Source organism: Albimonas marina (assembly GCF_029223255.1).
GTDB lineage: Bacteria > Pseudomonadota > Alphaproteobacteria > Rhodobacterales > Rhodobacteraceae > Albimonas.
The window spans coordinates 1-442,049 of record NZ_JARHUC010000004.1 but is presented as its reverse complement, the minus strand read 5'-3'; the positions used below and the strand labels follow the sequence as shown (position 1 = coordinate 442,049).

The window sequence follows — 442,049 nt, the reverse complement described above, 5'->3', positions numbered from 1 at the left end:
GAGGAGACCCAGATCGTCGGCGCCGGCGCGGTCGAGGGCACGCTCGCCCTGCCCGGCACCCACTCCAAGTGGGTCGAGCTGCGCGCGGGCCGCATCGCCGGCTTCCGCACCTCGATGACCGGAGAGCTCTACGCCGCCCTCTCGCGCCACACGATCCTCGCCGACACGCTCGCGCCCCCCGCCGACGCGGCCGAGGACGCCGCCGGCTTCGCCGAAGGCCTCGCCGCCGCCCGCGCGCTGGAGACCCCAGGCGACCTGCTGGGCGCCTTCTTCTCGATCCGCGCCCGCGCCCTGTTCTCGGAACTGCCCCCCGGCCGCACCGGCCCGTTCCTCTCCGGCCTGCTGATCGGCGCCGAGATCGCCGCCAACGCCCCCAGGGACGCCTCGCCCGAGGCCCCCGTCGGCCTGATCGCCAATGAGGCGCTCGCCGCACGCTACGCGGCCGCGCTGACGGCCTTCGGCCTGCCCTCGCGCATCCTCCCCCCCGACATCGCCGCCGCCGGCCTCCACGCCGTCGCCCGCGCGGCCCGCCTGACCGGAGACGCCTGATGATCCCCCTCGACGCCGCCCTCGACCGCCTGCCGCTGATCGCCATCCTGCGCGGCATCGCCCCGCCCGAGGCGCTGCCCGTCGGCAAGGCGCTGGTCGACGCCGGCTTCTCGATCCTCGAGGCGCCGCTGAACTCGCCCGAGCCCTACGACACCATCCGCCAGCTCGCCGACGCCCATGGCGAGACCTGCCTGATCGGCGCCGGCACCGTCCTGACGCCCGAGCAGGTGCAGCGCACGGCGGATGCGGGCGGGCGCATCATCGTCTCCCCCAACTTCAACGCCGAGGTCGTGCGCGCCACCAAGCGCCTCGGCCTCGTCTCCTGCCCCGGCGTATTCACGCCCTCGGAGGCCTTCGCGGCGCTGGACGCCGGCGCCGACTGCCTCAAGATCTTCCCGGGCGACGCCATCGCGCCGAAGTTCATCAAGGCGATCCGCGCCGTCCTGCCCGCCTCGGCCCGCATCGTGGTGACCGGGGGCGTGGGCGTCGCCAACCTCGCCGAGTTCATGGAGGCCGGCGCCGACGGCGCGGGCATCGGCTCGGCCCTCTACAAGCCCGGCCGCCCGGCTTCCGAGGTCGGAATCGTCGCCGCCCAGCTCGTCGCCGCCGTGCGCGCGGCCCGCGAGGCCGCCTGATGGGACTGGACCTGCTCTGCCTCGGCGAACCCCTCGTCGAGTTCAACGAGACCGAGCCCGGCCGCTGGCTGGAGGGTTTCGGGGGCGACGTCTCCAACGTCGCGATCGCGGCGGCGCGGCTGGGCGCCCGCTCCGGCGTCGCCACCCGGCTGGGCGCCGACAGTTTCGGCGACGCCCTCACGGCGCTGTGGGCCCGCGAGGGCGTCGACGCCTCCGCCGTCGCCCGGGACGACAAGGCCCCCACCGGCCTCTACTTCGTCCGCCACGGCCCCGAGGGGCATGAATTCGAATACCGCCGCGCCGGCTCCGCCGCCGCCCGGATGACGCCCGCGGACCTGCCGCTCGACGCCATCCGCTCCGCCCGCTGCCTGCACCTGTCGGGCATCACCCAGGCGATCTCCGACACCGCGGCCGAGGCCGGCTTCGCCGCCATCGAGGCCGCCCGCGCCGCCGGCGTCCCCGTCTCCTACGACCCCAACCTGCGCCTTCGCCTGTGGCCGCTGGAGCGCGCCCGCGAGGTCATCCACGCCGCCATGGCGAAGGTCGACATCGCCCTGCCCGGCTTCGACGACGCGAAGCAGCTCACCGGCAAGGACACGCCCGAGGCGGTCTGCGAGTTCTACCTCGCCCTCGGCGCCAAGGTCGTCGCCCTGACGCTCGGCGCCGAGGGCGTGATGGTCGCCACCCCCGACGCCCGCGTCTCGATCCCCGCCCGCAAGGCGCAGGCCGTCGACGCCACCGGCGCCGGCGACTGCTTCGACGGCGCCTTCCTCGCCCGCTGGCTCGAGACCGGCGACGCCGAGGCCTCGGCCCGCTTCGCCTCCGCCGCCGCCTCCCTCTCGGTCGAGGGCTGGGGCGCCGTCGCCCCCCTCCCCCGCCGCGAGGCGGTGGAGGCGCGACTGGCCGGCTGAGAAGCGCCCCCCGGGGGGCGCCCTCGCGGCCCCTTCCCTCCCGCGCCGGTTCCGGTTCATATGTCCGGACTTGGCTGGCAGCGAAGAGGGAACGGGATGACCTACCAGGGCCGACGCGAGGATCCGCGGCTGACCACCGGCCGCGGGCGGTACACCGACGACGTCTCCTTCCCCGGCCAGCTGCGCGCGGTCTTCCTGCGCTCGGACCACGCCCACGGGCGCATCGCCTCGCTGAACCTCGACGCGGTGCGCGAGGCCGACGGCGTGCGCCTGGTGCTCACCCAGGACGACGTCCTCGCCGCCGGCTGGCGGCGCACCGCCGCCGCGATGCCCTTCCCCGGCTACGACGGCCCGATGCTCGCCCCCGAATCCGCCGTCTTCGCCTACGAGCGCGTGCGCCACGTCGGCGAGCCGCTGGCCGTGGTGATCGCCGACACCGAGACCCAGGCCCGCGACGCGCTGGAGCTCGCCGAGGTGGAGATCGAGCCCCTCGACGCCGTCGTCGACCCCGCCGCGGCGCTGGCCGAGGGCGCCCCGCAGCTCCACGACGCGATCCCCGGCAATCGTCCCTTCGAATACCGGTTCGGCGACCCTGACGCGGTGACAGAGGCCTTCGCCACCGCCCCCCACCGCGTGCGCATCGCGCTGACCTCCGAGCGGGTCGTCGCCAACCCGATGGAGCCCAAGGCCGCCGTCGCCACCTGGACCGAGGACGGCGTGCTGGAGCTCCACGCCCCCAGCCAGGGCATGCAGGGCCAGCGCGACGGGCTGGTCTTCGCCACCGGTCTGCCGCCCGAGAAGGTGCGCGTCTTCGCCGAGGACGTGGGCGGCGCCTTCGGCGTGCGCGGCGACGCCTACCCCGAATACATCGCCATCGCGCTCGCCTCCCGCACCCTGGGGCGGCCGGTCAAATGGCTCTCGACCCGCTCCGAGACGATGGTCAGCGACTACATGGGCCGCGGCATCGTGATGGAAGCCGAACTCGCGCTCGACGCCGAGGGCCGCTTCCTCGCGCTCAGCCACGACTGGATCGCGGACCTCGGCTCGCATCCCTGCTCGGCCGGGCCCCTGACCTCGGTGATGAACGCGGCGATGATGGCGACCGGCGCCTACCGCATCCCCGCCATCGACGGGCGCGTGCGCCTCTGCGTCACCAACAAGACCCCGATGGCCGCCTACCGCGGCGCCGCCCGGCCCGAGATGGCCTACATCGTCGAGCGGCTGGTGGACGAGGCCGCCCGCAGGACCGGCCTCGACCGCATCGCGCTGCGCCGCCTGAACGCGATCCCGGCCGACGCCTACCCCTACCCGATTCCCACCGCCCCGATGCCCAGCGCCTACGACAGCGGCGACCTGCCCCAGATGCTCGACCGCGGCCTCGGCCTCGCGGACTGGGACGGCTTCGCCGCCCGCCGCGCCGCCTCCGAGGCGCAGGGCCGCCTGCGCGGCATCGGCTGCGCGCTCTTCGTCGAGCCCTCGGGCGGGGTGCTCCCCTCCGACGAGGCCGCGATCACCTTCGAGGCCGACGGCGCGATCCTGCTCCATGAGCTCGCCGTCGCCTCCGGCCAGGGGCATGAGACGGTGTTCCCGGAACTCGTCGCCTCGCGGCTCGAGATCGATCCCGAGCGGATCAGCCTCAGCCTCCAGCGCAACGGCGGGCCCGCGAAGAAGGGCGCCGGCGCCTTCGGCTCGCGCACGCTGATGTCCCAGGGCTCGGTGCTGGTGGAATGCGCCCGCCAGGTCGTCGCCAAGGCGAAGGACCTCGCGGCGCAGGAGATGGACGTGGCGCCCGACGACCTCGACTACGCCGACGGCGAGTTCCGCTCCCGCGCCTCCAACCGCACGCTGGGGCTGATGGAGATCGCGGCCGCCCACCCCGGCGCGCTTGACACCACGGTGGAGCTTCCCAGCCCCCGCAACTTCCCCTCCGGCCTGCACGTGGCCGAGGTGGAGATCGACCCCGAGACCGGGGTCGTAACGCTCGAGCGCTACGCCGCCCTCGACGACTGCGGGGTGGTGGTGAACGGCACGCTGGTGGCGGGGCAGGTCTGGGGCGGGCTGATGCAGGGCCTGGGCCAGGTCTTCGGCGAGCGCTGCGTCTACGACGCCGAGGGCCAGTTCCTGACCGCGACCTTCATGGACTACTACATGCCGCGGGCCGACCTGCTGCCCGCCGCCGCCGCGCTCGACAATCTCGAGATCCCGTCCCCCACCAACGAGCTGGGCGCGAAGGGCGTGGGCGAGGCCGGCACCATCGGCGCCCTGCCCACGGTGATGAACGCGGTGATGGACGCCCTCGCCCCCCGCGGGGTCGAGGCGCTGGACATGCCCGTCACCCCCGACCGGGTCTGGCAGGCCCTGCGGACCGCCGCCGCCTGAACCGGGGCGGCGGCGGCCCCGGCCGGGCGCTGGTTCCGGCTGGAGCCCTCGGCGACCTGCGCCCATCCCGGCGCGCCTCCGCCCGGCCCCAACTCCGCACGCGGGTCCCGGGAGGGCGCCGCGTCGCCGCCCCGCGAGGCTCCGCTCCCCCGCAGGGCCGCGCGCCCCTTGCGGCCGCGCCCCGCCGCCCTGCCGCGCCGGGGTCGGCGGGCGGGCGTCCCGTCCGCGCAGCGGCCGGCAGAGCGCCCGGCGACCCCGCAGGCGGGCGAAGCGCTCGGCCGGTCCCCTCCCCCCCTGTCCCCCTCCCCCCTGTCCCCCTGCTCCCGTCCGCTCTACAACCGGAGCCGACCCCCGGCCCCGACCGGCCGGTCGACAGGGAACACGAACCGCCGGCGCGCACGACCGGCCAGGAGGAACGCCATGGATCTCGCCACGCTCTTCTCGCTCGAAGGCCGCGTCGCCCTCGTCACCGGCGGCTCGCGCGGGCTCGGCCGGATCATCGCCGCGACCTACGTCGCGGCCGGGGCGAAGGTCTACGTCACCTCCCGCAAGGCGCCCGCCTGCCTCGAGACGGCCGAGGCGCTGGGCCCGACCTGCCACGCGCTGCCCGGCGACGTCTCCACGATCGAGGGGATCGACCGCCTGGTGGCAGAGCTCAAGGAGCGCGAGCCCGCCCTCGACATCCTCGTCAACAACGCCGGCGTAGCCTGGGGGGAGCCGTTCGAGGACTACTCCGAGAAGGGCTGGGACAAGTCGATGGACGTGAACCTCAAGGCGCCCTTCTTCCTGATGCAGAAGCTGCACGGGATGCTGAAGGTCAACGCGGGGCCCTCGCGCCCCTCGAAGGTCATCAACATCGCCTCCATCGACGGCCAGCGCCTGAACCCGTGGGACACCTACGCCTACCACGCCTCGAAGGCGGGGCTGATCTACCTCACCCGCCGGGTCGCGGCGAAGCTGATCGAGGACCAGATCAACGTCACCGCCATCGCCCCCGGCGCCTTCGCGTCCGACATGAACACCGCCGCCCGCGACCATGCCGACGTCGTCTCCCGCCGCATCCCCTCGAAGCGGATCGGGAACGAGGAGGACATCGGCGCGGCCGCGCTCTACCTCGCCGCCCGCTCGGGCGACTACATCGTGGGGAACACCCTGACCGTGGACGGCGGCATCGTGAACGCCCAGCTCGCCCCCTCGATCGACACCTGAGACGGCCGCGCCCCGGCGGGAGGGGTCCCGCCGGGGCGCTTGTCTCAATTCGGGACGGACGTCTGCACATCCGTCTGCACGAATGGTGCACGCGCTCCGGGGGCCCGGAGCGCGGCCTCAGACCGTCTCGGGCGCGCCCAGGACGGCGGTCACCTGGCTCGACAGGAAGCCGCCGTTGGCGTGGCTCAGGGCCAGCTTCGCGCCCTCCACCTGCCGCTCGCCGGCCGCGCCCATCAGCTGCTCCACCGCCTCGACCACGGTGAACAGGCCGTACATGCCGGGATGCACGCAGCTCAGCCCGCCGCCGTTGGTGTTCACCGGCAGCTCGCCCCCCGGCGCGATCCGGCCGCCCGAGACGAAGTCCCCGCCCTCGCCCTTCTTGCAGAAGCCGAGATCCTCGAGGAACAGCAAGGTGTTGATCGAGAAGGCGTCGTAGAGCTCCACCACGTCGAAGTCGGCGGGCTTCACGCCGGCCTGCGCCATCGCCCGCGGCCCGGACTCGGCGGCGGCCGAGACCGTCAGGTCCGCCATCGAGCTCACCTGCATGTGCGTGGTCGCCGCCGCGATCCCCAGCACGTGGGCCGGGGTCTTGGTCAGGTCCTTCGCCCGGTCGGCGCGGGTCATCACGATCGCCGCCGCCCCGTCGGTCACCAGGCAGCAGTCGCGCACACCCAGCGGATCGGCCACCCGCCGCGCCGACAGCACGTCGTCCACCGTCAGGTCGCCCCGCATGAACGCATCCGGGTTCAGCTTCGCCCACCCCCGCGCCGCTACCGCGACCTCGGCCAGCTGCTCGGGCGTGGTGCCGTACTGGTGCATGTGCCGGGCGGCGGCGAAGGCGTAGGCCGCGACCGGCAGCACCGGCTTGTAGGGCCCGTCCCAGGGATCGGGCCGCGCGGTCGAGACCAGCTTGCCGGTCGAGCTGCGCTGGTTCGACCCGTAGGCGATCAGCGCCACGTCGATCAGCCCCGCGTCCAGCGCCAGCGCCGCCTCGTGCATGTGGGTGAGGAACGAGGACCCGCCGACCCGGTTGTTTCCCGTGATTTTCGGATGGATTCCAAGGTATTGCGCGAAGCTCAGCCCCGCCAGCATGTCGGTCGGCTGGGCGATCCACAGCCCGTCGACCTCGGCCGGCGTCAGCCCGACCTTCTTCAGCGCCTTCACCGCCGCCGCGGCGGCGAGGTCGGTCTCGTGGAAGCCCGGGCATTCGCCCATGCCATGGGTGACGGCCGAGACGATGGCGGTGCGTCCGCGGGGAAATCCGGTCATGTCGCCCTCCTTCACGCGGGATCGAAGACGACCAGCGGGCCGTCCTCGCCTTGCGCGATCCGCGCCTTCACCTTCATGCCGATGGCGACGTCCTCGGGCGCCGGCCCCTCGACCCGCGACATCATCCGCGCGCCTTCGGCGAGGTCGATCAGCGCCACGTTGTAGGCCGCCGCCGGCGGGCGCGGGCGCATCACGGTGGTCGAGTAGACCACGCCGTCGCCGCTCGCCTCGACCCACTCCAGATCGGTGTCGCCGGTGCGCGGCTCGGCCACCCGGGGCGGCCAGAAGCAGCGGCCGGAGCCCTTCGCGCGCAGGATCATGAAGCGCCCCTCGGCGAGGTGCGCCTGGAAGTCGGCCTCGGGCCGGATCTCCTGGGACATGCGTTCCCTCCTTGTCGTTCTTGGTTTTTCGGGCCGCGCGCAGGGGACCTCGCCCCCGCGCGCGGACCCGCTCAGCCGATCACGGCGTAGCCGTTGTCGAGCGCCACCTTCTCCCGCGCCGGCACGCGCACGCGGAAGAACGCCTCGGCGCCCTCCAGCCAGATGTCGGTCTCCAGCGTCTCGCCCGGGAAAACGGGCGAGGTGAAGCGCGCGTCCAGCCGCTTCAGCTTCGCCGGGTCGAGCCCGCAGGCGCCCTTCAGCACCGCGTAGCCGCCGATCCCGAAGGTGCACAGCCCGTGCAGGATCGGCCGCGGGAAGCCCGCCTTCTCGGCCACCCGCGGGTCGGCGTGCAGCGGGTTGTAGTCGCCCGACAGGCGGTAGATCAGCGCCTGCTCGGGGCGGGTGTCGCGCACGATGGTCAGGTCCGGCGCCCGCTCGGGCATCTTCGCGGGCTTGCGCGAGGCCTCGCTCGGCCCGCCGAAGCCGCCGTCGGCGCGCGCGAAGATGGTCTGGCGCACGGTGGCCAGCAGCGTGCCGGTGGCCTTGTCGGTGATCTCGCGCTCGCCCACCAGCAGGGCGCCGCGGCCCTCGCCCTTGTCGACGATCTCGGCCACGCGCGTCTTGCCCACCACGGTCGCGGCGACCGGCAGCGGCGCATGCAGGCTCAGCGACTGCTCCCCGTGCACGACCTTGAGGTAGTCGACGCCCGTATCCTCGTCCCGCACCCAGGACCCTTTCGAGCCCAGCACGTTCGCCATCGTCGGCAGCGCCGCCAGCCCGTCCTCGTAGACGAAGCCCAGCTCCTCGAGGTCCATCGGGTCCGACCCCAGGCCGAGCCCCAGCGCGTAGAGCATCGAGTCGCGCTCGGTATAGGTCTGCTCGACCGCGGGAATGTCGAGCTGCATCAGCTTGTCGTAGTCGATGGCCATGGCGGCGGGGGTCCTCCTGATGGGCGACGCGGGCCGGCGCGGCGCGGGTCGCGGCGCCGGCGGTGGGCGGGCGCACTATAGGGCGGCGGAGCGGGCCCGTCTCGGGCTTTCAACCGGTCGGCCGGGAAGTTGACTGGCCGGGAAAGACCCCTCTCGGGGCCGCTCCGGGCGCGCGGGGCGGCCCGATCAGGCCGGCTCGGGCGCGAAGCCCTTCAGCACCCCGCGCGAGAACATCGAGGCGATCTCCTCGGCCGAGACGCCGGCCTCGCGCAGGATCTCCTCGGTGTGTTCGCCCAGCTCGGGCGGGTGGCGGTCGGGGGCCTCCTCGACGTCGCGGCTCTCCACCGGGGCGCGGGTCTCGCGGCACAGGCCCTGGGAGGGGTGCTCGTAGTCCCGGAACAGGCCGACCTGCGCGAGGTGGGGGTCGGTCTCCAGCGCCTCCAGCTCGGTGCAGGGGGCGGCGGGGATGTCGAGCTCCCCGAACAGGGCCAGCCACTCGGCGGTGGTGCGGGTGGGCAGGATCTCCTCGGCGAGCAGGCGGTAGAGCTCGCCGACGTTGGCCGCGGCGGCGTAGCGGTCGACCATCATCGGGCCGTTCAGCACATCCTCGCGCCCCACGGCCTTCAGGAACTTCGTCCAGTGCATGAAGTTGTAGACCGCATGGATCACCCAGCCGTCCTTGGTCGCCACCGGCCGGCGATGGGGAGAGCCGGTGCGCGCGTAGATCAGCCCCGCGTTCGGCGGGTGGAACGTGTGGCCGTTGAGGTGCTGGTTCAGCCCGACGGTCGCCATCGCCTCGAACATCGCGGTCTCGAGGAAGCAGCCCTTTCCGGTCTCGGCGGCCTTGAGCATCCCCGCCAGCACCGTCTGTCCCAGGATCAGCGCGGTGATCACGTCGCACACGGCGACCGGCGCCATCTCCGGCCCCTCGCCATGCAGGCCCATCAGGTCGGCGAAGCCCGACCAGCCCTGGATCACGTCGTCCACCGCCGGCCGGCCCGCGTAGGGCCCGGACGAGCCGAAGCCCACCGCCTGCGCATAGACCAGCTTCGGGTTCAGCTTCGACAGCGCCTCGTAGCCGAAGCCCAGCCGCTCGACCGCCGCGGGGCGCATGTTGTGCACGAAGGCGTCGGCGCACCCGACCAGCTTCATCAGCGCGTCGCGCGCCTCCGGATCCTTGAGGTTCAGCGCGATCGAGCGCTTGTTGCGGTTGTTGGCCATCCACTGTGCGGTCATCCCGCCCGGGCTGCGCGGCTGGCCCAGCCCGCGGTAGGTGTCGCCGTCGAGCGATTCCACCTTCACCACGTCCGCGCCGAAGTCGCCCAGCATCTGCGTCGCGTATGGGGCCAGCAGGATGTGGCCCATCTCGACCACGCGCTTTCCGTCCAGAAGCCTCAGCATGCCGGCGTTCCTCCGATGTATCCCTGCCGGCTTCCGACGTCCGGCCGCGGCGCGCATTCCGCCTGCGCCGCGCCCGAAAGGCAAGGGGCCCTGACGATCCGCATCGCCCCGAGGCGTCCGGCCGGTGTTGCCGTCGCGGGCGGCTCGGGCTAACTGAACCGGCCGGCGCGGCCGGGGAGGCGGTCGACCCGCCGTCCGTCACGCCCCCCCAGCGGAGACCCCGATGATCGACGAAATCTTCAAGCGCAACAAAGCCTGGTCCGACCGGATCCGCACGGCCTCCCCCGACTACTTCCCGCGCCTCGCGGCCCAGCAGACGCCGGAGTATTTCTGGATCGGCTGCTCGGACAGCCGGGTGCCGGCGAACCAGGTCGCGGGTCTCGATCCGGGGGAGGTCTTCGTTCACCGCAACGTGGCCAACGTGATCCACTCCGCCGACATGAACATGCTCTCGGTGCTGGAGTTCGCGATCTTCGGCCTCGGCGTGAAGGAGATCATGATAACCGGCCACTACGGCTGCGGCGGCGTGCGCGCCTCGCTCGAGGAGCCGACGGGCGCGCTGGTCGACCACTGGCTGGAGCCGGTGCGCCGCCTCGCCCAGATCAACGTCGACGAGCTGGGCCGGATCGAGAGCCACGAGGCCAAGATCGACCGCCTGTGCGAGCTGAACGTGCTGGAGGGGGTGCGCAAGCTCGCCGACACGCCGATCCTGCGCGAGGCCTGGAAGCGCGGGCTGAACATCAACCTCCACGGCCTGTGCTACGGGCTGAAGGACGGCCTGCTGCGCGACATGCGCTGCACGATCACCCCCGAGGACGCCAAGAAGCGCTGACCGGCGCCGCCCTCTACGGATCCTCGCGACGCCCCGGCCCCGGCCGGGGCGTTCGCGTTTGCGCCCCCTGCACAGGATCCGGGCGCAGGAACCGGGTCGAGTGGGGGCGCCTCCGCCGGCACGGTCCGGGCATCCCCCTCGCGCAGGAGCCCGCGACATGCCCCTCGTCTCTCTCCCCCCGTTCTCGCTCGAAGGCCGCGTCGCGGTCGTGACCGGCGCCTCCGCCGGCATCGGCGCCGCCGCCGCCCGCCTGTTCGCCGCGCAGGGCGCCGCCGTCGTCCTCTCCGCCCGCGGGCCCGAGCGCCTGCACGCCGTCGCCGAGGCGATCCGCGCCGAGGGCGGCCGGGCCGAAGCCCTGCCCGGCGACGTCGCCGATCCCGCCCACGCCCGCGACCTGACCGCGCTGGCCGTCGACCGCTTCGGCGGCCTCGACGTCGCCCTGAACAACGCCGGCACGCTGGGAGAGTTGGGCTCGATCGAGGCGATGCCCCTCGCCGCCTGGCAGGACGTCGTCGCCGCCAACCTGACCTCGGCCTTCCTGCTGGCGCAGGCGCAGATCCCCGCGATGCGGGCGCGGGGCGGCGGCTCGATCGTGTTCACCTCGTCCTTCGTCGGCCATGCCTCCGGCCTCGCCGGCATGGGCGCCTACGCGGCGGCGAAGGCGGGACTGGTGGGGCTGGCGCGGGCGCTGGCGGTCGAGCTCGGCCCCGAGCGCATCCGCGTCAACGCCCTGATGCCCGGCGGCACGCGCACCGCCATGGCCGGCGACGATCCCGCGTGGCACGCGACGGTGGCCGCCATGCACGCCCTCAAGCGCCTCGCCGAGCCCGAGGAGATCGCCCGCGCCGCCCTGTTCCTGGTCTCGGAGGCGGGATCCTTCGTCACCGGATCGGCGCTGATGGCGGATGGAGGAGTGTCTGTGGCGCGGCCCTGAGGCGTCGGCGCGGACCACGGCGCTCCGGGGCGTCCAGGCGCCCCGGACGTCGCCTCAGAACGGCACGTCGTCCGCGGCAGGGCCCGGGTCGGCCGCGGCCGGCGCCTCGGTCACGAACTTGGCGACCACGCGCTTGAAGCCGGCCTTCTCGAATTCGATGCCCAGCTTGTCGCCCTCGATCTCGGTCACCGCGCCGTAGCCGAACTTCTGGTGGAAGACGCGGGTGCCCACGTCGAAGGCCGGAACCGCCTCGGCGTCGATCACCAGGTTGGCGGCCTCCCGCGGCTGGCTCATCGGGCGCGAGGCGTTGCGCGCCTGCATCCGCCGCCAGCCCGGCGAGTTGTAGGCGTCCGCCCGGACCGCCCGCTCTTCCAGCTGCGAGCCCTTCATCACGCCCGGGATGTCCGTCGGCGCGCCGGCCCGCCCGCCGCCGTGACCGTAGAGGCCCGGCGGGGTCAGCACCTCGACATGCGCCTCCGGCAGCTCGTCGATGAAACGCGAGGGCAGCGCGTTCTGCCACCGCCCGTAGGTCTGGCGGTTGGCGGCGAAGGAGATCGTCAGGTGCTCGCGCGCCCGGGTCAGGCCGACGTAGGCCAGGCGCCGCTCCTCCTCCAGGCCCTTCAGCCCGCTCTCGTCCATGCTCCGCTGGGAGGGGAACAGACCGTCCTCCCACCCCGGCAGGAACACCGCCGGGAACTCCAGCCCCTTGGCGGCGTGGAGCGTCATGATCGAGACCTTCTCGCCGCCGTCCTCGCTCTCGTTGTCCATGACCAGCGAGACATGCTCGAGGAACCCCTGCAGGTTCTCGAACTCGCCCACGGCCTTGACCAGCTCCTTGAGGTTCTCCAGCCGCCCCGGCGCGTCGGGCGAGGTGTCGGCCTTCCACATCGCGGTGTAGCCGCTCTCGTCCAGCATCTGCTCGGCGAGCTCGGTGTGCGAGGCGCCGGCCAGCACCTGCGCATGCCAGCGCCCGATGCTCTCGACCAGCTCGCGCAGCGCGTTGCGGGCGCGGGCGGCGAGGGCGCCGGATTCCAGCACCAGCCGCGCTCCCTCGATCAGCGTCACGCCGGCGTCGCGCGCGGCCAGCTGGATCGCCTGCTGCGCCTTGTCGCCCAAGCCCCGCTTGGGGACGTTCACGATCCGCTCGAACGCCAGCCCGTCGTCGGGGGAGACGGCGAGGCGCATGTAGGCCATCGCGTCCCGGATCTCGCGGCGCTCGTAGAAGCGGGGGCCGCCGATCACGCGGTAGGGCATGCCGATGGTCAGGAAGCGGTCCTCGAAGGCGCGCATCTGGAACGAGGCGCGCACCAGGATCGCGATGTCGTCGAGGCTCAGCCGGTCATGGCCGCGGGTGCCGCTGTGGTAGGCCTCGATCTCCTCGCCGACCCAGCGGGCTTCCTCGTCGCCATCCCAGTGGCCGATCAGGCGCACCTTCTCTCCGCCGTTCGCCTCGGTCCAGAGCGTCTTGCCCAGCCGGCTCTCGTTGGTGTGGATCACCCCCGAGGCGGCGGCGAGGATATGGGGCGTCGAGCGGTAGTTCTGCTCCAGCCGGATCACCTTGGCGCCGGGAAAGTCCTTCTCGAAGCGCAGAATGTTGCCGACCTCGGCGCCGCGCCAGCCGTAGATCGACTGGTCGTCGTCGCCCACGCAGCAGATGTTCTTGGCGCCGCCCGCCAGCAGCCGCAGCCACAGGTACTGGGCGACGTTGGTGTCCTGGTACTCGTCCACCAGGATGTAGCGGAACCGGCGCCGCCAGCCTTCCAGCACGTCCGGATGCGCCTGGAAGATCGTGATCATGTGCAGCAGCAGATCGCCGAAATCGCAGGCGTTCAGGGTGCGCAGGCGGGACTGGTAGATGTCGTAGATCTCGCCGCCGCGCCGGTTGAAGCTGGCGTGCTCCGCCGCCGGCAGCTGCTCGGGCCGCCAGCCGCGGTTCTTCCAGTTGTCGATCAGGCTCGCCATCAGGCGTGGGGGCCAGCGCTTCTCGTCGATGCCCTCGGCCACGATGATCTGCTTGAGCAGCCGCAGCTGGTCGTCGGTGTCGAGGATCGTGAAGTTCGACTTCAGCTCCACCAGCTCCGCGTGCCGGCGCAGCATCTTGGCGCACAGCGCGTGGAAGGTGCCCAGCCAGGGCATGCCGTCGGCGGGCTGGTTCAGCAGGTCGGCGACGCGGTGCTTCATCTCCCGCGCGGCCTTGTTGGTGAAGGTGACCGCCAGGATCTCCCACGGCTTGGCGCGGCCCTGGGCGAGGATATGCGCGATCCGCGCGGTCAGCGCGCGGGTCTTGCCGGTGCCCGCGCCGGCCAGCACCAGCACCGGGCCGTCCAGCGTCTCCACCGCCTCGCGCTGCGGGGGGTTCAGACCGTCGAGATAGGGTTTCGGGCGCGCCGCCATGGCCCGGGCCGACAGGCTCTGCGTCGCCGCCGCCTCGAACGAGCCGAGATCGTCGCCGAAGCCCTCGGGCCCCCAGTCGCCGTCGAAGTCGCCGAAATTTCCACTGCCGCTCATGCGGCGCAGACTAGCGCGACGGGGCCTCGGGCGAAAGGGGGTGTTCGCGTTGCGTTCCACCCCGTGGCGGCCCGTCGCGGGGGCCGGCGGGCCTGCGCCCTGCGTGCGGCCGCGCCGCCGGGCCCCCGGCTCTCGGCCGGATCAACGTTTCGTTAACCAGGACCGGGCGTTTCTGGATCCGCCCGGGGGGACAAGGGCCTCGTCCCGCGCCGCCTGCCTGCCGCCCGGCCCGGAAGCGACTAGGCGCGGGGCCGCCGGGCGCCTATTTTAGGACGCGACACAGGAGGAGACCGCCCGATGTTCTTCACGCGCAGAACGCCCGAGCTTCCGACGGCCGCCACCGCCCTGCCCGGCCGGCCAGACCCGATCCCCACCGCCGAGCTTCACCACGTCACCGGCCGCCCGCTGAAGCCGCCCTTCCCCGAGGGGCTGCGCACCGCGATCTTCGCCGCCGGCTGCTTCTGGGGGGTGGAGCGCAAGTTCTGGTCCCTGCCCGGCGTCTGGACCACCGCGGTGGGCTACGTCGCGGGCGTGACCCCGAACCCCACCTACCGCGAGGTCTGCACCGGCCGCACCGGCCACACCGAGGCGGTGCTGGTGGTCTACGACCCCGCGAAGATCTCCTACGACGAGCTGCTGCGCACCTTCTGGGAGGGGCACGATCCCACCCAGGGCATGCGCCAGGGCAACGACGTGGGCACCCAGTACCGCTCGGGCGTCTACACCGCCTCGAGCCAGGAGCGCGCCGCCGCCGAGGCCAGCCGCGACGCCTACCAGGCGCGCCTCGACGCCGCCGGCTACGGCCGGATCACGACCGAGATCCAGCCCGCGCCGGAGTTCTACTACGCCGAGGACTACCACCAGCAATACCTGTCGAAGAATCCCGGCGGCTACTGCGGCGTCGGCGGCACCGGCGTCACCTGCCCCATCGGCGTCGGCGCCTGACGCCCGCCCCCAGGCGCCCCCGGCCCAGCCCCCGGGCCCGCCGGGAGCGCCTGTTCTTCGGAGCCGTCCGTCGCTGATGCCGTAAAGAGCGACTCGCCCGCCGGGGTCAGGGATCGCGAAGCGACCCCGCCCTTGGCGGGGCTTGTCCTTGACCCCGGCGGGCGAGTCGCTCAGGCATCTTCAGCGACGGACGGCTGCGAAGGACAAGCGCGGGCCTGTTCTTTGGTGAGCTCCCGAAGCGGCCTTCCGCGGCCCCCCGGGCCGCGCGCGCGACAGCGCGCACGCCAAGCCCGCCCGCAGGGCGCCCCCGCTCCCCCCTCTTGACCTCGCGCCCCCCACCGGCCAAAGCGCCCGCATCCCCCTTGCGCCCAAGGCATCCGGAGCCCCGCCATGACCACCTGGACCGCGCTGACCACCCTGCCCGGCGAAGCCGAGGCCTACACGCTCGGCGCCGCGGTCGAGAGCCTGCCCCTCTCCCCCCTCGCGCTCGCGGTGCTGGAGGTCGAGGACGGCTCGGGCCTGTGGGAGGTCGGCGCCTATTACGACGAGAAGCCCGACCCGGTCGCGCTCGACCTGCTGGCCGCCGCCCATGGCGCCCGGCCCTTCGCGGTCTCCAAGCTCGAGGATCGCGACTGGGTCGCCCAGGTGCGGCGGGAGCTGACGCCCGTGCACGCCGGCCGCTTCATCGTCTTCGGCTCCCATGACGCCGAGAAGATCCCGCTCAACCGCGTGGGGCTCGAGATCGAGGCCGCCATGGCCTTCGGCACCGGCCACCACGGCACCACCCGCGGCTGCCTGCTGGCGCTGGAGGGGCTGGTGCGCGAGGGCTGGAGCTTCGATCGCACCCTCGACGTGGGCTGCGGCACCGGCGTGCTGGCGATGGCCGCCGCCGCGATGTTCCGCAAGCTGGCGGTCGCCACCGACATCGACCCGGTCGCGGTGCGCACCGCCCAGGCCAACGCACGGGCCAACGGGCTGAGCCCCTGGATGCGCATCGGCCAGGCCGACGGGCTGCAGGCCCCCCTGATCCGCGAGGCCGGGCCCTACGGGCTGGTCTTCGCCAACATCCTCGCCCGGCCGCTGAAGCGCCTCGCCCCCTCGATCGCGCGCGCCGCCGCGCCGGGGGGCTTCGCGGTGCTCTCGGGCCTGCTGCACCGCCAGGCGCCGGGGGTCGAGCAGACCTTCCTCGCCAACGGTTTCGTGCGCCACCGGGTGATCAAGCTCGAGGGCTGGACGACGCTGGTGCTGCGGCGGCGCTGAGGGGCCGGACTCGCCGTCGGCGCTGCCGCCGCGCGAAATCGCCCCCTGAAATGGAAAACGCCGTCCCCGCTTTCGCGAGGACGGCGCTTCGCCGGTCCCGAAGGTGGTTCGGGATCAGCGGCGCAGGCGCGCCGCGACTTCTTCGAGGTCGGCGCCCAGCAGGCCGATGTCCTGCAGCTGGCGGTCGGACAGGCGGGACAGCGCGCGCGCGGTGTTGCGGCGGGCGTTCCACAGGGCGAACTCGGCGATCAGGGCCTCGACGGCGCTGACGACGGCATGGATGGCGAGCGCGCCGCGGGGCAGCACGGGGGCGTTGACGTTGATCTGGGTCATGGCGGTCTCCTTCGGGCCGGCGATGTTCCGGGTGACGGGACGCGGCGACGTCCCGGATGACGGCGCATCTAGAGGGCGCCGATTTCTTGTGCAACCTTGCAAAACGCATGGGCGCCTTGCGCGGCACGCATAGCAAAAACCTCTAGGTTTTCAGTCCCTTGCCATTACCCGACGCCACGTCGGATTCAGACCATCCAATGTCGGTTGCAGATCGCAAACGTGGCGGAATCCGGGCGGAACCGCGCTCGCCCTCTGGCCGGATGTTCGCGCTTCGTGCTAGCCTCGCGAAAATCGAGCGGAAGAAGGCGGGACGCATGCGGGTGATCGGGGTCGATCCCGGCCTGAGACGGACCGGCTGGGGGGTCATCGAGACCTCCGGAAGCCGGATCCGGCACGTGGCGAACGGGGTCTGCGAATCGCGGGGGACGGACCTCGCCTCCCGCCTGCTGTCGCTGTTCGAGCAGCTGACCGAGGTCGTCGCCCTCCAGGCCCCCGAGATGGCCGCGGTCGAGCACACCTTCGTCAACAAGGACGCCGCCGGCACGCTGAAGCTGGGCCAGGCCCGCGCGATCGCCCTGCTGGTGCCCGCGCGCGCCGGGCTGGAGGTCGCCGAATACGCGCCCAACGCGGTGAAGAAGGCGGTGGTGGGCGTCGGCCACGCCGCCAAGGCGCAGGTCGAGCACATGGTGCGCCTGCAGCTCCCCGGCGCGAAGCTGGCGGGGCCGGACGCGACCGACGCGCTGGCCATCGCGCTCTGCCACGCCTTCCATTCCCGCGCGGGCGGCAAGCTCGAGGCCGCGCTGGCCGCCGCCGCCGCGGGGGGCCGCAGATGATCGGCGCGCAGGAGGGCCCGCGATGATCGGAAAGGTCTCCGGCCGTCTCGACTACATCGCCGAGGATCACGCGCTGATCGAGGCCGCGGGCGTGGGCTACGTCATCTACGCCTCCCCCCGCACGCTCGCCTCCCTCCCCCAGCCGGGAGAGCCCTGCGCCCTCTACACCGAGCTGGTGGTGCGCGAGGACCTGCTGCAGCTCTTCGGCTTCCCCACGCTGGCCGAGAAGGAGTGGCACCGCCTGCTGACCTCGGTGCAGGGGGTGGGGCCGCGCAGCGCGCTCGCCATCGTGGGGCTTCTCGGCCCCGAGGGTACCGGGCGCGCCATCGTCACCGGCGACACCGCCGCCGTGCGCAAGGCGCCGGGCGTCGGCCCCAAGCTCGCCCAGCGCATCGTGCTGGAGCTGCGCGACAAGGCCCCCACGGTCATGGCGCTCGGCGGCCGCGGCGCCCGCGCCGCCGCCCCGACGCTGACCCCGGCGGTCGTCGACGACGAGGCCCCCGCCCCCGCGCGCAGGCGCCCCGCGGCGAAGCCGAAGGCCGACGACGGCGCGGCCGCGGCGGCCGCCGCCCAGGCCGACGCCCTTTCGGCGCTGGTCAACCTGGGCTACCCCGAGTCCCAGGCCGCGGTCGCCGTGGCCGAGGCCGCGGCGGCCGCCGAGACGCCGCCCGCCTCCGCCGACCTGATCCGCGCCGCCCTGCGCGCCCTGGCCCCGAAGTGAGCCCCTGAATGGCCGACGCCGCCCATACCGGCCGCCTCACCGACCGCGAGCCCCTGCCCGGCGACGAGGCCGACCGCGCCCTGCGCCCGCAGGCGCTCGACGATTTCGTCGGCCAGCCCGAGGCCCGCGCCAACCTGCGCGTCTTCGTCGAATCCGCCCGCCGCCGGGGCGAGGCGATGGACCACACGCTGTTCCACGGCCCTCCCGGCCTCGGCAAAACCACCCTCGCCCAGATCGTCGCCCGCGAGCTGGGCGTGAACTTCCGCATGACCTCCGGCCCGGTGCTGGCCAAGGCCGGCGACCTGGCCGCGATCCTGACCAACCTCGACGCCCGCGACGTCCTCTTCATCGACGAGATCCACCGAATGTCCCCGGTGGTGGAGGAGATCCTCTACCCCGCGATGGAGGACTACGCCCTCGACCTCGTCATCGGCGAGGGCCCGGCCGCGCGCACCGTGCGCATCGACCTCCCCCCCTTCACCCTGGTGGGCGCCACCACCCGCCTGGGCCTGCTGACCACGCCGCTGCGCGACCGCTTCGGCATCCCCGTGCGGCTGGAGTTCTACTCCGTCGAGGACCTGGTGAAGATCGTCGAGCGCGCCGCCCGCCTGCTCAACGCCCCCGCCACCCCCGACGGCGCGACCGAGATCGCGCGGCGCGCCCGCGGCACGCCCCGCATCGCCGGGCGCCTGCTGCGCCGGGTGGTGGACTTCGCGGTGGTCGAGGGCGACGGCACCGTCACCCAGGCCATCGCCGACCGGGCCCTCACGCGGCTGGGCGTCGACGACCTCGGTCTCGACGGCGGCGACCGCCGCTACCTGCGCCTGCTCGCCGACCACTACGGCGGCGGCCCCGTGGGGATCGAGACCATCTCCGCCGCCCTCTCCGAGGCCCGCGACGCGCTGGAAGAGGTGATCGAGCCGTTCCTCCTGCAATCCGGCCTGATCCAGCGCACCCCGCGCGGCCGGATGCTGGCCGCGAAGGCCTGGCGTCACCTGGGCATGGAGGCGCCGCGCCCGCCCGAGGCGCCGCGCCCCGCCCCGGACCTCTTCGACGAGCCATGACCGAACACCGCCTGACCGTCCGCGTCTACTACGAGGACACCGACCTCGCCGGCGTGGTCTTCTACGCCAACTACCTGCGCTACTACGAACGCGGGCGCTCGGACGCGCTGCGGGATCTCGGGGTCGACCAGACGGCGCTGAAGGCCGCGGGCGTGGTCTTCGTGGTGCGCCGGATCGAGGTGGACTACGTCGCCCCCGCCCGTTTCGAGGACCTGCTGGAGGTCGCGACGAGGGTCGAGACGCTGAAGGGCGCCTCGGCCGAGATGGTGCAGGAGATCCGGCGCGACGGGCAGGTGCTGAACCGCGCCCGCGTCTTCGTGGCCTGCATGACGCTGGAAGGCCGCCCCGTGCGCCTGCCGGCCGAGGCGCGCGCGGCGATGCTGGCGCTGCAGCCGCCCGCCGACGCCGCCTCCTGACCCGCCGGGCGCCCTAGGCCGCCCGCCGCCGCGCCGCGCCCCCCGCCGCCAGCAGCCCCACGCCCACGGCCAGCAGCCCGGCCGCCGCCGGCAGCGGCGTCGCCACCACCGTGCCGACCAGCGTGCCGTAGTGGTGATAGCCGGCTTCGATGTTGTAATAATTCTCGGCGTAATAGGCCTGGCAGGGCCCCTGGCCGATGTAGTCGCCGCTGTCGGGGTCGTAGATCTCTTCGTAGTAGCTGCAGTAGACGTAGCTCTCGTCGTAGTTGAAGGTCTCGTCGATCACCACGTCGAACGTCCCGCCCAGCGGGCTCAGCGGCGCCGACAGGGTGCCGATGCGGACCGCCGCCTCGTTCACCCGCTGCTCGTAGTACTCGCCCCCGCCGTAGTCCTCGTGGAAGAGCGAGCCGCTGACCGGGGAGAAGAACAGCAGGAAATCGTGCACCGTCTCGCCGGCGATATGGTCCGAGGTGTCGAGGAAGATGAAGGTCGAGACGATCGAGTAGCGCTCGACCTCGCCATGGATGTAGAGGTTGGTGACCGTGGGCCCCGAGAACTCCAGCCGGAAGCCGCCCAGGTTGGTGCCGACGGCGTCGTGCAGCTCCCAGTCGACGAAGGCGGCCGCCGCCGGAGAGGCGACCGCGGCCGCGCCGGCCATCGCCAGAGACGAAATCATCGATCTAATTAGCATGATACGTTTCCTCCGCCGGTCCAATAGGCGGCGCATGTGCCGAATCGATGAGCAGACTACACCCGCCCCGGAGCTTCCGACAGCGAATTGACGTGGCGTTCGCGCACCGCCGCCGGCGGACGCGGGCGGCCCTGGCGCGCCGGGCGCGGCGTTCGCGCCGTCACGACCGCGCGAGCCCCCCCGAAATCGCCCGCGCTCCGCCGCCGCAGGGCGCCGATCCGCCTTAATCCCGCCGCGCTGCTGTTTCACCGCTCGCGCTTGCTTTATAGTGCGCCCGTGACGACCGCCCGGGGTGGGCGGCGAGGCGGGCGCGCGCGGACCAAGGCCCCGACAGACGGGTCGGCCGCGATGGGCAGAGGCGGAGACGAGGCATGAATCCCGAGCAGGCGGCCGACGCGATCGCCGCGGCGCACGAGCTTGATTTTTCCCTGGCGGCGCTGTTCCTGCGCGCCACGCTGACCGTTCAGATCGTCATGGTGATGCTGGTCATGGCCTCGATCTGGTCCTGGGCGGTCGCGATCTCGAAGTACCTGCGCTTCCAGCGCGCGCGTCGCGAGGCGACGCTGTTCGAGAACGCGTTCTGGTCCGGCCAGCCGCTGGACGAGCTGCATGAGCGGCTGGGCGACCGTCCCCGCTCGGCGCTGGAGCGGATCTTCACCGCCGGCATGAACGAATGGCGCAAGTCGCACGCCACCGGCGGCAAGCTGATCGCGGGCGCCGAGGCGCGCATCAACCGCGTCATGAACGTCGCCATCTCCCGCGAGGCCGAGAGCCTCGAGTCGCGGCTCTCCAGCCTCGCGACCGTCGGCTCGGTGACGCCCTTCGTGGGTCTGTTCGGCACCGTCTGGGGCATCAAGAACAGCTTCGAGGCGATCGCGATGAGCCAGAACACCAACCTGGCCGTCGTCGCCCCCGGCATCGCCGAGGCGCTGGTCGCGACCGCGCTCGGCCTCGTGACCGCGATTCCCGCGGTGATCTTCTACAACAAGCTGTCGGGAGACGCCGACCGTCTGGTGGGCCGCATGGAGGCCTTCTCGGACGAGTTCGGCGCCATTCTCGACCGGCAGATGCAGAAGCGGGAGAGCTGAGCCATGGTCGCCACCGTCCAGCGCCGCAGCGGCGCGCGCGGGACCCGCAGGGGCCGCCACCGCCCGATGGGCGACATCAACGTCACGCCGATGGTCGACGTGATGCTGGTGCTGCTGATCATCTTCATGGTCGCAGCCCCCCTGCTGACCACCGGGGTTCCGCTGGAGCTGCCCCAGACCGCCGCCGACCCCCTGCCCCACCAGCAGGAGGAGCCGCTGACCGTGCAGCTCGCGCCTGACGGCAAGGTCTACCTGATGAACGCCGAGGTCCCCGCCGACGAGCTTCTGACCCGCCTGACCGCCATCGCGCGCGAGCGCAAGGACGACCAGGTCTACCTTCGCGCCGACCAGTCGCTGAGCTACGGCGCGATCATGTCGGTGATGGGCGCGCTGAACCGCGGCGGCTTCTCCTCGATCGCGCTGGTGACGGATTCCGCGCCCCGCGCCCAGCCCGCGGGGGAGGCGCCGAAGGAATGAGCGGCCGTCCCCTTCGCCGCCCCCCGGCCGTGCCGGATACGGAGCCGGAGGAGAAGCGCGGCCTGATGGTCTCGGCCGCGGCGCATGTCGCCGTGGTGCTGGTGGCCATCTTCGGCGGCCCCCTGTTCAAGGGGGACGAGGCGCAGGCCGTGCGCATCGCGGACGTCGACCTGATCTCGTCCTCGGAATTCGACGCCATGGTCTCGCAGGCCCCGGAAGGCCCGCGGGGCGAGGTCGCCTCGCTGGTGCCGCCGAAGCCCGGCGAGGATAAGCCCGCGCCCGAGGCGCCGAAGTCCGACGCGCCGCCCCAGCGCTCGGAGACGGCCTCGACCGACGCGGCGCCCGCGCCCACGCAGCCCCCCAAGCGGCAGGAGACCGTCGCCCCGCAGGAGACGGCGCGCCCCGCCGCCCGGCCGGAGGCGCCCAAGGCCGCCGACGCGCCGGTGGCGCCGCCCAAGGGCGTGACCGCCTCGTCGCCGCCGCTGCCCGCGGGTCCGCAGAACCTCGACGCGCCCCAGCGCGACGCGCCGGTCTCCCCGGACGCGGCGCCCCCGCGCGACCTCGACCGCGTGGCGCCCACGCCGGCGCCGCCCAAGCAGACCATCGCCGAGGCGGACAAGCCCACGCCGGCCACCCAGCCCACGGAGCAGGCGACGCAGACGCCCCCGCCCCCGCAGCAGCCCGCCGCGGCCCCGCAGGAGGCGACCACCCAGATCGTGACCGAGGCCGACGAGACCTCGGAGCAGGACACGCTCGCCCCCGTCGCCTCGGCCCCGCCCCGCGGCCGGCCCGAGGCGCCCGAGCGTCCCCGCGCGCCGGAGCCCGAGACCCAGACCGCCGCCGCCGATCCCGCTCCGGCCGAGACGCCGAAGCCCGATCCCAAGCCGGCGGAGGCGAAGCCCGACCCCAAGCCTGCGGAGAAACCCGCGCAGAAGCCGGATCCGAAGCCGGCCGAGAAGCCCTCGCAGACGGCCTCGGCCAACTCCGGCTCCTCGGGCGCCACGACCAACGCGCCGCAGGGGCCGCGGCTGACCTCGGGCCAGGTCAACGGCGTGAAGCTGGGCGTGCAGAAGTACTGGCGCATGGACCGCGTCACCAACCTGCCCAACTACGAGGAGCTGGTGGTGGTGGTGCAGGTGCGCCTCGACCAGTCCGGCAAGATGGTCGGCAAGCCCAAGATCGTGCAGCCCAACGGCGTGCCCGATGCGCGCTGGCGGGTGGCGATCCAGGTGGCCGAGATCGCGGCCACCCGCGCGGCCTCGGCCGGCTTCGACCTGCCCCGCGAATCCTACGGGCGCTGGCAGGTGATCGAGTTCAAGTTCAACCCCGGCAGGGGGGTCGAGATGTGATGCGGACCGCGCCCCATCCCTCCCGCCGCACCGACGACAAGATCCGCAGAAGGGGTATCGCTCCGATGACCGCCCGACGCCGCCCGTTCCGGTCCCTGCTGGCCGTCTCCCTCCTCGCGCTGGCGGCCGCCGGCGCGGGCCTGGCCGCCGCGCCCGCCGCCGCGCAGGAGCCCCTGCGCATCGAGATCACCGAAGGCGTGATCGAGCCGATGCCCATCGCCCTTCCCGCCTTCGCGGCGGACGGCGGCTCGGCCTCCTACGCGCAGGAGATCCGCCAGGTGGTCAGCGACGACCTCGCGGGTTCGGGCCTGTTCCGCATCGTCGATCCCTCCGCCTACCTGGTCCCCGGCGGCCCGGTCGACGCGCGCCCGGATTTCGAGAACTGGCGCGTGATCAACGCCGAGGCGCTGGGCGTGGCCGAATCCTCGCTGGCCGAGGACGGCCGCCTGCAGGTGCGCTTCCAGCTCTGGGACGTGTTCGGCGGCAAGCCGCTGGGCGACGGGCTGGGCCTGCGCGCAGCGCCCGGCGACGCCCGCCGCATCGGCCACAAGATCGCCGACGCCATCCACCTCGCCCTGACCGGGGAGCCCGGCTACTTCGACAGCCGCGTGGCCTTCATCTCCGAGACCGGCCCCAAGAACGCCCGCCAGAAGCGCGTGGCGATCATGGACCAGGACGGCGCCAACGTGCGCTACATCACCGACGGCTCCTCGCTGGCGCTGTCGCCGCAGTTCTCGCCCTCGGGCGACAGCCTGGTCTACATCTCCTGGGGCACGGGCGCGCCGAAGGTGGTCTACCAGGACCTGCGCGGCGGCGGCTCCGAGGTGCTGGGCTCGTTCCCCTCGATGTCCTTCTCGCCGAAGTTCTCCCCGGACGGGAGCCGGGTGCTGATGTCGCTGACCGACGGGGCGAACACCGACATCTACTCGATGTCGCTGGCCTCGCGGCAGCTCAGCAAGCTGACCTCCGGCCCGGGCATCGAGACCTCGCCCGACTATTCGCCCGACGGCTCGGAGATCGTGTTCGAATCCGACGCCGGCGGCACCCAGCAGCTCTACGTGATGCCCGCGAACGGCGGCGCGCCGCGCCGCATCTCCTTCGGGGAGGGGCGCTACGGCACGCCGGTGTGGTCGCCGCGCGGCGACCTGATCGCCTTCACCAAGCAGCTGGGCGGGCGCTTCCACGTCGGCGTCATGCGCACCGACGGGTCCAACGAGCGCCTTCTGACCGCCTCTTTCCTCGACGAGGGTCCCACCTGGTCGCCCAACGGCCGGGTGCTGATGTTCTTCCGCGAAAGCCCGGGCGCCCAGGGCGCGCCGCAGATCTGGCGCGTCGACGCCAACGGGCGCAACCTGCGCCGGGCCCCCACGCCGGGCGCGGCCTCCGATCCGTCCTGGTCGCCGCTGCTCCCCTGAGCCGCGGCGCCGGTCGGCAACAAGACGGCGGGCGAACCGCCGGACACCACCCCCCATCGTCTGGCGGACCGTCCGCCAGGCCTGAGCCAAGGACCTGAGATGACCCTGCTCAAACCCCTCGCCGCCCTGATGCTCGTCGCAGGCCTCGCGGCCTGTTCGACGGACGTCGACGAAACCGCCGGCGCCGACGTCGGCGGCTCCACGCCGGGCTACGGCGCCGGCACGCTCGACCCGACCTCGGTCGAGTACTTCAACCAGTCGATCGGCGACCGCGTGTTCTTCGCCACCGACAGCTCGCTGCTGGACGCGGCCGCCCAGGCGACCCTGCGCGCCCAGGCCGACTGGCTGCGCCAGAACCCGGCCCGCACCGCCACCATCGAGGGCCATGCGGACGAGCGCGGGACCCGCGAGTACAACCTCGCGCTGGGCGCCCGCCGCGCCGCCGCCGCGCGGTCGTTCCTGATCGGCGAGGGCATCGACAGCTCGCGCCTGCGCATGGTCACCTACGGCAAGGAGCGTCCCGACGCCCTGTGCTCGAACGAGAGCTGCTGGTCGCAGAACCGCCGCTCCGTGACCGTCGTCGCCGGCGGGCCGATCAGCTGATGACGGGGCGCGGTCGCGACGGCGCCCGGGGGGCGCGCCGGCGGCGCGCCCTCACGGGCGGGACGCGCGGGGCCACGGCCCTCGCGCGCCTGCTGCGCCCGGCTCTGGCCGGGCCGATCCTCGCGGGGGCGGTTCTCGCCGCCCCCGCCGCTCTGCTTCCCGTCTCCGTCCAGGCCCAGCAGGGCGGCGCCGTCGCCGCCCAGGTGCAGGCGCTGGAGGACGAGGTGCGCCGCCTCAACGGCCGCATCCAGGAGCTGGAGCACAAGCTCAACCAGCTCGCCGCCGACGGCGGACAGCGGATCAACGACCTCGACTGGCGGGTGACCACGATCGAGGGGGGCGACCCCTCGCTGGTCGGCGATCCCACGCCGCTGGGCCAGGCCGGTCCGCGTCCCTCCTCCTCGGGCGGCGGCGCGGTGGCGGTGTCCGAGCAGGTGGCCCTCGACGACGCCGAGCAGGCGCTCGCCTCGGGCGACTACGCGGGCGCCCGGGCGCGGCTGCTGCAGTTCCTGGCGCAGTATCCCGACGGGCCGCTGACCCCGGAGGCGGAGCACAAGCTGGGCCGCGCCCAGCTCGAGCTCGGCCAGACGCGGGAGGCCGCGCAGACCTTCCTGACCAACGTCACCGCCTATCCGCAGGCCCGCTCGGCGCCCGACAGCCTCGCCTACCTGGGCGTCGCGCTGGGCCGGCTGAACCAGGTCAACGAGGCCTGCATGACGCTGGCCGAGGTCGGCGCGCGCTATCCCGGCTCGGGCGCCGTCTCGACGGCCGAGGCCGAGCGCGGCCGCCTCGGCTGCAAGTGAGCCGGTGAGCGGACGCGCCGACCCCGGCGCGGGCCCGGACCCCGGGCCCGCCCCCCTCTCATCCGACGAGACGGCCGCCCCCGCCGGGTCCCCCGGCCTGCGGGCAGACGCCGATGCGACGGCGCTCGCCGCGTCGGGACTGACCGTCGGCGCCGAGGCGACCGCTTCTCGGCCCGGCGGTTCCCAACCGTCGCCCGAGGCGCTCTCCACCCTCGCCGAGCCCGCCGCCGCGGCCCCGCCGCCGCGCCTGCCCATCGACCTCGTCTCCCCCCCGCCGGAGCCCGGCGACGCCGAGATCGCCGCGCAGGTCCGCGCGGCCCTGATCTCGCGCCTCGACGCGCTCGCCCCGCCGACGCTGGGCCTCGCCGTCTCCGGCGGCGGCGACAGCCTGGCGTTGCTGCTCGCGGCGGTGGAGCTCTCCGCCCGCCGCCCTCTGCGGATCGAGGCGGTCACCGTCGACCATGGCCTGCGCGCCGAAGCCGGCGTCGAGGCCGCCTGGACCGCCCATCTCTGCGCCCGCCTGGGCGTGCCCCACGCCACCCTGCGCTGGACCGACAGGCCCGAGAGCGGCAACCTCGCCGAGGCCGCCCGCGACGCCCGCGCCGGGCTGATCGCCGGCTGGGCGGCGGAGCGGGGGCTGGAGGCGGTGGCGCTCGCCCACACGCTCGACGACCAGGCGGAGACGCTGCTGATGCGCCTCGCCCGCGGCTCCGGCCTCGACGGGCTCAGCGCGATGCGCGAGGTCTCGCACCGCGCCGGCGCCCGCTGGCTGCGCCCCGCGCTCGACCTGCGCCGGGAGGACCTCCGCGCCCTGCTGCGCCATGCCGGCCAGGGCTGGATCGAGGACCCCTCCAACGAGGACCCCGCCCGCGACCGGGTGAAGGCCCGCCGCGCGCTCGCCGCCCTGCGCCCCGTGGGGGTGACCGCCGAGGGCATCGCCGCCACCGCCGGGCGCCTGGCCGAGGACAGCGACGCGTTGCGCGATCTCGCCGCCGATTTCCTGCGCGGCCGGCTGGAGATCGGCGGCGCCGGCGAACTCCGCCTGCCCCGCGCCGCCCTGGCCGAGGCCCCCCGCGCCCTGCGCCGCCGGGTGCTGGCCGAGCTGTTCCGCGCGCTGGCCGGCGCCGCCCACGCCCCCCGCGCCCGGGCGCTGGCCGAGATCGAGGGCGCCCTCCTCTCCCCCGACCCGCTCGCCCCCCGCACCCTGGGCGGCTGCGTGATCCTCGCCGATGCGCCGGGCGAGGGGGCGGAGATCGTGCTCCACCGCGAACCTGCCGCCCTGCCCGCGCCCACGGCGCCGCTCGGCGAGGCCTGGGACGGGCGCTGGCGGCTGGAAGGGAGCGACCCCGACGTCGCCCGCGCCGCCGAACGCGCGGTGCTGGGACCGCTGGGGGCCACCGGCCTCGCCCTGCTCGCGGCGGAGGAGCGCTCGGGCGCCTGGACCCCCTCCCCCGCCTGGGCCCGCGCCCCGCGTCACGCCCGCGCCGCGGCCCCCGCGCTGCGCGTCGGCGGCCGGCTGGCGGCGGCGCCGCTGGCGGGCTGGGGCGTCGATCCCGGCCAGGGCCCCGGTCAAGGCGTCGCGCCCCTTGCACGCGCGACCCTGCGTGACCTTCTTTCTGAAAGGATTCTGCGGTAAACGCCGAGGTTCATGCGACCCGGTCGAGCCGCCCCGTCCCAGTGGACGCCGACCGCGCGGGCCGCCGCGCGTTGACCGTCGCCGTGTGATACCTATGTGAGGGGTCAGTCCCCGCGCACCGAATCGGAGATCAACCTTGGGCAACGCCAAGAACCTGGCCTTCTGGGCCGTCGTGATCCTGCTTCTGGTCGCGCTGTTCAGCGTGTTCCAGGAGGGCGGCAGCGGCGCTCAAGGGGCGCGCATCACCTTCTCGGATTTCCTCCAGAGGGTGGAAAGCGACCAGGTCTCCTCCGTCGTCATCGATGGAGAGCGCATTTCGGGCCGCCTCGGCACGGGCGCGGAATTCCAGACCATCCAGCCCGGCGGAGCGGACGTGATTTCCGACCTGCGCCAGCACGGCGTCGAGATCCGGGTCGAGCCGCAGCAGTCCTCGGGCCTGCTGTCGACGCTGGGCTTCTGGCTTCCGATGCTGATCCTGATCGGCGTCTGGATCTTCTTCCTCAACCGCATGCAGGGCGGCGCCCGCGGCGGCGCCATGGGCTTCGGCAAGTCGAAGGCCAAGCTCCTGACCGAGCGGTCGGGCAAGGTCACCTTCGACGACGTCGCCGGCATCGACGAGGCGAAGGAGGAGCTCGAGGAGATCGTCGAGTTCCTCAAGGACCCGCAGAAATATTCCCGCCTCGGCGGCAAGATCCCCAAGGGCGCCCTGCTGGTGGGCCCTCCGGGCACCGGTAAGACCCTGCTGGCGCGCGCCATCGCGGGCGAGGCCGGCGTGCCGTTCTTCACCATCTCGGGCTCCGACTTCGTCGAGATGTTCGTGGGCGTCGGCGCCAGCCGCGTGCGCGACATGTTCGAGCAGGCGAAGAAGAACGCCCCCTGCATCGTGTTCATCGACGAGATCGACGCGGTCGGCCGCCACCGCGGCGCCGGCTACGGCGGCGGCAACGACGAGCGCGAGCAGACCCTCAACCAGCTGCTGGTCGAGATGGACGGGTTCGAGGCGAACGAGGGCGTGATCCTGGTCGCCGCCACCAACCGCCCCGACGTGCTCGACCCCGCGCTGCTGCGTCCCGGCCGCTTCGACCGCCAGGTCGTGGTGCCCAACCCCGACGTGGCCGGCCGCGAGAAGATCCTGCACGTCCACGCCCGCAAGACCCCGCTGGCGCCGAACGTGGACCTCAAGGTCATCGCCCGCGGCACCCCCGGCTTCTCGGGCGCCGACCTCGCCAACCTGGTGAACGAGGCCGCGCTGACCGCCGCGCGTCTCGGCAAGCGCCTGGTGACGATGGACGATTTCGAGAACGCCAAGGACAAGGTCATGATGGGCGCCGAGCGGCGGTCCATGGTGATGACCGAGGACGAGAAGAAGCTGACCGCCTATCACGAGGCCGGTCACGCCATCGTCGGCCTCAACGTCCCCGAGCATGACCCGATCCACAAGGCGACGATCATCCCTCGCGGCCGCGCGCTGGGCCTGGTGCTGTCGCTGCCGGAGCGCGACCACCTCTCGGTCAGCTACACCAAGTACCGCTCGAAGATCGCCATGGCGATGGGCGGCAAGGTGGCCGAGGAGCTGATCTTCGGCCCGGACAAGGTGACCTCGGGCGCGTCCTCGGACATCCAGCAGGTGACCAAGATCGCCCGCGCGATGGTCACCCAGTTCGGCATGTCCGAGAAGCTGGGCAACATCGACTACGCCAACGAGCAGCAGAGCTTCCTGGGCGCCGGCCAGGGCCCGTCCAGCGCCTCGCCCGAGACGCAGCGCGTGATCGACGCCGAGGTCCGCCGCCTGGTGGACGAGGGTTACGAGACCGCCAAGCGGATCCTGACCGAGCGGGCCGAGGACCTCGAGCGCCTGGCCCAGGGCCTGCTGGAATACGAGACGCTGACCGGCGAGGAGATCGGCAAGGTGATCCGCGGGGAGGCGCTGGACCGCTCCTCCGACGAACCGCCGGCGCCGACGCCGGGCGAGGGCTCCGGCATCGCCTCGATCCCCAAGGCCGGCAAGCGCCGCCCCGGCGACGACGGCGGCATGGCGCCCCAGCCCCAGGGCTGAGCGAGACCCTCCCGAGACGAGCGAACGGCGGCCCTAGGGGCCGCCGTTCTGCGTTTCGGGGGATGCAGTCTACGCAGCTGATGGGGTCTGCGCTTCGCAGGGGGGAGGTTTTCGCGGCGACGAATTGCGGGACGGCTCGGCCCGGGGGCGCCGTTCGGGGCGGCTCCGCCTCGGCGACCCGCCGTCGCCCCTCTCCTTGCCCGGACCCGGACGACCCGGAGACGGCTCCCGCCCTCCCGGTCGGAGGCGCCGCGGCGACCCGCGCGCCGGGCCCGGCCGTCCGCCCGCGGCGCAGGGCGGGCGTGGGCGCCCGGGCCGACCGCCGACCGGGACGAAGCGCGCTCGGCGCCAGCGGGCGGGGAAGGCGGCCTCAGCCGTCGGCGCCGCGGGCCGCGTCCTGGCGGCGCACGGTCCGGCGGAAGGTCGCCACCCGGTAGAGGTAGATCGCCGCGATCGCGACCAGCACCGCCGTCGCCACCGGGTCCAGCCAGGCCGAGACCGCGTCGTATTCCGCGCCCAGCGCCCAGCCCGCCCCGGCCAGCGCCGAGACCCAGACCGTCGTCCCCGCCACGGTCAGCGCCAGGAACGGTCGCAGCCGCATCCCCGACACGCCGGCGGGCACCGAGACGAAGGTGCGCACCGTGGGAACCATCCGCCCCAGCAGCACCGCCCAGCCGCCCCAGCGGTCGAACCAGGCGTCGGCCTTGCGCACGTCGCCCGGGGTCAGCGTCAGCCAGCGCCCGTGCCGGCGCGCGAAGCGCTGCAGGCTCTCGGTGCCGATCCGCAGGCCGATCCAGTACCACAGCAGCGCCCCGGCGGTGGAGCCGAGCACCCCCCCGAGGATCATCCACAGCAGCGAGACGACGCCCCCCTCGTGGAGATGCGCGACGTAGCCCGACAGCGGCATCACCAGCTCGGACGGGATCGGCGGGAACAGGTTCTCGAGAAACATCAGCGCCGCGACCCCCGCGGCGCCCGCCGCCTCGATCACCGCCTGCATCCAATCGACCATGCCGCCTCTCCCAATCGCCGGGGTCCCGCCCCCGCTCCTTGTCCGCGACGGGTGGGGAGGCGCGGCGCCGCCTTCATGGCGAAGACGGGGCGGAACGCATGGGACGCGGCGCATAGGGCGCGGGGCGGAGGGCGCCGCCCGGAGGGCTCCTGGTCGAGGACCGACGGCCCCAGGCGCGCAGCCCTCAGAACCCGACGCAGGCGGTTCCGTCGACCTGCATCACGCTCTCCTGGTCGTAGCGGTCCTTCCACAGGGCCCGGATCTCGGCCAGCGCGGCCTCGGCGGCGGGCGAGGGGGCGTGGAAGATCAGCAGCACATGCGCCCGCTCGCGCACCACCGCGCCGTCCGCGCCCCGCCACTGGCCGGCGGCGGGGAAATGCGTCAGCCCGTCGGGGAAGCGGGGGGTGACCTCGGCGTCCACGAAGGCCTGCCACTGCGCCTCGTCGACCGGGGGCGCGTCCGGGCGGGCGGTTCCGAAGAACAGCTCGCGCCGCATCATCGGATCCGTCCCCTCCGGGCAGGGGCGCGGGGGCGAAGCCGCCCAGGCCCCGCTCCCCACCCCGACGCTTCCCAGAACCACGGCGATCCCGGCGGCGAGCGCCAGGCGATGCATCAAGATCATCGACCTCTCCCTCTCTCCAGCGGCCGCGCCGCTCCCCGTCGCCGGTCCGCGCCCGCCCCCCGGGCGCGCCGGGGAGGGCGGGCGGGAGGCGCGGCCGGGGGGCGGCGCCGTCAGGCGCCCACGGCTCCCCCCTCTTCGCCTCGCGGACCGCCCATCAGGCGCCCGCGTCGGTCAGCAGCGCCATCTGCTCGTCGCTCAGCCGCATCGAAGCGGCCCGCGCGAAGCTCTCCACCTGGGCGACGGAGGTGGCCGAGGCGATGGGCGCGCACACGCCCTCGGCCGCGATCAGCCAGGCCAGCGCCACCTCGGCGGGCTTGGCGCCCTGCGCGCCCGCGACCTCGTCCAGCGCCGCCAGCACCTTCATGCCCTTCGCGTCGAAATACTTCTCCAGCCGCGCCCCGCGCGGCCGGCCCTTGGCGTCCTCGGCCGAGCGGTACTTGCCCGACAGGAACCCCGAGGCCAGCGAGAAATAGGTGACCAGCCCCACGTCCGCCTCGGCGCACAGCGCCTTCAGCTCCGCGTCGAACGCCCCGCGGTCGTAGAGGTTGTACTCGTTCTGCAGGGCCGCATAGGCCGGCAGCCCCTGCGCCTTCGCGGCCGCCAGCGCCGCCCCCAGCAATTCGGCGTCGTAGTTCGAGGCCCCGATGGAGGCGATCTTGCCCGCCTCGAGCAGCTTGGCGTAGGCGCCCAGCGTCTCCTCGTGGCTCACGGTCGGGTCGGGCCAGTGCGAGAAATAGAGGTCGATCCGCTCGATCCCCAGCCGGCGCAGCGAATCCTCGACCGCCTTGAGGATGTAGGCCTCCGACAGGTCCCGCTTGCCCTGCCCCATGTCCGAGCCGACCTTGGTGAAGATCGTCACCTTCTCCCGCATCCCCGGGCGGGCGGCCAGCCAGCGGCCGATCACCGTCTCCGACTCGCCGCCCTCGTTGCCGGGGAACCAGCGCGAGTAGACGTCGGCGGTGTCGATCGCATCGAAGCCGTGGTCGACGAAGGCGTCCAGCACCCGGAAGCTCTCGGCCTCGTCGATGGTCCAGCCGAAGACGTTGCCGCCGAACACGATGGGGGCGATGGAAAGGCCGGTGGCGCCGAGCCTGCGTTTCTCCATGGGAGTTCTCCTGGGCCGGCCCGCGGACCGCCCGCGGCCCCGGCGCGCCGCCGCGACCGGCGGGCGCGCCCGGGCGACGGGCGCTCGGGGGGCGAGATGGGGACCGCGCGCCGGGGGCGGCGGCCGGGGGGCTTGCGCCGCGATCATGGTCCGGGCGCGGAGCGGAATCCAGTCTCCCGCGAAACCGATCGACCGCGGCTTGCCCCCGGCCCGCCCGCGGCATACCTCGAAGGTCCAACAACCCCAGGGGAGGCCGCGCCATGGAGCATCACCACAAGACCGACCGGGTGGAGCGCTGGCTCGACCTTCCCGTCCCCGCCGCCGAGGTCTGGGCGGTGATCGGCGACTTCTTCCGCCTCGACCTCTGGCACCCCGGCGTCGAGAGCTCGGAGAAGGTCGAGCTCGAAGGCGAGGCCTACCGCCACGTGCGCGCCAAGGGCGGCGCCGCCTTCCTCGAGAAGCTGGAGGAGCAGGGCGACCGCCTGCAGCGCTACTCGATCGCCGAAAGCCCCCTGCCGGTGGAGAACTACCTCGCCACCCTGACCTGCTTCGACCGCGAGGAGCCGGGCGCGACCGGTTGCCGGGTCTACTGGTCGGCGAGCTTCGACAGCGACAATCCCAAGGCCGACGAGATCATCGCCGGCGTCTTCGAATCCGGCCTGCGCGGCCTGCGCGACCGCTTCGGCGGCTGATCGCCCGACCGGACCCGGCGGGGGCGCCGCCCCCCGCCGGTTCCCCTCCGGATCCGCGGCTGCGGCCCGATCCCGGCCGATGCGCGCCTCCGTCGCAAGACGAACCGCAGGCGAATCCGCGCCCTGTCCCAGCCCCGGCGGGCACGCGCCGCGTCCCGCCTGCCGCGTTCTCCTCCCGCACCGCGACAGAATGGAGCGCTGCAAAACGGGGCGCCCTCCGTTCATCTGCTTGCGGCTGCGCCGGGCTGCGTGCCTAATGCCTGCGCTGTCGGCAGAACCACCGCGAAAGGGGCCCCCGATGATCCGATTCCGCACGCTCGCCTTCGCCGCCGCCGCCCTCGTGGCCGCCGGCGCGGCGCAGGCCCAGACCAAGATCGCCTTCGCCAACGACTGGAAATGGGAAGGCCCCGCCGCCCCGTTCCTGCTGGCGCTGGACAAGGGCTATTTCGAGGAGGCCGGCCTCGACGTCACCATGGACACCGGCAAGGGCTCGCTCGACGCGATCCCGCGCGTGGCGGCGGGCACCTACCAGATGGGCGCCGCCGACATCAACACGCTGATCAAGTTCCGCGACCAGAACCCCGACCTGGCCGTGAAGGCGATCTTCATGATCTACAACCAGCCGCCCTTCGCGGTGGTCGGCCGCAAGAGCCTGGGGATCGAGACGCCCAAGGACCTCGAGGGCAAGATCCTCGGCGCGCCCGCCCCCGACGGCGCCTACGCCCAGTGGAAGGCCTTCACCAAGGCCAACGACATCGACGCCTCGAAGGTCACCATCGAGAACGTGGGCTTCCCGGTGCGCGAGCCGATGCTGGCCCAGGGCAAGGTCGACGCGATCACCGGCTTCAGCTTCTCGTCCTACATCAACCTCAAGGCCAACGGGGTGCCGGCCGACGACATCACCGTCCTGCTGATGACCGAGAACGGCCTCGACCTCTACGGCAACGTGGTCCTCGTGAACCCCGCCTTCGCCGAGGAGAACCCCGAGGCGGTGAAGGCCTTCCTCGCGGCGCTCGTGAAGGGCTTCAAGGAGACCGTCGCCGACCCCGCCGCGGCCGTGAAGTTCGTCACCGCCCACAACGACGTGGCCCGCGAGGAGGTCGAGCTCGAGCGGCTGGAGATGGCGCTGAAGGACAACATCGTCACCGACGAGGTGCGCGCCAATGGCTTCGGCGCCGTGGACATGGAGCGTCTGACCAAGTCGATGGACCAGATCGCCGACACCTACGACTTCCAGAAGCGCCCCGCGGCCGAGGACATCTTCGACCCGTCCTTCCTGCCCCCCGCCGAGGAGCGGATGCTGGACTGACCCGGCGCGCAGGGCTCCGACGATGAGCTTCGTCGAGATCGCCGACGTCGCCCTTCGCTACGCCCCCCAGGGCGGGGCGGAGGGGACGCTCGCCGTGGACGGCCTCTCCCTCTCGGTCGAGAAGGGGGAGTTCGTCGCCGTCGTCGGGCCCTCGGGCTGCGGCAAGTCCACCCTGATGAAGCTCGCCACCGGGCTGAATTTCCCCACGCGGGGAACCGTCTCGGTGGCGGGGAAGCCGGTGAACGGGCCCGTCTCCATCGCCGGCATGGCCTTCCAGAACCCGGTGATGCTGCCCTGGCGGCTGACCCGCGACAACGTCCTGCTGCCGCTTGAGGTGGTGCAGCCGCACCGCCGCCAGATGCGCGCGAAAAAGGCCGAGTACCAGGCCAAGGCCGACGCGCTGCTCGCCTCCGTCGGCCTCGAGGGCGCCGGCGACAAGTACCCCTGGCAGCTCTCGGGCGGCATGCAGCAGCGCGCCAGCCTCTGCCGGGCGCTCATTCACGAGCCCGAGCTGGTGATGCTGGACGAGCCCTTCGGCGCGCTCGACGCCTTCACCCGCGAGGAGCTGTGGTGCGTGATGCGCGACCTCCACGCCCAGAAGAACTTCACCACCATCCTGGTGACCCACGACCTGCGCGAGGCGGTGTTCCTCGCCGACCGGATCTTCGTGCTCTCCGCCCGCCCGGGCCGGGTCATCAAGGTCCGTGACGTGCCCCTGCCCCGCCCCCGCCCGCTGGACGTGACCTATGAGCGGGAGTTCACCGACATCGTGCACGAGCTGCGCGGCCTGATCGCGGAGGCGCGCCAGTGAGCGAGGCGAGCGAAGAGGCGGTCGTCGCCGCCTACAAGTCCGACCCCTGGGTGCGCCTCGCCCCCTGGGTCTGCACCATCGGCCTGTTCGTGGTCTGGGAGATCGCGGTCCGGGTGCTGGGCGTGCCCTACTACATCCTCCCCGCCCCCAGCTCGGTCGCCTACGCGGCTTACGAATTCGCGGGCGGGCTGGCCGAGAACTCGCTGCAGACGCTGTGGACCACCGTGGCGGGGTTCCTGCTCGCCATTGTCTTCGGCCTGGCGCTGGGGCTGTTCATCGGCTGGGACCGGCGGATCTACGCGGGCCTCTATCCGCTGATGATCGGCTTCAACTCGATCCCCAAGGTCGCCGTCGTCCCGATCCTGGTGCTGTGGTTCGGCACCGGCTGGCTGCCCGCCGTGCTGACGGCCTTCCTGATCTCGTTCTTCCCCATCGTGGTGAACGTCGCCACCGGCCTCGCCACCATCGAGCCGGAGATGGAGGACGTGCTGCGCGCGCTGGGCGCCAAGAAGCTCGACATCATGACCAAGGTCGGGATCCCGCGCTCGCTGCCCTATTTCTTCGGCTCGCTGAAGGTGGCGATCACGCTGGCCTTCATCGGCTCGGTGATGTCCGAGACGGTGGCGGCCAACGCCGGCGTGGGCCACATGATGCTGACCGCGCAGGCGAATTTCGAGGTGCCGCTGGTCTTCGCCTGCCTCATCGCGCTGGCCATCGAGGGCATCGTGATGTACGCGGTCATGGCCTGGCTCGAGAAGCGCATGACCGGCTGGGCCCACCGCTCCGGCTTCAACCGCTGAGGCCCCCGCCACGCCGGCGCGGGGCGCCTTGCCCCGCCGCCCGGGCGCGGATAGCTTCCGCGCTCCCTGCGCGGCCCGACTCGGGAGTACGAGATGCTCGACGACGACGATAACGACTTCTCCACCACCACGGTCTCCGCCGGCCAGCTCCGCGCCATCGTGGAGCGGATCGAGCGGCTGGAGGAGGAGAAGAAGGAGGTCTCCGAGCAGATCAAGGAGGTCTACGCCGAGGCCAAGGGCAACGGCTTCGACGCCAAGACGCTCCGGAAAATAGTGGCCCTGCGCAAGAAGAAGCCCGAGGAGCGCTCCGAGGAGGAGGCGATGCTCGAGCTCTACATGAACGCGCTGGGGATGCTGCCGGGCTGAGGCCCGGACCAGACCTCGCGACCGGCGCCCCCGGGCGCCTCCCCTGAGCGGGCGCGCGGCATGCGCGCCCTTTCTCTTTCCCGCCCCATGCTCCCTTCCCGCGCAGCCTCCCGCGAAATCTGAGGACATCTCCCATGACCCGCTCCCGCGGCCTGATCATCGGCGCCATCGCCATGACGGCGACCGTCGTCGCCTCCAACATCCTCGTGCAGCACCTGCTGGGCGACTGGCTGACCTGGGGGGCGCTGACCTATCCCATCGCCTTCCTGGTGACAGACCTGACCAACCGCGCGATGGGTCCGCAGGCGGCGCGCAAGGTGGTGCTGGCGGGCTTCGCGGCGGGGGTCGCGTGCAGCCTGGTCGCGGCGGGCTTCGGCGCCACCACGCTGCGCATCGCCGCCGCCTCGGGCCTCGCCTTCCTGGTCGCGCAGATGCTGGACGTGGGCGTCTTCGACCGGCTGCGGGGCGAATCCTGGTGGCGCGCGCCGCTGGTCTCCTCCCTGATCGGCTCTGCGACGGACACGGCGATCTTCTTCACGCTGGCCTTCTCGGCCTGGCTGACTCCGCTCGCGCCCTGGGAGGACGTCGCCTGGGCGAACGAGCTGGTTCCGGTGCTGGGCGTCGGCCGGCCGGTCCCGCTGTGGATCAGCCTGGCGCTGGCGGACTTCGGGGTGAAGATGGCGCTCGCCCTGCTGGCGCTGGCGCCCTTCCGCGCGGCGCTGTCGCTGATGGGCCCGCGCGGCCAGCGGGCCTGACGGGCGCCGCCTGACGTCCCCGTCGCCTCACGATCCGCGTGATCTTCGGGATTTTTTGCTGGACCGTCGGAGGATGCGCGCGCATGCTCTCAGTCAGGTTCAACTGAAGGAAAGGAGGTGATCCAATGTCGAGTGATACGTTGGAGCTGAAGGTCGGGTTCACGTTCGAGGTGATCGCCTAAGGGGCAGCCTCCTTTTCCGACGCTTCGGGCGCGAGGGGTTCAGTCCCTGCCCGCCTGAGGCTCCACGGCTCACGGGACCGCGGCGAAAGCCGCGGTCCTTCCGTTTTCGGGGCGAGGTTCGCCTGCCGCGCGCAGGTCTCGGGGCGCCGGTCGCCCTTGCCGCCCACCGCCGATCGAACCGCCGGCTCTCCTTCCGCGAGGCCCCGTTCCTGGCGCCGCCAGCCCCCGAGCGTCTCCGGACGGCCCTTTCAGACCCTCCGCCCCGCGGCGCCCCTTGTCAGGCCCGGCCCGCGGTGCATCCTTGACCCATGCAGCCGTTCCCCCCGTCCTCCCTCCCCCCGACCTCCCGCAGTCAGCAGCGACCGACATGCTCCGCATCACCGACGCCGTAACCCTCGCCGACTGGGAGCTGACCGAGCACTTCACCCGCGCCTCCGGGCCCGGCGGGCAGAACGTGAACAAGGTCTCCAGCGCGGTCGAGCTGCGGTTCGAGGCCGCCCGCTCCCCCAACCTGCCGCCCGACGCCAAGGCCCGCCTGCGCCGGCTGGCAGGGCGGCGCTGGACGGCGGACGGCGCGCTGATCATCCGGGCGGAGACCCACCGCTCCCAGGCCCGCAACCGGGAGGAGGCGCGCGCGCGCCTCGCCGAGCTGGTGGCCAAGTCGCTGGAGCGGCCCAAGAAGCGCATCGCCACCCGGCCCACGCTGGGCTCGCAAAAAAGACGCCTCGCCGCGAAGACGCGGCGAGGCGAGGTCAAGGCGTTGCGCCAGTCGCCGGGGAGCGATGAGTAGCCCCCCGGCCGAGGTGCGGTCCGCGCGCTCAGGCGGCGCGGCTCATATGCTTGCCCTCCAGCACCTCCTCGGCGATCTTGGCCACGAAGGCGTCGAGGTCGTCGGGATTGCGCGAGGTGACGATGCCCTCGTCGCAGACCACCTTCGAATCCTCCCATCGCGCGCCGGCGTTGATCATGTCGGTCTTGACCGAGCCGTAGGACGTGGCGCGGCGGCCCCGCACGATGTCGGCCTCGATCAGCAGCCAGGGCCCGTGGCAGACGGCGGCGATCGGCTTCTTGGCGTCGTGGAACGCCTTCACCAGCGCCACCGCGTCGGGATTGGCGCGCAGGAGATCGGGGTTGATCTGCCCGCCCGGGATCACCAGCGCGTGGTAGTCGTCATGGGTCGCGCCGGTCAGCGGGCGGTCGACCTCGGCGCTCTCGCCCCAGTCGGCGCCCTTCCAGCCGCGGATCGGACCCTCTTCGGGAGAGATCACGTGAACCTCGGCGCCCATCTCGCGCAGCTTGTCGCGCGGGACCATCAGCTCGGACTGCTCGAAGCCGTGGGTGGAGAGGATGGCGATGCGTTTGCCGTTCAGGTCGGCCATGGAAGCCTCCTTTCAAATGGGTCGCTGCGTTGCGTTCCCGCCTCGATCTGCGTGGTTTCGCCCGCGCTTCAAGCGATGGCGCCGGATCGCCCGGAAAGCGCCGCGATGACTTCGCCCAGCGGAAAGGGCGCCCGGTGAGCGGGCCAGGCGAGGGGACGCCCCTTGCGCGCCGCCGCGGTCCCGACTGGGACGCGCGCTACGCCGCCGCGCAGGGCGGCCTGTTCGGCGAGGCGCCCAACGCCTGGCTGGTGATGTGCCTCGCCCGCCCGGAGCTCGCGCCGCGCCACGCGCTCAGCCTCGCCGAGGGGGACGGGCGCAACGGGACCTGGCTGGCGCGGCAGGGGCTGGAGACGACCGGCGTCGACCTCTCGGCCGAGGCCACGCGCCGCGCCCTCGCCCGCGACGCCGCCGCCGGCGTGACGGCCGAGCGCATCGCCGCCGACCTCTTCGACTGGGATCCCGGCGCCCGGCGCTGGGACCTGGTCGCGCTGATCTGCCTGCAGGGCCCGCCCCCGCTGCGCCGCCGCGGCCTCTCGGTCGCCGCCCGCGCCCTCGCCCCCGGCGGCTGGCTGGTGCTGGAGGGCTTCGGCGCCCCGCCCCCGGGCGCCCCCGTCGAGGGCCCCGGCCCCTCCGCCCCCGAGCTGCGCTGGAGCGTCGCCGAAAGCCTCGGCTGGCTGGCGAACGAGGGGCTGGAACTGCACGAGGCGATCGAGGGCCGCGTGCGCCTCGACGAGGGCCGCCTGCACCAGGGCGTGGCCTGGATGACCCGCCTGCTGCTGCGCCGCCCCCCGGCCTGACCGGGCGCCTGCCGCTGGACGGGAGCGACGCGAGGGCGTAAAGGTCTGGACATCTGCTGCACTGCAGCGTAACTCCGCGCCCCGTCGGCGCGCGCCCCTCGCGCCGCCTTCCCCCTTCGCCGGCCCGCCGCGGGCCGCGACCGTCGATTTCCGCCGTCCCCCGTTCCCGCCGTCCTGCCCAAGGCGTCCATGCCCGTCTTCAAACCCGATCCCGTCCAGGAGGGCGCCGTCGCCCCCGCGCCCTCGGCCGCCGTGCTCGCCGGGCGCTGGCTGGCGATCCTCGCGCTGTCCGCCTTGCTGGGCGGGGGGATGGAGGCGGCGGGCCTGCCGGCGGCGCTGCTGCTGGGGCCGATGATCGCGGCGGGGGCGATGGCGGTCTCGGGACGCGGGGTCCCGCTGCCGCGGGCGGCGCATTTCTCGGCGCTCGGCGTGGTGGGCTGCATGGTGGGCGCGGCGACGCCGCCGACGGTGTTGGGCGACATCCTCGCCCACTGGCCGGTGTTCCTGGCGGGCGTCGGCTCGGTGGTGGCGCTGGCGGGGGGGCTCGGCTGGCTGCTGGCGCGCGCGCAGGTGCTGCCGGGGACCACGGCGGTCTGGGGCGCCTGGCCGGGCGCGGCCTCGGCCATGGTGATCCTGTCGGATGCGCATGGCGCCGACATGCGGCTGGTGGCGGTGATGCAGTACCTGCGGGTGGGGCTGGTCGCCGCCTCGGCCGCGCTGATCGCCCGCTTCTGGGTCGGCGTGCCCGAGGGGGCGGAGGCGCCCGCCGTCGACTGGGTTCCGCCGCTCGACCCCGGCGGCCTTGCGGTCACCGCGGCGGTGGTGGGGGCGAGCCTGCTGATCGGGCGCATCGTGCGGATGCCCTCGGCGCTGTTCCTCGCGCCCATGGCCATCGCCATCGCCCTGCACGGGGCCGACCTGCCCACGCCCGCCCTGCCGCCCTGGCTGCTGGCGGCGGCCTACGCGGTGGCGGGCTGGGGGATCGGGCTGCGCTTCACCCGGCCGATCCTCGCCCATGCCGCGCGGGCCCTGCCGCGGCTGCTGCTGGGGATCGTGGCGCTGATCGCGCTGTGCTTCGGCCTGGGCGCCGCGCTGGCCTGGGCGACGGGCGAGGATCTGCTGACCGCGGTGCTGGCGACCAGCCCCGGCGGCATGGACTCGGTCGCCATCGTCGCCGCCTCGTCGGACGTGGACATGCCCTTCGTGATGGCCATGCAGACCGCGCGGTTCCTCGCGGTCCTGTTCCTCGGCCCCTGGCTCGCGCGCCGCATCGCGGCGCTGGTGGCCCCGGCCTGAGCGGGACCGGGGGCGCCCCCCTCAGCCCGCCTTCATCACCCCCGCCAGCGCCGAGCGCGGCAGCACCACGTGGCAGCCCTGCTCCTGGTTGACCATCTGGGTGACGCGCACGTCGGCGGCGAGGCTGCACAGCATGTAGGCCTCGGTCCGGGTCAGGGTGGTCAGCCGCTCGATCCAGTCCAGCATCCGGCGGAGCGCGGCGCGCGCGGCCTCGTCCAGCGCGTAGTGCGTGCCGAAGGAGATCAGCGCCGCGTCGGTCTCGGCATGGGGGAAGTCGAAGGGCAGGTCGCGGCGCAGGATGATCTCGAACTCGCCCTGCAGCGCGGTCTCGATCGCGGTCACGCAGACCTCGCCGTCGCCCTGGCGCGCATGGCCGTCGCCGACCGAGAACAGCCCCCCCTCCGCCAGCACCGGCAGGAACAGGGTGGCGCCCGCGCGCAGCTCCTTGCAGTCGATGTTGCCGCCATGGGCGCGGGGCTGGATGGTCGAGATCGGCCCCCAGCCCGGCGGCGGGGCCACGCCCATCACCCCGAAGAACGGGTCCAGCGGCAGCTCGGTCCCCCAGGGGGGCGTGGCGGTCCCCGCCTCGGCGTCGAGGCGCGAGAACACGAAGCCCGCCTCGATCTCCCCGGCCAGCGCCCCCGCCAGCGGGCGCACCAGCGTGTAGCCCCAGTCCTGGCGCAGCGAGACGCGGCGGATGCGGATCTCGAGCACGTCGCCCGGCATCGCGCCGCGCACGGCGACGGGGCCGGTCAGGATGTGGGGGCCGATGGCGTTGCGAGGCGCGCGCTCATGGATCTCGTGCAGCTCGGGCGGGATGTGGAACCCCTCCCCCGGCAGCGAGCCCTTCACGCCCGAGACGCTGTCGATGGTGACGATGTCGCCGCTGTCGATGGTCAGGGCGGGGGCCATGCCCGCCTCGAACCAGCCCCAGTGGGCCGTCCCGGCGCTCGCCTTGAGATGATGCTCCGCCATGTCCGCCTCCGCCCTGTTGCCTGAGCCGGCATTGGGCGGCGCAAGGGTCCGGCGCGCAAGAGGGGAGCCGCGCTTGCGACGATCCGCGGGGGCGGGGTCAAGGAGAGGAGCCGGCCCCATGCGGAGAGGCGGAGACGCCGCCCCACGACCGGACCGGCGCGCATCCCGGCCGGCGCGCGAGGCCCGGGTCAAGCCCGGGGCACGCGAACGGGCGTAGGGGCGCGCGACCGGCGACTGGACGCGCGAACGGGCGACGGGGCGACGGGGCGCGACGTCTCCCCGCCCCGAAGGGGCGAGGCCGCCCTCAGGGCGGCCCGGCGGCCCGCCGAAGGCCTCAGACGGCCAGGGAGTGGCGGGCTTCCGACCGCGCCAGGCGGGCGTCGAAGGCGGAGGCGGCGACGCGGACGAGGGGGCGGCCGCGCGGGGTCATGCGCACGCGCGATCCCGCGATCTCGACCATGCCGTCGGCGCGCAACTCCACCAGCCGCTCCAGCGCCTCCTCCGCCCAGTCGGCCGGCGCCTCGGGGAAGCGGGCGGGGACCGCGGCGAGGTCCACCTCGAAGTCGCACATCAGCCGCTCGATCACCCAGGCGCGCAGGCGGTCGTCGGCGTCGACGCCCAGGCCCCGCGCCACCGGCAGGCGGCCCTGCGCGACGGTGCGCGCCCAGGCGCCCGTCTCGGTCAGGTTCTGCGCGAAGCCGTCCGGCGTCTTCGTGATCGCGGTCGCGCCCAGGCCCAGCAGGGTCTCGGCCGTGTCGGTGGTGTAGCCCTGGAAGTTCCGGCGCAGCGTGCCCGCCCGCGCCGCGACCGCCATCGGATCGTCGGGCAGCGCGAAATGGTCGAGGCCGACGCGCTCGTAGCCCAGCGCCTCCAGCGTCTCGGCGGCGGCCTCGGCCTGGGCGGCGCGCTCGCCCGGTCCGGGCAGCGCCTCCTCGGGCATCATGCGCTGGTTCTTGGCCATCCACGGCACGTGGGCGTAGCCGAACAGCGCGATGCGCTGCGGTCCCATCCCGGTCGCCTGGATCACCGTGCGGCGCAGGCTCTCGACCGTCTGAAAGGGCAGGCCGTAGATCAGGTCGTAGCTGATCTCCCCCACGCCCGCCTTGCGCATCGCCTGGGTCGCGGCCTCCACCATCTCGGGCGGCTGCACGCGGTTGATGACCTGCTGAACCTGGGGATCGAACTCCTGCACCCCGAAGGAGGCGCGGGTGAAGCCCAGCGCGCCCAGCCGCGTCGCCATCTCGGGGCTCAGGGTGCGGGGATCGACCTCGATGGCGAGCTCCGAGCCCTCGCGGATGTCGAAGCGCTCCCGCACCGCCTCCATCACCCGCGTCAGGTCCCCGGGCGTCAGCGAGGTGGGCGTGCCGCCGCCCCAGGCGAGATGCGACACCGCCATGCGCCCCGGCAGCGCGTCGGCGGTCAGCGCGAGATGCGCGAGCAGGCTCTCGACATAGTCCGCCACCGGCTCGTACCGCCGGGCGAGCTTCATGTTGCAGCCGCAGTACCAGCACATCTTCCGGCAGAACGGGACGTGGAGGTAGAGCGAGACCGGATCGTCGACCGCGAGCCCCCCCAGCCATCGACGCAGCTCCGCCTCCTCGAAGTCCGGCCGGAAGTGCGGCGCGGTCGGGTAGGAGGTGTAACGCGGCGCGGCGCGGCGGGCGTAGCGGGCGATGACCGGGTCCATCGAGATCTCCTCGGGGCTGGGGCTCGGAGGGTCGATTAGCGCCGCAACCGTTTCGAGGGGATGACCTGGATCAACCGGAACGGTTGGTCGCAGGTGTTTTTCATCCCCCCGGCGCACGATCCCGCGAGCGGCGCGCCCCTTCCGGCGCGCGAAGGCCGCGTCGCGTGGACCGATCCCGGCGCGGGCCGGCGCGTCACGGGACGCGCCCTCGACCGCCAAGTCGGTTTCGCCCAGTCTTCTCGGAAAATCTTAAAGAAACCTTGCGCCGTCCGCCGGGACGCGACGGCGGCGGGGCGAGGGCGCGCGGCCCCCGACTTCGGACCGGGCGCCGCGGGGACGGCGCCCGGCAGAGGGCTCAGGGCTCGGGCCTCAGCCGTGCTTGACCACCAGGGTGCGCAGGGTGGTGAACTCGCGCAGGCCCTCGAAGCCCTTCTCGCGGCCGTGGCCGGACTTGCCCATGCCGCCGAAGGGCAGCTCGATGCCGCCGCCGGCGCCGTAGGCGTTGACGAAGACCTGGCCGGCGCGGATCCGGCGGGCGACGCGCAGCGCGCGGGAGCCGTCGGTCGACCACACCCCCGCCACCAGCCCGTAGTCGGTGCCGTTGGCCATCGCCACCGCCTCGGCCTCGTCGCGGAAGGTCAGCATCGCCAGCACCGGGCCGAAGACCTCCTCGCGCGCCAGGGTGTGGTCCTTCGGCGTGGGGGCGAACAGGCGCGGGCGCACGTAGAAGCCGCCCTCGGGCGCCTCGGGCGCGATCTCGCCCGCCGCCGCCAGGGTCACGCCGTCGGCCTCGGCGCGCTCGCAGAAGCCCTCGACGCGGGCGCGCTGGCGCAGGTTGATGACCGGGCCCAGGTCCATGTCCGCCTCGGGCGGGCCGGCGCGCAGGGCGCGGAAGCCGGCGGCGAGGCGCTCGGCCATCTCGTCGGCCAGGCTCTCGTGCACCAGCGCGCGGGAGCCCGCCGAGCAGGTCTGGCCGCAGTTCTGGATGATCGCGTTCAGGATCACCGGGGTCACGGCGTCGAGGTCGGCGTCCTCGAACACGATCTGGGGGGACTTGCCGCCCAGCTCCAGCGTGCAGCCGGCGTGGTGGGCGGCGGCGGCGATCTGCACCTGCGCGCCGGTCTCGGGGGAGCCGGTGAAGGAGACGAAGTCGACGCCCGGATGGCCGGCCAGCGCCGCCCCCGCGACGCGGCCCAGCCCCGGAACCACGTTCAGCACGCCCTCGGGCAGGCCGGCCTCGGCCAGCATCTCGGCCATGCGCAGCAGCGACAGGCAGGCGTCCTCGGCGGGCTTCAGCACGCAGGCGTTGCCCGCCGCCAGCGACCCGCCGACCGAGCGGCCGAACATCTGCGCGGGATAGTTCCACGGGATGATGTGGCCGGTGACGCCGAAGGGCACCCGCTCGGCCACCGCCAGCACGCCCTGGATGGTGGGGATCGCCTCGCCGTGCAGCTTGTCGGCGGCGCCGGCGTAGAACTCGAAATAGCGCGCGCAGGCGGCGATGTCGGCGCGGGCCTGGCGGATCGGCTTGCCGGTGTCCTGGCTCTCCAGCAGGGCCAGCGCCTCGTGCTGGTCCTCGACCATGCGCGAGAAGCGCATCAGGATCCGGCCGCGGTCATAGGCGGTCATCCGCCCCCAGGGGCCCTCGTCGAAGGCCTTGCGGGCCGAGCGCACCGCCCGGTCCACGTCCTCGGCCCCGCCGGCCGCGATCCGGCCCAGCACGCGGCCGTCGCCGGGGGCGAAGGTCTCCAGCGTCTCGCCGGCCCGCGAGGGCACCCAGGCGTTGTCGAGGAACACCCCGTCCGAAGCGGGCCGGACGGCGGAAAGCGGGGACTGGACGTTCATGGGGGACCCTCCCGTGGTCGCGTTCTGGCGCGACCCTACTCCCCCTCCCGCGCCGGCTCCAGAGGGGCCGCCGCGCGCTCCCGCCCGGTCGGGGGCGAGGGCGGGCGGGCGGGGAGCCCCCGTCCGGGCGGGGGCGCGCGGCGGCGGCGCGACGCCCGCGCCCCCGGCCGAAACGAAAACGGCGCGCCCCGCGAGGGCGCGCCGTTTCCCGTTTCCTCCCGAAGGGCCGTCCCCGGCCCCGCCGGCCTCAGTGCGAGACCAGCACCGGCACGTTCGGCGCCTCGAGCACCGAGCGGCTGACGCCGGAGAAGATCGCCTCCCGCAGGCGCGAGTGGCCGTAGCCGCCCATCACCATCAGGTCCGCGCCCAGCTCGCCGGCCGTGGCCATCAGGCGCTCGGCGGTCGAGGCGCCGGCGCGCGCGATGGTCTTCACCTCCACCTTCACGCCATGGCGGGCGATGACGGTGGCGATGTCGGCGCCCGGCTCCTCGCCGGTGCCGTCGACGCCGGGCTCCGGGTCGACGATGGCGATGGTCACGCTGCCTGCGGCCTTGATGAGGGGCATCGCGTCCTGCAAGGCGCGGGCGGCGACATGGCTGCCGTCCCAGGCCAGCATGACGTTCGTGCCCACCGGCTTCGACCAGCCCTCGGGCAGCATCAGCACCGGGCGGCCCGAGCCGAACAGCGCGCCCTCGAAGGCGGCCTCGGCGGCTTCGCCGGCCGGGCCCTCGCCGCCGGCGGGGCCGACGATCGAGATGTCGGAGTGGCGCGCGGCGCGCGCGGCCGTCTCCTCGAGGCCCGCGGCGATGGACGAGGCCCAGCGCGCGTCGGCCGAGACGCCGGCCGCCTGCATCTTCGCCTCGGCCTTCTTGGCCAGCTCCTTGGCCTCGGCGCGGGCGGTGTCGATGGCGCTCAGGTCCATGGCCATTTCGGCGCCGGGCATCGCGTAGACGCCCATGTCGAACTGGCGCGCGAAGGCGACGGCGACGAGGTGGGCGCCGTACTTGCCGGCCATGTCGCAGGCCGCGGAGAGCCGCGCGTCGGAGGCCGGGCCGCCGTCGACGAAAACGGTGATGGTCTTGATGGACATGTGATCCTTCTCCCCGGATCGTTGTTTCAGGGAATTGTTAATCCGTGCGCCCGACCCGCGCCTTGCGCTGGATCAAGCGGACGTCGGGTCGCGAAAGGGGGCGTCGCGAAACGGGCCTTCGTGAAATGGGTCGTCGCAGACAGGGGCGCCCCGCAGCGGACCGCCCCCGCGCCGTCAAACCTCCACCCGGCCGGTCGCCGCGGCGCCGGTCCCGAAGCCGCCGAGGAAGCTGGTCAGGTTCTGGCCGAGCTCCTCCGACAGGTAGCCGCCCTCCTGCACCAGGACGGTCGGCAGGCCGAGCTTGCCGATGGCCTCGCCGATGCGCGCGAAGCCCGGCGTGGTCACGCCCAGGCCCGCCAGCGGGTCGCCCTCGTAGGCGTCGAGGCCCAGCGCCACCACCAGCGCGTCGGTCCCGAAGGCGCGGATGCGCCGGAAGGCGGCCTCCAGCGCCTCGAGGAAGCCGTCGTCGCTCGTGCCGCGCGCCAGCGGCAGGTTCAGGTTGCAGCCCTCGCCCTGGCCGATCCCGCGCTCGGAGGCGTGGCCCCAGAAGAACGGGTAGAACACCGAGGGGTCGCAGTGGATCGAGACGGTCAGCACGTCGCCGCGGTCGTAGAAGATCGACTGGGTGCCGTTGCCGTGGTGCACGTCGACGTCGAGGATCGTCACCCGCCGCCCCGCGTCCCGCAGCCGCTGCGCCGCGATGGCGGAGTTGGCGAGGAAGCAGAACCCGCCCGCCGCGTCGGCCAGCGCATGGTGCCCCGGCGGGCGGCACAGCGCGTAGACCGACCGCTCGCCCTCCATCACCAGCTCGGTCGCGGTCAGCGCGGTCTGGGCCGACCAGTAGGCCGACTCCCAGGTCGCGGCGCCGACGGGGCAGGCGGTGTCCTGCAGGTGCCAGCCCGCGAGCCCCACGGGCGAGGACGGGTAGGAGGCCGCGCGCCGGTCGGGATGCACGTTGGGCACCACCTCGGCGTTGGCGTCGGGCAGCGCCGACCAGCGGGCGTGGATGGTCTCGAGGAACTCCAGGTATTCCGCCGTATGCACCGCCGCGATCGGGCCGCGGCCGTAGTCGGCGGGCGCGATCACCTCGAGCCCCGCGGCGGTCGCGCCGTTCAGAAGCACCTCGGCCCGGCGGGGCTGCTCGGGGCTGGGGCGCAGGCGGCCTGCGACGAGGAAGGTCTGCGGATCGTGGGCGATCTGGCGGGCGTCGAACACGCACTCCATGGGGACTCGGTCCTCCTTGTTCTGGCGCGGCGACCCTAGACCCGCGGAGGGCGCAACGGAAAGCGGAACCTCGCGTCCGCCGCCCGGCGCGTCGGGGCCGGCGCGGGGGCGGGAGCGCGCCCCACCCTGCAAACATGTTGTCTTGCCGGCCGGTCGGCGCAAGGATCGCGCAGGACCGGCCCGCGACCCAAGAGGCCGGCGACGGGAGGATTTCGCCATGGACGGAGACGCCGGCCGCACGCGCGCGACGGGGACCGGAACGGGCCCCGACTACGACTGGATCCTGGAGGCAGACACCCGCGCCTTCGTCGAGACCAGCCGGCGCAACTCGGCGGTGACGGGCGAGCAGACGGCCGCCAGCCGCCGCGCCGCCTACGACGCCAACTGCCGCTACTGGCACAACGGCCGGCCCGAGGGGATCGCGGTCGAGGACTTCTCGGTCGACGGCCCCCGCGGCCCGATCCCGATGCGGCGCTACACGCCCGCCTCGGGGCCCGGCGCGGCCTTCATCCTCTACCTCCACGGCGGGGGCTTCGTGGTGGGCGGGCTCGACAGCCACGACGACATCTGCGCCGAGATGGCGGACCGGACGGGCTACGAGCTGGTCTCGGTCGACTACCGCATGGCGCCGGAGTTCCAGCACCCGGCCTTCTTCGAGGACGCCTTCGCCGCCTGGGAATGGGCGGCGGGCGAGGGCGCGGGCGGACGGCCCATCGTGATCTCGGGCGACAGCGCCGGGGGCACGCTGGCGGCGGCGGTGGTCCATGCCTCCCGCGGGCGGCCGGGCACGCCGGTCGGCCAGGTGCTGATCTATCCCTCGCTGGGCGGGGACCCCACGCGGGGCAGCTTCGCCCTGCACGCGGACGCGCCGCTGCTGTCGAAGGCGGACCGGGCGTTCTACGCGACCCAGCGGGACATGAGCCTGGTGCCCGACGACGATCCCCGCGCCTACCCGCTGCGCGACCCCGACTTCTCGGACCTGCCGATGACGGTGTGCATCAACGCGCAATGCGATCCGCTGGCCGACGACGGCAAGGACTACCGCGACCGCATCCTCGCGGTCGGGGGGCGGGCGATGTCGGTGGAGGAGCCGGGCCTGACCCACGGCTTCCTGCGCGCCCGCCACGCCTCGGCGCAGGCCGGCCTCGCCTTCGACCGCATCGTCGAGAGCCTGCGGGCGCTCGGGAAGGGCGAGCGGCCGGACCTGCGCGAGCCGGGCTGAGGGCGGCGCCCGGCCCGGGAGGCCCCGGGTAGCGCTCGGGCGGCGTCTGGAGCGTTCAAATGGAAAACGGCGCGCCGGGGGGACCGGCGCGCCGTTTCATCTGGAGGGGGGCGGATGGTCCCCGGGGTCTCAGCCCTCGGCGACGCGGCCGGCGGCGAGGTCGTCGAGGAAGCGGTCGACGTCGCCGTTGCGCTTGTCGATCATCGCCGCGAACTCCTGCCGCTGGGTCTGCAGCAGCGACACGCCCTCGGCGACCACGTCGACCACCTGCACCTTGCCGCCGCGGTCGGAGACCTGCCACTCGACCGTCGAGTCGTCGACCTTCGCGCCCTTGGCCCTGCTGGTCACCAGCACGCCCTTGCCGCCGAAGTCCTTGGCCGCCACCACCTCGAGCGTCTGGCCCTGGTAGTCCGACAGCAGGCCCGCGTAGACGCGGCCGACGTAGCTGACCAGCGCGTCCTCGGCCTTGGCCTTCTGGGCGTCGCTCATGTCGCGCCAGGTCTGGCCCATCACGAAGCGGGTGATCTGGGGCACCGCGGCGTTGCGGCGGAAGATCTCCGAGAACTCGGCGCGCTGGGCGTCGGCGCTCTTGCCGGACTGGATCAGGGTGGTGATCTCGGCCACCACCTTCTCGATGAAGCTGCGGGCCTGGTCGACCTCGAGCGCGCGCGCGGCGCCGGGCAGCAGGGTCGAGACCGCCAGCGCGGCCACGCCGCCGGCCAGGGTCGTCTTCAGAAAGTCGCGTCGGTTCGGTGTCATCGCATCACCCCGTTTGCGGTTGCGCGCGCCCTGCCCCTCCCCCAAGGAGCGTTGGGCGCGCGGAGAGATCTCACTCGGCGAACACGTCCGTCAGGGCTTCTTCCGTCGCCCCGCCCGCCACTTTCCGGCGGCGATACTGGACGTAGCCCGCCCGAGTGGTGACGTAGCTGTCTTCGCTCTCGTACAAGGCCTGGTCGATCACCTGCGTGTTTTCGGCGCGGATGCGGGCGATGTTGCCCACGGCCAGGCCGCGCCGCGCGGTCACCAGGGCGTCGTAGCCGGTGAAGAAGCCGAACGGGTCCAGCACGATCTCGGCCACGCGGCCGAAGCCGTCGCGCGCGGTCGCCGGGCCCAGCAGCGGAAGCTCGACATAGGGCCCCTCGGCGACGCCCCAGACGGCGAGCGTCTCGCCGATGTCGGTCTCCTCCTGCGGCAGGCCGAACTCGGTCGCGGGGTCCAGCACGCCCAGGCCCATCACCAGGTTGATGCCGGTGCGCAGCACGTCGGCGCCGGCCTGCTCGAAATCGCCCTGCGCGGTGTGGTTGATGAAGTTCATCGGCATGCGCAGGAAATTGACCGCGTTGGTCAGCAGCAGGTCGCCCAGGCCCGGCATGGCCAGGTCGTAGACGCGGCTGGCCGGTCGCAGCAGCACCGTGTCCCAGCCCTTGTTGAATTCGTGGATCTGGCGGTTCGTCGACTCGTAGGGGTCGGCGATGCCGCCCGGCTCGACCGGTTCGCTCGACGCGCAGCCGGCGACGAGAACGGCGGCGGCGATCGCGAGCAGCGCGCGCCGGCGGCCGCGGGAACGGACGGGGGCGGACTCGAAGGCCCTGGCGGAGGTTTCGGTCAAGACGGATCTCGATTCTGACAGGGTGCGGCGCAATGCGGGCGAGTCCGGCATTAGAGCAGCCGGAAGCGCTTCGCAATCGCAGCGGAAGATTCGCCGGGGCCCATCGTCAGGGCGCCTTTCATTGTGTCCTGTGCGCGACAAGGGGTATCGCCGGGCCGGGAATCGGTTCAAATCCCCGGCAGACGGTCCATCTGTCCGCTGGCGCGGCCGGATCGCGGGGCGTAAGACACGGGTCCTGCGTGGATGAACCCGCAGGGAACGGCCTGCGGTTAAACCCGCGGGGCGCCGGCTGCGGGGGAGGCCCGCGGCCAACCCTCCGCGGGCCTCCCCGCGGGGGACGAGACTTGAGACGTATCATCCGCAGCGCGGGGGACGCCTGCGGTATCCTGATGTCCGGGGGCCAGGGTGCGAGGAAAGACGGAGAGCGGTCGGGACGAGTTGCGCTCGGTCCTGCGCGAGGGACGGATGCTGTTCCTCTCGGTGGCGATCTTCAGCTTCTTCGTGAACCTGCTGATGCTGACCGGGCCGATCTTCATGCTCCAGGTCTACGACCGGGTGCTCAGCTCGCGCTCCGAGGCGACGCTGCTGGCGCTGATCGTCATCATGGGCTTCTTGTTCCTGATGATGGGCGTGCTCGACTACGCCCGCGGCCGGGTGCTGGCGCGGGCCGGCGCGCGCTTCCAGGCCCGGCTCGACAACCGGGTGTTCGAGGCGATCCTGCGCCGCTCGGTCAGCCCGGTGGAGCGGGCGCGCCCCGCCACGGGGCTGCGCGACCTCGAGTCCATCCAGCGTCTGCTGTCGGGCCCCGCGCCCTTCGCGGTCTTCGACATGCCGTGGACGCCGGTGTTCCTGGCCGCGATCTTCACCTTCCACTGGATCCTGGGCTGCATCGCCATCGGCGGCGGCCTGATCCTGGTCTGCCTGACCTGGTTGAACCAGATCTTCTCCAAGAAGCTGCAGATCGACGCCAACGTCGCCTCCGCCCAGTCCGAGGGCTTCACCGAGGCCGTCCGCTCCCAGGGGGAGACGGTGCAGGGCCTGGGGATGCGCCGCTCGGTGCTCGAGCGCTGGCAGAAGCTGCGCGGGCGCAGCCTGGAGACGACGATCCAGGCCTCCGACCGCACCGGCGGCTTCTCGACCGCCTCCAAGACCCTGCGCTTCTTCCTGCAGTCGCTGATGCTGGGCGCGGGCGCGTGGCTGGCGATCCAGGGGGAGCTGTCGCCCGGCTCGATGATCGCGGGCTCGATCCTGATGGGCCGCGCGCTCGCGCCCATCGAGCAGGCCATCGGCCAGTGGGCGCTGGTGCAGCGCGCCGTGCAGGGGTGGAAGTCCCTCTCGGAGCTGCTCGAGAAGACCCCCGCCCCCGAGGTGCGCACCAAGCTGCCCGAGCCGCGCTCGATCCTCGAGGCGCAGCAGGTCACGGTGGTGGCGCCGGGCGAGCAGACCGCGGCGATCCGCATGGTCTCCTTCCGCATGGAGCCGGGGCAGGCGATGGGCGTGATCGGCCCGTCGGCCTCGGGCAAGTCGACGCTGGCCAAGGCGATCGTGGGGATCTGGAAGCCGGCTGCGGGCAACGTCCGCCTCGACGGCGCCGCGCTTGAGCAGTACGGCGACGAGGACCTGGGCCGCCACGTGGGCTATCTTCCGCAGGAGATCGCGCTCTTCGACGGCACCGTGGCCGAGAACATCGCCCGCCTGACCGGGGAGCCCGACGCCGAGGCCGTGGTGCTGGCCGCCAAGCGCGCCGGCGCGCACGAGATGATCCTCGGCCTGCCCGGCGGCTACGACTTCCAGGTGGCGGCGGGGGGCGGCAAGCTCTCGGGCGGGCAGCGCCAGCGCATCGGGCTCGCCCGCGCGCTCTACGGCGACCCGGCCGTGGTGGTGCTGGACGAGCCGAACTCGAACCTCGACGCCGCCGGCTCCGACGCGCTGAACCGCGCGATCGTGGACATCAAGGCGCGCGGCCGGTCCGTCATCATCATGGCCCACCGCCCCGCCGCCATCCAGCACTGCGACCTGATCCTGATGATGGAGGACGGGGTGCGGAAGGCCTTCGGGCCGAAGGACGAGGTGCTGCGCCAGCACGTGCGCAACTACCCCCAGGTCGTGACCCCGGCCGGAGAGTGACGCGAGCATGACCGAGATGCAGGGCGACGACCGCCGGCGAGAGACCGGCGACCCGAAGCGGGCGCAGGAGCCCGCGCCGTTCAACGTGTTCGCCGAGACGATCGACCCGCCCGCCGCGTCGCACCCGCCGCTGCATCGCCACGACGACGCCGTGGACGCCGAGACGGTGGACGACCCCGCCGCCCCGCCCGCCGCGGAAGGCGCGCCCGCCGAGCCGCCGCAGGCCGCGGCCGCGACGCCCGGGCAGCCGGCCCCGTCGCCGTCCAGCTCGTCCCAGCCGGCGCCCGCCGGCTCCCGCGCCGCGCCGCCGCCGGACCCCGCGGCGCTCGCCGCCGCCCGCGCCCGGCTGGACGCCGCCCGCGCCGCGCGCGCCGGGGCCGAGCAGCGCCCCGGCGCGACGACCTCCGCGCCGACTTCCGCCGCGCCCGCCGCTCCGACGACCGCGTCCGCCCCGAAGACGGAGACGCCCCCGACCGCGCGGCCCGGTCCCGAGCCTCGGCCCCAATCCCGGCCCCAGCCCCAGGCCGAAGCGGCGCCCGACGCGGCCTCCGCCGCGGCCGCCGCGGCGGGCCAGGCGGTGCTGACCCGACGCAAAGGGACCCTGCCCTCGATGTCCCTGCCCTCCCGCCCCCCCGTCGCCTCGCCCGAGGCGAAGTCCGAGGACGCGGCCGACCTGCCCGCGACGCCGAAGACCCCCGCCCCCACGCCCGCCCCCGGCGGCGGCGGCGCGGGCGGCGGCGTGCCCGCGAAGCCGCGCACCGGCGGCCCCTCCGCGCCCCTGGGCCCGGCCGAGGCGGCCGACCGCTTCTCGGCCCGCAAGGCGCTGATCATCGGCTTCGTGGGCCTGCTTCTGCTGGTCGGCGGCTTCGGCGCCTGGGCGGCCTTCGCCAACATCTCCGGCGCGATCATCGCCTCGGGCGAGGTCGACGTGGAGACGCGCGAGCAGGTCGTCCAGCATCCCGACGGCGGCGTGGTCGGCGAGATCATGGTCCGCGACGGCGACCGCGTGCAGGCCGGCGACGTGCTGCTGCGCTTCGACGACACGCTGGCCCGCTCCGAGGCCGTGATCCTCGAGGACCAGTACTGGGAGCTCGTCGCCCGCCGCAACCGGCTGGAGGCCGAGCAGTACGACTGGGACGCCATCCGGTTCGACGAGCGGCTTCTGGAGAAGGCCAAGACCGACGACGACGTGCAGCGCATGGTCGAGGGCCAGACCTCGCTGTTCGACGCGCGCCTGCGCACCCTGAACGAGCAGGTCAAGCAGCTGGGCGAGCGCCAGGGCCAGATCGAACGCCAGGTCGAGGGCGCCGAGGCCCAGATCTCCGCCCTGCGCCGCCAGGACGAGCTGATCCAGCAGGAGCTCGCAGGCCAGCAGAAGCTGTTCGACCAGGGCCTGGCCCAGCTGAACCGCGTCCTCGCCCTGCAGCGCGAGCAGGCCCGCCTGGAAGGCCAGATCGGCGAGCTGACCGCCGCCGTCGCCGAATACCAGGGCCGCGCCACCGAGATCGAGATCCAGATCATCCAGGCCAAGACCCAGCGCCAGGAAGAGGCGATCACCCAGATGCGCGACATCCAGTACCAGGAGAACCAGGTGCGCGAGCAGCTGGCCTCCCTGAAGGAGCGTCTGTCGCGGATGGAGGTGCGCGCCCCGATCTCGGGCACGGTCTTCAACTCCAAGGTCTTCGCCCAGCAGGCGGTGCTCACCCCGGCCGAACCGATCATGTACCTGGTGCCCACCGACGCCAAGTTCGTGTTCAACGCCCGCATCGACCCCCAGCACGTGGACGAGGTGTTCCCCGGCCAGGAGGCGACGGTGCGCTTCCCCGCCTTCGCCGCGCGCACCACGCCCGAGATCGACGGGCACGTGGTGAAGGTCTCGGCCGACGCGATCGTGGACGAGCGGACCGGCATCCATTACTTCCCGATCGAGCTCGCGTTGAACGAGGGCGAGGAGAAGAAGCTCGAGGGCAAGACCCTGGTCCCCGGCATGCCGGTCGAGGCGTTCATCCGCACCTACGACCGCTCGCCGCTGAACTACCTGGTCAAGCCCTTCATGGACTACTTCGCCCACTCGATGCGCGAGGAATGACCGCCCGGGGGTCCTCCCCGGGCCGAACCCCGGAAAGGACCTCCATGACCGGCAAGATCGACGCCCGCCTCGCCGAGCTCGGCATCACCCTGCCCAACCCGCCCGTGCCCGCCGCGGCCTACACGCCCTTCGTGAAGACCGGGAACCTGGTGTTCGTCTCGGGCCAGGTCAGCCAGGGCCCCGACGGGCTGGTGAAGGGCAAGCTGGGCCAGGACATGGACGTGGCCGCGGGCTACGAGGCCGCCAAGACCTGCGCCCTGTCGCTGATCGCCCAGGCCAAGGCCGCCTGCGACGGCGACCTGGACCGCGTGGTGCGGGTGGTGAAGCTGATGGGCCTGGTGAACTCCACCCCCGACTTCCCCGACCACCCCAAGGTGATCAACGGCTGCTCGGAGCTGCTGGGCGAGGTGTTCGGCGAGGCCGGCGTGCACGCGCGCTCGGCCTTCGGCGTGGCCAACCTGCCCTTCGGCGTGGCCTGCGAGATCGAGGCGATCTTCGAGATCGCCTGACGCGTGCGGGGCCCCGGCCGGGCGCGCCCGGCCGGGGACTCTGCGCGTCTCCGCCGGGCGACGCCCGAAGACGGGCGTCGCGCCGCCCCCCGGGCCCGCCTCCCGCCCGCCCGCCCCGGCGGTCCCGGGGGGCGGCGGGCGCGGGCTGCAGGCCCTGCGCCCGGGCCCGCGCCAGAGCCCGGCGCCGGTTCGAGGGCCGGCGCCCGCCGCCGTCTCTTCCGCTCTCCCTTCCGATCCCGACGGAGCTTCCGGATGCCCGCCCTGCCCCCCGGCTTCCTCGACCGTCCCATCGCCCACCGCGGCCTGCACGATCGCGCCGCGGGGGTGATCGAGAACTCCCTGCCCGCGATCCGCGCCGCGGCTGCCGCGGGCTACGGCTGCGAGATCGACCTGCAGATCTCCGCCGACGGCGAGGCGATGTGCTTCCACGACGACGACCTCGACCGGCTGACCGCCGCCTCGGGCCCCGTGCGCGAGCGCGAGGCGGCGGAGCTCGGCGCCCTGCCCTTGGTCGGCGCCGCGCCCGAGGCGCGCATCCCCACCTTCGCGCAGGCGCTGGAGGCCGCCCACGACGCCCCCCTGCTGGTGGAGATCAAGCGCCAGCACGAGAGCGTCGGCGTCGGCCCGCTGGAGGCCCGCGCCGCCGAGCTGATCGCGGCCCACCTCGCCGCCGGCGGCGGCCCCGTTGCGGTGATGAGCTTCGATCCCCGCGCCGTCGCCTGGTTTCATGTGCACGCCCCCGCGATCCCGCGCGGCCTCGTCTCGATGGACTGGGACCGGGACGCGGACGGGCGGGGCCTGTCGGCGCAGGCGCGCGCCGACCTCTCCGCCCTCTCGACCTTCGAGGCGTCGGGCTGCGGCTTCTGCTCCTACCACTGGAAGGACCTGCCGACCGCGCGAACGACGGCCCTGCGCGCCGCGGGCCTGCCGGTCCTGTGCTGGACCACCCGCAGCCCGGAAGACGACGCCGCCGCCCGCCGCCATGTCGACAACGTCACCTTCGAGGGCTACCGGCCCTGAGCGGGCGCGCCCGGACGCGCTCCTCCCCCGGATGGCCGCCGGCGCCGGACCGCGTCCCCGCGACCCTGCATCGCGCCGCGCCGGGCATTGACCGGCCCGCGCCGCTCCCCATCCTGTTACGCACGCAACCGCGGGAGGCTTCCCCATGGACGGATCCGAGGTCGTCGAGATCACGGCCCTGACCTCGATCGACGAGATCGACGCCCAGGACTGGGACCGCTGCGCCGACCCCGAGGGCGCCCCCGGCCAGCCGCCCGAGAACCCGTTCCTGACCCATCGCTTCCTCAAGGCGCTGGAGGACAGCCGCTCGGTCGGGCGAGGCTCGGGCTGGGCGCCGCGGCACCTCGTGGCGCGCCTGGGGGAGCGGGTGATCGGGGTCATGCCCCTCTACGCCAAGGGGCACAGCCAGGGGGAATACGTCTTCGACCATTCCTGGGCCCATGCCTACGAGCGGGCGGGCGGCGACTACTACCCCAAGCTCCAGGGCGCGGTGCCCTTCACGCCGGCCACCGGGCGCCGCTTCCTGGTGGCGCCGGGGGAGACCCCGGCCGCCGTCGTCTCGGCGCTGGTGCAGGGGGCGGTGCAGCTGACCGCCTCGAACGGCCTCTCCTCCCTGCACGTCACCTTCTGCACCGAGGCGGAGTGGGAGATGGGCGCGGAGATCGGCCTCCTGCAACGCACCGGCGAGCAGTTCCACTGGCGCAACCGCGGCTACGCCGACTTCGAGGCATTCCTCGCGGACCTCAGCTCCCGCAAGCGCAAGAACATCCGGCGCGAGCGGCGGGAGGCCACCGCCTCCGGCCTGACCATCCGCGCCCTGACCGGCGACGACCTGCGCCCGGAGCATTGGGACGCCTTCTGGCGCTTCTACCAGGACACCGGCAGCCGCAAATGGGGCTCGCCCTACCTCACGCGCGACTTCTTCAACCGGGTGCAGGAGAGCCTGCGCGACGAGACCCTGCTGGTGCTGGCCGAGCGCGACGGGCGCCCGGTGGCGGGGGCGCTGAACTTCATCGGCAGGCGGTCGCTCTTCGGGCGCTACTGGGGCTGCACCGAGCATCACCCCTGCCTGCATTTCGAGCTCTGTTACTATCAGGCCATCGACTTCGCCATCGCGCAAGGCCTTGAAACCGTTGAGGCGGGCGCCCAGGGTGAGCACAAGCTCGCCCGCGGCTACCTGCCGGTGAAGACGCACTCGCTGCACTGGATCGCGGACCCGAACTTCCGCCGCGCCGTGGCCGAGTACCTGGACGCCGAGCGCGAGGCGGTGGGCGACGAGATCGCCTGGCTGTCCGAGCGCTCGCCGTTCCGCAAGTCCGACCTGACCCGAGAGATCGAGGAGCACGACTGATGCCCGAGAAGCTGGATCCGGACACCCGCGAAACCACCCTCGCCACCCTCCAGGACGGCGGCTGGGCCGTGGTCGAGGGCCGCGACGCCCTGACCAAGACCTTCAAGTTCCAGGATTTCTCCGAGGCCTTCGGCTGGATGACCCGCGTGGCGCTTCTCGCCGAGAAGATGGACCATCACCCCGAGTGGTCGAACGTCTACAACAAAGTCGAGGTCACCCTGACCAGCCACGACGTCGGCGGCCTGAGCGAGCGCGACGTGAAGATGGCCCAGGCGCTGGATGAGATGGAGGGGTGACGCCCCTCCTCGGCCCGGCGCCGATGCGTCGGAGCGCAAAGTTTGCACCAGATTGGAACATGCGCCGCTTGTGCGCGCCGCGGATTAAATCACTTCGGTTGATTTAATCCGCGGCGTTGTGGGCGAGCGGGCGCCTGATCGGGGCGTCGAAAAGCTTGCCAAGTGGTGAACTATCGAATATGGTTCACCACATGGAACACTATTCGCTTTCCCTCGACCAGGCGTTCCACGCCCTGTCCGACCCCACGCGTCGGGCAGTGGTGGCGCGGCTGTGCGACCGGCGGGAGGCCAGCGTGACGGAGCTGGCCGCGCCCTTCGAGATGGGCCTGCCCGCCTTCCTCAAGCACCTCCGGGTGCTCGAGGAGAGCGGGCTGGTCGCCACCGAGAAGGTGGGCCGCGTGCGCAGCTGCCGGCTGCAGGCGGAGGCGCTGGGGGAGGTCGAGGACTGGCTCGCCGCCCGCAGGCGGCAGGTAAAGGCGCAGCTGGACCGCTTCGCGGCCTATGCCGAGGCGCTGGACGCCAAGCGAGGAGACCCGGAATGACCCTGACCGAGACGACCGCCGCCATCGAGCACGCGACGATGGTCGAGACCCGCATCATCAAGGCCCGGCGGGCGACCTGCTGGGCCGCCTGGACGCAGGCGGAGCATCGCCGCAACTGGTTCGGCGGCCCGGGCATGGAGGAACTGGAGCGCAGCGTCGACTTCCGCGTCGGCGGAACCGAGATCCTGCACGGCGCCTTCCCGGGCGGCGGAAACTCCCGCTACGAGGCGCGCTTTCACCTGATCGAGCCGGAGATGCGCCTGGTCTACGCCTTCGAAATGGTGGTGAAGGGGGCGCCCTACTCGATCTCGCTGACCGGCGTCTCGTTCCGGGACGTGCCGGAGGGCTGCGAGGTCACCTACGTGGAGCAGATCCAGATGGTGAGCCCCGAGGCCGACATGGCCGACCGGCGGCGGGGCACGGCGATGATCGTGGACCAGTATGCGGCGTATCTGGCGCAGAAGCATTGAGGGCGCCTGGAGCGGGGGGCGCATTGAAATGCCCCCTACGGGGAACGCAAAGCGCCCGGCGGGGGACCCGCCGGGCGTTTTTTCGTTTCGCTCGCGCCTGCGCCTTACTCGGCGGTCAGGAGCGGGGGCTTCTTGTCGCCGGAGAGAGCCTTGGTGGGCTGGGAGATCTGGAGGTCGAGCTGACCGTCCTTGATCGCCACCTTCACCAGGCCGCCCTTGGTGAGCTTGCCGAACAGCAGCTCCTCGGCCAGCGGCTTCTTGATGTGCTCCTGGATCACGCGGCCCAGGGGACGCGCGCCCATGCGGTCGTCGTAGCCCTTCTCGGCCAGCCACTCGGCCGCCGGCTTGGTGAGCTCGATCGAGACGCCGCGGTCCATGAGCTGGGCCTCGAGCTGGAGGACGAACTTCTCGACCACCTGGAGGATGACCTCCTTGGGCAGCGCGCCGAAGGAGATGATCGCGTCGAGACGGTTGCGGAACTCCGGCGTGAAGGTCCGCTCGATCGCTGCCGTGTCCTCGCCCTCGCGCCGGTCGCGGCCGAAGCCGATGGCGGCCTTGGCGAGCTCGGAGGCGCCCGCGTTCGAGGTCATGATCAGGACCACGTTGCGGAAATCCACCGTCTTGCCGTTGTGGTCGGTCAGACGCCCGTGGTCCATCACCTGCAGGAGGATGTTGAAGACGTCGGGATGCGCCTTCTCGATCTCGTCCAGCAGCAGGACGCAGTGGGGGTGCTGGTCGACGCCGTCGGTCAGCAGGCCGCCCTGGTCGAAGCCGACGTAGCCCGGAGGCGCGCCGATCAGGCGGGAGACCGAGTGCTTCTCCATGTACTCGGACATATCGAAGCGCAGCAGCTCCACCCCAAGCTGCTCGGAGAGCTGCTTGGCGACCTCGGTCTTGCCGACGCCGGTCGGGCCCGCGAACAGGTAGTTGCCGATGGGCTTCTCCGGCTCGCGCAGGCCCGCGCGGCTCAGCTTGATGGCCGAGGCGAGGGACTCGATCGCCGCGTCCTGGCCGAAGACCACGCGCTTGAGGCTCGCCTCCAGGTCGCGCAGCGTCTCGGCGTCGTCCTTGGAGACGGACTTCGGGGGGATGCGGGCGATCTTGGCGACGACGTCCTCGATCTCCTTGGGGGTGATCGTCTTGCGGCGCTTGGAGTCGGGCAGCAGGTGCTGGTAGGCGCCGGCCTCGTCGATGACGTCGATGGCCTTGTCCGGCAGCTTGCGGTCGTTGATGTAGCGCGCGGAAAGCTCCACGGCCGTCTTGATCGCCTCCTGCGTGTAGCGGATGTCGTGATGCTCCTCGAAATAGGGCTTGAGGCCCTTGAGGATCTTGATCGTGTCCTCGACCGTCGGCTCGTACACGTCGATCTTCTGGAAGCGACGGGACAGGGCGCGGTCCTTCTCGAAGTGCTGGCGGAACTCCTTGTAGGTGGTGGATCCCATGCAGCGCAGCGAGCCCGACTGAAGCGCGGGCTTCAGCAGGTTGGAGGCGTCCATCGCGCCGCCCGACGTCGCGCCGGCGCCGATGACGGTGTGGATCTCGTCGATGAACAGGATCGCGTCGGGATGCTCCTCGAGCTCCTTCACGACGGCTTTCAGACGCTCCTCGAAGTCGCCGCGATAGCGGGTGCCGGCGAGCAGCGCGCCCATGTCGAGCGAGAAGATGGTGGAGCCGCCGAGCACGTCGGGGGTCTGGCCGTCGACGATCTTCTTGGCGAGGCCCTCGGCGATGGCGGTCTTGCCCACGCCGGGGTCGCCCACCAGCAGCGGGTTGTTCTTGCGCCGGCGGCAGAGGACCTGGATGGCGCGCTCGACCTCGTGCTCGCGCCCGATCAGCGGGTCGACGTCGCCCTTGCGGGCCTTGACGTTGAGGTTGACGCAGTACTTGCCGAGCGCCGTCTCCTCCTTCTCCTTCTCCGGCTCGTTGCGGGAGGCGGAGGGCTGCTCGCTCTCGTCCTCGGCGCCGCGCACGGGGCGCGCCTCGCCGTAGGCGGGGTTCTTGGCGACGCCGTGGGAGATGTAGTTGACCGCGTCGTAACGGGTCATGTCCTGCTCCTGCAGGAAGAAGGCGGCGTGGCTCTCGCGCTCGGCGAAGATGGCGACGAGCACGTTGGCGCCGGTCACCTCGGTGCGCCCCGAGGACTGCACGTGGATGGCGGCGCGCTGGATGACGCGCTGGAAGCCGGTGGTGGGGGCGGCCTCGGACCCGTCGACGTCGGAGACGAGCGCCTCGAGCTCGTTGTCCACGAAGCGGGTCAGGGATTCGCGCAGGGTGTCGAGGTTCACGCCGCAGGCCTTCATCACGCGGGCCGCGTCGGGTTCGTCGATGAGGGCGAGCAGCAGGTGTTCGAGGGTGGCCAGCTCGTGCTTGCGCTCGTTCGCGAGGCTCAGCGCGAAGTGGATGGCTTCCTCAAGGGTCTTCGAGAACGAGGGCATGCGCGTCACCTTTCCGCCTGGACCCGCGCCCGCATGGGCGCGGCTGCGATCCGGCCCGCCCGAGGGTTCGATCCCGGGCTAGAGCCTGAGTGCACCATTAAACTTCGGCTTTGTCAGCATCGGATCAAGGGCGGGTTAGCGCGCGATCATTTTTTTGCGTTCGACGCAACGTAAGGCGCCCATGCGGCAGGCATGTCACGCCCAAGTCGAAGGCGCCGCGTTGCAGCATGACGGGGCGGGAGCGGTTCCGCGTCGGGAACATCCGGCCCCGGAACCGATCCGAGGGACGGCCGGGAGGGAAGCGCGCATGTGGGGGGCCGGGGGCGCGGGCGCAAGAGGGGCGCGCAGGCTCAGGCTGGAAGGCGGATCAAGGGGTTCCGGGCGCGGGGCGCCGTCACTCCTTCTCCATCGTGCACTGCAGGGGATGCTGGTGCTGCTGGGCGTAGTCCATCACCTGGGTGACCTTGGTCTCGGCCACCTCGAAGGAGAACACGCCCACCACGGCGAGGCCGCGGCGGTGAACGGTCAGCATGATTTCCACCGCGCTCTCGTGCCGCAGGCCGAAGAAGCGCTCGAGCACGTGAACCACGAACTCCATGGGGGTGTAGTCGTCGTTCAGCAGCAGGACCTTGTACATCGAGGGCCGCTGCGGGCGGGTCGAGGGCTTGACCGCCAGCGCGCCGTCGGGGTCGCCGGTCGGGCGCGAGGGGCCCGCGGCGCGGGTGCGTCCCGCGCGCACGGGCGGCAGGGCGCGCGCCGGCACGGCGCGCAGGGGCGGTCGGCCCGAGGCGAGGGTCGCTCCGTCGCCGTCGGTCATCTCGTCCCGGATCGCTTCGCGGTGTTGATCCACGGCCAGGCCCATCATCGTCGCTGTGCGCATGGCCTGATATTATATGACTCGCGCCGAAATGAAAAAGGGGGCCGAGGCCCCCTTTTCGCATCGATCCGCCGGATCGCGCCTTCAGGCGCGCGGCGGGGCCGCTTCGGACCCCGGTTCCGGCCGCCGTCCCGGGCCCCGCGCCGCCGCGCCCGACGGGCCGGCGGCGGGCGCCCGCGGGATCAGGCGGGGGTCTTCACCAGCTCGGCGGCGGCGGTGACGCGGGCGGCGATCGGCTCCATCGCGTCCTTCGAGGCGGCCATGGCCATCTCGTTCATCTTGGTCGCCTGCTTCATGTAGCCGTCGAAGAAGGTCTTGGCGAAGTCGGACTGCTTCTCCATCAGCTCCATGACGGACTTGGAGGCGGCGAAGTCCTTCGTCGCGGCGACGCCCTCTTCCATCGACTTCTTGGAGAAGGCCATCGACTCGGCGCCCATCTCCTCGGCCGACTTCATGGCGATGTTCGCCGACTTCATGAAGGCGTCGAGCGAGGCCTGGCCGAAGGAGGCCATGTCCTCGAAGGACTTCGCCATCTTCTCCATCGATTCGGTCATCTTCGCCTGGGCTTCGGCGGCGAAGGTTTCGAACTGGGCGGTGGTGTCGGACATCGCGTTCATGGGGCGGCTCCTCGCGGGCTCGGTTTAGGGTCCGTCCGGGCCGACTCGTTGGCGTCGGGGGGCGGTCTCCGCGCAGCCGTATAATGCTGCGGGGATGGGAATAACGCCTCATGCTGCGTCGCGTCAAGGGAATTGACGCGGCGCAGCACACGCCTGCGGCGACAAGGCCCTCCGGCCTTCGCCTCATGGAGATGAATCGAATCTCGCCTCGGGCATTTAAAATTGCGCCGCAGCGTGTTACGGTCTTTTGTGAAGAGATCGCGCGAATGCGACGATCCAAACGTCGACAGGACGTGACACGGACAGGCGCCGGAACAGGCGCGACGGACGAACGAGGGCGGCTATGAGACGGACGAAACCAGGGGCGCCGGCGCGCCTGGCGTTGGCCATCGGGCTCGCTTTGCTGGCGTTGCTGAGCTGGGCTCCGGCCCCGGCGCAGGCGGCGCCCTATGCGGCGCTGGTGATGGACGCGCGGACCGGGGAGGTCGTGTACGCCGAGAACGCGGACACGCGCCTGCACCCCGCATCCCTGACCAAGATGATGACCCTTTATCTCGCCATCGAGGCGGTGAAGGAGGGTCGGCTGAAGCTGGACCAGACCGTGAAGGTCTCGGCCCTGGCCGCACGGCAGCCGCCGTCGCGGATCGGGCTGCGCGCAGGGGAGCGGGTGTCGATCCGCAACCTGATGCGGGCGGCGGCGGTGAAGTCGGCCAACGACGCGGCCACCGCGCTGGCCGAGGCGACCGCGGGTTCGGTCGACGCCTGGGCGAAGATGGCCACGGCCAAGGCCCGGATCCTCGGGATGCCGAACACCACCTTCAAGAACCCCCACGGGCTGACCCAGGCCGGGCACCTGTCCACGGCGCGGGACATGGCCACGCTGGGCCGGCGGCTGTTCTTCGATCACCCCGAGTACTACAACCTGTTCTCGCGCAAGAAGACGACGGCGATGGGCAAGACGGTCTACGCGACCAACCGCCGGCTGCTGTCGGAGTATCCGGGCGCGGACGGGATCAAGACCGGCTACACCCGGGCGGCGGGCTTCAACCTGGTGTCCTCGGCGCATCGCGGCGACCAGCGGGTGATCGCGGCGGTGTTCGGGGCGCGCAGCTCGGCCGACCGCACGGCGAAGATCTCCCGGCTGATGGACATGGGCTTCCAGAAGACCCCGCGCTACGCCAAGGCGATTCCGCCGGCCTCGGCCACCGCCGGCACGGTGGTCGCCGCGGCGCCGATTCCCGAGGAGCGGCCCGACGCGCCGGCCTCCCTGCTGGCCCGCGTGGGCCAGGCGATCGCGCCCGCGGCCGCCCATGCGGGGGAGCGGGACAACGGCACGCGCTATGCGCCGCGCCGGGCGGCCCTGCCCTCGATGCGGCCGGCGACCGAGTTCGGCCTGGCGATCAACCTGCCGCCGCGACGCCCCTGAGCCTTCCCCAGGACGGGGCGTCGCGCGACGAGAAAGGGCCCGGACGGAAACGTCCGGGCCCTTTTTTTCGTCCGCCGGGCGCTTGGGACGGGCCGGATGAGGCGCCGCGTCGCCCGGGCGTCGAGCCGGACCGCCCCGCCCGCGGCGCAGGGCGAGGCCTGCGTCCGTCCCCGACCGGCGACGGCGGGGAGCGCACGCGAAAGCGGACGGCGGGGGCGGAGGCGGCTTGGGGGCGCGGAGGGCGCCGGACTCGCCGGATGCTCGGCGAGCCCTCGCGTCGCGGCGTCGGTGGGCGCTTGGTCGGGACAGATCAGCGAGGACGAGGCCTGGAGTTGCACACCAGAGCTGACGTCCGCGACGCGGGAACCTGGCGGCGGACGGACTGGAGACCCCAACGCCGGCCTTCCCGAGATTCGGGGGGGTGCAGACCGGCGACCCAGAATCCAGACCGGAGACCCGGAGACCCGGAGACCCGGAGACCCGGAGACCCGGAGACCCGGAGACCCGGACCATCGTCCGGGCGCCTTTGCGGCGCAAGCCGCGGGCGGCGGAGCGGGGGGTCGACGCCCCCCGACGCCGCCCCCCTGCCCCGGGCGCGCGGTCAGCCGGTCTCGCCGGCCGGGGGACGGCCGATGGAGACGTAGTGGAAGCCGGCCTCGGCGGCGTCGGCGGGGTCGTAGACGTTGCGCAGGTCGGCGAAGCCGCGGCCCCGCATCCCCTGGCGCAGGCGGGCGAGGTCGAGGGCGCGGAACTCGTTCCACTCGGTCAGCAGCACCACGGCGTCGGCCCCGGCGGCGGCCTCGTAGGGATCCTCGCACCAGGTCACGCCGGGGAGCAGCGCGTCGCCCTCCTTGCGGCCCTGGGGGTCGCAGACGCGCACCTCGGCGCCGCCGCCCACCAGCGAGGGCACAACCACCAGCGAGGGGCTGTCGCGCATGTCGTCGGTGTTGGGCTTGAAGGTCACCCCCAGCACCGCGATGCGCTTGCGGTTCGCCGTGCCCCCGCAGACGTCGAGCACCTTGTCCACCATCGCCCGCTTGCGACGCTCGTTGACGTCGATGACCGTCTCGACGATGCGCAGCGGGACCGAGTGGTCCTGGCCGGTGCGCGCCAGCGCCATGGTGTCCTTGGGAAAGCAGGAGCCGCCGTAGCCGGGCCCGGCATGCAGGAACTTCGAGCCGATGCGCCCGTCCATGCCGATGCCCTTGGCCACCGCCTTCACGTCGCCGCCGACCTTCTCGCACAAGTCCGCGATCTCGTTGATGAAGGTGATCTTGGCGGCGAGGAAGGCGTTGGCGGCGTACTTGATGATCTCGGCGGATTCCAGCGAGGTGACCATCACCGGCGCCTCGCGCAGCGAGAGGGGGCGGTAGATCTCGCGCATCACCCGCTCGGCGGCCTCGGTCTCGGCGCCCACGACCACGCGGTCGGGGCGCATGAAGTCCTCGATGGCGGCGCCCTCGCGCAGGAACTCGGGGTTGGAGGCGATCTCGAAGCGGATCTCGCGGCCGGTCTCGGCGAGGCGCTCGGAGATCACGCGGCCGACCTCGCGGTTGGCGCCGACGGGGACGGTGGACTTGGTGACGACGACCGTGCCGTCCTCGATCACGTCGGCGAGCTCGCGCGCGGCGGCGTAGACGTAGCTCAGGTCCGCGTGGCCGTCTCCGCGCCGGGTGGGGGTGCCGACCGCGATGAACACCGCGCCCGCGCCCTTCACCGCCTCTGCGAGGTCGGTGGTGAAGCTCAGGCGGCCGGCGGCCACGTTGCGGGCCAGCAGCTCGTCCAGGCCCGGCTCGTAGATCGGCACGCCGCCGGCGCGCAGCGTCTCGACCTTGCTCTCGAGCTTGTCGACGCACACGACCTCATGGCCGAAGTCCGAGAAGCAGACGCCGGAGACGAGGCCCACGTAGCCGGTCCCGATCATGGTCACGCGCATGAGGCGCTTCTCCCTGGCGGTGGAGCCCCCTCGGCCCCGGTGCGGAATGGGTGGGGGGGGTTCTAGGCCGCCTCGGCCATGCCCGGCAAGTTCAGGGCGCGCAGGAGGTCGCGGATCTCCTGCCGGGCGGCGACATGGGACATCGAGAAGGCGAAGCCCTGGTCGCGCAGGTCGAGCAGCGTCAGGCCGTTGAGGAACATCTCGCGGAAGATCACCCGCTCGGAGAAGCCGGGAACCAGGCGGTAGCCGATGCGCTTGGCCAGATGCTCCAGCGCGTCGCCGACCTTGCGCTTGTTGCGGGCGTCGATGTGGGACATGCGGTTGCGCAGCACCACCCAGTCGACGGGCTTGAGGCCGGCGCCGGCGCGCAGGCGGCGCGCCTGCCAGACCATCTCGGAATAGATCGAGGGGCCCAGCACCTTGCCGGTCTCGGGGTCCATGCGGGCGAGGAGGTCGAAGTCCACCAGGCTGTCGTTGATCGGCGTGATCAGCGTGTCGGCGGAGGCATGGGCCATCTGGCTGTAGAAGCTGTCGGCGCCGGGGCAGTCGATCAGGATGAAGTCGCAGGAGGCGTCGAGGGCCGCGATGGCCTCGGTGAACCAGCGCTCCTCCTCCGCCTCCGCCTCGACGCGGTCGCGCAGGGTGGAGGGCTGGAGGCGGAAGCGCTCGGGCAGGGACAGGTCCTGGCCGGTGCGGCGGGCGAAGGCCTCGCGGTTCTCGAGATAGCGGAAGAAGGTGGTCTGGCGCAGGTCGAGGTCCATGGCGCCGACGCGGAAGCCCTGGCGGGCGATGGCGGCGAAGAGATGCATGGCGGTCGTGGACTTGCCCGATCCGCCCTTCTCGTTTCCGGTCACGATCACATGGGCCACGGCGCCCGCGCTCCTGCCTGTTGCCGGCCCCCACGGCCGCGGCGGCCGCTTGGCGGGCCGCTTCGCGGGCGCATGATCGCGCGGGACGCGGACGGTGGCAACGCGCGGCGGGCGAGAAAACGCAGCGGGAGGGGAGGTTTCGCGATGGTCGCGGCGGTCGGGAGGAGGCGCCGCGCGACGGGAGGCGCCCCGGGGCCGGCGTCGGGCCCGCGGCGCTCGGCTCGGGGCGGGGCCCGGGGCGGGCGGGCGAGGCAGGCGGGTGGAGGCAATGGGCGGGAACGCGGAGCCTCCGGCGGGCTCCTGACTCACCAAAGAACAGGGCCGCGCCTGTCCTCCGGAGCCGTCTCTCGCTGATGGATGCCTGAGCGACTCGGCCCCCGGGGTCAAGGACAAGCCCTCCTTCGGAGGGTCGCTGCGCGATCCTTGACCCCGGGGGCCGAGTCGCTCTTTCCGGCATCCGCGAGAGACGGCTCCGGAGAACAGGCGCTTCGCGACCCGTGCGGGCGGTGCGCCGGGGCGCCCGGCAGGGAGAGGAGGGGAGACGGGCGGAAACGCGAACGGCGCGCTCCGGGGTGGGAGCGCGCCGTGGGCAGGGTCGGATCGACCGCGGAGCGGGCGAGGCGCCCGCTGCGGGATCAGAAGTCGAGGCCGGCGAACTTCTTCTTGAAGCGCGTGACGCGGCCGCCGGTGTCCATCAGGCGCGCGCCGCCGCCGGTCCAGGCGGGGTGGACCGAGGGGTCGACGTCGAGGGTCAGGGTGTCGCCCTCGGCGCCCCAGGTCGAGCGCATCTGCACCGTGGAGCCGTCCACGAGCTTGACCTCGATGGTGTGGTATTCGGGATGGATGTCGTTCTTCATGGCGCGTCTTTCCCCCGGTCGCGCCGGGGCTGAATGAATCCGGGTCCTGGGGCGGCCCGGTCTCCCGTCGACGCGCCCGTTCGGTGAGCGCGTGCATCTACCCCGAATCGCAGGCGGCGGCAAGCCGGACGGGGAGATCGCCGCGAGGCGGCGCGGAAGGCCGGGATCGGGGGCGCCGGGCCGCGCGGCGCGGCGGGCTCGCGCCCTCCGCGGCCGCCCGGACGTGGCGCCGTTTTCCATGCAGGGGAAAGAGCCGCGCGCGCCGGCGGGCCGCGCCGGGGCCCGGCGTGAGGGCCCGGCCGCGGAGCCGCCCCAATCGCGGCCGATCGCGGCGGATTGAGGCGGCGCCCTGCGCGGGGGGGGCGGCGCGCGCAGGCGTGCCCCGAACCGCCTTCGCCCGCGGCGTCGCGCGCCCGCGAGACCGACGGCGACGGCCGCCCCGGACGGCCGCGGGACGGTGCAGGTGGCGACGACCCTGCCCCGCTTTCGCCCCAAACGCGGCGCGATCGTGGCCGCCATGTTACTGTTCTGAAATGAAAATCACCCGCAGCCGCCCTCTGGCGCCCGCCCTCCTCCCCGCCTAGCTCTGGCTCGACGCGGCGCCGATCCCGCCTCCACCGGAGGCCTGAGACCCGGACGCCGAGACCAACGACGGAAGGAGAGCGACATGGCCATTCGCGGCGACGACGGCGACGACCGGATCAAGGGCACGAGCGGCGACGACGACATCTTCGGCCTGGAGGGCGACGACTTCATCACCGCCCGCAAGGGCGCCGACGAGATCTACGGCGCCGACGGCGACGACCTGATCAAGGGCCAGATGGGCTCCGACCTGGTCTACGGCGGCGGCGGCGAGGACTTCATCGTCGGCTCGCGCGGGGCCGACATCCTCTACGGCGGCGGCGAGGACGACCGGCTGTTCGGCGGCTACCACGCCGACGAGCTCTACGGCGGCGGCGGCGGCGACATCATGAACGCCGGCAAGGGCCGCGACTTCATGCGCGGCCAGGCCGGCGAGGACCTGATGCGCGGCGGCCTCGGGAAAGACAAGATCAAGGGCGGCGCCGACGACGACAAGCTGGTCGGCCAGAAGGGCGACGACAAGCTGGTCGGCGGCGCGGGCGACGACTGGCTGCGCAGCGGCGGCGGCGACGACGTGATGAAGGGCGGCAATGGCTCGGACCTGTTCGAGTTCAAGTCCGGCAACGACGTCGCCAAGGACTTCGACGGGCTCGAGGGCGACGTGGTCGACCTGACCAAGTTCGATCTCGGCAGCCTGCGCGAGGTGAAGGAGCACGCCCAGAACGTCGGCGACGACCTGGTGCTGACCTTCGGCGACGACACGCTGACGCTGCTCGACACGCAGAAGAGCGACCTGCACACGGACGACTTCATGCTGTGACGCCTTCGCCGGACGGCCTGCGGGCCGTCCGGCCGCGATCGTCGCGCGGCCGCCGAAGCCCCCCTCCGGCGGATGGGCGACGAGGGCCCCGCCCGGGTTTCCGGGCGGGGTCTTTTCATGCGCGGCGCGCCTCCGGCGGCGATCGCCCTGCGACGGCGCGGCCCGCCCGCCACGGGCGCGGCCGCCGGGATGCGCCGCGGGCGAGCGGTCCGCCGCGGGCGCGCGCGTGGCGCGGCGCCTGCGCGCGGGGACGGAAGGCGGGCGTTGCGCATTTCCCACCCCGGCGGGCCGCGGCGCCGCGGGCGGGCGGGCGCGATTGCCGGGACGCGGGGGGCGGCTAGGCTGCGCGCTCCGCCGAATCCCCCGGCGCGCGCATCCGCGTTTCCAAGGGCGCCGAGGCCGTCGGCCGGCGCGCCCGGCCCTTTTCCGTCTGCCTCCGGACGTCCGTCATGAGCTCCGCCCCCTCCCCCTCCCTCGCCCCCGCCGGGGCGCCCCGCCGCGGCATCGCCTTCGCGGTGGGCGTGGTGGCGGTGGACGCGATGGGCATCGGCCTGGTGATGCCCGCGATCCCGGAGCTGCTGGCGGGGATCGCCGGGCTCTCGGCGGCGGAGGCGGCGCCCTGGGGCGGCTGGATGACCTTCGCCTACGCGGCGGCGATGTTCCTGTGCGGACCCCTGCTGGGGGACCTGTCGGACCGCTTCGGCCGCCGGCCGGTGCTGCTGGCGGCGCTGGGGATGCTGGCGCTCGACTACCTGATCGCCGCGGCGGCGCAGAGCCTGTGGCTGCTGGTCTTCGCCCGGGCGCTGGCGGGCATGGCCGGCGCGACGCACGCCACCGCCGCCGCCTACGTGGCCGACGTCACGACGCCCGAGCGGCGGGCGGCCGCCTTCGGCTGGATCGGGGGCGGCTTCGGCGTGGGCTTCGTGGCCGGGCCCGCGTTGGGCGGGCTGCTGGCGACGCTGGGGCCGCGGGCGCCGTTCCTCGCCGCCGCGCTGCTGTGCCTCGCGGCCTGCATCGCCGGCCTGATCTGGCTGCCCGAGTCGCTGCCGCCCGAGCGGCGGCGCGCCTTCTCCTGGCGGTCCGCCAACCCGTTCGGGGCGCTGGCCGAGGCCGCCCGCCTGCCCGGCATCGGCGCCCTGCTGGCGGCGAGCGCGATCTTCCTCTTCGCCTTCAACGTCTATCCCGCGGTCTGGGCCTTCTACCTGATCGAGCTGCACGGCTGGACCGCGGCGGGCGTGGGCCTGTCGCTGGCGGCCTTCGGGGTGTGCATGGGCCTCGCCCAGGCCTTCGGGCTGGGCTGGACCACGGCGCGGATCGGGACCCGGCGCACGGTGCTGCTGGGGCTCGCCTTCAGCGTGCTGACGCTGGGGGTCTACGCGATCGGGCCGGCGGCCTGGGTGATCTTCGCGATCCTGCCGCTGGTGGCGATCGGCGATTTCGCGCCCATGGCCATGTCCGCGATGATGAGCGCGCGCGTGGCCGAGGATCGCCAGGGCCGCCTGCAGGGCGTGATCGCGAGCCTGCATGGCCTGACCGCGGCCCTCGCCCCGCCGGTCTTCGCGGGGATCTTCGAGGCCTGGGCCGCGGCCGACGCCTCCCCCCGCGCGCCGGGCGCGCCCTTCGCGCTCGCGGCGGTCCTGGCGCTCGTGGCGCTGGCGGTGGTGGCGCGCACCCCGCGCGAGCGCCGGGACGGCGGGCCGCCCGCCGCCGCGCTGAAGCCTGAGCCGCTGGGCTGAGGCGCGGCCCGCCGGAAACGCCCGCGGCCGGCCGAGGGGATCGGCCGGCCGCGAGGTCGTTTCGCGCAGGGGCGGCGGGGCCTCCCGCCGCGCGCCTCAGTCGAAGCGGTAGAAGGCCTCGTAGATCGGGCGCAGCGTCTGCTCGGAGAACAGCGAGCTGACCGAGGTGTCGTTGGCCACGTTCAGGATCGCCTGCGCCATCATCGGGGCGACCGAGACGGTGCGGATGTTGTGCGCGCTCTTGGCCTCGTCCGAGAGCGGGATCGAGTCGGTGATCACCAGGCTCTCCATCACCGAGGCCTTCACCCGCTCGACCGCGGGGCCCGAGAGGACGCCGTGGGTGATGTAGGCGTGGACCGCCTCCGCCCCGTTGTCCTTCAGCAGGCCCGCGGCCTTGCACAGCGTTCCCGCGGTGTCGCAGATGTCGTCGACGATGATGCAGGTGCGGCCCTCGACCTCGCCGATGATGGTCATCTCGTCGACCTCGCCGGGGCGCGAGCGGCGCTTGTCGACGATGGCCAGGCCGAGGTTGAGGCGCTTGGCGAGCTCGCGCGCGCGGGCCACGCCGCCGACGTCGGGCGAGATGATCGTCACCTTCGAGAGGTCCTCGAAGTGGTGGCGGATGTCCATCGCGAAGACCGGCGAGGCGTAGAGGTTGTCGACGGGGATGTCGAAGAAGCCCTGGATCTGGCCGGCGTGCAGGTCGAGGGTCAGGACCCGGTCGATCCCCGCCTCGGTCATCAGGTTGGCGACCAGCTTGGCCGAGATCGGCGTGCGGGCCGCGGTGCGGCGATCCTGGCGGGCGTAGCCGAAGTAGGGCACCACCGCGGTGATCCGCGAGGCGGAGCTGCGCTTGAGCGCATCGGCGATGATCAGGAGCTCCATCAGGTTGTCGTTGGCGGGGTTGCAGGTGGACTGCAGGATGAACACGTCCTCGCCGCGGACGTTGTCGAAGATCTCGACGAAGATCTCCTTGTCGTTGAAGCGCTCGACGCGGGCGTTGGCCAGCTCCACCGGCATGCCGCGATAGACGGACATGCGGCGCGCGATGGCCTGCGCCAGCTCCATGTTCGCGTTGCCCGCGATGAGCTTGAGGTTGATGTCGGCCTTCATGGGTCCCCTCCGCCGGCGTCTGCCCCGGCGGCGCCTCGGCCCCGTCGCGGGGCGGCGGCCGCCTGCGGTCCCCGTAGCACCGGGGACCCGGATTGCAAAGGGCGCCCGGACGCGCCCGACGCCGCAGCGCACCATGACGCGACGAGAGCCAGGCGCGCGGAGGGCCGGGGGCCGGGGCCCGGAACGGGGACGGCAGGGCGGGGCGACGCGGCCGCGCAGCGGACGCGAGGGCCGCCCGGCCGCCCCCTGCGCGCCGGACCGCGGGCGGCGCCCCCGCCCTTCTCCCCTTGCCTTCGCGACCCGGCTCGGCATCTTGGCGGGAGCGAAAAGAATTAAGGGGAGCGAAGCATGCCGGAGATGGAGCTGCGCGGCCGGCGCCTCACGTGGCGGGCCGAGGGCATGGACAGGCCCGGCGCGCCGGTGCTGCTGGCGCATTGCTCGCTGGCGCACAGCGGGCTGTGGAAGCCGATCCAGGCGGCGCTGGCCGAGACCCGGCCCGTCGTCGCCGCGGACCTGCCCGCGCACGGCCGCTCGGACCCGCCGCCGGAGGGCGAGTCGCTCCAGCTCTTCGCCGCCGAGTTCTGCACCAGGCTGGCCGAGGATTTCGGCCGCCCCGTGCACCTGTGCGGCCTGTCGCTGGGCGGCGCCACGCTGGCGCGGGTGGCGTGGAAGCGCCCCGAGCTCGCCGCTTCGCTGACCATGATCGAGCCGGTGCTGTTCCACCTGCTGCACCCGCCCCACGTGCAGCCCGAGATCCAGGCCCCGCCCGCCGACGACGCCGAGCTCGAGGCCGACATGCGCGCCTTCGTGGGCCAGTGGGGCGCGCCCGGCCGAGATCCCTTCGGCGGCGAGGAGCGCTTCCAGCTCGCCAAGCGCTGCTTCCGCCTGCTGCGCGAGGACAACGCCTGGGTGATGGGCCGCCCGCCGGGCCAGATCGAGCTGAGCGACTTCGAGCGCTTCCGCCTGCCCGCCCTGCTGATCGACGGCGAGACCACCGAGGCCCGCGCCTCGGCCGTGGTGAGCGCGATCGCGGGCGCGATCCCCTGCGCGCGGCGGCGCACCATCCCCGGCGCCGGCCACCTGAGCCCGGTCAGCCATTGGCGCGAGGTGCTGGCGGAGCTCTCGGCCTTCTTCGACGCGGTGGACGCGGGCGCGGAGCGGGCGACGGCCTGAGCCCGCCCGCCGGGGCGGCGACTTCTTCTTCCCCAAGGGAAAAGAGGCGCGTTCGTCTACCGCTCTTTGGAACAGCGCTTCACCCGTCGGAGACGAGGACGTAGAATGAATGCGCCTTTTTGGGGCGATCGTGGGGTCCGCCGCGGCGCATTGCGGCATCGCGTCTTCATCTATTTGATTGCGATGCTGGCGCTGCAAATGCTCATGCGCTACGGATTCGTCGCAGACCGCCCCCCACCACAGGAACGCTGATGTTCGGTTTCTCCCGCCCCGATTCTCCTTCGGACGAAGACGATGTCTTCGACATGGAGTTCGTGCGGTCTCAGTTCCCCGCCTTCATGGAACCAAAGCTGGCCGGCTGGGCGTTCTTCGAGAACGCCGGCGGGTCCTATCCGTGTCTTCAGGTCGTCGACCGGCTGACCGAGTTCTACCGGCGCAACAAGGTGCAGCCCTACGCGCCATATCCCGCCGGCCGCGCCGCCGGCGAGCAGATGGACGAGAGCGCGACGGCCCTCGCGCCGTGGCTGGGCGTGCCGGAGGACTGGATCCACTTCGGCCCCTCGACCACGATGAACGTCTACGTCCTGTCCCGCGCCTTCCGCGAGACCTGGGACGAGGGCGCCGCCATCGTCGTCACCCAGCAGGACCACGAGGCGAACTCGGGCGCCTGGCGGCGGCTCGCCGACGCGGGCGTCGAGGTGCGCGAGTGGACGGTGGACGAGGCCGGGAGCCTGCAGGTCGAGACGCTGGCGGGGCTGTTGGCCGACGGGCGGGTGAAGCTGGTGGCCTTCCCGCACTGCTCGAACATCGTGGGCGAGATCAACCCGGCGGCCGAGATCTGCGCCATGGCGCGCGACGCGGGCGCGGTCTCGGTGGTGGACGGGGTGGCGATGGCGCCCCACGGGCTGCCGGACGTGGGCGAGCTGGGGGCGGACGTCTACCTGTTCTCGACCTACAAGACCTTCGGGCCGCACCTGGGCGTGATGGTCGCCTCGCCGGAGCTGGCGATGCGCCTGGCCAACCAGGGGCATTTCTTCAACGCCGCCCATCCCGGCAAGCGGCTGACGCCGGCCGGCCCGGACCATGCGCAGGTGGCCGCGGCGGCGGGGGTGGCGCACTACCTCGACGCCTTCGACCTGCACCATTTCCCCGAGGCCGATCCCGATCCGCGCGCCCGGCGCACCCGGGTGCGCACCCTGATCCGGGCGCGGGAGCGCAAGCTGACCGCGCCGCTGCTGGAGCATGTGGTCGACTCCGGCTTCCGGCTGCTGGGCCCGTCCGATCCGCAGACCCGCGCGCCGACGCTGGCCATCGACGTCGGGATGCCCGGCGAGACCGCGGCCGAACGGCTGGCGGGCAAGGGCGTGATGTGCGGGGGCGGGCATTTCTACGCCTGGCGGCTGATCGAGGCGCTGGGGCTGGCGCCCGAGCGCGGGGCGCTGCGCCTGTCGCTGCTGCACTACACCTCGCCCGAGGAGGTCGACCAGGCGATCGACGCGCTCGAGGCCCTCGCCTCGCGCGAGGTCTGAGGGGGTGCGGATCGTCGGCGGCCGGTTCCGCGGCGCGAAGCTGGCGGCGCCGGCCTCGGTGGGCGTGGCCGAGGACGGGGGCGAGGCGCGGCTGCGTCCGACCTCGGACCGGATGCGGGAATCGCTGTTCAACCTGCTCGCCCACGGCGGCTTCGCCCAGCCCGCGGCGCCGCAGGGGATGCGGGTGCTGGACCTCTTCGCCGGCACCGGGGCGCTGGGGCTGGAGGCGCTGAGCCGCGGCGCGGCGCGCTGCCAGTTCGTGGACGACCTGCCGGCGGCGCGGGCGCTGATCCGAACCAACGTCGAGGCGATGGGCCTGACCGGCGCCACCAAGATCTATCGCCGTGACGCCACGCGCCTGGGCCCCTGCCGGGGCGAGGCCTACGACCTGGTCTTCCTGGACCCGCCCTACGGCAAGGGCCTGGGCGAGGCCGCGCTGGCCGCGGCGCGCGACGGCGGCTGGCTCGCCCCCGGCGCCCTGGTCTGCTGGGAGGAGGCCGCCGAGGCGGTCGTCACCCCGCCCGAGGGCTTCGAGATCCTCGACGAGCGCCGCTACGGCGCCGGCGTCCTGCGCCTCCTGCGCGCCGCCTGACGGGCGCGCGCCGTCTTCCTTCATCGCCGACCGGCCGGGGAGCCGCCCTGCGGGCGGGACCGCGCCTACGGCGCGAGGGAAGGCAAGCCGCCCTGCGGGCGGACATCCGCCTTCGGCGGTTCCGCGTGCGCCGCGGGCCGCCCGCCGCCGCGTCTCGCGAAGACGCCGCCCCGTGCGCGCCGGGGTGGGCGGGCGGGAGGCGCGGACGGGGCGGCGGCGGGGTCCGGCCGGGCGGGACGCGGACGGGAGGGGCGGTCGGCGAGCGCTTCGCGCCGGGGCCGGAGCGCCGCCCTGCGGGCGGCGGGCGCGCCTTCGGCGCGGGCAAGGCGGAAAGCGGAGGGAAGGCGGAAAGGGGAGTTGGTCGGCGGCGCGAAGCGCGCTACCCCTTGGCGCGCACCCGCCCCCCGGGCGCCCCCGTTCCGCCGGACGGGGCCGACGCCAAGCTGAGGACCCAGCCATGACCATCGCCGTGGGCGACACCCTGCCGGACGCCACCTTCATCGCCATCGGGCCCAACGGCCCCGAGCCGAAGTCCACCTCGGACATCTTCGCCGGCCGCAAGGTGGCGCTGTTCGCCGTGCCCGGCGCCTTCACCCCGACCTGCTCGCTCAACCACCTGCCCAGCTTCGTCAACAATGCCGAGGCGCTGGCCGCCAAGGGGATCGAGGCGATCGTCTGCGTCTCGGTCAACGACCCGTTCGTGATGAAGGCCTGGGGCGAGTCCTCGGGCGCCTCGGCCGCCGGCCTGCACATGCTCGCCGATCCGCAGGCGGAGTTCACCAAGGCCATCGGCATGGACTTCACCGCCCCCCCGGCGGGGCTGATCAATCGCTCGAAGCGCTATTCGATGGTGGTCGAGGACAAGGTGGTGACGGCCTTCAACCTCGAGGAGACGCCGGGCAAGGCCGAGATCTCCTCGGGCGACGCGATGCTCGCCGCCCTCTGAGGGCGCGGCCGATCCAGGCCTGACGACGGGGGGAGCCGTGGCGCCGGCTCCCCCTTTTCCGTGCCGGGCGCCGAGCGGACGGTTCCAGGATCGCGAACCGGGCGCCGTCGGCTTCGGACGCGGCGAGGCGCGCGGCGAGGCGCTGCGGCGAAGCCCGGGCGGCCGATCCCGGCGCCGTCCGAGACGGCGGCGGCGGAAGACGGGCGTCGCGATCAAGGCGCGCAGCCCCTGTCCTTGCGCGCGCGTCCGGAGACGCGGGCGGGCGATCCGGCCTTGCCGGCGGTCCGCGCCGCGTCCGGCGGCGTCTCGGCGGCGGGCGGGGCTTCGGGCGCCCCGGGCGGCGGCGCGTCCGCGGCTGCGGCGCCCCCCTCCTCCCCTGCCGCGGGCTTCTGGCCGGCCGCCGGCGCGGCGCTTCGGGCGTAGCCGGCGCGGGCGGCGGCGCGGGGATCCTCGACCGTCGGCGGGGCGGCCGCCGGCGCCGGCGGCGCCTCTTCCAGCGCCTCGGCGAGGCGGCGGAAGCTCCCGACGACGCCCTCCGGCGCGGGTGAGGCGCAGAAGGCGTCGAGCGCGTCGTGGAGGTGCACGGCGCGGTCGGCCTCCGGGTCCGCCCCCTCGCGCCAGAGGCCGGCCTGGAGCATCGGCTCGGCCTTCTCGTAGAGGCCGAAGACCCGCCGGGCGCCGGCGATCAGGCGGTTCTCCTCGGCCGAGGCGCAGCCGGGCAGCGATCTTGAGACCGAGCGGCCCACGTCCACGGCCGGGAACCGCCCCCGCTCGGCGATGGCGCGTTCCAGGACCACGTGGCCGTCGAGCAGGCCGCGGGTCATGTCGGCCACCGGCTCCTCCATGTCCGAGCCCGCCACCAGCACCGAGAAGATGCCGGTGACGTCGCCGCGCTTCCCGTCCTCGCGCTCGGGGCCGGGACCGGCGCGTTCCACCAGTTCGGCCAGCATGGCGGCGGTGGAGGGCGGGTAGGCTCGGAGCGACGGGGGTTCGCCGGCGGTCAGGGCGACCTCGCGGTGGGCCTCGGCGAAGCGGGTCAGCGAATCGACCAGCAGCAGGACGTGGCGGCCGGCGTCGCGCAGGGTCTCGGCCGCGGCCATGGCGGTCCAGGCGGCGCGGCGCTTGACCAGGGGGGACTGGTCGGAGGTGGCGCAGACGACGATCGAGCGGGCCATGCCCTCGGGTCCGAGCACGCCCTCGGTGAACTCGCGCAGCTCGCGCCCGCGCTCGCCGATCAGGGCGAAGACCACGGCGTCGGCCTGCACCGCGCGCGCGAGCGAGGCGAGCAGGCTCGACTTGCCCACGCCCGAGCCGGCGAACAGCCCCACCCGCTGCCCCTGCACCAGCGGCAGCAGCGTGTCGAAGACCGAGAGGCCGGTGTCGAGCCGCGGCCCCAGGCGCGCGCGGCGCATCGGGTCGGGGGCGGGCGGGCGCAGGGGGACGGCGACCGCGCCCTGGCGCAGGGGGCGGCCGTCGAGGGGCGCGCCGAAGGCGTCGACCACCCGGCCGATCCAGGCCTCGCACGGGCGCAGGCCGGGGTCGGGGGTCAGGGCCACGGCGTCGCCCAGGCCCACGCCCTCGGCCGGGCCGTAGGTCATCACGCGCGCGACGCCGTCGCCCAGCGAGACGATCTCCCCCTCCAGCGGCGGGGCGTCGCGCAGGGCGACCTCGACCCGATCGCCGAGGCGCGCGCGGGGGGCGAGGCCGGCGGCGGTCAGCACGCCGCCGTCGGCGCGCACCACCCGGCCGATGCGCCGGATCGCGGCCACGCGGCGCAAGTCGGCGCCCAGATGCTCGATATCCAACGGTCGCTCCCCTCGCGGCTTCGGCGGGCGCGCGGGGCGGCGATCGGCCGATCCGGGCCCGCGCTTACTTCTTGTCAACGAACAGGGGTTAATCCCCGGTTTCGAGAACGCCGCCGGAGGAGAATCCCCGTCATGAGCGAAGGCCTCACGATCCTGTCCCTGTCCGAGGCGCTGGCCGACCACGCCGCGCGCCGGCAGGCGTTGATCGCCCGCAACGTGGCCCATGCGGACACGCCGGGATACCGGGCGGCCGACCTGACCGCCTTCTCCGACAGCTACGCCGCCCGCGCCGCCGTGGCCGAGAACCCGCCCTTCCGCCCCGCCGCCACGCGCGCCGGCCACGTGGAGGGCGCGGCGGACGCGCTGTCGGGGGCCGAGGTCCGCGCGGCCTTCCTGCCGGGCGCGGCCTCGCCCAACGGCAACACCGTGGCGCTGGAGGATCAGATGGTCCGCGGCGCGGAGGCGAAGCTCCAGCACGAGATGGCGCTGGGCGTCTGGCGCAAGACGCTCGACATCCTGCGCGCGTCGATGGAGCGGCCGCGGTGATCCCTCTTTTCCCTTCCCAGGACCGGAGATTCTCGTGACCGATCTCATCCAGTCCATGGCCGCCTCGGCCTCGGGCATGACCGCGCAATCCGCGCGGCTGCGCCTGTCGGCCGAGAACCTGGCCAACGCCGACACCCCCGGCTACCGGCGCAAGTTCGTCGAGTTCCACGCCCGCACGCCGGACGCCGAGAGCTCGGCCGCCGTCGCCGCGGGCCGGGTGCAGCTCAGCCGCAAGGAGCTGCCGAAGATCCACGACCCCGACCATCCGCTGGCCGACGCGCAGGGGAACTACGAGGGGTCGAACGTCGACCTGATGATCGAGATCGCCGACTCGCGCGAGGCGCAGCGCAGCTACGAGGCGAACCTGCGCCTTCTGGACCAGGCCCGGCAGATGACCCGCGGCCTGCTGGACCTTCTGCGCCGCTGACCGCCGAGCCGCCCCCCTGGTCCGCGCCCCCGCGCGGATCGCCCCGCCGCGCGCGACGCGCGCCCCCGAGACCTGCGCGCCCGATGCGCGCCCCTGACGCCGGAGACCGCCCATGCCCGCCGCCGACAGCCTCGCCGCCCGGATGTACCAGGGCCTCGCGCCCGCCATCGGCGCGCCGAGCCCCCAGACCCGCAGCCCCGGAGAGGCGCTCGCCGCCGCCGCCGGCGGCTTCGCCCAGGCCTTGAGGGAGGGCGAGACGACCGCGGTCAGGGGCCTCGCCGGCCAGGCCGACATGCAGTCGGTGGTCACCGCGCTGAGCTCGGCCGAGATCGCGGTGCAGACCGCGGTGACGGTGCGCGACAAGGTCGTCGAAGCCTATCAGGAGATCCTGCGGATGCCCGTCTGAGCCCTCCGGCCCGGGCCCTGGAACCGCCCGCGGGACCGCGCCGGACAGGCGCGGCGGACGGGCGGAGAACGAGGGACCGGGGGCCGTCGTCCCGCGCCGACGCGCGGCGTCGACGGCCCCCGAGCCTCGGCGGAACAGGACGCGGGCGGCGCGACGGATCGCGGTCCGGGCGCACGGCGCGGCCGAGAGAGGAGAGGCGACGCGGGACGCGCTTTCTCCCTCGCCGGCTGGCTCGGAGAAGGCCGAGGGACGTGCCGGCGCTCCCGGCGGCGACGGGGCGGCAGGCCGATCCGCGGCGCCCGCTCCGAGGCGGAGCGACCGAGCCGGGCCCGGCGACGAGCGGTCCGCGGGGCGCGCGGTCCTCCTGGACCTTCACACTTGAGGCGTGAAGCGATCTGGGCCGGCGACGACCTCTTCCGCTCAACGGCGCCTGATTGCGCCAGCCAGAGCCGGACATCTCGACGGAGCAGGCGGCGGCTCGTCTCCCGTCCGGGCAGGTCGGGGCGCACCGGACTCCCCCCCACCGCCTGGCCGCCGCCCGCAGGCCATCGGGGGGACCGCCCCTCATGCCGGCCGCCGCCCGACCCAACCGGGCGGCCCCACCCCCCGGTCGGGATCGCCCGACCGAAGCGCAGACCGCGCGGAGAGCGCCATGGACGACGTCACCCTCTACGACATGATGCGCCAGGGCCTGTGGGCGGCGATCATCGCCTCGCTGCCGATCCTGACGGTGGCGCTGGCCACGGGGCTCGCCATCGGCCTGGTGCAGGCGCTGACCTCGATCCAGGAGCTGACGCTCACCTTCGTGCCCAAGCTCGCCGCCATCGCCGCCACCTTCTGGCTGTCGATGGAGTTCATGGGCGCCGCCTTCCTCGACCTGTGGCGCGACCTGATCGTGCCGCTGATCGCCCAGGGCGGGTGACGCGCCATGCTCCGCAAGCTCTCCCGCCCCCGGCGCCCAGCCCCCCCCGCCTTGCAGACCCGGCGGACCGACGCCGCGGATCGCCCGGCCGAGACCCGCGCGAGGCCGGGTCCCGTCACCCGTTCAGTCCGGTCCGTCCTGCGCCGGCTCGCGCAGACGCTCGCCTTGGCGCAGCCGCTGGTCCCCGTCGCGGCGGAGCGGCAGGCCCTCGGCCCCACGGAGCGGCAGGTCCGCTCCCCGGCGGAGCGAACGCCGCCCCTCCGCCGCCTCCGGCGGCGAAGCGCGCGCGAAGCGCCCGCCTGCGCCGACCTCGGGCCTAACCCCGAAGGTCTCCGCATCGCCTCGCGCGATGAGGCGCGCGCTTGTCGCCGGCCCGCGGGGATGCCTCCGGCCGCTTCCCCGGGCCCCGCCGGATCGCACGACGTCCACGCGCTCCCCCGCCGCCTCCGGCGGCGAGGCGCGCGCGCAGCGCGCGCCTGCGCGGCGCTCGCCGGTCTTCTCCTGACCTGCCTCGCCGCGACGCCCGCCCTCGCCACGACCGCGCGCGAGGACCGGGCCTTCACCTTGGCGGGCCTTTGCGAGGCGGCGGCGGAGCGGGCGGCGCGGGCCGAAGGGGTGCCGCTGGAGCTGATGCGCGCCATCTCGCTGGCCGAGACGGGGCGCCCGCTCGACGGGCGCCTCGCGCCCTGGCCCTGGACCGTGAACATGGAGGGGGAGGGCCGCTGGTTCTCGACCCCCGAGGAGCTGCTGACCTGGGTCCGCCGCAGGCAGTCGCAGGGCGCGCGCTCCTTCGATCTGGGGTGCTTCCAGGTCAACCACCTCTGGCATGGCGCCGCCTTCGAGGGGCTGGAGGACATGCTGGATCCCGAATCCAACGCCCGCTACGCCGCCCGCTTCCTGCGCGCCCTGCGCGAGGAGACCGGGAGCTGGGAGGTCGCCGCCGGCCACTATCACTCGCGCACCCCCGACCTGGCGCAGCGCTACCGCGCGCGGGTGCTGGCGATGGCCGCCGACCTGCCCGACCCGTTCGCGCCGGAGGCCGGGCCGATTCCCGGCCTCGACGCGCCCGGCGGGCGGCCCGCCTGGTGGTTCGCCTCGCTCTCGCCGCTCGAGCGCACGCCGGGCCTGGCCGAGGCGCCCCCCGCCGCCGCGACGACCCTGCCCGGCGAGAACCCGGCCGAGGACGCGCGCGCCGACGCCCGCGCCGCCAGCCTCGCCCATGCCTGGCTGAGCGCGGGGCGCGCGCCCACGCCGCCGGATGCGCAGCGTCCGCTGCTCGCCGCGCCGGCCGGCGGCGGGCTGCTCCGGCGCGCCTCGCCCCTGATCGAGGCGCGCTGATGGGCGGCTGGTCGATCCGCAACCTCTATCACCCCACCGTCCTGATGGCGCTGGCGCTGATGGCGGTGATCGTGATGATGATCCTGCCGATGCCCGCCTGGGTGCTGGACGTGGGCCTGGCGGCGAGCTTCGGGCTCGCCATCCTGATCTTCACCAACACGCTGTTCATCGAGCGGCCGCTGGACTTCTCCTCCTTCCCCACGATCCTGCTCGCCTCGCTGATGCTGCGGCTGAGCCTGAACGTGAGCTCCACCAAGCTGATCATCGGCGAGGGGCACACCGGCACGGGCGCCGCGGGCGACGTGATCGAGGGCTTCGCGATGTTCGTGATGGGGGGGTCGCTCTATCTCGGCCTCGTCGTCTTCGGCGTACTGCTGATCGTGAACTTCATCGTCATCACCAAGGGCGCGGGCCGCATGGCCGAGGTGGGGGCGCGCTTCGCGCTCGACGGGATGCCGGGCAAGCAGCTGGCGATCGACTCCGACATGGCCGCCGGCGCGATCTCCCACGACGAGGCGAGGAAACGGCGCAAGATCGAGCAGGAGGAGACGACGTTCTTCGGCTCGCTCGACGGCGCCTCGAAATTCGTGAAGGGGGACGCGGTGGCGGGCCTCCTGATCACGCTCCTGAACCTGCTGGTGGGGCTGGCGGTGGGGGTGCTGGGGCATGACATGCCGCTGGGGCTGGCCTTCCAGACCTACGCGATCCTGACGGTGGGCGACGGGCTGGTGACCCAGATCCCGGCGGTGATCATCTCGATCGCCACGGCGCTGCTGCTGGCCAAGGGCGGCATGATGGGCTCGGTCGACCGGGCGCTGATCGGGCAGCTGGGCGGGTTCCCGGCGGCGCTGGGGACGGTGGCGGCGCTGATGGCGGGCTTCGCCCTGGCGCCGGGCCTGCCGTTCACGCCCTTCCTCGGCGGGGCCGTCCTGCTCGCCGCCGCCGCCTGGTTCGCCGCCCGCGCCGCCGCCGCCCAGAAGGCGGAGGAGGAGACCCCCGCCGCCCGGGCCGAGGCCGCGCCGGCCGAGCGTCCGCTGGGCGACGTGCTGGACCTCGACGAGATACACGTGGAGTTCGCGCCCGACCTGGTGCCCATCGTGATGGACGACGCCACGGGCCTCGGCGCGCGGATCGCCAACATGCGAAGTCACGTGGCGCAGGTCTACGGCGTGGTGATCCCGGAGATCCGCCTGACCGACGAGGACGCCCTGCCGCCCGGGACCTACGCGATCCGCATCCAGGGGGTGGAGATCGCCCGCGCCACGCTGGAGCCGCGCAAGGCCCTGGTGCTGCTGGGCGAGAACGCCGACGCCGCCCCCCCGGGCCGCGACGTGAAGGAGCCGGTGTACGGCGCCCCCGCCCGCTGGATCGAGCCCGACCAGCAGGAGGAGGCCGCGATCCTGGGCCTGCCGGTGGTGAGCGCCACCGAGGTCGTGGCGACCCACCTGCTGGAGACGGTGAAGGAGAATTTCGCCCGCCTGTTCTCGCGGCGCGGGCTGCGCAAGCTGCTGGACAGCTTCGTGAAGGTCTCGGACCCCCAGCGGGCGGAATCCAACCGGCGGATCCTGGACGAGTTCATCCCCGACAAGGTGCCCGTCGACCTGCTGCAGACCATCCTGCGCCTGCTGCTGGAGGAGCGTGTCTCGATCCGCAACCTGCCCCTGATCCTGGAGGCGATCGCCGAGGCGAAGCCGGTCCTCGTCGCCCCCGAGGCGATCGCCGAGCATGTGCGCCAGCGCCTGGGCTTCCAGATCGTGGCCGAGCTGCTGGAGGAGGACGGCGCCCTGCCCCTGATCCAGCTGAGCCCGGAGTGGGAGGAGACCTTCGCCGCCCACGAGCTGCGCGACGGAGAGGGGGCGGGCGACGTGGCCCTGCCGCCCTCGGAGTTCAACCGGCTCGCCGCGGCGGTCGCCGACCGGGTGGCGCGCGCGGGATCGGAGGGCCGGTATCCCGCCATCGTCACCTCGACCCGCCGAAGGCGTTTCCTGCGCACGGTCCTGTCGGCGAAGGGCGTGCGCAACCCGGTGCTGAGCTTCGAGGAGATCGGCGCCAACGGCCGCCCCACCCTGCTGGGGCAGGCATGACGATGGACGCGTTCGCCCCCGGTCGCCGGCGGACGGCGGCGGCGCGCGCGCCGGGCCGCGCCCGGGAACCGGGAGGGCGGCTCGCGGCCGATGGGTCGAGGCGGTCCGGGCGCATGGCTCGGTCCCCCCTTGTTCGCGAAGGGCTCCGCCAGGACCGGAGGCGCGGCGCGCCCGCCCGCGGAGGGTCTCCGCGGGGTGGGAGGGGCGCCGCGCCCGGCCGCTATGGATGAGACGATGACCACGCTCGCGCGCGTCTGGCCCGAGCTGACGCGGCTGATCCGGCTGGACGACGCGCCGATCCATGCGCTGACGGCGCTGTTCGTGCGGGTGGGGGCGATCGTCTCGCTGCTGCCCGGTTTCGGGGAGCGGACGCTGCCGATGCGGGTGAAGCTCGCGGTCGCGCTGGGCTTCGCGCTGTTGCTGTTCCCGGCGCTGGCGCCGCTGGCCCGGGCCGCGGCGGCGGCCGATCCGGGGCTGGCGGCGGGGGAGCCCTTCGCGCTCCTGCGCGTCTTCGCGGCCGAGGCGCTGACAGGCGTCGCGCTGGGGATCGCGGCGCGCCTGCTGGTGATGTCGCTGCAGCTCGCCGGCGCCATCGCGGGGCAGGCGACCTCGGTCAGCCAGATCGCGGGGGCGCAGGTGACCCCCGATCCGATGCCCGCGGTGGGCGCGCTGCTGACGGTCGGAGGCATCGCGCTCGCGATGGCGCTGGGGCTGCCGGTGAAGGCGGCCGTGCTGATCCTGCGCTCCTACGAGGTGGTGCCGCTGGGCGGCGTGGCGCCGCCCGGGGACCTGGCGCAATGGGGCGTGGCGCGGGCGGGGGCGGCCTTCGGGCTGGCCTTCTCGCTGGCGGCGCCCTTCGTGGTCGCCTCCTTCGCCTACAACCTGGCGCTGGGGGCGCTGAACCGGGCGATGCCGCAGCTGATGGTGGCCTTCGTCGGCGCCCCCGCGATCACCATGGGCGCGCTGGTGATCCTGTGGATCGGCGCGCCGGAGATGCTCGCCCACTGGTCCGAGAGCCTCGACGAGGCGCTCGCCTTCCCGTTCCGGAGCCCGTGAGATGGCCGGAGGCGAGGACGGCGGCGAAAAGACCCACGAGCCGACGCCGCGCAAGCTGGAGGACGCGCGGCGCAAGGGCGAAGTCGCGAAATCCGCCGACGTGGGCGTGGCCGCGATCTACATCGCGATGCTGGCGACGGTGGGGGCGTTCGGCGGCTCGGCGGCGGTGGGGGCGGGCTCGGTCCTGGCGGGGTTCGTCGAGAACGCCGACCAGCTCCAGGGCAAGGTGCTGGGTCCCGGCGGCGCGCTGCTGTCGGCGCGCGCTGTGGGGCAGGCCGTCGCCCCGGCGCTGCCCCTGCTGCTCGCGCCCTTCGTTGCGGCGGTGCTCGCCTACGCGGCGCAGATGGCGATCGTCTTCGCGCCCTCGAAGCTGGCGCCCAAGCTCTCGCGCATCGACCCGATCGCCAACGCGGGCAACAAGTTCGGGCCCACCGGCCTGGCGGAGTTCGCGAAATCCACCGTCAAGCTGGTGGCGATCTCAATCATCCTGGCGCTGTTCATGGCGGCGGAGGCGGACCGGATCGTGGCGCTGGTGCGCGCCGATCCGCTGGCGATCGGGCCCGAGATGGTGCGCGTGGGGGTGGCGCTGCTGGCGACCATCGCCGCGGTGGCGGTGATGATCGCGGCGGCCGACCTGCTGTGGCAGCGCTTCGACCACGCCCGCAAGCACCGGATGTCCTTCCAGGAGCTGAAGGAGGAGATGAAGGAGTCCGAGGGCGACCCCCACCTGAAGGGGGAGCGGCGCCGGCGGGCGGAGAAGATCGCCTCCAACCGCATGATGGCCGAGGTGCCGAAGGCCGACGTGGTGATCGTGAACCCGACCCACGTCGCGGTGGCGCTGAAATGGTCGCGCCGGCCGGGCTCGGCCCCCGAATGCGTGGCCAAGGGGGAGGACGCGGTGGCGCTCGCGATCCGGGAGAAGGCGCAGGAGGCGGGCGTGCCGATCCACCACGATCCCCCCACCGCCCGCGCCCTGCTGGCGACGGTGGAGATCGGCGAGGAGGTGGCGCCCGAGCACTACAAGGCCGTGGCCGCCGCGATCCGTTACGCCGAGAAGATGCGGGCGCTGGCCCGCGAGAAGGGATGGGGCTGAGCGATGGGCAGGCGGGTGAAGGCCTATGCGCGGCTGGCGGAGCTGGCGCGGATCGCGGAGCTGGCGCGGCTCGCGCGCTTGGGGGAGGAGGCGCGGGCGCGGGACACGGCCGCGGCGGCCGCGGCCAACCGCAAGGCCCGCGCGGCGGCGGAGGAGGCGAAGCTCGCCGCCGCCGCGGACGCCGCCCCGCCCGAGCTCGCCGCCGCCGCCCGCTGGCGCGAGGCCGAGCGCGCCCGCATCCGCGAGGCGGTGCGCGCGGCGGACGCGGCCGAGGCCTCGGCCGACCGCGCCCGCGACCACGCCGCCGAGGGCCTCGCCCGTCGCCGGGCGCTGGAGGACCTGGTCGAGCGCGCCCGCGCCGAGCGGGACCGCGCCGCGCAGAGGCGGCGGGAGCAGGACGGACAGCCGGGCTGACGGACGGGCGCGCGCGGCGCCGCGCCCCGGACCTGATCCGGGGCCTCTGCGCGCCCGCCACGCCCCGGACTTGATCCGGGGCCTCTGCGCGCGCGTCGCGCGGCGAGCGGGTTCAGGACGGCGCGGGGTCCCGGACGCGCCCGGAAGGACGGTCGCGGAGCCTGCGGCCCGGGCGATCCGGCAAGGGCGCGCTTGGGGAACGGGTCGGGAGGGGCCCCGCGTCGGGCCGGGGCGGCCTTGCGGCGCGGCCGGCGCCGGCTCAGGGCTGCGCCCAGCCGGCCCCGTCGTTGCGGTAGACGATCAGGCCCAGGGCGGTGGAGACGATCAGGTCGCGCCCGCCCCGCCCGCCGGTGGCGGCGGCCTGGAGGTCGAAGCCGACGAGGCGGCCCGCCACATAGGGCGGGTCCTGGCGGCCGAGGCCGCCGAGGATCCAGTGCTGGCAGCCCTCCGGCCCGCAGAAGTCGGGGGATAGGCCCTGCACCACCGCTTCCTCGGCGCCGTCCTCGTCGAGGTCGACCGCGCCCACGCGGAAGGCGTCGGGGAGCACCCCGACCCGGCCCTCGGCGCCGCGGATCTCGGCCCCGTAGAACCACAGGAAGGCGGCGTCGATCGCCTCGGGCATCGGGTCGTCGAAGGCGTACCAGGCGATGGCCGAGGGGCCGTCGCCGTAGCCGCCGAAATCCTCCAGCGAATAGGCCTGCGGGTCGGCGTCGCCAAGGTCCTCCTGGTAGGCGGCGCCGCCGTATTTCCACACGATCGGCGCGCCGCCCTGCTCGATCACCACGTCGCGCCAGCCGTTGGTGGTGGAGGGGCCGAGGCGCGCCACGCCCGCGGTCTCGAGCACCTGCACCCAGCCGTCGGGCGTCTCCGACAGGGCCCAGACGCCGCAGACCGGGGTCTGGCCGCGGTCGCCGAAGGCGGCGGCGCCGGCGCAATGGGCGGGGGAGCGGCCGACGGCCACCAGCTCGACCGGGTCGGCGCCGTTCAGCTCGCAGCGGGCGAAGCGGAACAGGGCGTCGGCGGCGATCCCGAGGCGCGCGGCCTCGGCGAAATCGGGGCCGAAGCGTTCCTCGACCAGGGCGCGCTCGTCGCGCGAGAGCTCGACGCGGGTCAGCTCGGCGAGGATCTCGCCGCCGCCGCGTCCGACCTCGACGCAATCGGCGAGCGCCGGCGAACCGAGGCCGGCGAGGAGGAGGGGGAGAATCAGGGGCGCGCGCATGGGCGGACGCTATGGGCAGGATTCGCGCCGGCGCAACGGGGTGCGAATCGCTCGCACCGAGGCGGCCGCGGGGCGTCGCATCCGCGCCTCACCCCGCGGGAGCGGACGGGACCCGGACGCCGCCCGCGCGGGCGGGCGGGGGTCAGAAGCTGCGCGACAGGATCATCCATACCGACGGTCCCGGCTCCTCGATCGCGTGGCGGCCCACGCCCAGCTCCGCCGCCGCGGCGGCGTCGGGGCCCAGGCCGCTGAGCCGCGCGCCGGCCCGCCACGCCGCGGCCTGAAGGTCGCCGTCGGCGGGCTCGGCCAGGGTGGCGGCGGCGAAAAGCTCGGCCTGGGCGGCCGGTCCGGCGGCGGGGGCGGCGCGCGCGAGCGTCAGCGCGGCGGTGGTCGACCGCTCCTGCACGGCGCCCCGGTTCCAGCCGGCGCGGGCGACGGCGTGGGCGGCCTCGGCCCGCATCCGGGCGCGGCGGGTGAGCTGGGCCTCGGCGGCGAGGCGCAGCTCGGCGCGGGCGGAGCGGTCGCCGGCCTCGGCCGCGCGGGCCTCGGCGCCGGCGCCGAACTCCACGGCCGCGGCGTCGCGGCCGGGGCCCAGCGCCACGCGCTGGGTGAGGGAGGCGCGCAACGCCTGCCAGTCGGCGCCGAGGTCGGCGGCGATCTCTCCGCTGGCGCGCATCGCGTCGGCGGCGGCCTCACCGCCCAGGGCGGCGACGGCGCGGGCGGGGGCGTCCTCCCAGTTCATCAGCTCGAACCGGGCGAAGCGGGCGTAGGCGGCCTCCTCGCCGCGCAGGCGCTCGGTCACCTCCAGGCGGGCGACGCTCCAGGCGCGGTCGGCAGGGGCGGCGGTCATCCGGGCGGCGACGCGGGGGCCGGCGAGGTCGAACAGCGCCGGCGGCGGGGCCGCGAGGGGGCGGTCCTCTCCGGGCAGGCCCATGTCGATGTCGAAGGCCATGGACCATTCGCGGCGCGGGCCGCAGCGGGCGGCGACGTCGGCCTCCGCGTCCTCGAAGGCGCCGGGCGCGAGACGGGAGCGCTGCGGCTCGACCCGGGTCAGCTCCGAGCGGGCGGCGGCGCAGTCCCCGGCCATGGCCGCGGCGCGGGCGAGCGCGAGGCGCGGGCGCGGCAGGTCGGGGCGCCGCTCGGCCAGCGCGCGGAAGGTGGCGGCGGCCTGGGCCCAGCGGCGGGCGAGCATGGCGGCGCGGCCGCTCTGGAAGCCCTGGTCCCAGGCGGCGTCCGAGGGGATCGGAGCGGCGGCGACCGAGAGCGCGGCGGGCGCGGCCGGAGCCGCGCGGGCGCGCATCGTCTCGGCCCGGGCGGGGACGCGGAGCGAGCCGTCGGGCGCCGCGCGCCAGCCGCGCAGGCCCGGCGCGGGGGCGCGGGTCAGCGCGCCCAGCCCGTCGAGCCAGGCGGCCTCCTCATCGAGGGGCAGCGCGGCGGAGGGGCGCGGATCGGGGAGGGCCATGACCGGCCGGGCGGGCGGTTCGGGCGCGCGCAGGGGCGCGGCCGCCGCGGCGGCCGAGGCCAGGAGGATCAGGAGCGCGCCCAGCGGCGCCGTGCCTGTCGTCAGAGCCGTCATCCGGCGTCCTCCGCGTCGTTCGGAATCCGCCCCCCGGGAGCTACCTTGCCGGAGGTCGGTTGGCGCCGCAATCCCGCCGCAATTGCGGCCGGCGCATTTCCGACGCGCCGCGTCGGTCTGCCGCAGCCGCGCAAAGCCTTGATTTCGGGATGCGATTCCGACGTTCGGAGATCATTCAGGAATGCGAAACGACGCGCGCGGAGCCCGAGCGAGGCGCCCGGAACGCAGAACGCCGCGGGCGGGGCCCGCGGCGTTCGGATGTCAGGTTCGGCGTCCGGGCGGACGGCCCGGGCTTCAGGCCTTCCTGAGGACCCGGCGGCCCAGCAGCTCGGCGATCTGGACGGCGTTCAGGGCGGCGCCCTTGCGCAGGTTGTCCGAGACGCACCAGAAGTTCAGGCCGTTCTCGATCGTGCCGTCCTGGCGGATGCGCGAGATGTAGGTCGCGTATTCGCCCACGCACTCGATCGGGGTGACGTAGCCGCCGGCCTCGCGCTTGTCGACGACCATGATCCCGGGCGCCTCGCGCAGCAGCTCGCGCGCCTCGTCCTCGTCCAGGAACTCCTCGGTCTCGATGTTGATCGACTCCGAGTGGCCGACGAAGACCGGGACGCGCACGCAGGTGGCGGTCACCTTGATCTTCGGATCGACGATCTTCTTGGTCTCGGCGACCATCTTCCACTCTTCCTTCGTCGAGCCGTCGTCCATGAAGACGTCGATGTGGGGAATGACGTTGAAGGCGATCTGCTTGGGATAGACCGAGGGCGCGACCTCCTGGCCGGGGACGTAGAGGCCCTTGGTCTGGTTCCACAGCTCGTCCATCGCCTCCTTCCCCGAGCCCGAGACGGACTGGTAGGTCGAGACGACGACGCGCTTGATCGTGGCGCGGTCATGAAGCGGCTTCAGCGCCACCACCATCTGCGCGGTCGAGCAGTTGGGGTTGGCGATGATGTTCTTCTTGGAATAGCCCTCGATCGCGTCGGGGTTAACCTCGGGCACGATCAGGGGGACGTCGGGGTCGTAACGGTAGAGCGACGAGTTGTCGATCACCACGCAGCCCGCCGCCGCCGCCTTGGGCGCGTAGACCTTGGTGGCGTCCGAGCCGATGGCGAACAGCGCCATGTCCCAGCCGGTGAAGTCGAAAGTGTCGAGGTCCTTGGTCTTGAGAGTCTTGTCGCCGAACGAGCACTCGGTCCCCAGCGATTTGCGGGAAGCCAGAGCGACGATCTCGTCGACGGGGAATTCCCGCTCGGCGAGGATGTTCAGCATTTCGCGGCCCACATTGCCCGTGGCGCCGACGACGGCGACTCGGTAGCCCATAAGATCCAGCCCTTCCGGCTTCCATTGACAGAGGCGGGCATTTAGCGCGGACCGGACGGAAAGGGAAGGTTTCGCGGCGGAATCGCGCAGCGCGATACGCGATGCGGGCGATCACGCGAGAGCGCGGAAGCCTGGCGAACCAAGGGGGAGGGACGATCGCGATCGACGAGAGGCGGCGACTCGCGCGGGGTCGGCGCAGGCCTTCAGGTCAGCCCCGCCGGCGGCTGGGGACCTGGGCCAGGCCGGCCCCGACGGGACCGGCCGCCTCGCCTCGCGCCGCCGGCGGCGCAGGGCGCATCAGTCGCAGATCTCGAACATCTTGGTGATCGAGACCCAGGAGTTCTTCAGCGAGAACTCGGACGCGACGCCCTTGTGGCCCTTGACGTTGATCTTCACGTCGTAGGCGCGCTTCATCCACTCGGTCAGCTCAGACTTGGGGCCGAACGGGTCGGTGTAGAAGCCGTCGGGATCCCAGCTGAGCGTGCGCGAGATCTTGTTGCGGCCCTTGTCGAAGTTGAACACGACGTCGATCGAGCCGCCCTGGATCGCGCCGCGGTCGGCTGCGGGCAGCACGTAGACCAGGTAGCCCTTGCGGTCGGTCTTGTTGCAGACCACGGCGAAGCGCCCCTCGCCCTTCGAGGTCACCTGGGCGATGGCGCCCCGGTTGATCTTGTGGGCCGTCCAGACGTCGCGGCGCGCGTCGGGAAGGTTCACCGCCCAGGCCGGCGCCACCGCCGAAACCGCCATAATCCCCGCGAGCACCGTCGCGGCCAGACGCTTCGTCATGCGAGCCGTCTCCTTCATGCATTCGACTTTGCGGACCATACATCGCTTGGACGCGAAACCAAGCGCATCCGGCGGTCCGCGGCGCCGGTCTTCGTTCGATTTGAACGGTCGGCGCGGGCGGCGCCGTCGGCCGCCGCGTGCACGAAATCGTGCGCGAAATGGCGCCAGGCGCCTGCCGCCGCATACGAAAGCCGCGCACGAAAAGGGCCGCGCACGACTGGCGTGCGCGGCCCGGATCTTGCGGCGTCGGATCAGGCGATCCGGGCGCCGAGGCGCTCTCGTCCGGGGCTCAGCAGCCCGCGAACATCGCCTCGATCGACCGCCAGGAGTCCTTGAGCGTGAAGTCGCTCTCGACGCCCGGGTGGTCCTTCACGTTGATGCGCACGTCGTAGTAGCGCTTCATCGCCTCGGCGAGCGAGGAGTTCGGGCCGAACGGATCGGTCCAGTACTGGCCGGCCTCGTTCCAGGTCATCGTGCGCTCGATCTTCTCGGTCCCGTCGAAGGTGAACACGACATCGAGCTTGTCGCCGTCGGCGCGGACCTCGTCACGGGCGGCGGCGGGCGTGCGGTAGAAGACGGCGCCCTTCTTGTCGCCGGGGGTGCAGTAGACCGCGAAGCGGCCCTCGCCCTTGGCGTTGATCTGCGCGAGGTGGCCCTCGGTGATCGTGTGGGCGGTCCAGTGCTCCTTGCTCGCGTCGGGCAGGCCCACGCCGGCCACGGCGGGAACGGCGACGGCGCCCGCGGCGAGCGCGGCGGCGATGCCCAGGGCGAAGCGGTTCGGGCGGGTCATGTGGTACCTCCTGTTCCTTTGGCGCGGCAGGCGCGATCGCTCGCGGCCCGCTGCGCCGGTATGCAGAGATTTGCAACCGATCGTGGCGCCTTCGCGTCAGCTTGCGGCGGTTTTCCGGGCCATTTCGCGCCGGTTTCTGGAGGCGCGCGCCGGCGCCGCTCCGGCCCGCGGGCCGGCGACGGGGCCGGTTTTCCAATCGGCGCCAACCGCTTCCAGCCGCGGGCCAGGGCTTCCAAAGATGCCGACCGGCCGCGGTTGAGGGGCGGCCCCCGCGCCCGCTAGCTGGGCGGCGGGAGGCGTCGCATGGGGCGGCGTCGCCGGGGGCCCGTCGTTGGGGCGACGGGCGGGGGGAAGAACCATGACCATGCTCGCCAGAACCGCCGCCGCAGCCGTCGCGGCCGGCGCCGCCGTCCTGCTGTTCGCCGGGAAGGCCGCCGCCTTCTCGGTGCTGGTCGTGGACGGGATGAGCACGAGCGCCTCGTCCTCGGTCACGCGCGACATCGTCTACCAGCTCAAGACCCTGCAGGCCGAGGCCGGGAACACGGTGACGGTGGCGGACGCGACGCCGATGGACCTGAGCGCCTACGACCAGGTCTGGGACGTGCGCTATTCCGCCGTCGGCTCCCTGACCGGGGCGGAGCGGGCGGCCTACCTGGACCTGCTCGACGCGGGCAAGGGCCTGTTCCTGGTCGGCGAGAACGCGAGCTTCGCCGACCGCAACGCGGCCGTGCTGTCGCTGGTGGCCGACGCCGGGGGCGGCGCGCTGGGCACGCGCTACGTCTCCGACGTCCAGAGCGTGGAGGCGCCCTTCGACGGGCCCGCCGCGGTCGGGACGATCGAGTATCTCAGCCCCAACGGCCTGACCTCGGCCGGGAGCGGCCGGTGGATCACCCGGGCGGGCGCGAGCGGCACGGGGGTCGCCTGGGGCTCGGGCGCGCTGAGCGGCGGGCGCGGGACGCTGGCGGTGATGATGGACGCGAACGTGCTGCAATGGGGCCGGGGCGCGGAGGCGGAGGCCCTGGTGCGCAACCTGATCGGGTTCATGGACGCCTCGGTGACCCGGGGAACCGCCCCCGTGCCCCTGCCCGCGCCGGCGCTGATGCTGGGGCTGGGCCTCGCGTCGCTGGCCGGCTTCCGGCTTCGCCCCCGCCTCCGTCGCAGGGGTTGAGGCGGGGCGCCGCCGCGTCGCCGGCCCGGCCCTGCGAGAGACCGTTTCGCGCCGCCGCGCGGCAGGCTAGAACGGGGGCATGAGCAGTCTCTTCGACGCCCCCGACCCGCCCTCCGATCCCGCCTCCGGCCCCGGAAACCTGCCCGAGCTGTCGGTCTCCGAGCTCTCGGGCGCGGTGCGCCGGGTGGTGGAGGGGGAGTTCGGGCGCGTGCGCGTGCGCGGCGAGGTGGGGCGCGTGTCGCGGCCCCGCTCGGGGCATGTCTATCTCGACCTGAAGGACGACCGGGCGGTGCTCGCCTCGGTGATCTGGAAGGGGCAGGTGGGCAAGCTCTCGGTGCAGCCGACCGAGGGGGACGAGGTGGTGGCCACGGGCCGGCTGACCACCTTCCCCGGCCAGTCGCGCTACCAGCTGGTGATCGAGGAGATGAGCCTCGCCGGCATGGGCGCCCTGCTGGCGCGGTTGGAGCGGCTGAAGGCGGCGCTGGCCGAGGAGGGCCTGTTCGCGGCCGAGCGCAAGAAGCCCCTGCCCTACCTGCCCGAGGTGATCGGGGTGGTGACCAGCCCCTCGGGCGCGGTGATCCGGGACATCCTGCACCGGCTGGCGGACCGGTTCCCGCGCAAGGTGCTGATCTGGCCGGTCGCGGTGCAGGGCCAGGCCTGCGCGGGCGAGGTGGCGCGCGCCATCCGCGGCTTCAACGCGCTGGCGCCGGGGGGCCGCGTGCCCCGGCCGGACGTGCTGATCGTGGCCCGCGGCGGCGGCTCTGTCGAGGATCTGTGGGGCTTCAACGAGGAGGCGGTGGTGCGCGCCGCCGCCGACAGCGCGATCCCGCTGATCTCGGCGGTGGGGCACGAGACGGACACCACGCTGATCGACTTCGCCTCCGACCGCCGGGCGCCCACGCCGACCGCGGCCGCGGAGCTGGCGGTGCCGGTGCGGGCCGAGCTGATGGCCGCCCTCGCGGGGCTGGAGGAGCGTCGCGTGCGCGCCGCCGCCCGCGGCCTCGCCGACCGGCGGGAGCGTCTGCGCGCGCTCGCCCGGGTGCTGCCCCGCCCCGAGGCGCTGCTGGCCGAGCGCGCCCAGCGGCTGGATCTCGCGGCCGAGCGTCTGCCGCGCGCGTTGGTGGCCGGGGTGCAGGGGCGGCGCGCGGCGCTCGGCTCGGGCCGCGGCGGGCGGTTCGGACCGGCGCTGCTGCGGATGCTGGTGGCGCGCAAGCGCGACCGGCTGGACGGCCTGCGCCTGCGCCCCGCGCCGCTGCGCGCCGAGATCGGCCGGCGGCGGGAGCGCCTGGGCGCGCTGGCCGCCCGGCTCGACCGCGCCGGCGGCCTCGCGATCTCGCGGGAGCGGGAGCGGTGGGACCGCACCCAGCGCCTGCTCGAGAGCCTGAGCTACAAGCAGACGCTCGCGCGCGGCTACGCGGTGGTGCGCCTCGACGGCGCGCCCGTCGGCCGCTCCGCCGCCCTGCCCGAGGGCGCCGCCGTGGAGATCGAGTTCGCCGACGCCCGCCGCGCCGCCGCGCTGGATCCCGCCGGCACGCCTGCAGGCGGAGCCTCCCCGCCCGAGGCCGAGCCCCCCGCGCCGAAAGCCGCGAAGCCCCCGGCGAAGCCGAAGACGCCCCCCACCTCTCCCTCGGAGGCGCCCGCCAAACGCCCGCCCAAGCAGGGCGACCTCTTCGGCTGAGGCGCCCACGGCGCGACGCCCGGGGTCCGCGCGAAGCGCCTGTTCTTCGGAGCCGTCTCTCGCTGATGCCGTGAAGAGCGACTCGCCCGCCGGGGTCCAGGATCGCGAAGCGACCCCCGAAGGGGGCTTGTCCTTGACCCCGGCGGGCGAGTCGCTCAGGCATCTTCAGCGAGAGACGGATCCGAAGGACAGGCGCCGCCCCTGTTCTTTGGTGAGTCAGGAGCCCGCCGGAGGCTCCCGGACCGAGCCTACAAAGCCCGCCCCATCGCCTCGGCGAGCAGCCGGTCCGACGCCGCCTCGATCTCCCCCTCCACCTGCGCCATCGCCTGGGAGCGGGTGAGCCCCGCCGGCACGCGATCCAGGAACTCCACGACCGCGAGGCCCGGCCGGCGGGCGATCTCCGCCCGTCCCCAGAACACGCCGGCGTTGGTGGCGGCGAGCGTGATCGGGGTCTCGAGCGTGTCGTAGAGCGCGGCGACGCCGACCTTGTAGGGGGCCTTCGCGCCGGGTTGGACGCGGGTGCCCTGGGGGTAGATGATCAGCTGGCCCGGCGTGCCGTCGGACGAGGTCTCGCGCAGCATGTGACGCACGGCTGCGCCCTTGGCCCCGCGGTCCACCGCCACGCAGCCCAGCTTGCGCGCATACCAGCCCAGCACCGGCGCCCAGAGCAGCGAGCGCTTCATCACGAAGCGCGGCGCCTCGAGCACCCGCACCAGGATGATGATGTCGAGGAAGCTCTGGTGCTTGCAGGCGATCAGCGCCTCGCCCCGGGGGATCTCTCCGCGGACCTCCCAGCGCAGGCCGCAGATCAGGCGGGCGGCGGGGAGCACGATGCGGCAGTAGGTCCGGCAGGACCAGATCGCGGCCTTGCGCGGCGCGATCAGCACCGCGGGGGCGCACAGCAGGCCCATCACCGCCATCAGCGCGTACATGAAGATCACGAAGACCAGCCCGCGCAGGCGGGGCGCCAGGCCGGTCTTCGGCGGCCTCGTCGGCTCTTCGCGCGTCACGTCGGCTCTCCCATCGTCCAGGGTTGCGGTCAGGCGGGCCCGGCGTCGCCGCGCAGCGCGGGGCGCAGGGCGAGGCGGGCGCCCGCCCAGGCGGCGAGCGCCAGGAGCGGCGCGGGCGCGGCGAGCGCCAGCCAGTCCCAGCCGGCGGGCGCGATCGGCAGGCGAGCGGCGGGCCCCCAGGCGAGCTCGGGCCCCGCGAGGGCGGCGGCGGCGAGGCCCGCGCCCAGCGCGCCGCCCAGGAAGGCGCGCCAGCCGGCGCGGCCGGCCCAGGCGCGGCGAAGCTGGGCGCGCTCGGCCCCCATGCGGCGCAGCAGGCGCTGGTCGTCGCGGGCCCGCGCGGTCCAGGCGCCGGCGATCAGCGCGCAGAGCAGGGCGCCGAGCCCCCCCGCCAGCCCCGCCGCGCCCCAGCCGATGCGGCGCGCGTCGTCGGCGGCCGACTGCAGCGGACCGCGCCAGCCGGAATGGTCGTCGAAGGCCGCGCCCGGCGCCTCCTCGGCCAGGCGCAGGGCGAGCATCCGCGGGTCCGGCCCCGCGCCCGAGAGGCGCACGGCGGCCATCGGCGGCGGCTCGACCGGGGCGGCCTGGCCGGGGCCGAGCCAGGGGGCGAGGAGGGCGCGGCGCTCCGGCGCCTCCAGCACCCGCACCGAGGCGATGCCTGGCGTGGTGTCGAGCACCTCGAGCGCGGCCTTGAAGTCGCGCTCGGCGGCCTCGGGCGGGCCGAAGGCGACGAGGGTGGCGGCCTGGCCGAACTCCGCCGTCCAGGCGCGCGACAGCCGCTCCCCCGCCACGCCGGCGGCGAGGGCGAGGGCGGCGACGAAGGCGCAGAGGAACGCCGCCGCCGGCGCCCCGCCGGAGCGGGGGGCGAGCGGCGGGGCCCCGCGCTCGACCCAGGCGCGGCGGGCGGCGTGGCGCAGGGCGGCCCAGGCGCGGGAGAGGCGGCCGGGGGCGGCGGGCGCGGCCTCGGCGCCGGCTTCGGGCGCGTCGGGATCGGGGGCCGTGCGCTCGGGCTCGGGCTCGGCCGGCTTGGCCTTGGCGGCCTTCCTGCGGCGGGGCGCGGGGGTGGGCGCCGCGTCCTCGGGCGCCGCGACGGGATCGTCGGCGGCGCGGCGACGGCGGCGACGCTTCGCGGGGGCCTGGCCTTCGGCGGGCGGGCTCATCGGCGCCGCTCCGTGAGGGAAGAGACGGGGCGCCTCATGCGGCGGCTCCGGGCGCGAGGCGGCCGTCCTCCAGGCGCCAAAGGCGGGCCTCGACGTGGTGGCGGGCGAGGCGGACGAGCTCCGCGTCGCGGGTGGCGATCACCACCGCCGCGCCATGTTCGGCGAGCGCGGCCAGCATCTCGAGCGCGCGGGCGACGCCGGGACGGTCCTGCGCCTCGGAGGGTTCGTCGGCCAGGATCAGCTCGGGGCCCGCGATGACGGCGCGGGCGAGGGCGGCGCGGCGCCGCTCGCCTTCCGACAGCGCGGCGGGCGGGTCGCCGGCGCGGTCGCCCAGGCCCAGCCAGTCCAGCAGCTCGCGCGCCTGGGCGGCGCGGTCGCGGGGATCGCGGCCCGTGAGGCGCAGGGGGAGGGAGACGTTCTCCCCCAGGGCCAGGTGCTCGAGGAAGCGGGGGCGCTGCTCGGCCGCGCCGATGCGCCGGCGCAGGGCCGGGGCCTCGGGCGCGTCGGGCGCGGGGGCGGGGGCGCCGAAGAGCGACAGGTCGCCGGCCTGGGGGGCGAGCGACAGGGCGGCGAGCGCGAGCAGCGTGGACTTGCCGGCGCCGGTGGCGCCGGTGACGACGTGCAGCTCGCCCGGCGCGACCGACCAGTCGGCGCCGTCCAGCACCGCCCGGCCGCCGCGCGCCACGCGAATTCCGCCGATCTCCAGCGCCGTCATGCCGTCTCCGCGTTCCGGGTCGCGCGCCCGCTCGGGGCAGGCCGCGAGACATTCGCAAATGCGCCCGTCCGGCGCAATGCGGCCCCCCGCCCGGGACGGGCGCCGCTGCGTCGCCCGGGACGGGCGCGAAGCAAGAGGTCGGGACGGGCGCGACGCAGGAGGTCGGGATGGGCGCCAAGCAGGAGATCTGGATGGGCGCAACGCAGGGGATAGGGATGGGCGCGGCCCGATGGCTCCGGATGGACGCCGCCCGGGGGCTCGGCACGGGCGCCGCTGCGTCGGGCGGCGCGCGCGACGCTTGGCCGGCCGCGGCGCCCGCGCTAAGACGTTCGGCAGGCCCTTTCGGCGGTCCGGCCCAGGGACCGCCTCCGTCACGGAGACGCCGACCCATGCGCGTGACCTGCCCGAACTGCTCCGCCGTCTACGAGGCGCCCGACTCCGCGCTCGGCGTGGGGGGGCGTCGGGTGGAGTGCAGCGCCTGCCATCACCAGTGGTTCCAGCCCGGACCGGAGCTGGAGGGGATGGAGAGCGGCGCCTCGACCTTGCCCGGCATGTCCGAGGCGGCGCGGAGCCTGTCGGACCTGTCGGCGCCCGAGCCCGATCCGGCGCCCGCCCCGCCGCCCGAACCCGCCTTCGCCCCCGAGCCGGCCGCCTCCGGCTCGCGCCTGCGCACGGGGGAGGCGCCGCGGCCCGCGCGGCCCGGCGCGCCCCGCCCGGGCGAGACGCGCGACCCCGACTCCCGCCCCCGCCGCCCCGCCGCCATCGACGCCGAGCGCCTGTCGGCGGAGCTGCGCGCGGCCGAGGCGGAGGAGGAGCGCGGCTCGGGCGGCGGCGCGGGCTACGCGGCGGGCTTCGTGCTGGCGCTGATCGTCTGCGGCCTGCTGGCCTTCGCCTACGTGGAGAAGGAGGCGGTCGCCGGCATGGCGCCCGAGGCCGCGCCCTATCTCGACGCCTGGTCCGACGCCGTGGACAAGGCGCGCCTGCGCATCGAGGGCGTCGCCGAGATCGCCAAGCAGAAGATCGCCGAGCTGACCGGCTGATCGCGCGGCGGGGCCCGCGCGGCCCCGCCTCCCGCGCCCCCGGTTCCGTCGCGAATTCGCGCGCGCCGCGTCCGGCGCCGCGCTAGACTGCGTGCCATGCCCGCCGCCGCTCCGACTTCGACGCCCGCGCTGTGCCGCGACTGCGGCGCGACCTTCGAGGTCGCGGCGGGCGCGCGGCCGCGCTGCCCGCTCTGCCGCAGCCCGCGGGCGCTGGCGCATCCGGAGCTGCACGCGCTGTCGATCGCGCACCTGGACTGCGACGCCTTCTACGCCAGCGTCGAGAAGCGCGACGACCCAGGCCTGCGCGACGTGCCGCTGATCATCGGGGGCGGGCGGCGGGGCGTGGTCTCGACTGCGTGCTACATCGCGCGCACCCGGGGCGTGCGCTCGGCCATGCCGATGTTCAAGGCGCTGAAGCTGTGCCCCGAGGCGGTGGTGCTGAAGCCGCGGATGGAGCACTACGCCGAGGTCAGCCGCCAGATCCGGGCGCTGATGGACGAGCTGACCCCCCTGATCGAGCCGCTGTCGCTGGACGAGGCCTTCCTCGACCTCGGCGGCACCCACCGCCTGCACGGGATGTCGCCGGCCGCGGCCATGGCCCGGCTGATCCGGCGCATCGAGACGGAAGTGGGCGTCTCGGCCTCGGTGGGGCTGAGCCACAACAAGTTCCTGGCCAAGATCGCCTCGGATCTCGACAAGCCGCGGGGCTTCTCGATCATCGGGCGGGCGGAGACGGAGGCCTTCCTGATCGACAAGCCGATCCGCATCATCTGGGGGATCGGCGAGGCCTCGGCCGCGAAGTTGGAGGCGGAGGGGCTGCGCACCCTGCGCGACATCCTGCGTGCGGACCCCGACCGGATCGCGGCGCGCCACGGGGCGATGGGGGCGCGGCTGCTGAAGCTGGCGCGCGGGCAGGACGACCGGCGGGTGGCCTCGGACGCGGGGCTGAAGTCGATCTCCAACGAGACGACGTTCGAGACGGACGTGTCGGACGTGGACCTGCTGGACGGGCACCTGTGGCGGATGGCCGAGAAGGCGGCGGGCCGCGCGAAGGCCAAGGGGCTGGCGGGGCGCACGGTGACGCTGAAGCTCAAGCGCGCCGACTTCCGCCTGATCACCCGGCGCACCACCCCGCCCGAACCGGTGCAGCTGGCCGACCGGCTCTACCGGATCGCCCGACCTATGCTGCAGCGCGAAATGGGATCGGCCCCGTTCCGGCTGCTGGGGGTGGGGATTTCGGACCTGGCGCCCGAATCCGAGGCGGAGCGGAGCGGCGACCTGCTCGATCCCGACGCAGGCCGGCGGAGCGCGGCTGAGAAAGCGGCGGATTCGATCCGGGCTCGCTTCGGGAAAGGGGCGATTCTGAAGGGGCGCTCGCTTCGGTGACGCAGCGTAACTAAACCAGAGGCTTAGCAGATGCGGCGACAGCGCTGTCATCGGCGGGCCGGGGCCGCGGAAATTAATCTTTCGTACAAGTAATTTAACCGCCTTATCAGGGGGTTGCGCGGCAGGATGACGCTTTCCCAAAGGTCATCGTTGAAATTGCTGCAGCGCACATATAGCTTGAAATCCGTGGCGTCTGACGTCACCGCCCTTCTGGGCGTTTCCTCCCTAGACTTGGGCCGAGTTCGTCTCGGCCCTTTTTTTTGCGCGATCAAGATGTTGACGCTTACGTAAGCGATCTTGATCGACCGATTTCCGCAACTGTTCCACCGCAGAACAATCGCCGCGACGCGAATCACCGGGCCGCCCGGCGACGCGATTCGGCGGCGGCTGCGGGGCTTATTCGGCGGCGAGCGCGGTCGAGGGCGGCTCGAGCGCGCAGAGCGCGGCCACCACCGGGCGCAGGGCGGTGCGCACCGCCTCGAATCCAGGGCCGGGGGCGACGCGGGCCTCGTCGAGGTAGAGGGCGCGGTCGATCTCGATCTGGATGGCGTGCACCCCGCGGCCGGGGCGGCCGTAGCGCTGGGTGATGTAGCCGCCCGCGAAGGGGGAGTTGCGCGCCACCGCGAAGCCGGCCTCGCGGAAGGCGGCCTCGACCTGCTCGGTCGCCCAGGGCGCGCAGGAGACGCCGAAGCGGTCGCCCAGGATCACCTCCGGCCGGCGGCCCTTCACCCGGGGGGCGGCGCGCAGCGCGTCGGAGGGCATCGAGTGGCAGTCGATCAGGATCGCGTGGCCGTGCCGGGCGCGCGCGTCCTCGCACAGGTCCTGGAGGGCGGCATGGTAGGGGCGCCAGCAGCGGCGAAGCCGGTCCTGCGCCTCGGCCTGCGAAAGCTTGCCGGTGTAGATCGCCACCCCCTCGGCCACCACCCGGGGGATCACCCCCAGCCCTGCGGCGAGGCGCGGGTTCAGCCCGGCGGGGCGCACGCCCTGGATCAGGGCGGGGTCCAGCTCCTCCGGTCCGCGGTTGAGGTCGACGTAGGCGCGCGGCGCCAGGGCGTGGATCAGGGGCGAGCCGTGATCGGGGACCGTGGCGAACAGCGCCTCGACATGGGCGTCCTCGGAGCGGCGCAGGTCATGGGCGCTGAGACGGGAGGCGCGCAGCAGATCCTCGGGGTAGGCCCGCCCGGAATGGGGCGAGGAAAACACCACCGCCGTGGTCGCTCCGCCCCGGGGACTCTCGACGCGGTAGCTGTCGGAGATGGAATGGATCTGCGCCGTCATGAATACGAGTATAGCGTAGGCCGCGAGCCTGAACAGCCGGCTTCGCCTCACGCTTCGGAGACGAATTCCGGTCGGCGGGACATGGGGGAACCGGCGCGGAGAGGCAAGGCCCGGCGATCAGATCGGCGCGGCGGTCGGGTCGTAGCGATAGACCCAGTCGTTCAGCCCCTGCGCGAGGTCGGGCGCCGCGCGGGCGAAGGTTCCCAGCGCCAGCGCCTTCACCCATTGCTCGGGCGCGATGCGGGCGTGGAAGCGCCGGCCGTTGCGCGCCGCGGCCTTCTGCAGGCGCGTGGCGCGGGGTTTTCGGGCGCGCTCCCAGGCCTCGAGCCCGGCCGTCGGCTCGAAGGTCGAGAGGGCGCGGGCGAGCACCACCGCATCCTCCAGCGCCATCGCCGCGCCCTGGGCGAGGAAGGGCAGCGTGGGGTGGGCCGCGTCGCCCACCAGCGCCACGCGCCCCTGCGACCAGCGGCGCAGGGGGCGATGGCCGAAGAGGCCCCAGCGGAAGGTCTCGGGCACGGCGGCGAGCATGGTGTCCACCTCCTCGCCCCAGTCCGCGAAGCTGGCGCGCAGGGCGGCGGGGTCGCCGGGGGTGGACCAGCCCTCGGCCGTCCAGCTCTCCTGCTCCTCGACGGCGACGAAGTTCAGCAGGCGCCCCTCGCGCAGCGGGTAGGTCACCAGGTGGCGGCGGGGGCCCATCCAGACCGTGGTGCGGGGGGAGAGGAGGCCGGCGGGCAGCCGCTCTGCCGGGACCAGGCCGCGCCAGGCGACGTGGCCGGCGAAGAGCGGCTTGCTCCCGCCCGGCAGGTTGCCGCGCAGGACCGAGCGGACGCCGTCGGCGCCCAGCACCAGGTCCCCCTCGATCACGCCGGCGTCGGTGTAGACCGCCGCGCCGCCGCGCACGTCGCCCGCCCGCTCGACCCGCTGGCCGAGGCGGATCTCGGCACCCGAGGCGCGGGCCGCCCCCTCCAGCGCGCGCAGCAGGTCGGCGCGGTGCATGTGCAGGTAGGGCGCGCCCCAGCGCGTCTCGGCCGTGCGGCCCAGCGCCATGCGGTAGACCACCCGGCCCGAGCGGTGCAGTCGCAGCTCGGTCGCCTCGGGGCGGGAGGCGGCGGCGCGCGCGGCCTCGCCCGCGCCCATCCAGTCGAGCGCGCGCACCGCGTTGGGCGAGAGCTGGAGGCCGGCGCCGACCTCGGCCAGCGCGGGGGCCTGCTCGACCACGACGGCGAAATGCCCGGCGCGCCCCAGCGCGGCCGCGCAGGCGAGGCCGGCGACCCCGGCGCCGACCACGACGATTTGAAGCCTGCGCGTCATGCGCCGCTCTCCCCCTGCCCGCGCGGCGGGCCCTGTCCGTCCCCTGGCCGGCCCGATGGGCGCGGCGCGTCCCCTGCCCGGCCCAGGCGGTTAGCGACCGGGGCCGGGGTCGTGCGTCGTCGCGCGGCCCTGCGCCCGCGCCGCGCCGGGGCGGAGGCTGCGACGGCTCCGACCCGGCGGGCGCGCGGGACCGCGTCCCCCGGTCCGCCGCGACGGGCGGGCCGGGGGACGCTTCATGCCCCGATCAGGCGCCGGTGAAAACCGGCTTCTGCTTGGCGAGGAAGGCTTTCACGGCGTTGGCGTTGTCCTCGCTGCCCGAGCAGATGCCCTGCAGCGCCGCCTCGTAGGCGTAGCTGTCGTCGAAGCTGTGGTCGTTGGCGGCCGCCAGCACCGACTTGGCGTAGCGCAGGGTGCGCGGCGCGCCCTGGGCGAGTTTCGCCGCCCACTCCATCGCCGTGGCGACGCCCTCGCCCTTGGGGGCCACCTTGTTGGCGAGCCCGGCCTCCAGCGCCTCGGGCGCGGTCAGGCGGCCGGCCTCGACGATCATCTGGTAGGCGCGCTTCTTGCCGATGGCGCGCAGCAGCATCCAGTGGGCGCCGCCGTCGGGGATCAGGCCGATCGCGGCGAAGGCGAGGTAGAGGTAGGCGTCCTCCTCCATCACCGCGAGGTCGGCGGCCATGACCAGCGAGGCGCCGATGCCCGCGCAGGCGCCCTGGGCGGCCACGACCACGGGCTTGGGCCCCTTGGTGATGGCGTCCATCACGGGCTTGTACTCGTTCATCAGGCTCGCCTGGGTGTCGCGGCCGGGCTTGGCGGCCTTCAGGTCGGCGCCGGCGCAGAAGGCGCGCCCCTCGGCCGAGAGCACGATCACCCGCGTCTCGGGGTCGGCATGGGCCGCGGTCAGCGCGGCGGCGAGGTCGCGGCGCAGGTTCGCGTCGAAGGCGTTCAGCGCGTCGGGCCGGTTCAGCGACACCACCGACACGGGGCCGGAGGTCGAGGCGAGCACGGTTTCATAGTCGGACATGGGCGTTTCCTTGTGGCGGCCCGGCTCGTCGGCCGGGCTTGGCGGGAGGCTGACGGGAAAGCGCCCCGGCCGCCCGCAGGCGCGGGCGCGGCGCGCGCGAGTCGGGGGGACGATACAGGCCGGCCGGCCGGCAGAACAATCCCGCGCCGCCGCCCGCGGACGCGACGTCGCGCGGCGGCGGCGCGCCGCGGACTAGCCTGCGGAGCGAGCAAGCGCCCCGGCCCAGCGCGCTTGCGCGTGCGGGAGGCCCGCGGTCATATCGGACCCGACGAGGACGGCCCCCGGGGCCGCGGGCGCGCGGACGGGCCGGGGGAGGCGAGCATGGCGAGGAGCGAGGGACCGGGCGACGGGCCGCGCGACGCGCAGGCGCCCCCCGTCTCCGCCCTGGCGACGACGCTCCCTGCGGCGGGGACGGCCGAGACGCGCATCGACCGCATCATGGCGCAGGAGGCCGCGGCGCGGGCCTTCGTCACCGCCCGCGTGGTGACCGTGGCGCTGGTCGTGCTGGCGCCGCTGGTGCTGCTGGTGGCGGGCTGGCCCGAGGGGCTCTACCACATCTCGCTGATGCCGCTCTTCGCGGGCTCGGTGTGGTCGCAGGCCTACGCCGCCCGGCGCTGGGGACCGGCGAGCTGGCGCAACGGCGCCATCGTCGCCTTCAACTTCGCGCTGATGGCCTTCACCCTCTATTTCCCCAACCCGTTCAACGACCCGCCCCTGCCCGCCTCGGCCATGCTGCACTTCGGGAACACGGGGTATTTCTTCGTGATGCTGGCGGCGCTGGCCTTCAGCTTCTCGCCCGGGCTGGTGCTGTGGGGCGGGGTCTGCGCGACGCTGTTCAGCGCGCTGGCGCGGCTGTGGATGCTGTCCCAGCCCGGCGTGAGCCTGGCGGGGACGGGCGTGGGCGCGGAGCCCGTGGACCAGGCGGCCTACGTCGCGGCGCTGGAGGAGTCGCTCTCGGTCTTCCACATCGATCCGGGCGTGTGGATCCAGGAGGCGGTGGTGTTCATGGTCGTCTCGGGGATGCTGGCGCAGGCGGCGCGGCTGTCGCGGCGCACCGCCCGGCGCGGCGCGGCGCTGGAGCGGCGGGGCGCGAACCTGGCGCGCTATCTCCCCGCCCAGATGGCCGAGCGCATGGCCGAGGCCGACGCCCCCTTCGGGTCCGACCGCCGGGCGGTGGCGGCGATCCTGTTCACTGACGTCGTGGGCTTCACCGGCTGGGCCGAGGATCGGGACCCGGCCGAGGTGGCGGGCCTGCTGCGCGAGGTCCACGGGGTGGTGGCGCAGGAGGTGTTCCGCGCGCGCGGCGTGCTCGACAAGTTCATCGGCGACGGGGCGATGGCGAGCTTCGGCCTCGCCCCCCACGATCCCGACCGGGCGGACCCGGCGGAGCTCGCCGCCCGGGCGCTGGGCTGCGCCGAGGCGATCCTCGCGGGGATCGCGGCGCTGAACGCCCGCCGGGGGGCGGCGGGGCTCGACCCCGTGCGGCTCTCGATCGGGGTGCACCTGGGGCCGGTGGTGGTGGGCGACGTGGGCGCGGAGGGACGCATGGAGCTCGCCACCGTCGGCGACGCGGTGAACGTGGCGAGCCGGATGGAGGCGCTGACCCGCCCGCTGGGCTGCGCCGCCTGCGCCTCGGGCGCGGTGATCGACGCGCTGGGCGCCCCGCCCGCCGGCTGGACCTATGCCGGCGAGCGCGCCCTGCCCGGCCGTCGGGGGGCGGAGCCGACCTGGACGCGCGGCTGAGGGCGGCAGGGCCCGCGGTTGACGCGGCGCTCACGGCATCGCGACTTCCGTATCCGGGCGCAACGGCTAGGCTTGCCCGGTCCCAGCCTCGCGCCAGCGGGAGGAGATCGCATGGCCCCGACCGTCCTCGCCTCTCTCGACGTCCTTCGCCGGCGCCTCGCGCCCGCGGCGCTCGCGCTGGCGGCGCTGGCGGCGCCCGCGGCCGCCTCGGTCTGCCAGTCGGTCGCCGGCATCCTGCCGGGCGCGAGCTACGTGAAGCTCGCCCAGGCGGGGGCGGAGACCGAGGGCGAGGTGACGATCCGCTTCATCGGCCACTCCACCTACCTGATCGAGACCGGCGGCGGCGTCAGCATCGCCACCGACTACAACGGCTGGGCGGGACGCGAGGCGGTGCCCGACGTGGTGACCATGAACCACGCCCACGAGACGCACTGGACCGCCCATCCCGACCCGCGCATCCCCCATGTCTTCCGCGGCTGGCCCGACCCGGGGCAGGAGCGCGCCGAGATCTGGGAGGAGATCGGCGACGTGCTGGTGCGCAACGTGTCCACCGACATCCGCGGCTGGGGCGGGGGGCGGGAGCCGAACGGCAACTCGATCTTCATCTTCGAGGTCGGGCAGCTGTGCATCGGCCACCTGGGTCACCTGCACCATGAGCTCGGCCCCGACCACTACGCCGCGATCGGGCGGCTCGACGTGGTGATGGCGCCGGTGGACGGCGGCGTGACGCTGGGCCTGCCGGAGATGATCGCGCTGCTCAAGCGGGTGCGCGCCTCGGTGGTGCTGCCGATGCATTACTGGGGCTACGCCTCGCTCGACCGCTTCACGGCGGGGATGTCGGACGACTTCCGCATCGTGAACGCGACGGAGATCGGGGAGCTGACGCTGACCCCGCGGACCCTGCCGGCCGAGCCGACGGTGTTCATCCTCGGCCAGGGCGGCGGCTGAGGGCGCCCTCGAACCCCTTTGAATTCGCGCGAGCGGCGGGAACGGGCGAAGTCCCGGGTCGAGCCTGGGGCGCCGCCGGTCCGGCCGGCCCCAATGGCGGGCCCTGCTCAGGCCACGTCCAGCGTCTTGCGGAAGGTGAGGCTGGTGGCGCGGTCGTAGCCGGGGTGGCGGGTCTCTCCGACCTTCACGAAGCCCATGCGGGCGAAGGCGGCGTGGTTGCCGGTCAGCTCGACCCGGGTCTGGAGTTCCAGCGCCGGCAGGCCGCGGGCGCGGGCCAGCGCCTCGGCCGCGCCCATCAGCGCCGCGCCCACGCCCGCGCCCTGCAGGTCCGGGCGCACCGCCAGCTTGCCGACGTAGAGCGCGCCCGGCCGCTCGGCCGCGAAGAGGCAGCCGACGAGGCGCGGGGCGCCGTCCGGGCCGTCGGCGGGGGCGTGGGCGAGCAGCAGCGTCTCCTCCCCCGCCTTCGCCTTCAGGGCGGCGGCGTCCATGCGGCCGAGGGAGGAGGGCGGGTCGATGCGCCCCTCCATGTAGGCGAAGGCCTGGCGGATCAGGTCCAGCAAGCCGTCCCAGTCGTCGAAGGTCGGCGCGACGGGGGCGATGCGTAGTCCGGCGGTCATGCGGGGGCTCGGGTCAGGCGAAGCGCGGCGGGGCGGAGGGCGCCCTGCGGCTCGGGGCTTGATCCGGCGGGCGACGCACGATCCTATGCGCCCCACGCCCGCGACCGGCAAGGGAGGACGCCATGGCCGTCGAACTGGATCACCTCGTCGTCGCCTGCCTGTCGCTGGCCGAGGCGCGCCCGAAGCTGGAGGCCGCGCTGGGCGCGACCGACCAGGGCGGCGTGCATGTCGGCCGGGGCACGCACAACGCGCTCTGGGCGCTGGACGGCGGGCCGCTGGGCGCCTGCTACCTCGAGCTGATCGCCCCCGACCCCGATCAGACCCCGCCCGAGCGCGGCCCGATGCCCTTCGGCCTGCACCGCGAGGACGTGCGCGCGCGCCTGGCGCAGGGCCCGCGGCTGCTGGCCTGGGTCGCGCGCTGCGACGACGCCGAGGCGCGCATGGCCGCCTGCCCCGAGGACATGGGCCGCCTGCTGCCGATGCGCCGCGGGGACCTGGAGTGGCGGCTGTCGGTGCCGCCGGACGGGGTCTCGGCCTGCGGGGGCGTGGTCCCCTCGCTGATCGAGTGGCCGGGCGGCGTCTCCCCCGCCACGGCCATGCCCGCGACCGGCCTGCGCCTGACCGCCTTCGCCCGCCGCCCCGACCCGCGGGCGACCGCGGCGCTCGAGGCGCTGGGCCTCGCGGCCGTGCTGCCGGAGGGCGAGACCGGGGGATCGCTTCTGCGCGCGGTGGTCGAGGGGCCGGGCGGCCAGGTCGTCTTCGACTGAGGGGGGGAGGGCCTCAGCCCTCCGCCGCCTCCATCTGGTCGTAGGCGTCCAGCGCCTTGGCGCCGTACATCAGCGACGGACCGCCGCCCATGTAGAGGCACATCGAGATCACCTCGGCGACCTCGTCGCGGGTGGCGCCGTGGCGGCGGGCGGCCTTGGTGTGGAAGCCGATGCAGCCGTCGCAATGCACCGCCACCCCGATGGCGAGCGCGATCAGCTCCTTGGTCTTGGGGTCCAGCGCCTTGTTCGCCGTCGCGGCCTTGGCGAGCGCGGCGAAGCCCGCGGCGGCCTCGGGCTGGGCGGCGCGGAACAGGGCCAGCTGGCGGTTGGTGTCGGAGAGGAAGTCGGTCCAGTCCATGGGGGGCGGCTCCTGAGGGGAAATTCGGTTTCGGGAATGCATGGATGCGCCCGAACCGCCCGCCCCGCCTTGAGCGAAATCAACCGGCGCGCCCGACGCCCGCCCCCTGCGCCCGGCGACGCCTGCCCAAAGGCGCCCCGGCCGGAGCAAGGCGCGAAGGCCGCGCGCCTCCGCCCCGGCGGAGGCCGCCGAGCTCCGCTCGGCGCTGCGGGCGCGCCCGCAGGCGCGGCCGGGGTCCGCCACGGGCGCGGCCCGGCGACGCCCGCCCCGGGAGACCTCCTCAGCGGTCGAGGAACGCCGCGGCGGCGGCCGAGAACTCCGCCGGCTGCTCGGCATGCAGCCAGTGGCCGGCGCCGGGCAGCGTCGCGACCTCCATCGCCGGGAACAGGGGCTTGGCCGCCGCGAGCCCCGCGTCGTCGGCGTAGTCGGAGGCGCCGCCGCGCAGGAACAGGGTCTCGCCCGGCCAGCTCCCCTCCAGCGGCTCGAACCCCACCATCGAGCCCATCCAGTCGCGCAGCGCGACCAGGTTGAGCTTCCAGCGCAGCCCATCCGGCCCCGAGGCCAGCGAGTGCAGCAGGAACGCGCGCAGCGAGCGGTCGGGCACCGCGTCGGCGATCAGCGGCTCGACCTCCGAGCGGCGGGAGAGCGAGCCCAGGTCCACCGCCAGCATCGCCTCGACATAGGCGAGGTGGGAATGCCGGTAGGCGACCGGCGCGATGTCGGCGACCACCAGCCGGCGCAGGGCCGCGGGCGCGCGCGTGACCGCGAGCGTCATCGCCGCCTTGCCGCCCATCGAGTGGCCCAGCAGGTCCGCCTCGCCGCCGCCGTGGGTCTCGAGCGCGTCCTCCAGGTCCTCGGCCATGCCGGCGTAGGAATGGTCGTCCGACCAGGGGCTGTCGCCGTGATTGCGCATGTCCACCGCGATCACGCGCCGCCCCTCGCTCAGCCGCTTCGCCACCGCGCCCCAGTTGCGGGCCGAGCCGAACAGGCCGTGGGCGATCACCAGGGGGGGCTTCGTCTCCGCTCCCTGGGGCTCGTGGACGATGGCGTTCAGCCGCATGGGGGGTCCTCCGCTTCGTGTCGTCCCTGACATGCCCGCTCGGCGCCCGGAGGAAAAGCCCCGCGGCCGCCTGCCCCCTTTGCGCGGCCCCGCGCCCCGGCCTAACGTCCGCCCCGGCGCAGACCGCCGGAGACGCAAGTGAAACCCTATTCCGCCCTCGACGTCCTGTGGAACGGGCTGACCGGCCAGCGCGGCTGGACCCGCGCCTGGCGCGACCGCGAGCCCCGCTCGGCCTACGACGTGGCGATCGTGGGGGGCGGCGGGCATGGGCTCGCCACCGCCTACTACCTCGCCAAGAACCACGGGATCCGCCGGGTGGCGGTGCTCGAGCGGGGGCTGATCGGCCAGGGCAACGCGGGGCGCAACACCACGATCGTGCGCTCGAACTACATGCTGCCGGGCAACCGGGAGTTCTACGAGCATACGCTGAAGCTCTGGGAAGGGCTGAGCCAGGAGCTCAACTACAACCTGATGTTCTCCCAGCGCGGGCACCTGGCGCTGAGCTTCGACCCCGGCTTCCGCGACGCCTTCGCGCGCCGCTACAACACGCTGCGGATGACCGGCTCGGACGGCCAGTGGCTGAGCCGGTCGGAGGTGCAGGCGCGGGCGCCTTTCCTCGATTGGTCCGATCGGGCCCGCTTCCCCATCGAGGGCGGGTTCCTGCAGCCCCGCGCCGGCACCGCGCGCCATGACGCGCTGGTCTGGGGGTTCGCGCGGGCTGCCGACGCGCGGGGCGTGCATATCGTCCAGAACTGCGAGGTCACGGGCTGCCTGCGCGAGGGTGGCCGGATCGTGGGCGTCGAGACCTCCCGCGGGGAGATCCGGGCGGAGAAGGTGGCGCTGGCCGTCGCTGGCTCCACCGGGCCGCTGGCGACCGCCGCGGGGCTGGGGAAACTGCCGCTCGAGACGCACAAGCTTCAGGCCTTCGTGACCGAGCCGTTGAAGCCCATCGTCCACCAGGTCATTTCCAGCGCCCAGCAGGGCCTGTTCTACATGAGCCAGTCCGACAAGGGCGGGATCGTCTTCGGGGGCGAGATCGACGGGCATCCCTCCTACGCCCAGCGGGGCGGGCTGGAGATGTATTCCGAGGTGATGTCCAAGGCCGTGGCGCTGGCCCCGTTCCTGGCCCGCGTGCGGGTGCTGCGGCAGTGGGCGGGGGTGATGGACATGTCCATGGACGGCTCGCCCTTCATCACGCCGACCACGATCCCGGGGCTCTACTTCAACGCGGGGTGGAACTACGGGGGGTTCAAGGCGACGCCGGCCTCGGGCTGGTGCTACGCCCACACCATCGCCCATGACGCGCCCCATGAGCTGAACGCCGCCTTCTCGCTCGACCGCTTCGCCCGAGGGCGGGAGCTGGACGAGGAGGCGACCGGCCCGACCCCGAGGCTCCATTGATGCGCCCAGAAGCATGAGACTGACCTGTCCCTTCTGCGGCCCGCGCGACGCGGCCGAGTTCGTCTACGACGGCCCCTTCGGCGGCGATCCCGCGGCCGAGCGCCCGGCGCTCTCAGCCCCGCCCGCCGCCTGGGTCGAGGCGGTGTTCCTGCGCGACCAGCCCAAGGGCGAGACGCGGGAGCTGTGGCGGCATGTTCACGGCTGCGGCTGCTTCCTCGACGTGCTGAGGAACACCGTCACGCACGAGGTGATCTCGGTCGCCTTCGCCGACGCGGCCGACGCCAGGGCGATGAGGGCGAAGCGATGAGCGGCTTCCGGCTTCGCGGCCATGACGCGGCCCCCGTGCCGTTCTCCTGGCAGGGGCGGGAGATGCTGGGCGCGCAGGGCGACACGCTCGCGGCCGCGCTGATGGCGAACGGGGTGCGCACCCTGGGGCGCAGCTTCAAGCACCACCGTCCGCGAGGGATCATGTCGGCGGGCGAGGAGGAGGCGGGCGCGCTGGTCACCGTCGGCGAGGGCGCGCGGCGCACGCCGAACCTCAAGCCCTCCGTGGTGGAGCTGGAGGCGGGGCTGAGCGCGCGGGCGCAGAACTGCTGGCCCTCGCCGCGCCTCGACCTGGGCGCGGTGAACGACCTGCTGTCGCCGCTGTTCGCGGCGGGCTTCTACTACAAGACCTTCATGGGCCCCTTCGCCGACACCCGCATCTGGATGGCCTGCGAGCGGGCGATCCGGCGGGCGGCGGGGATGGGGGCGGCCTCGGCGCTGCCGGACCCGGACCTCTACGACCAGGTGCACGGGCATTGCGACGTGCTGGTGGTCGGCTCGGGCCCCGCGGGCATGGCCGCGGCGCGCGAGGCGGCGGAGGCCGGCCTCGACGTGGCGCTGGCCGAGGCGGATTTCGCCCCGGGCGGCGACCGGCTGTCGGACGGGGAGCCGGAGGCCCTGGCGGCTGATCTGGCGGAGATCGCGGCCCTGCCGAACCTGCGCCTGATGACGCGCACGATGGTCTTCGGCCTCTACGACCACGGCGTCGCCGGGCTGGTGGAGCGGCTGCCCGCGGCTTCCGCGTATCGCGAGCGGCTGCATGTGCTGCGGACCCGCAAGGTGATCGCCGCGACCGGCGCGATCCAGCGGGGCTTCGTCTTCGGGGACAACGACCGGCCCGGCGTGATGTCCGCCGCGGCCGCGCGCACCTATGTGCGCCGCTTCGGCGTGGCGCCGGCGCGGGAGGTGGTGGTGGCGGGCGCCGAGGATTCGGCCTTCGCCGCCTCGATCGCCCTGGCCGAGGCGGGGCTGGACGTCATCCACCTCGACGCGCGGGAGGCGCTTGCGGGCGCGCTGGTCGAACAGGCGCGGGCCGCGGGCGTGGACCTGCGCGCGGGCTGGGTTCCGGTGCGCACGCAGGGCCATCCGCTGACCGGGGAGCTGACGGGCCTGAGCATCGGGCGCCACCTCGGCGGCGGGCGGACGCGGGCGGAGACGCGGATCTCGGCCGGGGCGCTCGCCGTCTCGGGCGGCTGGTCGCCGGCGATCCACCTGACCACGCAGGCCCGCCAGACGCCCGCCTGGGACGAGGCGCTGGGCTGCTTCCTGCCGGGGCCGGGGGAGGTCCTGTCCTGCGGCGCCGCGGCGGGCGTGTGGACGCGGGAGGGGGCCGAGGCCTCGGGCCGCGCCGCCGGGCGTCTCGCCGCCATCGCCCTGCGCGCCACCCGCCGCCGGCCGCTGAAGGACGTGGAGCCCGGCGGCCACGCGGCGCCGCCCGAGCCGTTGTGGGAGGTCCGCCCCGCCGGGCGCGCCTTCCACGGGCTCGGCAAGGGCTACGTCGATCCGCTGCACGACGTGACCGCCGCCGACGTGCGCCTGGCGCACCAGGAGGGGTTCGCGGCGCCCGAGCACATGAAGCGCTACACCACGCTGGGCATGGCCCCCGACCAGGGCAAGGCGGGCGGCGTGATCGGGCTCGCGGTGCTGGCGGCGGCGCGGGGAGAGGACGCCTCCGCCCTCTCGCCCACCACCTTCCGGCCGCCCTATGCGCCGGTGTCGATGGGCGTTTTCGCAGGGCTCGACCGGGGCGCCGGCTGGGCGCCCGTGCGCCGCACGCCCTTCCACGCGGCCGCGGCGGCCGAGGGCGCGGTCTTCGTCGACGCGGGCCTGTGGAAACGCGCCTGGTTCTTCCCCGAGCCCGGCGAGGACCTGACCGCCGCCTCGATGCGCGAGGCGGCGATGGTGCGCGCCTCGGTCGGGGTCGTGGACGTCTCCACCCTCGGAAAATTCGAGGTGCAGGGGCCTGGCGCGGCGGCGTTCCTGGACCGCGTCTTCTCCAACCGGATCGGGACCTTGCCCGTGGGCCGGGCCCGCTACGGCTTCCTGCTGCGCGAGGACGGGATCGTGCTGGACGACGGCACGGTCTGGCGGCTGGGCGAGGAGCGGTTCCTCGTGACCTGCACCACCGCCCACGCGGCGACGGTCGAGGAACACCTCTCCCGCTGGCGCTTCCGCTGGCCGGAGCTTGAGGTCTCGGTGGACGACGCGACCGAGGCCTGGTGCGGGCTCGCCGTCGCCGGGCCGCGGTCGCGCGCCGTGCTGGCGGCGATCGCGGAGGGGGACGTCTCGGACGCCGCCCTGCCCCACCTGGGCGTTCGCGAGATGACGGTGGCCGGCGCCCCGGTGCGGGTGGCGCGGCTGTCCTTCTCCGGCGAGCGGGCCTTCGAGATCCTGGTCCGGCCCGAGGCGGCGCCGGCCCTGTGGGACGCCGCGCTCGCCGCCGCGAAGGCCGAGGGCGGGGGGCTCTACGGGCTCGAGGCGCTGGACATCCTGCGGGTCGAGAAGGGCCATGTCACCGGGCGCGAGATCGACGGGCGGGTCACGCTGGGCGACCTCGGCATGCCCGGCATGGCCTCGCGCGCCAAGGACTTCGTGGGGCGTGCGCTGATCGAGCGGGAGGGGCTGGTCGATCCCGGCCGCCCCGCGCTGATCGGCCTGCGCCCGGTGGAGCGGGGCGCGAAGCTGCGCGCCGGGTCCCTGCTGCACCCGCTGGGGGCGGAGACGGGGCGCGGGATCGGCCATGTCTCCTCCATCGCCGACTCGCCCGCGCTGGGAATGCGGATCGCGCTGGGCTTCGCCGCCGGCGGGCGGGCGCGATGGGAGGGCAAGCTGCTGATGGCCAAGGACCCGATCTCGGGCCAGGACGTGAAGATGGTCGCCTGCGCGCCCTGTTTCGTGGATCCGGAGGGGGAGCGCCTGCATGGCTGAGCCGGTGACCCTGCGCCCCTGCCCTGCCCTGTGGCAGGCGAGCGTGCCGGCCGAGGGCGCGGCCTCGGCCATCCGGCGGCTGGCCTCGGCGCTGGGCGCGGCGCCGCCGGCGCCGGGGCGCACGCTCGAAACCGCCGAGGGGCTGCTGTGGCGCGGCGCGCCCCGCCGATGGCGGATGCGGGCCGAGGCGGCGGGCGCGCCGGCGCCCGAGGCCTTCGCCGCCCTCGACGGCGCGGCGCTGAGCGACCTCGGCCCCGGCCTCGCGATCATCGGCCTGCACGGGGAGACGGCCGAGGCGCTGGCCGCCCGCGCCGTGACGCTGGACCTGCGCGCCGCGGCCTTCCCGTCCGGCGCCGCGGCGACGACCGTCCATCGCCACGCCACCGTCACCCTGCTGCGGGTCGCGGAGGGGTTCGAGATGCTGGCGCCTCGAAGCCTCGCCGAAGACTTCGCCGAGCGGCTGGCGGGGATCGCGGCGCGGCTGGGCTGAGCGCGCTCAGTTCGCCGGCGGCGCGGGCGGGGGGACCAGGACCTCGGCGCCCGTGTCGGCGGGGCCGGCCGCGGCGCCGTCCAGGGTCACCGAGAACTCGGTGATCGCGAGCCAGCCCGCGCCGCCGGTGATCTCGGGCCCGAACTCGACGCTGGTCAGCCAGCCGTCGGCGTCGATCCGCCCCTCGGCCGCGAGGCGGGAGAGGAGGGCGCCGAGGTCCAGCTCCCCCTCGCGCAGGCCCTCCCCGGTCTCGGGCAGCCAGGCGATGTAGCCCCAGCTCTCGCCCGGGGCGTTGCCGTGGGTCGCGTCGACGAAGAGCGGGCCGGAGAGGCCCTGCTGGGCGTGGTCGCCCACGGCGGCGCCGGAGGAGGGGAAGTCGCCGCGCTTCACCCAGATCATCACCTCCTGGCGGATCGCCTCGGGGCCGCCGGCGGCCTCGGACCCGATCCAGAGGTCGAAGGCGAGGTTGAAGCGGTCGGTCTCTCCGCCCCAGTCGACGGACCAGCGCGCGCTCAGGCCCTCGGTCGCGGACAGCGGCAGGGGCAGCAGGTCGCCGCCCGTCACGCCGCCCCAGGGCTTGCGGCCCACGATCAGCTCGGGGAAGGCCAGCACGCGGCCGTCGCCCTCGGGCCAGGCCCAGTCCATGCGCAGGCCGTCGGCGAGGGTCTCGCCATGCTCGATGCGCTGGACGTAGTCGCGCCCCGCGACCAGGTCGCGCCGGCCCCAGGTGTTGTTCATCGCGACGACGGGGCCCAGGGCGGCCTCGGCGTCGTCGGTCTCCAGAACGCCGGTCATGCGCGCCCTCCCGTCCCCGACATAGCGCGGCGGCGCGGGCGGGCGCGTCAACCCTGCGCGAGGCGGGCAGGCCCCCTGCGACTCCGGTCCCCGCCCCGGGGGGCTGGCGGGCGGCGCGCCTGCGTCGTAATTGGGCCCATGACCCGCGACGACGTCCCCGCTGAGAGCTTCCCGCCGCCCGGCCACGACTGGCCCGAGATGCGGCCGGGCTGGGTGTGGCTTGCCGGCGCCGGTCCGGGCGATCCGGGCCTGCTGACCCTGCACGCGCTGAACGGGCTGCGGCAGGCGGACGTGGTGGTCTACGACGCGCTGGTCGACGACCGGGTGCTCGACTTCGCCCGCAAGGACGCGGAGCTCGTCTTCGCCGGCAAGCGCGGAGGCAAGCCCTCGGCCAAGCAGCGCGACATCTCGCTGAGGCTGGTGGAGCTGGCGCGCGCCGGCAAGCGGGTGCTGCGGCTGAAGGGCGGCGACCCGTTCGTCTTCGGCCGCGGCGGCGAGGAGGCGCAGACGCTGGTCCAGCACGGCGTGCCGATCCGCATCATCCCGGGCATCACCGCGGCGATCGGCGGCCTCGCCTACGCCGGCATCCCGGTCACCCATCGCGACGTGAACCAGTCGGTGACCTTCCTGACCGGCCATGACGCGCGCGGCGAGGCGCCGGCGGCCATCGACTGGGAGAGCATCGCCAAGGGCTCCCAGGTGGTGGTGGTCTACATGGGCCTGCGCACGCTGGGGGAGCTCGCGCGCCAGTTCATGAACGCCGGCCGCTCCGCCGACGAGCCGGTGGCGGTGGTGCAGGACGCCACCCTGCCCGGCCAGCGGGTGCTGGAGACGACGCTGGGCCACGCGGCCGAGGACGTGGCCGCCGCCGGTCTCGTCCCGCCCGCGATGGTCTGCATCGGCCGCGCCGCGCTGATGCGCCGGGCGCTGGCCTGGTGGGGCGACGAGAAACCCACCGACCTCGATCCCCTGGGCCGCGGACGCCCAGCCGAGGAGCCCTGAGCCGCCCTCCGCCCGCGCCGGCGCGGGGGGATGCGAAGGCGCCTTTACGTTTCCTGACCGAGCGGCTAGTTCTGTGCCGTCCCGCGGCTGCGCGGGACGAGTTCTCGGGGCGGGGTGAAAGTCCCCACCGGCGGTGATGGCCGAAAGGCACGAGCCCGCGAGCGCCTTCCTCCCCTTGGGGGGAAGGGTCGAGCAGAGCCCGGTGGGATCCCGGCGCCGACGGTCATAGTCCGGATGGAAGAGAACGGGACGGCGCCTTCCGGCGTCCGCGCGGGTTCGCGCGGGCGAGTGGCGCGCCGGCTCCGTCGTCCCGGTTCATACGGTTCGAAGGAGGACCCCATGGATCGGACCCAGACCAACGACACCACCACCGAAACCCGTGCGCCCGGTTCCGGGCCGCGCGTGGCCTTCATCCGCGCCCGCTGGCACGCCGACGTCGTCGACCAGGCGCGCGAGGGCTTCCTGCTGGAGCTCGCCCGCCTGACCAACGGCGCGGCCGAGGTCGAGACCTTCGACGTCCCCGGCGCCTTCGAGATCCCGCTGCTGGCCAAGAAGCTCGCGCAGTCCGGCCGCTTCGACGCGGTGGTCGGCGCGGCCTTCGTGGTCGACGGCGGCATCTACCGGCACGAGTTCGTGGCCCAGGCCGTGGTCTCGGCCTTCATGCAGGTGGGGCTGGAGACCGGGGTGCCGGTGCTGTCGGTCTCGCTGACGCCGCAGGCCTACCAGGAGACGGAGGCCCACGGCGCCTTCTTCCGTGACCACTTCGTGGGCAAGGGCGAGGAGGCCGCGCGCGCCGTCGTCGGCACGCTCGACGCCCACGCGCGGGCCGAGGCGGCCTGAGCGGCGCGGACCGGGGGACGCTCCAGAGCGCTCCCCGGACCTCCGCCGCAGGCGGCGCGCGGGAGGCCCCGGGTCGAGCCCGGGGCGCCCCGGGGCGGGGCCGTCGCGGTCAGGCCGTGAAGTACGGCGCGAGGTTGGCGCGGATGCGCGCGAGCGGCGTGTCGCCGGTCAGGTCCGGCACGAAGGGTTGGCCGGTGATCGCCTTGAAGGCGTCGACGTAAACTCGGGCGGTGGCCTCGATCAGGTCCTGCGGGATCTCGGGCAGCGGGTCCGAGTAGGGGTCGCAGCGCGCGTCCACCCACGACCGGATCACGTCCTTGTCGAAGGAGGGCGGACGGCCGCCCGTCTCGAACGCCCCCTCGTAGCCCCGCGCGATCCAGTAGCGGGAGCTGTCGGGCGTGTGGATCTCGTCCGCGATCAGGATCGTGCCGTCGGCGTCCACCCCGAACTCGTACTTGGTGTCGACCAGGATCAGCCCCCGCTCGGCCGCATGGGCCTGGCCGCGGGCGAAGAGGGCGAGGGCGTAGTCCTGCACCTTGTCCCACTGGGCGGCGGTCAGCAGGCCCTGGGACAGGATCTCGGCGCCCGTCAGCGGCTCGTCATGGCCGCCGTCGAAGGCCTTCGAGGTGGGGGTGATGATCGCCTCGGGCAGCGCCTGGTTGGGGCGCAGGCCGTCGGGGAAGCTGTGGCCGTACATCTCCCGCTCGCCCTTGCGGTAGCGGGTGAGGATCGAGGTGGAGGTGGTGCCGGCCAGGTAGCCGCGCACCACCACCTCGACCGGCAGGATCTCGAGCCGCTTGCCGATCACCACGTTGGGGTCGGGATACTCGAGCACGTGGTTGGGGCAGATGTCCGCGGTGCGGTCGAACCAGAAGCGGGCGATCTGGGTCAGCACCTGGCCCTTGAAGGGGATGCAGGCGAGGATCCGGTCGAAGGCCGAGATCCGGTCGGAGGCGATCAGAATCCGCCGCGGCCCGTGCGTTCCGTCGTCGGGCAGGTCGTAGCAGTCGCGCACCTTGCCGAAATAGGGATTGGGAAGCTCGGGGATGCGGGCCTCGGCCAGGATGCGGTCGGGAAGGGACATGGGCTGCTCGGGCTGGAGACGGGAGGGCGGAAACGGCGCGCGCCGGCCGTCAGGAAACGGCCGGCGCGCGGGATTGGCAAGGGCGGGCGGGATCAGCCGGCGGCGATCATGTCCGCCTGCTTCACGATCACCTGCGCCTGGCGCACCGAGGCGAGGTCCACGAGGCGCCCCTTGTAGGTCACGGCGCCGGAGCCGGTGCGGGTCGCCTCCTCCATCGCCGCCAGGATCTCGCGCGCCTCGGTCACCGCCTCCTCGGAGGGGGTGAAGACCTCGTTCGCGAGCGCGATCTGGTTGGGGTGGATCGCCCACTTGCCGACCATGCCCATGGTGGCCGAGCGGCGGGCCTGGGCGCGGTAGCCCTCGGGGTCCGAGAAGTCGCCGAAGGGGCCGTCGACGGGCAGGATGCCGTGGGTGCGGCAGGCCGAGACGATGGCCGAGGTCACGTGGTGCCAGGGGTCGGGGTAGGAGATCGCGCGCTCGCCCCCTTCCGCGGCGGCGTCGGCCAGCATGTAGTAGTTCTTCTGCGTGCCGCCGATGCCGGTGGTCGCCATGCCCATCGAGGCCGCGAAGTCCGCGGCGCCGAGGCTCATCGCCTGCAGGCGGGGGGAGGAGGCGGCGATCTCCTCGACATGGGCGAGGCCGGCGGCGGTCTCGATGATCACCTCGAGGGCGACCTTCTTCTCCGAGCCCTTGGCGGCCTCGATGGCGCTGACCAGCGCGTCGACGGCGTAGACGTCGGCGGCGCAGCCCACCTTGGGGATCATGAACATGTCGAGGCGGCCGTTGGTCTCCTCGAGAACCTCGACGACGTCGCGGTACCAGAAGGGGGTGTCGAGGCCGTTGATGCGCACGCAGACGGTCTTCTTGCCCCAGTCGATCGTGTTGATCGCCTCGATGATGTTCTTGCGGGCCTGGGGCTTGTCGGCGGGGGCGACGGCGTCCTCGAGGTCGAGGTTGATCACGTCCGCGGCCGAGGCGGCCATCTTGGGGAACAGCTTGGTGTTGGAGCCCGGGCCGAAGAGCTGGCAGCGATTGGGGCGCGCCGGCGGCGTGGGCTGAACCTTGAAGCTCATGGCTGGTCCTTCGCGAAAGAAAGCGTCCTGGAGGGTCGCGGCGACAGCTAGATTATGTCGCGCCTCGCGTCAACGCGGCGCGGGGGCGGCCCACCCCGCCGCCGCGGGCGAGGGGCCGGAGGCGCCCGAAGCCGGCGGCGGCGCGCCTCCTCGGCGAGGGAGCCGCGGCGCGACGCCCCTGCCCGTGGCCCGCGTCCGCCCGCCGCGGCGGGGCGGGCCGGGCGCGGATGGCGGGGGGCTGCGGGCCGGCGGGAGGAGGGGTCGGGCTATAAGGGGGCGGCGGAGCGGCCGACAGGTTCAGGGGACCCTAAGCGGATTGGCGCTCACCATGGTGGGCGACCGGGCAGCAGGCGTTGGTCTAGAACCCAGGGCCGCGCCCGGCGGTCCGGAACAGATGGGATGCGACCGGGGCTCCAGACCTCGATCGAAGCGGAGACGGGGCCGAACGAAACCGTCGCGCCCCGACAGGAGAGAGGCGGCGTCGGGAGGAAGACCGGCGTCGCGCTCCGGATGCGCCGCGGCCTCCGGATCGCTCTGCGGCGACCGGATCGGCGAAGGCGCGACGCTTCGGGCCGGCCGGCGCAGGCGACGGGCGGGGTCTCTCAAACCTCCCCACGGCGGCGTTCGCGGCCCGCCCGCCAGTCGGCCATGGCCTGGGCGACGCCCTCGCGCAGGGGGCGGGCGCCGTCCCAGCCTAGCGCCAGCAGGCGCGAGCGGTCGACCAGCTTGCGCGGCGTGCCGTCGGGGCGCGAGGCGTCGAAGACCAGCCGCGGCGGCGGGCGGCCGCGCAGGGCGGCGGCGCGGGCGCAGAGCTCGGCGAGGCGGCGGATCGAGACCTCCTCCCCCGAACCGACGTTTATGGGCACGTCGTCGGAATACCGCTCCATCAGGAAGACCAGCGCGTCGGCGAGATCGTCGGCGTGCAGGAACTCCCGCAAGGGCGCGCCGCTGCCCCAGACCTCGAGGGGGGCGTCGGCGTCGGCGGCCTCGGCCGCGCGGCGGATCAGGGCGGGCAGGACGTGGGAGGCGGCGGGATCGTAGTTGTCGCCGGGCCCGTAGAGGTTGGTGGGCTGGGCCGCGATGAAGTCCGCGCCGTGCTGGCGGCGGTAGGCCTGGGCCATCTTCAGGCCGGCGATCTTGGCGATGGCGTAGGCCTCGTTCGTGGGCTCCAGCGGGCCGGAGAGCAGCGCCTCCTCGGGGATCGGCTGGGGGGCGTCGCGGGGGTAGATGCACGACGAGCCCAGCACCATCAGCTTCTCGACCCCCGCGCGCCAGGCCTCGTGGATCACGGCGAGCTGGATGGCGAGGTTGTCGCGCAGGAAGTCGGCGGGGCGGGTGCGGTTGGCCTCGATCCCGCCCACGCGGGCGGCGGCGAGGAACACGGCCTGGGGGCGGGTCCGCGCGAAATGGGCGGCGACGGCGGCGGGGTCGGAGAGGTCGAGCGCGGCGCGCGGGGCGGTCAGGATCTCGCAGCCCGCGCGCTCGAGCCGGCGGGCCAGCGCGGCGCCGACCATGCCGCCGTGCCCCGCCACGAAAACGCGGCGTCCGGCGAGCGGGTAGATCACCGGCGCCGGGGGCCGGGGGGCAGCCGGCGCCGGGGCGCCGCCCTCGACGGGCGTCGCCGGATCCGGACCGGCGCCGGGCGGGGCGCCCGGGGCGAGGGACGGCGCGTCGGAGGCGTCGGGGGCGGGCGTCGGGCCCGGGGCGTCGGCGGGGTGGAGCGCGGGTCGGGTCATGGCAGGTCCCTCTCGGCGACGAGGATGGCGAGGGCGCGGGCGCCGGCCTCGGCCGCGGCCTCGGCCCGCGCGCAGGCGGCGCGGCCGGCCTCGGCCAGCGCGTCGGGGTCGGCGTGCAGCGCCGCGAGGCGGCTCAGCGCCCAGGGTGGGAACGGCCGGTCCGGGGCGAGGCCGAAGCCGGGGAGCAGCTGCTCGGCGACGGCGCCCCGAGTCCAGGCGAGGGTGGGCAGGCCGGCGAAGGCGGCCTCCCAGATCACGGCGGGCTCGGCCTCGTCCAGGTGCGTCGTGGGCAGGGCGAAGACGTCGAGATCGGCGTAGAAGGCGGCCTTCGCCTCGCCCGACACCGCGCCGCCGGTCCAGCGCAGGCGTCCGGGCAGCGCCGCGAGCGCGACGTGCAGGGCGCGAAGATCCGCGGGGTCGGAGACGGGGCCGGCGAGGCGCACCTCCACCGGCAGGCCCTGCGCCCGGGCGGCGCGGGCGAGGGCGATCATCTCGTGCAGCCCCTTGGCCGCGGTGAGGTTGGCCAGCAACCCGACCCGCAGCCGGCGCGAGGTCCGGGCGCGGCGCGGGACCGGGGCGGCGGGGCGCAGGAAGACGGCGTTCGAGATCGTCAGGTCCCGCGCGCCCGCCCCGCCATAGGCCTCGCGGAACCGCGCGCGCATTCCGGGCGAGAGGAAGACATGATCGAGCCCCGCGCCCCCGGTCCGCAGGATCAGGCGCATCAGCGCGTCGGGCCGGTCGATGTAGGCGAAGGAGTGGTGATGCAGGCGCACCCGCATCCCCAGCGCCCGGGCGAGCGCGATCAGCGCCAGCTGGTGCAGCCGGCCCCAGCCGCCGTCGCCGGCGAGATAGGCGCGCCGTCCGCCCAGCAGGCGCGCGCGGATCAGCGCGCCGGCGGCGAGCAGAGTGCGCCAGCCCCGCGCCGGATGGCGCAGCGGGCCGCGCCAGGCGCCCGGCGACAGCGAGCGGCAGGGGGCGGGTCCGGCGCGGGCCAGACGCTCGGCCGCCGCCCGGGTGATCGCGGCCTGGCCGGTGACCGGCGGCGGCAGGTTGCCTATGACCGGCATCGGGGGGGCCCGGCGGATCGCGGCGGGCGCCGGAGAGGGCGCGTCGAAGAGGTCGGCGGGCCTCATGTTCCGTCTCCCCGGAGGTCTGGGAGCGGCGGCGGCCGGCGAAGCGTTGCGGGGAGGACTCCGCCCGATCGGGCGACGCCCCATGAGCAGGACGGCCGATGGGCGAAACCCGCGCCCCGCGCACGAAATGCGGAACTGGCGGAGCGCCGGCGGTCAGGCGATCCTGCGCCGCGCAGGCGGAGTGCGAAGGCGCCGCTCATGTCGTGTAGTACTTCCGCGCCGCGGCCGCCCCATAGCCGTAGCCGTAGCCGTAGCCCGCGTAGCCGTACCGCGCGAGGCCGCGGGGATCCGCCTGGGTCAGGGTCAGGCCGGTGACGCGCACCCCGATCTGGTCGAAGAGGTCGAGGCCCGCCTTCACCATCTCCTTGCCCGTCGCGTTCCAGCGCACGGCGTAGAGCACCGCGTCGGCCCGCCCGGCTATCACCCGCGCGTCGGGCACCGCCAGCACGGGGGGCGTGTCGATGAAGATGAAGTCGTAGGCGTCGCGCAGCTCCTCCATCAGTTCGGCGAAGCGCTCGGAGCTGAACACGTCCGCCGCGTTCGCCCGGCTGCGCTGGCCGGTCAGCACGTCGAGGCCGGTGACGGGATCGTGGCGGATCGCCTGCTCGGCGCTCGCCTGGCCGGAAAGGACCGAGAGCAGGCCGGTCTTCTCGTCGAGGCCGAAATAGGCCTGGAACACCCGCCGGCGCAGGTCGCATTCCATCACCAGCACCCGCTTGCCCAGCGCCGCGGCGTTCTGGGCGAGCATCAGGGTGGTGGTCGTCTTGCCCTCGCCGGGGACGGAGGAGGTGACCATCACCACCTGGGGCCGCCGGTCGACGTTCGAGAGCAGCACCGAGGTGCGCAGGTTGCGCACCGCCTCCGCCAGCGCCGAAGACGGCTTTTCCACCAGCAATTTCAACGCCGCGCCCCGGCGGCGGGAGGGGGCGTCGGGGATCACGCCCATCACCTTCAGGCCGGTCGCGGCCTCCAGCGGTTCGGGGCCGCGGACGCGGTCGTCCAGCGTCTCGCGCGCGACGGCCCAGCCGACGCCCGCGATCAGGCCCAGCGCCGCGGCGATGGCGAGCGTCAGGCCCTTGCGCGGGCTGGCGGGATCGAGCGGCGCGACGGCCGGCGACAGGATCCGGCTGTCGGCCTCCTGGATGCCCTGCTGGACCGAGGTCTCCTTCATTCGGCCGAGGAAATATTCGTAGAGCAGGCGGCTCGCCTCGGCCTCCCGCTGCAGCTGGCGGAGGCGGACAAGGTCCTCGGACTGTTCGGAGATCCGTCCCTCCAGCTCGCCGATCGAGGTCTCGATCCCCTCGGCCTGGGCGGCCTGGCGGTCGCGGTCGCGGGCCAGCCGCTCGACCGCCGCGGCGAGCATGGAATCGAAGCGCGGGGCCAGCGCGGCCTCGCGCCCCGCGCCGCCGGGACGGGCGAGATCGGCGGCCAGCGCCTCCAGCCTGCGGTCGCCCAGCAGGGCCGCGGCCTCGGCCCGGGCGGCGTCGGCCTCGGGCGCGCCGGGCGGCGCGCGACGCACGGCCTCGGAGAGGACGCCCAGCCGCTCGATCAGCAGGCCCGCCTCGCCGACGCGGGCGTCGAGCTCGGCCCGCCGCTCGCGCAGCTCCTTCATCTGGCGATTGGAGGCCTCGAGCGACGCCTCGGAGATCAGGGACGTGGAGGCGGAATAGTCCTTCACCTGTTCCTCCGCCGCCTCGAGATCGACCTGGAGGTCGGCCACCCGCTCGCTCAGCCAGGAGGTGGCGCGGCGCGTCGCCTCGAACTTCGCCTCGAGCTGATCGAGGATGTAGAGATCGGCTATCGTGTTGGCGATGCGGGCGGATTTCTGCGCGCTCTCGCTCTGCACCCGGATCACGAAGACGTAGGAGAGGGGCACGTTCTGCACCCTCAGCCGCTCCAGCAGCCGGTCGATGGCGGTCTGGCGGCGGCGGAAGGCGGGGTCCTCCGCCTCGGGCGCGGGGGCGGCGTCGAGCAGGGGGACGAGCGTCTCGGCCCCGCCGCTCTCGAGCGCGCGGCGAAGAGCGCCCAGGGCGCGGTCGACGAGGCCGGGGGCGACCAGATCGGGGTTGAACTCGGGGTCGGATTCGAGGTCCAGCCGCGCCACCACCCGGTCCATCAGGTTGCGCGAGCGCAGCACCTCGACCTCGGTGTTCACCACCGAGCTGTCGGCCGAGAGGCCGGACATCACCGATTCGATGTCGACCACCTGCGCCTCGCGCGTGTCGAGCACCACGGTCGCCTCGGCCTGCCACATCGGGGTGGCCGCGAGCAGGCGCCAGGCGGCGAGCGCCAGCGCCAGGACCAGCGCGAAGGCGATGCGCCACATCTCCCGCCGCAGCAGGCGCAGGAGCGTGCGGGGTTCGAAGAGATCCGGCGCCGGGGCGGCCAGCCGGCGCGCCGGGGCGGGCCTGAGCGGGGCCGCGGGGCGCGAATCGCGGGCCTGGGGCGGCGGAGACTGGTCGTTCATCGAGCGGCTCCGGAAACGGGTGGGCGGGGCGGGCGGGCGACGGAGTTCTTCCGTGCGGCCGCGCCGGCCCGGCGGGTTGGGAACAGGCGGCGCCTCGGGGCCGCAGCGGGCCCTTGCGCGGGATCTGCGGCGAAGCGGCGACGACGGCGCTTCATCTCGACATCGGGTCCTTCCTGACGCCGGGGGCGGCGCCGGCCGACGCATCTGCCGGCCCGTTCACCTTTCGTCGCTAAACTTAAGGGCGAGTTAACTATTCCCGGCAAATCTGCGCTCCGAGGAAAGGGAGCGATGGGGGGCCCGGACGGGCGGCCGAACCACCTGGGGCGAGTCCCCGGGCCGGCGCGGCCGCAGCCGGGTTGACGGACGGAGAGCCGTATGGCGATCACGCCGCCCCGCGCCGCATCCCGACCGGATGCGCCGACGGTCCCGAAACCCGCATCCGGGCTCGCGCAGAGCTCGACCGCCGGGGCGCCGCCCGCGGGAGACCGCGCCGCGGCGCCCGAGTCCCCGCGCCTCGGCGCGGCGGCGCTCGACGCAGGGCCGGCCTCCGGCGCCCATCCGGACGGCGCGGCCGCGCCCTGGCCGGGCCTGCGGCTGGTGGTCGACGCGGCCCTGTCGGACGACATCCGGACGCGGCCCGACGCGGCGCCGCGCCCCCGCCCGCCGGTCTTCGCCCCTCCGCGGGGCCTCTATGCCATGTATTTCAAGCGGATGCTGGACGTCGCGCTGGTGCTGCTCGCGGCCCCGATCGCGGCGCCGCTGGTGGCGCTGCTGGCCGCCTGGGTGCGGCTCGATCCCCGCTCGGGCGACGCGCCGGCCTTCTACGGCCAGGTCCGCGTGGGGCGGGGCGGGCGGCGCTTCACCTGCTGGAAGATCCGCACCATGGCCCCGGACGCGGAGGCGGAGCTGGACCGCCTGCTCGCCTCCGACGCCCGCTCCGCCGCCGAGTGGGAGCGGCGCCAGAAGCTGGAGCGGGACCCCCGGGTGATCCCCGCCGGCCGGTTGCTGCGGCGCAGTTCGCTCGACGAGCTGCCGCAGCTGTGGAACGTGCTGGCGGGCGACATGAGCCTGGTGGGGCCGCGGCCCTACACCCCCTCGCAACGGGCGCTGCACGCGCTGCCCGAGCTCTACGAGAGCCTGCGCCCCGGGCTGACCGGCTACTGGCAGGTGGGGCCGCGCGGCGAGGGCGGCGACTTCGCCCTGCGCGCGGTCGAGGACGCGCGCTACTGGCGCGAGCTGTCGCTGGCGGCCGACCTGCAGGTGATCCTACGGACCGTCGGGATCGTCCTGAAAGGGGCCGGCCGGTGAGCCGCCCCGCCGCCGCCCCTTCGCTTTCCCTCCCCAACCCAGGCGAGGCGCCATGACCCGCAGACCGACCTTTCCCGCGCCGACGCCCCTGTCGCGCGCGGCGCCCCTGCCCGACGTCGCCTATGCGTTCGAGGAGGGCAGCGTCTTCGCCCGGCCGCGCGCCGACCGGCTGCGCCTGCTGATCCTGGGCATGAACTACGCGCCCGAGCCGGTGGGGGTCGCGATCTACACCACCGGCCTCGCGCAGGGGCTGGCCGCCTGCGGGCACGAAGTGACGGTGGTCGCGGCCACGCCCTGGTATCCCGCCTGGGCGCCGATGCCGGGCCATTCCCGCGGCTGGTCCGACCGGCGCGAAGACGGGGTGCGCGTGATCCGCTGCCCGCACCCGATCCCCGCCCGGCCCAGCGCCGCGCGGCGCATCCTGCAGCAGGCGAGCTGGGCGGCCTCGGCCGCGCCCCCGCTGCTGGCGCGCGCGGCCGCCGGGGTCGACGCGGTGCTGGCCGTCGCCCCCGCGGCCCTGGCCGCCCCCGTGGCGCTGGCCGCGGCGCGGCTGGGGGGCGTCCCCGCCTGGCTGCACGTGCAGGACTTCGAGGCGGAGGCGGTGTTCGGCGCCGGCCTGATCGATTCCCGCGGGCGCCTCGGCCGCCTCGCCGCCGGCGCCGCCCTGGGGTTCGAGGCCCGGCTGCTGCGCCGCTTCGACCGGGTCTCGGCGATCTCTCCCGCGATGCGCGCCAAGCTCGCGCAGAAGGGCGTCGCGCCGGAGCGGATCCGGGAGCTTCGCAACTGGGCCGAGGATGCGATCCGCCCGCTGGAGGGGCCGTCCCCCTACCGCGCCGAATGGGGGCTCGAGGGGCGGCGCGTGGCGCTCTATTCCGGCAACCTCGGGGCCAAGCAGGGCCTGCACCTGGCGCTGGAGGCGGCCCGCCGTCTCGCCGACCGCCCGGGGTTCGAGGACCTGGTCTTCGTGATCTGCGGCGAGGGGCCGGCGATGGCCCGCCTGCGGGCCGAGGGCGCGGACCTGCCCAACCTGGTCCTGCGCCCGCTGCAGCCGATGGCGCGGCTGGGGGAGCTGCTGGGCCTCGCGGATCTGCACCTGCTGCCGCAGGTGGCCGGAGCGGCGGACCTGGTGCTGCCCTCCAAGCTCGCCAACATGCTCGCCTCCGGCCGCCCGGTCGTGGCGACCGCGGCCGAGGGCACGCAGCTCGCGGCCGAGGTCGCGGGCTGCGGCATGGTCACCCCGCCGGGCGACGCGGCGGCCTTCGCGGACGCCATCGCGTCGCTGGCGGCCGCGCCGCGCATGCGCGCGGCGCTGGGGCAGGCGGCGCGGGCACGGGCGCTGACGCGCTGGGACCGCGCCTCGGCCATCGCCTCGGCCGAGCTCGAGCTGCGCGCCATGGCGGCCCGAAGCCGGATCGCCCCGCGCCCGACCGACCGGGCGATCGAGGCGGGCGCTCCGCCGGCGCCCGCCCCGTTGCGCTATGCCGAGAGCGCGGCGGCGCCCGATCCCTGGCCGCCCGCCGCCGCCGTCCCCGACGCCCGCCGCGCGGGACGTCGGGGCTGAGCGCGGATGCCGTCCGTCGCGCCCCGTCTCGACGTCCCCGGCGCGGGAGGCGTGCCGCCGCCCTCCGCGCCCGCCTGCGCGCACTTCCGCGTCCGACGCGCCGGCCCGGACCGACGATGCGCGCCGCCCTGCGGGGCGGCCGCCCTCCCCACCGCTCATGGAGCCGCCGCATGAAACGCGCCCTGATCACCGGCGTCACCGGCCAGGACGGCGCCTATCTCGCCGAACTGCTGCTGGACAAAGGCTACGAGGTGCACGGCCTGAAGCGCCGCGCCTCGTCCTTCAACACCGCCCGCATCGACCACCTCTACCGCGACCCGCACGAGGGCAACGTCAACTTCCGCCTCCACCACGGCGACATGACCGACGGCTCGAACCTGATCCGCATCATGCAGGAGGTGCGCCCGCACGAGGTCTACAACCTCGCCGCCCAGTCCCACGTCCAGGTCAGCTTCGAGACGCCGGAATACACCGCCAACGCCGACGCCCTGGGGACCCTGCGCCTGCTGGAGGCGATCCGCATCCTGGGGCTGGAGGACCACTCGCGCTTCTACCAGGCTTCGACCTCCGAGCTCTACGGCCAGGCCGCCGAGACCCCGCAGCGCGAGACGACGCCCTTCCGCCCCCGCAGCCCCTACGCCTGCGCCAAGCTCTACGCCTACTGGATCACGGCGAACTACCGTGAGGCCTGGGGGATCCACGCCTCGAACGGGATCCTCTTCAACCACGAGAGCCCCCTGCGCGGGGAGACCTTCGTGACCCGCAAGATCACCCGCGCCGTCGCCGCCATCGCGCTGGGCCTGCAGGATCGGCTCTACCTGGGCAACCTGGACGCGCGGCGGGACTGGGGGCATGCGCGCGACTACGTCGAGGGGATGTGGCGGATCCTGCAGCAGGACGCCCCCGACGACTACGTGCTGGCGACGGGCGAGACGCATTCGGTGCGCAGCTTCGCCTCCCGCGCCTTCGCGGCGGCGGGCATCGGGCTCGACTGGCATGGGGAGGGGCTGGCGGAGAAGGGGGTCGACGCGCGCTCGGGCGAGATCCGGGTCGAGGTCGATCCCCGCTATTTCCGCCCGGCGGAGGTCGATCTGCTGATGGGCGACGCGGCCAAGGCGCGCGAGCGTCTGGGCTGGACCCACCGCCGCGGTCTCGACGACCTGGTGGGCGAGATGGTGGCCGCGGACCTGGAGCTGCTGGGGCGGGAAGGCCTGCCCCGCGCCGAGCGACTCGCCTGAGGGGGCGATCCGGGCGCGTATCGCCAGCGGAGACGATCCCGCCGCGCCCAAGGCCTCCGGCCACGGAAGCGATTGCAAAACAAGGAGAAGTTCGAAATCGGGACCGGGATTCTCAGCCTCCGTTCATCTTCGGACGGATACAGTCAGGGAGACGTCGTTTCCATGCCGCCGGCACGTCGCCGGGTCGGAAGGGGACGAGCTTCGTCGGCGTAACGTTGGTGAAACGCGTATGGGCTTTCTTGTTCTGGGAACCTCGTCGGGGCTCGTCCTCGCCGTGGCGGCCCTTCTCTCCGGCTTTCCGATCTGGGCCGCCATCGTCTCGCACATCGGGGCTGGGATGATCGTCGCGACCCTGGCCGCGCTGTTCCACGCCCGCAGGACCCTGCGCCGCCGCAGCGCGGCCCGCGAACGGACGGAGCGGGTCCAACGCCCGGCCCTTCGCCCGCATCGTGTCGCGCGCCAGCCGGAACCGGAGTCGGTCTGACCGCGCCCCGCGACGGTTAACCCGACATTTACCCTGCCGCCCCATCCTGCGATCGACCGGAACGGCGCAGGATCCCGAAGATGCCTCCCGACCTGCTGCCCGTCGGCCTCGCGGCCGTGGGCTTCACCGCGACCTGCACGCTCTTCGCGTGGCGGCGCACCGCCTGGTTCGCCCCGGCCGTGCTGTGGAGCGGCTTCTGCCTCGCGGGCATCCTGGCGCTGTGGGTCGTCGTCGTCAGCGGCGTGCACCTGCCCGCGCTGGGCCTGTCGCCGATGCCCACGATCCGGCTGGGGGAGCAGTTCGCACCGACCGCCCTGTTCTTCTCGGTCCAGGCGCTGATCGGCCCCCTGTCGGTGCTGGGCTGGCGGCCCGCGGCCGGGCCGGCCGACGCCGAAAACGGCGTTGGCGGCGCCTCGATCCGCGCGGCGCAGGCTCTGCGCGAGGCGCTGGGGCGGGCGCGGGCCAGCGGGGCGGCGCGGCTCTACGCGCTGGTCGCGGCGACCGTCTGCGCCCTGCACCTGGCGATGATCGACCGCGACGCCTTCTATCTCAACAGCGAGTATCTCTCGCTCGCCGATCCCACGCGCAACGGCGTCGGCGCGGGCGTGGGCGCCTTCGTGAACAACGTGCTGCGGCCGCTGGCCCTGCCCGCCTTCCTGCTGCTCGCGATCCGCGACCGGCCCGAGGGCGCGGCCCGGCGCGGCCCCGACCTGCACGCGGCCCTGCTGCTGGGGATCTGCGCCTATGCCTTCGCCTTCAGCCTGGCGGTCTATTCGCGCTACCTGATGGTCTACGTGTTCGTCTTCTTCATGGGGCGCGTGTTCTCGCATCGCCGGGGAGGGACGGGCGCGATCGTCGCCTTCGCGCTCTACACCGCGCTGATCCTGGGCTGCTTCGTGGTGGCGCTGGCGGGCCGCGGGCACGCGACGCAGGGCCTCGCCTCGGTGCTGCCGGTGATCGAGGCGCTGGACGTCGGCCACCTGGGCTGGCTGGCGGCGAAGCTGGGCGCGACCTCCTTCGACGCGGGCATGAGCTTCGCCAACGCCCTGCGCCACGCGCCGGTCTACGACCCAGGCTACCAGGCGCTCAGCTTCAGCCCGCTCCCCTCCTTCCTCGACGGGTTCGACGCGGGCGAGATGGAGCAGCGGATCAACATCTACGTGCCGTTCTCGGCCTTCGGCGAGGCGGTGCACTTCCATCCGCTCGCCCCGCCGCTGCTGTTCGCGGCCTGCCTCGCGGCGACGCGGCAACTGACGCTGGGGTTCTTCCGGGACGGCGACGCGCTGAGCGCGGCGCTGTTCCCCCTCTACCTCGTGTGCCTGCTGAAGCTGCAGACCTACCCGATCCGCGCCTCGCTGCGGATCGTGGTCGCGATCGCGGTGATCTCCTGGCTGAGCGTGAGATGGCGAAGACGGGCGGCGGAGAGAGGGATGCAGGCCGTCCCGGCATGAGCCTCCGGCGCCGGAGGTCTCTGGCGCCAGGCGACGCCGCAGGCGTCGGGACTGGGCCGAAGGATGGGGGCCGTGAGGCTCTGCGTGGGTCGCCTGCAGTCTGGACGTCCGCGCCCACCCGTCCACCGCCTTGCCTGCCGGCATCGGAGCGATCGAGGCGGAATGCTCCCTGCCGTCGACTCAACCGACGATGCGTTCACCGACGCAACGCGCCCCGGGCCGCCAGCGCCGTCGCCAGGCCCAGCGCGGCGGAGGCCGCGCAGACCGTCCAGGCGGCGCCGTGGACGCCCCAGGCCGGCGCGCCCAGCGCGATCGCCGCCGCCTGCGCCGCGGCCAGCGCCAGGCCGACCCGACCCAGCGCGCGCATCCAAGGGCCCGAAATCGCCACCACCATCAGCTGCGCCGACAGGGCCGCCGCCGTCTCGGCCAGGGCCAGCGGCGCGGCGAGGCGGCCGGCCGCCTCGAAGCCCACGCCGAAAAGGCCTGCCAGGGTCTCAGGGAACCACGCCACCGCCGCAACTGCGGGAACCGCCCAGGCGCCGACCGCGACGAGGCCTCCGCCCAGCGTCCGGCGCAGCATCCGCCGGTCGCGGGCGTGGAAGGCGCGGCTCGCCCAGGGTTGCAGCACCTGCGCCAGCAGCAGCGGCGGCGCGCTGACCAGGAAGGCCAGGCGCTGGGCGGCGGCGTAGAGGCCCGCCGCCTCGAACCCCAGGATCGGCGCAATCAGCAGCATGTCGGCCCGCGCCAGCAGCATCCGCGGCGCGAGAGAGGGCAGAAGCGCCCGCGCCTCGGCCCGCCATACCGCCGCCTCGTCGAGGGGCGCCTCCTGGACGGAGGCGGCGTCGGCGCGAGCGGTCCGGATCGACGCTCCGGCCTGCGTGCGCCGCGCCAGCGCCAGCGCGCCCCCGCCCGCGACGAGGCCCGCCGCGGCGAATACCAATACGGCGGCCGTGGCCCCACCGAGCCCCCCGGCGGGGATCGCCGCCAGCGCGGCCGCGAGCGTGGCGGCGGGGGCGGCGAGATCCTCGAGCGCGAGGCCAGCCGCGGGGCGGAACAAGGCCGAGAGCTGCTGGCGCCCCAGCCGCCGCAGCGCCGCCCCCGGCGCCACCAGCGCGGCGAGCGCCAGGCCCTCGGCAAGGCCCGCGGGCAGGACCTGCGGCGCGCGGGCCTCGGCCAGCGCCGCCGCTCCCGCCGCCAGCGCCAGGCCCAGCGCCGCCAGCGCCCCGCCCCGCCAGGCGGCCCGCGCCGACAGGGCCATCAGGCGACGCAGGCGCTCGGGGCGGGGGGCCAGCGCCTCGGTCCGGCGCACGGCGAGCCCGGGCCAGCCCCCGGCGCCGAGCTGCCCCGCCAGCGTGCCGGCCCCCAGCGCGAAGGCGACCTGGCCGAATCCCGCGGGCCCCAGCTGCATCCCCAGCGCCAGCGCCATGGCGAACTGCGCCGCCCGCGCCGCCGCGACCGCCACGGCCGCGCCCCCCAGCGCGCGCAGGAACCGGCCGCGACGCAGCGTCGCCAGGACGCCGCCGGCGCGAAAGGGCGCGGCGTGCGGCAGGGGTCGGGTCATCTGCGGATCTCGCCTCGCGCCTCGCCGCCGGGGAACCGGGCCCGGCGAAACGCAATCTTAACGAGACTGGTAAACATATCGTTCCCGCACACCGCAGTCCGCCGCGCCCGCCGCGGCCCTGACCGGGAGGCGCCCGATGCGCTCGTCCCCCGTCGTCGACCTCGCGCCGCCTCCGCCGGGCGGCGACCCGCCCGCGCGCGGCGCCGACCCGCCGGAGCATCCGGCCGCACCGCGCGCCCTGCCCCGCCTGCGGCGGCGGCTGCGAAACCGGCTGGCGGAGCTCGACGGGCTCTACCTGCCGCTCGCCCGCCTGGCGCGACCCGACCATGCGGTGGGCCCGGCGACGGAGCTGGTGGTGGAGGGGTTTCCCCGCTCCGCCAACTCCTGGATCGAGGGCTGCGTGCGGGAGGCGTGGCCGGGCCTGCGCGTCGCCCAGCACCTCCACGCGGCCGCGTCGCTGCGCGCGGCCGCGCGGCGCGGCCTGCCGGCGATGCTGCTGCTGCGCGCGCCCGAGGCCGCGGTCGCCTCGCTGCTGCTGCGCGAGCCGGCGATCTACGACCCTGCGCTCGGCTTCGAGGAATATGTGCGCTTCCACGCGGGCCTGGCCGGCGCCGTCGACCGCCTGCTGGTGGTCCCGTTCGAAGCCGCGACCGGCCCGTTCCCGGCGGTGGCCCGGGCGCTGGTCGCGCGGTTCGCACTGGACTGGCCGGTCCCCGACTGGTCGCCCGCGCGCGAGGCCGGAGCCTGGGCGCAGGTCGACCGGCTGACGCGCGACCGGGTGGGGCGGGCGCATGTCAGCTACTCGCCCGCGCAGGCCGAGGCCGAGCGCGCCCGGCGCGGCGCCCGCGCGGCCGCCGCGGCCGAGGTCGTGGCGCGCGCCGCCGCCGCCGACCCGCGCGTCGCCCGCCTGCAGGTCCGCGCCCGCGCCTGGCACGACGTCCTGCGCGCCCGCGCCCCCGCCGGGCTGTCCGCCCCGCCCCCCCTTCCCGGTCCCTCCGCGCCCCCTCCCGAAGGAGCCGCTCGATGACGCAGACCCTCGATCCCTCCGTTTCGCCCCCGGCGCGGGAGGCGCCGCAGGCCGCGGATCCGCCGATGCAACGCCTGCGGGCGCGCCTGCATCCCGAGAGCGGGGCGGGCGGCTTCTCGGCCATCGACGGCACGGTGATCTTCTACGTGCGCGTGGCCGCGCTGCTGGAGCCGCAGGCCGTGACGCTCGACCTGGGCGCCGGGCGGGGACGGGCGCACCAGGACGATCCCGTCTCGTTCCGGCGCACGCTGATGGACCTGCGCGGGCGCTGCGCGCGGGTGATCGGGGCGGACCCGGACCCGGCGGTGCTGGCCAACCCGTCGCTCGACGACGCGCTGGTGATGACCTCGCCGAACGCGGTGCCCCTGCCCGACGCCTCGGTGGACCTGCTGCTGGCCGATCACGTGCTGGAGCATGTCGAGCATCCGCACGCCTTCGCGCGCGAGTGCCGGCGGTTGCTGCGCCCCGGCGGCTGGCTGTGCGCGCGCACGCCCAACCGGCTGGGCCTGGTCTCGCTCGCCTCGCGCGCGATCCCCGGACGGCTGCATGCCGCCGTCCTCTCCCGCGCGCAGCCCCACCGGCGGTCTGAGGACGTGTTCCCCGCCTTCTACCGCCTCAACACCCGCGCCGACCTGCTGCGCGCCTTCCCGGGGGAGGCGTGGAGCCACCATGTCCACGGCTGGAACTCCGAGCCCGCCTACGCCGGCCGCTCGGCGCTGGCCTGGCGGGCGATGCGCGCCCTGCAGGCGACGCTGCCCGCGGCGATGGACGCGAGCCTGCACGTGTTCCTGCGGCAGCTTTAGGGAGCGTGCCACGGCTCCAGCAGTCTAGCGGCGGAACGGTCCCGGCGCGGAGAAGCGGAGAAGCGGAGAAGCGGAGAAGCGGAGAAGCGGAGAAGCGGAGAAGCGGAGAAGCGGAGAAGCGGAGAAGCGGAGAAGCGGAGAAGCGGAGAAGCGGAGAAGCGGAGATTCCCGAGCCTCTGCGCGCAGGTCAACCGCAGCCACGCGCCTGACCGGCGCGCGCTGCCGGCCGCCGCGACGCGGTTCGCCGCAAGCGATCGCGCGCGCGACGCCGCCCGCCCTCGCCGACCGGGCGCCCCCTCGACGTTCGCGCCAAGGGGGGGCCGGGCGGGTCGGTCGCGGCCGCGCAGCGGACGCGCCGGGCCGCGCGGCCCCGCGTCTTGAGCCTTGAGCCCTGAGCCCTGAGCCTGTCCTATTCCCGAACCGGGATCAGCCGATCTCCAGCCGCTCCTCGACGATGCCGTAGCCGTCCTCGGGGTCGAGGCGGATCATCCTCGGCGTCGTGCTCATGTCCACGATCGGGTGCACGGTGCGCGCGGCGCGGGCGGCGGCGGCGGTCGCGGCGGCCTCGAAATCGGGCGCCTCGCCCAGCAGGCGCAGGTTCATGCGGGTGGGGAAGACGATGGCGCGCTTGCGGGCCTCGTAGAGGCGCAGCGCCTCGGCCGGGGCGATCCACTCGGTCTCCACCGTCTCGCGCCCGTCATGGATCGCGTCCTGGTCGAGCGGCGCGCGCGCGATGAAGAACCAGGTGTCGAAGCGCTTGGGCACATGCGCCGGCGTCACCCAGCGGGCGAAGCGGGTCAGCTGGCGCAGGTCGGGGGTCACGCCCCGCTCGCGCACGTAGTCGAGGAAGCGGATCTCGCCATGCTCTACCGCCAGCCGCTCCTCGGTGGAGCCGGCGACGGCGTCCTGGGCGAGCAGCATGCCCGTCTCCTCGAAGGTCTCGCGGATGGCCGCGATTCGGGGGCCGCGCTCGACCTCGGGCACCGCGTCCCAGCCGGCGGCGATCTCGGCCCACTCCGGCGCCGCGTCGTCCTCGGTCTGCTTGCCGCCGGGGAACACCATCGCCCCGGAGAAGAAGTCGATCTGGTAGTTCCGGCGCACCATCAGCACTTCCAGCGCGGGGGTCTCCCGCAGCAGCATGATGGTGGCCGCGGCCCGCACGGGAACCTGCTCGCTCATTCTCGTCTCCCCATCGGGCGCTTGCGCTGCGCCCGCTTCGTTCGTCGTTTCGCTTGCGGCATGATAAGCCATCCTTCGGGTCCTGTCCCGCCCCTCCGACCGCGGCCGAATCGTTCCTCGCGATTGCGCCGGGATCGTCTCTGGGCGAAACAGGGCCCCGCCGCGCCGACCGTGCGGCCAGTAGTTAGACGAAAGCCTCTAGGGGAGGAATCGAATGCGCGCCGTGCTCTGCAAGGAATGGGGACCGCCCGAATCCCTGGTGATCGAGGACATCCCCGTGCCCGAGCCCGGCAAGGGCCAGGTGCGGGTGGCGATCCACGCCAGCTCGGTCAACTTTCCCGACGTTCTGATCATCCAGAACAAGTACCAGTTCAAACCCGAGCTGCCGTTCTCGCCCGGCTCCGACCTCGCCGGCGTGGTGACCGCGGTGGGCGAGGGCGTGACCCGCTTCAAGGTGGGCGACAAGGTGATGGGCATGACCCCCTGGGGCGCCTTCGCCGAGGAGGCCATCGCCGAGGAGACCCGCCTCGATCCCCTGCCCGAGGGCGTGGACTTCGCCGTCGCCGCGGGCTTCCCGATGGTCTACGGCACCTCGTATCACGCGCTGCTCGACCGGGGCGAGCTGAAGGCCGGCCAGACCGTGCTGGTGCTGGGCGCCGCCGGCGGCGTGGGCCTGGCGGCGGTCGAGATCGCCAAGGCCGTCGGCGCCAAGGTGATCGCCGCGGCCTCCTCGGCCGAGAAGCTCGCGATCTGCAAGGAGCACGGCGCCGACGAGGTGATCAACTACGTCGAGGAGGACCTGCGCGAGGCGCTCAAGCGCGTCTGCCCCAACGGACCCGACGTGATCTACGACCCCGTCGGCGGCGACCTGGCGGAGCCCGCGTTCCGCTCGATCGGCTGGCGCGGCAAGTTCCTGGTGGTCGGCTTCGCCGGCGGCTCGATCCCCAAGATCCCGCTGAACCTGCCGCTGTTGAAGAACGCCTCGATCGTCGGCGTGTTCTGGGGCGCCTTCGTGAAGACCGAGTACCAGCAGTACCTCAAGGACATGGAGGTGCTGTTCAACTGGCTGCGCGAGGGCAAGCTGCGCCCGCGCGTGTCGGACCGCTACTCGCTCGAGGATGCGCCCAAGGCGATCCAGCGCCTGGCCGACCGCAAGGCCGCCGGCAAGCTGATCGTCGAGCCGCAGAAGGGCTGAACGCCCCTGCCGGAACGCGAAAGGGGAGGGCCCGGGCCCTCCCCTTTTTCGTGCGCCCCGCTCGGCGATCCCTCAGGCGTAGAGCCAGATCAGCAGCGCGACGCCGAGGATCATGCGGTAGATCACGAAGGGCGTCAGGCTCCAGGTCCGCAGCATCCGCATCATCAGGCTCAGCGCCAGCAGGGCGGCGACGCAGGACAGGACCGCGGCGATGGCGGCCTCGGTCCCCAGGTTCACGTCGCCCTGGTCGAGCAGGTCCTTGGTGGTCAGCACGCCGGCCGCCAGGATCGTGGGCACCGACATCAGCATCGAGATCCGCGCCGCGTCCGGCCGCTTGAAGCCCAGCCCCCGCGCCGCGGTGATGGTGATGCCCGAGCGCGAGGTGCCCGGGATCAGCGCCACCGCCTGCGCCAGCCCCATGACGATCGCGTCGCGCCAGGACCAGCCCTCGGCCTCGCGGACCAGCGGGCCCCAGCGGTCGAAGACGTAGAGCACGACGCCGAAGACGATGGTGGCCCAGGCGATGACCTGCACGTCGCGGAAGATGTCGGTCATCCCCGCCATCGACAGGGCCAGGCCCGCGATCACCACCGGGATCGTTGCGACCACCAACCGCAGGGCCAGCCCGGCCTCGTAGGTCGAGACTTTCCCGGTCAGGACGTGGATCCCGCCCAGGATGGCGGCGGAGACGTCCTTCCAGAAGAAGATGCAGACCGCGACCAAAGTGCCCACGTGCACCGCGACGTCGATCGAGAGGCCCTGGTCCACCTCGCCCGAGAGGGCGGGGAACAGCGCCAGGTGACCGGAGGAGGAGATCGGCAGGAACTCGGTGATGCCCTGGATGAGGGCCAGAATCACGAGGTTCATCAAGGGCATGGGATTGTCCTGCGACGGGGACGGGAGAGGGGTTCAGCGTTAGACCTGCGGACGCCGGCTGGGAATGCGGCGAATTTGGGTAAGTTATGCTGACTCATTTTCCCTTGCCGATCGGATGGGCGACGCCGCGGGAGTCGACCGCCGGCCTGCGGTGACCCGAAATTACGTCAGTATTGCTGTCTTTTATTCTCGATAAGGATCGGTTAGGCACGTCCCCCAGACGCCGGACGCGAGTCCGGGGCCCCAGCCATGCTCGCCCGAGGGAGACCGCCAGGTGGCTCAGAAGATGCTCAAGTTCGTCGACGTGCCGCGCGGCATGCCCGAAAAGCGCGCTGCGGAAGCGCGCCGCGACGACTTCGGCGAGATCTATCGCGAATTCGCGGCCGCGAAGGCCGAGGAGCAGGCCAGCCGCTGCTCGCAGTGCGGCGTGCCTTACTGCCAGCAGCATTGCCCGCTGCACAACAACATCCCCGACTGGCTGAAGCTGGTGGCCGAGGACCGGCTGGAGGAGGCCTACCAGGTCTCCCAGGCGACCAACACCTTCCCCGAGATCTGCGGCCGCATCTGCCCCCAGGACCGCCTGTGCGAGGGCAACTGCGTCATCGAGCAGTCGGGCCACGGCACCGTCACCATCGGCGCGGTCGAGAAGTACATCACCGACACCGCGTGGGAGAAAGGCTGGGTCACCCCCGGCAAGCCCATGAAGGAGCGGCCTGAATCCGTCGGCATCATCGGCGCGGGTCCGGGCGGCCTCGCCGCCGCCGACGCGCTGCGCCGCCGGGGCTTTCAGGTCACGGTCTATGACCGTTACGACCGCGCGGGCGGCCTGCTGATCTACGGCATCCCCGGCTTCAAGCTGGAGAAGCACGTGGTCACCCGCCGCAACGGCCAGCTCGAGGCCGCGGGCGTCAAGTTCGTGCTGAACTGCAACGTCGGCGAGGACCGGACCTTCGAGGAGATCCGCGGCGCGCATGACGCGGTGCTGATCGCCACCGGCGTCTACAAGTCCCGCGACCTGGGCGGCCCGGGCGTGGGCCTGCCGGGGATCCAGAAGGCGCTCGACTACCTGACCGCCTCGAACCGTCACGGCTTCGGCGACAACGTGCCGGCCTACACCTCGGGCGAGCTGAACGCCTCGGGCAAGAACGTGGTGGTGATCGGCGGCGGCGACACCGCGATGGACTGCGTGCGCACCGCGATCCGCCAGGGCGCCAAGTCGGTGAAGTGCCTCTACCGCCGCGACCGGGCGAACATGCCCGGCTCCCAGCGCGAGGTGAACAACGCCGAGGAGGAGGGGGTCGAGTTCGTGTGGCTCGCCGCCCCCAAGGGCTTCGTGGGCGACGACAAGGTCACCGGCGTGCGGGTCGCGAAGATGCGCCTCGGCGCTCCCGACGTGACCGGCCGCCAGACGCCCGAGGAGATCGAGGGCGCCGACTACACCGAGCCGGCGGACCTGGTCATCAAGGCGCTGGGCTTCGACCCGGAGGCGCTGCCGACCCTGTGGGGCTGCGAGGATCTGCCGGTGACCCGCTGGGGCACCGTGAAGACCGACCACCGCACCCACGAGACCGCGCTCGAGGGCGTCTATGCTGTGGGCGACATCGTCCGCGGCGCCTCTCTGGTGGTCTGGGCGATCCGCGACGGGCGCGAGGCGGCCGAGGCGATCGCGGCGAAGCTCGACGCCAGGACCCAGGTCATCGCGGCCGAGTGAGCCGCGCCCCCGGCCCGGCCGGGACGACGCGACGAGAGGCCCCGGCGGGATCCCCCCGCCCGGGCCGGTCCGCCCCCCCGGAGGGCGACCCAGGGAGATCGAAGCGATGACGGTTCGGACCGGCGGATGCGCCTGCGGCGCGGTGCGCTACGAAGCGACGGGCGGCGGCCCGGCCTTCGGCGTCTGTCATTGCGAGACCTGCCGCAAGTGGGTCGGCGGCCCCTTCGTCGCCCTGCAGGTCGAGACGCTGACCGTCACGCAGGGCGAGGACCGGCTGAACGCCTGGCGCTCGTCCGAGTGGGGCGAGCGGGTGAGCTGCGCCGCCTGCGGCGGGACCCTGTTCTTCAAGGTGGTCCCGACGGGCGAGGCGAACGTCGCGCTCGGCACGCTGGACGACGCCGCGGGGCTGGAGCTGGGGATGGAGATCTTCGCCGACTCCAAGCCCGCCGCCTACGGCTTCCTCTCCGACGGCTCGAAGAAGCTGACCGGGGCGGAGTTCCTGAAGATGATCGGCGCCGCCTGAGGGCGCGCCGCAAGACCCCGGGCCGGCGCCCCGCGCGCCGCCCGACCTGATCCCCGGGCCGGCGCGCCGCGCCGCCCGATCGAGATGCCGGACCCGGGCGACGCCCGCGGCCGGCGGTTGGAGACGCTCTTGAGGAAAAGGAGCACGGACATGACGAAATTCGACGCGACCTGGGCGCAGGCCCACGAGGAACAGCGCAAGCGTCTGTCCGAGACCGGCATGTTCCGCGAGGAGTTCGAACATGCCTCCTGCGGCGTGGGCCTGGTGGTGGCCGTCGACGGCCAGCCCCGGCGCGAGGTCGTGGCCAACGGCATCGCCGCGCTGAAGGCGATCTGGCACCGCGGCGCGGTGGACGCCGACGGCAAGACCGGCGACGGCGCGGGCATCCACGTGCAGATCCCCAAGCCCTTCTTCGAAGAGCAGATCCGCCGCACCGGCCACGAGCCGAACGAGGAGCATGTCGCCGTCGGCATGGTGTTCCTGCCCCGCGCCGACTTCGGCGCGCAGGAGACCTGCCGCACCATCGTGGAGACGGAAGTCCTGCGCATGGGCCACTACATCTACGGCTGGCGCCATGTGCCCGTGAACATCCAGGTGCTGGGCGAGAAGGCCAACGCCACCCGCCCCGAGATCGAGCAGATCCTGATCTCGAACAACACCGGCGTGGACCAGGAGACGTTCGAGCGCGAGCTCTACGTCATCCGCCGCCGGATCGAGAAGGCGGTGGCCGCGGCGCAGGTCTCGGGTTTCTACATCTGTTCGCTGTCGTGCCGGTCGATCATCTACAAGGGCATGATGCTGGCCGAGCAGGTGGCGGAGTTCTATCCCGACCTGAAGGACGAGCGCTTCGAGTCCGCCTTCGCGATCTACCACCAGCGCTATTCCACCAACACCTTCCCCCAGTGGTGGCTGGCCCAGCCCTTCCGCATGCTCGCCCACAACGGCGAGATCAACACGCTGAAGGGCAACGTCAACTGGATGAAGTCCCACGAGATCCGCATGGCCTCGACCTACTTCGGGGACATGGCGGAGGACATCAAGCCGATCATCCCGTCGGGCTCCTCGGACTCGGCCGCGCTGGACGCGGTGTTCGAGGTGCTGGTGCATGCCGGCCGCTCGGCCCCCATGGCCAAGACCATGCTGGTGCCCGAGGCCTGGTCCAAGACCGCCTCGGCGATGCCGCAGACCTGGCGGGACATGTACGCCTATTCCAACTCCGTCATGGAGCCCTGGGACGGCCCCGCGGCGCTGGCGATGACCGACGGCCGCTGGGTCGTCGCCGGCGTCGACCGCAACGGCCTGCGCCCGTTGCGCTACGTGGTGACCGGCGACGGCCTGGTGATCGCGGGCTCGGAGGCCGGCATGGTCCCCGTCGACGAGATGGGCGTGCAGGAGAAGGGGGCGCTCGGCCCCGGGCAGATGCTGGCGGTCGACATGGCCACCGGCCGGCTGCTGCATGACTACGAGATCAAGGACGAGCTCGCGACCTCGCAGCCCTACGGCGACTGGGTGGGCACGATCACCGACCTCGACGCCCAGGTGGAGGGCGCGAAGGAGCCGCGCCTCTACCAGCGCGACGAGCTGCGCCGCCGCCAGATCGCGGCCGGCTACTCGATCGAGGAGCTGGAGGCGATCCTCCATCCCATGGCCGAGGAGGGCAAGGAGGCCATCGGCTCGATGGGCGACGACACGCCCTCGGCCGTGCTGTCGGAGAAGTACCGGCCGATGAGCCACTTCTTCCGCCAGAACTTCTCCCAGGTCACCAACCCGCCCATCGACTCGCTGCGCGAGCACCGGGTGATGTCGCTGCGCACGCGCTTCGGCAACCTCAAGAACGTGCTGGACCAGGATTCGAGCCAGACCGAGATCCTGACGCTGGAGAGCCCCTTCGTCTCCAACGGCCAGTTCAACGCCATGGTCGAGGCCTTCGGCAGCTCGGTTCGCACCATCGACTGCGTCTATCCCGTGGGCGAGGAGCAGGGGGCGCTGCGCGTCTACCTCGAGCGGATCCGCACCGAGGCGGAGGAGGCCGTGCGCGCCGGCATCGGTCACCTGATCCTGACCGACGAGGGCGTGGACGCCGACCACATCGCCGTGCCCATGATCCTCGCGACCTCGGCGGTGCATTCGTGGCTGACCAAGAAGGGCCTGCGCACCTTCTGCTCGCTCAACGTGCGCTCGGCCGAGTGCATCGACCCGCATTACTTCGCGGTGCTGATCGCCTGCGGCGCGACGACGGTGAACGCCTACCTCGCGCAGGAGTCGATCGCCGACCGGATCGAGCGCGGCCTGATCGACGGCACCGCCGAGGAGGCGGTGACCAAGTTCCGCGCCGCGATCGACGCGGGCCTGCTGAAGATCATGTCCAAGATGGGCATCTCGGTGATCTCCTCCTACCGCGGGGGCCTGAACTTCGAGGCCGTCGGCCTGTCGCGCGCCATGGTCGCCGACTACTTCCCCGGCATGACCTCGCGCATCTCGGGGATCGGCCTCGCCGGTCTCCAGCAGAAGACCGAGGCGATCCACGCCAAGGCCTTCGGGATGCCCGACACGGTGCTGCCCATCGGCGGCCTCTACAAGCTGCGCAAGTCCGGCGAGACCCATGCCTGGGGCGCGGCGGGGATGCACATGCTGCAGGCGGCCTGCGACTCGGGCTCCTACGAGATGTGGAAGAAGTTCTCGGCGGGCCAGGCGGCCCAGCCGCCGGTGCACCTGCGCGACCTGCTGGACTTCAAGCCCAAAGGCGCGCCCGTGCCCATCGAGGAAGTCGAGTCGATCACCTCGATCCGCAAGCGCTTCGTCACCCCCGGCATGTCGCTGGGCGCGCTGAGCCCCGAGGCGCACAAGACCCTCAACATCGCCATGAACCGGATCGGCGCGAAGTCCGACTCCGGCGAGGGCGGCGAGGACCCGGCGCATTTCGAGCCGATGCCCAACGGCGACAACGCCTCGGCCAAGATCAAGCAGGTGGCCTCCGGGCGCTTCGGCGTGACGGCGGAATACCTCAACCACTGCGAGGAGCTGGAGATCAAGGTCGCCCAGGGCGCGAAGCCCGGCGAGGGCGGGCAGCTGCCCGGCTTCAAGGTGACCGAGATGATCGCGAAGCTGCGGCACTCGACCCCCGGCGTGACCCTGATCTCGCCGCCGCCGCACCATGACATCTACTCGATCGAAGACCTCGCGCAGCTGATCTACGACCTCAAGCAGATCAACCCGCGGGCCAAGGTCTGCGTGAAGCTGGTGTCCTCCACCGGCGTCGGGACCATCGCGGCGGGCGTGGCCAAGGCCAAGGCCGACGTGATCCTGATCTCGGGCCACAACGGCGGCACCGGCGCCTCGCCGATGACCTCGATCAAGTACGCGGGCCTGCCGTGGGAGATGGGCCTGACCGAGGCCCACCAGGTGCTGGCGCTCAACAACCTGCGCGAGCGCATCACGCTTCGCACCGACGGCGGTCTGCGCACCGGCCGGGACATCGTGATCGCCGCGATGATGGGCGCGGAAGAATACGGCATCGGCACCGCGGCGCTGATCGCCATGGGCTGCATCATGGTCCGCCAGTGCCAGTCGAACACCTGCCCCGTGGGCGTCTGCACCCAGGACGCGCGGCTTCGGGCGAAGTTCACCGGCTCGGCCGAAAAGGTGGTGAACCTCATCACCTTCTACGCCCAGGAGGTGCGGGAGATCCTCGCCTCCATCGGCGCGCGGTCGCTGGACGAGGTGATCGGTCGGGCGGACCTGCTGAGCCAGGTCTCGCGCGGCGCCGCGCATCTCGACGACCTCGACCTCAACCCGCTGCTGATCAAGATCGACGAGGGCAAGGACGTCACCTACCTGCGCGACAAGCCGCGGGTGGAGGTGCCCGACACGCTCGACGCCCAGATCGTCGAGGACGCCCGTCCCTTCTTCCACAAGAAGGAGAAGATGGAGCTGAGCTACTCGGTCCAGAACACCCAGCGCAGCGTGGGGGCGCGCGTGTCGTCCCACATCGTGCAGACCTACGGGATGCGCGAGAACGGGCTGCAGGAAGGGCACCTGACCATCAAGCTCAACGGCTCGGCCGGCCAGTCGCTGGGCGCCTTCGCGGCGCCGGGCCTGAAGATCGAGGTCTGGGGCGACGCCAACGACTATGTCGGCAAGGGCCTGTCGGGCGGCGTGGTCGTCGTGCGGCCGACCCGGGGCAGCCCGCTGGACCCGGCGGCCAACACGATCATCGGCAACACCGTCCTCTACGGCGCCACCGACGGCAAGCTCTTCGCCAACGGCCGCGCGGGCGAGCGGTTCTGTGTGCGCAACTCGGGCGCCTCGGTGGTGGTCGAGGGCTGCGGGACCAACGGCTGCGAGTACATGACCGGCGGCGTCGCGGTGATCCTCGGCTCGGTCGGCGACAACTTCGGCGCCGGCATGACCGGGGGCATGGCCTACATCTACGACGTGGACGGCGACTTCCGGAAGCGCGCGAACCTCGAGACGCTGGTGGTCCAGCCGCTCGAGTCCGCGCACTGGGAGGGCGAGATGAAGGCCCTGATCCAGGAGCATGCGGCGCAGACGGGCAGCCCGCTCGCCGCCCGCCTGCTGCGCGACTGGGAGCTGGAGCGCGGCCGCTTCCTCCAGGTCTGCCCCAAGGAGATGGTGAGCCGCATCGCGCACCCGCTGTCGGACGCCGAGGCCAAGGCCACCGCCTGATCGCTGACCAACGACGAACAGGGCGCGCCCCGGAGACGGGGCGCGCCTTCTGCGTTCCGGGGGAACGGAGGCGCCCTGCGGGCGGGCTTGGGCCTGGGGCGAGCACAATCGCCTTCAGCCTGGGGCAGGTAAGGCGGCAGGCGTTGGGGGCGCTCCTGACTCACCAAAGAACAAAGCGCCCGCGCCTGTTCTCCGGAGCCGTCTCTCGCTTCTGATGCCTGAGCGACTCGCCCGCCGGGGTCAAGGACAAGCCCCGCTTGCGCGGGGTCGCTTCGCGATCCCTGACCCCGGCGGGCGAGTCGCTCTTAACGGCATCAGCGAGAGACGGCTCCGGAGAACAGGCGCTTCCCGGGGGGCCTGCCGCGGGCGGGGGGCGGGCGTTGTGCCTGGCGGCGGCGCGGCCTAGCTTGCGGGCGAGGAACGACGGGCAGGGAGCGGGATGGCCAAGGCCAGGAAGACCAGGCGGCGCGGGCTGCTGCGCCGGGCGGTGGAGCTGCTCCTGCTGATCGCGGCCGTGGTGGTGCTGTGGGTCGCGCTCTACCGCGTGCTGATCCCGCCGACCACGATCTACATCGAGCAGGAGCGCGCGCGGCTGGGCGAGATCGACCGCCGGCCGCTCGATTTCGACGCCCTGCCCGCCCGCGTGCGCCTGGCCTTTCCCGCGGCCGAGGACGCGCGCTTCTGCCAGCATTCCGGCTTCGACGTCGAGGCGATCCGCCAGGCGCTGGAGTCGAACGCCGACGGCGGCGGGCTGCGCGGCGGCTCGGGCATCAGCCAGCAGGTCGCCAAGAACGCCTTCCTCTGGCAGGGGCGCAGCTGGATCCGCAAGGGGCTGGAATCCGGCTTCACCGTGCTGGTCGAGGCGATGTGGCCGAAGCGGCGGATCCTGGAGGTCTACCTCTCGGTCGCCGAGATGGGCGAGGGGATCTTCGGGCTCGAGGCCGCCGCCCAGCGCCATTTCGGGGTGACCGCGGCGAAGCTCACCGCCCGCCAGGCCGCCCTGATCGCCGCCGCCCTGCCCGACCCCAAGGAGCGGGATCCCGCCCACCCCACCGGCTGGCTGTCGCGGCGCGCGGGCCAGATCGAGAGCGGGGCCGGGACGCTGGAGGCCGCGGGCGGGAGCTGCGTGCTGGACTGAGGGCGGCGGAGGGAGCGCGGCGGGACGACGACGGCGCGCGGCTAGACGGCGAGGCGCGCCGGCGCCTCGCGCTCCGGCCCGCCGAGCTCGGCCGCCGGGCGCGCGGCCGAGACCTTGCGCGCCAGGTCGCGGCCCAGGATCGCCTCGACCGCCGGGCGCAGGGACGGGTCGGCGCGGAAGGCGCGGCGCAGGGCCTTGCCGTCCCACTCCAGCAGGTCCGCGCCCGGCAGGGCGGTGATCGTGGCGGGCGCGGTCGCGCCGGTGACGAAGCTGACCTCGCCCACGAAGAACGGCCCTTCGACCTCGGTGGCGCGGCCGTCCTGCTCGACCCGCAGCACGCCCTCGACCAGGTACCACAGCTGCTCGGGCGCCCAGCCCTCCCGCGTCAGGCGCTGGGGCTGGGTCAGGGTGCGCCGCTCGGCCAGGCGCATCAGGGCGCGGAAGGCGGCGGGGGGGATCGGGCCGAAGGCGCGGCGCAGCGGCCGGTTGCGCGCGCGCACCGAAACGGCGGAGGCCGACCACGCCGCCCGCGCCAGCCCCAGGACCGCGCCCAGCGCCGCGAGGCCGAGGCCCAGCGTCGCGAGCTCGAGCGCGCGCCGGGGGTCCACGCGCCCCTCGAGCATCACCGCCGAGGCGACGCCGCAGGCCGCCGCCAGCAAGATCAGCAGGCGCAGGCGCAGCGGATCGCGCAGGATCAGCGCCAGGGCCGCCAGAGCCCCGGCGCCGGCCGCGAGCCCTTCGCCGATCATGATCTGGTCCATCGCGACTCCCCCCGGTGATCGCCGCTCAGTTCATCACAGGATGAACGGTTTTTCACCCCCCATTCAGGAACCTGAGGCCTCCTCGGCGCCCCGCGGCGCGCTCCGGGGCGCGGTTCGTCGGCGCACCTCCGGGGCGCGGTGCGGCGGCGCGCCCCCGGGCGGGCGGCTTGCATCGCCGCGGCGCGGACGGCAGGGTCGGCGGCGCGCGCAGGCGCCGCGCGCCCGCTCCTCCGGGCCGCCGTCCGCGCCCCTCGCCCCGCCGCCCCGACCGTCCGACCCGATCAGGAACCAAGCCGACCGCCATGCGCCGACTGCACCACATCCCCCTCTCCCCCTACTGCCGGAAGGTCCGCCTGGCGCTGGCCGAAAAGCGGCTGGAGGTCGACCTCGTGGAGCAGACGCCCTGGACCCGCAGCCTGGAGTTCCTGCGCCTGAACCCCGCCGGCTCGGTCCCCGTGTTCGAGGACGACGAGGCCCACGGCCGCGCCGTGATCTGCGACAGCGCGGTGATCTGCGAATACCTCGAGGAGACGCGCCCCGAGCGCCCCCTGCTGCCCGGCGACCCGCTGGCCCGCGCCGAGGCGCGCCGCCTGGTCGCCTGGTTCGACGACAAGATGATGCGCGAGGTCACCGCCAACCTGGTCGAGGAGCGGGTGATGAAGAAGGTCCGCGGCGGGGGCCACCCCGACAGCGGCCGCATCCGCGCCGGCTCGAAGAATCTGGCCACGCACCTGGAATACGTGGGCTGGCTGGCCGACCAGCGGAAATGGCTGGCGGGCGACGAGATCAGCCTGGCCGACTTCGCCGCCGCCGCGCACCTGAGCTGCCTGGACTACATCGGCTACGTGCAGTGGGACGCGGCGCCCTCGGCCAAGGAATGGTACCAGCGCATCAAGTCGCGCCCGGCCTTCCGCACCCTGCTGGCAGACCACCTCTCTGGCTTTCCGCCGCCGCCGCACTACGCCGACCTCGACTTCTGAGTCGGCCCGGCGCCGCCGGCCGGAGGCCGAGGGGCCGGCCGGGCGGGCGGGCCGCGACGGGGAGCCGACCGCGTCGGCCGCGGGGCGCCGTCCATGTCGGTTTTTCATGAAGCGCGGCGGAGATGACGTATTCGATGCGCATCAACTTACGCAGGGACAGGAAGATTGCCCGCGGGGCCCGAAAATGTTAATAGGTTAGGAATGAAACGACACGCTTTAGGCGTGCGTTCATATAGATTTACAGGATGCTCACCAAGATGAAGCCCCTGGGGTCCATCTTCGTCGTCGGCGCGATCCTGGTCTTCGCCGCGCCGGCGCAGGCGCTGGTCAGCTTCGCCGGCGGCATCGACGCGCGGATCGAGGCGACCTCGGTTCCCACGGGCGTGTCGATCGGCTACGGCGCCTCGAGCTATTCCGGCTATGCCGACGGGTTCGGCGCCTTCGACGCCGACTGGTCCGACGCCCACGTGATCGACGCGAGCGGCCTGACGATGACGCCCTCCGTCTCCGGCTCGACCGACGGGCTGGCCATCGTGCAGGCGGAGTCGCTCAACGACGGCGCGGTGACGCTGGAGAACCTGGGCGACGCGCTCTCGACCATCGACTTCCTGCTCAGCTACGACCTGGTCGCGACGGTGGAGACGCCGGAGCCCGGCGACATCGCCAAGGCCTACGCCAGCCTGATGATCGAGGCGCTGGAGCCCGCGCCCCGCCTGACGCGGAGCGTGGACGTCTTCGCCGGCGGCGACTACGGGCCGAAGGCGGCGCAGGCCACGGGGGCGTGGAGCTTCTCGATCGTGCTGAGCCCGGGCGAGCGCCTGAGCCTGTCGATCTACGCCGACGCGATGGGCTATCTCGAGAAGACGCAGGGCGTGGGCGCCAGCGTGCCCCTGCCCGGCGCGGCGCCGCTGGCGGCCGCGGGGATCGCGGCGCTGGGCGGGCTGGCCGCGTTGCGCCGCGCCCGACGGAAGGCCCCGCGCTGACGCGGGCGACGGATCGCGCCGGCGCCGAGGCGACGGCCGCGACCGACGACGTCGCGCCCTCCCAAAATTCCCCTACGTCACCCCCTGAAGGCGCCGCGCTGAAGGCCGCGCTCGAGGCCCGCGCGCGGGCCGAGGGCTTCGTGGGCTTCGGCGTCTGCCGCGCCGACGCGCTGGGCCCGGGCGGGGGCGAGACGGGCGAGCGTCTGCGCCGCTTCCTCGCCGCCGGCGCCCATGGCGACATGGGCTGGATGGAGGCCCGCGCCGCCTGGCGCGCCGACCCCAAGGCGCTGTGGCCCGAAGCCCGCTCGATCGTGATGCTGGCCGAGACCTACGCCCCGGCCGAGAACCCCCTGCACCTGCTGGAGATGCCCGAGCGCGCCTCGGTCTCGGTCTACGCCCGCGGGCCGGACTACCACGACAAGGTGAAGGCCAAGCTCAAGCGCCTGGCCCGCTGGGCGGCGGAGGAGACGGGCCAACCGGTGAAGGTCTTCGTCGACACCGCCCCGGTGATGGAGAAGCCGCTGGCCCAGGCCGCGGGGCTGGGCTGGCAGGGCAAGCACACCAACCTGCTGGGGCGGGAGATCGGCAACTGGGTCTTTCTCGGCGCGATCTTCCTCGCCGCGGACCTGCCCCCCGACGCGCCGGAGGTGGAGCACTGCGGCTCCTGCCGGCGCTGTCTCGACGTGTGCCCGACCAACGCCTTCCCCGCGCCCTTCCAGCTCGATGCGCGGCGCTGCATCTCCTACCTGACGATCGAGCTGAAGGGCCCGATCCCGCGGGAGATGCGCCCCCTGATCGGCAACCGCATCTACGGCTGCGACGACTGCCTGGCGGTCTGCCCGTGGAACAAGTTCGCCGTGGAGGCGGGCACGCTCTACCAGTCGCGGGTGGAGCTGAACAGGCCGCGCCTTGCGGATTTCGCAGCCCTCGACGACGCGGCCTTCCGCGAGGTGTTCCGCGCCTCGCCGATCAAGCGGATCGGCCGGGCGCGATTCCTGCGCAACGTGATGGTGGCGGTGGGCAACTCCGGCCTCGCCGAGCTGATCCCCGCGGCCGAGGCGCTGCTGGACGACCCCGAGCCCCTGGTGCGCGGCCACGCCGTCTGGGCCCTCTCGCGCCTCTCGCCCGAACGTCTGCGCGCGCGGGACGAGGGGCGTGCGCCCGACCCCGAGGACTGGGTCGAGGAGGAGTGGCGCGCGGCCCTGGGCTAGCGCGGCCGTCCATCGGCAGCCGCGCCGCGACGCGGCTGGCCCCTGCCGCGAGGGCGCGGGCCGTTCCGCCCGGCGTCGGGGCGCTGCCGGCCGTGCGCCGCGACGACGCCCCCTACTCGGTGGGCGCCGTCTCCTCTGCCAGGGACGGCGACGGCGCGCCCGGCGTGCCGGACGGCTCGGTCCCGGTCGCCTCCGCCTCGGCGGGCGCGGTCTCGGCCGGCGCGGCTTGGGTCGGCGCAGCCTCGGTCTCCGCCGCCCCGGCAGGGGCGGAGACGGGCGCCGGGACCGGCGCGGACCCGGGCGCGTCCAGCATCTGCAACGCCCGGCGGGCGCGGTCGCCCACGGGACCCTCGCGGTCGCGGGCGATGGCGCGCAGCAGGCTCTCGCGCGCCTCGGCCTTGCGCCCGGCGGCGGCCTGGGCCTGGCCCAGCGCCAGCCAGGCCTCCGGGTCGCGGTCGTCGAGCGCCGCCACCCGCCCCGCATCGGCGAGCGCGCCGGCCAGGTCGCCGGCCTCGCCCCTCAGCCGGGCGCGCAGGCGCAGGCCGGGCAGGTCCCGGGGCATCGCCTCCAGCGCGGCGTCGAGATCGGCCAGCGCCTCCGCGTCCCGGCCGAGCGCGGCCAGCGCCTCGCCCCGCTCGCGGCGCAGCACCGGCCCGGCGCCCTCCAGCGCCAGGCCCGCGTCTGCGGCGGCCAGCGCCTCGCTCGGCTGCAGGGCGCGCAGGCGGAAGCCGGCGGCGACCTCCCACAGGGCGGCGCGCGCGGGGTCGGGCAGCGCCTCCTCGGGCGCGCGGCGGGCGGTGTCCTCGAGCCGCGCGGCGGCGGTGGCCAGCGCGCCCTGAGCCTCCAGCGCCAGCGCCTCGCAGACCGCGGCCGGCACGCCTCCGCCCCGGCGGCCCCACTCGCGCGCGACCTCGCGGGCGGCGGCGGGGTCGGTCTCGACCAGGGCCTGGCAGCGGGCGGAATCGGCGGCGCGGGCGCGGGCCTGCGCGTCGGCGTCGAGGGTCGGGTCGGGCAGCGACAGCGCCGGGGCGCCCGCGCCGAACGGGCCAAGGGCGGGGCGGGTCAGGTCGACGCCGGGCGCGGCGCCGGGGGCGGCCTGGGCCGCGGGTCCGCTTTCGGGCCTGGGGGCGGGCGCCGGCGCGCTGGCGGGCGCGGTCGTCGACGTCTGGGCGCCCGCGGCCGGCGCGGCAAGCTGGGCCGCGGCGCAGAGGGCGGCCGCCGGCAGGGCGGCGATCCATCGCATCGGGAACGATCCTCGGCTAGACGGGGGCGTCCACATCTGGCGCGGAGGCGAGGCGATGTCCACCCCCACCCCCACCCTGTTGAGCCTGGGCCACGGCTACTCGGCCCGGCGGCTCGCGCGCGACCTGCTGGCCGAAGGCTGGCGGGTGATCGGCACCACCCGCTCGGAGGCGAAGGCCGAGGCGATCCGCGCCGAGGGCGCGCAGGCGCTGGTCTGGCCCGGTCCCGACGGCGACCCGGCCGAGGCGCTGGCGCCCTGGCTGGAGGCGGCGACGCACATCCTGGTCTCCGCCGGCCCCGACGCCGAGGGCGACCCGGTGCTGCGGGCGGCCGGCGCGCGCATCGCGCAGGCGCGGCCTGCGTGGGTCGGCTACCTCTCCACCACCGGCGTCTACGGCGACCGGAGCGGCGAGTGGATCGACGAGAGCTCGCCCCGCACCCCCGCCACCCGCCGCGGCGCGTGGCGGGTGGCGGCCGAGGACGCCTGGCTGGGCCTGCACGCCTCCCACGGCCTGCCGGTGCACGTGTTCCGGCTGGCCGGCATCTACGGCCCCGGCCGCGGCCCGTTCGAGAAGGTGAGGAAGGGCGAGGCGCGGCGGATCATCAAGGAGGGGCAGGTGTTCTCGCGCATCCACGTCGACGACATCGCCGCCACCCTGCGCGCCAGCATCGCCCGCCCGAACCCCGGCGCCGCCTACAACGTCAACGACGACCTTCCCGCCCCGCCCGAGGACGTCATCGCCCATGCCGCCGAGCTGCTGGGCCTGCCGATCCCCCCCGCGATCCCCTTCGAGGAGGCGGAGATGACCCCGATGGCCCGCAGCTTCTATTCCGAGAGCAAGCGCACGAAGAACGACCGCATCAAGACCGAGCTCGGCGTCGCCCTGTCCTTCCCCACCTACCGCGAAGGCCTCGCCGCCCTCCTCGCCGAGACCCCGGAGCCCTGACGCGCCACGGCCCGCTCCCAGGCGCCCCGGCACGACGCCCACGGCCCTCGCGAAGCGCCTGTTCCCCGGAGCCGTCTCTCGCTGATGCCGTGAAGAGCGACTCGTCCGCCGGGGTCAGGGATCGCGAAGCGACCCCGCGCAAGCGGGGCTTGTCCTTGACCCCGGCGGGCGAGTCGCTCAGGCATCTTCAGCGAGAGACGGATCCGGGGAACAGGCGCGGGCCCTGTTCCTGGGTGCGTCGGGAGCGTCCTCCACACGCGCCCGAAGCGCAGCGGCCACCGATCGCGATCCCGCCCGCCCCGGGGCCCAAGCCCGCCCGCAGGGCGCCAGTAGACCGCCTCGGCTTCACAGCACCCGCAGCCGCGCCTCCCCCGCCCGCAGCTCTCCCCCGCTGCGGTCGAGGCGCAGGTGCGCGAGCCCCTCGCCCCCTGCGACGGTGTGCAGGACCCCCGCCGCGCGGCCCTCGGCGGTGAGGATCTCGGCGCCCGGCGGGGGCGCCTCGCCCTCCACCGCCACGCGCACGAGGCCGCGGCGCAGCTCGGTCTTGTGCTTCATGCGGGCGACGATCTCCTGGCCCACGTAGCAGCCCTTGCGGAAGTCGACGCCGTTCAGCCGCTCGAACCCGACTTCGAGCACGAAGGTGTCCGGGGTCAGCTCCACCCCGCTCTCGGGCGCGGCGAGGGCGACGCGCAGGGCGTCGTAGTCGGCGGGCGAGGCCGCCTCGGCCCCGGTTTCGGCCAGCGCCGCGGCGGGGTCGGGGGCGTAGAGCCGCCAGCCGAGGCCGGCGTCGCGCGGGTCGGGGACCAGCCGCGCGCCTTCGGGCGGGGTCGGCGCCTCCGCGCCCCACAGGAGGGCGACGCCCAGCGGCGCGACCTCGATCCCCACCTTGCGGCGCAGGCGGTACATGGCCAGGCGCCGGCCCAGGTCCTGAGCCTGGTCGCGGGCGACGTCGATCAGCAGATCCTCGGGGCCGTCGGCCAGCACGAAGAAGTCCGCGAGGTACTTGCCCTGCGGGGTCAGCAGCGCCGCGTAGACGGCGCGGTCGCCCTCGGCGCGGCGGATGTCGTTGGTGACCAGGTCCTGCAGGAAGCCGCGCGCCTCGGGTCCGGTCAGGCGCAGCGTCACGCGGGCGGGGACGAGGCCGTGGGGTCGGGGGGCGGGGGACATGGCGGGGCTCCGTCGACGAAAGGGGAGGGCGGGCGATACGGTCTCAGCGCGCAACATAGGGCGCCGCGGAGGCCGGCGCATCTGGGAGCGGGAGCGGAGGCACCCTGCGGGCGGGCTTGGGCCCGTGGCGGGCGGAATCGCAACTGGGTTCCCGTGCGCTCGGGGCGGGCGTCGCGGACGCTCCCGACTCACCAAGGAACAGGGCCGCGCCTGCTCCCCGGATCCGTCTCTCGCCGACGATGCCTGAGCGACTCGCCCGCCGGGGTCAAGGACAAGCCCCGCTTGCGCGGGGTCGCTTCGCGATCCCTGACCCCGGCGGGCGAGTCGCTCTGATCGGCATCGGCGAGAGACGGCTCCGGGGAACAGGCGCTCCGCGAGGGCCTTGGGCGTCGCGCCGGGGCGCCCGGGAGCGGGCGGCGCGAGAGGGGCGGCTTCGGCTCGCCTCCCGCGGCGGGCGCTGCTAGAGGGAGGGGCCTGGAACCGATGGAGCCTGCCATGACCGCCCCCGACCTGATCCTGAAGAACGGAACGGTGGTGAACCACGATGGCGAGGGGCTCGCCGACGTGGCCGTCTCGGGCGGCAGGATCGTCGACATCGGGGACCTGTCGCACCTCTCCGCGGGCGAGGTGATCGACTGCACCGGCCTGCACGTCCTGCCCGGCGTGATCGACAGCCAGGTGCATTTCCGCGAGCCGGGGGCCGAGGCGAAGGAAGACCTCGAGACCGGGGCCCGCGCCGCGGTGATGGGCGGGGTGACCGCCGTCTTCGAGATGCCCAACACCAACCCCACCACCACCACCTACGAGGCGCTCGCCGACAAGGTGGCGCGGGGGCGGGCGCGGATGGCCTGCGACTTCGCCTTCTGGTTCGGCGCCTCGGCCCAGAACGTGGATCTGCTGGCGGAGGCCGAGCGGCTGGAGGGCTGCGCCGGGATCAAGATGTTCATGGGCTCCTCCACCGGCACGCTGCTGGTGGCGGGCGACGACGACGTGCGCCGGGTGCTGGTCCATGGCCGCCGCCGCGTCGCCGTGCATTCGGAGGACGAGTTCCGGCTGGAGGAGCGCAAGCACCTGCGGGTGGAGGGCGACCCGACCTCGCACCCCGTCTGGCGCGACGCCGAGGCCGCGCGCCTGTGCACCGAGCGCCTGATCCGCCTGAGCCGCGAGACCAGCCGGCGCATCCACATCCTGCACATCTCGACCGCCGACGAGATCCCGATGCTGCAGGCCAACAAGGGCCTGGTGACCTGCGAGGCCACCCCCCACCACCTGACCTTCACCACCGACGACCACGCCCGCCTTGGGACCCTGATCCAGATGAACCCGCCGGTGCGCGACGCCAGCCACCGGGCGGGCGTCTGGGACGGGCTGCGGCGCGGCGTGATCGACGTGCTCGGCTCCGACCACGCCCCCCACGAGAGGGAGGCGAAGGAGAAGGTCTATCCCGCCACCCCCTCGGGCATGCCGGGCGTGCAGACGCTGGTGCCGGTGATGCTGGACCACGTGGCGAAGGGGAAGCTCAGCCTGCAGCGCTTCGTGGACCTGTCGAGCCACGGCCCGCAGCGGATCTTCGGCATCGCCGGCAAGGGCCGGATCGCGGCCGGGTATGACGCGGACTTCACCGTCGTCGACCTCAAGGCCCGCCGCACCATCGAGAACGACTGGATCGAGAGCCGCTGCGGCTGGACCCCCTACGCGGGGACCGAGGTGCAGGGCTGGCCCATCGGCACGATCATCCGCGGCCGCCGCGTGATGTGGGAGGACACGCTGCTCGAGCCCCGCGGCGGCGAGCCGGTGCGCTTCCAGGAAGGGTTTTCGTGACCCGCCACCCCGATGACGGGCAGGACCGCAGACCGCAGGCGCAGGACCGGGCCGAGGCGAACCCGCCGGAGGCGAGGCCGGGCGAAGCCCGGCCTGTAGAGCCCGGGCCCTCCTCCGCCCCCGAGGCCGGCCCCCCCGCGCCCTCTCGCGGCGCCGAGCCGCGCGCGCCCGCCCCGGTCCCCTCCGAGGCCGCGGGCCGCGCGCCCCTGCCCAGCGGCATGGCCATCGCCGCGGCGCGGGCGCAGGCCGGCTCCGCGCCCGCGGGCGCGCAGGAGGAGCGGACCTCCCTGATCTTTGTGGCGCTGATGGCGGCCATGGGGGCGACCAACGCGGTCGCCGTCGACATCGTGATCCCCGCCCAGGGGCTGATCGCCGAGGGCTTCGGCCTGCCCCCCGGCTCGGGCGGGCAATGGGCGGTGCTGGCGATGTTCCTGGGCGCGGCGCTGTCGCAGCTGATCCTGGGGCCGGTGGCCGACGCCTGGGGGCGGCGGCGCGCGGCCTTCCTGGGCCTGTCGCTCGCCTTCGCGGGCGGGCTGCTTGCCACGCTCGCCCCGAGCTTCGAGCTGCTGGTCGCCGCCCGCATGGTGCAGGGGCTGGGCGCCGGCGGGCTGCGCGTGGTCAGCCTCGCGATCATCCGCGACCGCTGCTCGGGCGACCGCATGGCGCGCATCGTCTCGATGCAGGCGCTGGTCTTCGAGATGATCATGTTCGTGACCCCGATCCTGGGCCAGCTGATCGTCGAGTTCGCGCACTGGCGCCTGGGCCTCGCCCTGACCGCGGTGCAGGTGGCGGGCACCGCCGTCGCCTTCCACCTGCTCCAGCCCGAGACGCTGGACCCCGCCCACCGCCGCCCGCTGGCGCTGCGCTCGGTCCTGGCGACCTACGCCGGGGTGCTCAGGATGCGCTCCGCCATGGGCGCGGCGCTGGCGATGGCGGGGGCGTTCGGGACGCTGGCGACCTTCCTCAGCTCCGCCCAGCCGATCTTCGGGGGCGTCTACGGGCTGACCTGGGGGCTGCCCGCGGTCTTCGCCGGCACCACCGTCGGCTTCGCGGTGGTGGCCGTGGTCAACGCCCGCATGGTCGGGCGGCTGGGCGCGGCGCGGATGGCGCGCATCGGGCTGTGGAGCTGGGCGGTCTCCGGCTCGCTGGCGCTGGCGCTGTTCTGGGGCGCCTTCGGGGGCGTGCCGCCGCTGTGGCTGTTCCTGGCCTGGCTGGCGCCGACGCTGGCGATGTTCGGCATCCTCTACGGCAACCTGCTGGCCGCGGCGCTGGCGCCGCTGGGGGACCGGGCGGGCTCCGCCTCCTCGGCGCTGGCGGCCTCGGGGACGCTGGCGGGGGTGGCGCTGGGCGCGCTGATGGCCGAGATCTTCGACGGCACCGTGCTGCCGATGACCGGGATGCTGGCGATCGCGGGCTTCGCGGGCCTCGCCGCCATGCGCTGGGGCGGGCTGGAGAGGATCGAGGCATGAGCGAACCGCCCCGCCGGACCGAGCCGCGCGCCGACGCCGTCCGGCCCGAGGCCGCGGGCCACGCGCCCCGCCCCTCGGGCGTCGGCGCGGCGGCGGCGGCGCGGGGCCCGGCCTCGGGCGCCGAGAAGGCGGCGGCCGGCTTCGTGCTGCTGATGGCGGCGCTGGGGGCGATGAACGCCTTCGCCGTCGACATCGTGATCCCCGCGCTCGGCCGCATCGCCGAGGGTTTCGGGATCGAGGGCGAGAGCAAGCCGCAATGGGCGATCCTGGCCATGTTCCTCGGCATGGCCTGCTCGCAGCTCTGCCTCGGGCCGGTCTCGGACCGCTTCGGGCGGCGGCCGGCGATCTTCGTGGGCATGGGGATCGCGCTGGCGGGCGGGCTGCTCGCCTCCCTCGCGCCCGGCTTCGGGTGGCTGGTGGTGGCGCGCTTCCTGCAGGGCTTCGGCACCGGCGGGCTCAGGGTGGTCAGCTACGCGATCATGCGCGACCGTTTCTCGGGCGACGAGATGGCGAGGGTCGTCTCGCTGACCAACTCGGTCTTCGTGCTGATGGTGTTCACCGCCCCCGTGGTTGGGCAGGTGATGGTCGAGTTCGCGCACTGGCGCTGGGTCTTCGCGGTGACCGCGCTGCAGGCGCTGGGCACCACGATCTGGTTCGCGCTGGCCCAGCCCGAGACGCTGGCGCGCGAGGCGCGGCGCCCGATCTCCCCCGCCGCGGTGGCGCGGACCTTCCTCGACATGCTGCGCATCCCCGCGATGCTGGCGGCGGTGATCGCCATCGCGCTGGTGTTCGGCGCCTTCGCGACCTTCCTGGGCTCGGCCCACGCGGTTCTGGGCGGGATCTACGGGCTGGAGTGGGGGCTGCCGCTCGCCTTCGGCTGCATCTCGGCCTGCTTCGGGGTGGTCAGCTTCGCCAACTCCCGCCTGGTGATGACCATCGGGGCCGGCCCGCTGACGCGCCGCGCGCTGGCGGCCTGGGCGATCTCGGGCTTCGGGGGCGCGGCCGTGTCGGCCTGGGCTTTCGACGGGGTCCCGCCGCTGGTTCCGTTCATGCTATGGCTAGGTCCGACGCTGGCGCTGTTCGGGATCCTGTTCGGGAACCTGCTGTCGATGGGACTGGCGACGATGGGGGACCGGGCAGGCTCGGCCTCCTCGGTGCTGTCGGCGTCGGGAACCTTGTGCGGGGTGGCTCTGGGGGGGCTGATGGCGGAGATCTTCGACGGAACCGTCGTGCCGCTGGCGCTGATCATCGGCGCCGCGGGCGCGGTGGGCCTGGTCGCGGTGCGCTGGGGCAAGGTCGCCTGATGGCCGCGCCGCTGTCGATCGTGATCCCCACCCTCGACGCGGTGGAGGAGATCGGGCCCTGTCTGGGCGCGCTCGCCACCGCGCTGACCGAGGGGCTGATCCGCGAGGTGATCCTGAGCGACGGCGGCTCGCGCGACGCCATCGCCGAGGTGGCGGACGCCGCCGGGGCGGTGCTGATGACAGGGCCCGCGGGGCGGGGCGGCCAGCTCGCCCGCGGGGCGCAGGCCGCGAAGGGCGAGTGGCTGCTGTTCCTGCACGCCGACACGGTGCTGTCGCCCGGCTGGTCCGCCGCCGTGCGCCGCCACATGGAGGAGCGCCCCGACCGCGCCGGCTGGTTCCGCCTGCGCTTCGACGAGCCGGGGACGCCGGCCGCGCTGGTCGCGGCCTGGGCCAATTTCCGCGCCCGGCGCCTGGGCCTGCCCTACGGCGACCAGGGCCTGCTGGTGCGCGCCGCCGACTATCGCCGCGCCGGCGGCTATCCCGACCAGCCGCTGATGGAGGACGTGAGCCTCGCGCGGCGCCTGCCGCTGGCGCCGCTGGCGGCCGAGGCGGTCACCTCCGCCCGCCGCTACCGGGCCGAGGGCTGGCTGCGCCGGGGCTGGCGCAACCTCACCACGCTGGGCCTCTACTTCCTGGGCGCGGACCCCGAGCGGCTCGCCCGCCGCTATGCCCGTTAGGCGCAGGGGCGCCCGCAAGCGCCCCCCTGCGCCCGGCGGCGGGCGTGCTCCCTCCCCCGGCGGCGCGCGGCCGACCGGGCAATCGGGCGGGCCGGAGGCCCTCGCCGCCTCCGCCCGGCCCACGGTGATCGTCTTCGCGAAGGAGCCGCGCCCCGGCCGGGTGAAGACCCGTCTCGCCCGCGGCATCGGCCGGCTGGAGGCCGCGCGCTGGCATCGCCGGCAGGCGCTGGAGGGCCTGCGCCGCCTCGCCGCCGATCCGCGGTTCCGGGTGGTGCTGGCGGTGTCGCCCGACGCCGAGGGGCTGGCGAGCCGCATCTGGCCCCCCGCCCTGCCCCGCATCCCCCAGGGCCCCGGCGACCTGGGCGTGCGCATGGCCCGCGCCCTGCGCGGCCCGGGCCGGGGGCGCTGGCGCGGGCCGGTGGCGCTGATCGGCTCCGACATCCCCGACGCCACGCCCGCCGCCCTTGCGCGCGCCTTCCGCGCCCTGGGCGGCGCCGAGGCGGTGTTCGGCCCCGCGACGGACGGCGGCTTCTGGCTGGTGGGCCTGCGCAACGGCACGGCCCTGCCCGCGCGCCTGTTCGAGGGCGCCCAGTGGTCCACGCCCCACGCGCTCGCCGACGCGCTCGCGACGCTGGGCGGGCGGCGGGCGGGGTTCGCGGATCGGTTGTCGGACGTGGACGAGGCCGGGGATCTGCCGGGCAGGCGGTGAGGCGGCGGCGCAACTGAGCGACAGGCCGCGTCATCCTCGACCACGGCGGAGCGGCGGGGGCGATGGCCGAAATTATTTTCTAATTATTTCAGTAAAGTAGATTGAATTTCGACGCAGGCCGTCGATGACGCCGCATTTCGCGGCGTCCCGCGCCCCGTCGCCGTTCGCGCCATGGCGCTTCGCCCTCCCCCCGGACGCCAAGCGGCCGCGCAGGTCCCCCCGCGCGGCCGCTCAAGTCCCGCCGACGTCGCCCTGTCAGGCGCCGCGCATGTTCTTCGCGCTCTCGGTCAGGCGCGAATACTGGCCCTGCGGGCGGTAGGCGTAGAGGTAGCTCTCGAGGATCGCCTCCATCGCGGTGGGCTCGATCCCGAGGTCCGCGAAGGTCCTGGCGTCGTCCGCGACCACGTTGTCCCGCCCCAGCTGGGCGATCATGTCCGAGGTCAGCGTCCGGTTGACGTAGAGCCCGCCCGACAGCGACTGCAGGGTCGAGAGGATCGAGGCCGGGATCCCCGCCAGCCCCGCGGGCATGTCCACGATCAGCCGGCGGCGGCGGATCAACTTCAGCATCCGCTCCAGCAGCTCGCGCAGGGTCGCGGCCTCGGGGCCGCCGAGCTCGTAGATCCCCGGCGCCGCCTCGCCGCAGGCGGCGCGGGCCGCGGCCTCGGCCACGTCGGCCACGTAGACCGGCTGCAGGCGAGTCTCGCCGCCCACGATCGGCAGCACCGGCGAGATCCGCGCCATGCCGGCGAAGCGGTTGAAGAACTCGTCCTCCATCCCGAAGATCACCGAGGGACGCAGGATCACCGCGTCGGGGAAGGCGTCGAGCACGGCCTTCTCGCCCGCGGCCTTGGTGCGGGCGTAGTCGGAGGGGCCCTCGGCGTCCGCGCCGATGGCCGAGATCTGCACGAAGGTCTTCACCCCCGCCTCGGCCGCGGCCTTCGCCACCCGGGCGGCGCCCTGCGCCTGCACCGACTCGAAGGACTGCTTGCCGGCCTCGGCCAGGATGCCCACGCAGTTGATCACCGCGTCCGCGCCCAGGCAGGCTTTGGCCACCGAGGCGTCGTCGCGGATGTTGGCCTGCACCGGCTCCACCTGGCCGACGTCGCCGTAGGGGCGCAGGAACATCGCCTCGTTCGGGCGGCGCACCGCGGCGCGGACCCGCCAGCCGCGCCGCGCCATGCGCTGCGCGACGTAGCGCCCGACGAAGCCGGAGCCGCCGAAGATGGTCACCAGAGGGGCGGACTGGGTCATGCGCCTGGCTCTCCCGATGCTGCTGCGGACCGCGCCGCCCCCGGGGGGAGGCGCGCGGTCGGAAGTTTCGCGCGGCGCGCGGGCGCGAACGCCTGCATGCGGCCACGGTTTTCCTCTAGTCTCGCAGACACGCCGGAACAAGGCGGCAATTCGACGAATCCTGCGGGGACCTCCCATGGCCAAGCGCGCGATCCAGTCTCCGACGACCGACGACGCGCCCGGAGGCGTCCTGCTGCTGGCGCTGGGCGACGGCGCCTGCGGGGCGCTGGCCGCGGCCGGCCGCCCCGGCGCCGCGGCCCTGCGCGACGAGATCTCCTGCGGGCCGCTGCCGCCGCTCGACGGCCCCGCGGACGACGCCGCCTGGGCCGGGGCGCGCGCCGCGGCCTGGCGCGCGACCCTCGACGGCCCCCCGGTCCCCGAAGCGATCGAGGGCGTGCCCGAGCCGGAACAGGCGATTCCCGCCGACCTCGCGACGCTGCGAAGAGCGCTGGCCGAGGCCGGGACGGTGGAGTTCGCCATGGCCGCTTCGCTGCAGGAGATCCTGGCGCTGGCGTTCCTCGCGCGCCTCGCCGGGCAGGAGGGCGCGCTCGACCGCCTCCATGTCCGCGTCCACGCGGGGCCCGAGGCCGCCGACCCGGTGGCCTCCGCCCTGGGCGACGGCGCCGGCGGGGCCTCGGGCGGGCTCGCGACCCTGCCGCCCGCGCTGCTGGCCGCGGCCCCGCCCGCGCGCCCCGTCGCGCCGATGGCCGAGGCGCTGGCCGAGATCTGGGCCGCCGCCGCCTCCGACCCCACGGACCTGCCCCGCCTCGCCGCCCGCGCGCCTGGCGCCTGGCCGCTGCCGGGCGTCGCCGCGGCCCTGGCGGCGCGGCTGGCGCGCTTCCCCTCGGCCGAGTCCGGCCTGGCGCGCGAGGACGCCCTGCTGCTGGCCGCCGCCGGGGACGACTGGACGCCGGCGCGCAAGATCCTCGGCGCCGCCCTGCGCGCCAACGTCGGCCCCGACCGGCTGGGGGACCTGTGGCTTGCGAAACTGCTGGGGGAGCTCGCCGACCCCGAGATCGCCCCGCCGGCGCTGGAATGGAAGGGCGCGGGCCGCAGCCTGCGCGGCGCGAAGCTGCGCCGGACCGAGCTGGGCCGCCGCCTGCTGGCCGGCGAGGCCTTCCGCCTGACCGAGGGGCGCTTCCGCCGCGACGTGGGCGGCGCGCGGCTCGACCTGCCCGAAGGCCGCCTGTGGCTGCGCGAAGGCCGCGAGCTTCGCCCCTGGCGCGGCTGACGCCCGGGGCCTGAATCGGGGGGAGATTCGCCCCGCCCCTATGCGATTCCCCCGCCGCGGGACCTCCGCCGCGGCCGCGCCCTCCCCGCGCTCCGCCCCCGCCGCGCATCGCCGCGATCCGCCTGACGCAGCGGCCCGCGGCTCCGCGCCGGGGTGCGGCGCGATGGACGAGGGCCGTGGGCGAAAAGGCTTCGGAAAATCCGCTCGACCCCCGTTGACACCCCCCGCGCCACCCAATAAATCCCCGCTCCACGACACCTGCCCAGGTGGCGGAATTGGTAGACGCGCCAGCTTCAGGTGCTGGTTTCCGTATGGAAGTGGAAGTTCGAGTCTTCTCCTGGGCACCAGTCGCTTCCGCCCCGCCGAGCATCCCTCGGCGGGGCGGTCGCGTTTCAGGCCCCCCGACATCTCCCGCCCCGAGGCGCGCGCGCCGATGACCTGCCGGATCGAGGACATCGTCGCCTTCGTGCGCGAGGAGACCGCGGGCCGCGGCCCGATCGGCCCGCGGACCACGCTGGGCGACCTGGGCGTCGAGGGCGACGACCACGTCGACCTGATGCAAGGCTACGCCGAGCGCTTCGGCGTGAGCCTCGACGGCTATCGGTGGTATTTCCATCATGGCGAGGAAGGCTGGAACCTCGGCGCGCTGTTCGTCCGCCCGCCCCACGCGCGCCTCCCCCGGATCGAGATCGACATGGAGCTGCTGCGCCGCTCGGCCGAGGCGGGGCGCTGGCTGGTCGACTATCCGCCCCACGCGCCGCCCGGGGCGCGCCCGGACATCGCCTTCAACCGGGTCCTGGCGCTGGGTCTGGGGCTGCTGCTGCTGGCCGCGCTGCTGTTCTGAGCCCGCCCCGAATCGCCGTCCCGGTTGATCTTCGCCCCGCCAGCGGGCATGACCGGCGCCGACGCGGGCCGGCGTGACGGCTCGGACGGCCGGAGGCTCGCGATGACCATCCATTCCCACGAGGGCGATCTGCCCGACGGGCTCGACCTGGGCCCCGTCGTCGCCATCGACACCGAGACCATGGGCCTGCGCCCCCACCGCGACCGGCTGTGCGTGGTGCAGCTCTCGGCCGGGGACGGGGACGCGCACGTGGTGCGCATCCCGCTCGACAGCCCCCGCGCCCCGAACCTCGAGAAGATGCTGGCCGACCCGAACGTGCTGAAGCTGTTCCACTTCGGCCGCTTCGACATCGCCGTCATGGCCCATCGCTGGGGCGTCGTGGCGCGGCCCGTGTGGTGCACCAAGATCGCCTCGAAGCTGGTGCGCACCTACACCGACCGCCACGGGCTGAAGAACCTGTGCGCCGAGCTTCTGGGCGTCGACATGTCCAAGGTCCAGCAGAGCTCGGACTGGGGCGCGGACAGGCTGAGCGACGCGCAGCTGGAGTACGCGGCCTCCGACGTCCTGCACCTGCACCGGCTGAAGGCGGAGCTCGAGACCCGGCTCGCGCGGGAGGGGCGCCTTGAAATCGCGGCCCGCTGTTTCGATTTCCTGCCGGACCGGGCGGCCCTCGATCTCGCGGGCTGGCCGGAAGAGGACATCTTCGCCCACTGAGCCCCCCGCATCCCCTCCGGCCCCCTGAACGCGAGAAGGCGGAACGCCCGTGACCCAGACCCAAGCAGCCGAAGACCGCTCCCCCGCCGAGGCGCGCGCCAAGGACATGGAGATCGGCCGCCGCGTGCTGCGGCTGGAGGCCGAGGCGCTGGCCGGCTTCGCGCAGACGCTGGGCGACAGCTTCGCCGACGCGATCGAGATGATGCTGGCCTGCGAGGGCCGGATCGTCGTCTGCGGCATGGGCAAGTCGGGCCACGTGGGGCGCAAGATCTCGGCCACGCTCGCCTCCACCGGCACGCCCTCGTTCTTCCTGCACCCGGCCGAGGCCTCGCACGGCGATCTCGGGATGCTGACCCGCTCCGACGTGGCGCTGGTGCTGTCGAACTCCGGCGGCACGCCCGAGCTCGCGGACGTGATCGCGCACTGCAAGCGCTTCGCGATCCCGCTGATCGGCATGGCCTCGCGCCCCGAATCCGCGCTGCTGGTGCAGTCGGACGTGGCGCTGCTGCTGCCGCGCGCGCCCGAGGCGTGCTCGGTCGGCCTCGCCCCCACCACCTCGACCACGCTGGCGCTGGCGCTGGGCGACGCGCTGGCCGTGGCGCTGATGGAGCGGCGGCACTTCACCGCCGAGGGGTTCCGCGTCTTCCATCCCGGCGGCAAGCTGGGCGCGCAGCTGATCAAGGTGCGCGACCTGATGCACGCGGGCGCCGAGATGCCGCTGGTCTCCGAAGACGCCTCGATGCGCGACGTGCTGCTGATCATGAGCCAGAAGGGCTTCGGCATCGCCGGGGTCACCGGGCCCGACGGCGGGCTGGTCGGCGCGATCACCGACGGCGACCTCCGGCGCAACATGGACGGGCTGCTGGACCGCAAGGCCGGCGAGGTCTGCTCGCGCGATCCGCGCACCATCCGCCCCGACGCGCTCGCCTCCGAGGCGCTGGCGGTGATGAACCGGCGCGAGCGGCCGGTGCTGTGCATCTTCGTCGCCGACCCCGCCGCGGGCCCCGCGCCCGTGGGCATCGTGCATGTCCACGACTGCCTGCGCGCCGGGGTCGACGGCGGCGCCGGCGCGGGGGGATGAGCCGATGCCGCCGACCCCGCGGCGCGACGTCTCGGCCTATTCGCGGCTGGTCCGGCGGCTGAAGATCGGCCTGCCGCTGCTGGCGCTGGCGCTGCTGTCGGCGATCTTCCTGCTGCCCGGGCGCGACGATCTCGACCTCGGGCTGATCTACTCGTCGGCCGACCTGATCCAGCTGGGCGAGGGGCTCTCGGTCTCCAATCCCCGCATCGAGGGTTCGACCGCCCAGGGAGAGCCCTTCGTGGTCGAGGCCGAGCGCGCCACCCCCGACGGGCCGGACCCGAAGCTGGTGGAGCTCGACGCCGTGCGCGCGGCCTTCACCCAGGCGGAGGGGCGGCGGATCACGGTCGCGGCCGCCCATGGCTCGCTGCGGCCCAAGGACCAGCTTCTGGCGCTGGACGGCGCGGTGACCATGACCACCTCGGATGGCTACGAGGTGACGACGGACCGGATCGAGGCGAACCTGAAGGCGGGCGAGGCCTCGGCCCCCGGCCCGGTCAGCGCCAGGGGTCCCGCCGGCTCGATCGAGTCCGGCTCCTTCCGGGCGCGCCGGGTCGAGGCGGGAGAGCCCGGTTCGGACACGCTTGGCGACGCAGAGCCGGGCGACTATCTTTGGTTCGAGAACGGCGTCCGGGTCACCTGGACGCCGGCGGCCGCCGGCGAATGACGCAAGGCGGGCGGGGGGAAACGGGCCGCGGGCGCGCATCCTGCGCGCAGGCCCTGCGATACGGGACGTCGAGCATGACCTTCGAAATGGCGCCGCGCCGTCGGCTCGCGGCGATCGTCGCGGCGGCCGCGATCGCGGCCGGCGCGCAGGGCGCGGCTGCGCAGTCCGGCGACAACCCCTTCGGCTCGTTCAAGCACGACAGCACCCAGCCGATCGAGATCACCGCCGACAGCCTTGCGGTGAACAACCAGGCCCAGACCGCCACCTTCACCGGCGAGGTCGTCGCCGGCCAGGGCACGCTGCGCCTGACCGCGGACAAGGTCACCGTGAACTACGGCGGCGCCGGCGGCGGCCAGGCCTCCTCCCAGGGCACCGGCGAGATCGAGAAGCTGCGCGCCGAGGGTTCGGTGTTCCTGTCGTCGGGCGCCGAGACGGCGAAAGGCGAGTGGGCGGAATACGACGTCTCGAACGGCGTGGTGACCATGGGCGGCGACGTGGTGCTGACCCAGGGCGAGAACGCGATCTCCGGCCAGTCGCTGCGAATCGACCTCAACGCGGGCGTCGGCGAGATCTCCGGCGGCCGGGTGAAGAGCGTGTTCTCCCCGCCCTCGCAGAACGGCGGCTGAGCGCGATGGCCGACGGCGAGACCGGATTCCGCGCCGCCGAGGCCGAGGCGCAGGCGCGCGCGGCCGCCGGCGGGCTGGTCGCGCGGTCGATCGGCAAGGCCTATCGCCGCCGGCCGGTGGTGCGCGACGTCTCGCTGAGCCTGCACCGGGGCGAGGTGGTGGGCCTGCTGGGCCCCAACGGCGCGGGCAAGACCACCTGCTTCTACATGATGACCGGCCTGGTCCCCGCCGACGCCGGCCGGATCGAGATCGACGGCGCCGACGTGACCGAGCTGCCGATGTATCGCCGCGCCCGCCTGGGCCTGGGCTATCTGCCTCAGGAAGCGAGCATTTTCCGCGGCCTGACGGTCGAGGAGAACATCCTCGCGGTGCTCGAGCTGCACGTGCAGCACGGCGCCCAACGCCACGCGCGCCTCGACCAGCTGCTGGCCGAGTTCTCGATCACCCACCTGCGCCGCACCCCCGCCCAGGCCCTGTCGGGCGGCGAGCGGCGGCGCGTCGAGATCGCGCGCTGCCTCGCCTCCGACCCTTCCTATGTGCTGCTGGACGAGCCCTTCGCGGGCGTCGATCCGATCGCGGTGGGCGAGATCCGCACGCTGGTGTCGCACCTCAAGGACCGGGGCATCGGGGTCTTGATCACCGACCATAACGTGCGCGAAACTCTCGGCATCATCGACCGGGCATACATCTTGCATGAAGGTCACGTCCTGATGAGCGGGACGCCTGAGCAGGTGGTCGCGGACGCGGATGTCCGCCGGGTCTATCTCGGCGAGGGGTTCCGCATCTGACGCGACGGAGGGACCCGCCCGGTCCTTGATCGGTCCGCCTCGCAGGAGGGGGGCCGCGAGGGGAGAGAAAGGGGTGGGGAGCGACGGCCGCATGATCGGACCGCGCCTGGAACTGCGCACGTCTCAGCAGCTGGTGATGACGCCCCAGCTGCAGCAGGCGATCAAGCTTCTCCAGATGTCGAACCTGGAGCTCGGCCGCTTCGTCGACGAGGCGATCGAACGCAACCCCCTGCTCGACCGCGCGCCCGAGGCCGAGAGCGGCGACGCCCCCGAACCCAAGCGCGAGAGCGCCGAGCGCCTGGCCCCCGCCGACGCGGCGCTGCGCGACGGCGCGCCCGACAGCTCCAGCCAGTACGAGACCGGCGCCGAACAGCTCTACGCCCCCGAGGGGGCCGGCGGGCGGGAGGGGCTGGGCGAGGCCGCCCCCGCCTCGACCTGGACCGCGCCGATCGCCCGCCCGGGCTCGGGCGGCGTGGGCGCCGAACTCCCCCCGCTGGAGGAGACGCTGGGCGCCGAGACCACGCTGATCGAGCATCTGGCCGGCCAGCTCTCCCTGATCCGCGCGCCGCGCACCACGATCAACGCCGCCATGGCGCTGGCCGCCGACATCGACGAGGCCGGCTACCTGCGCATCGACCCCGAGGAGGCCGCGCGGCGCCTGGGCGTCTCCGACCAGGTCCTCGACGACGCCATCGGCCTGCTGCACCAGTGCGAGCCGGCGGGCATCGGGGCGCGCAGCCTCGCGGAATGCCTCGCGCTCCAGCTCGCCGAGAAGGACCGGCTGGACCCCGCCATGCAGGCGATGGTCGACAACCTGCCGCTGCTGGCGCGGGCCGACTTCAAGGCGCTGAGCCGGATCTGCGGCGTGGACGAGACCGACGTGCGCGAGATGGCGGCCGAGATCCGCGCGCTCGACCCCCGCCCGGGGCGCGAGTTCACCGCGCCCCCCGCGCTCGCCGCCGTGCCCGACGTCTTCATCAAGCGCGGCCCCGACGGCGGCTGGGTGGTGGAGCTGAACACCGACACCCTGCCCCGGGTGCTGGTCGACAACGCCTATGCCGCGACGCTGGCGAAGGGCGGGGACGAGAAGGCGAAGGCCTTCGTCTCCGAATGCCGCCAGTCCGGCGGCTGGCTGGTCCGCTCCCTCGAGCAGCGCGCCCGCACCATCCTGCGCGTCGCGGTCGAGATCGCCCGCCGGCAGGAGGCCTTCTTCGAGGAGGGCGTCGCCGCGCTGCGCCCGATGACCCTGCGCATGGTCGCCGACGAGATCGGCATGCACGAGAGCACCGTCAGCCGCGTCGCCGCCGGCAAGCACCTGGCCTGCGAGCGGGGCATTTTCGAGCTGCGCTGGTTCTTCACCCAGGCGCTGGCCTCCACCGACGGGGGGGAGGCGCACTCCGCCACCGCGATCCGCGACCGGATCAAGTCGCTGATCGACGCCGAGGAGCCGCGCAAGACCCTCTCGGACGACCGATTGACCTCAATTCTCCGCAACGACGGCGTGGATATTGCGCGACGTACTGTCGCGAAATATCGTGAGGGCATGAACATCCCGTCGTCGGTGCAGCGCAGACGTCTCAAGACCGCGGCCGCGGCCTCCTGAAGGGGGGCGCGGCGGAGCAGGCGAGCGGTGGGATGACCTTCCGCATAGCTCGCAAACCGCCTCCGCGCTCCCTAGATGAGAAGGACACGGCCGCCAGACGCGGCGCAGCCGATCGTCCGGCGGCCGGGATGGCCGGGGAGGGCGTTCGTGCCCCCCTCGGCGGCCAAGAGTGGAGGTCGGCCAGAATGCACATCCAGGTGAACGGCAAGCAGATCGACGTCGGCGAGGCGCTTCGGGGCCATGTCGAGGATCGTTTTCTCGCGGCCGTCGGAAAATACGCCGAGAATCCAATCGACAGCACGGTGACCTTCTCCCGCGATCGGCATGAGATCGTGTGCGACGCCACCGCCCACCTGTCCACCGGCATGGTGGCCAAGGCGAAGGGCAAGGCGACCGATCCCTACGCCGCCGCCGAAAGCGCCTGCGACCGTCTGGAGAAGCAGCTGCGCCGCTACAAGCGCCGCCTGAAGGACCACCACAAGGAGCGTCCGAATCCGATTCCGGCCCTGGAAGCCCCCGGCTACATCCTGCAGGGCGCGGCCGACGACGCCCACCACGACGACGACTGGGAGGAGCCCGCGAGCCTCGATCCCATGATCATCGCCGAAATGCGCCACCCCGTTCAGCACCTTACGGTGGGCGAGGCGGTGATGGCGATGGAGATGGCGGACGAGCAGTTCCTTCTGTTCAAGAACAATTCCCATGGCGGGATCAACGTGGTATTCCGCCGGCCCGACGGAAACATCGGGTGGATCGATCCTGCGAATCTGCCCGAAGGCTGAGTAAACCGGAACGTGAGCGAGATCGGACTTGAAGTCCGACGAGGCCGGCGCGATGCGCGCGCCGGCCGACAGCAGTTCCCGGCAGACCGAGAGACAGGCGTTATGACACTCGAGCAACTGATCGGGCCGGAGGCGCTCGCCCCCGCCCTGCGCGCCTCGAGCAAGAAGCAGCTCCTGCAGGAACTGGCGGCCCGCGCGGCGGACCGTTTCAACCTGGACGCGCGCGAGGTGTTCGAGGCCCTGATGGACCGCGAACGCCTGGGACCCACGGCCATGGGCCGCGGCGTCGCGATCCCCCATGCGCGGCTGAAGTCCGCGCCGCGGATCATGGGCTACTTCGCCCGGCTCGAGAAAGGCGTCGACTTCGACGCCGCGGACGGGGCGCCGGTGGACCTGGTGTTCCTGCTGCTGGCCCCCGAGGATGCGGGCGCCGACCACCTGCGGGCGCTGGCCCGCGTCTCGCGCCTGCTGCGCGACGAGGGCCGCTGCGCCAAGCTGCGCTCGACCCAGGACGCCAACGCGCTCTACGCCATCCTGGTCGAGACCCTGACCACCGACGCCGCCTGAGGCCCTTCGCCCGCGTCGTCCCCTCCCCCCGCCTTCCGCGCTCCGGCCGCATCCCCCGGGCCCGCTTCCGCGGGCGCCGCGCCCCCGGCCTCGCGCCCGTCGCGGCCGGGCGCCGGCGCGGCGGACCGGCGTCGGCGCGGATGGCGGGCGGGGACGGCGGCGGGCCGGGCGCCCGGGCGGCGCGGCCCCCGCCGGCTCGGCCGGGTTCGCCCTGCGCGCCCGGCGCCGACGTGCTAGGTTGGGGCCGCGGGCTAGGATGACGGAGAGGCGCGATGGAGTTCCTGGCCTCGGTCGGGGTGGCGCTGGCGGCGGGGGCGGGGATCTTCGCCGTGCTGGCGGCGGTTACCTGGAACTGGGACGCCGGCCTTTTGACCCGCACCGCGCGCGACCTGGCGCAGGCGCTCGCCGCCCCCGGCGCCGGCGACGGCCCGGCCGAGCGCTCGGCGAAGCAGGCCGCGGCGCGGGCGGCGAGCGAGGCCTTCCTGCGCGCGGCCCTGGGACCGGAGGCGCCCTTCGTACGCTTCGCCCTGCGCGCCGCGACCGCCTCGGCCGGGGCGCTGGCGGCGATGACGCTGATCTATTTCCTCTCGATCCCCGGCCTGCCCGTCGACTTCTTCACCGACGGGACCTCGCTGAAGCTGCTGCTGCGGCAGGTGGCGCTGAACGGGTTCGTCTCGGCCTTCCTTGTCACCTGGGCCTCCTGGGCGGTGGGGGGCGCGATGATCCCGCGCCTGGCGGGCGCGGGGCCGGGGCGGCTGGCGCTGCACATCGTCTTCGACATCGCCTTCAAGCTGGCGCTGCTGTGCGGGCTGAGCGCGGTGATCTTCGCGCTCTTCGCCAAGGTCTTCGGCAGCTTCGGCGGCTCGCCCGCCGTCGCCGTCTCGGTGGTGCCGGAGACGATCGCGGCGGCGCTGCAGTTCCGGGCGCTGTCGGGGGCGCAGGTCTACGCCGCGCTGCTGTCGGGCTTCCCGTGGTTCCTGCTGATGACGCTGCGGCTGGCGGGGGCGCGGCCCTGGACCGCCGAGCTGTGGCGGCGGGTCGAGCGGACGGCGCCCATCGCCGACCGACCCTTCCGCTTCCTCGGCCTCCTGCTGGCGGCGTTCTGCGCGCTCTCGGGCCTCGCGGCGGCGCAGATGCTGCGCACGCTGCGCGACGTCTCGGGCTGGTGAGTCCGCGCCCGGCCTTCCCCCGCGACAGGCGCCGCGGGCCGGGTTGATCGCGCGCAGCCCGCGTGCGAGGGATGCCGGGCGCGCCGATTTCACGGACGAAGGGCGCGCCGGCGCGACCCGTCCCGGGGCGCCGGGCCGACCCAAGGAGGACCGACATGACCCGTCTGCTTCCCGCCGCCTTCGCGGCGGTTCTTCTCGCCTCTCCCGCCTTCGCCCATGCCGGCGCCGGGGCCCATGGCTCGCTGGGCGCGGGGCTCGCGCATCCGCTGACGGGCGTCGACCACCTGCTGGCGATGGTCGCGGTGGGCCTGTGGGCGAGCCAGGTGGGCGGCCGGGCGATCTGGATGATGCCGGCGGCCTTCGCCGCGGCGATGGCGGCGGGCTACGGCCTGGCGCTGGCGGGCGTGAGCCTGCCCTCGGTCGAGCCGATGATCGCCGCCTCCGTCATCGCGCTGGGCCTGCTGGCCGCGACCGCCACCCGGCTCGACGCCGGCGTCGGCGCGGCGCTGGCCGCGGTCTTCGCGCTGTTCCACGGCGCGGCCCATGGGGCCGAGGTGGGCGCGGCCGACGCCGCCGTCTTCGGGCTCGGCTTCCTCGCCTCCACCGCGGCGCTGCTGGGCGTGGGCCTGGGCTTGGGGCGCGTGCTGGCCTCGCCCCGCGTCGCGCGCGTGCTGGGCGGGCTGACCGCCGCCGCCGGGCTGGGCCTCGCCTTCGCCTGAGCGCGGCTCCCTGCCGGAATGACGAAGGGGCGCCCGCCGGGCGCCCCTTTTCGTGTCCGCCCCCGGTCGGCCGGGCCGTCAGCGCCCCTCCAGCGCCGGGCCCAGGAAGTCGCGGCTGATCGCGACGGGCAGCTCCCAGGCGTCGGGGCGGTTGCAGTTCCCGGCCAGCACGATCATCGCCAGGTTCAGGCCCCGGTTGATCGACAGCCGCTGCCCGCCGTTGCCGAAGCCCGCCGCCCAGGGCGGCGCCTCGCCCGGCGCCGTCCACCAGAAACAGCCGTAGCCGGGATCGAACTCGGCGGGCCCGGTGGGCGCCCGCGGCCGGAAGCTCTCCTCGATCCATTCGGCCGGGACCACATGCCGCCCGTCCGGCGCCCGCCCCTCCGCCAGCAGCATCGCGGCGAGCTTCGCCAGCTCCCTGGGCGTCATGCGCAGCCCCGAGGCGGCCGAGGGCGTGCCGTCGAAGCCCCGCGTCCAGCTCCAGTCCTCGATCCCCAGCGGCGCGAACAGCCGCGCGCGGGCATAGGCGTCGAGCTCCATCCCCGTCCCCCGCGCGATCAGCGCCCCCACCAGCGCCGTCGCCCCGCCGGAGTAGGTCCACCGCTCCCCCGGCGCCTCCACCACCGGCCGGTCGAGGGCGAAGCGCAGCCGGTCGTCGGCCATCTCCATCGCGATCTCGGAGTTGCGGGGGTCCGAGAAGGGCAGGCTCTCGTCCCATTCGAGCCCCAGGGTCATGGTCAGCGCATGGCGCACCAGGATCGCCCGGCGCGCGGGATCGGCGGCGAGGTCGGGATAGTCCGGAAACGCCTCCACCAGCGGCGCGTCGAGCGCGGGCACGAGCCCCTCCTCCAGCGCGATGCCGTAGAGCAGCCCCACCAGGCTCTTGGTCACCGAGCGCAGGTCGTGCAGCGTGTCGGGCCCGTGCGCGACGATTCCCAGGTCCTGGCCCCAGGCCTCGTCGGGGCCGGGGAAATAGGCCTCGGCGAAGGTCTCGCCGTCCTTCAGGACCAGCACGGCGTGCAGCCCCGCCAGCTCGCCCGCCGCGTGGGCCTCGGCCAGTCGTTGTTCCATGCGCGCGCCTCCCGGATCCGCGGCCGCGGGCGCGGCGAGCAGCGCCGCGCAGGCGGCGGCGCGCAGAATGCGTCGGATCATGCAATGCTCCGGAAATCCCGCGCGCAGCCTCGCATGGGGCCTCCAGCGGAGCCATCGGGAAATCCCGCTCCGCCTCTCCGGGCGCCGCGCGCAGCGCCCCCCGAGACGAGCCCCGCCTCGGCGAGGCTCCCCCCGTCAGGGGCGGACCCGCGGCCGTGGGGCGGAGCGGTGGGGAAGGGGGAGGGCGGGCCCGGTCGCGATCGCGGGGCCCGAAAAGACGTCGGGCGGCCCAATGGGCCGCCCGCGGGGGTCAGTGGACGCTGACCGGCTGCTTGTCGTGCTGGCGGGCCAGCGCGAAGGCGAGCGCGCGGTCGTCGGTCAGGGCCAGCCGCGCGCCTTCGGCGTCGTGGATGGCGTAGAGCTTGCGATGCTCCGCCGTGGCCTCGGCGCCGCCGGGCAGGGCCTCGGCCTCCTCGGGGCGCAGCTCGCGCACGTAGACGATGTCGCTCGGCAGTTCGAGGCCGGGCGCGCGATGGGTCTGGTCGCTCATGGCATTCTCCTTCTGCTCAGGACCTGCGTTTCGGGGCCTGCCGATCAGCCGCGGCTGATCTCGATGGTGCGCACCACCGTCTGGGGTTCGGAGCGCACCAGGTCGACGTGGAGCAGGCCGTTCTCCAGGCTCGCGCCCTCGACCTCGACGCCCTCGGCCAGCACGAAGCTTTTCTGGAACTGGCGGGCGGCGATGCCGCGGTGGAGGAAGACGCGCTCCGAGATGTCCTCGGTCTGCTTGCCCCGGATCACCAGCTGGGCGTCCTCGACGGTGATCTGGAGGTCCTCCTCCCGAAAACCGGCGACGGCCAGGGTGATGCGATAGGCGTTCTCGCGCCGCTGCTCGATGTTGTAGGGCGGATAGCCGTCGTTGGACGCCTTGGCGGTGCGTTCGACGAGCCGATCGAGCTGCTCGAATCCCAGCAGGAAGGGATGCGAAGCGAAGGTCATTCGCGACATTGCCAGTCCTCTCGCAAGCGACGTGACGAACGGGCCCCGATCAGGCGACCCGTCATCCATCGATATGGGAGAGGGCGGCGGAAAAATCAATCGCGCCCGACTCAAGTCCGCGGAGGGGGACGCGCGCCGCCCGGCCCGGGGCGCAGGGGCCTCAGCCCCGCCCGTCGCCGCCCGACTGGCGCTGCCGGGCCATCTGGCCGAAGGCGGTCGCGAAGAGGTCGGAGAAGCCCGGCGAGGACGGCCCCGCCACCGCGCCCGAGGCGACCCGCGCGCTGCCGCGCGACGCGCCGCCCGCGCAGTAGACGATCAGCGCCTCGAGCCGTCCGTCGGCCGCGGCGCCGCCTCCCGGCGTCGACCCCGCGCAGAGCGCGTCGGGAGAGCCGCCGGCGAAGGAGATCACCAGCCGCGGGTCCGTGCCCGGCCCCGCCGGCCCGAAGCCCTTGCCGCCCTGGGAGGCGGGCGCGCGCAGCGCCGCCGTCACCGCCTCGGCCGTGGCGCCGTCGGGGGGCGTGCCCACCACCTGCGCCACGGGCTGGGTGGCGAGGAACACCCGGATCTGCCCCGCCGAGCCCGGCGAGCGGTCCACCTGGCTGACCGTCCCCGCGCCCGCGCATCCGGCGAGGAGAAGGGCGGCGGCGAGCGGCGCGATGCGGCGGGACGACATGGGAGGACCTCGGGAATACGCAGGGGAACGGGCGCGAGCATGCGCCCCGCGCCCCCGGCCGGCAAGCGGGCGGCGACGCACGGATGCGTGAGGCTTGGGGCCGCCTGGCGGGCGCCCCTCGGCCCTCTCCCGGCGCGTCCCGCGGCCGCGGCACTGGATCGGGGGCGCTCGGGGCGCTACCTGAAGGGGACGCCGGCCCCGCCGGCCGGACAGGCAGCCGACGGGAGCGGGAATGAGCGGACTTCTGGCCCTTCTGGACGACGTGGCGGCGATCGCCAAGCTCGCCTCCACCCAGATCGACGACATCGTGGGCCAGACCGCCAAGGCGGGCTCCAAGGCCGTGGGCGTGGTGATCGACGACGCCGCGGTGACGCCCAAGTACGTCCACGGCATCCCCGCCGCGCGGGAGCTGCCGATCGTCCTGCAGATCGCACGCGGCTCGCTGTTCAACAAGCTGGTGATCCTGCTGCCCGCGGCGCTGCTGCTGGAGGCGTTCCTGCCCGGCCTGCTGACGCCGCTGCTGATGCTGGGCGGCTGCTACCTGTGCTTCGAGGGCGGCGAGAAGATCTGGCACGCCCTGCATCCGCACCCGGAGTCGCATGCGCAGGAGGCCACGACGCTCGACGCCGCGCATCTCGAGAAGCAGCGCGTCGCGGGGGCGATCAAGACCGACTTCATCCTCTCGGCCGAGATCATGACCATCTCGCTGTCGGCGATCGAAAGCTCCAGCTTCTGGATCGAGGCGGTGGCGCTGGCGGCGGTGGCGGTGGGCATCACCGTGCTGGTCTACGGCGCGGTGGCGGCGCTGGTGAAGGCCGACGACCTGGGCCTGAAGCTGGCGCAGGACGGGCGGCTCTCGGCCACCCGCAACTTCGGGCGCTGGCTGGTGCGGGCGATGCCCACGGTGATGAAGGTGATCGCCACGGTCGGCACCGCGGCGATGCTGTGGGTCGGCGGCAACATCATCACCCACGGCCTGCACGACCTGGGCTGGCACTGGCCCTACGAGGCGATCCACGTGGTCGCCGAGGCCGTCGCCCACGCCGTCGCCACGGCCGAGGGCGCGGTGGCCTGGATCGTCACCGCCGCGCTCGACGGGGTGCTGGGCCTGGGCCTCGGCCTGATGCTGATCCCCGTGGTCACCCGCGTCATCACCCCGGCGGTCGAGGCGCTGGCCGGCCTCGTCGGCCGGCGCAAGGACGAGGGCTGAGCGCCGCCTCGCCGCGCGAAGCCCCCCTCGCGACCGCCCCCGCCTCCTCGCGACCGCTCCACGCCGCGCGGCGCGGGCTGCGCGAGGCGCCGATGCGGCGGCCCCATGCCCGCCGGACGAGGCTCGCCGCCGCCCCCGCGCGGCGTCGCCGTCCCTCTCCCTCCGCCGCCGCGTCCGCGCGGTTCCCCGCCGCTGCGCGGGCCCGTCGCGGGCGAGGGCGCGGCCGCGCGTGCTAGAGCGGGCGTCGCACCTGCAGCGGAGCCGCCCCGATGTCCCTCGACCTGGCCCTGGTCCTCGCCCTCCTGGCCGCCGCCACCGCGATGTTCGCGCTGAACCGGCCGCGGATGGACATCGTGGGCTTCCTGGTGATCGTCGCCCTGCCCTTCACCGGCGTGATCTCGGGCAAGGAGGCGGTGGCGGGCTTCGCGGACTCCACCGTGCTGCTGATCGCCGCCCTCTTCGTGGTGGGCGAGGGGCTGGTGCGCACCGGGGTCGCGGCCCGGATGGGGGACCTGCTGGCGCTCGGCGCCGGGAACTCCCCCTTCCGGATGCTGGCGCTGGTGATGATGGCGGGCGCCTTCGCGGGCGCGGTGATGAGCTCCACCGCCATCGTCGCGATCCTGATCCCCGTGGTGCTGCGCCTGTGCCGGATCCGCGGCCAGGCGCCGGGCGGGCTGATGATGCCGCTCTCCATGGGCGCGCTGATCTCGGGGATGATGACCCTGATCGGCACGCCGCCGAACATCGTCATCAACGGCGAGCTCGCCCGCCGCGGGCATGAGCTGCTGGGCTTCTTCTCCTTCACCCCCATCGGCCTGCCGGTGCTGGCGCTCGCCATCGGCTGGATGTGGCTGATGCGCGGCACGCTGGCCCGCAACGGCGCCCCGCAGGAGGCGGCGCGCGCCAGCCTCGACGGCTGGGCGGCGGAATACGGGCTGACCGCCCGCGCCCGGCGCCTGCGCGTGCCCGCCGGCTCCCCCGCCATCGGCCGCCCCCTGTCGGAGATGGGGTTCCACGCGCGCGAGGGGCTGACGATCCTCTCGATCGAGCGGCAGGCCCGCCTGTTCCGCCAGGTCGTCATGCCCCGCGCCGAGACGCTGCTGGCCGCGGGCGACGTCCTGAACCTCGACGTCGCCGCCCCCGGCTTCCCCATCGAGGCGCTGGCCCGGGCCGACGGGCTGGAGCTGCTGGGCCCGCCCCCCTCCTGGCGGGAGGCGCTGGGCCCCGAGATGGGGCTGGTCGAGGCGCTGGTGGCGCCGGGCGCCGACCTGATCGGCCGCTCGCCCATCGAGGCGGGGTTCCGCACGCGCCACGGCCTCTCGGTCATCGGGGTGAAGCGCCGGCGGGAGATCGCGCCCGGCCCCGCCTCGACCGAGCCGCTGCGCCCCGGCGACGTGCTGCTGCTCTCCGGCCCCTGGAAACGGATCGGGGAGCTGGCGCGCCCCGGCGGCGACCTGATCGCGCTGACCCTGCCGGCGGAGTTCGACGACGTCGCCCCCGCCGCCGACCGCGCGCCCTTCGCGGTGGCGGCGCTGGCGGGGATGATCCTGCTGATGGTGACGGGCTTGACCACGAACCTGCAGGCGGCCTTCCTCGCCTGCCTCGCCATGGGCGTCTCGGGCGCGATCACCATGGACGCGGCCTATCGCTCCGTCTCCTGGCGCACGCTGATGCTGATCGTGGGGATGCTGCCCTTCGCGCTGGCGCTGGAGCGCACCGGGGGCGTGACGCTGGCGGCGGAGGGGCTGGCCGCCGTCGCCTCCGACCTGGGGCCGCGAGGGGGGCTCGCGCTGCTGTTCCTGGCGGCGGCGGGGATGTCGATGTTCATCTCCAACACCGCAACCGCGGTGCTGATGGCGCCGGTGGCGGTGGAGCTGGCCGAGCGGCTGGGCGCCTCCCCCCTGCCCTTCGCGATGATCACCGCGCTGGGCGCCTCGACCGCCTTCATGACGCCGGTCAGCTCGCCGGTGAACCTGCTGGTCACGGCGCCGGGGGGCTACCGGTTCCTCGACTTCATGCGCATCGGCGCGCCGTTCTCGGCGGCGGTGCTGGCGGTGTCGGTGGGGCTGATTCCGGTCCTGCTGCCGTTCTGACGAGGGGGCGCGGCGAGGGCGCGGCGCATTGAAATGCGCCCTACAACGACCGCGCTTGGCTCACGGTCGGAGGTCCTCGGCGCGGCGCGAGGGAGGCGCCCCGGACTTGATTCGGGGCCTCGCCCGACGCCCGCACCCCTCGCGAGGCGCCCGGAAGTCTCCCTCGGGCGCCCCTCGCCTCACTGAAGGTCGGAGAACGCCTCCGCCAGCCGCTCCACCGCCAGCTCCACCCGCGCGCGCGGGCAGGCGAAGTTGAAGCGCAGGAAGGTCTCGCCGCCGATCCCGAAGGCCGGCCCGTGGTTCGCCGCGATCCGCGCGCCCGTCTGGACGCGGCCGGTGAACTCCTCGATCTCCATCCCGGTCCCGGAAAAGTCGACCCAGCTCATGTAGGTCCCCTCCGGCCAGATCGAGCGCAGGCCGGGGATCGCGTTCACGCCCTCGTGGAACACCCGCCGGTTGCCGTCGAGATAGGCCAGCAGCGCGTCCAGCCAGGCGTCGCCATGGGTGTAGGCGGCGGTGGTCATCTCCGGCCCGAAGGAGTTCGGCGAGGCGCCCGCGGTCGCGTGCTTGGCCGAGACCTTCGCGCGCAGCTCCGGGTTGGGGATGAACAGCGCCCCGGTCATCCCGCCCGCGAGGTTGAAGGTCTTCGAGGCGGCGGCGGCGATGATCGTGCGGTCGGCATGCTCGGGCGCGGCCAGCAGGGCGACCGTGTGCTTCGCGCCGGGCAGCACCAGGTCGTGGTGGACCTCGTCGCACAGGAAGATCAGGTCGTGCTCGGCGCAGAAATCCGCCACCGCCTTCAGGTCCTCGGGCGACCAGACCATGCCGCCGGGGTTGTGGGGCGAGCAGAAGATCACCATCCGCTCGTCGCCGGTCAGCGAGGCGGCCAGCCCCTCCAGGTCCAGCTCGTAGCGCCCGTCCACCAGCTTCATCGGCGACTGGTGGATGCGCCGGCCGTTGGCGGCCACAATCTTGTGGAAGGCGTGGTAGACCGGGGTGAACAGGATGATGCCCTCGCCCGGCTCGGACACCGCGCGGATGCAGTGGCTGACGCCCGCCACCAGCCCGTGCACGGTCAGCACCCAGTCGGGATCGACCTGCCAGCCGTGGCGGCGGCTCATCCAGCCCTGGATGGCGGCGAGATAGTCGGAGTTGTCGCCGAAGTAGCCGAAGATCCCGTGGGCGACGCGGGCCTGCAGATCCTCGATCACCGCGGGGGCGGTGCGGAAGTCCATGTCGGCGACCCACATCGGGATGCCGTCGTCGGGGGAGACGCCGTAGAGCGTCTCCATCTTGTCCCACTTGGCGCAATGGGTTCCGCGGCGATTCACAGGGGTGCCGAAGCCGAAGGGGTCGGCCTGCTGGGCGTCGGACATTCGGGGGGCTCCGCATTTGACTCGGGCGAAAATTAAGGCGGCCGGACGGGTTCGGCAACCGCTTGACCGTTTCCCGCCGCTCGCATAGGTCCGGCGGAATGACGCTGCGCCCGATCCTGATCCATCCCGACCCGCGCCTGAAGAAGGCCGCCGAGGCCGTTTCCGAGCCCGACGACGCCGTGCGCAAGCTGGTCGAGGACATGCTCGAGACGATGTACGACGCCCCCGGCGTCGGCCTCGCCGGGCCGCAGATCGGGGTGATGAAGCGGGTGTTCGTGATGGACGTCTCGGGCAAGGAGGATCCGCCCGAGCCGATGGCCTTCCTCAACCCCGAGATCCTGTGGCGCTCGGACGAGACCTCGACCTACGAGGAGGGCTGCCTCTCGATCCCCGACATCTACGAGGAGGTCACCCGCCCCGCCCGCGTGGCGGTGCGCTGGACCGACCCGGAGGGGGCCGAGCGCGAGGCCGAGTTCGAGGGCCTGGCCGCGACCTGCGCCCAGCACGAGATCGACCACCTCGACGGCAAGCTGTTCATCGACTACCTCGGCGCGGTGAAGCGCGGCCTGATCACGCAGAAGATGAAGAAGCTCAAGCGCGAGCGCGCCAAGACCGGCGAATAACCCTCTCCGCTCCACGCCGCTCCCCAAGCTTCCCCCAAGTCTCCCGCCAAGTCGCCCGCCCCCACGCAGGCGCCGCGTCCCCCGTCGCGCCCGCGGCCGCCCGCCCGCCCGCGGCGCATCCCGGCGTCGCCGCCCGCGGGCCCCGTCTCCCGCAGGCGCCCGCCCGCGCCCGATCCCCGACGCCCGCCCCCCGCGCCCTGCACCCCGAGCGCCCCCGGTAGCGCCTGTTCTCCGGAGCCGTCTCTCGCGGATGCCGTAAAGAGCGAGTCGCCGGACGGGGTCAGGGATCGCGAAGCGACCCCGCGCTTGCGCGGGGCTTGTCCTTGACCCCGTCCGGCGACTCGCTCAGGCATCCTCCGCGAGAGACGGATCCGGAGAACAGGCGCGGGCGTCTTGTTCTTGGGTGAGTCAGGAGCCCGCCGGAGGCTCCCCCCAGTCCCGATCCAGGCGCGCCCCCCGCAGGAAGCCCAAGCCCGCCCGCAGGGCGCCCGTAGACCGCCCCTCTCGCACCCCCGAGATCTTGACCCGCCCCCTCCCCTCGTGGCCCATGCCGACCCCGGGTCCGCCGCCCCGGCCCGCCAGCGAACAGGAGCCCGCCCCGATGCGCCTCGTCTTCATGGGCACGCCCGACTTCTCGGTCCCGATCCTGCGCGCGCTGCACGCCGCGGGGCACGAGATCGCCGCCGTCTATTCCCAGCCGCCCCGGCCCGCGGGCCGGGGCAAGAAGCCCCGCCCCTCGCCCGTGCAGGCCGCAGCCGAGGCGCTGGGGATCGAGGTGCGGACGCCCGTCTCGCTGAAGGACCCCGAGGCGCAGGCGGCCTTCGCCGCGCTGGGGGCCGAGGCGGCGGTGGTGGTGGCCTACGGGCTGATCCTGCCGCGGGCGGTGCTCGACGCGCCGCGGCTGGGCTGCTGGAACCTGCACGCCTCGCTGCTGCCGCGCTGGCGGGGGGCGGCGCCGATCCAACGCGCGATCATGGCGGGCGACGCCGAGACCGGGGTGGGGGTGATGCGCATGGAGCCCGGGCTCGACACCGGCCCGGTGCTGGCCGAAGCGCGCACGGCCATCGGGGCGCAGGACACCGCCCAGACCCTGCACGACCGCCTGTCGGCCCTCGCCGCCGGGCTGATCGTCGAGACCCTGCCCCGCATCGCCGCGGGCGAGGCGCCCACGCCCCAGCCCGAGGACGGGGTGGTCTACGCCGCCAAGATCGACAAGGCCGAGGCGCGGATCGATTGGACCCGCCCGGCCGACGAGCTGGACCGGCTGGTGCGCGGCCTCTCGCCCTTCCCCGGCGCCTGGTGCGAGATCGAGGGGGAGCGGGTGAAGATCCTGCTCTCGCGTCCCGAAGCCGGCTCCGACCAGGCGGAGCCGGGCGAGGCGCTGGACGACGGGCTGCTGATCGCCTGCGGCGCGGGCGCGCTGCGGCTCCTGCGCCTGCAGCGCCCGGGCCGCGGCCCGATGGAGGCGCAGGAGCTGCTGCGCGGCTTCGCCGTGCCGAAGGGCGCGCGGCTCGGCTGACGCGACGCGGCGCCCCGGACCGGGTCCGGGGCGCCGCGTCGTCTCGGGCGGTCAGGGGCGGCCCCGCGGCCCGCTCAGGCCGTCGCGCGGCGGCGGCGGGCGGCGACGCCCAGCGCCGCGAGGCCCGCGCCCAGCATCGCCAGCGCCGGCGGCAGGGGCACGGCGGAGGCCGAGTCTCCGTCCGAGGGCGCGCCCACGTCCGGCTGCGCGCCCGGCCCGCCCGCGCCCAAATCGCCCTCGCCCACCCCGGTCACGTCCGCCAGGATCGTGTAGGCGAGGCTCGCGCCATGGGTGAAGTAGAGGCCCAGCCACAGCTCGCCCGCGAAGTCGTCCGCCAGGCTCAGGGTCAGCGTCTGCGGGCCGGTGTAGTAGTCGACCTGGATCGCGGGGGTCGTCGCCGCGCCGTCCCAGCCCCAGCGGAAGGCCTCCTCGCTCCAGCGGATCTCGCCGCCGGCGGAGTAGGATTCGTCGATCTCCTCGGGCGCGACGAAGCTGAAGGTCAGCTCCTGCGCGCCGGCGGAGAGGCCGGTGAAGTGGAAGATGTCGTAGGCGTTCCCGGATCCGATCCCCTCGATCCGGTCCACCCCGGCGCCGATCTCGGTCGGCGCGGCCCAGTCGGACGAGAACTCCCCGCTCTCGGACTCGGTCACGGTCAGCGCGAGCGCCCCGGAGGCGGAAAACAGAAGGGCCAGAGCCGGCGCGACGACGAACGCACGACCCCAGCCCGCGGCGCGATGCGACGCGGCGTACATGGCAAGCTCCCCAGCAGCCTGATTGACGTGCAGGTAAATAGGAGAGTTTCGTTTGCACGCAAGCGGATTCCATCGACAGACCGATGAACCAGCATGAACAAACCGTTTCCCTCCAGCGGCCGACGCCCGGGCCGGACGCGGCGGAGGGGCGCCGCCCCCGCTCAGCCCATCCGGCGCAGGGCGTCGCGGCGGGCGAAGGGCTTCATCGCCGCGCCATGGGCGTCGAGGAAGGCCTGGACCCGCGCGGGATCGCGGGTCGAGAGGGTGCGCAGCCACCAGGAGACGGACTTCTGGATGAACCAGTCGCGGTCCGCGGCATAGTCCGCGGCCCAGCCCAGGATCCGCTCCCGCCGCGCGAGGTCCTCGGGCGAGGGGTGGCGCATCTTCGCCCAGGGCAGGGTGAAGACCATCGCCGCGCGCCGGGTCCACAGGTGCTCCGACCGGGTCCAGGGCTCCACCTCGTCGAGGCGCGAGGGATCGGCCGCGAGGCGCCGCGCGCCGGCGTCGGCGGCGTGGTCGGCCAGCGCCCAGCCGTCGAACTGGGGAACCCAGCTTGCGATCAGCTCCCACACCGGGCGGTCGCCCTCGGGCCCCTCGCCGCGGATGCGGGCCTGGGTCAGGAGCTTGGCGGCGGCGATCCGGGCCTCGAACACGCCCGTGTCCCACAGGGCGCCGGCCAGCGCCACGCGGCCGGCGACGGTCGGGTCCTCGGCCCGCCAGGCGTCGGCGAGCTCGGTCGCCTGCGGCACGGCGAGGCCCAGAACCTCCCGCTCGGTCTTGTGGTAGGCGGCCATCTTCGCCGCCCGCTCGGGGTCGGCGAGGGCGCGCAGCTCCGCCATCGCCCGCTCCGGCGACACGGGAGCGGGGGCGGCGGGATCGGGGGATCCGGTCTCGGTCATGGGCGGGTCCCCGCCGGCGCTCCGGCTCAGGAGCGGCGGCTCATGATGACGTGCTGGGTCTTCTTGCCGATGGTGCGCGAGCCGTAGAGCCGCCCGTCGTCGCCGATCCAGTATTCCACCGTCGCCGGGCCCTTGCGCACGCGCATGCGGCCCTCGGGCGTGATCTTGCCCTTGCGGGTGAAGGCGGTGGCGTCGGGGAAGAAGCCCGGCCCGTGGGCGTCGAACATCAGCACGTTGCCCGCGGGATCGACGTTCATCACCCACAGGTCGTGGCAGACCGAGCCGTCCCAGGCGCCGCCGCCCCAGGCGCCGAGGAACGCCGTCATGTTCTCGGGCACCCCGGCGGCGGGCTTGTCGATGCGGATCGGCTGGTAGGGATCCACGGTGTAGCAGTCGGCCTGGTAGAGATTGACCGCGGGTTTGGGGGCAGGCTTGTCCCCCCCGCAGGCGGCGAGGCCCAGGGCCATCGCGCCGACGAGGGTCAGCCGCGCACGTGACGATTTCATCCGATCGCTCCTGATCCGCGCGCGTCGCGGCCCCGACCGCCTGCGCGCGTGTTCCGCTCGTTCATCGCGCCGCCCGCCAGAAGACCGGCGGCTCGGGTCTACGCCCGTTGGCGGCAATCTACTCCACGGTGACCGACTTAGCCAAGTTCCGAGGCTGATCCACGTCCTTTCCGAGGAAAGCGGCCGCGTAATAGGCCAGCAGCTGGGCGGGAACGGCGTAGACGATGGGGGCGATGAACGGGTCGCAGGCGGGCATCACCACCACGCGCGCCGCGCCCTCGGCCGCGGTCTCGGCCCCCACGGCGTCGGTGAACAGGATCACCCGGCCGCCGCGGGCCATCACCTCCTGCATGTTCGACACGGTCTTGTCGAACAGCTGGTCCCGCGGCGCCAGCACCACCACCGGCACGGTCGAATCGACCAGCGCGATGGGCCCGTGCTTCAGCTCGCCCGAGGCGTAGCCCTCGGCGTGGATGTAGCTGATCTCCTTGAGCTTCAGCGCCCCCTCCAGCGCCAGCGGATAGAACGGCCCGCGCCCCAGGTAGAGCACGTCGCGCGCCTCGGCCATCTGGCGGGCGGCGGCCTCGATCTCGGGGGCGGCCGCGATCGCCTCGGCCAGGTGGCGCGGGGTCTCGGAGAGGATCCGCACGATCCGCCGCTCCTCCTCCTCGTCCAGATGCCCGCGCTGGCGGGCGGCGAGGATCGCGAGCGTGGCCAGCGTGACGAGCTGCGAGGTGAAGGCCTTGGTCGAGGCGACCCCGATCTCCGGCCCCGCCAGGATCGGCAGCACCACCTCGGATTCGCGCGCGATGGTCGAGGTGGTGACGTTCACCACCGACACCACGTGCCCCACCTGCGGCGCGGCATGGCGCAGGGCCGCCAGCGTGTCCGCCGTCTCCCCGGACTGGGAGACGAAGACCGCCACGTCGCGCTTCGACAGCGGCGGCTCGCGGTAGCGGAACTCGGACGCCACGTCGATCTCGACCGGCAGGCGGGCCAGCTTCTCGAACCAGTACTTGGCGATATGGCAGGCGTAATGCGCGGTGCCGCAGGCCACCAGCACGATGCGGTCGGCCTGCGCGAAGTCCACCGCCTCCGCCTCCGAGCGGATCAGCCCCGTCTCGTTGTCCACGTAATGCGCCAGCGCATAGGCCGAGACGGTGGGCTGCTCGTTCACTTCCTTGAGCATGAAGTGCTTGTAGCCGGCCTTGTCGACGACGACCGACGACACCTCGATGATCTGCACCGGCCGCGTCACCGGCGCGCCCGAGGCGTCATGGACCTGCGCGCCCTCGCGGGTGACGATGGCGAGGTCGCCCTCCTCCAGGTACGCGATCCGGTTGGTCAGCGGGGCCAGCGCCAGCGCGTCCGAACCCACGAACATCTCCCCCTCGCCGTAGCCGATGGCCAGCGGGCTGCCCCGGCGGGCGGCGACGATCAGGTCCTCCTCGCCCTCGAACAGGAAGGCGAGCGCGAAGGCCCCCTCCAACTTCGCGAGCGTCGCCGCGGCGGCGTCGGCGGGGGCGAGGCCGCGGTCGAGCAGCGACTGGCACAGGTGGACGATGGTCTCGGTGTCGGTCTGGGTGACGAAGGCGTGGCCCTCGGCCTTCAGCGCCTCGCGCAGCTCGCGGAAGTTCTCGATGATCCCGTTGTGCACCACCGCCACGCGGGCGGAGGCGTGGGGATGGGCGTTCTCGGTGGTCGCGGCGCCGTGGGTGGCCCAGCGGGTGTGCCCGATCCCGACCGAGCCCGCGATGGGCGCGCTCTCCAGCACCTTGGCGAGCTCCGAGAGCTTGCCGGTCGCCCGGCGGCGGTCCAGCCGGCCGTGGTCGACGGTGGCGATGCCCGCGCTGTCGTAGCCGCGGTATTCCAGGCGCTTCAGCGCGTCGAGCAGGATGGGGGCCGCCTCGCGCCCCTGCCCCAGGATTCCGACGATGCCGCACATGCGCGGGCTCCTTTCCTTGTCCGGCGCTCCGGGGCGCGTCCTGTTCTGCGTTCAGCCCTTGCGGGCGGCCTTCTCGGCGGCCAGCCGCTCGCGCAGGCGCTTCGCCGCGCCGGGGCGCACCTCCTGCGCTCCGCGGGCGACCGCCAGCGCGTGGGCCGGCACGTCCTCGACCACCACCGAGCCCGCGCCGACGCTCGCGCCCTCGCCGACCTCGACCGGCGCCACCAGCGCGGTGTTCGAGCCGATGAAGGCGTCCGCCCCGATCACGGTGCGATGCTTGAGGAACCCGTCGTAGTTGCAGGTGATGGTCCCCGCGCCGACGTTGGTGCGCGCGCCTACATCCGCATCGCCGATATAGGTCAGGTGGTTGGCCTTGGCCCCCGCGCCGAGGATCGAATTCTTCACCTCGACGAAGTTGCCCACGTGGGCGTCGGGCCCGATCTCCGCCCCCGGCCGCAGCCGCGCATAGGGCCCCAGGATCGCGCCGGTCGCGACCGTGCAGCCCTCGAGATGGCAGAAAGCCCGGATCTCCACCCCCGTCTCGATCCGCACGCCGGGGCCGAAGACCACGTTGGGGCCGATCTCGACGTCGGGCGCGATCTCGGTGTCGAGCGCGAAGAACACCGTCTCGGGCGCGGTCAGGGTGACGCCGGCCTCCATCGCCTCCAGCCGGCGGCGGGCCTGGAAGGCGGCCTCCGCGGCGGCGAGGTCGACGCGGGAGTTCACGCCCAGAGTCTCCGCCTCGGGGCATTCCACCGCCGCCGCCTGCGCGCCGTCGGCCCGCGCGATGGCGACGAGGTCGGTGAGGTAGTATTCGCCCTTGGCGTTGTCGTTCGACACCCGGTCCAGCCAGTCCCACATCCGCGCGCCGTCGATGCACATGACGCCGGAGTTGGAGAAGGCGATCTCCAGCTGCTCCGGCGTCGCCTCCTTCGCCTCGACGATGGCGGTCAGCTCGCCGTTCTCGACGATCAGGCGGCCGTAGGGGGCGGGGTCGGCGGCGTGGAAGCCCAGCACCACCACCGCGGCGCCCTGCGCCCGCGCCTCGGACATCGCCGCCAGGCTCTCGGGCCGCACCAGCGGGGTGTCACCGTAAAGGACCAGCACGTCCCCCTCGAACCCCGCCAGCGCCTCGCGCGCCTGCAGGGCGGCGTGGGCGGTGCCCAGCCGGTCGCGCTGGGGCACGTCCACCGCGTCGGGGCGCAGCGCGCGGGCGGCCGCGCCGACCTCCGGCGCGTCGGGAGAGGTGACCACCACCACCCGCTCAGGCGCCAGCGCCTGCGCGGTGCGCAGCACATGCGCGAGCATCGGCGCGCCGCCGACCTTGTGCAGCACCTTGGGCAGGGCCGAGCGCATCCGCGTCCCCTGTCCGGCGGCGAGGACGACGACGGCCACGGGGCGGTCGGAAGAGGTCAGGTCTCGAGAGGCGTCTGGACGGGTCATGGCGCAGCATTTACCACCCGCGAAGGGGCTGAGGAACGGCGAGCGGGGTCATATCTTGTTGCAGTGCATTTCGGATGCGGCGCCCATGGGGCGGAAGGTGGGCGAATGACGCGCGGAGCGCTCTTCGATCTCGACGGCACGCTCGCCGACACCTCGGGCGACCTGATCGCCGCGGCCAACGCCACGCTCGCCGCCGGCGGCCTGCCCGGCCGGCTGGACCCGACGGCCGACGCCGGCACCTCGGGCAAGGGCGGGCGGGCGATGCTGCGCCTCGGCCTCGCCCGCTCGGGCGTGGCTGCGCAGGAGGTCGAGCCCTGGGTCGAGGCCGCCTTCCCCGGCTTCCTCGCGGAATACGAGGCCGCCATCGCCGTCCACTCCCGCCTGTTCGAGGGGGTGGAGGCGGCGCTGGAGGTCCTCTCCGCCTCCGGCTGGCGCCTCGCCGTCTGCACCAACAAGCCCGAGGGCCTGGCCCGCATCCTGCTGGCCGAGCTGGGCGTGCTCGACCGCTTCGCCGCCCTGGTCGGCGCCGACACGCTCCCCGTGCGCAAGCCCGACCCCCGCCCCGTCTGGGCCGCGGCCGAGCGCGCGGGCGCCGCGCGCGACCGCTCGGTGATGGTGGGCGACACGGTCACCGACCGCGAGGCCGCCCGCGCCGCCGGCCTGCCCTGCGTGCTGATGGACATGGGCGTCTCGGCCGACGTGGTCGCTGAGCTGGACGCCGAGGCCGTCCTCTCCCGCTACGCCGACCTCCCCTCCGTCCTCGAACGCCTGCGCCCCCCGTCGTGAGGTTTCGCCCGGGCTCCGGCGCGCCCTTCCGCAAGGCCACCCGAGATTCCCGTCGCAACCCCTCTTGACCCGCCCCCGAGACCCCTTTATCAGCAGCGCCGGTCCGGGCGGTTAGCTCAGTTGGTAGAGCACAGTGTTCACATCGCTGGGGTCACTGGTTCGAGCCCAGTACCGCCCACCACTTCCCACCCAGAAGTTCCGGACCTGACCGACCGCCGCGGCGCGAGAGCGCCGTGCGCGGGCGGCCGCGCTGCGGCCGGCCGCGCACGGCGCGGGCCGGGGGCGTCAGCCTCCGGCGGCGGACAGGTTCTCGAGAAACAGCCAGGAGTGGGTGCGCTCGATGACGCGCAGGTCGAGGCCCAGGGCCTTCGCCTCGTCGATCATCAGGTTGCGCACCTTGCGGGTCGAGGGACACAGCGGCACCGCCAGCACCTCGGCCTGGCGCAGCGCCGCGCCGCTGTCGCCGTAGACCCAGATGTAGACCCCCTTCAGCGGCGCGCCGCCGGCCAGCATCCACAGCGCGTTGGTCAGGTCCAGCACCATCATCCGCCGGCCCTGCAGGGCGGGCGCGGCGCGCACCGCCTCCACCGCCTCGGTCAGCATCATCACGTAGTGACGGCTGGCGCCGCAGGCGGGCAGGCTCTCTCCCGCAATGGTCGCGGGGTCGTCCTGGCGCTCGGGGTAGAGGGGGGAGACCACGGTGGGGCCGGTCTCGGGCGCGCGCCACAGAAGGTCGGGGGCGACCTCGGGGGTCAGGGCGGCCATGTCCTCCTGGTCCACCCAGGCCAGCGCCAGGCTGCGCTGGGCGTTCACCGCGATCGGCGCGGCCCAGACCAGCAGCACCACCGCGATCGTCTCCACCGTCCGGCGGCCCGAACGACCCAGCACCTTCGCCTCCGCCCCGATCCGGGGCGCCAGCGCCAGCAGCAGGAACGGCAGGCACAGCAGGCCGATCAGCTCGTTCCCCCAGTTCTGCCAGGCCGCCAGCGCCACCCCCAGCACGAACAGCGCCGTCGCCGCCGCCTCCCGCCGCAGGCCCGCGCGCAGGAGCGCCAGCACCGCCACCAGCGCGCACAGCATCAGCGGCGCCGCGTCGGGCGAGGACACCACCCCCCCGATCGAAGCGCCCGGCTGAGCGCGGCTGTCGGAGGTCGCCACGTCCCACAGGTCGGCCCCGTAGGCGCGCGTCGCCTCGACCCCGCCCAGCGCCGCCGCCAGCGCCGCCGAGGCGACCAGCGCCACCGCCAGCGAGGCGAGCGCCGCCCGCGGCCGCCCGCCCAGCAGCAGCCAGCCCAGCCATAGCGGCCCCAGCGCGGCGACGAAGCTGATCTTGAGGAAGGCGATCAGCGCCCCGGCCAGCCCAAGCGCCAGCGCGTCGCCCCAGTCCGCCGCCGGCCCCGGCCGGCGCGGCGGCAGCACCATGATCGGCGCGACCAGCACCAGCGCCGCCCAGCCCCAGCGGTTGTAGCCCAGCGCCAGCGAGGCGCCGAGCTCGGTCGCGTCCACGATCAGCGAGCTCGCCAGCAGGATCGCGAAGGCGCCCAGCCCCAGCGCGGCGATGAAGCTCATCCGGGTCGCCGCCAGCCACGCGGCCAGCGGCGCGCACAGCGCCGCCGTCGCCAGGTTCGCCAGCGCCATCGCCCGCGCCGGCGGGGCGTTCCAGATCGCCATCGCCTCGAAGGTCAGCGCGCCCAGCGGGGTGCGGAAGTCGAGATGCGGGATCTCGCCCCGGCGCACCCGCTCGATTCCGTCGAGGTAATGCAGCGTGTCGACCTCGTAGGCCGTGACCAGGATCCGGCCGGGCCCCGCCGACAGGGCGAATTCCAGCGCGGCGAGGGCGAGGAGGATCAGCGCCGTCCACAGCGGACGGCCGGCGGTCTGGGTCATGCGCGGCGGGGCCCCCGACGTCTCCGGCCCGGCACGCGAACGCCGCCTGCGCGCCGTCCGGGCGGGCCGGCGCCCGACGGCGCGGACATTTGGCATGACCTCGCCCTTGCGCGAAAGTCTGAAGTTCCGTTCACTCGCCCCGCGCCCGCGACCCCTTCCTCGCGTTCCGTTCCGCGGGCCTGGAGGACCCGTCATGTCCCATCCCGCCGCAGGCCTCGCCGAGGACGGCCCCGACAGCGCCCCCCCCGCCCCCCAGTCGGTGGAGGAGACGGGCGTCAGCCGGGAGTTCCTGCTCGAGCTGATCCTGAAGGTGATGTACCGGCGCGGGGCCGAGACGGTCTCGGCGACCTGCGGGATCATCCGCATCTCGCCCGGCATCGTCTCGGACCTGTTCGAGATGCTGCGCGAGGAGCGGCTGATCCAGACCCTGGGCAGCCTGCGCGCCGACGTGCGCGCCGAGATGCGCTACGAGCTGACCGAGATGGGCCGCCTGCGCGCGATGGAGGCGGCGGGGCGCATGGACTACGCCGGCCCCTGCCCCGTGACGCTCGAGCAGTTCCGCCGCGTGGTCGCCGCCCAGTCGGTGAAGGACCACCGCATCGGCCGCGACAAGCTGGAGGCCGCCTTCGCCAAGCTGGTGACGCCCGAGGGGGTGCTGGACCGCCTCGGCCCGGCGGTGAACTCCGGCCGCTCGATCCTGCTCTACGGGCCCCCGGGCAACGGCAAGAGCTCCTACGCCCATGCGCTCTCGGTGGCGATGGAGGGGGGGATCAACGTCCCCTACGCGATCCTGGTGGATGGGGAGCTGATCTCGGTCTTCGACCCCGCCCTGCACCGGATGATCCCCGAGGACGATCCCTGGACGCCGAAGGACCTGCTGGAACAGGGCGCGCCGGACCTGCGCTACGCCCACTGCGTGCGCCCCGCGGTGGTGACGGGCGCCGAGCTGACCACCGACATGCTCGACCTGCGCTTCAACCCGACCTCGCGCACCTACCAGGCGCCGGTGCACATGAAGGCGGTGAACGGGGTGCTGATCGTGGACGACCTCGGCCGCCAGCGGCAGACGCCGCAGGCGCTGATCAACCGCCTGATCGTGCCGATGGAGGAGGGGGTCGACTACCTCTCCCTGCAGTCGGGGATGAGCTTCCAGATCCCCTTCGACACGCTGATGATCTTCTCGACCAACATCCCCCCGGCCGAGCTGATGGACGCCGCCGGCCTGCGCCGGATCTACTACAAGATCATGATCGAGCGCCCCAGCCAGTCGGATTTCATCGAGATCTTCCGCCGCGTCTGCAAGGCCCGCAAGGTCGAGACCTCCCCCGAGGCCGAGCGCTACATCACCGACGTGCTCTACCCCCAGAGCGGCCTCGACTTCGCCGCCTACCACGCGGTCTACGTGGTCGATCAATCCATCGCCTCCTGCGACTTCCACGGCGTCCCGCGCGTCCTGCGTCCCGACTTCATGTCCGACGCCTGGTCCAACCTCTCGGTGATCGAGGACGCCTGAGGACACGTCGCCGGGCGCGGCCGACGGGCGCGGGCCGCGCCCCGACGTCGCCCGGCGGACGCAGCGTCCCGACGATCGACGCCGAGGCGCAAGATTCAGCTTGTTCATTTTCGAGCGATAATTAATGAAGGGTTAATCTTCTCAGCGTCTCTCTCGGAGCCCGTCATGTCGCGTCCCCCCCTCCTGCGCTTCGCCGCCGCATTGGCGGTGCTCGTCGGCCTCGCAGGCCCGGCCGCCGCCCTCAGCGTGCAGATCAACTTCGGCGGCGGTGACGCCGGCGGCGCCTGGAACAACATCGTCGACACGCAGCTCGAAGCCGGCGCGATCGCCCTGACCGACACCACGGGAACGGCCTCGGGGCTGACGCTCGACGGCACGGGGCAGGACTGGCGCAACCTCTTCGCCGATGAGACCAGCGCCGGCGAAGACTGGGTCAGCGACATCGCGCTGGACATGTCCGTCGGCCAGGAGGCGACGATGACGCTGGTGGTCTCCGGCCTCGAGAATGCGCCCCTGTCGGTGCAGCTCGTCTCCTCCCGCGACTGCTGCGAGTACGAGCAGAGCTTCTCCATCAACGGCGTCGCGGCCGACGCCACCTACCGCGGGGCGACGGTCGGCGCGACCTGGGGCGCGAAGACGGATGGAACGGCGCCGCTGGACTGGCTGGTCTGGTCGTCGCTGACCCCGACGGACGGAACGCTGACCCTGACGCTGACCTCCCTCGGCAGCTTCGCCATGGTCAACGCCCTGCGCCTGGGCGACGCGATGGACTCCGGCGCCCAGGTTCCGGTTCCCGCCGCGGGCCTGCTGCTGCTGGGCGGCCTCGGCATGCTCGGCGCCGCCGCCCGCCGGCCTCGCGCAGCCTGACGCGCCCCGCGCCCCAGCCCCAAGCGGGACGCCCGCACCGTCACGAAAAGGGCCCCGTCGCCGGGGCCCTTTCTTGGTTCGCGCAGCGACGATCAGGCAAGGGCTTCCGCCCTCCCCCTCCCCCAGCGTTCTCCCAACGCCCCCCCAGGCGCCCTCGGCGCGACGCCCGCCGGCCCTCGCCGAGCGCCTGTTCTCCGGAGCCGTCTCTCGCTGATGCCGCAAAGAGCGACTCGGCCGACAGGGTCCAGGATCGCGCAGCGACCCCGCCCTTGGGCGGGGCTTGTCCTTGACCCTGTCGGACGAGTCGCTCAGGCATCTTCAGCGAGAGGCGGATCCGGAGGACAGGCGCGGCCCCTGTTCTTGGGTGAGTCAGGAGCCCGCCGGAGGCTCCCGCCCTCCCCGATCCTTCGCGCCCCTGCGCACACGCGCGTCCCAGCCAAGCCCGCCCGCAGGGCGCCTGCGAGCCCGACGCCCCCCTTCAGAACCGGATCGTGCGATCCGGGAAGGCCGGCGTCCGCTCGCCCGCCCGGGGCGCGCAGCGGGCCGGGTGGTCCGCGTTGCGCCTCAGGAACCCCGCCACGTCGCGCAATCGGCGGGGGAACGGCTCGCGGCCCGGGCCGAGGTCGCGCAGGGCCGCGGCCGGCAGGAACAGGAAGCCCGCCGAGCGCAGGGCCGCAACCACCGCCCAGGCCTCGCGGTCGGCGCGGGGCGGGACGCGGAAGGCCTCGCCCATCGGCAGAAGCGGGCCGGCGCAGGCCGGGCAGCGGCGGGCCGGCCCCTCGCGCAGCTTGAACGAGCGGCGGCAGGGCACGCAGGCGTGGGCCATCGGGCGGCCGGACCGGTTGCGCGCCCGCGCCGCGGCGGCGTGGGACCCCCAGCGGCGCCCCAGCAGGGCTCGCCAGCGGACATCGTCCATATCGGCTTCAGGGAGCGCGTCGGCGCGGGGCATGGCGGCGGGGCCTCGGATGCGGCGAGCGGGCGGCTCGGGGGCGACGCCCCGCAGCATGGGGCCGCGAGCGCCGGAACGCCAGGATGCGCCACCGGCGAAAGGCCCCCCCGAACGGCGAAGGGGCCCCGTCGCCGGGGCCCCTCGCATCACGTCACGGGTCTGGAGAGGGCTCAGCCCTCCTCCTTCTCCCGCACGATCTCCTGGCCGGTCTCCTGGTCGACGACCTTCATCGACAGGCGGGTCTTGCCGCGGTCGTCGAAGCCCAGCAGCTTCACGCGAACCTCCTGGCCCTCCTTGACGAGGTCCTTGGGGTTGGCGCCGCGCTCGTGGGTCATCTGGGAGATGTGGACCAGGCCGTCGCGCTTGCCGAAGTAGTTCACGAAGGCGCCGAAATCCATGATCTTGACGACCTTGCCCTTGTAGATCTTGCCGACCTCGGGCTCGGCGACGATCGAGTTGATCATCTCGCGCGCCTTCTCGATGCACTCGGCGTCGGGGGAGGCGAGCTTGATCAGGCCGTCGTCGTTGATGTCGACCTTGGCGCCCGACTCCTCGACGATCCCGCGGATGACCTTGCCGCCCGAGCCGATCACTTCGCGGATCTTGTCGGGGTTGATCTGCATGGTCTCGATGCGCGGCGCGTGAGCCGAGAACTCCTGGCGGCCGGACGACAGGGCCTTGGACATCTCGCCCAGGATGTGCATGCGGCCGTCCTTCGCCTGGGCGAGGGCCTGCTGCATGATCGCGGGGGTGATGCCGGCGACCTTGATGTCCATCTGCAGCGAGGTCACGCCCTTCTCGGTGCCGGCCACCTTGAAGTCCATGTCGCCGAGGTGGTCCTCGTCGCCCAGGATGTCGGTGAGCACCGCGAACTGGCCGTCGTCCTCGAGGATCAGGCCCATCGCCACGCCGGCCACGGGGGCCTTCAGCGGCACGCCCGCGTCCATCATCGACAGCGAGCCGCCGCAGACGGTGGCCATCGACGACGAGCCGTTGGACTCGGTGATCTCCGAGACCAGGCGGATCGTGTAGGGGAAGTCGGTCGCCGCCGGCAGCACCGCCTGCAGCGCACGCCACGCGAGCTTGCCGTGGCCGATCTCACGACGGCCGGGCGCGCCCATGCGGCCGGTCTCGCCCACCGAGTAGGGGGGGAAGTTGTAGTGCAGCAGGAAGCGCTCGCGCCACTCGGCCTCGAGCGCGTCGATGATCTGCTCGTCGTCGCCGGTGCCCAGCGTGGTCACGACCAGGGCCTGGGTCTCGCCGCGGGTGAACAGCGACGAGCCGTGGGTGCGGGGCAGCACGCCCACCTCGGCCAGGATCGGCCGCACGGTGGTGCGGTCGCGGCCGTCGATGCGCGCGCCGCCGGCGATCACGTCGCCGCGCAGCACCGCGGACTCGAGCTTTTTGAAGCAGTCCTTCAGCGCCGAGCCGTCGGCCAGGTCCTCTTCCGAGAGCCCCGCCTTCACGGTCTCGCGCACCGCGGCGATGGCGTCCTGGCGCTCCAGCTTGTCACGCACCGCGAAGGCCGCGCGCATGCCGTCCTCGCCCAGGCTCTTGACCTTGGCGTAGAGGGCGGAGCGGTCCGGGGGCGTGAAGTCGAACGGGTCCTTCGCGGCCTCCTCGGCCAGCGCGATGATCATGTCGATCACCGGCTGCATCGCCTCGTGGCCGAAGGTCACCGCGCCCAGCATCTCCTCCTCGGAGAGCTCGTAGGCCTCGGACTCGACCATCATCACGGCGTCCTTGGTGCCGGCGACGACGAGGTTCAGGCGCTGCTCGGGGTTGTCCATCAGCTTCTGCATGTCGGCGACGTCCGGGTTCAGGACGTACTCGCCGTTGCAGAAGCCGACGCGCGCGGCGCCGATCGGGCCCATGAAGGGCACGCCCGACAGGGTCAGCGCGGCCGAGGCCGCGATCATCGCCACGATGTCGGGGTCGTTGACCAGGTCATGCGACAGCACGGTGCAGACCACCTGGGTCTCGTGCTTGAAGCCCGAGACGAACAGCGGGCGGATCGGACGGTCGATGAGACGCGAGGTCAGCGTCTCCTTCTCCGACGGGCGCGCCTCGCGCTTGAAGAAGCCGCCGGGGATCTTGCCCGCGGCGTACATCTTCTCCTGGTAGTGGACGGTCAGCGGGAAGAAATCGAGGCCTTCCTTCGGCTTCTTGTCGAAGGTGACGGCGCAGTGGACGGTGGTCTCGCCCAGGGTGGCCATCACCGAGCCGTCGGCCTGGCGCGCCACGCGCCCGGTCTCGAGGGTCAGCGTCTCGCCGCCCCACTCCATGGATTTCTTGTGGATCTGGAACATTCTCGTTTCCCTTCGGCGACGCCGCGCCCCTGCGCTGCGTCGCGTTGCGCGCCCCCGGCCGGGCCGGTGCGGGCGCGGGCCCCTGGTTTCGTATCGCAGACGCTTCGACCCCGGGGCCTGGGGCGGAAACGAACGGACGGTGTCGCGGGGCCGGTCTCCCCTCCCGGAAAGGAGCCCTCGCGGTTCGCGGCTTCCGCCCCGTGGGGCGGCGGATTCAGGAGGGCGCGCCGCGCGTCGTCCTCCCCTTGCAGGCGCCATTCAGATGGCGAAAGGCGCGCCCGGGGGCGCGCCTTGGCCGCTCAGCGACGGATGCCGAGGCGGGTGATGATCGTCTTGTAGCGATCCTCGTCCTTGCCCTTCACGTAGTCCAGCAGCTTGCGGCGCTGGGCCACCATCTTCAGAAGGCCACGACGGGAGTGGTTGTCCTTCTTGTGCGACTTGAAGTGCTCGGTCAGGTTGGTGATCCGCTCGGTCAGGATCGCCACCTGGACCTCGGGCGAGCCGGTGTCGCCGTCCTTGGTCGCGAATTCCTTGATCAGCGCTTCCTTGCGCTCGACGGTGATCGACATCGGGGGCCTCCTTGGGCTTGGGGTTTCCGGCGGGGCCCTCGGGGCCTCCGCTCCGGTCGGGGCGCGCGCCGGGATGTCGTCCAGCGCGGTCCTTCACGGAAGGCGGGCTTATGCACCGGATCGGACGAGAAGGAAAGAGGGTTCCGATACGGCGCCCGGCGGGGCCGGGAACCGGGCGCCCTGCGGGCGGGCCTGGGCCCGTCGCGGGCGGGCGCGCCTGGATCGGAGAGGGTCGGAGCCTCCGGCGGGCTCCTGACTCACCCGAGAACAGGGCCGCGCCTGGTCTGCGGAGCCGTCCATCGCTTTTGCTGCCTGAGCGACTCGCCCGCCCCGGTCAAGGACAAGCCGCGCAAGCGCGGTCGCTTCGCGATCCTTGACCGGGGCGGGCGAGTCGCTCTGATCGGCAGCGCGATGGACGGCTCCGGAGAACAGGCGCTTCGAGAGGGCCGGCGGACGTCGCGCCGGGGCGCCTGGCGGGCCGGCGGAGAGACGGCGGCCAGGGGCGGAACGGTGGGGCGCGCCGCGGGCGAAAGGCCGGCCCGGGGCGCGACGGACCCCGCGGCGCCCGGGGCCGGAAAGACGAAGCGCCCGCGGCGTTCCGCGGGCGCTCGTCATGTCGGTCGTCCGGCCGGGCCCGAAGAGATCAGGCGACCTCGCGGATCAGGCCCTTCTCGGCGGCGAGCTCGCGCATCTTCTTCTGCAGCTTCTCGAAGGCGCGGACCTCGATCTGGCGGACGCGCTCGCGGGAGACGTCGTAGACCTTGGACAGGTCCTCCAGCGTCACCGGGTCGTCCTTCAGGCGACGCTCGGTCAGGATGTGGCGCTCGCGCTCGTTGAGGCTCTCCATCGCGGCCATCAGCAGCTCGCGACGGCTCTCGAGCTCGTTGCGCTCGGCGTATTCCGCCGCCTGGTCGGCGTCGTCGTCGGCCAGCCAGTCCTGCCACTCGGCCGAGCCCTCGCCGTCCGCCTTCAGGGGCGCGTTGAGCGAGGCGTCGCCGCCCGACAGGCGCCGGTTCATCGCGATCACCTCGTCCTCGGTCACCCCGAGGTTCTTGGCGATCGTCTCGACGTTCTCGGGGCGCAGATCGCCCTCCTCGAGCGCGCCGATGCGGTTCTTGGCCTTGCGCAGGTTGAAGAACAGCTTCTTCTGCGCGGCGGTGGTGCCCATCTTCACCAGCGACCAGCTGCGCAGGATGTACTCCTGGATCGCGGCGCGGATCCACCACATCGCGTAGGTCGCGAGGCGGAAGCCCTTCTCGGGGTCGAACCGCTTCACGGCCTGCATCAGGCCCACGTTCGCCTCCGAGATCACCTCGGCCGTCGGCAGCCCGTAGCCGCGGTAGCCCATGGCGATCTTCGCCGCGAGACGCAGGTGCGACGTCACCATCTTGTGCGCCGCCTCCTTGTCGTCGTGGTCCGCCCAGGCCTTGGCGAGCATGTACTCCTCTTCCGGCTCCAGCATCGGGAACTTGCGGATCTCCTGCAGGTAGCGGGAGAGCCCCTGTTCCGGCGACGGCGCCGGGAGCTTGGCGTAAGTGGTCATACATCCCTCCTTCGCCCGCGCCCGTCCCGCAGCGTGCGGAAAGCAGGGCGCAGTCGGCCTTGCGGGGGACGCGTGCGTCCTCCGGAAAAGCCATATGGTGATGCGAGAACGTTAAGACAACGTTTGGGGCGGTTTCCTGTTCGTGAGCGGGCGGGAGCAGGGAGTCCGCGCGCGCGGCGCTAAAACCCGCGCCCGCGCGCCCCCGCTCACCCCCCGGAGGCGGGCCGCGACGGGGCGGCGGGGGCAGGAGCTGGCGCGGGGCTCTCGACCCGGGTCTTGGCCTCGGTCTCCTTCAGGGCGTTGGGGATGAACATTTCCGAGAAGCCGGCCAGGAAGGCGAACAGCAGCAGCGTCATCGACAGCCGCTCGGAATCGACGCCGCCCATCAGCCAGCCGCCCTGGATCAGCAGCACCGCCACCCCCGCCGCGATCACCCCCGTCGCGATGCGCGAGGCGCCCAGCACCACCATCTCGGCCAGCGAGATCGCGTGGTTCACCCGCACCTTGCCCAGCGCGTAGATCACTGAGAAATACGACCCCACCGCCCCGGTCAGCAGCAGGTTGGCGACCGCCGGCAGCTCCGCCCCCTCCGGCCCCAGCGCCCCGAAGAACGCCCGCGCGGGGCCCGAGAAGGCGAAGGCGACCAGCACGAAGAGGACCAGCGCCACGCTCGCCCCCACCAGGTAGCGGCTGCGCACGATGCTGTCGCGATAGGTCTCGATCGCCTCCCGCGCGCGGGTCGCGAGGCCTTGGGCCACCTGCGCGTCGCCGTCCAGCGCCGCGGCCACCGCCTGCGCCGCCTGCCACATCGCGCGCTCGCGCGTGGCCTCGTAGTTGCGCACCGCCACGTCCCAGGGCAGCACCGGGCGCGCGCCCACGATGGCGGTCACCATCGCCGCGAGGTCGGAGGACAGCGCATGGTAGCGCTCGCGGAACGCCCGCCCGTCGCCGCGGCGCACGGCGTAGCGCAGCGCCCGCAGGTCCGAGGATTCGTCGCTGTCGTCGGTCGAGAACACCACGTAGGAATCGGTGCACACGTAGATGCGCGTCACCCGCTCCCCCAGCCCGGCGGCGAGGTCGTCGAGCCACTCCTTCACATGGTCCTCGTCGCCCTGCGCAGGCGCGGCGCCGTCCTCCTCCGCGGTCTCGTCGTCGGCGGACTCGGAGATCGGCATGGCCATGCCGACCTCGGGCTCCGCCTCCGCGCCGGCGGGGCGCGGCGGCCCGGCGTCGCCGGGGCCCTGGTCGGCGGTTTCGTCCCGCGGCATGGCCCGTTCCCCCTTCCGCCCGCCCGCGCGCCGTCCGCGAGGGGCGGACGGCGGGGCGCTCGGAAAAAGGCTGCCGCGCAGACGACGTTGCGTCAACAGCGATCCGGGGGTCGGTTCACCGGGGGCTCAGGCGGGACGCCAGACGCGGCGCCCCTCACAGCCCGAGCGCGTCAGCCAGCGCCTGCATGTCAGGGGGCAGCGGCGCCTCGAAGCGCAGGGGCTCGCCGGTGACGGGATGGTCGAAGCCCAGCGTGGCGGCGTGCAGCGCCTGGCGGGGGAAGGCGGTCAGCGCCTCCACCGCCGCCTCGCCCAGGTCGGCGGGCGCCTTGCGCGAGCGGCCGCCGTAGGTCGCATCCCCCACCAGCGGGCAGCCCAGCCAGCTCATGTGCACCCGGATCTGGTGCGTGCGCCCCGTCTCCAGCCGGCACTCGACCCGGCTGACCGAGGGGCGCGTGGGCGGCCCCGCGAAGGACAGCGTGCGCAGATGGGAGACGGCGATCCGCCCCCCCGCCTTCGCCACCGCCATCCGCTTGCGGTCCGAGCGGTGGCGGTCGAGGCGCGTCTCGATCCGCAGCCAGCCGCCGCCCTCGTCCTCCACCCCCGGCAGGCCCAGGGCGCGGGGATCGGTGGTCATCGGCGCGGCCCAGGCGAAGGCCTGGTAGGCGCGCTCGAGGTCATGGGCCGCGAAGCGCTCGGACAGGCCGTGGTGGGCCGCGTCGGACTTCGCCACCACCAGCAGGCCCGAGGTGTCCTTGTCGATCCGGTGCACGATGCCCGGCCGCGCCTCGCCGCCCACGCCCGACAGCGAGCCGGCGCAATGCGCGAGCAGCGCGTTGACCAGCGTGCCGGTCATCGCGCCGGGCGCAGGGTGCACGACCATGCCCGCGGGCTTGTTCACCACGATCAGGTGCGCGTCCTCGTAGACCACGTCCAGCGGGATCGCCTCGGGCTCCGGCCGGGCGGGCGCGGGCGCGGGGATCTCGAGCGCATAGACCTCGCCGGCCTTGACCTTGGCGCGCGGGTCGCGCACCACCTCGCCGTCCCGCTCGGCGGCGCCGCCCTCCACCAGCGCGCGCAGGCGCGACCGGCTCAGCCCCGGCGGCGCCAGCGTGGCCAGGGCCTTGTCCAGGCGCTCCCCCTCCTGCGCCTCGGGGATCTCGAACAGGAGGGGGCCGGACGCGGCCGGGGGCGCCGCGGGTCCGTCGAACCCGTCGTCCCCGTCGTCGTCTTGATCTTCGGTCAGGTGCTCGCTCATGTCCCGGAACCTATCTCCTGCCCTCGCCGAGGACGAGGACGAGTTTCCCGAACCCCCGCGGCTTCGCGCCCTCCGCCGCCTGGTGACGGCGCTGACGGTGACGCTGGCGCTGGGAATGATCCTGATCGCGGGCACCGTCGCCTGGCGGCTGTGGTCCGCCGCCCCGCCCGCCCGCGCGATCGAGGCCGAGACGCTCGCCCTGCCCGCGGGCGCCGAGGTCACCGGCCTGGGCGCCTCCCCCTCCGAGATACTGGCCACGGTCCGCCGTCCCGACGGCGCCGAATCCCTGCTGACCTTCCGCCGCGCCGACGGCAAGCTGCTGTCCGAGACCCCGATCCGCCGGGAATAAGCCGCGCCGCCGACCCGCCCGGGATGGATTTTCATCAAGCGGAACATGCCGCTGCGGCGCCGTTAACCTTCTTGAATAGTTTCTGAATGCGCGCAAGGCTCCCGCTCCGTAGCGTAACCGTCCGGAGCGTGCCCATGCCGCCGATCAGGTCCACCATCCTCGCCGCCGCCCTTCTGGCGGCCTCGGCCGCCCCCGCCCTGGCCACGGTGGTCTTCGAAAGCGAAGGCTGGGGCCAGAGCCCCTCCGGCTATCCCGGCTCGGTGGCCGCCGGCGAATATTCCGCCGGCCGCTTCACCTTCTCCGCGAAGACGACGATCGACGCCGTCGCCTGGGTAGGCGCCTACATCGACCTCGCGACCAGCACGCCGATCGCCGCCCCGGCCGATCCCGACTTCCACATCGCCGTCTTCTCCGTGGTCGGCTCGACGGTCGGCGCGCAGATCTGGGGGGGCGCGGTCGACGCCGTTTCGTCGGGCGGCACGATCGCGACGCAGCAGACCAGCTTCGCGCCGCTGACGCTTGCGGCGGGCGACTACCTGTTCGCCGTGGCCAGCCTGGCCGACGACCCCTACTACATGCTCTCCGCCGGCAGCAGCTCCGACGACCTGTTCTTCGGAGACGCGGACGCGGACGCGGATCTCACGCCGAACGAGTGGACCACCTTCCTCGGCTCGGCGCCGATCTTCCAGCTGAGCGGCCCCGACGGGACCGCCGTGCCCCTGCCCGCCCCCGTGGCGCTGCTGGGCGCGGGGCTGGCGGCGCTGGGCTTCGCCGCGCGCCGCAAATCCTGACGCGGCGTCGCTTTTCGGGCCTCCGGCCCGGCCTGCCATTCCGTCGCAGGAAATCTTTCGGGCGGCCTTGGAGGGGGCCTTGACTCCCCTCCGCCCTCCGAATATCTCCCCGCTCACCGCAGCCGAGGCATCCTGTCCCCTTCGTCTAGCGGTTAGGACGCCACCCTCTCACGGTGGAAACAGGGGTTCGATTCCCCTAGGGGATGCCAATCTTCCGCGGCTCGCGGACCAGGGCCGACGCTCCAGCGTCGGCCCTTTCGCTTTTCCGGCCCCGGGCGCGCCGCCCCGGAGCGCCGGGCGGATCGGGAGGACGCGCGCCATGGACATCGCTCAGGCCAAGACCGAGGCCCGCCGCGCCGCCTTCGCCCGCAGGCGGGAGGCGCGCCTGGCGCTGGGCCCCGCGCCGCAGGCCGCCACAGACGCCGCCCTCGCCGCCCTGCTGGTCCGCCCGGCGGAGGAGGTGGTGGCCGGCTACGTCCCCATCCGCACCGAGATCGACCCCCGTCCCCTGATGGCGGCCCTGCACGCCGCCGGCCGCCGGCTGTGCGTGCCGGTGATCGAGGCGGCGGAGCGGCCGCTGCGGTTCCGGGAATGGACGCCGGGGGCGGAGATGGTCGAGGGCCCCTTCGGCGCCGCCGTCCCCGCCGCGGGCGACTGGCTGACGCCCGCCGCGCTGATCGTGCCGCTGGTGGCCTTCGACGCGCGCCTGCGCCGGCTGGGCTACGGCGGCGGCTTCTACGACCGCACGCTGGCGGGGCTGCAGGCGCCCGGCGGCCCCGGCGCCTATGCGCTCGGCTTCGCCTATGCCGCGCAGGAGGCCGGGGCCCTGCCCGCCGAGCCCACCGACCGCCCCCTCGACGCCCTCGTCACCGAGACGGGCCTGCGCAGCTGAGCCGCGCGCAACCGCGAGTTGACAGCTGTCAACTCGGGCGCAGGCGCCGTCCGGCGGCGGGGGTCAGTCCGGGATCGCGAAGCCCTCGGGCACCGACGGGGCGAGGCGGCCGCCGATGCGGATCGGGTGGACGAGCTTGGCGAGACCGGTCTTGTCGTCGGTCTCGACATAGACGCCGCAGATCGTGGCGGGGCCGAGCGCGGGCTGGAAGCGGCCCTTGGCCATGCCGGTGACGAAGCGGCGGATCGGCTCGTCGGCCTGCATCCCGATCACCGAGTCGTAGTCCCCGCACATGCCCGCGTCCGAGAGGTACGCGGTGCCCCGGTTGAGGATCATCGCGTCCGAGGTCGGCACGTGGGTGTGGGTGCCCACCACCAGGCTGGCGCGGCCGTCGACGATCCGGCCCATGGCCATCTTCTCCGACGTCGCCTCGGCGTGGAAGTCGAGGATCGTGGCCTGCACGGCCCCGCCCAGCGGCGCGGTCTTCAGGGCCGCGTCGACCATCGGCACGGGATCGTCGTAGGGCCGCGACATGAACACCCGGCCCAGCGCCTGCACCACCTGCACGCGGCGGCCGCGGGTCGCCTCGAAGATCTTCGCGCCCTGGCCGGGGGCGGCGCGGGAGAAGTTCAGCGGCCGCAGGATCCGCGGATCGGAGCCGATGTAGGAGATCATGTCCTTCTGGTCGAAGGCATGGTCGCCCAGCGTGATGCAGTCGGCGCCGGCGGCGAAGATCTCCGCCGCGATGGCCCCGGTCAGCCCCATGCCCGACGCCGAGTTCTCGGCGTTGACCACGATGAAATCCAGCTTCCAGGCCTCGCGCAGCTTCGGCAGCCGCTCGATGACCGCGGTGCGGCCGGCCCGACCCATGACGTCGCCGAGGAACATTAGCTTCATGCCCCTCCCTCTAGACCCAATCGCCGGGAGGCGCCAGCGGGAGGGCGGCGGGGCGGGAGAGCGCGGGGAGACCGCTGTTCCCGGCGGAGGGGGCCAGGCCACGCGCGCCGGCCGGGGGCGCGATGTATCGATTTGAAACAGCGCGCGCGGCGGGGCGGCGCAAGGGTCCGGGCGGCGCGAGGAGCAGCGGCGGAGAGAGGCCCCGGGTCAAGCCCGGGGAACGGCCGCTCGCGGGGTGGAGGCGAGGTCTTCCATCGGCAGAGGGCGAGGAAGGGACGGGCGCGTCGCGCCCGCCGGAGCAGCCTAAGAGGCGTCGGCGGGCGGAGGGCCTTCGGCGGTCGGCGGGGGCCGCGAAGTCTGCGTGCAGGGCCGGCGCTTTCGGGCCGGCCCTGCGCGTCGTCGCCCCTGAGCGGGGCGCGGGGCGCGTCCGGCGGGTCAGCCGGCGCGCTTCACGGCGCAGATCTTGTTGCCGTCGGGATCGCGCAGGTAGGCGAGGTACATGCCGTTCGCGCGCACGCCCGGCGGGTCCTCGCAGGCGACGCCGCCGTTGGCGAGGCCGGCCGCGTGCCAGGCGTCGACCTCGTCCTGGCTGGTGGCGAGGAAGCCGATGGTGCCGCCGTTGGCGAAGGTCGCGGCCTTGCCGTCGATCGGGGTGGTCACCCCGAACGCCCCGTTCGGGGAGCGCCAGAAGCAGCGGCTTTCGGTGGGCATCACGCCCTCGCCATAGCCCAGCGCGCCGAGCACGGCGTCGTAGAAGCGCTTGGCGGCCTGAATGTCGTCGGTTCCAACCATGACGTGGTTGAACATGGAGATCCTCCCCGGAGTTCATCTTCTGCGGCGGCCGGGCGTCGAACCGCGCGGCCGCCCGAACGGCCTTAGCGCCCCCTCCGCGCGACCGCAACGCGCGACGGAAGGCGGCCCTGCGGCGGAGGCGCGCCGACCGCCGGTTCGGCGAGGCGACGCCCGGCGGCGGGACGGTTTCCGGGCGGGGACTCCGAGGGGACGCGCGGCTCAGCCGCGCCTCCCGTTCGTCCTTCGCCCTCCGCGCAGGCGAGGCCGGCGCAGGGGCGGCCGGGGCCGAGGTCGGCGGGATCGAAGGGAGAGCCCCCGCGGCCGGGGCTGCGGGGGCTCTCGGGAGGATCGTCAGGGCGCCTTGCGGGCGCCCGGGGCGTCAGGCGCGCTCGGGGTCGAGGGTGGTGGACCAGAGCTCGACGTCGGCGGCGTCCATCAGGCGCACGGTCATGCGGCCCGTCGCCCCCTCGATGTCGACCTTGCCGAAGAACTGGTAGCCCTCGGACGGGGGCAGGTTCTGGCCCATCTCGGGGGTCGGCGCCTTCACGAACTCGGCCTTGGGGCCGAAGGTGTCGTCATAGTCGTTGGGGCCGAAGGTGCCGGCGTGCAGCGGGCCCGAGACGAACTCCCAGAACGGCTCGAAATCCTGGAACTGGGCGCGGTCGGGGCTGTAGTGATGCGCCGCCGTGTAGTGGACGTCGGCGGTCAGCCAGACGGTGTTCTTCACCTTGGCGTGCTTGATGAAGCTGAGCACCTCGGCGATGTCGAACTCGCGCCCCTTCACCGGACCGTTCCCGTTCGAGCCATTCTCGAACGCCGACTTGCCGTCGCGCACCATCAGGCCGATGGGCATGTCCGAGGCGATCACCTTCCAGGTGGCGCGGGAGGCCGCGAGCTCGGCCTTCAGCCAGCGCAGCTGGGCGGCGCCGAGGAAGTCGGTCTGCGGCCCCGGCTCCATCTGGTCGTTGGAGGTGTTGTCCCCGCGGTAGGTGCGCATGTCGATGAAGAACACGTCCAGCAGCGGGCCGTAGGACACCTTGCGGTAGATGCGGCCGGGCTCGGTCGTGCTCTCGCGCATCGGCATCACCTCGCGGAACGCGCGGTTGGCGCGGGCCGAGAGGAGGGCGGCGGACTTGACCGTGTAGCGGTCGTCCTCGAGCTGCTCGTTCGGATACCAGTTGTTGACCGTCTCGTGGTCGTCCCACTGGGCCAGCATCGGCACCTGGGCGGCCATGGCGCGGACGTTGTGGTCGAGCAGGTTGTAGAGGAAGTTGCCGCGGTACTCCTGCAGGGTCTCGGCGACCTTGGATTTCTCCGGCGTGACCAGGTTCTTCCAGATCGTGCCGTCCTTCAGCTCCACCTCGGCCTTCAGGGGGCCGTCGGCGTAGATTGTGTCGCCGGAGTGGATGAAGAAGTCCGGCTGGTGCTTGAGCATGGTCGAGTAGATCGTCATGCCGCCGCGGCTCTCGTCGATGCCCCAGCCCTGGCCGGCGGTGTCGCCCGACCAGGTGAAGGTGATGTCGCGGGCGGAGCCGGGGGCGGTGCGGAAGCGGCCCACCACCGGCTCGGACGCCACGTTGACGTCGGCGAGGTCCAGCATGGTGACGCGGTAGAACACGTCCTGGTCGGAGGGCAGGCCCGCCAGCTCCAGCTTGCCCATGTTGTCGGTGGCCGACGTCACGCCCAGGCCCGGCAGGCGGATGGCGTTGGCGAAGGATTCGGTCGTCGAGGCCTCGACCATCATGCGCGAGGGGCGGTCGGCCCGCGCCCAGATCACCGCGCCGTCGGCCGAGACGTCGCCGGACTGGACGCCGTGGGTCAGCGCGGGGCGCTGGTTGGCGCGGGAGTAGGCGGGCAGGAACAGGCCGGAGGCGGCGGCGGTTCCGCCGGCGAGGACCTGGCGCCGGGAGAGGCGAAGCTGGGGCATGGGGGGCTCCGAACGATTGCGGATGCGGGATGCGGCGCGAAGCTCGCCGCGCTTGGTGACGGGCGCATCGCGGAGGCGCGAAGATTGCGCGTCGGATCCGTGACGCCCGCCCGCCGCGCCGCGGGCCTTGCTTCCGCGACGTCGGGCAGGGAAGCCTCGCCCCTCGCGCGCCGCCGGGCAAGGGCGGCGAAGGGGGCGTGCGGGGGCCGTATCGGGATCGGCCCTTCCCGCAGACCGGCCGCACGGTTAATCCTGAGGCCCCGAGACCGCGGCCCGCCGTCGCGCAAGGAGCTTCAAGATGACCGAATTCTCCCTCCCCCGGAACGCCTTCAAGGCCAAGCTCGCCGCGCGCAAGGACCCGGTCCTGGGGCTGTGGCTGATGCTGGGGGCCGACGCCTCGACCGAGCTGCTGGCCGACGCGGGCTTCGACTACGTGCTGATCGACGGGGAGCATGCGCCGCTCGACATCGACCTGATGCGCCGCCAGATCGCGGCGGCGGAGCGGGGGGCCTCCTCGGTGGTGGCCCGCCCGCCGGTGAACGAGGCCTGGGTGCTCAAGCAGCTGCTGGACGCGGGCGCGCAGAGCTTCATCATCCCGATGGTGGACACGGCCGAGCAGGCCGAGGCCGCGGTGCAGGCATGCCACTACCCGCCCCGCGGCATCCGCGGCGCGGCCGGCGTGGTGCGCGCGGCGCGCTACGGGCGGATCCCCGGCTACCTGACCAAGGCCAACGCCGAGATCTGCGTGGTCCCCCAGGTCGAGACGCTGACCGCGGTCGAGAACATCGAGGCGATCTGCGCGGTGGACGGCGTGGACGCGATCTTCATCGGGCCCTCGGACCTCTCGGCCTCGATGGGCTTCACCGGCCAGCCGGGGGCGCCGGAGGTGGACGAGGTGATCCGCTCCTCGATCGCGCGCATCCACGCCTGCGGCAAGCCCGCCTGCACGCTGGGCTTCGACGAGGCGACGGTGGCGAAGTACCTGGAGATGGGCGCGGACATGGTGGCCGTCGGCTCGGACGTGACCCTGCTGCTGCGCGGCGCGGCCGCCCTGCTGGCCAAGCACCGCTGAGCCGCGGGGGCCCCTGCGGGGGCCCCGCCCCGACGCCGGCGGATGCCGCGGCTCCCCGTCTCCGCCCCCAACGGACGCGGAGGGTCCCGGCGCCTGCCCCGCGGCCCCGCTTCGAGGCGCCGCCCGGGTCCCCGCCCCTGCGGCCGGCCCCCTCCCGGCCCGGTCGCGGGGCGCGGCGAATGCGGGGCTCCGCTGCGGAACCCGCGATTTCCTGCCCGACGCCGCTTGACGCCCCGCCGTGGCTTGGCTATCAGGCGCGCGGCTCGGCGGAGTAGCTCAGTTGGTTAGAGCAGCGGAATCATAATCCGCGTGTCGGGGGTTCAAGTCCCTCCTCCGCTACCAAGCCCCCCTCCCCACATCGACGTCGGAACTGCGCACGACGGCGACCGTGCGCCTGCAGGCCTGCATCGGCATGACCTCGCGCCGGCGGCGCGAGGCGGCTCCGGGCCTGCCGGGGCGTGCGATTGACCGGCGCGGGGTTCGCGCCTATGTCGCGGCGCATGGTCGATCGGACGACATATCCCGGCGCGCGTCGCCGCTGCGGCGCTTCGGGCGCACGCATCCGGCCCCGGACGACGCCGGCGGGCTGACCGCTTCGACGTCCGGGGACGACCCCGCGCGCAACGACCGATCCCTCGCGATCTCCCGATGAAGCGATGTCCGCGACCGCGCTCTGCGCGGTCCGGTCACAGCGTCCTCGATGCGTCTTGAGGGGGCCGAGGCCGGGACGGCCGCGAGGCCGCCGTGATCCTTCCAGAAATTCCGCGCCGGCGCCGGCCGACCGCATCCGCGGCGGTCCGGGCCTGCGCCTCCACGAAAGACGAAGCCATGAACCACCCCACCCCGCCCCGCCGCGGCGGACGCAAGCCCGCCGTCGTCATCGACGCCCGGCATCTGCCGCACCTCGAGGCGCTCGCCCACGGGGCCGAGAGCCGCGACCCGGACCTCGCCGAACAGCTGCATGGAGAGATCGACCGCGCCCGCGTGGTGGCGGGAGACCGGATGCCGCCCGACGTGGTCGGCATCGGCGCCCGCGTGCGCTACCGCGACGAGACCACGGGGCGCGAGCAGACCGTGAGCCTGGTCTGGCCCGAGCGCTCCGACATCAGCGCGGGCCGGATCTCGGTCGTCACGCCCATCGGCGTGGCGCTGCTGGGGCTGAAGCAGGGGGCGCGCTTCGAGTGGCGCCGCCGCGACGGCGAGCGGCGCACCCTGCACGTGATCGAGGTCCTGCCCGCAAGCGAGACGGAGGGCGCCGGCTGAGGCCGGCGCTCCGACCGCCCTCTCAGGACGGCAGGCGGAAGCCGTCGCCGGGGTCCTGCGGCAGCAGGGCCATGCGCAGCCCCGCCGCGATGCGCGCGGCCTTGGACTGGGCGAGGGCCGCGGCGGCCGGGGAGAGATGCGCCTCGGTCGCCTGCCGCCACAGGGCCAGCCAGCGCGCGAACATCGCCGGGGTCATCCGCGGCGCGTGGGGGCGGTGGCGGCCGAAGGCGTCGCCCTTCCAGCCGCCGTCGCCCAGCAGGGCCGCGGACCAGAAGGCCGCGATCCGCTCCAGGTGCGCCGGCCAGTCCGTGACGGCGGCCTCGAACAGGGGCCCCAGCTCGGCGTCCGCGCGCGCCCGGGCGTAGAAGTCCTCGACCAGCGCGCGCAGGGTCGCCGGGTCCGGGCGGTCGGCCGGCGCCAGGCGCGAGGGGCCGGGCAGGCGGGCGGGAGAGGGCGCCGGCGAGGCGGGCGGCGGCGGGGCCGAGATCCGGCTGCGGCGCAGCTCGCGCCCCGCGGCGTCCACCACCAGGCGCACCCGGTCGGGGCCGCGCAGGAAGCTCAGCCGCCAGGTTCCGGCGTCCTCGCCCTCGCCCCTCTCGACGCGGGTGACGATGCGGCCGTCGCGCAGCTCCTCGCGCACCTGTTCGGGCGACAGGCCCAGCAGGGCGGCGAGGCGCCCGGCCTCGATGACGAAGCCGTCGTCCTGGCGTTCCAGCGGGGGTTCGGGGGTCATGGGCGGTCCTCCCTCGGGTCGACGGCGCGTCAGAGCGCGTCGATCACCTCGCCGATGCTGATCGCGAAGGCGGCGGCGACGCCGATCATCAGCATCCAGGTGAAGCCGCGAAGGATCATCTCGCCGATCGGATCGGCGGCGGTTCCCTCGGCGGGGGCGGAGGGGCCGCCCCGCACGATCTTCACCACGAACCAGGCGAGGATCAGCAGGGTCGCGATTCCGGCGATCTTGGCGACGGCGACGGCGGCGAGCATGGCGTGTCCTTTCGAACGGGCCGAAGACGCGCGCCGGGGCGGAGGTCGCCGGGGCTTCGGGGGGCGTGCTTCGGGTCGGTCCCGATATGGCGCCAAAAAGAATCATTTAGAATGCGTCTTTTTGGCCGGAGGGCTTGCGCCCCCGCCTCCGCCCCGGCATGTCCGGACGGGAGGGGCCGGGACGGGAGCGGACGGGATGCGGCTGACCAAGTTCTCCGACTACGCGCTGCGGGTGCTGATGTACGCCGCGGCCTCGGGCGACCGGCTGGCCACCATCGACGCGGCGGCGGCGGCCTACGGCGTCTCGCGCGCGCACCTGACCAAGATCGTCACCGCGCTGGTGCGCGCGGGGTTCCTTGAGGGCGTGCGCGGCCGCTCGGGCGGGTTCCGCCTGGCGCGGCCGGCGGCGGAGATCCGGCTGGGCGACGTGCTGCGCGCGACCGAGCCGGACTTCGAGATGGTGGAGTGCTTCGCGACCGGCGAGTCCTGCGTGATCGGCGACTGCTGCCGGCTGCCGCGGGTGATGCAGCAGGGGCTGGAGGCGTTCCTGGCGGTCTTCGACGGGGTGACGCTGGCCGACGTGGCCCTGGCCCCCGACGCCTTCCTGACCGCGGCCGAGCGCGCCGCGCCAGGATCCGGCGCGGGAGCGGGTTGAGGGGCGGCGTCCCCGCGGCGCCGGCGCTGAGGTCAGCCCCGCAGCGCCTCGCGGGCGAGGGCCGCGACGAGGTCGGTGCGGGTCACGATGCCCGCCAGCTTGCCCCCATGCAGGATCGGCACCGCCTCGGTCTCGCCCTCTGCCAGCATCGGCAGCAGGGCGGCGAGCGGGGTCGAGGTGGTCGCGCGCGGGACGGCCACGGACATCACGTCGCCCGCCCGCGCCGGAGTCCGCCAGCCCCGGTCCACCAGCCGCGACAGCGCCGCCGAGAAGCCGCGCCCCAGGCGCAGCCGGTCGGCCACCGCGCGCCGGATCAGGTGGAGCTGGAAGATCACGCCCAGGAAGCTGCCGTCCGCCGCGACCACCGGCAGGGAGGCGTAGCCATGCCGGTCGAACAGGTCCGCCACCGTCTCCAGCGGCGTGGCCGGGCCGACGGTGACGAGGTCGCGCGACATGATCCGCCCGGCGGTCTGGGGGCCGAGGCGGCGCCCGGCGGCCTGGATCTCGGCCGCGCCGATCAGGCGGGCGAGGTCCTCGACGCCCAGGTTCAGCGACTGGCGGTAGCGGTTGAGGATGCCCGTCAGGTCCTCTTCCGACAGGCCCAGCCGCTCGGCGGCCGGGGCGTCTGCGGCGCCGTGAGCGTCGGGCTCGCCGAAGCGCCGGAACGGGTAGCGGCGGTCGGTCAGGCGGGCGTGGATCGCGGCGACGACGACCAGCAGCACGGTGCCCGCCGCCACCGGGGCGAGGGCGAAGCCGAAGCCCAGCTCGCGCACCGCGTCGGGGCTCATCGCCGCCGTCATCGCCACGGCCCCGCCCGGCGGATGCATGGCCCGCAGGAGGCCCATGACCGCGATCGCCGCCCCCACCGCCAGCGCGATGCGCCAGGCCGGATCGGGGACCAGCAGGCAGGCCGCCACCCCGACCAGCGCCGCCGAGACGTTGCCGACCACCGCCGACCAGGGCTGCGCGAGGGGGCTGTTGGGCACGGCGAAGAGCAGCACCGACGTCGCCCCGAAGGCCGCCACGAGGTAGAGCCCCAGCTCCAGGTCCACGCCGGGCGACAGCGCGAAGAGCCCCGCGGCCAGCAGCCCGACGAAGGCGCCGAGGCCGGCCCGCAACGCCTCGCGCGGCGGCGAGGCGGCGACGGCGGGTCCGAGGCTTCTGAGCAGGGCGCGGACGCGCGTCTCTTCCGGATCGCGCATCCCGCGCCCCCCTTGTTCCCGGCGGTTGCGGTCGATTTATATCGCAACACGATGCACCTCAAGCCGCCTTCGCGCTTGCCGACGACCGGGACCGGCGCCAGAACGCTGCGCATGACGGCGACGCCCCCCATCGACGACCCGGTCTCGGACGCGGACATCCGCACGCTGGCGGCCTTCCGCCGCCAGCTTCGCGGCTTCCTGCACTTCAGCGAGACCGCCGCCGCCGGCGAGGGGCTGACGCCCCAGCAGCACCAGGCGCTGCTGGCCATCCGGGCGGCGGAGGCGCGCGCGCTCTCGGTCGGGGAGCTGGCCGAAGCGCTGCTCCTGCGCCCCCACAGCGCCAGCGAACTGGCCAGCCGCCTCGAGGCGCTGGGCCTGGTGCGCCGCCTCGACGACGCGGAGGACGGCCGCCGCCGGGTGATCGCCCCGACCGAGCGCGCCGAGCGCCTGCTGCTGGCCCTGTCGGAGGCGCATCGCGAGGAGCTGCGCCGCCTGCGGCCGCTGCTGGTAGGGCTGCTCGAACGGCTCTGAGATCCCGCTTGATCGGCGCCACGGGCGCGGCTATCGGAGTCGGGCGCGCTCCGCGGCGATGGCGTCGACGCGGGCGGCCGGGGCTGGCCCCGGGCGCGCATCCGCGGCGCCCCTGCGCCCCGGCCCCCTGTCCTGCACGCCCGGATGCCTCGTCGGGCGCGGCGCGTCCCCGTCCGGCGACTGGATGAGGACACGCGATGAGCGGCCTTCACGACCGTCCCGAAAGCTTCGTGCGCCCCAACGGCCCGCGCGCGCCGCTGCCGTTCTCCGAGGGCGAGTACGCCCGCCGCATCGCCAGCCTGCGCGCGATCATGGCCGAGCGGGGGATCGAGGCGGCGCTGCTGACCTCGATGCACAACATCGCCTACTACACCGGCTTCCTCTATTGCAGCTTCGGGCGGCCCTACGGCTGCGTGGTCACGCCCGAGGCCTGCACCACGATCACCGCCAACATCGACGCCGGCCAGCCGCGGCGGCGCAGCTGGTGCGAGAACGTGATCTACACCGACTGGCGGCGCGGCAACTTCCAGCGCGCCGCGGCCGCGCGGATGGGCGCCGCGCGCCGGGTGGGGATCGAGGCCGACCACCTGACGCTGGCCGCGCGCGACGCGCTGGCGGAGGCCGCGCCGGGGATCGAGCTGGTCGACGTCGCCCAGCCCGCCATGCAGGCCCGCATGATCAAGTCCCCCGAGGAGATCGCCCTGATCCGGGAGGGCGCGCGCATCGCCGACCTCGGCGGCGAGGCGATCCGGAGCGCGATCCGCGAGGGCGCCCGCGAGATCGACGTGGCCATGGCCGGGCGCGACGCGATGGAGCTGGAGATCGCCCGCGCGCACCCCGACTCGGAGCTTCGCGACAGCTGGGTGTGGTTCCAGTCCGGCCTGAACACCGACGGCGCGCACAACCCCGTCACCACCCGCGCCCTGCGCGGCGGCGACCTGCTGAGCCTGAACGCCTTCCCGATGATCTCGGGCTACTACACCGCGCTGGAGCGGACCCTGACGCTGGGCGAGCCGGACGCCGAGACCCTGCGCCTGTGGCGGGCCAACGTCGCCGCCCATGAGCTCGGCCTGTCGCTGATCCGCCCCGGCGTGACCTGCGCGCAGATCTGCGAGGGGATCAACGCCTTCTTCGCCGAGGAGGGCCTGCTGGAGTTCCGCTCCTTCGGCTACGGCCACTCCTTCGGGATCCTGTCGCACTACTACGGCCGCGAGGCGGGGCTGGAGCTGCGCGAGGACGTGGAGACGGTGCTGGAGCCCGGCATGGTCGTCTCGATGGAGCCGATGCTGTGGATCCCCGAGGGGCGCCCCGGCGCCGGCGGCTACCGCGAGCACGACATCCTGGTGGTCGGCGAGACCGGGGCAGAGAACATCACCCGGTTCCCCTACGGCCCCGAGGCGAACGTCGTCGCCTGACCGGTCGGGAACGGGGGGCTCGGCGCCGGGCGCGGCCCGGAACGGGAAGGGCGCGGCGCTCGGGAAGAGCGCCGCGCCCGGGATCGGCCGGCCCTCAGGGGCCGGGCGAGGTCAGAGACGCTCGATGATCAGCGCGGGGGCCATGCCGCCGGCGGCGCACATGGTGACCAGGCCGCGGTGCTTGTCCTGGCGCTCCAGCTCGTCGATCAGGGTGCCGATCAGGATCGCGCCGGTGGCGCCGATCGGGTGGCCCAGCGCGATCGAGCCGCCGCAAACGTTCACCTTGTCGCGGTCCAGCTTCATGTCGCGGATGAACTTCTCGGCGACCACGGCGAAGGCCTCGTTGACCTCCCACAGGTCGATGTCGTCGGGCGTCAGGCCGGCCCGCTCCAGCGCCTTGCGGGCGGCGGGGACGGGGGCGTTCAGCATCAGCTCGGGGCTGTCGCCGATGTTCACCGCGTGGGTGATCTTGGCGCGGGGCTTCCAGCCGTTGGCCTCGCAGGCCTCTTTCGAGGCGACCAGGATCGCGGCCGCGCCGTCGACGACGCCCGAGGAGTTGCCGGCGTGGTGGATGTGCTCGATCTTCAGGTCGGGGTAGGCCTTGCGGATCAGCTGGCCGTGCGTCGCGCCGGTGGCGTCGATGGGATAGTCCATCATCGCCTCGAACGAGGGCTTCAGCTGGGCCAGCGACTCGAGCGTGGTCTGCGGGCGCGGGAACTCCTCATGGTCCAGCGCCAGGGTGCCGTCGGCCTTGTAGACCTTGATCAGCGACTTCTCGAAGCGCCCGTCGGCGAGCGACTGGGCGGCGCGGCGCTGCGATTCGACGGCCAGCTCCTCGGTCGCGCGGCGGGAGATGCCCTCGATCGAGGCGATCGCGTCGGCGCAGACGCCCTGCGAGACCTGCGGATGCGCTTCGCGCAGGCGCATGTTGCCGCCGTCGAGGCCGACCGAGCGGCGCCCCTCGGGCGAGAAGGAGTAGGACATCATCTCGCAGCCGCCGGCGATGACCACGTCCTGCCAGCCGGCCATGACGGTGGAGGCGCCCAGCGCCGCGACGGTCAGGCCCGAGCCGCAGAAGCGGTCGAGCGTCACGCCCGAGGCGCGCACGTCGTAGCCCGCGTCCAGCGCCGACATGCGGCCCAGGTCGCCGCCCTGGGTGCCGGTCTGGTTGGAGGTGCCCCAGACGATGTCGTCGACCTTGGAGGTGTCGAGGTTGTTGCGGTCGCGCAGCGCGCCGAGCACCGCGGCGCCCAGGTGCTGGGGATGCATGTCCGCCAGCGCGCCCTTGCCGACCTTGCCGATGCCGCGCGGGGTGCGGCAGTGGTCCACGATATAGGCCTCGGCCATGACGTTTCCTCTCCTCATCGCTTCCGGCCCGCGGGGCCGGGTTCAGCCTCTACGGATACGCGGGTTAACCGCCCGATGAAAGATGCAACCGGGCCTGCCGGCCGGTCAGGCGCGAGGCAAGACGTCCCTGCCGCCGGTCGGTTGCCGTCGGGGCGGGGCGGGGAGGCCCGCCGGTCGGGCGGGCCGGCGCGGCCGCCGTCGGCTCAGGCGTCCGCGGTCTGGCGCGGGGGGGCGGGGCGGCGCCAGCGGGCGGGACCCTCGGCGTGGATCGAGCCGCCCTGCGCGTCGACGGCCACGGTGACGGGCATGTCCTCGACCACGAATTCGCGGATCGCCTCCATGCCCAGGTCCTCCCAGGCGAGGATCCGGGCCTCTCGCACCGCCTGGGCGACCAGCACCGCGGCGCCGCCGACGGCGATCAGGTAGCTGGCGCCGTGCCTGGCGATCGAGTCGACCGTGGCGGGCCCGCGCTCGGCCTTGCCGATCATGGCGATGATCCCCTGGTCGAGCACCATGTCCGTGAACCCGTCCATGCGGGTGGAGGTGGTGGGGCCGGCGGGGCCCACCACCTCGTCGCCCACCGGGTCCACGGGACCGACGTAGTAGATCGCCCGGCCGCGGAGGGAGACGGGCAGCTCCTCGCCCCGCGCCAGCGTCTCGGCCATGCGCTTGTGGGCGGCGTCGCGGCCGGTCAGCAGGCGGCCGGAGAGGAGCAGCGTCTCGCCGATCTTCCAGCCCGCCGCCTCCTCCTTCGTCAGCGTGTCGAGGTTCACGCGGCGGGGGGCGGGGCCGTCGGCGCCCGGCTCGATCTCGGGGAAGGCCGAGAGGGGGGGCGGGGTCAGGTGCACCGCGCCCTCGCCGGTCAGGCGCAGGTGGGCGTGGCGGTTGGCGGCGCATTGCGGGATCAGCGCCACGGGCTTGGAGGCGGCGTGGGTCGGGTAGGTCGCGACCTTCACGTCCACCACGGTGGCGAGACCGCCGAGGCCCTGCGCGCCGATGCCCAGCCCGTTGATGCGGTGGTAGAGGTCGAGGCGCATCTCCTCGATCCGGTCCTTCGGCCCCTCCTTCAGCAGGCGGCCCATGTCGATGGGGTCGAGCGCGGCGCGCTTGCCCAGCAGCATCGCCTTCTCGGCGCTGCCGCCCACCCCGATCGAGATCACGCCCGGCGGGCACCAGCCCGCGCCGAGCTTCGAGACGGTCTCGACCACCCAGTCCTCGACCGAGGCGGCGGGGTTGAGGACGGTGAAGCGCGCCTTGTTCTCGGACCCGCCGCCCTTGGCGGCAAGGATCAGCTCCAGCTCGTTCCCGGTGGTCAGCTCCACGTGGGTGACGGCGGGGGTGTTGTCGCGGGTGTTGGTGCGGTCGAACAGCGGATCGCGCACCATCGAGGCGCGCAGCGGGTTGCCGGCGTCGAGATAGGCGAGGCGGGTGGCCTCGTTGATCAGCTCGTCCAGCGGGCGGTCGCCGCCGATGCGGGCGCCCTGCCCCAGCTTCGCGAAGACGGTGACCATGCCGGTGTCCTGGCAGATCGGGCGGCGCCCGATGGCGGCGAGGCGGGCGGACTGCAGGATCTGGCCGATGGCGTTCTTCGCGGGCACGCTCTCCTCGGCATGCCAGGCCTCGACCAGGCGCTCGAGGTAGTCGGGCGCGTGGTAGATCGAGATGTACTGCAGGGCCGAGCGGACGCTTTCGACGATGTGGTCGGGGTGAATCACGGTCATGGCCTGGCTCCTGGCTGGGCTCTGGGGCGCGCGGCCCCCTGTCTGCACCCGCGCGCGCGAAGGGGCAACGGAAACGGCCGGCGCGCGGCGCCCCGGGCCTGACCCGGGGCGCGCGCCCTTTCAGCCGGGCGCGTTGGCGAGGATGCGGCGGGCTTTGTCGAGCACGGGCTTGTCGACCATCTTGCCGTCGACCCGCACGGCGGAGCCGGCGGCCTCGGCCATCGCGGCCTCGATCCGGCGGGCCCAGGCGATCTCGGCCTCGGAGGGGGCGAAGCCGGCGTTCACCGGGCCGACCTGCGCGGGATGGATGCAGAGCTTCGCGCCGAAGCCCAGCCCCCGCTTGCGCACGACCTCGGCGCTCAGGCCCGCGGCGTCCTCCAGCTCCACCCGCACGCCGTCCACCGGCGGCGGCAGGTCGGCGAGGCGGGAGGCGAGGACGATCTCGAACCGGGCGGGGTCCAGCGCCTCGTCCGGGCCGTCGAGGCCGAGGTCGGCGGAGAAGTCGATGTTGCCGAAGGCGAGGCGGGCGACGCCGGGCACGCGGGCGGCCTCGCGCAGGGAGGCGAGGCCGGCGGCCGTCTCGATCAGCGCCAGCAGGGGCCGGCCCGGCAGGCGGGCGGCGACCTCGGCCAGCGCCTGCGGGTCCGCCTTGGGCACCATCACCCCGGTCGAGGGGGCGGCGGCGAGCATGGCGAGGTCGTCGTCGAACCAGGGCGTGCCCTGCCCGTTCACGCGCACCAGCCCGGCGCCGCCGTCGGCGAGCCAGCTCGCGACATGGGAGCGGGCCTCGCCCTTCTGCTCGGGGCCCACGGCGTCCTCGAGGTCGAGGATGATCGCCTGCGCGCCCGAGGCCGCGGCCTTGGCGAAGCGGTCGGGGCGCTGGCCGGGAACGAAGAGGTAGCTGCGGGGATCGGGCATCAGCGGTCCTCGAACCGGGCGGAGGCCTTCATGCACAGCTCCCCCTCCGGGCCGCGGGCCCAGAGCGAGAGGGCGTCGGGGCTCTCGCCCGCCGCGGCCTGGGTCTGGAAGGGGCGGTCGACGAAGATCGGCGACATGCCGCGGAACTCGAACCCCGCGAGGCGCGCCTCGGGGCGCAGGCGGCGCGCCATGTCCTGCAGGTAGGTGGCGGTCAGGGGGCCGTGGAAGACGAGGTCCCGGTAGCCTTCCTCCTGCGTCGCGTAGGGGCGATCGTAGTGGATGCGGTGGCCGTTGAAGGTCAGCGCCGAGTAGCGGAACAGCAGCACCGGGTCGGGGGTCACGGTCTCGGAGGCCTCGGCGCCCTCGGGGGCGGGGGCGGGCTTCGGGGCGGGGGCGTCGGGGGCGGGCGGATCGCGGTAGACGATGTCCTGCTCCTCCTCGATGCACAGGGTCCCGTTCGCCGAGATGCGGTGGCGCACGGTGACGAAGCACAGCCGCCCCGAGCGGCCGGATTTCTGGGAGACGTCGAGGATCTCGCTGTCGCGCACGACCTCGGCGCCCACGGGGATCGGGGCGAGGTAGCTCAGCCGTCCGCCGGCCCACATGCGGCGCGGCAGGCCGGTGTCGGGCAGGAAGCCGCCGAGCTTCGGGTGGCCGTCGTGGCCGATGTCGGCGCGGTCGGCGGCGCCGTTGAAGAACAGCCAGTGCCAGCCCGGCGGCAGGGGCGCGCCGGGGGCGGGCGCCTCGACGCCCAGCGTGGCGGCCATGCCGGCGACGCGCGGCAGGTCGACCGCGTCGATCCGCGTCTCGGTCCGCCCGATCGCCGCCGCGGGGTCCGTGGTTGCCGTGCTTGCCATCCCGTCTCTCTTCTCGTCGTGGGTCCGCGCCCGCCCGCGCAGGCGCGGCGGAGGTCTGCTCGCCCTCTTTCCTATGCGCTGATCGGCGCCGCGGCCAGTCCCTGCCGGCCGACAGGTTTCGGGAGGGCGGGAGGGGCCGGGCCCGGCCGGCCGGGGACGAGAGAGCGGCGAGGGGAGAGGCGCGCGGCCCCGCCCCCGCTCAGCCCGACCCGCTCAGCCCGGCCCGGGCGCCGCGGCCTGGGCCACGTCGCGCACGCGCTGGGCGATGATCGCGAGCTGGTCGGCGAGCGGGGAGCTGCGTCGCCAGACCATGCCGATGGTCCGCATGGGCCGGGGCGGCGTGAGGCGGGCGAGGGAGACGGGGGCCGAGGCGGTCTCGACCGGCACGGCCATCTCGGGGATCAGCGTCACGCCGATGCCCACGGCGACCATCTGCACCAGGGTGGCCAGCGTGCTCCCCTCCATCAGGTCCCGCGGCGGCGCGGCGCCCAGGCCGCAGAAATCCAGCGCCTGGTCGCGGAAGCAATGCCCTTCCTCGAGCAGCAGCAGGCGCATCTCGCGCAGGGACTCGGCGCTGGGGACCGGGCGGTCGGCGTCGGCGAGCGGGCGGACGAGGACGAACTCCTCCGCGAACAGCGGCGTCTCGACCAGCGCGGGCTCGGAGATCGGCAGCGCCACCACCGCGGCGTCGAGGCGCCCGTCGAGCAGGTCGCGCACCAGGGTCGCGGTCACCGTCTCCCGCGGGCGCAGGTCGAGCTCGGGCCAGGTCTCGGCCAGGTCCTTCATCAGCGCCGGCAGCAGGTAGGGGGCGACGGTGGGGATCACCCCGATGCCCAGCCGCCCGGCGAAGGGGCGCAGCGAGGCGCGGGCCAGGTCCTCAATCTCCTCGACCGCGCGCAGCACCTCCCGCGCGCGGGGGGCGAGCGCCTCGCCCAGCCGGGTCAGGCGCACCTCGCGGGGGCCGCGTTCGACCAGCGGCGCGCCGAGGAGGGACTCGAGATCCTTCATCTGCACCGACAGCGCCGGCTGGGAGATGGCGCAGGCCTCGGCCGCGCGGCCGAAGTGGCGCAGGCGGGCGAGCGCCTCGAAATACCGCAGCTGCCGGAGGGTGACGTTTGCCATAAACGAAACCTATCACGGCGATTGAAAATTCGCAATTTTACTAATTCTAAAAAGTGCTAGAAGCGTCCCCACGGATCGCGCGCGGATTCGCGGCGGCCCTCCTGGCGCCGGCCCCCCCGGATCGACCGGGGCGCCGGAGCGGCCGCGCGGACCCCGCGCCCATACGACGCCGCCGCGGCCCTTCCGCGGGCGGCAAGCCTGAGGAGAGACGTCCATGGACGGCAACGACACCCCGCAGGGCAAGTGCCCGGTGATGCACGGCGCCCAGACCGCCATCGGCCATTCGGTGATGGACTGGTGGCCCAACGCGCTGAACCTGGACATCCTTCACCAGCATGACGCGAAGACCAACCCGATGGGGCCGGACTTCGACTACCACGAAGAGCTCAAGACGCTGGACGTCGAGGCGCTGAAGGCCGACCTGCGCGCCCTGATGACCGAGAGCCAGGACTGGTGGCCGGCGGACTGGGGCTCCTACGTCGGGATGTTCGCGCGCGTGGCCTGGCACGCGGCCGGCTCCTACCGCCTGGCCGACGGCCGGGGCGGCGGCGGCACGGGCAACCAGCGCTTCGCGCCGCTGAACTCCTGGCCCGACAACGTCAACACCGACAAGGGCCGCCGCCTGCTGTGGCCGATCAAGAAGAAGTACGGCAACAAGATCTCCTGGGCCGACCTGATGATCCTGTCGGGGACCATCGCCTACGAGGTCGCGGGCCTGAAGACCTTCGGCTTCGCCTTCGGCCGGCAGGACATCTGGCACCCCGAGAAGGACACCTACTGGGGCGCCGAGAAGGAGTGGCTGGCCCCCTCCGACAACCGCTACGGCGACGTCGCCGATCCCTCGACGATGGAGAACCCGCTGGCGGCGGTGCAGATGGGCCTGATCTACGTGAACCCCGAGGGGGTGAACGGCCAGCCCGACCCGATGAAGACCGCCGCCCAGGTCCGCGAGACGTTCAAGCGCATGGCGATGAACGACGAGGAGACCGCGGCCCTGACCGCCGGCGGCCACACCATCGGCAAGTGCCACGGCAACGGCGACGCGGCCGCGCTGAGCCCCAACCCCGAGGGCTCGGACGTCGAGTACCAGGGCATCGGCTGGATGAACACCAAGGGCCGCTCGATCGGGCGCGACCAGGTGGTCTCGGGCATCGAGGGCGCGTGGACGACCAACCCCACCCAGTGGGACATGGGCTGGTTCGACATGCTGTTCGACCATGAGTGGGAGCTCAAGAAGTCGCCCGCCGGCGCCTGGCAGTGGCAGCCGGTGGACATCAAGCCCGAGGAGATGCCCGCGGACGTCGAGGATCCCTCGATCCGCACCATGCCGATCATGACCGACGCCGACATGGCGATGAAGGTGGACCCGGCCTACAACGCGATCTGCCAGAAGTTCCGCGCCGACCCGGCCTACTTCTCGGAGACCTTCGCCCGCGCCTGGTTCAAGCTGACCCACCGCGACATGGGCCCGAAGGCCCGCTACTTCGGCCCCGACGTGCCGCAGGAGGATCTGATCTGGCAGGATCCGATCCCCGAGGGCTCGACCGCCTGGAACGTCGAGGCGGCGAAGGCGAAGATCGCGGCCTCGGGCCTGTCGGTCGCCGAGATGGTCGCCACCGCGTGGGACAGCGCCCGGACCTTCCGCGGCTCGGACATGCGGGGCGGCGCCAACGGCGCGCGCATCCGCCTGGCCCCGCAGAAGGACTGGGAGGGCAACGAGCCCGCGCGTCTCGCCAAGGTGCTGGGCGTGCTGGAGCCGATCGCGGCCGAGGTGGGCGCGTCGGTCGCCGACGTCATCGTGCTGGCGGGCGTCGTGGGCCTCGAGCAGGCGATCAAGGCCGGCGGCTTCGACGTGGCGGTGCCCTTCGCGCCGGGCCGCGGCGACGCCACCGACGAGATGACCGACGCCGAGTCCTTCGAGCCGATGGAGCCCGTCGCCGACGGCTTCCGCAACTGGCAGAAGACCGACTACGTCGTCTCGCCCGAGGAGATGATGCTCGACCGGGCGCAGCTCCTGGGCCTGACGGCGGCCGAGATGACGGTGCTGGTCGGCGGCCTGCGGGCGCTGGGCGCCAACCACGGCGGCGCCAAGCACGGCGTGTTCACCGACCGCGTCGGCGTCCTGACCCCGGACTTCTTCGAGGTCCTGACCGACATGCGCTACGCGTGGAAGCCGGTGGGCGGGGGTCTCTACGAGATCCAGGACCGCAAGACCGGCGAGACGAAGTGGACCGCCACCCGCGCCGACCTGGTGTTCGGCTCGAACTCGGTGCTGCGCGCCTATGCCGAGGTCTACGCCCAGGACGACAACGCCGAGAAGTTCGTGAAGGACTTCGTGGCCGCCTGGACGAAGGTGATGAACGCGGACCGCTTCGACCTGTGATCCGCGGACCGGCCCCCGCCCTGCGCGGGGGCCGGACCACGCCCCGACCGCCTCGAGACCGCGCCGGCGCCCCCGGCGCGGTCTTCGCGTTTCCGGCGACGGGAGCGAATTGTTTACGCAGCGGGAATTCCGTGCGGGCGCGCGGCGCCCCATGCTAGGTTCGCGCCGCGCGGCGGCGACCGCCGTCCTGGCGGCCGCGCCTGCGTCGGGAGGGATCGCCATGACCGAAACATACAAGGGCGCCTGTTTCTGCGGAGCGGTCGAGATCGAGGCTTCGGGCGCGCCCGAAGCGATGGGCTACTGTCACTGCGCCTCGTGCCGGTCGTGGTCGGCGGGGCCGGTGAACGCCTTCACCCTGTTCAAGGAAGCGAACGTGCGCGTGGTCCGCGGCGCCGAGCACGTCGGCAGCTACGCCAAGACCGAGCGCAGCGACCGGCGCTGGTGCACGAAGTGCGGCGGCCACCTGATGACCCTGCATCCGCACTGGGGGCTGATGGACGTCTACGCGGCCACGATCCCGGGCCTCGCCTTCGCGCCGATGATCCACGTGAACTACGCCGAGACGGTGCTGCCAATGAAGGACGGGCTGCCGAAGATGAAGGATTTCCCCGCCGAGATGGGCGGCAGCGGGGAGAGCGTGCCCGAGTAGGCGCGGCCAACCCGGACGGCGGCGGAAGCCTCAGGAGGCCAGCGCCGCCGTCGCCTCGGCCAGCAGCTGCGCGCCGCGGGCGATGTCGGGCCACTCGGTCCATTCCTCCGGCGCGTGGCTGATCCCGCGCACCGAGGGGACGAAGATCAGCCCCGCCGGCACGTGCCGCGCGAAGGTCTGCGCGTCGTGGCCGGCGCCCGAGGGCATGCGGCGGGTGCGGAAGCCGGCTCGGGCGGAGAGGTCCGTCAGCCGCTCGACCAATGCATCGTTCAGGCGGGTCGGGGGCAGCCAGCTCTGCCGGTCGATCTGCACGCCGAGGCCGTGGGCGTCGGCGGCGCGGGCGATCTCCGCCTCGCAGGCCTGGGCGAGGGCCTGCATCCAGGGCTCCTCCGCGTCCCGGCCGATGATCGAGAAGCGGGCCTCGCCGGCGACGGAGTGGGGGAAGCCGGGCAGCAGCGCCACCTGCCCCACCGTGAGGCGCGCGTCGGGGCCGCCGGCGCGCGACAGGATCGCGGGGATCGCGGCGCCGAAGTCGGCCATGCCGCGGAAGGCGTCGCGGCGCATGTCCATGGGGGTCGTGCCGGAGTGGTTGGCCTCGCCCGTCAGGGTCACGGTCCAGTTGAAGACGCCGGTCACGGCCTCGGCCACGCCGATCTGGTCGCCCGTGCGCTCCAGCACCGGGCCCTGTTCGACGTGGAGTTCGAGGAAGCAGGCGATGTCCGAAAGGTCCCGCGCGGCGCCCTCGCCGGAGGGGGGCAGGCCCGCCTCGGCGAGCGCCTGGCGCAGGGGGCGGCCGGTCTCGTCGCGGGCCTGCGCGATCCACTCGGGCCCGACCTCGCCGCAGATCGCCTGGGAGCCGAGCATGCCGCCGAAGCGGCCCTCCTCGTCGGCGGTGCAGACGACCTCGACGGGGCGGGCGGGCGTAATACCCGCGTCCCGCATCGCCCGAACCGCCTCCAATGCCGCGCAGACGCCGAGCGTGCCGTCGAAGGGGCCTCCATCCGGGACCGTGTCGAGGTGGGAGCCGACGAGCACCGCCGCCCCCTGCCCCGCCGACCAGCGCCCAAAGACGTTGCCGACGGGGTCCATGCGGGCGTCCAGTCCCGCGGCCTCCATGCGCCCGATCAGCCAGCGGCGGCCGGCCATGTCCTCGGGCGAGAAGGAGGGGCGGTTGACGCCCGGGCGGCCGGGGACGCGGCCGAGGTCGTTGACCGCCTCGACGTCGGCGCGCAGGCGCGCGAGGTCGATGGCGGGGCGGCTCATGCGGCCAGCACCTGGCCCGCGCGCGGGGCGTCGGTCGGGGCGCCCTCGGCCCAGGCGAGCACGCCGTTGACCCAGACCCCGGCGATGCCCTCGGCGGGGCGGACGGGGTGGTCGTAGTCGGCGGCGTCGTGGATGGCGGCGGGGTCGAAGAGGACCAGGTCCGCCTTGCAGCCCGGCGCGATGCGGCCGCGGTCCGCCAGGTGCAGGGTCTTCGCGGTCTGGCCGGTCATCTTGGCGATGGCGGTCTGGAGCGAGATCACCCCCTTGTCGCGCGCGTAGTGGCCCAGCACCCGCGGGAAGGCGCCCCACAGGCGGGGGTGGGGGCGCTTGTCCCGCGGCAGGCCGTCGGAGCCGACGAGCGTGGGCGGGTAGGCGAGGATCCGCTCCAGGTCGCCGTCGTCCATCTGGTGATAGATCGCCCCGCCGGGGCGCAGGCGGCCGATGGCCTCGTTCTGGTCCACGCCCCACTCGGCGCAGATCTCGGCCAGATCGCGGCCCGCCATCTCCGGGTGCGGGTCGGACCAGGAGACGGTGACCTTGCGGCTGTCGCGGGCGAAGGTCTCGATCAGCACGGTGGAGGAGGCGGTGTAGGGGTAGAGGTCGAGGTCTATGGGCATCGTCTTCCGCGCCGTCTCGATCATCGCGAGCGTGGTGGCCGAGAGGCCGAAGGCCGCCTCCCCGCAGCACTTGTGGTGCGAGATCAGGGTGCGCACGCCGGAGCGGCGGGCGACGTCCAGCGTCTCGGCGACCGAGGAGACCACGCCCAGCCGCTCGTCGCGCATGTGGGTGGTCCAGATCCGGCCGGCGGCGGCGACGTCGGCGGCCAGCGCCGCGATCTCATCGGTGGTGGCGTGCCTGGCGGGCGGGTAGGCGAGGCCGGTGGAGAGGCCGGCGGCGCCTGCGGCCAGCGCCTCGGCGAGGTCGGCGCGCATCGCCTCGATCTCGTGATCGGCGGCGGGGCGGGCGAGGTCGGCCATGGCCCGCGCGCGCAGGACGTGGTGGCCGACGAGGGGGACCACGTTGCAGCCCGGCGTGAAGGCCCGCAGGGCGTCGAGGAAGTCGACGAAGCGGGGGAAGCGGTAGGCGGCGGCCTCGCCGATCAGGTCGAGGGGCGGCGGGGGCGCCTCGCGGCCGGCCATGGGCGAGGGCGCCAGCGAAATCCCGCAATTGCCGGTGACGACGGTGGTGACGCCCTGGCTGAGCTTGGGGTGCAGGCCGTCCGCCTCCAGCGCCACGGCGTCGTCGTGGGTGTGCACGTCGATGAAGCCGGGGGCGAGGGCCAGGCCGCCCGCGTCGCGAACCTCGTCCGCCCGCACGGGCAGGTCGGGGCCCACGCCGACGATGGCGCCCCCCTCGACGGCCACGTCGGCCTTCATGGGGGCGGCGCCGGAGCCGTCGTAGACGAGGGCGTTGCGGATCAGAAGGCTCATGCGCGGTCTCCGGTTCGGCGCCATCCCACGGTCTCGCCGCCGCGCCCGCCGATGACGCGGCCGGAGCGGAGGATGGCATAGACCTCCCGCGTCACGCGACCCACCGCGCGGCCCTCCTGGAAGACCGGATCGTTGCGGCGCAGGACCGAGCCCTCCCATTCCCCGGCCAGCCATTCGGGGCCGGGGGCGGTGACGGTGACGGCGCCGTCGGGGGCGATATGGGCGGCGTGACGCTCGCCCGGCTGGACGGTGAGGCCGATCAGGAGGAAGGACTCTGGCGCGGCGTCGCCGGGGAGGGAGGCGTCGACGGCGGCGCCGGCGGCGAGGCCGGCGAGGCCGCCGACGGGGAAGATGGTGTTGTGCAGGACGGCGACGCGCAGGCCGGACTCGGGATCCTCGACGAAGGCGCGGCCGCGGTCGTCGCGGGCCAGCACCGGCGGCGCGTCGCCCAGCGCGATGCGGCCCGCGAGGTCCATGGCGATCAGGCCGGCGTCGGCCTCGGGCGCGGCTTCGAGGGCGCGCAGGACCGCCTCCTCCGGGCTGGCGCCGGCGGCGAGCAGGCGCAGGGCGTGGAGGTTGGGGGCCTCGCCCGAGGGGCCGGGCATGTTGGGCAGGCGGTGGCCGGTGACGATGCCGACGGCGGGGTCGGCGGGGGTGAACTGGATCAGCGGCTCGGGACGGTCGGGGCCGGAGGACATCAGGCCGGCGAGGCGGGCCTCGGCGATCCGGGGCGGCGGGTCGGCGCCGTCGAACAGCGCCAGCGCGCCGCCGCGCTGGGTGCAGGCCTGGGCCAGCGTCCCGTCCTGCGCGATGGCGACCAGGCTGACGAAGCCGCCGATGGCGCCGCGGCCGACCGTCTCCACCGCCCGCAGGCCGCGATAGACCGCGAGGCCCGCCCTGGGCCCCGAGGCCGCGATCCCGATGGTCATGCCCCCCGGCCTCCCGTCGTCGTTGGTCTCATTGGGCCACCATATGCCCCGGCGCGACCTCGGCCAGCGCGCCCATGGGCAGGGCGCCGACGTCGAGCTCGGGCAGCACCTGCCGCTCCCGCGCGGGGTCGGGCACCGGCACGGCGGCCAGCAGGGCGCGGGTGTAGTCATGGGCGGGGGCGTTCAGCACCGCCTGGCGGGGCCCGATCTCGACGATGCGGCCGCGGCGCATGACGGCGACGCGGTGCGAGACCTCCTCGACCACCGCCATGTCGTGGGAGATGAAGAGGTAGGCGAGGCCGAGGCTCTGCTGAAGCTCCAGCATCAGCTCCAGCACCTGCGCCTGGACGGAAACGTCGAGGGCGGAGGTCGGCTCGTCCGCCACGATCAGCTTGGGGCCGACGCCCAGCGCCCGGGCGATGGCGATGCGCTGGCGCTGGCCGCCGGAGAACTCGTGCGGGTAGCGGCGGATGTGGTCGGATTCGAGGCCCACGCGGAGGAACAGCTTCTCGACGCGGTCCTCCAGTTCGGCGCCCGAGGCGATGCCGTGGATCACCATCGGCTCGGCCACCAGCTTTCCCACCGACATGCGGGGATTCAGCGACGCGAACGGGTCCTGGAAGATCATCTGCATGCGGCGACGGGCCTTTCGCAGGCCGCTCGACGAGAGCTTGCGCACGTCCACCCCGTCGACCTCGACCGAGCCGGCGTCGAGCTCCATCAGCCGAAGCACCGCACGGCCGGTGGTGGACTTGCCCGAGCCGCTTTCGCCCACCAGCGCCAGGGTCTCGCCGGCCTTCAGGTCGAAGCCCACGTCCTGCATGGCGTGGGTGGTCGCGCCGCCCTTGCCGAACAGGAACCCGCCCGAGGAGAAGGTCTTGGACATGCCCGCGGCCCTGACCAGCGTGTCGCCGATGGGGGCGGGCGCCTCGACCACCCGGCGGGGCTCGGCGGCGGCGGCGAAGGCGCCCAGGCGCGGCACGGCGTCGAGCAGCTTGCGGGTGTAGGCCTCCTGCGGCGCGCTGAAGATGGCGCGCGCCGGCCCTTCCTCGACCTTCTCGCCGCGGTTCATCACCACCACGCGGTCCGCCATCTCGGCCACCACGCCCATGTCATGGGTGATCAGGATGATCGAGGTGTCGAACTGGTCCTTCAGCCCGCGCATCAGGTTCAGGATCTGCGCCTGCACGGTGACGTCGAGCGCGGTGGTCGGCTCGTCCGCGATCAGGATCGCGGGGTCGGCGGCCATGGCCATGGCGATCATCACCCGCTGACGCATGCCCCCCGAGAGCTCGTGCGGGAACTGGCGCATCCGCCGCTCGGGCTGGTCGAGGCCGACGAGGCGCAGCATCTCGCGGGCGCGGGCCTCAGCCTCCTTCTGGGACATGTCCTTGTGCTCGACCAGCGCCTCGGTCAGCTGAAGGCCGATGCGCAGGACCGGGGTCAGCGAGGTCATCGGCTCCTGGAAGATCATGGTGATGGCGTCGCCGCGGATGGCGCGCTTCTCGGCCTCGGGCAGGGTCAGCAGGTCCTTGCCGCGGAACATGGCCCGGCCGGAGTCGATGCTCGCCGAGCGGGGCGGGAGCAGGCCCAGCAGGGCCATGGAGGAGACGGACTTGCCGGAGCCTGACTCTCCCACGATGGCCAGCGTCTCGCCCTGGTGGAGGTCGTAGGAGAGGCCTTTGACGGCGACGTTGCGCGACGGCCCCCGGCCGAAGGCGACGGTGAGGTCCTGGACGGAGAGAAGGGTCTGCGTCATCAGCGCTGCCTCTGGCGGGGGTCCAGCGCCTCGCGCACGCCGTCGCCCAGCAGGTTGAAGCCGAGCACGGTGATGGCGATGGCGAGGCCCGGGAAGATCATCATCCACGGCGCGCGGGAGATCAGATCGCGCGATGCAGAAAGCATGAAGCCCCACTCCGGCTCCGGCGGCTGGGCGCCGAGGCCGAGGAAGCTGAGCCCCGCGGCGGCGAGCACGGCGGTCGAGACGCCCAGCGTGCCGACCACGATCAGGGTGGGCACGACGTTGGGCAGCAGGTGCACGAAGATCAACCGCAGGTGCCCGGCGCCGGCGGCGGTGGCGGCCTCGAAGTAGGGCTTGCCCTTCTCGACCAGCACGACGGAGTGCGTGACGCGGGCGTAGAAGGGGATCGAGGCGATGCCGATGGCGATCATGGCGTTGGTCAGGCCGACGCCGAAGATGGCGAGACAGGCGAGCGCGATGACGATCTCGGTGAAGGAGAACAGCACGTCCACCAGGCGCATCAGGATCCGCTCGGTCCAGCCGGAGGAATAGCCCGCCACCAGCCCCAGCAGCAGCCCGGAGGTCAGCGAGATGCCCACCGCGATGACGCCGATCTGGAGGGTGAGCTGGGCGCCGTAGAGGATGCGGCTCAGCACGTCGCGGCCGAAGTCGTCGGTACCCATCCAGTAGTCCCAGGTGGGGGGCTGAAGCCTGGGCCCCGCGGCCATGCGCAGGGGATCGTGCGGGGCGATGATCGGCGCGGTCAGGGCGCAGACCACCAGCAGCGCCACGATCGCGATGCCGATCAGGCCGGAGGGGGACCGCAGCAGCGCACGGAGGAAGCTGCGCTGACCGGGGCGGGCGGAGGCGGCGACGGGGGCGTCGTCCTCTCCGCTGTGGGGGTCGAGGGTCTCGGTCGTCATCAGGAATACCGGATGCGGGGGTCGAGGAAGGCGTAGGCGACGTCGACGACGACGGAGGCCAGCGCCACGACGGTCGCGAAGAACAGGATGAAGCCCTGGATCAGGGGGTAGTCGCGGGCGAAGACGGCCTCGATGGCGAGCCGCCCGACGCCGTTCCAGGCGAAGACGTTCTCGACCACGATGGCGCCGCCCATCAGGTAGGCGAACTGCAGGCCCAGCATGGCGACGATGGGCACGAGGCCGGAGCGAAGCGCATGGCGGTAGAGGACCAGCGTCTGCGGCAGGCCCTTGGCCCGGGCGGTGCGCACGAAGTCCTGGTCGAAGATGTCGATCATCGCCGAGCGGGTCATGCGCGCCAGCACCGCGGCGTTGGCGAGACCCAGCGTCAACGCGGGCAGGATCAGGCTCTGCCAGTCGCCCCCCGCCACCGGCAGCCATTGCAGGGTCAGCGCGAAGAGGAACAGCAGCAGCAGGCCCAGCCAGAAATGGGGCATCGAGACGCCGACGATCGCCAGGATCATCGCGCCCGCGTCCACCCAGGTGCCGCGCTTGTAGGCGGCGAGGAACCCCAGGCTCATCCCCACCGCGACGGCGATGGCGAGGCTGGAGAGCGCCAGCGCGAGCGTCATCGGGAAGCGCACCAGCAGGATGTCGAGCACCGGCTGGTCGCCGACGATGGAGCGGCCGAGATCGCCCTGAAGCACCCGGCCGAGGTATTTCGCGTACTGGATCCAGATCGGCTGATCGAGGCCGAGGCGCACGCGGATCGCCTCCAGCTCCTCGGGCGTGGTCTGGAAGCTGCCGTACATGATGCGCACCGGGTCGCCGGGGACCACGTGGACCAGCAGCGTCACCGCGATGGTGGCGATCCAGATGGTGACCAGGGCTGCCAGCAGGCGCTGGGCGATGAAGCGGGTCATCGGGGGAGCCTCCCGTGGCGGCGCCGGGACGGAGGAGGGGGAGCGGCCGGCGCGCGGCGACCGTCGCGCGCCGGCCGCGGCGAAGGGCGCAAGGCCCCCCGCGCGCGATCCGTCCGGGGCCGTGCCGGGCCCCGGACGGCGGCGCCGTCAGCCGTCGATCTTCACGTCGGTGAAGATCGGGTGGAGGAACGGCCCCACCTTGAAGCCCGACACCTCGGGCCGCACGGCGAAGACCCACTCCCACCCCGGCGAATAGAGGCCGATGTGAACCGCGTTCTCCATCAGGTACTTGATGACCGCCTGCACCTTCTCCAGCCGGGCCTCGGGCTCGATGGTGGTGCGGGTCTCCTCCAGCATCGCGTCGAGCTCCGGCGTCTGGAAGCCCGAGTAGGCGCCGGGCGAATGCCACAGCTGGTAGAGGATGTCGGGGTCGTACCAGGACCAGGTCATCATGTCGAAGGTGCCGGGCTCGTCAGAGGTCGTGTCCTCGTTCTGCGCCTTCACCCGGGCGTTCATGGTGCCGATGTCCATGATCTCGATCCCGGCCTTGATGCCCACCTGGGCGAGCTGGGCCTGGAAGATCTCGGCCAGCTTGTGCCGGTTGCCGCCGGTCCACACGAACATCGTGGTCTCGAGCGGGTTGGACGGCCCGTAGCCCATCTCCTCGAGCAGGGCCTTGGCCTTGTCGGGGTCGTAGGGATAGCCGTGCTGCTCGCAGAAGTCCTGGTCGTTGCCGAAGACGCCGCGCGCGACCGGGCACCATTCGCGGTTGGTCAGGTCGCCGTAGATGATCTCGATCGCCATCTGCGGGTCGGTGGCGTAGGCGACGGCCTGGCGGGCGCGGATGTCGTCGAACGGCGGGCGGGAGGTGGTGAACTCCCAGAACACGTCCTGGCCGGTGTTCTCGGCCACCACGATGTCGAGCTCGCCCTTCTCCTTGATCGCGGGCACGTCGTCGAAGGGCGGCTCGGCGATGTGGACCTCGCCGGTGGTCAGGGCGGCGAGACGGGTCTGCGGCTCGGGCACGGTGCGGATGATCAGCCGGTCGATGTAGGGCGCGCCGGGATTCTCGACCGGATCGCCGCGGTTCACGAAGTCGGGGTTCTTCTCCAGCGTGACCTGGTCGCCTTTCACCCACTCCACCAGCTTGAACGGGCCCGTGCCGATGGCGGTGGAGGAGCCGAAGGTCTCCGCCGTGTTGGTGTCGCAGACCATCGAGGAGAAGCTGTCGGCCAGGAACGGGATGAAGGCCCCGAACTTGGAGGACATGGCGACCGTGAAGGTCAGCGGATCGACGACCGCGACCTCGGTGATCGGCCCCCAGGAGGTCTTGGTCAGAGAGGGGGTTTCGCCGAAGGCGCGGTCGATGGTGAACTTCACGTCCTCGGCCGTGAAGTCGCTGCCGTCATGGCACTTTATGCCCTCGGCCAGCTTGAACGTGTAGGTCAGCCCGTCGTCCGAGACCTGCCAGCTCTCGGCCATGTTCGGGCCGGGGTTTCCGTCCATGTCGAAGGCGAGCAGCGTGTCGTAGATCTGGTCCCAGACCTGCATCGACAGCGTCGAGGTGGCGCGATGCGGATCGAGCGAATCCGCGTCGCCGTAGCGCGCCCACACCAGGTCCGCCGCCTGCGCGGCGGCCCCGGCGGCGAGGGCGACGGCGACGGCGCCCCCTCTCAGACCGGCCTTGAATGTCGTCATGGATCCCTCCGTCGGCCCCGGCGCCGCGGCGGCGCCCCTCGAACCGGGCGCCCGCGACGGCGCCCCCGGGGATCAGCGTCGGAGGGTTTTTCCGCGGCGGCAAACTTTTTTCGTTTCTGAATTCTTTATTTTCACAACTGATGATTATTGCGGTGCATCACGCCGGAAACGAGTCGGCGATGAAACGCCGCCGGGTCATTCCGAGGCCTCCGAGGCGCCGCCCCACTCGGCGTGAAGCTCCTCGATGGCGCGCAGGCGCTCGGTCGCGTCGGCGCCGATTCGGCTGGCGAGCGAGGCGCACAGGTAGTTGAGCAGGCTGACGGTGGCGGTCATGGAATCGAACAGCGTGGGGCCGTGGGCGCGGCTGCGCAGTACCACCGCGGCGTGGGTCAGGTCGCCCGCGACGGGGGCGTCGACCACCAGGATCACCCTGGCCCCCACCCGGCCGGCCGAGCCCACCACGTTGCGCAGCGCCTGGGTGCGCCGGCCCACGGCCAGCGCCAGGACGGTGTCGGCGGCGGAGATCGAGGCGAGCTCCTCGGGGATCGGGAAGCCGCCGATGGGGATCATGCGGATGTCGGGGCGCAGCTTGATCAGCAGGGCGCGCGCGAAATGGGCCAGCGGGTAGTCGTCGCCGAAGCCCACCACCCACAGCTTCTCCCCCTCCCGCAGCAGGCGCACGGCGCGGGCGATGTCGTCGGAGCGCAGCAGCTCGAACGTCCGCACCAGGTGCTTCACCTCGGCCTCGAGATAGGCGGACGGGCTGGGGGCGGCGCCGGCGAGGTCGGAGGCCGCCGGCACGGCCCCGGTCGGGCCGCCCGGCGCCGCGCCCTCGCGCGCCTCGCGCTGGGCGGCCTTGAAGCCGACGTAGCCCAGCCGGCGGAACAGCCGCGCGGCGGTGGCCTTGGAGACGCCCGCCCGCTCGGCCAGCGAGCCGGCGGCCTCGTGGCGCAGCACGCCCAGGTCCTCGAGCAGCAGGTCGGCCAGCCGCCGCTCCCCGCGGGGCATCTCGTCGTAGGCGGCCAGGATGCGCTGGCCGATGGGCTCGGCGGTCATGGTCGTCCCTCCGCGGATCGGCGGGGGATGATAGGCCGGGCCGGGGGGGCGAAGGCCAGCGGGAAGTTCCTGCCCTGCCCGCCGCCCCTCAGGCGGCGCGGGCGGCGGGGAGGGCGGCGGCCAGCGCCAGGCCGTCGACGATGGAGCCGAAGGCGTCCGACCGCTCGATCCGCGCCTGCGGGCAGGCGGCGCGGGCCTCCTCCGCCACCAGACCCATCAGCGAGGAGCCGCCGACCAGGATCGCCGAGCCCACCGCCTCCGGCGCGATCCCGGCGCGGCGCAGCGTCTCCGCCATCGCCTCGCGCAGCTCCGCGCGGAAGCCGGCGAGGGAGGCGTCGAGGGAGGCGGGCGAGATCGGCGCGCGCAGGCCCCGCTCGACGCAGCCCATGTCGATCGCCGCGTCGTCGTCCCCGCCGTTGGCCGCGATCTTGCCGGCCTCGACCGCGAAGGCGAGCTCGTGGCCGCGCTGGTCGTGGATCACCTTCGCCAGGCGGTTCAGGGCGGCGGGGTCCACCGCCTCCTTCGCCATGCCCTCGACCAGGCGCTCGGTCTCGCGGGTGTAGAGGAAGGGGATGGTGGCCCAGGTCGACAGCTCGACATAGGTGGCGTTGGGCACCGGGCGCAGGGCGCCGCCCATCGGCTCGCGCAGTTCGCCGCCCAGGCCCAGCAGGGGCATGGCGTGGGACATCGAGACGGCATGGTCGAAGTCGGTGCCGCCCAGGCGCACGCCGTGGCTGGCGAGGATCGCGACGCGCCCGCCCTCGACGCGGAACGCCGAGAAGTCGGAGGTGCCGCCGCCGATGTCGATCACGAGGCCCGTCTCGCCCGGGCGGCCGAGCCCGTGGGCGGCGAGCGCCGCGGCCTCCGGCTCGTACATGAAGCGCACGTCCTCGAAGCCGGCGGCGAGGTAGCAGGCGCGCAGGTCCGCCTCGGCCCGCGCGTCGCGGGCGGGGTCGGCGTGGAAGCGCACCGGGCGGCCCGAGAGGGCGGAGGCGAAGCGGCGCCCCGAGGCGGCCTCGGCCCGCGCCTTCACCTCGGCGAGGAAGGCCGCGACCACGTCGGCGAGCGTGCGCCGGCGCCCGCCCAGCAGGCGCTGCTCGTGGAAGAGCGCGGTTCCGAGCACGCTTTTCAGGGCGCGCATGTAGCGGCCCTCGTCGCCCTCGATCAGCGCCTCGGCGGCGGCGGCGCCGATGCGCATCGCGCCGCCCTCGGCGGGGAAGAACACGGCGGTGGGCAGCGTGTCCGAGGCGCCCTCGACCGGCAGGCGGCGGGGCGCGGCGCCGTCGAGGATGGCGGCGGCGGAGTTGGAGGTGCCGAAGTCGATGGCGAGGGGGGCGTCGGACATCGGGCGGCTCCTTGGCAATCAGGCGGGCGGCGGATCGGGAAGGCGGGCGGCTATCCGATCGGGCGCGGCTCGGCAAGGATTCGTCGCCCCGCGCCTGCGCCCTGCCCCCCGGAGGGAGGCGCCGCGTCGGGCGGCGCGGCGAAGCGCAGGTCCCGCCCGCGGCGCAGGGCGGGCGTCGCGTGGGCGGGACCGGGGAAGGGAGGGGAGCGGTCGCCGCAGCGGGCGTAGGTGGCGCCTTCGCTAGCGAAAGACGCCGGCGCAAGGCCGGAGCGCGCAAGGAGCGCCGCCGCAGGGCCGGCGACGCGCCCAGTCTGCGAGGCGCGTCCTACACCCCGAGAGACGGAGCGCCCGGGCGATCCCGCCCGCGATGCGCCGCGGGCGGGAGGGGACGGCCAGGCGGAACGCCCGCCGCGGCGCCTTCGGCTCAGGCGGGGTCGGGGGCGACCCGGACCATGCGCTTGCCGCGGTTCTCGCCCTTGAGCAGGCCGATCAGGGCGGCGGGGGCGTTCTCGAGCCCCTCGACCACGTCCTCGGCGACCTTCAGCGCGCCCGACTGCACCCAGCCCGCCAGCTTCTCGTTCGCCTCGGCGTCCCTGTCGGCGAAGTCCATGACGATGAACCCCTCCATCCGCAGGCGCTTGACCACCACCAGGCCGGGCAGGTTGCGCGGGCCGCTCGGCGCCGTCTCGTCGTACTGCGAGACCGCCCCGCAGCAGACCACCCGCCCCTTGAGGTTCATCAGGAACAGCGCGGTCTCGAGGATCTTGCCGCCGACGTTGTCGAAATAGACGTCCACCCCGTCCGGGCAGGCGGCCTTCAGGGCCTTGAAGAAGCCGGGGTCGCGGTAGTCGACGCAGGCGTCGAAGCCCAGCTCCTCGACCACCCAGCGGCACTTCTCCGCCCCGCCGGCGATGCCCACGGCCCGGCAGCCCAGCGCCTTGGCGATCTGGCCGACGTACATGCCGACCGAGCCGGCGGCGGCCGAGACCAGCACCGTCTCCCCCGCCTTCGGTCGGCCGACGTGGACCAGGCCGTGATAGGCGGTCTTGCCGGCGATGCCGAAGACCGAGAGCAGGTTGGACAGCGGCCGCACCGCGGGCAGCTTGATCGCCTTGCGGGCCTTCACCACGGCGTATTCGGTCCAGCCGGATTCCACCGCCACCACGTCGCCGGGGGCCAGCGAGGGGTCCTGGCTCTCGACCACCTCGGCGATGGCGTAGGTGTGCATCACGTCGCCGGCCTTCACCGCCTCGCGGTAGGTGGCGCCCTGCATCCAGGCGCGGTTGGCGGCGTCGATCGACATCAGGATGGTCTTCACCAGCGCCTCGCCCTCGGCCGGGGCGGGCAGGTCGGCCTCGGTCAGCGCGAAATTCGAGGCGTCGAGCGCGCCCTTGGGCAGCTCCTGGATGACGACCTGGCGGGTGCGGGTCATGGCGGGTCTCCTCCCTTGCGCGAGGCGGGGTCCCCGCGCGTTCTTCGCCGCGCAGGGCGCCCGAGGGTGACGGGCAAGTCAAGCGCGCCGCGGGGGAAAGGGGGAGGCGCGGCCTGTCAGGGAGGCCGGGCGGGAGAGGCGCAGGACCGGCGGCGGCCGGGGCGAACGACGGCGCCACGGCGGGCGGGAGGCGGCAGGGACATCCGGGACGGCGATGGGCGCGGAGCGGACGAAGGGGGCGGAGCGATCGCTCTCGACGAGTCCACGCTCGGGCGAGCGCCGCCGCAGGCTCAAGGCGGGGACGGGCCGGCGTCTCCGCGCGGGCATCCTCGCCCGTGAGGTCCCGGGCGTGGAACGGCGGCTGCCTGGGGCGGCTTCCACACGGGATGGCGTCGGGGCGCGTCTTGCGCAATGATCCGCGGCATGCGGACCCGATCTTCGAAGCCCCTCGCGCCCCAGCCCTCGGTGGCGCTCGATTCCATCGACCTGGCGATCCTGTCGGTCCTTCAGGGCGACGGGCGGCTGCCGAATTCCGAGCTGGCCGAGCGGGTTCACCTGTCGCCCTCGGCCTGCCACCGGCGGGTGGCGCGGCTGGAGGCGGAGGGGGTGATCCGCGGCTACGCGGCGCTGCTGGAGCCGAAGGCGGCGGGGCGCCGCTCGACCGTCTTCGTCGAGATCAAGCTCTCGGGCCAGACGACCGAGCTGCTGGACGCGTTCGAGACGGCGGTGGCGCGGATCCCCGACGTGATGGAGTGCCACCTGATGGCGGGGGCGGCGGACTACCTGCTGAAGATCTCCGCCCGCGACCCCGAGGATTTCGCGCGCATCCACCGCGAGGCGCTGGCCCAGCTGCCGGGCGTCGCGCAGATGCAGTCCTCGTTCTCGCTGAAGGTGGTGCGCTCGACCACGGCGATCCCGCTGGACTGAGACGCAGACCCGCCCCCGGCTGGGCGAGACCCCGCCCGGCGGCGACGCCTCCCCCGTCGAGGAGCGAGCGAGGACCGTCCGCCTTGGTCAGGCGACCGCCCGAAACGACGGTGCCGAGGTGCCGCCGTCTCGGAACGAGGCCCCCGAAGGCATCCTGCGAAACGACGCCCCTCCGAAAAGACGTCCCGCCGGAACGACGAGGGGCGCGCGCCTTGCGGCGCGCGCCCCATCGAAGGTCCGGCGATCCGGGATCAGAGCTTGGGCGCGATGACCATGATCATCTGGCGGCCTTCCATCTTGGGCATCGACTCGACCTTGCCGAGCTCGAGCGTGTCGGCGGCGATCCGCTCGAGCACGTCGCGGCCCAGGTCTTGGTGCGCCATCTCGCGGCCGCGGAAGCGGAGCGTGACCTTCACCTTGTCGCCATCCTCGAGGAAGCGGGTCACGTTGCGCATCTTCACATCGTAGTCGTGCTTGTCGATGTTCGGACGGAACTTGACTTCCTTGATCTCGATGATGTGCTGCTTCTTGCGCGCCTCGTTGGCCTTCTTCTGCTGTTCATACTTGAACTTGCCGAAGTCCATGATCTTGCACACGGGCGGGTTGGCGTTCGGCGAGATCTCGACGAGGTCCAGACCGACGTCCTCGGCCATGCGCATGGCGTCGCGGGGATCCAGCACGCCGCGGTTTTCGCCCTCATGATCGATGAGGCGGATCTCGGGGCAGCGGATCTTGTCGTTCACTCGGGGGCCGGTGTCGCGGGTGGGCGGCGCCTGATGCGGTCTGCGGGCTATGGTCTTCGTGTCCTCTGTAGCCGAAGCGCGAAAAGCGCGCCGTCCTGAGGGAGGCTCGCTTGGGAAACAACATGTGCGAAAAGACGCGATTCCGCAAGGCTCCGCCCCCACGGAAGCCGGCCGCGCGCGGCGCCTGAGCCACAAATGGGCGCCGGAACGGGCCGACCGGCCCCGGGGCGGGCCGCGGGCCACGGGCGCTTCCCCGCAAATCGCCTCGCCCGGCGGGACCGCGCCCCGGGATGCGGACCGCGAGGCGCGAGGCGCCCCGCGAGCCGTTCCCGCAAGGGTTGCGGCCAGCGATCCGCCAGGCGATACGGCCCGCGCGCGCCCCCTGCAAGGCCCTGCCCTGGAACGCTTTTCACCCGCCCATCGCGCTTGCGCGGCGAGATCGAAAGAGCCTCGCCCCGACGTAAATTCGAATGCTAAGGTTGCCTCAAGGTCGAATCAATTAAGCGACCAATTAAGGGAGGAACGTCATGAAGCGCATGCTCGCAACGAGTCTGCTCGTCGCCGCCGCCGCCTTCTCCGCCGGGGCCGCCTGGGCCCAGGACACGGTCAAGGTCGGGGTGATCTTTCCGCTCTCGGGCGGCGCGGGTCCGCAGGGGCAGCACATCTCGGACTCGCTCGACGCCATGTCGACGATGATCAACGAGAAGGGCGGCGTGATGGGCCGCAAGATCGAGCTCCACATCCGCGACGACGAATCCACCCCCGCGGTGGGCGTCAGCCGCGCCAACGAGCTGATCGGCGAAGGCGTGGAGGTGATCATCGAGGGCTGGAACAGCCCGGTGACGCTGGCCATGCAGCCGGTGATCGCGCGGGCGGGGATCCTCGACATCACCGCCATCTCGAAGGCCGACCCGATCCTGTCGGGCGAGGGCAACCCGCTGGCGATCCGCTTCAACAGCTCCAACGCGCTCGACGGCGCGGTGATCGCCAAGTACATCGCCGACCAGGGCGCCAAGCGCATCGCCTTCCTCACCGAGAACGACGCCTACGGCAACGGCGCCCAGGCCTCGATCGAGAAGGAGCTGGCGGCGCTGGGCCACGAGGTCGAGATCGTGGCGGTCGAGAAGTTCCCGTTCGACCAGGCCGACTTCCGCGTGCCCCTGTCCACCGTGAAGGCCGCCGAGCCCGACATCACCATCGCGATCAACGCCAACGAGGGGCTGGGCATGCCCGCCCTGATCCGCCAGGCCTCCCGCTCGCGCCTGCCGGGCAAGCTGGTCTCGGCCGTGGGGACCGTCGCGCCCAGCGTGATCGAGGTCGCGGGCGAGGCCGCCAACGGCGTCATCGGCGCCGACATCTACTTCCCCGACATCGAGCCCTTCGCCTCGAACCCGGTGAACCAGGCCTTCGTGGCCAAGCTGCAGGAGATGCACGACCGCACGCCCGACAAGTACATGGCGCTGGCGGCCGCGGCCCTGCAGGTCTGGGCGATGGCGGTCGAGGACGTGAAGTCCTTCGAGAAGGAGGCGGTGGCCAACCGCATCCGCGGCGGCTCGTTCCAGGGCACGCTGCTGGGCGACATCAACTTCCAGCCCAACGGCCAGCTCGACAGCCACCATTACCTCTTCGAGGTGAAGGACCAGAAGATGGTGGTCGAGCAGTAAGCATGGCGTCGACCGACTCCGCGGCGCCCGCGCTGCAGGTCGAGGGGCTGCGGGTCGCCTTCGGGGCGCTCGTGGCCCTCGACGACGTGTCCTGGCAGGTGAGGCCCGGGGAGATCCTGGGCATCATCGGCCCCAACGGCGCGGGCAAGAGCACCTGCTACAACGCCGCCACCCACCTCGTGCGCCGCGAAGGCCGCGTGACCCTGATGGGCGAGGACGTCACCGACGTTCCCGCCCATCGCCTCGCCGCCCGCGGGCTGCGGCGGGCCTTCCAGCAGAACGCCTTCTTCGGCGACCTGACGGTGCTGGAGAACATGGCCGCCGTCCTGCAGGACGAGCGCGGCGCGAGCCTGGCGCGCGCCGTGTTCCGCCCCTTCGCCACCCGCCGCGACGCGGCCGAGACCCGCAGGGCCGCCGCCGCCGCGCTGGAGCGCATGGGCGTGCCCGCCCGCTATCACGACGCCTACCCCGGCGAGATTCCCTATGGCGTGCAGCGGATGCTGTCGATCGCGCTCGCCAACGGCTCGGGCGCCAAGATCCTGATGCTGGACGAGCCCGCCGCCGGCCTCGGCGGCGCGGACATGGCCGAGCTGGTGACCCTGCTCCAGTCCCTGCGGGCCGAGGGCATGGCCCTCGTCGTCATCGAACATCACATGGACCTGATCATGAGCGTCACCGACCGCATCGTGGTGCTCGACCAGGGGCGGATGATCGCCTCGGGTCCGCCCGACGAGGTCCGCCGCGACCCCGCCGTCCTGGAAGCCTACCTGGGGCGCAGCGCATGAGCGCGCCCGCTAGCACGCCGGTCCTGGAGGCCGAGGGGCTCGAGGTCCGCTACGGCGGCAACCTCGCCCTGTCCATCGAGCGCCTGGCGATCGCGCAGGGGGAGTTGGTGGGCGTGGTCGGCGCCAACGGCGCCGGCAAGTCCACCCTGGTCAACGCGCTGGAGGGCTGGTCGCGCGGCGATCCGAAGGTGTCGGGGACGGTGCGCCTCGACGGGCGCGACATCTCCGGCCTGCGCACGCCCGAGCGGGTGAAGGCGGGGCTGCTGCTGATCCCCGAGAGCCGGCTGGTCTTCGCGACGCTGAGCGTGGACGAGAACCTGGCCCACGCCGCCCACCCCCGCCACGCCGAGGGGCGGCGGGTCTATTCCACCGACGAGATCTTCGACCTGTTCCCCAACCTCGCCTCGCGCCGCGGGCACCTGGGCGGGCAGCTCTCGGGCGGGGAGCGGCAGATGCTGGGCCTCGCGCGCGCCCTGCGGCTGGCGCCGCGGGCGCTGATGCTGGACGAGCCGTCGATCGGCCTCGCCCCGCGGCTGGTCTCGACGGTGCTGGAGACGATCCGGATGCTGGTCGACGACGGGCTGACGGTGCTGCTGGTCGAGCAGAACGTGAAGGCGACGATCCCCGTGGTGGACCGGCTGGTGCTGCTCGAACGCGGGCGGATCCTAGCCGAGGGCCCGACGGCCGAGATGCAGGACGACCCGCGCATCGCGGAAGCCTACCTGGGAGGGGCCGGCTCATGAACTTCGCGCAGCAGGCGCTGAACGGCCTGATCCTGGGCCATGCCTTCGCGCTGATCGCCATCGGCTGGACCGTGCTGCTGGGCACGGCGCGGCTGGTCAACTTCGCCCACGGGCAGATGTACATGATCGGCGCCTTCGTCGCCTGGTTCGTGATGTCCGCCTGGGGCCTGCCCTACCTGCTGGCGGTTCCCGTCGCGATGCTGGCGGGGATCGTGATCGGCTGGATCATGCAGCGCACGCTGCTGCGGCTGACGATCAAGCAGGACCTCGTCTCGATCATGATCGTGACGCTGGGCTTCGGCCACCTGCTGGAGGGGGCGGCGGGCCTGTCCTTCGGCTCCACCGGGCAGATCCTGGATACGCCGCTGTCGCTGCGCGACATCTACATCGGCGACCTGTGGATCACCTGGCAGGACGTGGCCATCGTGATCGTGACCATCGTGGTCTTCATCGCGCTGAAGCTGGTGCTGGAGCATTCGCGCCTGGGCCGGCTGGTGCGGATGGTGGCCGAGGATCCCAAGCTCGCCCTGCTGGCGGGCGTGGACGTGCGCAAGGTCTACCTCGGCGTCTTCGCCTTCGAGGGCGCGGCGGTGGCGCTGGCCGCGGCCGTGGTGGCGCCGCGCACGCCGATCCTGACCTCGATGGGCTTCCACGAGGTGATCATCACCTTCGTGGTGGTGGTGCTGGGCGGCATCGGCAGCGTCACGGGCAGCTATCTGGCGGGGCTGGGGCTGGGCTTCTTCACCGCCTTCTTCGGCGCCTACGTCAGCCAGGCCTACGCCACCGCGGCGATGTTCCTGGTGCTGATCGTGGTGCTGGCGCTGCGGCCCGGCGGGCTGGCGGCGCGGGCGGGGGGACGCTGAGATGATGCGGGGACTTCTGTGGCCCGTGCTGGCGCTTCTGGGCCTCGCCGGCCCCTGGCTTCTGGGCGGCGGCGGCGCGGTGTTCTCGGCCTTCGTGCTGGTGGCGATCTTCGCGACCATGGCCTACGGGCTGGACATCATCGTCTCGGACCTGGGCGAGGTCAGCCTCGCCCATCCGGTGTTCTTCGCCTCGGGCGCCTACGCCACGGCGCTGTCGACCACGCGGCTGGGCTTCGGCCCGATCGAGAGCCTGGCGCTGACCGTCCTCGTCTCGCTGGTCATCGCGGCGCTGATCGGGCTGGTGACGCTGCGCCTGCGGGAGTTCGTGTTCTCGCTGGTCACCTACGCGGTGGCGGTGGTGGCGATGACGGTCGCGGCGAACTGGGCGTTCCTGGGCGGCTCGGACGGGATCAGCGGCATCCCGCTGTTCAGCCTCGCCGGCTGGCAGGCGCGCACCGACCGGGAGCTGTGGCCCGTCGCCTGGGCGCTGCTGATGGCGGCGATCTGGCTGGTGGACGCGTTCCGCCGCTCGGGCCTCGGGCAGCGGGCGATGACGGTGCACCTGAACCCCGAGCTCGCCACCATGTCGGGCATCGACCCGCTGCGCACGCGGCTGCAGGTGTTCCTGGTCTCGGCCCCGATCACCGCGGCGGCGGGCTGGCTCTACGCCTATCAGCGCGCCTACATCTCGGCCGACGTGCTGGAGACCTACTTCCTGATCCTGATGCTGACGGCGGTGGTGCTGGTGGGGCGGCGGCTCTTGCTGGCGCCCCTGATCGGGGTGGCGCTGATCCTGATGCAGGAGAAGTTCTTCTCCTTCGGCGGCTACGTCGACTCGATCGTGCTGGGCGGCGTGCTGATCCTGGTGCTGTCCTTCCTGCCCGGCGGGCTGGCGGGGGTGGCGCGGGGCGGCCTGCGCCTGGCGCGCGGGCGACGGGCCTGAGCGCAGGGGCGGCGGGCCCGTGCGCGCGGGCGTTCGGCCCTCGTTCCCCTTGATCCCGGGCGAAATCCGGCGACAAGGGGCGCGACGACGCCCCGCGGCGGCCCGCCCCCGGGCCGGGGCTGAGCTGGAAGGACCCGATCCGTGACCGACGCCTGCCCCTCGGGCGCCTCCCTCGCCGAGGCCGAGACCTTCCTCGCCGCCCATCCCGAGGTCGAGGCGATCGACATCCTGCTGCACGATTCCAACGGCATCGGGCGCGGCAAGATCATCCGCCGCCATGAGCTCGAGGCGCTCTATCGCGGCGGGCGGCACCTGCCGATCTCGATCCTGGGCCTCGACATCGTGGGGGAGGATGTCCACGAGACCGGGCTGATCTGGGACGCGGGCGACGGCGACCTGCGCGCCTGGCCCGCGCCCGGCACGCTGGTCGCGCTGCACGGGACCAAGCCCGCGCGGGCCGAGCTGTTCCTGACCCAGCATCACCTGGACGGGACCCCGATGCTCTCGGACCCGCGCCACGCGCTCTCGCGCCAGGTGGCGGAGATGGCGGCGCTGGACCTGAACCCCACCGCGGCCTTCGAGCTGGAGTTCTTCCTGCTGGACCCCGAGCGCGACAGCCACGGCCGCGTGCAGCCCGCGCGCGACGTGCTGGACGGGCGCCGCTCGGAGCGGACCGAGGTCTACTCGGTCGACCAGCTGATCGGGATGCAGCCGCTTTTCGACGACGTCTACGCCGGGGCGCGGCTGGCGGGGATCACGGCCGAAACGCTGATCTCGGAATACGCGCCGGGTCAGTACGAGCTGACGCTGCGCCACCGCGACGACATCGTGCAGGCCGCCGACGACCTGGTGCGCCTGAAGCGGATCGTGCGCGCGCAGGCCCGCCGGCACGGAGTGGTGGCCTGCTTCATGGCCAAGCCCTTCGCGGATTTCGCCGGCTCGGGGATGCATCTGCACGTCAGCCTGCGCGACGGCGCGGGCGAGAACGCGATGGCCGAGGCGCCGGGCGCGGGCTGGACCGACACGCTGCGCCACGCCATCGGCGGCACGCTGGCCACGATGGGCGAGTCGATGCTGGTCTTCGCCCCCCACGCCAACAGCTGGCGGCGCTTCGCGAACCAGAGCTACGCCCCTGTCTCCCCGACCTGGGGGGAGAACAACCGCTCGGTCGCCGTGCGCATCCCCGCGGGCGACCGCCGCGCGCGGCGGATCGAGCATCGGCCCGCGGGCGTGGACGCGAACCCCTACCTCGTCGCCGCCACCGTGCTCGCCGCCATGCGCAAGGGCATCGTCGAACGGATCGATCCCGGCCCCGAGACCACCGGCAACGCCTACGACGCCGACGCCGGCGCCGAGATCCCGCGCGACTGGAACGCCGCCATCGCGGCGGCGCAGGGGTCGGCGTTCCTGAAGGACGCGCTGGGCGAGGAGATGCACCGGACCTTCACCGCCGTGAAGGCCGCCGAATACGCGCGCGTGGCCCGCACCATCCCGGACGTGGACTTCGACCTCTACCTCCACCGGGTCTGAGGGGCGCCTCGCCCCGGCGCCGCGCCGCGTCCGACCGATCCCCCGCCCCGGCGGGCCCAAGACGGAGAGCGCACGCGCCATGCCCCAGGACCGGACCCCGCCCGCCGCCGCGCCCGTGCGCGTGGCGATGATCGGCGCCCCCGCCCATCCCGCCTTCCTCGAGGCGATGGCGGGGGCGGAGGGCTGCGAGCTGGTCCGCATTCCGGCCGACGCCCCGGTCGAGACGGCGCTCGACGCGCTGGCGGGCTGCGACGCCTACTACATCACCTCCGCCCGCAACGAGCTGCCCGCGGCGCTGCACGTGGGCGAGGCGCTGCTCGACCGCGCCCCGCGCCTGCGCCTTGTGGCGAGCTACGGCGCGGGCTTCGACACCGTGGACGTCGCCGCCTGCACCCGGCGCGGGGTGGCGGCCTGCAACCAGGCGGGCGGCAACGCCGGCGCAGTGGCCGAACATGCGCTGGCCTTCCTCCTCTCGCTCTTCAAGCGCCTCCCCGAGGCCCGCGCCGCCATCGACCGGGGCGAGGCCGGCGACCGCGACCGCTGGATGGGGCGGGAGCTTTCGGGCCGCACCGTGGGCCTTGTCGGGCTGGGCCACACCGGCGGGCGGCTCGCGCGGCTGCTGGCGGCCTTCGACTGCCCGGTGCTGGCCTGCGACCCGTTCCTCGACGCGCAGACCTGCCGCGAGCGCGGGGCGGAGAAGGTGGAGCTGCCTGAGCTGCTCGCCCGCAGCGAGGCGGTGAGCCTGCATTGTCCGCTGGACGCGAGCACCCGCGGCCTGATCGGGGCCGAGGCGCTGGCGGCGATGCGGCCGGGCGCCGTGCTGGTCAGCACCGCGCGCGGCGGCGTGCATGACGAGGCGGCGGTGCTGGCGGCGCTCGCCTCCGGCCGCCTCGCCGGCGCGGCCTTCGACGTCTGGGACCGCGAGCCGCCGGCCCCCGACCATCCGCTGCTGGCGCATCCCGCGGTGATCGCGACCTCCCACCTCGCGGGCGTCACCCACGAGAGCCGGGAGCGGGTGGCGCGCATGGCCGCGGCGCTGTTCGCCGACTTCGCCGCCGGCCGCCCCCTGCCCCGCCTGCTGAACCCCGGCGCCCTGCGCTGAGCCTGCCGCACGCCCCTGCAGGCGTGCCGCGCATAGCCCGTCGCAACCTGGGGCGGAGCGCCCTGCGGGCCGCTAACTCATCAGGAATACGAACTTTTCTTGACAGGGCGAATGTCGCAGGGTCAACTTGTCGCAAGCTGAGGATCGCCGTCAGAGCGGCCCGGCGGAGGAAACGCCAAGGGGAGAGGATCATGTTCCATCTGAGATGGGGCGCCATGGCGCTCGCGCTCGCCGCATCCGCGACGGCCTACGCCGCGGGAGCGCAGGAGAAGTCGTCCCTGACGGTCGCGCTCGCCGCGGAGTCGACGACGATGGACCCCGCCAAGTACTCGGCAGGGGTCGACCAGTACTACATCGGCACGATGTTCGAGCAGCTCGTCCGGCCGGGCCCGGACGGCGAGCGGATGAACTGGCTGGCCGAGAGCTGGGAGGTCCTGGAGGTCGACGGCAAGCCGGTGATCGACGTGAAGATCCGCCCCGGCGTGACCTTCCACAACGGCGACCCGCTGACCGCCGCGGACTTCGAGTTCGCCTACGAGCGCCTGCGCGATCCCGCCGTCTCCCGCTGGCCGCACTACCAGGCCAACGTCTCGCAGTTCGAGATCATCGACGACCTGCACTTCAAGCTGCACTTCTCGGACGGGGACGCGAACTACGTCGCCAACTGGCTGCAGCTGTGGGCGATCCCGAAGAAGTACTTCCAGGAGGTCGGCGAGGAGGCCTTCGCCCAGAACCCGATCGGCACCGGACCCTGGGCCTTCGTCTCGCGCAAGGTGAAGGAGGAGCTCCGCCTCAAGCGCTACGAGGCCTACTGGAACACCGAGCATCACCCCACCGTCGACGAGCTGGTGATCAAGATCATCCCCGAGGACCTGACCCGCGTGGCGGCCTTCCGCACCGGCGACGTCGACTGGATCGACTCGGTGCCGCCGGCGATGATCGAGGAGATCGAGGCGCTGGACAACGTGGCCACCGCCAGCCGGGTGTCGGGCAACAACCTGTTCTTCGACATGGACATGGTCCCCGAGGACTCGCCCTTCCGCAAGCTGGAGGTCCGCCAGGCCGTCGCCTACGGCGCCGACATCGACGCGATCATCGAGCAGGTGCTGTTCGGCCAGGGCCAGCGCTACGTCGAGGTCGGCGAGGGCGAGACCGCCTACGACCCCGACCTGAAGCCCTATCCCTACGATCCCGCCAAGGCGATGCAGCTGCTCAAGGACGCGGGCTATCCCAACGGGTTCGAGACCAACTGCTACAACCTGATCACCCCGCGCGAGCCCAACATCAAGGAGATGGGCGAGGCCTTCTTCGCCTACCTCTCGGCGATCGGCATCCGCTGCAACATGAAGAACCTCGAGTACGGCGCCTGGATCAACGTCAACCGCCGCGCCGAGGACACGCCGCAGATGGAGGGGGGCATCCTCTCGCACATGTGGGGCCACGGGGTGCCCGGCGATCCCGGCACCGCCTGGAGCGGGCACGTCCACTCCTTCGTGCCGGGCAAGGGCTGGGGCTCCTACTCGCACACCGCGGGCTATCCCGAGATGGACGAGATGATCGAGGCCGTGAACAAGATCATGGACCCCGACGCGCGCGAGGCGGCGCTGAAGGAGATCGCCCGCAAGAAGCATGAGCTGGTGCTGGGCGGGGTGACCACCTACCGCCCGCTGGTCACCTTCGCCTGGCGCGAGGACAAGGTCAGCTACACGCCCTGGCCGCATCCCGGCTTCTGGCGGAACTTCCAGGAGATCGGCCTGAAGACGGATTGATCCTCGCGGCCGTCGGCGCGCGCGCGCCGGCGGCCGGTTCCTTCGCGACGCGGGATCCTTCCTCACCAGGGGCCGAACCATGCTGAGATATTTCATGCGCCGGATCGTGCAGGGCCTCCTGTCGATCGTCGGAGCGTCCATCGTGATCTTCGCGATCACGCGCCTCACCGGCGACCCGGTGGTGCTGATGCTGCCGCCCGAGGCGCCGCCCGACGTGATCGCCGCGCTGCGGGTCGAGCTCGGCCTCGATCTGCCGGTCTGGCGCCAGTACCTGGTCTTCGCGGGCAACGCGCTGCAGGGCGATTTCGGCCGCTCCTACCGCTGGGAGATGCCGGCGCTGGAGCTGGTGCTGGACCGGTTGCCGGCGACGATCCTGCTGTCGGCGGTGGCGCTGATGTTCTCGATGGCGGTCGCGATCCCTTTCGGGGTGCTTTCGGCGGTCAACCGCGGGGGCTGGATCGACCGCTTCGGCAAGGTCTTCGCCATGGCCGGCCAGGCGATGCCCAACTTCTGGGTCGGCCTGCTGCTGATCCTGGTCTTCGCCATCCACCTCGACTGGCTGCCGGCCTACGGGGCCGACACGCCGGTCCACGTCATCATGCCGGCGATCGCGCTGGGCTGGTACCCGGTGGCGGCGCAGACGCGCATCGTGCGCTCGGCGATGCTCGACGTGCTCGACAGCGACTACATCCGCATGGGCCGCAGCGTCGGCACGCCCGAGCGCGTGCTGGTGTGGAAATACGCGCTGCGCAACGCCGCCGTGCCGCTGGTGACGATGCTGGGCGTCTATTTCGCCGCCATGCTCGGCGGCTCCTTCGTGGTCGAGGTGGTGTTCGCCTGGCCGGGCCTGGGCCGCACCGTGGTCGAGGCGCTGTTCGCCCGCGACTTCCCCGTGGTGCAGGCGGGCGTCCTGTTCGCGGCGGCGATGTTCGTCGCGGCCAACCTGCTCGTGGATCTCAGCTACGGGCTCATCGACCCGAGGATTCGTCATGGCGGCTGAAGCGGACCTGCCCCCCGCCGCGACGCCGCGCCGGCGTTTCGGCTTCCGCCTGCCGGCCGCGGGCGCGCCGTGGTTCTCGGGCTTCATCCTGATCCTGCTGGTGGTCTGCGCGGTGGGGGGCGACGCGCTGACGCCCTGGAACCCTGCCGCGCTGGACCTGCGGGCCAACTTCCAGCCCCCGGTCTGGGCGGCCGAAGGCTCCTGGGCGCATCCGCTGGGCACCGACAACCTGGGCCGCGACATCCTCAGCCGGATCATCGCCGGCGCGCGGGTGTCGCTGGTGGTGTCGCTGTGGGCGATCGTGCTCTCGGGCGGGATCGGCTCGCTCGCGGGGATGATCGCGGGCTATTTCGGCGGCTGGGCCGACGCGATCATCATGCGGCTGGTCGACGTGCAGATGTCGATCCCGGCGCTGGCGCTGGCGCTGATCCTGGCCGCGGTGCTCGAGCCGGGGCTGGAGACGGTGGTGATCGTGATCGTGGTCACCTACTGGACCTGGTACGCGCGCATCGTGCGGGGCGAGATCCTGAGCCTGAAAGAACGGGACTACGTGGCGCTCGCGAAGGTGGCGGGCGTCAGCTCGTTCACCATCTTCCACCGCCATCTCGCGCCCAACATCGTCAACACGATGCTGGTGCTCGCCACGCTCCAGATCGGGCAGGTGATCATCTTCGAGGCCTCGCTGAGCTTCCTGGGCCTGGGCATCCAGTCGCCCGCGATCTCCTGGGGGCTGATGCTGGCGGACGCGCGGGCCTACCTGACCAACGCCTGGTGGGCGATCACCATGCCCGGCATCGCGATCATGCTGGTGTGCCTGTCGTCGAACCTGTTCGGCGACTGGCTGCGCGACGTGCTCGATCCCCGGAGGAAGCAGCTTTGACCCTGCACGCGGACCCCGCCCTGAAGGTCGAGGACCTGATCGTCGAGCTGCGCCTGCGGCGCGGCGCCCTGCGCCCGGTCGACGGCGTCAGCTTCGAGGTGGCCAAGGGCGAGACCCTGGGCATCGTGGGCGAGAGCGGATCGGGCAAGTCGATGACCTGCCTGTCGATCCTGCGCCTGCTGCCCCGGCCGGCGGGGCGCATCGCGCGCGGCTCGGTCCGGGTGGGGGGCGTGGACCTGACCACGCTCTCGGAGCGCGAGCTCGCCCGCGACTGGCGGGGGCGGCGGCTGTCGATGGTCACCCAGGACCCGATGACCTCGCTCAACCCGGTGTTCACCATCGGCGACCAGGTCGGCTCCCCCCTGCGCCACCACCGCATCACCCGCACCCTGCGCGAGACGCGGGCGAAGGCGGCCGAGGCGCTGGGACGGGTGCGCATCCCCTCGCCCGAGCGGCGGCTGGACGACTATCCCCACCAGTTCTCGGGCGGCATGCGCCAGCGCGCGGTCTCGGCCATGGCCATCGCCTGCGCGCCGGAGGTGATGATCGCGGACGAGCCGACCTCGAACCTCGACGTCACCATCCAGGTGAAGATGATCGAGCTCTACCGCGAGATCCAGCGCGAGACGGGCGTGGCCATCGTGCTGATCACCCACGACATGGGCGTCGCCGCCTCGATCTGCGACCGGGTGGCGGTGATGTACGCGGGCCGCATCGTCGAGCAGGGCCCGGCGCGGGCGATCTTCAAGAGCCCCGCGCATCCCTACACCCAGGCGCTGCTCGACTCGATCCCGCGGCTGGGGGCGCGGCGCCGCCGGCTCTACGCGCTCGGCGGCCAGCCCCCGGACCTGCTGGCGCTGCCGAAGGGCTGCCGCTTCGCGCCGCGCTGCCCCCGGCGGATGCCGAAATGCGACGCGGCCTATCCGCCGGAGTTCGCCCTGCCCGGCGGCCAGACCTCGGCCTGCTGGCTGAACGAGACGGAGACCGCCGATGCTGTTTGAAGCGCGCCGGCTGGTGAAGCGGTTCGAGGTGGGGGGCGGCCTGTTCTCCCGCGCCGGCCTCGTCCACGCGGTCGAGGACGTGAGCTTCGGGATCGAGCCGGGGCGCACCTTCGCCCTGGTCGGCGAGAGCGGCTGCGGCAAGACCACGGTCGCCAAGCTGATGCTGCTGCTCGAACGCCCGACCTCCGGCGAGGTGATCTACCAGGGGCGCGCCGTCTCCGCCCTGTCGGGGAGCGCGCTGAAGGAGTTCCGCAGCGAGGTGCAGGCGGTGTTCCAGGACCCCTATTCCTCGCTCAACCCCCGCCTGCGGGTGGGGCGCATCGTGTCCGAGCCGCTGCTGGCCCACAACCGCATGAGCCGGGCGGAGGCGACGCGCCGGGTGGAGGAGGCGCTGGACGTCGTCGGCCTGCCCCGGGGCGCCGCGCGGCTTTATCCGCACGAGTTCTCCGGCGGGCAGCGCCAGCGCATCGCCATCGCCCGCGCCCTGGCGCTGCGGCCCAAGGCGCTGGTGCTGGACGAGCCGACCTCGGCGCTCGACGTCTCGATCCGGGCGCAGATCCTGAACCTGCTGTCGGACATCCAGGAGGAGTTCGGCCTCGCCTACCTGATCATCGCCCACGACCTGGCGCTGGTGGAGCATTTCTCCCACGAGACGGGGGTGATGTACCTGGGCGCGATGGTCGAGCAGGGGCCGACCGAGACGGTGTTCGGCGCGCCGCGCCACCCCTACACGCAGGCGCTGCTGGCCTCGGCCCCGCATCCCGACCCGGACCGGCCGCCGGCCAGCGACGTGATCCATGGCGAGATCGGCTCGGCCCTGTCGCCGCCGTCTGGCTGCCGGTTCCATCCGCGCTGCCCGCACGCCTTCGCGCCCTGCAGCGAGACGGACCCGGAGGTCGTCGTCACCGCGCCGGACGCCTGGGCGCGCTGCCACCTGCTGACGGCGGAGGGCGCGCCGCGGCGGGCCGAGGCCGCCGCCACGCCCGATCCCCTGCCCACGGGGCGCCCCGCGTGACGCCCCGGCCCGACCGGCGGCGCGCCCCGCCCGGCGCGGCCCTGCCGCGCGGCCCCCTCGCGGGCCCGTGCGCGAGCCCCTGCGCGCGCCCCTCCCTTTCCGGCGACGCCTCCCGCGCCGCGACCACAGGAGCCCCCCGATGAGCATGTCCGCGCTGATGATCGCCAACCGCGGCGAGATCGCCATCCGCATCGCGACCGCGGCCCGCGACCTCGGCCTGCGCACGGCGACCGTCCACCCCCAGGACGACGCCGACAGCCTGCACGTGCGGCGCGCCGACGCCGCCGTGACCCTGCCCGGCCAGGGGCCGGCCGCCTATCTCGACGTCGCCGCGGTGATCGCCGCGGCGAAGGAGGCCGGCTGCGACGCGGTCCATCCCGGCTACGGCTTCCTCGCCGAGCGGGCCGACTTCGCCGCCGCCTGCGCGGACGCAGGCCTGGTCTTCGTAGGGCCGACGCCGGCGCAGCTCGATCTCTTCGGCGACAAGGCCCGCGCCCGCCAAGCCGCCGTCGCCGCCGGCGCGCCGGTCAACGCCGGCATCGACCGCCCCGTGACGCTGGAGGAGGCGCGCGCCTTCCTCGCCGATCTCGGCCCCGGCGGCGCGATGATGATCAAGGCGGTGGGCGGCGGCGGGGGCCGGGGCTCGCGCGCCGTGCTGAGCGAGGCGGAGGTCGAGGAGGCCTACGCCCGCTGCACCTCCGAGGCGCGGCTGGCCTTCGGGCGCCCCGAGCTCTACGTCGAGGCGTTCATTCCCCGCGCCCGCCATGTCGAGGTGCAGATCGTCGGCGACCGCCACGGCGCCGTCGCCCACCTGGGCGAGCGGGAATGCTCGATCCAGCGGCGTTACCAGAAGATCGTCGAAATCGCCCCCGCCCCCGGCCTCGACCCCGGCCTGCGGGAGGAGATCCTGGACGCCGCCCTGCGCATCGCGCGCAGCGTCGACTACCTCAACCTGGGCACGTTCGAGTTCCTGGTGGACGCCACCGGCCGCCCCGGCGCCCTGCCCTTCGTCTTCATCGAGGCCAACGCCCGCCTGCAGGTCGAGCATACGGTGACCGAGGCGGTGACCGGCGTCGACCTGGTGCAGACGCAGCTGAAGGTGGCCGACGGGGCGAGCCTGGCGGAGCTGGGCCTGGACGATCCCGCGGCCGCGGTTCCGCGGGGCTGGGCGGTGCAGACCCGGGTGAACCTCGAGACCATCGGCGCCGACGGCGCGGTGCGCCCGGGCGGCGGCCTGATCGAGACCTACGAGCCCCCGACCGGGCCCGGGATCCGCGTCGACGGCTTCGGCTACCGCGGCTATCGCACCAGCGGGCTCTACGACTCGCTGCTCGCCAAGGTGATCGCCCACGCTCCCGCGGGCGGGTTCGAGGCCGCCGCCCGCCGCGCCGAGCGGGCGCTGGCGGAGTTCCGGCTGGAGGGGGTGCGCGCCAACAAGGGCCTGCTGCGCGCGATCCTGGCGCATCCCGACGTGCTGGCCGGCCGCGCCCACACCCGCTGGGTGGACGAGGAGATCGCGGGCCTCGCGGCCGCCGCGCTGGAGCAGGAGGCGGCCGAGGCCGCGCCCGAAGCCGCCGCGCCCGCCGCCGGCGACGGCTACGCCGGCGCGCGGATCGACCGGGAGGATCCGCTCGCGCTCTTCGCCCACGACGCCGCCGCCAAGGCCGCGGGCGCGGCGGCGGTCGACGCCGGTCCGCCCACCAAGGACGGCGCGGTGGGCCTCGTCGCCCCCATGCAGGGCACCATCGTGACCATCGACGTGGAGCCCGGCGAGGCGGTCTGGGCCGGCCGCCAGGTGGCCCTGGTCGAGGCGATGAAGATGGAGCACGTGATCGTCGCCGACCGCTCGGGCATCGTGCGCGAAGTCACCATGAAGCCCGGCGACGTGGTCCGCGAGGGCTGGCCCATCGTCTATCTCGAGGAGGCCGAGGTCGAGGCCGGCGCCGCCGCCGACGCGGCCGAGGAGATCGACCTCGACCACATCCGCGCCGACCTCCAGGAAGCCATCGACCGCCACGCCTACACGCTCGACGAGAACCGCCCCGAGGCGGTCGCCAAGCGCCGCGCCCGCGGCTTCCGGATGCTGCGCGAGAGCATCGACGAGTTGTTCGACGAGGGCTCCTTCTCCGAATACTGGCCTCTGATCGTGGCGCACCGCCACTCCCGCCACGACATGGAAACGCTGCGCCGGACCACGCCCGCGGACGGCGTGGTGGCGGGCACCGGCTCGATCAACGGGGACAAGTTCTCCGACGACCGGTCCCGCGCCATCGTGGTGGCCTACGACTACACGGTGCTGGCGGGCACCCAGGGGCGCAAGAACCACTACAAGCAGGACCGGATGTTCGAGCTCGCGCATCGCTTCCGCCTGCCGGTGGTGCTGTTCTCGGAAGGCGGCGGGGGACGGCCGGGCGACGACGTCGACGGGCCGCGGGTGGCGCTGGACGTGACCACCTTCACCACCTTCTCCTCCCTCTCTGGCCTGGTGCCGATGGTGGGGGTGAACAACGGGCGCTGCTTCGCGGGCAACACGGCGCTTCTGGCCTGCTGCGACGTGATCATCGCGACCGAGGCCTCGACCATCGCCATGGGCGGGCCCGCGATGATCGAGGGCGGGGGCCTGGGCATCTACACGCCCGAGGAGGTCGGGCCGATGTCCTTCCAGGTGCCCAACGGCGTGGTGGACATCCTGGTGAAGGACGAGGCCGAGGCGGTCGCGGTCGCCAAGAAATACCTCTCCTACTTCCAGGGTCCGATCGACGAATGGACCGCCCCCGACCAGCGCCGCCTGCGCCACGTGGTGCCCGAGAAGCGCACCCGCCTCTACGAGATGCGCGACGTGATCAACCTGATCGCGGACGAGGGCTCGGTGCTCGAGATCCGGGAGAAGTTCGGGATCGGCATCATCACCGCCCTGATCCGGGTCGAGGGGCGGCCGATGGGGGTGATCGCCAACAACCCCCACCACCTGTCGGGGGCGGTGGACTCGGACGGCTCCGACAAGGGGGCGCGGTTCCTGCAGCTGTGCGACGCCTTCGACATCCCGGTGATCAGCCTGGTCGACTGCCCCGGCATCATGGTGGGCCCGGATCACGAGCGCACGGCGCTGGTGCGCCACTGCGCGCGGCTGTTCAACGTGGGCGCGAACATGACCACGCCGCTGTTCACCATCATCGTGCGCAAGGCCTACGGGCTGGGCGCGCAGGCGATGTGCGGGGCGGGGACGCTGGTGGGCTTCATGACCGTCGCCTGGCCCACGGCCGAGTTCGCGGGCATGAACATCGAGGGCTCGGTGAAGCTGGGCTTCCGCAACGAGCTGGCCGCGATGACCGACCCGGCCGAGCGCAAGGCCGAGTTCGACCGCCGCGTCGCCGAGGCCTACGAGACGGCGCGCGCGGTGAACGCGGTGGTGGGGGGCGGGGTGGACGACGTGATCGACCCCGCCGCCACCCGCGCCTGGATCGTCAACGGCCTGCGCCGCCTGCCCCCGGTCCCGCCGCGGACCGAGAAGAAGCACCGCTACATCGACACCTGGTGACCCTTCGGCCGCGCCCCGCGCCGGGCGCGGCCCGCCGCCCCCATCCGGCCCCGCCCGACCCGCCCCCGGCGGGGCCTCGCCAGCAAAGGACCGGGCCATGACCGACGTCGCGCGCCGCATCCCGCCCCGCGAGGACTGCGTCTTCCGCCACCTTCTGGACCTGCACGCCGAGCGCACGCCCGACGCGCCCTTCGCCGTCTTCGGCGGCGACGAGCCCGACTGGACCTGGGCCGACCTGCGCCGCAAGACGCTGGAGACGGCGAACGCCCTGCACGCGCTGGGGGTCCGGCAGGGCGACCACGTGCTGTCCTGGCTCGAGAACGGCCCCGCGCCCGTGCGCCTGTGGCTGGCGGTCAACCACCTGGGCGCGGTCTTCGTGCCGATGAACACCGCCTACAAGGGCGGGCTGCTGGAGCATGTGCTGCACCTCGCCGACGCGTCGGTGATGGTCTGCCACGCCGCGATGCTGCCGCGGCTGGCGGACGTGGACACGGGGCCGCTGCGCACGATCATCGCGCTCGACGGCCCGGCCGAGGCGCCGGCGCCGGGGCTGACGGTGCTGCCGGAGGCGGCGCTCTCGTCCGGCTCGGGGACCGAGGCGCCGGCGCTCGAGCGGCCGATCGAGCCCTGGGACGTGCAGACGATCCTGTTCACCTCGGGCACCACGGGGCCGTCGAAGGCGGTGCTGGCCTCCTACGTGCAGATCAACACCGGGGCGCGGGTGTCCTTCCCCACCACGGGCGCGGGCGACCGGGGGCTGGTGCACACGCCCCTTTTCCACATCACCGGCATGGCCAAGATCGCCTGGGCGCTGGCGACCGGCGGCTCGATCGCCGTGCTGGACCGCTTCCGCACCGACACGTTCTGGAGCGACGTGCGCCGCACCGGGGCGACCTTCGCGGTGATGATGGGCACCATCGCGACCTTCCTCGCCAAGCTCCCCCGCAGCGAGGACGAGATCCGCACCCCCCTGCGGCTGGCGCTGCTGGCGCCCTCGAACGCGGAGTCCGAGGCGCTGTGCCGGCGCGTGGGGCTCGACTTCTACTCCGTCTTCAACATGTCGGAGACGGCCTCCCCGATCATCACCCAGATCAACCCCGAGGTTCCCGGAACCTGCGGGCGCGCGCGCCCCGGGATGGAGGCGCGGATCGTGGATGCGAACGACGAGGAGCTGCCCGTCGGCGCGGTGGGCGAGCTGATCCTGCGCTCGGACGATCCGTGGGTGTTCTGCTCGGGCTACCACAAGAACCCGGAGGCGACCGCGGGCGCCTGGCGCAACGGCTGGTTCCACACCGGCGACGCCCTGCGGCGGGACGCGGAGGGGAATTTCTTCTACGTCGACCGGATCAAGGACGCGATCCGCAGGCGGGGGGAGAACATCTCCTCCTTCGAGGTGGAGATCGAGATCCAGGCCCACCCGTCCGTCGCCGAATGCGCCGCCGTGGCGGTGACCTCGGAGCATGGCGAGGACGACGTGCTGGTGGCGGTGGTCTCCGCCGCGGGGGCGAGCGTGGACCCGGCCGAGCTGCTCGCCTTCGCGCGGGAGCGGATGCCCCACTACATGGTCCCGCGGTTCTTCCGGGTGATGGAGGCGCTGCCCAAGACCCCCACGCTGAAGATCCAGAAGGCCGAGCTGCGCCGGCAGGGCCTGACCCCCGACGTCTGGGACCGCGAGGCCGCCGGCCTCTCGGTCAAGCGCGAGGCGGTGCGCTGAGGGCGCCCGGTTCGGGGGCCGCCAGGAAGGCGGGCGGGGTCAGAGCGGATCGAGCCCCGCCTCGGCCATCAGCGCCGCCGCCTCGCCTTCGACCAGCCGCTCCGAGCCCTCGCCCTTGATCGGCACCTTGCCGACCTCGAGCAGGAGGGGCGCCGCCAGAGGCGTGACGCCCTCGGCGCGGACGTGTCGGATGCGGCCGGCGGCGCGGGTCAGCATCTCCTCGATCCGGTCGAAGTCGACCAGGCCGCGCATCGCCTCCTCGCGGGTGATGCGCATCATCAGGTGATCGGGATCGTAGCGGCGCAGGGTGTCGTAGAGGATGTCGGAGGAGAAGGTCGCCTGCCGGCCCGACTTGCGCCCGCCGGGCTGGTTGCGCTCGATCAGCCCGGCGATGATGGCGGCGTTGCGGAACGTGCGCTTCATCACGGCGTTGTCGCCGAGCCAGGTTTCCAGCCCGTCGCGCAGGCCCTGGGGTTCGAAGAGGGGGGCGGGGTCCGTCACCTCCTCCAGCCCCCAGACCAGCAGGGCGTAGTCCGAGGAGACGAAGCCCAGGGGCGCGAGGCCCGCGGCCTCCATCCGCCGGGTCAGCAGCAGGCCCAGGGTCTGGTGGGCGTTGCGGCCGGCGAAGCCGTAGGCGCAGAGGTGATGGCGGCCCTCGCCGAAGCGGTCGCGTCGCCCGAAGGTCTCGACCAGCAGGCCCTCGCGCGGGGGGATCTCGGAGCGGTCGGCCTGCAGGCGCAGCCAGCTTTCGACGGCGGGGGGGAGGGTGGACCAGCGCTCGGGGCTTTGCAGCAGGTCCATCACCCGGTTCGACAGCAGCGTGGAGGTGGAGAACTTGGAGCCGCCGAACACCGCGATCTTGGGCTTGCGGCCGGGGGCGCGGGAGACCTCGAGCGTCAGTTCGCGGATCGACTCGAAGCGCACCACCTCGCCGCCGATCAGGAAGGTGTCCCCGGGGGAGAGGTTGGCGGCGAAGTCCTCCTCGACCTCGCCCAGCTTCGGCCCGCCGCCGCGCTTGCCCTTGAGGCGCACGCCGAGGGTTTCCGTGCCGACGATGGTCCCGAGGTTCATGCGGATCGGCCGGGTCAGGCGGGGATCGCGCAGGCGGAAGGCGCCGTCCGGCCCCTCGACCAGCCGCTTCCAGCGGTCGTAGGCGGCGAGCGCGTAGCCGCCGGTGGCGCAGAATTCGAGGCAGGCGTCGAAGTCGGCCCGCGTCAGGTCGGCGTAGGGGCCGGCAAGGCGCACCTCGGCGAACAGCGCATCCGGCTGGAACGGCCCGGCGCAGGCCGTCGCCAGGATGTGCTGGCAGAGGACGTCCAGGGAGGGGCGGCGTTCGGCCTCTCCGTCCAGGTCGTGTTCGCGCACGGCCTCGAGGGCGGCCTGGCACTCCAGCACCTCGAAGCGGTTCGCGGGCACGATCAGGGCGCGGGAGGGGGCGTTGTAGCGGTGGTTTGCGCGTCCGATCCGCTGCACCAGCCGCTTGACGTTCTTGGGCGCGCCCACCTGCACCACCAGGTCCACGTCGCCCCAGTCGATCCCGAGGTCCAGCGTCCCGGTGCAGACCACGGCGCGCAGGGCGCCCTCGGCCATCGCCGCCTCGACCCGCACGCGGGTCTCGCGGTCCAGCGAGCCATGGTGGATGGCGATGGGCAGGACGTCGTCGTTGACGGACCAGAGGGCCTGGAAGAACAGCTCCGCCTGGGCGCGGGTGTTGTGGAAGATCAGCGTGGTGCGGTGGCGGCGGATCAGGTCCATGACCTCGGCCGCGGCGTAACGGCCGCCCTGGCCGTACCAGGGCGGCGGAGTCTGCGAGGCCAGCATGGCGATGTCGGGCTCGGGCCCCGGATCGGCCGCCAGCACCCGGCAGCCGGCGGGCGAGAGCCAGCGGCCCAGCTTCGCGGGATCCTCGACCGTGGCCGAGAGGCCCGCGACGGTCAGGCCGGGCGAGAGGCTGCGCAGGCGGGCGAGCCCCAGCATCAGCTGGTCGCCGCGCTTGGATTCGGCCAGCGCATGCGCCTCGTCCACGATCACGCGGCTGAGGCCGGCGAAGATGCGCGGCGCGTCCTCGTAGGACAGCAGCAGCGCCAGGCTCTCGGGCGTGGTCAGCAGGATCTGGGGCGGGTCGGCGCGCTGGCGGCGGCGGGCGGACTGCTTGGTGTCGCCGGTGCGGTCCTCGACCCGCACGGTCAGGCCCATCTCCTCGATCGGCCGCTGGAGGTTGCGGCGGATGTCGGCGGCGAGCGCCTTGAGGGGCGAGACGTAGAGGGTGTGCAGCCCCGGCCGCGGCTGCCCCTCCAGCGCGACCAAGGAGGGCAGGAACCCCGCCAGCGTCTTGCCGCCGCCCGTCGGCGCCACCAGCAGGTCGGCCCCGCCCAGGCGGGCGTTCTCCAGCAGCGCCAGCTGGTGGGGATGCGGCGCCCAGCCCTGCCGCGCGAACCAGTCGGCGAAGCGGGGCGGCAGCAGGCTGGGATCGGGCGAGGGGGCGGCGTCCATGGCCCGCAGGCTACGCCCCGCGGGGAGGGAACGAAAGGGGATCGCGGCGACCGCTCCGCCCCTTTCCGCATCGGTCTGCAGGCGCCCTGCGGGCGGGCTTGGCTGCGTCGCGCCGAAGGCGCGGCGGCGCCCGACCTCGACGCGTCGCGCCGTTGGAGGTCGCCCAGCCCTCGCCGCCTGCGCCTTGACGCTCGCCGAAAGCACGAACGCCGGCCCTGCTGGACCGGCGTTCGCCATCCCGCTCCCGGGCCACGCGCGCCCTCGCCCGCCCCGCGCCGCGAGCCCCTCAGGACCCACGGGCGCGCGGCCCGACGCGGCGCCTCCGCGGCCGGCCGCTCAGCCCTTCAGCTTGCGGTCGCGCGTCGCCAGCAGCCGCAGGCGCAGGGCGTTGAGCTTGATGAAGCCGGCGGCGTCCTTCTGGTCGTAGGCGCCGGCGTCCTCCTCGAAGGTCACGTGCGCCTCCGAGTAGAGCGAGCGGTCCGACCAGCGCCCGACCACCGAGGCCGAGCCCTTGTAGAGCTTCAGGCGCACCGTGCCCTCGACATGCTCCTGGCTCAGGTCGATGGCGGCCTGCAGCATCTGCCGCTCGGGCGAGAACCAGAAGCCGTTGTAGATCAGCTCCGCATAGCGGGGCATCAGCTCGTCCTTCAGGTGCGCCGCCCCGCGGTCGAGGGTGATCTGCTCGATGCCGCGATGCGCCTGCAGCAGGATCGTGCCGCCCGGCGTCTCGTAGATGCCGCGGGACTTCATGCCCACGAAGCGGCCCTCGACCAGGTCGAGCCGGCCGATGCCGTGCTTGCGGCCGTACTCGTTCAGCGCGGTCAGGATCGTGGCCGGGCTCATCGCCTCGCCGTTGATCGACACGGCGTCGCCCTTCTCGAAGCCGACCTCGATGAACTCGGGCTCGTTCGGGGCGTCCTCGGGGTTGACCGTGCGCTGGTAGACGTAGTCGGGCGCGTCGACCGCCGGATCCTCCAGCACCTTGCCCTCGGACGAGGTGTGCAGCAGGTTCGCGTCGACCGAGAACGGCGCCTCGTTGCGCTTGTCGGTGGGCACCGGCACCTGGTGCTTCTCGGCCCAGGCGATCAGCGCGGTGCGCGAGGTCAGGTCCCACAGCCGCCAGGGCGCGATCACCTTGATGTCGGGGTTCAGCGCGTAGGCCGAGAGCTCGAACCGCACCTGGTCGTTGCCCTTGCCGGTGGCGCCGTGGGCGATCGCGTCGGCGCCGGTCTCGGCCGCGATCTCGACCAGGCGCTTGGAGATCAGGGGACGCGCGATCGAGGTGCCCAGCAGGTACAGCCCCTCGTAGACCGCGTTGGCCCGGAACATCGGGAACACGAAGTCCCGCACGAACTCTTCCCGAACGTCCTCGATGAAGATGTTCTCGGGCTTGATGCCCAGCAGCTCGGCCTTCTTGCGCGCCGGCTCCAGCTCCTCGCCCTGGCCGAGGTCGGCGGTGAAGGTGACGACCTCGCAGCCGTACTCCACCTGCAGCCACTTGAGGATGATCGAGGTGTCGAGTCCGCCCGAATAGGCGAGGACGACTTTCTTGGGCGCGGACATTGCGGGTCTCCGGGTTGCGGCCTTGGCGCCGCGGCCAGGCCGTATGCCTGACCGCGGGCGCGCCCGCGTTACCTCCGCCGCGTCGCGGGCGCAAGAGCGGGCGCCCCGGCGGCGGGTTTTCGGCGGCCCGCGACCGGGCGGAGGATCCGCCGCCCCGACCGGCGCGGCGCCCGCCCGGGGCGAAGGATGGCCTCGCGCCGACGGGGGCGCCCCCCCTTGCAGGCCGCGCGACGATCCCCACCTACGCCCCACTGCGCATGGACCCGCGTAGAAGGGAAATCTCAATCATGCTGGACACCTGGGCCCCGCTTCTGGGCGGGCTCGTCCTTCTCATGGCCGGGGGCGAACTCCTGGTCCGCGGCGCCGTGCAGGCCGCCGAACGGATCGGGATCCCGCCGCTGGTGATCGGCCTGACGCTGGTCGGCTTCGGCACCTCGATGCCCGAGCTGGTGACCTCCGTGCAGGCCGGCCTGAACGGCTCTCCGGGGATCGCCTACGGCAACGTCGTGGGCTCCAACATCGCCAACATCCTGCTGATCGCCGGGATCTCGGCGCTGATCTGCCCGGTGATCGTCGCCCGTTCGGCGTTGCGCCGGGACGCCGTGGCGATGCTTGCCGTCGCCGCCGGCTTCGCGGTCCTGGCCGCGACCCTGCCGATGGGGCGGGCGGTGGGCGCGGGACTGGTGGTCCTGCTCGTCGCCTACATCTGGTTCGTGATCCGGCAGGAGCGCGCCTCGGCCGACGGCGGGGCGATCCACGACAAGAGCGCGGCCCTCGTGGGGGCCGACCCCGGTCTCGCGCCCGACCCGTCCGCAAGGCGGCTGGTCCTGCCGCTGGTCATCGCGCTGGCCGGCCTGGCGCTGGTGGTGGCGGGCGGCGCGTTGCTGGTGAACGGCGCGGTGGCGCTCGCCCGCGGCTTCGGCGTCTCCGAGACGGTGATCGGTCTGACCATCGTCGCGGTCGGCACCTCGGCGCCCGAGCTGGTGACCTCGGTGATCGCGGCGCTGAAGCGGCAGGGGGACGTCGCCTTCGGCAACGTGGTGGGCTCCAACATCTACAACATCCTCGGGATCGGCGGCGTCACCGCGCTGATCGCCCCCTCCCACGTGCCGGCGGAGATCGTGCGCTTCGACGCCCCGGCGATGGTGGCGGTGTCGCTGCTGCTGGTGGTCTTCGCCGCCACCGGCCTGCGGATCGGGCGGCGCGAAGGGGCGGTCCTGGTCGCGGGCTACGCCGGCTACGTCTGGGCGCTGTGGCCCTGACCGCCGCCGCCTGCCGCTGGCGTTTCGCGGCGAAAGGGTCCAGAAATCCCCCCGGACGCACAAGAACGAAGGAGCGAGACGTGACCCAGGCGATGGGCGTGACCCGTCCCGTGATGACCGCGCAGGAGGCGCTGGCCGACGTGCAGGACGGGGCCACCGTGCTGATCGGCGGCTTCGGCGGCTCCGGCAACCCGGTCGAGCTGATCCACACCCTGATCGACCAGGGCGCGCGCGAGCTGACCGTGGTGAACAACAACGCCGGCAACGGCGAGGTCGGCCTCGCCGCCCTGATCCGCGAGGGTCGGGTGCGCAAGGTGATCTGCTCGTTCCCCCGCGCGGCCTCCTCCCACCATTTCAACGACGCCTACCTGTCGGGCAAGATCGAGCTCGAGACCGTGCCCCAGGGCACGCTGGCCGAGCGGATCCGCGCCGGCGGCGCGGGCATCCCCGCCTTCTACACCCGCACCTCCGTCGGCACGCCGCTGGCCGAGGGCAAGCCGGTCGCGACCTTCGACGGGCGCGAGTACGTGCAGGAGCGCGCCATCGTCGGCGACGTGGCGCTGGTGAAGGCGTCGCGCGCGGACCGCTGCGGCAACCTCCAGTTCCACCTCGCCATGCGCAACTTCGGCCCGATCATGTGCATGGCCGCCCGCTGCGCCGTTGTGCAGGCCGCCGAGATCCTCGAGCCCGGGGAGATGGACCCCGAGCAGGTGGTCACCCCCGGCATCTTCGTGAACCGCCTCGTCCACGTCCCCGACGCCGTGCAGGAGCAGGTGCTGTTCGAACAGGGAGCGCGCTACCCATGACCGACGCCGCAACCAAGGCGAAGCCCGCCGGCCTGAGCCGCAAGCAGATGGCCTGGCGCGCCGCGCAGGACATCCCCGACGGGTCCTTCGTGAACCTCGGGATCGGGATGCCGGAGCTCGCCGCGCAATACGTGCCCGACGGGCGCCGGGTGACCTATCACTCCGAGAACGGCATCCTGGGCTTCGGCGAGGGGCCTGCGCCCGAGGACGTCGACTGGGACCTGATCAACGCCGGCAAGAAGCCGGTGACGCTCAATCCCGGCGCCTCGATCTTCCACCACGCCGACAGCTTCGCGATGATCCGCGGCGGGCATATCGACCTGGCCCTGCTGGGCGCCTTCCAGATCGCCCCCAACGGCGACCTCGCGAATTGGCGCGCCGGCAACGACGGCATCCCGGCCGTGGGCGGGGCGATGGACCTGGTCTCGGGCGCCAAGGAGGTGTGGTGCATCACCGAGCACACCACCAAGACCGGCGAACCGAAGCTGGTCGACGCCTGCTCCTACCCGCTGACCGGCATCCAGGTGGTGACGCGCATCTACACCAACCTCGGGGTGGTGCACGTGGTCGACCGCCGCTTCGTCCTGAAGGCCGTGGCCCCGGGCGTGAGCCCCGAGGAGGTGGCCGAGAAGACCGGCGCGCCCCTCGACATCTCCGGCGAGATCGAGGTCATCGCCCCGCCCGCCGCCTGACGCGCGGAACCGGCGCTCCGGGCCCGCCCCGGGGCGCCGCAGGGCGCATGTCGATGCGCCTGCGTCCCCTGCCCGGCGCAGCGCATTGAAATGCGCCCTACGCGGGCCGCTGCATGCTCCCGTCCCAGCGGCGGCGCAGCTCCAGCGACAGCAGCAGCGCCGCGCCCGACATCGCCGCGGCGATCCACCAGGCGCCGCCGCCGAACTGCGGGTAGACCAGCGCCGCGACCGCCGAGGCGCCGGCCATCAGCACGCCGGAGCCCAGCACCTGCATCACCGCCTGCGCCGCGCCGGCCAGCCGCTCGGGCGCGGCGGCCTGGATGAAGGCGATCGAACCCAGGTGCGCCGCCGCGAAGGTCAGCGCGTGGGAGCCCTGCAGGACCCACAGCAGCGGCCCCGTCGGGTCGAAGGTCATCGCCGCCCAGCGCAGCACCCCCACGCCGCCCGCCAGCGCGATGGCGCCCGGCGCGCCCAGCCGGCGGATCAGGGCGGGGCCGAAGAAGATCATCAGCCCCACCTCGACCAGCACCCCGAAGGCCCACAGCAGGCCGATGGTCTCCTCGGCCACCCCCAGCGTCCGCCAGTGGACCGAGGCGTAGACGTACTGCACCCCGTGGCTCGCCTGCGCGAAGCCCGACGCCAGGGCGAAGATCACGAAGAGGGGCGAGGCGACCAGCCGGCGCATCTCGCGCAACGAGGGCGGGGTCGCGCCCTGCACCTTGCCGCCCCCGGGGTGCGTGCCGCCCAGCCAGGCCGCCGCCCCCAGGTAGGCCACGATCGCCCACAGCGCCGCGTCGGCCCCCATCAGCGCCAGCGCGCCGCCCATGACGATGTTCATCACCAGGAAGCTGGCCGAGCCCACCGCGCGGGCATGGGCGTATTCGAAGCGGAAGCTGCGCGCCGCCGCCGCCCCCAGCGCGTCGCCGATGGGCATCATCGCCGAGAACACGCCCGCGGTCAGCATGGTCAGCGCCAGCAGCACCCAGGGCGCGCCGGCCACGAGGTGCATCAGGAACAGCACGGCCCCCGCCGCGCCGACCAGCGCCAGCGTCAGCCGCCGCGCCTCCATCCGGTCGGCGAGCACCGGCAGCGCCAGCCCCGCCAGCAGCCGCATCACGATGCCGGCCGAGGTGTAGGCGCCGATCTCGGCCTCGGTCAGCCCCCAGTCCTTCAGCCACAGCGGCCAGAACGGCAGGTAGACGCCCATCGCGCCGAAGAAGGCGACGTAGTAGCCGCCGGTGCGCAGGAACGGGCCGGAGAGGAACACCGGGCTCATCGCGCCCGCTCCGCCGCGGCGCGGGGCTCGGGACCGGCCGACGGAAGAGGCGTCGCGCGCCGGGCGGAGGCCGCGAAAGCGACCGCCCCGCGCGCGCGCGCCGCCCGACGCCCGTGGGCGCCCGCGCCGCCCGTGGCGCGTGCCGCACGGCCTTGCGCGCCGCCGGCGGCGCGCCGGAGGCAGGGCGTCGAGGTCTTCCGCTGGATCACGCCTCGTCCTTTCGTGGCGTCGAGGGGGGCGCGGCGGGGGCGGGGAAATGCGTCCGCCACAGCCGCTCGGCCTCGGCCATATCAGCCGGCGTGTTGATGTTGAAGAAGGGATCGGGCCCGCCGCGCGCCTTGATGCGCGCCTGCGCCAGCCCGTGGCGATCCGCCCAGGCGCCGACCTTGCGCAGCCCCCCGCCCAGCGCCGCGCGCAGGTCCTCGCGCAGGGCCGTGGGCCAGAGGCCGACGGCGGGCTGCGGGGCCCAGCCGCCGGGCCGCCCCGGATCGGGGGCGGCCGCGAGCGCCCCGGGCGCGCCCTCGGCCCGGGCGGCCTCGGCCAGCCGCGCGATCAGGTCCATAGGCAGGAAGGGCGTGTCCCAGGGGACGGTCGCGACCTGCGCCTCCCCCAGCTCCGCCGCCCAGTCGAGCGCGGCGAGGATCCCCGCCAGCGGCCCCGGCCGCCGCCCGCCGGGATCGACGAAGGCGTCGGGCAGGACCGGCAGGCCCCATTCCGCGAAGCGGGCGGGGTCGCCGTTGGCGCTCAGCGCCAGCGCCCCCGCCTGCGGGGCCAGCCGCGCCAGCGCATGCGCCAGCAGCGGCCGGCCGCCCAGCGTCGCCAGCCCCTTGTCCCCGCCGCCCATGCGCCGGGCCTCGCCGCCGGCGAGGATCGCCGCGGGCGGGCGCCTCATGGGCGGCCCGCGCAGTCGCGCCGGCCCGGTCGAAATGGCGGTCGGGACGATGAGGGATGGCGATGTCGCGGCTCACGATCCGTGAATTGCACGGGCCCGGCCCCCACGGTAAGGAACGCTGACGAAGCCCCCCGCAACGAAGACGGCCCGCTTCGGGGCCGGGAGACCATGCGCAGGATGAGCGACCCGGCGCCGCGCCGCAACCCGTCCGACCCGCCGCGCGCGGCCGCAGGCCCGGCGGCCTCCGCCGTCGAAGACCCGGCCTTCGCCGGCCCCACCTGGCGCGTGGCGGTCGAGGGGGCGGTCGCCTCCCTGCCCTTCATCGTCACCGCGGTGCCCTTCGGCATGCTGTTCGGCACCGTGGCCGCGGCCGCCGGCCTCGACCCGGTGAAGGCGATGGTGCTGACCGTCTCGGTCATCGCCGGCGCCTCCCAGTTCGCGTTCATCGAGCTGATGTCCGACCAGGCCCCGACGGTGGTCGCGGTGCTGGCGGCGCTGGCGGTGAACCTGCGCATGGCGATGTACTCGGCCTCCCTCGCGCCGCACCTGGGCCCGGCGAAGGGCTGGGTGCGCGCGATCGCGAGCTTCTTCGTGGTCGACCAGGTCTACGGCCTGTCGATGCGCCGCTGGTCGGTGATCCCGCACGAGCCGCTGCCCCGCAAGCTCGCCTTCTACTTCGGCGCGGCCCTGCCGATGAGCAGCGCCTGGGTGGGCAGCTCGGCGCTGGGCCTGGCGGTGGGCGGGGCGATCCCCGAGGGCCTGCCGGTCGACTTCATCCCGCCGGCGATGTTCCTCGCGATCGTGGCGCCGATGATCCGCGGCACGGCCAACATCTGCGCCATGGCGACGGCGGTGGGCGCCTCGCTGGCGCTGGCCTGGATGCCGTGGAACCTGGGCCTGATCGTCGCCGCCGCCATCGGCATGGGCGTGGGCGCGGCGGTGGAGCTGCGCCTCGCCCGCCGCGCCGCCGCGCGCGGGGGCGCCCGTCCGGCGGAGCCCGCCGGCGCCGTCCCGGCCGCGGAGGGTTCGCGATGATCACCGCCTCCGACGCCACGCTCTGGGCCGCGATCGCGGCGCTGGGCGTGTGCACCTATCTGATCCGCTGGTCCTTCATCGGCCTCGCCGGGGGGCGGGAGTTCCCCGAGTGGGCGATGCGCCTGCTGCGCTACGTGCCGGTGACGGTGATCCCCGCGATGGTGGCCCCGATGGTCGCCTGGCCCCGCGCGCTGGAGGGCGAGACGGACCCGTTCCGGATCCTCGCCGCCCTGACGGTGGTGGCGGTGGGCATGGCCACCGGCCGCCTGATGCTGTCGATCGTCGCCGGCGTCGGCCTGCTCCTCCTCCTCCAGGCCCTGTTCTAGCTCCACGCCCCGTTCCAGGCGCCCCGGCGCGACGCCCAAGGCCCGCGCGGAGCGCCTGTTCTTCGGAGCCGTCCGTCGCTGATGCCGTTAAGAGCGAGTCGGCTGGAGGGGTCAGGGATCGCGAAGCGACCCCGCGCTCTGCGCGGGGCTTGTCCTTGACCCCTCCCGCCGACTCGCTCAGGCATCTTCAGCGACGGACGGCTCCGAAGGACAGGCGCGGCCCCTGTTCTTTGGTGAGCTCCCGAAGCGGCCTTCCGGGCGCGCAAGCGCCCCCGCGCAGCGGCCAGCCGACGAGCCCCGCCTCGGAGGCCTCCCCCGTCCCCGCTCTTGCCCCCTTCGCCGCAGGGCGCCACGGTTCCTCCCCTGTCCCGCCCCTTGACGGAGCCTTCCCCCGGATGCCGAGCCTTCCCGCCGCCGACCCGCGCCTCGCCCATGGTCTCCGTCCCTGGGCCGAGCTCGCGCCCGCGCTGGTCGAGGTCGCCGCCGGCCGCGCCCCCGCCGACCTGGTGATCCGCGGCGGCGTCTGGGCGAACGTGCATTCGCGGGAGCTGATCCCCGGCATCGACCTCGCCGTCCTCGGCGGCCGCTTCGCCTATTGCGGCCCGGACGCGAGCCCCTGCATCGGCGAGGACACCTGCGTGATCGAGGCGCGCGGCCGGATCATGAGCCCTGGCCTGGTCGACGCGCACATGCATGTCGAATCCGGCATGCTGACGCCGACCGAGTTCGTGCGCGCCGTCGCCCCCCACGGCTCCACCACCCTCTTCGCCGACCCGCACGAGATCGCCAACGTCATGGGCCTCGAGGGCGTGCGTCTGATGCATGACGAGGCGATGGTCCAGCCGATCAACGTCTGGATGCAGGCGCCGTCCTGCGTGCCCTCCGCCCCCGGGCTGGAGACGCCGGGCGCCGAGCTGGGGCCCGAGGAGATCGCGCAGATGATGACCTGGCCCGGCATCGCGGGCCTGGGCGAGGTGATGAACTTCCCGGGCGTCGCCGCGGGCGATCCCAAGATGATGGGCGAGATCGCCGCCGCCATGGCCGCGGGCAAGACCGTGGGCGGGCACTACGCGTCCCCCGCGCTCGACCGCGCCTTCCACGCCTACGCGGCCGGCGGCCCCGCCGACGACCACGAGGGCACCCGGCCCGAGGACGCCGTGGCCCGCGTCCGGCAGGGGATGGCGGCGATGTTGCGCCTCGGCTCCGCCTGGTACGACGTGGCGGCCCAGGTGCGCGCGGTGACCGAGGCCGGGCTCGACACCCGCAAGCTGATCCTGTGCACCGACGACTGCTACGCCCCCACCCTGGTGCGCGAGGGGCACATGGACCGCGTCCTGCGCCACGCCATCGCGCAGGGGCTGCGCCCGATGACGGCGCTGCAGATGTGCACCGTCAACGCCGCCAGCCACTTCGGGCTGGAGCGGGAGATCGGCTCCATCGCCCCCGGCCGCCGCGCCGACGTGGTGCTGACCGACAGCCTGGTCGAGTTCCGCGCCCGGACGGTGATCTGCCGCGGCGAGGTGGTGGCCGAGGGCGGAGAGATGCTCGCCCCCCGCCCCGGCTTCGCGTGGCCCGCGAAGGCGAAGGACACCGTGCGCCTCGCCCGCGCCGCCGCGCCGGAGGATTTCCGCATCGAGGCCCCCGCCGGCGCCAACTACGCCCGCGCGCGGGTCATCGGCGTGGTCGAGAACCAGGCCCCCACCCGCGCGCTGGAGGCGGAGGTTCCGGTGGTCGACGGCGCCCTCGCCCCCGAGGCCGCGCCGGGGGACCTGTGCCGCATCGCGGTGGTCGAACGTCACCACGGCACCGGCGAGATCGCCAACGCCCTGGTCTGCGGCTTCGGCTACGACGTCCCCTGCGCGGTCGCCTCGACGGTGGCGCACGACTGCCACCAGGTGATCGTGGTCGGCCGCTCGGCGACGGACATGGCGCGGGCGGTGAACCGGCTGATGGAGATCGGCGGCGGCGCCTGCGTGTGGAAGGAGGGCGCGGAGCTCGCCTGCGTGCCCCTGCCCGTCGCCGGCCTGATGTCCGACGCCCCCGCCGAGCAGGTCGCCGCCCAGGCCGAGGCGCTGGCCCAGGCCCTGCGCGACTGCGGCTGCGAGCTCAACAACGCCTTCATGCAGCACTCCCTGCTGGCGCTCGCGGTGATCCCAAGCCTGCGGATCTCCGACAAGGGGCTTGTCGACGTGGAGACCTTCGAGCTGACCGACGTCCTGATCCCGTAGGGCGCATTTCAATGCGCCTCGGCTCCGGGGCGGCGAGGATGGCGCAGGGGCCGGCGCACGGGCGGCGCACCGACATCCGTCCGGCCGCGCCTCAGGCGTGGGCGCCCTGGCGCATCCGCATGATCTCGTCGTAGGCGTCGTTCACCGCGGCGAGGCGCTGGGTGGCGAGGCGGACGGCCTCCTCGGGCACGCCGCGGGCGATCATCCGGTCGGGGTGGGTCTCGCGCACCAGCCGGCGCCAGGCGCGGCGGATCTTGTCGTTGGAATCCTCGGGCGCCACGCCCAGGACCTCGTAGGGATCGGGCGGCGCGCCGGGGGCGTAGCGGGCGTGCAGCGCGCGGAACACCCGCTCGGGCAGGGCGAAGATCTCCCACACCCGGCGCAGGAACGCCTCCTCGTCGGGGTGGAACTCGCCGTCGGCGGCGGCGACGTGGAACAGCCCCTCCAGCAGGTCCTCGAGCGGGGCCTTGCGGTCCCCGAACATCCGCGCGACCGAGGCGGCGTAGCCCTCGAACCCGGCCACGTCGGTGCGGGCCATGTTGAAGATCCGGGCGGCCTGCCGCTCGGCGCTGGGGGGGATGTGGAACACCTCCCGGAAGGCGGCGACCTCGTCGCGGGTGACCTGGCCGTCGGCCTTGGCCATCTTGGCGCCCAGCGCGATCACGGCGATGGCGAAGCCGGCCGTCTGCTCGGGCGGCGTCTTCAGCCGCGCGAACACGTCGGCGAGGGTCTCCCCCTCGCGCAGGGCGCGCAGCGCCTCGGCTATCCTCGTCCAGATCGACATGACGGCATCCTAGCGGCGACGGGCGCGTTCCGCGACCCGTCCGAGGGCGGTTGCGGCGGCAGGTCCCGCCCGCGGACGCGGGCGGATCGGGGGCGCGGAGCGCGGCCTTCGGGCTCAGCCCGGGCGGACCTCGCCTTCCCAGCGCTGCACCTCGCCGGCCACGCCCACCCAGGCGCCGGGGACCTGCAGCTCGCGGCCCAGCACGCGGGCGGGGTTGGTGGGGGGCGGGAACACGAGGCCCGCGCCCATCTCGCGGTTGAAGCCGAAGCGGCGGTAGTAGGGCTCGTCCCCCACCAGCGCCACGCGGGTCCAGCCGAGCTCCCCCGCCGTCTCCAGCGTCCGCCCGATCAACAGGGCCGCCAGCCCCTCGCCCTGGCGGGTGGGGTGGACGGCGACGGGGCCCAGCAGCAGGCAGGGGATGCGCGCCGGCCCGATCTGCACGGGCCAGTAGCGGATGGCGCCGGCGACCGCGTCGTATTCGTCGCGGGCCAGCACGCACAGCTCGGGGATCGGCGCCACCCCCTCGCGCAGGCGGTAGGAGCTGAGCGCGGTCCGCCCGGGCGCGAAGCAGGTGTCGTAGAGCCATTCGACCTCCGCCTCGTCCTGCGGACGCTCGCGCATCAGTCGGAACATGGGCGAAGATCCATCGGCTGGGGAGGGGCGGCGACCGGGCGGCGCGCCCGGAGCGGGGAGAATGCGATGGGCCCCGTAGCATGTCCCGCGCGTTCTCGTCTAGAACGGGCCCCGACGCATCCCCCCCGCTCCGGGGACCGAGCCGCGAAGGAGATCCGCGTGCAGTACCGCATCCGTGACGGACATCCCCTGCCCCACAACCCGTTCAAGGCGATCGTGGCGCCGCGGCCGATCGGCTGGATCTCGTCCGTCGACAAGGCGGGCCGGGTGAACCTCGCCCCCTACTCGTTCTTCAACGGCGTGGCGGACGACCCGCCGATGGTCATGTTCTCGATCAACGACCGCAAGGTCGGCCGCCGGGACGAGACCAAGGACACCCTCGTCAACGTGCGCGAAACCGGGGAGTTCGTGGCCAACGTGGTGGGCTGGGAGCTGCGGGACGCGATGAACCTGACCTCGGGCGCCTACGCGCCGGACGAGGACGAGCTGGCGATGGCGGGCCTGACCGCCGCCCCCAGCCTCGAGGTCGCCGCCCCGCGCATCGCCGAGGCGCCCGCCTCGATGGAGTGCCGGCTGGTGCAGGAGGTGGTGCTGCCCCACGGCGACCGCTCCCTGGAGAACGTGATGGTGATCGGCGAGGTCGTCGCCGTCCACATCCGCGACGAATTCCTGACCGAGGGGATCTTCGACCTGACCAAGGTGCAGCCCGTCGCCCGCTGCGGCTACAAGGACTACGCCGTGGTGCGGGAGCTGTTCTCGATGACCCGCCCCGGCGGCGGCGACGCGGGGAACATGAAGCCGTGAGCGCGGCGGCCGCGAAGCCCTTCGGCTGGGGGGACGACGTGCGCGACTTCATCCGCACGATCCCCGACTTCCCCAAGCCGGGCATCCAGTTCCGGGACGTGATGCCGCTGTTCGGCCACCCCCGCGGCCTGCGCGCCGCGGTGGACCGGCTGGTGCAACCCTTCGCGGGCGAGCGCATCCAGCATGTCGCGGGGCTGGAGGCGCGCGGCTTCATCATCGGCGGCGCCTGCGCCCACCAGCTCTCGGCTGGGTTCCTGGCGATGCGCAAGCAGGGCAAGCTGCCCGGGCCGCGCCTCGCCCAGTCCTACGCGCTGGAATACGGCGAGGCGGTGCTGGAGGTGCACGACGACGCCATCGAGGCCGGCGAGCAGGTGCTGATCGTCGACGACCTGCTGGCCACCGGCGGCACCGCCGAGGCCGCGGTGAAGCTGATCGAGCGGCTGGGCGGCGAGGTGGTCGGGGCCGCCTTCGTGGTCGACCTGCCCGACCTCGGCGGCCGCGCGCGGCTGGAGCGGATGGGCGTGCGCGTCCATGCGTTGTGCGCCTACGAGGGCGACTGAACCCGCCCGGCAAGCTTCCGCAAACCCTGTTTCCCGTCCCGCCCCCGGCGCCGGTAACCTTTGCTGAACCCCGTTCGGTCCACAAAGGCCCTGCGCCGGGATGCGCGACGCCGTGCGCGAAGCGGCGTCGCTCCGTCCCGGAGGCGTGTTCCGATGGACGCGGCCCCGTGCGTATCGGCGGCGTGGGAGCGTATGGGGTGAGTGGCGTTTCGTTTGCCGGCGGGGCCGGCGTCCATCACGACGACAGGCGGCCGGGCGGGAAAGCGCATGGCCGCAGACAGGGCTCCCGAGGCCGCCTTCGGCGCCGAGGCCGCGGCGCCCGGCGATAGGGGCGCCGCAGGTCGGCTTTGGCCGCTAGCCTGCACTGGCGAGCGCCGGCAGGTTCCGCTGACCGTCGCCGGCGTGGCGTCGGCAATCGGCGAGGTGGGGACGGCCGGTCCTTCGCCCCGCTCCGGATCCTCGCCTCTCTCCGCCGGCGTCAGGCGTCGAGCAGGATCTCGAACCCGCCGCTGATCATCCGTCGCAGGTCGAGCCCGCCGCCGCCCATGGCCGAGGTCAGGCGGGGGTCGGCCATCGCCTTCTCCCAGCCCGCGTCCCGCACCGCGCGCGAGGGCCACTCGATCCACGAGAACATCACCGTCTCGCCCTCCTGCGCGGCCACGGCGCGGCGCATGTCGGTGCGCTTGCCCTCGGGCACGTCATCGCCCCAGCCGTCGACCACGCGCAGGGCGCCGGCCTCCATCAGCGCCTCGGCGACCTTGGCGGAACGCTCGACGGTCGAGGCGCGCGCGTCGGAAGGGGCAGGCATGAGGGCGCCGTCCACGTAGGCCGCGCCGCCCGCGGCGCCGGTCTCGGACACGCGCTCGAACCCGCCGTAGATCAGGCGGCCGCCGTCGAAGGGCATCTCCGCGGCCATCGCCTCCATCCGCGGATCCTCCATCATCGCCTTGTGGCCCGCCTCGCAGGCCTCTTTCGAGGGCCATTCGATCCAGGAGAAGACCACCGTCTCCGAGGGCTCGGCGGCCACGGCGCGGCGCAGGTCGGTGACCTCGCCGTCCTGCACGTCATCGCCCCAGGCCTCGACGATGCGCACCGCGCCCATCTCCCGGAACAGGGCCGCGGCCTCGGCGGCGTGATCGGCGTAGGCCGAGCGATTCCCGGTGGGGACGGCGCAGACGAAACCCGAACAATAGCTCATGAATTCTCTCCCTTCGGCCCCGGAGCGCGGCGGCCGCGCGCCGGGTTGACTGAATCAGTTGATATCAACATAATCACTCCATGTCCATCGAACAGACCGCAAACCCGAGCCCTCCGCCGCCGCCCCGCCCGCCCTACGCGGTGACGGCCGAGGTGCGCGACCGCTGCCTGTGCCTGGCCGCGCAGCGCGCCGCCCGGGCGCTCGCGCGCCGCTTCGACGAGGCGTTCCGCCCGCTCGGCCTGACCAACGGCCAGTATTCGCTGCTGATGTCGCTGAACCAGCCCGCGCCCCCGCCCATGGGACGGATCGCGGCGTTCCTGGCGATGGACCGCACCACCCTGACCGCGGCGCTGAAGCCGCTGGTGCGCCGCGGCCTGGTGCAGGTCGAGCCCGACCCCGAGGACCGCCGCAACCGCCTGCTGATCCTGACCGACGCGGGGCGCGACCTGCTGGAGGCCGCCGTGCCGATCTGGATCGAGACCCACGCCGCCGTGGACGCGGAGCTGGCCGAGGCCGGCTCCGCCCCAGCGGACCTGCGCGCGGGCCTGTGGACGCTGGCCTGAGCCGGCCCCTCAGCCCAGAACGGCGCCCGGGTTCATGATCCCGTGGGGGTCGAGCGCCGCCTTGATCGCGCGCATCGCCGCCAGCTTCGCCGGATCGCCGTAGCGCACGAGATCGTCGGTCTTGAAGCGGCCGATCCCGTGCTCGGCGCTGATCGAGCCGCCGTGGGCGTCCGCGAGGTCATGCACGATCCGGGTCAGCGCGCCCTTCGCTTGGGCATATTCGTCCCGCGTCCGCCCGACGGCGGGGAACAGGTTGTAGTGCAGGTTGCCGTCGCCCAGGTGGCCGAACGGGTTGATGCGCAGGTCGGGCGCGACCTCGCGCAGCTTCGCCGGCGCCTCCTCGCAGAACCGCGCCACGCGGCTGAGCGGCAGGGAGATGTCGTGCGAGGCGACCGAGCCCACCTTGCGGTTCCCCTCGGGGATCGACTCGCGCAGGCGCCAGAACTCCGCCCGCTGCTGGTCGGACTGCGACAGCGCGCCGTCGGTGGCGAGCCCGTCCTCGAAGGCCTGCGCCAGCGCCCCCTCCAGCGTGTCGGCGACGCCCGAGCCCTCGCCGCCCCCGACCTCCATCAGCACCGACCACTCGGGGACCGGATCGACGGGGCAGCGGGTTCCGGGCACATGCTCCAGCGCGAAGCCGATGCCGACGCCCGAGAGCAGCTCGAACGCCGTCAACTGCTCGCCCACCGCGCCGCGGATCCGGTGGAGCAGCGCCAGCGCGGCGTCGGGGGAGGGGACGGCGACGAAGGCCGCCTGCATCTCGGCCGGGCGCGGGAACAGGCGCAGGCAGGCGGCGGTGACCAGGCCCAGCGTGCCCTCGGAGCCGATCAGCAGCCCCCGAAGGTCGTAGCCGGTGTTGTCCTTGCGCAGCCGCTTGAGCGAGCGCAGGACCGAGCCGTCGGGCAGCACCGCCTCCACCCCCAGGCACAGGTCGCGGGCCATGCCGTAGCGCAGCACGTTCAGCCCGCCCGCGTTGGTCCCCAGCACTCCCCCGATGCGGGCCGAACCCTCGGAGGCGATGGAGAGCGGGAACAGCCGCCCCGCCGCCTCCGCCGCGGCCTGCGCGTCGGCCAGGATCACGCCCGCCTCGACGATCATCACGTCGTCGTCGGGGTTCACCTCGCGCACCCGGTTCAGGCGGTCGACCGAGACCACCACGCCCTCGATCCCCTCCGGCCGCTGGCCGCCGCCGACCAGGCCGGTGCCGCCGGCATGGGGGACGATGGCGACGCGGGCCTCGGCGCAGCGGCGCACGATCTCGGCGGCCTCCTCGACCGTGCCGGGGCGCAGCACGGCGGCGGCGCGGCCGGGGGCGAGGTCGCGCTGGTCGCGCAGGTAGGGGGCCGCCTCCCCGCCCTCCCGCAGGCCCGCCGGGCCCAGCAGGTCGCGGAGGCCGTCAAGGAAGGCGGGGGTCGGGGCGCGGAGATCGGTCATGAACGGCTCGGGCGGCTGGAGCGGGAGGGGGTCAGGGCGCGGGGTCGGCGAACGGGTCGGCCAGGGGATCGGCGCGCGGCGCGGCGGCCCGGCGCAGCCGGTCGTTGACGGCGAGGCCCAGCCCCGCCTCGGGCACCGGCGCCACCGCGATGGTCCCCGCGCCGCCCATCGCCGCGTCGAGCGTGCGCAGATGGGCGAAGAGGTTCGCCGCCGCCTCCGCCGGATCGCCGGCGGGGGAGAGGTTCAGCGCAGGCCCGGCGGCCTCGGGCCCCGGCCCGAAGCCCAGCCAGCCCTCGCCCGCCCGCGGCGCTTCCGCGTTCAGCCGCAGGGCCGCGCCGGGCGCGTAGTGCGAGGCGAGCATCCCCGGCGCGAACAGCGCCGGCTTCGCGCCGGCCGGCGCCTGGCCGTGGGACGAGGCCCCCTCGCCCGCCGGCCAGGCGCCGCAGGTCGCCGCGATGGTTTCCAGCGCGAGGCCGCCGGGGCGCAGCAGCACGGGCGTCTCGCCCTCGAAGCCCAGGATGGTGCTCTCGACCCCCACCGGGCAGGGGCCGCCGTCGAGGATGGCGTCGATCCGCCCGCCCAGCCCCTCGGCCACGTGGTCGGCGGTGGTGGGCGAGACCTTGCCCGAGCGGTTGGCCGAGGGCGCCGCCACCGGCGCGCCCGTCGCCGCGAGCAGGGCGCGGGCCAGCGGATGGGCCGGCACGCGGATCGCGACCGTGGGCAGGCCCGCCGTCACCGCGGGCGCGAGCTCCGCGTCCGGGCGGCGCGGCAGCACCAGGGTCAGGGGGCCGGGCCAGAAGGCCTGCGCGAGGGCGCGGGCGGCCTCGGGGAACACCGCCAGCCGCTCGGCGGCGGCGAGGTCGGGGACGTGGGCGATCAGCGGGTTGAAGCTGGGCCGGCCCTTGGCCGCGTAGATGCCCGCGGCGCTTTCCGCCCGGTCGGCGCGCCCGCCGAGGCCATAGACCGTCTCGGTCGGGAAGGCGACGAGGCCGCCTTCGCGCAGGATCGCGGCCGCGCGCGCGACGCCCGCCGGGTCGCCGGCCAGGCGCTCGGTCGCCCTTTCGGGCCAGTCGTCTGCGGGACGTCCTGCGCTCATCGGGCCCTCTCGCCGCCCGTCGGGCGCCAGAGGCGGCGCGGGGCGGAGGCCGCGATCATTGCCGCAGGCCGGGGGCGGGGGGCAAGTGCGGGCGAGGTCGCGCCCGGCCCCGACGAGGCCCCCCTTTCAGGATTTGCGCGGCGGGGGATCGAGACGATTGCGCTCGCCGGGGTTGGCCGCGAGGTGCGCCGCCCGCCCCGCGGTCAGCGCCGCGGCCATCGGCGCCCCCGCGCGCAGGCGGCGCAGGCAGGTGACCAGGTCCACGTGGCGCTTCGGCTCGTCCGCCAGGTCCGCGAGCAGCGAGGCGAAGGCCCAGGGATCGAGCGCCGAGGCGGCGGACTGCATGAAGGCCCCCACCTCGCCCGTCTCGTCGTAGCGGGCCAGCGCCGCCTCGCAGGCCGCCACGTCGGTCGAGCCCAGCCGCCCGCACACCGCCGGGCGCGCCGCGTAGACGCGGCACAGCCCGTCCGCGCCCAGCGCGGGGCAGGCGCGAGGGTGGGGCGGCGTCTCCTCGGGCAGGTGGCGCAGGATCTCCCAGGCGGCGCGGACCTCCCCCGGCAGGGCGGTGACGCGGGCGTTGATCGCGCAGCACATCCAGCAGCCCGCCCCGCAGGCCCAGTCGTCGCGCCGCGCCTCGACCCGCGCCTCCAGCGCCGCCAGCGGCCCCGGCAGCGCCGGCGCCGTCCCCGCGAGGCGGGCGAGCAGCGCGGCGAGGTCCTCCTCCCCCAGGGCGGCGGCCGGCGTCCCCTCCATCACCGCGGTCGAGAAACGCTTCCAGGGCGCGCCGGTGCGCACCGCCTCGGCGGCGAGGTCCAGCAGGACGCGGGCCGAGGCCTCCTGCAGCAGGGCGGTCACCACCTTCTCCCGCGGGCGGGCGATCAGCGCCTGGAGGCCCGCGATCAGGCCGGCGTAGCGCTCCCGGTCCGCGGGCGAGAGGCGGGGGGAGGGCGCGATCCAGTCCGGCAGCGCGGGTTTCGCCTTGCCGGGCCGAGGGGCGCCGGGGCGGGAGGGGCGTCCCTTCAGCATCGGGCGCGGCCGGGACGGGGGGCGAGGGGGCTGGCGGCGATCATCGAACGGGCGCTCCGCGTCTGGCTCCGGGCCGCGGGGCGCGGCCGCCGGCGAGGGGGTGTGGGGGCGTGGGTCGGGGCGAGCCTAATCCGGGCGGGGGCCGCGACGCCAGACGCGCGGCGCCCGGCGCGCCCGGCGAACCGCGACGCAACCCCGACGGGCGCCCGGCGGCCCGGACTCGCGACGATCCGCGCCCCGTCCGCCCCCGCCCCTGCGCTGGACAGGCCCCGCCCTGCGGCGTAGCGTCCGCGCGACCGCGCACGAGGGCGCGCGGCGCGTCCGCCCGGCCTCGGCCCCGGCGGCGCGGCGGGCCCCCGGCGCGACCGAAAACAGCGCCCGCGACGGCGCCGCGGAGGCCCCCCTCCGACGCGCGACGTCCGGCTCGAAGGGAGAGCCGCCCATGCCCTACCAGGCCCCGATCCGCGACCTGGCCTTCTGCCTCGACCACGTCGTCGAAGCCGACAAGCTCGCCGCCACCGAGCGCTTCGCCGAGGCGACCGCCGACACCCGCGCCGCCATCCTCGACGAGGCCGGCAAGCTCGCCTCCGGCGTGCTGGCGCCGCTGAACCGCAACGGCGACCTGCATCCCGCGAAGCTCGAGAACGGGGTCGTGCGCACCTCGCCCGGCTTCGCCGACGCCTACCGCCAGCTGGCCGAGGGCGGCTGGGTCGGCATCGCCGCCGACCCCGAGCACGGGGGCATGGGCCTGCCCCTGACGCTGGCGACCGCGATGGGCGAGATGTTCGCCTCGGCCAACCTCGCCCTCAGCCTCTGCCCCCTGCTCTCCCAGGGCCAGATCGAGGCGCTGGAGGCCCATGCCTCGCCCGAGATGCAGGCCCTCTACCTGCCCAAGCTGACCTCGGGCGAGTGGACCGGGACCATGAACCTGACCGAGCCGCAGGCCGGCTCGGACGTGGGCGCCCTGACCACCAAGGCCGAGCGCAACGACGACGGCAGCTATTCGATCACCGGCCAGAAGATCTACATCTCCTGGGGCGACCATGACGTGGCCGAGAACGTCTGCCACCTGGTGCTCGCCCGCCTGCCCGACGCCCCCGCCGGCACCCGCGGCCTGTCGCTGTTCCTGGTGCCCAAGTTCATCCCGGACGCCGACGGGAACCCCGGCGAGGCGAACGCGCTGCGGGTCGTCAGCCTCGAGCACAAGATGGGCATCCACGGCTCCCCGACCGCGGTGATGGGCTACGAGGGCGCGAAGGGCTGGGTCGTGGGCCCCGAGGGCGGCGGCATCGCCTGCATGTTCACCATGATGAACAACGCCCGCCTCGGCGTGGGCGTCGAGGGCCTGGGCATCGCCGAGGCCGCCTACCAGAAGGCCCTGGAGTTCGCCAACGAGCGCGTGCAGGGCCGCACCGCCGACGGCTCGAAGACCATCATCGGCCATGCCGACGTGCGCCGGATGCTGATGCGCATGAAGGCGCTGACCGAGGTGGCGCGCGCCATCTGCCTCGACACCGCCGTCTCGCTCGACATGGCCAAGGCCGCGCCGAAGGCCGACGCCAAGGCCTGGTTCGCCCGCGGCGCCTTCCTGACCCCGATCGCCAAGGCCTTCGGCACCGACGCGGGCATGGAGGTCGCCGAGCTCGGCATCCAGGTCCACGGCGGCATGGGCTTCATCGAGGAGACGGGCGCCGCCCAGTTCTACCGCGACGTCCGCGTCACCGCGATCTACGAGGGCACCAACGGCGTGCAGGCGGCCGACCTGGTGGGCCGCAAGCTCGCCGACGGCGGCGTCGCCGCGGACGGACTGCTGAAGGAGATCCGCGCCGTGGCCCGCGCCGCGGCGGGCGACCTGGCCGAAATGGGCGGCCAGCTGGCGACGGGCGCCGACGCGTTGGAGGCCGCGACCCAGTGGATGCTCGCGGCCGACGCCTCCGACCGCAACGCCGGCTCGGTCGACTACCTGCGCGCCTGGGCGCTGGCGCTGGGCGGGGCCTACCTGCTGAAGGGCGCCGCCGCCGCCACGGGCGACGACGCCGCCCGCCGCACCGCCATCGCCCGCTACTTCTTCGGGCGGGAGCTTCCGGCCCTCGATTCTCTGTGCGAGGCGGCGATGGACGGCGCCGCCCCCCTCTACGCCCTGAGCGCGGAAGAGCTCGCCTCGTGAGCGCGGAGGAGACGCGCACAGGCGTCCGCCACCCGTTCCCCGAGCCCGAGCGCGGCGAAACGGTCGAGATCGCGGAAGGCGTGCTGTGGACCCGCATCGGGCTCCCCAGCCGCCTGAACCACGTCAACGTCTACCTCTTCGACGAGGGCGACTCGTGGACCGTGGTCGACACCGGCCTGCGCCACAAGCTGTGCCTCGAGGCCTGGGCGAAGCTGGACGAGGGGCCCCTGAAGGGCAAGCGCGTCTCCCGCGTGATCGGCACGCATCACCACTCCGACCACGTCGGGCTGGCGGGCAAGTTCATCAAGGAGCACGGGGCCGAATTCTGGACCACGCGCACCGCCTGGCTGACCGCGCGGATGCACCAGCTCGACCACCAGGAGAAGCACCCGCCCGAGATGCTGGCCCACTGGACCCGCGGCGGCGTGCCGGCCGAGCTGGTGGAGGGGTTCGTGAAGGACGGTCCCTTCAACACCTCGGCCGCCACCTATCGCCTGCCGCTGGGCTACCGCCGCATCGTCGAGGGCGAGGAGATCGCCATGGGCGGCCGGCGCTGGATCGTGCGCATGGGCGACGGCCACGCGCCCGAGCACGCGACGCTGTGGTCGATGGACGACAACCTGGTGGTGGTCGGCGACCAGGCGATCCCCGGCATCAGCTCGAACCTCGGGGTCTATCCGACCGAGCCGGAGGCCGACCCGGTCGGCGAATGGCTGGAAAGCTGCGAGAAGCTGCTGGCCCACGCGCGGGAGGATCACCTGGCCCTGCCCGGCCACAAGGGGGTCTACACCGGCCTGCCCACGCGGTTCCGGCAGCTGATCTCGAACCACCATGGCGCCATCAAGCGCCTGCGCACGCACCTCGCCGAGCCGCGCACCGCGGCCGAGTGCTTCGTGCCCCTGTTCGGGCGGGAGATCCCGCCGGCGGTCTACCGGCTGGCCCTGAACGAGGCGCTGGGGCACCTCAACCACATGCGCCGCTCGGGCGAGGCGATGCGCGAGACGCGCGACGACGGCGCCTGGCTGTGGCGCCTGGCCCGCTGAGCCCTGCGCGCCGCCCGCCGGCGCGCGGATTGCGACCATTTCCGCCTTGATCCCCGCGCGCCCGCGCGGCTAGGAGGCAGGGGACGAACGACGCGCGCCGCAGGCGGCGCCGACCAAGGGGAGCGACCGACATGGCCGACCACGAGCCCGGCAAGATGGACATCACCGAGCAGGAGAAGACCTTCGCCCTGTTCCTGAAGACGATCAACATCGTCGGCGTGGTGGTCGTCCTGATCCTGATCTTCATGGCGCTGGTCAACAGCTGACGCCATCGGCCGCCCGGCCCGTCCCCCCGGACGGCGCGGCGGCCCCTTCCCGGCTTCCGCAAGGACCGACGCGAGGCGCGCCCTCGCGCCGGTCCTTCGCATTTGCGCCGCCCGCTCCGCAACCCTGCGCCCCCCGCCGGTGCGGCGTCCGCGCCCCGGCCCGGGGCGGCTTTGCGGTTGAAACCGCGCGCGCCCGGTGGGACCGATGTCTGCACATCGGGCCGACGGGAGCATCGCCATGACATCCGACCTCTGGACCTGGACCGCGGGCGACCTCGCGCGCGGGATCGCCACCGGGCGGATCAGCAGCGTCGAGGCGACGCGCAGCGCGCTCTCCCGGCTCGACGCCGTGAACCCCGCGATCAATGCGGTCGTGGACCCGCTGCACGAGGACGCGCTCGCCGCCGCGGAGGCCGCCGACAAGGCCCTGCGCCGGGGCGAGGCGACCGGGGCGCTGCACGGCGTGCCCGTCACCGTGAAGATCAACGTCGACTACGGCGGCCGGCCCACCACCAACGGCGTCGTCGCCTTCAAGGACCTGACGGCGCCCGAGGACGGCTCGGTCGTGCGCTCGCTGAAGGCCTCGGGCGCGGTGATCGTGGGGCGGACCAACACGCCCTGCTTCTCGATGCGCTGGTACACCGACAACGACCTGCACGGCGCCACGCTGAACCCCTGGGATCCGGGCCGCACGCCCGGCGGCTCCTCGGGCGGCGCGGCGGCGGCGACGGCCGTGGGGATCGGGGCGGTGGGCCACGGCAACGACCTCGGCGGCTCGATCCGCTACCCGGCCTATTGCTGCGGGCTGGTGGGGCTGCGGCCGACCTCGGGGATCGCCGGCGCCTTCAACCCCAGCCAGGCGGCGGAGCGGCCGATCGTCAGCCAGATGGCCTCGGTCCAGGGGCCGCTCGCCCGCTCGATCGAGGATGCGGCGCGCGCGATGCAGGCCCTGAGCCTGCCCGACCCGCGCGACGTCTGGCAGATCGCCCCGCCCGCGGCGCCCGGCGCCCTCGGCCCCTGCCGCGTGGCGGTGCTGGAATCGGGCGAGGGCTGCCCCACCGACCCCGCCGTCACCAACGCCATCCGCCGCGCCGCGCGGATCCTGGCGGAGGCGGGCTACGAGATCGTCGACGTCGCCCCGCCCTCGCTGCTGGAGCTGGGCGAGTACTGGCGCCTGATGCTGGGGGCCGAGCTCTACGCCACCCTCTGGCCGCTGGTCGAGGCGGAGGGGGACGACGCCATCCGCATCCAGATCGAGCGCTGCCACGGCGTGCTGCGCGACCGGATGCCGACCGATCCCGGCGGCTTCCTGAAGCTGCTGGGCCGCCGCTCGACCCTGCTGCGGGAGTGGCAGGCCTTCTTCGCGCAGGCGCCGCTGCTGCTGACCGCCTCCTCCTGGGCGAAGCCGCACCCGCTGGGCGCGGACGTGGGCCCGGACGCGGATTACGAGACCTTCTTCCGCCAGCAGGTCCCCTCCGCCGCGCCGCCGGTGATCGGCCTGCCGGGCCTGTCGGTCCCCATGGGAGTCGAGGACGGGCTGCCGACCGGGGTGCAGCTCCTCTCGGCCCGCTTCTGGGAACCGCTGCTGCTGGCCGCCGGCGCGGCGCTGGAACGCGCGCAGGGCCCCGTCGCGCCGATCGACCCCGTGGCGGCCTGAGCGGCCGCCCGCCCCCGAACGAGAAACGCCGGCCGCGCGAGGCGGCCGGCGTCGATCTTCGCGAAAGCCTCGCAGGGCCCCGTCGCCGTCCTCAGCGGGCGGCGTTGAGGTTGCGCCGGGCCTGCGCCAGCTCGGCCGAGCGGTTGTTCTGCTGGTAGACCTTGATCGCCAGCTTGCGCACGTGGTTGGTCTTCTTGAGGTACTCGTCCTGCGCCACGCGGCCCTTGGCGCCGCCCAGCTGGCGCGCCTCGGCCTCCAGCTGCCGCTGGCGGTCGGCGGCGCCGGGGTGGGTCGACAGGAAGCTGGTGTTGTCGCCGTACATGCGGCGCATCACCTGGAAGCTCTGCGCGCCCTCGACCCCGTCGTAGCCGGCCTTCACCAGGTACTTCATGCCCAGGTCGTCGGCCGCGGCCTCCTGCTCGCGCGAGAAGTCGGCGTAGTAGGCCTGGCCGCCGATGCCCGCCACCAGGTTGGTCAGCTCGCCCGGCACACCCAGCAGCGCGCCGCCGATGCCGGCCAGCGCCTGGCCGATGGCGACCTCCTGGCGCTTGGCCATGCCGGCGGAGACGTGGCCCAGGTCCTCGTGCGCGATCTCGTGCGCCAGCACCATGGCCAGCTGCGCCTCGTTCTCCATCGTGGCCAGCAGGCCGGCATGGATGAACACGTAGCCCGCGCCCGAGGTGAAGGCGTTCGCCGAGGCGTCCTTGATGATGTAGGTCTTCAGGCGGCTGGCGCTCTTCGGCCGGGCGGCGTCGATGCGCGCGGTGATCTGGTCGACGTAGGCGTTCACCTTGTCGCCGTTGATCAGCATGTTCTTGTTCTTCAGCTCGGCGAGGAGCTGCTGGGACTGCTGCCGTTCGGCCTGCGAGGTCGAGCCGGAGCCGGGTCCGGCGACGGTCCCGCCCTGCGGCGCGCCGCAGGCCGCGACGCCGAAGGCCACGAAGGCGCTGAGAATCAAGCGCGGGGCTTTCATGGAGGTCCTCCTGTCGTTGATCGACGCGACCTTCCCCATGCGGAAGGGCGAAAGATGGACGGCCCGGGGGCGAGGTCGTGAAGACCCGGTGACGATACGCCGGCGGCCGCCGCCTCCGTCGCGCGCCGCGCCGGCGCCCCGCGCACGATGCCGAGAGGCTACCTGTCGGGACGGCGTTCCGTCATATGGGATGGCGCGAGGTGGATTGGCGAGGGGCGCGCAATGAAAAACCCCCGGGCCGGGCCCGGGGGTTCAAGGTTTTCATGCGGGGCGCGCGCCGATGGCGCGACGCTCTCCGTCAGGCGTGAGCCTTACAGCAGTCCTTCGCGCTGCGCCTTCTTGCGCGCGAGCTTGCGGGCGCGACGGATCGCTTCGGCCTGCTCGCGGGCACGCTTCACGGACGGCTTCTCATAATGCTGACGAAGCTTCATCTCGCGGAACACGCCTTCGCGCTGCATCTTCTTCTTCAGCGCGCGGAGCGCCTGGTCGACATTGTTGTCGCGGACCATAACCTGCACGGGTACTCACCACCTTTCATAGCTGTCTGGCCGCAGGAGCGCGCTATATATCAACGAGGCCCGGACCTGTCCACCGCCCTTGCCGCGGCGGAGAGGCGCCTCATTTCGTCCGGCCAACGACCCGCGCCGACCACAAGGAGCGACCATGTCCCTGCCCGAACACGACGCCCCCGCCGCCGAGACCGCGACCGCCCCGGGCGCGACGGCGACGGCGGCCGAGGGCGCCTCCGGCCTCGACGCCGTTCGCGCCAAGCTTTTGGAAAAGCTTCCTGAACACGTCCAGTTCGACGGCTGGTCGCGCGCCGCGATCGACATGGCCGCGGTGGACGCAGACGTGCCCGAGGACGTGGCCCGCATGGCCTTCCCCACCGGGGTGGACGCCGCCGCGGCCTTCCATGCGCTGGGCGACCGGCGGATGCTGGAGGCCCTGTCGCGCGAGCCGCTGGGCGCGATGGGCATGACCGCGAAGATCACGCTGGCGATCCGGCTGCGGCTGGAATCGGTCTCGTCGGAGACCGAGAAGGAGGCGGTGCGCCGCGCGGCCTCGCTGTTCGCGCTGCCCACAAACACCGCGCGCGGGGCCCGGCTGATCTGGGCGACCGCCGATGCGATCTGGACCGCGCTCGGCGACGAGAGCGACGACCTGAACTGGTATTCCAAGCGCGCCACCCTGTCGGCGGTGATCTCCTCGACCGTGCTCTACTGGCTGGGCGACGACTCGGAGGGGGCGGCCGACACCTGGGCCTACCTCGACCGGCGCATCTCGGACGTGATGAAGATCGAGAAGGCCAAGGCCCGGATGCGCGCCAACCCGCTGGGCCGCATGGCGACCTCGGGCGTCGAGGCGCTGTCGCGCGGCCTGAAGAAGGCCCCCCGCCGCCGCGCCGGCGGCTGACGCCGGACCGCGGCGGCCGGGCGCCGCCGCTCCGCGTCCCTAGGTCCGCCCGGACAGCGCCATCGCGCCGTCCGGCCGGTCCGCCTCGCGCCGCAGCCAGCGGATGAAGGCCTGCAGGGCCGGCCGCTCGGGCCCCGGGCGGCGGACGATGTGATAGCCCAGCCGCCCCTCGGGGTCGTCGTCCTCGAACAGCTTCACCAGCCGCCCGGCGTCCAGGTCCGCCTGCACGAACACCTTGCCCGACAGCGCGATCCCCTGCCCGTCCAGCAGCGCGGGGTGGATCATGTAGCCCGGCAGGTAGGCGCCGCCCGCGCCGGTCAGCCCCTCCACCCCGTGCTCCACCAGCCAGCGCGACATCTCCTCGGTCCCCTGCTCCTGCAGCCAGGGGAAGGCGGCGAGGTCCTCCATCCGCTCCACCCGCCGTCCCTCGACCAGCGAGGGGGCGGCGGTGATGATCCGGGGGCTGGCGAGCAGCAGGCGGCTCTCGACCCCCGGCCAGCTCCCGTCGCCGTAGCGGATGGCGAGGTCCACGCGCCCCTCCGACAGGTCCACCACCCGGGCGGAGGGGTCGATGTCGAGCTGGATCTCCGGATGCGCCCGCCGGAAGCCGCCCAGCCGCGGGATCAGGAAGCCCACGGCGAAGTTGGGCGTCAGGGTCACGCGCACCGGCCGGGCCGCGTCCTCCTCCGCGAAGGCCTCCAGCGCGGCGCGGATCTCGTCGAACCCGGCCGAAACCCCGCGCGCCAGCAGCGCCCCGTCCGCGGTCAGCGCCAGCCCGCGGCCGGCGCGGCGCATCAGGGGGCGGCCCAGCTCCGCCTCCAGCTTGCGCACGTTCTGCGCCACCGCGGCGTGGGAGACGTTCATCTCCCGCCCCGCCTCGGAGAAGGAGAGCGTGCGCGCCGCCGCCTCGAAGGCGCGCAGCGCGGCCAGGGAGGGGAGCGGGGCGGGTCGGCTCATCTGAAATCCCAGCTTTCAGGTCGCGATTTTTCCTGAGTCGCATTCTCGCGCCGGAAACCGCATCTGTCACCTATCGAAACCCGGCGCCGCCCCCTGTTCGACGCCAAGCGATGGAGCATACGATGTTTCAGATCATGGCCCAGACGATCCGCATTGCGACCCTGCGGGACGCCTACGACTCGATCCCCTCGGCCGGAGAGCGGGCCGAGCGCGCCCGCCGCCAGGCCGAGGCGCTGGCCGCGACGGCGCGGGAGCTGCAGGCGAAGGCCGCCCGGCGCGAGGCGGAGGCCCGCGCCAAGGCCGATCTGACCGCCCGCGCCCGCGTCGCCGAGGCCGCGCGCGCGGAGGCGGCGCGGCGCAAGTGCGCCACACCCCTGTTCGGCCGGCGGATGCGCCGCCTCAGCTTCTGGGCGAAAGCCGCGTGAGGTGACCCATCTTGCGGCCGGGGCGCGCCTCGCCCTTGCCGTAGAGATGCAGGCGCGCCGTGGGATCGGCGGCGAGGCCGCGCCAGTCCGTGGCGTCGTCGCCGATCAGGTTCGTCATCACGGCGTCCGAGTGCCGGGCGCCGTCCCCCAGCGGCCAGCCGCAGACCGCGCGGACGTGCTGCTCGAACTGGTCGACGATGCAGGCGTCCAGCGTCCAGTGCCCGGTGTTGTGCACCCGCGGCGCGATCTCGTTGACCACGAGGCCCTGGGCGGTCTCGAAGAACTCCACCCCGATCACGCCCACGTAGTCCAGCGCCTGCAGGATCCTGCCGGCCGCGAGCACGGCGTCGGTGCGGCGCATCGCGGACAGGGCCGAGGGCACGGTCGAGGTGCGCAGGATCCCCTCCGCGTGCACGTTCTCGGCCGGGTCGAAGGCCACGACCTCGCCTGAGAGGCCGCGCGCGGCGATCACCGAGACCTCGCGGCGGAAGGGCACGAACCCCTCCAGCACGCTGGGCGCGCCGGCGACGGCGGCCCAGGCGGCGGCGACGTCGTCGGCCCCGTTCAGCCGGGCCTGGCCCTTGCCGTCGTAGCCCAGCCGCCGGGTCTTGAGGATCGCGGGGCCGCCCATCTCGGCAAGGGCCGCGGCCAGCTCCGCCTCCGACGCGACCGCCCGGTAGGGCGCGGTCGAGAGGCCGATCTCGTTGAGGAAATCCTTCTCCGGCAGGCGGTCCTGCGCGATCTCCAGCGCCTTCGGGCCGGGGCGCACGGGGACCCGCGCCGCCAGCGCGCGGGCGGCGTCGACGGGGACGTTCTCGAATTCGTAGGTCACCGCGGCGCAGGCGGCCGCGAGCTCGGCGTGGGCGGCGGGGTCGGCGTAGTCGGCGCGGATCACCCGGTGGGCGACGTCGCCGGCGCAGGGCTCGGCCTCGGGCGCGAGGATCACGCAGCGGATGCCGAGGCGAGCCGCGGCCATCGACAGCATCCGCGCGAGCTGGCCGCCGCCGAGGATGCCGAGCGTGCCGCCCGGCGGGATGGGCGCAGGCTCAGTCGTCATGGGGTTCTTCGGCCACGGCCTCGGTCTGCGCCTCGCGCAGGATCTCCAGCCGCTCGGCCAACTCGGGGTCGGTGGTGGCGAGGATCGCAACGGCCAGAAGCGCCGCGTTGGCCGCCCCCGCCTCGCCGATCGCCAGCGTGCCGACGGGGATGCCGCGGGGCATCTGGACGATGGAGAGCAGGCTGTCGAGGCCCGACAGCGCCTTCGAGCGCACCGGCACGCCCAGCACCGGCACCCGGGTCTTGGCGGCGAGCATGCCCGGCAGGTGCGCCGCCCCGCCCGCGCCGGCGATGATCACCCGCAGGCCCCGCTCGGCCGCGGATTCGGCATAGGCGAACAGCCGGTCGGGGGTGCGGTGGGCCGAGACGATGCGCACCTCGTGCGGGACGCCCATGGTTTCGAGCACGTCGCGGGCCAGCGACATGGTGGCCCAGTCGCTCTGCGAGCCCATCACCACGCCCACCAGCGGCGGGACCTCCTCGGCGGCCATGACGGCCTCTTCCTCGAGGGTCTCCAGCGTCTCGTCGGTCGCGACGTCGTCGTCCGGGGTTCCCTCGTCGGGAAGCGTCTGGTCGGGATCCTGCGCCATGCGTCACCTCATCCTGGGCGGCGGAGGCGGCGCCGGGGCCGCCTTCGGGCCGCATAGCGGACGGGGCGGCGTCTGTCACGTCGGCGCGGCGGCGCAGGGGCCGCGCCTTCCGGCGGGCGGCGCGGGACCGCGCCGGGCGGGCGTCGTCAGAAGGCGATCGAGGCGGCGTCGGCGGGGGCCCAGTCCATCGGGTCCTCGCCGCCGGCGACGGGGAGCCAGTCGCCCGCCTCCGCAGCCTCGTCGGCGCCGTCCAGGGCGCGGAAGTCGAAGCGGTCAAAGTCGGCGGTCTCGAAGGCCATGGCCCTGTCTCCCTGCGGCGACGGCGGGGCCTGTCCCCGCCGGCAGGACAGGGATCCGCACACTCGGCGTGACGCCCGTGCGACAGGACCGCCGGCGGGGTTCCGCGGGCGCCCTGGGCGGCGCGGCCTCAGGCGATGATGTCGGGGAACAGCTCGTCCTCGATCCGCGCGATGCGGTCCTTCAGGGCCAGCTTGCGCTTCTTCAGCCGGCGCATGGACAGCTGGTCGGACAGGGGATTGCCCTGCATCGCCTCGATGGCGGCGTCGAGATCCCCGTGCTCGGCGCGCAGGCGCTCGAGCTCGAGGGTCAGCAGCTCTTCGCGGCTCATCAGGTGGGTCATCGGCGCTCCGAAACCGGCGGCGCGCTTGGGGGACCGGGGGCGCCGCGGACCCCGCCATTGTAGCCGCCGCGCCGCGCCGCACAAGCGAACCGGGCGCCCCGGCGCCCGCGGAACGCGACCGGGCGGGCGCGGCCGGCGCCGAACGCCCCCTTCCGACCCCCGCGCGACACGGTCCGAGGGCTTTTCACCGAGCGGATCGCTTATCGCGAAGCCTGCGGTTGCCGCGACGGGGACTCCCTTCTAAGTACCCCGTAATGAAAATACGTGGTGAACTCTCGCGCATCCTGCGCCGTCCGCCCCGGGTCTCGGTCGTCCGCCTCTATGGACCGATCGGAATGCCCGGACGCCTGGCGTCTTCGCTGAGCGACGAATTCATCGGCCCGGCCCTGGAATCCGCCTTCGGCGCGAAACCCGCGGCGGTGGCCCTGGCGGTGAACTCGCCCGGCGGATCGGCCGTGCAATCGGGCCTGATCGCCAGCCGCATCCGCCGCCTGGCGGACGAGACCCGGATCCCCGTCTACGCCTTCTGCGAGGACGCGGCCGCCTCGGGCGGCTACTGGCTCGCCTGCGCGGCGGACGAGATCTGGGTGGACGGCGCCTCGATCATCGGCTCGATCGGCGTGATCTCGGCCGGCTTCGGCTTCCAGGAGGCGATCGCCCGCCTGGGCGTCGAGCGGCGCGTGCACACGGCCGGCGAGCGCAAGGCGATCCTCGACCCGTTCCAGCCGGAGCGGGAGGAGGACGTCGAGACCCTGCGCCAGATGCAGGCCCAGATCCATCGCCTGTTCCAGACCCACGTGCGCGAGCGACGCGGCGCGCGCCTGTCGGACGTGGACCTGTTCACCGGCGAGTTCTGGACCGGCGCCCGCGCGACCGAGCTGGGCCTGGCCGACGGCATCGGCCACCTGCCCGCGGTGATGCGCGACAAGCTGGGCGCCAAGGTGAAGTTCCGCGAATACGGCCCGCGCCGGGCGCTGGGACAGCGCCTGGGCCTGGTGGGCGGACGCGGCGGGGTCGCGGCCGACGCGGCGTCGGCCGCGGCCGCGCAGCTGGAGACGCAGGCCATGTGGGCGCGGCTGGGGATCTGACGACGAATGCTCGCCAAGCTCGCGCTGCTCTTCCTTGTGGTCATGGCGCTGATCGTGATGATCTTCGGCCGCCCGAAGGCCGGCGACGGCGTGCGGCGGCGGCGCTGGTTCGGCCGCAGGGGACGCCCCCCCGACGACCCCCGGCGCTGAGCCGCCTGCGACCGCGACGAGGGCCCTGCATGGCGCGGGACCCGGACGGTCGCGGCCGGCCGCCCGCCTCCTCCGCTGTCGCGACGACGCACCCCCCGCCCCGTTCCATTCTCCCCGACCGCCCCCATATGCAGGGGCCGCCAGCCGCAGCCAGCGCGAAAGGAAGTTCATGGACCTCGTCATCGCGGTCGTCGGGCTCGCCATCCTTCTGGGGGCGGGAGACGCGCTGGTGCGAGGCGCGGTGGCCCTGGCCCTGAGGCTGGGCATCCCTGCGCTGCTGGTGTCTTTGACGATCGTGGCCTTCGGCACCTCGGCGCCGGAGCTTCTGATCTCGGTCCAGTCGGCGCTGGACGACGCGCCGGGCATCGCCTTCGGCAACGTGGTCGGATCCAACATCGCCAACGTGCTGCTGGTGCTGGGCGTGCCGGCGATGCTGCAGCCGATCGACGCGCGCGACTGCGACACTCGGCGCAACTACGTGATGATGGGCGCGGCGACGCTGGTGTTCGCGGGCCTGCTGTGGACCGGCCCGCTCCACTGGCCCCAGGGGATCCTGCTGCTGGCGCTGCTGGGCGCCGTCCTGTGGGACGCCTGGCGCACCGCGCGCGACCACCGGCGCGAGGCCGCCGCGGCGGGCGAGGAGATCGACGACGACCTGCCCGACGAGATCGCCGAGGCCGACCCCCACATGGCGCCCTGGAAGCTGGCGCTGTTCCTGGGCCTGGGCCTCGCCGGCCTGCCCCTTGGCGCGCACCTGCTGATCGAGGGCGCGCGCGGCGTCGCCCTTCAGGCCGGCGTCTCCGAGGCCGCGATCGGCCTGACGCTGGTGGCGCTGGGCACCTCCCTGCCCGAGCTCGCCACCACGGTGATGGCCGCGCTGCGCCGCCAGGCGGACGTGGCGCTGGGCAACGTCATCGGCTCCAACATCTTCAACATCCTCGCGATCATGGGCGTGGCGAGCTTCTTCGGCCCGCTCGAGGTTCCCGCCGCGATCCTGCGCATCGACCTGTGGGTGATGATCGGCGCGGCCGCGCTGCTGGCGCCCTTCGTCGCGGGATGGACTCCCATCACGCGGTGGATGGGCGCGGGCATGACCGCGCTCTATCTCCTCTACGCATGGGCGGCGCTGACCGTCGCGGGCTGAAGACGCCCGCGCGCCGGCGGCCGTCGACGCAGACCGCGGCCCGAGGGCCGCAGCCAGGGGGACGCAGAATGCACCACGACCACGAAGGCGGCCTTGCGCCCGGAGCGGCGCTGATCACCGGCGCGGGGCGGCGGCTGGGCGCCGCGATGGCCCAGGCGCTGGGCGCGATGGGCTGGGACGTGGCGCTGCATTGCATGTCCTCGCGCCAGGGCGCCGACGCGGCCGCCGCCGAGGTCGAGGCCGCGGGCGGGCGCGCCGCGGTGCTGCAGGCCGACCTGCTGGACGCAGCCGAGGTCGACGCCCTCGTCCCCCGCGCGGCCGAGGCGCTGGGCCGGCCCCTGACCCTGCTGGTCAACAACGCCTCGATCTTCGAGCCCGACGCCATCGGCACGGTCACCGCCGCCAGCTGGGATCGCCACGTCGGTTCGAACCTGCGCGCGCCGTTGTTCCTGACCCAGGCCTTCGCCGCCCAGGCGCCCGAGGCCGGGACCGACCCCGAGGGCTGGCCGGTGGCGCGGGCCTGCGTGGTCAACATGATCGACCAGCGGGTCTGGAAGCCGACGCCGGCCTTCATGACCTACTCGCTCGCCAAGCACGGGCTGTGGGCGCTGACCCGCACCTCCTCCCAGGCGCTGGCCCCCGCGATCCGCGTGAACGCCATCGGCCCCGGCCCGACCCTGCGCGGCGACCGCCAGACCCAGGACCATTTCGACGCCCAGCGCCGCGGAACGATCCTGGGCCGGGGCGCCTCGCCCCGCGACGTCTGCGCCGCGCTGCGCTACATCCTGTCGGCCGACGCCGTCACCGGCCAGATGATCGCCGTCGACGCCGGCCAGCACCTCGGCTGGCGGACGCCGGACGTCATCGGACCTGAATAAGTCTTGCAACCCCAGGTGGATTTTCCGTGGCGTCTGACGCAGCGGGAGCGCAACCGCAACCTGCCGCGACGCAACAGTTGTCCACCTCCCCCCGTTTGCGTCGCGGGATCGTCACGGATTTGTAAACAAAATCAGGATTTTGCAGGTGAAGATTTTTTTCCCTGTCTTTTCAATACCTTGAAGATGTGCCCAAAATTTGGGTCAGGAGGGAAAAACCCTTGTACGCCAACGAGAAGCAAGAACCATTCAAGGATGCCCCCAGACTTATCCACAGGATCGGTGAATTCATTCGTTCTTGCACCCCGCGAACCGCTGGACTAGCCCGCTGAGCGACTCATGAACCAGACGCCTCCAGATCACGGACCGTCCCCGGAAAGCCGCCGGGACGCCGAGGAAACCCCCGGGACCCCGGTCGCGGAGGGGGAGACCGGGCTCGACCCGACCCCCGGCGCCCAGAAAACAGGCGCCCCCCGGACCGGCTCGGAGGTGATCCGGGCGGAGCTTCGCCACCTGCCCGACGCGCCCGGCGTCTACCGGATGCTCGATGCCGCGCAGAACGTGCTCTACGTCGGCAAGGCCCGCTCGCTGAAGAAGCGGGTGGCCAGCTACGCCCGGCCCACGGGACATACCGCGCGGATCGCGCGGATGATCTCGGCCACGGCTTCGATGATGTTCCTGACCACGAACTCCGAGACCGAGGCGCTGCTGCTCGAGCAGAACCTGATCAAGCAGCTCAAGCCCCGCTTCAACGTGCTGCTGCGGGACGACAAGAGCTTCCCCAACGTGCTGATCGGGGACGCCCACCCTTATCCCCAGATCCGCAAGCACCGCGGCGCGCGGCGCGAGCCCGGCAAGTACTTCGGCCCCTTCGCCTCCGCCGGCGCGGTGAACCGCACGCTCAACCAGCTGCAGAAAGCCTTCCAGCTGCGCACCTGCACGGACTCCGTGTTCGAGAGCCGGACCCGCCCCTGCCTGCTGTTCCAGATCAAGCGCTGCTCGGCCCCCTGCGTGGGCCGGATCTCGGAGGAGGACTACGCCCAGACCGTCGCCGACGCGACGCGCTTCCTGAAGGGCGAGAGCACCGACGTGCAGAAGACGCTGGCCGCCGAGATGGCCGCCGCCAGCGCCGAGATGGAGTTCGAGCGCGCCGCGGCGCTCCGCGACCGCATCCGCGCCCTGACCCAGGTGCAGGCCGTCCAGGGCATCAACCCCGAGGGCGTGGACGAGGCCGACGTCGTCGCCCTGCACATGGAGGGCGGCCAGGCCTGCGTGCAGGTGTTCTTCTTCCGCGCCCACCAGAACTGGGGCAACCGCGCCTACTACCCCCGCACCGGCTCCGGCGCCGAGCCGGCCGAGATCCTCGAGAGCTTCCTCGTCCAGTTCTACTCCACCAAGGAGCCGCCCAAGCGCGTGCTCCTCTCCGACCCCGTGGACGACCCCGAGCTGCTGATGGAGGCGCTGACCACCCGCCGCGGCAAGGGCGTGCGCGTCTCGGTCCCCCAGCGGGGCGAGAAGCGGATGCTGGTCGAGCACGCCCTGAAGAACGCCAAGGAGTCGCTGGCCCGCCGCCTCGCCGAAAGCTCCGCCCAGACCGCCCTGCTGGAGAGCCTGGCCGAAAGCTTCGGCCTCGACGCCCCCCCACGCCGGGTGGAGGTCTACGACAACTCCCACATCCAGGGCGCCCACGCGGTCGGCGCGATGATCGTCGCCGGCCCCGAGGGCTTCGAGAAGTCCCAGTACCGAAAATTCAACATCAAGCGCGAGGGCGCCGCCGGCGACGACTTCGCGATGATGCGCGAGGTCCTCGACCGCCGCTTCGCCCGCCTCCTGAAGGAGGACCCGGACCGCGACAAGGGCCTGTGGCCGGACCTGCTGCTGATCGACGGCGGCCAGGGCCAGGTCTCCGCCACCCACGGGGTGATGACGGAGCTCGGTCTCGACGACATCGCCCTCTTCGGCGTCGCCAAGGGCGAGGACCGCGACGCCGGCAAGGAGATTTTCTACGCCCCGGGGAGACCCCCCTTCGCCCTCCCCCACCGCAGTCCCACCCTCTATTTCATCCAGCGCCTCCGCGACGAGGCCCACCGTTTTGCGATCGGCACGCACCGCGCCAAGCGCTCCAAGGCCGTCAGCGCCAACCCCCTGGACGAAATCGCCGGCGTCGGCCCCGCCCGCAAACGCGCCCTGCTGGCGCATTTCGGCTCGGCCAAGGCGGTGGGGCATGCGGGGATCGAGGATCTGAAGGCGGTGGAGGGAGTAAGCGAGGCGCTCGCCGAGACCGTCTGGGCGCATTTTCACCCGGAGGGGTGAGCGGCTCAGTCCGCTGGCCTGCCATCCAGGGCGTCTGCAATTCTGCGCAAATCCGACTGCCGGTGAACCCGTCTCAGAAACTCGATCTTGACCTTACGCCGCGGATCGAAGTCGTCCCAGGGTTCCGACAGCGCTTCCGCAGCGATCGGCAGGATCGTCTCGAAAGTTTCGCCGAGCCCCGCAATTTGGAGTTCTTCCTCGCTCCGCGCTGCTGAAAGGCACGCAAGGAACTACCGACGATCTGCTGACCGAGCGACGACGTCGACCTGTCTGAAAGCCGTCACCGTTAGCAGCCAGCTTGCGCAGTAAGCTCCCAGGGCCAGGGCCCACGAAATGGCAAGGGATGCATCGGCGATCGGTCCTGCCAGACCAATAGCCAAAGCTGGCAGGACGGCGATGAGCGAGGCGCGTCCAATCATCATCCTCTTTGCGGCCAAGGCGTCTGATTTCCAGTGCGCTTCGCCGATGTTGCCTAGCGTCATCCTGAAATTCATCTCGCCGCCTTCGTCGACCGCGCCCAACCGCCGCGCTTCCCTCCCGAAACTTTGACCATCCTGCGGGACCCGCTATCAAGGTCCGTGCGTTCCCGGTGGGACGGGGGCGCGGGGACATCGTGTGTGTGGAAAAACCTGCCTTCGGAGGCGAACGTCGACATGACCCGCAAGATCTATCCGGTCATCCTGTGCGGCGGCTCGGGCACCCGCCTGTGGCCGCTCTCGCGCAAGAGCTATCCGAAGCAGTTCTCCGCCCTGATGGGCGAGACCTCGCTGTTCCAGCAGACCGTGAGCCGGCTGTCGGGCCCGGGCTACGCGCCCCCCGTGCTGCTGACCAACGCCGAGTTCCGCTTCATCGCCACCCAGCAGCTGGGCGAGATGGGGGGCGACGCCTCCAAGATCCTGATCGAGCCGGCGCTGAGGAACACCGCCCCCGCCGTGCTCGCCGCCGCCGTGGCGCTGGAGAGCGAGCCTGACGCGCTGATGCTGGTGGCCCCCTCGGACCACGTGATCCGCGACGACGCGGCCTTCCGCGCCGCGGTCGAGGTCGCGGCTCAGGCCGCCGAGGCCGGCCAGATCGTCACCTTCGGCATCACCCCCGACCGGGCCGAGACCGGCTACGGCTACCTCGAGCTGCCCTCGGCCCCCGCGGCCGGCGCCGCCGCGCCCCTGACCCGCTTCGTCGAGAAGCCCAACGCCGAGAAGGCCGCCGAGATGCTGGCCACCGGCCGGTTCCTCTGGAACGCGGGCATTTTCCTGTTCTCGGTCAGGACCATCCTCGCGGCCTTCGCCGAGCATGCGCCGCAGCTGATGGGCCCGGTGCGCGCCTCGGTCGAGGCGGGCCGGCCGGACCTGTGCTTCTTCCGCCTGGGCGAGACGGAGTACGAGGGCGCCGACGAGATCTCGATCGACTACGCGGTGATGGAGAAGGCGAAGAACCTCTCGGTCGTGCCCTTCGACGGCGGCTGGAACGACCTCGGCTCGTGGGAGACGGTGTGGCGCGAGAGCGGGCCGGACGGCCAGGGCGTGGCCACCACCGGAGGGGCGACGGCGATCGACTGCGCGAACACCTACCTGCGCACCGACTCGGACGGGGTGCAGCTGGTGGGGATCGGGCTGGAGAACGTGGTCGCCGTCGCCATGCAGGACGCGGTGGTGGTCGCCGACATCCGCCAGGCGCAGAGGGTGAAGGAGGCGGTCTCCGCCCTCAAGCAGCAGGGCAAGGGGCAGGCCGAGGATTTCCCGCGCTTCCACCGTCCCTGGGGCTGGTACGAGACGCTGAGCCTCGGCCGCCGCTTCCAGGTGAAGCGCATCATGGTCTACCCCGGCGCGCAGCTTTCCCTGCAATCCCATGTGCATAGATCCGAGCACTGGGTGGTGGTCGAGGGCACCGCGAAGGTGACCGTCGACGACGAGGTGAAGCTGCTGACCGAGAACCAGTCGGTCTACATCCCGCTGGGCGCCGTCCACCGGATGGAGAACCCGGGCAAGGTGCCGATGTTCCTGATCGAGGTGCAGTCGGGGACCTATCTCGGCGAGGACGACATCATCCGCTACGAGGACGTCTACGCCCGCGCCTGAGGCGCAGGCGCCCCGAAACGGGACGATCCAGGCGTGCACGACATGTGCAGACGCCTGTGCAGACATCCGCCCCCGCCCCCCCCCCGGCGGGGGCGGTCTCGTTTCGGGATCCGGAGCGCCCGGTGCGCAACGCGCGTTGCTGAAGCGAGGGAGCCGGGGCGCCCGCAGCGTAAGACGAGTTGAGGAGGCGACGGACCGGGGCGCCCCGGATGGGGGCGAGCCTCCGGCCGTCCAGGTCGCCACGCCGGCCGCGCCCCGTCGACCCCGGTCGGGCGGAGGCGGGGGTGGGCGGGCGGGAGCCTCCGTCCGGGCGGGGGCGGCGGGGCGCGGCGCAAGGGCGGCGGCGCGGCGCGCGGCCTCTTTCGCGGGCGCGCCGGGCGGGGCATGGTCCGCGGCATGACACAGGCCATCGACCCTGACCGGCTCGCCGGCATCCTCGCCTTCCTCCGCGGCGCCGAGCGGCTGAAGGACACGCTGCGCTCCGGTCACACCTCGGGCGGGCGGCCCGAGAGCACGGCCGAGCACAGCTGGCGCCTGACGCTGATGATCGCGCTGTTCGCCCGCGACCTGCCGGGCGTGGATCTCGAGCGGCTGCTGAAGCTGGCGCTGATCCACGACCTTGGCGAGGCGATCTCGGGCGACGTGCCGGCGGTGGAGCAGCGCGCCGACGACGGGCGCGAGGCGCGCGAGCGGCGGGACATGGAGACGCTGTGCGCCCCCCTGCCCGACGATCTGCGCGCCGAACTGCTGGCGCTGTGGGAGGACTACGCCGCCGCCTCGACGCCCGAGGCGGTGCTGGTGAAGGGCTTCGACAAGCTGGAGACGATCCTCCAGCACGCCACGGGCGCCAACCCGCCGGACTTCGACTACGGCTTCAACCTCGACTACGGCGTCGCGCGCACCGACGCCCACCCTCTGCTGCGTGCGATCCGCGAGGCGGCGGACGCGGCGACGCGGGCGCGGATGGACGGGCCGTCGGAGGGCGGTTGAGGGGCGCCTTGCGGGGCGCCTGGGACCGAGGCCCCGGGTGGAGCCCGGAGCGCCTGCGGGGGGCACGACGCGCGGTCGGGGGGACGTGGCGCTTCGCGGAGACGAGTGGTGGAGGCCCCGGGTCAGGCCCGGGGTGCCTGCGGGAGCGGGCGCCTGCGAGGGGAGCCGGGAGCGGGCGCCGGGCGGGCGGTCAGAGGAGTTCGGCGCGGCCGTCGGCGAGGCGCAGGGACATGCCCTGGCGGGCGAGGCGGGCGCGGGGGTAGGCGGCGCGGGCGTCGGCCTCGCGCAGGTCGAGGGCGGCGTCGTCGAGCTCCGGCGGGTGGTGGTGGAAGAGGGTCAGGCCGACGCCCGCCCGCGCGGCCAGCGCGCCGCCCACGGACCAGGTCGAATGACCCCAGCCGCGGTGACGCTCGTAGTCGGCGTCGTCGTAGGCGGCGTCGTAGAGCATCACCGCCGCGCCTTCGACCGCCTCGGCCACGCCGGCGTCGATCGCGGGGTCGCCATGCTCATGGTCGCCGATCACGCAGATCGCGCCCTCCCCCGTCTCGATCCGGAAGCCGCAGCAGCCGCCGGGGTGGTTCAGCGCGATGGGCGTCACCTGGAAGCCCGCGGCCTCGAACGTCTCGCCGGGGCGGAACATGTCCCAGGCGGGCTCGCTCATGTGGATCGGCTGGATGGGGAAGATCGGGGGGCCGGCGAAGGCCATCAGCGTGTCGCGCGCGAAGCCCGAGTCCTCGCCCAGGCCGCAGCGGATGCGGATGCGGGAGGCGGGGTCGTAGAAGGGCGCGAAGAAGGGCGCGCCGATGATGTGGTCGAGATGCAGGTGCGAGAGCAGGATCTCCGCCTCGGTCGGGCGGCCGGTGGCCAGCGCCTCGGCCTTCAGGGTCCGGCCCAGGTCGCGCGCGGCGCTGCCCAGGTCGACGATCAGCGGGGGCGAACCGCAGCCGTCGCGCCGGATCTCGAAGCAGACGGTGTCGCCGCCGAATCGCGCCCGCCCGGCCCGGCCGGTGGGGGCCGAGCCGCCGGCCCCCCACACGGTCAGGCGCACGCCGCCTGAAGAGGCCCCGGGGCCCGACGGGTCCGCGGCGGGCGACATCTCTCAGCCCTCTTCGCCGGCGGGCGCCGTCGCCTGGGAGCGCAGGCGCGCGAGCTCCACCGTGGTCCGCTCCAGTCTCTGGGCCAGCGAGCGGGACATCTCGATCGCCATCTCGGGGAATTCGCGGAGCAGGCGGAGCATCCCCTCCCGCTCGAACAGCAGGGTGCGGAGCTCTCCGCGCGCCTGCACGGTCGCGGTTCGCGGGGTTTCGCACAGCATCGCCATTTCGCCGAACACCTCGGACTCGCCGAGCTGCGCGACGGTGGAGGCGCGGCCGCCGAATTCGACGATCACGTCCGCCTTTCCCGACAGGATCAAATAGGCGCTGTCGGAACTGTCGCCCTGGCGCACAACCATCTCGCCGTCCTTGAATGTGCGATCCTCGCCCATGAAGGCGAGCAACCTCAATCTGGAGGGGTCGACCCCTTGAAACATCGGGGTACGCTGAAGGGCGTTGACCTCGGCCTCGAACTTCACCAGGCGCCCTCCCCTAGCCGCCGAACCACACCACTATCTGCCGCCATCGCGAGCCCCGTCAACTGCGGGAGGCGCGTCGCCCGTCCCGACTTCCTGCGTCACCCGCCCCTGGCGGTCGATGCGGATCACGTGATCGGCCTGTTGCGCGGCCGTCTCGCGCTCCGTTCCATAGACCAGCGCGCCGTCGCCCAGCCGCCCCCGCAGCAGGGCGCGCAACGCCTGGTCCGCCTCCGCGTCGCCGGCCGCGATGCCGTCGAGCACCAGCGCGCCGGGATTCTTCATCAACGCCCGCGCGAGGCCCATCTTGCGTCGCTGCAGCGCGTTGAGGGTCGTGCCCGCCTCGCCCAGCGGCTGGGCCATGCCGGCGCGCAGGATCAGCTCGCGCAGGCCCAGCTCGCCCACCAGGGCGTCCACCCGCTCCTTGAACGGGGTCCAGCTGTCGCGGCGGTCGAGCTTCACGGGGCCGAAGAAGATGTTCTCGGCCATCGAGAAGGCGGGATGGAAGGACTCCGCGTCGAAGACCGCGAAGCGGGGGTCCTTCTCGGCGAAGGCCATCAGCTTGGGGCGGGCGGCGAGCAGCGCCTCGACCCGCTCGGTCCCGCGCATCACGCCCAGGCGGTAGCGGGCGGAGCAGTAGGAGAAGGCGATGGCGATCATCTTGGCCTGCGCCGCGCGGTTGAGCTTGTCGGCGCCGCGCTGGCGGCCTATGCGCAGGATCCCCTCGACCGTCGCCGTCTCGGAGCGGGGGAACAGCCCGTAGCGCTTGAACAGGTCGGAGTCGGCGGCCACGCCCTCGAACAGGGAGAGCAGCGTCTCGCACAGGTCGAGGCCCATCTCGACCATGGTGGCGCGGACGCCGGCCTCCTCGAGCGCGCGCAGGACGGCGCGGTCCTCGGCCACGTCGGGCCAGCGCACGTCGGGGTCGACGGGCAGCGCGAAGAACAGGTTCTCGCCGACCGAGGCGTTGGGGTTGTAGCGGTCGACCTGCCAGTGATCGATGAAGTCCTCGCGCATCTCGCCCAGTTCCTCGGAGGCGGAGATGGCGCCGCGCAGCTCGACGAGGCGGGAGGCGAGCTCGGGCGCCTCCTCGGGGTTGAAGCGCGACAGGAGGCCGATGGCGTAGAGGTCGTCCTCGAGGCCCAGCACCGCCACCAGCTCATGGATGCGGGCCTCGACGGCCGCGAGGTCGTCGTAGCCCGCCTCCACCGGGTCGATCCACTCGTCGGAGATGTCGTCGTCCGGGGCGCCGGTGATCGCGGCCTCGCGGCGGCGAAGCTCGTGCTGGTCGTCGTCGCCCGGGGCGACGGGACGGAACAGGAGGCCGTGGACCAGGTTGTCGCGCATCGAGCCGGCGAAGACCCGCGGGTCGGAGGGGACGTAGGCGGCGCTGCGGTAGAGGATCGGCGTGCCCGCCGACCAGCTGTCCATCTGGCTGTCGACCATGCCCGACAGCGCCTGCAGGAGGGCCGAGCGGGCGACCGCGTCCTCGCCGTGCACCGCGACGACCGAGGCGTGGGGGACATGCACGCTCACCTGCCCCGGCAGGCCGTCGACATGGGCGTCGCTCAGCGCCAGGGCGTGGGGGCCGACCGGCGCGCGGTCGAGCAGGGGCGCGGGGTCGCCGTCCTCGGAGAAGTTCTCCATCACCGAGGTGTAGCGGGCGTTCATGTCCGAATAGTCCTGGTAGAAGCGCAGCAGCTCCTTCCAGGGCGCGGCGAGGTCCTTGTAGGCGATCAGCACCGCGGTCAGGGCGCCGACGTTGAGCTCGCCGTGGATCACGAACCAGCCGCCGATCAGGAAGATGAAGAACGGCGTCAGGTGGTTCGCGACGTTGTTCACGAACTTGATCAGGTTCTTCAGCAGGAAGATCCGCCGCCGGATCACGTAGTTGTCGTAGAGCTGGCGAGAGACGACCGCCTGGTGCCAGCGGCGGGCGCGCAGGGCGCGGATCTCGGTGGCGCCGTCGATCGACTCGTCGATCTCGCGGGCCATGGCGCGGATGTTGGCCAGCCGCACCCGGATCATCGCGATGACCTTGGCCTGCAGCTTGGGCACCAGCCAGGCCTGCACCGGGTAGAGGCACAGCGCCGCCGCCCCGATCAGCGGGTTCTGGACGATGATGAACGACAGGTAGACCAGGAAGCTGCCGCCCTGGGAGACGGGGGTCGAGATGATCGCGCCGACGAAATCGCCGATGGGGGCGAGTTCGGCCGAGATCATCTGCACCAGCTCGCCGGGGGAGGTGTTCTTCAGCCGCGACAGCGGCCGGCCCATCACCCGGCGATAGAGGTCGAAGCGCATCCGGCGCAGCATCCGCTCGCCCAGGATGCCGCGCTGCACGTTCTGGGCGTACTTGACGCCGTTGTTGATCGAGATCGCCAGCAGGTAGGCGAAGCAGAGCGCGATCAGGTATTCCGTCTGCTCGAGCGGTATGCCGAGGAACTCCTTGGGAAAGTCGGTCCCGGAAATCGCCTCGTTGATGATCGTCTTGGGAAGCTCGAGCGTGATCCAGATGATCGGGAAGGTCAGCAACGTGAAGAACAGCAGCACGAGCTGGTCGCGGGCGGAGTGCCGCCAGACGAAGCGCGTCATCTTCTCGGCCATGCTCGGCGCGTGTCCCTCGGTTCGCCGCCACCGTCGTTCGATGCGGCGGGGCGGGTCATTTTCCACGATGCGCGACGTTTTTTGAAGGACTTTCACGGGCCCGTCATGAACGGGCCTGCGGCGCAGGGCCTCAGACCGGGCGCCGGGCGCCCCCCAGGCCCCGCCGGCGGGGCCTGCCCGAGGCGGCGTCGAGCGCGAGCCGAGCCATCCGCCGGGTCGAGACCAGGGCCGCGCGCACGTCGCGCTGCAGCGTGATCAGCGCGGGCGTGACCAGCAGCACCAGGAAGAAGCCCGCCCCCAGCCCGAAGCACAGCGAGACGACGGTGGGCTTGAGGAACTGCGCCTCCTTCGAGGTCTCGGTCAGCAGGGGGGCGAGGCCGACCACCGTGGTCAGCGTGGTCAGCATCACCGGGCGCAGCCGGTCGCAGACCGCGTCGATCACCGCCGGGCGCAGGGCGCGGTTGCGGGCGTATTCGTCGGCGGTCGAGACCAGAACGATCGAGTCGTTGATGATGATCCCGCTCATCCCGATCATGCCCACGACCGAGAACAGGGTCAGCGGCAGGCCCATCCACAGGTGCCCCCAGACCACCCCGATCAGGCCGAAGGGCACCACCGCGATCACCGCCAGCGGCCGGGTCCAGGAGCCGAAGACCCAGGCGAGCGTCAGGTAGATGCCGATCATCGCGGCGGCGAAGCCGTATTCTGCCTCCGCCAGGAAGCGCTTCTCCTGCTCGGCGAGACCCGAGAGGGACCAGCGCACGTCGTGCCGCTCGGCCGCCGCGGGCAGGATGCGGTCGCGCAAGTCGTCCTCGATCTCCTGCGCGCGGGCGGCGTCGGACTGGTCGATGTCGCCCGAGACGGTGACCGAGACCACCCCGTCCACCCGCCGGATCAGCGAGAAGCCGGGCCGCGCGGTCACCTCGACCAGCTCCGAGATCGGCGCCCAGTCGCCCGAGGGTGTGCGCACCCGGCTGCGGGAGAGGAAGTCGGCGGTCAGCTCGTCGCGGGCCAGCGCCACCACGATCGAGGCCTCGCGCCCGTCGACGGCGAACTCGGCCGCGGTGACGCCGGTCAGGCGGCGGCGCAGCTCCGCCCCCAGCGCGTCGGTGGTGAAGCCCAGCGCCTCGCCCAGCGGCGTGAGGGTCAGCACCAGCTCGGTCTTGTCGTAGGCGAGGCTGTCCTCGAGCGCCGAGACCTCGGGGTAGGCCGAGAGGGCGGCCTGGATGTCCTCGGACGCGTGCTTCAGGACGGCGGGGTCGGCGCCCGTGAGCTCGACCGAGACGGCGTCGCCGCCGGGGCCGGAGCGCACGAAGCGGAAGGCGATGATCTCGGCCATCGGGTGACGCTGCACCCGCGCCTGCACCGCGGCGTTGAAGTCGGAGGAGGAGTAGGGCCGCAGGTCCGCGTCGATCAGCTCGGCCTCGACGGAGGCGAGCTGCCAGGGCTCCTTCTCGTCCTGGACCGAGAGGCCGCGGCCGGCGGCGCCGCCGATGCGCGAGAGGGCGAAGCGGATCGGGTTGGTCCCGTACTTGGCCTCGAACTCGGCCGCCGTCTCCTCCAGCGCCTGGTCGACGAGGGCGAGCTGGGCGAGCGTGTCCTCCCGCTCCGCGCCGGCCAGCATGGCGATGTTGGCGCTGATCTGGCCCCGCTCGGGCGCGTTCCAGAAGCGCCATTGCAGCTCCCCGCTCACCAGCCGCTCGACCGACAGCAGCAGCAGCATGACCGCGAGGCCCATCAGCGGGTAGCGCAGGCGCATCATCCACACGACCGCCGGGCGGAAGAGGACGGCGACGAAGCGGTCGAAGCCGCGGTTCACCCATTCGGCCGGGCGGTCGTACCAGCGCCGGCGGCCCATGCCCTCGATCGCGTGGCGCATGTGGTTGGGCAGCACCAGGAAGCACTCGGCGAGGCTGGCCGCGAGCACGATGCAGACCACCGTGGGGATGTCCTCGACCATCTTCCCGAAGCGCCCGCCCAGCGCCAGCATCCCCGAGAAGGCGAGCAGCGTGGTGACCGCCGAGGAGAACACCGGCGCGGCCATGCGGCGGGCGGCGGTCTCGGCCGCGGCGATGGGCGAGAGGCCGCGGCGGCGCGCGAGGTGGTCGGCATGCTCGCCCACCACGATGGCGTCGTCGACCACCATGCCCAGCGTCAGGATCAGCCCGAAGAGCGAGACCATGTTGATCGAGACGCCCAACGCCCACATGGCCGCCGCCGCCGCCAGCAGCGCCGTGGGGATGCCGGCCGCGACCCACAGCGCGGTGCGGGCGTTGAGGAACAGGAACAGCACGCCGACGACCAGCAGCAGGCCGAAGAGGGCGTTGTCGAGCAGGAGCGAGAGGCGCTGGGCGATGCGGTCGGCGAAGGTGTTGAAATAGGCGATCTCGACGCCGGCGGGGAGCGAGGGGCGCATCTCCTCGGCCACCCGCTGCACCACGGCGAACTGGCGCAGGGTGTCGCCGGTCTCGCCCCGGCTGACGCGGACCAGGGCCGCGGGCTCGCCCTTCACGTAGAAGCGCGCGCCGCGCCGGTCGCCGTCGTCGACCACCTGGGCGAGGTCGCGCACGCGCAGCTTCTCGCCCTCGGCGGTGGTGCGCACCACCACGTCGCCCAGGTCCTCGCGGGAGCGGGTCTCCTCCCCCGTCGAGATCCGGGCGCCGCCGGGGGTGGCGCCGCCGGGGCTGGAGGCGGCGGCGGCGGAGACGGCGGAGGCGATCTCGGCCAGGGTCGCGTCGTGGCGCAGGAGCAGGGGCTCGGACGCCTCGATGCGGATGCGGCGGTCTGGGGCGCCGCGCACCGAGATGCGCGACAGCCCCTCGACGCGCAGGCGCTCGGCGTATTCGTCGGCGAGGCGCACCAGCAGGTCGGGGTCGACGGGGCCGTGGAAGACGACGTCGGTGACCGGGAAGGTCCAGGCGTGGCGCTCGACGGTGGGGCTCTCGGCCCCCTCGGGCAGCGGCCCGACGGAGGAGACGGCGGCGGAGACGGACTCGGCCGCGGCGAAGATGTCGTAGCCCGGCTCGAAGGTCAGGGTGATCGCGGCCGAGCCCTCGCGCGCCTTGGCCGAGATCTCGTCCACCCCCTCCACCACCGCCAGCGCGGGCTGGAGGACCTGGACGACGTTGCGGTCCACCTGCTCGGGGCCGGCGCCGGGCCACTTGACGTTCACATAGACGTCGTTGGCCACGATGTCGGGCATGAACTGGGTGCGCAGGTTCTGCACCGCGCCCAGGCCCGCGATGATCATCGCCAGAAGCAGGAGGTTCGCCGCCGTGCCGTGGCGGACGAAATAGCCGAAGAAGCCGGGGGCGCGGCGCATCGCGCTCAGCCGCCCGAGGTGGAGGCGGCGGGGGCCGCGCCGTCGGAGGCCGGGGCGCCGACGCCCTCCAGCCGCTCGACCAGGCCGCGAGGGGCGGCCTCGCCGTCGAGCCGGTCGAGCAGGCGGGCGCGCTCGGCCGGGCCGAGGTTGGAGGCCCGGACCCGGTCGCGCAGGGCGGCGCGGCGTTCGGGGGTGAGGGAGAGCATCTCCTCGCCCGTGGCGGAGAGGGAGGAGACGCCGCCCGGGATCGGGGCGCCCGCCGCCTCGGCCGCGCGCATCGCGTCCTCGCCCTCGGCGGCGACGCGGGCGCGGGCGCCGGCGCCGAGCTGCGGCTTGCGGATCGCCACCATCCGCTCCCCGAAGGGGGCGTCGGCGACGATCAGCGTCTCGCCCACCCGGCGCAGGATGCGCACGCGACGCTCCCGCAGCCGGTCGTCGGCGTCCACGATCAGCACCCGCCCGTCCTCGGTCGCGGCGGCGGCGGGGATCACGGCGACGCCCTCCAGCACCGGCTCGCGCACCGCGGCGGCGACGAAGTCCCCCTCCCGGAACAGGTCGCCGGCGGAGGGGTCGAGCGCGAGGTAGAGCGTGCGGCCGGTGCGCGCCTCCCCCGTCGCGGCGGCGGCGCGGGCGATATGGGCGGGGACCGAGGCGTCGACCTCCCCCAGCTCCAGCCGCACCTCGGCGCCGAGGTCGCGCAACCCGCCGGCGTCGTCGAGCAGGCGGGCGTATTCGGCGTTGGAGACGCGCACCGCGGCCTCCAGCCGGCGGGGGTCGATCAGGGCGCCCAGCTTCTCGTTCGCGGCCACCTGGCGGCCGAGCACGGCGGCGGTCTCGGTCAGCAGGCCGTCGAAGGGGGCGCGGACCTCGGTGTCGGCCAGCGCCCGGCGGGCGTCGGCGAGTTCCAGCTGCGCGCGGCGCAGGGCGGTGGCGTTCATCTCCGACGCGGTGCGCGCGGCCGAGAGCGCCTGCTGCGCGTCGATGCGGGTCTGCACGGCGACGGCGAGGTTCAGCTCGGCCGACTCGACCGCGGCGGTGGAGCCGACGAGCCGCTCGGCCAGGCCCTTCTGCCGCTCCATCGCCTGGCGCTGGAGGCGCACGCGATCCTCGGCGGCCTCGAGGTCCATCTCGGCGAGTTCCACGGTGCGGGCGGCGGCGGCGCGGTCGGTCTCGGTCTCGGCCAGCGCGATCTCGGCCCGGTCGACGGCGGATTCGGCGTCGGCGGGATCGAGGCGGAACAGCAGCTCCCCGGCCCGCACCGCGCCGCCGTCGACGAAGGCGGGCGACAGCTCGACCAGGCGGCCGGGCAGCGCGGGGCGCAGCTCCAGCCGGCGGGCGGCGACGATCTCGCCATAGGCGGTCAGGGTGGGGGAGACGTCGGCGGGCTGCGGGCGCACCACCTCGACAGCGAAGACCCGCTCTGCCGCGGGCGCGCGGCGCGGGGCCTTGGCCTCGGCCGCCTCCTGCGCGAGGTGCAGCCGCCAGGCGCCGTTGGCGATCAGCGCCGCCGCGAGGGCGAGCAGGACCAGTCCCGTCAGGCTGCGCATCACGAAGCGCATGGGCTCTCCCGTCCGGCGAGGCCGCGGGGCGCGGCCGACCCTTGGATGAACAGACTTAACCCGCGCAGGCCCGGGGGGCGAGCCTGCGTGCGGGGCCTCCCTGTCACGGGCGGCCGCGCGGGTTCCGTCGCCCGGCCCCGCGGGGCGCCCCGGGTCCGGGGGCGTTTTCCGCGGGCCGGGGGCGGGTTCCGCGGTTTCAGTCGGGGCGGACGGCCTTCGGCCCCGCGATCTCCTGCGCGCGGCGATAGGCGGGGCGGGCGCGGATCCGCTCCAGCCAGGCCGCGGCGTTGGGCGTGTCCTCGATCGGCGTGGCCCCGTAGCGGGAGCCGGGCGAGAGGCCGAAGGCGCACATGATGTCGGCGCAGGTGAACTCGGGGCCCGCCAGCCAGTCGTGCCGGGCCAGCGTCTGTTCGAGGAAGGCCATCATCCCCGCCTCGCGCCGGGCGATCACGGTTCCCAGCCGCTCGGCCCGCGGGCCGGTGGCGCCCGAGCCGAGCGCCCCGCGGGTGAAGTAGATGCCCAGCATCGAGGCGTTGAAGTGCATCCAGTAGAGGTAGTCCGTGTAGTTCGCGTCCTGCGGCCCCACGGTCAGCCGCCCGCCGGCGTGGCGGTGGCAGATGTGCTCGAGGATCACGGCGGATTCGGTCAGCACGAGCTCCCCGTCCTCGATCACCGGGGCGGTCGCGGCGGGGTGCAGGGCGCGGTAGCTCTCGGGCGCCAGGAAGTCGGGGCCGCGGTCGTGCCAGCGCAGCTCGTAGGGCAGGCCCAGCTCCTCCATCAGCCAGACCACGCGGTCGGACTGGGAGACGCCCAGGTGGTGGATAACGATCATGCGGCTCCTTCCCGCCGCCGGCGGGCGGCTTCGGGTCGTCTCTTCGCCCGGCGGGCGGTTCGCGCGCAGCGTGGCCCAGGCGCCCGGCCCGCGCAACCGCGGGCCGCGAGGGGCGATCCGGCGCGGGGCAGGCGGTTGAAGACGCGGGCCCGCGCGCGTAGGTCTGGGCGACAGGCCGCGACCCGCGCGGCCGGATGGAGGCCGCGATGTCCCCGACCCCCCAAGGCGCCGCCCCCGCGGCGGGCGCCCTGCCCCCGCTGACGATCCACCTCGCCGCGCCGCGCGGCTTCTGCGCGGGCGTGGACCGGGCGATCAAGATCGTGGAGATGGCGCTCGAGAAATGGGGGGCGCCGGTCTACGTGCGCCACGAGATCGTGCATAACCGCTACGTCGTGGACGGGCTGCGCGACAAGGGCGCCGTCTTCGTCGAGGAGCTGGACGAATGCCCGGTCGACCGGCCGGTGGTGTTCTCGGCCCACGGGGTGCCCAAGTCGGTGCCCGCCGCCGCCCAGGCGCGGGAGATGCTGTTCGTCGACGCCACCTGCCCGCTGGTCTCGAAGGTGCATGTCGAGGCCGAGCGTCACGCCGCCAAGGGCCTGCAGATCGTGATGATCGGCCACGCCGGCCACCCCGAGACCATCGGCACCATGGGCCAGCTGCCCGAGGGCGAGGTGCTGCTGGTCGAGACGGTGGAGGACGTGGCGGGGCTGGTGCCGCGGGACCCCGAGCGGCTGGCCTACGTGACCCAGACGACGCTGAGCGTGGACGACACCGCCGACATCGCGGCGGCCCTGGCGGCGCGCTTCCCCGCGATCCAGGGGCCGCACAAGGAAGACATCTGCTACGCCACCACCAACCGCCAGGAGGCGGTGAAGGCGATGGCCCCGAAGATCGAGGCGCTGCTGGTGATCGGGGCGCCGAACTCCTCGAACTCCAAGCGGCTGGTGGAGGTCGGCAGGAAGGCCGGCTGCGCCTATTCGCAGCTGGTGCAGCGGGCGACCGACATCGACTGGCGCGCGATCGAGGGCGTGCGCTCGGTCGGCGTCACCGCCGGCGCCAGCGCGCCCGAGGTGCTGGTCGAGGAGGTGATCGACGCCTTCCGCGCCCGCCACTCGGTGACCGTCGAGCTGGTCGAGACCGCCGTCGAGCGGGTCGAGTTCAAGCCCCCCCGCATCCTGCGCCAGCCCGCCGGCGACGCCGCGTGAGCGGCGCGGACGGGGAACGAGCCCCCCTCGGCGCCCCGGGCGAGGCCCCTGGTCGAACCGCCCCGACCGCCGCGGCGCCGACCACCGCGGACGCGGCGACGCTCGCCTGGTACGACGGCGCGGCGGCGGACTACGACGCCTGGTCCGCGCCCTTCAACGGCGGAGAGGACGGGACGCTCGCGCGGTTCCTCGCCGGCCTGCCTGCGGGGGCTCGGGTGATCGACCTCGGCTGCGGCGCGGGCCATGCGGCCGCGGCGATGATGGCGGCCGGCCTCTCGGTCCGGGCGCTCGACGCCTCCGCCGGGCTGGTCTCGCGCGCCCGCGCCCGCGGGGTCCCGGCGGAGGTCGGGCGGTTCGAGACGCTGGAAGACGTGGCCGCCTACGACGGCGCCTGGATCAGCTTCAGCCTGCTGCACGCCCCGCTCGCGAGTTGGCCCGACGTTCTGGCGCGCGTCGCCCGCGCCCTGCGCCCCGGGGGATTGCTGTTCCTGGGCCTGAAGGAGGGCGAGGGCGAGCGGCGCGACCGCCTCGGCCGCCGCTACGCCTACATCCGCGAGCCCGGCCTGCGGGCCCTGCTGGCGCAGGCCGGCTTCGCGGAGATCGAGGTCTCGACAAGCCGCGGCGTGGGCCGCGACGGGGCGGAGACCGGGCTCCTCGCCGCCTTCGCCCGCCTCGCCTGAGCGCCGCCTCAGGCCCCGCGCCGCCCCCTGCGCGACAGCGCCAGCCCCGCCGCGCAGGCGCCCGCCAGCAGCGCGCCTGCGGCGGGCGCCGGGACCGGCGCCGCCTGGGCGGTCAGCGCGTAGCCGCCCTGGCCCTGGTTCCCGTCCATGACCAGCGCCACGGCGTAGGAGGCCGGCGCCCAGACCTGGCCGAGGCAGTCGCCCAGCAGGTTCAGGTCCGGCCCGGCGAATTCGTAGAGCTCGCAGACCGGGGCGCCGGAGACCACCGCGAGATCGAAGGCGAAGTCGACGGCGGCGGTGAAGCGGAAGCTGTCCTGCTCGTCCGGACCGTCGCCGAAGACGTCGAGCGTCTCGCCCGCATCCAGCGTGCCGGTCACGGTGAAGGCCTGCGCGGGGCCCAGCGGGCCGAGGTCCACGTTGGCGGGCCCGGCGGAGCCGGCGAGGTCGCCCGAGACCGCCTCGGAATAGTCGGTGGCCGCGACCGCCGGAAGGACCGGGAACAGGGCCGCCGCGACGATCGCCAGGAAACGCAGAGGCATGCACGCACCTCGAGAATTGAATGCAGGATCAATGGGTCGCTCGATGCGCGATGATGAATGCGCGCTGAGCGCCGGTCAAGCGGCGCCTCGCCCGGCGCGTCCCGCCGGGCCATTGACCCGCCCGGCCCCGCGCCGCATCTTGCCGGCCCCGGCGGGCGGCGTCGCCGGGCGACGCCCGGAACGGAGACCCGCATGATCAGCCCCGAATTCCTGCTGACCGCGCTCGCGGTGGTGATGATCCCCGGGACGGGAGCGATCTACACCCTGTCCTGCGGGCTGGCCCGCGGCCGCGCCGCCGCGATGGCCGCGGTCGCCGGATGCACCTTCGCGGTCCTGTTCCACATGGCCGCGGCGCTGGCGGGGCTGGCGGCGATCCTCCACGCCTCGGCAGCGCTGTTCCAGGGGGTGAAGATCGCGGGCGTCCTGTTCCTGATGTGGATGGCCTGGACGACCCTGCGCGAGGGCGACGGCCCGGCCGCGCCCGCGGCGGTGGCCGAGCAGGGCCTACGCCGCATCGCGACGCGCGCGGTGCTGATCAACCTGCTGAACCCCAAGCTCGCGATCTTCTTCGCGGCCTTCCTGCCCCAATTCGTCCATCCCGGCCCCGGGGCGACGGCCGAGATGGCGGTTCTGGGCCTCGTCTTCACCGGGCTGACGGCGGCGGTCTTTGCGGTCTACGGCCTGTTCGCCGCCTCGGCGCGCGACCGGATCCTGGGCTCGGCGCGGGCGATGCGCTGGATGCGCCGGGTCTTCGCGACCTGCTTCGCGGGCCTCGGCCTGCGGCTGGCCTTCGCGGAGCGCTGAGCATGGCCGAGTTCTTCGCCTACACCGACGGCGCCTGCTCGGGGAACCCCGGGCCGGGGGGCTGGGGCGCGCTGCTGGTGGCGATGCAGGACGGCGCGGTGGTGCGCGAGCGGGAGCTCTCGGGCGGCGAGCCCGAGACCACCAACAACCGCATGGAGCTGATGGCCGCGATCTCGGCGCTGGAGACTCTGGGCCGCCCGACCGAGATCACGGTGGTGACGGATTCGAACTACGTGAAGGGCGGCGTGACCGGCTGGATCCACGGCTGGAAGCGCAACGGCTGGAAGACCGCCTCGAAGTCGCCGGTGAAGAACGAGGACCTGTGGCGGCGCCTCGACGCCGCGCAGGCCCGCCACAAGGTGACCTGGAAATGGGTGAAGGGCCACGCCGGCCACGAGGAGAACGAGCGCGCCGACGCGCTCGCCCGCGCAGGCATGGCCCCGTTCAAGCCCGCCAAGGCGAAAAAGCCCCGCAAGCCCGCCGGCGCGCGCTGACCCGCCCGCCGCGGCCCCGCCCCTCTCTCCCCTTCCGCCCCAAGGCTCTCCCCTCGCCGGCTTTCGCCGGCGCGCCGCCCGCAGGCCCGTGCGAAGCGCCTGTTCTTCGGAGCCGTCTCTCGCTGATGCCGTGAAGAGCGAGTCGCCGGGAGGGGTCAGGGATCGCAAAGCGACCCGCGCTTGCGCGGGCTTGTCCTTGACCCCTCCCGGCGACTCGCTCAGGCATCAACAGCGAGAGACGACTCCGGAGGACAGGCGCGGCCCCTGTTCTTTGGTGAGTCAGGAGCCCGCCGGAGGCTCCCGCCCTCGCCCAGTCAAGGCGAAGCGCCCGCAGGAGGCCCAAGCCCGCCCGCAGGGCGCCTCCGTCCCCGGCCGCCTCACTCCCCCGCCGGGTGGGGATGCGCGAGGCCCGCGAGCTTCGCCTCGGCCTTGGGATCGATCTCGAGCTCGTCGCCGGTCATCAGCCCGGCGTCGGGGTCGTTGAATACCGCCATGTCGAGCTTGCCCTCGCCCTTGGCCACGATGGTCGAGACGACCGCGTCGCCGGTGATGTTCACCGCGGTGCGGATCATGTCCATCAGCCGGTCGACGCCCAGGATGATGGCGATGCCCTCGATGGGCAGGCCCACCTGGCCCAGCACCATGGTCAGCATCACCAGCCCCACGCCGGGCACGCCGGCGGTGCCGATGGAGGCGAGCACCGCCATGGCGATCACCGTCAAGTAGCCCCCGACGCCCAGGTCGATGCCGTAGACGTTGGCCAGGAACACCGTCGCCACGCCCTGCATGATCGCGGTGCCGTCCATGTTGATGGTGGCGCCGAAGGGCACGGTGAAGGAGGCGACCGACTGGTCGGCCCCGATCCGCTCGGTCACGCAGCGGTAGGTGACGGGGATGGTGGCGTTCGAGGAGGCGGTCGAGAAGGCGAAGAGCTGCGCGGGCCGCATCTTGCGCATGAACATCAGCGGGTTGAGGCCCGACAGCGCCTTGAGGATGATCATCAGCGTGCCGAAGAGGTGGATGAACAGCGCCGCCGTCAGCGTCAGCACGTAGGCGAGCACCGGCAGGAACAGGTCGATCCCCTGCTCGGCGAAGGTCTTGGCGATCAGGCAGAAGACGCCGATCGGGGCGAAGGCCATGACGATCTGGACGACCTTCATCATCAGCTCGTTCATGTACTCGCAGGCCGCCACGAAGCCCGAGGACTTCTCGCCCAGCATCAGGGCGGCGATCCCGACGACGATCACGTAGAAGATGATCTGCAGCATCTCGCCGTTGGCGAAGGCCGCGATGGGGTTGGTGGGCACGACCCCGGCGAAGACGTCCCAGACCGTGGGCGCCGTCTTGGCGGTGACGCCCGAGGTGTCGACGCCGGCCATGTCGAAGCCCACGCCCGGCCCCACGATCAGCGCCAGCGCGATGGCGACCGCGATGGCGATGGCGGTGGTGGCGAGGTAGAGGCCGAAGCTCTTGCCGCCGACGCGGCCCAGCGCCTTCACGTCGCCGATCCCCGCCACGCCGCAGATCAGCGAGAAGACGACCAGCGGCACCACCAGCATCTTCAGGGCGTTGACGAACATCTTGCCCAGCATGGCGAAGAGGCCGCCGGTGACGTAGTCGGCGATGAACTGCGAGCCGATGGCGTTGAAGATCAACCCCACCACGATCCCGAGCCCCATCCCGAGCATGACCTGCACGGTCAGGGACATCTTCTTCACGGCCGTCGCCATCGCCGGATCCTCCATCGAATTCGCCTTGCGGAAGGATCGCACGGTTTCGCTGCATCGCAAGACGATTGGGCGCGGCCGACGGTTTCCGCGCCCGAAGCTTCCATTCTCCGGAATGAAATCCGCCTGGCAGGGTCCGGCCGACCCGTGCGATGAGCCGCGCGTGAACCGCGGGACGGAGGCGGCGGCCGCGGCCCATTCCGCCTCAGGCGGGCGGCGCGGCTTTCCTCCCGCCCGGCCGGCGCTTATCATCCGCGCCATGACCCGCCTGCGCGCTCCCCTCGTCCTTCCCGGCGCCGCCGGCGCCCCGTTCGACACGCGCGAGCGCTGCGAGATCCGCGAGCTGCTGAACGATCCCGCCGACCCGGCCGCCAGCCTCGCCGAGGCGACCGTCGCGCCGGGCGCAGTGACCGAGCTGCACGCGCTGGACGTGGACGAGCGCTACGTGATCCTGCGCGGGACCGGCCGGCTGGAGCTGGACGGCGAGGCCCGGGACCTCGGCCCCGGCGACGCCGCGCTGATCCCCGCCGGCTGCGCCCAGCGCATCGCCAACACGGGCGCGGAAGACCTGGTGTTCCTGTGCCTGTGCACCCCCCGTTTCACGCCTGCGGGCTACACCCCGCTGGAGGAGACCCCATGAAGATCGACGGCGTCCCCTATCGCACGATCTGGCCCGCCGCGGACGGCGCGGTCGAGATCCTGGACCAGACCCTGTTCCCCCACCGCTTCGAGATCCTGCGCCTGACGCGGGTCGAGGAGGCGGCCCACGCCATCCGCTCGATGCAGGTGCGCGGCGCGCCGCTGATCGGGGCGACGGCGGCCTACGGGCTGGCGCTGGCGCTGCGCGAGGACGCCTCGGACGAGGGGCTCGCCAGAGCCGCCGCGCTGCTGCTGGCGACCCGCCCCACGGCGGTGAACCTGCACTGGGCGCTGGAGCGGATGAAGGCGGCGCTCGGCCCCCTCGCCCCCGCCGACCGGGCCGAGGCGGCCTGGGCCGAGGCCGCCGCGCTCTGCGACGAGGACGTGGCGATCAACGCGGCCATCGGCGACCACGGGCTGAAGATCGTGGAGGAGATCGCGGCGAAGAAGGCGCCGGGGGAGCCGGTGCGCATCCTCACCCACTGCAACGCCGGCTGGCTGGCGACCGTCGACTGGGGCACCGCCACCGCGCCAATCTACAAGGCCCATGACAAGGGGATCGCGGTCGAGGTCTGGGTGGACGAGACCCGGCCCCGCAACCAGGGCGCGTTCCTCACCGCCTGGGAGCTCGGCCGCCACGGCGTGCCGCACAAGGTGATCGTCGACAACGCCGGCGGCCACCTGATGCAGCGCGGTCTGGTGGACATGTGCATCGTGGGCACCGACCGCACCACCGCGCGCGGCGACGTGTGCAACAAGATCGGCACCTACCTCAAGGCGCTGGCGGCCCATGACAACGGCGTGCCGTTCTACGTGGCCCTGCCTTCCCCCACCATCGACTTCACGGTGGAGGACGGGTTCGAGATCCCGATCGAGGAACGCTCGGGCGACGAGGTCTCCTACCTCCCCGGCCTGACCGACGCGGGCGACTACACCCGGGTGCGGCTGACGCCGGAGACCTCGGAGGCCGCCAATCCCGCCTTCGACGTCACGCCCGCGCGCCTGGTGACGGCGCTGGTGACCGAGCGCGGCGTCTGCCCCGCCACGCGCGAGGGCATCGCCGGGCTGTTCCCGGAGCGGGCGGCGGCCTGATCGTCGCGATGAGCCCCCGGACCCTGACGACGGACCGGCTGGTCCTGCGCCCGCTGCGCCGCGCCGACGCGTCGGCGCTGCGCGCGGCGGTCTTCGCCGACGGCGAGGTCGCCACGATGCTGTTCCACGACTGCTCGACCCCCGAGCTGCAACGGCATTGGGCCGAGGACTGGTGCGAGGGGCTGGGCGAGGACGGCGACCGCGGCGCGGCGATCTGGACGGCCGGGGGCCTGGGCGCCTATGCGGTCGAGGGGCGGGCGGAGAGCGATCCGGCGCTGGCCGGCTTTCTCGGCGTCGTGGGCTTCTACGGCGCTGCGCCCGCGGGCGGGGGCTGGGGCGGAGAGGTGTTCTACGCGCTCGACCGCCGCGCCCATGGCCGCGGCGTGATGAGCGAGGCGGCGACGGCGGCGCTGGCCGCCTTCCGGGCGCTGCCGGGGCCGCTCTCGCTCTACGCCACCGTCTGGGACCTGCTGAACCCCGCCTCGGTGCGGGTGCTGGAGCGGGTGGGGCTGGTCCGCGACGGGCGGATGGCCCTGCTCGACGAATATTCCGAGGCGCGGGTGCGCAGCCTCGCGGGCTACGAGCTCGCCCGCCTGCGCGCCGCCCCGGCGGGCGGGCGCGAGGGCGTGGCCCGCGCGGCCGCGCTGAAGCTGGGGCATCTCGCGCATGAGGGGCTGGCCGCGCGGGACGAGGCGATGGAGCGCCTGGCGGACGCCGCGCCGGAGGTTCCCCACTCCCTCTTCGCCGCCGCCTTCGACGAGGGGGCGGCCCTTCCCGGCCTCGCCGTGCTGCGCTGGAGCCGCGCCTGACATGCATCCCAATCCCGCCTTCCGCAAATCCACCCGCGCCCATCACCTGGCGCTGGCGAAGGCCCGCGGCTTCGGCACGCTGGTCGTTTCGGCCGAGCCGTTCCCCCTGATCTCCCACGTGCCCTTCGTGATGGAGACGGACGGGGCGGCGGACCTGCACCTGGTGCGCTCCAACCCCATCGCGCGGCGGCTGGCCGAGGGGCCGGCGGCGGCGGTGCTGGCGGTGCAGGGGGCGGACGGCTACGTCTCGCCCGACTGGTACGGCGACCCGGGGCAGGTGCCGACCTGGAACTACGTCGCCGCCCACCTGCGCGGGCGCCTGTCGCTGCGCGAGCCGGAGGCGCTGCGCCCCCACCTCGCCGCGCTGTCGGCCCGGTTCGAGGGGGCGCTGCCGGGCAAGAAGCCCTGGACGCTCGACAAGATGGACCGCGGGACGCTGGAGAAGATGGAGCGGATGATCCTGCCCGTGCGCTTGGAGATCGAGGAGACCGACGGCACCTGGAAGCTGGGCCAGAACAAGCCCGAGGCGATGCGCCTGGGCGCGGCCGAGGCCATGCCCGGCTCGATCGGGGCGGAACTGGAGACGCTGGCCGCGCTGATGCGCGAGCCGCCGGTCTGAGGCGGCGCGGGGGCGCTGCGCCTCCGCGCGAACGGCGACCTGCGGCGCCCCCTGCGGCGAGGCTCCGCGGCGGGCGCCCTCGTTTCCCGCGGACAAACCGTCTAAGAGGGGAGCCGAAGGCAGGATGACGCGCAGGCCGGAACGGCCGCGCGCAAGAGGAGCGCGACGCGCAGGCATGGCGGGCGGCTTCGGACGCGGCGGAACGGCGGGCAGAACCGCGCTGACGCGATATGCGCTCCTGGAATCCACGGGCGTCTATCGGGACGGATTCTCGCAACGACCCCAGGAGGTGGTGGTCCGCTTCGGCGAGGCCTCGCTGATCCTGATGAGTTTCGACGACATGCCCGTCGCCCACTGGACGCTGGCGAGCCTGCGCCGGGTGCGCGCGCCGGGCGGCGACCGCGCGGCCCTGTCGCTGACGCCCGAGCCCGACGACGCCTGGGGCGACGCCGACGGCGACGAGAGCCTGCTGATCACCGACCCCGAGATGATCCGCGCCATCGAGGAGGTGTGCGCCGACCTCGACCGCCGCCCCTCGCGCCTGCCGATGCTGATGCGCCTGTTCGGCTGGTTCGCCGCGGCGGTGGCGCTGGGGGCGGCGCTGGTGGTCTGGGGCCTGCCCTGGGCGACGCAGCGGATGGCCGACCTGGTTCCGCCGGCGCAGGAGCGCAAGCTGGGCGACGCGATCATGGCGCAGCAGATCGCGGCGATGGGCCAGGGCGAGGACCCGGTCTGCACCAGCCCCGAGGGCGCGGTGGCGCTGGAGCACCTGGCCGACCGGCTGCTGGCCGGGGTGCGCCTGCACGTGCCGGTGACGCTGGAGGTGATCCGCTCCCCCCAGGTGAACGCCTTCGCCGCCCCCGGCGGGCGCGTGGCGATCCTGTCGGGCCTGCTCGAGACCGCCTCGGGCCCCGACGAGGTGGCCGCGGTGCTGGCGCACGAGCTGGGCCATGTCGCCCATCGCGACGGGCTGCGCGCGCTGCTGCGCCAGGCGGGGACGCAGGGGCTGATGACGCTGTTCATGGGCGACCTGTCGGGCGGCACGCTGGCCGGGCTGACTCAGATGGCGCTGGCGGCCTCCTATTCGCGCGAGATGGAGATGGAGGCCGACGCCTTCGCCCACGACATGCTCGCCGACGCGGGCCTGCCGGCCGAATCGCTGGCCGACTTCTTCCGCAAGCTGGAGGGTATGCAGGGCGCGCGGACCGAGGGCATGGCCCGGCATTTCGCCTCCCACCCCGACCTCGAGGCGCGGGTGGAGGCGGCGGAGGCGGCCGACCGCCTGAAGGGCAGCGCCTGGAAGCCGGCGCTGGAAGACGCGGACTGGATCGCCCTGAAGGAGATCTGCGCCGACTGAGGACGCGGGGCCGGGAGGTCTGGGACCGGGAATTCCGGGCCCGAGGGCGCCTGCGCCGAAGGTGCCTGAGGGGCTACGCCCCGCCGTCCCGTCCCTAGGGGCTTCGCCCGCTCGGGCTCAGGCCGCGGCTTCGGCGTCGCGGCGGTCGGCGTGGGCGAGGAGGCGGTCGCGCAGGCCCGCCACCGCGGCGTTCAGCGACAGCGCCTCCTGCAGCGTCATCCCCGTCGCCTCGAGGATCGCGGGGCCCAGGCCCTCGGTCCGCGAATGCAGCGCCCGCCCTTCGGGCGTCAGGGTCACCCGCACGGCGCGGGCGTCGCCATGGTCGCGCCGCCGCTCGATCAGGCCCAGCGTCTCGAGGCGCTTGAGCACCGGGGTCAGGGTGCTGGTGGCCAGCTTCAGCTCGGCGCAGAGCTCCCCCACCATGCGGTCGTCGCGCGACCACAGCGCGGTCATCGCCAGGAACTGCGGATAGGTCAGGCCCAGCCGCTCGAGCCAGGGGCGGTAGACCCGGTTCATCGCGTGGCTGGCCGAGTAGAGCGCGAAGCACAGCATCGATTCGGACGGGGGCGCCCCGGTCTCGACGGACTCTTCGGCGGGCGCCTCCTGGGGCGTCTCGGCGGGATCGGCGCCGGTGCAGGACATGGAGCCTCCTGAGCGGATGTCCGCTGCGTCTCGCAAAATATCGCACCCGATATAATCGATTGAGATTGACTTTGCGAGGGGATGAGCCCAGATATGTCTCACGCGATCTAATCGCACACGACATATTCGGATGACTGAGGAGGCCACCATGCCCGTCGACGTGAAATACACGACCCAGGCCCGCGCCACCGGGGGCCGCGACGGCGCCGCCGAGACGCTGGACGGCTCCCTGAAGGTGAAGCTCGCGCCGCCGAAGGAGATGGGCGGCTCGGGCGACGGCAACAACCCCGAGCAGCTGTTCGCCGCCGGCTACGCCGCCTGCTTCCTGGGCGCGATGAAGGCCGTTTCGCGCGGCGAGGGCTTCGTGAAGGTGCCCAACGACGCGACGGTCGAGGCGACGGTGGGGATCGGCCCGCGCTCCGAGGGCGGGTTCGGCATCACCGCGGCGCTGAAGATCTCGATGCCGGGCGTCGACAAGGCGGACGCCGAGAAGCTGGTCGAGGCGGCGCACCAGGTGTGCCCGTATTCGAACGCCACCCGCGGCAACGTGGACGTGGGCCTGACGGTCGCCTGATCGAGGCCCCGCGGCTCGTCGGATCGCCCGCGCGGCGGTCCGGCGCGCCCGCGCCGCTCGCCCGCAGGCCGGGCGCAGGCGCCGTCGGTCCCCCGGGGATCGGCGGCGTCGTTGGTTGAGGAACCGAACGGGACGGGAGATCGCGATGCGGCCCCGTTCCCGCGGCGGCGCCGCGCCGGCGGCGCGGGGCGGGGTCTGGGGCCCCTCCCCGCCTCCCGGCCCCGTGGGCCGGTCCGGCCGGGAGACGTGTCCCCTCCCAGCCGGCGCGCGGCGCCGCCGCGACCGCGACCGGGCCGGGCGGGCGGGGACCCGCCCGGCCTGGTCGTGCCCCTCGCCGCCGCCGCGCGCGGCGCGCCGGGGCCTGAAGACGCCCGTCTTGCCGAGTTTTCCTGAAGATGCGCCTCGAGCGCCGCGCCGCGCGATGGCGCACGCCCGCCGGCCGCGAGCCCGGGCCCGCCTGCAGGCCGCGTGCGCGCCCGGTCAGGCGCGGTGGTAGGGGCTTCCGGCGAGGATGGTGGCGGCGCGGTAGATCTGCTCGGCCGCCATGGCGCGGGCCAGCATGTGCGGCCAGACCATCTTTCCGAAGCTGAGCATCAGGTCGGCCCGCGCGCGCACCGCGTCCGAATGGCCGTCGGCGCCCCCGATGGCCAGCACCGCGTCGCGGCGGCCCTGGTCGCGCCAGTCCGCGAGGCGGCCGGCGAAGTCGGGGGAGGTCAGCTGCTTTCCGCGCTCGTCCAGCACCACCAGCGCCGCGCCGTCGGGGAGGGCGGCGAGGATCAGCTCGCCCTCCGCCTCCGATCCGCGGCCCTTGCGGTCCTCGACCTCCAGCAGGCGCGCCGGGCCCAGGCCCAGCGGCCGCGCCGCGCGGTCGAAGCGCGTCAGCCAGTCGTCGACGAGCGTCGCCTCGGGCCCGCCGCGGGCGCGCCCCACGGCGACCAGATGCACTTTCACGCCCGACCCGTCCGGCGGGTCAGGCGTAGGAGGGCGTGCCGGAGGCGCGTTTCGCCGCGTCGCCGGCGGGCAGCCACATCTTCTCGAGCTGGTAGAACTCGCGCACCTCGGGCCGGAAGACATGGACGATCACGTCGCCCGCGTCGATCAGCACCCAGTCGCCCGCATCCTTGCCCTCGGCGCGGGCGGACACCCGGGCCTCGGCCTTGAGACGTTCGATGAGCTTTTCCGAGATGGCGGCCACCTGTCGGGACGAGCGGCCGGAGGCGATCACCATGAAATCGGCGATGTCGGACTTGCCGCGCAGGTCCACCTGCACGATGTCCTCGGCCTTGTCGTCCTCGAGCGAGTTCAGAACAAGACGGAGCAGGTCTTCGCCACCCATTCGCTCCGTGTTCTCCGGCGGGGTCGCCCCCGCGCTATCGAGTCCGGTCAGTTCGATTTCCTCCACGTCGCGCGCCGGAAATCCCGTTCGCGCCCCGGCGCAGGGCGGAGTCTCAACATAGTTCAAAGGGGGGCTTCGCTCAACCAGTGGGCGCCCGGCGCCCGGAAAACCGGCGGATAGAGCGGGCGCGGGATCAACGCAAGTCGATTCGGCCGGTGGCGTAGCCCAGCGGCCACGAGACCTGCAGGCGCACGGGCGTCGGGCGGCCGTCCATCTGGGCGATCCACAGCACGCGGTCGAAGTCGGCCTCGGAGGTCTCGCGCTCGTCGTCGACGGGGTAGCCGCCCAGGCGCTCCATCCCCAGGCGGCAGCGGCGGGCGGGGCCGGCGTAGGTCCAGTCGCGGTCGGCCTCGATCTGGTCGAGCCCCTCGTCGCGCACGGTCAGCGCGGTCATCCGCACGCCGTCGTAGATCGCCCATTCCCCGGCGCAGCCCTTGCCCGCCTCGATCTGGTCGAGCACCGCGAGCACCGCCGCGGCCGGGTCGACCGAGCGGGGCAGCAGGGCCTGCGGCACGGGCGTCAGCTCCTCGTCCGGGGCGCCGGCGCGGTGGGTGACCTCGGGCGCCTGGCCTGGGGTCCAGTCGACGAGGCGGTCGTAGTCGCGGTCGCCGAATTCGCCGGTGATGGTGAACAGGCGGCCGCCGTCGGCCTCGCGCCGGGTGGCCTCGGTCAGGGAGAAGTCGAAGAGCATCGAGGCGAGGCCGCGGGAGCGCGCCTCGATGGTCAGCGCCCCGGCGTCGCCGGGTTCGTGGCGCACCCGGAACTCGCCCAGCGCCACGGGGCCCCAGTCGAGGTGGTAGAGCAGCTCGCGCGCGCCCGCCGTCTCGGCCGCGGGCTGGGTCGAGGCGGCTGCGGGCCCCTGCGCCTGGGCCGGCAGGGCGGGCAGCGCGAGGGCGAAGGCGAGGCAGGCGGATCGGCGCATCCCGGGACTCCGTTCATCTCGGAAACGTCACCGAACCGTTAAATGCGGCGCCGCAACGTGCAAGCGAAAATCGCGTGAGGAGGGCGTGGGATGGGTTTCCACGCCCGGATGATGCGCAATCCGCGAGGAGGCGCCGCGTCGGGCGTCATCCCAAGGGCGGAGGCCCTGCCCGCGGCGCGCGGCGGGCGTCGCGCCCGGGGGCGCCGCCTCCCTCGGCGAGCCGACGGGATCGCGGACCGGCGAAGCGCTCGCCGACGTCTCGCGTCAATCGGGATCGTCGGGGGCGAAGGCGTCGCGGAACCCCATCGGGAACCAGATGCCGGTCTCGTGCGGCGGCTCCATGTTGGGCAGGACGTGGTTGGGATCGAGGGTCGAGACGTCCACGTCCTCGACGATCTTGGCGACCGGCAGCGGCACCTTGCCGCAATAAGCGCGCTCGCGGATCAGCGCCAGGGCGGCGTCGCGCGACGGGGCGGTCACGCCGAAGCTGTGAAGCGCGGTGGCGACCTGCCCGGGGGCGCGCTCGAACTCGATCCAGAAGCGTCTCGGCATGGCCGGGTCCTAGCCTGCGCCCCTGCGCCGCAGGCCCGGGCCTGCCCGCAGGGCCGCCATGGGTCCGGGCGACTGGCCTGGGCGTCGGGCCCGGGCGGAAAACGAACGGGGCCGGAGGCTCGCGCCCCCGGCCCCGGGATCCCTCGCCGGCGCGGCGGTCAGCGGTTGCCGCGGACCAGGCGCTCGTATTCCTCGGCGATGCCGACGGCCATCGGGCCGACGTCGAAGCTGTAGTCGCCGATCTTGCCCACCGGGGTGACCTCGGCCGCGGTGCCGGTCAGCCAGCACTGCTCGAAGCTCTCCAGCTCGTCTGGCATGATGTGGCGCTCGATCACCTCGACGTCCTTCTGCTTCAGCAGCTCGACCACCGTCTGGCGGGTCAGGCCGTTGAGGAAGCAGTCGGGGGTCGGCGTGTGCACCTTGCCGTCCTTGACGAAGAAGATGTTGGCGCCCGTCGCCTCGGCCACGTAGCCGCGGTAGTCGAACATCAGCGCGTCCGAGCAGCCCTTGGCCTGCGCCGCATGCTTGGACATGGTGCAGATCATGTAGAGACCGGCCGCCTTGGCGTGGCAGGGGATGGTCTCGGGGCTGGGCCGCTTCCACTTCGAGATGTCGAGCTTGGCGCCCTGGGTCTTGGCGTCGCCGTAGTAGGCGCCCCATTCCCAGACCGCGACCGCGAGGTGCACGGGGTTCAGGAGGGCGGCGACGCCCATGTCCTCGCCCGAGCCGCGCCACATGACGGGGCGGACGTAGCAGTCCTTCAGCCCGTTGGCGGCCATCGCGGTGGCCTTGGCCTGCTCGATGTCGTCGACGGTCCAGCGCGAGGGGATGTCCATCGCCTTGGCCGAATCCAGCAGGCGCTGGGAATGCTCGCGGCTCTTGAAGATCTGGCCGCCGTACGCCCGCTCGCCCTCGAAAACCGAGGAGGCGTAGTGGAGCGCGTGGGTCAGTACGTGCACCTTGGCCTCGCGCCAGGGCACCAGCGCCCCGTCCATCCAGATGACGCCGTCGCGATCGTCGTAGGCTCCACCGGCCATGGCCAAGTTCCCGTATCCTCGCCGGGGCTCTCCTAGCGGAGCCTCCGGCCCGTTTCGTCGGCGACCCCGGCGGTTGCCGGAAATGTCGCTGTTGCAGCGCGGCAAGAAATAATGTTGCTTTCCTGGACGCCGCGGCGATATAGCAACGCGCACTTGGACAGTCAACAAGGCTGACGTAAAATCCCGCCATGAGCCCTTCAGACGCCCCGACCCGCCCCCGCTCCGCCGGCCCCCGCCCCGAGGGCGGCCGGCTGTCCGCCGCCCGCGTGCGCGGGGCCGGGTTGAACCGGGGCGACCAGCTCCTGTTCCTGACCGACGCGCAGCTCCGCCAGGGGGTGGAGCTGATGTTCTTCGCCTATCGCGACATGATCGCGGACGCGGACCGGGTGCTGGAGACGCGCGGCTACGGGCGCGCCCATCACCGCTGCCTGCATTTCGTGTGGCGGCGGCCGGGGATGTCGGTCTCGGACCTGCTGGACACGCTGAAGGTGACCAAGCAGTCGCTGAACCGGGTGCTGCGCCAGCTGGTCGAGGACGGGATGATCGAGCAGCGCGTGGGCCCCTCGGACCGTCGCCAGCGCCTGCTGACGGTGACGGCGGAGGGCGAGGCGCTTGTCCGCAGCCTGTCGGATGCGCAGAATGCGCGGATGCGCCGCGTCTTCATGGAGGCGGGCGCGGATGCGGTTCAGGGGTTCAAGACGGTGCTCGCGGACATGATCGACGAGGACAGCCGCGAATCGGTGCTGGCGCTGGTCAACGACCAGGCCGGGGCCTGACGGCGCGCATGGACGACGAGATGCTCGCGCCCGCGGCGCGGCCGGCGGCCGAGCCTGCGGCCTCCGCCCCGGCGGAGGCGCCGGACGCGCATATCCTGGTGGTCGACGACGACGAGCGGATCCGCACGCTGCTGAAGCGCTACCTGTCGCGCTCGGGCTTCTACGTGACCGCGGCGCGGGATGCGGCCCATGCCAGGCGGCTGCTGGAGGGGCTGGAGTTCGACCTGCTGGTGGTCGACGTGATGATGCCGGGCGAGGACGGGATCAGCTTCGCGCGCGCGGTGCGCCCGAGCCTCGGCGCCCCGATCCTGCTGCTGACCGCCCGCGGCGGGGCCGAGGACCGGATCGCGGGGCTGGAGGCGGGGGCGGACGACTACCTCGCCAAGCCCTTCGAGCCGCGGGAGCTGCTGCTGCGCATCGGCGCGATCCTGCGCCGGACCCAGCCCGCCGGCCCGCGGCCGGAGACGCCGCGCACCCTGCAGCTGGGCCCGGTGCGCTACGACGTGGCGCGGGGCGAGCTGTGGCGGGGCGACGAGCAGGTGCGCCTGACCACGACCGAGAGCGCGCTGATGAAGATCTTCGCGCGCACCCCGCACGAGCCGGTGGACCGCCAGACCCTGCTCGCCGAGATGGACGACGCCCAGGAGCGCGCCGTGGACGTCCAGGTCACCCGCCTGCGCCGCAAGATCGAGGCCGACCCCAAGGCGCCTCGCTACCTGCAGACGGTGCGCGGGTCGGGCTACATGCTGGCCCCGGACTGAGGCTGGCGCGCGCTCCGGCCTGACGGCGTCCTGCATTCGGATCCCGGCGCGCGACGGCGCGGCGCAACCTTTCACCGGACGAGCGCCGGGACGCCCCCTCGGGAGAAGCCCCAGGCCGAGCCCGGGGCGCGTCGCGCCGGCAGGCTCAAGCTCTTGCAGGGTCGGACGCAGGGACGCGATGGCGAGTCGGGCCGCGGGTCAAGGCTCGCGCAGCGACCCGGCGAAGCCGGGCTTGGCCTTGAGGCGCGGCCCGACTCGCCGCACGCTCGCCAGAGGCCGGCCCTGCCGGCCGTCTCAGCAAACGGCGAAAATCCCTGAAGACGCCGCGACGCCGGAGGTCTTCCCCACGCCGCGCCGGAGAAACGGCGCCCCCACGGCGCCGCCCCCGCCCCTGCGCCGCGGGCGGACGGCCCGCCCCGGGCGCGAGGCCCGACGCGGCGCCCGCCCGCCGGGGGCGCAGGCTCAGGCGGCCTGGGCGACCTCGGGCGGGGCCTCGGGCAGGCCCAGCTCGGGGGCCATGCGGCGGATGGCGGCCCACATGCCGGCGCGGTAGGTCTCGGGGCCGAAGCCCGCGGCGTGGGCCGCGACGCGCTCGGGGTCGAGGCCCGGCTCCATCTCCGTCTCGAAGCGGCGCATGGCGTCGGCGAGGCTCTCGGCGGTCTGGGCGTCGAAGAGCAGGCCCGAGACGCCCTCCTTCACCGTGTCCAGCGCGCCGCCCCGGCCGTAGGCGATCACCGGGCGGCCGCAGGCCATCGCCTCCAGCGGCACGATGCCGAAGTCCTCGACGCCCGGGAACAGCAGGGCGCGGCAGGACTGGTAGAGGGCGCGCATCTCGCCGTCGGGCACGCGTCCCAGGAACTCGACGCCCGGCCCGGCCAGCTTCTTCAGCCGCTCCATCTCCGGGCCCGAGCCCACGATCTTCAGCCGCCGGCCCAGCAGCCGGCAGGCCTCGATGGCGAGGTCCGCGCGCTTGTAGGGGACGAGCTCGGACAGGAACAGGTAGGGCGCATCGGGCCCCAGCGCAGGCGCGGGCCGGTAGGCGTCGAGGTCCACGGGCGGGTGCACCACGTCCGCCTCCCGCCCCCAGCAGCGCATCACGCGCCGCGCCACGAAGGAGGAGTTGGCGACGTAGCGGTCCACCCGGTTCGCGGCGGCCACGTCCCAGATCCGCAGCTTGTGGCTGACCACGGTCCACATCATCCGCATCGGCCAGCTCAGCCCCTCGCGGTAGGCGTGGTACTGGTCCCAGATATACCGCATGGGCGAATGCGTGTAGCACAGGTGCGGCGTGTCGGGGTTGCAGATCACCCCCTTGGCCGGTCCGCTTTCGGAACTAAGCACCAGGTCGTAAGAAGACAGGTCCAGCTGCTCGAGCGCGTAGGGCATCAGGGGCAGGTATTTCTGGTAATGCTTCTTCGCGCCCGGGAGCTTCGCGATGAAGGTCTCGCGGATCCTGTGGCGCCGCAGCAAGGGGCTGATCTTCTCGCGGTCGCAGACATGGGTGTAGATGTCGGCGTCCGGAAACATCAGGCAGAGCTGTTCGAGCACCCGCTCCCCGCCCCGCATCCCGACCAGCCAATAGTGGATGATGGCGACGCGCATGCGCGTTTGTTCCCTCGTTCGGAAATGAAAACGCCGGAGCCGAGGGCTCCGGCGGACGGGCCTCGCCGCGAGGTCGCGGCGGCGCCGAATGGGGTCAGCGGCCGGTGGGCCGCACGATGACCAGGGCGGTGCGCAGCATCACCCACAGGTCGAAGCCCGGGGCCATCCGCCGCAGGTACTCGATGTCGAGCGAGACCCGCTGGGCGTAGCTGACGTCGTTGCGCCCCGACACCTGCCACAGGCCGGTGATTCCCGGCTTCATGGCGCAGTAGACGGTGCGGGCCGGGCCGTAGAGGTCGTTGAGCTCGTCCTCGGGCACCGGGCGCGGACCGACGAAGGACATCTCGCCCTTCAGCACGTTCCACAGCTGCGGAAGCTCGTCGAGCGAGGTCTTGCGCAGGAAGGCGCCGACCCGGGTGATCCGCGGATCGTCGGTCAGCTTGCGGGTGGCGGCCCACTCCGCCGCGGCCTCGGGGTTCTCCTCGAGGTGGCGGGCCAGCCGCTCCTGCGCGTCGCGGACCATGGTGCGGATCTTCCAGCAACGGAACGGTTTTCCGTTCCGGCCGGTGCGCACATGGCCGAAGAACGGCGCGCCCCCGTCGCGGGCCCAGACCATCGCGGCCAGGCCGAAGACCACCGGCGCCACGATCGGAACCAGCGCCAGGGCGATCACGAAATCCAGCAGACGCTTGCCGCCGGCCTCGTACACGCCGCGAACGGACGCGAACGACCTGCGGGGCGACAACGCGTCCGCAGCATAGAAGTGATCGTCGGCATTCACATGCTTCATCATATCCCCACTCATACCCGGTCCCCACGGACCGGCCGGCACGTCGCCCGGAACCTTCGGATGCCGGGCCATCCCTCACACACGCAGCCAGTATTGGGTTTTCGCTGTGTGAACTCAATGGAAAATTTTGCGTTAATGCTGTCTGAACGATGCGGCCGGATTGCCTCAGGCCGCCCTTGTCGATCCCATTTCTCAGGATTCCGCCTTAACGCCAGTCGGATGCGGTGCTAACACCGGTTCGCGTCCGAGGGGCGCCGATTGTTGCGGCGCAGCACAAACAAGAGGGGCTCGCCAATGAGGGTTCACGCCGTTCTCGCGGTTCTGGCGCTGGGAGGCTGCGGTCTCGTCTACACCGCGCCCCACGTCTACGAAGAGGGGGACGGGCGCGGCTTCGCCTCGGACGCCACCACGGACGTCCAGGTGATTCCGATGACCTTCGAAACGGCGATGGAGGCGAATCTGACCGCCTACGTCCCGCAGCGCCTGCCCGATTCCTTCCGGCCGCAGCCGGTGGGCGCGCCGGGCCGCATCGGCGCCGGCAACGTCTCGATGCCCGCGCTGCCGAGCATCGACTCCGTGTCCACCGCCTCCGGGCCCGAGTTCGAGCTTCCGCCGACCGCCACCGCGCTGCAGCCGCCGGCCTCCGAGGTTCCGGTGAACCTGCCCGCCCCGACCGAGCCGACGCCCTACCGCATCGGCGTGTCGGACGTGGTGCTGCTGTCGACCAACACCTCGGGCGCCACGCTCGAGGACGTGCCCTCGCTGCTCAACGCCCAGTCCTCCCGGCAGGGTTACGTGGTGCAGGACGACGGCGCGATCGCCATTCCCGACGTCGGCCGCGTGCAGATCGCCGGCATGACCATCGAGGAGGCGGAGGCCGAGATCTTCCAGGCCCTCGTCGCCCAGCGCCTCGACCCGTCCTTCTCGCTCGAGATCGCCGAGTTCAACTCGCAGCGCGTCTCGGTCGGCGGCGCGGTGCGCAACCCGCAGGTCGAGCCGATCAGCCTCAAGCCCCTGAAGCTGACCGAAGCCCTGCAGCTCGCCGGCGGCGTCAACTCCGAGGACCTGGACTACGCCGTGGTGCGCCTGTTCCGCGACGGCCAGGTCTACCAGGCGCCGGTGCGCTCGCTCTACGGGACCGACTCGCTCAACGACGTCCTGCTCGAGGACGGCGACGCGATCTTCGTGGACGCCGACTACGACGTCACCCAGGCCCGCGCCTATTTCGAGGAGCAGCTGCGCCTGCGGCAGTTCCAGCTGCAGGAGCGGGAGTTCGAGTTCCAGAAGCGCCGGGCCGAGATCGACGACGCCCAGTACGCCGTGACCCTGGCCGACTTCGAGCTGCGCAAGGCCCAGCTTCGCCAGCAGCTCAACCAGATGCGGGTGCAGATCGCCCAGTACGAGCTGCAGCGCAACAACGACCTGCGCGACGAGGTTCTGGCCCAGCGCCAGGCCTTCCGCGACCGGCTGGAGCTGGGCGCGGTGCGCCGCGACTACGTCTACGTCGCGGGCGAGGTGAAGCAGGTCGTGCGCTCGCCCCTGCCGTTCGAGAGCCGGGCGAACCTGGCGGACGTCCTGCTGGGCGAGGCGGGCCTGACGATCCAGTTCGCCGACTACGAGGAGATCTACGTCCTGCGCCAGAACCTGACGCCCGCGGCGCCGGGGGCGGTGACGGCCTATCACCTCGACGCCTCGAACGCCGCGATGCTGACCACGGCCACCCTGTTCGAGATGCGCCCGAACGACATCGTCTTCGTGGCCGAGCAGCCGGTGACCTCCTGGGGCCGCGTGATCAACCAGCTGGTGCCGAACCTGATCGGCCAGGCCGCCTCGCTGGCCAACGCCGCCAACTGATCGGGCGGCGGGCCTGCGGGCCCGCCGATCCCCGGACCGCAAGTGGCGGAGGCCGCGCCCGAGGGCGCGGCCTTCTGCATTTCCGGCCGGGCCTGCGCCCGCCGGTCAGGGTCCGCTGCGTGCGGCCGCGCCCTCGCCCCACGCGCGACGCCTGCCCCGCGCCGCGGGAGCCACGCCCCCCACGGGCGCGAGACCCGACGCGGCGCCTCCGCGGGAGGGCGCGAGGCGGGGGGTCAGCGCAGCTTCGGGGGGCGGCTGGGGTCCATGCCGGGGGCGGCGCCGGGGACGGCGGGGGCCTCGGGCTCGGGGATCTCGAAGCCCAGGCCCGTGCGGCGGGCGGCGGCCAGCGCCGGGGCGTCGGCGGGGGCGAAGAACACCTCGAGCGACGTCTCCGGGTCGGCGAGGCGGGCGCTTTCAGACACGGCCAGCACCACGGCGCGGCGGCGCGCCTCGGCGGCGGCCTCCAGCGCGCGGCCGGCCTGGGGGGCGCCCGTCTCCCGCTCGGCCAGCGCCAGGGCGAGGCGCGGGCCCTCGGGCGTCGCGGCGGTGACCAGCCAGGCCTCCGACAGCCACGCGCCCAGCGCCGCCAGCTTCACGTCGAGCGCCGAGATCAGCGCCTCCGAGGCGCCGCGGGGGGCCGAGAGCGCCTCGATCCGCCCCTCGGCGCCCTGCGCCTCGGCCGCCGAGACCTGGGCCATCCAGTCCAGCGCCTCGGCCCCGTGGAACAGCTCCGAGGGGGCGACGCCGGGGTTGACCGCGAGGTTCACGCCCTGCCCCGCCAGCATCCCGATCAGGGCGCGGCCCGGCACCTCGGCATAGTCCTCACCGCCGCCGAAGGCCGCCAGCCGCGCCTCGTCGTCGAAGGCGAGCGCGGTGGGGCCGGCCTCGAGCTCCAGCATCAGCGGCGACAGCGCGCCGTCCTCGCCCGGCGCCTCCTTCAGCAGCAGGCACAGGCGCGCGTTCAGCAGCGCGTCCACCACCCGCCCGTCGGCGACGTCCCCCCCGGCCAGGCGCATGGCGCGGTCGAGCGGGGTTTCGGGCGCGTCGGTCATCGGGGCGTCTCCTGGCGGCGGGTCCGGGGGCGGGGCGCCGGCGCGCCCTGCGCGGTTCCTTTCGACCGTCGCAGGGCGGGGGTCAATGGCATGCCGCGACGCGGAGGGGGGCGGGCGCCGCCCCCGGGCCGCGCTCAGTCGGAGAGCGCCGCGGCCTCGGTCGGCGGCAGGGCCCGCGCCAGGATCCAGTCGCCGACGATGCGGTGGACCTCGGCCGCCTCCAGGTCGCGCAGCAGCATGTGCCAGCCGGTGGAGACGTAGGCGAACTCCTTGGGCCCCGGCAGGCGCTCGAAGGCGGCGCGCACGCTGCGCTCGGGCACCACCTGGTCGTGGGCGCCCTGCACCACCAGCGTGTCCAGCCGGTCCTGCGGCGCGGCCGCGTAGGCGCGGTCCATCAGCCGGATCAGGCCCAGGAACTCCCGCGAGGAGGGGTTGGCGTAGTGCAGCGGATCGGCCGAGAGAGCGCGCAGCATCTCCATGTTGTCGGAGGGGTAGATCGTCACCGGGCTGGCGCGGGCCGAGAAGCGCTGGTCGGGCATCACCTGCGCCGCGGTCCAGGCCGAGGCGCGGAACAGCGGGTTCAGCGTGTCGCCGCCCCAGACGGCGGGCGCGAGCAGCACCAGCCCCGCGACGCCGGGCAGCCGCCCCTCCCCCGCCGCCGCCAGCGCCACGCCGCCGCCCATCGAGTGGCCGGCCACGAACAGCGGCAGGTCGGGGCGGCGCGCCTGCACGTCCCTTGCAGCGGCCTCCAGGTCCTCGATCAACGCCGCCTCCCCCGGCCAGCGCCGGTTGGAGCCGTTGCGCCCGAAGCCGCGCTGGTCGTAGGCGTAGACCTCGATGCCCCGCGCCGACCAGTTCTTCGCCGCCTCCCCGAAGGTCGAGGGGCCGTAGTCGCCGTAGCCGTGCAGCGCCAGCAGCGCCGCGCGCGGCCGCTCCGCCGTCCAGACCGACAGGGCCAGCGGGCCGCGGGGGGTGACGATCGCCTGCCCGTCCTCGGCCCCGGTCAGCAGGCCGTCGAGGAAGGCCGGCGTCGTCGGCCCCGGCGCGCAGGCCGAGACGGCGAGGCCGAAGCCGAGCGCGCTCAGAGCAGCTCGGAGACGCGGGCGCGCAGCCATGGGACCAGCTCCTCCTCGAACCAGGGGTTGCGGCGCAGCCAGCCGGTGTTGCGCCAGCTGGGGTGGGGCATGGGAATAAGATGGGGCAGGTGATCGCGCCAGTCCCGCACCCGCTGGGTGAGAGGGCGTTTCCCGTTCAGCGCCCAGGCCTGCGCATGGGCGCCGATCAGCAGCGTCAGCTCCACCTGCGGCATCGCCGCCAGCGCCCGCGCGCGCCAGAGCTCCGCGCAGAGCGGCGGCGGCGGCAGGTCGGCGCCGCGCGCGTCGTAGCCGGGAAAGCAGAAGGCCATGGGCAGGATCGCCACCCGGTCGCGGTCGTAGAAGGTCGGCCGGTCGATCCCCAGCCAGTCCCGCAGCCGGTCGCCCGAGCGGTCGTCGAAGGGCAGGCCCGAGGCATGGACCCGCGCGCCCGGCGCCTGCCCCGCGATCAGCAGCTTCGCGGTGGTCGAGATCCGGGTGACCGGGCGCGGGGCGTGGGCGGTGCGGGTGGCCGCGAAGCGCCCGGCGCAGGCGCGGCAGGCGGCGATCTCCGCCTCCAGCTCGCGGGCGCTCTCGGCGGGGGCGCGGGCGGGAGCGCTCATGCGCGGCCCCCCGCGGCGCGCGGGCGGGTCCGGCGGACGGCAGGCCGTCGGGCGGGGGAGGACCGAGGGCGTCGGACGATCGCCGCCTCGCCGGGGGGCGAGGGCGCGGGGGTCGCGTCGGCGAAGGGGGCGGGATCGGCCGTCATGTTCAAATCCATGCCGCCTAGGATGGCGACGCCGCCCCCCGCCGCGCAAGCCCCGACCGCGGCCCTCCCCGAGATGTGCAGGCCCGAAGGGCTCCTCCAGCCCGGCGGTCGCGCCCGAAACGGGAGCGCCGCCCGCGCCGGCGCGCCGGGGAGGGCGGGCGGGAGGCGCGCCGGCGCGGGCGGCGCGGGCCGCGGGCGCGCGGCGGGGGGCCCTTGCCGCGGCCGCCCGCGCGTGGCTACGTCGCGCCCATGAACCGGAGCGAGGGCATCGACGTGCTGGTGGCGGGCGGCGGGGCCTTCGGGCTATGGACCGCGCTCGCCTGCCTGCGTCGGGGGCTGCGGGTGGCGGTGGCGGACGCGGGGCGGATCGGGACAAGCGGCGCCTCGGCCACGCCCACCGGCGCGCTCGCCCCTCACCAGCCCGGCAAGCCCACGCCCCTCAAGACCCTCCAGGCCCGCGCGCTGGCCGGGCTGCCCGAGGCGCTGGCGACGCTGGAGGCGGAGACGGGGCGCCACGTCGGCCATGCCCGGCACGGGCGCCTGACCGTCCTGCCCGACGCCCCGGCGCGGGAGCGGGCGGAGGCCCGCCTGCCCGGGATGCGCGCCGCGATGGGCGAGGCCTGCGCGGTCCTCTCCCCCGGCGACTGGGCCGCGGAATGGCTGGAGGCGCCGGCCGCCCTGTTCGATCCGCTGACCGGCCGCATCGACGGTGCGCGCCTGCTCCTCGCCCTGCGCGCGGCCTGCGAGGCGCGGGGGGCGCGAATGCTGGACGGCGAGGCGCTGGCGGACCCGGCCCCGCGGCCCGAGGGCTTCGCGCTGACCTCCGGCCCCCTGCGGGCGGGGCGCCTGGCGCTCGCCACCGGGGCGGCGGCGTTCGGGGCGGCGGGCCTGCCCGGCGGGCCCGAGCACGGGCAGGCCGCGCGGCTGGCCTTCCGCGCGCCGGAGGGCGCGCCGGTGCTGATGGCGCGCGGGTTGTGGGTCGTGCCCCATGCCGACGGGACCGTCGGCGTGGGCGCGACGGCCGAGAAGGGGCGCGCGGACCTGGGCGTCGACGCGCAGCTCGACGACGTCATTGCGCGCGCGCGGGCGCTGTGCCCGGCCTTGCGCACGGCGCCGGTGCTGTCACGCTGGGCGGGGCTGCGGCCGCGCGCGGCCTCCCGCGATCCGGTGGTGGGGCCCCTGCCCGACCGGCCCGGCGTGGTGGTCGCGGGCGGCGGCCAGCGCCTGGGCCTCGCCCTCGCCGCGGCCTGCGGCGAGGCGGCGGCCGGCTTCCTCGCCGACGATCCGCCCCAAGACTGGGCGGAGGCGTTCCTGCCAGCCGCCCATCTCGCCCGCGCCTGACCCCCTGCCGGAGCCCCCCATGCCGATCCTGACCCCCACCGACTTCACCGCCGAAATCGTCTACCTCGGGATCGTCCCGGACCGGGAGGCGGGGCTCGTCTCGACCCCGCTGGAGCGGGTGGACGTGGAGTGGGAAGGATTCGCGGGCGAATGCCACGGCGGGTTGACCCGGCCGTCGTGCTCGCGTGTCACCTCCCAGTATCCGCGCAAGGGGACCGAGATCCGCAACGTGCGCCAGCTCTCGATCCTCTCGGACGAGGAGCTGGCCGGGATCGCGGCCGACATCGGGCTCGAGCGTCTGCCGCCGCAATGGGTGGGGGCGAACCTGGTGCTGAAGGGGATCGAGGGGTTCACGGACGTGCCCCCCTCGTCGCGCCTGATCGCGGAGGGCGGGGTCTCGCTGACCGTGGACATGGAGAACGCGCCCTGCCAGCTGCCGGCGCGGGTGATCGAGGACCTGGCGCCGGGCCATGGCAAGCGCTTCAAGGCCGCCGCCCTGCACCGCCGCGGGGTGACCGGCTGGGTCGAACGTCCCGGCGCGCTGGCGCTGGGCGAGCGGATGCGGCTGCACGTGCCGCCGCCGGTCAAGCGGCGCTGGATCTGAGGGCCGGGGGGGCGGAGGGGCGCGGACCCCTCCGCCCCCCCGGCAGGTCGCGACGGCGGATCGGCCGGCGCGGGCGGGCGAGCCGTGCGGGGCTCGCCGGCGCGCGTCGGGAGATCAGAGCTTGGCCGCGACCCGGCTCCAGATGCGGGCGATCTCGTCGCCGGCGCGCTCGAACCCGCGGCGGATCTCGTCCTGGGCGCCGGTGTCGTCGCGCGCGGCGCGGTCGTAGCGGGCCCTGGCGGCGGCGTGGTGATGCTCCAGCTCCGCCAGGTGGGCCTTCCACTCGGCCTTCACCTCGGCGTTGTCATGGGCCTCGGTCCGGTCGCGCAGGTGGTTGATGTCGTCTTCCCACTTCGCCAGCCGCCGAGCCATGTGCTCGGCATATTCCTCGCGGGTCATGGCGTGATATTGGGACATGGCTTTCCTCTCCGGTGGTCGTCCGGGGGACGGCTGTCCCCTGGGCCTCTTGGGGGGCGTGCCTCTTCGATATAGTCCGCCGGGCGCCGTTGCGGCGCCCCCGCGGCTGTTTCTCGCGGGCGGCGGGCCCCGAGGCGCGAGAGCGTCGCCACGCAGCGCTCGCCGTCGAAGAAGCGGGCGAGGGCGTCCTCGAAGGCCGCGGGGTCCTCGCCGGCCGCGCGGGCGGCCTGCGCGAAGAGGGTGAGGGAGGAGCGCAGCTTCAGGTCGTCCGGCGTCCCCATCAGCCGGCGGGGGGAGCGTTCGCCCGAGCGCATCGCCGCCGCGACCGCCTCCCGCAGGCGGGGGCCGAGGACCGGGTGGGCGAGGTAGGCCCGGGCCTCGGCGAGGCCCGAGATCGCGTAGCGCTGCGCCATCGGGCTGCTTCCCAGCCCCGCGATCTGGGGGAAGACGTACCACATCCAGTGGCTGCGCTTGGCGCCGGCGCTGAGTTCGGCCAGCGCGCGGTCGATCGCGCCGTCCTGCGCGGCGAGGAAGCGGGCGAGGTCGTGGGGATCCTCCCCGCCCAGGGTCGCGCCGGCCCCGCTCATGGCGTCAGCAGGACGCGGCCGATGGCGTTGCGGTCGGTCACCTGCCGCATCCCCTCGCGGAAATCCTCGAGCGGCATGACCGCGTGGACCTGCGGGGCGATCCGGCCCGCCTTCCACCAGTCCATCAGCTGCTCGACGCCCGCGCGGTAGTCGGCCGCCCAGCGCACCCGCTCGTCCTTCACGCCCCAGCCGACGTGCTGGCCCATGTTGAAGCCCGCCACGTGGATGTTCTTCAGCAGCAGGATGTTGGCGGGGACCGAGGGGATGCCGCCGCCCACGAAGCCGATCACGATGTGCCGGCCGCCCACGTCGAGGCAGCGCAGCGAGTCGTGGAACACCTTCTCGCCGACCGTGTCGTAGACGACGTCGACGCCGCGGCCGTCCGTGGCCTCGGCCACGTAGTCGCGGAAGGAGGTCTTGGTGGTGTCGATCACGTGTTCGACTCCCCGCTCGCGCAGGAAGGCGGCCTTGGCCTCGCCGCGGACCACGGCGAAGGGCTCGGCCCCCACCGCGCGGGCGATGTCGACGGCGGGCAGGCCGACGCCGCCGCAGGCGCCGTGGACCAGCACCTTCTCGCCGGGCTGGAGCCTGGCGCGCCACATCAGGCCGCCGTAGGCGGTCATCCAGCCGATGGGGATCGCGGTGGCGGGGCCGGAGTCGAGCCCCTCGGGGATCGGGTAGACGTGGCGGGAGTGGACGACGACCTGCTCGGCGTAGCCGCCCCAGTCGAGCGCGGCGCAGACCCGGTCGCCGACCTTCAGATCGGCGTCGAGCGGCCCCTCGCCCAGCTCCAGCACCGTGCCCGAGACCTCGGCGCCCGGCGAGAAGGGCAGCGTGGGCTTGCGCTGGTACTTGCCCTCGACCACCAGCGTGGTCGCCCAGCTGACCGCGGCGTGGGAGACGCCGATGCGGACCTCTCCGGGGGCGAGGGGGCCGGGGACGGGAACCGATTTCAGCTCCATCTCGTCGTAGGGCCGCCAGCTCTCGCAGATCACGGCGCGCATCGTCTCGCCCATTCGCTCGCTCCTCCTTCGGGGTCTTGTCGCCTGCGGCGCGCCCGAGGTTGTCGGCCGGCCGGTCGGCGGCGACTGTCGCGGCGCGCCCGGGCGGGGTCAACGGCGGGGGCGCTGCGACGATGCCGCGGGGCGGGGGCCGCGGGGCGGGGGCCGCGCGCCCGGATCCGGCCGCCGGGGCGCGCGCCGCGCGCCCGGACCGGACCGCGGCGGGGCGCGCGTCGCCGCCTCGCCTCGCCGGGTCGGATTCGGGAACGCGGGCGGCGGGCGGGGGGCGCAGGGTTCGCCGGGGGTTCGGGCGCCGCGCGGCGCCCGCGCCGCTTTCCGCGACGGCCCGACCGGCGTAGAAAGGCGCCGCCCGCCAGCCCGCGCACCGGAGACAGCAGATGACCCTTCGTTCCGCCCGCGCCGCCCGGACCGCCTGCGGTCTCGCCGCCGCCGCGTTCGCCCTCGCCCTCGCGCCCGGCGTCGCCTCGCCCGCGGCGGCCGACTCGCAGGAGGGCTACTACTACCCGCCCGTCACCTCCGAGGAGGAGTTCGACCGCGAGATGATCGACGGGCCGACCGCCGATCCGCTGACGCGCGAGACCTTCGTGACGATGATCACCACCGCCCAGCTGGCGGCGCCCGAGAACCCGCGCTTCGCGATCTTCGCCAAGGGCGACGGCTCGCGCCGGCTGATCATGGTCGGGCTGGACGACGGCTCCTTCAAGACGCTGTACCGCGCGCGGGCGATCCTGGCGCAGATGACCTACAGCCTGCGCAACTCGCCCTTCTTCAAGGACCAGGGGATCGAGGCCACGGCCACCCTGTTCGACGTGCTGCAGCTGATGGACTTCGAGTCGCTGACCATCACCGACGGCGAGACCTGGTCCCACCGCGTCTACTTCAAGTGACCCCCAACGGGACCGGCCGCCGGAGGCGCCCATGACCGACCTGAGCCAGATCACCTCGCTGGGCCGCACGGTCGAGACCCCCGCCTCCCCCGAGGCGGCGGTCATCGACGTGGTGCCCAACCCCCAGCAGGGGACGCTGTTCGCCGCCCGCTTCGTGGCGCCGGAGTTCACCTCGCTGTGCCCGGTGACGGGACAGCCGGACTTCGGCCACCTGGTGATCGACTACGCCCCGGACGCGAGCCTGATCGAATCGAAGTCGCTGAAGCTGTTCCTGACCAGCTTCCGCAACCACGGCGCCTTTCACGAGGACTGCACCGTGGGCATCGGCCGGCGCCTGGCCGAGGCGGCGAAGCCCCTGTGGCTGCGCATCGGCGGCTACTGGTATCCCCGCGGCGGCATCCCTATCGACGTGTTCTGGCAGACCGGCGCCCCGCCCGAGGGGCTGTGGCTGCCCGACCAGGGCGTGCCCCCCTATCGCGGCCGGGGCTGAGCCTCCGCCCGCGCCTTCCCTTTCCCGACCGCTCCCGACCCTTCCCAGGAGAGCCTCATGGATCAGCAGACGACCGCTTCCGCCCGCATCATCGACGGCAAGGCCTTCGCGGCCGCCCTGCGCGAGCGCATCGGGGGCCATGTCGCGGCCCTGAAGGCGCAGGGCGTGACCCCGGGCCTGGCGGTGGTGCTGGTGGGCGAGGACCCGGCCTCGGAGGTCTACGTGCGCAACAAGGGCGTGGCGACGGCCGCGGCCGGGATGCAGGGCTTCGAGCACAAGCTGCCCGCCGACGCCTCGGAGACCGAGCTGCTGGACCTGGTGGCGCGGCTGAACGCGGACCCGGCGGTGCACGGGATCCTGGTGCAGCTGCCCCTGCCCGGGCATCTGGACGCCGACAAGGTGATCGACGCCATCGCGCCCGAGAAGGACGTCGACGGCTTTCACGTGCAGAACGTGGGCCGGCTGGCGACGGGGATGGACGCGATGGTCTCCTGCACGCCGCTGGGCTGCCTGATGCTGCTGCGCGATCAGCTGGGGGAGCTGTCGGGCAAGGAGGCGGTGGTGATCGGCCGCTCGAACATCGTGGGCAAGCCGATGGCGCAGCTGCTGCTGCGCGAGAACTGCACGGTGACCATCGCCCATTCGCGCACGAAGGACCTGGCCGCGGTCTGCCGGCGGGCGGACATCGTGATCGCGGCGGTGGGCCGGCCGAAGATGGTGCAGGGCGACTGGATCAAGCCGGGCGCCACGGTGATCGACGTGGGCATCAACCGCATCCCCGCGCCCGAGCGCGGCGAGGGCAAGGTGCGGCTGGTGGGCGACGTGGACTTCGACCAGGCCGTGCAGGTCGCCGGTGCGATCACCCCGGTCCCCGGCGGCGTCGGGCCGATGACCATCGCCTGCCTGCTGGCCAACACCGTGATCGCCGCCAGCCGCCAGAACGGCATCGCGCCCCCCGCCGACCTCGCCTACTGAGCTCGCTTTCGATCGACGTCCGGGCGGCCCCCGCCCGGGCGGGGGCGCCGCGCGACGCGCCCCGCCCGTGGCGGGCGGCGGGCCCGCGGCGCTGGCCAGGCGGGGCGCCGCGGGGCGGCCCGGCGGCGCGGGCGCGCCTCAGTCGGCCTGCATCTCGCGGCGGCGCATGGGCATGGCGTCGATCAGGGCGAACAGCTCCGCCGGGGCCACGGGATGCGGCTCGCGCAGCTTCACGCCGCCGTCCTTGCCCACCAGGATCGCCGCGAACCCCTCCACCCCCAGCTTGCGCCTGAGCGCCCCGTCGCCGTCGGGATCGACGTCGGCCAGCAGCACCACGTCGCGCGCCTCCAGCTCAGACTCCACGCCCTGCAGCGCCTCGATCTGGGCGCGGTAGGCGTGGTCCTGCGCCGAGTCGGCGAAGATCAGCAGCGGGCGCGCCTGCCAGCTCCAGGCCGAGAGGTCCTGCGTCTGCGGCGGCAGGGGCGAGACGCCCTGCGGCTGCGCCGAGGCGGCGGCGGAGAGGGCCAGCACGGCCGCGGCGGCGAGGCGAAGGGGGCGGACGGATCGGGACATGGCACGTCTCCCTGCACGCGACGGGGGAAGGGCGGTCGGGTCGGGAGATGCGGCGGGGAGGGCCGGCGGCCAGCCCCCTCACGCGAAGTTCAGGGCCCGGAACGAAAAAGACCGGCCCGCGAGGACCGGTCTTTTTTCCTTCCCCTTCAAGGGGAACCGTTGGAGCGGGCGATGAGATTCGAACTCACGACCCCAACCTTGGCAAGGTTGTGCTCTACCCCTGAGCTACGCCCGCGTCCGTCGGTGAGCGGTGATCTACAGAGATTCGCGGGGGGGTGCAAGAGGGGTCTGAACCGCTCGTCACGTCATCTTTGCAGGTTTGGTTGCGACAGGCGGGCGCAGGGGCCAGATCGCTGCAATGCAACGGAAAACGCCGCCGGGCGGGAGCCTCGGCGGCGTTTTCGCAAGCGGCGGGAGAGGGGAGGCCCTCAGCGGCCGGTGCGCTCGAACACGACGCGCGCGGTGCGCAGCAGGACGCCCAGGTCGACCCAGAGCGAGACGCGGCGGGCGTAGGTGCTGTCGTAGATCGCGCGGGTGGCGAAGCTGTCGTCGTTGCGGGCGCCGACCTGCCAGGGGCCGGTCAGGCCGGGGCGCAGCGCGTAGTAGCTCATGCCGTTGTAGATGTCGGTCTGGCTCGGCGTGAAGGGGCGCGGGCCGACGAAGGACATGTCGCCGACGAAGATGTTCCACAGCTGCGGAAGCTCGTCGAGCGAGGTGGTGCGCAGGAAGCCGCCGAAGACGGTGATGCGCGGATCGTCGCGAAGCTTCTGGGTCACGTCCCACTCGCGGCGCGCGGCGGGGTTGGAGTCCAGGTAAGCCTCCAGCCGGTCGTCCGCGTCCACGACCATGGTGCGGACCTTCCAGCACTTGAACAGCTTGCCGCCGCGGCCGACCCGGTTCTGCCCGTAGAAGCCCGGGCCGCCGTCCAGACGCGCCAGCAGCGCGAACAGCAGGATCAGCGGGCCGGCCACCGGCAGGAACACGAGGCAGAGCAGAACGTCGAGCGCCCGCTTGCCGTGACGCACATAGAACCCCTCGCGGGTTCCGGCGTTCATGAGATCGCGTGCGGACACCGATCCAGTCTCGCCCGTTTTGTGGAATGCGGCGTGATGCAACACCGATCGACTTCCCCCAACTTCCCCACACGCCCGGACCCGAAGGTCGGATGAACGCCTGCCGCTCTTTCCCGGAACGGCTGCCGCATCCCCATGCGCGGCGGCGTTAGATGAACGTTTCCATAAATCCGTCGCACGCACAATCTCTATTCCGCTCGTTAACGTTGGATTCAGGTTTCAAATTCGACGAACTCTCAACGACCTCGCACGATTGGCGCGCTCGCGGCGACGACCGTACAGGTTCGTGGCGAGATGAACGGCCCGAATCGGCGCGAATCTCGGCGCGAGACCGTCCAGACAGGTGCGGCGCCTTGGTCACGCACGCCCTTTCGCACGCCGCGGGGCCGCCCGCCGCCGCAATTTTGAATGGAATCCGCACTCGATTCGCTGCACAACGTGCCGTTAAAGCACGAGAGGAACAACGAGGGGCGAGGTCTTGTTCAAGCAGGCTTTTCTTATGGCAGGTGGTCTCCTGCTCGCGCTTCCGGCCTCGGCGCAGGTCGGGACGCCGCTGAGCCAGTCGCCGTCGGCGGCCCCCGCGGCCCAGACCGACGCGGCGACGGTGCGCGCCAACCTGGGGCTTCCCGAGTCCGACGACGGCATCGTCGAGGAGGGCGCCCCCTACAAGGTGCGGGTCGGCGACCGGCTGGCGATCTCGGTGCTCGAGGATCCGTCGCTGAGCACCACCGCGCTGGTGCTGCCGGACGGGCGGATCTCGCTGCCGATCGCGGGCTCGGTCTTCGTTTCCGGCCGCTCCACCGACCAGATCGAGAAGACGCTGGAGCGCAGCTTCGCCGCCGGCTTCTCGGTGCGCCCGACGATCACCGTGGCGGTCGCGGGCCTGGCGCCGCTGACCTCGGACGACGTGCTGGACGAGCCGGTGCGCTTCTACGTGATGGGCGCGATGAACCGGCCGGGGCCGATCGAGTCCGACCGCGAGATCACCCTGCTCGAGGCCATCGCCATGGCCGGCGGACCCAGCCCCTTCGCCGCGACGAGCCGCATCCAGCTGCGCCGCCGCGACGAGAACGGGGTCGAGACCGTCTACCTGTTCGACTTCGAGCGGGTCGAGGAGGGGCTTCCGGTCGAGAACAACGAGGTGATCCAGGAAGGCGACGTGATCTTCGCGCCCGAGCGCGGCCTGTGGGACTGAGCCCCGGCCTGCGCCGGGAGCATCGAGGCCGATGCAGGGGAGACGCGACGTGCGACGCGCCATGAACGGGCCGGACCGAGAGCGGCCTGCCGGAACCGGCGCCGACGCGCCGGGCCGCGCGGGGCGGGTGCGCCGCCTGGCCCAGGGCGGCGTCGCGGCGGCGGCGGCGGCCTCGGTCGTGCTGGCGGGCGCGCCCTCGGACGCGAGCGACCGCACGCTGACCGGCCGGCTGACCCAGACCTTCCTGGGCGACACCAACCTGCAGGTCGACCGCTCCACCACCACGACGGGCGGAACCACGTCGAGCGACGGGGCCGCGCTCGGCTCCCGCTCGCGGCTGTCGGTGGACTACAGCGACCGCACCTCGACCTCGCTGTTCCGCTTCGCCGGCGACATCAACTACGACGCCTATACCGGCTCGGACAACGACAACCTCACCGGCCTGTTCCCGGACCTGACCGCCAGCTACGAGCTGACGGGCACGCGCAGCGTGGTGCAGGCGTCGTTGTTCGGCTCGGCCCAGCCGGTCGACTTCCTGGACTTCAGCGGCTTCTCGTTCTTCGACCCGAACGCCGAGCCGACGCCGATCGACCCGACCGACCCCACCGGCGGAACCCCGAACCTCTCGGCCGCCAGCCGCGAGGCGATCCGGGTGATCTACGGCGCGAGCTTCAGCTACGACGCGCGCGTGAACTCCCGCGATTCGACCAACGTCGCCTTCACCCTGCAGCGCCGCGACTTCGTGGACGGCGGGCCGGGGCTGACGCCGTCGAACCAGTTCACCGTCGCCACCGGCTGGTCGCGCCAGGTCTCGACCTCGACCACCGCCGGGCTGACGTTCAACGGCAGCATGCTCAAGGCCGAGGGCACGACCGACACCGAGACCTACACGATGAGCGTGGCGCCCACGCTGACCTACGCGGCGACGCCGGCGCAGGTCTACAACGTGTCGCTGGGTCCGCGCTGGTCGGTGACCGACCGCAAGGAGCCGCTGGCCGGCGGCGGCTTCGACCCCGACACCAGCTACAGCCTGGGCCTGCGGGCCTCGGCGGGGATGACCTACGCCTACGACAACGTCGAGACGGCCCTGTCGCTGAACCAGGACGTGACGCCCAACGACAACGGCGACGCGGTAAACCGCACCTCGATCAACGCCTCGCTGCGCCACCGGATCACGCCGACGACGACGCTTCTGTCGCGCATCGGCGCGTCGATCGAAACGCCGCTCGATTCCAATTCGACCAACGTCTCCGAAGAGACGATCCGCGTGACCTACAACGCGGGGCTGAACTACCAGGTCAACTCCCTGACGCGGCTCGATTTCAACCTGGGCTCGCTGTATCGCGACGACGGCGTGGACCGCGACGTGGTGATCAGCGCGGGCGCCGGCTACCGCTATTCGCTGACCCAGGACACCGGGATGCGGCTGGGCTACGACTTCCGCATGCCGATGGGCGACATCGACGACGAGGACGACTCGCACCGTCTCAGCCTGACGCTGACCCACGACTTCACGCTGCTGCCCTGAGCCCTTGCGCCGGGGACGGCGCGGGCAGGCCGCGGCGCCATCCATGGGGGGCCCCCGATGAAGGGCATCATTCTCGCCGGGGGATCCGGCACGCGGCTGCATCCGATCACGCTGGGCGTCTCGAAGCAGCTGCTGCCGGTCTACGACAAGCCGATGATCTATTACCCGCTGTCGGTGCTGATGCTGGCGGGGATCCGGGACATCCTGGTCATCACCACGCCCCACGACGCCGAGCAGTTCCGCCGCGCGCTGGGCGACGGCGGCCAGTGGGGCGTGAACCTGCAGTACGCGGTCCAGCCCAGCCCCGACGGGCTGGCGCAGGCCTTCCTGATCGGGCGCGAGTTCGTGGGGACCGACAACGTCTGCCTGGTGCTGGGCGACAACATCTTCTACGGCCACGGCCTGCCGGAGCTGCTGAAGGCCGCGCTGGGGCGGCCCACGGGCGGCACCATCTTCGGCTATCACGTGCAGGATCCGCAGCGCTACGGCGTGGTCGAGTTCGACCGCGAGGGCCGGGCCCTGTCGATCGAGGAGAAGCCGGCCGAGCCGAAAAGCTCCTACGCCGTCACCGGCCTCTATTTCTACGACAACGACGTACTGGAGATCGCGGCGAACGTGAAGCCCTCGGCCCGCGGGGAGCTGGAGATCACCGACGTCAACAACGCCTATCTCCAGCGCGGCGACATGTTCGTCGAGATCATGGGGCGCGGCTACGCCTGGCTCGACACCGGGACCCACGCCTCGATGCTCCAGGCCGGCCAGTTCGTGCAGGTGATCGAGGAGCGGCAGGGCCTGAAGGTGGCCTGCCCCGAGGAGATCGCCTGGCGCTCGGGCTGGATCGGGGACGCGGAGCTGGAGGCGCTGGCGGCCCCCCTGAAGAAGAGCGGCTACGGCGACTATCTCGCCCGCCTGCTGACCCAGCGACGGTGAGGGCCGCGGCCCGGGCGCGGCGCCGCCTTCCCCCGGCCGGCCGGTCCCGCTAAGGGACGGGCATGGAATTCCGCGCCGAAAGCCTCGCCTGCCGCCGCGCCGGGCGCCTCGTGTTCGAGGGCCTGTCCTTCGCGCTCGTCTCCGGCCAGGCGGCGGCGCTGCGGGGGCCGAACGGGTCGGGCAAATCCTCGCTGCTGCGCATCCTCGCGGGGCTCGCCCCGGCGGCGGCCGGGCGCGCGGTGCTGGACGGGCTCGAGGTCGCGACGGACGGCGAGGCCTGGCGGGAGCGGGTGGCGCTGGCCGGCCATCTCGACGCGGTGAAGCCCGCCTTCACGGTGCGCGGCAACCTCGCGGCCTGGGCCGCCTTCCACGGCGCGCCCGCCACGCGGGTCGACGCGGCGCTGGAGCGCTTCGGGCTGGAGCGGCTGGCCGACGATCCCGCGCACTGGTGCTCGGCCGGGCAGAAGCGCCGGCTGGGGCTGGCGCGGCTGTTGGTGACCGCGCGCCCGGTGTGGCTGCTGGACGAGCCGACGGTGTCGCTCGACGCGGGCTCGACCGCCGTCTTCGCCGAGGTGGTGCGCGAGCATTGCGCGCAAGGCGGGATCGCGCTGGCGGCGACGCATGTCGACCTCGGCTTCGGCGACACGGCGGTGGCGATGCCCGAGCGGCCGGCGGGCGTGCGCTTCATCGAAACGTCGACGCCCGAGGCGAAGGCGCCGGAGCCCGCGCCCGAGAAGGCCGAGGACGATCCGTTCCTGTCGGGGGACTGGCGATGAGCGCCTTTCTCGCCCTCATGCGCCGGGATCTCGCGCTCGCCTTCCGGATCGGCGGCGGGGGGCTTCTGAGCCTGGGGTTCTTCCTGCTGGCCGCCCTGCTGATCCCGCTGGGGGTGGGGCCCGAGGGGCAGGCGCTGACCCGGATCGCGGCGGGGGTGGTGTGGGTCTGCGCGCTGCTCGCCTGCCTTCTGTCGCTCGACCGGCTGTTCCAGGCGGACCTCGAGGACGGCTCGCTCGACCAGCTGGCGCTGGGGCCGCTGCCGCTTGAGGCGATCGTATTGGCGAAGGCGGCGGCGCACTGGATCTCGACCGGGCTGCCGCTGACGCTGGCGGCGCCGGCGATCGGGGTGATGCTGAACCTCGACCCGCAGGCCTTCGGCGCGCTGCTGCTGGCGCTGCTGATCGGCACGCCGGCGCTGAGCCTGGTGGGCGCGGTCGGCGCGGGGCTGACGGCGGGGGTGCGCCGCGGCGGGCTGCTGCTGTCGGTGCTGGTGCTGCCGCTCTACGTGCCGACGCTGATCTTCGGGGCGCAGGCGGCGGACCGGGCGGCGACGGGGCTCGACCCCCTGCCCGCCCTCGCCTTCCTGGGCGCGGTGACAGCGCTGGCGGCCGGCGTCTCGCCCTTCGCCGCCGCCGCCGCGCTGCGGGTGAACCTGCGCTAGGGGCGGTTCAGAGGAACAGGCCCGCGTCGTCGAGATCGGCCGCCGCGATCCCGCGCACCACCGCCAGCGCCTCGTCGCCCGCGCGGATCTCGGCCCCGGCGCCGGCGTCCACGAAGCTGAGCTCGGCGAAGGTCAGCCCCTCCAGCGCGAAGCGGTCCTCCTCCAGCGCCATGTCGCGGATCACGTCGCGGCCGTCGCCCGCGCGCAGCACGACCACGTCCATGGCCCCGTCGGGGCGGCGGAAGGCGTCGCCGAGCAGCAGCACGTCCGCGCCGCCGCCGCCGTCGTAGCGGTCCGCCCCCTTGCCGCCGAGCATCTTGTCGGCGCCGAAGCCGCCGAACAGCAGGTCGTCGCCGCCGCCGGCGCGCAGGACATCCTTGCCGCGGCCGCCGACGAGCCGGTCGGCGCCGTCCTCGCCGCTCAGGTGGTCGTGGCCGGCGCCGCCGAAGAGCCGGTCGTCGCCGCCGCCGCCGTCCACCACGTCGTTGTCGCGGCCCCCGCGGGCGGCGTCGTCGCCCTCGCCCGCGTCGATGCGGTCGCGGTCGGCGCCGGTCCTCAGCCGGTCGTCGCCCGCGCCGCCGTAGACGACGTCGCTCCCCTGCCCCGTGGCGACCAGGTCCGCGCCGTCCCCGGCGATCACCAGGTCCACGCCGCCGGCCGTCGCGCGGTAGACGTCGTCGCCGCCGGCCATGCCGACGTTCACCGCGCCCTTGCGCCGCCCCCCTTCGACCACGTCGTCGAAGCCGGTGAGGATCAGCCGCTCGATCGAGGCGAAGCGGTCCACGGCGCCGCCGGCCTTGGTCACGGTGCGCCCGGGCAGGTCGACCGCGACGCCGCCGGTCGGCGGGTCGAGCGACGCCTCCACCGTCTCGCGGTAGACCAACACGTCGTTGCCGCGCCCGCCGTCGAAGACGTCCTCGCCGCCCTGGGAGCCGTAGACCACGTCGCGACGATCGCCGCCCGAGATCGCGTCGTCGCCGGCGCCGGTCTGGAGGATGTCGAAGCGCCGGCCGCCCGCGGCCTCGAAGCTCTGCGCGGCCAGCCATGCGTCGAAGGCCGCGGCGCGCCCCTCCCCGGTCGAGGGGGGCGTCGGGTCGCCGGGGGCCGGGATGGCGAGCGCCTCGAACAGCCCCGCCAGCCCCTCGCCCGAGATCAGAACGGCGCCGGCCATCGAGCCGTCGGCGTCCGTGGGCAGGCCCGAGATCTCGATCCTGAGCGGCGCGTCGTCCTCCGGCGGCCAGACCGCCACGGCGGCGCGGCCGTCGCCGGTCTCGAACCGCTGGGTGCGGCGGTCGTCCGCGGTCTCGACCGCGCCGCCGGCGATCTCCTCCCGCGCGATCTCGCGCAGGAGGGCGAAGGCGGCGGGCATGTCGATGAAGTCGTCGGCGCGCAAAGACAGCGTGGGCACAAGCATTCCCCCTGATAAATTCCGGGGGACCCTAGCCGATCGTATCCGCAACGGAAACCGGGAAGCGGATCCGCTTCGCTTCAATCCGTCCGAAGGACGCGGCGGCGCGGCCGGGCCGCGCTCGCCCCGGTCAGGCGGGCCTGCCCGGGGTCAACCCGATCTCGATCTCGCGGGCGAGGAGGGCGCCCTGCAGGCCGACGCTGGAGGTCCACTCCACCTCGAAGCCCCGCGGATCGGGCAGGATCGCGAGGTCGAAGACGATGGCGGGAACAGCGTCCAGGTCCCGGCATTCGAGACGCTCGATCCCCCGCAGGGTCAGGGTCACGACGGCGTGCCGTTCGGTCAGGTAATATCCCTGCGCGTCGGTCTCGCGGAGCAGGGTCCAGGCGTGCAGGCGCAGCGTCGCGGCGCCGCCGCCGACGAGGTCGAAGCTCAGGATCTCGGCGTCGTGGAAGCGGGGCGCATGGCCGAACCAATCCAGCAGGGCGCGCCCGCCGGGAATGGCGAGAAGGGTTTCGGGGGCGGTCTGCAAGGGCATGGGGATATCGGCTCGCATCGGGAAACCATGCGGAGCCTGCATGTCGGGGCGGCGGAGACAAGCCCCCCGCCCGGCGCCGGCCCTCCCCCGACGGGGGGAGGGCGGCGGGCGTTCAGGCCCGCGCCTCGCGCCGCAGGGCGGCGGGGGCGGGGGTGTAGGTCTCGTCGAGCGCGTAGCCGGCCGAGCGCACGGTGCGGATCGGGTCGCGGTCGCCGCGCCGGTTGATCGCCTTGCGCAGGCGGCCGACGTGCACGTCCACCGTCCGGATCTCGACGTAGACGTCGCGGCCCCAGACCAGGTCCAGCAGCTGCTCGCGCGAGAAGACGCGGCCCGGGCGCTGCATCAGCACGTCGAGCAGCTTGAACTCGGTCGGGCCCAGGTGCAGGTCGCGCTCGCCGCGGCGCACGCGATGGGCCTGCCGGTCGAGCATGATGTCGCCGAAGGTCGCCACGTCGCCCGCCAGCGTGGGGCGGGAGCGGCGCAGCACGGCGCGGATGCGGGCCAGCAGCTCGGAGGTCGAGAAGGGCTTGGTCAGGTAGTCGTCGGCGCCGGTCTCGAGCCCGCGGATGCGGTCCTCCTCCTCGCCGCGCGCGGTCAGCATGATGACCGGCGTATCCTTGATCTCGGCGCGAGCGCGGATCTGGCGGCAGATCTCGATCCCCGAGACATGCGGCAGCATCCAGTCCAGCACGATCAGGTCGGGGCGTTCCTCCTCGATCGCGATCAGCGCCTCTTCGCCGTCGGACACCAGGCTGACCTTGTGGCCTTCTTTCACGAGGTTGTACTCGAGCAGCGCGCACAGCGCCTCGTCGTCCTCGATCACCATCACGCGGGCCGTCATGGCGCGTCGTCTCCTTGTTGAGCGGCCATGCGCGGGCCGCCGGAGGCGGAGGGCGGCGGCCGCCCTCCCCGGTCGTGTCGATGGCCGCGGCCGGTCAGGCCTGCGCGTCCGGGTCGGCGGCGGGCGCGTCGCCTTCCACCAGCGGCTCGTTGCCGTAGCCGCGCGGCGCGCGGGGCCGGTCGGCGGTCAGGGGCTCGCCCTCGACCACGTACCAGGTCATCTCGGCCAGGTGGGTGGCGTGGTCGCCGATCCGCTCGAGGTTCTTGGCCATGAACAGGCAGTGGGAGCCGAGCGTGATCGTGCGCGGATCCTCCATCATGTAGGTGACCATCTCGCGGAACAGGGCGTTGTAGAGCTCGTCGACCTCCACGTCGCGCCGCCAAACCGCCAGCGCCGCCTGGCTGTCGCGCGCCGAATAGGCGTTCAGCACGTCCGAGAGCTGCCGCTGCACCGTGCGGCCCATGCGCACCAGCGAGCCGGAGATGCGCATCGGACGCTCCCGCGCCAGGTCGATCGACCGGCGGGCGGTGGACTTGGCGAGGTCGCCGACCCGCTCCAGCGTCGAGGAGGCCTTCATCGCGGCGACCAGCAGGCGCAGGTCGGTGGCGACGGGGGCCCGCAAGGCGATGGTGCGGATCACCAGCTCCTCGGTCTCCTGCTCCAGCTTGTCGAGCCGGCGGTCGGAGGCGATCACCCGCTCGGCCAGCTCGACGTCGCGGCGCTCGATCGCGTCCAGCGCCTCGTCCAGCAGCTTCTCGGCCAGACCGCCCATCTCGGCGATCTTGGCGCGCACGCCCATCAGCTCCTCGTCGAAGGCCGTGACCGTGTGGCGCCCGGTTCCCATGGTGGACATTCGTCTTTCTCCCGCCCCTTGCGCCCGGATCAGCCGAAGCGGCCGGTGATGTAGTCCTGCGTCCGCTGGTCGGACGGGTTGGTGAAGATCTTGGTGGTGTCGTCGTATTCGACCATCACGCCCAGGTGGAAGAACGCGGTCTTCTGGGAGACGCGCGCCGCCTGCTGCATCGAGTGGGTGACGATCACGACCGAGTAGCTCTCGCGCAGCTCGTCGATCAGCTCCTCGACCTGGGCGGTGGCGATGGGGTCGAGGGCCGAGCACGGCTCGTCCATCAGCAGCACTTCCGGCGCGGTGGCGATGGCGCGCGCGATGCACAGGCGCTGCTGCTGGCCGCCCGAGAGGCCGGTGCCCGGCGCGTGCAGGCGGTCCTTCACCTCGTTCCAGATCGCGGCCTTGCGCAGCGAGCTCTCGACCACCTCGTCGAGCTCGGCCTTGTTCTTGGTCAGGCCGTGGATGCGGGGGCCGTAGGCCACGTTGTCGTAGATCGACTTGGGGAACGGGTTGGGCTTCTGGAACACCATGCCGACGCGGGCGCGAAGCTGCACCGGGTCGACGCGGCTGTCGTAGATGTCCTCGCCGTCGAGGTTGATCGAGCCTTCGACGCGGCAGATGTCGATGGTGTCGTTCATCCGGTTCAGGCAGCGCAGGAAGGTCGACTTCCCGCAGCCCGACGGCCCGATGAAGGCGGTGACCGTCTTGTCGAGCAGGTCGACGGAGACGCTTTTGATCGCGTGGCTGTCGCCGTAGTAGACCTGCACGTCGGAGCAGTTGAACTTCACATCGCTCTGCACGGCGCTTCTCGCCTCGTTGGTATCGTACATATCCATGTCCTCCTCCGGGCTCACCAGCGACGCTCGAAGCGACGGCGCAGGATGATGGCGACCAGGTTCATGATCACCAGGAAGACCAGCAGGACGATGATGGCGCCCGAGGCGCGCTCGACAAAGGCCGGATCGGCCCGCTGGGTGAAGTTGTAGACCTGCACGGGCAGGCCGGTGGCGGGCTCGAACAGGCCGGCGGGGGGCGCGTCGGGATAGTCCTTCACGAAGGCGACCATGCCGATCAGCAGCAGCGGCGCGGTCTCCCCCAGGGCCTGGGCGAGGCCGATGATCGTGCCGGTCAGGATCCCCGGCGCGGCCAGCGGCAGCACGTGGTGGAACACCGCCTGCATCTTCGAGGCCCCGACCCCCAGCGCCGCGTCGCGGATCGAGGGCGGCACCGCCTTCAGCGAGGCGCGGGTGGCGATGATGATGGTGGGCAGCGTCATCAGCGTCAGCACCAGCCCGCCCACGATGGGGGCCGAGTTCGGCAGGTGCATCCAGTTGATGAAGATCGCGAGGCCCAGGATGCCGAAGACGATCGAGGGCACGGCGGCGAGGTTGGAGATGTTCACCTCGATCACGTCGGTCCAGAAGTTCTTCTTCGCGAACTCCTCGAGGTAGATCGAGGCGGCGACGCCGATGGGCAGCGCCAGGAACAGCACGATCAGCATCATGTAGGCCGAGCCCAGCAGCGCCACGCCCAGGCCCGCGGCCTCGGGCCGGTTCTCGGAGGCGTCGGGGGCGGTGATGAAGTCCCAGTTGAAGCGGGTCTCCATCGCGCCGGCGGCGACCAGCGCGTCGGCGGCGTTCAGCTGCGCCACGTCCACCTTGGAGTCGAGCGCCGCGCTCTCGCGCGTCACGTTGCCCTTCATGTACTGATCGATGCGGGCGTTGGTCAGGAACTCGAACTCGACCGTCTCCCCGATCTGGTCGGGGTTGGCGAGGACGTAGTCGCGCAGCTGCACGTTGGCCGCGCCCGAGACCATGTCGGCGAGCAGCTTGGGCGTCAGCTCGCTCGCGCCCTCGGCCTTCAGACGCTCGGCCACGTCGGCGAGGGAGTTCTTGATGATCGGCGCGTAGCCGAAGGTCATCACCTTGGCGATGTCGGCCGGGTCCCGATTGCCGTTCTTGTCGAGGATCTTGGGGTCCAGGTAGATCTCGGCCTTGATGTAGGTCTGCTGGAAGGCGGGCAGGCCCTGGCTCAGGATCGAGCTCAGCAGCACCACCAGCGCCAGCAGGCCCGCCGAGACGGCGGCCATGCCGTACCAGCGGAAGCGACGCTCGGCGGCGTTGCGGGCGCGGGTGCGGGCGTCGGGCTGGTGCAGCGACTTCGGCGCCGCGTAGCCGTCGGGAGAGAAGGCGGCGTCGGTCATTCGTACTGCTCCCGGTACTTGCGCACGATGTAGAGCGCCAGGACGTTCAGCCCGAGCGTCAGGACGAAGAGGGTGATGCCCAGCGCGAAGGCGACCAGCGTCTCGGGCGAGGCGAAGTCGGTGTCGCCGGTGAGCTGGGAGACGATCTTCACCGTGACGGTGGTCATCGCCTCGAACGGGTTCATCGAGAGCTTGGCGGCCGCGCCCGCGCCCAGCACCACGATCATCGTCTCGCCGATGGCGCGGGACGCGGCGAGCAGGATCGCGCCCACGATGCCCGGCAGGGCGGCGGGCATGATCACCTGGCGGATCGTCTCGGACTGCGTGGCGCCGAGGCCCAGGGAGCCGTCGCGCATCGCCTGCGGCACGGCGTTGATGATGTCGTCGGACAGGGAGGAGACGAACGGGATCAGCATGACCCCCATCACCAGCCCGGCGGTCATCACCGAGGACGAGCTCTCGCCCAGGCCCAGCGGCTGGGCGAAGTAGTCGCGCAGCAGCGGGCCCACGGTGATCAGGGCGAACAGGCCGTAGACGATGGTCGGGATGCCGGCCAGCACCTCGATCAGGGGCTTGGCCACGCCGCGCACCTTCGGCGAGGCGTATTCCGAGAGGTAGATCGCGGCGTAGAGGCCGATGGGCACCGCCACCGCCAGCGCGATGAAACTGATGTAGAGAGTGCCCCACAGCAGCGGCAGGATCCCGAGGTCGGAGTCGCCGCGGAAGTTCGGGGACCAGGTCGTGCCGAAGAAGAACTGCGTCCAGGGATACTGGGAGAAGAAGCGCGCCGTCTCGAGCAGCATCGACATCACGATGCCCAGCGTGGTGAGGATCGCGATCGAGGAGGCGACGATCAGCAGGCCCATCACCATCGCCTCGACCGCGTTGCGGGCGCGGAAGTCGCGGTCGATCCGTCGCAGCGCCAGGACGAAGGCCGCGGCGGCGGCGAGCGTGGCGACGGCGTAGACGATCTCGCCCGGCAGGCCGATGAAGCTCGAGGCGAAGCTGCCCAGCGCGAGCACGCCCAGGCCCGTCAGCCCGGTCGCCAGCGCGACGCTCCAGCCATGGTAGTTCAGAAGCGAATGCAGCGCCCGGACGTCGCCCGAGGCCGCGGCGGCCGCCCTGCGGCGGCCGAGGAAATAGCCGCCCACGGCCGCGAGGACCAGCAAGGCGAAGAATATCGTGGCGATCATGACCCGTTCGACCCCTCGGGAGACGTGGAGGCGGCCCGAGGGCCGCCTCCGAGTTTCGTTCCGGCCGTGGGATGCGACCGGCGGTCGATCACATGGACTTCTCGTCCGCGATCATCGCCTGGGTGTCGGCGAGCTCGGGGTCCGAGACCAGGCCGTAGGCGGCCAGCGGGCCGTCCGGGCCGGCGACGGCGTCGGAGACGAAGAACTCCGCGTACTCCTTCAGGCCGGGGACCTGGCCGATGTGCGCCTTCTTCACGTAGAAGAACAGCGGACGGGAGACGGGATACTCGCCCGAGGCGATGGTCTCGGTCGACGGGGCGACGCCGCCCATGGTCGCGACCTTCAGCTTGTCGGTGTTGTTCTCGTAGAACGCGAGGCCGAAGACGCCCACGCCGTTGGGGTTGGCGTCGATGCGGGCCAGCGTCTCGGTGTAGTCGCCGTCGATGTCGACCGCGACGCCGTCGGTGCGCACGGCCATGCAGGTCTTCTGCGCGGCCTTCTTGTCCATGCCGGAGTCGATCATCGCCTGCAGGGCGCCGGTCTCCTCGCAGCCGGACTCGAGGACCTTCTCCTCGAACACTTCGCGGGTGCCGTGCTTGGTGCCGGGGATGAAGGCCTGGATCTCGGTCTCGGGCAGCGAGGCGTCGATCTCGTTCCAGGTCTTGTAGGGGTTCGCGGTCAGCTTGCCGTCGACCACCACCTCGGCGGCCATCGCCTGGTACCACTGGGCGGGGGTGAACTCGGTGAAGGCGGGGCCGTCGATCTGGGAGGCGAAGACGATGCCGTCGTAGCCGATGCGGACCTCGATGATCTCCTTCACGCCGTTCTCGGCGCAGGCGGCGACCTCTTTCTCACGGATCTTGCGCGAGGCGTTGGCGACGTCGATCGTGTTCAGGCCCACGCCCTCGCAGAACTTCTTCAGGCCGGCCGAGGAGCCGCCGGACTCGACCACGGGGGTCGGGAAGTCGAAGTTCTCGCCGAAGGCCTCCGCCACGATCGAGGCGTAGGGCAGCACGGTCGAGGAGCCGGCGACCTGGATCTGGTCGCGGGACTGCGCGGCGGCGGCGCCGGCGGCCATGATCCCGGCCACGGCCAGGGCGATGAGGTTGGTGGCTTTCACGGGCGTTCTCCGTAATCCGTCATCGACCCGTCTGCGTCAGCGATGAACGCCCGGGTCGTCGGGCGCTGGTTAGCACCGGTGCGCGTGCTGTTTATTCGCAAAACGGCCAAGGTTTTATGACAGCCCAAGTGGCTGTCGCAAAACGGATTCTGGGAACGATTGCAGGTTATCCCCGTAAACGGCCGTCACAAACGGGGCCCGTGGCGGGGCGCCGCGGGACCGGGCCCGCGGCGCCGCCAAGTTCATGCAATCTTAGACAAATCCGAGACAAGTCGATCCCAGACCGGCTTCGTCTTCTCGAGATTCGCATGCTTCACGGGGCCGAATCCCTTGATCGCGAGGGGCTGCATCAGCGCCTCCCGGCAGAGGGTTTCGGTGGCCGGAGACAGCTTCGCGGCGACGAGATCGACGAGCGCGAAGGTCTCGTCGCGCAGCGTCCGCTCGGCCTTGCGCTCCTCCGTCCGCCCGAACGGGTCGAGGGGCGTGCCGCGCAGGGACTTCATCCCGGCGAGGACGGCGAAGCCCTTCTCCATCCACGGGCCGAACTTCTGCTTGCGCGGGCGGCCGGTGACCGGGTCGATCTTCGACGTGACCGGGGGCGCGAGGTGGTAGTTCACCTTGGCGTCCGGGGCGAAGTCGCGGGCGAGCTGGGCCTTCCAGTCGGGGTGGCGATGCAGGCGGGCGACCTCGTACTCGTCCTTGATCGCCATCGACTTGTGCAGCGCCCGCGCGGCGAGGCGCGAGACCTCGCGCCGCCCGGGCCAGTGCGCCTCCTCCGCCGCCTCCACCTTCGCGAGATGGTCGCGGAAGCGGCGGGCGTAGCGGACAGACTGGTAGTCGGTCAGGAACCGCTCGAACCGGGCGACGAGGGCGTCGTAGTCCTCGGTCTGCCAAGCCGGCAGGGTCTTCTCGCCGGCCTTCTCCTCGGCCAGACCGGGCTGGGCGACCAGCCAACGGCCCCAGCGGAAGGCCGCGAGGTTCATCTCCACCGCCGCGCCGTTCAGGCGGATCGCCCGCTCGATCGCCTCGGCCGTCACCGGCAGGGCGCCGGCCTGGCAGGCGACGCCCACCAGCATCAGGTTCGCCCCCATGCCGTCGCCGACGAGCTGGGTGGCGAGGTAGGTGACGTCCTTCACCAGCACCCGGTCGTCGCCGAGCTGGCCCTTCAGCCGGCCCTCCAGCGCGCCCTCGTCGGCGCGGGCGTCGGGGTTGCGGGCGAAGGCGGGCAGCGGCTCGACCTGGCCGTTGGCGACGGCCTGGCCCAGGGCGGGGTCGATCAGGGCCATGGCCTCGTCCCCCGCGCCCACCAGCATGTCGCAGGCCAGCAGCAGCCGGCCCTTGCCGCGGGCGACGCGGGCGGGGCGGTCGTCGATCGGATGCGGCCCGATCTGGAGATGCGACTGCACCGCGCCGTTCTTCTGGGAAAGGCCCGTCTGGTCCAGCGTCAGGGCATGCAGCCCCTCGAGCCGGGCGGCCATCGACAGCACCGCGGCGACGGTGACCACGCCGGTCCCGCCGATGCCGGTGATGACGGCGGCGTAGTCCAGCGCAGGCGCGGTGGCGGCCTCCGGCAGCCCCTCGGGCGGGTCGATGCGGATGCCCTTCTTGCCCATCAGCGGGTCGGACTCGACCCCCTCGACGGTGACGAAGGAGGGGCAGAACCCCTCGAGGCAGGAGTAATCCTTGTTGCAGGCGGTCTGGTCGATGCGCCGCTTGGTGCCGAAGGGCGTGTCCAGCGGCTTGATCGCGACGCAGTTCGACTGGATCCCGCAGTCGCCGCAGCCCTCGCAGACCAGCGGGTTGATCACGGCGCGCTTGGCGGGATCGGGGAACTTGCCGCGCTTGCGGCGGCGGCGCTTCTCGGCGGCGCAGGTCTGCACGTAGAGCAGGACCGTGGTCCCCTCGACCTCGCGCAGCTCGGTCTGCACCAGCAGGTTCTCGGCCCGGTCGCGGAAGCTGACGGCGCCCGAGGGCCAGGTCCCCGTCTCCTTCGTCGACTCGATGTCGTCGGAGACGACCACCACCTGCTTCACGCCCAGCGACAGCACCTGCGCGCAGATGTCGGCGGGCAGCGGATGCCCCTCGACCATCTGGCCGCCGGTCATCGCCACGGCGTCGTTGTAGAGGATCTTGTAGGTGATGTTCACGCCGGCCGCGATGGCCGCCCGGATCGCCAGCATCCCCGAATGGGTGTAGGTGCCGTCGCCCAGGTTCTGGAACATGTGCTTGCGCCCGGCGAAGGGCGCGCGCCCGACCCAGTGCATGCCCTCGGCGCCCATCTGGGTGAACAGCTGCGTGGTCTCGGGGCTGTGCAGCACCGACATGGCGTGGCAGCCGATGCCCCCGCCCGCGAGGCTGCCGTCGGGCAGCTTGGTCGAGCGGTTGTGCGGGCAGCCGGCGCAGTACCAGGGCGTGCGCGGCAGGGCCGGCGCGTTGCCGGTCAGCTTCGGCGGCGCGGGCGGGGTGCGGTCGCACACGCCGAGGTCCGAGGCCTCGCGGGAGATCGCCTCCGCCAGGTGCTCCGGCGACAGCTCGCCGAAGTCGTTGACCAGGGGCGAGCCGCCGGCGTCCTTCTTGCCGGTCACGATGGGGCGCGGGCTCGGGGCGTTGACCAAGAGATGCGCAAGCTCGGTCTCGACGAGCGAGCGCTTCTCCTCGATCACCAGCACCTGGTCGTAGCCGCGCACGAATTCGAGCAGGCTCGCCGGCTCCACCGGCCAGGCCATCCGCATCCGGAAGAGGCCGATGCCCGAGGCGGCGGCGCGCTCCGGATCCAGGTCCAGCAGCTTCAGCCCGGCCATGGCGTCGCCATAGGCCTTGCCGACGGCGACGATGCCGAGGCGCTTGGGCCCCGACGGCTCGAACACCGGCTCGTTCAGGCGGTTGGCGCGGGCGTAGTCCATGACGGCCTGCATCCGCACCGCCATCCGCCGCTCCTGCGTGACGTAGGGCAGGAAGCCGCCGGTGTTGTGCAGCGGAACCTCGAAGCCCGGCAGCGGCGGCAGCACGGGGGAGGGGCGCAGCCGGTCCAGCGCCACGGTCGCGGCGCTGTCGGCCACGTCGGTCAGGATCTTCAGCGAGGTCACCGCGCCGGTGTGGCGCGACATGGCGAAGGCGTGCAGGCCCAGCGGCACGATCTCGTGCACCGAGGACGGCACCAGCACCGGCACCATCACGTGCATCATCGCCTGTTCGGACTGGTGCGCGGTGGTCGAGGACTTCGACATCGGGTCGTCGCCCAGCAGGTAGACCGTGCCCCCTTTGGGGTGCGCGCCCGCCAGCGCCGCGTGCTTCATCGCATCGAGGCTGCGGTCGACGCCCGGCCCCTTGCCGTACCAGATCGAGAAGACGCCCTCGACGGACGGATCCTCGGTCGGCCCCAGGCTCTGCGTGCCCGAGATGGCGGTGGCCGCCAGGTCCTCGTTCAGGCCGGGGTTGAAGACGATGTTGCGCGCGCGCAGCTCCTCGGCCGCGCGCATCAGCTCCTGGTCGAAGCCGCCGATGGGCGAGCCGCGATAGCCGGAGATGTAGCCCCCGGTCTTCAGTCCGGCGTCTCGGTCGACGTCGGCCTGTTCCAGCGCCAGGCGCACCAGCGCCTGCATGCCGTTCATCAGGGCCGCGCCCTTCGACACACGATACTTGTCGGTAAGGGCGACCTGGGCGTCCAGCGGAGCCATCCGCGCCTCCTCCCTATTTAGGTCGTGGATGTTGACCCAAATATATAGGGTCTGCGCGCCACGGTTGCAAAAGGAATTGTCGACCGGCTCTCGCCGGCATGCAAGCGCTCAGGGCTTTCCGTAGCGGAGGCTTGCCGGCATTCTCGCGGGATGGAACGACGAGCCGAGGGGGGACTCCATGGGACCTGAGACGCTGGCCCGCATCGCCGGGCCCGAGGCTTTCGACTGGGGCGGTGTGCGCTATCTGCCCCTGCTGACGACAGATGACTCGGGCGGCGCGCTGTCGATCACCACCGCGACCAGCCCGCCGGCCTCGGGCCCGCCGCTGCACGTGCACCACGACGCGGACGAGACCTTCGTGATCCACGCGGGCCGCCACCTGTTCGTCCTGGAGGGCGAGACGTTCGAGAAGGGCCCCGGCGACGTGGTCTTCATCCCGCGGGGCAAGGAACACACGTTCCAGATCCTGGGGACCGAGACCGCGCATCACACGATCATCCTCACCCCCGGCGGCTTCGAGGGCTTCTTCAAGGAAATGGCCGAGAAGGCCTGCCGCATCCCCGAGGACATGGAGACCATCGTGGCGGTCGCCGAGCGCTTCCACCTGAGCTTCGTCGGCCCGCCCCTGCCCGCCGACGGCTGAGCGGCCAACGGGTCCAGGCCCCGGCGTCCGCCCGGGCCTGCCCGGCCCGCCGCGGGCTCCACGCCCGCAAAACGTGGCGAGTCGGCCTGCGGGTCAAGGCTCGCGAAGCGACCCCGCGCCAGCGGGGCTCGGCCTTGATGCGCAGGGCGACTCGCCGCACGCTCGCCAGAGGCCGGCCCTGCCGGCCGTCTCAGCAGATCGCGAACCCCGACCTTCCCGCGCGCGGCCGGAGGTCTCCGCGACGCCGCCCCGAAAGACGGCGCCCGCAAGCGCCCCGCCCGCCCCGCGCCGCGAGCCCGACGCCAGCCCCGCGCGCGACGCCCGCCGCGGCGCCCGCCTGCGCAAAGAAAAACCCCCGCCCGAGGGCGGGGGTCTTCGTCTCCGGCCACGGGCCGAAGGATCACATGGTGCGCTCGACCATCATCTTCTTGATCTCGGCGATGGACTTCGCCGGGTTCAGGCCCTTGGGGCAGGTCTTGGCGCAGTTCATGATCGTGTGGCAGCGGTAGAGGCGGAACGGGTCCTCGAGGAAGTCGAGACGCTCCTGCGTGGCCTCGTCGCGGCTGTCGATCAGCCAGCGGTAGGCGTGCAGCAGGGCGGCCGGGCCGAGGTAGCGGTCGCCGTTCCACCAGTAGCTGGGGCACGAGGTCGAGCACGAGGCGCACATCACGCACTCGTAGAGGCCGTCGAGCTTCTTGCGGTCCTCGATCGACTGGCGCCACTCCTTCTCGGGGGCGGTGGTGTAGGTCTCCAGCCAGGGCATGATCGCCGCGTGCTGCGCGTAGAAATGCGTCAGGTCGGGGATCAGGTCCTTGACCACCGGCATGTGCGGCAGGGGGTAGATCTTCACGTCGCCCTCGACCTCGTCGAGGCCGTAGATGCACGCCAGCGTGTTGATCCCGTCGATGTTCATCGCGCAGGACCCGCAGATGCCTTCCCGGCAGGACCGGCGGAAGGTCAGCGTGGGGTCGATCTCGTTCTTGATCTTGATTAGGGCGTCCAGGATCATCGGACCGCAGCTGTCCATGTCGACGAAATAGGTGTCGACCCGCGGGTTGGCCCCGTCGTCGGGGTTCCAGCGGTAGATCTTGAAGGCGCGCACGTTGGTCGCGCCCTCGGGCCGCGGCCAGGTCTTGCCCACGGTCACGCGGGAGTTCTTGGGCAGGTTGAATTGAACCATGGGTCGCTCCTTTCTCCCGGGCGGAGCCCGTTCAGCCTTTCGGCGTCAGTCTTTGCGCGCGACGAACAGCGTCTCGCCGCGCTGGAGGCCGAACCGGAACACGTCCGGTTCGACCGCCGTGAAGTCCTCGACCGCGAAGCCGGCCTGCGCGAGGCGGTCGCGGAAGTCGCGGCCGTAGAAGCGCAGGTGCAGCGGGTCGGTGTAGTAGGCGCGCCGGTCCTCCTCGGAGGTCCAGGCGGGGTTCTCCAGGGTCTCCGCCCAGCCCTCGACCAGCGGCACGGTGACCAGGAACAGGCCGCCGGGCGCCAGCACCCGGTGCAGCTCGGCCAGCGCGCGGCGGTCGTCGAGATGCTCGAGCACGTGGTTCGCGATCGCCACGTCCCAGCTCGCGTCCGGCTGGTCGATCGCCTCCATGTCCAGGTGCAGGTCGTGCCCCGGCAGGATGTCGGCGGTCGCGTAGCGCCCCGCAAGGGGCTGCACCACCGCGGTCAGGATCGGCTCGGAGGCGAAGTGCAGCACGCGCCGCCCCTCGATCTCCGCCGCCCCGCCGCGGTCGAGCCAGAGCTTGAACAGGCGATGCCGCGGACGGCTGTCGCAGGACGGGCACCAGATCCCGGGCTTGGTCCGCACCGGGCTGAACCGGCCGCGATAGCCGCACAGGCAGCACTCGCGCGCCGCGCCCTCGGCCGCCAGACGCGCCAGGTGCTCGACGGCGAGCCGGGCCCGAAGGTCCAGCTTTTCGTCGATCTCCGCCTGGCTGCGTCCGCGCGGCTGGGCTCCGTCCATGGCCTGTCAGGCCTCCCTCAGTAGACCCGCGCCTTGGGCGCGATCTTCTTCAGGTCGATGCCGCCCTCGTCCTGCGTGGACAGCGGGTCGAGCACCACAGAGCGGTAGTCGAGCGTCACGTCGCCCTCGTAGGTCACCCAGGCGAGGGTGTGCTTGCGCCATTCGTCGTCGTCGCGCTCGGCATAGTCCTCGCGGGCGTGGGCGCCGCGGCTCTCCTTGCGGGCCTCGGCCCCGACCACCGTCGCCAGCGCGTTCGGCATCAGGTTGTCGAGCTCCAGCGTCTCCATCAGGTCGGAGTTCCAGATCAGCGAGCGGTCCGAGACCTTCACGTCGGCGAAGCCCTTGCGGATCTCGGCCATCTTCTTGCAGCCGTCCTGCAGCGTCTCCTCGGTGCGGAACACCGCGGCGTCGGACTGCATGGCGCGCTGCATGTCGAGGCGCAGCTCGGCGGTCGGCGTGCCGCCGTCGGCGTGGCGCAGGCGGTCGAAGCGCTCCATCGACTTCTCGCAAGAGGCGAGGTCGAGCTCGGGGATCGCCGACTTGGGATCGACGACCTCGCGCGCCCGGATCGCGGCGGCGCGGCCGAAGACCACGAGGTCGATCAGCGAGTTCGAGCCCAGGCGGTTGGCGCCGTGGACCGAGGCGCAGCCGGCCTCGCCGACGGCCATCAGGCCGGGGACGATCTGGTCGCCGCCGTCCTCGCCCTTGGTCAGGACCTCGCCGTAGTAGTTCGTGGGGATGCCGCCCATGTTGTAGTGCACGGTCGGCAGCACCGGGATCGGCTCCTTGGTCAGGTCCACGCCCGCGAAGATCCGTGCCGACTCCGAGATGCCCGGAAGGCGCAGGGCCAGGGTCTCGGGCGGCAGGTGATCGAGGTGCAGGTGGATGTGGTCCTTGTTCGGGCCCACGCCGCGGCCTTCGCGGATCTCGATGGTCATGCAGCGGCTGACCACGTCGCGGGACGCGAGGTCCTTGTAGGTCGGCGCGTAACGCTCCATGAAGCGCTCGCCCTCGGAGTTGGTCAGGTAGCCACCCTCGCCGCGGGCGCCCTCCGTGATCAGGCAGCCCGAGCCGTAGATGCCGGTCGGGTGGAACTGCACGAACTCCATGTCCTGCAGCGGCAGGCCGGCGCGGGCCACCATGCCGCCGCCGTCGCCGGTGCAGGTGTGGGCCGAGGTCGCCGAGAAGTAGGCGCGCCCGTAGCCGCCGGTCGCCAGCACCACCATCTTCGCGCGGAAGCGGTGGATGGTGCCGTCGTCGAGCTTCCAGGCCACCACGCCGGTGCAGCGCCCGTCCTCGGTCATGATGAGGTCGGTGGCGAAATACTCGATGTAGAACTCGGCCTTGTTCTTCAGGCTCTGCCCATACAGCGTGTGCAGGATCGCGTGGCCGGTGCGGTCGGCCGCGGCGCAGGTGCGCTGCACCGGCGGCCCCTCGCCGAACTCGGTCGTGTGGCCGCCGAACGGGCGCTGGTAGATCTTGCCTTCCTCGGTGCGCGAGAAGGGCACGCCGTAGTGCTCCAGCTCGTAGACCGCCTTGGGCGCCTCGCGGGCCAGATACTCCATGGCGTCGGTGTCGCCGAGCCAGTCGGAGCCCTTCACCGTGTCGTACATGTGCCACTGCCAGTGGTCGGGGCCCATGTTCGACAGCGAGGCGGCGATGCCGCCCTGCGCCGCCACGGTGTGCGAGCGGGTGGGGAACACCTTGGTGATGCAGGCGGTCTTCAGCCCCTGCTCGGCCATGCCCAGCGTCGCGCGAAGCCCGGCGCCGCCGGCCCCCACCACCACGACGTCATAGGCGTGATCGACATATTCGTAAGCGGCCATGGCTGGTCCTCTGCTTTGGCGCTTGCCGAGCTGCGCGCGCGCCCCCTCGCTGCGGGAGGGGGCGCGGCGGGCGTCAGCCGGCGAAGGCGATCTTGGCGACGGCGAACACGCCGGTCAGGCCGAACAGCGTGCAGAACATCGTGTTGGCCAGCAGCGACGCGGTGCGCACGGCCGGGCTGGACACGTAGTCCTCGATCACGACCTGGAGGCCGAGCTGCAGGTGCCGGAACCCGACGGCGATCAGCAGGATCAGCATGATCGCGTTGAACGGGTTGGCGTAGATGGCGCGCACCTCCTCGTAGGAGGAGCCGACGGCGGCGTCGAGCGGCCAGATCGCCAGCAGCAGGATCGGGATCAGCGCCACGGCGGTGACCCGCTGGCTCCAGAAGTGGCCGGTGCCCTCCTTGGCGGAGCCGAGGCCGAGAACGCGGCCGAAGTCGGTCTTGTAGCTCATCTCGTCCCCTCCCCTCAGATGATCCAGACGATCAGCGTCAGCAGCACCGAGACGACCACGGTCATCTTGCCGGCGAGCTCCGCCTTCTCGACGTCGAACAGCAGGCCCACGTCCCAGATCAGGTGACGGATGCCGTTGCAGAAATGGTAGAGCAGCGCCCACAGGCAGCCGAACAGCACCAGCTGGCCCAGCCAGGAGGTGACGATCCAGTCGGCGGTGGCGAAATAGTCCGGCCCCGAAGCGGCGGCGAGCAGCCACCACACGATCAGGACGGCGCCCACCGCCAGCGCGCAGCCCGTGATGCGGTGCACGATGGACAGCATCGACGTCCACTGCGGGCGGTAGTACGGCCCGATCATGAAGGGGGAAAGCGGGCGGTTGCCCCGGTTCACGTCGGCCATTGCGACCCCTTTCGTTTCTCCCGGCGCGGGGGCGCGGACACGCGGCGATCGGCGGCGCGCAACCCCTGGCTGGCGACTGCATAACGCGTCGCATCGCGGCATGAAAGCGTCCCGACGTCGCTGGGAGACGAAAAAATCTGTCGCATCGGGCCTCGCGGTCGGTTTTGTGATCACGAATTTCCGGTTGTGATCACAAACCGCGGCCGGGCGATTCGACCGACCGGCGGCAAGCGCGCGCCCCCGCCGCCCGTGGCCCGCGCCGCGGCGCGCGCCACGGCCCGCGCGGGATCAGAATCGCTGCCGCAGCCCGAGCGTGAAGTACTGCGCCCCGCCCGAGACGCCGTTGAACAGCCAGCTGTCGCCCCACAGCATCTCGCCGCCCGAGCGGTGGTGGAAGCGCAGCACGACCGCGGAGCGTTTCCAGTCCGGGTGGGCCACCGTGATCTCGGGCGCGAGGTAGTGCAGCAGCTCGCTGCCGTTGGGCGTGTCGCCGCGCTTGCGCTCCAGCGCGGTCACGTCGCTGGCGTAGTTCAGGCCGGTGTTGATCGCGATCGAGGTGCGCACGTGGTCGTTCCAGGGGAAGGCCGTCCAGCGGGCGTAGCCGGCGACCCAGACCTCGACCGTGGACTCGAGCCCAAAGCGCTGGCCCACGCCCGCCTCGACCTCGAGGTCGATCACGTCGAACAGCGTCGCCACCCGGCGGGAGGCCGCCAGCGTGACGATGTAGTCGTCGGTGAAGTTGTATTCCCAGGGGAACACCGGGTCGCCGTACATGAAGATCTCGGACATGTTCGACTCGATGAACTTGCCCGCCGAGAGGGTGACCGCGCATTCCCCCCCGCAAACCGAGTCGAGCTGCGAGAAGGTCAGCCAGCTCGTCAGCGCGTAGCCGTCCGCCCGGCGCTCAGCCAAAGGCGTGGCGTTCGCGGGCAGGACCGTGAAGGGGCCGTCGGCCTGGGCCGGGGCCACGGTCGCGAGGCTCAGCAGGGGCGGCGCGGCGACCGCCGCGAGCGAATAGAACGCGGCGCGCAGGGTCGCACGGAAATCGATCGACAAGTCCAAGGCTCCAACCACCGGATGGAGCGAAGGCTACCCTTCGGCCGCCCCCGGCGACAGCCTTGTCCCCGGTCCGCGCGCCCACCGTGCGCAGAGGTCGCGTCGCGGGCGGGCAACAGGTGCGTGGCGCCCCGAACGGCGGATGAACACAGCCGAAACCGGGGATGAACGGATCGCGGCCGGGCGCCGGGCCGAGGCCCGGCGCAAAGCGCGATCACATCGGGCAGAGGGCCCAGACGTCGAGGTCGAGCAGCACGTTCTTGGCGTATTTCCCGTCCTCGCCCCGAAGCGGCGCGGGGGTCGGATCGTCCTTCACCGCCGCCAGCCGCAGGCGCAGGGCGCCGACGCCGGGGGCCTGCGTCTCGGCCTTCTCCAGCACCTCGGACCAGGCGTAGACGGTGTCGCCCGCGAAGCACGGGTTGGCGTGGGAGCCGCCGTTGATCGCGACGATCGTCTGCGCGTTGGCGAGGCCGTTGAAGCTGAGCGCCCGCGCCAGGCTGATGACGTGGCCGCCGTAGATCAGCCGGCGCCCGTCCTCGCGGAACTGGGCGTTGAAATGCACCTTGGCCGTGTTCTGCCACAGGCGCGTGGCCATCATGTGCTCGGCTTCCTCGATGGTCACGCCGTCCACGTGGTCGATCCGCTCGCCGACTTCGTAGTCGCCGAAGCGGTGCGGCTCGCCCGCCGCCGCGAAGTCGTAGGCGGAGAAATCGAGCCCCGCGGGGATCGCGAGCTCCGAGGCCGGCACGGCGGCCTTCAGCTCGGGGACCACCGCCTCGGGCGCCGGCGCGTCGAGGTCGTTCTTGCGCACCATCACCCAGCGCACCCACTCCAGCGCCTTCTCCCCGTCCGCGGTCGAGGCGACGGAGCGGACGTAGACCACGCCCGACTTGCCGTTGGAGTTCTGCTTGAGGCCGATGATCTCGGTCTCGGTCGAGATCGTGTCGCCGGGATACAGCGGCTTGAGGAACCGGCACTCGGCATAGCCCAGGTTCGCCACCGCGTTGAGCGAGATGTCGGGGACGGTCTTGCCGAAGGCCACGTGGAACCCGATCAGGTCCTCGAGCGGGGAGCGCGGCAGCCCGCAGGCCTGCGCGAAGGCGTCCGAGGAGGGCAGCGCGAAGCGGGTGGGATAGAGCGCGGTGTAGAGCGCGCGGTCCCCCTCCGTCAGCGTGCGCGGCGTGGCGTGGCGGATCACCTGCCCGACCGAGAAGTCCTCGAAGAAGTATCCGGGGTTGGTCTTGGAGGCGGTCATGCGCAGGCTCCGTCGCAGGAGGGGGGAGGGGCGCCGCCGCGGGGGGCGCCGAAGTCCGCGCACAATAATCTTGCGCGACGGGGGTGCAAGCGGGCCGGAAGCGTGCGCGCAGAGGCCGCGGCGCGCCGGGGCGGATCCGGCCGCGGCGCCGGCGCCTGCCTGACGCCGGCTCCAAGTTGACGTTCAGAAATCTTTTCTTGATCGGCGCGGGGCTCCCCGACAAAGTTCGCCTCACGAACGAGGGGCGCGCAACAGACGCCCCCGACACAGGGAGGATTGAAATGTCGCTGACAACTCACGCCCGAGGTGCGCTCGTCGCGCTGGCCTCGCTCGCCTTCGCGGGAACCGCCGCGGCGGGCGAGTGCGTCCATTCCGAACGCTGGGGGAACGACGACACCATCGGCTCGGCCAACCTGGTCACGCCGGAGCGCACGCTCGAGGCGCTGAAGCTGGTCAAGCAGGGCGTGTCGGTGCCGCTGGGCATCACCATCGGCCCGGACACGCCGGCCTTCCCGCCGCGCTCGCTGTCGCTGCAGGTGGTGCAGCCCAACCAGCAGGGCGGCCAGAAGCTGAGCCAGTTCGGCTATCCGGGCAACTACAACGACGACATTCTCCAGACCTGGGTGGGCATCGGCTCCCAGATCGACGGCCTGGGGCACCTCGGCGAGCACGGCTATTACTACAACTGCCTGGATGAGAAGGAGATCTCGGCGATCACCGGCCTGACGAAGCTGGGCGTGCACGACATCCCGCCGCTGGTGGGCCGCGGCGTCGTGATCGACATGACCAAGCACTTCGGCAAGGACCATCTCGCCGCCGGCGAGAGCTTCGGCGAAGAAGAGGTGAAGGCCGCCGCCGACGCGCAGGGCGTCGAGATCCGCGAGGGCGACATCGTCCTGTTCTACACCGGCTGGACCTCGGCGATGCTGGAGAGCGATCCCAAGGCCTGGGTCTCGGGCGAGCCGGGCCTGTCGGTCTCGGGCTCCCGCTACCTGGCGGGCCTGAACGTGATGGCCGTGGGCGCCGACACCTGGGGCGTCGAGCCGGTCCCCCCGAAGGAGGGCGAGGGCGCCTTCTACGGCCATGTGGTCCTGCTGCAGGAGAACGGCATCTACATCCTCGAGACGATCGAGACCAAGCCGCTGGTCGATGCCGGCGTGAACGAGTTCATGTTCGTCCTTGGCCAGGCCCGGATCCGCGGCACGGTGCAGATGATCATCAACCCGGTCGCGCTCTACTGATCGGACCGTCGCGCCGTCTTCGCACGGCGCGCGCCTGAACGACTTGCGAACGGGCGGCTCCGGCCGCCCGTTTCTTTTTGATCTGTTCATCAATCGTCCGGACCAACGGGGGATTCATTCAATTCACGCTGGAATCCTGTCGTTGATCGACTCCATACCCGTGCGTATGTTCGAGTCCTCGAAAGAAATTGGGAGCCGCCCCGACGCGGCCCCGACACGGGAGGATGTCATGTTCAGATCATTTCGCGCCGCCGGCGCCGTCGTTTCGCTCGCCCTCGCGGGCCTGGCCGCGCCCGCGCTGGCCCAGGACTGCGAGCCGTCGCAGTGGGGGGCCGAGGACGAGATCGGCTCGGCCAACCTGGTCACCGAGGAGCGGGTGAAGCTCGCCGCCGAGCTGATCAAGCAGGGCAAGACCCGGCCGCTGGGGATCGTGATCGACGCCAACACCCCCGCCTATCCGCCCCGCGGCGTCAGCCTGCAGGTCGTGCAGCCCAACCACACCGGCGGCAAGGCCATCGACCTGGGCTATCCGGCGGTGGCCAACGACGACCTGGCGCAGCTGTGGTTCGGCGTGGGCAGCCAGCTCGACGGGCTGGGGCACTTCGGGGTCGGCGGCACCTTCTACAACTGCAACGACTGGGCCGACTTCGCCCCGATCACCGGCCTGACCAAGATGGGCACCCACAACGTGCCGCCGCTGGTCGGGCGCGCCGTGATCGTCGACATGGCCGCGCATGGCGGGGTCGAGTTCCTCGAGGGCGGTCACGCCATCTCGCTCGCCGACTTCCAGGAGGCGGTCGAGCAGCAGGGGGTCGAGATCCGCGAAGGCGACATCGTCATGATCCACACCGGCTGGACCGAGGCGAAGCTGGAGAGCGCCCCGCAGGAGTGGGGCTCGGTCGAGCCGGGCATCCTGCCCGACGTGGCCGAGTTCCTGGCCGAGCGGAACGTGATGGCCGTGGGCGCCGACACCTGGGGCCTCGACGTGGTGCCCGCGCCCGAGGGCGGGAAGCTGTTCTACGCCCACGCCGTCCTGCTGAAGGACAACGGGATCTACATCCTCGAGACCATGAACGTGGGTCCGGTGCTGGACGACGGGGTCAATGAGTTCATGTTCGTGCTCGGCCAGGCCCGCGTCCGCGGCGCGGTGCAGATGATCATCAACCCGGTGGCGCTCTACTGATCGCCCGCCCGGCGCCTTAGGCGCCCGGGACAAGCTCGACGGACGGCCCGCGCGGCCGTCCGTTTCCGTTCGGGGATCTCTCCCCGGCCGTGCTCCCCGGCCGCTCCCCCGCCCGCTCCCTCGAACGTGACGCGCGCCGGGGCCCGCGGCGGGATAGAAGACGCGCCGCGCTGCATTCTTCGCCGAGGTCGCCCATGCCGCCCGCCCCGCCCCCGGACATCGCCTTCCGGCGCCTGACCGAGGTTCCGCCCGAGACGCTGCTCGCCCAGATGTCCGACCCGCGGGTCGCGGCGCACCTGCCGCTCGCCCCGCCGGCCTGGGACCTCGCCGGGATCGCGGCGCTGGTGGCGGCGAAGGAGGCGTGCTGGGCCCGCGACGGGCTGGGCCACTGGGCGATCTTCCAGGGCGGGGCCTATGTCGGCTGGGGCGGGTTCCAGAAGGAAGGGGACGAGTGGGACTTCGGCCTGGTGCTGACGGCGGAAGCCTTCGGCCAGGGCCTGCGGATCGCGGCCGCCGCTCTCGCCCTCGCGCGGGCCGATCCGCGGATCCCCTACGTGACCTTCCTGCTGCCGCTGTCGCGGCTGAGGCTCGGGGCGCTGGCGCGGCTCGGCGCCCGGCCGCTGGGCGTGGTCGAGCATGAGGGCGTGGCGTTCCGCAAGTTCCGCCTCGACACGCCCGCGGACTGAGCGACGCCGCTCAATGCCGCCCGCGGCGCAGCCGGATCGCGGCGGCGCGGGCGGCGTGCAGCGGCAGGGCGGCGGCCTCGTGGACGCGGTAGACGGCGCCGCGTCGGCCGGTCGGGGCGGCGCAGGGGGCGCCGGCCGCGGGCATCCCCAGCAAGCGGAACACCGCCAGCGCGCGGGGCATGTGCACCCGGTCGGTGACCAGCACCGCCCGCCGCACCCCGGCCGCGCGCAGGATCGGGATTGCGAACCGGGCGTTCTCCAGCGTGTCGCGGGCCCGGTCCTCGACCAGGATCGCGGCCTCGGGCACGCCCCGCTCGACCAGCGCCCGGCGCATCGCCTCGGCCTCCGAGACGCCGCCGCGCGCCGGCCCGCCGCTGACCAGCGCCCAGGGGGCGCGGCCGGCGGCGAAGAGGCGGGCGGCGGTCTCGATCCGCCGCGTCAGCGCGGGGCTGGGCCGGCCGTCGGGGCGCAGGGCCGCGCCGAGGACGACCAGCGCCTCGGTCATCGCGAGGTCAGCCGCCGGGGAAGGGCGAGGGGCCGACGAGGCCGTGGATCAGGCCGATGACCACGTAGACCACGACGGTGATGCCCACCAGGATCAGGTCCTTCTTCCGCGGCGCCGGCGCGGGCTTCACCCAGGCCCCGTCGCGGGCGTTGGTCGCGAAGATCGCCACGATCGCCCAGAGCCCGAGGCTGCCGAACAGCACCACCGAGGCGAGATCCCCGTTCACCACCAGGTGCGCCAGCGACCACACGATCACCGACAGCAGCATCGGGTGGCGCACATGCCGCTTCACGTTGCCCTTGGAGTGCGAGGCGCCCAGCAGGAACACCGAGACCAGCATCAGCAGGTCGGTCAGATGCATGCCCCAGGCCGGCGGGAACCAGACGTTCACGAACTCCGCGCCGCGGTAGCCGATCACCATCAGCACGATCGAGCCGAGGATCAGCAGGGAATAGACGCCCTTGTAGGGCCCCTCCCCCAGCTTCGCGACCATCGCGTCGCGCGTGGGCTTGGCCACGAGCGGAAAGGTGTGCACGACCCACCACAGGATCAGGCCGAGGATCAGAAGCGTCATGGCGGGCTCCCTGCGGCTGCGCCGCGGTTGGCTTGGCTGGGGTCCGGGGGCGGCGGCTCCGCCCGCGGTCGGATGCGGTCAGACGCCCAGCCAGCGGTCCCGAAGCTCGGGCGTCAGCTGGGCGGGGGCGCCCGTCCAGACGCTGCGGCCCTTCTCGAGGATCACGCAGCGGTCGGCGACGGGCAGCAGCTCCTTCAGGCTCTTGTCCACCACCAGCAGCGCCTGGCCGGCGCGCTTCAGCGCATGGACGGCGGCCCAGATCTCCTGGCGGATCACCGGGGCCAGGCCCTCGGTCGCCTCATCGAGGATCAGCAGGCGGGGGTTGGTCATCAGCGCCCGCCCGATGGCGAGCATCTGCTGCTCCCCGCCCGAGAGGGTGCGCGCCGACTGGCGGCGGCGCTCGGCAAGGCGGGGGAACAGGCCCTCGACCCGCGCCCGGTCCCAGGGGCCGGGGCGGGCGGTGGCGGTCAGGTTCTCCTCGACCGAGAGGTTGGGGAAGCAGCGCCGCCCCTCGGGCGCGAGGCCGAGGCCGAGGCGCGCGGCGCGATGCGCCGGCAGGCCCGCCAGGTCTTGCCCGTCCAGGCGCACGCGGCCCCGCCTGGGCGGCGTCAGGCGGCAGATCGAGCGGATGGTGGTGGTCTTGCCCATCCCATTGCGCCCCATCAGGGCCACGGCCTCGCCGGCCGCGACCGAGAGGTCGACGCCGAACAGGGCCTGGGAGGGGCCGTAGAAGGTCTCGATGGCCTCGACGTCCAGCATGGGGGGCCTTCGGGCGGGAGGAGCTGCGTGCGGACCCTAGCGGAGCCGCGCAAGCCTGCGCAACGGGCGCCGGGCGGGGCTGCGGCGCCGCGCCATCACGGCCCCGTGGGCGCGTCGGCCGGGTGCGGGCGTGCGCCCCGGCTCCGCCCCCCCGACCCTGCCGTTGCGAAACCCGCGCCGAAGCCCCGCCGCGCGCGGCGTCGCCGCCGCTCCCGCCCTGCCGCTCCCTCCGTCCCGCGCGCCCCCGGCCCGCCCCCGGCGCCCGGCGGGAGGGAGGGCGCGAAGCGGTCCCCGCCGCCCGGCTTCGGGCGGCGGCGGAGGCCCCGGGCCTCCGCGCGCGCCCTCGGGCGCGCGGGACCGCGGGGGCCGCGGCCTGCGCCCGGCCACGGCGCGACCGGCGGAAGCGCGCCCGGCGAAGGCGCCGCTTGGCATCGGGGCGGCGGGCCTCTACCTCTGGCCCCCGCCCACCGGAGGATCGTCCATGCCCCTCGCCGACGACGAGCTCGAGCGCTACGCCCGCCACATCGTGCTGCACGAGATCGGCGGCCCCGGCCAGCAGGCCCTGATCGCCGCGCGGGTCGCGGTGGTGGGCGCCGGCGGGCTGGGCTCGCCCGCGCTGCTCTACCTCGCGGCGGCGGGGGTGGGAGAGATCACCGTGATCGACGACGACCGCGTGTCGCTGTCGAACCTCCAGCGCCAGGTCCTGCACCGCGACCGCGACGTGGGCCGCCCCAAGGTCGAGAGCGCGGTCGAGACGCTGGGCGCCCTGAACCCCTCGGTGAAGGTGACGGCCCGCGACGTCCGCCTCGACGCCGCCAACGCGCAGGAGATCCTGGCCGGCCAAGACCTGGTGCTCGACGGCTGCGACGGGTTCGAGACGCGCCGCCTTGTCAACGAGACCTGCGCCGCCCTGCGCATCCCGCTGGTCTCGGGCGCCATCGGGCGGTGGGAGGGGCAGGTGTCGGTGTTCCGCCCCTGGCTGGGCGGGCCCTGCTACGCCTGCCTGTTCCCCGAGGCGCCGTCCCCCGACCAGGTCCCCGCCTGCGCCGAGGCCGGCGTGCTGGGGGCGCTGGCGGGCATGATCGGCTCGCTGATGGCCTCCGAGGCGGTGAAGCTGATCGTGGGGGCGGGCGAGCCGCTGGACGGCCGCCTGCTGCTGTGGGACGCGCTCGACGCCGAGGCGCGCACCATCCGCGTGAAGAAGCGCGCCGGCTGCCCTGTATGCGGGGTGGAGGACTGAGCGGATCCGGGAGGAGGGGCCGCGCCGGGCCTCAGCTCCACTCGTCGTAGTCGGGATCGCGGGCGGTCATGCGCGCGCGGCGCAGGGCGGCCACGTCGCGCCCGTCGCCCCGGCTGATCGGCGGGCTGCGGCGGCGCGGGCGGCGGGCGCCGCCGGTGCTGCGGCCGTTCAGGATCACGTAGACGAAGAACACCACCACGACGCCCGAGAAGATCAGGCCGACCTCGCCGGTGTAGACGTAGGTCATGGCGCCGTCGAGGAAGGGAATCCCGTCGCCCGCGCCGCCCGGCGCGGCGCTCACGCCGCCTCCCGTCAACTGCGACAGCGACGACGCCATCCGTCGTCCCCCCTGTTCGGCCGAGGTCCGCCGCGCCCCGTGCGGGCGCGAATCGAACGTCGGATTCCGCATTCGTTCAGTATTTGCCAAAATCTTGGACAGTCAAGATCGAAGGCAGGGACTGTTTCTCGCCCGAGTCGTTCAGTTCATGTTCAGAAAGGCGAAGACGTCGCCCTGCCCGCGGAACGGGCGCCCCCGCCCGCCCGCTCGCCCCAGGCCTGAACGCCGACGGCCCGCCCCGGGGTCTCCGGGACGGGCCGTGGTTGCGGACGCTGGGCGGCGGCGCGGGGCCGCCGGCGGGTCAGAGCATCGCCGGGACCACCAGGTCCGGCGGCCGGTGGCCGTCGGCGAAGGTCTTGATGTTGATGATCACCTTCTCGCCCATCTCGATGCGCCCCTCCTCGGTGGCCGAGCCCATGTGGGGCAGCAGCAGCACGTTGGGCAGGCCGCGGAGCTTGGGGTTCACCGCCGGCTCGCGCTCGAACACGTCGAGCGCGGCGCCGCCCAGCTCGCCCGCCTGGAGCATCCGGGCCAGCGCGTTCTCGTCGATCACCTCCCCGCGGGAGGTGTTCACGATCACCGCGTCCGGCTTCATCAGCTTCAGCCGGCGGGCGTTCAGCAGGTGGTAGGTGCCGGGCGTGTGGGGGCAGTGGATCGACAGGAAGTCGACCCGCGCCAGCATCTGGTCGAGGCTCTCCCACCAGCGGGCGTTCAGCTCGGCCTCGGTCTGCTGATGCAGGCGGCGGCGGTTGTTGTAGTGCACCTCGAGGCCGAAGGCCGAGGCGCGCCGCGCCACCGCCTGGCCGATGCGCCCCATCCCGAGGATGCCCAGCCGCTTGCCGGTGATGCGCTTGCCCAGCATCCAGGTGGGGGACCAGCCGGTCCAGACCTCCTCGGCCTCCATCAGCTTGGCGCCCTCCTGCAGGCGGCGCGGCACCGCCAGCAGCATGGCCATGGTCATGTCGGCGGTGTCGTCCGACAGCACGCCGGGGGTGTTGGAGACCTGCACCCCGCGCCGGCGGGCCGTCTCGACGTCGATATGGTCGACGCCGGCGCCGTAGTTGGCGATCAGGCGCAGGTTGGGGCCGGCCTGGCCCAGCAGGCCCGCGTCGATCTTGTCGCCCAGCGTGGGCACCAGGACGTCGGCGCGCTGCACCGCGGCGACCAGCGCCTCGCGCGAGAGCGGCGCGTCGTCGAGGTTCAGCTCCACGTCGAACAGCTCGCCCATCCTCGCCTCGACGACGTCGGGAAGCTTGCGGGTCACGACCACCTTCGGGCGGCCGCCGGGAAAGGGGGAGGGACGGGCGTCTGTGGACATGGGCGAAGGCTTCTCCTGGCCGCGAGGATGCGGTAGCCTTAGCGAAAAGGTCCCCTCGGGTCCACGGGCGCCGAGACGCGGGCGCGAAAAGAAAATGCGGAAGGCGCGGCGATGGCGCAACGATCTGTCGCAAGCGTTTCGCGCACCGCCGCCGGCCGAAGGGGTCCGCGGCGCATGAGGCACGGGGGCGGAGCAGGCTTCCGATGACGATGAAGACGCCGGCGCGCCGAGGCGCGCGGATGACGGAAACGGCCGGCGCGCGCGCCGCGGCGGCGCGCGCGGGCGCGCTCGGCTGCGTTCTGGCCTGCGCGCTGGCGATGCTCGCGGCCCCGGCCGGCGCGGCGGCGGCCGCGGACGAGGGCGCCGAGCCCTCCGCCCGGAGCGCGCCGGAGAGCGGGGCCGAGACCGCCTCGGTCCGCGTCGGCGCCGAGGGCCTGGGGCCGATCACCGGCCTGCCGATGCCCCGCTTCGTGTCCCTGAAGGCCACCAAGGCCAACGTCCGCCGCGGCCCCGGCATGACACACCGGGTCGACTGGGTGTTCGTGCGCCAGGGGATGCCGCTGGAGGTGATCGGCGAATACGGCCACTGGCGGCGCGTGCGCGACCCCGAGGGCGCCTCGGGCTGGGTGCACTACTCGATGATCCGCGGCAACCGCACCGCGCTGGTGGTCGCCGAGACCACCGACCTGCGCCTCGAACCCTCCCCCGCCGCCGCCGTCTCCGCCCGCGCCGAGCGCGGCGTGGTCTTCGAGATCGAGGCCTGCGAGCGCGACTGGTGCGAGGTCGAGAAGGACGGCGTCGACGGCTGGGCCGCCAAGGCGGACCTCTGGGGCGTGGGCCCGGAAGAGATCTTCGACTGAGCGGCGCGGCGTGTGGGTCGTTTGGGCCGACGTGTGGGTCGTTTGGGCCGACGGGCTCCGCCGGTGCGAACCCGCCGAGGCTCGACCGCAGGTTCGCGGCCCGTCGGCCAATGAAGAGGGCATGCCCGCGAGCCGCGTTGGTCCGCTATGCGGACTTTCCTGACATTCGGACGAGGAAAGTCTGCTGACGCGACCGGCCCATTGGAGACCTTTGCCTTCAGACGAAGGCTGCCCTGCAGTGTCACCGAAGCCGTCGTTCGTTCGTCGCGCAGCACGACGGGCCTGGAGAACGTCGGCTAAGCGGACATTCCAGACCTTCGGTCGATCGGCCCTCTTGAGCATAGCTGGCCCGTGGCACACATCAGGCTGAATATCTTGATGTTGCGATCGCTCTATGCACTGCTACTGCTCGCCGCGAGTGTGGAATTTCACTATGTTGCGATCAGTTGCGCTATCTGTGTATTCCGCTGATCTTGCCACAAAGTTAGCTTGTTGAAGCTCTCTACGCGGCTTCGATATTCATTCTTGGCCGTGTCGGTTGACACACCAAGTTCTTCAAGCAAGCTATCTAGCTCCTCGCGCGTGAGTTGCTTCTCGCGACGCGCCTGCAATGTCTGATCAGTCATCTGCTCCTCCCTTACCGCCTACGCTCAAAGAACCGGCTGTTCAAGCTCGGGTCAAAGAAGTGCTTGCGCTTTATCCAAACCAAACCTTCGCTTCGCGTGATGGCCGCGACATCAACAGGGCCACCCACTGTTTCCGAAGGCTTGGTTACCTTTTCTTTCAAGGATTGCAGATTTATCAAGGTCTCCGCAAGCTCCGCCATCTCGTCCACGGGCAGGACTCCCAGAACACGACGCAGCGGAAACGAGTGCTCAGCTCTAGCATAATCGAAGATCTTATCCTTCGAGCTCGCGAGTCGTTCACCGATTAGCTCATTGATCTTCGCATCTGGAACTGTGCCGCCAGCCAATTCATTTATGTTGTTAGAAATTACCTTCAGCTCCGCAGCGAATGTTTCCTGCATCTTGGCAAAAACATCAAAACTAAGACCGATCTCGAACGTATCCGTCATGGAGCTTTGTGCAAAAGCAGACAGAACTGCAGGGATATCATGAGTAACTTTCTCGACCTTTTTCCCAGACGCAATAAATTTGGTGCCCCAAAGCTTGCATCGCGAATACGATACCAACTCGGGAAATACAGAGTGATCTCCAAATCCCGCAAATATCAAGCCAGTATAATTGTTTTCGCGGGCCAACGTATTGAGTGCCTGTTTTGCGGCCTCCTCAATGACTTTATCGCGGGTCGCTTCATCTATGTTATCAGTTTTCGCGAATCCAACCCACTTGTCGAACTCACTTACAAAATCATTTTTTGAAGTGATCGTAAGTTCTTCAATCTCTTCATCGCTAAGCTCTGAATCTTGGACGGACGTTCTCTCGTTTTCTATGTAGACATCAACCCACGGTGCAAAATCAAGAGCATCATCTTCTTGGCGTTGTTCATTGAAACTGATAATAATTCGAATTATGGAGCTGCCAACCTGTTGTGCAAAGCCAGAACGCCGGATGTCGTCGGGAAACAGTCTTTGGGAAGCGTTGACCCACTCGATAAATTCGTCAGCGAAGCCCTCAACGGAATTGAAGGACTTATCTGCCAGTTCCTTCCTAAACTGTTTGATCGTGACTTCCCAAGGGACACTCAATAGGCTAGCCGAATTGTAGATCATCAGGCCAATTGAATGGGCCTCAGAAAGCTGGAAAATCTTGTTCGCGCCCTTGAAGTAGCGCCTTTCGGCACCGTTTTGGCCATAGTATTCAACGGTCGTCGCACTATCGGCAGCCAGAACCACCGACAGGCTGTTCATCAAGCATACTTCCGAGGTCATTCGGCACCACCCCCCCACATAATGGACCGCCCGAGCCGATGGCGACAATATGTCGAAGTCAAGCCCAGATATCTATAGAAATTGACGCGGCCAGGCCTCCTACATGGTTTCGGCGGACGTTGAAAGACTGCTAACCCCTGTGGAGGCACTGCATTTGCTAGAGCAGCGAAGGTCCTTGTCCGCACTCCTGTAGAAGGCTGTAGGTCGTCCGCCGCAGTGTGCCAGACGGTCTGCTTTCGCGGGCTACGGCGGCCTACCTTGCGTCTGCAGCGAACCTCCGCTTCCCGCCCCTTTCGCCTGACACTGCCTGACGAGGGCATGTCCGGCAAGGGCTCGAAGCGGACCAATACCCTTTCCCGCCATGCCCAATGAAAAAGCGCCCCGCGGGGCGCTCTCCGATCCTCGGCTCACAGGCCAGCCCTCAACGAGCGCGGAGGCGGATCACCACGTCGACCTTGGAGATCTCGGTCCCCTCGGGGGCGTCGGGCAGCTGCTCGATGCGCACCGAGTCCCGGGGCGCGTCGGTCAGGCGGCCGTCGGCCTCCCAGTAGAAATGGGGGTGATCCTCGATCCGGGTGTCGTAGTAGCTGCGCGCGCCGTCGACCGTGATCTCGGCCATCAGGCCGGCCTCGGTGAAGCTGCGCAGGGTGTTGTAGACCGTGGCCAGGCTGACGGGGTCGCCGGCGGAGCGCGCGGCTTCGTGCAGGCTCTCGGCGGTGACGTGGCGGTCCCGGCCGTCGCCCTTCAGAAGCAGCGCAAGCGTCCGCCGCTGGCGGGTCGGGCGAAGCCCGGCCTTCGCCAGCCAGCTCGCGGCGCGGGTGCGCGCCTCGGGTCCGCTTGCGGTCGATAGACTGTCCATGACCGCGTTGAATACAGCCCGAAAGCGTCGGATTTCAAGAGAGTCATGGACGCGGGCGCCGCCGCAGGCCGCCCCGGCGCTTGCTTCGTGCTCCGCGCCGGTGCTAGGGGAGCGCGATGATGGCGAGAGGGATGCGCAGGGGGCGCACGACCAGGGCATGAGCAGCGAACGCGCGAACAGCTATGACCACGACGGCCTGATGGCCTGCGCCCGGGGCGAACTTTTCGGCCCCGGCAACGCCCAGCTTCCGGCCCCGCCGATGCTCATGATCTCCCGCATCACCTCGATCACCGAGGATGGCGGAGAGCATGGCAAGGGCCAGGTGATCGCCGAGTTCGACGTCACCCCGGACCTGTGGTTCTTCCAGTGCCACTTCCTGGGCGACCCGGTGATGCCGGGCTGCCTGGGGCTCGACGCCCTGTGGCAGCTGACCGGCTTCTACCTGGGCTGGCGCGGGATGCTGGGCCGCGGCCGCGCCCTGGGCGTGGGCGAGGTGAAGCTGACCCACATGGTCACGCCCGAGACCAAGCGCCTGCGCTACGAAGTGAACATGAAGCGCGTGATCGACCGCCGTCTGAAGATGGGCATCGCCGACGGGGTGGTTCTCGCCGACGGAAACCCCACCTACGCGGTGAGCGACATGCGCGTGGGACTGTTTCAGGACAGCTGAGTCCGAACGCCGCCGGGGCCCGCCCGGGCCTTCGGCGCGCGGCCGCGGGAGGATCCCGCCAGGCCGCGCCGCGCGCGAGGATCGAGGCACAGGGAGGCCGCTGAATATGCGCCGCGTCGTGATCACCGGACTGGGGATCGTCTCCTCCATCGGCAACTCCGCCCAGGAGGTGCTGGCCAGCCTGCGCGAGGGCAAGTCCGGCATCGTCAAGGCCGACGACTACGCCGAGCACGGCTTCCGCAGCCAGGTGCACGGGGCCCCGCAGATCGACCTGACCGAGGCCGTGGACAAGCGCAACCTGCGCTTCATGGGCGACGGCGCGGCCTACAACTTCGTGGCCATGCAGCAGGCGATCGCGGACAGCGGGCTCGAGCCCTCGGACGTCTCCAACCCGCGCACCGGGCTGGTGATGGGGTCCGGCGGGCCGTCCACCAAGAACCTGTTCCAGGCCCACAAGATCGTCATCGAGAAGGGCTCGCCCAAGCGGATGGGGCCGTTCATGGTCACCCGCGGGATGAGCTCGACGAACTCCGCCTGCCTCGCGACCCCGTTCGGGATCAAGGGGATCAACTACTCGATCACCTCGGCCTGCTCGACGTCCGCGCATTGCATCGGGTCGGGGACCGAGCAGATCCAGTGGGGCAAGCAGGACGTGGTCTTCGCCGGCGGCGGCGAGGAGCTGGACTGGACCCTGTCGTGCCTGTTCGACGCCATGGGCGCGATGAGCTCGAAGTACAACGACGCGCCGGCCACCGCCTCCCGTCCCTTCGACGCCACCCGCGACGGCTTCGTGATCGCCGGCGGCGCCGGGGTGGTCGTGCTCGAGGAACTCGAGCACGCCAAGGCCCGCGGCGCGAAGATCTACGCCGAGGTCACCGGCTACGGCGCGACCTCCGACGGCTACGACATGGTCGCCCCCTCGGGCGAGGGCGGGGAGCGCTCGATGCGCCTCGCGCTCGAGACCCTTGGCGACCGCAAGGTGCAGTACGTGAACGCGCACGGCACCTCGACGCCGGCGGGCGACGTGGTGGAGATCAAGGCCATGCGCCGGGTCTTCGGCGACGACATGCCGGTCACCTCGTCCACCAAGTCGCTGACCGGCCACTCGCTGGGCGCGACCGGCGTGCAGGAGGCGATCTACTCCCTCCTGATGCTGCAGAACGACTTCATCGCCGCCTCGGCCAACATCACCCAGCTCGACCCCGAGCTGGACCCGGCCGAGATCGCGATGGAGCGCGTGGACAATGCGGGGCTCGACACGATCCTGTCGAACTCCTTCGGCTTCGGGGGCACCAACGCGACGCTCGCCCTCAGCCGGTATCACGGCTGAGGACGGGGGAAGAGCGATGCCTGCATCCGAGACCACGGTGGGCCCGCGCGGCTCGCTCAGCAACCTCATGGCGGGCAAGCGCGGCCTGGTGATGGGGGTCGCCAACGACCACTCCATCGCCTGGGGCGTGGCCAAGACCCTGCACGAACACGGCGCGGAGCTGGCCTTCACCTACCAGGGCGAGAACTTCGGCCGCCGGGTGAAGCCGCTGGCCGACAGCGTGGGCGCCGAGCTTCTGCTGCCCGCCGACGTGCAGGACGAGGCGAGCCTCGAGAGCGTGTGCGAGGCGCTGGACAAGTCCTGGGGCCGGGTGGATTTCCTGATCCACGCCATCGCCTTCTCGGACAAGAACGAGCTGCAGGGCCGCTTCGCCGACACCACGCGGGCGAACTTCCTGAAGTCGCTGGACATCTCCTGCTACAGCCTCGTGGACATGAGCCGGCGGATCCTGCCGCTGATGTCGAACGGCGGCTCCATCGTGACCATGTCCTACCTGGGCGCGCAGCGGATCATGCCGAACTACAACGTCATGGGCGTCGCCAAGGCCGCGCTCGAGGCGTCGGTGCGCTACCTCGCCAACGACCTGGGCCCCGAGGGCATCCGCGTGAACGCCCTGTCGCCGGGGCCGATGCGCACGCTGGCGGGTTCGGCCGTGGGCGGCGCGCGGCGGGTCTACAAGACCGTCGCCGACAACTCGCCGATGCGGGCCAACGCCACGCTGGAGCATATCGGCGGCACCGCCATGTGGCTCTGCTCGGACTACGGCGCCTCGACCACCGGCGAGGTGATCTTCGTCGACGGCGGCTACCACGCCATCGGCATGCCCCACCTCGAGAACCTGCCGAAGGTCGAGAGCTGAGGCGCAGCCGCCTTCCGGATCGTCGCGGCCGCCCCCCGGGGCGGCCGTTTTCGTTCCGGCCCTCCGGTCCGGGCGTCGCCACGGCGCCCCTCCTCCGGTCGAGGCGCCGCAACGGCGCCCGGGCGCGGCCTTGCCCCGGCCCGGGCGCCGGGCAAGGCTCCGGAGCCCGCCGAAGGAGCCCGCCCGGATGACCCGCCCCCGCCCCGCCGTTCCCGGCGCCGACCGCGTGCCGCTCGCCGTCGGCGTCATCGTGCTGACCGCGGCGGCGCTGTCGCTTGGGGGACGCGCTGATCAAGCTGACCAGCGACGGGTTCGCGATCTGGCAGATCTTCGTCCTGCGCTCGCTGATCGCCCTGCCGGCGCTGCTGGCGATCCTGCTGGCGCGGGGCCGGGGACGGCCGCGTGCGCAGGCGGCGCCGGCCTGGACGGCTCTGCGCAGCCTGATGCTGGTGGGGATGTGGGTCAGCTACTACGCGGCCCTTCCGCACCTGGCGCTGTCGGCGGCGGCGGCGGCCTACTACACGGCCCCGATCTTCATCACCCTGTTCGCCGCGGCCGTCGTCGGCGACCGGATCTCGGCGCGCGGCTGGATCGCGGTCGCGCTGGGCTTCGCGGGCGCGGCGCTGATCCTTCGCCCCGCGCCGGGCGACTTCAACCTGCACGCGCTGCTGCCGCTGGTCTCGGCGATGCTCTACGCGGGGGCGATGATCCTGACCCGCACCCGCTGCCGCGGCGAGGATCCGATCCTGCTGTCGCTGGCGCTGAACCTCGGCTTCGTGCTCGTCGGCCTGGTCGCGACCGCGGGGATCGCGCTGCTGCCCGAGGCGGCGCGGCAGGGGTTCCTGCTGGCGCCGTGGTCGGCGATGGGGGCGCGGGAATGGGGGGCGATGGCGCTGCTCGCCGTCGCCATCCTGATCGGCAGCCTGGGCGCGGCCTTCGCCTATCAGAACGCGCCGCCCGCGGTGATCGGGGCCTTCGACTTCACCTACGTCGGATTCGCCGCGCTGTGGGGGCTGGCGGTCTTCGCCGAGACGCCGGACCGCGTCGCCGCGCTGGGCATGGCGCTGATCGTGGGGGCGGGCCTGCTCTCCCTGCGCCGCTGAGCCGGACGGGCTAGGTTCCCCGGGGCTTCGCGCGCGCCGTCGCCTCCGCCTCCCACGGGCGTTCCGGCCAGGGGTGCCTGAGGTAGCGCCCCCGCAGGTCCCGGCGCACGTCGGCCCAGGCTCCGCGCCAGAAGCCAGGCAGGTCCTGCGTGGTGGCCGCCGGCCGGCGCGCGGGCGACAGCAGATCCATCAGCAGCGGCGCGCGCCCCGCCGCCGTGCCGATGCAGGGGTGGACGTCGAGGCCGAAGACCTCCTGCACCCGGACCGAGACCGCCGGCGGCTCGCGCCCGTAGTCGATCGGGCAGCGGGCGCCGGTGGGCGCGGTCCAGGCCGCCGGGGCGGCGGCGTCCAGCGCCTGCCGCGCGGGCCAGTCCAGCCGCCCCTCCAGCGCCGAGACGAGGTCGAGCCCGCCCAGGTCCTCGGCCTTGCGCATGCCGCCCAGCAGGGGCGTCAGCCAGTCGTCCAGCGTCTCCAGCAGCGCGGCGTCGGAGAAGTCCGGCAGGTCGGCGCCATGGGCGCGGGCGAAGGCCACGCGCGACTGCAGGCGGCGGGCCGCGTCGCTCCACGGCAGGGCGCCGAGGCCGAGGTCGCGCACCCCCTGCGCCATCGCCGCGGCGCGGGCCTCGGGCGGGGCCTCGCGCCAGGGGCGGTCCTCCAGCGCCAGCGCGCCCAGCATCCGCCGCCGGCGCGCCAGCACGGCCCGGTCGCGCGGGGACCATTCGCAGACCTCCACCTCCCGCAGGCGGGCGGGGAACAGCGCCTCGAGGTCCGAGAGGGCGAGCGGCGCGGCGCGGCGGATGCGCGCCTCCCGCGGGTCGCCGTCGGTGTCGGCGACGGCGAGGAAGCTCGGCGCGCCGAGACCCGCGTCGGCCGGCAGCGCCGCGCCCTTGCCCCCCGCCGTCAGGTAGCGCGGCAGGTCGCCCGGCTTGCGCTCGGGCCGCTTCATCGCCACCCGGTCGGGATAGGCGCGGGCCGCCAGACGCGCGACCGCGCCGGCCGGCGGCGGCGCGCCGCGCCCGGTCTTCGGCGCGGCGACGCCCAGCGCGCGGGCGGCGGCGCGCGCCAGCCGCTCGGCCGCCTCCCGAAGCGCCTGCACCCGGCCGCGGTCGGCCTCGATCCCGCGCTCGCGCGACAGGCGGCCGGGGTCGCGCAGCGCCTCGATCCGCAGCGCGAGGTCGGCGGGGGCCGAGATCGGCAGGGGGTCCCGCTCCTCCAGCGCCGCCGCAAGCTCCGCGGCCAGCCCGAGGTCCTCGGCCGTCAGCACCATGTGCGCGAGCCGCGGATGCGCCGGCATCGCCGCCATGCGCCGGCCGTGGGCGGTGGGCAGGCCCGCGTCGTCCAGCGCCTCCAGCCCCTGCAGCAGGGCGCGCGCCTCGGCGAGCGCGGGGGCGGGGGGCGGATCGAGGAAAGGCAGGTCCTCGGGCGCCGCGCCCCAGACCGCGAGCTCCAGCGCCAGGGCCGCGAGGTCCGCCTCCAAGATCTCCGGCGGCGGATGGGCGGCGAGCGCGCCCTCCTCGCCCTTGGTCCACAGGCGATAGCACACGCCCGGCTCCAGGCGGCCGGCGCGGCCACGACGCTGCTCGGCCTCGGCCCGGGTGACGGGAGTGGTGACCAGCCGCGACATGCCCGAGGCGGGGTCGAAGCGGGCGCGGCGGGCGAGGCCGGCGTCGACCACCACCCGCACGCCCTCCACCGTCAGCGAGGTCTCGGCGATGGCGGTGGCCAGCACCAGCTTGCGCCGCCCTTTCGGCGAGGGCGCCAGCGCCGCCCGCTGCGCCGAAAGCGGCATCGAGCCGTGGATCTTGCGGATGTCCACGTCCGCGGGGAGGCGGCCGGAGAGGCGGGAGGCGGTGCGCTCGATCTCCCCCACGCCGGGCAGGAAGGCGAGCGCCGAGCCGCCCTCCGCCTCCATCGCCGTGACGATCAGGTCGGCCATGGCGTCCTCGACCCGCGGGCCGCGGCGCCCGGCGGGGGCGCGCCAGGGTTTTTCCAGCCAGCGGGTCTCGACCGGGTGGGCGCGGCCCTCGGAGGAGATGACGGGAGCGTCCATAAGGGCCGACAGCCGCTCCGTCTCCAGCGTCGCGGACATGGCCACGATGCGCAGGTCGGGGCGCAAGGCGGCCTGCGCTTCCAGCGTCAGGGCGAGGCCGAGGTCGGCGGTCAGGGCGCGCTCGTGGATCTCGTCGAAGAGGACGGCGGCGACGCCGGGCAGCTCGGGGTCCGATTGCAGCATCCGGGTCAGCACGCCCTCGGTCACCACCTCGATGCGGGCGCCGGGGCGCGAGTCGCCGCGGATGCGGTAGCCCACCTGCCCGCCGGGGGTCTCGCCCAGCAGCTCGGCCATGCGCTCGGCGGCGGCGCGGGCGGCGACGCGGCGGGGTTCGAGGACGACGATGCGGCCGGCGGCGGCCCAGGGCTCGGCCGCGAGCGCCAGGGGGACCAGCGTGGTCTTGCCCGCGCCCGGCGGCGCCTGGAGGACGGCCCGCGCCCCCGTCTCCCCCGCCTGCGCCAGCGCCGCGCGCAGGGCCGGCAACGCCGCCTCCGCCGGCAGGCCCTGGGAGGGCACGCCGGGAGCGATGTCGGGCGCGGAGGGGCGGTCGGTCATGGGCGAGGAGGGGCAGGCTGCGGGGAGGGCGGAGAGCGGAGAGCGGCCCTGCCTACCCCCCGCGCGCCGCCCTGTCACGCGCCGCCCGGACGGCCGGGGGCGCGGCGGCGACGGGAGGCGGCGCGATAGTGGGAAGACCGGAGGAGGAGCGGCGCGGCGGCCGCTCGGCCTGGCGCTTCCGCGGCGGATCCGAGGGAGACCGCGCCGGCCCCGGCCCGCCGCTCGCAGCCCCGTCGCGCGCGCAGGCCGGGAGACGCCGGAGACCGGGCGCCTCGCCGGGCCGCGCCCGCGAACCCGCCGGCCCGCAGCGGGCGACCGCGCGGCGCGGGCGCCCGTTGCGGGGAGCGGGACGGGTCGTCAGTTGGCGACCACCCGCGTCGCCACCGCCAGGCCGTAGCCGGTGCGCGCCTCGAGGCGCATCACCCGCGCCAGCCCGTCGGGGGAGGCGGCGAAGTCGACGGCCACCGGCACCGGCTCCTTGTCGAGATCGCGGGGGCGGAAGCCGGCGACGCGCATCCAGCGGCCCTCGCAGCGCCAGCCGTCGGCCTTCGGGCTCGGCTCGTCCAGCTCGATGCGCGAGCGGCGGCGACCGTCGAAGACCTCGACCGCGCCGTTGCACAGGGTCTCGGGCGGGGTGGGGGTCAGGAACAGGGCGGCGGCGCCGATCGGATCGGTCACGCCCTCCTGCGCGGTCGGGTCGATCTCCCAGTCGCGGGGCTTCCACTCGGGGATCGCCTGCACCGCCTGGGGGCGGCCCGGCGGCGAATAGGCCACGGTCACGCGCTGGGCGTCGCCGCCGAAGCGGGTGGCGAACTCGAAGCGGGTGGGGCGCGGCAGACGCTCGTCGGACAGGCCCTCGCCTTCCGCCTGCAGCCGCGCGCCGAAGAGGGTGTCGATTGTGCGCGACGGGCGCGCCTCGGCGGTGGCCGAGTAGCGCGCGTCGCCCACCGACAGCGCGAAGTCGAGCGAGCCGATGGGCAGCCCGCCGAACCAGACCTCGAACCGTCCGGCGTCGGCGACGGTGGCGGCGACGGCGGAGCCGTGGTCGTAGCGCTCGGCCAGCGGCATCCCCAGGCCCGCCAGCACCGACAGGCACAGCGCCACCACCGCGGTCCCGCCGGCGCGGGAGCGGATCGGCAGGCGGCGGGCCGGCCGGCGGGGCCGCGTCCCGGTCGCGACGGCCGCGGCCTCGGCGGCTTCGGGGGGCGTCTCGGGGGGCGCAGGTTCGCGCGTCATGGTCTGGTCTCCTCGTCATCCCGTTTTGCCGGGCCTGTTCCGGCCCCTTGCGATCGCCCGGCTTGCACGCGCCCGGGGCGGGGCGGCTGGCTGGCGACGTCGGCGATCGGGGGCCCGGCTCGGCGATGGGACTCGGGCGGCAGGGCTTCCGACGCTCCCCATCCATGCGCTAGACACGGGCGGAAGCTAGGCGCGCCGGCGCCGATTTCGTCACAATGACGCGAGGAGCCCCCGCCGCGTGAGCCTGACCGCCCCCTCCGCCGACCCCGCCGACCTGCCCTCCGACCCGCTGGAGGAGGCGAAGCCGGACCCGAAGGCCGAGGCGACCGCCGAGGCGCTGGCCGAGAAGCTGGCCGCCGGCGACCGCCGGGCGCTGGCGCGCGGCGTGACGCTGATCGAATCGACCCGCGCCGACCACCGCCGCGCCGCCGCGGCCCTGGTGCGCCGCCTGCACGCCCTGCCCCGCAAGACCCTGCGCCTCGGCCTCTCGGGCACGCCGGGCGTCGGCAAGTCGACCTTCATCGAGGCCTTCGGCCTGAAGCTGGCGGAGGAGGGCCACAAGCTCGCGGTACTGGCGGTGGACCCGTCCTCGGCGCGCACCGGCGGCTCGATCCTGGGCGACAAGACCCGGATGGAGCAGCTCTCCCGCCACCCCAACGCCTTCATCCGCCCCTCGCCCTCGGGCGCGGCGCTGGGGGGCGTGGCGCGGCGCACGCGCGAGGCGATCCTGCTGTGCGAGGCGGCGGGCTTCGACCTGGTGATGGTCGAGACCGTGGGCGTCGGCCAGTCCGAGACGATGGTCGCCGAGATGACCGACATCTTCCTGCTGCTGATGGCGCCGGCGGGGGGCGACGAGCTGCAGGGGGTCAAGCGCGGGATCATGGAGATCTGCGACATGATCCTGGTGAACAAGGCCGACGGCGACCTGAAGGCCACGGCCGAGCGCACGCGGGCCGACTACGCCTCGGCCCTGCGGCTGCTGCGCGGGCGGCCCCACGATCCGAACGGCTTCCCCAAGGCGACCGCCGTCTCGGCGGTCAGCGGCGCGGGGCTGGAGGCGGCGTGGGAGGAGATCTCGGCGCTCGCCGAATGGCGGCGCGAGACCGGCGTGCTGGAGGAGCGGCGCCGCGAGCAGGCGGTGTCGTGGTTCCGCGCCGAGGTCGAGGAGGCGCTGCTGCGCCGCTTCCGCCGCCACCCCGCCGTGGCCGAGCTGTGGCCGCGGCTGGAGGCGACGGTGGCCGACGGCGCCACGCCCCCCCAGCTCGCCGCCGCCCGGGCGCTGGCGGCCTTCGGGCTGGGCGAGGAGGACTGAGCGCAAGGGGCTCGACCCCGGGCGGGAGGCCGCCGCGCCGGATAGCCTGATTCCAGAGAGGCGGGCGCTCCCGCAGGCGGCCGCGGGAGCGCCCGCGCCGCACGCCCGCCCGTGGCGGCCCGGTCAGGCGAAGAGGAAGTCGTCGAGCGTCGGCGCGTCCGGGCCGCCGTCGTGGCGCAGGTCGAGCAGGCCGCCGTCGTCGAAGCGCACCCGCAGGCGGCCCTCGCCCCGGTCGACGAGGGTCAGGTCCTCGGGCGCATAGCCGGCCCCGGAGAGGTCGACGACGTCGACCCCGACCTCGAAGTCCATGATCCGGTCGCCCTGGGGCGCGCGATCGAAGACGAAGCGGTCGGCGCCCGCGTCGCCCCACATCCGGTCCGCGCCCGCGCCGCCGCCGATGACGTCGGCCCCGCCGCCGCCGTGGAGCGCGTCCGCCCCGGCGCCGCCGTCGAGCGAATCGCGGCCGGCGTCGCCCAGGATCTCGTCGGCCCCGGCGCCGCCCGAAAGCGAATCGTCGCCCTCGCCGCCCAGGACCAGGTCCGCGCCGCCGCCGCCGCGGATCGCGTCGTCGCCGCCGTCGCCCGACAGATCGTCGCTCCCCCCGCCGCCCTTCACCCGGTCGCGGCCCTCGCCGGCCTGCACCGAATCCGCGCCCGCGCCGCCGGTCAGCGCATCCGCGCCGCGCCCGCCGTAGAGCGTGTCGGCGCCGCCGCCGCCGCCCAGCGCGTCGCGCCCGGCGTCGCCGTCGATGGCGTCGCGCCCGCCGCGCCCGCGCAGCACGTTGTCGGCCGCGTTGCCCACGATCACGTCGTTTCCGGCGCCGCCGGTCGCGTTCTCGATCACCACGCCCTCGGCGATGGTCCTGCCGCCGGGCGAGAAGCGGGCGGAGGAGACGAAGCCCCCCGCCGCGTCGCCCTTCAGCGTCGCCGCGCGCAGGTCGAGCGTCGCGCCCAGCCCGCCGTTCTGGCGCAGCTCGTCCACCCCGCCGGTGTCCCAGATCGTCTGGAAATAGGTGCCGCGCTGCTGCCAGTGCGGCAGCCGGTAGACGTCGTCGCCCGCGGCCGTCGTCTCGTTCGCCCCGTATTTCGCCTGCAGCACCGCGATGTCGAGCGCGCCGGGCCCCGCCATCTTGCCCCAGGCGTTGCGGATGCCCACGCCGCCGTCGCCGTCGGGGCCGCCCTGGTTGTAGCTCATCACCGTGAAGACGGACTTGTTGAGCCCCAGCCGGCCGTAGTCGTCGAAGGGCTTGCGCACGCCCTTCATCAGCTCCGAGCGGCCGCCCCGGTCGTGGGGGTGGGCGAGGCCGAGGCCGTGGCCGAACTCGTGCACCAGCGTCTCGAAGCCCAGGCCCCCGGTCTCGAGCCCGCTGCGCTCGCCCGCCTCGGGGTTCCAGCCGGCGCCGTTGGAGTTGAAGGCGCCGACGCCGGCGCGGGTCTCCTTGGGCGGCAGGAACCAGCCCAGGTTGTTGCGGGAGCCGAAGTCGTCCAGCACGAGCTTGAAGTCGGCCTTGCCGGGGCGCGAGACCTCGTGGAAGCGCAGGTCCGCGACCTCGGAATAGATCTCCAGCGCCGCCATGGCGCGGGATTTCTCGTAGGCCGACCAGCCCTCGGACGTGGTTCGGGCGAAGGTCTCGCCGCGCTCGGCGAAATAGACCGCGACGTCGTTGGTGCGCACGCGGGTGCCCCAGTCGATCGAATCGAGCGGATTGCTGTGGAATCGTCCGAGCTTCGGCATCGCGCGGGGTCCGGGCGCCAGGAGTGAAATCAAGGAAGCGCGGCCGGCGCCGCGAACCGAACGGGTCTGGGACCGGCTTCGCCGGAAAGCCCTTGCGGAACAAGAGACACGCAAAGGTTCATGAACGGTTTCACGTCGCCGTGTCGCCGCCGTCACGGCGCATGCGCGCCGGGAGGCGCGCGACAAGGCCCCGGCCGGAGCGCTCGCCGGGCGCCGCGGAGCGCCTCCGCGCGGGGCCGATCCCGCCGGCGCCGGTTGACGCCCCGCCCGCGACTCGATATGGAACGCGCCTCGAATTCGGGCGCGGCGCGGGACAGGTCCGCGCGCCCCTGCGTGCACTTGAAACAAGGACGGAAAACGATGTCCCGTCGCTGCGAGCTGTCCGGCAAGGGCGTGCTGACCGGCCACAACGTGAGCCACTCCAACATCAAGACCAACCGGCGCTTCCTGCCGAACCTGAACCAGGTGACCCTGCAGAGCGAGACGCTCGGCCGGTCGTTCCGGTTCCGGATCTCGGCCTCGGCCATGCGCACGGTGGACCACCGCGGCGGTCTCGACGCGTTCCTCGCCAAGGCGAAGGACGGCGAGCTGTCGCCGAAGGCCCTGAAGGTCAAGCGCGACATCGAGAAGGCCCAGGCCGCCGCCTGAGCCGTCCGCCCGGCCCGCGCGCCGGTCGACGCCGAAAGCCCGGCCCCGGACGATCCGGGGCCGGGCTTTCGCATGTCCGCTCCGCGGCGCCAAGAGCGCGGGACGGACGGCGACTGACCCGCGGGAGAGGCGCCGCGGGGACGCGGGGAGGTCGGCTCGCCCGTCTCCGGCGCAACCTGCGCATCCGTTCGCCCGCCTCCGTCGCGACTCGCGCGGCCCCTCGCCCGACGCAGGCGTCCCCCGACGCACGCCCCGGCGGCCCGGCGCGCCCGCCTCCGCGAGGCCTGCCCCTCCCCCCCGATTCCCGGCCGCCTCGCACGGCCCGCGCCCTGGGCGGCCCCCCGCCACCCGCGCCGTCGCCGGCCCTGCGCCGCGGGCGCGCGGCCGCCCACGGGCGGGCGCGGGGCGCGGCGCCCGGCCGCCCCATGCGGCGCCGCGGCCCTTACCTCGCGGCCCCGAACCGGCTAGACAGCCGCCATGTTCCGGGGCGCGCTCATCGGCCTTCTGGCCCTCGTGCTGGCGCTGCAGGGCGTGGCCCTGCGCGCGGCGCCCTTCGCCGCGCCCGGCGCGGCCGCGCCGGGGATGGAGCTGCACCTGTGCTCCGGCGGCACGATCACGCTGGGCCCCGACGGCGCCCCCCTCGATCCGGCGAGCGAGCCTGCGGACCCCCACGGGACCTCGCATCTCGGCTGCCTCGACTGCTGCCTCGCCCCAATCGCCCTGCCCGAGCCCGCCGCCCAGGCGCCGGGCCGCAGCCTCGACTCCTCCGCGGTCGAGCCCCTCGCCGACGCCCCCGCGGGCGACGGCCTGGCCGGCCCCTCGGCCTGCGCCCGGGACCCGCCCTCCGCCTCCTGACGCCCCAGATCCCTTCCAGATCCCGGACCCAGGAGTCGGACATGACCCGCACCCTTTCCGCCGCGGCCCTCGCCGCCCTCTTCGCCTTCCCCGCGCTCGCCGCCGACGTGAGCGTCGCCGACGCCTACGCCCGTTCGGCCAACCCCAAGGTCGCCGGCGCCTTCCTGGTGCTGGTCAACCACGGCGACGCGCCGGTGAAGCTGGTCGACGCCCGCTCCGACGTCGCGAGCAAGGTCGAGCTGCACACCCACGTCATGCAGGACGGCATCGCCAAGATGCGCCAGGTCGAGGCGATGGAGATCCCCGCCCATGGCGAGCATCGCCTGCAGCGCGGCGGCGACCACGTGATGATGATGGGCGTGCATGAGCCCCTGAAGCAGGGCGACGTGATCGCGGTGACGCTGGTCTTCGACGACGGCGACACGCTCGACGTCGAGATCCCCGTGGACAACGAGCGCCAGGACATGCCCGCCATGGACCACGGCAAGATGAACCACGGGACGATGAAGCCCACCAACTGAGGCCGCGCCGGGCGCAATCCCGGCCCGTCTCCGCGACGCCCCGGCCCCCGGGGCGTCGGCGCCCCGCCGGGCGCCCGGCTTTCCGGTCGGGGACCCCGCGGGCCCTCAGCCCGCCAGCACCTCGTCCACCCAGGCCGGCACGATCTCCGAGGCGAGGCCGTTGCGCGCCTCGTGGAAATAGTGGGCGCCTTCCGAGGGCTCGAGGTTCAGCTCCAGCGTCCGCGCGCCGTTGCCGCGCGCCTCGGCCACGAAGCCGGCGGCGGGGTAGACCGCGCCCGAGGTGCCGATCGACACGAACGTCTCGCACATCGCCAGCGCCGCGAAGCACTCGTCCATCCGGTAGGGCATCTCGCCGAACCAGACCACGTCGGGACGCACCCGGGGCTTGGCGCAGCGGGGGCACAGGCTCTCGACCGTCATCTTGCCGCCGGGCCACTTCCAGCGATGTCCGCAGCCGGCGCAGAGGCCGTTGGCGAACTCGCCATGCATGTGGATCAGCTCGGCGGGGTCGGCGCCCTCGGCCTCGGCCGCCTTCTCGTGCAGGCCGTCGACGTTCTGGGTGATGATCAGCACCTCGCCCGGCCGCTTCGCCTGCAGGCGTGCCAGCGCGAAATGGGCGGCGTTGGGCTCGGCCGCCTCCGCCCGCTCCCTCCGCATGTCGTAGAAGTCGAGCACCATGACCGGGTCGCGGGCGAAGGCCTCGGGCGTGGCCACGTCCTCGAGCCGCACCTGCGTCCACAGGCCCCCCACGTCGCGGAAGGTGCCCATCCCGCTCTCGGCCGAGATGCCGGCCCCCGTCAGGATCACGATGCGCGGCGTCATCATCGGCGCGTCCCCTTTCGTTTCCGCCCTTCGGCTGGGACAGTGGCACGAGGCGACGGGGCAGCGGAACCCCGCGCCCATCCCGGACCGGAGGCCCCATGACCCGCCTGCTCTTCGTCTGCCTCGGCAACATCTGCCGCTCCCCCGCCGCCGAGGGCGTGGCCCGCGCCATGGCCGAAGCCCGCGGCCTGAGCGTCGAGATCGACAGCGCCGGCACCGGCGGCTGGCACGCGGGCGAGGCCCCGGATCCGCGGATGCGCGAGGCCGCCCTGCGCCGGGGCTACGACCTCTCGTCCCTGCGCGCCCGCCAGGTCCGCCGCGCGGACTTCGCCGACTTCGACCACGTGCTGGCGATGGACGAGGACAACCTCGCCGCCCTCCAGCGCGCCCGCCCCGCCGACGCCCGCGCCGAGCTGAGCCTGATGCTCTCCCACGCCCCCCACCTGCCCGAGCGCGAGGTGCCGGACCCCTACTACGGCGGCCCGCAGGGCTTCGACCACGTGCTCGACCTGCTGGAGGCCGCGGTGGCGGGGCTGCTGGACCGGGTGGAGGCGCAGGGGCGCTGAGGCGGGGCTCGCTTGACGCCGCGCGATCCGTTAACACTTCTGAACGAGATTGAACGGAACAGGATCGCCCGATGATGAATTTGCTCGTCGCCGCCCTTGCGGCCGGCGCCCCGGCTTCGCCGTCGGCTCCCGCCGCCACGACGACCTCGCAGGCCTCGGAGCTCGCCCACGCCGGCGGCTGCCGCAAGAGCTCGCCTCCCGGCCAGTGCTGCCATGCGGGCTCCCAGCCCTACCACTGCCACTGAGGAACGGCGCGCCGCCATCGCGACCCGAAGGCGCCCCGGGCTTGACCCGGGACCTCGTGCGCGCCGCCCGCCGCGGTGGGCGAAAGGCGGCGCCACCGCCTGACCACCCTTCCGGCCGCCCCTGCGGCACGGCCGGGCGCGCATCGGCTCAGGCCTGGGAGAATCCCTTGCGCGGGCGGCTGCGGGCAGGGACGCCGACGGCCACGTCGCCCGGGGGGACGTCGCGGGCGACCACGGCGTTGGCGCCGATCACCGCGTCGTCGCCCACCGTCACGTCGCCGATGATCACCGCGCCCACCCCCACCTGCACCCGGTTGCCCAGCGTGGGGCGGGCGTTCAGGTCGTCGAGATCCGCGATCCCCAGCGTCGTGTTCTGCCGCAGCATCACGTCGTCGCCGATCCGGCGGGCCGAGATCACGATGCCCCCGAAATGCTCGAACTTCACGCGCCGGCCCAAGGGGATCGAATAGGGCAGCTCGATCCCCCCGATCACCTGCGCCAGTTGCCGAAGCGGCACCGGAACACCGCCCAGAAGCCCTGCGCGAACAGGTCCCCGTCGTGGGTCGCCAGATCCTCGCGCACCAGCGCCCGGAAGGAGAGGCCGGACGGGTTTACGAAGATGAGGGTCCGCCGCCGAGAAGGCAGGCGCGGGCGAAATCGGCGAGGAACCGGGGCGGGCGGCGGGTCGCGGGCTTTCCTCGCACGCGGCGCTGGAGGTCGCCCAGCACGATGCCCGTGATCTTGGCCAGGGCCGCGGCGCGCGCGTAGGGCGCGCCGTGGTTCTTCGTGTAGTATCGCCGCCAGGAGTCGAACCAGTAGGCCGGCATCGGGCCTTCCTTGGCCTTGTTGTGCTCGATCCCGGTCGAGGCGCCCTCGATATGCATCACCTGGGCGCCGGGGACATGCCAGATCTCCCACCCCGCGCGGCGGGCCTGGAGCTGGTAGTCCACCTCCTCGAAGTAGAGGAAATAGGCCTCGTCCAGCGGGCCCTGGGCCTCCAGCAGGCGGGCGTTGATCATCATGCACGCGCCCGAGACCCAGTCGCAGGGGACCGGGACCTCGGTGTCCTCGATCAGCATCGGCCAGCGGCGCTGGACGACGCCCAGCCCGAACTCGCCCGAGAACTCGCGCATGGCCGAGGGGAAGTGCAGGGCGGCGATCCAGGTGGAGCCGTCCTCGTTCTCCAGCCGCGCGCCGACCACGCCCACCTTGGGACGGGCGAACATCACGCGCACCATCTCCTCGATGGCGCCGGGGCGGAGCTCGGCGTCGGGGTTCAGAAGCAGGATCGCGTCCGGCGCCCAGCCCAGCGTCTTCGCCTCGGCGAAGGCGAGGTTGTTGCCCGCCGCGAAGCCGCCGTTGACGGGGGAGCGGACGAGGCGCACGGCCTCCGGCGAGCCCATCGCCTCGAGCCCCGCCGCCAACCGGTCGCCGTCGCCGCCGGGCGAGGCGTTGTCGACCACGATCGCGACGCCTTCCTCGAACCGGGCGAGCTCGGCCAGCAGGGCGGGCAGGCCCGCGAGGACCAGCTCGGCGGCCTTGTAGTTGACGGTCGAGACGGCGATGCGGGCGGCCAGCGGGTTCGCGGACAGGTCCGCCCGCGGCGCGGTCGCCGGCGCGTCGAGTTCGATGGTCATGTAGGCCGCGCTCTCCCCTGAGCCGAAGCGCCCGCTGCGGCGGGCGAACTGTCGCCGGACCATATGAAATTCGGCGCGCCCTCGCCACAGGGCGCCGTGCGACGCGACGTCCGCGGCGCGATCAGGCCAGCAGGGCCGCCAGCACCGCGTCCAGCAGCGCCCGACCGCGGGCGGTGGCGCGCAGCCGATCGCCGTCGCGCACGACCAGCCCCTCGGCCTCCAGGCCCGCGATCCGGGCCTCGGCGATGGGCGCCCCGGCGAGGCGGGCGTAGCGGGCGAGGTCCGCGCCCTCGACCAGCCGCAGGCACATCATCAGGTACTCGATGGCCTGCTCGTCGGGGGCGACGGGGGCGGTCTTCAGGTCGTGGCCCTGGGCGGCGACCTGCGAAAGCCAGGCGGTCGGGGCGCGGCGGGTCTCGGTGGCGAGCCGCGCTTCGGGCGTGGTGATCCGGCCATGCGCCCCCGGCCCGACGCCGGCGTAGTCGCCATAGCGCCAGTAGACGAGGTTGTGGCGGCTCTCGGCGCCCGGGCGGGCGTGGTTCGAGATCTCGTAGGCCGGCAGGCCGGCGGCCTCGGTCAGGCCTTGGGTGATCTCGTACATCTCGGCGGCGCGGTCGTCGGTGGGCAGGCCGCGCAGGCGGCCGCGGGCGTGCAGGTCGCCGAAGCGGGTCCCGGCCTCGATGGTCAGCTGGTAGAGCGACAGGTGGTCGATGGCCATGGCCAGCGCCTCGGCCAGCTCCGCCTCCCACTGGGCGGGGGTCTGGTCCTGGCGGGCGTAGATCAGGTCGAAGCTGACGCGGGCGAAGGCGGCGCGGGCGACGTCGAAGGCGGCGCGCGCCTCGGCGGCGGTGTGCATCCGGCCGAGCTTCTTCAGGTCCGCGTCGTTCAGCGCCTGCGCGCCCATCGAGACGCGGTTGACCCCGCCCGAGGCGTAGCCGCGGAAGTTCTCCGCCTCGATCGAGGTGGGGTTGGCCTCCAGCGTGATCTCGGCGTCCGGCTCGAACCCCCAGAGGCGGTCGGCCTCCTCGATCAGGGCGGCGACGGTGGCGGGGGGCATCAGGCTGGGCGTGCCGCCGCCGAAGAACATCGAGCGGGCGCGGCGGGGGCCGGTCAGCTCGCGGGCCGCGCGCATCTCGGACAGCAGCGAGCGCCGCCAGGCGTCCTGGTCCACCTCGCGGCTGACGTGGGAGTTGAAGTCGCAGTAGGGGCACTTGGCCAGGCAGAACGGCCAGTGGACGTAGACGCCGAAGCCCCCCGCCTGCCAGTCGGCGGCGGCGGCCGGGTCGTCGCGCCCGGCGCTGGGGACGGGGATCGGGGTCATGGGCGGCAACGCCTCTGCTGGGGGCGCCCCGGACCGGATCCGGGGCCTCTGCCACATCGGCCGCGGGAGGCCCCGGATCAAGTCCGGGGCGTCGCGGGGGGCGGGCGTCGCGACGAACCGGCCCCGCGGGACGGGGTCAGCCGCGGGCGGGCAGGATCTCGGCGGAGAGCTTGGCGAAGGCCTCGGCGCGGTGCGAGATCAGGTTCTTCTCGGCCTCGGTCATCTCGGCGAAGGTGCGGCCGTCGCCGGCGGCGGGCTCGAAGATCGGGTCGTAGCCGTGGCCCTGGTCGCCCCGGGCGGGCCAAGTGACATGGCCCTCGGCGGCGCCGCGCACCGTCTCGACATGCCCGTCCGGCCAGGCCACCGCCAGCACGCACACGAAGCGCGCGTGCCACGGCGGCGAGGCGTTGACCTCCAGAAGCGCGGCATGGGTGCGGGCCATGGCGCGGGCGAAGTCCCGGCCCTGGGGCGTCTCGGCCCAGTCGGCGGTGTGCACGCCGGGCGCGCCGCCCAGCGCGTCGACCTCGATGCCCGAGTCGTCCGCCAGCGCCGGCAGGTCCGCGGCCTTCGCCGAGGCCAGCGCCTTGATCGCGGCGTTGCCCTCGAAGGTCTCCTCGGTCTCGTCGGGAACCGGGAAGTCCAGCTCCGCGGCCGAGACCGTCTCGATCCCCCAGGGCGCCAGCAGGGCGCGGATCTCGGCCACCTTGCCCGCGTTGTGCGAGGCGACGACGATCTTCTTCGCGTCCAGCCGGCGGGTCATGGCCTCAGCCCCCGATCGCGGATTTCTGGGCGGCGACGAGCTGCGCGATCCCGGCCTCGGCCAGATTCAGCAGCGTGTCGAGCTCGCCCCGCGAGAAGGTCGCGCCCTCGGCCGAGCCCTGCACCTCCACCAGCCCACCGGCGCCGGTCATCACCACGTTGGCGTCGGTGCCCGCGTCGCTGTCCTCGGCATAGTCGAGGTCCAGCACCGGCTTGCCGTTGAACACCCCGCAGGAGACGGCGGCGACGTGCTGGGAGATCGGGTTCTCCTTCAGCTCGCCCGCGTCCACCAGCTTCTGGGCGGCCAGCCGCAGCGCCACCCAGCCCCCGGTGATCGAGGCGCAGCGGGTGCCGCCGTCGGCCTGGATCACGTCGCAGTCGACGGTGATCTGGCGCTCGCCCAGCATCACCCGGTCGGTGCCCGCGCGCAGCGAGCGGCCGATCAGGCGCTGGATCTCCTGCGTGCGGCCCGACAGCTTGCCGGTCGAGGCCTCGCGCCGGTTGCGGGTGTGGGTCGCGCGCGGCAGCATCCCGTATTCGGCCGTCACCCAGCCAAGGCCCGAGTTGCGCATCCACGGCGGCGTGCGCCCCTCGATCGACGCGGTGCACAGCACGTGGGTGTCGCCCATGCGGATCAGGCAGGACCCCTCGGCATGCTTGGTCGCCCCGGTCTCGATCACGACGGTGCGGAGCTGGTCGGGCGCGCGGCCGGATGGGCGCATGTAGGAACCTCGGCGATGATTTCAGCCCGGGGGGACCGGGCGTCCGGCGGTCTCTTACCGCCGCGGCCGGGGTGGGAGCAACCCGGCGCTGCGGGAGAAGCGCTCGCGGCGGCCCGGAGCAGCGCCCCGCGGCGCCAGGCGCGCCAAAGGCCCTTCGCAACCCGCCCGGAACCTGATTTCAATTCCGGTGCGGACGCGCGCCAGGACGCAGGACGCCGCGCGACGGGGGAGGGGGGGATCGCATGGATCAGATCGACGAGGGCGAGCCGCCAGAAGCCGCCTCGCCCTACGACGGCCCGGCGCTGCTGCACGTCGGCTATATGAAGACCGCCACCACCTGGCTGCAGAAGCAGGTGTTCAACCGCCCCGAGTTCGCCGCGACCTCGCGGCGGGCCGGGAGAACCGGGCGCCCCCTGCCCGCCCGCCCCCCGAAGGACCGCGCCAACGTGCGTCGCGGAGGCGCGGCCCTGATCGTGGCGCGCACGCTGAACGCGGTGGTCACGCGAAGCCCCCTGACGCCCCGGCGCTCGCTCGCCGAGCGCGCGGCCAAGCGGCTGCTGCGCGTCGTGGACCGGGCCGCGCCCGCCGCGCTGGACCGGCGCATCGTCGAGGGCTGGAGCGCCCGCATCGCCGCCCGCTACGCCGGCAGCTTCGCCGAGAGCAACCGCCGGCTCGAGGCGCTGACCGGCCTCGACCTGCGCCCCTACGGCTACCAGTGACCGCCGCGGCGTCGAACGAAGGTTCCAGATGACCTTTTCGACCGAACAATCCCCCAGGGACACGGCCGAGCGGCGGATGCTGCGCGGCGATCCGCCCGACGTCCGCTCGCCTCGCGCGCGCCGCCTCGCGCGGCTGGCGCTGCTCGCGCGGCTGCTGTCGCTGCCGGCGTTCGCGATGGCCCTCGCCGCGGGCCTCGGCCTGCTCGCCGCGCTCGCGGTCTTCGCCGGCGCGCTGCCCGAGAGCTGGCGCGCGGGGCGCTGGAGCGGGACGGTCGCCCCCTTGCCCGAGACGCCGGGCGCGATGCTGCTCGCGGCCGGCGCCGGGCTCGCGCAGGTCGCCTTCCTCGCCCTCCTCGCCTGGACGCTGTGGCGGGCGGGAGGCTGGTTCCGCCTGCTGGGCGAGGCGCCCCTGCGGCGGGCCGAGGCGGCGGATGGGCTGGGCGCGCTGGGGCGGCTGACGGCGCTGGTCTCCCTCGCGGGCCTCGCCGTCGCGGCCCTCGCGACGCCGGGGGCGCCGGCGGCAGGGACGGGCGGGCGTCCGACGCTCGACCTGACGCCGATCCTGGCGGCCGTCCTCGGCCTGCTCGTCGCGGGCGTCATGCAGGCGGCGGCGGAGGAGATGCGCCGCGGTCCGCGCGGCGACGAGACCGGCGGCGGCCCGCGCGCCTGAGATCGCCCCCGGACCACGCAGCGACGGCGGGGCGAATTGACCTTGCCCCCGCCGCGCCATACCTCTCAGTCAGGACGGTTCGCGGGCGCGCCCCGCAATGAGCGCGCCAGGAGAGAAAGCACGACGCCGACATGACCGCGCAAAGCGTGACCCTGGGGGATCTGAACGACCGCAGCCGGGCGATCTTCCGGCAGTTGGTGGAGACCTACCTCGAGACCGGGGACCCGGTCGGGTCCCGCACGCTGTCCAAGGCGCTGGAGCAGCCGCTCTCCGCCGCCACCGTGCGCAACGTGATGCAGGACCTCGAGGAGATGGGCCTGCTGGGCAGCCCCCACGTCTCCGCCGGCCGCATCCCCACCCAGCATGGCCTGCGCATGTTCGTCGACGGGCTGCTGGAGATCGGCGACGTCCCCCCCGAGGAACGCCAGCGGATCGAGCGCGGCATGAACGAGGACCACGCCGACGTCGCCGGCGCCGTGGCGCGCGCGGGCGCGCTGCTGTCGGGCCTGACGCACTCGGCCTCCCTCGTGCTCGCCCCCAAGACCGAGGCCGCGGTCAAGCACCTGGAGTTCGTCACCCTCTCCGACGGCGCCGCGCTGGTGGTGCTGGTGACCGAGGACGGGGCGGTGGAGAACCGCGTCATCACGCCCCCGCCGGGCGTCACCCCCTCGGCAATGCGCGAGGCGGCGAACTTCCTCAACGCCATGCTGCGCGGGCGCACCCTGACCGACGCGGCGCGCGCCGTCTCCGAACAGATCTCGCTCCGCCGGCAGGAGCTCGACACGCTCGCCGCCGGCCTGGTGGAGCAGGGGATCGCGGTCTGGTCGGGCGACACCGGCGCCGCGGGGCCCGAACGCCTGCTGATCCGCGGGCAGTCCAATCTCCTGGAAGGCATGGAGGGCGAGGCGGAGCTGGAGCGGATGCGCCGCCTGTTCGACGACCTGGAGCGAAAGAAGGACCTTCTCGACCTGCTGGAGCTCGCCCAGGACGGCGAGGGCGTGCGGATCTTCATCGGCTCCGAGAACAAGCTCTTTTCGCTTTCGGGTTCCTCTCTGGTCATCGCTCCTTATATGGACGCGGAACGCAGAATCATCGGCGCGCTCGGAGTCATCGGCCCGACGCGCCTCAACTATGGCCGCGTGGTGCCGATCGTGGACTACACCGCCCGCCTGATGGGGCGGGTGGTGACCGACAGGCGCCGCGGCTGAACGCATGGAACGAACGACGATGAGCGCACAGGAACAGGGCGGCCGCCGGGTCGAGACCGAAACCGAGACCGCGGAGGACCGCGCCGAGGACCAGGGCGAGACCTGGAGCGAACATGCCGTGAGCGAAGGCGCCGGCGACACGGAAGAGGCCTGGGCCGAGGACGCCGCGATGCACATCTCCGACGCCGAGGGCGCCGGCGTGGTCGAGGAGGACCCGCAGGACGACCTCGAGGCCTCGCTGACCCAGGCGCTGGCCGAGCGGGACGAGCTGCGCGACCGCCTGATGCGGGCGCTGGCCGAGACCGAGAACGTGCGCAAGCGCGCCGAGCGGGACGTGAAGGACGCGCAGGCCTACGGCGGCACCCGGCTCGCCCGCGACCTGCTGGACGTCTACGACAACCTCGGCCGCGCGCTCGACGCCGCCGACGACGGCGCGAAGGCCGCCGCGGGCCCGGTGATGGAGGGGGTCGAGCTCACCCGCCGCGCCCTGCTCGCCGCGTTCGAGAAGCACAAGATCGAGGCCGTGGCCCCCGAGATCGGCGACAAGTTCGATCCCAAGCTGCACCAGGCGATGTTCGAGGCGCCGGTCCCCGACGCCCAGCCGGGCACGGTGATCCAGGTGATGCAGACCGGCTTCACCATCGCCGGCCGCCTGCTGCGTCCCGCCATGGTCGGCGTCGCCGCCGCCGGCTGAGCGGGCCCGCCCCCGCGCCTTTCAGGACCGGGCCGCCCGCGGCCCGGTCCTTTTCGTTCGGAGCCTCCCCGCCGCTACTGCGCGAGCGTCGGCTCCGGGAAGGACCAGGCGCCCTCCAGGATCTCGGCGTGGGGCCGGTAGAGGCGCACGACGTAGCTCCAGCCCGGCGTGATCGGCAGGCAGTTCACGCTCTGCGCCGTGCAGCCGCCGAAGCGCACCTTCACGCTCCCGTCCGCCTCCTTGGCCGCGGTGACGTTGTTGAGCGAGTAGCGCCCCAGGTCGTTCTTCGCGAAGAACCCGTCCGCGTCGTAGACGCTGATCGACCAGAAACCGTCCACCGGCACCTCGCCCACGCTGAGCTCGTAGACCGTCTGGCCGTCGTTCTTCTCCGGCACCACGCCCACGTAGAGCGCGTCCTTGGCCGGGTTGCCGCCCCAGCCGGCGGCGGTGCCGATCAGGTGCTGGACCGGATCGACCTCGTCCTTCGGCCCGAACATGCGCGCCGAATCCAGGCCCCCGTTCGCCGTCCCCAGGTCGTTGAGCGCCTTGCGCAGCGTCGCCGCGCGGTCGAGGTCCCAATCCGGGACCTCGAACGTCGCCCCCGCTCCCTGCTCGATCGTCATCGCGTCCTGCAGGGCGTGGACCTTGTCGAGGTCGGCCGGGTCGCTGGGATCGACGAAGGTGCGCACCAGCATCAGGACGTAGCGGGTCCCGATCTCCTCCTGCGTGAAGCGATGGGCGCCGGGCTCGTAGATCACCGTGGGCGTGTAGTGGTCCTCGTCGATCACCTGCATGCTCATGAACCGTCCGCCCGCCTCGGGCAGGGTCACCGTGGCCGGCCCGGCGCCGAGGTCGATCACCGCCGAGGAATAGAGCGTGTCGCGGTTCATTCGGATCACGTCCTGGGCGTCGATCGCCGCCGGCGCCCGCGCGTGGGAGAATGTGCCCAGCGGCGCGGCCTTCGCGAACTTCGAAAAGTAGATGTCCGTTTCGACCCGTTTGAAATTGTCCACGGTGACCGGATCGGCCGCCGCGGCGGGAAGGGCGTGCAGCAGCAGCGCGCCGGCGGCCACGGCCGCGAGACGACGGATGGACATGGGCGATCCTCCTCCAGAGGGGGCGCGCGCGACTTTCCCGCGCGCCGCCGCCGCGATCCTCTCGAGGTTGTCGCAAGCAAGCAATCGAAACCGCATGAGCTGCGCCGCGCGCGGGCCGACGCTGGCGCCCGTCGCCATCCGCGTCTAGTCTCGCCGCGACCGCCCTCCGCGGTCCCCTCTCCCCCGGCCGGAGCCCGCCCATGATCACCGACCTTCAGCACCTCCGCGACGTGTACGGAGAGCCCTCCCAGCGCGTGCTGGACAAGGAGCTGAACCACCTCGACCGCCACTGCCTGCGGTTCCTCGAGCTCAGCCCCTTCTGCTTCGTCGCGACCTCGAACGGGACCACCGTGGACGTCTCGCCGAAGGGCGATCACCCGGGCTTCGCGCAGGCCGACGGGTCGGAGGCGGTGCTGCTGCCCGACTGGCCGGGCAACAAGCGGCTCGACGGCTATCGCAACGTGCTCGAGAACCCGCATGTCGGCCTGATCTTCCTGATCCCCGGCCTGCGCGAGACCCTGCGCGTGAACGGCCCCGCCACGATCCACGAGGAGGAGGCGATCCGCGCCCGGTTCGAGCACCGGGGCCGCCTGCCGATCACCGTGATGCGCGTCGAGGCGCGCGAGGTGTTCCTGCACTGCGCCAAGGCCTTCCTGCGCTCGGGCCTGTGGGACACCGAGACCTGGCCCGAGAAGGACGCGCTGCCCAAGCCGGGCGAGATGTTCAAGGATCACCTCAAGCTCGACGGCCCCGCCCAGTCGACCGAGGAGATCCACGGCGCGCTGGCCAAGAGCCTCTACTGATGGGCGGCATCCGTTCGATGCCGGTCCTCGCCTGCGCCGAGCCGCAGGCGGTGGCCGAGTTCCTGACCGCAGGCCTGGGCTTCACCCTCGCCGGGTGGTGGCGCGACGAGGCGGGGGCCGAGACCTTCGGCGTCGCGCGCCTGGGCGACGTCACCCTGGGCCTGCGCCGGGGCGAGGCGCCCGTCGCGCCGGCCGGCGACGGCCCCGCCGCCTGGTCCGCCTGCCTCTACGTCGAGGATGCGCGCGACTTCGCGACCCTCGTCGCCGCCAACGGCGTGGCGATCCGCCGGGGGCCCGAGGACACGCCCTACGCCTGCCGCGAGGTCGAGGTCGCGACCCCCGAAGGCCATGTCCTGTGCTTCGTGCAGGACCTCGAGCCCGGCCCCCGCGGCCCGGGGCTCTGAGCCGCAACCGACCCGAAACGACGCGAGGGAGAGCGCCCGCCATGCCCGAAGAGGCCACGGAACCCAAGGGCGACCTCGCCCTGCAGACGCTGGCGATGCCGGCGGACACCAACGCCAACGGCGACATCTTCGGCGGCTGGCTGATGGGGCAGATGGACCTCGGCGCCTCGATCCCCGCGCGCGCCCGCTCCCGCGGCCGCGTCGCGACGGTGCATGTCGAGGCGATGACCTTCCACCGCGCCGTGCAGGTGGGCGACATGGTGACGATCTACGCCGACCTCCAGAAGGAGGGCCGATCCTCGATGCGCTACGGGGTCGAGGCCTGGATCACCCGCATGCCCTCGGGCGAGCGCCACAAGGTGACCGAGGCGGTGTTCATCTACGTCGCCATCGACGAGGAAGGCAAAAGCCGCCCCCTGCCCTGATCCCGTCCGGCGCGAGCCGATGAAGCGAGGGCCGCGCCGGCCCTCGCCCGCGCGGCCCCCTGCGATGTCGAGCCGGCGCGGCCGGCGCCCTCAGTGCAGGTGCAGGTCGCCCGGCGCGCCGCCCGAGCCGGAGCGGCCGCGGGGAACGCCGGGGGCCTCGACCTCCTCGGACGGCTCCTCGGTCGCGCCGCCGGCGCCCGTGCCCACCAGCGCCACCTCGGGCGAGACCTTGCGGGCCTTGCGCACCTCGGGCAGCGATTCCCAGCCGAAGGCATGCTCGCTCGGGCCCTCGCGGCGCAGCCGCTCGAGCTTCTCCAGCGCCTCCTCGGGGGTGGGCCACTGGTCGGGCGTGATCCGCCACAGCACCATGAAGGCCTCGCCCGGCTCCTCGAACCACTCGCGGCGGCGGGCGTGGAAGCGGGCGTGGACGGTGCGGAAGGCGAAGTCGGACAGGGCGTCCGCAGTCTCCCACGCGGTCAGGGTCCAGGTCATGCGCGGATCGCCGGGGAACAGCTCGGGCTCCTCGATCTCGCGCCACAGGAAGCCGGGCGAGCGCTCGGCCAGCAGGTTCAGACGGTCGATGTTGTGCACGAAGCCGCTCATGCGCGGGTCCTGGCGACCCCAGCGCATGCGGGCGATGTTGAACTGGGCCACAGGGCCCGACACGTCGAAGCTCGGGGCTCTCTGGGGGGACATTCGCATTCTCCAGTCGGTCGTCGGCGCGGCCCGACCCCGCTTCCGACGCGCCTCGCGGGCGTCGTCGCGGTTCGGGCGCCTCCGGGCCGGCCGCGCCGCCCCGGGTCGTCGTCTTCGTTCCCCCCCCGGGAAGTCGATCGGGCCGGAGCGTCAGAGCGCCCCGGACTCCTTCAGAGCCGCGATCCGGCCCGCGTCGAGGCCGAGCACTTCGGTCAGGACCTCGTCGGTGTGCTCGCCCAGCATAGGCGCCGCGCGCCGATATGCGATCTTCGAATCCGAAAACTTGATCGGGTTCGCGACGTTCGGAACCGTGCCGGTCGGCGACAGCGGATGCGGCACCTCGACCTTCATGCCGCGGGCGATCACCTGCGGCTCCTCGAAGGTCTTGTCGATGGTGTTGAGACCCGAGCACGGCACCCCGGCCTCGGGCAGGCGGGTCAGCCAGTGCTGGCGCGGCTTCTCGCGCATCCGCTCCGAGATGATCTCGGCCAGCGCCTCGCGGTTGGCGTTGCGGTTGGGCACGGTCAGGAACCGCGGATCGTCGGCCAGCTCGGGCACGCCCAGCTCGCGGGTCAGGATCCTGAACTGGCGGTCGTTTCCGCAGGCCACGATCACCTCGCCGTCGGCGCAGGGGAAGGGCTGGTAGGGCGACAGGTTCGGGTGCCAGGCGCCGGTGCGCTGGGGGACCTGCCCGCCGATGAAGTAGTTCATCGCCTGGTTCGCCAGCCAGCCCACGTGGACGTCGAGCAGCGCCATGTCGATGTGCTGCCCCCGGCCGGTGCGCTCGCGGTGCTGGAGCGCGGCGAGGATCGCGATGGTCGAGTACATGCCCGTGGTCAGGTCGCAGATCGCGATGCCGACCCGCTGCGGCCCCGCGCCCGGCGTGCCGTCGGGGTTGCCGGTGATCGACATGATCCCGCCCAGGCCCTGGATCAGGTAGTCGTAGCCGGGCTCGGGCGCCTTCGGCCCGGTCTGGCCGAAGCCGGTGATCGAGCAGTAGATCAGCCTCGGGTTCAGGGCCATCAGGTCCTCATGGCCCAGGCCCAACTTCGCCAGCCCCCCGACCTTGAAGTTCTCGACCACCACGTCGGCCGTCTTGGCGAGCTCGCGGATCACCTCCTTGCCCTCCTCCGAGCGGAGGTTGACGGTGACCGAGCGCTTGTTGCGGTTGGCCGACATGTAATAGGCGGCCTCGTTGGTGTCGTTCCCGTCCTTGTCCTTCAGGAACGGCGGCCCCCACGAGCGGGTGTCGTCGCCCCCGTCGGGGTTCTCGATCTTGATCACGTCCGCGCCGAAGTCGGCCAGCATCTGGGTGCACCAGGGGCCGGCGAGGATGCGGGAAAGGTCCAGGACGCGAACGCCGTCGAGAGGGGCGGACATGCAGGGGCTCCGGAGCAGGGAAGAGGACGGGCGACAGGGTCGGACGGCGCACCCCGGGTCTGTTCGGGCGGCCGGTTCCGACGGGCGGAATGCGGACGTCGCGGTCGGCGATACGCATTTCGCGACGGCGCGGACGATGCACCGCCGCGCGCCCCAGCGCAAGAAGGCCGCCCGACGCACGGACCCGCGTCGCGCGCGGCCCCGGAGGCGACGTCGCCCCGCCTCGACGCCGGCTCGACGGAGAGGGGGGGAACAGACGGCGGGCCCGTCGCGACCGTCCGGGCATCCAATCCTCGCGAGCCTGGAATACCAGGTGGGCGCCGGGTGCTTCAGGCCACGACCCGAAACAGAGCCAGCTCCCGCGAGAATGAATAGGCCACCAGGATTTGGGCCCATGACGAGAGGGACAGCACCCGCCTGCCCACCCAGATAGTCCCGCCGCCCCCCGTTGAGAACCCCCCGTCTGCGCGGAGTTTTCCCGATCTCCTCGCGCCCCCCCTTCTCGCCGGCCCCCGCGCTCCCCCGCCCCGGGCGTCGACGGCCCCGCCCGTCTCCCCCGACGCAGGCGGCGCCCCCGTCCCGGCCGAAGGCCGCCTCCGCCCCGACCTTCCGGGTTTGCGCAAGGGAATCGCCTCCCCCCTCTTGACCCGCCCCGCCGGCGGGGGTAGGTGAGCGCCCGTCGCCGTTGGGGAATAGTTTAACGGTAGAACAGCGGACTCTGACTCCGTCGGTCCTGGTTCGAATCCAGGTTCCCCAGCCACACCTCCGACAAGCCGTTGAACAGTAAGGACGATCGCCCGATCGTCCTTCTCGCTCGAGTCCCCTGTGGCGCCGACTGTGGCACAGGATGTGACACAATGGCGAAGACGGCGACGGCCCCCCGCGGCTCCGGGCTCTACCTGCGCAACAGCACCTGGTGGGTGCGCATCCGAACGCCCGCCGCGCTCGATCCCGAAGAAAATGCGCTGAGGCGTTACTTCAGATTTTCGACTCGCACCAATTGCCTCTCAGAGGCCTTGCGGGCCGCAGCGCATGTACGCGCTGCGCTCGACCGAGGCTTCGCTCTGGCGAGGTTCGAGATCGGGACGTCGATGGTCGACGCGGTGCAAGTGGAGGCGATGCTGACCCGGCTGGCGCAGAATGCGCTGGCCGCGGCCGAGGCGTCGCGCGCCCTTGCCGGCGTCCGCGACGCGGCACGCGTCGCCGAGGCCTGCCGACGCCATGAAGAAGACCTTGGCCGGTGGCGTGACGCCCTGGCCCGCAACGAGTTTTCGCAACTCAGCGCGAAGGTCGGCCTGGCGGCGACGGAGGCGGGCGTGCCGGCGTCCGCCATGGCCTCGCCGGTCGTGATGCGCGACGCCGCCCGCACGCTCGCGGCCGTAGCGGAAGAGAACATCTCGCGCGAGCATGGCATCTACGCAGGCGACCGCGCCCGGCTGAGCGCCCGCCTCGATGCCGCGGCCACGCCGAGCCACGCCTTCGCGACCTCGCTTCCCGCGCCGATGCCCGTGGCGATTGCTGTTGCGTCAACGCCTCTGGGCGCTGCTCCTGCCTTCGAACAGGCGGCTTCGCCCCAGGGAAATCCGGCCGCCGAGGCGACGATCGAGATGCCTGAGGCCGAGGCGGTCGCCAATCCGCGACCCGCCGCCATCGCAATCCCCATCGCGTCGCCCACGCTCGAGACGCCTCGGGTCGATCATCTCGCCGCGCTCGTGGATCGCCCTGCGGATGCGCGGATCGATCCGAAAGACAGACAGATCGAGCCGGCCGAAGCGCCGAAGACTTCCGCCAAACCGGTCGTCACGAGGGCGCGCGCGAAGACGCGGCAGGTGCGCAAGAAGACCCTGACTCCGAAGTCCCCAAGCGCCTCGGCCAAGCGTCCGAGCGCGTCAAAGCCGCTGACCGAGGCGCAGTGGATCGCGCATTTCAGGACGCCTGAGATGCTCGAAATCCGCAAGCTGCAAGGCGAGGCGCTCTGGGATCTTCCCCTCGACCAGGCGATCGACCTGGAGCGCGGCGTGCGCTCGAAGTTCGGCACGCACACTTCGTGGCTCGAGGCCTCCCTGCGGGGCTTCGACGCCATGGCGAAGCTCGCGACGACATGGTTCGTCGAACACCTCGGCGCGATGCCGCGCGTGCGAGACGTGGCCCTCGCCGACCTCGAGATGTTCGTCGAGGACCTCTCCCGAGTGCCGAACAACTGGAACAAGGGCGAGAAGGTGCAGGGCACGATGCACGAGGTCATCGCGATCGCCGACGAGGCCGACGAGGAGGCGACGTTGCGGATCGAACTGCAGGCGCTCGAACTCGGGTGGAGCGAGGACCGCTGGGAGCAGGAGCTCCAAGCCAGGCTGACCAGGCGTCTTGCCCCGGGGACGCAGTACAAGCACCAGAGCTACCTCAAGGGCGTCTTCGAGATGATCGCGTCGCGCTCCAAGTTCGGTCGAAATCCCATGGAGGACGTGATCTGGTCGAAGAAGCACCTGCGGAAGCTGAAGGACGAGCAGGGCGAGACCCGGACCGCCCTCGGCCCGGACGGCCGCGCCGCGCTCTTCTCGACGAGCGCGTTCACCGCTCCGAGCGACGATGTCGCCGATGCACTGTTCTGGTCCCCTTTGATCGCGCGCTATTCCGGCGGACGAGCCGAGGAGATCCTTCAGCTCGCGCCGGGAGACGTGAAATGGGAAGACGGCGTCGTCATCTTCGACATCCACGCAGGCCCGGGCAACTCGCTGAAGTCGTGCTCTGCAACGCGCAAGATCCCGGTCCACGACGAACTGCTCCGTCTCGGTATCGTGGCCTTGGCGGAGCGCCGGAAAGCGCAAGGCAAGAGGCGCTTGTTCGAAGTGAAGCGCGGCCCCCTCGGCACCTTTTCGTCGTGGTTCTCGAAGCGCTATCACAACTACCGGGTCAGCAAGAAGATCTACGCCCCGGGGAAGGATTTCCACTCGCTGCGCAAGGATTTCTACCAGGCGCTGCGCTCGGCCGAGGTCGACTATCCCATTCGGGTGCACCTGATGGGTCATGCGCTCAAAGACGTGTCGGAGACGAACTACGGCCCCGCGAATGAGTGCCTCGCGGACCTGAAGCGGTGCGTCGATCGGATTGCGGCGGACACGTTGCACATTCGTCCGCGGCTGTAGGCGTCGCCTGCTCGTCTCGCCTTCGGTCCGTCGAAACGCGGGACATCACCCCCAGCGCCGCGGTTCGTACTTCGAGGCGCCCCTATCGTCCGCAAAGTCGCGAGCCGCTCCCCTTCGCTTGTCTGGCTGAAAAGTCGGGACTTGCAGCGCTACGGCAGCGACTGCGTCGCGCTTGAAGCGATGGGGAAAGCCGGATCGCCCGCCGCTGACGGCCGGGCGGCAGCCACGCGGGTGAGCTGCCGCCCGTCCGTCTGCGGCAGGCGCCCCGTGCGAAACTTCTGGAAATTCACCGATCGATTTCCGTGTTTGTCGAACGGACCAATCTTGCACCAATGACATATCAGACCCCTCTCCCCCGCCCCTCATACCTCTCCGACCTCCTCGCGCTGGGCGAAGCCGGACATCTCGCCGTCGCGAACTGGCCGGCGTCGCGGTTGGCGCTGCATCGGACGGCGGCGCTGGTTGGTCGGCCGCTGGCGGCGATCGCGGCGGATCCGGCGCTGCTCGACGATGTTCCGCGGGCCGCGAGGCCGGGCGCGTTCTTGAGCTCCCGAGACATGGCCGCGTGGCGCGGCGCGCTTCTCGGCGTCTTCGAGGCGGCGGGGTTGGTCGACGCCTGCCCCTGGGCGCGGCTTCGGCGGCTGGCGCGGGTCGCGGAGGAGCCGCAGCACCGGATCAACGGGCTCTACAAGGTGGAGAGGCTTGCGAACGAGAGCGGGCTGGCGTCGAGGGATCTCGATCGGGCCTGGGCGCTGGACGTCAACGACCGGCTCGACGGCCATGCACGGGCGACCTTCCGGCTGGGCGTGGCCGCGTTGGACGCCTGGCGCCAGGTTGCGGCGATCCGCGCCTCGGGGCTGCTGCCGGAAGAGCCGCTCGGGCCAATGCCAAAGATCGGCGAGGACTGCGTCTGGGCGCGGATGCGGGCCGCGGCGCGGCGGGCGGGGGAGCGGGAGCAGCTCAACCACATCTCGCACCTGAAGAGGCGCGCGGATGAGCACGAGCTGGCGCCGCGCGACCTGACGCAAGCCTGGATCGACGAGGTCGACGGTGGGCTGGAGGGCCGGGCGCGCAGCCAGTTCCGGCAAGGCGTCCGACGCCTGCTCGCGCTGCAGGGGCTCCCGGGGCTGGAGGAGTTCCTGCCGGGCGAGATCCTGCGATGCCCCGGCGAATGGGCGGTCGTCCGGCAAGCCGCCCGCGACGCAGGGATCTGCGGGTTCGAAAGCTACCTGAGCCTGGTCAAGGGTCCGGCCGATCGCGCCGGCCTGCGCCTGCCGGAGCTCGACCATGCCTGGGCGAGCGCGACTCACGACGCGATGCCGGATCAGGCCGCGCGGTCGGCCTTCCGCGTCGGCCTGCGCGGGCTCGACGTTCTGCGGGCGCTCCTGCCGGACCAGGCGGCGCGCCTGCCGCGAGAGCCGCTGGCGGTCGGACCTCTCGCCCGCCAGCGGCAGCGGTGCTCGCAGCTGGCGCTCTGGGAGGATCTCGCCGAGGCGGGCATTTCGCTTGCGACCGAGGATGGCGAGGCGGCTTTCCTGGAAGACGTTGAACTGGATCAGGTTCGCCCGCCCCGAAAAAGATCCGCGAAGGCCGCCTCCCGCGTTTCCGCGTCGCCAGAGACGAACCCATCTCCCGATCCCGAACGGATCGAGGAGACGACCGGATGTCCGGAGACCGTGGAAACAGCCCCGGCAGCTGCACCATCGCCGAGCTCGCCGCCTGGTGGCGGGTCAACCGGAGCGAAGCGCCGGGCTTCGCGGAGCGCCTCGGCCTGCGCGCGCGGGCGGGACGGTATCCGTGGATCGCGGTCTGGCGCGCGATGGGGATCGGCGCGCCTGCGCCTGAGCAGATCGCAGAGCTGAAGGCGCCGCTGATGACGCTGGCGGAGGTCGCGGTCCAGCGCGGCGAGGCGGTCGGCACGTTCCGGCGCAAGCTTCGGGAGGGCCGGTTCCCGGACCTCCCGCACTACGCGCTCGGCCCCAGGACGCGGCGGTTCCACGCCGCGCAGGCGCTGGCCTGGTGCGACGGGGACGAGGTTCCGCAGTATCCCAAGGCCTTGAAAGACAGGAAGAAAGAGGCGGCGCCGACGCCTCCCGCGAGCCCCGAACCTCCGGCGCGTCCGACCGGCAAGGTCGACCTGATGGGCCGGCCGGTCTGATCGCCGGGTCGGACCGCGTCCAGGGTTCGGCACGCCGGGCGACGACGGCGCCAGGCGAGATTCTCCGCGGCCAATCCAGGCTGAATGTCGAGATCGCCGGCAGGCGCCGCTTGCTGATGCCGATGCGCCTGAGCGCTCGAAGACCACGGCCGCGCGGCCGTGAACGAGGGTCCTCGAAAAGGCGGCGGGCCCCTGGCGGGCCGGGGTCGTCTGGGCGAGACCCCGGCCCGCAAGGGCCACGCCGCCGAAAGCAGGCGGCTCTTGACCGAGCGCTTCCGCTCGGCGTTCGCGATGGAACGCCCAGAATGTACGATTCCGACACCCCGCTCTCCGAGCCCGCGGCCGAGGCCGCGTCCCGCTTCACGACCGACCGGGCCGACGCCCTGCTCTCGGGTGCCGAGCTGCTCGGCGGCGACGCCGCCCGCCGGCGCACCGGCCGGCTGATCCGCGACCTCGCCGGCGCGCCCCGCCTGACCCGTCGCCTGCGGGCGGAGCTGGTGGCGCTGCACCGGCTGCTCTCGCTCCAGGACGTCGACGACCCCGACTCCGACGCGGCGGCCTTCTTCGCGGCGATCGACCCCGCGAGCCCCGCGGTCGAGGAGATCTGCCTGCTCACCGACGCGCTGACGTCCCTGCTCGAGGCCCTCGCCGACATGGAGATCCGGGAAGCGGTCCCGCTCGACCGCGTCGCCTGATCTCCCCGGCCCCTCCGGGGGCCGCTTGACGCGCAGGATCGCGCGCGAACATCCGCAGGTTCGATCATGACCAAAACCGACCAGGCCGTCCTCTTCCGGGCGACCGCCGCCGTGCGCCTCGGCCGCGCCATCGCCGAGACCCTGGCCGCCGAATTCGGCCGCCTGAACATGCCGACCGCCAACGCCGCACGCCGACGCCTGGCCGACGGCGAGCCGTTCGCCGCCGAGGACCAGGTCGTCCTGGAGGCGCTCCTGGCGGCGACGGAGGCGGTCGTCGCCCTCGAGACCCGCGGCACGCGAACCGCCTTCGCCGCCCTCTCGCCCGTCGAGGACCAGGACCTCGGATTCGGCCTCGTCGAGGTGCCCCTCCGCTCGCCCCGGGGAGAAACGATGGCCGAGACCGCCGACACCCTGCGCCGCTTGCTCCTCCTCCGCCGCAGCGTGATCGACCACTTCGCCGCCGAGGCCGCCCTGCGCCGCCTCGCCCGGCCGTAACCCGAAAGCGCCGGCGCCCGACGCCTCCAGGCGCCGGCAGGACACCGACTGCGGATGCGTTCGCCGCACGTCCGCAGCCGCCCGCCGCGAAAGACACCCAGACAGACAGAAGGCCCAGCATGCACGTGCGCATCACCGCCCACCTGCGCGACTTCCCGACGATCGGACGCCTGCCAGGCGGCCGCCGCTTCGCGACCTGCGCGATCCTGATCGACCGATCCGAAGCCCCCAGCCTCGTCCCGCCCGGCGCCCGCCGGTCGCTGAGCGTGCACCGCCCCGCCGCCATCGACCTTCTCCGCATCGCCCTCCCCGGCGATCGCCTCGACATGCAAGCGGTCCTCCAGGGCGAAGACCTCTTCATCCCACTCCGCACCGGCCGCCTCGACGTGATCCTCAATGGCGGCGTCGACTAGCCATGAACCGGAGCCCGGCCCGGATCCGGGCCGGTTGCGGATCTCCCCCAGGTCGTACATGCGGTTGCGGAAGCGATCGGCGGCCCCATCCGACATTCCAGGCCGGACACCTATGATCGCATCGGGAAGCCGGCGTCTCGGCGGAACAGCTTCGCCGACATCCACGCGGGAGGCGCCGGCGAACAGACGGCTTGTCACTACCGAAGCGCGCGCGATCGGCTCGATCGGGCGGGAAGCCGCCGTTCGCTGCGCCTCCAACGGAGGTCGGCAACGCGGACCTTCCGGACACTCGGCCGATCAACGCTATTGACCGTGATCCGGCCCAATCCGGACCCAAGCATGGAGAATGAATGCTGCGACGCAGCTTGCCAAAGCGGACAAATGCCGAATGGCAAGGCTGAGTTGCCGCTGGCCAGCTTCAGTTGTAGGCTAGAGCCAATGTGAGGGAGGCTGGCTTGGACCAAGAGATCGCAAAATTCATACTTTTAGCGGCCAAGCTCGAGTTCTTCTTGGTCAATCACGACCATTCCTTCGCGCATATGGATGGAGCTACACGAGCAGTTAGGGGCATCAACTGGGACCAGATAGGTCAATCACTGGAAGAAAAGCACCCTTTCGCCAGCTTTGATTTCGCAGGACACGGATTTCAGATTTTCATAGAAACACCTCCCCAGTATCTAACAATACGGGAGGGCGGCGGGTTAAAATGGGACAGTGACGAAGTTCGAGTTTCTTCTTGGCAAACATTGCTAGGGCGCAGCTATGCTCAGCTACGCAACAATATTGCACACGGAAACAAAGCTCAGCTCCCGGCGCCTTTCACACATGATCGAACACGGGAGTTTCTTGAAGCGGGGCACCAGCTGATCAATTTCGTTGCGAGAGCGCATTCATCGAATGACGCTTGGAGCTCCCCCATCCATTTCCGTTAGCATGCTTGCCGTGTCGCGACAAAAGCTCAGGCAATCCAGTCGCATACGACCTTTTCTCAACATTCATATTCGCGCCGCAGCTGACCGACCCGAAAACGCCTTTCGTTTATTGCCTGCACGAAGGGCTTGGAGGAGTTCGACTGAGGGGACTATTGCGATCCTTGCTCAGTTTCTGAAGGCTACTGGCCTCAGTGCCAAGCGACCAGCTAGCCCATTATTCGTGCAGGCGAAACTCCAACAAGTCACTGCCAACCATTCCGCGAAGATTTGTTGCACCATCAGCAAACACAATAATAAATTTCTGCGCAGCCGCGGAAATAGAGAGAATCGAGGAGGCCCCCGGATGATCATTGTCCTTGTGTTTTAAACGCTCCCCGATTGCCACTCTTCCAACAAGGCAACCCTTGTATTCGACACGGTAGGTCTCAGCCTTGGGTTGACGTGAGACACCCATCAAGGCATTGACTATTGCATCTTCACTTCTATTAAATTCGCCGCTTGCGAAGAATTTTTCGCCTTCCACCGTCACTTCCAATTCACAGTCTGCGTCGCTCATCTTTCGAGAAACGGTGCCAGGTGTATTCAGCCAAAGATGCTGACCGACGTAGCTCAGAAACTCACTCTTGGGCTTCACCCCTTTCAAATTTTCTTTATGGGTTTTAGCTTCCTCTTCGGGAACTTCATTTAGGCGAACAAGCGCCGACGCCACATTGCTGTGACAATCCTGATGCTTCTGGGCTTCTTTGAGTATTTCGCCAGCCTCGGATAGAAATCCAGCGCGAATGTATTCGTTTGCAAGGTTGCTCATCGCAAGCGTTTCACCCCTTCCCGCAGCAGCCCTGTAAGCGCTGATTGACTTTTCAAACAAAGAGAAATGTCGATAGGCGACGCCTAAGTTGTTCCAAGTCGTTCCATCCCTAAGATTGGCGGGAATCTTTTCATAGTGGAACATGGCGAGAGCCTCATTGCCTATCTGCGAATGGAGATAAGCAAGCTGAAACCGTTTTGATATGTCAGTTGGATCAATTGAAAGCTGCCGTTCCAACATTGCCGCCTTCAACGCATCATCTCGATGCCAATCAGAAAACTTCGCAATCGTCGCCAGCAGAGTTTCTTCAGTTTCCGGGCCATCTACGAGCTCGCGCATTTCAACTATGATTGGGTGTATATCTTTGCAGCAACCCTCCGTCTGAGCAGCAAGCGCCAGCTCCCCCAACAAGGCAATTTTTCGGCTGCGATCATTGGAATGATCAATCGCCGCACGAAAATGACATTGAGCCTTCTTCACATCACCGAAGTGCAGATAGCCGCTCGCCACACGCTCATGTATTAGCGGATTATTCTCGTGTTCATTGATTAGCGCGGCGAGCTTGGCCAAATCCCCATGCTTGCCCCACGTCAGCTTGAAAAGCTCGCAAAACGATTTCCACTCGCCAATCGCATCGCGATCCTCGAGACTCAGCGTCGCAAGGTAGGCTTGGGAGACCCTACTTGAGTGTTCCTCATCTTCGTGGAATAGCCCAGCGAGGAACTGACGTCTGAAGTCGGTCAAATCCGACGAAGCACTTGGGACGTAAAGCTCCGTGGATGAACTCCCATTTCTCTCAGTCGGCTCTTGAGGAGATACAATTCCTCCCACTCGCCCCTCGCTCGCAATGCCATCTTGGCGTTCAAGCGCTGATATTTTATCAAGGAATTCCCGTCGCCTTTGATTCACCGCGACTTGATTGGATGTGATCTCAAAATTGCCCCTCAAACTCTCAATGAATTCTGTGACCCTATCTTCATCATTGATGTAAAATCCAAGCTCCCTCGGGTCCAAGGCTCCATTCCTGAATTTACTATCGTCGAGATCGAAGCTCGGCGTAAATATTGCTGCATGCTGGCTCTCCACAACCCAAGCTGCTCCCATCTCGTTGAGGCACGCGATGCTTTGGCAATAGTCACGCGAGAGTAGAAAAATAACAAATGGCTTATCGACGATTTGACTCTTCAGCCACCTGAAGATGTTCTCGCCAAGTGGAACTCCACATGATACATCACTTGTGAATACAATTTCTTCGCGAGCGACGCCTACCCCCGTCAACAACGATACTAGCGCATGTCCGTAGGACGCATTTCGGGATGCATGGGAAATGAATATCTTCATCTTGATCGAGCCTTGCATTACCAGGGTCAAATGAACAGCTGATCTGGACGTATCACCTTGGGGCAAATTTTTACTTTATTCCCCATGGGCATCCTGCGAGATGCGAGGTATATTCACGCATTGGACGGCACACACTTAAGCTGTCTATCGACGTTCGAATTTGGTTCATGGATGGGCTTACCAGCAAATCTTGCGACCTCCGCTTCTTTCGCCACTCTGCCATTGATACTCGGGGCAGCGATGGTCAGCAATCCGGGCTTTCGCGTGACGCCGCTACACCACCTCCATTGTCAAGATTGGACTCGATCTCGCCGTTCGCTGCGGCACGCAAGGATGTCCGCTCAGGGCCGTTCGTGTCGTTTCTCAGCCGCCTACGCGAGGCTTCGAGCAAAGCGTCGGCTGCAGCAGGAGAGGATCCGCCGGCTCGGCGAGCGCGGGCGGTGGAGTCAGAACTTCCTGTACCTGGCCAGGGGCAGGCCATTCGCCTCGATGAAGCTGTTGTAGTCGGCGATCGCGCCAGCGGCATCCTGCTCGCGGGATGGCTCGCTGGCTTCGGCGGGACGCAGGGCCGTGCTGTCGAGGACCCTCGCGGGATGCTTCGGCGCGGGCAGGTCGCGGTCGTCGTCGTACCGGGGCTCGGTCATGCGGGGCCTGCGCTTCCGTTGATGCGCAGGCAGGATGCGTCATTCGGCGGGCGACATCCGGTTGCTCCGCGACGCCCGATCCCGACGCCGGGTTCACGTTTGGGCAGCGGCGTCGAACCGGGGTGAGGTCGCTGTCCCGGTTCGGGGGATGCGCGCCGTCTCCGCCATCCACGCCGTCGAATTTCGGCACGATCCTGCTGGTCGCGACCGTCGACCCGACGGGTCCCTTGGGGCCTCTCTCTGCGGAGCGGCGAGAAGCGAGGCACGGAGATGCCGGGCGCGACGAGGCTTTCGCCGGAAACGCGAGCGTGGACCGAGACTCGAGGTCGATCGCGCCGGTCGATGGCGAGGGCGCTTCGGCGTGGGCGAGGCGGGCGGCCGGCGATCGTCCGGCTTCATATCAGGCGCCGGGCCCGGATCACGCGAGGCGGCGTCGGGGGCTCGGATCGGGGTCGGGGAGTCGACCCCATCGAGAAATTGGCGTCCGGGCGTTATCCGGCGTTTTGCGCGCAATCCGCATCGACCCACCTCCTGCCCGCGTCGCTCCTGGCGCAGTGGCAAGAGGTCGACAATGCTCGCCCAAGTAATTCGAAGAAAGCGCTCCGCGCTGCGAAAAATGACGATCTTCGCGGGGCGCCCCGGCTTAACGGCCAGAATGCGGGGTAACGGGAAAAGTGCGAAACACCCCGCCGTTTTAGGCACAGCCAAACGGATCGGCGTTCGTCATTTCCCGCTTCGTCGCGCCGGATAACGGCCAATCTTCCGTTCAGCGATCATTTTTCGGAGGTCTGCATGACCCATCCCGCCCCCGTCGCCGCGCCCTTCGCCGCGCCCGCCCTCCTGACGATGCAGCAGGTCCATGAGCACGTCATCGCCAGGGAGCTGACGGACTACGACAGCCCGGTCCGCCGCTGCGCGAAACTCTACGGTCACGACCTGGAGCGCATTCCCGCGGATCTCGTCGCCTTCGAAGCCCGGTGGCCGCGCGACGCGCTCGGCACGGGCTTCCGCACGCAGGTCGCGTATCAGCGCTGGCGCGGCAAGGTCATCGCCGCGATCAAGAACGCGACCGGCGAGCTGGCGGCGGCGAAGGCGCGCCGGAGCCGCGTCGACGGCTGGGCGGAGCTGGTCGAGCGGCTGGAGCCTTATACCGAGGGCAGCCGGATGGACGCGGCGATCCAGCCCCAGCGCCTCATCCCGCTGAAGGCCGTGGCCGACGACGCGCGCCGGCTCGACCTCCAGCCCTGGCAGGTCGAGTGCGAGGCGGCGCTCCGGATGGTCGACGATTGCGGCGTCGCGCGTCGCCGCACCCTCGAGAAGGGTCTCGCGTTCATGGACTGGCTCCGGTTCCTGCCGGAGCTGGCGGACCTGCTGCCGGCGGACCCGATCGGCGAAGTCAGGCGCGTGCGGCGGCGCCCGAACGGAGATATCCCGGAGGCGCTGGAGCTGGAGATCTCGGCCTGGATCGACAGGGCGACCCATCACGACTGGGACGAGATCACCGAGGCCTTCGCCACCACCCCGTCCGAAGGCGCGCTTGGCGTGCACCACGCCGCCCTGCGGAAGTGGCTGTCGACGATCGAGCGGCTCGGCCTGCGCGACCTCCGCCAGGTGAACGGCCTCACGCCGCTGCTGGAGCCGGACCTCGCGGTCCTGGTGCTGCGCGACTGGACCCGGTCGGCGGAGGCCGGGATCTCGCCGCGAACCGCGGCGACCTACACGATCGCGATCGCGACGGTGGCGGAGCGCAACGGCGTCGACGCGGCGCACCTCCGACTGCATTGCCGGAGAAATCCCGCGCTGAAGGCCGGCCTCAAGGCGTCCGACGAGATGTCCCCGAAGACGCGGGCCTTCTGCGAGCATCTGATCGAGACCCCGTCCGCGAAACGGACGTTCCTGCGGCTCAACCAGGATCTCGCCCGCGGCGCCAGGAAGATCCTGGAGCAGGCGACGGCGGAGGGACGGGAGTTGCGGGACGACGAACGGGTCGACGCGCGGGCGCTCGGCACGCTGGCCTGCATCGCCGCGATCGAGACCTACGGCGCCCCGTTCCGCATCGCGAACGTGCTGCGGCTGCGCCATCTCGGCGAGAGCCCAGAGCTGATGATGCCGACGGCGAAGACGCCGCATGCGAAGATCGTGATGCCCCCGGCCTGGGTGAAGAACAAGGCGACGCTGCCGACGATCCTGATCACGCGGAACGGCGCTCGGGCGCTGCAGACGCTGGAATGGTATCTGAAGGTCATCCGTCCGCTCTACCCGCAGCACGAAGACAGCGAGCACCTGTTCCCCGCGATCGAATCGCCGGGCGAGCCCTTGCCCGCGGCGACGGCGGCGAGCTGGCTGTCCGAGCATGTCCGGATCTCCGGGCGTCGGATGGCTCCGCACAACTTCCGCCACGCGGTGGCGTCGATCCTGGTGAACCGCGATCCGGAGCAGATCGCCCTCGTGGCCCAATGCTTGGGCGACACGGTCGGGACGGCGGCGAAGTATTACGCCTGGATCTCGCCCCGGCTGCAGATCGCCGCGGCGCAGGCCGCGATCCTGGACGAAGCGGGGGCGCGGCGATGAGCGGATCCCTGACCGCGCGCGAGCGCCTGCTGAACCACCCGCGCTGGCTGCCCTTCTTCGAGCGCGGCGTCGATCTCGAGGCCTTCTCCCTCGCCGAACTCCGCGACGCCGACGCGTTCTACGCGTGGGTCGAAGAGACGGGCCGCACGGATCCCGGCGTCGAGGACATCCTGGCGATGGACCGCGAGCGGGTCTCCGCGAACAGGCTGCGACGCCAGCGGAAGGTGCTGGAGCGCCTGATCGGCGCGCACCCGGTGCTTGAGCGCCTCGAGGAGGCCATCCGGCGAAAGGACCGGGCCTGCGACGCGGCGAGAAGGAGCGGGAGACCTGGCAAGGAGCGGCCGGGCCGCTCGGTCTCCGTTCCGCCGGAGGACCTGCCGCCAGCCTGGCGCAAGATCCTCGACGGCCTCGCCCTTGGGGAGAGCGTCGTCGACATGGCGCCGCCCGCGCCGTCTATCGTCAAGCGCATGGATCAGAAGCTGCGCCAGCTGATCTGGTCCGCGCGGAAGGCAGGTCTGCCCGACGAGCTCTCCGTCGCCACGGCGCGGGCCTACTACACGGACCTTCAGGCGCGCGGCCTCCGCCCGGCGACCCTCCGGGCCAGCTTCGAGGAGTTGTGTCGCTTCGCCCGACATGCCGCGATGTCGCCGGACCTGATCGAAGCCCTGCAGAGGACGTACAACACCCTCGGGAAGGACGAACGCCTGACCCCGGCTCTGAAGCACGGGAAGGTCCATGCCATCGGCACGACGGTGGATGTGATCGTGAAAGCCGAGGCGTTGCTGCGCGAAGCCCAGGCGACCCAGCCGCGTCGTTCACGCCGAACCCTCGAGAACGCCGCCGCCGCCCTCGCCCTCTTCGCCCTCGCCCCCGTGCGGCTAGCCGACACCGCCCTGCACTTCGGCCGGCAGCTTCGCTGGGACGCCGAGGGCTGGTCCCTCTCGATGCATCTGTCGAAAGGGAAGAACGCCTACGGCCTCCGCTTCGACCGCCGCGTCGACCCCTATATCGACACGCTGATCCTCCGCGGCGCGGACCCCGCCTGGCTCGATGACCTGCGCGACGATTGCCTTGCACGTCAACGGGCCCTGTTCCTGACCCCCGCCGGCACGCCCGCGGGCCCGGGCTACGTCTCCGACCTCTGGCGCCGCCACCTCGGAACCGGCGAACACATCGCCCGCACCCTGATCCACGCCCAGGTCCCCACCCGCACCGCCATGCTCATGACCGGCCAGCGGTCTGAACGGACGGCCAAGGCCTACCAGGGCGAGGAGTTCGCAAGGCAGGCGTTGGAGACGGCGCAGAGCGCGATGGAGGCGGAACTGAACGAGCTCCGCCTGGATCAGGACGAGGATGACGACCCGTTCGCTTGAGCCCGCTGTCTGGACCATGCGCAGGGGCTCCCTATCCGTGCATGCATAGCCGATCCCGAATACCCATCAAGCGAAGCGCACGTCCGCATCGGGCCCACTTACGTCATCGAACGGATCGCCGAACCGTCGGTAGGGTCGGCGTCTCCTGATCGGGAGGTCTCAGCACAAACCAGGTCGGGAAGTCCTGACACCCCCGCCAGTCTCCCGACATCTGCACTGAGGCCTCCCGACATGTATCGAGGTTCTGTTCGCGGATCTCCGTGCGAAACATGGAAAAATCCCGACAACCTGTGCGCTTCGGTCTTCGTGCGCCTCATGCCCGACGCAAGTGTCGGAGCCGATTTGACGCTTGATCTCCCGCTGATCGCTCGTCTTCATGTGCACGACTCAATTCGGGCGGAACCCGCAGAGTGTTGTCTGCTGCAATGGGCACTACTGCAGGCCAATCGTATGAGGACGATGCTGGGCTTGTCGACTGATCGAAGCCCGCGCTCCCTCTCCGGGAGGGCGCGGGTTGGCCGGTCAGCGTGTGAAGCGGTCCACGTAGTCGGCGCCCAGGCCGACGGCCTCGTAGTGCGCCCGGCACATGTCGATCTTGGTGAACACGTCCTCGTAGCCCACCGTCTTCCCCCTGGGGTCGACGTAGATCATCACGCCGTTGACCTGGAAGTAGGTGATCATCTCGGTCACGTCCTCGGGAACCACCAGGGTGCGGGTCTCGCCCGGGGACTCGAAGACGTAGCCGCCTTCCTCGGCCACCCAATCGTGTTCGAGATAATGCCAGCGGCCCTTCAGGACGAAGCCGTGGACGGGCGCGGGGTGGCGGTTGCTCTGCCCCCAGAGACCTGGACCGCTCGCAGCTGGAATCTCGGGTATCTCGTCTCGACCATCCTTGAGCCGTGCTGGACCATGACCCCGGCGCGGATACCGAAACAGGCTTGACCCAGCACCGCAATTAGAGGGCCGATCCGCATAGGGCACGATGCACATCAGAAGGCCGGGGCCCCAGCTGGCGGAGCCGAAACTGGGAGTGGCGGCACGACTCCACCGCCGCCGTTTCCAACGGATCCATCCGGCGGCGCACGCCTCGGACATTGAGCCGACGCAACGTTCGCCATCTCTGTCTCAGGCAAGTTGAGGGCGCCCCGGACAGGAGACGCCCGATGACCCTATGCCGCTCCCCAGAGACCCGCGGGGGAGAAGCTGAAGAAACGCTCGCCGAGCTTTTCGCACGCCAGCCGGAGGCGGCCGCGGCGTTCTGGGCGCGCGGCATGCGCTGCCCGGGCTGCCCCATCGCTCCGTTTCACAGCCTGACGGACGCCTGCGCCGAATACGGCGTCGATCCGGCGGGACTTCGCGCCGATATCCGCGCAACGACCGCCGCCCGGGGGGAAGTGACCGAGGGGGAAGGGAACGAGGATCCGGAGGTCAGCCCCCCTCGCCGCTGAGCTCGACCAGCCGGTGGGGCGCGGTGACGGTCACCTTGCGGCGGGCCGACGAGACCACGCCCTCCTTCTCCCACGCCGACAGCAGCCGCGAGACGGTGTGCAGCGTCGCCCCGGTCATGTCCGCGATATTGGCGCGGGTGATCGGGAAGGCGATCTCGATGCCGCCCTCCACCCGGCGGCCCGACTGGTTGACCATGCGCAGAAGGCAGGCGGCGACGCGCTGCTCGACCGCCTGGGTGGCGAGCTCGGTGACGCGGGTCTGGAACTCGCCCAGGCGGGCGCCGAGGGTCTTGTAGGTTTCGGTGGCGAAGCCGTCGTAGTCGGCGACGAAGGGGGCCCACAGGCCGACCGGCCAAGCCAGGGCCAGGGACTCGGCCGCGCACTGGGCGGTGGCGGGATAGGTGTCGCGGCCGATGGCGGGGGCGATGCCGAACAGCTGGCCGGGGGGGATGTGCAGGGCGATCACCTGCTCGCCCCCCGGGGTGGTGCGGATCACCCGGATGTAGCCGTCCAGCAGCAGGAAGAAGCGCTCGGCCGGCTCGCCCTCGCGGAACACGGGGGTTCCTTCCTCGAAGCGGTGCGGCGCGGCGCGGTCGAGGATCTCGCGGATCTGCGGGCGCGAGAGGCGGGAGAACGGCGGCAGGCCGGTCAGCAGGCTTTCGTCGAGATGGGCCAGGGCGCGTCTCCCCTCGATCCTTCGCGGCGCCGTTTGCGGCGGAGTTTGCGGCCGCGCAACGTCCGCGGGCCCGGCATAGCCCAGAACCCGGGGCAACGAAACGCATCAGTTGACGATCGAAAGGACCGAGACATGACCCGCCTGCTGCCCCTCGCCGCCCTGCTTCTGCCGATCCTCGCCGCCGGGGGCGGAGAGGCGGCGGCCGAGACCTTCGAGATCCAGATGCTGAACAAGGGCGCCGAGGGGACCATGGTCTTCGAGCCGGCCTTCGTGAAGGCCGCGCCCGGCGACGTGATCCGCTTCGTGCCGACGGATCGCTCGCACAACGCCGCCAGCATCGACGGGATGCTGCCCCAGGACGTCGCGCCGTTCCGCTCCAAGATGAACAAGGAATTCGAGCTGACGGTGGAGGACGAAGGGCTCTACGGCGTCAAGTGCCAGCCGCATTTCGGCATGGGCATGGTCGCGCTGATCCAGGTCGGCGAGGCGGTGAACCGAGACGCGGTCGAGTCCGTGAAGCTCAAGGGCAAGGCCGCCGCGCGGTTCGAACCGCTGCTGGCCCAGGTGGAGTGAGGCGAAAACGACATCGCTGCGGCGTCTTCTCCTGACAAGACGCCGGGGCAAGGGGCGCCGGGGCCCTGCCGGCGCCGCGTTTGCTGGAGGAGGGCGCGTGATGGCGCAGTCTCGGGAGGCTTCGGGGCCGGCGCTGCTGAGCGTCGGCTTTCGTCCGTTCTTTCTGCTCGCGGGTCTGTTCGCGCTGGCGGCGATTCCGATCTGGATGCTGGCCTGGCGCGGGGCGCTGGAGCTGGGCGGGCCGTTCCATCCGGTCGACTGGCATATCCACGAGATGCTGTTCGGCTATGTCGGTGCGGTGCTGGCGGGGTTCCTGTTCACCGCGATCCCCAACTGGACCGGGCGGATGCCAACCCGCGGCTGGCCGCTGGCGGCGCTGGCGGCGCTCTGGCTGGCGGGCCGAATGGCGGTGGCGGGGATCATCCCGCTGAGCACCGTGGCGGTCGCGGCGGTAGACTGCGCCTTCCTGGCCGCGATCGCGGCGATGGCGACGGTCGAGATCGTGGCCGGCCGGAACTGGCGCAACCTGTTGGTAGTGGTCCCGGTGCTGCTGTTCCTGGCGGCCAACGTCGCCTTCCATGTCGAGGCGGTTCGGCTGGGGTCCTCGGACCTCTCGCGCAGGCTGGCCTTCGGGGTGGTGATCTTCCTGGTGATGCTGATCGGCGGGCGGATCATCCCCAGCTTCACCCGCAACTGGCTGGCGAAGCGGAGGGAGCCGCGCCTGCCCGCGCCGTTCGGGCGCTTCGACGGCATCTGCATCGCGATCGCGGCGGCGGGCCTGGCCGCCTGGATCGCGGCGCCGGGCACGGTCGTGGCGGCGGCGGGGCTGGCGTCGGGCGCGGTCTCTCAGGCGGCGCGGCTGGCGCGCTGGCGGGGGGCGGCGACCTGGTGCTCGCCCCTTCTGGCGATGCTGCATGCGGCCTTCGCCTTCCTGCCGCTGGGCCTCGCCGTCGCGGCGATGGGCGAGGCCGGCTGGCTTGCGCCCGCGGCCGGGCTGCATCTGCTGGGGATCGGGGCGATTGCGGCGATGACGCTGGCGGTGATGATCCGCGCCACACGCGGCCATACCGGGCGCAGCCTGGCGGCGGGGCCGGCGCTGAGCCTTGCCTTCGCGCTGGTGATCTCGGCGGCGCTGCTGCGGGCGCTGGGACCGCTGGCGGAGGGATGGGAGGCGGCGAGCCTCGACCTCGCCGCCCTGGGCTGGACCCTGGGCTTCGCGATCTTCGCCTGGCGCGCCGCGCCCTGGCTGCTCGGGCCGCGGGCGGGGCGCAAGGCGCCTTCCCGCACAAGCGCCTGAGCGGGGGGGCGGGGGCCGCGGGGCCCCCGGCGCTGTGGTCAGGCGACGACGTTCGCCTCGGGTCCGTAGGGGAAGCGGGTGATGTTCTCGGCCCCGGTCTCGCCGACCACCAGGATGTCGTGCTCGCGGTAGCCGCCGGCGCCGGGGCGTCCCTCGGGGATCCACAGCATCGGCTCCATCGAGACGACCATGCCGGGCTCCAGCACCGTCTCCACGTCCTCGCGCAGCTCCAGCCCCGCCTCGCGGCCGTAGTAGTGCGAGAGGATCCCGAAGGAGTGGCCGTAGCCGAAGGAGCGGAACTCCAGCAGGCCCTCCTCGGCGAAGAAGGCGTTGATCCCCTCGCAGATCTGCGCGCAGCTCACGCCGGGGCGGATCAGCGACAGGCCGAGCTCGTGGGCGGCGACGTTGGCCCGCCACAGGCGCAGGGTCTCGGCGTCCGGCTCGCCCAGCGTCAGGGTCCGCTCCAGCGCGGTGTAGTAGCCCGAGATCATCGGGAAGGCGTTCAGGCTCAGCAGGTCGCCGCCGCGCAGGGCGCGGGTGGTGACCGGGTTGTGGGCGCCGTCGGTGTTCAGGCCGGACTGGAACCACACCCAGCTGTCGCGAAGCTCCGAGTTCGGGTGCGCGCGGGCGATCTCCAGCTCCATCGCGTCGCGCCCGGCCATGGCCACGTCGATCTCGCGGGCGCCCTCGCGGATCGCGCTCCGGATCGCCTCGCCGCCGAGGTCGGCGATGCGCGCGCCCTCCCGGATCAGGGCGATCTCCTCGGGGGACTTGATCATGCGGGCCTGCATGGCGGGCTGGGCGACGTCGACCAGCTCGATCCCCGGCGCCGCTTCCGCCAGCGCGTCGCGCGCGGCCAGCGTCAGGTGGTCGGCCTCGATCCCCACCCGGCGCGCGCCGCCCATCAGCGCGGCTGCGGCGCGCTGGAAGTTGCCGCGCCGCCAGTCGGTGTAGATCACGTTCTCGCACCAGCTGCGCCGCCGCGGCTGGCCGGCGTCGATGTTGGCGGTGATCGTGGTGCAGGCCTCGGGCGTGACCACGCAGCCGTAGGGCCGCCCGAAGCTGCAGTACAGGAAGCCGGTGTAGTAGGCGATGTTGTGCATCGAGGTCAGCAGCGCCGCCTCGATCCCCCGCTCGGCCATGATCGCGCGCAGGCTGGCGATGCGGCGGGCGTACTCGCCCTCGGAGAACGGCAGCGGCGCGCGCGGGCCGTTGGGGCGCACGAAGCTTTCGGGACGGTCGGGAAGGCCGCTCATCGCGTGTCCTCATCCAGTCGCCGGACGGGGACGCGCCGCGCCCGACGAGGCATCCGGGCGTGCAGGACAGGGGGCCGGGGCGCAGGGGCGCCGCGGGTGCGCGCCCGGGGCCAGCCCCGGCCGCCCGCGTCGACGCCATCGCCGCGGAGCGCGCCCGACTCCGATAGCCGCGCCCGTGGCGCCGATCAAGCGGGATCTCAGAGCCGTTCGAGCAGCCCCACCAGCAGCGGCCGCAGGCGGCGCAGCTCCTCGCGATGCGCCTCCGACAGGGCCAGCAGCAGGCGCTCGGCCCGCTCGGTCGGGGCGATCACCCGGCGGCGGCCGTCCTCCGCGTCGTCGAGCCGGCGCACCAGCCCCAGCGCCTCGAGCCGGCTGGCCAGCTCGCTGGCGCTGTGGGGGCGCAGGAGCAGCGCCTCGGCCAGCTCCCCGACCGAAAGCGCGCGCCCCTCCGCCGCCCGGATCGCCAGCAGCGCCTGGTGCTGCTGGGGCGTCAGCCCCTCGCCGGCGGCGGCGGTCTCGCTGAAATGCAGGAAGCCGCGAAGCTGGCGGCGGAAGGCCGCCAGCGTGCGGATGTCCGCGTCCGAGACCGGGTCGTCGATGGGGGGCGTCGCCGTCATGCGCAGCGTTCTGGCGCCGGTCCCGGTCGTCGGCAAGCGCGATGGCGGCTTGAGGTGCATCGTGTTGCGATATAAATCGAGCGCAACCGCCGGGAACAAGGGGGACGCGGAATGCGCGATCCGGAAGAGACGCGCGTCCGCGCCCTGCTCAGAAGCCTCGGTCCCGCCGTCGCCGCCTCGCCGCCGCGCGAGGCGCTGCGGGCCGGTCTCGGCGCCTTCGTCGGGCTGCTGGCCGCGGGGCTCTTCGCGCTGTCGCCCGGCGTGGACCTGGAACTGGGGCTCTACCTCGTGGCGCCCTTCGGGGCGACGTCGGTGCTGCTCTTCGCCGTGCCCAACAGCCCCCTCGCGCAGCCCTGGTCGGCGGTGGTCGGCAACGTCTCGGCGGCGCTGGTCGGGGTGGCGGCCTGCCTGCTGATCCCCGATCCGGCCTGGCGCATCGCGCTGGCGGTGGGGGCGGCGATCGCGGTCATGGGGCTGCTGCGCGCCATGCACCCGCCCGGCGGCGCCGTGGCGATGACCGCGGCGATGAGCCCCGACGCGGTGCGCGAACTGGGCTTCGGCTTCGCCCTGGCCCCGGTGGCGGCGGGGACCGTGCTGCTGGTGGTCGTCGCCGCGCTCTACGCCCGCGCCACCGGGCGGCGCTATCCGTTCCGCCATTTCGGCGCGACGAACGCCCATGGCACGGCCGATCCTCCCGCCGCCCAACGCCTTGGCCTGTCGGAAGACGAGCTGGCCGCCCTGCTCGAGCGCTACCGGCAGTCGCTGAACCTGGGGGTCGAGGACCTCGCCCGCCTGATCGGCGCGGCCGAGATCCAGGCCGCCGGGCGTCGGCTGGGCCCGCAGACGGCCGAGCAGGTCATGTCCCGCGACCTGGTCACCGTCGGCCCGACGACGCCGCTGGCGACGGTGGCGGACCTGTTCGAGCGGCACGGCTTCGCCTCGTTGCCCGTGGTCGCGCCGGACGGGAGCTTCCTTGGCGTGATCTTCCAGCTGCACCTGATCCGGCGCGCCGTCGCCGACCGCATCCGGCTGGGGCGAGGCTTCTCCGCCGCGCTGTCGCGGCTGCTGGACCGAGGCTGGCGGACGCCGGCGCGGGCGGGCGACGTGATGTCGGTGGCGGGGCCGCGCGCGACCACGTCGACCCCGCTGGGGGCGATCCTGCCGATGCTGGCCGAGGGCGAGACCGAGGCCGTGCCGGTCCTGCATGGCGGCAAGCTGGTTGGGATCGTGACCCGGACCGACCTCGTCGCGGCGCTGGCCAGGGGGGCGTTGCGGAGCTGAGGGGGTCAGCCAGCCTCGGGGGTGCCCGATCCGGGCGTCGGCCTCGGGACCCTCGGGGCATCGTCTCGGATGGGGATCAGGAAAGCGTCGGGGGCCAGCGCCACGTCGGCCAGGGTGACGCCGTCGAACACCGCAAGGAAGGCGTCCAGCCCCTGCTGCATCACCCTGGGAAGCCGGCAGCAGCCGCTGACCACGCAGGTCTCGCCGGTCGCGAAGCACTCCACCATGTCGAAATCGGGCTCGGTCGCGCGCAGGACGTCGCCCAGGCGGATCTCGGCGGCCGGGCGCGCCAGGCGGAAACCGCCGGAGCGGCCGCGCACCCCCTCCAGAAACCCCTCACGGACCAGGGTCGTGACGATCTTGGTCAGATGCGCGCGCGACACGCCATAGGCCGCCGCCGCCGCGTCGATCGTCGCCAGCCGATCGCCGGAAGCCGCGGCGTACATCAGCAGCCGCAGCGCATAGTCGGAGAACTTGGTCAGCCGCATCTCGTCCGCTCCCGTCACGGCCCCTGAGAGGGACATGCCGGGTCGCGGCGGGGCGCGCAAGCCCCGCGGCCAAAAAGACGCATTTCAGATGCGTCTTTTTGAGCCCATATCGGGAGCGACCCGAAGCCCGCCTCAGAAGCCCCGGCGACACCCGCCCCGGCGCGCGCCTTCGGCCCGTTCGAGAGGACACGCCATGCTCGCCGCCGTCGCCATCGCCAAGATCGCCGGGATCTCGACTCTGCTGATCCTCGCCTGGTTCGTCGTGAAGATCGTGCGGAGCGCCCCCTCCGAGCCCGCCCCCGAGGCCGAAGGGCCCGTCGCGGACCCGATCGGGGCGATGATCCTGCGCGGCTTCACCTGGATGCTGATGATCGGCGTCGCCGCCGCCTTCGCGATCAGCTTCGGAGAAGTGCTCGACGCGCTCTGACCGGGCGCGAGACGAGGGAGGATCCGCCATGACCGTCACCCCCGAAAGGCTGGAGCGCCGCGAGGGCGGCTTCGTGATCGAGGCCGAGCGGCTCGCGGCCCTGCTGGGGCTTCCGGCCGAGCAGGTGCGCGCGGAGCTGAACGCGGGCCGCATCGTCACCCGCGTGGAGAAAGGGGAGGGCGAGGACGCCGGGACCTGGCGCCTGACCTTCCTGCGCGGCGCGGACCGGGCGCGGCTGGTCGTCGATGCGCAGGGGCGCGAGCTGCGTCGCAGCCGGATCTCGGTTCCGCCCCCGCCGAAGGGCGCGCGCGGGAGCCCGCCGCGGAGCTACCCCACGCCGCTGACGGCCGCGCCGCCGCCGGCCTGGCCGCCCGCGCCGTCCCGGCTGGCCGACGAGGATCGACCGGACGAGGCGACGCTGCGCGCGCTGGTCGACGACTTCTATGCGCAGGTGCGCGCGGATCCCGAGCTGGGACCGCTGTTCAACGCCGCCGTCGCCGACTGGCCGGCGCATCTGGAGCGGATCGCGGCCTTCTGGTCCTCGGCCCTGCTGGGCAGCGGCGCCTACAAGGGCGACCCGTTCGGCCGCCACCGCCCGCACGCGCCGCAGATGACCGCGGCGATGTTCGAGCGCTGGCTGGCCCTGTGGGCCGAGGCGACCGAGGCGCATCTGTCGCCGGCGGCCGCGCGCTCGGCCCTGTCTAAGGCCAGGCGCATCGCCTCGGGCCTGCGCATGGCCCTGCTGCCGCAGGTTGCGGGCGATGGCTTTCGACTGCCGTCATGAGCCGAACGAAGGGCCGTGCGGAGCGGGCCCGGCGTCAGCCGACGCTCTCGCCCGCGTGGGCCGGCAGGACTTCGATCACGCACAGCGTGCGCCGTTCGCCGTCGCGGCGGCGCCAGTCGAAGCGCGCGCCCTGCTTCAACCCCAGCAGCGCCACGCCGATCGGGGTCATGACGGATACTCGCCCGGCGGTGATGTCGGACTCCTCGGGCCAGACCAGGCTGACGGTCTGCTCGCGGCCGGTGGTTTCGTCGCGATAGCGCACCCGATTGCCGATGCCGACCACATCGGCGGGCATGCGGGCGGCCGCGACCACCCGAGCGCGGTCGATCTCGGCATGGAGCTGGTCGGCGAGCTCCGGATCGCGGGCGGCGGCGCCGTGCGCGAGGGCGTCGAGATGCGGGATGTGCCGGGCGTCGATGACGATGGCAGGCTTGCGGCCGCCGCGGCGGGGCGTCGTGGAATGATCCATCTTTCTGTCTTTCAAGAGCGCGCAGGACGCGAGCGCCGCGGCTGCGGTCGCTGGGCGCCTGTGCGGAACGGGTCGAGGGGGCGCAGGGGGGCCGAACCGGTCCCGCCCTCGGACGCCTTTCGGCGGGGTGAGGAAACCTTCCAAGCGGACCCGCGCGAAGCGGGATCGGCAGAGGATGGCATGTCGGAAAAGGTCGGGAATCCGCTGCGGCGGGCGGGATCCTCCCCGGACGACGGAGCGGTCAGACCGCAGGCGTCGTCCGGGGCAGAAGGCGTGCGCCGGAAGCGCCGCAGCGGCGACGCACGCCGGGATATGTCGCTCGATCGACCATGGGTTGCGATCTAAGCGCGATCGTCTCGCCGGTCAATCGGGCGGCCGGCGCCGGAGGTTCAGCGCAGCAAGAAGGCCGCGCTCACCCCCAGGCCGATCAGGACGATGCCGACGCGCAGCCGGTCCGTGCGAGTGGCTCTGCGCGCGGCCCGCGCCCCCGCCCAGCCGCCGGCCGCGCAGGCCAGCGCCAGTACGACGCCCGGCTGCCACGCGACGATGCCGGCCAGGGCAAAGGCGATGGCGGAGACCAGCGACAGCAGCGCCGACAGCGTATTCTTCAGCCCGTTCATGCCATGCAGATCGACGTAGCCCAGCAACCCAAAGGTCGCGAGCAGCATGATCCCCAGGCCGCCGTTGAAGTAGCCGCCATAAATCGAGACGGCGACGATCGCCGCCGCCGAGACCCCGACACCCGCCACGCCCCGGCCACGCGCGCGCAACGCCGCCAGCAGGCGGGGCCCGACGGCGAACAGGCCCGTGGCGACCACCAGCAGCCAGGGAACCGCCGCTTCGAACAGGCTCGACGGCGTGATCAGCAGCAGCAGCGACCCGATCCCCGCTCCCAAGGCGGCGCACAGCGCCGTCGCGCGCAGACCCAGCGCGCCCTCGGGGCGGATGTCGCTTCGGAAGGCGAGCGCGCTTCCGACATAGCCCGGCAGGGCTGCCACCGTCGCGGTGGCGTTCGCCGCGATCGGCGGCAGGCCCAGCCAGACCAGCGCCGGGAAGGTGATGAAGGTCCCGCCCCCCGCCACGGCGTTCAGCGCCCCGGCCAGGAAGCCGGCCGCCGCCAGCGCCAGAAACTCCACCATCGCGCGGCTCCCTCCATCGATCGGCGCGGGGCGACCTGCGGCCCGTCGCGGCCGGCTCTTGCCCGCAAAGAGATTGGCCTGCAAATTGGTCTGGAACGGATCGGAGACCGCCTGTGACCCGCATCTCGCGCGACGAGGCGTTGAGACGTTTGCGCGCGATGATCGAGGACGGCGCGCTCGACCCCGGCGCCCGCCTGCCGCCGGAGCGCCGCCTCGCGCCTGAACTGGGCTGCAGCCGGGAGACGCTGCGCGCCGCGCTCGACATCCTGGAGGCGGAGGGGCGGCTGTGGCGCCATGTCGGCCAGGGCGCCTTTCTCGGGCCGCGTCCCGCCGGCCGCCCGATCCGCGACCGGCTGGTGATCGAGGCGAGCTCGCCCCGCGATCTGATGGACGCCCGCCTGGCGCTGGAGCCCGGCGTGGCCGCCGCCGCCGCCCGCCGCGCCGACGCGCCGGCGGTCGCGCATCTGCGCGCGCGAGCGGCGGAGGGCCGCGTCGCCCGCGACCGCGCCGCCTGCGAACTGGCCGACGACCGGTTCCATCGCGCCCTGGCCGAGACCGCGGGCAACCCGGTGCTGGTCGGCCTGCTGTCGTTCCTTTCGGGCGCCCGTCGGCGCGCGGTCTGGCAGCGGGAATGGGAGGCGACCTACCGCCGCCTGCGCCCCGACGAGTTCCAGACCGACCACAGCGACCAGCACGCCGCCGTGGTCGAGGCCGTCGCCGCCCGCGATCCCGCCGCCGCCGCCGAGGCCATGCGCCGGCACCTGGAGACGATCGACGCCGCGATGCGCGCGCCCTGAGCGCAACCGGCGCACCCGAGCCCGGCGCAGACCGGGCCGCATCCAAGGGAAGGAGCCCCCAGATGAGCCAGGACCAGATCCCAGCCGACCTCTTCGCCCCCGAGACCCTCGGCGCCCGCCTCGTCGCGGAGATGTCCGACGCGCTGATCGTTTCCGACCGCGAGGGCGCGATCCGGGTCTGGAACAGGGCGGCGGAACGGATCTTCGGCTTCTCCGAAGCCGAAGCGCTGGGCGAGAGCCTCGACATCATCACGCCCGAGCGGCTTCGCGCCCGCCACTGGCAGGGCTATGACCAGACCATGCGCACCGGCCGCACCCGCTACGGCGCGGGCGACCTGCTGTCGGTTCCCGCGATCCGCAAGGACGGGCGCACGATCTCGGTGCAGTTCTCGATCCTGCCGCTGACCGACGCGGCGGGCGAGATCCAGGGCGTCGCGGCGATCATGCGCGACGTCACCGAGGACTTCGCCGAGCGCAAGGCCCTGCGCGCGGAGCTGGCGCAGCTCAGGCGCGGCTGATCCGGATACGGGGGGCGGTCTTGCGTCGGCGCCCCCCCGGTAGGTCACTGCCTCGACCGGGCCCGCCTTGGCCGCGCCTATCGGCGGGCTTGAGAGCGCGATGGCGTCGCGCTTTGCCATCGCCTGCGGGGCGCGTCCCGCCAGCAGCAGGCGACCCTCCCTGAGTTGATCCTGAACGCCCGGATACCCCGCAGTCCAAGCGGGGCTCGAGCAGGGAGTCATGGCCATGACCCCTGTCCCCGGTTTCGCGCGTCCCTCCCGCCGGCCCGCATCGGGCGTTCGCGTCGATCCCGGCATCATCTGCATGGCCGGCGCGATGCTGCCGCCGCCGCTGGGCGATACGCTGTCGAAGCGGCTGGCGGCCGAGATGGATCCTCTGGCCGTGATCCTGTGCCGGCTGCTGGCCCAGGCGGCGGCCCTGCTTGCCGCGAGGTGGTTGCTGGGCGGCCGGGCGCGCTCGCCTGCGCTGTCCCGGGCGAGCATGGCCTCCGGCTGCCTGACCGCGGGGATGCTGGCCAGCCTGATCCCGGCCTTCGCGGTGATGCCGATCGCCGACGCCTTCGCCATCTTCTTCGTCGAGCCGCTGCTGCTGACCCTGCTGGCCGGCCCCCTGCTGGGCGAGAGGCCGGGGCCGCGCCGGCTGGCGGCTGTGGCGGTCGGGCTGCTGGGGGCGTTGATCGTGATCCGTCCCGGCGGGGCCGATTTCGGACCGGTCACGCTGCTGCCCCTCGTCGCCGCAACCTGCTACGCGCTGAACATGATCGTGCTGCGCAAGGCCAGCGCCCATACGTCGGCGCTGGAGCTGCAATGCGGCGCGACCCTGGTCGCGGCCGGCGTCTCGCTGCTGGCCGTCGGCGCCCTGGCGGGGCTCGGAGAGATCCGGCTGTCGCCAGCTTCCCTGCCCGGCTGGAGCTGGTGGGCCATCGCCGCCTCGGGCCTGTGCGCCGCGCTGAGCTTCAGCCTGATCGGCGAGGCCTTCCGGCGGACCGAGGCCAGCGCCCTGGCGCCCTTCCAGTATCTGGAGATTCTGGGCGCCACAGCGATGGGCTTCCTGGTCTTCGGAGACTTTCCCGACGCCGCGACCTGGCTGGGCGTGGCCATCATCCTGGGCTCGGGCCTCTACGTGGCGCATCGCGAGCGGCTCTCGAGCAGCCCCGAGGCATCCACAGGCCCTGGGCGGAACTGACCCTGCGCGCGCCCGTCCCGCGCCGACCGCTCAGTCCAGCATCCGGCGCAGGGCGTCTGGGTCGCGGATCTCGATCTCGCGGCCGCGGACCTCGACGCCCTGGGCGCGAAGGGCGGCGAAGGCGCGCGACAGGGCCTCGGGCGCCATGCCCAGCGCGCCGGCCAGCACGGCCTTGTCATAGGGCAGGCGGACGCGGGCGGGGATTTCGTCATGCTCCTGCGCGCGGGCGAGCAGGTAGCTCGCCGCCCGCCGCTCGGCCGTGAACAGGCGCATGGCCGCGAGCCGCCCCACCAGCCCGTGCAGGTGCAGCGACAGGGAGCCCATCAGCGCCATCGCCAGGCGCGGGCGTTCGTCGAGCAGCCGGCGCATCTCGGCAAGGTCCATCCGCGCCAGGGCCCCGGGTTCCGCCATCTGCGCCGAGGCGGGGAAGCGGCCGCCGAGGAACATCGCCGCCTCGCCGAAGGACTGGCCCGGGCCGAACAGGCCGACGTCGGCCTCGGCGCCGCCCGCGTCGGCTCGGAACAGGCGCGTCCAGCCGGAGAGCACGATGTAGAAGGCCGCCGCCTCGTCGCCCTCGGAGAACAGGCGCAGACCCTTGGACGCCTCGACCCGTCTAAGCCTCGAAAGCACCGCGTCGCGATCGTCCGCCGGCAGAGCCGCGAGCAGCGGACAGGCGAACAGCGCTTCGCGGTCGGCCATATCAAACTGAGACGAATCTTTTTGCAAAAATTTCCCCCTTGGGTTGATCGCGCAGATGTGTTGGCGCTTGATGATCGTCAAGGCGCGCGTCCGAGTCGTCGGGTAGCGTGCCCGGGTCTACCGCAAGGTTCCGGCAGCAGCCATGGAGTCCCAGCCATGACCGAAGCGCAGCCGCAAAGCGCCCCCGTCGATCGGCCGAGCCGGATCTCCGAGCTGTCGACCTTCTTGTTCCTGGCCTTCATCCTGGTGCCCGGCCTGTCGATCGCAGGCGTCGGGGGGCTGGGACTGGCGATCTGGATCTACCAGATGATCGCCGGGCCTCCGGGACCGCCGGGCTGAGGCGATCATGGGCGTTTCCCTTAGCCGAAGGGCGTTCCTGGGCGGGGCCGAGCCGACGCCCGCGCCCGATTCGCCGCGTCTGGCCGTCGTGGGCCAGGGGTGCCTCGCCGCCCGCGGCGTCTACTGCCGAAGCTGCGCCGAGAGCTGCGAGGCCGCGGCCCTGCGCATCCGCCCCCTGCCGGGCGGGCGGGCCGAGATCGCCATCGATCCCGACCGTTGCACCGGCTGCGGCGACTGCCTGGGCGTCTGCCCGGTCGAGGCGCTGAGCCTCCAGCAAAGGCCCCCCGACGATGCCTGACCCCGAACGCGCCGCCGCCGAGCCTCTCGGCGTGATCTCCAGCCTTGTCGTGCAGGCGCGCCCGGAGCGTCTGGCGGAGATCGTGGACGCCATTCAGGCCCGCTCCGACGCCGAAATCGCCGCCATGGACCCGGTCGGCAAGCTGGTCGTGGTGCTGGAGACGGCCAGCGACCGGGGCCTCGCCGACGCGACCGACGCGCTCGCCGCCCTGCCGGGGGTGCTGAGCGTGGCGCTCGTCTACCACCACTCCGAACCGCGCGCCGAGGGACAGGCCGGCCTTTCGCCGGACTGGCGCGCGCCCCGATGACGTCCAGGGAGGGACCTTCATGCTCGACCGCGAGATCACGCGCCGCGAGGCGCTGAAAGCCCAAGCCGCCGCCGCGGCGGCCGCGGCCGCGGGGATCGCCCTGCCGGCCCAGGCCGCCAACCTGGTCACGGAGTCCGAGCTGACCGACCTGAAATGGTCCAAGGCCCCCTGCCGGTTTTGCGGCACCGGCTGCTCGGTGATGGTGGCGACCAAGGACGAGCGGGTGGTGGCCACACACGGCGATAGCCTGGCCCCGGTGAACCGCGGGCTGAACTGCGTGAAGGGCTACTTCCTCTCCAAGATCATGTACGGCCGCGACCGGCTGACCACGCCCCTGCTGCGCAAGACGAACGGCGCCTACGACAAGGAGGGCGAGTTCGAGCCCGTGAGCTGGGACGAGGCCTTCGACGTGATGGCGGAGCAGTTCAAGAAGACCCTGCGTGAGAAGGGGCCGACGGCGGTCGGCATGTTCGGCTCCGGCCAGTGGACGGTGTGGGAGGGCTACGCCGCCTCCAAGCTCTACAAGGCGGGGTTCCGCTCGAACAACATCGACCCGAATGCGCGGCACTGCATGGCCTCGGCCGTGGCGGGCTTCATGCGCACCTTCGGCGTTGACGAGCCGATGGGCTGCTACGACGACATCGAGGCCGCGGACGCCTTCGTGCTCTGGGGCTCCAACATGGCCGAGATGCACCCGATCCTGTGGACCCGGGTGACCGACCGCCGCCTGTCGGCCCCGCATGTGAAGGTCGCGGTGCTGTCGACGTTCGAGCATCGCTGCTTCGACCTCGCCGACATCCCCATGGTGTTCACGCCGCAGGCGGACCTGGCGATCCTGAACTTCATCGCCAACCACATCATCCAGACCGGGAAGGTGAACGAGGACTTCGTCTCGAAGCACACCGCCTTCCGGCGCGGGAACACCGATATTGGCTACGGCCTGCGCCCCGAGCATCCGCTGGAGCAGGCCGCCGCCAACGCCGGCGACGCGAACGGCTCGCAGCCGATGAGCTACGAGGACTACGCCGCGTTCGTCTCCGAATACACCGTCGAGAAGGCCTCCGAGATCTCCGGCGTGCCGGAGGAGCGGCTGATCGAGCTGGCCGAGCTCTACGCCGACCCCGAGATCAAGGTCACGTCCTTCTGGACCATGGGCTTCAACCAGCACACCCGCGGCGTATGGTGCAACAACCTGATCTACAACATCCATCTGCTGACCGGGAAGATCTCGACCCCGGGCAACTCGCCCTTCTCGCTCACCGGCCAGCCCTCGGCCTGCGGCACGGCGCGGGAGGTCGGGACCTTCGCCCATCGCCTGCCCGCCGACATGGTGGTGACCAACCCCGAGCATCGCGCAATGGCCGAGCGGATCTGGAAGCTGCCCGAGGGGACGATTCCCGACCAGGTCGGCTACCACGCCGTGCTCCAGAACCGGATGCTGAAGGACGGCAAGCTCAACGCCTACTGGATCCAGGTGAACAACAACCTCCAGGCCGCGCCCAACATGAACGAGGAGACCTGGCCCGGCTATCGCAACCCGGAGAATTTCATCGTCGTCTCCGACGCTTATCCGACGGTCACCGCGCTCGCCGCCGACCTGATCCTGCCCGCCGCCATGTGGGTTGAGAAGGAAGGCTGCTACGGCAACGCCGAGCGCCGCACCCAGATGTGGCATGAGCTGGTCCCGGCGCCGGGCGAGGCGAAGTCGGACCTGTGGCAGCTGATGGAATTCTCCAAACGTTTCACGGTCGAGGAGGTCTGGCCCGAGGAACTGATCGCCAAGGCGCCCGAGACCCGCGGCAAGACCCTGTTCGACGTCCTGTTCCGCAACGGCAACGTCGACGCCTTCCCGCTCGAGGAGACGGCGCCCGACTACGGCAATCACGAAAGCCAGGCCTTCGGCTTCTACGTCCAGAAGGGCCTGTTCGAGGAATACGCCGCCTTCGGCCGCGGCCACGGCCACGACCTCGCGCCGTTCGAGCGCTACCACGAGGAACGCGGCCTGCGCTGGCCGGTTGTGGACGGGAAGGAGACGCTGTGGCGCTACCGCGAGGGCTCGGACCCCTACGCGGCCCCCGGCTCGGGCTTCGACTTCTACGGCAAGCCCGACGGCCGCGCCTGGATCTTCGCCCTGCCGTACGAGCCCGCGGCCGAGAGCCCGGACGAAGAATATCCGTTCTGGCTCTCCACCGGCCGGGTGCTTGAGCACTGGCACTCCGGCTCGATGACCGAACGCGTGCCGGAGCTCTACCGCGCCTTCCCCGACGCGGTCTGCTTCATGCATCCCGACGACGCCGCCGCGCTGGATATGCGCCGGGGGTCCGAAGTGCGCATCGTCTCGCGCCGGGGCGAGATCCTGACCCGGGTCGAGACGCGCGGGCGAAACCGTCCGCCGAAGGGACTGGTCTTCGTGCCCTGGTTCGACGCCAGCCAGCTGATCAACAAGGTGACGCTCGACGCCACCGACCCGATCTCCAAGCAGACGGACTTCAAGAAGTGCGCCGTCCGCCTGGAAAAGGCGTGAGGGAGCCCGCCATGATCCGTCATCTCCTTGCGGTCCTGCTGGCCCTGGGCCTCGCCGCCCCGGCCCTGGCCCAGTCCCCCGTCGCCGCCACCCTGCGCGGCGACACGCCCCCGACCGAGACGGCGACCCCGCCCCCCATGGCGCAGTGGGAGGAAGGCGCCGGGCGCCGCGTGCGCAACTACCCCGAGCAGCCGCCGACGATCCCCCACGACATCACCGGCTACATCGTCGACCTGAACGCCAACCGCTGCCTGAGCTGCCACGCCCGCTCGCGGGTCGAGGAATCCGGCGCGCCGATGGTCTCGATCACCCACTTCATGGACCGCGAGGGCCAGTTCCGCGCCGCCGTCACCCCGCGCCGCTACTTCTGCACCCAGTGCCACGTCTCCCAGCAGGAGGTGCGCCCGCTGGTCGAGAACACCTTCGTGGACGTGGACTCCCTGCTGGCGCCGCGCACGGGGGAGTGAGCCATGAAAGCCTTCCTGCTGCGCCTGTGGCGGCTGATCAGCCGGCCCAGCGTGCATTTCAGCCTCGGGTTCCTGACGCTCGGCGGCTTCGTCGCGGGGGTGATGTTCTGGGGCGGCTTCAACACCGCGCTGGAGGCCACCAACACCGAGACCTTCTGCATCTCCTGTCACGAGATGCGCGACAACGTCTACGAGGAGCTGAAATCCACCCCGCACTGGGCCAACCCTTCGGGCGTGCGCGCCGGCTGCCCCGACTGCCACGTGCCGCATGAGTGGACCCACAAGATCGCACGCAAGGTCCAGGCCTCGAAGGAGGTCTGGGGGGCGATCTTCGGCACCATCGACACGCGCGACAAGTTCGTCGAGCACCGACTGGTGATGGCCAAGCGGGAATGGGCGCGGATGCACGCCAACGACTCGCTGGAGTGCCGGAACTGCCATTCGGCGGAGTCGATGGACCTCACCGGACAGAACCCCCGCGCCTCGGCCGCGCATGAGGAATTCCTGCTGACCGGCGAGAAGACCTGCATCTCCTGCCACAAGGGCATCGCCCACCGCCTGCCCGACATGGCCGGGGTCGACGGCTGGAACTGAGGGGCGCGCGGGCGGCCCTCAGCCGGCGGGCGAGGGCTCGACCTCTGCGAAAGCCTCCAGCCGGGCGCCCGGGGCGGCGGCGCAGATCGCCTGCGCCTGCTGCGCGTCGGGGACGAGGCACAGCGCGGTCGACAGCGCATCCGCCAGCGCCGCCCGCGGGGCGCTGACCGAGACCTGGCGGGGCGCCGCGGCGGCCCCGACGGGATCGAGGATGTGCCCCAGCCGCTCCCCATCCAGAACCGTGCCCAGCGAGGCGGAGGTGGCCAGCGCCCGGTCGGAGAAGCGCCGCGCCTGCGCCTCGCCCGCCAGCCTCACGGGCCAGGCGTCGCCGTCGGGCGCATGCCCCATGACGACGATCTCGCCGGTATCGACCAGCACGTCGGAGACGCCGGCCGCGCGCATGCGCGCGGCGACGGCATCGGCGATCCAGCCCTGCGCGATCCCGTTGAGGGTCAGCGCCTGACCGGGATCGAGCGCCACGGCGGATGCGTCGAAACGCACCCGCTCGAAGCCCAGCGCCGCGTGGGCCTCGCCCAGGCGGGCGGGATCGGGCGCCTCGCCCCGCGCGCCGGCCTCGGCCAGCACGGCCCAGAGGGGCTGCACGGTCGGATCGAAGCGGCCGCCGGTCAGGCCATGCACCCGCCGGGCAAGGGCGAGGCAGTCGAGCAGCGCGAAGGAGGGCGCCTCCAACAGCCCGTCGCGGTTCAGGCGCGCCAGCTCGGTGTCGGGGCGGTGCAGGCTGAAGACCCGCTCCAGCCGGGCGATCTCGGCCAGGGCGTCGCGGGCGATGCGCTCGGCCTGCGGGTGGTCGAGCACGATCTGCGCCTTCGCGCCCAGCGCCACGCCCTGCCAGCGGAACGGCGCCCTGGCGGCGCGGCCGGCGACGGGGACAAGGCAGGCGGCGGAGGCGATGGTCAGGAAACGGCGGCGGGACAGGGTCATGGAATGGCGCTCCCTCGATCAGTTGGCGGCGCGCCCGGCCAACACGTCGAGCCGGCGGCGCATGTCGGTCCCGGCCCGCGCGATGTCCGGCGCCGGGTCTTCGGGGGCGAGGACGTCGGCGGCGGCGATGGCGTCGAAGCCGCGGACCTCCCCGCCGTGGTCGCGGGCGAAGGCGTCGGCGGCCTCGCCGGTGGCGAAGGGAACCAGCTCGGCGGCCCCCATGCCGCCGCGCAGGCCGGCGCCGAGGACGTAGACGGCACGGTCGGCGCGGATCCAGGCGCCGGGCTCGGTCCAGCTGGCGCCGGTCATGTCCTGGACATAGGCGACCGCGACCGCGTGGCTCTGCTCGGGCATGCGCAGATAGGCCAGCAGGTCGCGGACCTGGGCGAAGAACAGGGGCGCGGGCAGGCCCTCGAGATGCGCCTGGCCCTTGGGGCCCTCGTGCTCCAGCAGGCCCATCTGGCAGTAGTGGCCAGCCGTCTCGGCGGTGATCGGGACCGGGGCGGGGAGGGCCGCTGTCTCCTCCTTGCAGGCGGGCAGCAGCAGGAGTGGAAGCAGGAACAGGCGGGCTTTCATGGCTGCACCCTTGCGAAGGCGAGGCGGGCGAGCCCCGCCGCCGCCACAGGCCAGGCCAGCAGGGCGGCGAGCGGTTTCCACGCCGCGATGGAGGCCGCGGCGCCCGAGAGCCCGGAGGCGGCCTCGACCGCGCCGGAGGCTGCGAGATTGTGGATGCGGAAGGCATCGGCGGGGTTCAGCGCCAGCGCCCAGGGCAGGATGCGCGTGGTGAAGGCGCCGCCGTCGTCGGCCACGATCGCCGCCAGCAGCCCGAGGTCGTAGAGCACGATCGCCACCAGCCACAGCCCGATGGCCATCGCCGCCGCGCCGGAGGGCCGGCGGGAGGCGCAGGACAGCGCGTGGCCCAGCGACAGGAACGTCGCCCCCAGCAGCACCGTGGTCCAGGTCAGTCGCCACAGCGCGGGCAGCCCCTCGGCCGCCGCCGCGCCGCCGGCGGCGAAGGCCGCCGCCCCGGCCGCCGCATAGCCCGCCACGACCGCCAGCGTCAGGGCGGCCAGCTGCGCCAGCAGTTTTCCGAGCAGCAGCTCCCCGCGCGACAGCGGATAGGCGAGTTGCAGGGGCAGCGTGCCCCGCTCGACCTCGCCGGCCACCGCGTCGAAGGAGATCAGCAGCGCCAGCAAGGGCGCGATATAGACGGCGAGCGACACCAGGCTCGCCACCGTCACCGACAGCGGATCCACCGCGAGCCCCTGCGCGCCGCCGATGCCGGCGGCGGCGATCACCAGCGCGAAGACCACCATGAGCGCCGAGGCCACCGCCACCCAGCGGTTGCGCAGCGCGATGCGGAATTCCAGCGCGGCGGTGGAGAGGATGCGCCTCGCGGCGCCCGACGGAGACATCACGCGGCCCTCCGGCTGATCTGGGAATAGAGGTCGTCGAGGCTGGGCGCGGCCAGGTCGAAATCCGCGACCAGGTCACGCGCCGCGGCGATGCGCTCCAGCACCGCCAGCTTCTCCGCGACGGCGAAGGGGAAGGACAGGCGCTCCCCCTCCGCCACGGCCTCGGGGAAGCGGGCGGCGAGGGCCTCGGCCGCGCCGGGGCGGGCGCGCAGGATCGCGGTCAGGGGCAGCGCGGCCTCGGCCCGAAGCTCGGCCAGCGTGCCGGCGGCGACCTTGCGGCCCCGGGCGAGGATCACGATGCGATCGGTTCGGGCCTCCAGCTCCGACAGCGCGTGGGAGGAGAGCAGGATCGCCGTTCCCCCCGCCGCCAGGCCGTCGAGCAGCGCGTAGAACTCGCGGCGGGAGACAGGGTCGAGGCCGGAGGTCGGCTCGTCCAGCAACATCAGCCGCGGCGCGCCGATCAGCGCCTGGGCGAGGCCGACCCGCTGGCGCATGCCTTTGGAATAGGTCCCGATGCGGCGGCCGGCGGCCGCGCGGAGGCCCACCTGTTCGAGCAGCCCGTCCGCCTCGCGCGCGGGGCGGTCGCGCAGGCGGAGGAAGTGGCGGATCTGCTCGCGCCCGGTGAGGGCGGGGTGGAAGGCGACGTTCTCGGGCAGGTAGGCGGTCGCCTCGCGGGCGGCGGGCGAGCCGGGGGCGTGGCCCGCGACCTCGATCCGGCCGGCGTCGGGGCGCAGCAGGCCCAGCGCCAGCTTCATCAGCGTCGACTTGCCGGCGCCATTGTGGCCCAGCAGGGCGACCCGCTCGCCCGCGCCCACGCTCAGCGACACGTCGTCGAGCGCGGGGCGGCCGGCATAGGCCTTAGCGAGATGGCTGATGGCGAGCATGATCGTCTCCCGTTTCGGCCTGCGTGACGGTCCTCGGCTCCTGCGCCCACAGGGGCTCGGCCGCGGCCATGCGCGCGAAGGCGGGGGGAAGGTCGGGCAGCGGGGCATGGAGCAACGGGTGGCTGTCGACCACGCCTCCGGTGCGGGCCACGGGGAACTGCGACTGGGTCCAGCGCACCAGCTGCACGGCGGGCGAGCCCAGCAGCAGCCGGGCGGCGGGCTGGGACCACAGGATCCGGTCCATGGCGTCGGTCGGCCGATAGGCGCCGTCGGCCAGCCCGTCGCCGTCCAGGTCGAAGGCGGCATGGTCGGACCAGTAGTTGCCGCGGCCCTCGAAGCTCCACTCCAGGTCGCGGGTTCCCACGTACTTGACCTGGGTGCGGTTGGCGACGAAGGCGTTTCCGGTCAAGGTGTTGCGCTCGGATCCCGCGGTGAAGTGCACGCCGACGGCGCAGCCGTGGAAGGTGTTCTCGGCCACCAGGTTCTGGTGGGAATTGTAGACGAAGGCGCATTTCTCCGCCCCTCCGGTTACGAAGTTCCCGAAGATGTCCGAGGCCTTCGTGTAGTTCAGCATCACGCCGTAATCCCGATCCTTGATCGAGAGGTTGTCGCGCACCACGATCCGGTCGGAATACATCAGTGCGAAGCCCAGGTGATTGCCGATGGACACGTTCTCCGAGACCTCGGAGTCGTTGGTGTACATGTAGTGGACCGCGAAGCGCAGGTCGCGGAACAGGTTCCCGCGGAACACGTTGCGCTTGGAGACGTTGGAGAAGATGCCGTCGCGGCCGTAGCGGACCTCGTTCGCCTCGACCACCGCGCCGGGGGCGTTCCAGACGTAGATCCCGTTGCCGCGGTTGTTCATGCGGGCCAGCCGCAGGCCCTCGATCCGGTTGCGGGCGACCAGGGCGTCGCGCGCGCCGTGGATGTCGACGCCCACCAGATTGTCCGACAGGTCGTTGTCCAGCACCTGCGCCCGCGTCGCCTTGCGCCCGAGGCTGACGCCGGCGTCGATGGGTTCGTGGACCCGGCCGGAGTTGACGATCCGCAGGCCCTGCACGGTGACGTCCGCCGCCTCGACGCGCACGACCGAGCCGACGCCGCCGCCGTCGATCACCGCGCCGGGCTCGCCCCGCAGGGTGAGGGGAACCGCGATCACCGCCGGGCCGTGGTGACGGCCCGGCAGCAGGATCAGCTCGTCCCCCGCCCGCGCCCCCGCCAGCGCGGCGGAAAGCGCGCCGGGGGCGGGCGCGACCTCGACCCGCTCCGCCCGCAGGGGCGGGGCGACGAGGATCAGGGCCAGCAGAAGGGGGACGAGACGGCGCATTGGCTCAGGCCCCCGTGGGTTCCACGAACATGCGCCCGCGCATCTCCATGTGCAGGGCGTGGCAGAACCACTGGCAGTAGTACCAGTAGACGCCCGGCTTGGAGGCGGTGAAGGTCACCGAGGCGGTGGCCCGCGGCGCCACCTCCATCGCCACGCCATGGTTGTTCAGCGTGAAGCCGTGGGTCAGGTCGTCGATCTCGTCGAGGTTGGTGACGTAGACCGTGACCTCGTCCCCCTGCTTCACGGTGAATTGGGACAGGCTGAACTCGGGCGCCTGGCTCGACATCCAGACCCGGACCTTGTTGCCGTCGCGGATCACCGTGTCCTGCCAGTCGTCGATGTCCACGCCGTCCTTCTCGGCCTGGGCGCGGGCGTCGGCCCACATCGGGTCGTGGCGGTCCCAGACCGACTTCGGGTTCACCACCGAGCGATGGACGAGGATCGAGTCATGCGGCTCGGCGAAGGTGGGGCCGTCGTGGACCAGCGTCAGCTCCTGGCCGTCGATCGAGAACAGCTGCTCGTTCTCCGGCTTCAGGGGGCCGACGTTGAGGAAGCGGTCCTTCGAGAACTTGTTCATCGAAAGATACCACTTGCCGTCGGCCTCCAGCGTCTCGCCCATAGTCGTGGAGTTGTGGCCCGGCTGGTAGTGGACGTCCTTCTTGGTCAGGATCGGGTCCACGGCCTCGCCGTTGTAGGCGGCGATGGCCTTCTCGAGGTTCCACATCACCACCTGACTGTCGAGGAACAGCGTGGTGAAGGCGTTGCCCTTGCCGTCGAAGCAGGTGTGGAGCGGGCCGAGGCCCAGCTCCGGCTCGGCCACCACCACGGACCGCGGATCGAGCGTGTCGTCCTCGAACAGCGCATCGAACTTCGTCACGTCCAGCACCGAGACTGTGGGCGACAGCTTGCCCGCCACGCACAGGTGCTTGCGGTCCGGGGCCATGTTGATGCCGTGAGGGCTGTTGGGGATCGGGACGTAGCGGGTGTATTTCTTGTTCTGTCCCTTGCGCCCGTCGATCACCTTCACGCCGTTCAGCTCGATGTAGTCGCCGGCGGCGATCCCCTTCTCGATCTCGTGCAGGTTGAAGATGACCACGTGGTCCATCTCCGCCTCCATCATCTCGGGCAGGGTCATGCCCATTTCCGAGTTGTAGGAGGTCGAGAACGCATACTTGCCGTCGTAGTCGGCGTCGGTGTTGTCGAGGTTGCCCGAGACCATCACCTGCCAGGCCACCGTCATCTCGTCGGCGTTGATGGCGGTGTAGAAGTTCACGTACTTCGACGGATCGTCCAGCGTCTTGCCGTCGTTGACCATCGGCACCTCATCCTCGCCGTTGGCAAAGACGTAGTTGGTGCGCGGCCACTTCTGCGGGCGCAGGCCGTGGATGGCCTTGGCGTTGGGGATGTCGATGATCTTGTCGGGCTTCATCACGTCGCAGCGGATGCGGGCGACGCGGGTGTTGGCCTTGTCGTTCATGAACAGGAAGCGGCCGTCGTACTTGCCCTCGGTGAAGGACATGTGGACGTGGTGCAGGTCGCCGTTGTCGTGGACCGTCTTGCCCTGGGCGGCGAGGTAATCCTTCGTCGCCGGCAGCATGTCCTGGGTCAGGATCTTCAGGCTCTCGTTGGTCTGACCCCAGCCGGTGGCCGAGCAGCGGTTGAACACCGGCACCCGCATCAGCTCGCGCATCGAGGGCACGCCGAGGATCCGCATCTCGCCGCTCTGGCCCGAGGACCAGAAGCCGTAATACTCGTCCAGCTCGCCCGGCGCGGGCGTGGCGTGGCCGGCCGCGCCCTGGGCGCGGGCCGCGCTCGGCGCGCCGGCCGCGGCGCCGGCGGCCGCGACCGAGGCGCCGCCCAGCAGGCCCAGCCGCGCCGAGCCGCCGGCGAGGCCCAGGCTCGCGCCCGCGCCCATGAAGTCGCGGCGGTTGAGGCCGCTTTCGTTGCGATCGTGGTCGGACATCTCTCGTCCCTCCGGTTACGAATGCACGTTGGGGTGGTTGGCGACCGCGGCCTTGCGCTTGAGATACGCGGCCGGGTCCGAGGTCGGCGCCTTGCGGTTCAGCTTCTTGATGACCACCGGGCACTTGACCTTCGACTGGTAGAGCACCTGGCAATGCATGCAGTTCAGGCACTCGTTGGGGTTGATCTCGCCGGTCGGATGGATGGCCTGGACCATGCATTCGTTGGCGCAGGTCTGGCAGGGCGAGCCGCATTCGCGGTAGCGCTTCAGCCAGTCGAACATCCGCAGGCGGGCCGGGATCGCCAGCGCCGCGCCCAGCGGGCAGAGGTAGCGGCAGTAGAACCGCTCCACGAACAGGCCCGCGATCAGCAGGGCGGCGGCGTAGGCGACGAAGGGCCAGGCGCGCACGAACTTCAGGACGATGGCGGTCTTGAAGGGCTCGACCTCGGCCAGGTGCTCGGCCTGCTCGATCGAGGCCAGCGAGACGCCGAACAGTCCCAGGAAGATCATGTATTTCAGCGGCCACAGACGCTCATGCAGGCCCCAGGGCAGCTTGATCTGCGGCACGCCGAGGTTGCGGGCGATGCGGTTGGTCAGCTCCTGCAGGGCGCCGAAGGGGCAGAGCCACCCGCAATAGGCCCCGCGGCCCCAGAACAGCAGCGCCGCGGCGACCGAGAACCACAGGATGAAGGTCAGCGGATCCAGCAGGAAAGCCTGCCAGCTGAACTCCGAGGTCAGCGCCCCGAACAGCGCCATCAGGTTCACGACCGAGAGCTGCGCGTTCGCATACCAGCCCAGGAACACCAGGGTCACGCTCAGGAAGCCGACGCGGAAGATTGTCGTGGCGCGCTCGGACCGGGTGAGCTGCATCTGGAAGAAGAAGGCCAGCGTCAGGATGGCGAGCATGACGCCCAGCCCCACGACCTCCAGCGTCTTGTCCTCCCAGATCCGCTTCCACAGGGCGGACTGGGCCTCGGCCTCGCTGGGATCCTCGGCCTGCGACACAGGGGCGGGCGGGGCGACGGCGCGCAGGTAGCGGGCGGGGAGCTGGTAGCCGAGCTCGAAGGTGGTGAAGACCTTCTCGATCGCGGCCACCTCGCGCTGCACCAGCAGTTGCAGGCGGAAGGGGCGGGTGGGGTCGAAGCCCGCATCGGCGGGGATGCGGAACAGGTCCCGCTCGGCGAAGTCGGGCGCGCCGGGGGCGGCGATGGGGCCCATGCGGCGGTGGTCGCGGTCGCGGAAGCGGACCGAGACGTCGTCCTGGATCAGCACGATGCGGTCGAAGATGCCGCCGCGCACATAGCCCGAACCCTTGAAGGAATAGAGCCCGCGGCCGACCACCGCGATCGCATGCTCGCCCTCGCCCAGCCAGGCGCGGAGGTTGCGCGCCTCGGCCTCGCCCAGGATCGAGGCGCCGATCGAGGGGACCGAAACCAGCGCCAGCTCGATGTCGATGAAGGTCGTCTCGGGCGGCTCGGCCAGGGCGCGGGCGGCCGCGCGCGGATCGTCCATCGCCGCGAAGGCGGCGTTGACCTGGCCCACGTCCAGCGACAGGCGCCGCACGGTCCCGTCGCCTTCCATGCTGACCCACTCCTCCGGGGTCCCGGCGCTCTCGTCGATCTCGTGGACCGGGCCCTCGCTGGTTTCGGGGGCGAGCCCCCCCAGACCGAGCGCCCGGGCGACCTTGAGGCCTGCGCGGATGATCGAGTCGTCGATCACCATCACCGTCACCGTGGCGCCCGAGATGATGTCGAGCGCGTGGGCCGAGCCGCGCTCGGCCGCCTCCTCGACCAGGCTCGCGCCGCGATAGCCGGCGACCATCTCGCGGATTTCGCGCTCCGGAATGCCGATCAGCACGATGGGTTCGGAGTGTTTGACCAGGTCCACGCCCAGCACGCGGGCGTCGTCGTCGACGGCGACCAGGGTGTGGATCGGCTTGCCGGAATAGCCGGTCGTGCCGACGAAGTCGGAGGTCGCGAAGACCCAGCCGATCCGCTCTCCGTCGCGCAGCACCGGGGCGACGGCGATATCCTCGCGCGGGGCGCCGAAGGCGTCGGCGCCCTCGGCCAGATCGCCAGGCGCGACCTGGGGCAGAAAGCGGGAGAGGACGGTCTCGGCCATCACGGCGGCGGGGGCCAGCGAGCCCGCGATCAGCAGCAGCGCGGCCAGGAGCAGGCGTGCGGCAGGCGCCTTTAGGCAGGGGCGAGGGATCGAAAAACTCATGCCGCAAGCTCCCGGTTGCGCGAGGACGGGCCGCGGGCGCCGAGCGCAATGCCGGCGCCGGCCCGGCGCCTGGCGGAGGCCGGTTGCGGCAGACGAAGGGCGACCCGGTCGAGCATGTGCGGCTCGGCAGGGGTCGGCAGCGGGGCGACCAGAAATCGTATCCGGACGGTCGCGTCCATTTCCCGGGCTCGCCCCTCCCCTGCATCCGCACGCCCGGCGATGGGTTGGCCAGGGCGAGGAAGGTCGTTGGTCAGGAGGGCGGGGCGCGAGCAGGTCATGGGTCCACCTACCGCGCAGCCGAACGGCGAACGTTGCGCTTGGACAAACTGGGAGGCTGGCGCGACGCCCGGAGAGGATCGCAGGGGCGCCGTCGTGGCGGGATCCGCGATCCACGCTGGAGGTCGCCGGTCCAAGCGCCCGGATCGCCTGAGAAGGGCGCCGGGATACTCGGCGCCTGTCCTTACTGGTCATCTCGCGCGAGATCCGCGCCCATCGGATCCTCGCCGTCACCTTCACCGAGGCCGCCGCCTCGGAGCTTCGCGGCCGCCTGCGCAGCAAGTTGCTGGAGCATGGCCGGGTCGAGGACGCGCAGGCCATCGACCGGGCCTATGTCGGCACGATCCACGGTCTCGGCCAGCGGCTGCTGACCGAGCACGCCTTCGCCGCCGGCCGCTCGCCCGCGCTGCGGCTGGTCTCGGGAGCAGGGCGGGATCTGCTGATCCGCGCCGAGATTCCGCGCAGCGACGCCCTGGCGCCGGTGGCTCATGAACCGGCGCGTTTCTCCGTCGCCGACTTCGCCACCCGCACGCTCGCGGCCGCCGACCTGCACGCCTGGGCGGCGGGCCCGCCGGAGGCCCGGGCGGTGCGCCGCACACTGGATGAGAAAGGCTCTCCTCAAGCCTGGAGGCGCTCTCGAGACCAGCAGACATCGCGCCGCCAGATCGCGCCGCCCTTGATCAGAGCGACCCGTCGTTGACGGCCAGCCCTCTTCCGCCGACACGCTCCGAACAGCGTCCGGGCCGACATGCCCACTGAGAAATCGGGGGGCGGCGGCCAAGGGAGGCCGGTCTCGCGCCAGCAAGTCCAGCCGATCTCACGTCATGCAGCCTCTTGCCTCGCGCGAGCGGCATGGTCGCCGCGATCAGGTATCGACCAAGTGCTCGATCCAAGACGCGAGACGGTCGGCATCGGCAAACGGGCCGGGATCTCCGGAGCGAAGGCGCGCAGGAGAGCCAGGCGCGCTCCTGGTCCGCCTCGATTGGGGAGAACCGGGTCAAGGACCGGTCGCGCCATGCGACAGACATGTCTCTGCGTCGAGCGGCCGACATCAGGAGCGAGCGGCCGGGAGCGACCTTCGGCCATGTCGGCCGGTCGCCGTCCTCGCTCAGCTCAGTCGCCGCAATTGTTCTGCATCATGATGTCGATGACCTTCATCTCCGAACTGGGGATGGTCAGGCCGTAGGACTTCGCGATCCGCACGAAGCGGAGAAGATACTGGCAGTGGAACCCCTCATGGGGCGGCATCCACTCCACCGGCCCCGCGGCGCCTTTTTGCCGGTTGGCCGAAGCCTGCACGGCGAACAGATTCGCGGGATCGTTGGCGAAGGCCGTGCGCTTCTCCGCGCTCCAGTCGGCGGCGCCTCTTGACCAAGCGTAGGCCAGCGGCACGAGATGATCGATGTCGAGATCCCGGGCCTCGGTGTAGATGCGGTTCGTGTAGGGGTCGAACCAGCGGCCGTGCAGGACCCTGCAGCCGTTGGCGGCCCAGGTGAACCGCTCCGGGTCTGCCGGAGGCTCCCACTCCTGAGTAGGATGGAGCCCCATGAGCAAGACGACGAACAAGTTCTCCCCTGAGGTCCGCGATCGCGCGGTTCGCTTGGTGCTGGACAG

Annotated in this window: 415 protein-coding genes, 6 tRNA genes, 1 pseudogene and 1 riboswitch (1 of these 423 running past the window's edge); of the genes and pseudogenes, 232 read left to right on the top strand and 190 right to left on the bottom strand. The window is 73.0% G+C overall.

All coding sequences use genetic code 11. The features are described from left to right. From P2H44_RS13560 to P2H44_RS13540, 5 genes are all read left to right on the top strand, one after another. Positions 1-549 carry the 3' portion of a 2-dehydro-3-deoxygalactonokinase gene (locus tag P2H44_RS13560; RefSeq protein WP_275764238.1) on the top strand. The gene continues 390 nt to the left of window position 1, outside the view, so the window shows 549 of its 939 coding nt (coding positions 391-939); its start codon lies off the left edge, out of view; it ends in the stop codon at positions 547-549. After that, positions 549-1,184, top strand: a complete 636-nt coding sequence (locus tag P2H44_RS13555; protein ID WP_275764237.1) for a 2-dehydro-3-deoxy-6-phosphogalactonate aldolase — start codon at positions 549-551, stop codon at positions 1,182-1,184. Before P2H44_RS13560 ends, P2H44_RS13555 begins: the two co-directional genes overlap by 1 nt. Beyond that, positions 1,184-2,095, top strand: coding sequence for a sugar kinase (locus P2H44_RS13550; RefSeq protein WP_275764236.1), 912 nt, complete (start codon positions 1,184-1,186; stop codon positions 2,093-2,095). Before P2H44_RS13555 ends, P2H44_RS13550 begins: the two co-directional genes overlap by 1 nt. A 96-nt stretch (positions 2,096-2,191) precedes the next feature. Then, the gene (locus P2H44_RS13545) at positions 2,192-4,474 is read left to right on the top strand and encodes a xanthine dehydrogenase family protein molybdopterin-binding subunit (protein ID WP_275764235.1); all 2,283 of its coding nucleotides are present in this window, start codon (positions 2,192-2,194) and stop codon (positions 4,472-4,474) included. 420 nt (positions 4,475-4,894) lie between these two features. Then, complete coding sequence (locus P2H44_RS13540; protein ID WP_275764234.1) at positions 4,895-5,683, top strand: SDR family oxidoreductase; 789 nt, start codon at positions 4,895-4,897, stop codon at positions 5,681-5,683. Between the two features lie 117 nt (positions 5,684-5,800). Here the strand turns inward: P2H44_RS13540 and P2H44_RS13535 are convergent, their stop codons facing one another. The 4 genes from P2H44_RS13535 to P2H44_RS13520 all read right to left on the bottom strand — a co-directional run bounded on the left by P2H44_RS13535 (position 5,801) and on the right by P2H44_RS13520 (position 9,662). After that, positions 5,801-6,952, bottom strand: a complete 1,152-nt coding sequence (locus P2H44_RS13535; RefSeq protein ID WP_275764233.1) for an acetyl-CoA acetyltransferase — start codon at positions 6,950-6,952, stop codon at positions 5,801-5,803. An 11-nt stretch (positions 6,953-6,963) separates the two neighbouring features. After that, on the bottom strand, positions 6,964-7,332 hold the full coding sequence (locus P2H44_RS13530; RefSeq protein WP_275764231.1) for a Zn-ribbon domain-containing OB-fold protein: 369 nt from the start codon (positions 7,330-7,332) through the stop codon (positions 6,964-6,966). Positions 7,333-7,403: 71 nt separating this feature from the next. Continuing rightward, complete coding sequence (locus tag P2H44_RS13525) at positions 7,404-8,261, bottom strand: MaoC/PaaZ C-terminal domain-containing protein (protein WP_275764230.1); 858 nt, start codon at positions 8,259-8,261, stop codon at positions 7,404-7,406. 186 nt (positions 8,262-8,447) lie between these two features. Further along, positions 8,448-9,662, bottom strand: a complete 1,215-nt coding sequence (locus P2H44_RS13520) for a CaiB/BaiF CoA transferase family protein (protein ID WP_275764229.1) — start codon at positions 9,660-9,662, stop codon at positions 8,448-8,450. A gap of 223 nt (positions 9,663-9,885) precedes the next feature. On the opposite strand from P2H44_RS13520, the gene P2H44_RS13515 reads away from it, so the two are divergent. After that, positions 9,886-10,494: a carbonic anhydrase gene (locus P2H44_RS13515; RefSeq protein ID WP_275764227.1), complete on the top strand. Its 609-nt coding sequence runs from the start codon at positions 9,886-9,888 to the stop codon at positions 10,492-10,494. A 157-nt stretch (positions 10,495-10,651) separates the two neighbouring features. Then, positions 10,652-11,428, top strand: coding sequence for an SDR family oxidoreductase (locus P2H44_RS13510; protein ID WP_275764225.1), 777 nt, complete (start codon positions 10,652-10,654; stop codon positions 11,426-11,428). Positions 11,429-11,482: 54 nt separating this feature from the next. On the opposite strand, the gene P2H44_RS13505 is transcribed toward P2H44_RS13510, so the two are convergent. After that, entirely contained in the window at positions 11,483-13,936 is a 2,454-nt protein-coding gene (locus tag P2H44_RS13505; protein ID WP_275764223.1) for an ATP-dependent helicase, read from the bottom strand. Positions 13,937-14,233: 297 nt separating this feature from the next. On the opposite strand from P2H44_RS13505, the gene msrA reads away from it, so the two are divergent. Together msrA and P2H44_RS13495 are read left to right on the top strand one after the other, a co-directional pair. After that, a complete protein-coding gene (msrA, locus tag P2H44_RS13500) occupies positions 14,234-14,881 on the top strand; it encodes a peptide-methionine (S)-S-oxide reductase MsrA (protein WP_275764222.1) in 648 nt (215 codons plus the stop codon). Between the two features lie 390 nt (positions 14,882-15,271). Further along, positions 15,272-16,141, top strand: coding sequence for a 50S ribosomal protein L11 methyltransferase (locus P2H44_RS13495; RefSeq protein ID WP_275764221.1), 870 nt, complete (start codon positions 15,272-15,274; stop codon positions 16,139-16,141). A 114-nt stretch (positions 16,142-16,255) separates the two neighbouring features. On the opposite strand, the gene P2H44_RS13490 is transcribed toward P2H44_RS13495, so the two are convergent. Then, positions 16,256-16,474 carry a DUF1127 domain-containing protein gene (locus tag P2H44_RS13490; protein ID WP_275764220.1) on the bottom strand — a complete coding sequence of 73 codons (219 nt, stop codon included), beginning with the start codon at positions 16,472-16,474 and terminating at the stop codon, positions 16,256-16,258. Between the two features lie 314 nt (positions 16,475-16,788). Between P2H44_RS13490 and ruvC the strand changes: the two genes are divergently transcribed. Genes ruvC through ybgC form a run of 4 tightly spaced genes read left to right on the top strand, consistent with a single transcriptional unit; the run spans position 16,789 to position 19,508 of the window. After that, complete coding sequence (gene ruvC / locus P2H44_RS13485; RefSeq protein ID WP_275764219.1) at positions 16,789-17,307, top strand: crossover junction endodeoxyribonuclease RuvC; 519 nt, start codon at positions 16,789-16,791, stop codon at positions 17,305-17,307. A gap of 22 nt (positions 17,308-17,329) precedes the next feature. After that, positions 17,330-18,028, top strand: coding sequence for a Holliday junction branch migration protein RuvA (ruvA, locus tag P2H44_RS13480; protein WP_275764217.1), 699 nt, complete (start codon positions 17,330-17,332; stop codon positions 18,026-18,028). 8 nt (positions 18,029-18,036) lie between these two features. Beyond that, positions 18,037-19,092, top strand: coding sequence for a Holliday junction branch migration DNA helicase RuvB (ruvB, locus tag P2H44_RS13475; RefSeq protein ID WP_275764216.1), 1,056 nt, complete (start codon positions 18,037-18,039; stop codon positions 19,090-19,092). Further along, positions 19,089-19,508 carry a tol-pal system-associated acyl-CoA thioesterase gene (gene ybgC, locus P2H44_RS13470; protein ID WP_275764215.1) on the top strand — a complete coding sequence of 140 codons (420 nt, stop codon included), beginning with the start codon at positions 19,089-19,091 and terminating at the stop codon, positions 19,506-19,508. Before ruvB ends, ybgC begins: the two co-directional genes overlap by 4 nt. A 13-nt stretch (positions 19,509-19,521) precedes the next feature. Here the strand turns inward: ybgC and P2H44_RS13465 are convergent, their stop codons facing one another. Beyond that, positions 19,522-20,199, bottom strand: a complete 678-nt coding sequence (locus P2H44_RS13465; RefSeq protein ID WP_275764213.1) for a hypothetical protein — start codon at positions 20,197-20,199, stop codon at positions 19,522-19,524. Positions 20,200-20,570: 371 nt separating this feature from the next. Between P2H44_RS13465 and tolQ the strand changes: the two genes are divergently transcribed. The 8 genes from tolQ to ftsH all read left to right on the top strand — a co-directional run bounded on the left by tolQ (position 20,571) and on the right by ftsH (position 29,626). After that, positions 20,571-21,287: a protein TolQ gene (tolQ, locus tag P2H44_RS13460; protein ID WP_275764211.1), complete on the top strand. Its 717-nt coding sequence runs from the start codon at positions 20,571-20,573 to the stop codon at positions 21,285-21,287. Between the two features lie 3 nt (positions 21,288-21,290). Next, a complete protein-coding gene (tolR, locus tag P2H44_RS13455; protein WP_275764210.1) occupies positions 21,291-21,764 on the top strand; it encodes a protein TolR in 474 nt (157 codons plus the stop codon). Next, positions 21,761-23,113 carry a hypothetical protein gene (locus P2H44_RS13450; RefSeq protein WP_275764209.1) on the top strand — a complete coding sequence of 451 codons (1,353 nt, stop codon included), beginning with the start codon at positions 21,761-21,763 and terminating at the stop codon, positions 23,111-23,113. The genes tolR and P2H44_RS13450 overlap by 4 nt, the downstream gene beginning before the upstream one ends. A gap of 65 nt (positions 23,114-23,178) precedes the next feature. Further along, positions 23,179-24,528 carry a Tol-Pal system beta propeller repeat protein TolB gene (gene tolB / locus P2H44_RS13445; protein ID WP_275764208.1) on the top strand — a complete coding sequence of 450 codons (1,350 nt, stop codon included), beginning with the start codon at positions 23,179-23,181 and terminating at the stop codon, positions 24,526-24,528. Between the two features lie 99 nt (positions 24,529-24,627). Continuing rightward, positions 24,628-25,131, top strand: coding sequence for a peptidoglycan-associated lipoprotein Pal (pal, locus tag P2H44_RS13440; RefSeq protein WP_275764207.1), 504 nt, complete (start codon positions 24,628-24,630; stop codon positions 25,129-25,131). Next, positions 25,131-25,934 carry a tol-pal system protein YbgF gene (gene ybgF / locus P2H44_RS13435; protein ID WP_275764205.1) on the top strand — a complete coding sequence of 268 codons (804 nt, stop codon included), beginning with the start codon at positions 25,131-25,133 and terminating at the stop codon, positions 25,932-25,934. The genes pal and ybgF overlap by 1 nt, the downstream gene beginning before the upstream one ends. 4 nt (positions 25,935-25,938) lie before the next feature. Next, a complete protein-coding gene (tilS, locus tag P2H44_RS13430) occupies positions 25,939-27,570 on the top strand; it encodes a tRNA lysidine(34) synthetase TilS (protein ID WP_275764203.1) in 1,632 nt (543 codons plus the stop codon). 136 nt (positions 27,571-27,706) lie between these two features. Further along, positions 27,707-29,626 (top strand): ATP-dependent zinc metalloprotease FtsH, encoded by a 1,920-nt coding sequence (gene ftsH / locus P2H44_RS13425; protein ID WP_275764202.1) that lies wholly within the window; start codon positions 27,707-27,709, stop codon positions 29,624-29,626. A 370-nt stretch (positions 29,627-29,996) separates the two neighbouring features. Here the strand turns inward: ftsH and P2H44_RS13420 are convergent, their stop codons facing one another. The 3 genes from P2H44_RS13420 to P2H44_RS13410 all read right to left on the bottom strand — a co-directional run bounded on the left by P2H44_RS13420 (position 29,997) and on the right by P2H44_RS13410 (position 32,365). Beyond that, positions 29,997-30,638, bottom strand: a complete 642-nt coding sequence (locus P2H44_RS13420) for a DedA family protein (RefSeq protein ID WP_275764200.1) — start codon at positions 30,636-30,638, stop codon at positions 29,997-29,999. A 184-nt stretch (positions 30,639-30,822) separates the two neighbouring features. Continuing rightward, on the bottom strand, positions 30,823-31,260 hold the full coding sequence (locus tag P2H44_RS13415) for a DUF3574 domain-containing protein (RefSeq protein WP_275764197.1): 438 nt from the start codon (positions 31,258-31,260) through the stop codon (positions 30,823-30,825). A 154-nt stretch (positions 31,261-31,414) separates the two neighbouring features. Beyond that, positions 31,415-32,365: an aldo/keto reductase gene (locus P2H44_RS13410; RefSeq protein ID WP_275764195.1), complete on the bottom strand. Its 951-nt coding sequence runs from the start codon at positions 32,363-32,365 to the stop codon at positions 31,415-31,417. A gap of 260 nt (positions 32,366-32,625) precedes the next feature. Here P2H44_RS13410 and P2H44_RS13405 point away from each other — a divergent pair, with 260 nt between their 5' ends. From P2H44_RS13405 to arfB, 7 genes are all read left to right on the top strand, one after another. Then, positions 32,626-33,057: an SRPBCC family protein gene (locus tag P2H44_RS13405; RefSeq protein WP_275764193.1), complete on the top strand. Its 432-nt coding sequence runs from the start codon at positions 32,626-32,628 to the stop codon at positions 33,055-33,057. Between the two features lie 298 nt (positions 33,058-33,355). Next, on the top strand, positions 33,356-34,366 hold the full coding sequence (locus P2H44_RS13400) for an ABC transporter substrate-binding protein (protein WP_275764190.1): 1,011 nt from the start codon (positions 33,356-33,358) through the stop codon (positions 34,364-34,366). A gap of 22 nt (positions 34,367-34,388) precedes the next feature. Then, on the top strand, positions 34,389-35,177 hold the full coding sequence (locus P2H44_RS13395; protein WP_275764187.1) for an ABC transporter ATP-binding protein: 789 nt from the start codon (positions 34,389-34,391) through the stop codon (positions 35,175-35,177). Further along, positions 35,174-35,977, top strand: a complete 804-nt coding sequence (locus P2H44_RS13390) for an ABC transporter permease (protein WP_275764185.1) — start codon at positions 35,174-35,176, stop codon at positions 35,975-35,977. The genes P2H44_RS13395 and P2H44_RS13390 overlap by 4 nt, the downstream gene beginning before the upstream one ends. 93 nt (positions 35,978-36,070) lie before the next feature. Further along, positions 36,071-36,343: a DUF2312 domain-containing protein gene (locus P2H44_RS13385; RefSeq protein ID WP_092858936.1), complete on the top strand. Its 273-nt coding sequence runs from the start codon at positions 36,071-36,073 to the stop codon at positions 36,341-36,343. Between the two features lie 134 nt (positions 36,344-36,477). Then, positions 36,478-37,098, top strand: coding sequence for a VUT family protein (locus P2H44_RS13380; RefSeq protein WP_275764180.1), 621 nt, complete (start codon positions 36,478-36,480; stop codon positions 37,096-37,098). Positions 37,099-37,647: 549 nt separating this feature from the next. Then, positions 37,648-38,070, top strand: a complete 423-nt coding sequence (gene arfB / locus P2H44_RS13375) for an alternative ribosome rescue aminoacyl-tRNA hydrolase ArfB (RefSeq protein ID WP_275764178.1) — start codon at positions 37,648-37,650, stop codon at positions 38,068-38,070. Between the two features lie 28 nt (positions 38,071-38,098). Here arfB and P2H44_RS13370 read toward each other — a convergent pair whose 3' ends face one another. After that, on the bottom strand, positions 38,099-38,659 hold the full coding sequence (locus P2H44_RS13370) for a type 1 glutamine amidotransferase domain-containing protein (RefSeq protein WP_275764176.1): 561 nt from the start codon (positions 38,657-38,659) through the stop codon (positions 38,099-38,101). Positions 38,660-38,793: 134 nt separating this feature from the next. On the opposite strand from P2H44_RS13370, the gene P2H44_RS13365 reads away from it, so the two are divergent. Beyond that, positions 38,794-39,456, top strand: coding sequence for a class I SAM-dependent methyltransferase (locus tag P2H44_RS13365; protein WP_275764173.1), 663 nt, complete (start codon positions 38,794-38,796; stop codon positions 39,454-39,456). A 189-nt stretch (positions 39,457-39,645) separates the two neighbouring features. Then, complete coding sequence (locus P2H44_RS13360) at positions 39,646-40,752, top strand: AbrB family transcriptional regulator (RefSeq protein ID WP_275764171.1); 1,107 nt, start codon at positions 39,646-39,648, stop codon at positions 40,750-40,752. 21 nt (positions 40,753-40,773) lie between these two features. Here P2H44_RS13360 and P2H44_RS13355 read toward each other — a convergent pair whose 3' ends face one another. The 5 genes from P2H44_RS13355 to P2H44_RS13335 form a co-directional block, all read right to left on the bottom strand. Next, the gene (locus tag P2H44_RS13355) at positions 40,774-41,727 is read right to left on the bottom strand and encodes an acetamidase/formamidase family protein (RefSeq protein WP_275764168.1); all 954 of its coding nucleotides are present in this window, start codon (positions 41,725-41,727) and stop codon (positions 40,774-40,776) included. 334 nt (positions 41,728-42,061) lie between these two features. Then, positions 42,062-43,414: an oxygen-independent coproporphyrinogen III oxidase gene (gene hemN / locus P2H44_RS13350; protein ID WP_275764165.1), complete on the bottom strand. Its 1,353-nt coding sequence runs from the start codon at positions 43,412-43,414 to the stop codon at positions 42,062-42,064. Positions 43,415-43,783: 369 nt separating this feature from the next. Next, the gene (locus P2H44_RS13345; protein WP_275764163.1) at positions 43,784-45,259 is read right to left on the bottom strand and encodes an aldehyde dehydrogenase family protein; all 1,476 of its coding nucleotides are present in this window, start codon (positions 45,257-45,259) and stop codon (positions 43,784-43,786) included. Positions 45,260-45,506: 247 nt separating this feature from the next. Next, positions 45,507-46,349 (bottom strand): universal stress protein, encoded by an 843-nt coding sequence (locus P2H44_RS13340; protein WP_275764161.1) that lies wholly within the window; start codon positions 46,347-46,349, stop codon positions 45,507-45,509. A 174-nt stretch (positions 46,350-46,523) separates the two neighbouring features. Next, on the bottom strand, positions 46,524-47,573 hold the full coding sequence (locus tag P2H44_RS13335; protein ID WP_275764158.1) for a histone deacetylase family protein: 1,050 nt from the start codon (positions 47,571-47,573) through the stop codon (positions 46,524-46,526). 217 nt (positions 47,574-47,790) lie between these two features. Between P2H44_RS13335 and P2H44_RS13330 the strand changes: the two genes are divergently transcribed. Continuing rightward, entirely contained in the window at positions 47,791-48,795 is a 1,005-nt protein-coding gene (locus P2H44_RS13330; protein WP_275764155.1) for an alpha/beta hydrolase, read from the top strand. Between the two features lie 129 nt (positions 48,796-48,924). Here P2H44_RS13330 and P2H44_RS13325 read toward each other — a convergent pair whose 3' ends face one another. Together P2H44_RS13325 and P2H44_RS13320 are read right to left on the bottom strand one after the other, a co-directional pair. Further along, positions 48,925-49,554, bottom strand: a complete 630-nt coding sequence (locus P2H44_RS13325) for an MlaC/ttg2D family ABC transporter substrate-binding protein (RefSeq protein WP_275764153.1) — start codon at positions 49,552-49,554, stop codon at positions 48,925-48,927. 70 nt (positions 49,555-49,624) lie between these two features. Continuing rightward, complete coding sequence (locus P2H44_RS13320) at positions 49,625-50,404, bottom strand: MlaA family lipoprotein (protein WP_275764150.1); 780 nt, start codon at positions 50,402-50,404, stop codon at positions 49,625-49,627. Between the two features lie 465 nt (positions 50,405-50,869). Here P2H44_RS13320 and P2H44_RS13315 point away from each other — a divergent pair, with 465 nt between their 5' ends. The 8 genes from P2H44_RS13315 (at position 50,870) to P2H44_RS13280 (ending at position 58,808) form a co-directional block, all read left to right on the top strand. Continuing rightward, positions 50,870-52,531, top strand: a complete 1,662-nt coding sequence (locus P2H44_RS13315) for a type I secretion system permease/ATPase (protein ID WP_275764591.1) — start codon at positions 50,870-50,872, stop codon at positions 52,529-52,531. A gap of 7 nt (positions 52,532-52,538) precedes the next feature. Beyond that, positions 52,539-54,620, top strand: a complete 2,082-nt coding sequence (locus P2H44_RS25495; RefSeq protein WP_345798996.1) for an HlyD family type I secretion periplasmic adaptor subunit — start codon at positions 52,539-52,541, stop codon at positions 54,618-54,620. Between the two features lie 44 nt (positions 54,621-54,664). Beyond that, positions 54,665-55,129: a RidA family protein gene (locus P2H44_RS13305; RefSeq protein WP_275764148.1), complete on the top strand. Its 465-nt coding sequence runs from the start codon at positions 54,665-54,667 to the stop codon at positions 55,127-55,129. Positions 55,130-55,381: 252 nt separating this feature from the next. Beyond that, on the top strand, positions 55,382-56,149 hold the full coding sequence (locus tag P2H44_RS13300; protein WP_275764146.1) for a glycerophosphodiester phosphodiesterase family protein: 768 nt from the start codon (positions 55,382-55,384) through the stop codon (positions 56,147-56,149). Positions 56,150-56,294: 145 nt separating this feature from the next. After that, on the top strand, positions 56,295-57,500 hold the full coding sequence (locus P2H44_RS13295; RefSeq protein ID WP_275764143.1) for a GNAT family N-acetyltransferase: 1,206 nt from the start codon (positions 56,295-56,297) through the stop codon (positions 57,498-57,500). Then, positions 57,500-57,796 (top strand): 4a-hydroxytetrahydrobiopterin dehydratase, encoded by a 297-nt coding sequence (locus tag P2H44_RS13290; RefSeq protein WP_275764140.1) that lies wholly within the window; start codon positions 57,500-57,502, stop codon positions 57,794-57,796. Before P2H44_RS13295 ends, P2H44_RS13290 begins: the two co-directional genes overlap by 1 nt. Before the next feature lie 191 nt (positions 57,797-57,987). After that, positions 57,988-58,338 carry an ArsR/SmtB family transcription factor gene (locus P2H44_RS13285; RefSeq protein ID WP_275764136.1) on the top strand — a complete coding sequence of 117 codons (351 nt, stop codon included), beginning with the start codon at positions 57,988-57,990 and terminating at the stop codon, positions 58,336-58,338. Next, entirely contained in the window at positions 58,335-58,808 is a 474-nt protein-coding gene (locus P2H44_RS13280; protein WP_275764132.1) for an SRPBCC domain-containing protein, read from the top strand. Before P2H44_RS13285 ends, P2H44_RS13280 begins: the two co-directional genes overlap by 4 nt. 104 nt (positions 58,809-58,912) lie before the next feature. Here the strand turns inward: P2H44_RS13280 and clpA are convergent, their stop codons facing one another. The 3 genes from clpA to P2H44_RS13265 all read right to left on the bottom strand — a co-directional run bounded on the left by clpA (position 58,913) and on the right by P2H44_RS13265 (position 62,737). Next, entirely contained in the window at positions 58,913-61,243 is a 2,331-nt protein-coding gene (gene clpA, locus P2H44_RS13275) for an ATP-dependent Clp protease ATP-binding subunit ClpA (RefSeq protein WP_275764130.1), read from the bottom strand. 394 nt (positions 61,244-61,637) lie between these two features. Further along, entirely contained in the window at positions 61,638-61,982 is a 345-nt protein-coding gene (clpS, locus tag P2H44_RS13270; RefSeq protein ID WP_462976293.1) for an ATP-dependent Clp protease adapter ClpS, read from the bottom strand. A 320-nt stretch (positions 61,983-62,302) separates the two neighbouring features. Next, entirely contained in the window at positions 62,303-62,737 is a 435-nt protein-coding gene (locus P2H44_RS13265) for a phasin family protein (RefSeq protein ID WP_275764127.1), read from the bottom strand. A 343-nt stretch (positions 62,738-63,080) separates the two neighbouring features. Here P2H44_RS13265 and P2H44_RS13260 point away from each other — a divergent pair, with 343 nt between their 5' ends. Next, positions 63,081-64,163, top strand: coding sequence for a D-alanyl-D-alanine carboxypeptidase family protein (locus P2H44_RS13260; protein WP_462976288.1), 1,083 nt, complete (start codon positions 63,081-63,083; stop codon positions 64,161-64,163). Between the two features lie 601 nt (positions 64,164-64,764). On the opposite strand, the gene P2H44_RS13255 is transcribed toward P2H44_RS13260, so the two are convergent. From P2H44_RS13255 to rpmE, 3 genes are all read right to left on the bottom strand, one after another. Beyond that, positions 64,765-66,099: a UDP-glucose dehydrogenase family protein gene (locus P2H44_RS13255; RefSeq protein WP_275764125.1), complete on the bottom strand. Its 1,335-nt coding sequence runs from the start codon at positions 66,097-66,099 to the stop codon at positions 64,765-64,767. A 62-nt stretch (positions 66,100-66,161) separates the two neighbouring features. After that, on the bottom strand, positions 66,162-66,968 hold the full coding sequence (locus tag P2H44_RS13250) for a division plane positioning ATPase MipZ (protein ID WP_275764122.1): 807 nt from the start codon (positions 66,966-66,968) through the stop codon (positions 66,162-66,164). 635 nt (positions 66,969-67,603) lie between these two features. After that, entirely contained in the window at positions 67,604-67,825 is a 222-nt protein-coding gene (gene rpmE / locus P2H44_RS13245; RefSeq protein WP_275764119.1) for a 50S ribosomal protein L31, read from the bottom strand. A 667-nt stretch (positions 67,826-68,492) separates the two neighbouring features. On the opposite strand from rpmE, the gene P2H44_RS13240 reads away from it, so the two are divergent. Together P2H44_RS13240 and P2H44_RS13235 are read left to right on the top strand one after the other, a co-directional pair. Then, positions 68,493-69,227 carry a calcium-binding protein gene (locus P2H44_RS13240; protein WP_275764116.1) on the top strand — a complete coding sequence of 245 codons (735 nt, stop codon included), beginning with the start codon at positions 68,493-68,495 and terminating at the stop codon, positions 69,225-69,227. A gap of 449 nt (positions 69,228-69,676) precedes the next feature. Next, on the top strand, positions 69,677-70,963 hold the full coding sequence (locus P2H44_RS13235) for an MFS transporter (protein WP_275764113.1): 1,287 nt from the start codon (positions 69,677-69,679) through the stop codon (positions 70,961-70,963). A 96-nt stretch (positions 70,964-71,059) separates the two neighbouring features. On the opposite strand, the gene P2H44_RS13230 is transcribed toward P2H44_RS13235, so the two are convergent. Further along, positions 71,060-72,076, bottom strand: coding sequence for a ribose-phosphate pyrophosphokinase (locus tag P2H44_RS13230; RefSeq protein ID WP_275764111.1), 1,017 nt, complete (start codon positions 72,074-72,076; stop codon positions 71,060-71,062). A 348-nt stretch (positions 72,077-72,424) separates the two neighbouring features. Between P2H44_RS13230 and P2H44_RS13225 the strand changes: the two genes are divergently transcribed. The 4 genes from P2H44_RS13225 (at position 72,425) to P2H44_RS13210 (ending at position 76,316) form a co-directional block, all read left to right on the top strand. Next, positions 72,425-73,249, top strand: coding sequence for an alpha/beta fold hydrolase (locus P2H44_RS13225; protein ID WP_275764108.1), 825 nt, complete (start codon positions 72,425-72,427; stop codon positions 73,247-73,249). Positions 73,250-73,500: 251 nt separating this feature from the next. After that, positions 73,501-74,778, top strand: coding sequence for an aminotransferase class V-fold PLP-dependent enzyme (locus tag P2H44_RS13220; protein ID WP_275764106.1), 1,278 nt, complete (start codon positions 73,501-73,503; stop codon positions 74,776-74,778). A 4-nt stretch (positions 74,779-74,782) separates the two neighbouring features. Next, positions 74,783-75,370, top strand: a complete 588-nt coding sequence (rsmD, locus tag P2H44_RS13215; protein WP_275764104.1) for a 16S rRNA (guanine(966)-N(2))-methyltransferase RsmD — start codon at positions 74,783-74,785, stop codon at positions 75,368-75,370. Between the two features lie 457 nt (positions 75,371-75,827). Beyond that, a complete protein-coding gene (locus P2H44_RS13210) occupies positions 75,828-76,316 on the top strand; it encodes a peroxiredoxin (protein WP_275764102.1) in 489 nt (162 codons plus the stop codon). Positions 76,317-76,810: 494 nt separating this feature from the next. Here P2H44_RS13210 and P2H44_RS13205 read toward each other — a convergent pair. Then, a pseudogene (locus tag P2H44_RS13205) lies at positions 76,811-78,115 on the bottom strand (FliI/YscN family ATPase); the annotation flags it as partial. Between the two features lie 138 nt (positions 78,116-78,253). Here P2H44_RS13205 and P2H44_RS13200 point away from each other — a divergent pair. The 9 genes from P2H44_RS13200 to P2H44_RS13160 all read left to right on the top strand — a co-directional run bounded on the left by P2H44_RS13200 (position 78,254) and on the right by P2H44_RS13160 (position 86,407). Continuing rightward, positions 78,254-78,667, top strand: coding sequence for a FlgB family protein (locus P2H44_RS13200; RefSeq protein WP_275764099.1), 414 nt, complete (start codon positions 78,254-78,256; stop codon positions 78,665-78,667). Positions 78,668-78,701: 34 nt separating this feature from the next. Continuing rightward, on the top strand, positions 78,702-79,094 hold the full coding sequence (gene flgC / locus P2H44_RS13195; protein WP_275764097.1) for a flagellar basal body rod protein FlgC: 393 nt from the start codon (positions 78,702-78,704) through the stop codon (positions 79,092-79,094). Positions 79,095-79,206: 112 nt separating this feature from the next. Then, positions 79,207-79,500, top strand: coding sequence for a flagellar hook-basal body complex protein FliE (locus tag P2H44_RS13190; protein ID WP_275764095.1), 294 nt, complete (start codon positions 79,207-79,209; stop codon positions 79,498-79,500). Positions 79,501-80,152: 652 nt separating this feature from the next. After that, positions 80,153-80,422, top strand: coding sequence for a flagellar biosynthetic protein FliQ (locus tag P2H44_RS13185; RefSeq protein WP_275764093.1), 270 nt, complete (start codon positions 80,153-80,155; stop codon positions 80,420-80,422). A gap of 564 nt (positions 80,423-80,986) precedes the next feature. After that, on the top strand, positions 80,987-81,760 hold the full coding sequence (locus tag P2H44_RS13180) for a lysozyme family protein (RefSeq protein ID WP_275764091.1): 774 nt from the start codon (positions 80,987-80,989) through the stop codon (positions 81,758-81,760). Beyond that, positions 81,760-83,844 (top strand): flagellar biosynthesis protein FlhA, encoded by a 2,085-nt coding sequence (gene flhA, locus P2H44_RS13175; RefSeq protein WP_275764088.1) that lies wholly within the window; start codon positions 81,760-81,762, stop codon positions 83,842-83,844. Before P2H44_RS13180 ends, flhA begins: the two co-directional genes overlap by 1 nt. 234 nt (positions 83,845-84,078) lie before the next feature. Next, on the top strand, positions 84,079-84,900 hold the full coding sequence (locus P2H44_RS13170; RefSeq protein WP_275764086.1) for a flagellar biosynthetic protein FliR: 822 nt from the start codon (positions 84,079-84,081) through the stop codon (positions 84,898-84,900). A 1-nt stretch (position 84,901) separates the two neighbouring features. Next, positions 84,902-85,993, top strand: coding sequence for an EscU/YscU/HrcU family type III secretion system export apparatus switch protein (locus P2H44_RS13165; RefSeq protein ID WP_275764083.1), 1,092 nt, complete (start codon positions 84,902-84,904; stop codon positions 85,991-85,993). 3 nt (positions 85,994-85,996) lie between these two features. Further along, complete coding sequence (locus P2H44_RS13160; protein ID WP_275764080.1) at positions 85,997-86,407, top strand: hypothetical protein; 411 nt, start codon at positions 85,997-85,999, stop codon at positions 86,405-86,407. Between the two features lie 259 nt (positions 86,408-86,666). On the opposite strand, the gene P2H44_RS13155 is transcribed toward P2H44_RS13160, so the two are convergent. The 5 genes from P2H44_RS13155 to P2H44_RS13135 all read right to left on the bottom strand — a co-directional run bounded on the left by P2H44_RS13155 (position 86,667) and on the right by P2H44_RS13135 (position 92,095). Then, positions 86,667-87,626, bottom strand: coding sequence for a hypothetical protein (locus tag P2H44_RS13155; RefSeq protein WP_275764077.1), 960 nt, complete (start codon positions 87,624-87,626; stop codon positions 86,667-86,669). Between the two features lie 142 nt (positions 87,627-87,768). Then, a complete protein-coding gene (locus P2H44_RS13150; protein ID WP_275764074.1) occupies positions 87,769-89,202 on the bottom strand; it encodes a hypothetical protein in 1,434 nt (477 codons plus the stop codon). Between the two features lie 294 nt (positions 89,203-89,496). Beyond that, positions 89,497-90,519, bottom strand: coding sequence for an aspartate-semialdehyde dehydrogenase (locus tag P2H44_RS13145; RefSeq protein ID WP_275764072.1), 1,023 nt, complete (start codon positions 90,517-90,519; stop codon positions 89,497-89,499). A gap of 297 nt (positions 90,520-90,816) precedes the next feature. After that, on the bottom strand, positions 90,817-91,305 hold the full coding sequence (locus tag P2H44_RS13140; RefSeq protein WP_275764070.1) for a hypothetical protein: 489 nt from the start codon (positions 91,303-91,305) through the stop codon (positions 90,817-90,819). 289 nt (positions 91,306-91,594) lie between these two features. Then, complete coding sequence (locus P2H44_RS13135; RefSeq protein WP_275764068.1) at positions 91,595-92,095, bottom strand: hypothetical protein; 501 nt, start codon at positions 92,093-92,095, stop codon at positions 91,595-91,597. 358 nt (positions 92,096-92,453) lie between these two features. On the opposite strand from P2H44_RS13135, the gene P2H44_RS13130 reads away from it, so the two are divergent. Both P2H44_RS13130 and xseA read left to right on the top strand, forming a co-directional pair. Continuing rightward, positions 92,454-93,263 (top strand): hypothetical protein, encoded by an 810-nt coding sequence (locus tag P2H44_RS13130; RefSeq protein WP_275764066.1) that lies wholly within the window; start codon positions 92,454-92,456, stop codon positions 93,261-93,263. Positions 93,264-93,342: 79 nt separating this feature from the next. Next, the gene (gene xseA, locus P2H44_RS13125; RefSeq protein WP_275764063.1) at positions 93,343-94,941 is read left to right on the top strand and encodes an exodeoxyribonuclease VII large subunit; all 1,599 of its coding nucleotides are present in this window, start codon (positions 93,343-93,345) and stop codon (positions 94,939-94,941) included. Positions 94,942-95,189: 248 nt separating this feature from the next. On the opposite strand, the gene P2H44_RS13120 is transcribed toward xseA, so the two are convergent. From P2H44_RS13120 to P2H44_RS13110, 3 genes are read right to left on the bottom strand one after another with little or no spacing between them, the layout of a single operon-like run. Further along, the gene (locus tag P2H44_RS13120) at positions 95,190-95,951 is read right to left on the bottom strand and encodes a lysophospholipid acyltransferase family protein (RefSeq protein ID WP_275764061.1); all 762 of its coding nucleotides are present in this window, start codon (positions 95,949-95,951) and stop codon (positions 95,190-95,192) included. Between the two features lie 29 nt (positions 95,952-95,980). Then, on the bottom strand, positions 95,981-97,108 hold the full coding sequence (locus P2H44_RS13115; protein WP_275764059.1) for an FtsX-like permease family protein: 1,128 nt from the start codon (positions 97,106-97,108) through the stop codon (positions 95,981-95,983). A gap of 34 nt (positions 97,109-97,142) precedes the next feature. Next, entirely contained in the window at positions 97,143-97,823 is a 681-nt protein-coding gene (locus tag P2H44_RS13110) for an ATP-binding cassette domain-containing protein (RefSeq protein WP_275764057.1), read from the bottom strand. Positions 97,824-98,212: 389 nt separating this feature from the next. Here P2H44_RS13110 and P2H44_RS13105 point away from each other — a divergent pair, with 389 nt between their 5' ends. After that, positions 98,213-98,863, top strand: coding sequence for a zinc-ribbon domain-containing protein (locus tag P2H44_RS13105; protein ID WP_275764055.1), 651 nt, complete (start codon positions 98,213-98,215; stop codon positions 98,861-98,863). Positions 98,864-98,959: 96 nt separating this feature from the next. Next, a complete protein-coding gene (locus P2H44_RS13100; RefSeq protein WP_275764053.1) occupies positions 98,960-100,249 on the top strand; it encodes a DNA polymerase IV in 1,290 nt (429 codons plus the stop codon). Positions 100,250-100,645: 396 nt separating this feature from the next. Here P2H44_RS13100 and P2H44_RS13095 read toward each other — a convergent pair whose 3' ends face one another. The 3 genes from P2H44_RS13095 to P2H44_RS13085 all read right to left on the bottom strand — a co-directional run bounded on the left by P2H44_RS13095 (position 100,646) and on the right by P2H44_RS13085 (position 103,862). Beyond that, positions 100,646-101,527, bottom strand: coding sequence for an N-formylglutamate amidohydrolase (locus P2H44_RS13095; RefSeq protein ID WP_275764051.1), 882 nt, complete (start codon positions 101,525-101,527; stop codon positions 100,646-100,648). A 117-nt stretch (positions 101,528-101,644) separates the two neighbouring features. Beyond that, positions 101,645-102,838 (bottom strand): FAD-dependent monooxygenase, encoded by a 1,194-nt coding sequence (locus P2H44_RS13090; RefSeq protein WP_275764048.1) that lies wholly within the window; start codon positions 102,836-102,838, stop codon positions 101,645-101,647. A gap of 244 nt (positions 102,839-103,082) precedes the next feature. Then, a complete protein-coding gene (locus P2H44_RS13085; RefSeq protein WP_275764045.1) occupies positions 103,083-103,862 on the bottom strand; it encodes an enoyl-CoA hydratase/isomerase family protein in 780 nt (259 codons plus the stop codon). 321 nt (positions 103,863-104,183) lie between these two features. On the opposite strand from P2H44_RS13085, the gene P2H44_RS13080 reads away from it, so the two are divergent. Beyond that, positions 104,184-105,605 carry an adenylate/guanylate cyclase domain-containing protein gene (locus tag P2H44_RS13080; RefSeq protein WP_275764042.1) on the top strand — a complete coding sequence of 474 codons (1,422 nt, stop codon included), beginning with the start codon at positions 104,184-104,186 and terminating at the stop codon, positions 105,603-105,605. Between the two features lie 111 nt (positions 105,606-105,716). Then, on the top strand, positions 105,717-106,553 hold the full coding sequence (locus P2H44_RS13075; RefSeq protein WP_275764040.1) for an MBL fold metallo-hydrolase: 837 nt from the start codon (positions 105,717-105,719) through the stop codon (positions 106,551-106,553). Positions 106,554-106,660: 107 nt separating this feature from the next. On the opposite strand, the gene P2H44_RS13070 is transcribed toward P2H44_RS13075, so the two are convergent. After that, positions 106,661-107,170: a GNAT family N-acetyltransferase gene (locus P2H44_RS13070; protein ID WP_275764038.1), complete on the bottom strand. Its 510-nt coding sequence runs from the start codon at positions 107,168-107,170 to the stop codon at positions 106,661-106,663. A gap of 122 nt (positions 107,171-107,292) precedes the next feature. Between P2H44_RS13070 and P2H44_RS13065 the strand changes: the two genes are divergently transcribed. Next, complete coding sequence (locus P2H44_RS13065; RefSeq protein ID WP_275764035.1) at positions 107,293-107,937, top strand: VOC family protein; 645 nt, start codon at positions 107,293-107,295, stop codon at positions 107,935-107,937. Positions 107,938-107,950: 13 nt separating this feature from the next. On the opposite strand, the gene P2H44_RS13060 is transcribed toward P2H44_RS13065, so the two are convergent. Both P2H44_RS13060 and P2H44_RS13055 read right to left on the bottom strand, forming a co-directional pair. Continuing rightward, positions 107,951-108,295, bottom strand: a complete 345-nt coding sequence (locus P2H44_RS13060; protein WP_275764033.1) for a carboxymuconolactone decarboxylase family protein — start codon at positions 108,293-108,295, stop codon at positions 107,951-107,953. 280 nt (positions 108,296-108,575) lie between these two features. Next, positions 108,576-109,355, bottom strand: a complete 780-nt coding sequence (locus P2H44_RS13055) for an alpha/beta fold hydrolase (protein ID WP_275764030.1) — start codon at positions 109,353-109,355, stop codon at positions 108,576-108,578. A gap of 138 nt (positions 109,356-109,493) precedes the next feature. Between P2H44_RS13055 and P2H44_RS13050 the strand changes: the two genes are divergently transcribed. Genes P2H44_RS13050 through P2H44_RS13035 form a run of 4 tightly spaced genes read left to right on the top strand, consistent with a single transcriptional unit; the run spans position 109,494 to position 114,498 of the window. After that, a complete protein-coding gene (locus tag P2H44_RS13050; protein WP_275764028.1) occupies positions 109,494-110,756 on the top strand; it encodes a sarcosine oxidase subunit beta family protein in 1,263 nt (420 codons plus the stop codon). A gap of 13 nt (positions 110,757-110,769) precedes the next feature. Beyond that, positions 110,770-111,063, top strand: coding sequence for a sarcosine oxidase subunit delta (locus P2H44_RS13045; protein ID WP_275764026.1), 294 nt, complete (start codon positions 110,770-110,772; stop codon positions 111,061-111,063). Continuing rightward, the gene (locus P2H44_RS13040; protein WP_275764025.1) at positions 111,060-114,008 is read left to right on the top strand and encodes a 2Fe-2S iron-sulfur cluster-binding protein; all 2,949 of its coding nucleotides are present in this window, start codon (positions 111,060-111,062) and stop codon (positions 114,006-114,008) included. The genes P2H44_RS13045 and P2H44_RS13040 overlap by 4 nt, the downstream gene beginning before the upstream one ends. Beyond that, positions 114,001-114,498: an aminomethyltransferase family protein gene (locus P2H44_RS13035; RefSeq protein WP_275764024.1), complete on the top strand. Its 498-nt coding sequence runs from the start codon at positions 114,001-114,003 to the stop codon at positions 114,496-114,498. Before P2H44_RS13040 ends, P2H44_RS13035 begins: the two co-directional genes overlap by 8 nt. Positions 114,499-114,504: 6 nt before the next feature. On the opposite strand, the gene P2H44_RS13030 is transcribed toward P2H44_RS13035, so the two are convergent. After that, entirely contained in the window at positions 114,505-115,293 is a 789-nt protein-coding gene (locus tag P2H44_RS13030) for a GH12 family glycosyl hydrolase domain-containing protein (RefSeq protein ID WP_275764023.1), read from the bottom strand. 138 nt (positions 115,294-115,431) lie between these two features. Between P2H44_RS13030 and cobA the strand changes: the two genes are divergently transcribed. After that, positions 115,432-116,295, top strand: a complete 864-nt coding sequence (cobA, locus tag P2H44_RS13025) for a uroporphyrinogen-III C-methyltransferase (protein ID WP_275764021.1) — start codon at positions 115,432-115,434, stop codon at positions 116,293-116,295. Positions 116,296-116,391: 96 nt separating this feature from the next. Next, positions 116,392-116,545: riboswitch (FMN riboswitch) on the top strand. 89 nt (positions 116,546-116,634) lie between these two features. Then, positions 116,635-117,135, top strand: coding sequence for a 6,7-dimethyl-8-ribityllumazine synthase (locus P2H44_RS13020; protein WP_275764018.1), 501 nt, complete (start codon positions 116,635-116,637; stop codon positions 117,133-117,135). A 109-nt stretch (positions 117,136-117,244) separates the two neighbouring features. Here the strand turns inward: P2H44_RS13020 and P2H44_RS13015 are convergent, their stop codons facing one another. The 5 genes from P2H44_RS13015 to P2H44_RS12995 all read right to left on the bottom strand — a co-directional run bounded on the left by P2H44_RS13015 (position 117,245) and on the right by P2H44_RS12995 (position 124,628). Beyond that, on the bottom strand, positions 117,245-118,219 hold the full coding sequence (locus tag P2H44_RS13015) for a phosphoribosylaminoimidazolesuccinocarboxamide synthase (RefSeq protein ID WP_275764015.1): 975 nt from the start codon (positions 118,217-118,219) through the stop codon (positions 117,245-117,247). A gap of 92 nt (positions 118,220-118,311) precedes the next feature. Beyond that, positions 118,312-119,292, bottom strand: a complete 981-nt coding sequence (locus P2H44_RS13010; protein ID WP_275764012.1) for an HpcH/HpaI aldolase/citrate lyase family protein — start codon at positions 119,290-119,292, stop codon at positions 118,312-118,314. A gap of 602 nt (positions 119,293-119,894) precedes the next feature. Further along, complete coding sequence (locus tag P2H44_RS13005) at positions 119,895-121,028, bottom strand: GDP-L-fucose synthase family protein (RefSeq protein WP_345798995.1); 1,134 nt, start codon at positions 121,026-121,028, stop codon at positions 119,895-119,897. Further along, a complete protein-coding gene (locus P2H44_RS13000; RefSeq protein ID WP_275764010.1) occupies positions 121,025-122,161 on the bottom strand; it encodes a glycosyltransferase in 1,137 nt (378 codons plus the stop codon). The genes P2H44_RS13005 and P2H44_RS13000 overlap by 4 nt, the downstream gene beginning before the upstream one ends. Positions 122,162-122,357: 196 nt before the next feature. Next, positions 122,358-124,628 carry a polysaccharide biosynthesis tyrosine autokinase gene (locus P2H44_RS12995; protein ID WP_275764007.1) on the bottom strand — a complete coding sequence of 757 codons (2,271 nt, stop codon included), beginning with the start codon at positions 124,626-124,628 and terminating at the stop codon, positions 122,358-122,360. 375 nt (positions 124,629-125,003) lie between these two features. Here P2H44_RS12995 and P2H44_RS12990 point away from each other — a divergent pair, with 375 nt between their 5' ends. The 5 genes from P2H44_RS12990 to P2H44_RS12970 all read left to right on the top strand — a co-directional run bounded on the left by P2H44_RS12990 (position 125,004) and on the right by P2H44_RS12970 (position 130,670). Further along, positions 125,004-125,936 (top strand): sugar transferase, encoded by a 933-nt coding sequence (locus P2H44_RS12990; protein ID WP_275764005.1) that lies wholly within the window; start codon positions 125,004-125,006, stop codon positions 125,934-125,936. Between the two features lie 52 nt (positions 125,937-125,988). Further along, positions 125,989-127,497: a WcaI family glycosyltransferase gene (locus P2H44_RS12985; RefSeq protein ID WP_275764003.1), complete on the top strand. Its 1,509-nt coding sequence runs from the start codon at positions 125,989-125,991 to the stop codon at positions 127,495-127,497. A gap of 170 nt (positions 127,498-127,667) precedes the next feature. Then, entirely contained in the window at positions 127,668-128,735 is a 1,068-nt protein-coding gene (gene gmd, locus P2H44_RS12980) for a GDP-mannose 4,6-dehydratase (protein WP_275764001.1), read from the top strand. Positions 128,736-128,964: 229 nt separating this feature from the next. Then, positions 128,965-129,219, top strand: coding sequence for a hypothetical protein (locus tag P2H44_RS12975; RefSeq protein WP_275763999.1), 255 nt, complete (start codon positions 128,965-128,967; stop codon positions 129,217-129,219). Positions 129,220-129,299: 80 nt separating this feature from the next. Further along, entirely contained in the window at positions 129,300-130,670 is a 1,371-nt protein-coding gene (locus P2H44_RS12970; RefSeq protein ID WP_275763996.1) for a hypothetical protein, read from the top strand. 196 nt (positions 130,671-130,866) lie between these two features. On the opposite strand, the gene P2H44_RS12965 is transcribed toward P2H44_RS12970, so the two are convergent. Beyond that, positions 130,867-132,231: a lipopolysaccharide biosynthesis protein gene (locus P2H44_RS12965; RefSeq protein ID WP_275763995.1), complete on the bottom strand. Its 1,365-nt coding sequence runs from the start codon at positions 132,229-132,231 to the stop codon at positions 130,867-130,869. Positions 132,232-132,367: 136 nt separating this feature from the next. Here P2H44_RS12965 and P2H44_RS12960 point away from each other — a divergent pair, with 136 nt between their 5' ends. Next, positions 132,368-133,258 (top strand): hypothetical protein, encoded by an 891-nt coding sequence (locus P2H44_RS12960; protein WP_275763993.1) that lies wholly within the window; start codon positions 132,368-132,370, stop codon positions 133,256-133,258. Then, positions 133,255-134,061: a class I SAM-dependent methyltransferase gene (locus P2H44_RS12955; protein WP_275763992.1), complete on the top strand. Its 807-nt coding sequence runs from the start codon at positions 133,255-133,257 to the stop codon at positions 134,059-134,061. The genes P2H44_RS12960 and P2H44_RS12955 overlap by 4 nt, the downstream gene beginning before the upstream one ends. Positions 134,062-134,487: 426 nt before the next feature. Here P2H44_RS12955 and P2H44_RS12950 read toward each other — a convergent pair whose 3' ends face one another. Continuing rightward, on the bottom strand, positions 134,488-135,240 hold the full coding sequence (locus tag P2H44_RS12950) for an NUDIX hydrolase (RefSeq protein ID WP_275763991.1): 753 nt from the start codon (positions 135,238-135,240) through the stop codon (positions 134,488-134,490). A gap of 214 nt (positions 135,241-135,454) precedes the next feature. Between P2H44_RS12950 and P2H44_RS12945 the strand changes: the two genes are divergently transcribed. Continuing rightward, positions 135,455-136,435, top strand: coding sequence for an NADPH:quinone oxidoreductase family protein (locus tag P2H44_RS12945; protein WP_275763990.1), 981 nt, complete (start codon positions 135,455-135,457; stop codon positions 136,433-136,435). A 72-nt stretch (positions 136,436-136,507) separates the two neighbouring features. On the opposite strand, the gene P2H44_RS12940 is transcribed toward P2H44_RS12945, so the two are convergent. Beyond that, on the bottom strand, positions 136,508-137,311 hold the full coding sequence (locus P2H44_RS12940) for an undecaprenyl-diphosphate phosphatase (RefSeq protein ID WP_275763988.1): 804 nt from the start codon (positions 137,309-137,311) through the stop codon (positions 136,508-136,510). Positions 137,312-137,597: 286 nt separating this feature from the next. On the opposite strand from P2H44_RS12940, the gene P2H44_RS12935 reads away from it, so the two are divergent. From P2H44_RS12935 to mtgA, 4 genes are all read left to right on the top strand, one after another. Then, on the top strand, positions 137,598-139,022 hold the full coding sequence (locus P2H44_RS12935; protein ID WP_275764585.1) for an NAD(P)-dependent oxidoreductase: 1,425 nt from the start codon (positions 137,598-137,600) through the stop codon (positions 139,020-139,022). Positions 139,023-139,128: 106 nt separating this feature from the next. Further along, complete coding sequence (locus tag P2H44_RS12930; protein ID WP_275763987.1) at positions 139,129-139,545, top strand: GFA family protein; 417 nt, start codon at positions 139,129-139,131, stop codon at positions 139,543-139,545. A 150-nt stretch (positions 139,546-139,695) separates the two neighbouring features. Next, positions 139,696-144,231, top strand: coding sequence for a glutamate synthase large subunit (gene gltB, locus P2H44_RS12925; protein ID WP_275763986.1), 4,536 nt, complete (start codon positions 139,696-139,698; stop codon positions 144,229-144,231). Positions 144,232-144,670: 439 nt separating this feature from the next. Beyond that, complete coding sequence (gene mtgA, locus P2H44_RS12920) at positions 144,671-145,369, top strand: monofunctional biosynthetic peptidoglycan transglycosylase (RefSeq protein ID WP_275763985.1); 699 nt, start codon at positions 144,671-144,673, stop codon at positions 145,367-145,369. A gap of 41 nt (positions 145,370-145,410) precedes the next feature. On the opposite strand, the gene P2H44_RS12915 is transcribed toward mtgA, so the two are convergent. Further along, complete coding sequence (locus tag P2H44_RS12915; protein ID WP_275763983.1) at positions 145,411-146,130, bottom strand: Crp/Fnr family transcriptional regulator; 720 nt, start codon at positions 146,128-146,130, stop codon at positions 145,411-145,413. Positions 146,131-146,432: 302 nt separating this feature from the next. Here P2H44_RS12915 and fzlA point away from each other — a divergent pair, with 302 nt between their 5' ends. The 3 genes from fzlA to queG all read left to right on the top strand — a co-directional run bounded on the left by fzlA (position 146,433) and on the right by queG (position 149,304). Then, complete coding sequence (gene fzlA / locus P2H44_RS12910) at positions 146,433-147,110, top strand: FtsZ-binding protein FzlA (RefSeq protein ID WP_275763982.1); 678 nt, start codon at positions 146,433-146,435, stop codon at positions 147,108-147,110. A gap of 257 nt (positions 147,111-147,367) precedes the next feature. Then, entirely contained in the window at positions 147,368-148,093 is a 726-nt protein-coding gene (locus tag P2H44_RS12905; protein ID WP_275763981.1) for a hypothetical protein, read from the top strand. A 98-nt stretch (positions 148,094-148,191) separates the two neighbouring features. Then, a complete protein-coding gene (gene queG, locus P2H44_RS12900) occupies positions 148,192-149,304 on the top strand; it encodes a tRNA epoxyqueuosine(34) reductase QueG (protein ID WP_275764583.1) in 1,113 nt (370 codons plus the stop codon). A 112-nt stretch (positions 149,305-149,416) separates the two neighbouring features. Here queG and P2H44_RS12895 read toward each other — a convergent pair whose 3' ends face one another. Then, positions 149,417-150,547 (bottom strand): hypothetical protein, encoded by a 1,131-nt coding sequence (locus tag P2H44_RS12895; protein ID WP_275763980.1) that lies wholly within the window; start codon positions 150,545-150,547, stop codon positions 149,417-149,419. Between the two features lie 55 nt (positions 150,548-150,602). Between P2H44_RS12895 and P2H44_RS12890 the strand changes: the two genes are divergently transcribed. Beyond that, entirely contained in the window at positions 150,603-151,493 is an 891-nt protein-coding gene (locus tag P2H44_RS12890) for an SDR family oxidoreductase (RefSeq protein ID WP_275763978.1), read from the top strand. A gap of 345 nt (positions 151,494-151,838) precedes the next feature. Here P2H44_RS12890 and ygfZ read toward each other — a convergent pair whose 3' ends face one another. Continuing rightward, positions 151,839-152,660 carry a CAF17-like 4Fe-4S cluster assembly/insertion protein YgfZ gene (ygfZ, locus tag P2H44_RS12885; protein ID WP_275763977.1) on the bottom strand — a complete coding sequence of 274 codons (822 nt, stop codon included), beginning with the start codon at positions 152,658-152,660 and terminating at the stop codon, positions 151,839-151,841. Between the two features lie 495 nt (positions 152,661-153,155). On the opposite strand from ygfZ, the gene P2H44_RS12880 reads away from it, so the two are divergent. The 5 genes from P2H44_RS12880 to P2H44_RS12860 all read left to right on the top strand — a co-directional run bounded on the left by P2H44_RS12880 (position 153,156) and on the right by P2H44_RS12860 (position 158,640). After that, positions 153,156-154,481 carry a dihydroorotase gene (locus P2H44_RS12880; RefSeq protein ID WP_275763975.1) on the top strand — a complete coding sequence of 442 codons (1,326 nt, stop codon included), beginning with the start codon at positions 153,156-153,158 and terminating at the stop codon, positions 154,479-154,481. After that, positions 154,478-155,950, top strand: a complete 1,473-nt coding sequence (locus P2H44_RS12875) for an MFS transporter (RefSeq protein ID WP_275763974.1) — start codon at positions 154,478-154,480, stop codon at positions 155,948-155,950. Before P2H44_RS12880 ends, P2H44_RS12875 begins: the two co-directional genes overlap by 4 nt. Then, on the top strand, positions 155,947-157,254 hold the full coding sequence (locus P2H44_RS12870) for an MFS transporter (protein ID WP_275763973.1): 1,308 nt from the start codon (positions 155,947-155,949) through the stop codon (positions 157,252-157,254). Before P2H44_RS12875 ends, P2H44_RS12870 begins: the two co-directional genes overlap by 4 nt. Next, complete coding sequence (locus tag P2H44_RS12865) at positions 157,254-157,931, top strand: TIGR04283 family arsenosugar biosynthesis glycosyltransferase (RefSeq protein WP_275763972.1); 678 nt, start codon at positions 157,254-157,256, stop codon at positions 157,929-157,931. Before P2H44_RS12870 ends, P2H44_RS12865 begins: the two co-directional genes overlap by 1 nt. Before the next feature lie 124 nt (positions 157,932-158,055). Then, positions 158,056-158,640: a TIGR04282 family arsenosugar biosynthesis glycosyltransferase gene (locus P2H44_RS12860; protein ID WP_275763971.1), complete on the top strand. Its 585-nt coding sequence runs from the start codon at positions 158,056-158,058 to the stop codon at positions 158,638-158,640. Between the two features lie 255 nt (positions 158,641-158,895). Here P2H44_RS12860 and P2H44_RS12855 read toward each other — a convergent pair whose 3' ends face one another. Further along, entirely contained in the window at positions 158,896-159,891 is a 996-nt protein-coding gene (locus tag P2H44_RS12855) for a complex I NDUFA9 subunit family protein (protein ID WP_275763970.1), read from the bottom strand. Between the two features lie 175 nt (positions 159,892-160,066). Here P2H44_RS12855 and P2H44_RS12850 point away from each other — a divergent pair, with 175 nt between their 5' ends. From P2H44_RS12850 to P2H44_RS12790, 13 genes are all read left to right on the top strand, one after another. Then, positions 160,067-161,161, top strand: coding sequence for a hypothetical protein (locus P2H44_RS12850; protein WP_275763969.1), 1,095 nt, complete (start codon positions 160,067-160,069; stop codon positions 161,159-161,161). 260 nt (positions 161,162-161,421) lie between these two features. Beyond that, positions 161,422-161,508 (top strand) — tRNA-Leu (locus P2H44_RS12845). Positions 161,509-161,594: 86 nt separating this feature from the next. Continuing rightward, positions 161,595-162,005 carry a DUF1493 family protein gene (locus P2H44_RS12840; RefSeq protein ID WP_275763968.1) on the top strand — a complete coding sequence of 137 codons (411 nt, stop codon included), beginning with the start codon at positions 161,595-161,597 and terminating at the stop codon, positions 162,003-162,005. A gap of 102 nt (positions 162,006-162,107) precedes the next feature. Beyond that, positions 162,108-162,719 (top strand): ribonuclease D, encoded by a 612-nt coding sequence (locus P2H44_RS12835; RefSeq protein WP_275763967.1) that lies wholly within the window; start codon positions 162,108-162,110, stop codon positions 162,717-162,719. Between the two features lie 106 nt (positions 162,720-162,825). Further along, positions 162,826-163,800, top strand: a complete 975-nt coding sequence (locus P2H44_RS12830) for a KpsF/GutQ family sugar-phosphate isomerase (protein ID WP_275764582.1) — start codon at positions 162,826-162,828, stop codon at positions 163,798-163,800. A 4-nt stretch (positions 163,801-163,804) separates the two neighbouring features. Then, positions 163,805-164,464: an LPS export ABC transporter periplasmic protein LptC gene (gene lptC / locus P2H44_RS12825; RefSeq protein WP_275763966.1), complete on the top strand. Its 660-nt coding sequence runs from the start codon at positions 163,805-163,807 to the stop codon at positions 164,462-164,464. 74 nt (positions 164,465-164,538) lie between these two features. Next, positions 164,539-165,090, top strand: a complete 552-nt coding sequence (gene lptA, locus P2H44_RS12820) for a lipopolysaccharide transport periplasmic protein LptA (RefSeq protein WP_275763964.1) — start codon at positions 164,539-164,541, stop codon at positions 165,088-165,090. Between the two features lie 5 nt (positions 165,091-165,095). Beyond that, positions 165,096-165,878 (top strand): LPS export ABC transporter ATP-binding protein, encoded by a 783-nt coding sequence (lptB, locus tag P2H44_RS12815; RefSeq protein ID WP_275763962.1) that lies wholly within the window; start codon positions 165,096-165,098, stop codon positions 165,876-165,878. A 91-nt stretch (positions 165,879-165,969) separates the two neighbouring features. After that, positions 165,970-167,481, top strand: a complete 1,512-nt coding sequence (rpoN, locus tag P2H44_RS12810; protein WP_275763960.1) for an RNA polymerase factor sigma-54 — start codon at positions 165,970-165,972, stop codon at positions 167,479-167,481. Between the two features lie 185 nt (positions 167,482-167,666). Beyond that, complete coding sequence (gene hpf, locus P2H44_RS12805) at positions 167,667-168,263, top strand: ribosome hibernation-promoting factor, HPF/YfiA family (RefSeq protein ID WP_275763958.1); 597 nt, start codon at positions 167,667-167,669, stop codon at positions 168,261-168,263. A gap of 102 nt (positions 168,264-168,365) precedes the next feature. Next, a complete protein-coding gene (gene ptsN, locus P2H44_RS12800; protein ID WP_275763957.1) occupies positions 168,366-168,830 on the top strand; it encodes a PTS IIA-like nitrogen regulatory protein PtsN in 465 nt (154 codons plus the stop codon). A 272-nt stretch (positions 168,831-169,102) separates the two neighbouring features. Then, positions 169,103-169,999, top strand: a complete 897-nt coding sequence (locus P2H44_RS12795; protein ID WP_275763956.1) for a hypothetical protein — start codon at positions 169,103-169,105, stop codon at positions 169,997-169,999. Positions 170,000-170,154: 155 nt separating this feature from the next. After that, positions 170,155-170,718, top strand: coding sequence for a HupE/UreJ family protein (locus tag P2H44_RS12790; RefSeq protein WP_275763955.1), 564 nt, complete (start codon positions 170,155-170,157; stop codon positions 170,716-170,718). 78 nt (positions 170,719-170,796) lie between these two features. Here P2H44_RS12790 and P2H44_RS12785 read toward each other — a convergent pair whose 3' ends face one another. From P2H44_RS12785 to P2H44_RS12770, 4 genes are all read right to left on the bottom strand, one after another. Beyond that, positions 170,797-171,870 (bottom strand): serine hydrolase domain-containing protein, encoded by a 1,074-nt coding sequence (locus P2H44_RS12785; RefSeq protein WP_275763954.1) that lies wholly within the window; start codon positions 171,868-171,870, stop codon positions 170,797-170,799. Between the two features lie 250 nt (positions 171,871-172,120). Continuing rightward, positions 172,121-172,360 (bottom strand): DUF1150 family protein, encoded by a 240-nt coding sequence (locus P2H44_RS12780; protein WP_275763953.1) that lies wholly within the window; start codon positions 172,358-172,360, stop codon positions 172,121-172,123. Between the two features lie 44 nt (positions 172,361-172,404). Beyond that, complete coding sequence (locus tag P2H44_RS12775; protein ID WP_275763952.1) at positions 172,405-172,818, bottom strand: Hsp20 family protein; 414 nt, start codon at positions 172,816-172,818, stop codon at positions 172,405-172,407. 151 nt (positions 172,819-172,969) lie between these two features. After that, positions 172,970-173,482: a hypothetical protein gene (locus P2H44_RS12770; RefSeq protein ID WP_275763951.1), complete on the bottom strand. Its 513-nt coding sequence runs from the start codon at positions 173,480-173,482 to the stop codon at positions 172,970-172,972. Between the two features lie 232 nt (positions 173,483-173,714). Here P2H44_RS12770 and P2H44_RS12765 point away from each other — a divergent pair, with 232 nt between their 5' ends. Together P2H44_RS12765 and P2H44_RS12760 are read left to right on the top strand one after the other, a co-directional pair. Further along, complete coding sequence (locus tag P2H44_RS12765) at positions 173,715-174,692, top strand: DUF808 domain-containing protein (protein ID WP_275763950.1); 978 nt, start codon at positions 173,715-173,717, stop codon at positions 174,690-174,692. Between the two features lie 269 nt (positions 174,693-174,961). Further along, positions 174,962-176,785 (top strand): SLC13 family permease, encoded by a 1,824-nt coding sequence (locus P2H44_RS12760; RefSeq protein ID WP_275763949.1) that lies wholly within the window; start codon positions 174,962-174,964, stop codon positions 176,783-176,785. A gap of 179 nt (positions 176,786-176,964) precedes the next feature. Here the strand turns inward: P2H44_RS12760 and P2H44_RS12755 are convergent, their stop codons facing one another. Continuing rightward, the gene (locus P2H44_RS12755; protein ID WP_275763947.1) at positions 176,965-178,161 is read right to left on the bottom strand and encodes a MalY/PatB family protein; all 1,197 of its coding nucleotides are present in this window, start codon (positions 178,159-178,161) and stop codon (positions 176,965-176,967) included. A gap of 98 nt (positions 178,162-178,259) precedes the next feature. On the opposite strand from P2H44_RS12755, the gene def reads away from it, so the two are divergent. Continuing rightward, on the top strand, positions 178,260-178,784 hold the full coding sequence (gene def, locus P2H44_RS12750) for a peptide deformylase (RefSeq protein WP_275763945.1): 525 nt from the start codon (positions 178,260-178,262) through the stop codon (positions 178,782-178,784). Between the two features lie 601 nt (positions 178,785-179,385). Then, a complete protein-coding gene (gene fmt / locus P2H44_RS12745) occupies positions 179,386-180,303 on the top strand; it encodes a methionyl-tRNA formyltransferase (RefSeq protein WP_275763944.1) in 918 nt (305 codons plus the stop codon). 74 nt (positions 180,304-180,377) lie between these two features. Here fmt and P2H44_RS12740 read toward each other — a convergent pair whose 3' ends face one another. The 5 genes from P2H44_RS12740 to glmU all read right to left on the bottom strand — a co-directional run bounded on the left by P2H44_RS12740 (position 180,378) and on the right by glmU (position 185,848). Continuing rightward, positions 180,378-181,055, bottom strand: coding sequence for a hypothetical protein (locus tag P2H44_RS12740; protein ID WP_275763942.1), 678 nt, complete (start codon positions 181,053-181,055; stop codon positions 180,378-180,380). Positions 181,056-181,216: 161 nt separating this feature from the next. Beyond that, entirely contained in the window at positions 181,217-181,954 is a 738-nt protein-coding gene (locus tag P2H44_RS12735; protein ID WP_275763940.1) for a DNA alkylation repair protein, read from the bottom strand. Positions 181,955-181,980: 26 nt separating this feature from the next. Next, positions 181,981-182,460: a hypothetical protein gene (locus P2H44_RS12730; protein WP_275763939.1), complete on the bottom strand. Its 480-nt coding sequence runs from the start codon at positions 182,458-182,460 to the stop codon at positions 181,981-181,983. Between the two features lie 118 nt (positions 182,461-182,578). Beyond that, a complete protein-coding gene (gene glmS / locus P2H44_RS12725) occupies positions 182,579-184,405 on the bottom strand; it encodes a glutamine--fructose-6-phosphate transaminase (isomerizing) (protein WP_275763938.1) in 1,827 nt (608 codons plus the stop codon). 51 nt (positions 184,406-184,456) lie between these two features. Beyond that, the gene (glmU, locus tag P2H44_RS12720; RefSeq protein ID WP_275763937.1) at positions 184,457-185,848 is read right to left on the bottom strand and encodes a bifunctional UDP-N-acetylglucosamine diphosphorylase/glucosamine-1-phosphate N-acetyltransferase GlmU; all 1,392 of its coding nucleotides are present in this window, start codon (positions 185,846-185,848) and stop codon (positions 184,457-184,459) included. A 105-nt stretch (positions 185,849-185,953) separates the two neighbouring features. Here glmU and P2H44_RS12715 point away from each other — a divergent pair, with 105 nt between their 5' ends. Both P2H44_RS12715 and P2H44_RS12710 read left to right on the top strand, forming a co-directional pair. Continuing rightward, the gene (locus P2H44_RS12715; RefSeq protein WP_275763935.1) at positions 185,954-186,634 is read left to right on the top strand and encodes an HAD-IA family hydrolase; all 681 of its coding nucleotides are present in this window, start codon (positions 185,954-185,956) and stop codon (positions 186,632-186,634) included. 105 nt (positions 186,635-186,739) lie between these two features. Beyond that, positions 186,740-186,815, top strand: a tRNA-Val gene (locus tag P2H44_RS12710). 104 nt (positions 186,816-186,919) lie between these two features. Here the strand turns inward: P2H44_RS12710 and P2H44_RS12705 are convergent. Further along, positions 186,920-188,521: a hypothetical protein gene (locus P2H44_RS12705; protein WP_275763933.1), complete on the bottom strand. Its 1,602-nt coding sequence runs from the start codon at positions 188,519-188,521 to the stop codon at positions 186,920-186,922. Between the two features lie 193 nt (positions 188,522-188,714). On the opposite strand from P2H44_RS12705, the gene P2H44_RS12700 reads away from it, so the two are divergent. Both P2H44_RS12700 and P2H44_RS12695 read left to right on the top strand, forming a co-directional pair. Then, positions 188,715-190,034, top strand: coding sequence for an ATPase (locus P2H44_RS12700; protein ID WP_275763931.1), 1,320 nt, complete (start codon positions 188,715-188,717; stop codon positions 190,032-190,034). 165 nt (positions 190,035-190,199) lie between these two features. Continuing rightward, positions 190,200-190,901: a hypothetical protein gene (locus P2H44_RS12695; RefSeq protein WP_275763930.1), complete on the top strand. Its 702-nt coding sequence runs from the start codon at positions 190,200-190,202 to the stop codon at positions 190,899-190,901. A gap of 478 nt (positions 190,902-191,379) precedes the next feature. Here P2H44_RS12695 and P2H44_RS12690 read toward each other — a convergent pair whose 3' ends face one another. The 6 genes from P2H44_RS12690 to P2H44_RS12665 form a co-directional block, all read right to left on the bottom strand. Beyond that, positions 191,380-191,817 carry a hypothetical protein gene (locus tag P2H44_RS12690; protein ID WP_275763929.1) on the bottom strand — a complete coding sequence of 146 codons (438 nt, stop codon included), beginning with the start codon at positions 191,815-191,817 and terminating at the stop codon, positions 191,380-191,382. 203 nt (positions 191,818-192,020) lie between these two features. Continuing rightward, on the bottom strand, positions 192,021-194,159 hold the full coding sequence (gene pnp, locus P2H44_RS12685) for a polyribonucleotide nucleotidyltransferase (protein ID WP_275763928.1): 2,139 nt from the start codon (positions 194,157-194,159) through the stop codon (positions 192,021-192,023). A 299-nt stretch (positions 194,160-194,458) separates the two neighbouring features. After that, positions 194,459-194,728: a 30S ribosomal protein S15 gene (gene rpsO / locus P2H44_RS12680; RefSeq protein WP_092859321.1), complete on the bottom strand. Its 270-nt coding sequence runs from the start codon at positions 194,726-194,728 to the stop codon at positions 194,459-194,461. 643 nt (positions 194,729-195,371) lie between these two features. Then, positions 195,372-196,271, bottom strand: coding sequence for an RNA polymerase sigma factor RpoH (rpoH, locus tag P2H44_RS12675; protein WP_275763927.1), 900 nt, complete (start codon positions 196,269-196,271; stop codon positions 195,372-195,374). Positions 196,272-196,477: 206 nt separating this feature from the next. Beyond that, the gene (locus P2H44_RS12670) at positions 196,478-197,539 is read right to left on the bottom strand and encodes a hypothetical protein (RefSeq protein ID WP_275763926.1); all 1,062 of its coding nucleotides are present in this window, start codon (positions 197,537-197,539) and stop codon (positions 196,478-196,480) included. A 154-nt stretch (positions 197,540-197,693) separates the two neighbouring features. Beyond that, a complete protein-coding gene (locus tag P2H44_RS12665) occupies positions 197,694-198,794 on the bottom strand; it encodes an RluA family pseudouridine synthase (RefSeq protein WP_275763924.1) in 1,101 nt (366 codons plus the stop codon). On the opposite strand from P2H44_RS12665, the gene P2H44_RS12660 reads away from it, so the two are divergent. From P2H44_RS12660 to P2H44_RS12645, 4 genes are all read left to right on the top strand, one after another. Further along, the gene (locus tag P2H44_RS12660) at positions 198,793-199,143 is read left to right on the top strand and encodes a DUF6476 family protein (RefSeq protein WP_275763923.1); all 351 of its coding nucleotides are present in this window, start codon (positions 198,793-198,795) and stop codon (positions 199,141-199,143) included. The two genes, P2H44_RS12665 and P2H44_RS12660, sit on opposite strands and share 2 nt — an antisense overlap. A gap of 134 nt (positions 199,144-199,277) precedes the next feature. After that, positions 199,278-199,934, top strand: a complete 657-nt coding sequence (locus P2H44_RS12655) for a hypothetical protein (RefSeq protein WP_275763922.1) — start codon at positions 199,278-199,280, stop codon at positions 199,932-199,934. Between the two features lie 134 nt (positions 199,935-200,068). Beyond that, a tRNA-Glu gene (locus P2H44_RS12650) sits at positions 200,069-200,143 on the top strand. Positions 200,144-200,253: 110 nt separating this feature from the next. Then, a complete protein-coding gene (locus tag P2H44_RS12645; protein ID WP_275763920.1) occupies positions 200,254-200,826 on the top strand; it encodes a 5-formyltetrahydrofolate cyclo-ligase in 573 nt (190 codons plus the stop codon). Positions 200,827-200,889: 63 nt separating this feature from the next. Here P2H44_RS12645 and P2H44_RS12640 read toward each other — a convergent pair whose 3' ends face one another. The 3 genes from P2H44_RS12640 to P2H44_RS12630 form a co-directional block, all read right to left on the bottom strand. Then, entirely contained in the window at positions 200,890-201,723 is an 834-nt protein-coding gene (locus tag P2H44_RS12640) for a TIGR00282 family metallophosphoesterase (RefSeq protein WP_275763919.1), read from the bottom strand. Positions 201,724-202,158: 435 nt separating this feature from the next. Next, positions 202,159-202,530 (bottom strand): VOC family protein, encoded by a 372-nt coding sequence (locus tag P2H44_RS12635; protein WP_275763918.1) that lies wholly within the window; start codon positions 202,528-202,530, stop codon positions 202,159-202,161. Positions 202,531-202,894: 364 nt separating this feature from the next. After that, complete coding sequence (locus P2H44_RS12630) at positions 202,895-204,442, bottom strand: alkaline phosphatase D family protein (protein WP_275763917.1); 1,548 nt, start codon at positions 204,440-204,442, stop codon at positions 202,895-202,897. Positions 204,443-204,740: 298 nt separating this feature from the next. Between P2H44_RS12630 and P2H44_RS12625 the strand changes: the two genes are divergently transcribed. The 4 genes from P2H44_RS12625 to rnk (P2H44_RS12610) all read left to right on the top strand — a co-directional run bounded on the left by P2H44_RS12625 (position 204,741) and on the right by rnk (P2H44_RS12610) (position 206,777). Then, positions 204,741-205,514, top strand: coding sequence for an HpcH/HpaI aldolase family protein (locus tag P2H44_RS12625; protein ID WP_275763916.1), 774 nt, complete (start codon positions 204,741-204,743; stop codon positions 205,512-205,514). Positions 205,515-205,779: 265 nt separating this feature from the next. After that, positions 205,780-205,856, top strand: a tRNA-Met gene (locus P2H44_RS12620). Positions 205,857-205,902: 46 nt separating this feature from the next. Further along, positions 205,903-206,166, top strand: a complete 264-nt coding sequence (locus tag P2H44_RS12615) for a hypothetical protein (RefSeq protein WP_275763915.1) — start codon at positions 205,903-205,905, stop codon at positions 206,164-206,166. Positions 206,167-206,342: 176 nt separating this feature from the next. Then, entirely contained in the window at positions 206,343-206,777 is a 435-nt protein-coding gene (gene rnk, locus P2H44_RS12610; RefSeq protein ID WP_275763914.1) for a nucleoside diphosphate kinase regulator, read from the top strand. Between the two features lie 22 nt (positions 206,778-206,799). On the opposite strand, the gene P2H44_RS12605 is transcribed toward rnk (P2H44_RS12610), so the two are convergent. Next, complete coding sequence (locus P2H44_RS12605) at positions 206,800-207,510, bottom strand: DUF6522 family protein (protein ID WP_275763913.1); 711 nt, start codon at positions 207,508-207,510, stop codon at positions 206,800-206,802. A 29-nt stretch (positions 207,511-207,539) separates the two neighbouring features. Next, complete coding sequence (locus P2H44_RS12600; RefSeq protein WP_275763912.1) at positions 207,540-207,764, bottom strand: hypothetical protein; 225 nt, start codon at positions 207,762-207,764, stop codon at positions 207,540-207,542. 196 nt (positions 207,765-207,960) lie between these two features. Between P2H44_RS12600 and P2H44_RS12595 the strand changes: the two genes are divergently transcribed. After that, on the top strand, positions 207,961-208,419 hold the full coding sequence (locus tag P2H44_RS12595; RefSeq protein WP_275763911.1) for an RrF2 family transcriptional regulator: 459 nt from the start codon (positions 207,961-207,963) through the stop codon (positions 208,417-208,419). A 32-nt stretch (positions 208,420-208,451) separates the two neighbouring features. On the opposite strand, the gene P2H44_RS12590 is transcribed toward P2H44_RS12595, so the two are convergent. Continuing rightward, entirely contained in the window at positions 208,452-209,621 is a 1,170-nt protein-coding gene (locus tag P2H44_RS12590; RefSeq protein WP_275763910.1) for an HPP family protein, read from the bottom strand. Between the two features lie 111 nt (positions 209,622-209,732). Here P2H44_RS12590 and P2H44_RS12585 point away from each other — a divergent pair, with 111 nt between their 5' ends. Next, a complete protein-coding gene (locus tag P2H44_RS12585; RefSeq protein ID WP_275763909.1) occupies positions 209,733-210,152 on the top strand; it encodes a MarR family winged helix-turn-helix transcriptional regulator in 420 nt (139 codons plus the stop codon). Between the two features lie 197 nt (positions 210,153-210,349). After that, positions 210,350-211,567 (top strand): aminopeptidase P family protein, encoded by a 1,218-nt coding sequence (locus tag P2H44_RS12580; protein WP_275763908.1) that lies wholly within the window; start codon positions 210,350-210,352, stop codon positions 211,565-211,567. A 111-nt stretch (positions 211,568-211,678) separates the two neighbouring features. On the opposite strand, the gene P2H44_RS12575 is transcribed toward P2H44_RS12580, so the two are convergent. The 5 genes from P2H44_RS12575 to P2H44_RS12555 all read right to left on the bottom strand — a co-directional run bounded on the left by P2H44_RS12575 (position 211,679) and on the right by P2H44_RS12555 (position 217,532). Then, the gene (locus tag P2H44_RS12575) at positions 211,679-212,914 is read right to left on the bottom strand and encodes an acetyl-CoA C-acetyltransferase (RefSeq protein ID WP_275763907.1); all 1,236 of its coding nucleotides are present in this window, start codon (positions 212,912-212,914) and stop codon (positions 211,679-211,681) included. Positions 212,915-213,117: 203 nt separating this feature from the next. Beyond that, on the bottom strand, positions 213,118-214,635 hold the full coding sequence (locus P2H44_RS12570; protein WP_275763906.1) for a fumarate hydratase: 1,518 nt from the start codon (positions 214,633-214,635) through the stop codon (positions 213,118-213,120). 120 nt (positions 214,636-214,755) lie between these two features. Then, positions 214,756-215,553 (bottom strand): HpcH/HpaI aldolase/citrate lyase family protein, encoded by a 798-nt coding sequence (locus P2H44_RS12565; protein ID WP_275763905.1) that lies wholly within the window; start codon positions 215,551-215,553, stop codon positions 214,756-214,758. Further along, positions 215,553-216,410, bottom strand: coding sequence for an HTD2 family dehydratase (locus P2H44_RS12560; RefSeq protein ID WP_275763904.1), 858 nt, complete (start codon positions 216,408-216,410; stop codon positions 215,553-215,555). The genes P2H44_RS12565 and P2H44_RS12560 overlap by 1 nt, the downstream gene beginning before the upstream one ends. 213 nt (positions 216,411-216,623) lie before the next feature. Further along, positions 216,624-217,532, bottom strand: coding sequence for a LysR substrate-binding domain-containing protein (locus P2H44_RS12555; protein ID WP_275763902.1), 909 nt, complete (start codon positions 217,530-217,532; stop codon positions 216,624-216,626). Between the two features lie 214 nt (positions 217,533-217,746). On the opposite strand from P2H44_RS12555, the gene katG reads away from it, so the two are divergent. Together katG and P2H44_RS12545 are read left to right on the top strand one after the other, a co-directional pair. Further along, positions 217,747-219,915 (top strand): catalase/peroxidase HPI, encoded by a 2,169-nt coding sequence (gene katG / locus P2H44_RS12550; protein ID WP_275763900.1) that lies wholly within the window; start codon positions 217,747-217,749, stop codon positions 219,913-219,915. Between the two features lie 220 nt (positions 219,916-220,135). Then, a complete protein-coding gene (locus tag P2H44_RS12545) occupies positions 220,136-220,564 on the top strand; it encodes a GFA family protein (RefSeq protein WP_275763899.1) in 429 nt (142 codons plus the stop codon). Positions 220,565-220,594: 30 nt separating this feature from the next. Here the strand turns inward: P2H44_RS12545 and P2H44_RS12540 are convergent, their stop codons facing one another. From P2H44_RS12540 to P2H44_RS12495, 10 genes are all read right to left on the bottom strand, one after another. Continuing rightward, a complete protein-coding gene (locus P2H44_RS12540; protein ID WP_275763898.1) occupies positions 220,595-221,827 on the bottom strand; it encodes a Zn-dependent hydrolase in 1,233 nt (410 codons plus the stop codon). Continuing rightward, positions 221,824-223,257: an N-acyl-D-amino-acid deacylase family protein gene (locus P2H44_RS12535; RefSeq protein ID WP_275763896.1), complete on the bottom strand. Its 1,434-nt coding sequence runs from the start codon at positions 223,255-223,257 to the stop codon at positions 221,824-221,826. The genes P2H44_RS12540 and P2H44_RS12535 overlap by 4 nt, the downstream gene beginning before the upstream one ends. Next, a complete protein-coding gene (locus P2H44_RS12530; RefSeq protein ID WP_275763895.1) occupies positions 223,254-224,186 on the bottom strand; it encodes a DUF6963 family protein in 933 nt (310 codons plus the stop codon). The genes P2H44_RS12535 and P2H44_RS12530 overlap by 4 nt, the downstream gene beginning before the upstream one ends. 28 nt (positions 224,187-224,214) lie before the next feature. Then, complete coding sequence (locus P2H44_RS12525; protein ID WP_275763894.1) at positions 224,215-225,945, bottom strand: ABC transporter ATP-binding protein; 1,731 nt, start codon at positions 225,943-225,945, stop codon at positions 224,215-224,217. Beyond that, positions 225,945-226,850: a nickel transporter permease gene (gene nikC / locus P2H44_RS12520; RefSeq protein ID WP_275763893.1), complete on the bottom strand. Its 906-nt coding sequence runs from the start codon at positions 226,848-226,850 to the stop codon at positions 225,945-225,947. Before nikC ends, P2H44_RS12525 begins: the two co-directional genes overlap by 1 nt. Further along, positions 226,850-227,770, bottom strand: coding sequence for an ABC transporter permease (locus P2H44_RS12515; RefSeq protein ID WP_275763892.1), 921 nt, complete (start codon positions 227,768-227,770; stop codon positions 226,850-226,852). The genes nikC and P2H44_RS12515 overlap by 1 nt, the downstream gene beginning before the upstream one ends. A 147-nt stretch (positions 227,771-227,917) precedes the next feature. Further along, on the bottom strand, positions 227,918-229,468 hold the full coding sequence (locus P2H44_RS12510; protein WP_275763891.1) for an ABC transporter substrate-binding protein: 1,551 nt from the start codon (positions 229,466-229,468) through the stop codon (positions 227,918-227,920). A 195-nt stretch (positions 229,469-229,663) separates the two neighbouring features. Continuing rightward, positions 229,664-230,524, bottom strand: a complete 861-nt coding sequence (locus P2H44_RS12505; protein ID WP_275763890.1) for a MurR/RpiR family transcriptional regulator — start codon at positions 230,522-230,524, stop codon at positions 229,664-229,666. A gap of 88 nt (positions 230,525-230,612) precedes the next feature. Then, the gene (locus P2H44_RS12500) at positions 230,613-231,869 is read right to left on the bottom strand and encodes an Hsp70 family protein (RefSeq protein ID WP_275763889.1); all 1,257 of its coding nucleotides are present in this window, start codon (positions 231,867-231,869) and stop codon (positions 230,613-230,615) included. 424 nt (positions 231,870-232,293) lie between these two features. Then, positions 232,294-233,301: an NADP-dependent oxidoreductase gene (locus tag P2H44_RS12495; RefSeq protein WP_275763888.1), complete on the bottom strand. Its 1,008-nt coding sequence runs from the start codon at positions 233,299-233,301 to the stop codon at positions 232,294-232,296. 465 nt (positions 233,302-233,766) lie between these two features. On the opposite strand from P2H44_RS12495, the gene P2H44_RS12490 reads away from it, so the two are divergent. Then, positions 233,767-234,228 (top strand): Lrp/AsnC family transcriptional regulator, encoded by a 462-nt coding sequence (locus P2H44_RS12490; protein WP_275764581.1) that lies wholly within the window; start codon positions 233,767-233,769, stop codon positions 234,226-234,228. 251 nt (positions 234,229-234,479) lie between these two features. Here the strand turns inward: P2H44_RS12490 and infC are convergent, their stop codons facing one another. Next, positions 234,480-234,971 carry a translation initiation factor IF-3 gene (infC, locus tag P2H44_RS12485; RefSeq protein ID WP_275763887.1) on the bottom strand — a complete coding sequence of 164 codons (492 nt, stop codon included), beginning with the start codon at positions 234,969-234,971 and terminating at the stop codon, positions 234,480-234,482. Positions 234,972-235,507: 536 nt separating this feature from the next. Here infC and P2H44_RS12480 point away from each other — a divergent pair. The 14 genes from P2H44_RS12480 (at position 235,508) to P2H44_RS12415 (ending at position 253,518) form a co-directional block, all read left to right on the top strand. Next, positions 235,508-236,635, top strand: a complete 1,128-nt coding sequence (locus P2H44_RS12480; RefSeq protein ID WP_275763886.1) for an ABC transporter substrate-binding protein — start codon at positions 235,508-235,510, stop codon at positions 236,633-236,635. A gap of 2 nt (positions 236,636-236,637) precedes the next feature. Further along, positions 236,638-237,420, top strand: a complete 783-nt coding sequence (locus P2H44_RS12475; protein WP_275763885.1) for an ABC transporter ATP-binding protein — start codon at positions 236,638-236,640, stop codon at positions 237,418-237,420. Further along, positions 237,417-238,163 carry an ABC transporter ATP-binding protein gene (locus tag P2H44_RS12470; protein WP_275763884.1) on the top strand — a complete coding sequence of 249 codons (747 nt, stop codon included), beginning with the start codon at positions 237,417-237,419 and terminating at the stop codon, positions 238,161-238,163. Before P2H44_RS12475 ends, P2H44_RS12470 begins: the two co-directional genes overlap by 4 nt. Further along, positions 238,160-239,026, top strand: a complete 867-nt coding sequence (locus P2H44_RS12465; RefSeq protein ID WP_275763883.1) for a branched-chain amino acid ABC transporter permease — start codon at positions 238,160-238,162, stop codon at positions 239,024-239,026. Before P2H44_RS12470 ends, P2H44_RS12465 begins: the two co-directional genes overlap by 4 nt. A 1-nt stretch (position 239,027) precedes the next feature. Continuing rightward, positions 239,028-239,969 (top strand): branched-chain amino acid ABC transporter permease, encoded by a 942-nt coding sequence (locus tag P2H44_RS12460; protein ID WP_275763882.1) that lies wholly within the window; start codon positions 239,028-239,030, stop codon positions 239,967-239,969. Positions 239,970-240,110: 141 nt separating this feature from the next. Next, complete coding sequence (locus P2H44_RS12455; RefSeq protein WP_275763881.1) at positions 240,111-241,499, top strand: glutamine synthetase family protein; 1,389 nt, start codon at positions 240,111-240,113, stop codon at positions 241,497-241,499. Positions 241,500-241,578: 79 nt separating this feature from the next. After that, on the top strand, positions 241,579-242,601 hold the full coding sequence (locus P2H44_RS12450) for an NAD(P)-dependent oxidoreductase (RefSeq protein ID WP_275763880.1): 1,023 nt from the start codon (positions 241,579-241,581) through the stop codon (positions 242,599-242,601). A 191-nt stretch (positions 242,602-242,792) separates the two neighbouring features. Next, entirely contained in the window at positions 242,793-244,370 is a 1,578-nt protein-coding gene (locus P2H44_RS12445; protein WP_275763879.1) for an ABC transporter substrate-binding protein, read from the top strand. Between the two features lie 79 nt (positions 244,371-244,449). Further along, a complete protein-coding gene (locus tag P2H44_RS12440; protein ID WP_275763878.1) occupies positions 244,450-245,370 on the top strand; it encodes an ABC transporter permease in 921 nt (306 codons plus the stop codon). Then, positions 245,360-246,250, top strand: a complete 891-nt coding sequence (locus P2H44_RS12435; RefSeq protein ID WP_275763877.1) for an ABC transporter permease — start codon at positions 245,360-245,362, stop codon at positions 246,248-246,250. The genes P2H44_RS12440 and P2H44_RS12435 overlap by 11 nt, the downstream gene beginning before the upstream one ends. Then, positions 246,247-247,251, top strand: a complete 1,005-nt coding sequence (locus tag P2H44_RS12430; protein ID WP_275763876.1) for an ABC transporter ATP-binding protein — start codon at positions 246,247-246,249, stop codon at positions 247,249-247,251. Before P2H44_RS12435 ends, P2H44_RS12430 begins: the two co-directional genes overlap by 4 nt. Then, positions 247,241-248,266 carry an ABC transporter ATP-binding protein gene (locus P2H44_RS12425; protein ID WP_275763874.1) on the top strand — a complete coding sequence of 342 codons (1,026 nt, stop codon included), beginning with the start codon at positions 247,241-247,243 and terminating at the stop codon, positions 248,264-248,266. Before P2H44_RS12430 ends, P2H44_RS12425 begins: the two co-directional genes overlap by 11 nt. A 139-nt stretch (positions 248,267-248,405) precedes the next feature. Beyond that, a complete protein-coding gene (locus P2H44_RS12420; RefSeq protein WP_275763873.1) occupies positions 248,406-251,804 on the top strand; it encodes an acetyl-CoA carboxylase family protein in 3,399 nt (1,132 codons plus the stop codon). Positions 251,805-251,901: 97 nt separating this feature from the next. Further along, positions 251,902-253,518: an AMP-binding protein gene (locus P2H44_RS12415; protein ID WP_275763871.1), complete on the top strand. Its 1,617-nt coding sequence runs from the start codon at positions 251,902-251,904 to the stop codon at positions 253,516-253,518. 39 nt (positions 253,519-253,557) lie between these two features. On the opposite strand, the gene P2H44_RS12410 is transcribed toward P2H44_RS12415, so the two are convergent. Together P2H44_RS12410 and P2H44_RS12405 are read right to left on the bottom strand one after the other, a co-directional pair. Continuing rightward, on the bottom strand, positions 253,558-256,011 hold the full coding sequence (locus P2H44_RS12410; RefSeq protein ID WP_275763870.1) for a ligase-associated DNA damage response DEXH box helicase: 2,454 nt from the start codon (positions 256,009-256,011) through the stop codon (positions 253,558-253,560). A 336-nt stretch (positions 256,012-256,347) separates the two neighbouring features. Continuing rightward, positions 256,348-257,574, bottom strand: a complete 1,227-nt coding sequence (locus P2H44_RS12405) for an argininosuccinate synthase (RefSeq protein WP_275763869.1) — start codon at positions 257,572-257,574, stop codon at positions 256,348-256,350. Between the two features lie 287 nt (positions 257,575-257,861). Between P2H44_RS12405 and P2H44_RS12400 the strand changes: the two genes are divergently transcribed. The 3 genes from P2H44_RS12400 to P2H44_RS12390 all read left to right on the top strand — a co-directional run bounded on the left by P2H44_RS12400 (position 257,862) and on the right by P2H44_RS12390 (position 260,334). Beyond that, positions 257,862-258,836 carry a calcium/sodium antiporter gene (locus P2H44_RS12400; protein ID WP_275763868.1) on the top strand — a complete coding sequence of 325 codons (975 nt, stop codon included), beginning with the start codon at positions 257,862-257,864 and terminating at the stop codon, positions 258,834-258,836. 98 nt (positions 258,837-258,934) lie between these two features. After that, positions 258,935-259,642, top strand: coding sequence for a 3-oxoacid CoA-transferase subunit A (locus P2H44_RS12395; protein ID WP_462976292.1), 708 nt, complete (start codon positions 258,935-258,937; stop codon positions 259,640-259,642). Then, positions 259,639-260,334, top strand: coding sequence for a 3-oxoacid CoA-transferase subunit B (locus tag P2H44_RS12390; protein ID WP_275763867.1), 696 nt, complete (start codon positions 259,639-259,641; stop codon positions 260,332-260,334). Before P2H44_RS12395 ends, P2H44_RS12390 begins: the two co-directional genes overlap by 4 nt. A 97-nt stretch (positions 260,335-260,431) precedes the next feature. Here the strand turns inward: P2H44_RS12390 and P2H44_RS12385 are convergent, their stop codons facing one another. Continuing rightward, entirely contained in the window at positions 260,432-261,610 is a 1,179-nt protein-coding gene (locus P2H44_RS12385; protein ID WP_275763866.1) for an MFS transporter, read from the bottom strand. Between the two features lie 205 nt (positions 261,611-261,815). Beyond that, on the bottom strand, positions 261,816-262,502 hold the full coding sequence (gene mobA, locus P2H44_RS12380; protein WP_275763865.1) for a molybdenum cofactor guanylyltransferase MobA: 687 nt from the start codon (positions 262,500-262,502) through the stop codon (positions 261,816-261,818). 177 nt (positions 262,503-262,679) lie between these two features. On the opposite strand from mobA, the gene P2H44_RS12375 reads away from it, so the two are divergent. The 3 genes from P2H44_RS12375 to P2H44_RS12365 all read left to right on the top strand — a co-directional run bounded on the left by P2H44_RS12375 (position 262,680) and on the right by P2H44_RS12365 (position 266,091). Continuing rightward, positions 262,680-263,537, top strand: coding sequence for an AzlC family ABC transporter permease (locus P2H44_RS12375; RefSeq protein WP_275763864.1), 858 nt, complete (start codon positions 262,680-262,682; stop codon positions 263,535-263,537). Beyond that, positions 263,534-263,863 carry an AzlD domain-containing protein gene (locus tag P2H44_RS12370; protein WP_275763863.1) on the top strand — a complete coding sequence of 110 codons (330 nt, stop codon included), beginning with the start codon at positions 263,534-263,536 and terminating at the stop codon, positions 263,861-263,863. Before P2H44_RS12375 ends, P2H44_RS12370 begins: the two co-directional genes overlap by 4 nt. 395 nt (positions 263,864-264,258) lie before the next feature. Then, positions 264,259-266,091 carry an adenine deaminase gene (locus P2H44_RS12365; protein ID WP_275763862.1) on the top strand — a complete coding sequence of 611 codons (1,833 nt, stop codon included), beginning with the start codon at positions 264,259-264,261 and terminating at the stop codon, positions 266,089-266,091. Between the two features lie 91 nt (positions 266,092-266,182). Here P2H44_RS12365 and P2H44_RS12360 read toward each other — a convergent pair whose 3' ends face one another. Beyond that, a complete protein-coding gene (locus tag P2H44_RS12360) occupies positions 266,183-266,875 on the bottom strand; it encodes a molecular chaperone DjiA (RefSeq protein WP_275763861.1) in 693 nt (230 codons plus the stop codon). A gap of 114 nt (positions 266,876-266,989) precedes the next feature. Beyond that, positions 266,990-267,508: a GNAT family N-acetyltransferase gene (locus P2H44_RS12355; RefSeq protein WP_275763860.1), complete on the bottom strand. Its 519-nt coding sequence runs from the start codon at positions 267,506-267,508 to the stop codon at positions 266,990-266,992. Between the two features lie 159 nt (positions 267,509-267,667). Between P2H44_RS12355 and P2H44_RS12350 the strand changes: the two genes are divergently transcribed. After that, entirely contained in the window at positions 267,668-268,312 is a 645-nt protein-coding gene (locus P2H44_RS12350; protein WP_275763859.1) for a flavin reductase family protein, read from the top strand. After that, positions 268,309-268,872, top strand: a complete 564-nt coding sequence (locus P2H44_RS12345) for an adenine phosphoribosyltransferase (protein ID WP_462976287.1) — start codon at positions 268,309-268,311, stop codon at positions 268,870-268,872. The genes P2H44_RS12350 and P2H44_RS12345 overlap by 4 nt, the downstream gene beginning before the upstream one ends. Positions 268,873-269,350: 478 nt before the next feature. Here P2H44_RS12345 and P2H44_RS12340 read toward each other — a convergent pair whose 3' ends face one another. Further along, a complete protein-coding gene (locus tag P2H44_RS12340) occupies positions 269,351-270,070 on the bottom strand; it encodes a DUF1428 domain-containing protein (RefSeq protein ID WP_275763858.1) in 720 nt (239 codons plus the stop codon). Positions 270,071-270,150: 80 nt separating this feature from the next. Here P2H44_RS12340 and P2H44_RS12335 point away from each other — a divergent pair, with 80 nt between their 5' ends. Then, positions 270,151-270,633, top strand: a complete 483-nt coding sequence (locus P2H44_RS12335) for a MarR family winged helix-turn-helix transcriptional regulator (protein WP_275763857.1) — start codon at positions 270,151-270,153, stop codon at positions 270,631-270,633. Between the two features lie 9 nt (positions 270,634-270,642). Here the strand turns inward: P2H44_RS12335 and P2H44_RS12330 are convergent, their stop codons facing one another. The 3 genes from P2H44_RS12330 to P2H44_RS12320 form a co-directional block, all read right to left on the bottom strand. Beyond that, on the bottom strand, positions 270,643-272,067 hold the full coding sequence (locus P2H44_RS12330) for an FAD-binding oxidoreductase (RefSeq protein ID WP_275763856.1): 1,425 nt from the start codon (positions 272,065-272,067) through the stop codon (positions 270,643-270,645). Between the two features lie 31 nt (positions 272,068-272,098). Next, on the bottom strand, positions 272,099-273,163 hold the full coding sequence (locus P2H44_RS12325; RefSeq protein ID WP_275763855.1) for an L-threonylcarbamoyladenylate synthase: 1,065 nt from the start codon (positions 273,161-273,163) through the stop codon (positions 272,099-272,101). A 126-nt stretch (positions 273,164-273,289) separates the two neighbouring features. Next, positions 273,290-274,189: a hypothetical protein gene (locus tag P2H44_RS12320; protein WP_275763854.1), complete on the bottom strand. Its 900-nt coding sequence runs from the start codon at positions 274,187-274,189 to the stop codon at positions 273,290-273,292. A gap of 442 nt (positions 274,190-274,631) precedes the next feature. Here P2H44_RS12320 and P2H44_RS12315 point away from each other — a divergent pair, with 442 nt between their 5' ends. From P2H44_RS12315 to P2H44_RS12300, 4 genes are all read left to right on the top strand, one after another. Continuing rightward, positions 274,632-276,356, top strand: a complete 1,725-nt coding sequence (locus P2H44_RS12315; RefSeq protein ID WP_275763853.1) for an acyl-CoA dehydrogenase — start codon at positions 274,632-274,634, stop codon at positions 276,354-276,356. Then, positions 276,353-277,399 carry an MBL fold metallo-hydrolase gene (locus P2H44_RS12310; RefSeq protein ID WP_275763852.1) on the top strand — a complete coding sequence of 349 codons (1,047 nt, stop codon included), beginning with the start codon at positions 276,353-276,355 and terminating at the stop codon, positions 277,397-277,399. Before P2H44_RS12315 ends, P2H44_RS12310 begins: the two co-directional genes overlap by 4 nt. A gap of 131 nt (positions 277,400-277,530) precedes the next feature. Next, a complete protein-coding gene (locus P2H44_RS12305; protein ID WP_275763851.1) occupies positions 277,531-277,665 on the top strand; it encodes an aa3-type cytochrome c oxidase subunit IV in 135 nt (44 codons plus the stop codon). Between the two features lie 238 nt (positions 277,666-277,903). Continuing rightward, entirely contained in the window at positions 277,904-279,322 is a 1,419-nt protein-coding gene (locus tag P2H44_RS12300) for an amidase (protein WP_275763849.1), read from the top strand. A 91-nt stretch (positions 279,323-279,413) separates the two neighbouring features. On the opposite strand, the gene P2H44_RS12295 is transcribed toward P2H44_RS12300, so the two are convergent. Both P2H44_RS12295 and rpsU read right to left on the bottom strand, forming a co-directional pair. Further along, positions 279,414-280,295, bottom strand: coding sequence for a M48 family metalloprotease (locus P2H44_RS12295; RefSeq protein ID WP_275763848.1), 882 nt, complete (start codon positions 280,293-280,295; stop codon positions 279,414-279,416). A gap of 311 nt (positions 280,296-280,606) precedes the next feature. Next, the gene (rpsU, locus tag P2H44_RS12290; protein WP_092859369.1) at positions 280,607-280,813 is read right to left on the bottom strand and encodes a 30S ribosomal protein S21; all 207 of its coding nucleotides are present in this window, start codon (positions 280,811-280,813) and stop codon (positions 280,607-280,609) included. Positions 280,814-280,958: 145 nt separating this feature from the next. On the opposite strand from rpsU, the gene P2H44_RS12285 reads away from it, so the two are divergent. Next, entirely contained in the window at positions 280,959-281,708 is a 750-nt protein-coding gene (locus P2H44_RS12285; protein WP_275763847.1) for a COQ9 family protein, read from the top strand. Positions 281,709-281,747: 39 nt separating this feature from the next. On the opposite strand, the gene P2H44_RS12280 is transcribed toward P2H44_RS12285, so the two are convergent. After that, the gene (locus tag P2H44_RS12280) at positions 281,748-282,665 is read right to left on the bottom strand and encodes a LysR family transcriptional regulator (RefSeq protein ID WP_275763846.1); all 918 of its coding nucleotides are present in this window, start codon (positions 282,663-282,665) and stop codon (positions 281,748-281,750) included. A gap of 122 nt (positions 282,666-282,787) precedes the next feature. Between P2H44_RS12280 and P2H44_RS12275 the strand changes: the two genes are divergently transcribed. After that, positions 282,788-283,090, top strand: coding sequence for a hypothetical protein (locus tag P2H44_RS12275; RefSeq protein WP_275763845.1), 303 nt, complete (start codon positions 282,788-282,790; stop codon positions 283,088-283,090). Here P2H44_RS12275 and P2H44_RS12270 read toward each other — a convergent pair. The 4 genes from P2H44_RS12270 to P2H44_RS12255 form a co-directional block, all read right to left on the bottom strand. Continuing rightward, entirely contained in the window at positions 283,065-284,147 is a 1,083-nt protein-coding gene (locus tag P2H44_RS12270) for a 5-(carboxyamino)imidazole ribonucleotide synthase (RefSeq protein WP_275763844.1), read from the bottom strand. The two genes, P2H44_RS12275 and P2H44_RS12270, sit on opposite strands and share 26 nt — an antisense overlap. Further along, positions 284,137-284,637 carry a 5-(carboxyamino)imidazole ribonucleotide mutase gene (gene purE, locus P2H44_RS12265; protein ID WP_275764577.1) on the bottom strand — a complete coding sequence of 167 codons (501 nt, stop codon included), beginning with the start codon at positions 284,635-284,637 and terminating at the stop codon, positions 284,137-284,139. The genes P2H44_RS12270 and purE overlap by 11 nt, the downstream gene beginning before the upstream one ends. Before the next feature lie 245 nt (positions 284,638-284,882). Continuing rightward, positions 284,883-285,035, bottom strand: a complete 153-nt coding sequence (locus P2H44_RS12260; protein ID WP_275763843.1) for a hypothetical protein — start codon at positions 285,033-285,035, stop codon at positions 284,883-284,885. A gap of 128 nt (positions 285,036-285,163) precedes the next feature. Further along, on the bottom strand, positions 285,164-285,376 hold the full coding sequence (locus tag P2H44_RS12255; RefSeq protein WP_275763842.1) for a YdcH family protein: 213 nt from the start codon (positions 285,374-285,376) through the stop codon (positions 285,164-285,166). Between the two features lie 335 nt (positions 285,377-285,711). On the opposite strand from P2H44_RS12255, the gene P2H44_RS12250 reads away from it, so the two are divergent. From P2H44_RS12250 to uvrC, 5 genes are all read left to right on the top strand, one after another. Continuing rightward, the gene (locus tag P2H44_RS12250; RefSeq protein WP_345798993.1) at positions 285,712-286,464 is read left to right on the top strand and encodes a S49 family peptidase; all 753 of its coding nucleotides are present in this window, start codon (positions 285,712-285,714) and stop codon (positions 286,462-286,464) included. A gap of 6 nt (positions 286,465-286,470) precedes the next feature. Further along, positions 286,471-286,614 carry a hypothetical protein gene (locus tag P2H44_RS12245; protein WP_275763840.1) on the top strand — a complete coding sequence of 48 codons (144 nt, stop codon included), beginning with the start codon at positions 286,471-286,473 and terminating at the stop codon, positions 286,612-286,614. 169 nt (positions 286,615-286,783) lie between these two features. After that, entirely contained in the window at positions 286,784-287,758 is a 975-nt protein-coding gene (locus tag P2H44_RS12240) for a calcium/sodium antiporter (RefSeq protein ID WP_275763839.1), read from the top strand. A 68-nt stretch (positions 287,759-287,826) separates the two neighbouring features. Beyond that, the gene (locus tag P2H44_RS12235; RefSeq protein WP_275763838.1) at positions 287,827-288,636 is read left to right on the top strand and encodes an SDR family oxidoreductase; all 810 of its coding nucleotides are present in this window, start codon (positions 287,827-287,829) and stop codon (positions 288,634-288,636) included. Positions 288,637-288,972: 336 nt separating this feature from the next. Further along, on the top strand, positions 288,973-290,946 hold the full coding sequence (gene uvrC, locus P2H44_RS12230; RefSeq protein ID WP_275763837.1) for an excinuclease ABC subunit UvrC: 1,974 nt from the start codon (positions 288,973-288,975) through the stop codon (positions 290,944-290,946). 230 nt (positions 290,947-291,176) lie between these two features. Here uvrC and P2H44_RS12225 read toward each other — a convergent pair whose 3' ends face one another. Then, the gene (locus tag P2H44_RS12225) at positions 291,177-291,467 is read right to left on the bottom strand and encodes a hypothetical protein (RefSeq protein WP_275763835.1); all 291 of its coding nucleotides are present in this window, start codon (positions 291,465-291,467) and stop codon (positions 291,177-291,179) included. A 132-nt stretch (positions 291,468-291,599) separates the two neighbouring features. On the opposite strand from P2H44_RS12225, the gene P2H44_RS12220 reads away from it, so the two are divergent. Continuing rightward, positions 291,600-293,021: a mannose-1-phosphate guanylyltransferase/mannose-6-phosphate isomerase gene (locus P2H44_RS12220; protein WP_275763834.1), complete on the top strand. Its 1,422-nt coding sequence runs from the start codon at positions 291,600-291,602 to the stop codon at positions 293,019-293,021. 396 nt (positions 293,022-293,417) lie between these two features. Continuing rightward, a complete protein-coding gene (locus P2H44_RS12215) occupies positions 293,418-294,011 on the top strand; it encodes an HD domain-containing protein (protein WP_275763833.1) in 594 nt (197 codons plus the stop codon). A gap of 190 nt (positions 294,012-294,201) precedes the next feature. On the opposite strand, the gene P2H44_RS12210 is transcribed toward P2H44_RS12215, so the two are convergent. The 6 genes from P2H44_RS12210 to P2H44_RS12185 all read right to left on the bottom strand — a co-directional run bounded on the left by P2H44_RS12210 (position 294,202) and on the right by P2H44_RS12185 (position 303,901). Continuing rightward, entirely contained in the window at positions 294,202-295,107 is a 906-nt protein-coding gene (locus P2H44_RS12210) for an MBL fold metallo-hydrolase (RefSeq protein ID WP_275763832.1), read from the bottom strand. A gap of 3 nt (positions 295,108-295,110) precedes the next feature. Then, a complete protein-coding gene (locus P2H44_RS12205) occupies positions 295,111-295,584 on the bottom strand; it encodes a cyclic nucleotide-binding domain-containing protein (RefSeq protein WP_275763831.1) in 474 nt (157 codons plus the stop codon). A gap of 33 nt (positions 295,585-295,617) precedes the next feature. Beyond that, complete coding sequence (locus P2H44_RS12200) at positions 295,618-298,188, bottom strand: ABC transporter transmembrane domain-containing protein (RefSeq protein WP_275763830.1); 2,571 nt, start codon at positions 298,186-298,188, stop codon at positions 295,618-295,620. 130 nt (positions 298,189-298,318) lie between these two features. Continuing rightward, positions 298,319-301,510, bottom strand: a complete 3,192-nt coding sequence (locus tag P2H44_RS12195; RefSeq protein WP_275763829.1) for an efflux RND transporter permease subunit — start codon at positions 301,508-301,510, stop codon at positions 298,319-298,321. 5 nt (positions 301,511-301,515) lie between these two features. Beyond that, on the bottom strand, positions 301,516-303,069 hold the full coding sequence (locus P2H44_RS12190; RefSeq protein WP_275763828.1) for an efflux RND transporter periplasmic adaptor subunit: 1,554 nt from the start codon (positions 303,067-303,069) through the stop codon (positions 301,516-301,518). A gap of 196 nt (positions 303,070-303,265) precedes the next feature. After that, positions 303,266-303,901, bottom strand: coding sequence for a glutathione S-transferase family protein (locus P2H44_RS12185; protein ID WP_275763827.1), 636 nt, complete (start codon positions 303,899-303,901; stop codon positions 303,266-303,268). Positions 303,902-304,107: 206 nt separating this feature from the next. On the opposite strand from P2H44_RS12185, the gene ispH reads away from it, so the two are divergent. After that, positions 304,108-305,106: a 4-hydroxy-3-methylbut-2-enyl diphosphate reductase gene (ispH, locus tag P2H44_RS12180; protein WP_275763826.1), complete on the top strand. Its 999-nt coding sequence runs from the start codon at positions 304,108-304,110 to the stop codon at positions 305,104-305,106. After that, positions 305,103-305,786, top strand: a complete 684-nt coding sequence (locus P2H44_RS12175) for a methyltransferase domain-containing protein (RefSeq protein WP_275763825.1) — start codon at positions 305,103-305,105, stop codon at positions 305,784-305,786. Before ispH ends, P2H44_RS12175 begins: the two co-directional genes overlap by 4 nt. Positions 305,787-305,794: 8 nt before the next feature. On the opposite strand, the gene P2H44_RS12170 is transcribed toward P2H44_RS12175, so the two are convergent. Continuing rightward, positions 305,795-306,325, bottom strand: a complete 531-nt coding sequence (locus P2H44_RS12170) for a hypothetical protein (protein WP_275763824.1) — start codon at positions 306,323-306,325, stop codon at positions 305,795-305,797. A 192-nt stretch (positions 306,326-306,517) separates the two neighbouring features. Between P2H44_RS12170 and P2H44_RS12165 the strand changes: the two genes are divergently transcribed. Next, positions 306,518-307,129: a LysE family translocator gene (locus P2H44_RS12165; RefSeq protein WP_275763823.1), complete on the top strand. Its 612-nt coding sequence runs from the start codon at positions 306,518-306,520 to the stop codon at positions 307,127-307,129. 2 nt (positions 307,130-307,131) lie between these two features. Then, the gene (gene rnhA, locus P2H44_RS12160) at positions 307,132-307,623 is read left to right on the top strand and encodes a ribonuclease HI (RefSeq protein WP_275763822.1); all 492 of its coding nucleotides are present in this window, start codon (positions 307,132-307,134) and stop codon (positions 307,621-307,623) included. Positions 307,624-308,000: 377 nt separating this feature from the next. On the opposite strand, the gene P2H44_RS12155 is transcribed toward rnhA, so the two are convergent. Then, positions 308,001-309,353, bottom strand: coding sequence for a dicarboxylate/amino acid:cation symporter (locus P2H44_RS12155; protein WP_275763821.1), 1,353 nt, complete (start codon positions 309,351-309,353; stop codon positions 308,001-308,003). Between the two features lie 256 nt (positions 309,354-309,609). On the opposite strand from P2H44_RS12155, the gene P2H44_RS12150 reads away from it, so the two are divergent. The 5 genes from P2H44_RS12150 to P2H44_RS12130 all read left to right on the top strand — a co-directional run bounded on the left by P2H44_RS12150 (position 309,610) and on the right by P2H44_RS12130 (position 313,866). Beyond that, positions 309,610-309,990 carry a cupin domain-containing protein gene (locus P2H44_RS12150; protein WP_275763820.1) on the top strand — a complete coding sequence of 127 codons (381 nt, stop codon included), beginning with the start codon at positions 309,610-309,612 and terminating at the stop codon, positions 309,988-309,990. After that, positions 309,987-311,081 carry an S-methyl-5-thioribose-1-phosphate isomerase gene (mtnA, locus tag P2H44_RS12145; protein WP_275763819.1) on the top strand — a complete coding sequence of 365 codons (1,095 nt, stop codon included), beginning with the start codon at positions 309,987-309,989 and terminating at the stop codon, positions 311,079-311,081. Before P2H44_RS12150 ends, mtnA begins: the two co-directional genes overlap by 4 nt. Before the next feature lie 8 nt (positions 311,082-311,089). Then, on the top strand, positions 311,090-311,890 hold the full coding sequence (locus P2H44_RS12140) for a GNAT family N-acetyltransferase (protein WP_275763818.1): 801 nt from the start codon (positions 311,090-311,092) through the stop codon (positions 311,888-311,890). A 1-nt stretch (position 311,891) separates the two neighbouring features. Then, positions 311,892-312,509, top strand: coding sequence for an FMN-binding negative transcriptional regulator (locus P2H44_RS12135; protein WP_275763817.1), 618 nt, complete (start codon positions 311,892-311,894; stop codon positions 312,507-312,509). 292 nt (positions 312,510-312,801) lie between these two features. After that, positions 312,802-313,866 carry a M48 family metallopeptidase gene (locus P2H44_RS12130; RefSeq protein ID WP_275763816.1) on the top strand — a complete coding sequence of 355 codons (1,065 nt, stop codon included), beginning with the start codon at positions 312,802-312,804 and terminating at the stop codon, positions 313,864-313,866. Positions 313,867-313,983: 117 nt separating this feature from the next. On the opposite strand, the gene P2H44_RS12125 is transcribed toward P2H44_RS12130, so the two are convergent. Further along, positions 313,984-314,508 (bottom strand): MarR family winged helix-turn-helix transcriptional regulator, encoded by a 525-nt coding sequence (locus tag P2H44_RS12125; RefSeq protein ID WP_275763815.1) that lies wholly within the window; start codon positions 314,506-314,508, stop codon positions 313,984-313,986. Positions 314,509-314,656: 148 nt separating this feature from the next. On the opposite strand from P2H44_RS12125, the gene P2H44_RS12120 reads away from it, so the two are divergent. Next, a complete protein-coding gene (locus P2H44_RS12120; RefSeq protein ID WP_275763814.1) occupies positions 314,657-315,082 on the top strand; it encodes an organic hydroperoxide resistance protein in 426 nt (141 codons plus the stop codon). 480 nt (positions 315,083-315,562) lie between these two features. Here P2H44_RS12120 and rlmH read toward each other — a convergent pair whose 3' ends face one another. The 5 genes from rlmH to P2H44_RS12095 all read right to left on the bottom strand — a co-directional run bounded on the left by rlmH (position 315,563) and on the right by P2H44_RS12095 (position 318,989). Beyond that, the gene (gene rlmH, locus P2H44_RS12115; RefSeq protein WP_275763813.1) at positions 315,563-316,033 is read right to left on the bottom strand and encodes a 23S rRNA (pseudouridine(1915)-N(3))-methyltransferase RlmH; all 471 of its coding nucleotides are present in this window, start codon (positions 316,031-316,033) and stop codon (positions 315,563-315,565) included. Positions 316,034-316,052: 19 nt separating this feature from the next. Then, positions 316,053-316,418, bottom strand: a complete 366-nt coding sequence (gene rsfS, locus P2H44_RS12110) for a ribosome silencing factor (RefSeq protein WP_275763812.1) — start codon at positions 316,416-316,418, stop codon at positions 316,053-316,055. Positions 316,419-316,611: 193 nt separating this feature from the next. Next, positions 316,612-317,400: a DUF3108 domain-containing protein gene (locus P2H44_RS12105; protein WP_275763811.1), complete on the bottom strand. Its 789-nt coding sequence runs from the start codon at positions 317,398-317,400 to the stop codon at positions 316,612-316,614. Between the two features lie 264 nt (positions 317,401-317,664). Then, on the bottom strand, positions 317,665-317,952 hold the full coding sequence (locus tag P2H44_RS12100) for a hypothetical protein (RefSeq protein ID WP_275763810.1): 288 nt from the start codon (positions 317,950-317,952) through the stop codon (positions 317,665-317,667). 158 nt (positions 317,953-318,110) lie between these two features. Continuing rightward, positions 318,111-318,989, bottom strand: a complete 879-nt coding sequence (locus P2H44_RS12095; RefSeq protein ID WP_275763809.1) for a branched-chain amino acid aminotransferase — start codon at positions 318,987-318,989, stop codon at positions 318,111-318,113. Between the two features lie 188 nt (positions 318,990-319,177). On the opposite strand from P2H44_RS12095, the gene P2H44_RS12090 reads away from it, so the two are divergent. Beyond that, on the top strand, positions 319,178-319,765 hold the full coding sequence (locus P2H44_RS12090; protein WP_275763808.1) for a MarR family winged helix-turn-helix transcriptional regulator: 588 nt from the start codon (positions 319,178-319,180) through the stop codon (positions 319,763-319,765). A 20-nt stretch (positions 319,766-319,785) separates the two neighbouring features. Continuing rightward, positions 319,786-320,526, top strand: coding sequence for a response regulator (locus P2H44_RS12085; RefSeq protein ID WP_275764576.1), 741 nt, complete (start codon positions 319,786-319,788; stop codon positions 320,524-320,526). A 462-nt stretch (positions 320,527-320,988) separates the two neighbouring features. Here P2H44_RS12085 and P2H44_RS12080 read toward each other — a convergent pair whose 3' ends face one another. After that, positions 320,989-322,128: a glycosyltransferase gene (locus P2H44_RS12080; RefSeq protein WP_275763807.1), complete on the bottom strand. Its 1,140-nt coding sequence runs from the start codon at positions 322,126-322,128 to the stop codon at positions 320,989-320,991. 94 nt (positions 322,129-322,222) lie between these two features. Beyond that, positions 322,223-322,837 carry a sugar transferase gene (locus P2H44_RS12075; RefSeq protein WP_275763806.1) on the bottom strand — a complete coding sequence of 205 codons (615 nt, stop codon included), beginning with the start codon at positions 322,835-322,837 and terminating at the stop codon, positions 322,223-322,225. A 375-nt stretch (positions 322,838-323,212) separates the two neighbouring features. On the opposite strand from P2H44_RS12075, the gene P2H44_RS12070 reads away from it, so the two are divergent. Next, positions 323,213-324,772: a polysaccharide biosynthesis/export family protein gene (locus P2H44_RS12070; protein ID WP_275763805.1), complete on the top strand. Its 1,560-nt coding sequence runs from the start codon at positions 323,213-323,215 to the stop codon at positions 324,770-324,772. Between the two features lie 233 nt (positions 324,773-325,005). Here P2H44_RS12070 and P2H44_RS12065 read toward each other — a convergent pair whose 3' ends face one another. The 3 genes from P2H44_RS12065 to P2H44_RS12055 form a co-directional block, all read right to left on the bottom strand. Next, positions 325,006-325,824 carry an SseB family protein gene (locus tag P2H44_RS12065; protein WP_275763804.1) on the bottom strand — a complete coding sequence of 273 codons (819 nt, stop codon included), beginning with the start codon at positions 325,822-325,824 and terminating at the stop codon, positions 325,006-325,008. Between the two features lie 134 nt (positions 325,825-325,958). Next, the gene (locus tag P2H44_RS12060) at positions 325,959-326,939 is read right to left on the bottom strand and encodes an alpha/beta fold hydrolase (protein ID WP_275763803.1); all 981 of its coding nucleotides are present in this window, start codon (positions 326,937-326,939) and stop codon (positions 325,959-325,961) included. Next, positions 326,906-327,520: a uracil-DNA glycosylase family protein gene (locus tag P2H44_RS12055; RefSeq protein WP_275763802.1), complete on the bottom strand. Its 615-nt coding sequence runs from the start codon at positions 327,518-327,520 to the stop codon at positions 326,906-326,908. The genes P2H44_RS12060 and P2H44_RS12055 overlap by 34 nt, the downstream gene beginning before the upstream one ends. 395 nt (positions 327,521-327,915) lie before the next feature. Between P2H44_RS12055 and P2H44_RS12050 the strand changes: the two genes are divergently transcribed. Beyond that, the gene (locus P2H44_RS12050) at positions 327,916-329,007 is read left to right on the top strand and encodes an NAD(P)/FAD-dependent oxidoreductase (RefSeq protein ID WP_275763801.1); all 1,092 of its coding nucleotides are present in this window, start codon (positions 327,916-327,918) and stop codon (positions 329,005-329,007) included. A gap of 19 nt (positions 329,008-329,026) precedes the next feature. Further along, the gene (locus P2H44_RS12045; RefSeq protein ID WP_275763800.1) at positions 329,027-329,611 is read left to right on the top strand and encodes an MOSC domain-containing protein; all 585 of its coding nucleotides are present in this window, start codon (positions 329,027-329,029) and stop codon (positions 329,609-329,611) included. Positions 329,612-329,725: 114 nt separating this feature from the next. Here the strand turns inward: P2H44_RS12045 and P2H44_RS12040 are convergent, their stop codons facing one another. From P2H44_RS12040 to P2H44_RS12030, 3 genes are read right to left on the bottom strand one after another with little or no spacing between them, the layout of a single operon-like run. After that, positions 329,726-330,028, bottom strand: a complete 303-nt coding sequence (locus P2H44_RS12040; RefSeq protein WP_275763799.1) for a sll1863 family stress response protein — start codon at positions 330,026-330,028, stop codon at positions 329,726-329,728. Next, complete coding sequence (locus P2H44_RS12035; protein WP_275763798.1) at positions 330,007-330,615, bottom strand: DUF1810 domain-containing protein; 609 nt, start codon at positions 330,613-330,615, stop codon at positions 330,007-330,009. Before P2H44_RS12035 ends, P2H44_RS12040 begins: the two co-directional genes overlap by 22 nt. Continuing rightward, the gene (locus tag P2H44_RS12030; RefSeq protein ID WP_275763797.1) at positions 330,612-331,631 is read right to left on the bottom strand and encodes an NADPH:quinone oxidoreductase family protein; all 1,020 of its coding nucleotides are present in this window, start codon (positions 331,629-331,631) and stop codon (positions 330,612-330,614) included. The genes P2H44_RS12035 and P2H44_RS12030 overlap by 4 nt, the downstream gene beginning before the upstream one ends. 383 nt (positions 331,632-332,014) lie before the next feature. On the opposite strand from P2H44_RS12030, the gene P2H44_RS12025 reads away from it, so the two are divergent. The 3 genes from P2H44_RS12025 to folD are packed head-to-tail and all read left to right on the top strand — an operon-like array spanning position 332,015 to position 333,989. Beyond that, the gene (locus P2H44_RS12025; RefSeq protein ID WP_275763796.1) at positions 332,015-332,524 is read left to right on the top strand and encodes a hypothetical protein; all 510 of its coding nucleotides are present in this window, start codon (positions 332,015-332,017) and stop codon (positions 332,522-332,524) included. Between the two features lie 31 nt (positions 332,525-332,555). Beyond that, positions 332,556-333,014 carry a preQ(1) synthase gene (gene queF, locus P2H44_RS12020; protein WP_275763795.1) on the top strand — a complete coding sequence of 153 codons (459 nt, stop codon included), beginning with the start codon at positions 332,556-332,558 and terminating at the stop codon, positions 333,012-333,014. A 57-nt stretch (positions 333,015-333,071) separates the two neighbouring features. Continuing rightward, the gene (gene folD / locus P2H44_RS12015) at positions 333,072-333,989 is read left to right on the top strand and encodes a bifunctional methylenetetrahydrofolate dehydrogenase/methenyltetrahydrofolate cyclohydrolase FolD (protein WP_275763794.1); all 918 of its coding nucleotides are present in this window, start codon (positions 333,072-333,074) and stop codon (positions 333,987-333,989) included. Positions 333,990-334,127: 138 nt separating this feature from the next. Here folD and P2H44_RS12010 read toward each other — a convergent pair whose 3' ends face one another. From P2H44_RS12010 to P2H44_RS12000, 3 genes are all read right to left on the bottom strand, one after another. After that, a complete protein-coding gene (locus P2H44_RS12010; protein ID WP_275763793.1) occupies positions 334,128-334,562 on the bottom strand; it encodes a DUF4174 domain-containing protein in 435 nt (144 codons plus the stop codon). Between the two features lie 160 nt (positions 334,563-334,722). Next, a tRNA-Gly gene (locus P2H44_RS12005) sits at positions 334,723-334,797 on the bottom strand. Positions 334,798-334,990: 193 nt separating this feature from the next. Continuing rightward, on the bottom strand, positions 334,991-335,617 hold the full coding sequence (locus P2H44_RS12000) for a sugar transferase (protein ID WP_275763792.1): 627 nt from the start codon (positions 335,615-335,617) through the stop codon (positions 334,991-334,993). A 517-nt stretch (positions 335,618-336,134) separates the two neighbouring features. Between P2H44_RS12000 and P2H44_RS11995 the strand changes: the two genes are divergently transcribed. The 5 genes from P2H44_RS11995 to ccmB all read left to right on the top strand — a co-directional run bounded on the left by P2H44_RS11995 (position 336,135) and on the right by ccmB (position 340,726). Continuing rightward, complete coding sequence (locus P2H44_RS11995; protein ID WP_275763791.1) at positions 336,135-336,830, top strand: polysaccharide biosynthesis/export family protein; 696 nt, start codon at positions 336,135-336,137, stop codon at positions 336,828-336,830. 49 nt (positions 336,831-336,879) lie between these two features. Continuing rightward, on the top strand, positions 336,880-338,358 hold the full coding sequence (locus P2H44_RS11990) for a TonB-dependent receptor (protein ID WP_275763790.1): 1,479 nt from the start codon (positions 336,880-336,882) through the stop codon (positions 338,356-338,358). A 57-nt stretch (positions 338,359-338,415) separates the two neighbouring features. Further along, positions 338,416-339,288: a glucose-1-phosphate thymidylyltransferase RfbA gene (rfbA, locus tag P2H44_RS11985; RefSeq protein ID WP_275763789.1), complete on the top strand. Its 873-nt coding sequence runs from the start codon at positions 338,416-338,418 to the stop codon at positions 339,286-339,288. Positions 339,289-339,350: 62 nt separating this feature from the next. Then, positions 339,351-340,064, top strand: coding sequence for a heme ABC exporter ATP-binding protein CcmA (gene ccmA / locus P2H44_RS11980; protein ID WP_275763788.1), 714 nt, complete (start codon positions 339,351-339,353; stop codon positions 340,062-340,064). Continuing rightward, entirely contained in the window at positions 340,061-340,726 is a 666-nt protein-coding gene (gene ccmB / locus P2H44_RS11975; protein WP_275763787.1) for a heme exporter protein CcmB, read from the top strand. Before ccmA ends, ccmB begins: the two co-directional genes overlap by 4 nt. A gap of 7 nt (positions 340,727-340,733) precedes the next feature. On the opposite strand, the gene P2H44_RS11970 is transcribed toward ccmB, so the two are convergent. The 9 genes from P2H44_RS11970 to P2H44_RS11930 all read right to left on the bottom strand — a co-directional run bounded on the left by P2H44_RS11970 (position 340,734) and on the right by P2H44_RS11930 (position 352,553). Next, complete coding sequence (locus P2H44_RS11970; protein WP_275763786.1) at positions 340,734-342,140, bottom strand: calcium-binding protein; 1,407 nt, start codon at positions 342,138-342,140, stop codon at positions 340,734-340,736. Between the two features lie 124 nt (positions 342,141-342,264). Next, a complete protein-coding gene (locus P2H44_RS11965; protein WP_275763785.1) occupies positions 342,265-342,672 on the bottom strand; it encodes a hypothetical protein in 408 nt (135 codons plus the stop codon). Positions 342,673-342,784: 112 nt separating this feature from the next. Further along, entirely contained in the window at positions 342,785-343,513 is a 729-nt protein-coding gene (gene phoB, locus P2H44_RS11960) for a phosphate regulon transcriptional regulator PhoB (protein WP_275763784.1), read from the bottom strand. A gap of 94 nt (positions 343,514-343,607) precedes the next feature. Then, positions 343,608-344,366: a phosphate signaling complex protein PhoU gene (gene phoU, locus P2H44_RS11955; protein WP_275763783.1), complete on the bottom strand. Its 759-nt coding sequence runs from the start codon at positions 344,364-344,366 to the stop codon at positions 343,608-343,610. Positions 344,367-344,395: 29 nt separating this feature from the next. Continuing rightward, positions 344,396-345,190 (bottom strand): phosphate ABC transporter ATP-binding protein PstB, encoded by a 795-nt coding sequence (gene pstB, locus P2H44_RS11950; protein WP_275764575.1) that lies wholly within the window; start codon positions 345,188-345,190, stop codon positions 344,396-344,398. Between the two features lie 20 nt (positions 345,191-345,210). Next, entirely contained in the window at positions 345,211-346,563 is a 1,353-nt protein-coding gene (pstA, locus tag P2H44_RS11945; RefSeq protein WP_275763782.1) for a phosphate ABC transporter permease PstA, read from the bottom strand. Then, the gene (gene pstC / locus P2H44_RS11940; RefSeq protein WP_275763781.1) at positions 346,560-347,756 is read right to left on the bottom strand and encodes a phosphate ABC transporter permease subunit PstC; all 1,197 of its coding nucleotides are present in this window, start codon (positions 347,754-347,756) and stop codon (positions 346,560-346,562) included. The genes pstA and pstC overlap by 4 nt, the downstream gene beginning before the upstream one ends. Positions 347,757-347,844: 88 nt before the next feature. Beyond that, on the bottom strand, positions 347,845-348,834 hold the full coding sequence (locus P2H44_RS11935) for a substrate-binding domain-containing protein (protein ID WP_462976291.1): 990 nt from the start codon (positions 348,832-348,834) through the stop codon (positions 347,845-347,847). A gap of 284 nt (positions 348,835-349,118) precedes the next feature. Then, on the bottom strand, positions 349,119-352,553 hold the full coding sequence (locus P2H44_RS11930) for an indolepyruvate ferredoxin oxidoreductase family protein (RefSeq protein ID WP_275763779.1): 3,435 nt from the start codon (positions 352,551-352,553) through the stop codon (positions 349,119-349,121). 178 nt (positions 352,554-352,731) lie between these two features. Between P2H44_RS11930 and P2H44_RS11925 the strand changes: the two genes are divergently transcribed. Beyond that, the gene (locus P2H44_RS11925; RefSeq protein ID WP_275763778.1) at positions 352,732-353,196 is read left to right on the top strand and encodes a cupin domain-containing protein; all 465 of its coding nucleotides are present in this window, start codon (positions 352,732-352,734) and stop codon (positions 353,194-353,196) included. A 400-nt stretch (positions 353,197-353,596) separates the two neighbouring features. Here the strand turns inward: P2H44_RS11925 and P2H44_RS11920 are convergent, their stop codons facing one another. The 7 genes from P2H44_RS11920 to P2H44_RS11890 all read right to left on the bottom strand — a co-directional run bounded on the left by P2H44_RS11920 (position 353,597) and on the right by P2H44_RS11890 (position 360,154). Then, the gene (locus tag P2H44_RS11920; RefSeq protein ID WP_275763777.1) at positions 353,597-354,376 is read right to left on the bottom strand and encodes a succinate dehydrogenase iron-sulfur subunit; all 780 of its coding nucleotides are present in this window, start codon (positions 354,374-354,376) and stop codon (positions 353,597-353,599) included. Between the two features lie 45 nt (positions 354,377-354,421). Then, the gene (locus P2H44_RS11915) at positions 354,422-355,162 is read right to left on the bottom strand and encodes a methyltransferase domain-containing protein (protein WP_275763776.1); all 741 of its coding nucleotides are present in this window, start codon (positions 355,160-355,162) and stop codon (positions 354,422-354,424) included. Positions 355,163-355,179: 17 nt separating this feature from the next. After that, positions 355,180-356,988 carry a succinate dehydrogenase flavoprotein subunit gene (gene sdhA / locus P2H44_RS11910; RefSeq protein ID WP_275763775.1) on the bottom strand — a complete coding sequence of 603 codons (1,809 nt, stop codon included), beginning with the start codon at positions 356,986-356,988 and terminating at the stop codon, positions 355,180-355,182. A 73-nt stretch (positions 356,989-357,061) separates the two neighbouring features. After that, positions 357,062-357,442: a succinate dehydrogenase, hydrophobic membrane anchor protein gene (sdhD, locus tag P2H44_RS11905; protein ID WP_275763774.1), complete on the bottom strand. Its 381-nt coding sequence runs from the start codon at positions 357,440-357,442 to the stop codon at positions 357,062-357,064. Between the two features lie 14 nt (positions 357,443-357,456). Then, positions 357,457-357,843, bottom strand: coding sequence for a succinate dehydrogenase, cytochrome b556 subunit (sdhC, locus tag P2H44_RS11900; protein ID WP_275763773.1), 387 nt, complete (start codon positions 357,841-357,843; stop codon positions 357,457-357,459). A gap of 288 nt (positions 357,844-358,131) precedes the next feature. Next, positions 358,132-358,899, bottom strand: coding sequence for a hypothetical protein (locus P2H44_RS11895; RefSeq protein ID WP_275763772.1), 768 nt, complete (start codon positions 358,897-358,899; stop codon positions 358,132-358,134). A 214-nt stretch (positions 358,900-359,113) separates the two neighbouring features. After that, positions 359,114-360,154, bottom strand: a complete 1,041-nt coding sequence (locus tag P2H44_RS11890) for a MaoC family dehydratase (RefSeq protein WP_275763771.1) — start codon at positions 360,152-360,154, stop codon at positions 359,114-359,116. Positions 360,155-360,435: 281 nt separating this feature from the next. Between P2H44_RS11890 and P2H44_RS11885 the strand changes: the two genes are divergently transcribed. The 3 genes from P2H44_RS11885 to P2H44_RS11875 all read left to right on the top strand — a co-directional run bounded on the left by P2H44_RS11885 (position 360,436) and on the right by P2H44_RS11875 (position 363,264). Beyond that, entirely contained in the window at positions 360,436-361,395 is a 960-nt protein-coding gene (locus tag P2H44_RS11885; RefSeq protein WP_275763770.1) for a cyclase family protein, read from the top strand. A gap of 229 nt (positions 361,396-361,624) precedes the next feature. Then, on the top strand, positions 361,625-362,578 hold the full coding sequence (locus P2H44_RS11880) for a cyclase family protein (RefSeq protein ID WP_275763769.1): 954 nt from the start codon (positions 361,625-361,627) through the stop codon (positions 362,576-362,578). A gap of 194 nt (positions 362,579-362,772) precedes the next feature. Then, the gene (locus tag P2H44_RS11875; protein ID WP_275763768.1) at positions 362,773-363,264 is read left to right on the top strand and encodes a GNAT family N-acetyltransferase; all 492 of its coding nucleotides are present in this window, start codon (positions 362,773-362,775) and stop codon (positions 363,262-363,264) included. A gap of 10 nt (positions 363,265-363,274) precedes the next feature. Here P2H44_RS11875 and P2H44_RS11870 read toward each other — a convergent pair whose 3' ends face one another. The 3 genes from P2H44_RS11870 to P2H44_RS11860 form a co-directional block, all read right to left on the bottom strand. Beyond that, entirely contained in the window at positions 363,275-363,769 is a 495-nt protein-coding gene (locus P2H44_RS11870; protein WP_275763767.1) for a YdcF family protein, read from the bottom strand. Positions 363,770-363,776: 7 nt separating this feature from the next. Then, positions 363,777-364,343, bottom strand: coding sequence for an NnrU family protein (locus tag P2H44_RS11865; RefSeq protein ID WP_275763766.1), 567 nt, complete (start codon positions 364,341-364,343; stop codon positions 363,777-363,779). 78 nt (positions 364,344-364,421) lie between these two features. Next, entirely contained in the window at positions 364,422-365,102 is a 681-nt protein-coding gene (locus P2H44_RS11860) for an ABC transporter ATP-binding protein (RefSeq protein ID WP_275763765.1), read from the bottom strand. Positions 365,103-365,583: 481 nt separating this feature from the next. Here P2H44_RS11860 and P2H44_RS11855 point away from each other — a divergent pair, with 481 nt between their 5' ends. Next, positions 365,584-366,342, top strand: coding sequence for a HesA/MoeB/ThiF family protein (locus P2H44_RS11855; RefSeq protein WP_275763764.1), 759 nt, complete (start codon positions 365,584-365,586; stop codon positions 366,340-366,342). Positions 366,343-366,373: 31 nt separating this feature from the next. Here the strand turns inward: P2H44_RS11855 and P2H44_RS11850 are convergent, their stop codons facing one another. Together P2H44_RS11850 and P2H44_RS11845 are read right to left on the bottom strand one after the other, a co-directional pair. After that, entirely contained in the window at positions 366,374-366,643 is a 270-nt protein-coding gene (locus P2H44_RS11850; protein ID WP_275763763.1) for a hypothetical protein, read from the bottom strand. A gap of 337 nt (positions 366,644-366,980) precedes the next feature. Beyond that, entirely contained in the window at positions 366,981-367,997 is a 1,017-nt protein-coding gene (locus P2H44_RS11845; protein WP_275763762.1) for a 2-hydroxyacid dehydrogenase, read from the bottom strand. A 239-nt stretch (positions 367,998-368,236) separates the two neighbouring features. On the opposite strand from P2H44_RS11845, the gene P2H44_RS11840 reads away from it, so the two are divergent. Then, positions 368,237-368,857 carry an SH3 domain-containing protein gene (locus P2H44_RS11840; protein ID WP_275763761.1) on the top strand — a complete coding sequence of 207 codons (621 nt, stop codon included), beginning with the start codon at positions 368,237-368,239 and terminating at the stop codon, positions 368,855-368,857. Positions 368,858-369,288: 431 nt separating this feature from the next. On the opposite strand, the gene P2H44_RS11835 is transcribed toward P2H44_RS11840, so the two are convergent. The 3 genes from P2H44_RS11835 to irrA all read right to left on the bottom strand — a co-directional run bounded on the left by P2H44_RS11835 (position 369,289) and on the right by irrA (position 371,607). Beyond that, positions 369,289-369,483 (bottom strand): hypothetical protein, encoded by a 195-nt coding sequence (locus P2H44_RS11835; protein ID WP_275763759.1) that lies wholly within the window; start codon positions 369,481-369,483, stop codon positions 369,289-369,291. Positions 369,484-369,494: 11 nt separating this feature from the next. Continuing rightward, complete coding sequence (locus P2H44_RS11830; protein WP_275763757.1) at positions 369,495-370,727, bottom strand: hypothetical protein; 1,233 nt, start codon at positions 370,725-370,727, stop codon at positions 369,495-369,497. A 442-nt stretch (positions 370,728-371,169) separates the two neighbouring features. After that, complete coding sequence (gene irrA / locus P2H44_RS11825) at positions 371,170-371,607, bottom strand: iron response transcriptional regulator IrrA (protein WP_275763756.1); 438 nt, start codon at positions 371,605-371,607, stop codon at positions 371,170-371,172. A 157-nt stretch (positions 371,608-371,764) separates the two neighbouring features. On the opposite strand from irrA, the gene fabA reads away from it, so the two are divergent. The 4 genes from fabA to P2H44_RS11805 all read left to right on the top strand — a co-directional run bounded on the left by fabA (position 371,765) and on the right by P2H44_RS11805 (position 375,569). Next, positions 371,765-372,277, top strand: a complete 513-nt coding sequence (gene fabA / locus P2H44_RS11820) for a bifunctional 3-hydroxydecanoyl-ACP dehydratase/trans-2-decenoyl-ACP isomerase (protein WP_275763755.1) — start codon at positions 371,765-371,767, stop codon at positions 372,275-372,277. 106 nt (positions 372,278-372,383) lie between these two features. Beyond that, positions 372,384-373,607, top strand: coding sequence for a beta-ketoacyl-ACP synthase I (gene fabB / locus P2H44_RS11815; protein ID WP_275763754.1), 1,224 nt, complete (start codon positions 372,384-372,386; stop codon positions 373,605-373,607). Between the two features lie 16 nt (positions 373,608-373,623). After that, the gene (locus P2H44_RS11810; RefSeq protein ID WP_275763752.1) at positions 373,624-374,466 is read left to right on the top strand and encodes an enoyl-ACP reductase FabI; all 843 of its coding nucleotides are present in this window, start codon (positions 373,624-373,626) and stop codon (positions 374,464-374,466) included. A gap of 275 nt (positions 374,467-374,741) precedes the next feature. Continuing rightward, positions 374,742-375,569, top strand: a complete 828-nt coding sequence (locus P2H44_RS11805) for a DMT family transporter (RefSeq protein WP_275763750.1) — start codon at positions 374,742-374,744, stop codon at positions 375,567-375,569. A gap of 10 nt (positions 375,570-375,579) precedes the next feature. Here the strand turns inward: P2H44_RS11805 and hrpB are convergent, their stop codons facing one another. Further along, positions 375,580-378,174 carry an ATP-dependent helicase HrpB gene (hrpB, locus tag P2H44_RS11800; RefSeq protein WP_275763748.1) on the bottom strand — a complete coding sequence of 865 codons (2,595 nt, stop codon included), beginning with the start codon at positions 378,172-378,174 and terminating at the stop codon, positions 375,580-375,582. A gap of 357 nt (positions 378,175-378,531) precedes the next feature. Continuing rightward, positions 378,532-379,410, bottom strand: a complete 879-nt coding sequence (locus P2H44_RS11795) for a DUF3108 domain-containing protein (protein WP_275763747.1) — start codon at positions 379,408-379,410, stop codon at positions 378,532-378,534. A gap of 289 nt (positions 379,411-379,699) precedes the next feature. Between P2H44_RS11795 and meaB the strand changes: the two genes are divergently transcribed. Continuing rightward, positions 379,700-380,722 (top strand): methylmalonyl Co-A mutase-associated GTPase MeaB, encoded by a 1,023-nt coding sequence (gene meaB, locus P2H44_RS11790; protein ID WP_275764573.1) that lies wholly within the window; start codon positions 379,700-379,702, stop codon positions 380,720-380,722. Positions 380,723-380,845: 123 nt separating this feature from the next. Here the strand turns inward: meaB and P2H44_RS11785 are convergent, their stop codons facing one another. Beyond that, a complete protein-coding gene (locus P2H44_RS11785; protein ID WP_275763746.1) occupies positions 380,846-382,456 on the bottom strand; it encodes a M10 family metallopeptidase in 1,611 nt (536 codons plus the stop codon). 360 nt (positions 382,457-382,816) lie between these two features. On the opposite strand from P2H44_RS11785, the gene rpmB reads away from it, so the two are divergent. The 3 genes from rpmB (at position 382,817) to P2H44_RS11770 (ending at position 384,480) form a co-directional block, all read left to right on the top strand. Further along, positions 382,817-383,104 (top strand): 50S ribosomal protein L28, encoded by a 288-nt coding sequence (gene rpmB / locus P2H44_RS11780; protein ID WP_275763745.1) that lies wholly within the window; start codon positions 382,817-382,819, stop codon positions 383,102-383,104. Between the two features lie 477 nt (positions 383,105-383,581). Then, positions 383,582-383,959 (top strand): hypothetical protein, encoded by a 378-nt coding sequence (locus P2H44_RS11775; protein ID WP_275763744.1) that lies wholly within the window; start codon positions 383,582-383,584, stop codon positions 383,957-383,959. A gap of 41 nt (positions 383,960-384,000) precedes the next feature. Continuing rightward, entirely contained in the window at positions 384,001-384,480 is a 480-nt protein-coding gene (locus P2H44_RS11770) for a copper chaperone PCu(A)C (RefSeq protein WP_275763743.1), read from the top strand. A gap of 105 nt (positions 384,481-384,585) precedes the next feature. Here the strand turns inward: P2H44_RS11770 and P2H44_RS11765 are convergent, their stop codons facing one another. Then, entirely contained in the window at positions 384,586-385,302 is a 717-nt protein-coding gene (locus P2H44_RS11765; RefSeq protein ID WP_275764572.1) for an NAD-dependent deacylase, read from the bottom strand. Positions 385,303-385,400: 98 nt separating this feature from the next. On the opposite strand from P2H44_RS11765, the gene P2H44_RS11760 reads away from it, so the two are divergent. Then, positions 385,401-385,868, top strand: coding sequence for a low molecular weight protein-tyrosine-phosphatase (locus P2H44_RS11760; protein WP_275763742.1), 468 nt, complete (start codon positions 385,401-385,403; stop codon positions 385,866-385,868). A gap of 71 nt (positions 385,869-385,939) precedes the next feature. Further along, entirely contained in the window at positions 385,940-386,113 is a 174-nt protein-coding gene (locus P2H44_RS11755; protein ID WP_275763741.1) for a hypothetical protein, read from the top strand. Between the two features lie 148 nt (positions 386,114-386,261). Here P2H44_RS11755 and P2H44_RS11750 read toward each other — a convergent pair whose 3' ends face one another. The 5 genes from P2H44_RS11750 to rph all read right to left on the bottom strand — a co-directional run bounded on the left by P2H44_RS11750 (position 386,262) and on the right by rph (position 390,552). Continuing rightward, a complete protein-coding gene (locus P2H44_RS11750; RefSeq protein WP_275763740.1) occupies positions 386,262-386,630 on the bottom strand; it encodes a serine O-acetyltransferase in 369 nt (122 codons plus the stop codon). Between the two features lie 94 nt (positions 386,631-386,724). Continuing rightward, a complete protein-coding gene (locus P2H44_RS11745) occupies positions 386,725-387,750 on the bottom strand; it encodes a glycosyltransferase family 2 protein (protein WP_275763739.1) in 1,026 nt (341 codons plus the stop codon). Between the two features lie 121 nt (positions 387,751-387,871). After that, positions 387,872-389,071, bottom strand: a complete 1,200-nt coding sequence (gene hemW / locus P2H44_RS11740) for a radical SAM family heme chaperone HemW (RefSeq protein ID WP_275763738.1) — start codon at positions 389,069-389,071, stop codon at positions 387,872-387,874. 136 nt (positions 389,072-389,207) lie between these two features. Next, positions 389,208-389,831: an RdgB/HAM1 family non-canonical purine NTP pyrophosphatase gene (rdgB, locus tag P2H44_RS11735; RefSeq protein ID WP_275763737.1), complete on the bottom strand. Its 624-nt coding sequence runs from the start codon at positions 389,829-389,831 to the stop codon at positions 389,208-389,210. Between the two features lie 4 nt (positions 389,832-389,835). Next, positions 389,836-390,552, bottom strand: coding sequence for a ribonuclease PH (gene rph / locus P2H44_RS11730; protein WP_275763736.1), 717 nt, complete (start codon positions 390,550-390,552; stop codon positions 389,836-389,838). Positions 390,553-390,794: 242 nt separating this feature from the next. On the opposite strand from rph, the gene P2H44_RS11725 reads away from it, so the two are divergent. The 4 genes from P2H44_RS11725 (at position 390,795) to grpE (ending at position 393,843) form a co-directional block, all read left to right on the top strand. Next, positions 390,795-391,271, top strand: coding sequence for a hypothetical protein (locus P2H44_RS11725; protein WP_275763735.1), 477 nt, complete (start codon positions 390,795-390,797; stop codon positions 391,269-391,271). Positions 391,272-391,299: 28 nt separating this feature from the next. Next, on the top strand, positions 391,300-391,941 hold the full coding sequence (locus tag P2H44_RS11720; RefSeq protein ID WP_275763734.1) for a hypothetical protein: 642 nt from the start codon (positions 391,300-391,302) through the stop codon (positions 391,939-391,941). Positions 391,942-392,072: 131 nt separating this feature from the next. After that, entirely contained in the window at positions 392,073-393,149 is a 1,077-nt protein-coding gene (gene hrcA / locus P2H44_RS11715) for a heat-inducible transcriptional repressor HrcA (protein WP_275763733.1), read from the top strand. A gap of 169 nt (positions 393,150-393,318) precedes the next feature. Beyond that, positions 393,319-393,843: a nucleotide exchange factor GrpE gene (gene grpE, locus P2H44_RS11710; RefSeq protein WP_462976290.1), complete on the top strand. Its 525-nt coding sequence runs from the start codon at positions 393,319-393,321 to the stop codon at positions 393,841-393,843. A 74-nt stretch (positions 393,844-393,917) separates the two neighbouring features. Here grpE and P2H44_RS11705 read toward each other — a convergent pair whose 3' ends face one another. Next, entirely contained in the window at positions 393,918-394,940 is a 1,023-nt protein-coding gene (locus P2H44_RS11705) for a DUF1254 domain-containing protein (protein ID WP_275763730.1), read from the bottom strand. Between the two features lie 200 nt (positions 394,941-395,140). Between P2H44_RS11705 and P2H44_RS11700 the strand changes: the two genes are divergently transcribed. From P2H44_RS11700 to P2H44_RS11690, 3 genes are read left to right on the top strand one after another with little or no spacing between them, the layout of a single operon-like run. After that, entirely contained in the window at positions 395,141-395,743 is a 603-nt protein-coding gene (locus P2H44_RS11700; protein WP_275763729.1) for an MSMEG_1061 family FMN-dependent PPOX-type flavoprotein, read from the top strand. Then, entirely contained in the window at positions 395,743-396,147 is a 405-nt protein-coding gene (locus P2H44_RS11695; RefSeq protein ID WP_275763727.1) for a VOC family protein, read from the top strand. Before P2H44_RS11700 ends, P2H44_RS11695 begins: the two co-directional genes overlap by 1 nt. A gap of 41 nt (positions 396,148-396,188) precedes the next feature. Next, positions 396,189-396,572: an acyl-CoA thioesterase gene (locus P2H44_RS11690; protein ID WP_275763726.1), complete on the top strand. Its 384-nt coding sequence runs from the start codon at positions 396,189-396,191 to the stop codon at positions 396,570-396,572. A 90-nt stretch (positions 396,573-396,662) separates the two neighbouring features. Here P2H44_RS11690 and P2H44_RS11685 read toward each other — a convergent pair whose 3' ends face one another. Further along, a complete protein-coding gene (locus P2H44_RS11685; RefSeq protein WP_275763725.1) occupies positions 396,663-397,268 on the bottom strand; it encodes a DUF3291 domain-containing protein in 606 nt (201 codons plus the stop codon). Positions 397,269-397,418: 150 nt separating this feature from the next. Continuing rightward, positions 397,419-398,648, bottom strand: coding sequence for a CaiB/BaiF CoA transferase family protein (locus P2H44_RS11680; RefSeq protein ID WP_275763724.1), 1,230 nt, complete (start codon positions 398,646-398,648; stop codon positions 397,419-397,421). Between the two features lie 686 nt (positions 398,649-399,334). Between P2H44_RS11680 and P2H44_RS11675 the strand changes: the two genes are divergently transcribed. From P2H44_RS11675 to P2H44_RS11640, 8 genes are all read left to right on the top strand, one after another. Further along, positions 399,335-399,408, top strand: a tRNA-Gln gene (locus tag P2H44_RS11675). 97 nt (positions 399,409-399,505) lie between these two features. Continuing rightward, a complete protein-coding gene (locus P2H44_RS11670) occupies positions 399,506-401,791 on the top strand; it encodes a DUF6538 domain-containing protein (protein ID WP_275763723.1) in 2,286 nt (761 codons plus the stop codon). A gap of 332 nt (positions 401,792-402,123) precedes the next feature. After that, a complete protein-coding gene (locus P2H44_RS11665) occupies positions 402,124-403,653 on the top strand; it encodes a hypothetical protein (RefSeq protein WP_275763722.1) in 1,530 nt (509 codons plus the stop codon). Positions 403,654-403,664: 11 nt separating this feature from the next. Next, entirely contained in the window at positions 403,665-403,949 is a 285-nt protein-coding gene (locus P2H44_RS11660; protein ID WP_275763721.1) for a hypothetical protein, read from the top strand. A 305-nt stretch (positions 403,950-404,254) separates the two neighbouring features. After that, the gene (locus P2H44_RS11655) at positions 404,255-404,644 is read left to right on the top strand and encodes a hypothetical protein (RefSeq protein ID WP_275763720.1); all 390 of its coding nucleotides are present in this window, start codon (positions 404,255-404,257) and stop codon (positions 404,642-404,644) included. Positions 404,645-404,710: 66 nt separating this feature from the next. Continuing rightward, on the top strand, positions 404,711-405,139 hold the full coding sequence (locus P2H44_RS11650; protein ID WP_275763719.1) for a hypothetical protein: 429 nt from the start codon (positions 404,711-404,713) through the stop codon (positions 405,137-405,139). Between the two features lie 119 nt (positions 405,140-405,258). Beyond that, positions 405,259-405,552 (top strand): hypothetical protein, encoded by a 294-nt coding sequence (locus tag P2H44_RS11645; protein ID WP_275763718.1) that lies wholly within the window; start codon positions 405,259-405,261, stop codon positions 405,550-405,552. A 455-nt stretch (positions 405,553-406,007) separates the two neighbouring features. Further along, a complete protein-coding gene (locus P2H44_RS11640) occupies positions 406,008-406,484 on the top strand; it encodes a hypothetical protein (RefSeq protein ID WP_275763716.1) in 477 nt (158 codons plus the stop codon). A gap of 214 nt (positions 406,485-406,698) precedes the next feature. Here the strand turns inward: P2H44_RS11640 and P2H44_RS11635 are convergent, their stop codons facing one another. Together P2H44_RS11635 and P2H44_RS11630 are read right to left on the bottom strand one after the other, a co-directional pair. Next, positions 406,699-408,633 carry a hypothetical protein gene (locus P2H44_RS11635; protein ID WP_275763715.1) on the bottom strand — a complete coding sequence of 645 codons (1,935 nt, stop codon included), beginning with the start codon at positions 408,631-408,633 and terminating at the stop codon, positions 406,699-406,701. Between the two features lie 446 nt (positions 408,634-409,079). Then, positions 409,080-409,277 carry a type II toxin-antitoxin system CcdA family antitoxin gene (locus P2H44_RS11630; protein WP_275763714.1) on the bottom strand — a complete coding sequence of 66 codons (198 nt, stop codon included), beginning with the start codon at positions 409,275-409,277 and terminating at the stop codon, positions 409,080-409,082. A gap of 792 nt (positions 409,278-410,069) precedes the next feature. Between P2H44_RS11630 and P2H44_RS11625 the strand changes: the two genes are divergently transcribed. Continuing rightward, positions 410,070-411,848, top strand: coding sequence for a hypothetical protein (locus P2H44_RS11625; protein ID WP_275763713.1), 1,779 nt, complete (start codon positions 410,070-410,072; stop codon positions 411,846-411,848). Next, positions 411,845-413,221 carry a hypothetical protein gene (locus P2H44_RS11620; RefSeq protein ID WP_275763712.1) on the top strand — a complete coding sequence of 459 codons (1,377 nt, stop codon included), beginning with the start codon at positions 411,845-411,847 and terminating at the stop codon, positions 413,219-413,221. The genes P2H44_RS11625 and P2H44_RS11620 overlap by 4 nt, the downstream gene beginning before the upstream one ends. A 522-nt stretch (positions 413,222-413,743) precedes the next feature. Here the strand turns inward: P2H44_RS11620 and P2H44_RS11615 are convergent. Continuing rightward, positions 413,744-413,980, bottom strand: a complete 237-nt coding sequence (locus tag P2H44_RS11615) for a cupin domain-containing protein (RefSeq protein ID WP_275763711.1) — start codon at positions 413,978-413,980, stop codon at positions 413,744-413,746. A gap of 404 nt (positions 413,981-414,384) precedes the next feature. On the opposite strand from P2H44_RS11615, the gene P2H44_RS11610 reads away from it, so the two are divergent. Then, positions 414,385-414,669: a DUF1858 domain-containing protein gene (locus tag P2H44_RS11610; RefSeq protein ID WP_275763710.1), complete on the top strand. Its 285-nt coding sequence runs from the start codon at positions 414,385-414,387 to the stop codon at positions 414,667-414,669. On the opposite strand, the gene P2H44_RS11605 is transcribed toward P2H44_RS11610, so the two are convergent. Further along, entirely contained in the window at positions 414,650-415,345 is a 696-nt protein-coding gene (locus tag P2H44_RS11605; RefSeq protein WP_275764571.1) for a Crp/Fnr family transcriptional regulator, read from the bottom strand. The two genes, P2H44_RS11610 and P2H44_RS11605, sit on opposite strands and share 20 nt — an antisense overlap. A gap of 132 nt (positions 415,346-415,477) precedes the next feature. Here P2H44_RS11605 and P2H44_RS11600 point away from each other — a divergent pair, with 132 nt between their 5' ends. Together P2H44_RS11600 and P2H44_RS11595 are read left to right on the top strand one after the other, a co-directional pair. Continuing rightward, on the top strand, positions 415,478-415,918 hold the full coding sequence (locus P2H44_RS11600) for a pseudoazurin (RefSeq protein ID WP_275763709.1): 441 nt from the start codon (positions 415,478-415,480) through the stop codon (positions 415,916-415,918). Between the two features lie 100 nt (positions 415,919-416,018). Beyond that, complete coding sequence (locus P2H44_RS11595) at positions 416,019-417,215, top strand: NnrS family protein (RefSeq protein ID WP_275763708.1); 1,197 nt, start codon at positions 416,019-416,021, stop codon at positions 417,213-417,215. A 38-nt stretch (positions 417,216-417,253) separates the two neighbouring features. Here P2H44_RS11595 and P2H44_RS11590 read toward each other — a convergent pair whose 3' ends face one another. Further along, positions 417,254-418,471, bottom strand: a complete 1,218-nt coding sequence (locus P2H44_RS11590; protein WP_275763707.1) for an aminopeptidase P family protein — start codon at positions 418,469-418,471, stop codon at positions 417,254-417,256. Between the two features lie 197 nt (positions 418,472-418,668). Continuing rightward, a complete protein-coding gene (locus P2H44_RS11585) occupies positions 418,669-419,088 on the bottom strand; it encodes a MarR family winged helix-turn-helix transcriptional regulator (protein ID WP_275763706.1) in 420 nt (139 codons plus the stop codon). Between the two features lie 111 nt (positions 419,089-419,199). Between P2H44_RS11585 and P2H44_RS11580 the strand changes: the two genes are divergently transcribed. Beyond that, on the top strand, positions 419,200-420,369 hold the full coding sequence (locus P2H44_RS11580) for an HPP family protein (protein ID WP_275763705.1): 1,170 nt from the start codon (positions 419,200-419,202) through the stop codon (positions 420,367-420,369). A gap of 5 nt (positions 420,370-420,374) precedes the next feature. Here P2H44_RS11580 and P2H44_RS11575 read toward each other — a convergent pair whose 3' ends face one another. Then, positions 420,375-420,857, bottom strand: a complete 483-nt coding sequence (locus P2H44_RS11575; RefSeq protein WP_275763704.1) for an RrF2 family transcriptional regulator — start codon at positions 420,855-420,857, stop codon at positions 420,375-420,377. 193 nt (positions 420,858-421,050) lie between these two features. Between P2H44_RS11575 and P2H44_RS11570 the strand changes: the two genes are divergently transcribed. Both P2H44_RS11570 and P2H44_RS11565 read left to right on the top strand, forming a co-directional pair. Continuing rightward, complete coding sequence (locus tag P2H44_RS11570; RefSeq protein WP_275763703.1) at positions 421,051-421,284, top strand: hypothetical protein; 234 nt, start codon at positions 421,051-421,053, stop codon at positions 421,282-421,284. A gap of 28 nt (positions 421,285-421,312) precedes the next feature. Continuing rightward, positions 421,313-422,068: a DUF6522 family protein gene (locus P2H44_RS11565; protein ID WP_275763702.1), complete on the top strand. Its 756-nt coding sequence runs from the start codon at positions 421,313-421,315 to the stop codon at positions 422,066-422,068. Positions 422,069-422,102: 34 nt separating this feature from the next. Here the strand turns inward: P2H44_RS11565 and rnk (P2H44_RS11560) are convergent, their stop codons facing one another. Both rnk (P2H44_RS11560) and P2H44_RS11555 read right to left on the bottom strand, forming a co-directional pair. After that, positions 422,103-422,537 carry a nucleoside diphosphate kinase regulator gene (gene rnk / locus P2H44_RS11560; protein WP_275763701.1) on the bottom strand — a complete coding sequence of 145 codons (435 nt, stop codon included), beginning with the start codon at positions 422,535-422,537 and terminating at the stop codon, positions 422,103-422,105. Between the two features lie 389 nt (positions 422,538-422,926). Beyond that, a complete protein-coding gene (locus P2H44_RS11555) occupies positions 422,927-423,676 on the bottom strand; it encodes a sulfite exporter TauE/SafE family protein (protein ID WP_275763700.1) in 750 nt (249 codons plus the stop codon). Between the two features lie 113 nt (positions 423,677-423,789). On the opposite strand from P2H44_RS11555, the gene P2H44_RS11550 reads away from it, so the two are divergent. The 3 genes from P2H44_RS11550 to P2H44_RS11540 all read left to right on the top strand — a co-directional run bounded on the left by P2H44_RS11550 (position 423,790) and on the right by P2H44_RS11540 (position 426,177). Beyond that, positions 423,790-424,473: a FadR/GntR family transcriptional regulator gene (locus tag P2H44_RS11550; RefSeq protein ID WP_275763699.1), complete on the top strand. Its 684-nt coding sequence runs from the start codon at positions 423,790-423,792 to the stop codon at positions 424,471-424,473. Positions 424,474-424,535: 62 nt separating this feature from the next. After that, positions 424,536-424,991, top strand: a complete 456-nt coding sequence (locus P2H44_RS11545; protein ID WP_275763698.1) for a PAS domain-containing protein — start codon at positions 424,536-424,538, stop codon at positions 424,989-424,991. Positions 424,992-425,217: 226 nt separating this feature from the next. Next, entirely contained in the window at positions 425,218-426,177 is a 960-nt protein-coding gene (locus P2H44_RS11540; protein WP_275763697.1) for a DMT family transporter, read from the top strand. Positions 426,178-426,207: 30 nt separating this feature from the next. Here P2H44_RS11540 and P2H44_RS11535 read toward each other — a convergent pair whose 3' ends face one another. Then, positions 426,208-426,876 (bottom strand): Crp/Fnr family transcriptional regulator, encoded by a 669-nt coding sequence (locus P2H44_RS11535; protein ID WP_275763696.1) that lies wholly within the window; start codon positions 426,874-426,876, stop codon positions 426,208-426,210. 156 nt (positions 426,877-427,032) lie between these two features. On the opposite strand from P2H44_RS11535, the gene P2H44_RS11530 reads away from it, so the two are divergent. From P2H44_RS11530 to P2H44_RS11505, 6 genes are read left to right on the top strand one after another with little or no spacing between them, the layout of a single operon-like run. After that, complete coding sequence (locus P2H44_RS11530) at positions 427,033-427,215, top strand: periplasmic nitrate reductase, NapE protein (RefSeq protein ID WP_275763695.1); 183 nt, start codon at positions 427,033-427,035, stop codon at positions 427,213-427,215. Between the two features lie 7 nt (positions 427,216-427,222). Next, positions 427,223-427,513 carry a 4Fe-4S dicluster domain-containing protein gene (locus P2H44_RS11525; protein ID WP_275763694.1) on the top strand — a complete coding sequence of 97 codons (291 nt, stop codon included), beginning with the start codon at positions 427,223-427,225 and terminating at the stop codon, positions 427,511-427,513. Continuing rightward, positions 427,506-427,820, top strand: a complete 315-nt coding sequence (locus tag P2H44_RS11520) for a chaperone NapD (RefSeq protein WP_275763693.1) — start codon at positions 427,506-427,508, stop codon at positions 427,818-427,820. Before P2H44_RS11525 ends, P2H44_RS11520 begins: the two co-directional genes overlap by 8 nt. Positions 427,821-427,839: 19 nt before the next feature. Next, positions 427,840-430,344, top strand: coding sequence for a periplasmic nitrate reductase subunit alpha (gene napA / locus P2H44_RS11515; RefSeq protein WP_275763692.1), 2,505 nt, complete (start codon positions 427,840-427,842; stop codon positions 430,342-430,344). Between the two features lie 11 nt (positions 430,345-430,355). Further along, positions 430,356-430,811, top strand: a complete 456-nt coding sequence (locus P2H44_RS11510) for a nitrate reductase cytochrome c-type subunit (protein WP_345798992.1) — start codon at positions 430,356-430,358, stop codon at positions 430,809-430,811. 3 nt (positions 430,812-430,814) lie between these two features. Then, positions 430,815-431,405 carry a NapC/NirT family cytochrome c gene (locus P2H44_RS11505; protein ID WP_275763691.1) on the top strand — a complete coding sequence of 197 codons (591 nt, stop codon included), beginning with the start codon at positions 430,815-430,817 and terminating at the stop codon, positions 431,403-431,405. Between the two features lie 18 nt (positions 431,406-431,423). Here the strand turns inward: P2H44_RS11505 and P2H44_RS11500 are convergent, their stop codons facing one another. Genes P2H44_RS11500 through P2H44_RS11465 form a run of 8 tightly spaced genes read right to left on the bottom strand, consistent with a single transcriptional unit; the run spans position 431,424 to position 440,338 of the window. Continuing rightward, positions 431,424-432,347 (bottom strand): FAD:protein FMN transferase, encoded by a 924-nt coding sequence (locus P2H44_RS11500; protein WP_275763690.1) that lies wholly within the window; start codon positions 432,345-432,347, stop codon positions 431,424-431,426. 18 nt (positions 432,348-432,365) lie between these two features. Beyond that, complete coding sequence (locus P2H44_RS11495; protein ID WP_275763689.1) at positions 432,366-432,923, bottom strand: nitrous oxide reductase accessory protein NosL; 558 nt, start codon at positions 432,921-432,923, stop codon at positions 432,366-432,368. After that, entirely contained in the window at positions 432,920-433,762 is an 843-nt protein-coding gene (locus tag P2H44_RS11490) for an ABC transporter permease (RefSeq protein ID WP_275763688.1), read from the bottom strand. Before P2H44_RS11490 ends, P2H44_RS11495 begins: the two co-directional genes overlap by 4 nt. After that, positions 433,762-434,646 carry an ABC transporter ATP-binding protein gene (locus tag P2H44_RS11485; protein ID WP_275763687.1) on the bottom strand — a complete coding sequence of 295 codons (885 nt, stop codon included), beginning with the start codon at positions 434,644-434,646 and terminating at the stop codon, positions 433,762-433,764. The genes P2H44_RS11490 and P2H44_RS11485 overlap by 1 nt, the downstream gene beginning before the upstream one ends. After that, a complete protein-coding gene (locus tag P2H44_RS11480; protein ID WP_275763686.1) occupies positions 434,621-435,973 on the bottom strand; it encodes a nitrous oxide reductase family maturation protein NosD in 1,353 nt (450 codons plus the stop codon). Before P2H44_RS11480 ends, P2H44_RS11485 begins: the two co-directional genes overlap by 26 nt. A gap of 4 nt (positions 435,974-435,977) precedes the next feature. Continuing rightward, positions 435,978-437,936, bottom strand: a complete 1,959-nt coding sequence (nosZ, locus tag P2H44_RS11475) for a TAT-dependent nitrous-oxide reductase (protein WP_275763685.1) — start codon at positions 437,934-437,936, stop codon at positions 435,978-435,980. Positions 437,937-437,951: 15 nt separating this feature from the next. After that, entirely contained in the window at positions 437,952-440,159 is a 2,208-nt protein-coding gene (locus tag P2H44_RS11470; protein ID WP_462976286.1) for a 4Fe-4S binding protein, read from the bottom strand. Beyond that, a complete protein-coding gene (locus tag P2H44_RS11465) occupies positions 440,156-440,338 on the bottom strand; it encodes a hypothetical protein (RefSeq protein WP_275763684.1) in 183 nt (60 codons plus the stop codon). Before P2H44_RS11465 ends, P2H44_RS11470 begins: the two co-directional genes overlap by 4 nt. Before the next feature lie 275 nt (positions 440,339-440,613). Here P2H44_RS11465 and P2H44_RS11460 point away from each other — a divergent pair, with 275 nt between their 5' ends. Continuing rightward, complete coding sequence (locus tag P2H44_RS11460) at positions 440,614-441,135, top strand: UvrD-helicase domain-containing protein (RefSeq protein ID WP_345798998.1); 522 nt, start codon at positions 440,614-440,616, stop codon at positions 441,133-441,135. Between the two features lie 413 nt (positions 441,136-441,548). On the opposite strand, the gene P2H44_RS11455 is transcribed toward P2H44_RS11460, so the two are convergent. Beyond that, positions 441,549-441,983: an HNH endonuclease family protein gene (locus P2H44_RS11455; protein ID WP_275764565.1), complete on the bottom strand. Its 435-nt coding sequence runs from the start codon at positions 441,981-441,983 to the stop codon at positions 441,549-441,551. Positions 441,984-442,049: the final 66 nt, after the last annotated feature.

Coding starts and splice junctions, on each gene's coding strand:
- P2H44_RS13555 (WP_275764237.1), top strand. CDS start 549: ATGATCCCCCTCGACGCCGCCCTCGACCGCCTGCCGCTGATCGCCATC.
- P2H44_RS13550 (WP_275764236.1), top strand. CDS start 1,184: ATGGGACTGGACCTGCTCTGCCTCGGCGAACCCCTCGTCGAGTTCAAC.
- P2H44_RS13545 (WP_275764235.1), top strand. CDS start 2,192: ATGACCTACCAGGGCCGACGCGAGGATCCGCGGCTGACCACCGGCCGC.
- P2H44_RS13540 (WP_275764234.1), top strand. CDS start 4,895: ATGGATCTCGCCACGCTCTTCTCGCTCGAAGGCCGCGTCGCCCTCGTC.
- P2H44_RS13535 (WP_275764233.1), bottom strand. CDS start 6,952: ATGACCGGATTTCCCCGCGGACGCACCGCCATCGTCTCGGCCGTCACC.
- P2H44_RS13530 (WP_275764231.1), bottom strand. CDS start 7,332: ATGTCCCAGGAGATCCGGCCCGAGGCCGACTTCCAGGCGCACCTCGCC.
- P2H44_RS13525 (WP_275764230.1), bottom strand. CDS start 8,261: ATGGCCATCGACTACGACAAGCTGATGCAGCTCGACATTCCCGCGGTC.
- P2H44_RS13520 (WP_275764229.1), bottom strand. CDS start 9,662: ATGCTGAGGCTTCTGGACGGAAAGCGCGTGGTCGAGATGGGCCACATC.
- P2H44_RS13515 (WP_275764227.1), top strand. CDS start 9,886: ATGATCGACGAAATCTTCAAGCGCAACAAAGCCTGGTCCGACCGGATC.
- P2H44_RS13510 (WP_275764225.1), top strand. CDS start 10,652: ATGCCCCTCGTCTCTCTCCCCCCGTTCTCGCTCGAAGGCCGCGTCGCG.
- P2H44_RS13505 (WP_275764223.1), bottom strand. CDS start 13,936: ATGAGCGGCAGTGGAAATTTCGGCGACTTCGACGGCGACTGGGGGCCC.
- msrA (WP_275764222.1), top strand. CDS start 14,234: ATGTTCTTCACGCGCAGAACGCCCGAGCTTCCGACGGCCGCCACCGCC.
- P2H44_RS13495 (WP_275764221.1), top strand. CDS start 15,272: ATGACCACCTGGACCGCGCTGACCACCCTGCCCGGCGAAGCCGAGGCC.
- P2H44_RS13490 (WP_275764220.1), bottom strand. CDS start 16,474: ATGACCCAGATCAACGTCAACGCCCCCGTGCTGCCCCGCGGCGCGCTC.
- ruvC (WP_275764219.1), top strand. CDS start 16,789: ATGCGGGTGATCGGGGTCGATCCCGGCCTGAGACGGACCGGCTGGGGG.
- ruvA (WP_275764217.1), top strand. CDS start 17,330: ATGATCGGAAAGGTCTCCGGCCGTCTCGACTACATCGCCGAGGATCAC.
- ruvB (WP_275764216.1), top strand. CDS start 18,037: ATGGCCGACGCCGCCCATACCGGCCGCCTCACCGACCGCGAGCCCCTG.
- ybgC (WP_275764215.1), top strand. CDS start 19,089: ATGACCGAACACCGCCTGACCGTCCGCGTCTACTACGAGGACACCGAC.
- P2H44_RS13465 (WP_275764213.1), bottom strand. CDS start 20,199: ATGCTAATTAGATCGATGATTTCGTCTCTGGCGATGGCCGGCGCGGCC.
- tolQ (WP_275764211.1), top strand. CDS start 20,571: ATGAATCCCGAGCAGGCGGCCGACGCGATCGCCGCGGCGCACGAGCTT.
- tolR (WP_275764210.1), top strand. CDS start 21,291: ATGGTCGCCACCGTCCAGCGCCGCAGCGGCGCGCGCGGGACCCGCAGG.
- P2H44_RS13450 (WP_275764209.1), top strand. CDS start 21,761: ATGAGCGGCCGTCCCCTTCGCCGCCCCCCGGCCGTGCCGGATACGGAG.
- tolB (WP_275764208.1), top strand. CDS start 23,179: ATGACCGCCCGACGCCGCCCGTTCCGGTCCCTGCTGGCCGTCTCCCTC.
- pal (WP_275764207.1), top strand. CDS start 24,628: ATGACCCTGCTCAAACCCCTCGCCGCCCTGATGCTCGTCGCAGGCCTC.
- ybgF (WP_275764205.1), top strand. CDS start 25,131: ATGACGGGGCGCGGTCGCGACGGCGCCCGGGGGGCGCGCCGGCGGCGC.
- P2H44_RS13420 (WP_275764200.1), bottom strand. CDS start 30,638: ATGGTCGATTGGATGCAGGCGGTGATCGAGGCGGCGGGCGCCGCGGGG.
- P2H44_RS13415 (WP_275764197.1), bottom strand. CDS start 31,260: ATGATCTTGATGCATCGCCTGGCGCTCGCCGCCGGGATCGCCGTGGTT.
- P2H44_RS13410 (WP_275764195.1), bottom strand. CDS start 32,365: ATGGAGAAACGCAGGCTCGGCGCCACCGGCCTTTCCATCGCCCCCATC.
- P2H44_RS13405 (WP_275764193.1), top strand. CDS start 32,626: ATGGAGCATCACCACAAGACCGACCGGGTGGAGCGCTGGCTCGACCTT.
- P2H44_RS13400 (WP_275764190.1), top strand. CDS start 33,356: ATGATCCGATTCCGCACGCTCGCCTTCGCCGCCGCCGCCCTCGTGGCC.
- P2H44_RS13395 (WP_275764187.1), top strand. CDS start 34,389: ATGAGCTTCGTCGAGATCGCCGACGTCGCCCTTCGCTACGCCCCCCAG.
- P2H44_RS13385 (WP_092858936.1), top strand. CDS start 36,071: ATGCTCGACGACGACGATAACGACTTCTCCACCACCACGGTCTCCGCC.
- P2H44_RS13380 (WP_275764180.1), top strand. CDS start 36,478: ATGACCCGCTCCCGCGGCCTGATCATCGGCGCCATCGCCATGACGGCG.
- arfB (WP_275764178.1), top strand. CDS start 37,648: ATGCTCCGCATCACCGACGCCGTAACCCTCGCCGACTGGGAGCTGACC.
- P2H44_RS13370 (WP_275764176.1), bottom strand. CDS start 38,659: ATGGCCGACCTGAACGGCAAACGCATCGCCATCCTCTCCACCCACGGC.
- P2H44_RS13360 (WP_275764171.1), top strand. CDS start 39,646: ATGCCCGTCTTCAAACCCGATCCCGTCCAGGAGGGCGCCGTCGCCCCC.
- P2H44_RS13355 (WP_275764168.1), bottom strand. CDS start 41,727: ATGGCGGAGCATCATCTCAAGGCGAGCGCCGGGACGGCCCACTGGGGC.
- hemN (WP_275764165.1), bottom strand. CDS start 43,414: ATGGACCCGGTCATCGCCCGCTACGCCCGCCGCGCCGCGCCGCGTTAC.
- P2H44_RS13345 (WP_275764163.1), bottom strand. CDS start 45,259: ATGAACGTCCAGTCCCCGCTTTCCGCCGTCCGGCCCGCTTCGGACGGG.
- P2H44_RS13340 (WP_275764161.1), bottom strand. CDS start 46,349: ATGTCCATCAAGACCATCACCGTTTTCGTCGACGGCGGCCCGGCCTCC.
- P2H44_RS13335 (WP_275764158.1), bottom strand. CDS start 47,573: ATGGAGTGCGTGTTCGACGCCCGCCAGATCGCCCACGATCCGCAGACC.
- P2H44_RS13330 (WP_275764155.1), top strand. CDS start 47,791: ATGGACGGAGACGCCGGCCGCACGCGCGCGACGGGGACCGGAACGGGC.
- P2H44_RS13325 (WP_275764153.1), bottom strand. CDS start 49,554: ATGACACCGAACCGACGCGACTTTCTGAAGACGACCCTGGCCGGCGGC.
- P2H44_RS13315 (WP_275764591.1), top strand. CDS start 50,870: ATGCTGTTCCTCTCGGTGGCGATCTTCAGCTTCTTCGTGAACCTGCTG.
- P2H44_RS25495 (WP_345798996.1), top strand. CDS start 52,539: ATGACCGAGATGCAGGGCGACGACCGCCGGCGAGAGACCGGCGACCCG.
- P2H44_RS13305 (WP_275764148.1), top strand. CDS start 54,665: ATGACCGGCAAGATCGACGCCCGCCTCGCCGAGCTCGGCATCACCCTG.
- P2H44_RS13300 (WP_275764146.1), top strand. CDS start 55,382: ATGCCCGCCCTGCCCCCCGGCTTCCTCGACCGTCCCATCGCCCACCGC.
- P2H44_RS13295 (WP_275764143.1), top strand. CDS start 56,295: ATGGACGGATCCGAGGTCGTCGAGATCACGGCCCTGACCTCGATCGAC.
- P2H44_RS13290 (WP_275764140.1), top strand. CDS start 57,500: ATGCCCGAGAAGCTGGATCCGGACACCCGCGAAACCACCCTCGCCACC.
- P2H44_RS13285 (WP_275764136.1), top strand. CDS start 57,988: ATGGAACACTATTCGCTTTCCCTCGACCAGGCGTTCCACGCCCTGTCC.
- P2H44_RS13280 (WP_275764132.1), top strand. CDS start 58,335: ATGACCCTGACCGAGACGACCGCCGCCATCGAGCACGCGACGATGGTC.
- clpA (WP_275764130.1), bottom strand. CDS start 61,243: ATGCCCTCGTTCTCGAAGACCCTTGAGGAAGCCATCCACTTCGCGCTG.
- P2H44_RS13265 (WP_275764127.1), bottom strand. CDS start 62,737: ATGAACGCGATGTCCGACACCACCGCCCAGTTCGAAACCTTCGCCGCC.
- P2H44_RS13260 (WP_462976288.1), top strand. CDS start 63,081: ATGAGACGGACGAAACCAGGGGCGCCGGCGCGCCTGGCGTTGGCCATC.
- P2H44_RS13255 (WP_275764125.1), bottom strand. CDS start 66,099: ATGCGCGTGACCATGATCGGGACCGGCTACGTGGGCCTCGTCTCCGGC.
- rpmE (WP_275764119.1), bottom strand. CDS start 67,825: ATGAAGAACGACATCCATCCCGAATACCACACCATCGAGGTCAAGCTC.
- P2H44_RS13240 (WP_275764116.1), top strand. CDS start 68,493: ATGGCCATTCGCGGCGACGACGGCGACGACCGGATCAAGGGCACGAGC.
- P2H44_RS13235 (WP_275764113.1), top strand. CDS start 69,677: ATGAGCTCCGCCCCCTCCCCCTCCCTCGCCCCCGCCGGGGCGCCCCGC.
- P2H44_RS13230 (WP_275764111.1), bottom strand. CDS start 72,076: ATGAAGGCCGACATCAACCTCAAGCTCATCGCGGGCAACGCGAACATG.
- P2H44_RS13225 (WP_275764108.1), top strand. CDS start 72,425: ATGCCGGAGATGGAGCTGCGCGGCCGGCGCCTCACGTGGCGGGCCGAG.
- P2H44_RS13220 (WP_275764106.1), top strand. CDS start 73,501: ATGTTCGGTTTCTCCCGCCCCGATTCTCCTTCGGACGAAGACGATGTC.
- P2H44_RS13210 (WP_275764102.1), top strand. CDS start 75,828: ATGACCATCGCCGTGGGCGACACCCTGCCGGACGCCACCTTCATCGCC.
- P2H44_RS13200 (WP_275764099.1), top strand. CDS start 78,254: ATGAGCGAAGGCCTCACGATCCTGTCCCTGTCCGAGGCGCTGGCCGAC.
- P2H44_RS13190 (WP_275764095.1), top strand. CDS start 79,207: ATGCCCGCCGCCGACAGCCTCGCCGCCCGGATGTACCAGGGCCTCGCG.
- P2H44_RS13185 (WP_275764093.1), top strand. CDS start 80,153: ATGGACGACGTCACCCTCTACGACATGATGCGCCAGGGCCTGTGGGCG.
- flhA (WP_275764088.1), top strand. CDS start 81,760: ATGGGCGGCTGGTCGATCCGCAACCTCTATCACCCCACCGTCCTGATG.
- P2H44_RS13170 (WP_275764086.1), top strand. CDS start 84,079: ATGACCACGCTCGCGCGCGTCTGGCCCGAGCTGACGCGGCTGATCCGG.
- P2H44_RS13165 (WP_275764083.1), top strand. CDS start 84,902: ATGGCCGGAGGCGAGGACGGCGGCGAAAAGACCCACGAGCCGACGCCG.
- P2H44_RS13160 (WP_275764080.1), top strand. CDS start 85,997: ATGGGCAGGCGGGTGAAGGCCTATGCGCGGCTGGCGGAGCTGGCGCGG.
- P2H44_RS13155 (WP_275764077.1), bottom strand. CDS start 87,626: ATGCGCGCGCCCCTGATTCTCCCCCTCCTCCTCGCCGGCCTCGGTTCG.
- P2H44_RS13150 (WP_275764074.1), bottom strand. CDS start 89,202: ATGACGGCTCTGACGACAGGCACGGCGCCGCTGGGCGCGCTCCTGATC.
- P2H44_RS13145 (WP_275764072.1), bottom strand. CDS start 90,519: ATGGGCTACCGAGTCGCCGTCGTCGGCGCCACGGGCAATGTGGGCCGC.
- P2H44_RS13140 (WP_275764070.1), bottom strand. CDS start 91,305: ATGACGAAGCGTCTGGCCGCGACGGTGCTCGCGGGGATTATGGCGGTT.
- P2H44_RS13135 (WP_275764068.1), bottom strand. CDS start 92,095: ATGACCCGCCCGAACCGCTTCGCCCTGGGCATCGCCGCCGCGCTCGCC.
- P2H44_RS13130 (WP_275764066.1), top strand. CDS start 92,454: ATGACCATGCTCGCCAGAACCGCCGCCGCAGCCGTCGCGGCCGGCGCC.
- xseA (WP_275764063.1), top strand. CDS start 93,343: ATGAGCAGTCTCTTCGACGCCCCCGACCCGCCCTCCGATCCCGCCTCC.
- P2H44_RS13115 (WP_275764059.1), bottom strand. CDS start 97,108: ATGAGCCCGCCCGCCGAAGGCCAGGCCCCCGCGAAGCGTCGCCGCCGT.
- P2H44_RS13110 (WP_275764057.1), bottom strand. CDS start 97,823: ATGACGGCGCTGGAGATCGGCGGAATTCGCGTGGCGCGCGGCGGCCGG.
- P2H44_RS13105 (WP_275764055.1), top strand. CDS start 98,213: ATGCGCGTGACCTGCCCGAACTGCTCCGCCGTCTACGAGGCGCCCGAC.
- P2H44_RS13100 (WP_275764053.1), top strand. CDS start 98,960: ATGCCCGCCGCCGCTCCGACTTCGACGCCCGCGCTGTGCCGCGACTGC.
- P2H44_RS13095 (WP_275764051.1), bottom strand. CDS start 101,527: ATGACGGCGCAGATCCATTCCATCTCCGACAGCTACCGCGTCGAGAGT.
- P2H44_RS13090 (WP_275764048.1), bottom strand. CDS start 102,838: ATGACGCGCAGGCTTCAAATCGTCGTGGTCGGCGCCGGGGTCGCCGGC.
- P2H44_RS13085 (WP_275764045.1), bottom strand. CDS start 103,862: ATGTCCGACTATGAAACCGTGCTCGCCTCGACCTCCGGCCCCGTGTCG.
- P2H44_RS13080 (WP_275764042.1), top strand. CDS start 104,184: ATGGCGAGGAGCGAGGGACCGGGCGACGGGCCGCGCGACGCGCAGGCG.
- P2H44_RS13075 (WP_275764040.1), top strand. CDS start 105,717: ATGGCCCCGACCGTCCTCGCCTCTCTCGACGTCCTTCGCCGGCGCCTC.
- P2H44_RS13070 (WP_275764038.1), bottom strand. CDS start 107,170: ATGACCGCCGGACTACGCATCGCCCCCGTCGCGCCGACCTTCGACGAC.
- P2H44_RS13065 (WP_275764035.1), top strand. CDS start 107,293: ATGGCCGTCGAACTGGATCACCTCGTCGTCGCCTGCCTGTCGCTGGCC.
- P2H44_RS13060 (WP_275764033.1), bottom strand. CDS start 108,295: ATGGACTGGACCGACTTCCTCTCCGACACCAACCGCCAGCTGGCCCTG.
- P2H44_RS13055 (WP_275764030.1), bottom strand. CDS start 109,355: ATGCGGCTGAACGCCATCGTCCACGAGCCCCAGGGAGCGGAGACGAAG.
- P2H44_RS13045 (WP_275764026.1), top strand. CDS start 110,770: ATGAGACTGACCTGTCCCTTCTGCGGCCCGCGCGACGCGGCCGAGTTC.
- P2H44_RS13040 (WP_275764025.1), top strand. CDS start 111,060: ATGAGCGGCTTCCGGCTTCGCGGCCATGACGCGGCCCCCGTGCCGTTC.
- P2H44_RS13035 (WP_275764024.1), top strand. CDS start 114,001: ATGGCTGAGCCGGTGACCCTGCGCCCCTGCCCTGCCCTGTGGCAGGCG.
- P2H44_RS13030 (WP_275764023.1), bottom strand. CDS start 115,293: ATGACCGGCGTTCTGGAGACCGACGACGCCGAGGCCGCCCTGGGCCCC.
- cobA (WP_275764021.1), top strand. CDS start 115,432: ATGACCCGCGACGACGTCCCCGCTGAGAGCTTCCCGCCGCCCGGCCAC.
- P2H44_RS13020 (WP_275764018.1), top strand. CDS start 116,635: ATGGATCGGACCCAGACCAACGACACCACCACCGAAACCCGTGCGCCC.
- P2H44_RS13015 (WP_275764015.1), bottom strand. CDS start 118,219: ATGTCCCTTCCCGACCGCATCCTGGCCGAGGCCCGCATCCCCGAGCTT.
- P2H44_RS13010 (WP_275764012.1), bottom strand. CDS start 119,292: ATGAGCTTCAAGGTTCAGCCCACGCCGCCGGCGCGCCCCAATCGCTGC.
- P2H44_RS13005 (WP_345798995.1), bottom strand. CDS start 121,028: ATGACCCGACCCGCGCTCCACCCCGCCGACGCCCCGGGCCCGACGCCC.
- P2H44_RS13000 (WP_275764010.1), bottom strand. CDS start 122,161: ATGAGGCCCGCCGACCTCTTCGACGCGCCCTCTCCGGCGCCCGCCGCG.
- P2H44_RS12995 (WP_275764007.1), bottom strand. CDS start 124,628: ATGAACGACCAGTCTCCGCCGCCCCAGGCCCGCGATTCGCGCCCCGCG.
- P2H44_RS12990 (WP_275764005.1), top strand. CDS start 125,004: ATGGCGATCACGCCGCCCCGCGCCGCATCCCGACCGGATGCGCCGACG.
- P2H44_RS12985 (WP_275764003.1), top strand. CDS start 125,989: ATGACCCGCAGACCGACCTTTCCCGCGCCGACGCCCCTGTCGCGCGCG.
- gmd (WP_275764001.1), top strand. CDS start 127,668: ATGAAACGCGCCCTGATCACCGGCGTCACCGGCCAGGACGGCGCCTAT.
- P2H44_RS12975 (WP_275763999.1), top strand. CDS start 128,965: ATGGGCTTTCTTGTTCTGGGAACCTCGTCGGGGCTCGTCCTCGCCGTG.
- P2H44_RS12970 (WP_275763996.1), top strand. CDS start 129,300: ATGCCTCCCGACCTGCTGCCCGTCGGCCTCGCGGCCGTGGGCTTCACC.
- P2H44_RS12965 (WP_275763995.1), bottom strand. CDS start 132,231: ATGACCCGACCCCTGCCGCACGCCGCGCCCTTTCGCGCCGGCGGCGTC.
- P2H44_RS12960 (WP_275763993.1), top strand. CDS start 132,368: ATGCGCTCGTCCCCCGTCGTCGACCTCGCGCCGCCTCCGCCGGGCGGC.
- P2H44_RS12955 (WP_275763992.1), top strand. CDS start 133,255: ATGACGCAGACCCTCGATCCCTCCGTTTCGCCCCCGGCGCGGGAGGCG.
- P2H44_RS12950 (WP_275763991.1), bottom strand. CDS start 135,240: ATGAGCGAGCAGGTTCCCGTGCGGGCCGCGGCCACCATCATGCTGCTG.
- P2H44_RS12945 (WP_275763990.1), top strand. CDS start 135,455: ATGCGCGCCGTGCTCTGCAAGGAATGGGGACCGCCCGAATCCCTGGTG.
- P2H44_RS12940 (WP_275763988.1), bottom strand. CDS start 137,311: ATGCCCTTGATGAACCTCGTGATTCTGGCCCTCATCCAGGGCATCACC.
- P2H44_RS12935 (WP_275764585.1), top strand. CDS start 137,598: ATGCTCAAGTTCGTCGACGTGCCGCGCGGCATGCCCGAAAAGCGCGCT.
- P2H44_RS12930 (WP_275763987.1), top strand. CDS start 139,129: ATGACGGTTCGGACCGGCGGATGCGCCTGCGGCGCGGTGCGCTACGAA.
- gltB (WP_275763986.1), top strand. CDS start 139,696: ATGACGAAATTCGACGCGACCTGGGCGCAGGCCCACGAGGAACAGCGC.
- mtgA (WP_275763985.1), top strand. CDS start 144,671: ATGGCCAAGGCCAGGAAGACCAGGCGGCGCGGGCTGCTGCGCCGGGCG.
- P2H44_RS12915 (WP_275763983.1), bottom strand. CDS start 146,130: ATGGACCAGATCATGATCGGCGAAGGGCTCGCGGCCGGCGCCGGGGCT.
- fzlA (WP_275763982.1), top strand. CDS start 146,433: ATGCGCCGACTGCACCACATCCCCCTCTCCCCCTACTGCCGGAAGGTC.
- P2H44_RS12905 (WP_275763981.1), top strand. CDS start 147,368: ATGAAGCCCCTGGGGTCCATCTTCGTCGTCGGCGCGATCCTGGTCTTC.
- P2H44_RS12895 (WP_275763980.1), bottom strand. CDS start 150,547: ATGCGATGGATCGCCGCCCTGCCGGCGGCCGCCCTCTGCGCCGCGGCC.
- P2H44_RS12890 (WP_275763978.1), top strand. CDS start 150,603: ATGTCCACCCCCACCCCCACCCTGTTGAGCCTGGGCCACGGCTACTCG.
- ygfZ (WP_275763977.1), bottom strand. CDS start 152,660: ATGTCCCCCGCCCCCCGACCCCACGGCCTCGTCCCCGCCCGCGTGACG.
- P2H44_RS12880 (WP_275763975.1), top strand. CDS start 153,156: ATGACCGCCCCCGACCTGATCCTGAAGAACGGAACGGTGGTGAACCAC.
- P2H44_RS12870 (WP_275763973.1), top strand. CDS start 155,947: ATGAGCGAACCGCCCCGCCGGACCGAGCCGCGCGCCGACGCCGTCCGG.
- P2H44_RS12865 (WP_275763972.1), top strand. CDS start 157,254: ATGGCCGCGCCGCTGTCGATCGTGATCCCCACCCTCGACGCGGTGGAG.
- P2H44_RS12855 (WP_275763970.1), bottom strand. CDS start 159,891: ATGACCCAGTCCGCCCCTCTGGTGACCATCTTCGGCGGCTCCGGCTTC.
- P2H44_RS12850 (WP_275763969.1), top strand. CDS start 160,067: ATGGCCAAGCGCGCGATCCAGTCTCCGACGACCGACGACGCGCCCGGA.
- P2H44_RS12840 (WP_275763968.1), top strand. CDS start 161,595: ATGACCTGCCGGATCGAGGACATCGTCGCCTTCGTGCGCGAGGAGACC.
- P2H44_RS12835 (WP_275763967.1), top strand. CDS start 162,108: ATGACCATCCATTCCCACGAGGGCGATCTGCCCGACGGGCTCGACCTG.
- P2H44_RS12830 (WP_275764582.1), top strand. CDS start 162,826: ATGGAGATCGGCCGCCGCGTGCTGCGGCTGGAGGCCGAGGCGCTGGCC.
- lptC (WP_275763966.1), top strand. CDS start 163,805: ATGCCGCCGACCCCGCGGCGCGACGTCTCGGCCTATTCGCGGCTGGTC.
- lptA (WP_275763964.1), top strand. CDS start 164,539: ATGACCTTCGAAATGGCGCCGCGCCGTCGGCTCGCGGCGATCGTCGCG.
- lptB (WP_275763962.1), top strand. CDS start 165,096: ATGGCCGACGGCGAGACCGGATTCCGCGCCGCCGAGGCCGAGGCGCAG.
- rpoN (WP_275763960.1), top strand. CDS start 165,970: ATGATCGGACCGCGCCTGGAACTGCGCACGTCTCAGCAGCTGGTGATG.
- hpf (WP_275763958.1), top strand. CDS start 167,667: ATGCACATCCAGGTGAACGGCAAGCAGATCGACGTCGGCGAGGCGCTT.
- ptsN (WP_275763957.1), top strand. CDS start 168,366: ATGACACTCGAGCAACTGATCGGGCCGGAGGCGCTCGCCCCCGCCCTG.
- P2H44_RS12795 (WP_275763956.1), top strand. CDS start 169,103: ATGGAGTTCCTGGCCTCGGTCGGGGTGGCGCTGGCGGCGGGGGCGGGG.
- P2H44_RS12790 (WP_275763955.1), top strand. CDS start 170,155: ATGACCCGTCTGCTTCCCGCCGCCTTCGCGGCGGTTCTTCTCGCCTCT.
- P2H44_RS12785 (WP_275763954.1), bottom strand. CDS start 171,870: ATGATCCGACGCATTCTGCGCGCCGCCGCCTGCGCGGCGCTGCTCGCC.
- P2H44_RS12780 (WP_275763953.1), bottom strand. CDS start 172,360: ATGAGCGACCAGACCCATCGCGCGCCCGGCCTCGAACTGCCGAGCGAC.
- P2H44_RS12775 (WP_275763952.1), bottom strand. CDS start 172,818: ATGTCGCGAATGACCTTCGCTTCGCATCCCTTCCTGCTGGGATTCGAG.
- P2H44_RS12770 (WP_275763951.1), bottom strand. CDS start 173,482: ATGTCGTCCCGCCGCATCGCGCCGCTCGCCGCCGCCCTTCTCCTCGCC.
- P2H44_RS12765 (WP_275763950.1), top strand. CDS start 173,715: ATGAGCGGACTTCTGGCCCTTCTGGACGACGTGGCGGCGATCGCCAAG.
- P2H44_RS12760 (WP_275763949.1), top strand. CDS start 174,962: ATGTCCCTCGACCTGGCCCTGGTCCTCGCCCTCCTGGCCGCCGCCACC.
- P2H44_RS12755 (WP_275763947.1), bottom strand. CDS start 178,161: ATGTCCGACGCCCAGCAGGCCGACCCCTTCGGCTTCGGCACCCCTGTG.
- def (WP_275763945.1), top strand. CDS start 178,260: ATGACGCTGCGCCCGATCCTGATCCATCCCGACCCGCGCCTGAAGAAG.
- fmt (WP_275763944.1), top strand. CDS start 179,386: ATGCGCCTCGTCTTCATGGGCACGCCCGACTTCTCGGTCCCGATCCTG.
- P2H44_RS12740 (WP_275763942.1), bottom strand. CDS start 181,055: ATGTACGCCGCGTCGCATCGCGCCGCGGGCTGGGGTCGTGCGTTCGTC.
- P2H44_RS12735 (WP_275763940.1), bottom strand. CDS start 181,954: ATGACCGAGACCGGATCCCCCGATCCCGCCGCCCCCGCTCCCGTGTCG.
- P2H44_RS12730 (WP_275763939.1), bottom strand. CDS start 182,460: ATGAAATCGTCACGTGCGCGGCTGACCCTCGTCGGCGCGATGGCCCTG.
- glmS (WP_275763938.1), bottom strand. CDS start 184,405: ATGTGCGGCATCGTCGGAATCCTGGGGCAGGGGCGCGAGGCGGCCCCC.
- glmU (WP_275763937.1), bottom strand. CDS start 185,848: ATGACCCGTCCAGACGCCTCTCGAGACCTGACCTCTTCCGACCGCCCC.
- P2H44_RS12715 (WP_275763935.1), top strand. CDS start 185,954: ATGACGCGCGGAGCGCTCTTCGATCTCGACGGCACGCTCGCCGACACC.
- P2H44_RS12705 (WP_275763933.1), bottom strand. CDS start 188,521: ATGACCCAGACCGCCGGCCGTCCGCTGTGGACGGCGCTGATCCTCCTC.
- P2H44_RS12700 (WP_275763931.1), top strand. CDS start 188,715: ATGTCCCATCCCGCCGCAGGCCTCGCCGAGGACGGCCCCGACAGCGCC.
- P2H44_RS12695 (WP_275763930.1), top strand. CDS start 190,200: ATGTCGCGTCCCCCCCTCCTGCGCTTCGCCGCCGCATTGGCGGTGCTC.
- P2H44_RS12690 (WP_275763929.1), bottom strand. CDS start 191,817: ATGGACGATGTCCGCTGGCGAGCCCTGCTGGGGCGCCGCTGGGGGTCC.
- pnp (WP_275763928.1), bottom strand. CDS start 194,159: ATGTTCCAGATCCACAAGAAATCCATGGAGTGGGGCGGCGAGACGCTG.
- rpsO (WP_092859321.1), bottom strand. CDS start 194,728: ATGTCGATCACCGTCGAGCGCAAGGAAGCGCTGATCAAGGAATTCGCG.
- rpoH (WP_275763927.1), bottom strand. CDS start 196,271: ATGACCACTTACGCCAAGCTCCCGGCGCCGTCGCCGGAACAGGGGCTC.
- P2H44_RS12670 (WP_275763926.1), bottom strand. CDS start 197,539: ATGCCGCGGGACGAAACCGCCGACCAGGGCCCCGGCGACGCCGGGCCG.
- P2H44_RS12660 (WP_275763923.1), top strand. CDS start 198,793: ATGTCCCGGAACCTATCTCCTGCCCTCGCCGAGGACGAGGACGAGTTT.
- P2H44_RS12665 (WP_275763924.1), bottom strand. CDS start 198,794: ATGAGCGAGCACCTGACCGAAGATCAAGACGACGACGGGGACGACGGG.
- P2H44_RS12655 (WP_275763922.1), top strand. CDS start 199,278: ATGCCGCCGATCAGGTCCACCATCCTCGCCGCCGCCCTTCTGGCGGCC.
- P2H44_RS12645 (WP_275763920.1), top strand. CDS start 200,254: ATGGACATCGCTCAGGCCAAGACCGAGGCCCGCCGCGCCGCCTTCGCC.
- P2H44_RS12640 (WP_275763919.1), bottom strand. CDS start 201,723: ATGAAGCTAATGTTCCTCGGCGACGTCATGGGTCGGGCCGGCCGCACC.
- P2H44_RS12635 (WP_275763918.1), bottom strand. CDS start 202,530: ATGTTCAACCACGTCATGGTTGGAACCGACGACATTCAGGCCGCCAAG.
- P2H44_RS12630 (WP_275763917.1), bottom strand. CDS start 204,442: ATGCCCCAGCTTCGCCTCTCCCGGCGCCAGGTCCTCGCCGGCGGAACC.
- P2H44_RS12625 (WP_275763916.1), top strand. CDS start 204,741: ATGACCGAATTCTCCCTCCCCCGGAACGCCTTCAAGGCCAAGCTCGCC.
- rnk (WP_275763914.1), top strand. CDS start 206,343: ATGAACCACCCCACCCCGCCCCGCCGCGGCGGACGCAAGCCCGCCGTC.
- P2H44_RS12605 (WP_275763913.1), bottom strand. CDS start 207,510: ATGACCCCCGAACCCCCGCTGGAACGCCAGGACGACGGCTTCGTCATC.
- P2H44_RS12600 (WP_275763912.1), bottom strand. CDS start 207,764: ATGCTCGCCGCCGTCGCCGTCGCCAAGATCGCCGGAATCGCGACCCTG.
- P2H44_RS12595 (WP_275763911.1), top strand. CDS start 207,961: ATGCGGCTGACCAAGTTCTCCGACTACGCGCTGCGGGTGCTGATGTAC.
- P2H44_RS12590 (WP_275763910.1), bottom strand. CDS start 209,621: ATGCGCGATCCGGAAGAGACGCGCGTCCGCGCCCTGCTCAGAAGCCTC.
- P2H44_RS12585 (WP_275763909.1), top strand. CDS start 209,733: ATGACGGCGACGCCCCCCATCGACGACCCGGTCTCGGACGCGGACATC.
- P2H44_RS12580 (WP_275763908.1), top strand. CDS start 210,350: ATGAGCGGCCTTCACGACCGTCCCGAAAGCTTCGTGCGCCCCAACGGC.
- P2H44_RS12575 (WP_275763907.1), bottom strand. CDS start 212,914: ATGGCCGAGGCCTATATCGTGGACCACTGCCGCACCCCGCGCGGCATC.
- P2H44_RS12570 (WP_275763906.1), bottom strand. CDS start 214,635: ATGACCGTGATTCACCCCGACCACATCGTCGAAAGCGTCCGCTCGGCC.
- P2H44_RS12565 (WP_275763905.1), bottom strand. CDS start 215,553: ATGCCCGATCCCCGCAGCTACCTCTTCGTTCCCGGCCAGCGCCCCGAC.
- P2H44_RS12560 (WP_275763904.1), bottom strand. CDS start 216,410: ATGGCAAGCACGGCAACCACGGACCCCGCGGCGGCGATCGGGCGGACC.
- P2H44_RS12555 (WP_275763902.1), bottom strand. CDS start 217,532: ATGGCAAACGTCACCCTCCGGCAGCTGCGGTATTTCGAGGCGCTCGCC.
- katG (WP_275763900.1), top strand. CDS start 217,747: ATGGACGGCAACGACACCCCGCAGGGCAAGTGCCCGGTGATGCACGGC.
- P2H44_RS12545 (WP_275763899.1), top strand. CDS start 220,136: ATGACCGAAACATACAAGGGCGCCTGTTTCTGCGGAGCGGTCGAGATC.
- P2H44_RS12540 (WP_275763898.1), bottom strand. CDS start 221,827: ATGAGCCGCCCCGCCATCGACCTCGCGCGCCTGCGCGCCGACGTCGAG.
- P2H44_RS12535 (WP_275763896.1), bottom strand. CDS start 223,257: ATGAGCCTTCTGATCCGCAACGCCCTCGTCTACGACGGCTCCGGCGCC.
- P2H44_RS12530 (WP_275763895.1), bottom strand. CDS start 224,186: ATGACCATCGGGATCGCGGCCTCGGGGCCCAGGGCGGGCCTCGCGGTC.
- P2H44_RS12525 (WP_275763894.1), bottom strand. CDS start 225,945: ATGACGCAGACCCTTCTCTCCGTCCAGGACCTCACCGTCGCCTTCGGC.
- nikC (WP_275763893.1), bottom strand. CDS start 226,850: ATGACGACCGAGACCCTCGACCCCCACAGCGGAGAGGACGACGCCCCC.
- P2H44_RS12515 (WP_275763892.1), bottom strand. CDS start 227,770: ATGACCCGCTTCATCGCCCAGCGCCTGCTGGCAGCCCTGGTCACCATC.
- P2H44_RS12510 (WP_275763891.1), bottom strand. CDS start 229,468: ATGACGACATTCAAGGCCGGTCTGAGAGGGGGCGCCGTCGCCGTCGCC.
- P2H44_RS12505 (WP_275763890.1), bottom strand. CDS start 230,524: ATGACCGCCGAGCCCATCGGCCAGCGCATCCTGGCCGCCTACGACGAG.
- P2H44_RS12500 (WP_275763889.1), bottom strand. CDS start 231,869: ATGTCCGACGCCCCCCTCGCCATCGACTTCGGCACCTCCAACTCCGCC.
- P2H44_RS12495 (WP_275763888.1), bottom strand. CDS start 233,301: ATGACCCGCACCCGCCAGGTCGTCATCCAGGAGCTGCCCAAGGGCGCG.
- P2H44_RS12480 (WP_275763886.1), top strand. CDS start 235,508: ATGCTCGCAACGAGTCTGCTCGTCGCCGCCGCCGCCTTCTCCGCCGGG.
- P2H44_RS12475 (WP_275763885.1), top strand. CDS start 236,638: ATGGCGTCGACCGACTCCGCGGCGCCCGCGCTGCAGGTCGAGGGGCTG.
- P2H44_RS12470 (WP_275763884.1), top strand. CDS start 237,417: ATGAGCGCGCCCGCTAGCACGCCGGTCCTGGAGGCCGAGGGGCTCGAG.
- P2H44_RS12465 (WP_275763883.1), top strand. CDS start 238,160: ATGAACTTCGCGCAGCAGGCGCTGAACGGCCTGATCCTGGGCCATGCC.
- P2H44_RS12460 (WP_275763882.1), top strand. CDS start 239,028: ATGATGCGGGGACTTCTGTGGCCCGTGCTGGCGCTTCTGGGCCTCGCC.
- P2H44_RS12450 (WP_275763880.1), top strand. CDS start 241,579: ATGCCCCAGGACCGGACCCCGCCCGCCGCCGCGCCCGTGCGCGTGGCG.
- P2H44_RS12445 (WP_275763879.1), top strand. CDS start 242,793: ATGTTCCATCTGAGATGGGGCGCCATGGCGCTCGCGCTCGCCGCATCC.
- P2H44_RS12440 (WP_275763878.1), top strand. CDS start 244,450: ATGCTGAGATATTTCATGCGCCGGATCGTGCAGGGCCTCCTGTCGATC.
- P2H44_RS12435 (WP_275763877.1), top strand. CDS start 245,360: ATGGCGGCTGAAGCGGACCTGCCCCCCGCCGCGACGCCGCGCCGGCGT.
- P2H44_RS12425 (WP_275763874.1), top strand. CDS start 247,241: ATGCTGTTTGAAGCGCGCCGGCTGGTGAAGCGGTTCGAGGTGGGGGGC.
- P2H44_RS12420 (WP_275763873.1), top strand. CDS start 248,406: ATGAGCATGTCCGCGCTGATGATCGCCAACCGCGGCGAGATCGCCATC.
- P2H44_RS12415 (WP_275763871.1), top strand. CDS start 251,902: ATGACCGACGTCGCGCGCCGCATCCCGCCCCGCGAGGACTGCGTCTTC.
- P2H44_RS12410 (WP_275763870.1), bottom strand. CDS start 256,011: ATGGACGCCGCCCCCTCGCCCGATCCCAGCCTGCTGCCGCCCCGCTTC.
- P2H44_RS12405 (WP_275763869.1), bottom strand. CDS start 257,574: ATGTCCGCGCCCAAGAAAGTCGTCCTCGCCTATTCGGGCGGACTCGAC.
- P2H44_RS12400 (WP_275763868.1), top strand. CDS start 257,862: ATGCTGGACACCTGGGCCCCGCTTCTGGGCGGGCTCGTCCTTCTCATG.
- P2H44_RS12390 (WP_275763867.1), top strand. CDS start 259,639: ATGACCGACGCCGCAACCAAGGCGAAGCCCGCCGGCCTGAGCCGCAAG.
- P2H44_RS12385 (WP_275763866.1), bottom strand. CDS start 261,610: ATGAGCCCGGTGTTCCTCTCCGGCCCGTTCCTGCGCACCGGCGGCTAC.
- mobA (WP_275763865.1), bottom strand. CDS start 262,502: ATGAGGCGCCCGCCCGCGGCGATCCTCGCCGGCGGCGAGGCCCGGCGC.
- P2H44_RS12375 (WP_275763864.1), top strand. CDS start 262,680: ATGAGCGACCCGGCGCCGCGCCGCAACCCGTCCGACCCGCCGCGCGCG.
- P2H44_RS12370 (WP_275763863.1), top strand. CDS start 263,534: ATGATCACCGCCTCCGACGCCACGCTCTGGGCCGCGATCGCGGCGCTG.
- P2H44_RS12365 (WP_275763862.1), top strand. CDS start 264,259: ATGCCGAGCCTTCCCGCCGCCGACCCGCGCCTCGCCCATGGTCTCCGT.
- P2H44_RS12360 (WP_275763861.1), bottom strand. CDS start 266,875: ATGTCGATCTGGACGAGGATAGCCGAGGCGCTGCGCGCCCTGCGCGAG.
- P2H44_RS12355 (WP_275763860.1), bottom strand. CDS start 267,508: ATGTTCCGACTGATGCGCGAGCGTCCGCAGGACGAGGCGGAGGTCGAA.
- P2H44_RS12340 (WP_275763858.1), bottom strand. CDS start 270,070: ATGAGCTATTGTTCGGGTTTCGTCTGCGCCGTCCCCACCGGGAATCGC.
- P2H44_RS12335 (WP_275763857.1), top strand. CDS start 270,151: ATGTCCATCGAACAGACCGCAAACCCGAGCCCTCCGCCGCCGCCCCGC.
- P2H44_RS12330 (WP_275763856.1), bottom strand. CDS start 272,067: ATGACCGATCTCCGCGCCCCGACCCCCGCCTTCCTTGACGGCCTCCGC.
- P2H44_RS12325 (WP_275763855.1), bottom strand. CDS start 273,163: ATGAGCGCAGGACGTCCCGCAGACGACTGGCCCGAAAGGGCGACCGAG.
- P2H44_RS12320 (WP_275763854.1), bottom strand. CDS start 274,189: ATGCTGAAGGGACGCCCCTCCCGCCCCGGCGCCCCTCGGCCCGGCAAG.
- P2H44_RS12315 (WP_275763853.1), top strand. CDS start 274,632: ATGCCCTACCAGGCCCCGATCCGCGACCTGGCCTTCTGCCTCGACCAC.
- P2H44_RS12305 (WP_275763851.1), top strand. CDS start 277,531: ATGGCCGACCACGAGCCCGGCAAGATGGACATCACCGAGCAGGAGAAG.
- P2H44_RS12300 (WP_275763849.1), top strand. CDS start 277,904: ATGACATCCGACCTCTGGACCTGGACCGCGGGCGACCTCGCGCGCGGG.
- P2H44_RS12295 (WP_275763848.1), bottom strand. CDS start 280,295: ATGAAAGCCCCGCGCTTGATTCTCAGCGCCTTCGTGGCCTTCGGCGTC.
- P2H44_RS12285 (WP_275763847.1), top strand. CDS start 280,959: ATGTCCCTGCCCGAACACGACGCCCCCGCCGCCGAGACCGCGACCGCC.
- P2H44_RS12280 (WP_275763846.1), bottom strand. CDS start 282,665: ATGAGCCGACCCGCCCCGCTCCCCTCCCTGGCCGCGCTGCGCGCCTTC.
- P2H44_RS12275 (WP_275763845.1), top strand. CDS start 282,788: ATGTTTCAGATCATGGCCCAGACGATCCGCATTGCGACCCTGCGGGAC.
- P2H44_RS12270 (WP_275763844.1), bottom strand. CDS start 284,147: ATGACGACTGAGCCTGCGCCCATCCCGCCGGGCGGCACGCTCGGCATC.
- purE (WP_275764577.1), bottom strand. CDS start 284,637: ATGGCCGCCGAGGAGGTCCCGCCGCTGGTGGGCGTGGTGATGGGCTCG.
- P2H44_RS12260 (WP_275763843.1), bottom strand. CDS start 285,035: ATGGCCTTCGAGACCGCCGACTTTGACCGCTTCGACTTCCGCGCCCTG.
- P2H44_RS12255 (WP_275763842.1), bottom strand. CDS start 285,376: ATGACCCACCTGATGAGCCGCGAAGAGCTGCTGACCCTCGAGCTCGAG.
- P2H44_RS12250 (WP_345798993.1), top strand. CDS start 285,712: ATGCCCGGACGCCTGGCGTCTTCGCTGAGCGACGAATTCATCGGCCCG.
- P2H44_RS12245 (WP_275763840.1), top strand. CDS start 286,471: ATGCTCGCCAAGCTCGCGCTGCTCTTCCTTGTGGTCATGGCGCTGATC.
- P2H44_RS12240 (WP_275763839.1), top strand. CDS start 286,784: ATGGACCTCGTCATCGCGGTCGTCGGGCTCGCCATCCTTCTGGGGGCG.
- P2H44_RS12235 (WP_275763838.1), top strand. CDS start 287,827: ATGCACCACGACCACGAAGGCGGCCTTGCGCCCGGAGCGGCGCTGATC.
- uvrC (WP_275763837.1), top strand. CDS start 288,973: ATGAACCAGACGCCTCCAGATCACGGACCGTCCCCGGAAAGCCGCCGG.
- P2H44_RS12220 (WP_275763834.1), top strand. CDS start 291,600: ATGACCCGCAAGATCTATCCGGTCATCCTGTGCGGCGGCTCGGGCACC.
- P2H44_RS12215 (WP_275763833.1), top strand. CDS start 293,418: ATGACACAGGCCATCGACCCTGACCGGCTCGCCGGCATCCTCGCCTTC.
- P2H44_RS12210 (WP_275763832.1), bottom strand. CDS start 295,107: ATGTCGCCCGCCGCGGACCCGTCGGGCCCCGGGGCCTCTTCAGGCGGC.
- P2H44_RS12200 (WP_275763830.1), bottom strand. CDS start 298,188: ATGGCCGAGAAGATGACGCGCTTCGTCTGGCGGCACTCCGCCCGCGAC.
- P2H44_RS12195 (WP_275763829.1), bottom strand. CDS start 301,510: ATGCGCCGCGCCCCCGGCTTCTTCGGCTATTTCGTCCGCCACGGCACG.
- P2H44_RS12190 (WP_275763828.1), bottom strand. CDS start 303,069: ATGCGCTTCGTGATGCGCAGCCTGACGGGACTGGTCCTGCTCGCCCTC.
- P2H44_RS12185 (WP_275763827.1), bottom strand. CDS start 303,901: ATGATCGTTATCCACCACCTGGGCGTCTCCCAGTCCGACCGCGTGGTC.
- ispH (WP_275763826.1), top strand. CDS start 304,108: ATGTCCCCGACCCCCCAAGGCGCCGCCCCCGCGGCGGGCGCCCTGCCC.
- P2H44_RS12170 (WP_275763824.1), bottom strand. CDS start 306,325: ATGCCTCTGCGTTTCCTGGCGATCGTCGCGGCGGCCCTGTTCCCGGTC.
- P2H44_RS12165 (WP_275763823.1), top strand. CDS start 306,518: ATGATCAGCCCCGAATTCCTGCTGACCGCGCTCGCGGTGGTGATGATC.
- rnhA (WP_275763822.1), top strand. CDS start 307,132: ATGGCCGAGTTCTTCGCCTACACCGACGGCGCCTGCTCGGGGAACCCC.
- P2H44_RS12155 (WP_275763821.1), bottom strand. CDS start 309,353: ATGGCGACGGCCGTGAAGAAGATGTCCCTGACCGTGCAGGTCATGCTC.
- P2H44_RS12150 (WP_275763820.1), top strand. CDS start 309,610: ATGACCCGCCTGCGCGCTCCCCTCGTCCTTCCCGGCGCCGCCGGCGCC.
- mtnA (WP_275763819.1), top strand. CDS start 309,987: ATGAAGATCGACGGCGTCCCCTATCGCACGATCTGGCCCGCCGCGGAC.
- P2H44_RS12140 (WP_275763818.1), top strand. CDS start 311,090: ATGAGCCCCCGGACCCTGACGACGGACCGGCTGGTCCTGCGCCCGCTG.
- P2H44_RS12135 (WP_275763817.1), top strand. CDS start 311,892: ATGCATCCCAATCCCGCCTTCCGCAAATCCACCCGCGCCCATCACCTG.
- P2H44_RS12125 (WP_275763815.1), bottom strand. CDS start 314,508: ATGTCCTGCACCGGCGCCGATCCCGCCGAGACGCCCCAGGAGGCGCCC.
- P2H44_RS12120 (WP_275763814.1), top strand. CDS start 314,657: ATGCCCGTCGACGTGAAATACACGACCCAGGCCCGCGCCACCGGGGGC.
- rsfS (WP_275763812.1), bottom strand. CDS start 316,418: ATGGGTGGCGAAGACCTGCTCCGTCTTGTTCTGAACTCGCTCGAGGAC.
- P2H44_RS12105 (WP_275763811.1), bottom strand. CDS start 317,400: ATGCGCCGATCCGCCTGCCTCGCCTTCGCCCTCGCGCTGCCCGCCCTG.
- P2H44_RS12100 (WP_275763810.1), bottom strand. CDS start 317,952: ATGCCGAGACGCTTCTGGATCGAGTTCGAGCGCGCCCCCGGGCAGGTC.
- P2H44_RS12095 (WP_275763809.1), bottom strand. CDS start 318,989: ATGGCCGGTGGAGCCTACGACGATCGCGACGGCGTCATCTGGATGGAC.
- P2H44_RS12090 (WP_275763808.1), top strand. CDS start 319,178: ATGAGCCCTTCAGACGCCCCGACCCGCCCCCGCTCCGCCGGCCCCCGC.
- P2H44_RS12085 (WP_275764576.1), top strand. CDS start 319,786: ATGCTCGCGCCCGCGGCGCGGCCGGCGGCCGAGCCTGCGGCCTCCGCC.
- P2H44_RS12080 (WP_275763807.1), bottom strand. CDS start 322,128: ATGCGCGTCGCCATCATCCACTATTGGCTGGTCGGGATGCGGGGCGGG.
- P2H44_RS12070 (WP_275763805.1), top strand. CDS start 323,213: ATGAGGGTTCACGCCGTTCTCGCGGTTCTGGCGCTGGGAGGCTGCGGT.
- P2H44_RS12065 (WP_275763804.1), bottom strand. CDS start 325,824: ATGACCGACGCGCCCGAAACCCCGCTCGACCGCGCCATGCGCCTGGCC.
- P2H44_RS12060 (WP_275763803.1), bottom strand. CDS start 326,939: ATGGCTGCGCGCCCGCGTCTCCGAGCTGCTCTGAGCGCGCTCGGCTTC.
- P2H44_RS12055 (WP_275763802.1), bottom strand. CDS start 327,520: ATGAGCGCTCCCGCCCGCGCCCCCGCCGAGAGCGCCCGCGAGCTGGAG.
- P2H44_RS12050 (WP_275763801.1), top strand. CDS start 327,916: ATGAACCGGAGCGAGGGCATCGACGTGCTGGTGGCGGGCGGCGGGGCC.
- P2H44_RS12045 (WP_275763800.1), top strand. CDS start 329,027: ATGCCGATCCTGACCCCCACCGACTTCACCGCCGAAATCGTCTACCTC.
- P2H44_RS12040 (WP_275763799.1), bottom strand. CDS start 330,028: ATGTCCCAATATCACGCCATGACCCGCGAGGAATATGCCGAGCACATG.
- P2H44_RS12035 (WP_275763798.1), bottom strand. CDS start 330,615: ATGAGCGGGGCCGGCGCGACCCTGGGCGGGGAGGATCCCCACGACCTC.
- P2H44_RS12030 (WP_275763797.1), bottom strand. CDS start 331,631: ATGGGCGAGACGATGCGCGCCGTGATCTGCGAGAGCTGGCGGCCCTAC.
- P2H44_RS12025 (WP_275763796.1), top strand. CDS start 332,015: ATGACCCTTCGTTCCGCCCGCGCCGCCCGGACCGCCTGCGGTCTCGCC.
- queF (WP_275763795.1), top strand. CDS start 332,556: ATGACCGACCTGAGCCAGATCACCTCGCTGGGCCGCACGGTCGAGACC.
- folD (WP_275763794.1), top strand. CDS start 333,072: ATGGATCAGCAGACGACCGCTTCCGCCCGCATCATCGACGGCAAGGCC.
- P2H44_RS12010 (WP_275763793.1), bottom strand. CDS start 334,562: ATGTCCCGATCCGTCCGCCCCCTTCGCCTCGCCGCCGCGGCCGTGCTG.
- P2H44_RS12000 (WP_275763792.1), bottom strand. CDS start 335,617: ATGAACGCCGGAACCCGCGAGGGGTTCTATGTGCGTCACGGCAAGCGG.
- P2H44_RS11995 (WP_275763791.1), top strand. CDS start 336,135: ATGGCAGGTGGTCTCCTGCTCGCGCTTCCGGCCTCGGCGCAGGTCGGG.
- rfbA (WP_275763789.1), top strand. CDS start 338,416: ATGAAGGGCATCATTCTCGCCGGGGGATCCGGCACGCGGCTGCATCCG.
- ccmA (WP_275763788.1), top strand. CDS start 339,351: ATGGAATTCCGCGCCGAAAGCCTCGCCTGCCGCCGCGCCGGGCGCCTC.
- ccmB (WP_275763787.1), top strand. CDS start 340,061: ATGAGCGCCTTTCTCGCCCTCATGCGCCGGGATCTCGCGCTCGCCTTC.
- P2H44_RS11970 (WP_275763786.1), bottom strand. CDS start 342,140: ATGCTTGTGCCCACGCTGTCTTTGCGCGCCGACGACTTCATCGACATG.
- P2H44_RS11965 (WP_275763785.1), bottom strand. CDS start 342,672: ATGCCCTTGCAGACCGCCCCCGAAACCCTTCTCGCCATTCCCGGCGGG.
- phoB (WP_275763784.1), bottom strand. CDS start 343,513: ATGACGGCCCGCGTGATGGTGATCGAGGACGACGAGGCGCTGTGCGCG.
- phoU (WP_275763783.1), bottom strand. CDS start 344,366: ATGTCCACCATGGGAACCGGGCGCCACACGGTCACGGCCTTCGACGAG.
- pstB (WP_275764575.1), bottom strand. CDS start 345,190: ATGTACGATACCAACGAGGCGAGAAGCGCCGTGCAGAGCGATGTGAAG.
- pstA (WP_275763782.1), bottom strand. CDS start 346,563: ATGACCGACGCCGCCTTCTCTCCCGACGGCTACGCGGCGCCGAAGTCG.
- pstC (WP_275763781.1), bottom strand. CDS start 347,756: ATGATCGCCACGATATTCTTCGCCTTGCTGGTCCTCGCGGCCGTGGGC.
- P2H44_RS11935 (WP_462976291.1), bottom strand. CDS start 348,834: ATGGCCGCCGGCGCCGCCGCCGCGCAGTCCCGCGACCAGATCCAGGTC.
- P2H44_RS11930 (WP_275763779.1), bottom strand. CDS start 352,553: ATGGCTCCGCTGGACGCCCAGGTCGCCCTTACCGACAAGTATCGTGTG.
- P2H44_RS11925 (WP_275763778.1), top strand. CDS start 352,732: ATGGGACCTGAGACGCTGGCCCGCATCGCCGGGCCCGAGGCTTTCGAC.
- P2H44_RS11920 (WP_275763777.1), bottom strand. CDS start 354,376: ATGGTTCAATTCAACCTGCCCAAGAACTCCCGCGTGACCGTGGGCAAG.
- P2H44_RS11915 (WP_275763776.1), bottom strand. CDS start 355,162: ATGGACGGAGCCCAGCCGCGCGGACGCAGCCAGGCGGAGATCGACGAA.
- sdhA (WP_275763775.1), bottom strand. CDS start 356,988: ATGGCCGCTTACGAATATGTCGATCACGCCTATGACGTCGTGGTGGTG.
- sdhD (WP_275763774.1), bottom strand. CDS start 357,442: ATGAGCTACAAGACCGACTTCGGCCGCGTTCTCGGCCTCGGCTCCGCC.
- sdhC (WP_275763773.1), bottom strand. CDS start 357,843: ATGGCCGACGTGAACCGGGGCAACCGCCCGCTTTCCCCCTTCATGATC.
- P2H44_RS11890 (WP_275763771.1), bottom strand. CDS start 360,154: ATGACCGCCTCCAAGACCAACCCCGGATACTTCTTCGAGGACTTCTCG.
- P2H44_RS11885 (WP_275763770.1), top strand. CDS start 360,436: ATGTCGCTGACAACTCACGCCCGAGGTGCGCTCGTCGCGCTGGCCTCG.
- P2H44_RS11880 (WP_275763769.1), top strand. CDS start 361,625: ATGTTCAGATCATTTCGCGCCGCCGGCGCCGTCGTTTCGCTCGCCCTC.
- P2H44_RS11875 (WP_275763768.1), top strand. CDS start 362,773: ATGCCGCCCGCCCCGCCCCCGGACATCGCCTTCCGGCGCCTGACCGAG.
- P2H44_RS11870 (WP_275763767.1), bottom strand. CDS start 363,769: ATGACCGAGGCGCTGGTCGTCCTCGGCGCGGCCCTGCGCCCCGACGGC.
- P2H44_RS11865 (WP_275763766.1), bottom strand. CDS start 364,343: ATGACGCTTCTGATCCTCGGCCTGATCCTGTGGTGGGTCGTGCACACC.
- P2H44_RS11860 (WP_275763765.1), bottom strand. CDS start 365,102: ATGCTGGACGTCGAGGCCATCGAGACCTTCTACGGCCCCTCCCAGGCC.
- P2H44_RS11855 (WP_275763764.1), top strand. CDS start 365,584: ATGCCCCTCGCCGACGACGAGCTCGAGCGCTACGCCCGCCACATCGTG.
- P2H44_RS11845 (WP_275763762.1), bottom strand. CDS start 367,997: ATGTCCACAGACGCCCGTCCCTCCCCCTTTCCCGGCGGCCGCCCGAAG.
- P2H44_RS11840 (WP_275763761.1), top strand. CDS start 368,237: ATGACGGAAACGGCCGGCGCGCGCGCCGCGGCGGCGCGCGCGGGCGCG.
- P2H44_RS11835 (WP_275763759.1), bottom strand. CDS start 369,483: ATGACTGATCAGACATTGCAGGCGCGTCGCGAGAAGCAACTCACGCGC.
- P2H44_RS11830 (WP_275763757.1), bottom strand. CDS start 370,727: ATGAACAGCCTGTCGGTGGTTCTGGCTGCCGATAGTGCGACGACCGTT.
- irrA (WP_275763756.1), bottom strand. CDS start 371,607: ATGGACAGTCTATCGACCGCAAGCGGACCCGAGGCGCGCACCCGCGCC.
- fabA (WP_275763755.1), top strand. CDS start 371,765: ATGAGCAGCGAACGCGCGAACAGCTATGACCACGACGGCCTGATGGCC.
- fabB (WP_275763754.1), top strand. CDS start 372,384: ATGCGCCGCGTCGTGATCACCGGACTGGGGATCGTCTCCTCCATCGGC.
- P2H44_RS11810 (WP_275763752.1), top strand. CDS start 373,624: ATGCCTGCATCCGAGACCACGGTGGGCCCGCGCGGCTCGCTCAGCAAC.
- hrpB (WP_275763748.1), bottom strand. CDS start 378,174: ATGACCGACCGCCCCTCCGCGCCCGACATCGCTCCCGGCGTGCCCTCC.
- P2H44_RS11795 (WP_275763747.1), bottom strand. CDS start 379,410: ATGACGCGCGAACCTGCGCCCCCCGAGACGCCCCCCGAAGCCGCCGAG.
- P2H44_RS11785 (WP_275763746.1), bottom strand. CDS start 382,456: ATGCCGAAGCTCGGACGATTCCACAGCAATCCGCTCGATTCGATCGAC.
- rpmB (WP_275763745.1), top strand. CDS start 382,817: ATGTCCCGTCGCTGCGAGCTGTCCGGCAAGGGCGTGCTGACCGGCCAC.
- P2H44_RS11775 (WP_275763744.1), top strand. CDS start 383,582: ATGTTCCGGGGCGCGCTCATCGGCCTTCTGGCCCTCGTGCTGGCGCTG.
- P2H44_RS11770 (WP_275763743.1), top strand. CDS start 384,001: ATGACCCGCACCCTTTCCGCCGCGGCCCTCGCCGCCCTCTTCGCCTTC.
- P2H44_RS11765 (WP_275764572.1), bottom strand. CDS start 385,302: ATGACGCCGCGCATCGTGATCCTGACGGGGGCCGGCATCTCGGCCGAG.
- P2H44_RS11760 (WP_275763742.1), top strand. CDS start 385,401: ATGACCCGCCTGCTCTTCGTCTGCCTCGGCAACATCTGCCGCTCCCCC.
- P2H44_RS11755 (WP_275763741.1), top strand. CDS start 385,940: ATGATGAATTTGCTCGTCGCCGCCCTTGCGGCCGGCGCCCCGGCTTCG.
- P2H44_RS11745 (WP_275763739.1), bottom strand. CDS start 387,750: ATGACCATCGAACTCGACGCGCCGGCGACCGCGCCGCGGGCGGACCTG.
- hemW (WP_275763738.1), bottom strand. CDS start 389,071: ATGACCCCGATCCCCGTCCCCAGCGCCGGGCGCGACGACCCGGCCGCC.
- rdgB (WP_275763737.1), bottom strand. CDS start 389,831: ATGACCCGCCGGCTGGACGCGAAGAAGATCGTCGTCGCCTCGCACAAC.
- rph (WP_275763736.1), bottom strand. CDS start 390,552: ATGCGCCCATCCGGCCGCGCGCCCGACCAGCTCCGCACCGTCGTGATC.
- P2H44_RS11725 (WP_275763735.1), top strand. CDS start 390,795: ATGGATCAGATCGACGAGGGCGAGCCGCCAGAAGCCGCCTCGCCCTAC.
- P2H44_RS11720 (WP_275763734.1), top strand. CDS start 391,300: ATGACCTTTTCGACCGAACAATCCCCCAGGGACACGGCCGAGCGGCGG.
- hrcA (WP_275763733.1), top strand. CDS start 392,073: ATGACCGCGCAAAGCGTGACCCTGGGGGATCTGAACGACCGCAGCCGG.
- grpE (WP_462976290.1), top strand. CDS start 393,319: ATGCACATCTCCGACGCCGAGGGCGCCGGCGTGGTCGAGGAGGACCCG.
- P2H44_RS11705 (WP_275763730.1), bottom strand. CDS start 394,940: ATGTCCATCCGTCGTCTCGCGGCCGTGGCCGCCGGCGCGCTGCTGCTG.
- P2H44_RS11700 (WP_275763729.1), top strand. CDS start 395,141: ATGATCACCGACCTTCAGCACCTCCGCGACGTGTACGGAGAGCCCTCC.
- P2H44_RS11695 (WP_275763727.1), top strand. CDS start 395,743: ATGGGCGGCATCCGTTCGATGCCGGTCCTCGCCTGCGCCGAGCCGCAG.
- P2H44_RS11690 (WP_275763726.1), top strand. CDS start 396,189: ATGCCCGAAGAGGCCACGGAACCCAAGGGCGACCTCGCCCTGCAGACG.
- P2H44_RS11685 (WP_275763725.1), bottom strand. CDS start 397,268: ATGTCCCCCCAGAGAGCCCCGAGCTTCGACGTGTCGGGCCCTGTGGCC.
- P2H44_RS11680 (WP_275763724.1), bottom strand. CDS start 398,648: ATGTCCGCCCCTCTCGACGGCGTTCGCGTCCTGGACCTTTCCCGCATC.
- P2H44_RS11670 (WP_275763723.1), top strand. CDS start 399,506: ATGGCGAAGACGGCGACGGCCCCCCGCGGCTCCGGGCTCTACCTGCGC.
- P2H44_RS11665 (WP_275763722.1), top strand. CDS start 402,124: ATGACATATCAGACCCCTCTCCCCCGCCCCTCATACCTCTCCGACCTC.
- P2H44_RS11660 (WP_275763721.1), top strand. CDS start 403,665: ATGACGCTGGCGGAGGTCGCGGTCCAGCGCGGCGAGGCGGTCGGCACG.
- P2H44_RS11655 (WP_275763720.1), top strand. CDS start 404,255: ATGTACGATTCCGACACCCCGCTCTCCGAGCCCGCGGCCGAGGCCGCG.
- P2H44_RS11650 (WP_275763719.1), top strand. CDS start 404,711: ATGACCAAAACCGACCAGGCCGTCCTCTTCCGGGCGACCGCCGCCGTG.
- P2H44_RS11645 (WP_275763718.1), top strand. CDS start 405,259: ATGCACGTGCGCATCACCGCCCACCTGCGCGACTTCCCGACGATCGGA.
- P2H44_RS11635 (WP_275763715.1), bottom strand. CDS start 408,633: ATGAAGATATTCATTTCCCATGCATCCCGAAATGCGTCCTACGGACAT.
- P2H44_RS11630 (WP_275763714.1), bottom strand. CDS start 409,277: ATGACCGAGCCCCGGTACGACGACGACCGCGACCTGCCCGCGCCGAAG.
- P2H44_RS11625 (WP_275763713.1), top strand. CDS start 410,070: ATGACCCATCCCGCCCCCGTCGCCGCGCCCTTCGCCGCGCCCGCCCTC.
- P2H44_RS11620 (WP_275763712.1), top strand. CDS start 411,845: ATGAGCGGATCCCTGACCGCGCGCGAGCGCCTGCTGAACCACCCGCGC.
- P2H44_RS11610 (WP_275763710.1), top strand. CDS start 414,385: ATGACCCTATGCCGCTCCCCAGAGACCCGCGGGGGAGAAGCTGAAGAA.
- P2H44_RS11600 (WP_275763709.1), top strand. CDS start 415,478: ATGACCCGCCTGCTGCCCCTCGCCGCCCTGCTTCTGCCGATCCTCGCC.
- P2H44_RS11595 (WP_275763708.1), top strand. CDS start 416,019: ATGGCGCAGTCTCGGGAGGCTTCGGGGCCGGCGCTGCTGAGCGTCGGC.
- P2H44_RS11590 (WP_275763707.1), bottom strand. CDS start 418,471: ATGAGCGGCCTTCCCGACCGTCCCGAAAGCTTCGTGCGCCCCAACGGC.
- P2H44_RS11585 (WP_275763706.1), bottom strand. CDS start 419,088: ATGACGGCGACGCCCCCCATCGACGACCCGGTCTCGGACGCGGACATC.
- P2H44_RS11580 (WP_275763705.1), top strand. CDS start 419,200: ATGCGCGATCCGGAAGAGACGCGCGTCCGCGCCCTGCTCAGAAGCCTC.
- P2H44_RS11575 (WP_275763704.1), bottom strand. CDS start 420,857: ATGCGGCTGACCAAGTTCTCCGACTATGCGCTGCGGCTGCTGATGTAC.
- P2H44_RS11570 (WP_275763703.1), top strand. CDS start 421,051: ATGCTCGCCGCCGTCGCCATCGCCAAGATCGCCGGGATCTCGACTCTG.
- P2H44_RS11565 (WP_275763702.1), top strand. CDS start 421,313: ATGACCGTCACCCCCGAAAGGCTGGAGCGCCGCGAGGGCGGCTTCGTG.
- rnk (WP_275763701.1), bottom strand. CDS start 422,537: ATGGATCATTCCACGACGCCCCGCCGCGGCGGCCGCAAGCCTGCCATC.
- P2H44_RS11555 (WP_275763700.1), bottom strand. CDS start 423,676: ATGGTGGAGTTTCTGGCGCTGGCGGCGGCCGGCTTCCTGGCCGGGGCG.
- P2H44_RS11545 (WP_275763698.1), top strand. CDS start 424,536: ATGAGCCAGGACCAGATCCCAGCCGACCTCTTCGCCCCCGAGACCCTC.
- P2H44_RS11540 (WP_275763697.1), top strand. CDS start 425,218: ATGACCCCTGTCCCCGGTTTCGCGCGTCCCTCCCGCCGGCCCGCATCG.
- P2H44_RS11535 (WP_275763696.1), bottom strand. CDS start 426,876: ATGGCCGACCGCGAAGCGCTGTTCGCCTGTCCGCTGCTCGCGGCTCTG.
- P2H44_RS11530 (WP_275763695.1), top strand. CDS start 427,033: ATGACCGAAGCGCAGCCGCAAAGCGCCCCCGTCGATCGGCCGAGCCGG.
- P2H44_RS11525 (WP_275763694.1), top strand. CDS start 427,223: ATGGGCGTTTCCCTTAGCCGAAGGGCGTTCCTGGGCGGGGCCGAGCCG.
- P2H44_RS11520 (WP_275763693.1), top strand. CDS start 427,506: ATGCCTGACCCCGAACGCGCCGCCGCCGAGCCTCTCGGCGTGATCTCC.
- napA (WP_275763692.1), top strand. CDS start 427,840: ATGCTCGACCGCGAGATCACGCGCCGCGAGGCGCTGAAAGCCCAAGCC.
- P2H44_RS11510 (WP_345798992.1), top strand. CDS start 430,356: ATGATCCGTCATCTCCTTGCGGTCCTGCTGGCCCTGGGCCTCGCCGCC.
- P2H44_RS11505 (WP_275763691.1), top strand. CDS start 430,815: ATGAAAGCCTTCCTGCTGCGCCTGTGGCGGCTGATCAGCCGGCCCAGC.
- P2H44_RS11500 (WP_275763690.1), bottom strand. CDS start 432,347: ATGACCCTGTCCCGCCGCCGTTTCCTGACCATCGCCTCCGCCGCCTGC.
- P2H44_RS11495 (WP_275763689.1), bottom strand. CDS start 432,923: ATGAAAGCCCGCCTGTTCCTGCTTCCACTCCTGCTGCTGCCCGCCTGC.
- P2H44_RS11490 (WP_275763688.1), bottom strand. CDS start 433,762: ATGTCTCCGTCGGGCGCCGCGAGGCGCATCCTCTCCACCGCCGCGCTG.
- P2H44_RS11485 (WP_275763687.1), bottom strand. CDS start 434,646: ATGCTCGCCATCAGCCATCTCGCTAAGGCCTATGCCGGCCGCCCCGCG.
- P2H44_RS11480 (WP_275763686.1), bottom strand. CDS start 435,973: ATGCGCCGTCTCGTCCCCCTTCTGCTGGCCCTGATCCTCGTCGCCCCG.
- nosZ (WP_275763685.1), bottom strand. CDS start 437,936: ATGTCCGACCACGATCGCAACGAAAGCGGCCTCAACCGCCGCGACTTC.
- P2H44_RS11470 (WP_462976286.1), bottom strand. CDS start 440,159: ATGAGTTTTTCGATCCCTCGCCCCTGCCTAAAGGCGCCTGCCGCACGC.
- P2H44_RS11465 (WP_275763684.1), bottom strand. CDS start 440,338: ATGGACGCGACCGTCCGGATACGATTTCTGGTCGCCCCGCTGCCGACC.
- P2H44_RS11455 (WP_275764565.1), bottom strand. CDS start 441,983: ATGGGGCTCCATCCTACTCAGGAGTGGGAGCCTCCGGCAGACCCGGAG.